This is a genomic window from Rathayibacter sp. VKM Ac-2835 (assembly GCF_013266705.1).
Lineage (GTDB): Bacteria > Actinomycetota > Actinomycetes > Actinomycetales > Microbacteriaceae > Rathayibacter.
Window position 1 is genome coordinate 113,183 of the sequence record NZ_JABSNQ010000002.1, and the last position, 455,443, is coordinate 568,625.

Here is a 455,443-nt window from a genome sequence, read left to right on the forward strand (position 1 = left end):
CATTGCGCTCGATGCGACCGGCGTTGGCCGCACAAAAGATCCTATAGGAAATATAGTCCTGGAGCGGCGGAGCGCAAGGGGCGGGTGGTCGGCGAAGGCCCGGCGCAACCAAGGCTGGGGAGGGTGATCGGCGACGTCATCGACGGAATCGGGCGGTGAGCCTTCGTTGTGCGGAGGTGCGCGGGCGGACAGCCGGACGGCGGGGACCCCCGAGGGGATCCCCGCCGTCAGCGGTGGTGCGGTGGTGCGGTGGGCGTCAGCTCAGCGTGGAGCGGACCGCCGCGCGCGCCTGGTCGAGCGCGTTGCGCAGGGCGTCCGTGCTCGCCGCGCTCACGGAGCCGTGGGCGGCGGCCGTGCGCAGCTCGGCGCGCAGCTCGTCGCGGAACTCGGTGAGCAGCACCTCGGCGTCGCGCAGGGCGAGCCGGGAGGCGGTGCGCGCGTCGACCGGCGCGGCGTGCTCCGCGGAGTCGGACGGAGCGTCCTGCGGGCGCTCGCCCGTGGTGGAGTCCGTCGACTCCGCCGGGGCGGGCGTCTCGGCCGAGTGCTCCGGCCCGCCGCGCGACGGGCGCGAGTCGCGGGCGGCGGACGCCAGGTCCGCGCGGAGGCTCTTCATCGCCTCCGCGACGCCGAGGCGCACCTCGTCGGCCAGGCGGCGGACGGAGTCGGTCAGCTCCTCCTCGATGTCGCCGAGGTCGGTCGCGCGGTTCGCGAGCTCGGCACGGCCCGCGTCGGTGATGGAGTAGACGGTCTTGCGGCCGTCGGCCTCCTTGGTGACCAGGCCCTCCTCCTCGAGCTTCGCCAGGCGCGGGTAGACCGTGCCGGCGCTCGGGGCGTAGGTGCCGCCGAAGCGCTCGCTGAGCGCCTGGATCAGCTCGTAGCCGTGCTTGGGCGACTCCGCGAGAAGGTTGAGCAGGTAGAGGCGCAGACGTCCGTGCGCGAAGACGGGGCTCACAGCGCGCTCGCGTCGGTGAGGCGCTGCGCGGCGGGAGCGGCGGGGGAGCGGCGGACGACGGTGACGGCGCCGGTCACCGAGTTGGCGGTGACGTCGACCCACTTCGAGTCGAGCGAGCCGGTGGTCGCGGTGTAGCCGCGGCCGAACGTGCCCTTCACGACCTCGCCGTCGAGCTGCAGCGTGCCGGTGGCGGTGTTGATCCGGTAGCGGGCGCCGAGGCCCTCGTCGATCCGGATGGTGAGGTCGCCGCTGACGGTGTTGCACTGGATCTCGTCCGGGGCGTCCTCGGCGTCGACGAAGACGCTGCCCGAGACTCCGTCGACGGAGAAGCGGGTGAGCGCGCCGGCGGTGGTGACGTCGCCCGAGACGGTGTGCGCGGTGACGCGGCCGGTGTGGTTGCGGACCGAGAGCTCGCCGTGGACGGTGTTCGCCTCGATGTCGCCGCGCAGGCCGTCGATGACGATGTCGCCGCCGACCGTGGAGACGCGGGCGTCCGAGTGCAGTCCGGAGACGAGGCCGTCGGCCGAGACGGTGTCGAACTTCAGCGCGACGCCGCGGGGGACGAGGAGGCTGATGTCGGCGCGGTCGCCGTTGCGGCCGAGGCCCTTCGCGACGTCGACGACGGTGTCCCAGCGGAGCTGGATGTGGTCGACCTCGAGGCGGTCGCCGTCCATCGAGACCTTGAGCGGCCGGCCGGAGACGCTGTGCACCTCGACGCGGGCGGTGGGCTCGTCGTGCCCGATGACGTCGATCTGACCGCCGACCAGGGCGATCTTGATCGCGCGGACGACGTCGAGGTCGATGACCTTCGTCTCGCCCGCCTGCACGAGCCATTTCTCGAGCGACATGGTGCTCCTCCTCCTGCGCCCTCATGGGGCGATCCTGCTGCTGGTGATGCCGGGACGACTCGCGATATAGCGCGAGTCGATGGAAGTCACGATATATCGCGTCTCGAGGCGCGGGCAAGGGCGCTCGGCGATCACTCAGGAGACGCGGTCCGTCTGCTAGACCGGGGGCATGGATCCGCTCGCGGCACTGCAGGAGATCGCCGCCCTGCTCGAGCAGGAGCGGGCGTCGAAGTACCGCGCGAAGGCGTTCCGCAAGGCGCTCGCCGTGCTCGAGGGCATGGCCGAGGGCGAGCGGGCCGACCTGGCGCTCGTCCGCGCGGCGCCGGGAATCGGCGACACGACCTTCACCGTGATCCGCCAGGCGCTCGAGGGGCGGGTGCCGGACTACCTCGCCGGGCTGCGCGGGACGGCGTCCCTGCCGGAGAGCGCGCTCCGGAGCCTGCTCCGCGGCGATCTGCACAGCCACAGCGAGTGGTCCGACGGTGCGACGCCGATCGCCGCGATGGCCGATGCGGCCCGGTCGCTCGGGCACGAGTACCTCGCGCTGACCGACCACTCGCCGCGGCTGCGGGTCGCGCACGGGCTGAGCGCCGAGCGGCTCGCCGACCAGCTGGAGCACCTGGCCGGCCTCGACACCGGGTCGCTGCGCCTCCTGAGCGGGATCGAGGTCGATGTGCTGGAGGACGGCGCGCTGGACCAGTCGGAGGAGATGCTCGCGCGGCTCGACGTGGTGGTCGCGAGCGCGCACTCGAAGCTGCGGATGCCGAGCCGGGAGATGACGCGGCGCCTGGTCGCGGCGGCGGCGCATCCGCGGACCCGCGTGCTCGGGCACGTCACCGGGCGGCTCGTCACGGGGGAGCGCGGCACCCGCCCGCCGTCCACCTTCGACGCGGAGGCCGTCTTCCAGGCGTGCGCCGAGCACGGGACCGCCGTCGAGATCAACTCCCGCCCCGAGCGGGAGGACCCGCCGGACGAGCTGATCGCGCTCGCGCTGGAGGCCGGCTGCCTCTTCTCGATCGACAGCGACGCGCACGCCCCCGGCCAGCTCGGCCTCCTCGACTACGGCGCCGAGCGCGCTGAGCGCCTCGGCGTCCCGCCCGACCGCATCGTCACGACGTGGCCGCTCCCGCGACTCGTGGAGTGGCTGGCGGGCTGATCCCCGCCGCGAGATGCCACTTGCACACTCGTTCTGCGGCGTGTCGAGCTCATGAGCGGCATCTCGCGGAAAGCGAAGTCACGGGTGGTACCCCCTTGACAGAAGGAGCTAGCGCGGGGGGAGTTCGGGCGCAAGTAGTGATTTCCCAGCGCGGGGAGCGGCATGCTCGTGGGGGCGGTCCTGTGACGCGCCCCCTTCCGCTCCGACCAGACCAGGTGATCCCGTGGCCACGCAGACCGTTCTCGACGCCGTGCGCGCAGCGCCCACCCTCCTGGAGGCGATCCGGGCGGCCGACGCGCTGACGATCGCCGCTGTCAGCGACGGGGGCGGTCGCGCCGTGCGCCTGCTCACCCGCGCGGCCCTCGACCCCGCCGACCAGCTCACCGCCATCGCCGCGGTGCACTCGCTCGCGCAGGTCTTCGACGAGGAGGCCGACCTCGCGCTGCTCCGGCTGCTCGCCGACGAGCGGGCCTTCCTCCGCGAGCACGCCGCCTGGGCGTTCGGCGGGCGACTGCCGCGGCCGGCCGCCGTCGGACCGCTGCTCCGGATGATCCGCGACGGCGGCTTCGCCGGCATGCTCGCGCAGCGCACCCTGCTGCTCTGGGCGTCCTCCGCGCCCGACCTCGTCGCCCTCGCGCTCGAGGGCGCGCTGATCGGCGAGCGCGACCGCGACGTCCGTGCCCGCTACGTCGAGACGATGGGGCTGGTCCCCGGCGCGATCGCCGAGCGCACCCTCCTGCACATCGCCGCCGACGAGGGCGAGGTGTTCGAGGCGCGCGCCGCGGCCGCCGACGCGCTCGGCGAGCGGCCCTCCGACGACGCCGCGCTGATGCTCGCCCGCCTCGGCGAGATGCCGGAGCCGCTCGGACCCGTCGCGCGCGTCGCGCTCGCCGACCGCGCCATCGCCCCGGTGACCGGCGCGGGCCCGACCGTCGCCCAGCTCTTCGTGCACGCCGACATCGACGGCACCCTCACCCGCGTCGGGGCCGGCGACAACGGCGGCATCGCGACCCTCCTCGTCCGCCTCGGCGACGCGCTGACCGAGGAGGAGGGCATCGACCGGGTCCTCACGCTCTCGCGCGGCACCCCCGCCGAGGCCGAGCGCGCCCTGGCCGATCTGCCCGCCGCGGGCCACGGCTTCGCCCCGGTGCCCTTCGTCGGCGACGCCGTGCCGATGCCGCAGGCCTGGCCGCGCCGCATCGCCGCCGAGCGCGGCATCCGCCGCATCCTCCGCGCCGCCGGCCGCGTCGACGTCCTGCACCTGCGGATGGCCGACGTCGGCTCGCTCGCCGCGGCCGCGGTCGCCCGCGAGCTCGAGATCCCCGTCGTCTTCACCGTCGCGCCCGACCCGCACGCCCTGATCGCGGGACTCGACGCGAGCGGCGCCCTCTCGCGCGCCGACTTCGGCGACCGCGACGCCGTCGAGCACTTCTGGTTCCGCGTGCGCCTCGTGCAGCGGCTCGCCGCCGACGCGGCGCACACCGTGCTCTTCCCGCGCGCCGAGCTGGCGGAGACGATGCGCGACATGCTCGGCATCGACATCACCGCGCACCCCGAGCGGCACACGATCGTGCCGGAGGGGATCGACGTCCGCCTCGTCGAGCGCGGCGAGGACGCGGCCCGCGCCGCCGCCGCGGGCGAGGACGTCGCCCTCGACGCCGGCGACGACCTCTCGGCGCTCGACGCGCTGCTGGCGGAGCTGCCGGCCGAGCGCCGCGGGCTGCCGCTGCTGCTCAGCGTCGGGCGCCTGCACCGGGTGAAGGGGATGGCGACGCTCGCCGAGGCGTGGGCCGGCTCGCCGCTGCGCGATCGCGCGAACCTCCTCCTGGTCGGCGGCGACCTCGCCGAGCCGAGCCCGGACGAGACCGAGCAGCTCGACCGCCTCCGCGCCGTCGCCGCCCGGTCCGGCTCGGCCGGCGGTCTGCTGCTCGCCGGGCACCGCCCCAACGGCACGGTGGCCCGCTGGCTCGGCGCCGTCCGCCACGGCCGGCCCGGTCTCGCCGCGGCCGGCGGCGCGTACGTCTGCGCGAGCGTCAAGGAGGAGTTCGGCATCGCGCTGCTCGAGGCGCTCGCCGCGGGTCTGCCCGTCGTCGCCCCGGCCACGGGCGGCCCCGCGACCTACGTGGAGGAGGGCGTGACCGGCTTCCTGGTCGACACCACCGACCACGAGGCGCTCGCCGTCGCCGCCTGCCTCGCGCTCGACCTCGCCGCGGGCCCGCTCGCCGAGTTCTCCGCCGAGCGCGGCCGCGCCATGGTGCTCGAGCGCTACACGATCGAGGCGATGGCGCACGCGCTCTCCGGCGTCTACGTCCGGGCGACGGCCGACCAGGAGCGGCCGCTGCGCTGCGACCTCGTGCTGGGCGCCTCGTGACCCTGCTGATCGTCAGCCCCGACTACGCGTCGCACCTGCTGCCGCTGGCGACCCTCGGCACCGCCTGGCGCGCGGCCGGGGAGCGCGTCGTGGTCGCGACCGGAGACGCGACGCGCTCGATCGTCGACGGCTTCGGCTTCGAGCACGTCCCGCTCCGGCTCGGCCGCGGCTCGAACCCGGGGACCATCCGGGCGGAGGAGCAGGCGCCCGACGAGGGCGACTCGCTCCGCGGCTTCTTCGACGCGACCCGCCGCGGCATGGTGCCGACCCTGGAGTACCAGGCGCGCGAGCGGCTGACCGATCTGCTCTGGGACCCGGCGGGCGTCTCCGCGCGGCTGCGCGAGATCCTCGACGAGGTCCGGCCCGACGCGATCGTCGTCGACCACCTCGCCTTCACCGCGCGGGTCGCCCTGCGCGCGCTCGGCGTGCCGTACGGCGACGTGGTGCTCGGCCACCCGAGCGCACTGACGGTGCCGGGCGAGGTCTACGGCTTCCCGCCCGTCTGGCCCGACGCCTTCGCGCCGTCCGCCGAGGACCTGGCGCGGCTGCGCGCGCTCTGCGAGCGGGTGCGCGACTCCTTCACGGCGGAGTGGAACGCCGCGCTGACCGCCCTCGACCCGGCGGCACCGCTCAGCCTCGACGCCTTCGCCGAGAGCGGCGACGTGCTGCTGCTGAACTACCCCGGCGAGCTGCACGACGCGGCGCGGACGGCGCAGCTGCCGCCGCACGCCTTCCTCGGCTCGGCCGTCCGCGGGGAGCCGCGCGACGCCGAGGTGGAGGAGTGGCTGGCCGCGTCGGACGACCCGGTGGTCTACGTGAGCTTCGGCAGCTTCCTCTCGGTGCGCGACGACGTGCTCGCGCGGGTGGTCGCGGCGCTGGCCGGGGTCTCGGTCGACGGGCGGCCGGTGCGCGTCGCCCTCGCGTCGGGGGCGACCGATCCGGCGGCGCTCGGCGATGCGCCCGCCGGCTGGCTGGTGCGCGGGTTCCTGCCGCAGGTGACGCTGCTCGGGCGCTCCGCGCTGGCGGTCACGCACGGCGGCAACAACAGCGTGACGGAGGCGATGACGGCGGGAGTGCCGCTCGTCGTCCTGCCGTTCTCGACGGATCAGTTCGCCGGGGCTGCGGCGCTGGAGGACGCGGGAGTGGCCGAGGTGCTCGATCCGAACAGCGCGACGGCGCCCGAGCTGGCGGTCGCCGCCGGTCGGATGCTGGCGCTGGACGGGGCGGCGCGGGAGCGGCTCGACGAGCTGTCGGCGGCGCTCCTCGAGACGACCGGACCCGAGCGCGCCTACGCTGCGCTGGCGCACGCCGCGTCGTGAGCACGGAGGACGGGCCCGCCGGCGACGGACCGCTCGACGACGGACCCACCGACGACGGACGCTGGCTGGTCGTGAACGGCCGCCGCTGGCGCCGCACCGACCCGAGCCTCCCCGAGGACGTCGTCGCGGCGCTGAAGTCGCACCTCGGCCGCGGCCGCTCCGGCGTCCGCACGGCGAAGAAGGCCGGCGACGAGGCCGCGGTCGCCGCCGCCCGCCGGCGGACGGGCCTGGCCAAGCACGGCCTCGGCGAGCGCGGTCCGAAGTGGTGGGACGAGCCCGAGTCCGCCCGCCTCGCCCGCGCGCTGGCGGCCCTCCACGACCTCGACGCCCTTTAGTCCCCACTCCCTCCCGCGAGATGCCACTCGGGTACGCCTTCCACGGCGTGTCGCGTACCCGAGTGGCATCTCGCGGAGGGGGGTCAGAGCAGGGACTCCGCGAGGGAGAGGGCGCCTCGGACGCCGGCCTCGTCGCCGAGCGCCGGAGGGACCAGGCGCAGGCGGCCTCCGCCGGTGCCGTTGGCGCCGGGAGCGCCCATCAGGCGCTCCACCTCCGCCTCGGTGGCGGCGAGCAGGCCGGGCGTCTTGGCGACGCCGCCGCCGACGATCGCGAGGCGGACGCCCGCGACGTAGACGAGCGTCGTGACGAGCTGCGCGAGGTAGAACGAGCTGATGCGCAGATTCGCCGCCGCGTTCTCGGGGCCGAGGCTCGAGCCGTCCACACCCCAGCGCGCCGAGATCGCCGGGCCGGCGACGAGCCCCTCGAGGCAGTCGCCGTGGAACGGGCAGGTGCCCTCGAAGCGGTCCTCCGGGTGCCGGCGCGGCAGCACGTGCGCCACCTCGGGCCAGCCGCTGCCGGCGAGCAGGCGTCCGCCGGCGATGATGCCGCCGCCGACTCCCGTGCCGACCGTGAGGTAGACGAAGTCGGGCTCGCCCTGCCCGGCGCCCCAGCGCGCCTCGCCGAGGGCGGCGCCGTTGACGTCGGTCACGAGGGCGGTGCGCGCGCCGGGCGCCGCGGCCTCGAGCGGGGACAGCACGTCGGCGCCCTCCCAGCCGAGCTTGGGCGTGGAGGTGAGCTGGCCGTAGCCGGGGGAGGCGGGGTCGATGTCGAGCGGGCCGAACGAGGCGACGCCGATCGCGGCGATCGTGCCCTCGACGCCGTGGTCGCGGGTGAACGCGGCGAGGTCGCCGAGGGTCTCCGCGGGTCCGCGGGTGGGCAGGGTCGTCTTCGCGAGGATCCGCTCGGGGTCGTCGAGGCCGGCGACCGCGGCGACGACCTTGGTGCCGCCGGTCTCGATGCCGAGGAGGAGGGCGCGGCTCTGCGCTGCGGAGGTCACCGGGTCAGCAGGCCGCGACCTTGGCGACCGCGGACGAGAGCGTGAGCTCGCTGCCGAGGACGGTCGCGTAGTCGAGGTGCAGGCGCTTCAGCGAGTCGACCGTCTCGGCCGGGACGCAGGCGGGCCGGCTCAGCGAGATCGGCGAGCCGTTCGCGGCGGCGGCCGTCGCTCCGGACAGCGCGTCGGCGAAGCCCTCGCCCGAGGCGAGGAAGGTCGTGTCGGTGAGCTCGGCCGGGGCGTAGGCCTCGTTGACCAGGCGGCTGGTGGCGTAGCGGCTCTCGCCGCCGATCCGCTCCGTTCCGTCGACCACGCCCGACGAGACGAGCTGGGCCTGGATGCCCGCGGAGATCGAGGGCTCCTGGCCGATCACGACGGCGGTCGCCGGGTCGAGGCGGGAGATCGCCGTGCGGCTCGCCGCGTCGAGGTCGGGCTCCGCGCCGTCGACCAGGAGCACGGGCTCGCCGAGGCGGCCGGCGACCGGCGCGACCGAGAGCGCGTCGGGGAAGTTGCCGCCCGTGGCGAGGAAGACCTCGTCGGCCGAGCCGGCGGGGAACGCGTCCGCGACGAGCAGGCGCGAGGTGTCGTAGCGGTCGGTGCCGCCGATCCGCACGACCGAGCCGGCGACGGCGTCGATCGCCTGGAAGACGGCCGGTGAGACGGTCAGGTCGCTGCCGACGACGACGACCTTCTTCGGGGCGAGCCGCTGGATCTCGGCGCGCGTGACGGGGAAGAGCTGATCCGGGTCGGTCAGTAGCAGGGCGCCGCCCTGGACCGCAGCGGCCGGACCGGCGCTCAGCGCGTCCGCCCAGCCGCCGCCGCTCGCGACGTAGAGCACCGGCACGCCCGGCGCGACCGACTGCGTTGTCGCGACGGAGGTGCCGTAGCGGTCGCTGCCGGAGATGCGGATCGAGGAGAAGGACCAGGGCTCGGGCGCGAAGTCGACGGCCGTGACCGGGCCGCCGGTGACGGCGACCTCCGTCGAGTCGCCCACCCAGTCGGTGCGCTGCCAGAACTGGTCGCCGACGGTGGGGACGGCTGAGCCGGTCGGCTTCTCGACCACGCGGACGACGTACGAGCCGTTCTCCAGGCCGGTGAGGGTGTAGCCACCCGCGGCTCCTGCGCCGAGGGTCGTCTCGGTCGAGGCGACGAGGTCCGCGTCCCTCGGGTCGCCGTCGATGTCCCAGGCCTGCACCACGAAGCGGTGCGAGCCGGCGACGGCGGGCGCCGTGACGGTGCCGCTGATCGCGCCGTCGGCGGCCGTCGCGGCGGAGGCGGGCCCGGCGACGAGGCCCGTGACGGCGAGGGCGCCGACCGCGAGCGAGGAGAGGGAGAGCGGGAGCGCTGAGGAACGGCGGCGTCGAGGAGTCACAGTGTGGCTTTCCGTTGAGCGCGGCGGGCCGCGGCGGACACGATGGTTCGAATGCTAACGGCCCCGGTCGGAGGAGTGGTCCCCCGACCGGGGCGCGTTCGCACGGTGATTCCCGGGCCCGGCGTCAGCAGCCGCGGAGCGAGGCCACGTCGGCGGAGAGCGTGCGCACGCTGCCGAGCAGGAAGATCCGGTCGAGGTCCTGGCCCTGCATCGCCCGGCGGGTCAGGGCGGGGACGCAGTTCGGCTCGCTCAGGTAGAGCGGGGCGCCGATCGAGGCGGCGGCCGGGCCGGCCGCGAGGGCGTCGGCGAAGCCGGTCGCCGATGCGAGGAAGGCGGTGTCGACGAGCGGCGAGGGCGGGTAGGCCGCGTTGAGCAGGCGGCTGGTGTCGTGCCGGTCGGTGCCCGCGATGCGGTTCACAGTGCCGGTGAGGCCCGAGGCCCGGAGCTCGGACTCGATGCCGCTCGAGATCGTGTTCGTGCCGCCGATGAGCTGGCCGCGGCCGGCGTCGAGGCGGTCGATCGCGGCCCGGGTCCGCTCACCGAGAGCGGGCTGCGCTCCGTCGACGAGGAGCACCGGCTGGTCGGTGCGGCCGGCGATCGGCGCGACCGACAGGGCGTCGGGGAAGTTGCCGCCGGTGGCGAGGAACACGGTGCCGAAGCCGGGCGTGGGGAAGGCGTTCTCGACGATCTTCCGCGAGGTGTCGTAGCGGTCCGAGCCGGCGATGCGGGTGATGGCCGGGGCGAAGGTGGCGAGCCGGTCGTAGACGGCGTCGGAGACCGAGAACGCGTCGCCGACGACGACGATCCTCCTCGGCGAGAGGCGCGTGATCTCGGCGGCGAGGATGTCGGGGACGTCGTCGCGGTTGGTCAGGAGGAGGGCGCCGTCCTGCGTCGCGGCCGCGGGGCCGGCGCTGAGGGCGTCCGCCCACTTCTCGCCGCTCGCGACGTAGAGGACGGGGAGGTCGTCGGGGAAGTAGGCCCTGGTCACCGCGATGGCGGTCGCGATGCGATCGTCGCCCTGCAGGCGCCCGACCTCGGACACGTACGCGGTCGGGGTGAAGTCGACGCCGGTGCGGCCGGCGGCGGGGACGGGGACGATCGCCGCGCCGTTCAGGCGGGGAAGGTTCGAGAAGTACTGGTCGTCGTAGGACGGGTAGCCGGGCTCGGCGAGGCGGAAGACCCACTCGCCGGCGGGGAGCGCCTCCTGGGCGGTGGTCCACGCGTCGGCCGCGCCCGGGAGACCGGAGGTGCGGACCTCGGCGAACGGGTAGTAGGCCTTGGACGCGCGCTCGTACCAGTAGGGCTGCACGACGAACGAGGTGGTCGAGACGCCGGAGACCGCGGCGGCGGTGACGGTGCCGGAGGCGGCGGTCGCGCGGGGGAGGCTGATCGCGACGTCGGTCCGGGACTCGCCGATGCCGTCCGCCTCGACGTCGATCGGGGTGTCGCCGAACCAGGTCGGGTACCAGCTGGGGTCGCCGTCGACCGAGGCGAGGAGGTAGTAGGCCTCGCCGCCCGGGAGGGTGAGCGAGAAGGCGGCCTCGGTGGCGATCGTGCGGATCTCGGTGCCCGCGCCGTTCTCGACGCGGAGGCGGTAGGCGGCTCCGGTCGGGGCGGGGTGCGCCTCGTCGGTGTCCTTCAGCGAGATGGTGCCGGAGAGGACGATCTCGGCGGCCGGGTCGGCGGCGACGGCGTCGCGCTGCGTCTTCGCGTTCGACAGCGCGCGGTCGAACGCGTCGGTGCTCGCGGTCGGCGTCGCGGCGCCGACTGGGGCGTCCTCCTGCGCCTGCGCCGGACCGGCGGCGAGGCCGGTGAGCAGCACGGCGGAGACGCCGAGTGCGGTGAGAGGAGCGAGCGGCCGACGGCGGCGAGGAGTCACGGCAGATCTTTCGAGAGGATCCGCGGCGGACCGCGGGCGGACACGGTGCCTGAATGCTAGCTGCCAGGGTGCCTCGAGAACTCTCGCGGACCCGCCCCTGCAGACCCCCATCCGGGGGCCCGGCGCGGATCGGCGGCCCCATGGCGGCCGCGGCCGCGGCGGCGCGCCATGCTGATCGAGCAGCCCGCGCAGCGGGCGTATCGAGATCCACGCGCCCTCACGCCGGGGAGCGCACGCCCGTCAGCTGCTCCGAGACGTCCCAGAGGCGGCGGGCGTCGTCGGCGCTGCGCAGCGGTGCCCAGGGGGTGCGGCGCGCCGCCGGCCCGCCGATCAGCCGGGTCGGGCCGTAGAACCCGCCGCCGTCAGGAGCGGTGGCCGCCAGGAGGGCGGGCTGCGCGGCGCTCTCGACGGTGCCGGCGATGCCCAGCCGCGCGAGCAGCACGATCAGGCCGCGGCCCCGCACCTGCTCCGTGCGGCCGAGGCCGGGCTGCGCCGCCAGCAAGTTCGTCGGCGAGACGCCGGGGTGCGCGAGGGTGCTCGTCACTCCCCATCCGGCCGCGGCGCTCCGGGCCTCCAGCTCGCGGGCGAAGAGGCCGACCGCGATCTTCGACTGCACGTAGGAGCGCATCGCGTCGTACTCGCGGGCGCCGTCGAGGTCGTCCCAGGCGATCGCTCCGCTGCGCGCGGCGATGCTCGTCTGGTGCACGACGCGGGCGTTCGCGAGCAGCGGCAGCAGGCCGAGCGTCAGTGCGAAGTGGCCGAGGTGGTTCGTGCCGAACTGCAGCTCGACGCCGTCCTCCGTCACCTGCCGCTGCGGCGGCTGCATCACGCCGGCGTTGTTCACGAGCAGGTCGATCGGGCGGCCGCCGGCCAGCAGGCCCTCGGCGAGCGCGGACACCGAGCGGAGGGAGGAGAGGTCGAGCGGGCGCGTGCTCACGACGGCGCCGGGCGTCGAGCGCCGGATCCCCGCCGCGGCCGCCTCGCCCTTCGCCGCCGAGCGCACGGGCAGGACCAGCTCGGCGCCGGCCGCGGCGAGCCGGGTGGCGATCACGCGGCCGATGCCGTCGCTCGCGCCGGTGACGACGGCGAGCCGACCGGACAGGTCGGGGATCGGGATGCTGCGGGTCATGGGGACTCCTCGGTGCCGGTGGGCGGTCGCTGGTCGGTGTGCGTCCCATGCTCGGCCGATCCGGCGAGCGGAGGCAGGGCCCGCCGATCCACCGATGCGGGGTCCACCGCTGCGACGCACGGCTGCGGTCCCACACCCGCCGCCACCGGCCCGCCGCCCGCCGCTCAGACCGGAGCGCCCACCACCGCGAGCAGCTCCAGCTTCCCCGCGCTCTCGCTCCCCGGCACCGCCGTGTAGACGAGGAGCCGGTGCGACTGCTCCGGATCGAGCAGCGTCTGGCACTCCAGCTCGAGCAGCCCGACCGTCGCATGCCGGAAGCGCTTGATCGCCGGCGGCCGGAGACCGACCTGGTGCTCGGCCCAGAGCGCCCGGAACTCCTCGCTCCGGCCCGCCACGAGAGCGGCGAGCTCCGCCGCCCGCGAGCCGGGGCCGCGCAGGGTCGCGAGCTCGCGCAGCCCCGCCACGTAGACCCGCGAGAGCTGCGCCCGCTCCTCCTCCGGATACGCCTCCCGCGCCGCGGACTCGGTGAACCAGCGGTAGCCGAGGCTGCGCTCGGCGCCGGTGCGGAGCGAGGCGTCGCCCAGCAGTGCCGCGCCGAGCGGGGTCTGCCGGAGCGTCTCGCCCAGCTCGGTGACGATCTCGGCGGGGGTGTCGCGCAACCGGTCGAGGATCCGCAGCAGGCCGGGCTCGATGTGCTCGCCCGCGCTGCCCCGGGCGGGCGGGCGGTGACCGGCGAGGCGGAAGACGTGGTCGCGCTCGCCGAGCGAGAGGTGCAGCCCCTGCGCGATCGACGCGATCATCTGCTCCGACGGCTGCGGCCCGGTGCCGCGCTCGAGCCGGGCGTAGTAGTCGGTCGACATGTGGCAGAGCGCGGCCGCCTCCTCGCGCCGCAGCCCTGCGGTGCGGCGGCGCGGGCCGCGGGTGAGCCCGACGTCCTCGGGCTGCAGCGCCTCGCGGCGGAGTCGGAGGAACGTCGCCAGGCCGTTGCGATCGATCACGGAGCCGCCTCTCGTCGGGACTCCCGTTCTACCCCGGCCGCGGCGCCCGTGCCACGGATCGTCGATCCGCCCCTCCGCGACCCGGAGCGCCTCCCCGCTGCGATCCTGCGCGCAGGACGTCGAAAGTGAGCGATTCCGTGCGTCTCCTGGCGGAAATCGCAGGATCTGCGCGTGCGAGACTGGCTGCGAGCGTGCTCCACCCCGCCGTGCGGGGGACGGAGCCACTGGACCCGGTCCGCTCATCCGCATCCTTTCGCAGGAGGACTCGAATGACCGACACCGCCGTGCTCGCCACCGCCCCGACCCGGACCGCCGTCTCCAAGACGATCCTGATGTGCCGCCCCGAGCACTTCACCGTCGTGTACCGCATCAACCCGTGGATGGACCCGCAGGTCCCCACCGACACCGCGCTCGCCGTGCACCAGTGGCAGACGCTGTACGACACCTACGTCGAGCTCGGCTTCGACGTGCAGCTGATCGAGCCCGAGGCCGGCCTGCCCGACATGGTCTACGCCGCGAACGGCGGCTTCGTGATCGACGGCATCGCCTACGGCGCCTCCTTCACCTACCCCGAGCGCCAGCCCGAGGGCCCCGCCTACATGGACTGGTTCCGCGGCGCCGGCTTCGACGTGCGCGTGCCCGAGGAGGTCAACGAGGGCGAGGGCGACTTCCTCCTCGTCGGCGAGCGGATCCTCGCCGGCACCGGCTTCCGCTCCGCCTCCGACTCGCACGCCGAGGTCGCCCGGATCTTCGGCCGCGAGGTCGTCACCCTCGAGCTGGTGAACCCGTCGTTCTACCACCTCGACACCGCGATCGCCGTGCTCGACGACACGAACATCGCCTACCTGCCGAGCGCGTTCAGCGAGGAGGGCAACCGCGTCCTGCGCGAGCTCTACCCCGACGCGATCCTGGTCTCGGAGGAGGACGCGTCCGTCCTCGGCCTCAACTCCTTCTCCGACGGCCTGAACGTCGTCATCGCCTCGCGCGCGGCCGGCTTCGAGCGCCAGCTGCGCGAGCGCGGCTACAACCCGATCGGCGTCGACCTGTCCGAGCTGCTGCTCGGCGGCGGCGGCGTGAAGTGCTGCACCCTCGAGCTGCGGCGCTGAGCCGCCCCCCCCTTCTCCCTCACCCACTCTCCAGAAGTCGTCGTACTCGGCACTCGAGTACGACAACTCTTGAGGAGTCGATCGTCCTCAGGAGGCACGACATGAGCATCACCGAGACCGACCGTTCCGCCGAGCTGATCGCCGCGGAGGAGGCGCACGCCGCGCACAACTACCACCCGCTGCCCGTCGTCGCCGCGACCGGCGAGGGCGCGTGGATCACCGATGTCGAGGGGCGCCGCTACCTCGACTGCCTCGCCGCCTACTCCGCCGTCAACTTCGGCCACTCGCACCCGGTGCTGCTGGACGCCGCGCGCGCCCAGCTCTCGCGGGTGACCCTCACCAGCCGCGCGTTCCACAACGACAAGCTCGGCCCGTTCGTGACGGCGCTCGCCGCCCTCGCCGGCAAGGACATGGTCCTGCCGATGAATACGGGCGCCGAGGCGGTCGAGTCCGGCATCAAGGTCGCCCGCGCCTGGGGCTACCGGGTGAAGGGCGTCGCGCCGGGCCGCGCGAACATCATCGTCGCGGCCGGCAACTTCCACGGCCGCACCACCACGATCATCTCCTTCAGCGACGACGCGGAGGCGCGCGACGGCTTCGCGCCGTTCACGCCCGGCTTCCGCACGGTGCCGTTCGGCGACGCGGCGGCCCTCGAGGCCGCGATCGACGAGGACACCGTCGCCGTGCTGATCGAGCCGATCCAGGGCGAGGCGGGCATCGTCGTCCCGCCGGCCGACTACCTCCCCGCCGTCCGCGAGATCACCGCCCGGCACAACGTCCTCTTCATCGCCGACGAGATCCAGTCCGGCCTCGGCCGCACCGGTGCGACCTTCGCCTGCGACCTCGTCGACGTCGTCCCGGACGTCTACCTGCTGGGCAAGGCGCTCGGCGGCGGCATCGTGCCGGTGTCGGCGGTCGTCGCGAACGCCGACGTGCTCGGCGTGCTCCAGCCCGGCCAGCACGGCTCGACCTTCGGCGGCAACCCGCTCGCCGCCGCCGTCGGCCTCGCGGTCGTCGAGCTGCTCGCGACCGGCGAGTACCAGGCGCTGGCCCGCGAGCGCGGCGCGCAGCTGCACGCCCGCCTCACCGCGCTCATCGGGCGCGGCGTGGTCGCCGTCCGCGGCGCCGGACTCTGGGCCGGCATCGACATCGACCCCGCTCTCGCCTCGGGCCGCGCCGTCTGCGAGGCCCTGATGGCCCGCGGCGTCCTGGCCAAGGACACCCACGGCTCGACGATCCGCCTCGCCCCGCCGATCGTCGTCACCGCCGCCGAGATCGACTTCGCCGTCGACGAGCTGGAGGCCGTCCTCGACTCCCTGCGCTGACGCTCCCCCGAGATGCCACTTGTGCACGCTTTCCTCGGCGTGTCGCGCTCACAAGTGGCATCTCGCGGAAGGCGCTGAGCCCCCTCGACCGGCGACGGCGAGGGGGCTTCGTCGTGCCGAGGCGCGTCGAATCCGGCGCTGTGCGGGCAACTCGCGGCGGATGCTGTCATGCTGGACGCGGCCGCCGCGGTCTCTGCAGCGATCCGATCACTTCCGGATCCACCTCCTCACCGCGACCCGCGCCCCCACCCGCACCGCTCCCGGTGCCGCACGATGCGGCGCGGAGCACGACCCGGGTGGCCGCGGACGAGGCCGTGCAGAGCACCGGACCCACCCGGCGCCTGCGACCACACAGACCACCTGCGCCGAGGCGCTCCGCACGAAGCGGGGGCCGCGCGCACCAGCACGACGCCACGTCCCCCACCGGAAAGCACCCATGCGAAACGCCAGAACCGCCAAGCCCGTTCGCCACCACCTCGAGCTCCCCGCCCCGAAGCCGCTGGAGAAGGGCGGCATGCGCATCACGCCGCTCGGCGGCCTGGGCGAGATCGGTCGCAACATGACCGTCTTCGAGCACAAGGGCAAGCTGCTCATCGTCGACTGCGGCGTGCTCTTCCCCGAGGAGAACCAGCCCGGCATCGACGTGATCCTGCCCGATTTCGCCGCGATCCGCTCGCGCCTGAAGGACATCGAGGCGATCGTGCTCACCCACGGCCACGAGGACCACATCGGCGGCGTGCCGTACCTCCTCAAGGAGCGCGGCGACATCCCGATCATCGCGTCGACCTTCACCCTCGCGCTGATCACCGCGAAGCTCACCGAGCACCGCATCACCCCGCGCACCCGCCCGGTGAAGGAGGGCGACCGGATCGACGCCGGCGTCTTCGACCTCGAATTCCTCGCGGTCAACCACTCCATCCCCGACGGCCTCGCGGTCGCCATCCGCACCGAGGCCGGCCTCGTGCTGCACACCGGCGATTTCAAGATGGACCAGTTCCCGCTCGACGGCCGCACCACCGACCTCCCCGGCTTCGCGCGCCTCGGCGACGAGGGCGTCGACCTCTTCCTGGTCGACTCCACCAACGCCGACGTCCCCGGCTTCGCGATCTCGGAGGGCGACCTCGCCCCCGCGATCGACCAGGTCTTCCGCACCGCCCCGCGCCGCATCGTCGTCTCGAGCTTCGCCAGCCACGTGCACCGCATCCAGCAGGTGCTCGACGCGGCGCAGAAGCACGGCCGCAAGGTCGCGTTCGTCGGCCGCTCGATGGTCCGCAACATGGGCATCGCCGCCGAGCTCGGCTACCTCAAGATCCCGGCCGGCCTCGTCGTCGACATGAAGGTGCTCGAGAAGCTGCCCGCGACCGAGATCGTGATGATCTGCACCGGTTCGCAGGGCGAGCCGATGGCGGCGCTCTCGCGGATGGCCAACAAGGACCACATCATCGACATCGGCCCCGGCGACACCGTGCTGCTCGCCAGCTCGCTGATCCCCGGCAACGAGAACGCGATCTACCGGATCATCAACGCCTTCACCCGCTGGGGCGCCACCGTCGTGCACAAGGGCAACGCCAAGGTGCACGTCTCGGGTCACGCCAGCGCGGGCGAGCTCGCCTACTGCTACAACATCCTCCGTCCGACCGCGGTCCTGCCCGTGCACGGCGAGTGGCGCCACCTCACGGCGAACGCCGCGATCGCGACCCGGACCGGCATCGACGAGAAGAACGTCTTCGTCATCGAGGACGGCGTCTCGATCGACCTCGTCAAGGGGCGCGCGCGGATGAGCGGCCGCATCCCCGCCGACCTCGTCTTCGTCGACGGCACCACGATCGGCGTCGCGACCGAGGACGCGATGGTCGACCGCCGCGTCCTCGCCGAGGAGGGCGCCATCACGGTGCTCGCCATCGTCGACCTCGACCGCGGCACGCTCGGCGAGCCGGTCGAGTTCTTCACCCGCGGCTTCGTCGAGGAGCCGAGCTGGAAGGACAACGCCAGCAAGGCGATCGACGACGCGGTGCTGCAGGCCGCCGGCCAGCCGACCGACCGCGATGCGATCGAGAAGCTGATCACCCGCACCCTCGGCCGCTGGCTGACCCGCCGTCACCGCCGCAACCCGGTCATCACCACGATCGTCGTCGAGGAGTAAGCCTCCGCCCCATGCACGACAAAGGCTGGATGGCCGCGATCGCTCCTTTCCCGGGGTGATCCGGCCGTCCAGCCTTTCTCGTGCACCGTTCACCGTCGCGAACACCCTCCGCGCGGCGCCGCTCCCGGAACTGCCCGTTAGGGAACCGTATGGATCCGGGCGTTCTCGGCTCCGGGGCCGCCTGCGCCGAGTAGACACGTCCAGTGACCTCCTCTCTCGTCCGCGGTGACGCCGACGCCCTCGAACCCTCGCCCCTCCGCCGAGCGCCCCGCAGCGGGGTGAAGGCGTGGCTGCTCGAGGGACTGCGCAGCGACTCCGGCGCGCACCCCGGGCCGCACTCCACCACCGAGAAGACGCACTCCTGGTGGCGCGTGATGTGCCTGACCGGCGTCGACTACTTCTCCACGCTCGGCTACCAGCCGGCGATCGCGGCGCTCGCCGCCGGCCTGGTCTCGCCGCTGGCGACCATCGTGCTGGTGCTGCTGACGCTGTTCGGCGCGCTGCCCGTCTACCGCCGCGTGGCCCGCGAGAGCTTCCGCGGCGAGGGCTCGATCGCGATGCTGGAGCGGCTGCTGCCCTGGTGGGGCGGCAAGCTCTTCGTGCTGGTGCTGCTCGGCTTCGCGGCGACCGACTTCATGATCACGATCACCCTGTCGGCGGCCGACGCCACCGCGCACGCGGTCGAGAACCCGTTCGCGCCGGCCTGGTTCCACGGCGCGGAGGTGCCGCTGACGCTGGGACTGGTCGCGCTGCTCGGGATCGTCTTCCTGCGCGGCTTCAAGGAGGCGATCTCGATCGCGGTCGTGCTGGTCGCGGTGTTCCTCGTGCTCAACGCGGTCGTCATCGTCGTCGCGATCGCGCACGTCGCCGAGAACCCGGTCGTGATCGGGAACTGGTGGTCGGCGCTGACGACGCAGCACGGGAATCCGCTGGTCATGGTCGGCATCGCGCTGATCGTCTTCCCCAAGCTGGCGCTCGGGCTGTCGGGCTTCGAGACCGGCGTGGCCGTGATGCCGCAGATCCGCGGCGACGCGAGCGACACCGACGCGGCCCCGCTCGGGCGGATCCGCGGGGCGAAGCGGCTGCTGATCACCGCGGCCGTGACGATGTCGGCGTTCCTGATCACCTCGAGCTTCGTGACCACCCTGCTGATCCCGCAGGCCGAGTTCCAGCCGGGCGGGCAGGCCAACGGCCGCGCCCTCGCCTTCCTCGCGCACGAGTACCTCGGCGACGCCTTCGGGACCGCCTACGACATCAGCACGATCTGCATCCTCTGGTTCGCCGGCGCCTCGGCGATGGCCGGGCTGCTCAACATCGTGCCGCGCTACCTCCCGCGCTACGGGATGGCGCCGCAGTGGGCCGCGGCGGTGCGCCCGCTGGTGCTGGTCTTCACGGCCGTCGCGTTCCTGATCACGATCCTGTTCCGCGCCGATGTCGACGCCCAGGGCGGCGCCTACGCGACCGGGGTGCTGGTGCTGATCACCTCCGCCTCCGTCGCGGTGTTCCTCTCGGCGAAGCGCAAGAAGCAGCGCAAGCGCGCGGTCGGCTTCGCGGTGATCGCGCTCGTCTTCGTCTACACGACGGTCGTGAACGTGGTCGAGCGGCCGGACGGCGTGCGGATCGCGAGCCTGTTCATCCTCGGCATCCTCGTGGTGTCGCTGATCTCGCGGGTGCAGCGCTCGTTCCAGCTCCGGGCGACCTCGGTGACCTTCGACGCGCAGGCGCTCGACTTCCTCAGCACGGACGCCGACGACTACGGCGTGATCCGCGTGCTCGCGAACGAGCCCGACGACGGCTCCGAGCGCGAGTACCGCGACAAGCTGGCCGAGGAGCAGCGCGACAGCAACCTGCCGATGCGCGGCCCGGTCCTCTTCCTCGAGGTGCACACCACGGACTCGTCCGACTTCGAGGAGGATCTGATCGTGCAGGGGCGCGTCTGCCACGGCTTCCGCGTGCTCACGGTCACCAGCGGCAACATCCCGAACACCATCGCCACTGTGCTGCTCGAGATCCGCGCCCTGACCGGCGTCGTCCCGGACGTCTACTTCGAGTGGACCGAGGGCGGCCCGCTCTCCAACATGTTCCGCTTCCTGATCACCGGCACCGGCGAGGTCGCCCCCGTCACCCGCGAGGTCCTGCGCCGCGCCGAGCCCCGCCGCGAGCGCCGCCCGGGCGTCCACGTCGGCTGACCCCGCGCCCGCCCCCCGCCGCCGCGAGATGCCACTTGTGCACGCGACACGCCGTGAGAAGCATGCACAAGTGGCATCTCGCGGGAGGGACCGGGCCTGAGCGCACCCGACGTTCGGCGACTGCTAGTCGACGGGGAGCATGGAGGGGTCGGTAGCCTCCCGCGATGATCGTCCTCCGTTCACCCGGCGTCGCGACGGACGATGCGCGACCGACGGCCTCCGTCTACGTCGACGGGTTCAACCTCTACCGGAGGGTCCTCGAGTCGGAGCCGACGCTGAAGTGGCTCGATCTCGCACGCCTGTGCGATCTCCTTCTGCCGACCTTCGACGTGGTCCGGGTCCGGTACTTCACAGCAATGATCCGGGCGACGCTCGGGACCGACCCGCAGGCGCCGGCCCGACAGCAGGCGTATGTGCGCGCGCTGCGAACCTCTCCGCGGATCACCGTCCACGAGGGGATGTTCCGGATCGATCGTCGGATCATGCCGGTCCATCCTGCGCGGCTCGACGATGGCGGCCGGCTCGTGACGGGCGGGGTGCGCACGACGGAGGAGAAGGGGTCCGACGTCAACCTGGCCGCCCACATGCTCGTCGACGCCTTCCGGGGCGAGGTGGGGACGTTCTTCCTGCTCTCCAACGACTCGGACTTCACCGAGGCCTTCCGGATGGTGCGCGACGAGGCAGGCAGGGAGATCGGCCTGATCTCGCCCACGGACAGACCCTCGGCCTCGCTCCTCGCGGCGGCTCCCGCGCACATCCGCAAGATCCGCCGTGGTGCGCTCGAGCGGAGCCAGTTCCCGGATGTGCTCCACGACGACCGCGGCGTCCTCCGCCGCCCCGCTGCATGGGGCGGAAAGAGCTGAGGCCCCTTACGGAGAAGGGGCCTCGCGCCCGTTAGCCGAAGCGTCCGGGGTGTCCTCTCACCGTACGCGCCTCGCCCCCCCCCCCCCCCCCCCCCCCCCCCCCCCCCCCCCCCCCGCCGCGAGATGCCACTTGTGTACGCGACACGCCGTGAAAAGCGTGCACAAGTGGCATCTCGCGGCGGGAGGAGGGGGGTCAGTCGCGGACCGTGGAGAGGGGCTCGGTGATGCTCTCGAGGCTGCGGCGCTCGGCGTCGACGCCGAAGATCAGGGCGACGAGGCCGCCGACGATCATCACCGCCGCGCCGACGAAGTAGCCGACGGTGAGCGGGCCGCGGTCGCTGCCGTCGCCGATCAGCACGCCGTAGAGGGTGGGCGCGACGGCGCCGGCGATCTGGCCGAGGGTGAAGAAGTACGAGATCGCCTGGCTGCGCAGCTCCAGGGGGAAGATCTCGCTGACCGTCAGGTAGGCGCTCGAGGCGCCGGCGGAGGCGAAGAAGAACGAGACGCACCAGAGGATCGTCTGGGTCGTCGCGGTCAGCACGTCCATGCTGAACAGCAGCGCCGAGAGCGCCAGGACTGCCCCGGAGACGCCGTAGGTGAGGAAGATCATCTTCCGCCGGCCCCAGACGTCGAAGAGGTGGCCGAGCACCAGCGGACCGACGAGGTTGCCGATCGCGAACGGGAAGAAGAAGTACGAGACGGCGCTCTGCTCCACCCCGTAGAAGTTCTCCAGCACCAGCGCGTAGGTGAAGAAGATCGCGTTGTAGAGGAACGACTGGGTGATCATCATGGTCGCGCCGACCAGCGTCCGCTTCGGGTACTGCTTGATCAGAACCCGCGCGATGGTGCGGAACGGGATGCTCTCGGTCGCCTTCACGGTGATCGCCTGCGAGTCGTCGACCGGCTCGAGGGTGCCGCCCTCCGCCTCGACGCGGCGCTCGATCTCGTCGACCGTCCGCTCCGCCTCCTCCTCGCGGCCGTGGGTCATCAGCCAGCGCGGGCTCTCGGGGATGTGCCGCCGGAGGTAGATGATCGCGAGCCCGAGGATCGGCCCGAGGAAGAAGCCGAGGCGCCAGCCGACGTTCTCGGCGAAGAGCTCGTCGTTGAGGAAGAAGAGGTTCGCCGCGGAGCCGAGCGCCGCGCCGCCCCAGTAGGTCCCGTTGATCGCGATGTCGACGCGGCCGCGGTACTTCGAGGGGATCAGCTCGTCGATCGCGGAGTTGATCGCCGCGTACTCGCCGCCGATGCCCATCCCGGCGAAGAAGCGGAAGACGGCGAGGAAGAGGTAGTTCGGCGCGAGGCCGGCCAGGCCGCTCGCGACCAGGTAGATCACCAGCGTCAGGATGAAGAGCTTGCGCCTCCCGAGCCGGTCGCTCAGCCGCCCGAAGATCAGCGCGCCGACGATCTGGCCGACCAGGTACACCGTGCCGAGCACGCCGACCTGCGCGGCCGAGAGGTCGAACTCCTTGGCGAAGCCGGCGCTCGCGACGATCTGGATCTCGAGGCCGTCGAGCACCCAGGAGAAGCCGAGGCCGACGACGATCGACCAGTGGAACCGCGTCCACGGGAGCCGGTCGATGCGGGCGGGGACGAGGCTCCGGGTGGGGCCGCGCTCTTCGGTGTCGGTCGACATGGCTCGCGCCTTCCTGTCGCCCCGGCTGCGCTGCTGATGCGCGCGGTCCCGGACGCGGCGAGACGACGATAGACCCGAGCATCGCCGGGCTATGCACCCCTTGCCACGGTGCTGCTGCCGGGTGTATCCGGCGACGGGCGCGTCTGCTCCCCTCCGCGAGATGCCACTTGTGCACGCCTTCCTCGGCGTGTCGCGTGCACAAGTGGCATCTCGCGGACGGGGGAGGGCGGGGTGGGTAGCGTGGGGGGATGATCGATGCGACGCCCGCTGGAACGCCCGCCTACGTTTTGAGCGAGGGGCCCGTCTGGGACGGGGAGACCGGCCGGCTCACCTGGGTGGACATCGAGGCGGGGGCCGTGCTGTCCGCGCCGCTGACCGCCGACGGGATCGGCGCGATCACGCGCTCGGACGTCGGGGAGCAGGTCGGCTGCGCGCTGCCGCTCGGCGACGGCCGGGTGCTCGTCGCGCTCACCCGCCGCCTCGCGATCCTCGAGGTCGACGGCTCGCTGACCCGCGGCTCCGCGCTGCTGCCCGAGGGGCACCGCTTCAACGACGGCTCCATCGACCCGCAGGGCCGGCTGGTCGTCGGCTCGCTGACGCTGGGCGAGTCGGTCGGCGACGACGTGCTGCTGCGGCTCGAGCACGACGGAGCGGTCACCGTGCTCGACCACGACCTGCGGCTGTCGAACGGCCTCGCCTGGTCGCCCGACGGCGCGGTGATGTACTCGGTCGACACGGAGTCGGGCGTGATCTACCGGCGGCCGTACCTGGACGGGGTGAACGGTCCGCGCGAGACCTTCCTCGAGCCGGAGGAGGGCGTCTTCCTCGACGGCATGACCGTCGACTCCGAGGGCCGGCTGTGGTGCTCGGTCTGGGGCGGGAGCGGCGTGCGCGTCTACGACTCCGAGGGCCGGCGCCTCGAGGGCGAGGGGATCGCGATCGACGCGCCGCACGCCTCCAGCATCGCGTTCGCGGGCGAGGCTCTCGACATCGCCGTGGTGTCGTCCGCCTCGCGCGACCTGTCGGCGGACGAGCGGGCGCGGTACCCGCTCGCGGGTGGACTGTGGCTCGCGCGGCCCGGAGCGACCGGGCTGCCGGCGCCGCGCTGGGTCGAGACACGGCTTCCGTGACGCGGGTGCGCTGACGCTCCTGCTCTGACGCGGCCGCCCCGACGCACTCGGGCCGCCGCGCCGACCGTCAGTCGGCGTCGACCGCCGCGGACGGCTCCGACGCGGGCTGCGGCGTCAGCGTGACGCGCGAGATCCGGTAGCGGTCGGTCTCGGCGACGCGGAGCACGTGGTCGCCGACGACGAGGGTGTCGCCCACCACGGCGACGCGGCCGATGCGGTCGAGCACGTAGCCGCCGATCGTCTCGTACGGTCCCTCGGGCAGCTCGATGCCGAGCAGCTCCTCCAGATCCTCCAGGATCATGCCGCCGTCGAGGTCCTGCAGCTGCTCGGCCGCCTTCGCGTCGACGTCCTGGCGCGCGCCGTCGTACTCGTCGTAGATCTCGCCGACGAGCTCCTCGAGCAGGTCCTCGAGGGTGATGATGCCGTCGGTCCCGCCGTACTCGTCGATGACGACCGCGATCTGGTGGCCGTCCTGCCGCATCGTGCGCAGAGCCGCGAGCACCTTGGTCGTGCCGGGGACCGCCAGGATCGGGCGGGTGATGTCGGCGACGCGGCTCGCGGTGCCGTCGCGGCCCGCCTCCGGGAAGGCGGCCATCAGGTCGCGCACGTGCACGAAGCCCAGGACGTCGTCGCGGTTCTCGCCGACCACCGGGTAGCGCGAGTGCGGCCGGCCGAGCACCTCCGCGTAGCCCTCGGCGACGGGGAGATCGCCGCGGAGGAAGTCGACGTCCGGGCGCGGGCGCATCACCTCGGCGACGCGCCGGTCGTCGGCACGGAAGACGTCGGCGAGCAGCTGGCGGCTGTCCTCGGCGATCTCGGTGTTGCTCGAGATCATGTCGCGCACCTCGTCCGCCGAGACGCTCTCGCCCTTCTCGCGCGGATCCGCGCCCAGCAGTCGGACGACGGCGTCGGTGGAGACCGACAGCAGCCAGATGATCGGTCGCATCAGGCGGGCGAGCGTGTTCAGCGGCGGGGCGAGCACCTTGGTGAACGCGACCGACTTCTGCATCGCGAGGCGCTTGGGCACGAGCTCGCCGAGGACGAGCGAGAGGTAGGCGATGACGAGGGTCATCAGGATCAGCGCGACCGTCGACGCGGCGCCGTTCGACAGCCCGAGCGACTCGAGCGGCGGCACGAGGTCCGGCGCGATCGTCGAGGCGCCGTACGCGGAGGAGAAGAAGCCGGCGAGCGTCACGCCGATCTGCACGGCCGAGAGGAAGGTGTTCGGGTTCCGCACCAGCTCGGCGATGCGCCGGCCCCGCTCGCTGCCCGCCTCGATCGCGCGCACCTGGCTCTCGCGCAGGCTGACGATCGCCATCTCGGTGCCGGCGAACACCCCGCCGATGAGCACGAACAGCACGACGAGGCCGATGTTGAGGAGGGTGTCCAGATCCACGGTGCTCAGAGTACGGACGCCCGCTCGGAGAACGCCTCGCGCCCTCTCAGGCTGGCCGCTGTCCAGGAGTTGTCGTACTCGTGTGCCGGGTGCGACGACTTTTGGTGAGTGGAGGGGTGCTCGTCCGCTGTCCAGGAGTTGTCGTACTGGCGTGCCGACTACGACGACTTCTGGAGGGTGGAGAGGCCCGCTCGTGGGCGGGACGGATCCACTCCTCAGAAGTTGCGGTAGTCGGCGGCGACTACCGCAACTCTTGGAGAGTGGGTGGGGGTGCGGGGAGCAGCCGGCGGTCAGGCGTCGCCGGGGCGGACGCCGATCGTCAGGATGAGGTTCGCGTAGATGCGGCGGTCGCCGCTGGCGATGGTGAGGGCGACGTCGTCGGTGCGGGCCTCGGCGTAGAAGGCGTGGCGCTCGACCGAGGTGAAGGGGACGCCGTCGAGGGTGGCGCGGAAGGCGTCCTGCGCGGGCACGTCGAGGCCGGGCGCGGGGGTCATCACGGTCGCCTCCTCGACGACGATCGCGGTGAGCAGGGCCTCGAGGATCTCGTCGACGGTGAGCGTGTCCGGCCGCAGGTTGAGGTGCACGAGCGCGGAGTTGCGACCCAGCGTGGTGCCGACGGGGTAGTTGCCGTCGGCGATCAGGATGCGGGAGCCGTGCCCGGCGCGGGCGAGCGCGTGCAGGATCTCGGGGTGCAGGAGGGTCGTGGTCAGCATGGTGCTCCTAGGTGCTCGGGTGGAGGTGGGCGACGGAGGCGCCGGCGACCAGCCGGCTGGGAAGGGTGCGCGTCTCGAAGGGCTCGGCGCCGCCGTCGAGCCGAGCGCGGACGAGTGCGGCGGCCTCGGCGGCGATCGCGTCGGTCGGCTGGACGACGATGGTCAGCGGCGGCCGCACCACCCGTGCGAGCTCGACCGTGTCGAAGCCGACGATCGAGAGATCGGCGGGGAGGCGGAGACCGGAGTCGCCGAGCGCGGTCAGCGCGCCGATCGTCAGCTCGCGGTTGCTGGCGAAGACCGCGGTCGGCCGGTCGCGGCGGGCGAGGATCCGCTCCATCGCCGCGACGCCGCTGTCCAGCGTGAGCGGGCCGAGCTCGACGTGCGGGGCCTCGAGTCCGCGCGAGGCGAGCTCCTCGAGGACGCCGGCGGTGCGCTCGCGGGTGGTCGAGACGTCCGGATCGCCGCCGAGCACCGCGATCGAGCGGTGGCCGTGGTCGGCGAGGTGCCGGGCGGCGGAGGCGCCGGCCGCGCGGTTGTCGAGCACCACGCGGTCGGTCGCGAGTGCGTCGTCGACCCAGTCCACCGTGACGACGGGGGTGCCCTGCTCGGAGGCGCTGCGCAGGGCCGCGACGTCGCCCGCGGTCGGGACGGCGACGATCCCGTCGACCATCTTCTCCAGCAGCAGCCCGACGGCGGCGCCCGGCTCGGGCAGGCTGACGCCGATCAGCACGCCGATGCCGTCGCTCCGCAGGGCCCGCTCGAGCCCGGCGATGATCGAGAGGTGGAACTCGTTGTCCAGCGCCGGCAGCAGCACGCCCACGGTGCGGGATCGCCGCGAGCGCAGCCCGCGGGCGAAGCCGTTGACGCGGAAGTCGAGCCGCGCGGCCGCCGCCTCGATCGCGACGGCGTTCTCGGGGCGCACCGGCAGGCCGTTGTAGTGCTTCGAGATCGTGGAGAGCGACAGGCCGGTGAGCCGCTGCAGGTCCTTGTAGGTCGCCATCTCAGAGGGCGGGGGAGCCGTAGCCGTCCCAGCCGGGGATCGTCCCGTCGGCGTCCCACAGGTCGAGCCAGTCGGTGCTGCCCGGCCAGAGGAAGACCTGCCCCTTGATCAGCCGGTTGTTGCGCTCGGCACCGCGCAGCGACTCCTGCTCGGCGGCGGTGAGGGCGAGGGAGGCGGCGGCCAGGTTGGCCTCGATCTGCCCGGGCTTCACCGCGAACGGGATCGGGATCTGGCCGCGGTTGACGGCCCAGGCGAGGCAGACGACGACCGGGTGCACGCCGCGCTCGCGGGCGATCGCTTGGACGGCGGGGTGCTCGATGTCGACCAGATCGCCGTCGACGCGGTCGCGCTCGGGGCGGGACGGCGAGCCGAGCGGCGAGTACCCGATCGGCTGGACCCCGTGGTCGAGGCAGTAGCGGAACAGCTCCGGCTGCTGGAAGCAGGGGTGCAGCTCCATCTCGTTGAGCGCGGGCGCGATGCGCACGTCGGCGAGGATCCGCTCGAGCTTGGCGATCGTGACGTTGGAGGTGCCGAGATGCCGGACCAGACCGCGGTCGACGAGCGACTCGAGCGCCGCCCAGGTGCGCAGGAACGCGGCGTGCTCGTAGGGGCGCGCCTCCGGGTCGCGGGCGTCGGTCTCCGCGTGCGGCGGGTGGTGGTTGGGGAAGGGCCAGTGCACGAAGACGGCGTCGAGCACGTCCAGGCCGAGGTCCTCGAGCGAGCGCTCGACCGAGGCGACGGCGGCCTCGGGCTCGTGCGCGTCGTTCCAGATCTTCGACATCACGAAGAGATCGTCGCTGGGCACTCCGGAGTCGGCGATCGCCCGGCCGACGCGCGGCTCGTTGCCGTACACGGTGGCGCAGTCGAGCAGGCGGAAGCCGGCGCGGAGCGAGTGCTCGACGGCGAGACCGACCGTCTCGGCGTCGTAGCGGTCGGAGCCGAAGGTGCCGGCGCCGATCGCGGGGATGCGGCGGCCGCTCGCGAGGATGCGGTGCGCCGGCGGGGCAGCGGTGATGCTGGCGGCGGTGTCGGCGGCGTCCATGCCACTCCTCGGGGTCGTGAGGCGAAACGATTCGCAGCCAGCCTAGGTGCATCCCCGGTCATTGCGACAGCGCCGGGAGGCCAAACGACGCGAATCGTTTCGCCTCCCGGCGCCGGCGGCCGCGCGCGCTACTTGCCGGTCACCGCGTCCTTGACGGCGCCGACCGCCTTCTCGACGATGTTCGGCTTCGGCGAGGTGCCGTAGAAGCGCTCGTCCGGCTGGGTGGGCGGCGGCATCGGCACGCCGTCGTCCGGGCTCGCCGTGCGGTAGCTGAACTCGCCCTTGCCGTCGGGCGTGGGTCCGGACGCCCAGCTGCCCTCGGCGGCGGCGGCGCCGTCCGAGAAGTTGATGTACTCGTAGGACACCGAGCGCTCCTCCTTCGAGAGCGGGAAGTTCGACGGCACCGGCAGGTCCTCCGCACCCTCCGCGCGCAGCTCGGCGGCGGCGGCGATCCACTGGTTCTGGTGCATCGTGTCGCGGGCCAGGAGGAACGAGAGCAGGTCCCGCACGCCGTGGTCGTCGGTCATGTGGTACAGCCGCGCCACCTGCAGGCGGCCCTGCATCTCGGCGTTCGCGTTGGCGGTGAAGTCGGCCAGCAGGTTGCCGCTCGCCGTGATGTACGAGCCCTGCCAGGGGTTGCCGTTGCTGTCGACGGGGCGCACGCCCGCGCCGGCGACGATCGCGGCCTGGATGTCGGTGCCGCCGATGACCGCGCCGAGGACCGGGTCCTTCTTGATCGCGTCCTCGGACTGCTCGACGGGGGCCTTCTCGAGCAGCTGGGCGATCATGATCGCGATCATCTCGACGTGGCCGAACTCCTCTGCGCCGATGCCGTAGAGCAGGTCGCGGTACTTGCCCGGCTCGTGGGCGTTCCAGGCCTGGAAGCCGTACTGCATGGCGACGGTGATCTCGCCGTACTGGCCGCCGAGCACCTCCTGGAACCGGCGGGCGAAGACGGCGTCGGGCTTGGAGGGGGAGGACTTGAACTGGAGCTCTTGACGGTGGAAGAACATGCGGTCGTACCTTTCCGGGAGCAGTCGGTGCGGACCTCGTCGCCCGCGCTTCGACGGTAGGCAGGGCCCTCCGACGCTCAGAAGGGGCTTGACCTCTCCCGCCGCTGCTCCCGGATAGGACCTGTCGGCGCTCCCGGATCGGACCAGCCGCGCTCCCGGATCAGACCAGGCGGCGCGACCCCTCCGTGACCACGCGGAACCATCGGGCGCCGTAGCCGTCGACGCCGACCGTGACCGTGCCGTCGTCGCCGATCGGCTGCGACTCGCCGCCGAGGGAGTCGACCAGGCGCGAGCCCGGCTCCGAGTCGGGGAGCGTGATCGTCACCGTGCGCGGGCTCGAGGCGAAGCTGTGCACCGCGACGGTCGTGCCGGTCGACGCGGACATCCGGTGCGCGAAGACGCAGGACTGGTCGGCCGGGAGGTGGGTGTACTCGCCCCAGCCGATCTCGGGCGAGCGGCGGTAGAGCCAGGCGAGACCCTTGATGTGCGCGAGCAGCGAGCCGGGGTCGCGGAGCTGGGCGGCGGCGTTGACGTGCTCCGGGCCGAAGCCGCCGCCGGGCGGGGCCGCGATGAGGTCGCCGGGCTCGGCGCGCGAGAAGCCGCCGTTCTCGGCGGAGGTCCACTGCATCGGCGTGCGGACGCCGCTGCGGCCTGGGATGTCGGCGTTCTCGCCCATCCCGATCTCCTCGCCGTAGTAGAGGACGGGCGCGCCCGGCAGCGAGAACAGCAGGCTGTAGACCATCCTGATGCGGCGCGGGTCGCCGTCGAGCATCGGCGGGAGGCGGCGGACGATGCCGCGGCCGTGGATCCGCTGCGACTCCTCCGGCGCGAACGCGGCGAAGACCTCGTCGCGCTCGTCGTCGGTGAGCTGGGACAGGGTCAGCTCGTCGTGATTGCGGACGAAGTTCGCCCACTGGCTGCCGACGGAGATCGGCGGGCGGCTCGCGATCGCCTCGACGAGCGGCGTCGCGTCCTCCCTGGCGAGTGCGAGGTAGAGGCGCTGGTTGCCGATGAAGTCGAACTGCATCGACAGCTCGTCGGCGTCCTCGCCGCCGAAGAAGGCGAGCTGCTCGTCGCGGGTGGTGTTCACCTCGCCGAGGAGCATCGCCTCGCCCGAGCGGCGGCTGATGAAGCGGCGCAGCAGGCGCAGCCACTCGTGCTCGTCGCGGGCGCCCGGCTCGATCGGGTAGGGCACCGCGTCGACGCGGAAGCCGTCGACCCCGAGCTGCAGCCAGAAGCCGACGAGCTTCGCGATCTCGTCGCGCACCGCGGGGTTGTCGGTGTTGAGGTCGGGCTGGTGCCGGTAGAAGTTGTGCAGGTAGTACTGCCCGGCCTCCTCGTCGAAGAACCAGACGCCGTCCTCGACGTCCGGGAAGACGTTCGCCGGCTGGTCGGCCGGCGGCTCGTCGCGCCAGACGTAGTAGTCGCGGTAGGGGCTGTCGGGCGAGGAGCGCGCCGCCTGGAACCACGGGTGCTGGTCGCTGGTGTGGTTGACGACCAGGTCGACGATCACGCGCATCCCGCGGTCGTGCGCGGTGCGGATCACCTCGACGACGTCGCCGTGGTGGCCGTAGCGCTCGTCGACGCCGTAGAAGTCGCTGATGTCGTAGCCGTTGTCCTTGCCGGGCGAGGAGTAGAACGGCGCGAGCCAGAGGCAGCCGACGCCGAGCTCGGCGAGGTAGTCGATCCGGTGCGCGAGGCCCTCGAGGTCGCCGACGCCGTCGTCGTCCCAGTCCATGAAGGTCTTGACGTCGAGGTTGTAATAGACGGCGGCGCGCCACCACAGGTCGCTGGTGTCGGTGACCCTCATGCGGCCGCTCCCGCGGTGGGGGCTTCGCTCGGGCGGGCGGGTGCGGGGGCGGTGCCGCCGGCGGGGGCAGTGGGGGCGAGGGGGGTCATGGCGCTCCGGGGTCGGGTCGGGGAGGGTCGCCCTCGACGCTAGGTGAGCGGCGGTTCTGCGTCTCCTCGTTGATTTCTCAGGCTCTCGCCGATGCCCAGCGCGTCGGAGTCGTCGTCGATCCCGCGAGTCCTCAGAAGTCGTCGTACTCGAGCGCCGAGTGCGACGACTTCTGGAGAGTGGCGGGATGTCGGCCCCTGCGGCGCGCGGGTCAGTCGCGGGCGCGGCGGGTCTGCTTCGCGTTCGCGCGCTGGAGGGCGTCGACGAGCTCGGCCTTCGTCATGCGCGAGCGGCCGGAGACGTCGAGGCGCTTCGCGAGGTCGAGCAGGTGCGCCTTGCTGGCGTTCGCGTCGACTCCGCCGGCCGTGTCGCCGTCGCCGTCGGGGCCGCGCTGGGCGGCGCGGTCGTCGGAGGGGCCGCTCTCGGCCTTGCGCTCCCAGTGGTCGCCGACCTTCTCGTACTCGTGCTTCAGCGCGGCGAAGGCCGTGCGGTGCGCGCGCTCACCCTCGCCGTAGCTGTCGACGGCCGAGTCGTGCGCGGCCGACCACAGCTTCTGCGCGTGCTCGTCCGACCGCTCGATCGTCGACGGGATCTCCTCCTTGGCGGGCATGCTGCCTCCCTCTCGTCGCTCCGACGCTACCCCCGCCGTCCCCCTCCGCGAGATGCCACTTGTGCACGCTTTCGTCGGCGTGTCGCGTACACAAGTGGCATCTCGCGGAGGGGAGGAGGGGACTCCGCAGGTCAGCCGAGGAGGCGGTCCTGAACGAAGGCGCTGGCGAAGCGGCCCGTGGGGTCCCAGGCGGAGCGGAGGGTGCGCCACTCGTCGAGGTGCGGGTAGAGCGGGGCGATGTCGGCGGCGGTCGCCAGGAAGTGCTTGCCCCAGTGGGGGCGGGCGCCGAGCGGGAGCAGCGCGCCCTCGACGGCGGGCAGCACGGCGTCGACGCCGGCGCGGTCCTTCTTGAAGGTGAAGTGGATGCCGACGCTGTCGCGCCCGGACGCGGGGGAGAGCCACTGGTCGTCGCCGGCCATGGTGCGCAGCTCGGTGATCAGCAGGACCTCGTCGATCCGCTCGCCGATCGCGCGCAGGGCGACGAGCGCCTCGCGGATGTTCTCGCGCGGCACCATGTACTCGCTCTGGATCTCGTCGCCGGCGCTCGGCTCGCGGTCGAGGCGGAAGTGCGGCAGGCGCTCCGACCAGGGGCCGACCGAGCCGCCGAACGGGTTGAGGTTCGAGTCGACGCCCTCGGAGACGGCGAACAGCGAGGCGGAGGCGGCGACCGCGCCGAGATGCGTCGCGTCGACGTCGGCGACCGAGCCCTGCTCGACCTTGGTCTTCAGCCAGAGCTGCTCGACGGTGGGGCTCGACCAGTGCGTCATCAGGCTCACGCTGTAGGCGGAGGAGGTGATCGCGTCGAAGTCGTCGAGCACGCGGTCCCAGGGCAGGTCGACGAAGGCGTCCTGGCGGACGTCGAAGGTCGGCTGGATGTCGAGGGTCACCCGGGTGACGACGCCGAACGCGCCGAGGCCGACGACGACGCCCTCGAAGCCTGGCTCGCCGCGGCGGATCGTGCGCAGCGAGCCGTCGGCCGTGACCAGCTCGAGCGCCGAGACGGCGGAGGAGAGGTTGGCGTTGCGGTCGCCCGAGCCGTGGGTGCCGGTCGAGATCGCGCCGGCCACCGAGATGTGCGGGAGCGAGCCCATGTTGTGCAGGGCGTAGCCGTTGCTGTGCAGGTGCGAGGCGACGATGCCGTAGCGGGTGGCTCCGCCGACCGTGATCGTGCTCGCCTCGGCATCGATCACCGGGTCGGAGGCGATGCGGCCGAGGTGCAGCAGCGCCCCCGGAGTGTCGGGGAGGGCGTTGAAGGAGTGGCGGGTGCCGAGCGCGCGGACCCGCTCGTTCTCGCGGACGAGGTTCTGCACCTCGTCGATCGACTCCGGCTCGAGGATGTCGGCGGCGCGGTACTCGTAGGTGCCCGCCCAGTTGCTCCGTTGCGTCATGGCTCCATTCTGCCGGGCTCGCCGCCGGTTTGTTGCCAGGTGCAACGAATCCACGGCGAGCCCTCGGTGACGAGCCTGCGGCGGAGCTCAGTACTCGATGCGTCCGTGCCGGTCGTGGAACTCGCCGGTCGGGCCGTCGGGGCCGAGCAGGGCGAGCGCGACGGTCGCGTCGGTGCCCTCGGTGACGGTCTGGTGCCCGCCGTGGCCGTTGAAGTCGGTCGCGGTGTAGCCGGGGTCGCTCGCGTTGATCCGGAACTCGGGGAGGTTCTTCGCGTACTGCACGGTCAGGGTGATCACCGCGGCCTTCGAGGCGGCGTAGGGGATCGCGGGCACGCCGAACTCGTCACGGCCGGGGGTGACGAGGGCGCGGGGCCAGCCGACTCCGGAGGAGACGTTGACGACGACGGGCGCGGCCGAGCGGCGCAGCAGCGGCAGCGCGGCCTGGGTCACGCGGACGATGCCGACGACGTTCGTCTCGAGGACGCTCGCCATCGCCTCCGCCGACAGGTCGTCGACGCCGAAGGAGGTGCCGAGGATCCCGGCGTTGTTGACGAGGACGTCGAGGGCGGGGAGCGAGGCGAGGGCGGCGTCGACGCTCGCCTGGTCGGTCACGTCGAGCTGCACGACCTGCGCACCGAGCGCTCGGGCGGCGTCGCCCTTCGCGGGGTCGCGCATGCCGGCGTACACGGTGTGGCCGGCCTCGATCAGGCGGCGGGCGGTCTCGAGGCCGAGGCTCTTGTTGGCCCCGGTGATCAGTGTCGTTGTCATGGCTCCATGCTCCGCCCCGCTGCCCCGCCCGCCCAGGCCCCGGTCGACGGGAGGACCAGCAGTACCAGGACCGGACGGCAGCCCCGGGGGATCATGGGGGCATGAGCGAATTCGCGGACGTCCTCCGCTCCTGGCGCGAGCGCGTGACGCCCGCCGAGGTGGGCCTGCCCGCCGGACCGAGCCGCCGGACCGCGGGCCTGCGCCGCGAGGAGCTCGCCGCGCTGGCGGGCGTGAGCGTCGACTACATCGTGCGGCTGGAGCAGGGCCGTGCCGTGCACCCCTCGGCGCAGCTGCTCGGCGCGCTGGCCTGCGCGCTGCGGGTGACGGAGGCGGAGCGCGACCACCTCTACCGGGTCGCGGGGGTCGCGCCGCCGACCGCGACGCAGGTGCCGCAGCACATCACCCCGGGCGTGCAGCGGATCGTCGACCGCTGCGGCGACGTGCCGCTGGCCGTCTTCAGTGCGGCGCACGACATCCTGCTTTGGAACCCGCTCTGGGCGGCGCTGAACGGCGACCCCTCGCGGCACACGGGCCTCGACCGCAATCTGGTCTGGCGCTACTTCACGCAGGGGCACGAGGGCACCGAGTTCGACGACCAGCACGCCGAGGATTTCGCCAACGATCTGGCGGCGGATCTGCGCGCAGCGGTGGGCCGCTACCCGGACGACGCGGCGCTCGCGCACCTGGTGGCGCGGCTGCGCGCGACGTCGCCGGACTTCGAGCGGCGCTGGGCGCTCGCCCGGGTGGCCGAGCACCGCTCCAGCCGGAAGACGGTGACCTCGACGCCGGTCGGAGCGATCACGATCGACTGCGACGTGCTGGCCGTGCCGGGCGGTGACCTGCGGATCGTCGTCTACACGGCGACGCCCGGCTCCACCGACCAGACGCGGCTCGACCTGCTCCGCGTCACGGGGCTGCAGGAGCTCGTGGCGCACTGACCGGGTCGGCCGACCGGTCGTCGGCGGGCGCGCTCGCGCCGAGCCGGTGCCGGCGCTCGATCGCCTGGCCCGCGTAGCCCGCGGCGACGATCAGCGCGGCGCCGACCGCCCCGAGCGGCCCGATCGCCTCGCCTGCGACGACGACGCCGACGAGCAGCGCCCAGACCGGCTCCGTCCCCATCAGGATGCTGGCGCGCGCCGCCGAGGTGCGCCGGACCGCCCAGAGCTGGACCACGAAGGCGAAGACCGAGCAGAGCAGCCCGAGGAAGAGGACGCCGGCCCAGCCGCCGGCGTCGAGGGCCAGGGCGGCCGCGGGCAGGTCCGGCCCGGCGAGCAATGAGAAGACGGCGGCGCAGACGACCAGCTGCACGAGGACCACGCCGAGCGAGCCCTCCGTGCGCCCGCGGACGAGCCGGGCGCTGGCCGTGATGTGCACGGCGCGCACCACGGCCGCCGCGAGCACGAGGGCGTCGCCCCAGGTCGGGGTGCGCAGACCGCCGTCCGAGACGAGCAGGGCGACTCCGACCACGGCGGCCACGGCGGTGACGAAGAAGGAGCGCGGCAGCCAGGAGCGGGAGGCGAGGCCCTCGAGCGCGGGAGTCAGCACCAGGGCGAGGCTGATCAGCAGGCCCGCGTTGGTCGCCGAGGTGAGGTGGACGCCCCAGGTCTCGAGCCCGATGATCGCAGCCTGCGAGGCGCCGAGGAGGGCGGCGACGGCGAGCCCGCGACCGCGGGGGAGGCGCTCGCGACGGGCGAGGCAGAGCAGGGCGAGCGCGGCGGCGGCGGTGAGGAAGCGCAGCGCGACGGTCGAGGGGACGCCGATGTCGGCGGCGACGTCCTTCGCGGCGACGAAGCTCGCGCCCCAGACGGCGGCGACGGCGAGCAGCAGCAGGTCGACGGCGAGGTCGGGGCGGGAGCGGAGGGGCATGGAGTCAGTGTCGCGGGTGCGAAGCGGAAGAGCGATCGGCCGGTTCTTCATCGACGATGAAGCGGAAGCGTGCGGTTAGGCTCGCGGCCATGGACCCCGCCCGCCTCCGCCTGCTCCGCGAGCTCGGTGACCGCGGGAGCGTGGCGGCCGTCGCGGCGGCGCTCGGGGTCAGCCCCTCCGCGGTGTCGCAGCAGCTCGCCGCCCTGCAGGCGGGCGTCCCGGTGCCGCTCACGATGAAGGAGGGGCGGCGGCTCGTGCTCACCGAGGCGGGAGAGGCGCTCGCGATCGCGGGGACGCGGGTGCAGGAGGCGCTCGCCGCGGCGGAGGACACGCTCGGCTCGTTCCTCCGGCACGACGACCGTCCCGTCCGGCTGTCGGCGTTCCACAGCGCGGGGCTCGCGCTCTTCGGTCCGCTGCTCGCGGCGCTCGCCGACGGCCCGCGGGTGGCGCTCGCCGACGCGGACGTCGCGCAGAGCCGCTTTCCGGGGCTGACGGCCGACCACGACCTCGTCGTCGCGCACCGCCTGCCGCAGGATCCGGAGTGGCCGCGGGCCCGGCTGGTCGTCACCCCGCTCCTCGTCGAGCCGCTCGACATCGCGCTGCCGGCCGCGCATCCGCTCGCCGCGCAGCCGAGCATCCGGCCCGAGCAGCTCGCCGACGAGCTGTGGGTCTCGACGCACGAGGGCTTCCCGCTCACGGGCGTGCTCGAGCATCTCGGCGCGCTGATCGGCCGTGCCCCGCGGGTCGCGCACCGGATCAACGAGTTCTCGGTCGCCGCTCGAGTCGTCCGCTCCGGCGCCGCGATCGCGATCCTGCCTCGGATCACCGCGGCGCCGCTCGCGGTCGACGGCATGGTCCTCCGCCCCCTCGAGGGCGCCGGCCTCGTCCGCCACGTCGACGTGCTGGCCCGCCCGGACGCGCTCGCCCGCACGGCCGTCCGCACCGTGCTGGCGGCGCTGCGCCGCGTCGCGGCGGACGCGGCCGGCTGAGGGCTCCACCACTGGCGCCGGCGGATCTACTTGGAAGAGACGCCCGCAGACATGCTGGTCGAGTAGCCCCGCAGGGGCGTATCGAGACCTGCCGTTGTCAGCACGGTGGTCTGCAGGCTGCTCGTCCGGAGCCGGCGGATCTCGATACGCCCGCTTCGCGGGCTACTCGATCAGCATGATCGGCCGGCCCGCTGCGCGCGCTACTCGGTCAGCAGGGACGGGCTGCCGTCTCTCGCCCCGCGGGTGCCTGTCGCCCAGCTGATCGACCGTTCATTCGGGGTGTCTTTCCGAGTGCGATTCCACGAGTCCTTCTTGCTCGATCCGCGTACACTCGAGGGATGAGCACCCTCGCAGGAACGCAGAAGCCCGGTCTCCGGGCGCATCAGGAGGCGACCCGCGCCTCCGTCCCCGAGCTCGTCTCGGGACTCCGCGAGATCATCGGCGTGCGGCTGGTCGCCTACCTCGGGAACGTCAAGTCGACGCGTGCGGTCGCGGAGTGGGCGGACGGCGCCCGGAAGCCCGGCGAGACGGACGTCGATCGACTGCGACTCGCGTACCAGGTCGCGATCCTCCTCCGCGAGCAGAACGAGGCGGTGACCGTGCAGTCCTGGTTCAAGGGCATGAATCCGGCGCTCGGCGACGTCTCGCCGGCCCGTGTGCTGCGCGAGGGTGCGCCGGACGTCGTCGGCCCGGACATCATGGGCGCCGCGAAGGCGTTCGCTTTCATCGGATGACACCGCAGCTGGTCGTCGCGCGAGACCCCGGGGAGATCTGGCGCGTCGGGTATCGCCCGCGGCCCTGGGACTGGCCCGACTGGCGGTACGCCACCGATCACGGTCGCTTCAACGGGCGCTGGGACGATCAGCTCGCGGAGTTCCGGACGCTCTACACCGGCGAGTCCCTCGAGGCGTGCCTCTTCGAGGTGCTGGCGCACTTCCGCCCCGAGCCCGGGATCGACTCCGAACTGGACGAGATCGTGGACGCGGACGGCTGGGTCGAGCTGTTCCCGGACGCGGCGGCGGGAACGGTCGGCCGAGGCTGGGCAGTGGACCGGATGGTCGGGACGGCTCGCCAGACCGGCAGCTACTGCCTCATCACCCACTCCGAGAGCCTCGGCGCCGTCCAGGCGTCTTTCCCGTTCGGGCGGTTCGGGCTGACACCCTGTCTACTCGACGCCTCGGTCGTCAAGAATCCGGACCACCGCGATCTGACCCGGTCCATCGCCCGCTGGCTGTTCGATGAGCCGGGCCCCGACGGCCGTGACGCCGCTCTCGACGGGGTCGCCTTCCGGTCTCGATTCGGCGACGAGCTCCGACTGTGGGCGGTCTTCGAGCGACCGGAGGACGCGGAAGAGGGCGTGAGCCACTGTCTGCTCGACCGGAGTGAGGCGCCCCTCGATGCGGAGGGGCCGGAGCTGTCCCGCGTCTTCGCGGTGCACGGCATCCGCTGGGCCGACGGCCCCTGACGTCGTCCGCCCTTCCGGACGGGCCCGTTCTGAGACTCGCTGTCTGCTGGCTCCACTTCTGGCGCCGAGTGGATCTCGATACGCCCGCTCCGCGGGCTACTCGATCAGCATGAAGGGGCCGACCGCCGCCATTGCTCGATCAGCGTCAAGGGCCACCCGCCGCCGCTGCTCGATCGGCAGGAGGAGACGGCCCGCTGCGCGGGCTGCTCGATCAGCAGGGGAGGGTCGGTTGTCCTCCCAAGGTCCTCCATGGAAAGTGGAGCAACTGCCGCTGAAGAGCGTCGAAGACTCCCTTCTGCGTGGAGGGGGCGGCCGGGATGCGAGGCTGGAAACCTCACCGCAACACGGTTTGTCCCTGCATCGGGGAGCGGGGGCCGTCGCGGCGCGGAAATCCTCCGTGCGACGACGCGCCGGAGTGCCCGGCTGCGGTCGACTGGGTCAGCGCCGCCCCCTCGGCGCGTGCCTTCCCCCGGGTCCGCCCCATCGGGTCCGCCCCACCCCCCCCCCAGCCCTCGACGCCCCTTGGAGCCCGCATGCCCCGCACCGCCCCGTCCCGGTCCCGCCTCCGCTCCGTGCTCGGCGTCCTCGCCGTCGCCGTCGTCGCCGGAACCACGCTCGCCGCCTGCTCCAACGGCTCCGACGCCGCCGAGTCCGGCGACGCCGGCTCGTTCGGCGAGGCCACGATGCAGCTCTCCTGGGTCCCCCACGTCGAGTTCGCGGGCGAGTACCTCGCCGACGCGAACGGCTACTTCGCCGACGCGGGCTTCGACTCCGTCACCCTCACCCCCGGCGGCACCGGCGCGACCGGCGCCGAGACCGCCATCGCGAGCGGCTCCGCCTTCGCCGGCGTCTCCTCGCCGCTGATCACCGGCCCCGCGATCTCGGAGGGCGCCGAGATGAAGATCGTCGGCGCGACCTACCAGAAGAACCCCTTCGCGATCGTCTCGCTGACCGACGCCCCGATCGAGACCCCCGAGGACATGGTCGGCAAGACCATCGGCGTCAGCGACAGCAACGACCTGGTCTGGCGCGCCTTCCTCGCCGCGAACGACATCGACGAGGGGGACGTCACCCGCGTGCCGCTCACCGACTCCACCCTGCTCACCACCGGCCAGGTCGACGGCTACATCGGCTACGCGACCGCCGGCGCCAACACGCTCAACCAGCGCGGCTTCTCGGCGCAGCAGTTCCTGCTCGCCGACACCGGCCTGCCGATGGTCGGCGAGACCATCGTCGTGGCGCAGGAGAGCATCGACGACGATCGCGAGAAGGTCAAGGCGCTGCTCTACGCGGTCGCCCGCGGCTGGCAGGACGCCGTCGCCGACCCGGACGCGACCGCCGCGACCGTCGTCGCCGACTACGCCGCCGACCAGAACTACAAGGTCGAGGAGCAGGCGCAGGTCATGGTCACCCAGACCGAGCTGATCAGCACCCCCGACACCGACGCGAACGGCCTGCTCACCATCACGCCGCAGCTGCAGGACGAGTCGGTCGCCTCGCTCGCCCTCACCGGCATCGAGCTCGACGCCGACGAGCTCTTCGACACCACGCTGATCGACGAGGTCTACGAGGAGCACCCGGAGCTGCTCGAGGGCTGACCCTCGCCGGCCGGGCCCTGCGAAGGACCCGGCCGCAGCACCACGACGGACCGCGCGGAGAGGACGAGCAGTTGACCACCATCGAGAACGAGGGCATCCGCCTGTCGGGCCTGAGCAAGCGCTTCGACCTGGGGAACCGGTCCGTGCAGGCCCTCGCCGAGGTCGACCTCGTCACTCCGCGCGGCTCCTTCCTCTCGCTGCTCGGCCCCTCCGGCTGCGGCAAGTCGACGATCCTGCGGATGCTGGCGGGCCTGGAGAAGCCGACCACCGGCTCCGTCTCGATCCACGGCACGCCCGTGCTCGGCACCAAGCGCTCGGCCGAGCTCGGCATCGCGTTCCAGGACTCGGCGCTGCTGCCGTGGCGCTCGGTGCGCTCGAACGTCCGGCTGCCGCTGGAGCTCACCAAGCAGGCGGCGAAGCGCGACAGCATCCCGGACCTGCTCGACCTCGTCGGGCTGACCGGATTCGAGGACGCCTACCCCTCGCAGCTCTCCGGCGGCATGCGCCAGCGCGCCTCGATCGCCCGTGCGCTGGTCGTGCAGCCCGATCTGCTGCTGCTCGACGAGCCGTTCGGCGCCCTCGACGACATGACCCGGCAGCGGCTCAACCTGGAGCTGCAGCGGATCTGGACCGCGCGGCCCGCGACCACGCTGATGGTCACCCACGGCATCGCCGAGGCGATCCTGCTCTCGGACACGGTCGCGGTGATGTCGCCGCGTCCCGGCCGCATCGTCGAGGTGATCGACATCGACCTGCCGCGCCCGCGCACCGTCGAGATGCTGCGCAGCCCCGAGTTCCACGCGATCGAGGACCGCATCACCGACATCCTCTTCTCCCAGCACGGTGTCGCGATGGAGGACGAGGCGTGACGCCCTGGATCCGCACCAACTGGCGCGTCTTCGCCGGGCTCGCCGTCTTCGTGGCGGTCTGGTGGATCCTCGCCGACACCGTCTACCGCGAGAGCCGCGCCGTGCCGAGCCCCGGCGCGATCATCGCCGCGTTCGTCCGCGACGGTCCGCTCTTCTACCTCCGCAACGTCGGCGACACCGTGCTCGCCGCCGGCCAGGGCTACCTCTGGGGCAACCTCGCGGCGCTGGCGCTGGCCGCCGTCGCGCTGCTGCTCCCGTGGACCCACCGCGTGATCGAGCAGATCGGCGTGATCAGCCACTGCCTGCCGCTGACCGCGGTCGGCCCGGTCATCCTGGTGATCTTCGGCGGCCGCACCACCTCGATCTTCCTCGCGGCGCTGCTCGTCTTCTTCACCACCCTGATCGGCGCGCTGCTCGGCGTCCGCTCGGCCCCGCGCACCGCGCTCGACCTCGTCTCCGCCTACCGCGGCGGACGCTGGGCGAAGATCGTCAAGGTGCAGGCCATCGCGGCCGTGCCCGCGACGATCACCGCGCTGCAGGTCGGCGTGCCGGCGGCCATCCTCGGTGCCGTGCTCGGCGAGTACCTCGGCGGAGTGACCACCGGCCTCGGCGTCGCCCTCGCGGTCGCGCAGCGCCAGATGGACGTCGAGCGGGCCTGGGCCTTCGCCGTCACCAGCGGACTCGTCACGATCATCGGCTACGCGCTGATCGCGGCGCTCGGCCGCTGGCTGATGCCGCTGGTCGTCGGCCGCCCGCGCGCCGCTCGCCGCCGCACTCGCGTCGAGGTCGCCCGCAGCACGGGAGGCGTCGTATGAGCACCGCCACCCGCACCCCCTCCTCGTCGCGAGCCGCCCGCCGGCCGAGCGACCTCACCGGCCGGATGGTGCTCCGCATCGTCCGCGGCGAGCTCGTGCCGCTCGCCGTCGCCGCGGTCCTCGCGCTCGCGTTCTGGTACGCCTTCCTCGCGATCACCGACATCTCGCCGCTGCTGGGCAAGACGCCGACCGACGTCGCCGAGTACCTCTTCGTCGAGGCGGACGCCGCGGAGAACCGCGCGATCGTCTTCGGCAACCTCGGCGTGACGGCCGTCGACGCGCTCGTCGGCTACGTCGCGGGCCTGCTGGTCGCTCTCGCGATCGCGGTTCTCTTCGTGCTGATCCGCTCGCTCGAGGCGACGGTGATGCCGATCGCGATGCTGCTGAAGTCGATGCCGCTGATCGTGGTGACGCCGCTGGTGACCCTGGCGATCGGCAACGGGATCGGCGCCGTCGCCACCGTCGGCGCGATCGCGGTGTTCTTCCCCGCGCTGGTCACGGTCGGCTTCGGCCTCCGCTCGCTCTCGCGCGAGTCCTTCGAGCTGGTCTCGGTCTACGGCGGCTCGCCGCTGGACGTGCTGCTCAAGGTGGCGCTGCCGACCGCGGTGCCGGCGATCTTCGCGGCCGCCAAGGTCGCGGTGCCCTCCGCGCTCAGCGGCGCGATGCTGGCCGAGTGGCTGGCGACGGGGCAGGGCCTCGGCGGTGCGGTGCAGCGCGCCTCCGCCGGGTTCCGCTACGACGAGCTGTGGGCGTCGCTCGCGGTGATCACGGCGCTGGGAGTCGTCGCCTACGCGGTCGTCGCGATCGGCGAGCGACTGGCAGCCGTCCGCTTCGGCGGACAGAACTGAGGACGGACATGAGCACCACCACGAGCATCACCGGCGCCGTCTGGGACGGCACCCGCGCCCTCGGCACGGCGACCCTGGCCTGGAGCGGCGACGCGATCGCCTCCGTCGAGGGGGCGGCGGGCGACGGCGGCGGGCTCTCGATCATCCCCGGCCTCGTCGACACCCATGTGCACCTCGGCGCCTACTCCGGCGAGGGCACGGCCGACTTCGCCTCCTGGCCGCTGGTCACCCCGCGCGAGGAGCGCGTCTTCCACATCGCGAACAATGCGCGGAAGGCGGCTCGCGCGGGCGTCACCACGCTGCGCGACCTCGGTGCCGACGAGCTGCAGATGACCGTGGCGCGGATGTTCGAGCAGGGCATCGCGGAGGGTCCGCGGATCGTCACCCACGGCGCCGTCGGCATGACCGCCGGCCACGGCGACCTCTTCGTGCCGCCGCACTACCCGCACCGCGACCGCGTCGCCGACAGCCCCGACGAGTGCCGCCGCCTGGTGCGCACCTGGGCGCGGGCCGGCGCGGACGGCATCAAGATCTACACCAGCGGCGGCGTGCTCTCGATGGGCGACAAGGTCGGCTGGCGGAACCAGACCGACGAGGAGATCGCCGCCACCATCGACGAGGCGCACGCGCTCGGGATGCCGGTCGCGGCGCACACCCACTCCGTCGTCGGCCTCGACCGCGCGCTCGCGCTCGGCGTCGACTCGATCGAGCACGGCACCGCGATCGGCCCGCAGCACTGGGCCACGCTCGTCGAGCGGAACCTGCCCGTCGCGCCGACCCTCTTCATCAACGACGTGATCGCGGCCGGCCGGGCGCCGTCGTCGCCGGAGGCGTCGCTCAAGGCGCAGGACGTGGTCGCCGTGCGCGACGCGGGCTTCCTCGCCGCGGGCGAGGCCGGGGTGCGCTTCGTGCTCGGCACCGACGCGAACGGCGTCTACGTCGACTGGGGCGAGCAGCTCGACGAGGTGCGGCGGATGCGCGAGTCGTTCGGCTGGACGTCCGAGCGGGCGCTCGTCGCGGCCACCTCGGACGCCGCGGCCGTCGTCGGACTCGGTGCGAAGGTCGGCCGCCTCGCTCCGGGCTTCGGCGCCGACTTCGTCGTGCTCCGCGGCCGCCCGTGGGAGAGCATCGACGACCTGCGCGCCGAGAACATCGTCGCCGTCGTCTCGCGCGGCCGCGTCGTCTCCGGGGAGCTGCCGCGATGACCGCCACCGCGACCCGCCGCTTCGTGACCGCGGAGGCGCTCGGCGCTCCCCGCGGCGCGTACAGCCACGCCGTCGAGGCGCACGGCGTCGTCTACGGCTCGGCGATCGGGCCGTTCGCACCGGGCGACGGCTCGGTGCCGGAGGGCACGGTCCCGGAGGGGATCACCGCGCAGACCGCCGCGGCCCTCGACAACATCGAGCGGCTGCTCGCCACGGAGTTCGGCCTCGGGCTCGGCGACGTGGTGCGGATCACGATGATCCTCAGCGACTTCGAGCGCGACTTCGCCGCCGCCTCCGCGGTCTACGGGGCGCGGTTCGCCGTCGATCCGCCGGCCCGCACCGTCATCGGCGCGGTGCTGCCGGGGCCGCTCGTGGCGCTGGACTTCATCGCGGCGCGTCCCTGAACCTGCTCTCCGCTCCCCACCGCCCGCACCACCGCCGGCACCGACGAAAGGCTCCCGTGACCTCCGACTCCTTCCTCCTCGGTCTGCCCAAGGTCGAGCTGCACGTGCACCTGGAGGGGACGCTCGAGCCCGAGCTGCGCGTGCGGCTCGCCGAGCGCAACGGCCTGCCCGTGCCCGAGGCACTCGCCTACGACTTCGACTCGCTCGCCTCGTTCCTCGCCGTCTACTACCCGGCGATGGACGTGCTGCGCGAGGAGCAGGACTTCTACGACCTCGCGACGGCCTACTTCCGCCGGGCCGCGGCGGACGGGGTGGTCCGCGTGGAGGCGTTCTTCGATCCGCAGGCGCACACCTCGCGCGGAGTGCCGTTCGAGGCGGTGATCGGCGGCTACCACCGCGCCGCGCAGGACGCCGCGCAGCTGGGCGTGGACGCCGCGCTGATCCTCTGCTTCCTCCGCGACCTGTCGGCCGAGAGCGCGGCGGAGACGCTCGAGCGCGCGCTGCCGTTCGCCGACCGGCTGATCGGCGTGGGCCTGGACTCGGACGAGCGCGGCAACCCGCCGGCCAAGTTCCGCGAGGTCTTCGCGCGGGCCCGTGAGGCCGGCCTGCGCCTGACGATGCACTGCGACGTCGACCAGCCCAACGGCGTCGAGCACCTGCGCCAGGTGCTCGAGGAGATCGGCGTGGACCGGATCGACCACGGCACGAACATCGTCGAGGCGCCCGAGCTGATCGACGTGCTCGTCGAGCGCGGCCTCGCGCTGACCTGCTGCCCGCTGTCGAACTCCTTCGTCTCGAGCGACTCGAAGGCGCCCGAGATGCGCGCGCTGCTCGAGCGCGGCGTGCGGGTGACGGTCAACTCCGACGACCCGGCCTACTTCGGCGGCTACATCGCCGACAACTACGCGGCGCTCGCCGATGCGGGCTTCACCCGCGACGAGCTGGTGCAGCTCGCCCGCAACTCGGTGCTCGGCTCGTGGGCGTCCGACGCGGCGAAGGCGGAGCTGCTCGGGCGGATCGACGCGTACGCGGGCTGACCTTCGGGCGGAGCTGCACGAGTGGACGAGGACCGGGGCCTGACTCAGCTGTGACGCTCCGTCGGGGTCCGGTCGCGCGCTCGCAGCTCTTCGAGTGGACGCGTGCCGGGGTCTGCTGCGAAGGCGGAGCCCGTTCCGCGTCCAGTCGCGCTGGCGCGCTCCGGCCGCTCAGTGCTGGTGCTCGTCCTCCCAGCGGGGGAACGGGTCGGCGAGGGTGCGCCAGAGGTCCGGGCCGGCGAGGAGCTCGCGGGGCGTGAGCAGGCAGCCGTGCAGGACGCGGGTCAGCTCGTCGACGTCGAGATCGCGGCCGAGGAAGACGATCTCCTGGCCGACGGGGGCGTCGACGCTCCAGCTCCGGATCGACGTCGGGTCGAGGCTGACGACGTCGCCGGCGATCGACCAGGACGCGACGCGGTCGGCGCGGCTGGCGAGCCGGACCAGGCCGCGCGAGCGGAGGATCCGGCCGACCCGGTGCGGGACGAAGTCCGTGGCGACCGCCGCGTTCAGGCGGCCGGGGTGGAACGGCAGCGGATCGCGGAAGACGAACGCGGTCACCGATCCCGCGTCGCCGGGGACGCCGCGGAGGGCCCGCTGCCAGCCCAGGTCCGAGGCGAGGCGGTGCGCGCGCTGCGGGGTGAGGACGGCGCGGCGCTGCCGGTAGCGGTCGAGGTCGCGCTCGGTGAGGATCTCCGCTCCCGGTGAGAGCGCCCGCAGCAGGTCGACGGCGGGCGAGGCTCCGGCGCCGTCGCCGTCGGTCAGGACGATGAGGCCCGCGAACTCGAGGCGCGTCGCGAGTCGCTCGGCGCGGTCCCACTGCTGGGGCCCGAGGTCCTCGGCACCCTCGCCGAGCAGCACCCGGGTCACCTCGTCGACCGAGGTGACGGCGACGACGTCGAGGACGCCGATCCGGGTGTCGCCGGGGTGCCGCCGGCTGCAGAGGTGCTCGAGGACGAGGGCGACCTCCATCGGGTCGGCGACCGGGTCGATCGACAGGACGGTGATCCCGCTCTCGCCGTCGTCGGCCTGCCGGGCGAGCTCGGCGGCCAGCTCCGCCGCGAACTCGGCGCTGTCCGAGTCCGGCAGGTCGACGGCGAAGCACTCGACGGCGGTGACGCCGCCGGTCAGCAGCCGGGCGACCCGGGCGCTCTCGCAGGCGTCGGTCGCGCTCACCAGCGTGACGGCGAGGACGGGCGGGCGGTGGATCGGGCTCGGAGTCTCCATGACGAGCTACTCTAAACGATAATCGTTATCAACTAGAAGGAGCACTCGTGAAGGTCCGCAACTCGCTGAAGTCCATGAAGTCGATGCCGGGGTCGCAGGTGGTGCGCCGCCGCGGCCGGGTCTTCGTCATCAACAAGCTCACCCCGCGGTTCAAGGCCCGCCAGGGCTGAGGCAGGGGCCGTCCTCGAGGGCGGTGGCCGCGGTCACCCCTCGAGGGCGTGCCGGACCGCGTCGTCGACGATGTGACTGACGTGCGTGTCGGCGACGGAGTAGTGCGCCTCGCGCCCGATCCGCTCGACGGCGACCAGGCCGGCGGAGCGCAGGGTGCGCAGGTGCTGCGAGACGAGGGGCTGCGAGAGCCCGGTGGTCTCGGCGAGGTGCCCGACGGTCGACCGCTCCGTCGCCAGCGTGCGCAGCAGGCGCAGCCGCGAGGAGGAGGAGAGCACCTTGAACAGCTCGGCGGCGGGCTCGAGATCCTCGGTCATCTGCGCCTCCCCGTCATCTGCTCATCCAAGCAGACGTGCATGGATCGCGCGTCATGCCGGTCGAGCAGCCCCGCAGGGGCGTATCGAGACCCGCCGCCCCCGAAGCCGCCTCAGTGGGCGAGGGCGCCCTCGCTCTGCAGGCGGCCGTCGGCCAGCGGCACGACGCGGTCGGCGAGAGCGATCACGGCCGGGTCGTGCGAGACGCAGACCACCGTGACGCCGCGCTCCGCCTCGGCGCGCAGGATCTCGCGGATGCGCTCGGCGCTCGCCGCATCGAGTCCGGTCGTCGGCTCGTCCAGGAGGAGCAGATCGGCGCCGCGCGCCAGCCCCTGCGCGAGCAGCGTCCGCTGCCGCTGCCCGCCGGACAGCACGGCGAACGCCTCGCCCGCGAGCGCGGAGATCTCGAGGCGCTCCATCGCCGCGGCGACCACCGCGCGCAGCTCCGCGCCGACGCGGCGCCAGCGGCCGGTGCGCCCCCAGACGCCGACCGTCACGACGTCGCGGACGGTCACGGGCAGGCGGTCGGAGACGGCGGTGCGCTGGGGGACGAAGGCGATCGCGGGGGAGACCGAGCGCTCGCCCCGAGTGGGCTGCCGCGTCCCGGCGATCACCTCCAGCAGCGTCGACTTGCCCGCCCCGTTCGGGCCGGCGACGACGGCCAGCGAGCCCGGCGGCAGGTCGAGATCGACGCCGTCCAGTGCGGTCCGACCGCCGAAGTCGACGCCGATCCCGCGGAGGGCGACGCGGGGGGAGGGCTGCTGGCTGATGGACACGATCCCGAGCGTACCAGTTTGATAATCGTTCTCATTATCCGTTACGGTCGGGCACCATGCCTGCCCTCCTCTCCGGGATCCTCGAGCCGTTCGCGCTCGACTTCCTCCAGCGCGCCCTCGTCGGCGGCGCTCTCGTCGCCGTCCTGTGCGGCGTCGTCGGGACCTGGGTCGTGATCCGGGGCATGGCCTTCCTCGGCGAGGCGCTCGCCCACGGCATGCTCCCCGGCGTCGCGCTGGCGACCGTGCTCGGCGCGCCCGTGCTGGTCGGCGGGGCGGTGAGCGCCGTCGCGATGAGCCTCGGCATCGCCGCGCTGCAGCGCCGGGGCCGGCTGTCCTACGACACCAGCATCGGCATGCTCTTCGTCTCGATGCTCGCGCTCGGCGTGATCATCATCAGCCACTCGGGCAGCTTCGCCACCGACGCGACCTCGATCCTGTTCGGCGACATCCTCGCCATCGCGCCCCTCGACCTGGTGCTGCTGGCGATCGCCGCCGGCGTCGGGCTCGCGGTCGCGGCGGTCTTCCACCGCTCGCTGGTGGCGCTCGCACTCGACCACCGGATCGCCGCCGTCCTCGGGCTCGGGCCGCGCTCGGCCCAGGCCGCGCTGGTCGGGCTGGTGACGCTCGCGGTCGTCGCCTCGTACCAGGCCGTCGGCTCGCTCCTGGTCGTCGGGCTGCTCCTCGCGCCGGCGGTGGCCGCCGGGCACTGGACGACGCGGATCCCGACCCGGATGGCGCTCGCCGCCGTGCTCGGCGTGCTCTCCGTGCTCGTCGGGCTGCTCGTGTCCTGGTACGCGGCGACCGCCGCGGGCGCCTCGGTCGCCGCCACCGCCCTCGCCGTCTCGGGACTGTCCTGGGCGCTGCGGGCGGCGACGGCCGCGCGTCATCCGCGCCGAGCCGGTGCCGCCGTCCCCGCCTGACCGCCACCTCCTCCGCCCCGCTCGTCCCCCTCCGAAAGGACCCCGTGCTCTCCCGCTCCACTCGCTCCTCGCGCATCGCCCTGGCGCTCCTCCTGGGCGCCCTCGCCCTCGCGGCCTGCTCCGCCGATCCCGCCGCCCCGACCGCGGACGACGCGATCGGCGAGGGCCACGGCGCGATCTCCGGAGCCGCGGAGCTCGCCGAGCCCGCCCTCGGACTCACCTGGATCGATCCGGCGGGGGCCGTCTCGCACCTGGACCTGCTCGACGAGAGCGTCGCCGAGCTCGGCACGATCGGCGCGCCCTCGGCGCTGACGACCGACGGCCGCTACCTCTTCGCGCAGACCGCCGCCGGCGTCGAGATCGTCGACAGCGGCGTCTGGACCTGGGATCACGTCGACCACTTCCACTACTACCGCGCCGAGCCGACTCTGCTCGGCACCGTCGCGGGCGCGGGCGAGGCCGTCGTCGCCACCACCAACCTCTCGACCACCGGCGGCACCGGGGTGCACTTCCCCGAGTCGGGCGAGGCGGTGCTGCTCGACACCGAGGCGCTGTCGAAGGGCGGGATCGTCGAGTCGTTCCGCCTCGACGGCGAGCCGGGGCCCGGGATGGTCGTCCCGGTCGGCTCCTTCGCGCTCGTCGCCGAGGGCGCGGGGGAGTCGGCGTCCGTGGCCGGCTACACGGCCGACGGCGAGCCCACCGGCCTCCGTGAGGAGTGCCCGCAGCCGGCGGGGACGATCACCACCCGGGTCGGCGCGGTGATCGGCTGCGCGGACGGCGCGCTGCTCGCCTCCGTCGACGGCGAGGAGCTCGTCGTCGAGCGGATCCCCTACCCGGCCGGCGCGATCGCGCCAGCCACCACGAGCTTCGCGAACCGCGAGGGCCGCCCGACCGTCGCCGGGCTCGCCGGCAGCGACGGGATCTGGCTGCTCGACACCCGCGCCCGCTCGTGGTCGCTGCTCCCCGCTCCCGCGCCGCTGGCGCAGGTGACCGCCGTCGACGACGAGGACCACCACGTGCTGGCGCTGGGGCAGGACGGCCGGGTGCTCGTGCTCGACGGCGAGGACGGCTCGGTGCTCGCGCAGACCGAGCCCCTCGCGGCCGAGTCGCTCGCCGCGGGTCTCGCCCCGACGCTCATCGCCGACCAGCAGCGCGCCTACCTCAGCGCGCCCGCCGAGCGGCGCCTGCACGAGATCGACTACGCCGACGGAGCCCGCCTCGCGCGCAGCTTCGAGACGGCGAGCGAGCCGGCGTTCACCGCCGAGACGGGCCGGTGAGCATGCGACGCCCCCGGCGCCGCCCGCTCCGCCGCCGCGCGACGCTCGCCGCGGCCGCCGTCGCGCTGCTCGCGCTCACCGGCTGCTCGGCCGGCGCGGACGACCGCCCGCTGGTGATCGTCTCGACCAACATCCTCGGCGACGTCGTCGAGCGGCTGGTCGGCGAGGAGGCCGAGGTCGTGACGCTGATGAAGCCGAACGCCGATCCGCACTCCTTCGAGATCTCCGCACAGGAGGCGGCGCGGCTGCGCTCGGCCGACCTCGTCGTCTCCAGCGGCCTGGGCCTCGAGGAGGGGCTGCAGCAGCACCTCGACGCCGCGGCCGCCGAGGACGTGCCGGCCTTCGTGGCCGGCGACGCGATCGAGGTGCTCGACTACCGCGAGGGCGACGCCGAGGGCAGCCCGGACTCGCACTTCTGGACCGACCCGGCGCGCATGATCGACGTCGTCGACGCGCTCGCTCCCGCGCTGGCCGGCCTCGACGGCGCCGATCCCGCGGCCCTCGAGCGCAGCGCCGCCGAGTACCGCGCCGAGCTGGAGGCGCTCGACGCCGAGATGACGGCGGCCTTCGCCGCGATCCCGGAGGAGCGCCGCGCCCTCGTCACCAACCACCACGTCTTCGGCTACCTCGCCGACCGCTTCGACTTCGACGTCGTCGGCGCGGTCATCCCCGGCGGCACCACCCTCGCCGCGCCGTCCGCCTCCGACCTCGCCGACCTCGTCGACGCGGTCGAGACCACCGGCGTCCCCACGATCTTCGCGGAGTCCTCGTCTCCCGACCGCCTGGTCCAGGCGCTCGCGAGCGAGGCCGACATCCGCGTCGAGGTGGTCGAGCTGTTCACCGAGTCCCTCACGGGGCCCGAGGGCGGCGCTCCCGACTACCTCAGCATGATGCGCGTGAACACGCAGCGCATCGCCACCGGGCTCTCACCGTGAGAGCCCACGACCAGCATCAGGAGAACCACACCGCCATGCCAAGCACCCCCTTCCGCCGAGCCGGCCTCGGCCTGCTCGCCCTCGGCACGATCGCGACCCTCGCGGCCTGCTCGTCGAGCAGCGCCCCCGCGGCCGACTCGACCGCCGATGCCACCCCGACCGCCGCCGCGTCCTCGGCCGGCCGCGTCGCCGTCGCCTACGAGGGCGGCGTCCTCGTCCTCGACGGCGAGACCCTCGAGACCGTGGCCGACCTGGACTCCGAGGAGTTCACCCGGCTGAACCCGGCCGGCGACGGCCGCCACGTCATGGTCACCATGAGCGAGGGCTTCCAGCTCCTCGACACCGCGGCCGGCACCGACGGCGAGCCCGAGCTCACCGACGTCGTCTTCGCCGCCGACACCCCCGGCCACGTCGTCCGTCACGGCAGCAAGACGATCCTCTACGCCGACGGCACCAGCGACACGACCGTCATCGAGACCGCCGACCTCGCCGCCGCCGAGGGGGCGCCCGAGGTCGAGACCATCCCGGGCGTCGAGGCGCACCACGGCGTCTCGATCGTCCTCGAGGACGGCACCTTCCTGACGACCGTCGGGAACGCCGACGGCCGCACCGGCATCGAGGTGCGCGACGCCTCCGGTGCCGTGGTCGCCACGAACGACCAGTGCCCCGGCGTGCACGGCGAGGGCACGGCCGAGAACGAGGTCGTGGTCTTCGGCTGCGAGAACGGCGCCCTCGTCTACGACGGCGGCGAGATCACCAAGCTCGAGGCGCCCGACCAGCCCTACGGCCGGATGGGCAACGCCTGGGTCAGCGAGACCAGCCCGATCGTCGTCGGCGACTACAAGGACGACCAGGACGCCGAGGGCTACCTCCTGCACCGCCTCGCGCTGATCGACACCGAGGCGAAGACCCTCGACGTCGTCGACCTGCCCGAGGGCGTCGAGTACACCTTCCGCGGCGTCGCCCGCGGCCCGGAGGACCTCGCCTACCTGATCGGCTCCGACGGAGCGGTCCACGTGATCGACCCGGAGACCGGCGCGATCAGCGACTCGTACCCCGTCGTCGACGCCTGGGAGAGCCCGGTCGAGTGGCAGGACCCGCACCCCGCCATCACGGTCGCCGGTGGGATCGCCTACGTCACCGACCCCGCGGCGAACAGCGTCCACGCGCTGGACCTGACCACCGGCGAGGTCGTCTCGACGGCCGAGCTGGAGGTCACGCCGAACGAGATCGCGGTCGCCGCGAGCTGACGGCCGGACGACGAAGAGGGCGCGGGGCGTGAAGCCCCGCGCCCTCCGTCGCTGCCGCGGTCCGTCGACGGGTCAGTCGGCGGTGCGGTTCCGGCGGCGACGGGCGCCGACGAGCACGCCGAGCGCGCCGAGCAGACCGAGGATCCCGGCGGCCGGCAGCGCGGACGCCGTGTCGACGCCGGTCTGGGCGAGACGGGCCGCGGAGGCCGTCTTCGTGCCCGAGCTCTTCGCGCTCGTGCCGCCGGACGCCGCGTCGGCAGCGGCCGGGGTCGAGTTCGAGCCGACGCCTGCGCGGGCGTGCGCCGAGGCGTCGACGGCGTTCTGCAGGGAGCCCGTTCCGTCCGCGACGCTCTCGCCGGCGGCGGTCGAACCGGGTGCGGCGGTCGCAGGGGCTCCCGCGGTCGTCGCCGTGCCGGCGGTCGTGCTCGTCGTCGCGGTCGTCTCGGTGCCGGCCGTCGTGCCCGACGTCGCGGTCGTCTCCGTGCCGCCCGTCGTGACGACCGGGAGCTCGCCCGGGGTGAGGGCGACGGCGGGGCCGTCGGCGTCGCGGAGGCGCATCTCGCCGATCGCAGCGATCGTGTACGACCCTCCCTCCCCGTCGATGCCGAACTCGCTCGAGTAGCGGACGATGCCGGCGTCCAGATCGGCCTGGGTGACGGTCGTCTGCTGGGTGGTGTCCTCGACGTAGCCGCTGCGGCCGGGAGTCAGCACGAGGGTGGTTCCGCCGATCCTGACGGTGTCGGGCGCGGAGTGGTGGAAGGTGACGATCCACCTCACGACGGTGCCGACCGTCACCTGCTCACCGGGCTCCAGGTCGGGAACCGCCCGTACCGACGCGGTCACGCGGTCGGCGGCGGGAGCCGGTGCGGCCTTCGGGAGGGTCAGTTCTCCGTGCGCGCGGACGATCTGCTGGGCGCCGTCCGCGCCGACGTCGAATCTGCTCCGGTACGTGACGACGCCGGCGTCGAGGTCGGCCTGGGTGAGCCTCGTCGGCGGGAGGTCGTCCTCGACCTCGGCGCTCTCTCCGGGTCCGATGCGGACGAGGGCCTTGAGGACCTTGACGATGTCGGGGGTGTCGTTGTGGAGGGTGATCGTCCACGTCACCGGCGTGCCGACCGTCGGCTTCTCGCCGGGCTTGAGGTCGAGCGCTCCCCGCACGGTGGCGGTCACGCCGTCCGTCGTGACGGCGGGGGTGGCGGGGGCAGCGGGGGCGGTGGGCGTCGTGGTCGGGGTCGCGGGCTGCGACGGCGGAGGGGTCGGTGTGCTCGCGGGGAGGCGGAGGTCGCCGTCGACGCGGAGGATCGAGTGTCCGACGGGCGCGACGATGTCGTAGCGGCTCCGGTAGCTGACGTGACCGGCGTCGAGGTCGGCCTGGGTGAGCGTGGTCGGCGGGAGGTCGTCCTCGACCTCGGCGCTCTCGCCGGGTTCGAGGTGGAGGAGGGCGCCGAGGACGTCGACGGCGTCCGGGGTGCTGTTGTGGAGGGTGACGATCCACGTCACCGGCGTGCCGACCCGGGGCTTCTCGCCGGGCTTGAGGTCGAGCGCTCCCCGCACGGTCGCGGTCACGCCGTCCGTCGTGGCGGCGGACGCGGGCGGAGTGGGCTGCTGCTGGGGAGTCGAGACCGGCGTCTCCGTCGCGGCGGCGGTCTCGGCGGCCGGCGCGTCCTCGATCGTGGGCGCCTCGGTCGCGGGCGCCTCGGTCGCGGGCGCGGTCGGCGCCTGAGCGGCGGAGGCCGGTGTCTCCGCGGTGGTGGTCGCGGTCGGAGCGGGCGCCTGCGGGGTGTCCGCGGTGGTGGAGGCGCGGGGGGCGGGCGCCGGGTCGGTGTCGCGCGCGACCGACGCGGGGGCGTCGTCCCCGGTGGTGGTCGCGGGCGCTGCAGCGGACTGCACGTCGGCGGCGTCCTGCACGGCCGAGCCGGCGGAGACGGGAGCGGTGATCTCGTCGGCCTGCGCCACGAGGGCGGTGGAGCCGAGCAGGCAGGCGCTCAGCGTGAGAGAGGCGGCGAGGGTGAGCGGTGTGCCGAGGGACCGGCGGGGTCCCTGAGGGTCGAGGCGGCGGGGGGTCATGAGAACTCCTAGGCGGTGTCGATCGGAATGACGAGTGAAGCTCGGAGACGATCGCACCGCCGGACCCGGTCTCGCGCATCGGTGGCGCAGTTGAGGCACTCAGGCGTGAGAAGAAGGAAATGGCGCAGATCGGGCAGCCTCGTCGTGAGGGCGCGTCGGAGCTAGAGGAAGCGCAGCGCCAGGTGCAGATCGACGCGGTCGGCCATGGCGGAGAGGTCGCGGCCGGTCAGCGCCTCGATCCGCTGCATCCGGTAGCGGAGGGTGCTCGCATGCAGGTGCAGGCGGTCGGCGGCCTGGCGCCAGGAGCCGCCGCTCTCGAGGAAGACGCGGAGGGTCTCGACCATGTCGCTGCGGTGCTCGTCGTCGTAGCGGACGAGCGGCCCGAGGACGGCGAGCGCGAACGCCGCGCGGGTGCGCGGGGCGACCAGCTCGAGCAGGGCGTCGCTGGAGACGGGGACCGTGTGCTCGACGATCGAGACGGCCTCGTCCGAGGCGGCACCGCGTGCGCGCTCGCGCGCGGCGAGCAGCGAGACGCCGAGCTGGGACACGGTGCGCGACGCGTCGCCCACGCCGATCGCGATCCGGCGCTCGTGCAGCAGCCACGGAGCCGCCTCCACGGCCGAGCGCAGCGCGGGCCCGGGGGAGGCCGTGCCCTCCGCGGGGTCGCCGAGCAGCAGCACGGCGGCGCCGTCGAGCACCGCGCCCAGAGCCAGCGCGTGCTCGCGCTCGGCGGCCGCGCGCAGCGGCAGCAGCAGCGCCTCCGGAGGCAGGGACGTGTCGTCGGAGCGCGCGACCACCACCCGGAGCGGCGCCCCGAGGCGCCCCCCGAGCATCCGCAGCCGGACGGCGGTCTCGGACTCGGGCAGCTCGTCGTGCAGGAGCGCCCGGAGCAGGTCGAGCAGCGGCACGGCCGACGCGCGCTCGCGCTGGCGGGCGAGGTCGAGCCGGCCGGCGACCGCGCCGGCGAGCAGCTCGACGCCGTCCGCGGTCTCGTCCGACCAGCCCCGCTGATCGCCGGTGACGACGAGCACCCCGAGCCGCTCGCCGGCGGCGGAGAAGAGGGCGCGGCGGGAGAGCGAGCGGCCGTGCTCGGTGACCTCCCAGCGGCTGTCGGGGGAGGCGAGCGACGCCTCCCAGGCGGCGCCGTAGTCGGCGGCCGTGGGCAGCCCGCCGGCCGAGGCGACCAGCGTGCCGGCCCGGTCGACGGCCCAGCTGCCGTGCGCGAACTCCTCGAAGAAGGCTCGCAGCGCGACCTGCACGCCCTCGCCCGAGGCGGGGTCGGCGAGCAGGCGCCGCGCGAACCGGGCCTCGCGGCCGAGCGTCGGCAGGTCGGCCTGCGCGATCACTCCGGCGACCGTCTGCGCGATGGTCTTGAACGACACGTCCGGGGCGACCGTCAGCAGGGCGACGCCGTGCCGGCGGCAGACCTCGAGCATGCCCGCCGGCAGCGAGCCGACGGCGATCAGGCCGACGACGATGGCGACGACCCCGCGGTCGGCGACGCCGCCGACGAACCGCTCGACGCTCTCCCGGCCCGAGGTCCAGAGCGCGCTGGTCAGGACGACGTCGCCGGGGGAGAGGAAGCGGCCGGGATCCGGAAGGTCGATCGTGTACGTGCCCGAGATCGCGCGGGCGAGCTGGACGTCGTCGCCGCCGACGAGGGTGAGCTGCAGCTCGGGGTGGCCGAGCAGCTCGCGGACGTTCACGCTCTCAGACTAGGCCGGGGCGCGCGCCTCAGCGGATGCCGCTGCGGGCGAAGCCCTGGACGAAGTAGCGCTGGAAGGCGAGGAACAGCAGCACCATCGGCAGCACCGACACCAGCGCGAGCGCCATGCTCGCGGAGTAGTCGGGCGTCGACTGGCCCTTGAGGTAGAGCAGGCCGATCGGCAGGGTGAACAGCTCGTTGTCCTTCAGCGCGATCAGCGGCCAGGCGAAGTCGTTCCAGCTGCCCAGCAGCGTGAGCAGGATCAGCACCGCGACGAGCGGCTTGCTCAGCGGCAGGACGATCTGCAGGAACACCCGCAGGTGGCCCGCCCCGTCGATCCGCGCGGCCTCGATCAGCTCCTCCGGGATGGAGAGGAAGAACTGCCGGGCGAGGAAGATGCCGAACGCGGCCGCCGCTCCGGGCAGGATCACCGACCAGTAGGTGCCGTAGATCTGCAGCCCGGTGACGAGCTTGAACTGGGCGACCATGATCGCCTGCACCGGGATCATCATCGTCGCGAGCGCCAGCAGGAAGAGCAGGTTGCGGCCCGGGAAGCGCAGTCGCGCGAAGCCCCAGCCCGCCAGCAGGTTGAGCACGACCGTGAAGGCGGTGACGAAGGCGCCGATGACGACGGAGTTGACGAACCACTCGCCGACCGGGAAGCGGGCGAAGACGGTCGCGAAGTTCTCCAGCGAGATCTCGCTCGGCCAGAACCGCGGCGGGCCGGGCGAGAAGACCTCGCCGCGCGGCGAGAACGCGATGACGAGCATCCAGTAGAGCGGGAAGAAGACGATCGCCGAGGCGAGCACGGCGACGACGATGCGCAGGACGAGCCCGGCGCGGGAGCCGTCGCGGGTGGAGCGGCGGCGCTTCGGCGCCTCGCGGACGGTCGCGGCCGCGACGGCGGCGGGCGTGGTGAGGGTGGAGGACGTCACGGGAGGCTCCTATTCGACGAGGTCGCGGGTGCGACTCGTGCGCCACTGCAGGTAGGTGAAGGCGAGGGAGACGAGCAGGATGACGACTCCGAGCGCGGCGCCGTAGCCCTGCTCGCGCACCTGGAAGCCGTTGCGGTAGGCGTAGGTGCCGAGCACGGAGGTGGAGAAGCCGGGCCCGCCGCCGGTCATCACGAAGACGATGTCGAAGACCTGGAACGAGGCGATCACGTTCATGATCAGCAGGAAGAACGTCGACGGGCCGACCAGCGGCACCGTCAGCGAGCGGAACTGCTGCCAGCGGGTGGCGCCGTCGATCCGCGCCGCCTCGTAGAGCTCGGGCGAGACGCCCTGGAGGCCGGCGATGTAGATGACCATGTTGAAGCCGATCCGCAGCCAGACCGCGGTGAGCATCACCGAGATCATCGCGGCGGTGCCGTCGGACTGCCAGGAGACGGGGGAGCCGCCGATCGAGGAGAGGACCTTGTTGACGATGCCGGAGGACTCGCTGAAGATCGTGACCGCGATCATGCCGGAGGCGACTCCGGAGATGACCAGCGGCAGCACGATGATCGTGCGGAAGATCCCGCGGGCCGGCAGCACCGAGTTGAGCAGCACCGCCAGCCCGAGCCCGCCGAGCAGCTCCAGCGGGACCGTCACCGCGGTGAAGACCAGCGTGTTGCCGAGGCTCTGCCAGAACACCGGGTCCGCGCCCATCCGCGCGTAGTTGGCGAGGCCGACCCACTCCGGGGTGCCGAATCCGCGCGACTCCTGGAACGACAGCTGGATCGCCCAGAGGATCGGCACGAACAGGAACAGCGCCATCAGCAGCAGGTTCGGGCCGACGAAGCCGAGGCCCGCGAGCGCCTCGCGGGTGCGGGCGGTGCGGCGCCGGCGCGGCGGCGACCCGCGGAGGGGGACGGCGGTCATCAGCTCGTGGCCTGCGCGATCGCGTCGCCCAGGCCGGTCAGCGTCTCCTCGGTGCTGCGGCCGCCGACGAACGCCTCCTCGAGCTGGTCCTGCATCGCGACGGCGATCTGCGCGAGGAACGGGGAGGTGAGCTGCTGCACGTCGCGCGGGGTGATCGTGGCGGCCTGCTCGACGAAGACGGGCATCACGTCGGCGCGGACCGCGAAGTCGATCGAGGCGGGGTCGATGTCGCTGCGGGTCGGCAGCTCGTTGGTGGCGGCGCAGAACTCGGCCATGTTCTCGGCCTCGGTCATGAAGGAGAGGAACTCGGCCGCCAGGTCGGGGTTGTCGGTCTCGGCGGTGGCCACGAGGGCGTTGCCGCCGAGGTCGGTCGCGCCGCGGGCGTCGACGGGCATCGGGGTGGCGGTCCACTCGAAGTCGGCGAGATTGTCGACGTCCGGCACGAGGAACGAGCCGACGAAGGACATCGCGACGCTCTGCTCGGTGAAGAAGGAGTCGGCGTAGGTGGCGGACTTGACCGAGCTGGTCGGCGGGACCCAGTCGTTCTCGAAGAAGCTCTTGGTGAAGTCGAGAGCCTTGGCGCCGGCCTCGGAGTCGATGGCGGGCGTGGTGCCGTCCTCCTCGAGCAGGGCGCCGTCGGCCTCGAACAGCCAGCTCAGCCAGCGCGGGGTGCCGCCGAGCTGCCAGTTGGCGGCGAACGGGTACTGCTCGGCGGGGAGCGAGGCGCGCAGCTTCGCGGAGACGTCGGCGAACTCCTCCCAGGTCCAGGCGTCGGCGGCCGTGGTGGGGATGTCGGTGACACCGGCGGCGGCGAGCAGCTGGGTGTTGACCAGCAGGGCCGAGACGTCGGTCTGGTGCGGGACACCGTAGGGGGTGCCCTCGAACGAGACGGCCTCCTGGAAGGCGGGTGTGAAGGAGTCGAACTCGTCGATGCGGTCGGTCAGGTCGAGCAGCTGGCCCTGGCTGGAGTAGACGCCGAGGTTGCCGTAGTCGACGCGGAACACGTCGGGCGCCTCGCCCGAGCTGAGCTGCGCGTCGATGTTGCTGAACATCTGGTCGTAGGGGACGACGTTGAGCTCGACGCTCGCGCCGTCGTTCGCGGCCTCGAAGTCGGTGATCAGCGACTCGAAGGCCGCCTGCTCCGATTCGCTGGCCCAGGTGGTGAAGGTGATGGAGTCGCCGTCGGCCGAGGAGCCGCCGCCGCCGCCGAAGCCGCTGCAGGCGGTGAGGGCGAGGGTGGAGGCTGCGAGGGCGGCGAGGGGGAGGAGTCGTCTGCGCATGAGGGGCGGTTCCTTCTTCTACGGGTGCTGTGTGCTGTGGATGCTGGTGCTGGGGTGGTTCCGGTGCTGCGGGGTGGGTCTAGGCGGCCGGCCGGCCGAGCCGGTCGAGGGCGGTCTCGACGAGCGAGACCAGGCCGTGCGGGCCGAGCTGGCCCTCGAGGAGCAGTCGCCGCTCCTCCTCCTCGGCCGGCGTCCGAGCCGGGTCGAGCGAGCGGAGGACGGTGGTCGCGACGTCCTCGACCGCGCGGACGCAGCCGAAGCGGGCGATCCGCTCGTCGTCGATCAGGGTCTCGCCGTAGCCGGCCCGGAAGGCGCGGCGCTGGGCGTCGGTGATCGGACGGGCGAAGATCACGCCCAGCTCGACCAGCAGGAGGTCGACCTCGCGGGGAGCGACCGTGGCCTCGTCGAAGTCGATCAGCCAGGGGGTGCCGTGCTCGTCGATCACCACGTTGCCGGGGTGCGGGTCGCCGTGCACGGGGACGCGCGCGGTCGGCGTGCGCGAGCGCTTCAGGCGCCGCTCGGCGCCGACGAGGGCCTGCAGGCGGTCGCGGAGCTCGGGGGTCAGGTGCTCGTCGACCTCGGCGAGCAGTGCGGCGGGCGGGCGCGGCGCGCGGCGGATGCCCCGGCGCGGCGGGACGGTGGCGGTGGGCGGAGCGGAGTCGTGGACTCCGCGCAGGACAGCGCCGAACTCCTCCCAGGGCAGTGCGTCCTCGCCGGAGTCGACCGCGTCGTCGCCGACGATCCACGGGGCGAGCGAGACGAGGAGGCCGGAGTCCTCGGTCCAGGGGCGGCCGTCGCGGGCGCGGGTGGGCGCGGCGATGCCGGGCGCCCGCGCGTCGCCGAGGGCGGCTGCGAGGGCGAGGCCGAAGCGGCCGTCGCGGCGGGAGGCCTTCACGCTCCACGGGGCACCGGTGTCGTCGGTCGCGAACCAGACCTGAGCGCCGTGATCGAGGCCGCCGATGATCGGCACGAAGTCGACCAGGCACACGCCGAAGTCGCGCTCGACGACGGTCCGCGCCCAGGCGCTGCGCTCGTCGATCGTGTCCATCCCGCCCATCGTCGCGCGAGAGTCGTCCCCTGAACACGTACTTGCGCATTCGCCGGATGTGCTGTGCAGGTTCTCACGCGCGGCTCCCCGTCGTGCTGGTCGAGTAGCCCCGCAGGGGCGTATCGAGACCCGCCGTCGGCAGCGGAGCCGGTCTGCCGGCTCTTGTTCTGGCGGTGGGGGATCTCGATACGCCCGCTTCGCGGGCTACTCGATCAGCATGAGCACGGCAGCCGTTCAGCTGATGTCGTGCGCTGAGCTGCTGGCCGCCGCGGCCGGCAGGATCACGCGGAAGCGCGCTCCGGCGGCGCCGGGCAGGCAGACGAGGTCGCCGCCGAGGGCGCGCGCGAGGCCGCGGGCGATGGGGAGGCCGAGGCCCGAGCCGCCGTCCGCGCGGTTGCGGGCGTCGTCGAGGCGGACGAGCCGGTCGAAGACGCGGTCGCGGTCGGCCTCGGGGACGCCGGGGCCGTCGTCGTCGACCGTCACGGTGACCCGGCCGTCGACGTGCGCGAGCGTGACGTCGATCCGGGAGCGGGCGAAGCGGGCGGCGTTCTCGAGCAGGTTGCCGACGATCTGGCCGAGCCGGTCGGCATCGGCGTGCACGGGCGGCGCAGCGGTGTCGCGGTGCAGGACGATCTCGGGGCCGGGGCCGGGGCCGGGGCCGGAGCCGGGGCCGTCGCCGCGCAGCAGCTGCCGCTCGATCGCGGCGGCCGCCACCGCGCCGGCGTCCAGCGGCCGGGCGTCGAGCGCGAGTCCCTCGTCGAGCCGCGCCATCAGCAGCATGTCCTGGATGAGCCGACCGGCGCGCAGCGATTCGCGGACCACGTGCACCGACAGCCGTTCGCGCTCCTCCTCGGTGCCGTCGGCGCGGACCAGGGCGTCGGCCGCCGCCTGGATGCCGGCGACCGGGGTGCGCAGCTCGTGCGCCGCGTCCGAGACGAAGGCGCGCATCCGGCGCTCGGCGGCCAGGGCCGACTGCTCGGCCTGCTCGAGGTCGTCGAGCATCTCGTCGAACGCCGTGGCCGTGCGGCCGAGCTCGGTGCCCGGCCGCGAGGGGCGCAGGCGCCGGCCGCGGTCGCCGTGCGCGATCGAGCGGGCGACGGTGGTCATCCGCTCGAGCGGGCGCAGGGTCGCGCGGACCACCAGGACGAGGGCGCCGGCGGCGAGCAGCAGGAACACGGCCGAGGCGCCGAGCAGGATCCCGTTCAGCGACGCGAGGGTCGAGCCCACCGAGCCCGCCTCGCTGCTGAGCGTCAGGACGGTGCCGTCGCTGAGGACGGACTGCAGGGTGATCAGCCCGTCGTCGCCGGAGACGCTGCTCGAGGCGACGGTGACGGTGGCGTCGCGGGGCGTGGGCACGGCGGCACCGGTGCTCCCGGGCGGGCTCGGCGGCTCGCCCAGCTGGTCCGCCACTCCCGGCCCCTGGCGCAGCTGCTCGGGGCTCGGGCCGGCGACGACCTCCTCGCCGTCGGGGCTCTGGATCCGCACCGCGACGCCCTGCGCGGAGAGCCGCGAGGCGAGCTCGTCGTCGGCGATCGTGCCGACGAGGGCCGCGGCCGCGGAGGCGCGATCGGCCAGGCGCTCCTCGATCTGGTCGCGGAGGCGCTCGCCGAGCACGACCTGCACCGTCGCGGACAGCGCCAGCAGCAGCACCGCCAGCAGGGCGAGCACGGCGAGGACGGTGCGCAGGCGCAGGGATCCGGTGCGCAGCGGGGCGGAGGCGGGGCGCGCGGCGGGGGTGCCTGCGGGGGCGGTGCCTCCGGCGGCGGTGCCTGCGGCGGTGCCTGCGGCGTCCGCGCCTGCGGCGGTGCCTGCGGCGTCCGCGCCTGCGGCGGTGCCTGCGGCGGTGCCTGCGGCGTCCGCGCCTGCCGGGACGCTCATGCCTCCACCCGGTAGCCGAGCCCGCGGACGGTGTGGATGAGGCGGTCGCCGTGCGCCTCCATCTTCTTGCGGAGCGAGCTGAGGTGCACCTCGACGAGGTTCGGGTCGACGTGGTCGTAGCCCCAGACCTGGGTGAGGATCTGCGTCTTGGTCAGCGTGCGGCCGCGGCTGCCCGCGAGGAACGCCAGGAGGCGGAACTCGGTGGCGGTGAGGTCGAGGGGCTCGCCGCCGCGGCGGGCGCGGCCGGCGTCGGGGTCGACGACCAGGTCGCCGATCTCGATGATCGAGGGGACGCGGCCGCGCCGGCGGAGCACCGCGGTGACCCGGGCGACCAGCTCGGCGAGGACGAACGGCTTGACCACGTAGTCGTCGACGCCCTCGTCGAAGCCGCGGAGCCGGTCGTCGACGGCGTCGCGCGCGGTCAGCATGATCACGGCCGCATCGCTGGTGCGCCGGATCCGCTCGGCGAGCACGATCCCGCTCGGGCCGGGCAGCATCCAGTCGAGCACGACCAGGTCGGGCGCGAAGTCGGCGAGCTCGCGGGCGAGGTCCTCGCCGGTCGGCAGGGCGCGCACCGAGTAGCGCTCGCCGCGGAGGGCGGCCTCGACGGAGGAGCGGATGGCGTCGTCGTCCTCGACGAGGAGCACGCGGGCGGAGGGGAGCATGCTCCGACCGTAGGGGGCGCGGATCGGCGTCGACCGCCACTCCGCTGGGGAGCCTCTGTTCTTAAGGACCGCTTCAGATTCGGCTCGGAATCTGAAATGGAACCGGCCGCAACCGCTCCCGAACGGGAACGGCACCGGGCCGGACCGAGGAGACTCCCATGAGCAAGACCCCCGACAGCCGCACCCCCGGGACCCAGGGCTCGGGCTTCGGCCCGCGCCGCCCCCGGACCCGCGCGATCGCGCTCTGCATCGCCGCCGGCGCCCTCGGCTTCGCCGCGATCGGCTCGACCGCCGCCTTCGCCGACTCGGCTCCCACCTCCGGCCCGACGAGCACGATCGAGACCACGCCGGTCGCGACGGCCAGTGCGACGCCGACCCCTGACTCCAGCGACGCGCCGACCCTCACCGGCCCGGCCTCGACCGGCCCGGCCGCCTGCGGACCCGCGGGCGCCGGACTGCCGAAGCCTCCGGCGCCCGGTGCGGACGGCGCGATGCCGACCCCGCCGGCTGCGCCCGCCGACGGCGAGGCTCCGACGCCTCCCGCGGCTCCTGCTGACGGCGAGGCGCCCACGCCTCCGGCTGCTCCTGCTGACGGCGAGGCGCCCACGCCTCCCGCGGACGGCTCGATGCCGACCCCGCCGGCGGCACCCGCTGATGGCGAGGCGCCGACCCCTCCCGCGGCCCCCGCTGACGGCGAGACCCCGACCCCGCAGGCTGCCCCCGCTGACGGCGAGGCGCCCACGCCTCCGGCTGCTCCCGCCGACGGCGAGATGCCGACCCCGCCCGCCGCCCCTGCCGACGGCGAGGCGCCCACGCCTCCGGCCGCGCCCGCGGACGGCGCAACCGCGACCCCGCCCGCCGACGGAGTGCTCCCGACCCCGCCCGCGGCGCCCGCGGACGGCGACGCCGTGACGCCGCCGACCCCGCCGGCCGCGCCCGCGGGCGACTGCGAGCTCCCGACGCCGCCGGCCGACGGCTCCGCGCCGACCCCGCCCGCGCCGCCGGCCGCCGGTGAGGCCCCCGCCGGTCCCGCGCGCCCCGGCACCGGCCCCGCCGCCGGGGACGCTCCCGACGCCCCGAGCGACACCGCCACCCCCGAGGAGTCGGACGCCCCCTCCGGCAGCTGACCCCCCGGTCCGCACCTCCGGCTCGCGGAACGACCTCCGGCTCGCGGAACGACCTCCGGCTCGCGGAACGACCTCCGGCTCGTCGGAATCCACGGATTCGACGAGCCGGAGGTGTTTCCGCGTGCCGGAGGTTCCGGCCGTCTCGCGGGCCTCCCACTTCGCTGATCGAGTTGCCCGCGGGGCGGGCGTATCGAGATCCACCGGCGACAGCAGGGGGAGTCTGCCGGCCCGCCCTGCTGAGAACGGTGGGTCTCGATACGCCGCGTCCCGCGGCTACTCGACCGGCAAGAAGGCGGTCCACTCGCGCGAGTCGGCGCCCTCGAGTGGACGTGTGGGGGGCCTGCTCGATCTTCTGGGCCCGTTGCGGGTTGGTCGGCGAACTCGTGCTGATCGAGTAGGCCGCGCAGCTGGTGCATCGAGATCCTCGTGCCCGGACGGGCGAGTCTCGATACGCCGCGTCCCGCGGCTGCTCGACCAGCAGGCAGGGGCGGGCGAGTGGACCTGGAACGGGGCCCGGTGGGAGCGCATCGCCCGATGCGCGTCCGTTCGCGCGGGCGAGCATCGGCGAGTGGACGCGTACAGGGCCCCGCTCGATGCACAGGGCCCGTCGCGGGTCCGTTGGAGTACTCCTGCTGATCGAGTAGGCCGCGCAGCCGCCGTATCGAGATCCACCCGCGTCGACAGAGGAGTCTGCAGAACCATCCTGCTGAGGACGGCGGGTCTTGATACGCCGCGTACCGCGGCTACTCGACCAGCATGTGGGGCCGCGTGCCGCGGCCTGCTCGACCAGCAGAAGAGTCCTGCTGATCGAGGAGGCCGCGGAGCGGACGTCTCGAGATCCTGCGGGGTCAGCGCGCGGTGCGGCGCCTCCGGGCGAGGCCGAGCACGAGGGCTCCACCGGCGAGGAGGGACAGCGCGGCGGCCGAGAGCCAGCCGGTCTCGACGCCGGTGGAGGCGAGCGAGCCGGAGCCCGCGCCCGTCCGCGGCGGCACGGCACCCGCGGGGTGCGTCGGCGCGACCGTGGGCTGCGCGGTCGGCGCGGCGGTCGGCTCCGTCGTGGGTCCGGACGTGGGCTGCGCGGTCGGCGCGGCGGTGGGCTCCGCCGTCGGAGCGGCGGTCGGCACCGCGGTCGGCTCGGTCGTCGGCACCGGGGTCGGCGTCACCGCCGCTCCGAACACGTCCACTGCAGAGCCGAGCGACGCCAGCACCGTCTCGCCGTTCGCGTCGTCGACGCCGTCGTTGTCCGTCACCGCGAAGACCTCGCCGGCGCCGGTGATCCCCAGGCCCTCGAGCTTCTCCTGCGTCCAGCCGTTGCCGGCCTCGAGCGCGGGCAGCACGTCGACGGCGAGCGTCTTCTCCAGCACGGGGAGCTCCTCGCCGAGCGCGGCGCCCGGCCCCGTCGGCAGCGGCACCGTGTACACGGCCTTCAGCGCCGCGTCCGGACCGTTGCGCTTGTCGCGCTCGATGACCGCGAGGGTCCCGGCGGGCGTCAGCGCGATCTCGGAGAGGCCGTTCCAGTCGCCCTCGGCACCGGACGGCGCCTCCAGCGGGTAGCCGAAGAAGCTCCAGCTGCCGGCCGCGACGTCGTAGCGGCCGAGCCGCACGATCCCGTCGGCGTCGATCGACGCCTCGCGCTGCAGCGCGGTCCAGACGATCTCGCCGTCGGCGCCCGCCTCGACGGTGACGCCCTCGAAGCCCTGCGAGCCGAGCGCGTCGCCCAGCTCGGCCGGGAGCGCGATGCGCTCGAGCACGGCGGCGGAGGCGTCCAGGCGCAGGAGCGCGTTCTCGGGCCCGGTCGCGCCCTCGGTCACGGCCCAGAAGCCGCCGTCCTCGCGCGCGGCGATGCCCTCCAGATCGAGCGCGGCAGGCTCGCCCGCCTCGGTCACGGTGAGCGTGGAGTCGATCAGCGCCGGGACGACCGAGGTGTCGACGGAGTACACGGTGCTCGGCGCGTACGCGCTGTCGCTCACCGCGTAGAGGCGGTCGGCGGAGGCGGGGTCGCCCGAGAGCCCGGAGAGCGCACCCCACGGCAGCGGCGAGCCGTCGACGTCGGCCGACACGATCGTCGGGAAGGCCGGGGCGGAGGCGCCGAGTGCGTAGAGCTGCACGCTCGCGCGGACCGCGGCCTCGGCGTCGTCGGTCTCGCTGGAGACGACGAGCAGGTCGCGCTCGGGCAGGGCGAGCAGCCCCTCCGGACCGGGCGTGGACGGCAGCGCCTGCACGAGGCGCGGCGCGGTCGGGTCGGAGACGTCGTAGACCGCGACGAAGTTCGCGCGCTCGGCGCCGACGAAGACGTACGGCACGCCGTCGAAGGTCGCCGAGAGCAGGCCCTCGGGCTCGGAGCCCTTCGCATCGGAGCGCTTGTCGGGGTAGAGGCCGAGGCTGACGGCGAGGTGGTCGAAGGTGCTGCCGGCGTCCCAGACCACGGAGCCGGAGGCCGCGTCGAGGATCGACCAGCCGCGGGTGCCGCCCTTCCAGTCGCCCTCGTTCGCGATGGCGACGTGGTCGTCGCCGACCCAGCCGATCGCGTCGGGCTCGCGCGGGACGTCGGTGATCGAGTCGGTCAGCGCGATGCGGTCGTCGTCGAGGGTGTCGATCCCGGAGACGGAGGCGGTGCCGGCCGAGTAGGACGCGGTGACGGTGCGGGTCGCCAGGTCGAGGATCGCGACGGCGTTGTTCTCCTGCAGGGTCACCGCGACGGCGGTGTCGGCCGGGTTGATCGAGACGTACTCGGGCTCCGGGTCGCTCGGGGTGTCGAGGCCCGCGAGGCCGGTGAGCGCGATGTGCTCGGCGACCCAGGCGGACGGGTCGGCGGTGAGGTCCATCACGACGAGCTCGCCGGCGGGGGCCTGCGGGAGGTCGCCCTCCTCGGCGCCCTCGGGGGTGAACTCCTCGTCGCGCTGGTTCTCGATCGCGATGACGGCGAGGTCGCCGGCGGTGGTGACGTCGATGGAGTCGGGCTGGCCGCCGAGCTCGATCGTCGCGACCGGGGCGAGGTCGCTCGCGTGCAGCACGCTGACGTGGCCGGAGGGATTCGCGAAGTCGCCGTCGGAGGTGTCGACGACCGCGAGGACGTACTCGCCGGTCGCGTAGACCGAGGTTGGCTCGCCGCCGACGCCGACGCCGCCGAGGGGCTTCGGCGCGTCGGGGTCGCTGATGTCGAGGACGTTGATCCGCTGGCCCGCGGAGTCGGTGGAGTAGACCAGGCGGCCGTCGGGGGAGGCGCTCGAGATCTCGGCGACAGCGGAGTCGACGGCCGGGTCGGCGGCGTTGAGGTACGCCGGCACCGTCGCGATGCGGGTGAAGAAGGAGTCGCCGGCGGCGGCGGCGGGCAGTGCGGCGCCGAGCGTGCAGCTCGCGAGGACGAGGGTGAATGCGGCGCCGGCGGTGCGGCGGGGGGCGAAGTGACGGGGCACGGGTCTCCTGAGCGGGTTCGAAGGAACCCGCCCACGCTGGCCGCCGCAGGTGAACGCGGCGGCGCGCGCAGGTGTCCGGCGGGCGAACGCCCGGGGGACGCCCGCCTCGACAATGAGGACTCTGCGACCCGCACTGTCGGTGACGGTGGGTCTCGATACGCCCCTGCCGCGGCTGCTCGACCAGCATGGCCGAGTGGACGCGGGACGGGGTCCGACCGAAGCGCTGCGCCCGATGCGCGTCCACTCGCACGGGTCGGCGCTCGCGACTGGACGCGCGTCGGGGACTGCTCGGGGCTCGAGCCCCGTTGCGGGTCCGTCGGCGAGTACCTGCTGATCGAGGAGGCCGCGCACCGGTCGTCTCGAGATCCGCGGGGTCAGCGGGCCGCGAGGCCCGCCGCCGCCGAGCCCCAGCCGGCGAGGGCCGCGCGCACGCGGTCGTCGCGCGCGAGGCCCAGCGCCTCGGCGTAGCCCTCCTCGAGGACGTCGTCGATGCGGACGCGCGCGCCCGTCTCGGAGGAGCGCACCGCCGCCTCGACCATCGCGAGGCTCCGCACGTTCGCGTGCACCTCGCCGGAGGGCACGGTGCCGGAGCCGAGCACGCGCACGAACTCGGCGAGCGAGCCCGCGATCTCCTGCGGGCCGGGCTCGAGCGTCGCGGTCCGCACCTCCTCCGACTCGCGCGCCTGCCACGAGGGGGCGCCGTCGCCGTCCCAGTGCGCGGTGCCGCCCGCGCCGTTCACGCGCCAGTCGCCGTTCCAGGACGTCTCGAGCCCGTCGGCGCACCAGCTGCCGGTGTAGCTGAAGCGGACGCCGTCGGCGAACTCGAAGACGGCGCTCGCCGCGGCGCCGTCGGCGTACCAGCTCCAGCCCGGGTTGTACTCCTCGCAGTAGACGGCGATCGGGTCGCGGTCGAGCACGTAGCGCGCCGCGTCGAACGCGTGGATCGCCATGTCGACGAGCAGCACGTGCGGCATCTCCTCGCGGAAGCCGCCGAAGTGCGGGGCCTTGGCGAAGAGGACCGACGCGGTGCCCAGCTGCCCGAGCCCGGCGACCTGCTCGCGGAAGGCGGCGATCGCGGGGTAGTAGCGCCGAGACTGGCTCGTCATCAGCAGCCGCCCGGCGACCTCGCTCGTCGCGGCGAGGATCAGCGACTCGGCGATGGTCGGCGCGATCGGCTTCTCCGAGAGCACCGGCAGCCCGGCGAAGAGCGCCTCGCTGCTCACCGGCAGGTGCGCGCGCGGCACGGTCACGTTGACGACCGCGTCGGCGCCGGAGCGCGCGGCGACCTCGGCGACGGAGCTGCCGACCGCGATCGGGGCGACCCCCTCCTCCTCGGCGGCCCGCTCGGCGAGCTCGACGTCGAGGTCGACGAGGCCGACCAGCTCGGCGTCGGGGTGGTCGCGGATGGTGCGGATCCACGCGCGCCCCATGGCGCCCGCTCCGACCTGGACGAGACGGACGGTCATCGGACGAGCGCTCCCCGGTAGTCCTCGCCGGCGAAGAACTCGCCGGACTCGTAGCGCTGCAGCACCGGGAGCGAGCGCTCGGGCCGGTCGGAGCGCGCCCACTCGACGCCGTTCGCGATCACGCGGCGCACGTCCGGGTGGTGGTAGACGGGGAAGTCCTGGTCGCCGGGCGAGAAGAAGAAGATCCGGCCGTGGCCGCGCTTCCAGGTCATCCCGGAGCGGAACACCTCGCCGCCGGAGAAGGTGGAGAGGAAGACCAGCTCGTCGGGCGCGGGGACGTCGAAGAACTCGCCGTACATCTCCTGCTGCGGGATCGTGAACGGATGCGGCACGCCCTGGGCGATGGGGTGGGTCGGGTCGACGGTCCAGACGATCTCGCGGTCCTCGGCCGAGCGCCAGCGCAGCGTGCAGGTGGTGCCCATCAGCTTGCCGAAGATCTTCGACCAGTGGCCGGAGTGCAGGACGACGAGCCCCATGCCGGAGAGGACGTGGCGCTGCACCCGCTCGACGATCTCGTCGGCGACGGCGTCGTGCGCCATGTGGCCCCACCAGACCAGCACGTCGGTGCCGGCGAGGACCTCCTCGGTGAGGCCGTGCTCGGACTCGTCGAGCGTGGTGGTCGAGACGGTCGCGCGCTCGCCGAGGTTCTCGGTGATGCCGGCGGCGATCGTGGTGTGCATGCCGTCGGGGTAGATCGCGCGGACCTTCTCCTCGATCTGCTCGTGGCGGTTCTCGCCCCAGACGAGGACGCGGAGGGGGGCTGCGGGTGTGGTCACGGGTGATCCTTCTTCGTCGGAGGTGTCGAGGCGCCGGAGCGGCGGTTAAGCGCTTTACCGGCGCGTGCTCCTAGACTGCGGGACATCGCGCCCCCGCGTCAACCGCATCGGGCGCGGCACCCGGGAGGAGACGGCATGGCGACCATGCAGGACGTCGCGCGCCGCGCGGGCGTGTCGATCGCGACCGTCTCCTTCGTCGTCAACGCCACCAAGCCGGTCTCGCCCGAGACCGCCGCCCGGGTCCGCGAGGCGATGCGCGAGCTCGGCTACCGCCCGCACGCCCTCGCCCGCGCGCTGGCCCGACGGCGCTCGATGATGATCGCGATCGTCTACCCGCTGGTGCCCTCGCGCCCGCTGAACACCGCGACGACCTTCCTCGCCGGCGCCGCCGAGGCCGCCGCCGAGAACGGCTACTCGATCGTGCTCTGGCCCACCGTCGGCGGCTCGGAGAAGCTCGCCGATCTGCGCGCCGACGGGCTGCTCGACGGCGTCGTGCTGATGCAGGTGACCTCGGAGGACCAGCGGGTCGCGATCCTGCGCGACTCCGGCACCCCGTTCGCCCTGCTCGGCCGCACCCGCGACCCCTCCGCGCTCGACTGGGTCGACATCGACTTCGAGGGCATGGTCGAGGAGGCGCTCGAGCGCCTGGCCGCGCAGGGGCACCGCCGTATCGCGCTCGTGCTCGGACCGGAGGGCGGCGCCGACTTCGGCCCCTATGCGCGCACGCGGGAGGCCTTCGAGGGCGCCGCCGCTGCGCAGGGCCTGTCCACGGTCCTGCTCCACTGCGAGGAGACGCCGGCCGGCGGGCGCGCGCTGGCCCGCTCGCTCGACCCGGAGGCGGCCACGGCGGTCCTGGTGATCAACGGCGGAGCGGCGGTCGGCTTCGCGCACGAGCTGCGCCACCGCGGCGTGCGGGTGCCGGAGGACCTCTCGATCGTGCTGCTCGCCTCCGATCCCGACGTGGCCGACCTCGCGGATCCGGCGCTCGACGTGCTGGTCGCCCCGGGCCACGCCCTCGGGCGCCGCGGGGTGGAGGCGCTGCTCGCCCGCCTCGCCGACCCCGCCGCGCCGCTGCTGCAGGAGCGCATCGGCGGCCCCTGGCGCCCGGGCGGCTCGGTCGCGGGGCCGCGGGGGTGACCCGCGCCGCTGCTCCCGCCCGGCCGACCAGCGGTCAGTTCCGCGTCCGGTACGCGTGCGGCGTCAGTCCGTGGATCCGCTTGAACTGCCGCGCGAAGTAGAAGGAGTCGTCGTAGCCGGCGGCCGCGGCGACCTCGGCGATCGGCCGCTCCGTCATGTCGAGCAGCTCCCGCGCCCGCGCCATCCGCAGCTCCGTCCGGTAGCGCAGCACCGGCATCCCGAACCGGCGGCGGAAGAGCGCCGCGAAGTGCGACGGGCTCAGACGCGCCATCGACGCGAGCTCCGCGACCTCGATGCTCTCGGTGAGGTGATCGCGGAGGAACTGGGCGGCGCGCTCCAGTGCGGTGCTGCGCGCGTCGCCCGGCGGGCGGTCCGAGGCGAGGACCGCCATCAGATGCCAGGCGGCCCCCGATGCGGCGAGCAGGCTGTTCGTCGTCGCATCGCGCTCCAGGTGCGTGATCACCGCCGAGATCAGCGCGACCGCGGCGTACACGTCGGACAGGGTCCGGACCGGAGCGTCGGCCGTCGCGCGCGCCGCCCGCAGGAACTCGGGCAGATCGCTGCCGGTGAGGTGCAGCCACCAGAGCGTCCACGGGTCCTCGTCGTCGGCTCCGTAGGCGTGCGGCTCGCCGGGCGGCAGGAGGACGACCTGCCCGGCGGTCACGGCGAAGGCGCCGGCCGCCGTCGTGCACCAGCCCGAGCCCCGGGTGCAGACCAGGACGACGGCGTCGGCGATGGGCCGGCTCCGCACCCGCCCGTGCGAGCGCGCCTCGGGGAAGTGGCCGCAGTCGGTGACGAGGAGGTGCGCCGTCCCCGGCTGCGTCAGCGCCTCCCGCACTCGGGGGCGGGGGAGCACGTGCATGGTCTCTCCCGGGAACCCTGCGCCGATGGTCATCCGGAGAGCTTGCCCTCGGATCAGCGTTCTGTCCAGATCTTCCACCGGATGCGACCTGCGCCGCGCCGTCGGTCCGGCCTTGACTGGGCGTCATGCGCAATGACAACGCTGCCATTCTCGAGCCCGGAACCGGTCGAACGTCCAGGACCGACCCGCCTCCGCCGGAGGACGTGGACTCGAACGACGAGCTGTTCCTCCTCGGCCGCGACCTCGAGGAGCGCCCCCGTGCCGCCTGCGTGCCGGAGCACTACTGGGAGGAGGCCGTCTGGCGGGATCCGGGCGACGTCCGCTGTCTCGTCGCGCTCGCGCGGACGCTGACCGACGCCGCTCGCTTCGACGAGGCGGAGCGCCGTCTCCGCTCCGCGATCGCGCGGCTGACCTCCCGCGGCGCGCGACCGGCCGACTCCGAGGCGCACTACCGGCTGGGAGTGCTCCTCGGGCGGCAGGGGCGGGCGGACGAGGCGGTCGAGCCCCTCGGCACAGCGTGGAGGACGGCGGCCTGGCGGATCCCGGCCGGCGTCGCGCTCGCGCAGCTGCACGCCGCGGGGGATCGCCCGGCGGAGGCCGAGCGGGTGCTGCGCGAGGTGCTCGCGACCGACGCGCAGCACGCGCGGGCGACGGCCCTGCTCGTCACCGTGCTCCGCCGGACCGGGCGGGAGGAGGAGTCGACGGCGCTGCTGCGGGGACTGCTCGACCGGGACCCGCTCGACCCGTGGGCCCGCGACCTCGCCGGCCGGCCGCTCCCCGACGACGCCGCCGTCCTGATCGACACGGCGCTGGAGTACCGGGCGGCGGGGCTGCCGGACGACGCCCTGCGACTGCTCGCCCTCGCGGCCGCCGCGCAGGAGCGGACCCCGTCCGGGCGGATCGGGGCGCCGGCGCAGTACCACGCCGCGCTCCTGCACGAGCGCGAGGGCCGGACGGCTGAGGCGCAGGCCGCGCGTCTCGCGGCGCACGATGCTCCGATCGAGCGCGGCCGGGCTCTCCGTCTCGAGGACGTCGAGGCGCTCGAGGCGGCGGACCCCGACGACACCACCGCCCGCTTCCTCCTCGGCGACTGGTACGACGGGAAGGGCCGGATCGAGGACGCCTTCGCCGCCCGGTGGTTCGTCGCGGCCCACGATGCGAGGGCCCGCGTGCGGGTGCTCGCCCTGCGCGACCTCGGGGTCGCGTCCTGCGCCGCGTACGGCGATCCGGAGGCGGCGCTCGCCTACTTCGAGCACGCGCGGTCGATCGCGCCCGGCGACGCGCAGCTCCTCGCCGAGTACGACCGGCTCCGCGCGCACCTCGGGCACGAGGGGAGGCTCGCCCTGCTCGAGGAGAACGAGGCCGTCGTCCTCGAGCGCGACGACCTGACCCTCGAGTACGCGGCGCTGCTCGTCGAGGCGGGCCGGGCCGGGTGCGCCCAGCGGCTGCTGCTGGGGCAAAGGTTCGAGCCGGGGGAGGCTCGCGACGGTCGCGGGCTCGACGGTCGCGGGCTCGACGGTCGCGTTCTCGAAGGCCGCGTACTCGAGGTCTGGGACGCGACGATGATCGCGCTCGCCGACGCCTCCTCGCCGACCGACGCCCTCACCTTCCTCTGCGCCGCGCTCGCCCCGCCCGCGTGCCTGGGCGAGGTGCGCCCTCCGCTCGACGGCACCGCGGACCTCCTGCTCCGCCGAGGCGACGCGCGCTCGCGGCTCGGCGACGACGCCGGCGCCCGCGACGACTGGGACGCGGCGGCGGGCCTCACCGACGACGCGGTGACGGCTCCGCGCTTCGACGCGCAGACGGTCTCCGCGATCCGAGCGCTGCAGCACCTCGGCCGCGCGGCGGAGGCGGCCCGGCTGACGGCCGCCTTCGCGCAGTGGATCGAGGAGGAGCACCGTATCCCCGCGTCCGACGACTGGTCCCGCGCCGACCCGCTCTTCCCGCGCGACCCGCAGACCGACAAGGACGCGCAGCTGGCGCACTACCGCGCGCAACTCGCGGCGCTCGCCGAGGACGAGCTCCGAGTTGACCGCTGAGGCGGCGCCCGTCATCCGGCTCCGTCGGACGAGAAGCGCTGCCCGAGCGCGTCGTGACGACATCCCTTGGGAAGCGCACCCGGCTCGCGTCCCTGACGTCGAGTGGACCCCGAACGGGGCCTGCTTCCGTCGCAGAGCCCCGTCCGCGTCCATTCGTCGCGTCGCTCGCCGGCGACTGGACGGCTGACGGGGTCCGCTGGCCGGCTGAGGCCCGGTTCGCGTCCAGTCATGCTGATCGAGTAGCGCGTGCAGCGCGCGTGTCGAGATCCGCCCACCGTCGAGACAGCGGCCTGCAGAACCGCCCGCGTCAGTCGACAGCGGAGCTCACCCGGATCGCCCGCGCGCTCGGTCTGTCGAAGCCGTCGGAGGTGGGGACGACGGCGCAGCGTCTCGACACCGTCCGCGGGATCATCGACCGCGGAAAGCTCTACGGGTTCCGCCACCGGGCGATCGAGGCGTCGCTGACGAGCGAGTGGCCGCGAGTGGAGTGAGGCGCGCGGCGGTCCCGCTCAGCCCGCGTGCGGGAGCAGCACCTCCACCAGGCCGTCGGTGACGCGCGTCTCGAAGCGCGGCTGCGGCGAGGTGGCCGGGCCGCGGACGACCTCGCCGGTCTCGAGCGAGAAGGCGCTCGCGTGCCAGGGGCAGCTGATGCAGGCGTCGGCACCGGTGCCGCCGAGCTCGCCCTCGTCGAGGGGGCCGGAGAGGTGGCTGCAGACGTTCGAGAGCACGTCGACGCGGTCGCCGCGGCGGACGGCGAGCAGCGGGGTCTCGGCGACGGTCTTCTTCACGGGGGTGCTCTCGGGCAGCTCGGCGAGCGGTCCGAGGGTCTGCCAGCCGGTGGGGAAGCGGTGCGGGACGTCCTCCGTGTGATTCGCGCCCGCCGCCTGCCGGTAGCTGAGGTGGCCGCCGAGGTAGCCGCCGCCGGAGACGACGGCGAGGCCGAGCATGCCGAGCGCCTTCCCGCTCGCCTGCCGTCCGCGCACGCGCTGGACGAAGGACGCGGTGTAGAGGACGGTTCCGGCCACGTTGGCCGCCGCGTGGACGAGCCCGACCCGCTTCTGCTGCTCGTGCAGCTCGGACCAGTCGGTGTAGCCCGCGGCGGCGGTGGGCAGCACGCTGACCACGCCCAGGGCGATCAGGGTGCGAGCGGCGCGCTCGTTGCCGGGCAGCAGGTCCAGGACCGCCGCCGACACCCACGCGCCGGTGGGCACGAGCACGAGCAGCGGATGCACCGGGTGCCCGATCGGGACGCCGTGCAGCACGTCGCGCACGGGCTGCGGGCGGATGACCGCGTCGACCACCTTCTTGACCCGGTCGACGAGCGGATCGAGGGCGGCCACGTTCTCGAGACGGCTGACGAGACGGACGAGTTTCACTTCGCGCATGTCCCAGAGCACCGCGTACCCGGGGACCCCGACAAGGGGGTTGCGATCCTGGGGCGCCCGTCGATCGCCCGCCCGCGACGATCCTCCCTGGGAGGTGACGCGTCCCTTCGACGAGAAATGCTGTTCTGCACGGGCCTTGCCGACACTTCTCGTCGAACGGGCCGGGTCCGACCCTTGCTGATCGAGGAGCGCGCGCAGCGCCCGTATCGAGATCCGCCACCGTCGAGACGGCGGCCTGCAGGCCCGCCCGCGTCAGTCGACAGCGGAGAAGAACGCCTCGATCGCGCGGGTGAGGGCGACGAGGTCGTCGACGTGCGCCAGCTCCCGCGCGGAGTGCATCGACAGCAGCGGGACGCCGACGTCGACGGTCGAGATCCCGAGCCGGGTCGCGGTGAGCGGCCCGATCGTGGAGCCGCAGGGCACCGTGTTGTTCGACACGAACTCCTGGAACTCCACGCCCGCCCGCGCGCACACTCCGGCCCAGAGCGCCGCGCCGCGGGCGTCGGTCGCGTAGCGCTGCGAGGCGTTGATCTTGAGCAGCGGCCCCTTGCCGGCGACGGGCTGGTTCACCGGGTCGTGCTTCTCCGGGTAGTTCGGGTGCACGGAGTGGCCGGCGTCGGCGGAGAGGCACCAGGACCGCGCCATCGCGCGGGCGCGCTCGTCGACACCCGCGCCGAGCGCCGCGCCGATGCGGGTGAGCACGTCCTCGAGGAACGGGCCGCTCGCTCCGGAGCGGCTGGCGGAGCCCAGCTCCTCGTGGTCGAAGGCGGCGAGCATGCTGATGTGCGGCGCCGCGCTGTCGTCGGCGCTCGCCGCGAGCAGCGCGACGAGTCCCGCGTGCACCGAGCTGAGGTCGTCCATCCGCCCGGCCGCGAAGAGCGCGTCGTCGAGGCCGAAGCGCGCGGGCGGCTGGGTGTCCGCGGTGATGAGGTCGTAGCCGGCGATCTCGGCGGCACCGTCGAGCCCGGCCTTCGCGGCGAGGATCCCGAGCAGGTCCTTGCCCTCCGCGTCGCCGACGCCGTAGACGGGGACGGTGTGCTTCTGCCGGTCGAGCTTCAGGCCGTCGTTCGCCTCGCGGTCGAGGTGGATCGCGAGCTGCGGGATGCGCAGGAACGGGCCGGTCCGCACGAGCACCTCGGCGCCGTCGCGGGTGACGATCCGCCCCGCCAGCTCGAGCTCGCGGTCGAGCCAGGAGTTGAGCAGCGGTCCGCCGTAGACCTCGACGCCGGCCTGCAGCCAGCCCTTCGACTCCACCGTCGGACGCGGCTTCAGCGTGAAGCCGGGGGAGTCGGTGTGCGCGCCGAGGATCCGGAACGGCGTCACCGCGGAGGCGCCGGCCGGCACGTGCCAGGCGATGACCGCCCCGTCGCGCAGCACGTAGTAGCGCCCGGGGGCGGTCGGCCACGCGGCGCTCTCGTCGACCGGGATGAATCCCGATGCTGCGAGCCGCCGGGCGGTCTCGGCCGCGGCGTGGAAGGAGGACGGCGAGGCGGTGAGGAACTCGGCGAAGTCGGCGAGGTGGTCGGCGCGGGAGGTCATCAGGTCATTGAAGCAGGACCGGGACGTCTAGGTCGGGCTGCAGGTGCGCACCGTGATGCCGCCGATGCCCAGCGCGGTGGTGACCGTGTAGGACGGCGAGGTGCCCCGCCACGTCGTGCCGGTGAGCACCGTGGAGACCGTCACGGGCCAGGAGGAGCCGACGGCCAGCAGGGTGTTGACGGGGGCGAAGCTGATGGTGCGGACTGTCGGCTCGACCGGCGTCGTCGACGTCGTGGAGGCGCCCGTGCCGTAGGTGGCCACGATCCCGGTCTGAGTGATCGAAGCCGTCGGGACCGTGAAGTCGAGGGTCACCAGGCCCGCCAGGGAGACGGTGCATCTGTCGATCGTCGGCACCGCCAGGGCGCCGGTCGCGGCGGTCGTCGTCGCGAGCGCGGTGTCCGTGAAGGCGGCCGTGGTCCCCACCGGCGGGGGAGCGACGACGCCCGCGCCCGCGAGCAGCACGGCGGTGAGACCGAGGGCGCCCCCTGCCGCGTGCCGGTGCCGGCGGCGAGGGCCGGTCGCCGCCTGCGGGGCCGCCGTCGGGCGCGCAGTCCGCGTCGGAGCGAACGCCACCATCAGCAGCAGCCCGGCCAGCAGCCCGCCCAGGAACAGCGCCGGCGGGCTCGCGAGCGCGCTCACCACGTAGCCCACGCGGTTCACGCTCGTGAGCAGCAGGTCCACCCGGTCGACCACGTACGGCTCCGCGTCGTCCACCCCGTTCGCGTCGCCGCGCAGCACGAGGGACACCCGGTCGCCGCCGACCGGCGTGCTCGAGACCACTCGGTGGGTGATCCGCACCCCCGTGGGCAGCTCCACGCTCACCACGTCGCCCGGCCGCGCGTCGGCGGCGGGGATGTCGCGGGCGATCCCCAGCGCCCCTGTCTCGATCGCGGGCCCCATCGATCCGCTCTGGAAGACGAGCGGAGTGATGCCGAAGAGCAGCGCCGCGAGCGCGGACAGCAGACAGAGGGTGCCGAGCGCCGCTCCGACCGTGAGCAGGAGCTCGCGGAGCGCGGCCCGCATCCGCCCGGGGCGCGCGGGCACGTCGGCGCGCGCCGACGCCTCGGCGGGCTCGATCGCGTCGTGCAGCGGATCGTCCCGGTGGGAGGCGTCCGGCGACTCGGCGAGGTGGTGGGCGGTCGGCACAGGCTCAGGTGGTGGTCGCGGTGAAGGTGAGGGTGATGTTCGTCGACTGCGACTGCAGGGTGGTCGCCGCGGTGGTGGGCAGCGTGAAGAGCACGCAGAGCGTCTCCGACGCGATGACCTGCGGGGTGCCGGTGGCGCCGGCCAGGGGGCGGCCCGTGCCGACGAGGGTGCCCACCACCGAGGGTGCTGACGCGCCCGTGGTGGTGATCGCGGTGCCGCTGCAGGAGGAGGTGGTGCCGCCGGCGGGGTTCGTGGGCGTGCCGCCGGTGTAGACGGCGGCGGTGAGCGCGGGACCGAGCGTCCCGGTGCCGGCGCCGACGACGGTGTACGTGACGGGGAGCGTGCCGGTGTTGCTCACCGCGATCGCCACCGCCTGCGTGCTGCCGGGGCGCAGATTCGTGAGATTCGGGATGGTGATGGTGTCGGCGCTGTTGAGCTTGAGGTCGATGTTCCCGGTGCTGAACGTGGTGGTGGCCGTCGCGTTGTCCGACCAGGCCGCGAGGGTGGCGACGCCGCCGCCGCCGAGCAGGATGCCGACGGAGAGCAGGGCGCGCACGCGGACGCTGCGCGAACGGAAGCCGAGGGGGCGGCGCGCCGCGGCGTGGCGGGAGCGCGGCGAGGCCGAGGTGCTCGGCGGGAGTTCAGGACGGGACATCCGGGGACTGCCTTCGGGGTCGGTCGTGCGGGTCGGGAACGGCGGTGGCGGCGGACGGCGTGCGCCGGGAGCGCATCGCGAGGAGGAGGGCGAGGCCGGCGGCCATCGCGCCTGCGGCGGCGAGGAGCAGCGGCGGCGAGAGGGCGAGGCCGGTGGACGGCAGATGGAGCGGCCATGGACCGCGATCGTCGGCGGACCCGGCACCGGTTCCGGCCCCGTCGAGGCGCTCGCTGAGGGTCACGTTCAGCCGCACCGACGCGCTGATGCTCTGGTACTCGTCGCCCGCCGCCGGATCCATCAGGAACGTCAGGCTCACCGGAAGGACGCCGCCGGGCGGCACCGGGAGGCTGCCCAGGCTCAGCGATCGCCGGTCGCTCCTCGAGCCCGCGGGGGTCACCTCGAGCGACTCGGCGACCGGCACGCTGCGTCCCTCCGCCGTCGCCGTCACGTCCAGCACCTCCCAGAGCGGAGTGCTCGGCGGGGTGTCGAGCACCACCGTCACCTGGGCGTCCTCGGCGCGGCTGTTGCGCACGTACAGCACGGCGGTCGACGTGCCGCCGGGCACGATGCGCTCCGTCCCGCGGAGCAGCGGCTCGTCGATCCGCGGCGCGAACTCGTCGCCGTCGGTGCTCAGATCGAGCCCCTGCTCCGACACCGGCAGCGATCCGGGGGAGGCGACGAGGGCGAGCGCCGGCGCGAGGACAGGCGGAGCGATCGCGCCCAGCGCCACCGCGGCGACGGCGGCGGCCAGCCGCGCAGTCCACGCGCGCCGGGAGGGGCCGGTCACGACACCCTCCTGGACTTCCGGCGGCGGTCGAGCAGGGCTCCGCCGAACATCACGAGCGCGTAGCCGCCGAGGAGGCTCACGGCGACGATCGTCGCGATGCCGCGCTGCGGACCGGTGAGCGCGCTGTTCAGGTAGCCGAGCCACGGCAGGTGGTACCAGAGCACGCCGCGGACCTGCACCTCGCGCACCGGCTCCTGGTCGGCCACATTGTTCGCGTCACCCTGCGTGACGAAGGTGCGCTCGCCCCGCGCGTTCTCGGCCGTGGCGATCACCCGGTGCGTCACCACGGCGCCCTCGCCCGACGCGAGCTGGTAGGTGATCACCGTGCCGACCCCGATCGAGTCGCCGGGGACGGGCCGCATCACCACGAGCTCACCGGGCGGCAGCCCCGGCCGCATCGAACCGGTGAGCACGGTGTAGGCGGTCGCCCCGGTCACGCGGGGCACCACCACCGTCGCCAGCAGCACGCCCACGGTCACGAACAGCGCCAGCCAGGAGAGGACCCGGCCCGCCCAGGCCAGGGCGCCGTCCTCCTTGAGGCGCGGCGCCCTGGAGCGCACGGCGGCGTGCCGCCCCGCTCCGGCCTCCGCCTCGACGCTCACGGGGGCGCTCACAGCTGCTCCGCCCGGAAACGGAAGACGATGCCGGTGCTGGTGCTCTGCAGGGAGGCTTGCGGCGCGGAGGGCGACAAGGTCACGCGGATGCACCACACCTCGCTGCTCCCCTTCTGCAGGTTCCGGTACGCCGAGGTCGCCGAGCCGAGCGGCGCGGCGGTCACGAGCGCGAGACCGGTGGGCGTGCCGGTCGCCGGGCACGAGGCCGCCGACGACACGAGAGTCGCGGCGGTGGTGAACGCCGAGGCCGCGGCCGTCGGCGTCACGACGGTGCTGTCCAGCCGGTAGCGCAGGTCCTCGGTGCCGGCGTTGCGGAGCGTGAGCGGCGCCTGGGCGACGCTGCCCGGCCCCGCGTTCCTCGCATCGAGGGCGGTGAAGACGTGGTCCTGCACCTGCGCGGCCGCCGACCCCGCCAGCAGGTCCAGGCTGCCGGAGCGGAGCGTGGTGCCCGGCACGGTCTCCGCGTCGCTCCAGTAGGCGGCCGTGCCGATCCCCGCGAGAGCGAGGGTGAGCACGGCCGCTGCACCGAGGGCGACGGCGGAGAGCCGAGAGGGCATGGGGCTGCTGGGCGAAGCGGGCGCTGACTACGGCGTGACGGCTCCGTTGGGGGTCTGCGCGAGCAGCAGCTGGAACGAGGCGAGGTCGAGGGTCGAGTCCTGCCCATCGAGACCTGCGGTGGCGGGGTCGAAGGTGAAGGTCACGACGACCGGGAAGGTCTGGGTGTCGCCGTCCTCGAAGTCGAAGACGAGCGAGTCGCCGCCGTCGGTCTCGCCGTCGACGGTGAGCACGGTCGCGACGTACGGGGCGAGGGTTCCCGACTCGGGGGGCAGGACCGCCGAGAACGTCGCCTCGAGGTTCTTGCCGATACCGCTGACGGTCGCTGCGGTCGTGTACGTGATGACGTCGCCCGGCACGATGAGGTCGGTGGCGGGGTCGAAGAGCGCGCCCGTGGTGGTTCCCGGCGTCTCGTCGGCCCACGTTCCCGGGGCGACCTCGAGAGTCAGGTTGCCCGACTCGATCGCACCGGCGTCGATCGGCTCCGAGTCGCTCCAGAACGCGAGCGTGCCCGCGCCGCCGAGCAGCAGTACAGCAGCCGCGCCGGCCGCGATCGCGCCCTTGGTCGTCTTCTTCATCGTGATGGTCCCGTTCCCCGAGGAGTACCCGGGCGGCTTCGTAGCGGCCCCTCGCTCCAGGCGGAACGTAACCGGCGGCTGAGAAAACGGTCAAGATCGCCCGCGGGGGCGTGAAAGCGCTCGTCAGCGCCTTCTGCGAGGGGGTTCGTCCAGCCGGCTTACAGGCGGTCCGGGGCGCTCCGCCGGACCGGCAGGCCGTTCAGCGGGGCGGCAGTCCTCGGGACGACCCGTGCTGCGGCCCACGGCCGGGGGGCAGCGGAGGCGGGCGGACACCGGAGACGGGCGGTCCGGGGGCGGGAAGAGACTGCGTGAAGTGGCTGCTTCCCGTCGTGAATAGAGGGACAGTGGCAGGCGTGCGCCGCTAGGTCCGCCTCCGTCGGTCCTCGGAGCTCGTCACGGTCGTTCGTCCGGCAGTCCTCGTTCCTCACCGCTGATGAAGGGAAGAGGGGGGTCCTCCTCCCATCTCCCGCTCCTCGACTTCGACGAAGCTCAGGAGATGGCGGCGTGCTTGAAGAACACGCAGGTCGCGGACTGGGTGAACCCCCGCGGCACCGCGGACTTTAGGCCGCAGTTCGACGCGGCAGAGTTCGTCCGCGGCTCCGGCACGCTCTACTCCCTCTCCAAAGAGGGCGCCGGCACCGCCGGCCCCCTCGTCACCGCGCTCACCGCCGCCACTCTCGAGGCGGCGACCGACCTCGCCGACACCTCGCCCGGGGGCCGGCTGCGCACGCCCCTCGTCGGGATCCTCGATGAGGCCGCGAACGTGTGCCGGTGGCGAGACCTCCCCGACCTGTACTCGCACTTCGGCTCCCGCGGAATCCCGATCATGTCGGTGTTCCAGTCCTGGTCGCAGGGCGTCGCCGTCTTCGGCAAGGAGGGCATGTTGAAGCTGTGGAGCGCGTCGAACGCGTTCCTCTATCTCGGCAGCGTGAAGGAGAACGACTTCCTCCAGAACGTCTCCGAGCTCGTCGGGGACTACGACCGCGAAACGACCTCCGCCAGCTACAACAAGGGCGTTCGCTCGACCTCGACCGCGTTGAAGCGCGAGCGGATCCTGACCGTGGACGAGCTGGGAGCGATGCCCCGTGGCCGCGCCGTGATGCTCTCCACCGGCTCCCGCGCCGCGCTGCTGCGCACCATGCCCTGGTACGAGGGCACGAAGGAGAAGGTCGCAGCGATCAAGGCCTCCATTGCCGCCCACGACCCCGCGACCGCGCCAGAACGCGGCGCCGAGTCGACTCCTGTTGTAGCGACGGCCGCGCAGCCGGTCGTGACCAGCGCCGAGCCGGTCGTGGCGAGCGTCGAACCGGCTCCAGCGATCGACCTCGCCGCCTCCATGCGGGCTCTGATGGAGAACGAGGACGCCAGGCGGACGCAGGCGCAGCGTGACTGACGACGATCCGCTCGCGGGCGGAGACGTGCAAGAGGCTGCGGGCATCTCAGCCGCCTGCGACGGGGACCGCGACACTGCGGCTGCGTCGCTGCTCGGCGCTTTCGACGTCGACGCGATCGCCGCGAGAGAGGTCGCGGACGTCATCACCGGGATCATCGCCGGGATGACGAAGGAGGCCCTGGAACGAGCGCTCACTCCCGAGCGGGTCGAGTTGATGCAGGCCCGCGCCGAAGCGGCCGTGCAGCGCTCGTTCGAAGAGGACTCCGCCCCGACCCTCGTCTACGGATCCGCGGACGAGTGGCTGCGGAAGTACTGGCGGTACACGTACCGCCGCCGAGTCTCCGCCAAGGGCCAGGGCACCGGACGCTGGCGCGCCGACTGGTGGACCATCGACGAGGCCGTGCAACGCATCGAAGCGCTCTGGCGCAGCTGGGAAGCATCCCGCCTCGACGCAGGGCTCGGGATCAGCGCCTGGTGGATCAACCACGCCGAGCCGCATATGGGCGCCCTGCTGGCCACAGACGGGCCGTTCATAGGGGCGAAGGACGAGAACCTCCCCGGCGAACCACTTCCGTATTCAGCACCTCCGAAAGGAATGTTCGCGCCAGATAATTCTTCGTTCTGACGCCACCGCATCGGTTGAAGCACGCACCTGAATTGGTTCGAGCGCGGCAGTTGAATGCGAAGTTCTTGCAACGGGCTCGACAAGGCGCCAAGACCGTGCGCGCTGATTTCAGTAGCACGCCGGACACCAGTCCACGCCGCCGGGATCATAAACTCATGACCCCGCTCCACGAATTGAACGACGCACTCTGGTGGAGCACGTCTGCCGTCAACGTGAGCGGCACCTTCGCGCTTGGCGTTGCCGTGCTGATCCCGAGTTCCGGCTCGGGCGGCTCGGTCCGTTCCTGGTGACGATTGCGCCGGTCGCGCCGGCCGACACCAGTGCAGCGATCACTACGTGGCTGCTCCGGGATGACTCCGCCAATGTGAACGACGTTATCCTCGCCACCGGCGGCGCGTGGTTGGTGCAGTAGCGGCAAGCGAGCGCTCTGTCCACGACCAATCCTTCGGAGCGCTCAACCAGAGGTCTGCTTATCTGGATCTTGCCCGCGCACAGCAGGCGCGTGCTGCAATCGGACAGATGGAACGGCGGTCCCCGCGCCCGTGAGCAGTTGCTGCAGACCCGCGCCGTAGAGCTCGACGACCTCGTCGACCGGGGCGCCGCGGAGGTACTCGTCGTCGTAGACGACGAGCGCCGACATGAGGCCGACGAGCTGCGCGGCGAACAGGTGCGCGCGCAGCTCCGCGTTCTCCCGTTCGATCAGCGGGACGATCGGAGTGACGAAGCGCTCGATCATCGACTCCTGCAGCGACGAGCGGATGTCGGACCTGCCCGAGGCGCGGACGACGGTGCCGAAGACGCTCAGGCCGCCGCGGCGCCGCCCCATCAGGATCTGGCGCACGACACGGCGGCCGAGCTCGTCGACCGGGCCCTCGATCATCGCCCTCAGAGCCCCCGAGCCGTCGACGGTCTCGATGAACAGCGCCTCCTTCGAACTGAAGTGGCGGATCACGATCGCCGGATTCACGGCGGCGGCCGCAGCGATGTCGCGGATCCCGGTCGCCTCGAAGCCCCGCTCGGTGAAGAGCCGCGCGGCGGCGGCGCGGATCTCGTCCTTGACGGCTGCCGATCGGTCTCGGCGGGTCGCGTGCTCGGCCATGCGGTCCTTCCTGAAAGTCCTCGCACACAGCGTCGAGGGATCTCGGCGGCGAAGACGTCTTGACCCCAAGTGTAAACGTCGATTACTTTGCAAACACCGTTTACTCGAGGAGCCCCTGTGTCCACTGCCACCGATCCGCCGGCTCGGGCCGAACCGAGGCCGGCGAACTCCGTCCGCCAGGTCCTCGTCGCCCTCCTGCTGCCCCTCTTCTTCGTCGTCGTGTTCCCGCTCGCCTTCGTCAGCGCGCTGCACGACCCCACCCCGAACGACCTGCCCGTGCTGGTCGTCGGCCCCGACCAAATCGTCGCTCCGATCGCCGAGGGGCTGGACGACACCGCTGAGTTCTCGGCCGAGCGCACCGACGTCGTCTCGGAGGCCCGCGCGAGCGTCGAGGAGCGCCGCGTCGACGGCTCGATCGAGATCACCGCGGTGCCCGCCGCCGACCCGGCCGCTGCGCCGACGTTCACCGTCACCACCTACGTCGCCGGGGCCGAGGGGCGCTCCGTCTCCGGAGCCGTGCAGGGCGCGGGCGACCAGGTCGCCGCCCAGCTCGGCACCACCGCGACCGTCGTCGACGTCGCTCCGCTCGCCGCCGCCGACTCCCTCGGCACCGGGCTCTTCTACCTCCTCACCTACACGTCGCTGGGCGCCTACCTGGTGATCATCGTGCTGATGCAGGTGATGCCCGGAGCGCCGCTGCGCATCCGCTACGCCGCGATCTCGATCGCCGCGGTCGTCGCGCCGCTGATCGTGTTCGGTCTCTCGTCGATCTTCCTCGGCGACTACGGAGCGAGCTTCGGCTCGATCGCGGGCCTACTCGGAGTGAACGCGCTCTACGTGTTCACCGTCGGCTGCGCCGCCATCCTCATCGAGCAATTCCTGGGCAAGGTCGCGACATTCGGGATCATGGGCTTCGTCGTGTTCTTGAACTTCCCGAGCGCAGGCGGGGCCGGGTCGGCCGCGATGCTCCCCGACTTCTGGCAGGGAGTGCACAGCGTCTACTTCGGCGCCGGGGCCTTGGAGTCGTTCCGCTCGATCGTCTACTTCGACGGCAACGGGGCGGCCCGCTGGGTTCTCCAGCTGCTGGCCTGGACCTTCGGGCTGATGCTCGTCACCTTCATCGTGCACTTGAGCAAGACCGTTCGGCGCCAGCGCTCCGAGCTCGCCGAGCTGCACGCCGGGGCTCGGTCCACGGAGCAGGAGCCCGAGTCGCCCGCCGAACCGGAGTCCGAGCCCGAGCGCGCCCGCCACGCCCGTGTCGAGACCTACGTCCTCGACGACCCCCAGCCGCCGTCCGCCGTCGAGGACACCTCGCGGCCGTCGATCACCTCTGGAGAAGGAGTCCTGCGATGAGCGAGAACCGCCCCTCGGCCCCCCGCACCGCCGGCATCGACCTCACGATGCCCGAGAACCACCTCGACGTCGTCGCGACCCCCGGGTCGGTCGACCCGTCGCGGACGGCGTCGCTGCGCACGCGCCTGATCGCAGTGATCTCGATGCCGCTGTTCTTCCTCGTCGCGTTCAGCCTCGCCTACGTCAGTGCGGGCCACGCGCCGGTGCCGCACGACCTGGCGATCACCGTCGCGGGGCCGGCCACGCTGACCGACTCGGTCGCCGACGCGCTGGCCGATCGCGCCGAGGGAGGCTTCGACGTCACGCAGACGACGTCGGCCGCCGACGCGCGCGCGGCCGTCGCCGACCGCGAGGTCGTCGGCGCGGTGATCGTCGACGGCACCTCGGTGACCACGGTCATCGCCTCCGGAGGAGGACGCCTCGCCTCAGCCGTCGTTCAGCAGGTCGGCGATCAGATCGCGGTGGAGCAGGGGACCACGGCTGTGATCGAGGACACCGCTCCGGTGCCCGCGGACGACCCGGGCGGATCCGTTCTGTTCTTCTTCCTCGTGATCTGCACGGTGGGCGCCTTCCTCAGCATCACCGCGATCAGCCAGGCGCTCCCGCGCGCGGGTGTGAAGGGCATGCTCGCGACGGCCGCCGGTGCAGCGCTGCTCGTCCCCGTCCTCGGTTTCTCGATGATCAGCCTCTTCGTCGACTTCGGCGTGAATTTCGGCCAGGTCGCCGCGGTCATCGGAGTGGGGATGCTCTACTGCTTCACCGTCGGGGTCATCGCGACGCTGCTCACGGCGCTGCTGGGGCAGGGCGCGGTGCTGGCCGAGATCCTGGTCCTCGTCGCCCTCAACTTCCCGAGCGCAGGAGGGAGCTCACCGGAGTCGATGCTCCCGCCGTTCTGGCAGGTCGTGCACAACGGCTGGCTCGGCTCCGGAGGCTTCGAGGCCATGCGCGGGATCCTCTTCTTCGACGGCGCCGGGATCGGCCGCTGGCTGCTCCAGCTCGGCATCTGGACGATCTCGGCGCTCGTACTCACACTGCTCGTGGCGCGCAGGAAGAGAAGCGAACCCGTCGACGGGACCGCCGGCGCGATATCGGCGGCAATTTGAGCCTCCGCCTAGGACCGCCCGTCCGTGCTCAGGCGTGAGCGGGCGGTCCCGCCTCGATTGGGAAGGCAGGGACGGAGCGACCAGCGCGACAACGTCCGCGGTGCGCTCCGCCACCGCCGCCAGGTCGGTCGCGACTAGGACGTGCAGTCTGGCGCCGATCACAACGTCCGCGATGACCTCGACATTACCGGCGCGTCAGGCTGCGGCGATGACCTCCGCACGGCCGCGGTGAGCAGCGCCCTGAACAGCGCGGCGGCCTGATCGTTGAGGATTCGCGCCGTCGAGGCGCGTATCCAAGCGGCGAGATAGGCGCGCAGATCGCGGGACGCGGTAGCGAGGAAGGAACCGAAGGCACCTCCTCGGCGAGGACCGCCGCGGGCACGAGCAACTCCTTCGTGCGCGTCCAGCAGTAGACCGTGGGGCCGCCGACTCCAGCGGTTTCGGTGATCGTCACCAGCATCGATCCCCTGATCACCGGCGGAGTGGTCGCCGCCGTCCGCACCGGCTAGGCACCCTACCCGGCCGCCGACGGGGCGGATCTTCTATGCCGACCAGGGCTCGTGTGCTGGTGTCGCGGCGATGTCGGCGGCGAGCAGGCGTCGCCTTCCGGACCGGCACCCATAGGCCAACGGGCGAGAGTACCCGCGTGCCGAGTATTGACAGGCTTCCCGTCTTCTTCCATACTTTCGTTGCGTTGTAGGATACTGGTGTTCCTTTAAAGAAAACAACCGAACGATTTCTTTGTTTGCCTGACTCACCGCGCCGATGGGCACCGTCGCCTGTCAGGGAGGATATTGATGACTGTGATCGATGTGGGAGTCGGTGTCGCCTCGGCGCCGATACAGCCCGTCGCTGCTGCACGGATCTCTCTTCCGTCGACTCTCCCCGTCCTGTTCGGCAGCGAGATGGGCAACGCCGAGATCGTCGCGGACAACCTCGGCGAGGCGCTGACGGCGCGCGGGATCAACGCGGAGTGCCTCGCGCTGAACGATCAGCCCGTTGACGCACTCGCGGGTCTGAACGTCGCGCTCATCGTCATCTCGACGTGCGGAGAGGGCGACATGCCCTATCTCGCCGACCAGTTCTGGAGCACTCTGGAGGAGGAGTCGCCCGATCTCTCAGGGCTGCACTACGCGGTCCTCGCGCTCGGAGACAGCGGATACACCTACTTCTGCGGAGCGGGAGTCCGGATGGACGACCGACTCGCGCAGCTCGGGGCAACCCGTCTGGCCAGCCGGGTCGACTGCGATGTCGACTACGAGATCCCGGCCGACCGGTGGATCGCCGAGCGGGTCGAGCAACTGACCGCGCTCACCGGGGGCGGGGTCGCCTCCGGTGAGTCGACCGCGGAGACGACGTCGCTCGCGTCGACGGCCTCGCAATGGACCCGGGATCGACCCTTCGAGGCTGCTCTGCTCTCGACGGAGCTGCTCTCGGGACCCGGCAGCGCGAAGGAGATCCGGCACTACGAGCTCGACCTGACGGGCAGCGGCATCGCCTACCAGCCCGGTGACTCGATCGCGATCGTGCCGACGAACGACCCGGACGCCGTCCAGCGGTTCCTCGAGTCGACCGGGTTCTCGGGCGACGAGGACTGCAGCGGGGTGCCGCTCCGTGTCCTCGCCGAGCGGCGCTGGGAGCTGCGCTACCCGTCCGCCGGCCTCATCGATCTCGTCGCGACCCGCTCGCCCGACAGCGATCTCGCCCGGGCCCTCGCCACGGGGCTCGAGGCGGGCGATCACCTCGCCGTCGAGGAGTGGATCCGGATGCACGGGGTCTGCGAGACCCTCGCACAGCTGCGGGAGCCGCTCGCACTGGACGAGCTCGCTCCGGTGATGAGCCCGATGAGGTACCGGGCGTACTCCATCGCGTCGAGCCCGATCCGGCACCCCGAGGCCGTCCACCTCACCGTGGCGACCCAGCGCAACGCGGACGGGGCCGTGCTCCTCTCGGGCGTGGGCAGCGGACATCTGGCCGACCGGCTGCCGACCGGGGCGACCGTTGGCGTCTACCCTCTCCCGAACCGCTCCTTCCGGCTCCCGGCGGACCCGTCCACCCCGATTGTCATGATCGGACCGGGTGTGGGTGTGGCTCCGTTCCGCGGATTCCTGCAGCACCGCGCGGAATCGGCCGACCGCGGACCCGCCTGGCTGTTCTACGGCGACCAGCACGAGGCGTCGGACTTCAGCTACCGCGAGTTCTTCGAGGGTCTCCTCGCCGACGGTGTGCTCACGCGTCTGGACACCGCGTTCTCGCGCGATCACGCCCAGAAGGTCTACGTGCAGGATCGGATGCGGGAGAACGCTGCCGAACTCGTGTCGTGGATCCAGGACGGCGCGTACCTGTACATCTGCGGCGACGGCAAGCGGATGGCGGCCGACGTCGACGCCGCACTGAACGACATCGCCGCCGAGCGTCTCGGTCCGGAGGCGGGCCGGCGGCTGATCGAGCAGCTGCACCACGAGAAGCGCTACCTCCGCGACGTCTACTGATGCGGGCGACGGGACCGCTCGGGTCCGGTGGGGGATCGGGGAACCGCAAGCTCCCCCTCCCCCCGACCATCCGATGCGGACCGCGGCGCGGAGGTGCGCGGTGACCAGGGGCCCGACGCCGGTCGGCAGGACCGTCGCGGTCCTCGCGTTCGCCGGCTTGAGCGCCTCGTTCATGCAGACCCTCGTGGTCCCGCTCCAGGCGCGACTGCCCGCGCTCCTCGGCGCGTCCAGCGACGACACTCCCTGGGTGATCACCGTCACGCTCGTCGCCGCCACGGTCGTGACTCCGATCGCCGGACGCCTCGGGGACATGTTCGGCAAGCGGCGCGTCGCGGTCGCACTTCTCATCGTGCAGGCCGTGGGTGCGGTCCTCGCCGGTCTGGCCGAGGATCTCCCGCTCATGCTGGTTGCCCGTGCTCTGCAGGGGGTCGCCGCCGGTGTCGTCCCGCTCGGCATCTCGATCCTGCGCGACGTGGTCGCGCCCGGACGCATGGGCTCGGCGACCGCGCTCGTGAGCGCGACTCTCGGCGTCGGCGGAGCGCTCGGTCTGCCCCTCAGCGCGTATGCAGCGGAGGCCCTCGACTGGCATGCGATCTTCTGGTTCGCGGCGGTGCTCAGCGTCGCCGCGATCGCCCTCTACCTGAGGGTCGTGCCGGCCAGCGCGCTTCGGACGCCCGCCCGGATCGACGTCGTCGGCATGGCGGGGCTGGCCGTGGGACTCGTCGGCGTGCTGATCGCGGTCTCGCGCGGCGGGACGTGGGGCTGGGCGGATCAGCGGACGCTCGGCTTCCTCATCGGCGGTCTGGTCGTGCTCGTGCTGTGGACGCTCTGGGAGCTCCGCGTGCGCGATCCGCTGATCGATCTGCGCGCCGCTCTCAACGGCGCGGTCCTGATCACCAACATCGCCTCGGTCGCGGTCGGCTTCGGTCTGTTCGCCTCGAGCATCACCTTCCCGCAACTGCTCGTGCTCCCCGAGGCGACCGGCATCGGGCTCGGTCTGCCGCTGGTGGTCGCGGCGCTGATCCTCGCTCCGTCCGGTCTGATGATGTTGGCGGTCTCTCCCGTCGCGGGCTGGATCCAGCGCCGTCACGGGCCGCGGCCGCTCCTCGTGGTCGGCTCCCTCGTCGTGGCCGTGGGCTACGCCCTCGCGCTGGTGCTGCGCAGCGAGGCGTGGCAGATCCTGGTCGTCAACATCCTGCTCGGGATCGGCGTCGGACTGGCCTACGCGGCGATGCCCGCCCTGATCATGCGCGCCGTCCCCGTCAGCCAGACGGGCGCGGCGAACGGCCTCAATGCGCTCGCTCGCTCGCTGGGCACCACAGCGGCGGCCGCTGTCATCGGCGCCCTCCTCGCCCAGTCGACGGTCACGGTCGGCGGCGCCACCGGACCGAGCGGCGCGGGATTCACGGCCGCCCTCGCCCTGGGGCTCGGAGCGGCGCTCATCGGAGCGATCGTCGCCGCGGCCATCCCTCGTCCGTCGGCCGCGGAGCCGGCGACCCCCGATCGGCCCTGAGCCCGGGCACACGAGAACGGGCCGTCTCCGAAGAGGCGGCCCGTTCTCGTGTGCCCGGTCAGGAGGCGCTGTGCGGAGCTCCCAGGGGGCGCAGCGGAGCGAGGATGGTCACGGTCGTGTCCATCGCCGTGGTCGCCGTGAGCGTCGCGCCGAAGACCGCGTTGCGCGCCTCCACGGCCGACCCCTCGATCGTGTAGGCGGTCACGAAGCGCCCGGGGCCCGAGGCCGGGTCGGCGGTGAGCACCTCGTAGCGCTGGGCGCTGACGAAGCCGGGCAGCTGCAGCAGCTCGGGGATGTGGACGGTCGAGTACCACTCCTCGAACTCCGCTTCGCGGCCCTCGACGGGCTCCGCGAAGCCCAGGATGATCTCGTGCTGGGGGGAATCGCTCATGATGGTCTCCTCGATCGATCGGTCAGGTTCGGGTCAGCGAGCCAGGGCCGTCGCGACGGCCCGCTCGTCGGAAGTGGTGGAGAACGCGCCGTTGTAGTCCTCGGTGGAGGCGACGTTCCCGAGCATCTCGTGCAGCGTCGCGCGGCCGCCGGGGTTCAGGAGGAACTTCTTCGCCTTCCCCTCGACATTGGCCCCGTAGTAGTGGCTGTGCTCGGCCGAGAAGATCGACAGCGGCGCGAGGGTCTCGATCATCGTCATCCACGCGGTCTGCTGCTCGAGCGTCGGCTCGAAGGTGTCGAAGCCGTGCTCCCGCGCATGGATGATCGTCTCGAGGATCCAGTCGACCTGGTCCTGCGAGTAGCGCGGGTAGTTCCCGCCGCCGGCGCCGTGGGGGCCGCCGGGGAAGAAGAAGTTCGGGAGGTCGTGCGCACTGAAGCCGCCGAAGTCCGACGGGCCGTCCTGCCAGTCCGTGCTGAGGTCGAGGCCGTTGCGCCCCGTGACGCCCATGCGTGTCAGGGCACCGGTTCCGAAGTCGAAGCCCGTCGCGTAGGCGATGATGTCGTACTCGCGGTGGCCGGCGGTCGTCTCGATGCCCGTCGCGTCGATCCGGACGATCGGCGTCTCTCGCAGCGAGATCAGCGACGCCTGCGGCTTGTTGAACGACTCGAAGTACCCGGTCACGAAGGGGGGCCGCTTGGCACCGAACAGGTGGTCCTTCGGGATGAGCCGCTCGGCGGTCTCGGGATCCTCCACGATCCGCCGGATCTGACGCGCGAGGAACTCGCAGAACTCGCGGTTGGCCTCGCGGTTGGTCGTCATGTCGTGGTAGTTCGAGGTGAGCTTCGCGAAGCCGGGGCTCGTCCAGATCCTCTGGTAGAACTCCTCCCGCTCCTCGGGGCTGTCGTCGGTCGAGACCTTGCCCGCGAAGCGGTGCAGGAAGCCCGACGGCGACGTCGAGAGGGTGTGCACGATCTCGTCGAAGTTCTCCTGCAGCCACGCGTGGCGCTCATCGGTGATCGGCGCGTTGTTCAGCGGTGTCGTCCACGTAGGCGTCCTCTGGTAGAGGTCGACGGCGGCCACGGTGTCGACGACGGCCGGGAGCAGCTGGGCACCGCTCGGTCCGTTGCCGATGATCGCGACCCTCTTCCCGGTGAAGTCGAGGGGAGTGTGCGGCCAGGCTCCCGTGTGGTGCGCTTCGCCCTGGAACGAGTCGATGCCCTTGATCTCGGGGTAGTGGGGGACGGAGAGGCCTCCCGTCGCCGAGATGATCCAGCGGGCTCTGACCACCGTGCCGGTGCTCGTCGTCACGACCCACGCACGGCTCGGCTCGTCCCGGATGACCGAGACGACCCGCTCGCCGGTGCGGATGCGACCGCGCAGGTCGAAGCGGTCGACGACGTGGTTGAGGTAGCTCTCGATCTCGGGCTGCGTCGCGAACTCCTCCTGCCAGCGCCACTCGCCGAACAGCTCCTTCGAGAAGATGTACCCGTAGGTGTAGCTCTCCGAGTCGAATCGCGCGGCGGGATACCGGTTCCAGTACCAGACGCCGCCGATGCCGTCGCCGGCCTCGAGGGTCATCGCGCGGAAGCCCGCGTCGACGGCGCGGTAGAGGGCGTAGATGCCGACGACCCCTGCTCCGATCACGAGGACCTCGGTGTCGAGCTCGTCGTCGTACGCGTCAGCCATGGGTGTTCTCCTGCTCCATCGAAGGGGGCCGAGGTCGGCCGTGGTTAGAGAATAAGCACTCATGCTCAAAAAGGTCAACGTTCTTTCCTGCGCGCTGTGCGGGTAACCTGCTCACTACTGAGCACTGATTGCGAATTATCGGCGAGCCCACCTGCTGGGGCTTCCGCAATCAGCCGGCATCGATTCGAAGGAGAATGATGAACGCACCGACCGATCTGCGATTCGACGGACGGGTGGCCGTGATCACCGGCGCCGGACGAGGGCTCGGACGGGCCCACGCACTGCTCCTCGCCCAGAGGGGCGCTCACGTCGTCGTCAACGACCTCGGGGGCTCCAAGGAGGGTGTCGGCAGTGACAGCGGTCCGGCGCACGAGGTGGTCGAGGAGATCCGCGCAGCCGGCGGCTCGGCCGCGGCCGACACCCACGACGTGGGCTCGGAGGAGGGATGCCGCGCGATCGTCGACACCGCCGTGAAGGAGTTCGGGCGCATCGACATCGTGGTGAACAACGCGGGCATCTCGCGCTGGGCGTCCTTCCCGGAGGCGGACGCCGACAACCTCGAGCGCACGCTCGACGTCCACCTGCGCGGCACCTGGCACACCACTCGGGCCGCCTGGCCGTACTTCGAGGAGCAGGGCTACGGCCGGGTGATCACGACGGCCTCGACGGGCATGTTCGGTCTGCCCGACAACCTCGCCTACGCGACCGCGAAGGGTGCCCTGATCGGCTTCACTCGGAGTCTGGCCGTCGCGGCGGCGCCCAAGGGCATCCTGGTCAACTGCATCGCACCCAACGCGGTCACGCGGCCGAGCGAGACGACGGGCAAGCCGAACATCGTCACCGCTTCCCCGGCGGGCGAGGCGCAGCGGCAGGCGATGGACACCGCGCTGGTGTCGCCGATGGTCGCACTCCTCGCCCACGAGAGCTGCCCCGTCAACGGCGAGATCCTCGTCGCAGGAGGCCGCCGTTTCGCGCGCTGGTTCCTCGGAGTCACTCCGGGGTGGCTCGCCGACGGTGACGGCGCGCCCACCGTCGAGGACGTCGCGCAGCACTGGGCCGAGATCAACGACCCCGACGGCTACTACGCCCCCACCGACCTGATGGACTGGGCCGGCCGGTTCATGTCGCACCTGAGCGCCTGAGGCGTCTTCCGCTCGCGCGCGGGCGGGCGTCGCCGCGAGGTGCGACCCGTCAGCGCCGGGCGGGCGCGACGATACCGGCGGACAGGAAGGCGACGAGGTCCTCGAGGAGCTCGTCGATGCCGGCGCGCATCCGACCGCGCCGCTGCAGTGCCGACTGGTAGCGGGCGAGAGCGTGCACCGAGCTCGTCATCGCGAGTTCCCAGCGTTCGGCGAGCAGCTCGGCGGGCAGCTCGGGGAGGAGCTGCTCGAGGAGCGCTCCCAGAGTGAGCACCGAGGCTCCGGCGTGGATGTCGGCGCCGCCGAGCCCCTCGTAGCCTCCCGCCTCCGTGATGAGGAGGGAGAGGAACGCGAGGTAGTGGTTCTCGGGACGGATGTGGAGGGCCAGCGGCCGGACGAACGCCGACACGACATCGGTGATCTCCGGTGTCCGGCCGCCCGCGGCGAGCGAGGCGACGACCCGGGTGCGCTGCGTCTCGCTCTCGGCGCCGCGGGACTCCATGATCGCCTTGACGAGCTCGTCGCGATCGCCGAAGTGGTACTGGACGGCGGCGTGGTTGCGCTGTCCGGCAGCGACTCCGATGTCGCGCAGCGGGACCGCGGTGATGCCCCGCTCCGCGAACAGCCGTTCGGCCGCGTCGAGGATCAGCTGACGGGTCGCGGCGCCGCGGACGTTCCCGCGTTCGGGGGCGGGTCGGCGCTCGGGGCGCCCCGCCCCGCCGCGAGGCGCTGTGGAGGGCATGGCTACGAGGGTAGCCTCACGCTGATCTCGATCGGCGCGAAGGGTGTGCCGGCCTCGTAGGTCTCGCCGAAGAGACCGACGGCCGATCCCGTGAGCTGGGAGGGCAGTCCCGACCAGTGCAGCACACCCTCGTCGTAGACCGGCGGGACGCCGGGGGTGACGACCAGTGGCACCAGATCCCGCGAGTCGGCCGCGGTCCGAGCGAGGAGGACGCCGCCCGAGGGGCCGACGACGAGGTGCGGATCGTGGAGCTGCACATCGAGGAACCCGTGGTGGGCCTGGAACCGCACGGCACCGCGGAAGGCGATCCGCCAGTCGTCACCGTCCTGGTCGAGTCGGTCCACCGGGAACACGAACCGACCGGCCCCGTCGCGCTGAGCGCCTCCGCTGGTCTCGGCGGTTCCGTGCGACAGCATGGTGACGTAGTGCACGAAGGAGTCGCGCACCGCCCACGAGAGGGCCTCGACCGCGGGGGCCGTCTCGGTCACGGAGTCTGCTCGCCGGAGGGGAAGCCGTCCAGTCCCGGGTCGAGGCGCAGATCGAGCACGCGGAACGCGAGGCTGTGCATGTCGTAGGTGGACACGGTGAAGGTGAAGTCGATCAGCTGCCGGCGGTCCAGCACGTCGGCCAGCGCAGCCCAGGTGTCGTCGCTCACGGCGCGGTCGACGATCATCTCGTCGACGGCGCGGACGAGGGCGGCGTCACCGGTGACCCAGCGCGGATCGTCCGGACCCACGGTGAGGGCGTCGAGCTCGGCGTCGCTGAGATGACCGGCTGCCCGAGCGGAGCGGACGTGCTGAGCCCATTCGTACTCGCCGCGGGCCAGCCAGACCGTCCGGATGATCGCGATCTCGCGGACGCGATCGCTCAGCGTCGAGGAGCGCAGGTGGTTCGAGAACGGCAGCCAACCCCGGATGAAGTCGGGGTGCCAGGCGTAGATCCCGAGGATGTTCGCCTGCGGTCGGCTGCCGGGGCTGGACGGCCGGCCGCCGAACAGGGGCGCGAACGCCTGGTCGACCTCATCGGTCCAGTCGTCGACAGGGCGCGGCGGGAAGCGGGGAGTGCCGCCTCCGCTCCCACTCGAGGTGACCGCTTCGTGCGTCCGGGTCTCGGGGGACTGCTCCTCGTCGCCTCTATACTGCGCGTCAGGCATGGCGGGCGCTCCTTCCACTGCGAGGTGAGCGCAGGATCCGGCGGAACCGGCCACCGAAGGGCGGTCTCCTCGGGTCGTGCACTAACGTTGTGCTCAACGGAACAGTTGTTCCATTGCGTGACCCAGGATGGCCGTCGCCATCGGGAGAGTCAAGTCACCGAGCGGAGTCAGTCTCATGAGCGAGTCCACGGAACCGGCACAGCCGTCGCCCGAGGGGCGTCGTCGACACCCTCTCGCGCGGGGAATCGGACTGCTCGCCCTCATGGTGGACACCGATCAGGAGACGCACGGCGTCCGCGAGCTCGCGGGACGACTCGGTGTCAGCCCGAGCACCGTCCATCGCCTCGTCACCGACCTCGAATCGCTCGGCCTCGCGAGTCGGACCGCGAACGGCTCCTACCGGCTCGGACTCGAGTTCCTCCGGCTGGCGTGGACCGCGGCCGACCGGTTCCCGATGCACGAGGTTGCCATCGACACCCTGCGGGAGCTGACCGAGCAGTCCGGCGAGTCCTCCTTCTTCGGCGTCTACGGCGAACCTCGACAGGAGATGATGTTCACCTTCACGGTGGAGTCCCCTCATCCGCTGCGCTACGCGCTGCCGCAGCACGAGTGGCTGCCGCTGCACGCCGGAGCGAGCGGCCTCGCCATCCTCGCCTTCCTTCCCGAGGAGGTCCGGGAGGAGGTCCTCTCCCGGCCGCTGGCAGCGACGACCGGCCGGACGATCACCGATCCCGTCCGGCTGCGCGAGAGGCTCGAGCGGATCCGCGCGGACGGGTACTCGATCACGCACGGCGAGCGGATCGAGGGAGCCATCGCCATCGCTGCTCCTGTCTTCGGGCCGCTCGGCTCCGTCGCCGGATCGACGGGGCTCACTCTTCCGGATGCTCGCTTCAAGGATGCGCACGAGGCCTCGCTGACCTCGCTCGTCCGGGAGATCGCCGATCGCCTCAGCGGCTACATGTCGGGGTCGCGGGACCCGAGGACCGGGATCCTCCGCCGCTCAGCGGAGTTCGGGGACCGCGTCTCCGATTGACACTCCGCCGCACCGCAGCGAGAATGAAGTCGTTGCGTTGTAAGGACTACTTGTTCTCTTCAAGAGAACAGCCGGTTCTCCTCCGCTGCACGCCCGGCGAGCACAGGTGCTCGCGTGCTGATCGATCGAGGAGATCATCCATGGCTGTTCCCGATTCCTCCCGTCATGTCGTGATCGTCGGGGCGTCCCTCGCCGGGACGCGAACAGCGCAGGGTCTGCGCGCACTCGGATTCCCGGGGAGGATCACCCTCCTCGGCGCCGAGGACGAGCTGCCCTACGACCGGCCGCCGCTCTCGAAGGATCTGCTCCGCTCGGACTGGTCGGACGAGGCCGTCGCCGCGAACCGGCTGCTGACGGAGGACGAGCTCGCCGAGCTCGACCTGGACCTGCGCCTCGGGGTCGCCGCGACCGGACTCGATCCGTCGACGCGCACCGTCACGCTGTCCGACTCCACCGAGATCGGCTACGACGTCCTCGTGATCGCGACGGGCGCTTCTGCGCGACCGTCTCCGTGGCGGCCCGCATCAGGCGTCCTCCAGCTGCGCACGCTCGCCGACGCGCGGGCGATCGGGGCGGCGCTCGCCCGGAAGGAGCCGATCGTCGTGGTCGGCGGCGGCTTCATCGGGACCGAGATCGCGGCGGCCGCGATCCGAGCGGGCTGCCCCGTGACCGTGGTCGACCCGGTACCCGAGCCGATGGCCCGCCTGGTCGGTCCCGAGATCGCTCGAGAGCTGGTCGACCTGCACGAGCGGCACGGAGCCGCGACGCGCTTCGGGGTCGGGGTGTCCGCGATCGAGGGCGAGCAGGGCGACCTGAGGGTGGTGCTGGCGGACGGCAGCGAACTGCGGGCGTCGACCGCCGTCGTGGGTATCGGATCCGTGCCGTCGACCGGATGGCTGGCCGGATCCGGTCTCTCGCTGGAGAACGGCGTCCGGACCGACGACGGACTGCGCGCTTTCGGCGCGGAGGACGTCTACGCGATCGGCGACGTCGCCCAGTGGCCGCACAGCGGCCGCGGCAGCGACCACCGGGCCGAGCACTGGACGAATGCCAGCGATCAGGCCCGCTACGTCGCCTCCGCCATCACCGGCGTCGCGACCGGGCCGTACACGTCCAACGACTACGTCTGGTCCGACCAGTACGACTGGAAGGTGCACTCGATCGGCTGGCGCGACCCGGACGGTTCGTCCTCCGTCGTCGGCGACCTCGCCACGGACGGCCGCGTCGCGGTGATCCACGCGGACGCCGCAGGAGTCGCCCTCGGCGCCGTGACGGTGAACTGGGTCCGCGTCCTCAACCAGGTCCGGCGGGGGATCGCCTCCGGGACCGCCGCGGAGGACATCGTGGCCGGCCTCCGGCAGAGCGTGTAGCCCGGCAGGAGGCGCCGACGAGGAAGGCCCCGGAGGAATCCTCCGGGGCCTTCCTCGTGCGCGTGACGCAGTGCCGAGCGAGGCCTCAGGCGGTGGTCGGCATCGCGGCCGCGACCGCGCCGACCACGCCATCGGCGACCAGTGCAGCGATCTCGTCCTCCGACAGTCCGAGTTCGACCGCCAGCAGCTGCGTCGTGTGCTCGCCGAGCTCGGGCGGATACTCCGCCGTCCTCTCGACCGTGTCGACGAAGCGGATCGGCGTCGCCACGTTCTCGAACTCGATCCCGTCCCGGCGGATCGAGAGCAGGGAGCCGTCGCCGGCGGCGCGCGCGTCCTCGAGCGCCTCGAGCACGTTCTTCACCGGCGCGACCGGGACGGAGGCCTGCGTCAGCAGCTGCACCCACTCCGCGGCGCTGCGCTCGGCGACCCGGCCCTCGAGGATCCTCCACAGGGCCTCGCGATTGCGCAGGCGGCCGGCCGCGTCGACGAACCGCTCGTCGGTCACGAGCGCGTCCAGATCGAGGACACGGCAGAAGTCCTCCCACATCCGCGGCGTGTTCGCGGTGACCACGAACTCCCTCCCGTCGCCGGCTCTGAACGACCGGTAGGTGGCGATGGAGTCGTGGGCGGCCCCCTGCGGCTCCGGAGCGACCCCGTTGATCGAGGTGTACAGCGCCTGGTAGGAGAGCATTGCGAGCTGGCCGCGCAGCATCGAGACGTCGACCACTCTGCCTCGGCCGGACTCGGCGCGAGCGCTCAGAGCGGCGAGCACTCCTATGACGGCGTAGAGCCCGGCGACCACATCACCGGCCGGGATGCCCAGCCGTGCCGCCGGGGAGCCGCGGTGACCCGTGAGGCTCATCACGCCGCTCAGCGCCTGCACGACCATGTCGTAGGCCGGCCGGTCGCGCATCGCGCTCTCCTGACCGAAGCCGCTGATCGAGGCCCAGATCAGCGAGGGGTGCCGATCGGCGACCACCAGGGGATCGAGGCCCAGCCGCTTCGTGACTCCCGGCCGGAAGTTCTCGATCACCACGTCCGCGTCCGCGATCAGGCGCTCGACGATCGCCAGACCGCGAGGGTCCTTGAGGTCGAGGGCGATGCTGCGCTTGTTGCGGTTGTTGGCGAGGTAGTAGGCGCTCTCGCCGTCGAGTTTGGGCCCGGCGATCGCGCGGCTGGAGTCGCCGGAGAGCGACTCGACCTTGACGACATCGGCACCGAGATCGCCGAGCAGCTGCGTGGCGGACGGGCCGGAGAGGAACGTGGTGAGATCGATGACCCGCAGCCCCTCGAGGGGGAGCGGGAGCCCGGTGCTCATGCCGCCTCGAAGACGTGGATGGTGCACGCCCCGTGATCGAGGCCCGCGGTGCCGCCGCCCGTCACGTGGGTCATCGCCCAGCGCGCGTCCTCGACCTGCCGGGCCCCGGCCTGCCCTGACAGCTGCCAGAACACCTCGGCGACCTGCGCCACTCCACTCGCTCCGACCGGGTGGCCCTTCGAGAGCAGCCCGCCGGAGGGGTTCACCACGACGTCGCCGCCGAAGGTGGTCCGTCCGTCGCGGATCAGATCGACGCCGTGTCCGTGCTCGGCGAGGCCGAACGCCTCGTAGTAGACGAGCTCGGCGATCGAGAACGCGTCGTGCAGCTCGATCACGTCGAGGTCCTTCGGCTCGATCCCCGCCATCGCATAGGCGTCACGGGCGGACGTGTAGGAGATATCCGGCTTCGTCATGTCGCGGAACCCCTCCGCCACGTGACCGGAGTGCAGGACGGAGGCGGCGATGCGGGCGCCGCCGCTGACGCCGGCCCTCGAGCGGGCCCGCTCGGACGCGAGGACGACGACCGCCGCGCCGTCTCCGGTGGGGCAGCACATCAGCAGTGTCAGCGGATCGGCGACGGGTCGCGCCGCCAGCACCTCCTCGACCGTGACCTCCTTGCGGAACTGCGCGAACGGGTTCAGCGCGCCGTGCCGACGGGCCTTCACGCTGACGAGCGCCAGATCCTCGGCCGTCGCATCGGTCTCGTACAGGTACCGCGTCGCCCGCATCGCGTAGACGGCGGGCATGATGATGCCCTGCTTGACCTCGCGGTCCTCGGGGGAGAGAGGCAGTGCCCCGCCGCCGAACTGCGTCAGCTTCTCGACGCCGATGACCACGGCGACGTCGATCTGGCCCTGCGCGATGGCCGTGTACGCCTGGTGCAGAGCCGTCGCACCACTCGAGCACGCGTTGTCGACGTTCACCGTCGGCACGGTGCCGAGACCGATCTCCTTGCAGATGCGCTGACCGGTCATCATCCCCCCGTAGGAGTGGCCGACGAAGACGGCGTCGACGTCGGCTTTCTCGACTCCGGCGGTGCGCAGGGCGTCGATGAGCGGCGACACAGCGAGGCCGACGTAGGAGGAGCTGCGGTGCTTGCCGAACGGGATCATCGCGGCGGAGATGACGAAGACGTCGTCGGTCATGGAGTGTCCTGTCGTGTCGGGAGCGCGGGCGTGAAGAACCAGGAGTCGCCGTCGACGCCGAGCTCGACGGTCATCCCGGGTTCGAGCGGGATGTCCGCCTCGTGGAGGTCGGCGAGGGTGCGGACGGTGCCGAGGTCCACGTAGCCCATCGGCCGGATGCCCTCGGCGCCGACGTGGAGCCGGGTGTAGGTGTACAGCTCGCCCGTGGTCGGCAGCGCGACCCGGGAGAGGTCGCGGCCGACGCACGTGCTGCAGACGACCCGGGAGCCGATCATGACGAGCCCGCACTGCGTGCAGGCGGTCCCGACGAGGCGCGGCCCGTCCGGGAAGTCGCCCAGCAGCGAGTCCGTCTCGAGGTCGGCGACCGCCTCGGAGACGGCGGCCTCGATGCCGGCGGTGGCCGCGTTAGCGGTGGTCGTGGGAGTGGCGGTGGTCACTTCTCGTCCTCTCGACGTTCCGCCCACGCGATCGCGCGGGTCGGGCACACGGTGATGGCCATGGCGATCTCGTCCTGCGGATCACCGTGCTCGTCGGTGACGATCGCGATGCTGTCGTCGTCGAGATCGAAGGTCTGCGGGGCGTAGAACGTGCACTGCCCGGAGCCCATGCAGCGGTCGCGGTCGATCATGAGGTGCTCGCTCATCACTCCGCCTCCGTGACCTCGAGGTGGAGCTCGGTGTGGCCGCGGAACTTGTAGCTGCGGATGAGGTTCCAGTGGCGGTCCTCCGGCGTGCCGTGGTGCTCCTCGCTCACCCGGATGCTGCTGGTGCGCTGGAGCAGGCGCTGGATCGAGAAGACCGCCTCCGCTCGCGCGAGGGGAGCGCCAGGGCAGGTGTGGATCCCGCGACCGAAGGCCAGATGCTGACGGGCGTTTGGCCGCTCCGCGATGAAGGTGCCCGGGTCCTCGAAGACGCGGGGATCACGGCCGGCGGCACCGTGCAGCAGCATCACGTTGGTGCCGGGGGAGAGCTCGAGTCCGCCGAGCGTGGTCGGCTTCTTCACCAGCCGGAAGGAGCCCTTGATCGGCGGCTCGATGCGCAGCGTCTCCTCGATGAACTTGGGGATCAGAGTGAAGTCCTGTCGCAGGCGCTCCTGGAGCTCCGCGTCCTCGGCGATGCGCTGCAGCGTGATGCCCAGCAGCTGCACGGTCGTCTCCTGCCCTGCCGAGAACAGGTTCGCCGCGATGCGGGCGACCTCGATCGGCTCGGGGAGGCTGCCGTCGGGGAACGTCGCGAGCGCCAGCCCGGTCAGCACGTCGGTGCGCGGATGGGCACGGCGCTCCTCGATCTTCGCGATGAAGTAGTCGTACAGCTTCTCGATCGTGTTGTGGGTCGCGGCCTGCAGCTCGAGGTTCCCGAGGACCGGAGCGGGGCTGGAGGCGAGCACGTCGATCAGCATCGGGTGGTCCTCGACCGGGACTCCGAGCAGGTCCGCCACCGCGAGGATCGTGTACCCCTTCGCGTAGTCCCAGATGAAGTCGAACCGTCCGGCAGGCAAGAGGCGGTCGAGGATGGTGTCCGCGGTCCTCTTCAGGAAGGCCTCGTTCTCCTTCAGGCGCTTCGGCGTGATGAGGCCCATCAAGACGGTGCGGTGCGCGGTGTGCACCGGCGGGTCGAAGGTCACGATCTGGTCGTTGGCGCCGAAGAAGCCGCGGTTCTTCTCGAGCAGCTCGGAGATGTCGTCCGACCTCACGGAGAAGGGCAGGTCGACGACCGGGCCTCCCGTCCGATTGATCGAGGAGTAGACGTCTGGCTGCAGGTAGACCTGCAGTGCGTCCTCGTAGCCGGTGACGATGACCACGCCGTAGCGCGGGTCCCGGTAGACCGGGTGTTCCGCGAGCATGTGGTCGAAGTACGGCTCGGCGCGCGCGGCGACCGCTTCGTCGGTGAAGAAGTCCACGTCGGCGAGGTCCGTGTCGGAGGAGGTCATCCGCTTCCCTTTCTGCAGCGTCCACGGCGGTGAGCGAGCGGCTGTGCTCGCGGTGACACCGGTGGAAGGTTCGTTGGACGGAACGGGTGTCCCGTTGAGCGGTACGACTTAGGATCGTCCGCGCGGAGAGGTCTGTCAAGGCCAGTCCGGTTTGTCAAGGCCGCTCCGGTCCGGCTCGCTCGCCGGACCGGAGCGGCCCTGTCAGCGGAAGGACTCGGGGACGTCGTCGAGGATGATCGACTTGGACTCGAGGTAGGGGAGGATCCCCTGGATCCCGCCCTCGCGGCCGATCCCCGACTGCTTGAAGCCGCCGAGGCCCATCTGGGCGTCGGCCTTGAACCCGTTGTGGCCCACGGTCCCGGTGCGCAGGCGTCGGGCGATCCGGTAGGCGGCGTCGACATCGTGGGTGAAGACGGCCGAGTTCAGCCCGTAGACGGTGTCGTTGGCCATGTCGATCGCCTGATCGACGTCGTCGGCCGGGATCACCGAGATCACCGGGCCGAAGATCTCCTCCTGAGCGATCGTCGACCGGTTGTCGACGTTCGAGAACACGGTCGGCTCGACGTACCAGCCGCGATCGAGGTGCTCCGGACGCCGGCCACCCGTCACCAGCGTCGCTCCCTCGTCGATGCCCTTCTGCACGTAGCCGAGCACCCGCTCCTGCTGGCGCTGCATCGCGAGCGGACCGATGCTCGACGCGGGGTCGAACGGATCGCCGACGAGCTTCGCGCCGAACGCCGCCCCGAGGGCCTCGGCGAACTCGTCGTGCCGTGCTCGGCTGACGATGACGCGCGTGAGAGAGGAGCACACCTGCCCCGTGATGGAGCACTCGGCCGCCGCGAGCGTCTGGGCGGCTGCCTCCATGTCCCAGTCGTCGAGCACCAGAGCGGCCGACTTCCCGCCGAGCTCGAGCGTGTACCGCCCGACGCGCTCGCCGAGGATCGAGGCGATCCTCTTGCCGACGACGCTCGAGCCGGTGAAGGAGACCTTGTCGATGCGCGGATCGCGCACCAGCTGCTCGGACACCTCCCGATCGGCCGTGACCAGGTTCAGCACCCCCGGCGGCAGACCGATCTCCTCGGCGATCTCAGCGAGCACGTAGAGCTCGCCGGGCGCCTCCGGAGGGGCTTTCAGGACGATGGTGCAGCCGGCCAGGAGCGCCGGTGCCACCTTGTGGGCGGCGAGCGAGAGAGCCGTGTTCCACGGCACGATGGCGGCGACGACACCCACCGGCTCCTTGGCGACCACGCCGAAGGGGGAGAACTCCGGCTTGGCGGGCGTCACGAACGGGTAGCTCTCGGCCAGGTCGGCGAAGTAGTCGAAGCCGGCCGGCACGCGCTGCACGGCGAAGCGGGTCATCGAATAGGTCGCGCCGGCCTCGCGCGTCCAGAACGTCCCGAGCTCGTCCGAGCGCGCCCGGAGGCCCTCGGCCAGCCGGCGCAGGTAGACGGCCCGCTCCGCAGGCTCCAGCGTGGGCCAGGGGGAGTGGTCGAAGGCGTGTCGAGCTGCCGCGATCGCGGCGTCCATCTCGGCGGGCCCGGCCTCGGCGACGTGGAGGAAGGTCTCCTCGGTGCTCGCGTCGACGACGTCGAATCCGCGGGTGCCGCGAGGGGCGACCCACTCGCCGTTGATGTAGAGACGGTCGGTGTGGCGCAGCGTGCTCGGCACGCCCCGCTCGATGAGCAGATCGGTCATGGTCGTCCTCCGTGGTCGTTCGTCGTGGGGGCGGTCACGCGGCGCGGCCGGCGAGCACGCCGTGCAGGGTCCACGTGGTGCGGTCGGGGGATGCTCCGGTGAGCATCTGCGCGTTCATGCCGAAGTCGACCGAGAGGTGCGCCCCGGAGACGTAGCTCGCGAGATCGCTGCCGAGGAAGGCGAGGGCGCGACCCATGTCGACCGATTCGGCGAGGCGGCCGCCGGGTCCGAGGTCCGCCTCGACGGCCGCCTGGCCGCCCTTCATCGCCGCGAACTCCGGGAGCATCCCCGAGACGGTCATCGCGGGCAGCAGTGCGTTGATCCGGATCTTGCGCAGGTCGGCCCAGCGCTGGACCTCCTCGGCGACCCACAAGTTCAGCATCCGCTTGGAGAGGATGTAGCCGAGAGACCCGGGGACCTCGCCCAGCTCCGCCTCGAGAGCGTTCACGCGGCCCACCAGGTCGTCCCACGTCGCGCCGTGGATGAGGGGGGCGGTCTCCTCGCGGACGGCGGGAGTGTCCCAGCGCAGTCCGCCGTTCGAGGTGACGTACGTGAGCGATCCGCCCGCGGAGACCCGGTCGACGAGGTAGGAGTCGGCGATGTACTTGTTCGCGATGAAGTTGATGGTGATCGTCTCGAGGGCCGTGGTGCTCACTCCGGAGACGCCGGCCACGCCGAAGAACGAGTGGATGCTCCCCGGCAGCTGCGTGAAGGCCGCATCGATGGACGACTTGTCGCCCAGGTCGGCGATCAGGGAGGACGCGAGCCCGGCCACCGGCGAGGACACGCGGTCGAGCCCGTGGACCTCCGCTCCGAGGTCGACGAGGATCTCCGAGAGGGCGCGGCCCATGCCGGATGCCGCGCCGGTGACGACGCAGACCTTGCCGCGGTATCCGAAGTAGTCGGTCACTGATTGCTCCTTTTTTCGAGGTGGGGAGAAGTCCGCGCGCTCGGCTCGTGCCGGGTCGCGCCGAAGGGGAGACGGCCGGGTGCCGGGACGCCGTCAGCGGGAGGGCGCCGGAGTGCCGGCGAGGAGGGGAGGCGACGCGCTCGGCACGCTCCGGACGATGCGGTGGTCATCGGCGGTCACTCTCCGGACTCGTCATCGTGTCGGGTGTGCATCAGCGTTCTGTTGTGAGGAACAACTGATCTGTACAACAGGATCAGTGTGGGCCTGACCGCGACCGCTGTCAATCGCAGGATCGTCTGCCCGGCCATCGGCCCGCCGCGTTGCGACTCCGGCTCGCGGAGGATGCGTTGACAAACATGGGAGGCTCTGTGCACAATCCTCCCGTAGCAATGTACGCAACAGACGTTCTCTTAGACAGAACGGCCTTTCGCCGGAATCACGCCTACCACTCTGCTGGGCGACCGCGATGATGCGGATCCCGTCCCTCGCCTCCCGCCCCGCTCGTTGCGGCGGGGAACCAGCAGCTCGCACGACGAAGGAGTCGACATGAGCGATACCCGTACCCCGCGCCGCGCGGGTCTCCCGATCCGCTCGTTCCAGGGCGGGTCCCCTCGTGCGTAACGGGGTCGTCGCCGGCCTCCGCCGCGCGGGGTACGCGGTCCTCGTGATCGTCCTGGTCACCTTCGGGGTGAGCCTGCTGCTCAGCCTGACGCCCGGATCCGTCGCGCAGGTCGTCCTCGGCGAGGAGGCGACGCCGGAGGCGGTCGCCGAGCTGAACCGCAGCCTCGGCCTCGATCGGCCGCTCCTCGTGCAATACGGCGACTGGGTGTGGCATGCGCTGCAGGGGGATCTGGGCACGTCCCCGATCACTCAGCGTCCGGTGACGCAGTCGATCCTCGAACGGGTTCCGGTCACCCTCGAGATCGCGGTGCTGGGCCTGGTCATCGCGCTCGTGGTCGCCGTGATCCTCGCCGTACTGTCGGCGTCCACGCCGAACGGCCCGGTCGACCGCACCATCAACGCCCTCACCTCGATCCTGCTCTCCGTGCCCACGTTCGTCGCGGCGCCGATCCTGATCTTCGTCTTCGCGATCGTCCTGAAGGCACTGCCCGCCCTGGGCTGGACCCCGCTGTCCGAGGGCCTCCTGCCGAACCTGCGCAGTGCCCTGCTCCCCGCCCTCGCCGCAGGCCTCGTCGAGATCGCCGCCTTCCACCGCGTCCTGCGCGGCGATCTGGTCGGCACGCTGCGCGAGGACTTCGTGGCGGCCGCGCGAGCGAAGGGGATGGGACGCGCCTACGTGATGTTCCGGCACGCGTTCCGGCCCTCCTCGTTCTCGCTGCTCACGGTCTCGGGCCTCAGTCTCGCGCGCCTGATCGGCGGGACCGTCATCGTCGAGACGCTCTTCGTCCTCCCGGGAATCGGGCAGTACATCGCGCAGTCGATCGCCCAGCGCGATGTCATCGCCGTCCAGGGCGCCGTCGCGTTCATCGCGATCGTCTTCGTCGTCGTGAACGCGCTCGTCGACATCAGTTACGGGCTGGTCGATCCGCGGGTGCGTCGAGCGCCACGGGTCCGCCGGACGGCCGCCGTCACTCCCTCGAAGCAGAAGGTCGCCGCATGATCCCCACCAGCAGCCTCCGGACCATCCCCGCCCGTCGCGGGCGGTCCGTCCCGAGCGGGATCCCGAGGGTGGCGCCCGCCCGGAAGACCTTCTCCGTCCTGGTCGTCGCCTCCTACGTGTGGCTGGCCGTCATCGTCCTCCTCGCCGTGACCGCCCCCGTGCTGCCGCTCCCCGCCTACGACGTCGTCGTCGGGCCTCCGCGTCAGCCGCCCGGGCTCGGCTCCGTCCCCGAGCTGCTCGGCACGGACGGCTCCGGCCGGTCCCTCCTGGTCCGTGTCATCTACGGCGCCCAGGTCTCGCTCGTCGTCGGAACCGTCGCGGGAGTCACCGGGGCCGTCGTCGGCGCCGCGCTCGGCATGATCGCCGGCTACTTCCGCGGCGTCGCCGACTGGATCATCACCCTCGTCGCCGATGTCCTGCTCTCCTTCCCGGTGCTCGTCCTCCTCCTGGCCATCACCGCGATCCTCTCCCCGAGCGTCCCGGTCCTCGTGGCGGGTCTCGCTCTCTCCAGCGCCCCCACCTTCATCCGGCTCGCCCGGGCATCCACGATGTCCTGGGCCAACCGGGAGTTCGTCCGGGCCGCGCGCAACATGGGCGCCTCGAGCGGCCGGATCCTCGTGCGCGAGATCCTGCCGAACGTCGCACCGGCGCTGGCGGCCTACCTGCCGCTCATCATCGCCGCCCTGATCGTCGCCGAGGGCTCGCTGAGCTTCCTCGGCCTCGGGATCCCGCCGCCCACTCCGAGCTGGGGCGGGCTGGTCAACGAGGGTGCGGCGCAACTGAGGACCACCCCTTACATGGTCTTCGTCCCCGCCACCGTCCTCTTCCTGACCGTCTTCGCCCTGAACCAGGCGGGCGAGCACCTCCGCGGTCGTTTCGACCGCACCCAGCAGGACTGAGCACGCACCGATCCCGAAGGCCCGGCGGCCGCTCCGCCGGCGCCTTGCGGAACCCTTCGCACCACCCACACCGAGAGAGTCAAGGAACAGACATCGTGATTTCAAAGAAGAGATCCCTCATCGTCGCCCTCGCGACAGCAGTCGTCCTCGCCATCGGCGGCTGCGCCGCGGACGGCGAAGGCTCCGGCAGCCCCACGGCGGGCGGCTCCGCCGGCGAGCCCGTCTCGGGGGGCACGCTGCGGGTCCTCGAAGTGGCCCAGCCCACGGGCTTCGACCCGGTCCAGGTGTTCAGCTCGGCGTCGATGCCGATCACCTACACCGCGCTCTACGGCCGCTTCATCATCGCCGACCCCGAGACGGGCGGCTACACCTGCGGGCTGTGCCAGTCCTTCGACACCGAGGACGGCGGGGCGACCTGGACCGTGACGACGCGACCCGGGATGACCTTCACCGACGGGACGGCGTTCGACGCCGCGGCGCTGAAGTACAACTGGGACCGGATGAAGGACCCGCAGTTCGGCTCCGCCAGCGCCGGCATCGCGAGCCAGATCGACCACATCGACGTCGTCGACGAGACGACCGCGAAGCTCACGATGGTGGTCCCCACCCCCGGGCTGGAGGGTCTTTTCCCGATCTACGCTCTGCAGTGGATCGCCTCGCCGACCGCCCTGGAGAAGGGCCAGAACGAGTTCAACAAGAACCCGGTCGGCGCGGGACCGTTCGTCCTGGACAGCTGGACGCCGAACGGGCTGCTCACCCTGAAGAAGAACCCGGACTACTACGACGCTCCGAAGCCGTACCTCGACTCGCTCGAGATCCAGGGGGTGACGGACGAGACCCAGAGGATGAACTCGCTGCTCTCCGGCGAGAGCGACCTCATCATGACCAGCGACCGCAGCACGATCAGCCAGGCGGAATCGGCCGGCTTCATCGACCACACGTACATCCTCAACGGCGGTGTCGGGATCATGTTCAACGAGGCGAAGCCGCCGTTCGACGACGTCCGTGCCCGTCAGGCCGTGTCCTACGCGCTCGACCTCGACAAGATCGCGGACTCCGTCTCGAACGGTGCCGACACCGCACCCGAGACGCTCTTCAACGAGGACTCCCCGTTCTTCGAGGACCTCCCGCTGCACACCTACGACCCCGAGAAGGCGCAGGAGCTCTTCGACGAGCTGGCCGCCGAGGGCAAGCCGCTCGACTTCCAGTACACCGTGTTCCCCGGCAACGCGACTCGCGTGTTCGACGCGCTGCAGTCGCAGCTCAAGGCGTACGACAACGTCACGGTCACGGCGGACCAGCGGGACACGTCGCAGCAGGGCGTCGTCGGCACGACTGGTGATTACCAGTCGTTGACATCGTCGGTGGCGTTCGTCGATCCCGGGTCGCGGCTCTGGGGACAGTTCTCGAGCAAGGCCGACCGCACGAACTACTCCCGCTTCAGCGACCCGGAGATGGACGCCGCGCTCGATGCGCAGTTCGAGACGGCCGATGTGGAGGAGCAGAAGGCGCAGTGGAAGATCGTCCAGGAGCGCTACATCGCCCTCCAGCCGTACCTCCTCTACTCGCACTCGGCGTTCTCGGCGGTCACGACGGATGCGGTCGGGGGAGTGGACGTCTACGGCTACACCACGCCGCCCGCCGCGGACCTCTGGCTGCAGCAGTGACGACCGGGGCGCCGCGATCCGTTCCGCGGCGCCCCTCCCCCTCCCGACCACTACGAGGAGCACGCGAGTATGAGTGAAAGAACACTGCTGGAGGTGCACGACCTCCACGCTTACATCGGTTCGCCCCGCGGCGTCGTCCGCGCGGTGGACGGCGTCTCGTTCGACGTCGAGCGCGGCGAGGCGCTGGGCGTGGTCGGCGAGTCCGGATCGGGGAAGTCGGTGATGGCGCGCGCCGTGATGGGCCTGATGCCCGCTCGTTCGGCCCGGACGGGCCAGGTCCTGTTCCAGGGCCGTGAACTCCTGACCCTGTCGAAGAAGGAGCTGCAGACGGTCTGGGGGAAGCAGATCTCGATGGTCTTCCAGGATCCGGGCCGCTCCCTCAACCCAGTGGTCCGGGTCGAACGTCAGCTGACGGAGGGGATGCGGCACCACCTCGGCGTCTCCCGCTCCGAGGCCCGCACCCGGGCGCTCGCCCTCCTCAACGAGGTGGGCGTGCCCGACCCGGAGCGCCGGCTGCGGGCCTACCCGCACGAGCTCTCGGGCGGGATGCGGCAGCGCGTGATGATCGCGATCGCCCTCGCCTGCGAACCGGATCTGCTGATCGCGGACGAGCCGACGACGGCGCTCGACGTAACGATCCAGCGCCAGGTCCTCGACCTGCTGCGCCGGGTGCAGCGCGAGCGCGGAATGTCGCTCATCCTCATCTCCCACGATCTCCACGTCGTCGCCGGACGCACCGACCGGACGGCCGTCATGTACGCCGGACGCCTGGCGGAGGAGGGGCGCAGTCGCGATCTCTTCGCCGATCCGCGGCACCGTTACACGGCGGCTCTGCTCGGAGCGACCCCGAGCGTCGAGCACCCGCGGCACGCCCCGCTCCTCGTCATCCCCGGATCCCTGCCCTCGCCGACGGATCCGCCGAGCGGGTGCCGGTTCGCGCCGCGCTGCGCGGCGGCCTCGGAGGAGTGCACGACGGGTCAACCGCCGATGCGGCGCGTCGCCGATGCCCACTCGGTCGCGTGCCTCCACCCCGTCGCCGTGGAGGAGGGTGAGCTCGTTGGCCGGTAGCGGGAACGCCCATCTGCGCGGAGACGCCGCGATCCTCTCCGTGGACGGCCTCGAGGTCGAGTACCACACGGCCGGAGGCACCTTCGCGGCGGTCGCCGGCGTGAGCTTCGACCTGCTGCCCGGAGAGACTCTCGGCATCGTCGGCGAATCCGGATGCGGCAAGTCCACCACCGGCCGCGCGGTGCTGCGCCTGGATCCGATCGCGGCGGGGCACGTGCGCTTCGGCGACGACGTCATCGAGGACGCGTCGCACGTCCGGATGCGCGAGCTCCGGCGCGAGATGCAGATGATCTTCCAGGATCCGATCGGATCGCTGAACCCGCGCCGGAAGGTCAAGGACATCGTCACCGAGGGGATGAGCGTCGCCGGGACATCGGCGAAGGAGCGGGCGGCGCTCGCTCCCCAGCTGCTCGACCAGGTGGGCCTGCCGAGCGAGCGCTTCGCGGAGATGCTCCCGCGGCAGCTCTCCGGCGGACAGGCCCAGCGAGTGGCCATCGGCCGGGCCCTGGCCATCCGCCCGGGCCTCCTCATCTGCGACGAGCCGGTCTCCGCGCTCGACGTCTCGGTGCAGGCGCAGATCCTCAATCTGCTGGAGGAGCTCAAGCGCACCTACGATCTGACGATCGTGTTCATCGCCCACGACCTCGGGGTGGTGCGGACCTTCAGCGACAACGTGCTGGTGATGTACCTGGGCAAGACGTGCGAGTTCGGCGACGCGGGCCAGGTCTACGACCGCCCCGCGCACCCCTACACGCGCGGTCTGCTCGACTCGGTGCCCTCTCCCGAGAGCGAGGGCGGGTTCGCCGGCCCCGCTCTCACCGGGGATCTGCCCTCGCCACTCGCCCCTCCCTCGGGCTGCCGGTTCCGCGCCCGGTGCCCGATCGCGCAGGATCGCTGTGCAGTGGAGGAGCCGGTGATGCGGGAGATCCGTCCCGGGCAGTACGCCGCCTGCCACTACGCCCTCGACTGACCCTCCCGCCGTCCGGCGGTGCCACTCCCGATCCGCTCTCAGAGAGAAGACGACATGACAGTGCAGACGCCCGAGCGATCCGTGACCGGTCCCGACCCGATGGCGCCGTGGCTCCGCGAGATCGAGGCCGCGCACGCCGCGTCCCGGCACCGCGACGGAGTGAGGTGCCGGGGCTCGGTCGACCTCATCGACGAGGCCGCCCGCCTGCGCGGCGCGCGCGAGGTCCGTCTCGGACGTGCCGTCTCGCTCGAGCGGGAGATCGAGACGCGACCGGATCGTCTGGCACTGCTGGCGGAGGTGCTGCGGGAGGAGAAGGAGCAGTGGCAGGCGCTCGCTGTCGCGGAGCTTCCTGACGGCCACGGCAGCGTCGACCTCACGGTCAGCGTCGGGATCCACGGTCGGGGGACGCACGGCGGAGACGTCATCAGCTACGACGCCCACGGGATCCACAACACGCACATGGACGGCTTCGCCCACATCGGAGCGGACGGCGAGTGGCACGGCGGCATCCCGGCGAGCGCCTCGCAGACCGAGGAGGACACCATGGTCGCGTGGTCGCAGCACGGCATCGCGACCCGCGGCGTCCTGCTCGACATCCCCGCCGTTCGCGGCTCCGAGTGGGTCACGGCCGAGGATCCGGTCACGTCCGACGATCTCGACGCGGCACTCGAGCGAACCGGCGTGACCCTCGAGCCGGGCGACGCGCTCCTGATCTACCAGGGCCGCGATCGCTTCGAAGAGGCGGGCAACCGGTACACGCCGGGCGCGGTCCTGCGGCCCCGGCCCGGCATCGAGGAGTCGGGAGCGCGCTGGATCGCCGCGCACGATCCGGGAGTCGTGTCGTGGGACTTCCACGACGCCAGGCGCAACCAGCGCAACGCGCTCGAGGTGCACGGCCTGATCTGGGCCATCGGCCTCTGCCTGATCGACAACAGCCTGCTGGGCCCCGCGGCGCGCGCCCTCGCCGCGGCCGGCCGGCACACCGGACAGCTGATCGCGGCCCCGACCGCGATCCACCGGTCGACGGGCGTGATCATCAACCCGCTGCTGCTGTTCTGACCCCGTCAGTCCTCTCGGCTCGACCCCGTCGAGCTCTCCCCTCACCGGCCCGCATCGCGGGATGGACGTCGATCGGCAGGATGCTTAGACTGAAGTTCTAAGCATCAGTCCTCAAAACTGAGTGCCGACGGTTGCGTGACCAGAGACGTTCGCCACACCACAGGAGTCACAGATGATCTCAACGTTCGAAGCCCTCTCGATGCGCCGCGTCGATCCGCTCCACCCGCCCGTCGAGCATCTGCGGCTGCAGCGGGACTCGCCGATCAGCTGCATCGAGGTCGGCGACGGCCAGAGGATCTGGGCCGTCACGAAGCACGCCGATGTGCGCGCCATGCTCGGCGACGTCCGCTTCAGCTCCGATCGCTCCCACCCGCAGCACCCCAGCCACGGCGGCTACCGGCCGGGAGCGCACAAGGGCGCCCTCATCGCCATCGATCCGCCGGAGCACACCGTGACCCGCGGGCGGGTCATGAACGAGTTCACCGTCAAGAAGATCAACGCCAAGCGGCCGCGGGTCGAGGAGATCGTCTCGGCCGCGATCGACGCGCTTCTCGCAGGCGAGCGGCCGGCCGATCTGGTCGAGGCCCTCTCCCTCCCCGTGCCCTCGTTGGTCATCGGCGAGCTGCTGGGAGTGCCGTACGACGACCACGAGTTCTTCCAGACGAGCAGTGCCACCGTCACCGACCGCTTCGCGTCCGACGAGGACAGGCTCACCGCGATGGTGAGCCTGCGTACCTACATCAGCTCGCTGGTCGACGCCCGGGTGCACGAGCGGGGCGACGACATCCTCAGCCGTCAGCTCGACGCGGGAGCCGATCCGGAGGAGGCCGTCGGACTGGGCTTCCTGCTCCTCGTTGCTGGTCACGAGACGACCGCGAACATGATCTCCCTCTCTATCGCGACCCTCCTCGACCGGCCGGACCTGCTGCAGCAGCTGCGCGAGGATCCCCACCGGATCCCCGGTGCCGTCGAGGAGCTGCTGCGGTACTTCACGATCGCCGAGGTCGGCGGGCAGCGCCTCGCGATCGAGGACGTCGAGCTCGCCGGCCATCTCATCCACCAGGGCGACGTGGTGGTCGCTCTCACGCATACGGCGAATCGCGATCCCGATGTCTTCTCGGATCCGGATCGCATCGACTTCTCGCGCGGATCGCGCAATCACATGGCGTTCGGCTTCGGACCGCACCAGTGCCTCGGTCAGAACCTCGCGCGGCTCGAGCTGGTGGTCGTGATCGAGCAGGTCCTCGCGCGGATCCCGTCACTCGCCCTGGCGGTCCCGTTCAGCGAGCTCCGCTTCAAGGAGTTCGGACCCAACTACGGCGTCTACGAACTGCCGGTGACGTGGTGACCGGGGTCCGCATCGCGGTCAACCGCGCGACGTGCATCGGGGCGGGGCAGTGCGTCTTCGCCGATCCGGAGGCCTTCGACCAGGACGACGACGGCTGGGTCGTCGCGTTGCGAGAGGAAGCGGTCTCGGACGCCGAGATCGCCTCCGCTCGCGAAGCTGCGATGGTTTGCCCGAGTCGATCGATCGTGCTCGAGGACCGGCCGCCCGCTGAGTAGAACTGTGCGGCGGAGGTCGATCCCGCACCTCCGGGTCTGCATGTTCAGGGGATCGCAAGGACGACGCCCTGCTCCGAACTGGAGCAGGGCGTCGTCCGCGCCCCAGTCCTTCGGGCGCGGCCACGAGTGTCTCGCGGCTCAGCGGATCAGCCGATGAACGAACCACCATTGACGCTGAGCGCCTGGCCGGTGACGAACGAGGCGCCATCGCCCGCGAGATAGGAGACCGCGGCGGCAATGTCCTCGCCCCGACCCATCCGTCCGACGGGGATGAACTTTCCCATCTCCTCCGAGGACGGGATCGTCCCCTCGGCCTGCTTCCGCGCGGTACTGCGCGACTCGATCGAGGACGGCACGACGGTGTTGACCGTGATACCGGATCGGGCGAACTCGACAGCGAGCGCCTTGGTCAGTGCCATCTGACCGCCCTTGGATGCCGCATAGTGCGCCATCCGAGGCGAGCCGCGCTGCGCGCTCGAGGAGGAGATCAGAACGACCCTGCCCCAGCCCTGCTCGACGAGGTCACCCAGGGCGGCCTGCACTGTGTTGAAGGTGCCGGTGAGGTTGATCGCGATCGTGCTCTCCCACTCCTCCTGGGTCATCTCGAGGAAGGCCTTCTGGGGAGCGACGGCAGCATTCGCGACGATCACTGAGATGGGACCGAGTTCCTCTCGGGCGGAGGCGATGGCGCGGTCGACCTGCGCCCGATCCTTCACATCGGCTCGGTACCCGCGCGCTCGGGTCCCTGCGGCGTCGAGAGTCGACGCCGCCTCCGCGGCGCTCCCCTCGCTGCTGCTGATCATGGCGACCCGGAAGCCGTCCGCCAGCAGCCGCTCCGCGATCGAGAAGCCGATCCCGGCCGACGCGCCGGTGACCACCGCGACTCGATCGTCCCCGCTCATCGCCGCACCTCGTGGTTCTCGGGAATCAGTTTCTTCATCATCGAAGTGGATCCTCACCATCTCTGTCATGCGATCCTTCTCAAGGATGTTCTGTTGGAGGGAACGCGTGTTTGCTAATACAACTCAGCGTGGTCTGGCCGAGGACGGATGTCAACCGGCGCGAACGTCTACCGCATCTCAGCCCTACAGCAGGACTGTCGAGCGCGAGATCGCTTGTCGCTGCCTCCGCCGCGCTCATCGACCGACCGCCCCGCGCCTGTCTCGCTCTCCGCTTTTCGCGCCGTGATCAAGAAGCACGGTTTATGACAGCGGCTCTTCGATCATTGGACGACCGGGGCTCCTAGCCTGAACGGATGAACGGTAACCGGGAGGCCGCTGCTCCCCTCGCTAGTGCGCAGCTCCACGTCAGCGCGGTCGAGGCGACCTCCGTGAAGGACCAGCGGTCCTCCCGCGGTGGGGAGCTTCTCCCGTGAGCGGCTGGCGCGTCCGCGACTACCATCCGGAGGACGTCGACCGCATCCTGCGTCTCTGGGAGCAGGTGAACGGCCCCGAGGTCGAGCCCGTGTACAACCTCGCCGAGGTGCTCGCCTCTTGCGCTCAAGACCACGCTGTGGTCGCAGTCGTGGGCGATCAGGTCGTCGGCGCCGCTGTCGGACGTACCGCGCACGCGCAGGGCTGGGTCGTCTTCCTGGGCACGACTCCGGAGCTCCGCGGCCAAGGGATCGGATCCTCGCTCCTAGCCGCGCTCGAGGCGCGGATGGCCCCTGAAGGCATCTCCGTGCTGTCGGCGCTGATGCCCGCCGCCGAGACCAGGACCGGCGCCTTCGTCCACCAGGGCTTCGTGCTCAAACAGAACCTGCACTACTTCGAGCGCCGTATTCCGGTCCAGCGTGAGGAGTTGAAGCTGCTCGCAGAGCTCGGGGGTCGTCTCCTCCCGCGAGGGCTCTGGGACGAGGTGAGCGGAATGACCAGCGAGAAAGAGATGCTCGAACGACGACTGGTGATGCCGCTCGCGCAGCCGGAACTCGCCGAGCAGTTCGGTGTCGCGCCTCCGCGCGCGGTGGTGCTCTTCGGCCCTCCCGGGACCGGCAAGACGACCTTCGCCAAGGCCATCGCATCCCGGCTCGAATGGTCGTTCGTGGAGGTCTTCCCCTCCCGTCTCGCTGCCGCTCCCGGAGGTCTGGCAGGCGCCCTCCGCGACACGTTCACGACGATCGCCGAACTGGAGCGCGCGGTCGTGTTCATCGACGAGGTCGAGGAGATCGCCTCGCACCGTCAGGGCGAACCACCGTCCCCGACTCAAGGGGTCACCAATGAGCTTTTGAAAATCATCCCGGCGTTTCGCGAGCAGCCCGACCGGCTGCTCATCTGCGCCACCAACTTCATCCGCTCGCTCGACTCGGCCTTCCTCCGACACGGCCGATTCGACTACGTCGTTCCGATCGGCCTGCCCGACGTCGGCGCGCGGACCGCGATCTGGGAGCGATACATCCCGCAGACCGCGGCCGGGACGGTTGACATCGACCTGCTCGCGGCCCGGACGGAGGGCTTCTCGCCGGCTGACATCGAGTACGCCGCCCGGAGAGCCTCGCAGTCCGCACTGGAAAGCGCCGTCTACGTCGAGGTCGAGCGTCGCGTGGGACCGACGACGCAGGAGTACCTCGACGCGATCGCGACCACACGGACAACCGTCTCTGCGCAGGTCGCGAGCGAGTTCCTCGACGACATTGCGACCCTCGGCCGCCTCTGACTCACGCCTGCGTCTCACCGATAGACCGACCGGCCGCCTACTGCGCATCGGCTCACGAGATCAGTGCATGAGCTGTCTCGGCGGCAGCGTGCACCTCGTCGTAGCGCTGATCGATGATCGGGCGGAGCCGTCGGGCCCTCCTTGCCCGCGCGACACGATGGAGCGGGAGTCCGAGCGCCCATCCGAGAAGACCGAGGACGCCTAGCACGATCGACAGCACGGTCGACGGCCCGTCGAGCAGGAAGACAGATGCGGCGAGAAGCGCACTGCCCGCAATGCCGACGCCGACGGCCACCGCCAGTGGAACCGCGTCGACCGAGTGCTCCGCTTTCGCGATCCCGAGCAAGCCCGCTTCCGCCGTTCGCTGCAGCTCGAGAACCATCGGTCGGTTCCTCACCCGGCGATCGCGGGTGAGCGAGAGATCTACGGACCTCGGCTGGCCGATCGGGGTCGTCACCGACACGACCTGCCACCCGAACCCGCGGTAGGTGTCGCGATAGAGCTGCTCGCGATCGCGGGGCGCCCGGACCGTCGAGTACTCCTGCGTGACGAAGTCCGACGTCGGGGTCGGGACGGTGCTGGTCATGATTCCTCCTGGTACGACGGGATCCGCGATCGCGGGCTCTGATGCACTCCACCCTCGCGTGGCCGGACCTGGCACTGATCCTCCCGGCGGAGCTATTCCAACTACTGCCCGCGTAGTACCTCCCCTGCCCCGGCGGCTGCCATGCTCAACAGGTGCCTCGAGTCGTCACCGCGCCCGCCCCCCGGGCGTCGCTCCGCGGTCGAGCCCGCAGGTCCGTCGAGGTCGGTGTCCTCGTCGTGGCGGTGTCAGCGGTACTGGTCTCCGGCGCCACCCTCGCGACATTGGGCGCGCCGGTTCCTGGCTACCTCGGAGTCGCCTCATCCGGCGCGGGGCTCGCCGCCCTCGTGACGGCGCACCCCCGGACGGCACTCGCGTTGGTCGCCATCGGTCCGATCATCGATGCCGCCTTCGGCAACAATCCCACGGGCCTCTGGTCGACGGGCTGCTTCGTGGCACTCCTCCTCACACTGCGCGGCTTTTCCTGGATCGCGACAAGTGCCGTCCTCGCCCCTGCCAATGGCGTCGCGGCCTGGCTGTCGGCGGGGACGCTCGACCTGTCCGTCGACCCCAGCGTCTCGATCGCGCCCTTCGCAGTGCTGGTGACCGCTGCGATCGGCAGCGCGAGCCACAGCAATGCGCGCTACGCCGCGGCGCTCGAGCAACGCGCAGTAGATGCGGAGTTGGGCCGTCAGAGCGCGGTCGACCGGAGCGTCGCCCAGGAACGGGTCCGTATCGCGCGCGATCTGCACGACAGTGTCGGCCACCGGATCGCTGTCGTCAGCATGCACCTGGGCTCCGCCGAAGTGAACTTGCGCGGCAATCCCGAGAGAACCCGTAGCGACCTCGTGCGAGCGCGGGCCGCACTGCGCCAGGTCCTCGACGAGACCCAGCAGATCCTGACCGTGCTGCGAGTGGAGCAGACATCCCGCGAATCGCTGCAGCCGACAGCAGATCACCGCGCCGTGCCACGAATGATCGCCGAGTTCCGTGAGGCGGGCGTCGCGGTCGAGGCGCGCATCGATGGACTCGACCGCGACCTGCCGGCGGTGACCAGCTCGGCCGTGTACCGCATCGTTCAGGAGTCACTCACCAACGCGCGCCGACACGGGCGGGAAGGAGTGTTTCTGTCGATCACCGAGGTCTCAGGCCCGCGGCTGCGGATCGAGGTCGCGAACCTTCCTGGTCCGGGTCCGGACGGCTCCCTCCCGAGCGGGGGCAACGGCCTGGTCGGGATGAGGGAGCGAGCCGAATCGATCGGCGGCACGCTGGAGTCGGGGGAGGAGGGCCCGCTGTTCTGGATCCGAGCCGAACTGCCCGTTACAGGAGGAGAGAGCACATGATCCGAGTAATGATCGTCGATGATCAGGAGATGATCCGTACGGGGCTCCGGACGATCGTCGATGCCCAGGACGGGATCGAGGTGGCGGCGGAGGCGGCCGACGGCTTCGCCGCCCTCGCCCTGCTCCGTACTATTGACGACGTTGACGTCGTGTTGATGGATCTGCGGATGCCAGGAATCGACGGCGTGGAGACGACTCGCCGTATTCGTGCGGAATTCGGGGTGACGCCGCGAATCCTCATTCTTACGACCTTCGATCAGGACGAGAACGTCCTGCACGCCGTTCGGGCCGGTGCCGACGGATTCTTCGGCAAAGCGGTCGGGCCGGACGAGTTGACAGCCGGAATCCGTGCCGCACGCGACGGGAGGCGCGCACTATCGCAGGACGCCGTGGATGCGGTCGTGAGCCAGGTCGCGAGAGCCGAGCGGGCGCCGGAGGAAGATCCGGAGGCGGTGGGCCTCCTGTCGCAGCTCACTCCCAGGGAGAAGGAGGTGGTCGAGCTCGTGGTCAGCGGCCTCGACAACTCTGCGATCGCGCAGCGCCTCTTACTCTCCCCCTTCACCGTCAAGACGCACGCGAACAGGGCGATGACGAAGGTCGGCGCGAGGGATAGGGCTCAGCTCGTCACGCTCGCGGTACAGGGGGGCATCCGACCCTGAAGCGGCAAGGCCGGCGGATCAGGAGAGGAGGACGGCGGCAGCGTTGATCAGCAGCCGGAAGCCCGCGAAGCTGAGCACCGCGGTCACGCTGCAGATCACCGCCACCAGGGGCAGCACCAGCCGGGAGTCGCCGTCAATCCGCTCCTGAAAGGAAGCTCTGGCCTCACGCTCTTCGCGCTGAGCGAGAGTCTCTTCGGTGAGTCTCACGGGAGGCGCGGTCCTCGAGTCGGTCACGGTGGGTTCCTCTCACAGTGGGCGCCCGGTCGAGCGCTGAAGACAGCATCGCGGACCAGGCGGAGTCGACAATCGTCTTTCGGGACCGTCCCGACCACTCCAGGCGCAGTAGCACGTCGGACACAGCAGCCCCGTGTACTGCGCAGGGACGACACGGAGCGATGACCGTGCTGTCACGCTGTCCTAGGACCGAGAGGACAGGTGGCGATGACCCCGACGAGCAAGACAACGCAGGGCACCTCCGCTGTGACGCGACGCGCAGCCCTCGCGACGGCAGTGCGACGCGTGGCGGCCGACCCCATCGACCGCAAAATGCACGTCGCCGCCCTCTCGATCCCGGCGACCCTCGTGGTCGCCGGTTGGAAGGTGACGGTCCTGTTCGCGGCGCCGTCTGCCTTCCTCATCGTCAGCATCCTCTTCGCTCTGGGAACGGCGGGTGCGAAAGCCATGTCGTTCCGATCGCACCGGTCGACCAGTCGTGCCGTCCACCCGACGCTGGAAAGCAGGGTATTGGCGCTCACGTCCTATCGGAGGGTCGGCTGGATGATCGTCGTCCTCTCGGCGTTGTTCGTGGTCAGCTGCCTCCCGCTGCTGCTGGGCGGCGAGCGTTCCAAGCCCTTCGACACAGCGACCGCGCTGATCGTCGCCACCATCACCTTCGTCGAACTCGTCATGGCAGTGTGCGGCGTCGTCGCTGCCCGCAGAGATCGGGCACTGCACGTCGAAGCCGTGCGGCTGACCAGCCTGGCTGGTGCGCTCATCCTTCTCGTGCTGACGCAGACCGCGCTGCTGTCGATCGCCTACGACGGCGATCCGAGTTTCTACAACGGCCTCAGCGGGGCAGTGCTCGGTTCGGCGGCGTTCTTCGTCGGCTTCGGCATGCTCGTACGTGCCCGACGGCTCGGCCGAGCCACCGTTCTCCATCCATTCGCCGCTGTGGAGGCCCGCCCGTGATCCAGCTCTTGCTCATCTCTGCCGGCATCGTCGTCGGAGCATCTCTCCTCATCCGTCGACTGCTCGATTTCCACAGTGGTCGTTGGGCGATCACCGCGACAGCCATCGTCCTGGGTGAGGCCGCGGCGATCGGGATACTCCAGGGCGTCACAGGCGATGCGTTCACCGTCGGGCCCGAATGGTACCCGCTGGGGATCGGACTGGTCGTGACCCTCTCGATGCTGGTGCTCACGGTCCTCGAGCTCTCCGTCCGTCCGCCGGCTCGACCGCGTGGACTGCGAATCCCGCGGCCGGTCCGCGCCCTGCGACGCCGACTCGGCAGGACGACGCGCTATGTGCAGGTCAGCACCTACGCCATCCGCGCGGGCCTGCTCGGCGGAATCGGCACTGGTCCGGGTCAGAGCGCCCGACTCGGGCGGGCCCTCGCATCGACGCTCGAGCAATCTGGTGGCCTCTTCGTCAAGCTCGGGCAGGCGATGGCCTCCCAACCGCAGCTCGTGACCCCGTCGATCGCAGCCGAGCTCACTCGTCTTCAGGACCAGGCGGCCGTGGCAGACCCGGAGGCGGCTATCGCCGTGCTGACCGAGGAGCTCGGGCCGCTCGACGCCACCTTCGCCGCATTCGAGAGGACGCCGATCGCTTCTGCCTCGATCGGTCAGACCTACTTCGCCACGCTTCCGGACGGACGTCCTGTCGTGGTGAAGGTCCAGCGACCGGGCATCGCCGAGTCGATGGAGCGCGATCTGGACATTCTCGCCCGCCTCGCGAACCGTCTCGAGTCGGGGACGGAGTGGGCGAAGCCGCTGGGCATCGGCGAGCTGGCAGCAGGGTTCGCCGAGTCCACCCGGGAGGAGCTCGACTTCCGGATCGAGGCGGAGAACGGCAAGGAGACCCGACGGGCACTCGACGCCGACGCTCCGATCACTGTGCCCGAGATCATCGAGGCATTCACGACGTCGCGTGTGCTCGTCCAGGAGCGCGTTCCCGGGAGCAGCATCAGCACTCCCGGGGTGTTCGACGGGATGCCGGTCGAGCGTCGGCGCGAGCTCGCCGACGCCCTTCTCAGCCTCGTGATCACGCAGATGCTGAACGGAGGCAGATTCCACGCCGACCCGCACGCCGGAAACGTCTTCCTTCAGCCCGACGGACGACTGGCGCTGATCGACTTCGGAGCCGTCGGTCGCCTGAACCGTTTCGAGCGGATCGGACTCGTCGACCTCTTCCGCGGCCTGCAGCGAGAGGATCCCGTCCTCGTCCGTCAGGCTGCCCTCCGGATCGGGACCCCCACCGGCCGAGTCGACGTCGAAGCCCTCGAACGTGAACTGGCTCGGCTGCTCTCCAAGGCGGTTCGACCCGACGGCGGCCTCGAGACCGCTGTGATCGGCGAGCTCATCGTCGTCTTCCGCGACTTCGGCCTCTCACTCCCGCGCTCGGTGACCGTTCTGTTCCGCACTCTGTTCACCCTGGTCGGCACCCTTGAGGTCATAGCGCCCTGCTATGACCTTCTCGGCGCAGTGGCCCGATTCGGGTCAGGCGCCGTCAATCCGCTCGCCGAGCACGGCAGCATCAAGGCGTTCCTTCAACACGAAGCGCTCAGTCTCGCCCCGGTCCTTTCTCGGCTTCCGGGAGAGATGGACGACCTCGCGCGCACCCTTCTCAGGGGTGAGCTGCGGACGCGCATCAGCCTCTTCTCGGAGCCGGAGGACGTCACGACGATGTGGCGGATGCTCGACCACGCTGTCATGGCCGCGATCGGAGCGGCGGGTCTCGTGGCGAGCGCGCTTCTGCTGACGGTTCAAGCTCGTTCTGAGATGGAGACAGTTCTCGCCTTCGCCGGCGGGATCGGGTTCGCCTTCTCCGCCGCGCTCCTGCTGCGGACCGTGATCCGCGTAGGCGGGCGGAAGGGGTGAGCGAGCCGTTCTGGGCGACTGCGGCTCTTTCGGTGGCTTTCACCACGCTTCTGCGAATCAGAAGCGGGCCCTCCACCGAGTGGCCGGGCTGCCGACTGCCCGAGGGGACACGACAGCGTGAGCACCTGACGGACCCACGGTTCTGCCTGGTACACCCTGACCTGGCTGGTGCTCCTCGTCGTGGCCGCCAGAACGTACTCGACACCGGCGAGCCGGAAATGTCTGCTTCAAGGGTCCATGGCAGGGTCGGCGAGTCTGTTCATCATCGGACCTCATTCCAGCTCCGAGGCTGAAGCAGTTCAAGCCTGGCGAAACCCTCGACATCGCAACGATTCTCATCGACTTGGATTCGGCCGTCCCTGCCCCCTCGCGGGTTAGCATCCCCGCGCTCAGGAGTCGGCGAGTGTCACCGGGTCGACCTGGTCGAAGACGTAGAAGGCATTGCTCGAGGCGTCCTCGAGACCGACGACGACACCTCCGGGGATTCTTTCGGGCGCGGAGACGACGACGATCCCCTCGTGGCTGTCGAGGAACTGCTTCACGGAGGGGACTCTGTACATGACGCCCTGAGCACCCGGCGCCGTCGACAGCATCAGCTGCAGTCCGTCTTCCGGTAGAGCGAAAGCGACCGTGTCATCGCCCTCTCGCCACACCTCCTCAAGGCCAAGGGTCTCGCGGTAGAACCGGCTGGATCTCGTGAGGTCATCGGTTGGTAGGTAGACATAGGTCGGCTTCACGGACGCTCCTTGAGTTGAGACGATGCTCCTCAGTCAAGAGGAATGGCTACCGGTCTTCAAGGTCTCCCTCATTTCTGCGCTCACGACGCTTCGAATACGCTCACGACGCTTCGAATACCCGAGCTGCTCCACCTTCTCCCGCACCGTAGCGCCAGTGCACTACATCGCCGTCCGGCCTGCATCTTGCCGCTGACGGTGCGGGCGACCGCGATCCCCGGCCCTCCGCGGCTGCCCGCACACCCTCGGAGCCGGCTGAGCTGATGTCGGGTTCCTTTGCCGGACGCCGAGACCCGCTCTTCGAGAAGCGGCCTCGATGCTCGAGATGAACGGGCGTCGGGAGCGAACCGGGGGGCCTTCAAGCCGGGCTCCCGGCGTCCGCGGGAGAGACCGCTCGCTCGGCCACGTCGCCGAAGCGTCGCCCGACCTCGTCCTCGGAGCCGCAGGAGAGGCAGGACGTTGGTGCCGAGCCCCCGAGAGCCTGCGTGCCGGCGAGGTACTAGGGGTCGCGCAACGCGATCGCCTGCACATGCTCGTCAAGCTCACGACTCCGCTGCCGACGTAAGCTCAGCCACTCCGCGAGGCTGCCACAGGGCTAGACCCGCGCTGAGCGCGCCGCGGCTTCAGTCGAATGGTCATCTATCCGGCGTCGAGAGTTCCCCCTCCGCGAGTGACGGCTCGGTCACCGAGGGGCTGCGTCGGGCGGGTGTTGTGCGGATGCGCCGAGTCGAGATCTGCGAGTTGCTCAGGCGAGAGACTGACCGGCTCGGTGAAGACGATCCACTGCACTCCCTCCGTGCACGGGGGAGTCGTCAAGCTGCCCTCATAGGCGGCGTGCTCGAGGGAGCTCGGAAGGAGTTCGGCCACGTCGAGATCGATTGCGACATCCGCGTCTGAATCCGACTCCGCAGTCTCGGCGGCATGCGCTGCGAAGGAGTCGTAGGCGGCGGACTCGGCACCCTCCACAACGAGGACGCCGAGGACGAGCCGTTCGCCGGCAGTGTTCTGGTGCACGAAGTGGAACTCGGCGTCGGCGGCGACTCCATCGATGGTGTGCTCCGACGGCGTGTGGACGTGCATCTGCACGAGTTCGTACTCCGAGCCCTTGTAGGAGACAACAGATCCGGCACCGTCGTCGACGACCTGGACCGTGTGCCCGGTGTCCTCCAGCTCGCCCTCGGAGTCGCTCGTTGTGATCGAGATGTCCGCGCCGGCCGAGGTGGAGGAGGCCGTCAGGTCGACCGGGGACTGCTGGGATCCGGTGGCGCAGGATGCGAACTCCGGGTCGAGGGCCCCCCATCCCACGGGTCCGGACGCGCCGGCGTACGACCAGTGCGTCTCGGCAGCGGCGGTCGCGGCCGGCTCGGAGGAGCTCGATGACGAGGCACAGCCCGCGAGGAGGAGGATGCAGGCAGCAGTCGTAGCGAGAGCGGGAAGTGCTGCAGATTTGCGCATGAGGGGGTCTCCAGTTGTGACGTTCGTGACGGTCTCTCGGACGAGGGCCGGAGCGGTCTCGCTCCGGTCATCAGAGCCTCGCGGAGGCGGCGTCTCGACCGGTCGTCCCGGCGGACCGATCGGGCTGCTCCGTTCGCAGTAGCACCCGAAGGCGGAGCGCTCCCGTCCGCTGTCCTGGCAATTCCGCCGCAACGGTCATAGCGGATTCACAGAACTCGGAGCGAGGACGGCAAGGACCGTACGCCATCGTCTCCCTCACGACACGAGCCCATTCATCTCTAGGAGCACCGATGGCATTCGCAATCCGCAAGATCCACAGGAACACGGCAGGACTCCTCGTCCTGACCGCCGCCCTCGTCACCGCGGGCTGCACCGCGACCAGCACGTCGGAATCCAGCACCTCGACCTCCCGCCCGAGCGGCGGGATGGCGGGGGGTGGGATGACCGCAGAGGTGACCGAGCAGGAGTTCGACACCGCCGGCGTCAGCGCGGGCGGCGCCAATACGGCCGAGGTCGTCGCCGCGACCGACGCGTTCCTCGCGACGCTCACCGCGGAGCAGCTGGAGACAGTGACCTACGACTACTCCGACAACCTTGCGAGGCAGACCTGGTCGAACTTCCCCGCGACCACGGTCCCGCGGGAGGGGATCGCGCTGGCAGACCTCAGCGAGGAGCAGCTCACTGCCGCCATGGCGGTGCTGGAGGCCTCCCTGAGCGACGAGGGCTACGAGCAGGTTCTTCAGATCCAGCAGTCCGACGACTACCTGAACAGTCTGGGAGGCCAGGGAGCGGACGGCTTCGGCAGTCTGGTCGACTATTTCATCGCGGTCTACGGAGAGCCGTCCGAGACGGATGCGTTCATGATCCAGTTCGGCGGTCACCACCTCGCGCAGAACCTCACCTACAACGGGGACTCCGTGAGCACCACTCCGGAATTCGTGGGAACCGAACCGACCTCGTTCGAGGTCGACGGCACCACGGTCGAGCCCCTCGCCGCCGAATCCACTGCTCTGTTCTCGCTCTTCGACGGCTTGGATGACACGCAGCTCGCGGCCGCCGAGATCACCTCCGGCACCTTCGACGACCTCGTGATGGGTCCGGGCGCGGACGACGGCCAGTTCCCTGCCTCCGAAGGAACTCTCATCTCCGACCTCTCCGCGGAACAGCAGCAGCAGGTGACCGACGTCCTCTCCGCCTACGTCGGCGACATCGACGAAGAAGCGGCCGCCGCACTTCTCGCGAAGTACCAGTCCGAGTACGACCAGACCTACATCGGTTGGTCGGGCAACACGAGTCCGAGCGGGGAGAACACCTACTTCCGCATCGATGGCCCCAGCGTCTGGATCGAGTTCATCAACACCCGCAGTCAGAGCACCGACAGCATCCATTACCACTCGGTGTACCGCGACAAAGTCAACGACTACGGCAGCTCCGCCGCGAGCTGATCGTGACCGCCTCCTCTGGAACGACCCGATCCCGAGAGTTCATCGGGACGGCGACGACTCCTCCCGCCTGGACGAACCGGCGGGGGAGTCGCCTCCTCCTCGCGCTCCTCGCTCTCGTCCTCGCCCTGGCCGCTCCTCTGGGAGTCACCGGTGCCCTCAGCGCTAGCGCCCACCCGCTGAGCACGTCCGCCGTTCTGCTGGACATCGGGGCGCACACCGTTCAGGGCGAGATCCAGCTGCCCATCGACCGTCTCGCCATCGCCCTCGATCAGCCGCTCACCGCCGAGAGCTTCAGCGACCAGGCCGTTCTCGGTGAGGTGCGGCAGTACGTCCAAGACCACGTCGGCGCCACAAGCGCCTCCGACACGTGGACCGCGGTCGTCGACGGCGGCATCGTCGAGCGGCTCGACGAGGTCGACCATCTGATCTTCAGCCTCGAACTCACCCCGACATCGGGGAACGTCGACGACTTCGTGCTCCGTTACGACGCGATCGTCGAGGCGCTGCTCTCCCACCAGATCTTCGTCTCCGCGCGTACAGGGGACTCGGGGTCCTACTCGAGCGTGGGGCTGCTCGACTGGAACGATCCCACCATCGAGGTGCAGGCGTCCGACTACGCGAACGACTTGGCTGCGGGCTTCCTCTCCTCGGTGCGGCTCGGCTTCACCCACATCACCGAGGGAGCCGATCATCTCCTGTTCCTGCTCATGCTGCTTCTGCCCGCGCCCCTCCTCGCCCGGCGCGGTCGATGGGTGCGCAGCGGCAGCCTCCGAAGAGACGTGACCAAGATCATCCACGTCGTCACCGCTTTCGCGGTCGGTCACTCGATCACCCTCGCCCTCGGAGCTCTCGGTCTCCTCGACCTCCCGACGCGCGTCGTCGAGAGTCTCATCGCTCTGTCCGTCGTGGTGTCCGGCATCCACGCCGTCCGACCGCTCGTGAAGGGAGGGGAGGCGTGGATCGCCGGAGGCTTCGGGCTCATGCACGGGCTCGCGTTCGCAGCACTGATCGACGAGCTCGACCTCGGACGTGATTCCCTCGTGGCGGACCTCGTCGGGTTCAACCTCGGCATCGAACTCACACAGCTGGTGGTGGTCGCCCTCGTCATGCCGTCGCTGCTGGTGCTCGCCAGGACGAAGTCCTACACGGTGATCCGACTGACGCTCGCCGTCGGGGGGACCGTGCTAGCCCTCGGCTGGCTGGCGGAGCGCACGGGTCTCCTCGCGGTCGATCCGATGGAGCCCGTTGCAACCGCTCTCATCGACAACCCGCTGGCTCTCCCGTCCGTTCTCGCTGCCGCAGCCCTCTTCTCGTGGTGGGGAGCCAGGAGGCGATCTCGTCGAACCGTCGACGCTACCAGCTGACCAGGACGACGATCGGCCGGCCGGCGGCCCCCGGCTCCTGAAGGACGAACTCCTCCCGGCGGGTGCATCGTCGTGGCGCGCCGCCTGGACGATGTGGACATCGATCTGCGCGATTCCCGAAAGCGCAGCGTCGGTCTCTCGGGGGTGAGAGACGTCGCCGGATCGGAGTCCGAGACCCTGGAGGAGCGCCAGGTCCTCACCTGCGACAGTGATCGTCTCGAGTCCTACGGCTGGGCGCCCGCGGCTGTGCGCCCGCCCTCATGCTCATCACCGAGCGCTCCGTTCGATGAGAGGCGACCACGCCGCCGCCCTTCGTAAGCACTACGTTTTCATCGACCGATGCCGCCGCTCCGCCCGTCACGCGGACCCGCCGCTTCTCAGCGCGTACAAGCAGTTGAAGCCCGCAGAGACGTGACCACTGCCCGGCGGCTGCTTTCAACGGACGTGCGGGATCGGCTGCTGATCCTTCTCAGGTCGGGAGACGTTCCGGCGCAGCGAGCTCATCGACCTGCCCGTTGAGAATCTTGTGAACTCTTTGCGTGCTGATTCGTCGACGAGGTCTTCCGCCTGAGGGCGACAACCCGCGCAGGTTCATCCCCCGCGCGCCACCCGCGCAGCGGCAACGCTTCATCACCATCGACCATCGACCGACGACCGACGACCGACGACCGACGATGTTGAACAACTCAACACCGACAGGTGAGCACCGTCGATGCGCCGACCATCCCGGTCAGACTGTCGTGTCCTCCTCCTTGACTGTGTCCGGTGGTCAGAATGCGAAGTCCTCCTGGTGCAGATTTCTGCGAGGTAGTCCGGCTTGCCTCAGCGCCGACTTCGCAGCTCGGCTGAGGGTGGGGCCTGCGCAGAGGTAGACGTCGCGGTGGCGGAGGTCCGGCGCGAGTCGGGTCAGGTTCTCCGCGGTCATCGCATTCGCCGGGTCCCGGGACGAACCGAGGAGGTAGATGAGTTGTGCGCGCCGGGTCGCGGCGATGAATTCGAGCTCGTCCCGGAAGAGGATGTCGTCGAGGGTCGGTGCGCGGTAGAGGAGCGTGATCGGCCCGCCGGTGAAGGGCAGCGTTTCGAAGAGTGTCCGCATCGGAGTGATGCCCACACCTCCGGCGATGAGCAGCAGCCCGTGACGGGTGCGGCGGCGCTGCGTCATGGCGCCGTACGGGCCCTCGGCGAGGATCCGAGTACCCGGCGCGAGGGACTGGATGATCCGGGTACCGTCGCCGACGGCTTTGACTGTCAGGCGGAGGGAGTCGTGGGTCGGGGGCGCGGAGAGCGAGAAGGGGTGCGCGGTGCGCCAGGTTCTCGCAGTGAGGAACCGCCAGCGGAAGAACTGGCCGGGTTCGGCGTCGAGATCCAGCAGGTCGTTCCCCCTGACGATCAGGTTGACGGTTCCCGGCCCCGCCTGCTCGACGCGAACCACGCGCAGGTGATGGCGGGAGGCCTGCAGGAGCGGCGCGATGACTCGGTAGCGGATCAGCAGCGCGAAGCTCATCGTGTAGAGAACGCTCCACAGGATCTGTACGACGGGCTTGCCCGCGAGGTCGGGGCCGGCGAGTTCGTGGGAGAAGGAGAGCGCGATCGCGAGGTAGGTCAGCAGGTGGAGGGTGTGCCAGGTCTCATACCGGAGCTTCCTCCGCGCCGAACGAGCGGAGAGCACGCCGACGAGGAGGAAGAGACCGATGGCGACGGTCGCGGCAGCGAGCCCCGGCATGGCGAGCACCTGTGTCGTCGCGGCGAAGACGCCGATGCCGTGGGCGCCGGCCCAACCGAGTGTCGCCGCGACAGCATGGACGAGCATGAGAACGAGGGTCGTCCGGCCGAGCGTGGCGTGCCACCGGGCCATCCGGTCGGCGCCGACGCCGCGTTCCAGTGCCGGAACCCGTGCCATGAGCACGAGCATCAGCGTGATCGCGTATCCCGCGAGCAGCCCGCTGAGGTGCGCGATGAGCGGCAGGTTCAGCATCAGCGGCGGCGGGGTGTTCACGACAGCCAGCAGGGACACGGAGGCGGCGCCGACCGCGAACAGAGCGAGGAGAACTGACGCCGAGAGAGCCTGTCCGCGCGGTGTCCGCACCCGACGCAGGTCAGCGACCCCGGGTGCCTGGTCGAGTGCCACGGTCACCTCCTCGCTCATCACCGTCGGCCCGGCCCCGCCCGTCGAAGCCGTCATCGTCCGCGGCCGCTCCCGAATCCGCTCCTCCCGGGTCTGGGACCACTCCCGCATCCGCGCCCCCGGGAGGAGCGGCCGCGGCTCCGGCGGGAGGTGTGACCGGACTCACCGTTGGAGCATCGAGACCGATACTCACTCCGACCACCAGCGCACCGCCGAACACAGCCGCGGAGATCAGGGCGGACAGACGGCGCCACTGGCGGGACCTCCTCGCGCTGGGCGGTGGAGGGAGGGTGTCCTGCGGGAGGCGCGTGTCGGCGCGCCGCTCAAGTAGTGGTAGCGACATGGCCGGCAACCGTTCTCGTGCTGATCGGGGAGTCTCCAGGCTCCCTGCTGTCGATGTGGCGGCCCTCTCCGAGGGCTATCGGAATGCCATGACTCTGGCTGTACGTGAGCTCATCGCAGCGAACAGGTCTCTTGGCTGATCGACAACTGCCATTCCGCCCCCAGGAAACCGGAGAAATACTCCCGGCGAGATCATCTCCCCCCCCCCGCCGCAACGACGAGGACCTCATGCCCGACACTCCTGGACCCACCCCGTACGAGGACCGCGCACCCCTCATGCCGCCTCCTGCAGAACGGGTGACGCCCCTCGAACCCGGCGACGTTGCTCCGGCGGCCGCAGCACCTCCGATCGTGTCGGAGCACCTCCGCTCGGGTCGGAGCACTCTCCTGGTACCGCTCCTCTCTCGGCGGAGCAGGCGCCGAAGGTGGGATGGCGATCCCGAGCAGGTTCCGCGTGGACTGCGGCGAGGCGCCGCCGATGGACTCTTCCGGTCGCGGCAGCTCTCGTTCTGCTGGCAGTGGGCGTTCTGGGCGGTGCGATCGGCTACGCCATCGGCGCTGACCACGGCGGGGACTCTCGCGGACACGATCACTATTCGACCTTCGTGGACCGCAGTGACCGAAACGGCAACAATTTTGGGGATGCCGGTGGCTCCACTGCCTCGTGACGCACACCCGGAGGCGAGCCATGGCCCTCTCATCGAGAGCGCATAGCGTCGTCGCGGATCCTGATTCCCCGGCGGGGGACCCCCGCGGTGGGTGACGCTCTGGGAAGGTCGATGCGATGAGCACGGTGCTGCGAACAGTCCGGCCGGTTCCCGCCACGGCGGAGGGCTCGGGGGCGGACGTCTCCTCGGGTGAGCGCCGCCGCCGGGCCCTCCGGCGGCGGATGCGCTCGGCCGATGCGCTGGTGACCGCGAGCATCGTCTCGGTCGCCGTCGCGATCGCGCTGTTCCTCGCCTCCGGTGGTCTCGAGGCCGTGACCGACCTCGCGACCGCGGTATCGGCGGCGGGGATCGTCGCCGGGCTGGTCGGGACCGATCTGCTCCTGCTGATGCTGGTGCTCGCCGCGCGCATCCCGTGGATCGATCGCACCTTCGGTCAGGACGTCGCGATGGCACTGCACCGGCGGCTCGGCAAGCCCGCGCTGCTGCTGATCCTCGGTCACGGCGTGCTGCTCACGGTCGGCTACGCGATGACGGACGGCCTCGACCTCGTGCAGGAGAGCCTCGCCCTCTACTCCGGCAGCGACATGCTGCTCGCACTGCTCGCGACCGCGCTGCTGCTGCTCGTCGTGGTCACCTCGCTCGTCGCGGTGCGCCGCCGGTTCGCCTACGAGGCGTGGCACGCGATCCACCTCCTCAGCTACGCGGCCGTGCTCGTCGCGGTGCCGCATCAGCTCTCCGCCGGTCAGGTCCTCGCCGAGGGGTCCGCGCAGCGCACCTACTGGATCGCCCTCTACGTCGCGGCGTTCGGCTCCGTCGCCTGGTTCCGGTTCGCGGTGCCCGTCGTGCGCACCCTCCGCCACCGCATCCGGGTCGAGGCGGTCGAGACGATCGCACCCGGGGTGTTCTCGCTGCACCTGACCGGGCGACGGATGCGCGCCCTCGGCGCGGTCGGCGGCCAGTACGCGATCTGGCGGTTCTGGAGCGCCGGCACCTGGTGGCACGCCCACCCCGTCTCCTTCTCCGCGGTCCCCACCGATCGCACCGCCCGGATCACCGTCCGCGTGCTGGGCCAGGGCACCGCACGCCTCGCTCGCCTGCACCCGGGCACGGCCGTGTCGATCGAGGGCCCGTACGGGATCTTCACCGAGACGGCGCGCACCGCTCCACTCCTCGCCGTCGTCGCCGCGGGCATCGGCATCACCCCCGCGCGCGCACTCCTCGAGCACAGTGCCCTGCAGCCGGGCGAGGCGACCGTCCTCCTGCGCGGGACCGACGACACCCAGGACCACCTCTGGGACGAGACGGGCGAGCTCGTGCGCCGCGGGGGCGGAACGCTCTACTGGATGCGGGGGCATCGCCCGTCCGGCATCGACACCTGGCTGTCCGCCGAGGCGCTTTCGCGAGGCGTCACGCTGACCTCGGTGTTCCCGCGGCTGCTCGACTCCGACCTCTACGTCTGCGGACCGGACGCCTGGAGCGAGCTCGTCCTCCGCGACGCCCGCAGCGCGGGCCTCCCCGAGCACCGGATCCACGTCGAGAGCTTCAGCTGGTGAGGACACGCGCCGCTCTCGCGAGCATCGTCGCGTCCACGGCCGTCCTCCTCGTGGGCTGGGACCTCGGCGCCGCGGAGAGCACTCCCGCCGGGCCGGCGCCGGATGCCGCAGCGCCCGCTGTCGCGACTCCGACTCCGATTCCGACCTCCTCGTCCGGCTCGAGCGCCTCGGGCACGTTCGAGGTGCCGACGCCGAGCTCCACCCCGTCGACGCCCTCGGCGCCCGCCGGCACCGGCGGAACCGACAGCAGCGGCGGCACCGACAGCGCCGGCGGAACGGACGGCACCTACACGGGGACCGCTGTCTCGACCCGCTACGGCGACGTGCAGGTCGCGATCACCGTCGCCGGCGGCGCGATCGCCGACGTCACCGCGCTGCAGCTGACGGACAAGGAGAACCGCTCGGTCTCGATCTCGAACCGGGCCGCGCCGATCCTGCGCAGTGAGGTCCTCGCCGCTCAGAGCGCCGACGTCGCCTCGGTCAGCGGCGCGACCTACACCAGCGACGCCTACCTCGACTCGCTGCAGTCCGCGATCGATCAGGCCGGCCTGTGATCTCGACCTTCCCCACGATGGGAACGGTCGCGAGCCTCCGGGCCGAGGCCGACGCACCTCTGCCGGCGATGCAAGCGGTCTTCCGGTCCGCGGACGAGCGGTTCAGCCTGTACCGGCCGGAGTCGGAGGCGAGCAGGATCGCCGACGGCCGGCTCCGCCTCGCCGATGCGAGCGCGGAGATGCGCGACGCCTACGCCGAGGCCCTCGAGTGGCGCACCGCCACCGACGGCGCCTTCACCCCGCACCGCCCGGACGGCGTGCTCGACCTGGCCGGCACGGTCAAGGCCCGCGCGATCGCTGCGGCCGGGAGGCTGCTGGAGCGCGGCGACGGCTCGCCGTGGCTCCTGACCGTCGGGGGCGACGTCCTCGGATCCCGCGCCGCCGCCGTTGACGCCGACCACGCCGACCCGGTCCGGATCGGGATCGTCGATCCCGACGACCGCCGGTCACTGCTGTGCGCCGTCCCACTGACCGGCGATCGGCGTGCCGTCGCGACGTCGGGGACCGCCGAACGCGGGGAGCACGTCTGGCGGCGCCCGCACGACCCGGACGGAGCCCGCTTCCGCCAGGTCACCGTCCTCGCGGACGACATCCTCACCGCGGACGTCCTCGCCACCGCGATCCTCGCCGGCGGCGAGCCGACCCTCGACCGCGTCCTCTCCCGCTGGGACGTCGACGTCCTCGCCTGCGGCACCGGGGGAGACCTCCTGGTCTCCGACCGGCTCCGCGCGGCGATCAGCACTCGCTCGACGATGCAGGCGAGCGTCATAGATGCGTCATAGGAATTGCAAAGGACGCGGCGGCTGAATGGGAACACCTCGCTCGCCGACCTCGTGTCGGCCCGTCTTCAGGAGTTCTCGTGCTCGCATTCGCCACCGTCGCCATCGACCTCGCCGCCATCGCTCTGCTGACGTTCGGCATCTATTTCCCCCGCCACCGCAGGCGGGACCTCGTCGCCGCGTTTCTCGGCGTGAACGTCGGCGTCCTCGCGGTCTCGCTGGTCCTGGCCTCCAGCACGGTCGGGGCCGGTCTCGGACTGGGCCTGTTCGGGGTCCTGTCGATCATCCGTCTGAGGTCGGACGAGATCGAGCAGCACGAGGTCGCCTACTACTTCTCCGCTCTGGCCATCGGCCTCATCAGCGGTCTGGGCACCGCACCGTCCGCACTGACGGTCGGTCTGATCGCGCTGATCATCGCGGTCCTGTTCATCGCCGACCACCCGCGGCTGTTCTCGCGCACCCGTCAGCAGACGATCACTCTGGACAGCGCCTTCACCGACGAGGGCGCCCTGACCGAGCACCTGGCCGCGCTGCTCGGCGGCCGCATCCGGTCGGTGCAGGTCCGCCAGCTCGACCTCGTCAACGACACCACGCAGGTCGACGTCCGCTTCGACGTCGCGGAGCGACGCTCCCGCGGCGGGCAGCACGACGAGCTCGCCCCGGCCACCTCCGCCATCGGCGTCACGGTCTCGCGATGACCGCCGTGACGACGTCGCGTCTGCAGTCGTTCGCCCCGATCAGCCTCCCCGAGCTCGTCGACCAGGCGTCCCTGCAGACCCGGATCGACCGCAAGTACCTGATTCCCGCGGGCAGCCTGGACGCCGTGCTCGCCCGGCTGGACGACAGCACCCGCGTGCTCGAGATCGACGGGCGCCGCGACTGCGACTACGAGTCGATCTACTTCGACACCCCGCAGCTGGACAGCTACCACCTCGCCGTGCGCGGCCGCAGGCGGCGCTTCAAGATCCGCACCCGCACCTATCTCGACTCCGCGACGAGCTACCTCGAGGTGAAGACGCGCGGATCCCGCAGCAGCACCGTCAAGGAGCGGATCGACTACCCGGCCGGCAGGCGCGACGAGCTCACCGCGGAGGGTGTCGCCTACATCGACGAGACCCTCGCGGCGACGGGAATCGCCCTGGACTCCCGAGAACTCGCCCCGGTGCTGTCCACCGAGTACGCCCGGACGACGCTCTTCCTCCCCGGATCCGCCACCCGCGCCACGATCGACACCCGCCTCGTCTGGCGGCTGCGCAGCGCACCCGCCCGAGTGCTGGATCGACCGGCCGTGGTCGTCGTCGAGACCAAGTCGGCCTCCCGCCCGTCCGAGGTCGACCGGGCGCTCTGGGCAGAAGGCCACCGCCCCGTCTCGCTCTCGAAATACGGGACCGGGATGGCCGCATTCCGCTCCGAGCTCCCCGCCAACAAGTGGACCCGCACCCTCGACCGTCATTTCGACCGGGCCCCCGCCCGAGTCGTCTCTCCCCGATAGGACCACCATGCACAACCGCACCCGCCCGCTGTCCGTCCTCGCCGTCCTGGGTCTCACCGGCGCTCTCCTCACCAGCTGCACCGCCGCCGCGGTCGCCGGCTCCGCCTTCGGCACCACGACCGACTCGAGCTCCACCGCCCCCGCCGACACGAGCACCGACGACACGGAGGCGGGCACCACCGTCGAGGCCGTCGGCACCACCCTCGACTCCACCGCCACGCAGATCCTCGCAGCGAACGCCGCCGTGCACGCAACCGACCAGGCCGCCGACGCCACCTCGACGAGCATCACCCTCTCCAGCGACAGCGCCGCGGCCGACGGGGACGCCGTCCGCGTCGACGGCTCCACCGTCACCATCACCGACGCCGGCACCTACGTCCTCAGCGGCACCCTCACCGACGGCCAGGTCATCGTGGACACCACCGCCGAAGGAACCGTGCGGCTCGTGCTCGACGGCGTCGACATCGCAAGCTCCACCGGTTCCGCAATCACGGTCACCGCCGCCTCCGACGTCGTCGTGGAACTCGCCGCCGGGTCGACGAACACCCTCAGCGACACCGCCTCCTACGCCGAAGACGCGGAGTCGAACGCCGCGCTCTACAGCGCTGCCGACCTCACCATCACGGGCGACGGCTCCCTCGATGTGCAGGGCAACGGCAACGACGGCATCACCGGCAAGGACGGCCTCGTCATCCTCTCCGGCACCATCACCGTCGACGCCGTCGACGACGGCATCCGCGGCAAGGACTACCTCGTCGTCCAGGGCGGCACGCTCGCCGTCACCGCCGGCGGCGACGGACTCACCTCCGACAACGAGGAAGACGCCACCGCGGGCTTCGTCTCGATCACCGGCGGCGACATCACCGTCGACGCGCAGGGCGACGCGGTCGTCGCCGTCACGGACGTCGTCGTCACGGGAGGAACCCTCGACCTGACCGCGGGGGGTGGCAGCGGCGCGCAGCTCGCGACCGACGCCTCTGCCAAGGGGCTGAAGGCCGGGATCATCGTCGACCTCGAAGGCGGGGACGTGACCATCGACTCCGCCGACGACGCCGTGCACTCCGACACCTGGGTGCACACCACCGCTGGAACCTTGACGCTCGCCACGGGCGACGACGGCGTCCACGCCGATTCGGCCCTGCTCCTCGATGGAGCGGATATCGCCGTGACCGACTCGGTCGAGGGGATCGAGAGCGCCGACATCCGGATCACCGACGGCGACATCTCCGTCGTCTCCAGCGACGACGGCCTGAACGCCTCCGGCGGAACCGGCACCGACTCCGACGGGGCCGCGACCGGAACGACGGGTGGTCCCGGCGGAGGCATGGGCGGCGAGGGCGATGACGGCTCCGTGATCACCCTCAGCGGCGGCACCGTCACCATCGATGCCGAGGGCGACGGCTTCGACTCCAACGGCAGCGCCACCATCAGCGGCGGCAGCCTCACCGTCAACGGACCCGAGCAGAGCGGCAACGGTGCACTCGACGTCAACGGTGCCCTCGTCGTCACCGGCGGAGAGGTGCTCGCCACGGGCAGCGCCGGGATGATGGTCTCGCCCGACGCGTCCTCGACCCAGGGCTGGATCTCCTCCGCCCTCAGCAGCACGCTCCCGGCGGGCACCGAGGTGACGATCACCGACGCGGGCGGCACCACCGTCACGACGTTCACGACGTCGAAGACGATCGCGGGCGTCGTCTACGCCGGCTCGGAGATCACCTCGGGCGAGAGCTACACCCTCACCACCGACGGCACGACCCTCGCCACCGTCACCGCGGGCACGGCCGCCGCCGGAGGTGGAGGCATGGGGGGCGGCCGCTGACAGTCTAGAACCGACATCGCTGAGAGGCCGACGGCCGTGATCCCCCGATCACGGTCGTCGGCCCTTTCGCGATGCGCCCGGAACTCCGACACGGGCTCCACCGCAGGGCTCTCCGGCGATGCCGGGCAGGACTGAGGCGAAGACGCCGTCGGGGCCGCAGCGGCCGCACAGGGGTCCGGGACCGCAGAGAGCATCGGCCGGTACTCGTTCCTCGTGGACGACGATCCCGCCGCCGCCGCCGCCGTCGGCTGCTCTGCTCCCGGAGGCGACCGGGAGTACTCGTCCGCCGTTCGAGCATCGAACGGGGAGGGCATCGCCGATGACGTCCGTCAGCGCCGGCACCTCCTCGCTCACGCGGGAAGAAGACGCCTAGACCTCGCTCGTAGCACGAGGAGTCGCCACCTCACGCGGCACACCGGCTTCCTCCTCGGTGGATGAGGAGGACGGGTGCGACGTCCGAGTGAACACGACCGCGCGCTGAACGCCGAAGCTGACGACTGCGAGCATCACGTCCGTGAGCGGTTTCGCGATGACCAGGGGGACACCCGCCACCGTCGATGCGGAGAGCAGGAGCGATCCGCCGATAAGAAGCACCAGGGCCAGCGCGGCGTAGGCGAACAGCTGCCGTCCGAGCGGTTTTTGCCTCCCCGCTGCGAACACGACCCTGCGGTTCAGCGCGAAGTTGATCGAGGCGCTCAGCAGGCGCGCCGCGATGAGGGAGGCGATCAGCGGGAGACCCAGCGCGACCAGGGTGAGCAGCGCCACCGTGTCGAGCGCGAAAGCGAGCAGCGACGACGAGGCGAAGGCCACAAGCGGACGGGCGACCCGCCACGAGTCGACCAGCGGCCGGAAGTGCGAGCGTGCGTTGTGCTCGAGGTAGACGGTCTCGATCGGCACCTCGAGCACGTGCAGACGGTCGCGCGAGGCGCGCAGGAGCAGTTCCATCTCGTAGTCGAACCCGTCTGCCGGGGTGCCCAGCAGCCAGGGCAGCATCCGAGCAGGGTAGGCCCGCAGACCGGTCTGCGTGTCGTGGACAGCGAGACCGGTGAGCCCGCCGACGATCCCGGTCGCGGCGGCGTTCCCGATGCGGCTGCGAAGAGGTGTGCCGGCCGTGAACGATCTGCCTCCGAGGACGATGTCCGCCGAACTCGCGCAGCAGGCGGCCGCGACGGCCAGCACATCGTGCGGCCGGTGCTGCCCATCGCTGTCCGCGCACACCACGTCGTCTCTCGAGCCGGTCGCGATCAGGTGCGCGAAGGCTGTGCGCAGGGCTGCACCCTTGCCCAGGTTGCGGGGGTGCGCGAGCACCGTCGCGCCGGCGGCAGCCGACTCCGCGAAGACGTGCGCGAAGCGCGGCCCGCTGCCGTCGTCGACGACGACGACGCGCACTTCCTCTTCCCGGAGTGACTGGATCAGCTCGAGCAGCCGGTGGTCGGGTTCGAGAGAGGGGATGACGACGGTGGTCATCGGGCGATGTAGAGGATGTCGGAGGTGCCGCGCTCGGTGCCCTTGCCGAGTGGGTCGTTGACCAGCGCATCGTTGAAGACCATGGTCGAGGAGCCGCCGCCGTCGAGGTTGTAGGCCGTGCGGGCTCCGAGGTCGGCCATCAGCGCCGCGAGCTCGGGGAGTGTCGCGCCGCGGCTGTAGCCGGTGCTGCGTCCGTCGACGACGACGAAGACGAGGTGATTGTCGCCGATGACGCCGATGCAGGTGCGTGGCTGCTCACCTTGGATGGAGTGGTTGCCGATGTTGGTGTCGATCTCGATGTCCTCGATCCCGGCGATGACCTTCCCGTCCTCGAGGATCGCGGGACCGAAGGACAGGGTGTTCCAGCAGCCCTGCGCGAGCAGTTCGTTCGCCGTGGTCGCTGTCTCGTCGTAGACCCGGACGGAGCCGTCGGTGAAGAACGCGAGCCCGTCGCGGGCCGGGGAGTCGCGGAACACTGCGCCGTTGCGCAGCACGATGCCCGTGTCGCGGAAGCCGTAGTAGTCGCCGTTGATGGCGAACACGGCGCCGTTGTCGGCCGCGATGGCGGAGGTCGTCTCGATGATGTTCTCGCCGAAGCTGTCCTTCGCGAACGCCGACCGGAGGACGGTCGCGTCGGTCAGGACGATCTCCGCCGCATACCAGGTGAGGGTGTCGGCGCCGCTGCCGCTGGAGTGGGTGCTGATCGTGATCTCCGCGCTGTCGGACCGATAGCTCGTCGCCGTCAGAGTCGCGTCTGCAGCCGAGGTGCCGGCGGACGTGTCCACGGAGGAGTTCTCCGCCTCGAACTCGGACGCGTCCGCGATCTCGACGTGCTCGAGGACGAAACGGTCCAGCGCCCACGCCACGCCGCCGCCCACCACAGCCAGTGCGCCGGCCGCGCCTCCCAGCAGGAACGAGCGGCGACTCGGACGGCGACGGTCGGAGGGCGGTGCGGCGGCAGGGGTCGTGTTCTCGTCCATGGATACCGTCGTACGCGCCGGGTCAGGCACGACCATTCGAGGGGTCTAGGCACTTCCCAAGAGTGCTGCCCACCGCCGTGCCGGCGGTCGCGCAGCGGGAGCGCGAACTCCGCAGAGGAGGTGAGTACTTGCTCAAAGGGCTCACATAGAAAGCTTTCCTACGCTCTTCCTCACGTCGTGTGAACGGCTACTCCGGTAGGGCAGGTGCGGGTCCGGTTCATGGCCGTGGCGGGAGCCGGGGCGGCGTGGAAGCCCCCTGCGCTCCCTGACTTGCATCCTCGACTGCCCGGGGACACCGAGCCCCTTCATCGGCCACCGTGAAACGCGTCTCGACCGAACGACTCTTCTCCTGGAAGGAGATCCAGTGGACGACCTGGCCCTGTCCCTCAGAGCTGCACAGCACTTGGGGGACCTCACCGCCCAGATGCACATCGACGCCCTCTGGAGGGCCAAGGGCGATGCCGATGAGGCGCGCTGGATGCTCAACCGCCTCGCTGCGGAGTTGCGCACCACGAGGAGGATGCTCGAGGCGACTCAGGACCCGGAGTGGTGGGACACCGCGACGTCCGACGACATCGCGAACACGTACCAGGCTGCCGTGACGTGGAGTCGAGATCACCCCGACATTGCGATGCTGATGAGGCGGATGACAACGGAGCTCGAGATGAGGTACAACCTCCGTCTCAACTGAGGCCACGCCTCAGCACACGTGCATCGCGCCAGCGGCACGCAATACGGGAACACGTGCGCCTGTGCACCGGGGTGAGACGGAATCGAGATCGACCGCGCCAGTCGGGGTTCGTTTCTCGCCGACGAGATCCGCACACCGCAGATCCAGGCGAGCTCGCCGCCTGATGAAGGCGACGGCGAGGCGCGACGGCAGACAGCCACAAGGCGACCTTGATCGCAGCAATCAGCCGGTACGGCCGAACCGCTGCACAGAGCAGTCCGCGCCCATGGCAGGCAGCTCTGCCCGACCCCCTACTCGGCCGGACGATCCTTTCCCACGGTGGCTGCCTCGCAAGAGCCCGGGATCCTCTTTCGTGCAGACGAGTCGGACCCGTTCGCACCGGTGATGGCGCGCCTCGCCGTCGTCGTGCCGTCAGGCTGCGCCGCTTCGATGCGTGCCGTTCTCGGCTTCGGCTTGCAGCATGCGTTCGAACCTCGGAGATATTCGTGAAGCATCGGCCATGAAGTGCCAGCCGCTGATTCGCCACGACGAAGTCGAGGATCGGTCTTAGGTAGCGCAGAGGCAATCCATCGATTCCTGGTGCTCACTGGCTTCATGACGAGCACATCTTCTCGCCCGGTCGGCGCGCCGCGGCCTCCCACGGCCCGCGCTTCCACCGCCCGCGAGCATCTCTTAGCGGCTCAGGGCCGGCGACGACGAGCAGCGCGCAACATCCTCGTGGGTGCGGTCTGGGCCTCCGCCGTTCTCGCGGTGGTCCTCTGGGCCACCTCCGGCGCTGCCACCGTGACCGGAGACGGCCGGATCGTGATCGTCCTCGGGATCATCGCCGGTCTCGTCGGAACCGACCTCATCCTGGTCATGCTCGTCCTCGCCGCTCGCGTCCCTGTGATCGACCGTGTCGTCGGGCACGACGCTGCGATGGCGCTGCACGGGCGCCTGGGAAAACCGGCCCTCTACCTGCTCCTCGCTCACGCGGCACTGCTCATCGTCGGCTACTCCCTCGACTCCGGTGAAGGCATCGTGACGCTGGTCGGGGCACTGTGGGCCGCTGTCGACGTGCGACTGGCGATCATCGGGCTGGCAGCACTGATCGTCGTCGTCGTCACGTCAGTGGTCGCCGTGCGGAGAGTTCTGCCGTACGAGACATGGCACGCGGTGCATCTGCTGTCCTACCTCGCGGTCGTCCTCGCCGTGCCCCACCAGCTGCAGCAAGGCCAGGTCCTCGCCGAGACGAGCTGGCAGCGGAGCTACTGGATCGCGCTCTACGTCACAGCCCTCGGCTGCATCGTCTGGTACCGGTTCGTGAGGCCCGTGATCCGCTCCCTGCGCCACCGAGTCACAGTCGAGGACGTTCAGCCCCTCGGCGACGGCGTCGTCTCGATCCACTTGGCCGGCCGCGACCTCAGCACGCTCGCCGCACGGGGAGGCCAGTTCTTCATGTGGCGTTTCTGGGCCGGAGGGACGTGGTGGCACGCCCACCCGTTGTCACTCTCCGCGGCACCCACCGACCGGTCTCTCCGCCTCACCGTCCGTGCTCTCGGCCGGGGAAGCGCAGCTCTCGCTCGCCTCGAGCCCGGCACTCCCGTCTCTTTCGAGGGGCCGTACGGGGTGTTCACCGACAGCAGCCGCAGCCATGTGCAGGTCGCGGTCGTGGCATCCGGCATCGGGATCACTCCGGTCAGGGCCTTCCTCGAGGACCTGGAGGCGCCCCCCGGGGCCGTGACCGTCCTCCTGCGAGCTCACAGCGACCGAGAGACCCACCTGTGGGGAGAAGTGCTCGAGTGGGCACGAGCGCGAGAGCATCAGGTCTTCACGAGCATCGGCCCCCGTGGCCGGGGTCCCGCCGGATGGCTCTCGGCAGAAGACGCCTCCCGCGGCGTGCGCGCGTCGACGGTGTTCCCGAACCTTCGGCAGTCCGACCTCTTCATCTGCGGGTCACCGCGGTGGGCCGACCTCGTCGAATCCGACGCACGAGCCGCAGGGCTCCTCCCTGCACAGATCCACCGCGAACGGTTCGGCTGGTGACAGGTCACCCCGACCGTCCCGATGACGTCACCACAACGAAGGAGCACCATGCCCTCTCCCAACTCACGCTGGTCCACACGGATGACCGCCTCCCTGACCGCCGTCCTGGCTCTCGTCGGGACCGGCGCGATCGGATCGGGTCTCTACCTCGGCCACGCTCTCCTCGCTGAGGACACATCCACGTCGTCCACCACCACCGAGACGGAAGCCGAATCCTCTTCCAACACCGAGTCCGCGGGACCGACCGACACGTCGACCACGAACGACACGCCGGACGAGAACGCCACTGAGGACACCGGCGCGACCACGCAGACCGAAGAATCGACAGGCTCAGGCGTCTCACCGGGAACAGGCGCCGGACAGCAGTCCCAGACCTCCGGATCATGACGCCCGACCACCGCGAAGAACCCTTCGCACAACACGCCTGGGAACTGTGGACCACGACAGCTCAGGTCGTTGTTCACAGCTCTGACCTTGACGTCCTCGCCGAAGCGGAACGCCACGTCCGCGCAGTCACCACCGCTGTCGAAAACGCCTGCAGCCGTTTCCGATCCGACTCCGAACTGATGGCTCGCTCAGCTGCCCTCATCGACGGGACCCACGTCTCCCCGATGCTCGCTGCGCTCGTCCGCATCGCTCTTGCCGCCGCTCGCGCCACCGACGGCGACGTCGACCCCTCCCTGGGCGTCCACATGACGCATCTCGGGTACGACCGTGCCCAGCCCCTCACCACCATCGACGTCCCGACGACGACAGGCGGCACTCTCGACAACCTCCGCGCTCTCCCCGTGACGTCAGCGGCGTGGCGCGATATCCAACTCCGCGGAGACTGGATACGAGTCCCGGAAGGCGTCGTCCTCGATCTGGGGGCGACGGCCAAGGCTGCTGCGGCAGACATGGCGGCCGCCGCCGCCGCTCAGGCCACTGGAGTGGGAGTCCTCGTATCGCTCGGCGGAGACATCGCCACGGCGGGCCCTGGCCCGACGAGCGGCTGGCAGGTCCTCGTGGAGGATCTCCCCGAAGACCCCTCCCAAACGATCTCGCTGCAGAGCGGTTGGGCCATCGCCACCTCGAGCACCAGACGTCGACGGTGGGGACACGACGGGGCCTCCGTGCACCACATCCTCGACCCGCGGTGGGGCATCCCCGCGGAGCCCGTTTGGCGCTCGGTCACCGTGGCTGCGCCCACCTGCGTCACGGCCAACACGTGGTCGACCGCAGCCGTCGTTCGAGGACGTCGAGCCGCCTCCGAACTCGCTGCAGCACGACGCGCCTCGCGACTGGTAGACGCATCCCGTCACGTGATCACAACCCCCGCTTGGCCCGCCCCCTAACTGCTGCCAGCCCGACGCCAGGCAAATGAGAGCACCTGGACGCGACCAAGCCGTCTCGCGAGGAGCCCGAGACTGAGTACGGCGGACTTCTATCCTGCGTGGGATGGGCGTGCTGCTCACCAATGGAGCATCTCGTCGTCCGACGTCCCCACGCTCGCCCATCCCCTTTCACTGAGCGCCGACGTGAACACAGAGAGCACATCGGAGCCGCAGGGCTAGCTCATAGGAGCGTCTCGATACTGAAAGCATGACAACCCACGCCTCTGGTATCGCCTCCCCCTCGTCCCACTTCACGGCCGAGCGGCGCCCGCGACTCACCAGGGCCGACGGGCTACCGGTACGCGTTCTCGTCGTTGACGACGAAGACGCGCTGACCGATCTGCTTCGGATGGCGCTGGGATACGAGGGCTGGGAAGTGCGCACTGCCGCGGCGGGCCACCCGGCGATGACGCTCGCGCGAGAGTTCCGCCCCGACGTCATCGTGCTCGACGTGATGCTGCCGGATATCGACGGTCTTCAGGTCCTTCAGCGCGTTCGCGCCGCCGGAAACGCCGCCCCTGTTCTTTTCCTCACGGCCAAGGACGCTCTCGATGACCGGATCGCTGGGCTGACAGCAGGGGGCGATGACTACGTCACCAAGCCGTTCTCGCTCGAGGAGCTCGTCGCCCGGTTGCGCGGGCTCATCCGTCGCTCGACCCTGCTCGCCGTTGAGCTCGACAACCCCGAGGTCGTCGTCGGTGATCTCGTGCTGAACGAGGACAGCCACGAGGTGCGCCGCGGAGCCGACGAGATCGAGCTGACCGCGACCGAGTTCGAGCTGCTGCGCTTCCTGATGCGCAACCCGCGCCGGGTGCTGAGCAAGGCGCAGATCCTCGACCGGGTCTGGTCGTACGACTTCGGCGGCAGGTCGAGCGTGGTCGAGATCTACATCTCGTATCTGCGCAAGAAGATCGACGCCGGGAGGGCGCCGATGATCCACACGGTGCGCGGCGCCGGCTACCTGCTGAAGCCTGCGCAGTAGTGAGCACGGGTCACGGTCGGCGGCACACAGTGCCGGCGGCTCTTACCTCCCGCTCCATCAGAGGCTCTTCCGCACGGCAGACCACCCATGCCGGCGGCTCTCGCTGCCGTCGTGGTCCGTGGACATTGCGGCGTCGGATGGTCGTCACGGTGGTGGCGTTGGTTGCCGTGACCGCTGGCATCGTCGCTGCGGTGAGTCTTCTCTCGCTGCGGAGCATCCTCTACAGCAGCACCGACGTTCAGCTGAGTGAATCGCTGCAGCGCCTGCAGGACTTCGATGGGCCCGGCCGGTTCGAGGGGCCAGACGCGATCGAGCGGGCGACGACCTGCTCCGGTGGCTCCTTCGGTGACGGACCGAGTCAGGACCTCAGCACCATCACAGCCGTCCAGCAATCGGACGGCTCGTTCGTAGGCGCATACACCGACGCGGCCGACACCTGTCAGCAGCTCTCTGATTCCGCTGACTCTGTATTGGGGTCCGCCGTTGCCGCTGATGGCGACGAGGTGTCCATCGACCTGCCGGGCGAGCTCGGTCAGTACCGAGTCCGTGCGGCCGTCGTGGAAGGTGCAGTGGTCGTCGTCGGCGTACCGTTGCGCGGCGTGGCCGCGACCTTGGGATCGTTGACCGTCGTCGTTGTGATCGTCGTTCTTGCGGCGATGCTGCTCGCGGCACTGCTCGCGACCGCCATCATCAAGGTCGCCCTGCGACCGTTCGAGCGGGTGGAGGCGATCGCCACCCGCGTGGCGGAGCTGCCCCTCGAACGTGGCGAGGTCGAGCTCGCCGAGAGGGTGCCTGAGGAGGACGCCGACACTCGCACCGAGGTCGGCCGCGTCGGCGTCGCCTTCAACCGGATGCTCGACCACGTCACCGGCGCCCTGGAGGCTAGGCAGGAGAGCGAGAACAAAGTGCGGCAGTTCGTTGCCGATGCCTCGCACGAGCTGCGCACGCCGTTGGCTGCGATCCGCGGCTACGCCGAACTGCCGCGCCGGAGCGAAGCGAAGTTGTCGGAGGAGGCGGCCTACTCGCTCGACCGCATCGAGTCGGCAGCGATGCGGATGACCTCGCTCGTCGAGGATCTCCTCTTGCTCGCACGCCTCGACGAGGGGCGTGCTCTCCAGAAGGAGCCCGTCGACCTGACCATGCTGCTGATAGAAGCAGTGTCGGACGCGCACGTCGCCGGTCCTGACCACGAGTGGGATCTCGAACTGCCCGAGGAGCCGCTCGAGATCCCCGGAGACCGCTTCCGGCTGCACCAGGTGGTCGCAAATCTGCTGCGCAATGCCACCGTGCACACACCCCCGGGTACACGCGTCGTCACGACGCTCGCCCAAGACCGGGACGAACGAGGGCAAAGGATCGCCGTGGTGAGCGTGACAGACTCCGGGCCGGGTATCGACCCTGCGCTCGTACCGGTGCTGTTCGAGCGCTTCTCCCGCGGCGACTCATCGCGAGCCCGCACGACCGGCTCGACAGGACTGGGCCTGGCGATCGTCGCAGCCGTCGTGGAAGCACACGGCGGACGCATCACTGTCGCCTCCGAGCAGCACCGCACCACGTTCCGCGTCGAGCTCCCGGCGGAGTGTAGGGCGTAAGACGGACCACGCTGCGATATTCGTCCCAGGCGCTGCGCCAGGACTGGAAAAGCGCCTGTCGTTTGTGATCACGATCGACCCTGGAGTGAGGAGTTCGCGAAGCGTTCCTTCCACAACCCGAATGACGAGAACCCCCTAAGGGCGAAATACATGCTGTTCCGGAGAGTGATCGATGAATCGCTGGCCGCGCTGATGACCACCGACACCACAGAGATGCTGGACTTGATGGACCGCTTCAAGGACGTGCTGGTCCTTCTTCCCGGTGTGCTGTCATGAGCGCGCTGGTCGACTGGCTTCGACATCCCCTCTACCTCGCCGTGACTGCCGCCGGCACCGCGCTCGGATTGCTGCTTCGGTCCGCCGCCCCCCATCCAGGATCCCGATCAAGCCGATTTCAGGGGGCACGCGGATGGCGGTGTGGTGGAGGACTCCTCCTCGACCACACCGCCATCCGCGCGACTGACGCGCCGTCTTACTGCGCTGCCGGCTGCTCTCTCGACGCCCGTCGGCCGCGCAGGAGCGCCCGGGTCGTGAAGAACACGGTCAGCAACACCAGGAGCCCGAGGACCGCGTCGAGAGCGTAGAGACCCCACTGCCAGAGGGGCGTGACCCGGACGATTTCGCTGTCTGCCGCGAGTCCGTTCATGGCGTTGCTGTGAGCAACAGCGAACACGATGTTGCGAGCGGCACGCTGCATGTCGGCGACGACTGTGGGCGTCATCTCTTCCTCCGGAAGAGCCCAGAGGTCCGCATCTGTGTTCAGCCAGAGGTCCGTACCGGCCTGAAGACCCTCGCGCAGATCTTCGTAGACGAAGACATCGAACGAAGCCTGGTCCGTGACGACGACACCGTTGAACCCCCACTCTCCTCTCAGCGTCTCGGTGAGAAGACCGGCATGCCCACCGGCCCATCGCATCCCGATCCGGTTGAGACCGGCCATCACTCCACGCGCGTCAGCGTCACGGACGCTCGTCTCGAACGGCGCCAGATAGAGCTCTCGCATCGCCTGCTCGTTGGTGAAGATGCTGCCTCCGATCCGGTTCGTCTCCTGGTCGTTGAGCGCCATGTGCTTGATGAAGACGAGAACACCCTTCGACTGGGCTCCGGAGACGACACCCGCACCGATCTCCCCGGACAGCGTCGCGTCCTCGGAGTAGTACTCGAAGTTGCGGCCACTGTAGGGCGAGCGGTGAATGTTCATCGCGGGGGCGTACCAGCCCGTGACGCCGAGATCGAGACTCTCTTCACCGACGGCCGCACCCATGGCCTCGGCGAGATCGGTGTTCCAGGTCGAAGCGAGAACGATGGGCGGCGGGTATCCCATGCCGCTGTCCCCGCCGACGAGGGTGTCCGAGATACCTGCGGGCCCGTCCTTGTCGACCGTGCCGGGAAGTGCCATCGACTCGACGGTCTGAGTCGCGTAACCGCCGACGCGTACGAGGAGGTCGAGCTCCTCGACGCTTGCCTGCTCGACAAGGGTGTCCCACAGCGGGCTGGCCGGATCCTCTCCAACGAGAGTGGCCGTGCTGAGCTCGCCGTACTCATCGTCCACGGCCCCGACAGTGGGCTGTGCCGCATCGGCGTTCTCTGTGAACGAGATCTCGAGGGCTGCGAGCGCATCCTCCGGCGCGGTCCACGCTCCATCCGCGTACGTCGAAGGCCAGGTGCCCGACCAGTCGTTCCGACTCAGGTATCGGAAGTCCGGGTCGTAGGCGCGGATGTCCACGTCGTCGAACTGATTCGAGATCGCGGCCCCCGTGGCCTGCGAGACGGAGTAGGTCGTGGTGTCCGTCTCCGCGCGGGTGAAGCGCTGTGCGAGTTCTGCATCACCGTTGGCACTCATGCCGTCCGCAGTCGACTTCCCCTTGGCCGCCAGCACGTTGTTGAGCGCATCGTGAGAATCCTGACCCGCCGCCAGGTAGTAGTCGCCGGCGTCGACGATGTAGGTTCCGGCGCCGCTCGCGTCGTAGACCTTCAGCGACTCCTTCGGGACGGGGACGGTCACGGTCTCCGTCGCCCCGGCCTCCAGCTCCGAGGTCTTAGCGAAGCCTGCGAGTTCGACCGCTGGTTTCTCGATGCCGTTGACGCGGTCGTAGTCCGTGTAGGGGGACTGCAGATAGATCTGCACGATCTCCTTGCCTGCCTGCTCGCCGGTGTTGGTCACGGTGACAGTTGCTGTGTAGCCGTCGTCACCCTCCGACACGGAGAAGTCGGACCAGGCGAACGAGGTGTACGAGCCGCCGAAACCGAAGGGGTACTGAACCTGGGTCGAGTAGTCGAAATTCGCCGCATCCTCTGCGCCTAAGACGACGTCTTCATACCGCGTCTCGTAGTACTGGTACCCCACGTATACGCCCTCGCTATAAACGATGTACGTGTCTCCGCGGTCGACTTCGCTGTTGGTGATGCTGTATGAGCCGAGGTTTGCCATGCTCGGAGCGCCTAGGGAGTCGTAAGCGTAGGTGTCGACGAGCGCCCCCGAAGGATTGACGACTCCGGTCAGTACTTCGCCGACGGCAGTCGCACCGGTCTGACCGAACGCACCGACCCAGAGCGCCGCGTTCACCTGATACTCCTCGAGGAATCCGAGCTCGAGCGGGTTCTGGGTATTGAGCAGGACGATGACGCGATCGAAGGCGTCATCAGCGAGGGTGAGCATGTCCTTCTCGTCACTGGTGAGCTGCAGGTAGGTGCTTCCCGAAGCGTCCGGAGTCGACGCCAGGTCGGAGCTCTCACCTCCGGAACGGCCGATGACGACGATTGCCGCATCCCCATAGTCGGCGAAGCTGGCCTTGACCTCCTCGGTGTAGACAGCGGCAGGCACTTCGTTCACAGCGAAGGCGCCTTCTCCGTAGACATCCGGTGTGGTCTTGCGGTAGTCCTTCCCGGGTCCGCTGACGTAGAAGTCCCGCAGAGTGGGGTTGATCTCGATCCCGGCGTCGGTGATGCCGGTCTGCAGGTCGACGACTCTGGACGTGTCGACTGAACCGGCACCGCCGCCGCCGTAGACCGGGTCGACGGAATCCTGGCCGAACACGCTGACTCTCGCACCGGACGCGAGGGGAAGGGCCCCGTCGTTCTCGAGGAGGGTGATGCCCTCACGAGCGATATCGGTGGCGACCTCGGTCACGTGCTGGCCGAGCTGCTCAGTGGACGCGAACTCACTGCTGAAGTACTCAGCGCTCTCCCCGTCGGCCGACACGACCTTCTGCGTGGTCTGGCCGAAGTACACCGACACGAGGTCGGCGTAGCGGTTAGCCATGACCGTGCCTACGACGATCGTCACTGCGAGTGCTGCACTCACCGCGTAGATGATCACGGCGACGGGCAGGCGCATCCTGCGTCTTGTCTTCTTCGACAATTCGAGCTTCTCTCTGTGGTCTGGGGCGGAGATGTCGGAGGGAGCGGGAGGGCGGAAGCCCTTGACCCGCCTTGCCGGCCGTCGCGGGTGACTCTGGTTTGACGGATGGCGGCCCCGCTCACCGCCGACGAAAGCACGCGTGCTCGGCGACGTGACAACACCGTGCACGATCTGTCCATTTGCGCACTCAACCTGCAACCCGCACAGCGAAGTCGCGGACGCCGTCGTCCGTCATCGACAGACCGCGCTTCGGAATCGACAGGTTGTGCGCGCTGAGTCCTGCCGCCTACTGCGCTGGTTTGTGATGGACCGAGAAACCCCGACTTCGAAGGAGAGGTATCGCCGACCGGACCTGGCACCGATGCCACGGGTCACCACCGACCTCCGTCCTGTCAGCGTGGAACACCCCATGATCACGAACCTCACACTTCTCGAGAAGGCAGCCCTGCTCAGCGGGAGGAACGTGTGGGAGACCCGCTCGCTTCCCCGCCACGGAGTTCGCTCTCTCTTCCTCTCGGACGGACCGCACGGCGTGCGCAAGCAGCTCGGCTCCTCAGATCATCTCGGCCTTCACGAATCCGAGAAGGCGACCTGCTTCCCGACTGCGGCCACCATCGCGAACAGCTGGGATGTGGACCTGGCGGACCGGATCGGCCGAGCCCTCGGCGCCGAGGCCCGCTCACTCGGCGTCGACGTGTTGCTCGGCCCTGGGCTGAACATCAAGCGCAGCCCTCTCTGCGGTCGCAACTTCGAGTACTTCTCGGAGGATCCGTACCTCTCGGGCAAACTCGCAGCAGCCTATGTCCGCGGGATTCAGAAGCAGGGAGTGGCTGCGACTCCGAAGCACTTCGCCGTCAACAATCAGGAACTGCGTCGGATGACCACCGATTCCGTTCTCGACGAGCGCACCCTGCGCGAGATCTACCTGGCCGCGTTCGAGATCGTCGTGCGGGAGTCTGCTCCGCGGGCTCTGATGTCAAGCTACAACCTTGTGAACGGCGTCTACGCGAACGAGGATCCGTTCCTACTCTCGACGGTGCTCCGTGGCGAATGGGGCTTCACGGGGGCTGTGATAACGGACTGGGGAGGAGGCAACGACGCTGTCGCGGGCGCGCGCAACGGAAGCACGCTCGAGATGCCCTCCCCCGGGTTCGACTCGGCCCACCGGTTGGTCGAAGCGGTGCGCAGCGGTGCTCTGGCGGAGAGCGTCCTCGACGAGCGCGTCCGGGAGATGCTCGCTCTGTCAGTGGAGACGCTCGGAGCAGCACCTGCAGAGGTAGACGTCTCATCGCACCACGACCTCGCCCGCAGCGCAGCCGCTTCGAGCATCGTCCTCCTCAAAAACGAGGACCGCGTTCTGCCGCTGAGGAAAGGGACGCGAGTCGCCGTGATCGGCGACTTCGCGGAGAACCCGCGCTACCAAGGCTCGGGCTCCTCCGTCGTGAACCCCACGAGGATGACGACCACTCTCGAATCGCTCCCCTACTCTGGGCTCGAACTGGTCGCCTTCGAGCGGGGGTATGAGCGCGACGGCCGGGCTTCGGCGTCGCTTCTCGAGGCGGCGGTGCGGGCGGCAGCACCGGCCGACGTCGTTCTCGTCTACCTCGGGCTGGACGAGATCAGCGAGTCTGAGGGACTGGATCGCGTCCACATGAGAATGCCGGCCAACCAGATCGAGCTTCTCACCCGCCTGCACGAGGTGAACCCGAGGATCGTCGTCGTGCTCAGTGCCGGTTCCGCAGTGGAGATCCCTTGGCTCGAGAAGTGCTCGGCACTGGTGCACGGGTACCTCGGCGGTCAGGCAGGCGCTGCAGCGATGCTCGATGTGCTCACTGGAGTCGTCACGCCATCCGGAAAGCTGGCGGAGACGTATCCTCTCCGAAGCGAGGACACCGCTGTCCACGCGTACTACCCGGGTACCGAACGGACCGCCGAGTACCGCGAGGGCCTCTTCGTCGGATACCGGTACTTCGTGACCGCCGGCGTCCCGGTCAGATTCCCCTTCGGGTTCGGGCTCAGCTACACCGAATTCGAGTACAGCGGTCTCACTGCCGACGAGTCAGGGGTGCGTTTCACTCTCACGAACACAGGACTCGTCGCTGGGGCGGAGATCGCGCAGCTGTATGTCGGTCGCACCACCAACGGCATCCCTCGTCCGACACGGGAGCTCAAGGGCTTCGTGAAGATCGCTCTGGCCCCCGGAGAATCGCGCGCTGTCACGATACCCATGGACGAGACGACCTTCCGCCACTACGACGTGGGTCGTCGGTCCTGGGAGGTCGAGACGGGCGAGTACCTCGTCTCGGTGGGAGCGAGCGTTGCGGATATCCGGTTGAGCGCCTCCCTCGCGGTCGGGGGATCGATCGATCCGGTGGAGCCGGCGGCGGCCCTCGCACCCTACGCTTCGGGTCGGGTCGCTGCCGTAACGGACGAAGAGTTCGCCGCGTTACTCGGCAGGCCGGTCCCTGATGCCCGCTGGTCGACGAGGGACCTTGCGCCCAACGACCCCCTGTGCCGGATGAGTGCCGCCCGGAGTCCGCTCGCCCGACTCGCGGTCCGTCTGCTGGAGCGCCGGATGAAGCAGGCGGAAGCGCTGCACCGACCCGATCTGAACCTCTTGTTCCTCTACAACATGCCCTTCCGGTCGATTGCGAAGATGACGAACGGCACCGTCTCGACGGACATGGTCGACGCGCTCCTCCAGATCGTCAACGGCGAGCACATCCGAGGGATCGGAGCGCTGGTGAAGCGCTTTGTGCTGAACCGACGTCTCACAGTGCAGCTGCGCCGCGAGCTGGGACGCGGAGCATGAGCGGCGGGAAGCGTCCGGCCCCGACGAATGCTCCCCTGGGGCGAATCCGGAAGACGTGGACGACGTTCGCTGAGAGACGCCCCGGATCCGCGCAGTTCGTCGTGTTTCTCGTCCTGAGCAACGGCATCACCGTGCTGCAACTCGTCCTCATGCCGATCTTCAAGGCGGTGTTCGGAGCTACGGACCTGGTCGACTCCGGTTTCCAGTGGCTGCCGATCGGGAGCAACATCGACGGCAGCCCGTACTACGTCTTCGACTACAGCTCGGGAGAGCTGCCCGACGGTGGCGGCGGTCTTGCGTACTTCCTCGCGGTGCAATGCACTCTCGCAATCGCTCAGGTCATCAACTTCTACGCACAGAGGAACATCACCTTCCGTTCGAACACCAGCCCCTGGCGTGCGGCCTTCTGGTACGTCCTCGCATACGTCGTGATCACCTTCGGCGCCGCCGCGCTGCAGGGCCTCTACAAGGGGCCCATCTACGAGCTCCTCATCGACACCTGGGGGCTCGGCGCAACCGGCGGAGTCATTGCGGACGTCGTCACTGTGATCATCAACACGGCCATCTCCTTCTGGGTGTTCTTCCCGATCTTCAAGGTGATCTTCCGACGAGAGCCGGAGGAGGGACCTCAGGCTCTCGCGCGTCACGGTCGGGAGGATTGAACACATGAGGATCCTGTCCATCGTCGTACCGTGCTTCGACTCCGCCGACTACATGCGCCGCGCGATCGACTCCGCTCTGAGCAGCGGCACAGACGTCGAGGTCATCGTCGTCGACGACGGATCGACAGATTCGACGGGCGCGATCGCCGACGAGTACCAGCGGCTCTTCCCCGACTCGGTCCGCGTGATCCACAGGCCCAATGGCGGCCATGGTCCTGCGGTGCACTCCGGGATCGCCTCCGCCTCGGGACGCTACATCCGTGTTCTGGACAGTGATGACCGGCTCGACCCCGTCGCGCTGCGCCGGCTTCTGGACACTCTCGCCCGCCTCGACTCGAAGGGGCGAGGTCCGGGCCTTGTGGTCTCGAACTTCGTTTACGAGAAAACCGGCAGGCGATGCCACCGGGCGGTCCGTTACCGCAATGTCCTTCCGCGCGGTCGCGTCTTCCGATGGGGGGAGATCGGGCGCTTCCGTCCGAGCCAATACCTTCTCATGCACGCGCTGACCTACCGGACGGATGTGCTCCGTGCCGCCGCTCTGAGACTCCCGGCTCACACGTCCTACGTCGACAATCTCTACGCCTTCGTGCCGCTCCCCTCAGTCGTCTCGCTCTACTACCTCGACGTCGACCTCTACCGTTATGTCACGGGCCGACCGGACCAGTCCGTGAACGAGAACGTGATGATCCGGCGGATCGACGATCAACTCCGCGTGACCGAGATGATGCGGGCTGCACTTCCAGCGCTCGAGGACGTGCCTCCGGCTCTGCACACGTACCTCGTTCACTATTTCGGCGTGATCAGCGCGGTGACCGCGCTTCTCCTGATCCGTTCAGGCACTCAGGACGATCTCGACCGCCACACCCGCTGGTGGGAGTCTTTGGAGCGGCGGGATCCCGAGCTGTTCCGGCGAGTGAGCCGCAGCCCGATGGGACGGGTCGTTACTCTGCCGGGGCGGCTCGGTCGCGCCGTCACGCTGATCGTCTACCGCGTGCTCCGCTGGTTCGTCGGGTTCAATTGAGTGTCGCGAGAAGGAGCAGACCGACCGGTCGGGGCGGCGGGGAGGTGGGACCATGGATCTTCTCGTCGTGGGTGCAGGCCTGTTCGGGCTGACCATCGCAGAGCGAGCAGCTCAGAAGCTCGGGCTGCGTGTCGTCGTCGTCGATAAGAGGGATCACATCGGAGGCAACGCGCACAGCTTCGTCGAGCCGACCACCGGAATCGAGGTCCACCGGTACGGCGCGCACCTGTTCCACACCTCTCACGAGCGGGTATGGGAGTACGTGAACCGATTCACTGATTTCACGACCTACCGTCATGCCGTGGTCGCGAGCCACCGCGGCGAGACCTACCCGATGCCCATCAACCTCCAGACGATCAACAAGTTCTTGGGCACCGCTCTGACGAGCACGGAGGCGCGCGACTGGGTCGAGCGCCACTCGAGGGGAGTCGATCCCGGCACCGCCTCGAATCTGGAGGACCGGGCGATCTCGCTCATCGGGGCGCCCCTTTACGAGGCGTTCGTCAAGGGCTACACGGCGAAGCAATGGCAGACCGACCCGCGCAGTCTCCCTCCGTCCATCATTGATCGTCTCCCCGTCCGGTACACGAACGATTCCGGCTACTTCGACGACGCTCATCAAGGCCTTCCCCGGGAGGGCTACGCCGCGTGGATCGCCCGCATGGCGGAGCATGAGAACATCGAGATCGTCCTCGGGACGGACTACCTCGACGGTACCCACAGCCTCAGCAGGTCGCGGGTCGAGGGCCGCACTCCTGTCGTCTACACGGGTGCCATCGATCGGTACTTCGACTATGAGCACGGGCCTCTGGGCTGGCGCACACTCGACTTCGAGCTCGAGGTGCTCCCCATCGCTGATTACCAGGGCACGGCAGTCGTCAACTTCTCGGACACCGACGTCCCCTACACCCGTATCCACGAGTTCCGGCACTTCCATCCGGAACGGTCCTATACGGAGGCGTCGACAGTGATCATGCGCGAGTACTCGCGCTTTGCAGAGGTGCCCGACGAGCCGTACTACCCCATCAGCACGAAGCAGGACAAAGAGCTACTCGGCCGCTACCGTCGTCTCGCCGCAAGTCGGGACCGAGTACTGTTCGGAGGTCGTCTCGGGTCCTATCAGTACCTTGACATGCACATGGCGATCGCGAGCGCACTCACGCGCTTCGACACCGTGGTCCGTGGATGGTTCGAAGGAGAGGCGGCATGATCAGCATCGCTGTCGTCGAGGACGAGGATCGCAGCCGCGAGCTCCTCGTCAGCCACCTCGAGAGATACCAGGCTGAGAGCGGACTACGGTTCGACGTATCGACCTTCTCCGACGGACGCGAGATCCTCTCGCGCTACAAGCCGGTCTACGACGTCGTGTTCCTGGATGTCGAGATGGAGCACGTGGACGGGATGACGACGGCTAAGCGAATTCGCGAGGTCGACAAGGAGGTCGTGCTGGTGTTCATCACGAACTCGCCCCAGTACGCGATCGGCGGGTACCAGGTCGCGGCGCTCAGCTATCTGCTGAAGCCGGTGCCGTACGGGGGCTTCGCGGAGGAGCTGGGCCGGTGCATCGAGCAGGCCGCCCGTCGCGAGCGGTCCTACCTCCTCCTGGGTACAGGGGTGGAGCAACACCGGGTCGACGTCGAGGAGGTGCTCTTCATCGAGAGCGTGAAGCACCGCATCACCGTGCACACGATCGCGCGCACCTACTCCCTCGTCGGCTCTCTCAAGTCCTTCGAGGAGCGCCTCGCCGCCGACGACTTCTTCCGGAGCAACAACTGCTACCTCGTCAACCTGCGTCACGTGACCGGGGTGAAGCAGAACATCTGCTCCCTCCGCGGCGGTCATGAGCTTCAGATCAGCAGACCTCGCAAGAAGGGGCTCTTGGAGGCGATCAGCGACTACCTGGGGAGCTCGCGAGCGTGATAGCCGACCCGCTCCCCGACATTCCACGCCTCCTCACGGCCTTCGCGGAGTGGGGTGCCTGCGTCGTCTACGTCATCGTGTTGTCGCGCTCGCGGTCCTGGAGCCGCATAGCGCTCGGCCTGCCGCTCTGGCTGGCGTTCCTGGTCGCAATCCAGCTCCTCGCAGGGCTTCTTCCGATCTACCTCTGGACCCTCGGGATGGCCGTGGCGACTCTCGTCATGTTCGGGATGCTGCGAACCATGCTGACGCTGCGCACCGTGAGCGCCCTTTTCCTGACCGCCCGCGCGCTCGTCCTCGCGGAGTTCGCCGCGTCCTTCCAGTGGCAGCTGCTCAGCTTCTTCTTCCGCGATCCGAGCGACTCGGCGCACACCTCAGTGGTCGTCGTCATCTACGCCTGCATCCTCGGCCTCGCCGGCCTCGCCGAGGCCAGGCATCTCTCGCGCGGCTCCTTCTCCGAGGTGAGCGCACGCGAGCTCGGAGCGACAGCGCTCATCGCCGCCGCGACATTCGCGGTGAGCAATATCAGCTTCGTCATCCCCGACACCCCGTTCAGCGGCAGGCTGGGCCTCGAGGTCTTTTACATCCGCACTCTCGTCGACCTGTGCGGCTTCGTGGCGTTGTATGCACAGCAGGAGCAACGCGTCCAGTTGCGCACCCGTATCGAGAACGCTGCGATGGACAGCCTGCTGAGGAAGCAGCACGATCTGTACCTGCAGTCGAAACGCACAATGGAGGAGGTCGATCGGAAGTACCACGACATGAAGAATCAGATCGAGGTGATCCGGGCCGAGAACGACCCACGCCGGAAGGATTCGTACCTCGACGAGCTCGAGGGCAGCATCCAGGCGTTCGCGAATCAACGACGCACAGGCAACGCCGTGCTCGACATCCTCCTGTCCGCAAAGAGCACGTACTGCACCGAGCAGCGGATCCAGCTCACCTGCGTTGCCGATGGCGCCCTGCTCGACTTCATGAACGTCATCGACATCACCTCCGTCTTCGGCAACGCTCTCGACAACGCCATCGAGAGCTCGGTGCGCGTGCCTGATCTCGAGAGGCGCCTCATTCGAGTCGCGGTGTTCTCGCAGAACGAACTTCTGATGATCCGGGTCGAGAACACTTTCGATGGGCGGCTGCGGATCGTCGAGGGTCATCCGGTCTCCCTCAAGCCGGATCCCTCGCAGCACGGCTTCGGCCTTCGCAACATTCGCGGCGTCGCGGAGAAGTACGACGGTACCGTCACCTTCGAATCGCGCGAGAACTGGTTCTCGCTCCGGATCCTGATCCCGCTCCCGTCCGGCGCGAAGGCGACGTGATCGAGACCTGTTCCATAGCTGATCGTGCTCCGAGAATGACAGTTCGTGAGTTCACGCCACCGCCGGACTGTCTCCTGAGTTGAATCGAAGTGCGTCTTTCGACGCATCGTCGACGAAGAGGTGGCACTGGTGTCCGGAATCAACACAGCGCAGGAGAGCAGCGCGGTTCAGAAGCCGTCCGGATCCGGGAATCGTTCCGCTGACTCACCTCGCGCCTGGGGGTCGTTCGCTCGCAGGCACCCCGGTGTCGCGCAGTTCCTCGTCTTCTCTCTGCTCAACAGCGGATTGACGGTGCTTCAACTCGTGGTGATGCCGTTGTCCAAGTGGCTCTTCGGCATGACTCCGCTGGTCGCGACCGATTTCCGCTGGCTCCGGATCGGCGAGTCGGGCCATGAGGCGTTCTTCGTGTTCGACTACGCGGCCGGCGCACTGCCCGAGGGCGGGGGAGGGCTCGCGTACTTCCTCGCAGTGCAGTTGACACTCGCCCTGGCGCAGTTCATCAACTTCTTCCTCCAGCGCTCGGTCACCTTCAAGTCGAACACGAATCCGTGGCGCGCCGCGCAGTGGTACGTCCTCGCCTACGTCGTCATCACGGTGGGCGCCGCTGCTCTGCAGGGCTTCTACAAAGCGCCGATCTATGAGTTCTTCATCGTCGCTCTCGATCTCGGCAGCGCCGGGGAGACGATCGCCGATGGCGTCACGATGCTGATCAATGCTCTGATCTCCGTGATCGTCTTCTTCCCGATCTTCAAGATCATCTTCCGGCGGAAGCCGGAGGAGGAGTGTCTCTGACGGACGAGCAGTCAGTCGAGGTGACAGGGTCCTCCGCGGCGATCGGTCCGGCGGCGGAACCGGGAATTGGCGACTTGGACTCCTCAGGTGGCCTCGTCGCTCGAGTCGCGGCGCACGTAGTGCGGCTCAGCTCTCCAGGAGCTCCAGCGCTGGGGCCTCAGGGATCCATGCGGCTCGATGGGTCTCCTCGCAGACTCGTGCAGCTGACCCCTGTCACGTCGCGCTCGACCCCGCGGCCCGCGCTCCTTCGCGCAGTCCTTCATCCTTGGCGCTCGGATGAAGCGGACATCTGCAGGAACGAGCCGCGGCGGCGGCGGGTACTCCGAGTCCAAGGGGAGTTGCTTCAAAGCCCGCGGACACGGACACAGAGGCGGGCGCGGCCCGCAACTGGTCGATTCGACTATGTCCGTGCGATCAGGCTTCCTGACGACGACACCGCTGCCGCCTGCGCCGCGACTTGCATCGACTCCGCCAGGACAGCCGTCCCAACTTCAATCGCGGGCGATATCCGTGAGGGCATCGAAGCCCTTCGCGGCCCGTGACGCGCCCAGCAGTCCCATGTAAAGCGAGTATCGCCGTCGTTGTGTGAAGCGTTCAGAGCGCGAACATCGCGTCACGCGATGCGCTCGTCCTGCAAACAGCGGCGGTCGCGAATACGTGGCGATCAGTCAGGAGGCGGGCCAAGCGAAGGTGGTGACCACGTGGCGGGATGCTTGTACTAGCGGTGAGGCGCGTCGTGCACCGAAGGGCGGAGCGCCGGCCGTCGACGCTCCGCCCGTGAGCCCCACTCCCGCATGAAGGCCCCACCGTTGATCGACCAGGTCTAGCCGTTGAGCCATTCGGCGTCGTCCGAGAGAGGAAGGCCGCGACTCCCGCGAGATTCTCCTACCGTCACAGTCGAGTGGTCGGCATAGTGGTCGGCGGCGATCTGGGCTCCACCCCGGGATCTGCCCGTCCGCGCTCATCCGTGGGTCAGCCTCACGTCCGGTCGAGGCCACGACTCGGGAAAGCGCAACTGCCCGCTAGCTGGAGAGAGAAGGCGGACACCCTGCAACCCAAATGCGCGCAACGGCGGGCGGAGGCGGAGCGGCGCGATCGTCCGCGACGGCCTCGCCACAACTACCGGACGCGCCTCAGCAGACGCGATATGGCGCGAGCACAGTGCGTGCAGATTCCAGTAGCACCCTGGCTAGCACGTCGCGCTCGGTCGAGCGCAGTGAAGGATCCATCCCAGCGATCATGAGGCCGCCGCCCGCGACCGCGAGCGCGATGCGCGCTTCCGCCGATGGGTCGGAACCGATGAGGTGGCGGTTGATGCCGGTGGTCGCCTCGACGAAGGCGGGGTCGCGCCAGAGCAGCTGCACGACGGCGGGGTCGCGCTGGATCGCGGCGGCGAACTCGCGGTGGTCGACGGCGAGCCCGACGAGCCCCTCGAGCGTGACGTCGAACGCGCGCGCGGGAGGCGCCGCGTCGCCCTCGCGCACGAGTTCGGCCATCCGCGCGAAGGCGGGCTGGACGACCGCGAGGACGATCTCGTCCTTCGACGCGAACTGGTGGTAAACGGCCGCCTTGGTCACTCCGAGCTCGTCGGCGATGTTCTGCAGCGACGTGCCGTTGACCCCGCGTTCGCCGAAGAGCCGCAGCGCCGTCTGCAGGAGGCGCGCCCGCGATTCGCCGCGCTTACCGACCGGTCGGGCCATCGCTCCTCCTCGTTCGCTGACGATCCTAGGCGTCTATTGTCGAAAGATAGCCGTTCGGCTAGCTTTACACCAGATCATGCAGATCACCACCAGCTCAGGCACGAAGCTCAGGCACGAAGAAGGAGAACCACGGATGAAGCTCTCGATGGTCACGGCCCCCGGAACGACGACGACAGTCGAGGTCGACACCCCGACTCCGGGACCGGCCGACGTGCTGGTGCGGGTGCGCGCGTGCGGGATCTGCGGCTCCGACGCGCTGTACATCGCCCTCGGCGGGCTGCCCGGGATCGAGGGGCGCACGCCGCTCGGCCACGAGCCGGCCGGCGAAGTCGTCGCGGTCGGAGCCGACGTCGAGGGCGTCCCGATCGGCTCCCGGGTGGTGATCAACCCGATGGCCGCGCCCACCGGCATCATCGGCTCGGGCGGCACGAGCGGAGGCATGGCCGAGTTCCTCCTGATCGAGAACGCGGTGCTCGGGCGGAGCCTGCAGATCGTGCCCGACCACATCCCTTTCGAGGTCGCGGCGCTCAACGAGCCGATGGCCGTCGCGCGCCACGCCGTCAACCGCACGCAGCCGAAGCCGGGCGACGCCGTCGTGGTCTTCGGAGCCGGCCCCATCGGCCTCGGCGCGGTGCTCGCCTACCGCGCGCTCGGCGCCGGTCACGTCACCGTCGTCGATGTGATCCCCTCCCGTCTCGAGAAGGCGCTCGCGGTCGGCGCCGACGCGGTCGTCGACTCCTCGCGCGAGGACGTCGTCGAGCGCCTGATCGAGCTGCAGGGCGAGGCCCCCGCGCGTCGCGGGCAGCGCAAGCCCGCGACCGACGTGTTCCTCGACGCGGCCGGTGCGCCGATCGTGGTGCAGACGATCCTCGGCGCGGCGAAGCACGGCGCGACCCTCGGCATCGTGGCCGTGCACAAGAAGCCGGTCGAGGTCGACTTCGGCGCGATCCTCGGCTCCGAGCTCACCATCGTGCTCTCGATGGGCTACCCGACCGAGATCTTCGAGGTGACGGAGGATCTGGTCGCGAACTGGGAGAAGTACGCGGTGATCGTCAGCGACGTCGTCGATTTCTCCGAGGTCGACCGGGCCTTCGTCACCGCCTCGACGCCGGGCGCCGCCGACAAGGTCGTCGTCACCTTCGGGAGCGACGCGCGATGACGATCAGCGCCCTCGACGCCGCTACCGCGCTGATCGTCGTCGACCTGCAGCCCGCGACGATCGCGAATCCGCTGGTCCACCCCATCGACGACGTCATCGCTCGGGCCGCGGCGCTCGCCGACACGTTCCGCCGGCACGGCCTGCCCGTCGCCCTGGTCACGGCCGACCTCGGCCACCCGAACCCGGGGCGCACGGAGGTCGGACGCGGCCGGACGGCGCCGGTCCTGCCCCCCGAGGCGATCGCTCCGCTGCCCGCTCTCGGCCACGGCGACATCGTGCTGGTCAAGAGCGCCTGGAGCGCCTTCGGCGGGACGGGGCTGCACGAGGCTCTGACGCGGCGCGGCGTCACCCAGGTCGTGCTCGCCGGACTCACCACCAGCTTCGGCATCGAGTCGACGGCGCGCGCCGCCTACGACCTCGGCTACTCGGTGGTCGTCGCGACCGACGCCGTCACCGACCTCCAGCTCGCCTCGCACGAGAACAGCGTCGCCCGTGTGCTGCCCGTGCTCGGCGAGACGGGTACGACGAGCGACGTCCTAGCCCTGCTCCCGACCCTCTGATCCCGCTACTCACAAGGAGAAACCGCATGCTCACGTCCAAGAACACCGTTCAGGAGTGGCTCGACGACTCCGTCGGCGGCCCGATCCTCCGCGGGATCCTCGCCCAGGGCGGCCAATCCGCCGACGACCTCGCGCCCGCCGCCGGCCTCAGTCTGCAGACCCTCGTCGAGCTCGGCGGCGGCCGGTTCCCGCAGGAGCTCGTCGACACGCTCGTCAAGCAGGCGAACGGCGGCGTGATCCCGGAGGAGGAGGCCGAGCCGGATGCTCAGGCGCGCTTTGCGGATCGCACCATCATCGTCACCGGCGCAGGCTCGGGCATCGGCCGGGCCACCGCGCGCCGGCTCGTGCGCGAGGGCGCCCGGGTGATCGCGGTCGACGTGGTGCCGAAGGGCATCGACGAGCTGGCCGCCGCCTCCGCCGAGGGTTCGGTCGTGACCGTGACCGCCGATATCACCTCGGCCGACGGAGTCGCAGCCATCATCGCCGCGGCGGGGGAGCGGATCGACGGCCTCGCCAACATCGCCGGGATCATGGACGGCATGACGCCGCTCCACGAGGTCGACGACTCCCTCTGGCGCCGCGTCTTCTCGGTCAACGTCGACGGCACGTTCGCGCTCAGCCGCGCGGTGCTGCCCGCCATGCTCGCGCAGGGCCGCGGCTCCGTCGTCAACATCGCATCGGAGGCGTCGCTGCGCGGCAACGCGGCCGGCACCGCCTACACGGCCTCGAAGCACGCGGTCGTGGGCATCACGAAGTCGGCCGCGTTCCTCTACGGCCCCTCCGGCATCCGCACCAACGCCGTCGCCCCCGGCCCGACGGCCACGGCGATCGAGGGCACGATGGCGTCCGAGTTCGGGCGCGAGCGGCTCTCGCCGTTCATGGCGCTCATCCCGGCGGTCGTCTCGGCCGACACGATGGCCGCCTCGATCACCTGGCTGCTGAGCGACGACTCCGCCAACGTGAACGGGATAGTGCTCGCCTCCGACGGCGGCTGGTCCGTCCAGTGAGGATGCGGGCGATCAATCGTGAGCGCCCCGCAGCTCGCGACTGATCGCGCGCCCCTCCTCTCTCGAGCGCCATGAGCTCATCAAGAGGCAGACGCGAGAGTACGTTCTCGCCAAGTTCGGAGTGCACAACCGCCCCGCCCTCCTCGCCTACGACGAGGAGGGCGCTCTGCTGACCACGATCGTTGTGCCGCCGGAGGACGCGGTCGGCCTCGGCTCCGCGACCGATGTCGAGATCAAGCTCCGTGCGAACGGGTCGCCGCCTCTCAGAGCGGTCGGATGCTGTCGAAGGTGATGTCCAGACGGCTGGGGCCGCGCAGGAGCGGGTTACGGCGATACGGCGGGGGATCGTCGACGAGGCGCACGTTCTCGAGACGGGAGAACAGCTCTGCCAAGGCGATCTGAGTCTCGAGGCGGGCGAGCGGTGCGCCGAAGCAGGCGTGGATCCCGGCTCCGAATCCGAGGTGGTTCCGATTCTCCCGTGTCGGGTCGAAGCGGTCAGGATCGGCGAAATGGCGGGGGTCCCGATTCGCTGCCGCCCAGGCGATCCAGACGGGGGACCCAGCGGTGATCGTCACGTCACCGACCGGCACGTCCTCGAGGGCTCTGTACTTCGGCGTGACCTGAGCGGGCGGCTCGAGGCGGAGCAGCTCCTCGAAGACGAGCGGCATGGTGCTCGGATCCGCGCGCAGCCGATTGAGTGCTTCCGGGTGTCGAAGAAGCGTCAGCGCGCCGTTGGCGATCATGTTCACGGTCGTCTCGTGGCCGCCGATCAGCAGCATGATCGAGGTGCTGATCATCTCGCTGGTCGACATCGAGTCGTCGGAGCCGTCGTCGTTGACCAGCCCGGACAGGAGGTCGCCCTGAGGTGTTCCTCGACGGACCTCGGCGAGCTGAGCGAGGTAGGCGCTGAGTTCGCGGGTCGCCGCCGTCGCCTCCTCCTGAAGCGTCTGCGCCTCTTCGGGGGTCGTGGCCTCAGGTGCCGCGATGATCGCCATGCTCCAGGCGTGGAAGCGCGGCTCGTCCTCGTGCGGGACGCCGAGCACGTCGCAGATCATCACGACCGGCAGCGGGTAGGCGAACGCCTCGACGAGATCCAGAGTGCCGGATGCGGGAAAGGCATCGATGAGGGCGGTCGCGGTCCGTGTGATGTCGTCACGGAGGGAGTCGATGTACCCGCCGTGGTGAGGTGGCCCGAAGTGCCGTATGGTCTGGCGGCGGAGACGGTCGTGGTCGGGCGGATCCTGCATCACGAAGGCGGAGGTCAGCCCGGGGTCGGCGTCACCCGCGTCGTCAGGACCGGCGAGCGGATTCGAGCTGATACGCGGGTCGTGGACGATCTGGAGGATCTCGTCGTAGCCGGTGATGAGAAATGCGCCGTCGTCGAGACGCTGGACAGGCGCGTTGTCGCGAAGGCGGGCGTACAGCGGATAAGGGTCGGGTCTGCTGTCGTGGTCGAGGAAGCGGTTCCACACCTCGGTCGCAGCGGAAGACCCGCCGGCTACAGGGCAGGAGCGGGATTCGGGAGACGTGTTCACGGTGTCGTCCTCTCGTTGGAGCTACGGGCGATTACGGCGGGGCGAGGCGCACGCGAATGAGGGTGCACGCCATGGTCTGTATCGGAGGGGCTGTCGATCGTCCGGCCTGTCGGAGGGAAGTGGGCTCCACGACGGATCTGACGCCGGTAGTGCTCGAGCCACTTCACCTGGTCGATCGCGGTGGCACCTACCATCCGGTCGCCGTGTCCGTAGACGGCCACGAAGGCGCGCTTGTCGAGGGACCCTTGCGCGATCATCATGCTGGTCGCCGCATCGGGCATCCCCACGGATTTGATCACGTGGCCGAACTGATTCGACCAGAACACCGGGATCTCCTCGTGGCGTGCCTGTCCGCCTGTCCGCATGTTGCCGGCGGCGATCGTGGCCTGGCCCACGGCATTCCCCCAGTGCTCGACAGAGATCCGGCGGCCACCGGCCGAGGGGTGGGGGAAGGCGGCGACATCGCCGGCGACGAAGACCCCGTCGACCACGCTTCCGTCGCCGGCCAGCGCACGGCAGGAAGCGTCGCAGTCCACACCGAGCGGTCCGACAGACAGACCCGACTCACTGAGCCATTCGGTGTTCCGCAGCGCGCCGATGGCGATGACCACCACGTCGACGCTCACCGTCGTCCCGTCCGAAAGCACGGCCGCGGTGACCGCTCCGCTCGCGTCGGACTGCAGACTCGAGACGGTGACCTGCGACCGCAGATCGACGCCGTGTTCGCGCTGCACGCCGGCGAGGACGTGAGCGACCGTCGCACCGAGCGCTCGAGCGAGCGGAGCGGGTCCTCGATCGACCAGAGTGACGGGGATTTCGAGACGTCGGCAGGCCGAGGCGATCTCCGAGCCGGTGAAGCCACCGCCGACGACGAGGACACGCTGCGGGCCCGCAGCAAGGCGCGCACGGAGACGTGCCGCGTCGTCAGCGGTGCGAAGGGTGTGGACGCCGTCCAGGGCCGATTCGTGGGCCACGGGCCACGGCCGGGCCCGGGTGCCGGTGGCGATGAGCACCCGGCCGTAGGGCACTCGTTCACCGTCCGCGAGGACGACTTCCCGCCTGCTCACATCGAGGCCGGACGCGCGGATGCCGAGGCGCCACTCGATGTCCAGGTCGGCGGCCTGAGGTAGGCGGGTGCCATCAGCGGACACCGTCCCGAGCAGGACCTGCTTCGACAGAGGCGGTCGGTCGTACGGCTCGCCGCTCTCCTCGCCGATGATCGTGATCGAGCCCGTGAATCCCTCCGCTCTCAAGGTCTCGGCCGCGGTCAGTCCGGCCAGGGACGCCCCCACGACGACCACTCGATCGGCGTCGGTCAGCACCGACGGGCCCGACGACCGATGCAGCGGCCTTCGCTGCTCCCCGTCGAGACGAATGGCCTGCACCGGGCAGGCCGCCGCGGACTGCTGGACACGAGCCCGGAACTCCTCCGCCGGATCGGGGTCGTAGACGAGCGCCTCGTCACCCTCGAATCGGAACACGTCGGGCGCCAGGAAGGCGCACTGCGCGTAGCTCTGGCACTTGGTCATGTCGACGGCGATGCGCATGTCTTCTCCTTCGAGGTGGATCGAGATGGAGGGTTCGAGCGTTCCGCTCGACGACGGTCCGCCGGTCGGCGGCAGCCGTGGTCGCGCCCCCGGCCGGCCTCGTCTCGAGTCTTCGCTGCGAGTGCGGAAACGACGTCGTCCTCCTGGAGTGACGCAGCTACTGCGATCGCAGCGGACGAGGTCAGCGACGAGAGCCCGTCGAGCGATAGCGGGGGAGGAAGACCGCGACCAGCAGGTCTGCGAGTGCTGCCGCTGTCGGACGGGACGAAGCGCTCATCAGGACTGGCCGGCTGTCGCCGCGTCGGACGGCCTCCAGAACCAGTGGCTCGCCGTCCCCTCCTTCGACGTGGTTGCGGCTCTTCATCCGCTCGCGCAGAGCTGAACAGCTCCTGCGGGCCTGAATGGCGTCTCCGCACCTTCGCCCCTGCGAGCAGGGGAAGGGAAAGCGAGAATATGCACGCGCTGCAGTGACGAGAGAAGCCCCTGCGCCGCGGACTACTCGAGTCGAGTCTCGAACTGCGGTGGAGAACCATCACAGCCGACAGGGACGGAGAGACCCTGCATCAGCCGCACAGGGAGTCCTTGCCCCCTGTACCAGCTCTCGAGCAGCCGGACGATAGGCGCGAACTGCTCCTCAGAACTCACCGCCCACAAAGGACGCCTGCTACCGCGGGGTGGCCGGACACCGGCGTGCTCGGGAGCCGGGCGACGAGGGAGTCGATGAAGCTCCGCTCACACGGTCGCGCGGGTCTCGAGCAGGAACTGCGCGATCCGCTCTCCGATCACGACTGCCGGCATCGCCTTGGTGGCTCGCGGGACCATCGGCATGATGGAGCAGTCGGCGACCCAGAGCCCCTCCACGCCGTGCACCTTCCCAGGACCGTCGACGACAGCGGTCGGGTCCGAGGTCGGCCCCATCTTGCACGTACCGACCGTATGCCAGTAGCTGTCGGGATGGGCGAGAACGAACTTGAGGAGTGCGACCTCGTCGAGCTATCGGCGCAGGCGCTGCCTCGCGAGGCTCGCGATCAGAGCCTTCTGCTCTCCTTCGCTGAGTTGTGGGATCACATCCATAACGATATGGTCGGCTTCATATCCCCCCGGCACCGGCCGCGGTCGGGTTTCGGAAACCGCCGTAGATCGCCTCGATCACGGCGGTTTCATCTTTAACGGTGGCGCGTGGTGTCGGTCCTGCGAGTCGTGATCCGGCGCAGTGCACCTACTGAGCTGGCGCGCGCGGTCCTCCTGCCGTCCCAGCCGGCGCCTCGGGTCCCGCCCCTACGGCACGATCGCGTCGATGTACCCGCCGTCGACCCGCACGGCGGCGCCCGTCGTCGCCGAGGCGAGCGGCGACGCGAGGTAGACGACCATGTTCGCGATCTCCTCCGGCTCGATCAGGCGCTGGAGCAGCGACTGCGGGCGGTGCAGCCGCATGAACTCGCGCTGCGCCTCCTCCCAGGGGAGGGAGTGGTCCACGAGCTCGTAGACGAAGTCCTCGACGCCGCCGGTGTGCGTCGGCCCGGCGAGGACGCTGTTGACGGTGACGCCGGTGCCGGCGGCGGCCTTCGCGAAGCCGCGGGAGACGCCGAGCAGCGCGGTCTTCGAGACGCCGTAGTGGATCATCTCGGCCGGCGTGACGACGGCGGAGTCGCTGCCGATGTAGAGGACGCGGCCCCAGCCCTCCTCCGTCATCGCGGGCAGGTAGGCGCGGGTGAGGCGGACGCCGGTGAGGACGTTGACCTCGAAGTAGCGCCGCCACTCGTCGTCGGTGATGTCGAGCGGCTCGGTGCTGCCGAAGATGCCGAGGTTGTTCACCAGCACGTCGACCCGCGGGACCGACTCGAGCAGCTTCGCCGTTCCGGCCTCGCTCGAGACGTCGGCGGCCACACCGCGGACGGAGGCGTCGGGCACCGCCGCGCGCACGTCCTTGATCGCTCGGCGCACCGACCGCTCCGATCGCGCGTTGACGACCACCTCGGCGCCGGCGTGTGCCAGCCCGATGGCGATCGCGAGTCCGATGCCCTGGCCTGACCCCGTCACCAGGGCCGTCCGTCCGCTCAGGTCCAGCTCGATCATGCCGCTCCGCTCCGTCCGCCGCCTGCGGACTCCTCGGAGGAGGGTGCCACACGCCTCCGACACCGGCCCCAGGAAACCGCTCCCACCGCCCCATGCTGTCCAGTAGCTCCGGAGGGGCGTATCGAGCGGGGAAGACGCTTCGCGTCTCGGTGGCGGGAAGAAGGACGCGGCGGCGCCGCATCATGTTGGTCGAGTAGCCCCGTAGGGGCGTATCGAGACCCGCCGTCATCAGCAGGGCGGGTCTGCAGACTCGCGTTCTGACGGTGGTGGATCTCGATACGCCCGGTGTGCGGGCTACTCGATCATCATGGAGTGCACCCCGCCGAGGCGTCCCGCAATGGTCGAGACGTCCAGCAGCACCGGGACGCCTCGACCGTCCGAGGACGCCTCGGCGCAACATGCTGGGCCCCTCACCCCGAGTGGTGCCGCCCGATCGGCAGCACCAGCGGCGTCCCGGACACCGGGTCCGCGATCACGCGCGACTCCATGCCGAAGACCGCGCGCACCGTGTCCGCGGTCACGACCTCGGCCGGCGTCCCCGACGCGTACAGCGCCCCGGCCCGCACCGCGACGAGGTGGTCGGCGTAGCGCGCCGCCAGGTTGAGGTCGTGCAGCACGATCACGATCGTCGTGCCGCGCTCCCGGTTGAGGTCGGTCAGCAGGTCGAGCACCTCGATCTGGTGCGACACGTCGAGGTAGGTCGTCGGCTCGTCGAGCAGCAGCACGTCGGTCCGCTGCGCGAGCGCCAGCGCGATCCACACCCGCTGCCGCTGCCCTCCGGACAGCTCGTCGACGGGCCGGTCCGCGATCTCGAGCGTCCCGGTGGCGCGCAGGGCGTCCTCCACGATCGCGTCGTCGTCCGCGGACGCGCCCCGCCCGAACCAGCCGCGGTGCGGGTACCGCCCGCGCGCCACCAGATCCGCCACGGCGATCCCCTCGGGCGCGATCGGCGTCTGCGGCAGCAGCCCCACCCGCTGCGCGACCTGCCGCGTCGGGAGCCGGTGGATCGCCTCGCCGTCCAGCAGCACGGCCCCCTCGCGCGGCGTGATCAGCCGCGCCATCGCCCGCAGCAGCGTCGACTTGCCGCAGGCGTTCGCCCCGACGATGACGCTGATCGCGCCGGTCGGCACCGTCAGCGACAGCCCGTCGACGACCACGCGCTCGTCGTAGGCGAGCGTCACACCGTCGACGGACAGCGTGGAGTGACCGGCGGTCACGGGGGAGGTCGGGGCGGTCACAGCGACCCTCCGGTGCGGTTGCGGCGGGCGAGGAGCCAGAGCAGGAACGGCGCGCCGAGCGCACCGGTCACCACCCCGACGGGGAAGCGGGCGCCCGAGAAGGCGAGCCCGGCGACGTGCTGCGCGACCAGGTCGGCCGCGAGCACGACGACGATCCCGACCAGCGCGGACGGGATCAGCGGCACGCGCGCGTCCGGTACGAGCCGCCGCGCGATCGGCCCGGAGACGAAGGCGACGAACGCGATCGGCCCGGTGGCCGCGGTCGCGACGGCGACCAGGCACACCGCCACCGCGAGCAGTCCCAGCCGGCTGCGCCGCACGTCCACTCCCAGCGCGGTCGCGGACTCGTCGCCGAGCTGCAGCATCGAGAGCCGCCCGGCCAGCAGCAGCGCGAGCGGCGCGAGCACCAGCATCGACAGCGCGAGCGCGGGCACCCCGGCCCACGAGGCCGAGTTGAGGCTGCCGGTCAGCCAGCGCAGCGACTCCTGCACGTCCTCGAACTGCGCGCGCGTCTGCACGTAGGCGATGACGCTCTGCAGCATCGCCGCGATCCCGATGCCGATCAGGATCAGCCGGGCGCCGATCACGCCGCTGCCGTCGGCGAGCCAGGCGATCAGCAGCGCCGTGACGAGCGCTGCGGCGACCGCGATCACCGAGACCGCGCCACCGGAGAGTCCGAAGAACGCGATCGCGACGACGGCCGCCGCGCTCGCGCCGGAGGTGATGCCGATGATGTCGGGGCTGGCGAGCGCGTTCCGCAGCATCGTCTGGAAGATCACGCCGCCCATCCCGAACCCCAGGCCGACCAGCACCGCGGTCAGCGTGCGCGGCAGCCGCAGGGTTCCGACGGTGAAGGAGGCGCCGGGCACGGTCTCGCCCAGCACCACCCGCAGCACCTCGAGCGGCGAGTACACGGTGCTGCCGACGGTGAGCGACACGACGACGAGCGCGAGGGCGATCAGCGCGAGCAGGCTGCAGCCCAGCGCGGTGCGGCGGGCGCGGCGGCGACGGCCGGCGGCGATGCCGAGCGGGGGAGAACCCGTGGAGGAACGGAGTGACGGGGCGGCGCTCACAGGGCCCGCACCTTCGAGCGCCGCACGATCGCGATCAGCACCGGCGCCCCGATCAGTGCGGTGACGATGCCCACCTCGACGTCGCTCGGCCGCGCGACGACCCGGCCGAGCACGTCGGCGACGACGAGCAGCAGCGCGCCGAGCAGTGCGGAGGAGGGGAGCAGCCAGGAGTGCGACGGTCCGGTGAACCGCCGCGCGAGGTGCGGGACCGTCAGCCCGATGAAGCCGATCGGCCCCGCGATCGCGGTCGCCGCTCCGCAGAGCAGCACCGCGGCGAGCCCGGCGACGAGGCGGGTGCGGCCGACGCGGCGGCCGAGTCCCTTCGCGAGGTCGTCGCCGAGGGCGAGGGCGTCGAGTCCGCGGGCGCTGCCGACCGCGAGCACGCCGCCGACCGCGAGGAACGGCAGGACCTGCAGGATGCTCGTGAACTCGGCGCCGCCCACTCCGCCGACCTGCCAGAACCGGAACCGGTTGAGCGTCGCGTCCTGGGTGAGCAGCACGGCGCTGATCAGCGAGGCGAGGGCCGCGGCGGTCGCGGCGCCGGCGAGCGCGAGCTTGAGGGGAGTGGCGCCCTCGCGTCCCAGCGAGGCGACCGCGTAGACGAAGGCGCCCGCCGCCGCCGCGCCGAGGAAGGCGAGCCAGATGAACTGGGGGAGCGTCGCCGCCCCGAGCGTCGAGATGCCGAGCACGACCGCGAGGGACGCGCCCGCGTTCAGCCCGAGGATCCCCGGATCGGCGAGCGGGTTGCGGGTCATCCCCTGCATGACCGCGCCGGCGAGCCCGAGCGCGGCGCCGACGAGCAGCGCCAGGACCGTCCGCGGGACGCGCCCCTGCACCGCCGCGTCGACGATCGAGTCCGGGTCGGGCGCGGTGAGCGCGGGCCAGATCTCGCCGAAGGGGATCTCGCGGGAGCCGTAGACGAGCGAGAGCACCGAGGCGACGACGAGCGCGGCGAGGACCGCGATCAGCGCCGGGATGCGCCAGCGCGCACCGGCGCCCCGGAGGCGGATGTCGCCGCGTCCGGGGCGCCGGTGGGGTGCCGTGGCCTCGGCGGTCACGACACCTTGTCGGCGGCGGTCGCGAGGCCGGTGGTGTACTCGTCGAGCACCCACGGGATGCTCAGCAGGTTCGGCGACGAGGTCGCCATCGCCTCGGAGGAGTCGTCGGTGAGGACGTAGACCGAGCCGCGGGCGACCGCGGGGATCTTGGAGAGCAGCGGGTCGGCCTGCAGTGCAGCGAGGGTGGTGTCGTCGCCGTAGACGATGAGGACGTCGGCGTCGAGCTGGTCGGCGTTCTCGGAGCTGACGGTGCCGCTGAACAGCTCGGAGTCGCCGGTGAGCGAGACGACGCTCGGCGCGAGCTCGAGACCGAGGTCCTCGACGAACTTCACGCGCGCGTCGTTGCCGGTGTAGTAGGTGAAGGTGCTGGCGTCGGTCGGGTCGTACCAGCCGTAGGTGAAGGTCTTGCCGGCGAGCGAGGGCTTCGCGGCGACGGCGGCGTCGATCTCGTCCTCGACCTCGGCGACCTTCGCCTCGGCCTCGTCGCCCAGCCCGAGCGCCTCGCCGTCGAGCTTCGCGGAGTCCTGCCAGGTGGTCGCCCAGGGCAGGCCGGGGTACGCGACGGTCGGGGCGATCTGCGTGAGGGTGTCGTAGTCCTGCTGCGTGATGCCGGAGTAGGCGGAGAGGATCACGTCGGGGGTGAGGTCCGAGATCGCCTCGAACGGCACGCCGTCGGTCTCGTCGAAGAGCGTGGGCGTCTCGGCACCGCTCGCGTCGAGCGCCTCCTTCGTCCAGGCGAGGAGGCCGTCGCCGTCCTCGTCGCCGTAGGAGGCCTTCGCGAAGCCGACCGGAGTCACGCCGAGGGCGAGCGCCACGTCCTGGTTGGTCCAGCTGGTCGCGACGACGCGGTCGGCCGACTCCACGGTCGTCTCGCCGAACGCGTGCTCGACAGTGACGGGGAAGCCCGCGCCGGTCGCGGCGGCGTCGGTGCTGCCGTCGGTGCCGGCGGCGTCGGCCCCGGCGGAGCAGCCGGCGAGCAGCAGCGCGGAGAGGCCGAGCGCGGCGACGGCGGTGACGCGCAGGGGAGTGCGGCGGAGGGGGGTGCGGGAGACGGGCACGGCGATCCTTCGGAGGGGTGACGGGGTTGCGAAGGTTAACCTAACCTAACTTCCTGGCCGTGGGCCAGTCTCGGGCGAGCACTCACGAGCCTGAGGTGCGGTCGAGCGGCTCCGAAGAGGGGGTGGCCGCCTCGAGAGGCTCCTCCGGTCCTCGCGCATCCACCTCCGCCGCGTTCTCGCTCGCTCGCCGTGGCCGCAGCTCGCTCACGAGCGTCCCCGCGACGATCAGCGCCGCCCCCAGCAGCGCGAGCGCCGGCAGCCGGTCGCCGGCGAGCCGCCCGATGATCCCGCCCCAGACCGGCTCGGCGGAGTAGATGATCGTCGCCCGGGTCGGCGAGACCGAGCGCTGCGCCCAGTTCATCGTCAACTGGATCAGGCAGCTGCTCGCGCCGAGGGCGAGGGCGGCGACGAGCCAGACCCAGGAGAACGCGGGGATCGCCTCCCCGGCGAAGGGCATGCAGGCGAACGAGAGTCCGCCCGCGACCAGGAGCTGCACGACCGTCACGCGCCCGAGGTCGACCCGCCCGGCGAACGCGCTGATCAGGATGATCTCCGCGGCGATCGGGAGGGTGCTGATCAGCGTCGCGACCTCGCCCGCCCCGAGTCCCACTCCGGTCTGCGGGCCCGCGATCAGCAGCAGCCCGACGAACGCCAGCCCGACGCCGACGAGCGTGAGCACCCCGGGCCGCCGCCGCAGCACGACCCACTGCAGCAGCGGCACCAGCGGCACGTACAGCGCCGTGAGGAAGGCGGAGGTGCTGCTCGGGATGCTCTGCAGTCCGAAGGTCTGCAGCCCGTAGCCGAGGAAGATCATCGCGCCGATCGCGGCCCCGGCTCCCAGGTCGATCCGCCGCATCCCGCGCAGCGACCGGTGGAAGACCACGGCGCTGATCACTCCCGCCGCGAGGAACCGCACCCCGACGAAGAAGAGCGGCCCGCTGTGCTGCATCGCGACGTGCACCGCCAGGAAGGTGCCGCCCCAGAGCGCGGTGATCCCGATCAGCGCCCACTCCGGTCGCGAGAACCGGACGGCCGAGAGGAGGCGGGTGCGCAGCATTCTGCACACTATAGAGTGCAGAACGATGCGCACGCCAGAGCCCGCCGCCGTCCTCGCCCACGTCGGCAGCAACCTCCGCCGGTCGCGGCTGGAGGCCGGGCTGAGTCAGGCGGCGCTCGCCGAGCTCTCCGGCATCAGCCGGCGCACCATCGTCAACGTCGAGGCGGGCGAGGCGAACATCAGTCTCACCGGCGTCGACCGGCTCGCCGTCGCGCTCGGCTCCAGCTTCACCGCCCTCGTCTCCGCGCCCGGCTCCGTCCCCGCCGCGATCGACGAGGTGGCCTGGCGCGGCGACGACGCGGCCAGCGTCGCGGTCCTGCTCGCGTCCGTCCCGGCCCGCGCCGAGGCGCAGCTCTGGACCTGGACGCTCGGTCCCGGCGACCGCTACCGGGCGCAGCCCGACCCAGAGGGCTGGCACGAGATCCTCCTCGTGACCGCAGGCGCCCTCGTGCTCGAGCGCGAGGGCGAGGCGGACGTCCGGCTCGCGGTCGGCCAGCACGTCGCCTTCTCCACCGCCCGCCCCTACGCCTACGCGAACGCTTCCGACGGCGAGGCGACCGCGTTCACCCGCATCGTCGTGAGCTGACGCGGCGCTCGGAACGGTCGCCTGCCGCCCCCGATCGGCGCCGTTCCGCACGTCCCGTGCCACCTCGACTGCCGGGCCGCGGCTCGCCGGATCACCGGGAGGAGCGGCCCTCCGGCGGTGTCCACGAGTCGTCCGGGCGGATGGCCCGTGCGATGGTCGAGGCGATCGCCTGCAGCTCCCGGCGCTGCCGTGCACTCAGCGGATCGAGGACCACGGCGCGGACCAGGGCCTCGTGGCCGGGTGCCGCCTGCTCCTGCTGGGAGGCGCCGGCCGCGGTCAGTGTCGCGAGGGTCGTGCGCCCGTCGCCCGGATCCGGTCGCCGCTCGACCCAGCCGCGTGCCTCCAGCCGCGAGACCGCGCGCGACAGCCGCGACAGCGAGCTGTTCGCGTAGCCCGCCAGCGCGCTCATCCGCAGGGTCCGCTCCGGAGCGGCGGCCAGGGCGTAGAGGACGCCGTACTCGAAGTGACTCAGGCCGGAGTCGCGCAGCAGCTGTGCGTCGAGCGTCGCAGGGAGCCACTCGAGCACGGTCGCGAGCGCGCTCCACGCGGCGAGGTCGTCGCCGCTCGACGGGGCGGGATCAGGGCCGGTCACCTCATGAGCGTAGCGCCGATTCACTTGACCGGGAAAGTGAATCGGCTACAGTTTCCCAGGCAAGCAATGAGCTGCCATGGGAGAGGACGGACCGGATGGACCTGGAACTGGCGGGCAGGCGCGCCTTCGTGAGCGGGTCGACGCAGGGCATCGGCCGGGCGATCGCGCTCGCGCTGCTGCGGGAGGGCGTCGAGGTGGTGGTGAACGGGCGCGGCCGAGCGGGCGTCGACTCGGCGATCGAGGAGCTCCGCGCGCAGGTGCCGGGCGCCGTCGTCTCGGGCATCGCCGCGGACTTCGCCGACGCGGCGTCGGTGGAGCGGCTCCTGAGCCGTCTGGGCCGCGTCGACATCCTGATCAACAACGTCGGGCTGTTCGAGGTCGCCCCCTTCGCCGGCATCACCGACGAGCAGTGGCTGCGCTACTTCACGGTGAACGTGATGAGCGGCGTCCGCCTGTCCCGGCACGTCCTCGACTCGATGCTCGAGGCCGGCTGGGGCCGCATCGTCTTCGTCAGCAGCGAGTCCGGCGTGAACGTCCCGGCCGACATGACCCACTACGGAGTGACCAAGGCGGGGATGCTCGCGCTCGGCAACGGCCTGGCCAAGCTGACCCGCGGCACCGGGGTCACGGTCAACACGGTCCTCGGCGGCCCGACCTGGTCGGACGGCGTCGCGAGCAGCGTCGAGGGCATCGCGGCCGCGCAGGGCGTTCCGGTGGACGCCCTCCGCGCCGCGATCATCGGCGGCAGCGCAACCTCCCTCGTCGAGCGCTTCCTCGAGCCGGACGAGATCGCCTCGCTCGTCACCTACCTCGCCAGCCCGCGCGCCTCCGCCACGAACGGGGCGGCCCTGCGCGCCGACGGCGGCGTGCTGACCGGTCTGCTCTAGGACTCGCGAGGTCCGGTCAGCGGGGAGCCGTTCGCGGGCTTCGACCGTCGCCGTCGCGCCGACCTCGGCGGCGCCGCCCGCAGGTGCTCGCCGACCCGCCCGAGGATGCGCGCGAGCTCACCCGCATCCGCCTCGGTGAGCGGGGCGAACAGCAGCCCGTGCACGGTCGCGATGTGCCCGGGGAAGACGGCTCGGAGGACCTCCCGCCCCGCGGCGGTCAGCGCGACGACGGTGCTGCGCTCGTCGTCCGGTGACGGCGAGCGGGTGACGAGCCCCCGCTGCTCGAGCAGCTGCGCCTGGTAGGTGAGGCCGCTGCGGCTGTGCGCGACGCCGTCCGCGAGGTCGGTCATCCGCTGTCGTCCGTCCGGGGCGTCGCCCAGGCGCGCCAGCAGCTGGAACTGGAGGTAGCTCAGGTCGCCGGCCTCGCGCAGCTGCTGCTCGACCGCCGGGCGCAGCAGGCTGCCGACCTCGGTGAAGGCCAGGTAGGCCGAGAGCTGGGTCGGAGTGAGGGCTGCATCCGTCATGACGGCGATTCTACCGTTGCTTCGAACTGGAAGCAGTGTTAGCGTCGCAGTAGTGCTTCGAATTGGAAGCGATGATGCGAGGGAGACGATCATGCAGGCAGTGCGATTCCATGAGGTGGGCGGACCCGAGGTCCTCGTCCAGGAGGAGATCCCGGTCCCGGTTCCCGGCGCCGGGCAGGTGCGGCTCCGGGTCGCAGCCTCGGCCTTCAACGCAGCCGACGCCGGCATGCGCGGCGGCTTCCTGCCGATCCCGGTCGAGCTTCCGCACGTACCCGGCTACGACGTGTCCGGCACGATCGATGCGGTCGGTGACGGTGTCGAGGGAGTGGCGGTGGGCGAGGCGGTCGTCGCGTTCCTGCCGATGGAGCGCGACGGGGGAGCGGCCGAGTACGTGCTGGCGCCGGCCGAGGCGGTGGTCGCCGCTCCGTCGAGTCTTCCGCTCGCCGACGCTGCCGCGCTGCCGTCGGTGGCGCTCACCGCCTGGCAGGCGCTGTTCGACGACGGCCGGCTCGTCGTCGGCCAGCGGGTCCTCGTCGTCGGCGCGGGCGGAGTGGTCGGGAAGTACGCCGTGCAGCTCGCGAAGCGCGCCGGCGTGCACGTGATCGCGACCGCGAGTCCGCGCAGCATCGACGCCGTCCGGGCGGCGGGCGCCGACGAGATCATCGATCACACGGCGACCGACGTCCTCGCGGCCCTCGGTGAGCAGGTGGACGTGCTGCTCAACCTGGCTCCGCTCGAGCCGGAGCGGTTCGCCGCCTCGGTCGCCGCGGTGCGCGACGGCGGGGTCGTCGTCAGCACGACGGCCTTCCTGACGACTCCGGGCGATGACAGCCGCGGCGTGCGCGCGGCGACGGTCTTCGTGCTGCCGAACCGTGACCGGCTCGCGGAGCTCGTCGCCCTGGTCGACGCGGGGGAGCTGACCGTGGAGGTCACCCGCCGAGTGCCGCTGGCCGAGCTTCCGGCGATCCACGCCGAGGCGGCCGAGGGCCGCATCATCGGGAAGGTGATCGTCCTGCCGTGAGCGCGGACCTGTCGCTGCCCGGGGGTGGCGCGCGCGAGTGCGACGGCGGGAGGAGGCGGGGAACGGACGGCCCGCCTCCTCCCGCCGGCGAGCTGGAGTCGGCGGTCCGCTAGCGCGAGCCGAAGAAGGCGATGAAGATCGCGACGAGCGCGTCGGGGATCATGGCGTGTCCTTTCGTGGTGTCGGAGTGGGGTCGGTCGCTGAGACCGCCGCCACTGTCGCCGACGGCGGAAGCGCGTTCGACTCCGTGGCGCTCGCGGTGCGAGGCGGCGCGATCGGTCGGTTCCGGCGCGGTTCGAGGCTCGGCTCCGTGCCATTCGTGCTCATCCGTGACAGCGATGACGCTCTGCTCGGCCCCCTCCTGCAGGATGGGCGACCACCCCTCTCGGCGACGCCGACGCGCGCTGGTCTCGACCTCTGCGCTCGATCCGAGGGGTCCGACGGAAAGGCTCCCCGATGATGCTCCTGCGCACCGTGACGATCGGCGTGATCGCCTCAGCGCTCCTCGGCCTCGCGTCCGCGACACCGGCGACCGCTGCTGCGGCCGGCGCCGGAGCGACGCCCCAGGATCCGTACCTCGCGCCCGTGGGCGGGTCCGTGTCGCACGTCGACGACTCGATCCACGCTCACCTGGAGGGCGGCGACGTGGTGATCGACCTGTCCGCCGGACTCCTCCGGTCGAGGACGCGGATCGTCGTGCTGGTGAACGACCGGTACGTCGGCGAGACCTACTCGGGCTCGGCCTACTACGCGAGCCGGTGGTCGATCGGCGACCGGGTCTTCCTCCGGATGGGACCGGCGAAGGCGGGCGACCGCCTCGAGGTCTCGGTGATCGGCGGTCGTCCTGGCGAACCGATCGGGTCGAGGTCCGCGAGGTACCCGCTGCTCGAGGAGGAGCTGCGGGGCAACTGACCCCGGCTCGTCCCTGGACCCGCCGTCGCAGGGCGTGCGGGGTTGCGCGCTGCGGCACTGCAGCGAGGACGCCGGGCCGGTCGCGGTCACCCTGGGCGGGTGGCCGCGATCGCTCGGGCGGGTCACTCGAAGATCGAGATCAGATAGGCGATCAATGCGAAGATCATCACGACTCCCTTCCTCGGACCTGGTCGGGCGTTCGTCGGTGAACGACCGTGATCCCACCGTGGACCTCGTCCGAGCGGGCCTCCACAAATCGGCGCAGTCCGACCATGTGGCGGGAACCGGTCCGTCGCGGGCGTGCCTCAGAGCAGGCGCGAGCGCGAGAACAGCGCGTGCAGCAGCGGCAGCGCGGAGACCGCCATCAGCACCGTGCCGAACACGGTGTCGTCGGCCCGGACGACCGCACCCGCGATGAGCAGCCCGGCGAAGAGCACCGCCGAGACGATCCTCCGGACCGTCCCCTCGAGCCGGTTCAGCCGGCGCTCGACCGTCGGCACGGTGACCGCGAGCGTCCCGTCCTCGAGTGTCGTCGCCAGCTCGTCCAGGCGCCGCGGCAGGCGCACGAGGAGCCCGAGCGTGTCGAGCGCCTGCCGGCCCACGTCCTGCGCGACGTTGCCGCGCTCCTCCCGGATCAGCTGCTGCGCGTAGGGCTCGACCGAGTCCCAGAGGTTGAACGCCGGATCGAGCGCGCTGCACACCCCCGACGTCAGCGACATCGCCCGGATGATGAGCAGGAAGTTCTCGGGCAGCTGGAAGGGCAGCGAGCGCACCACGTCGCCGAACTGGATCGCGAAGTCGCGGAACTCGCGCGGGTCGACCTCGCGCAGCTCGGCGAAGCCCATGCCGCCGAAGCGCGCGAAGAGCTGCGTCATCGCGCGCTCGAGCTCGCGGGAGTCGGCCGAGGGGAGCAGCACCCCCACGTTGCGCGCCGCGTCGACGAGGCCCTTGCCGTCGCGCGAGGCGGCGGCGATCAGCATCGCGCGCAGTCCCGCCCTCGTCGACGGCGGCACCTCGCCCATCATCCCGAAGTCGATGAAGGTCAGCCGCCAGGGCAGCTCGCCGCCGGGGGTCGGCGTCACGAAGACGTTGCCCGGGTGCGGGTCGGCGTGGAACCAGCCGTTGGTGAAGAGCTGGTCGAACATGACCGCGGCGAACACAGGAGCCACGTCGCGCGGATCGATCCCGGCGGCGGCGAGACCCTCCGCGTCGGTGATCTTGATCGCGGTGACGTCCTGCAGGGTGAGCACCTTGCGGGTCGAGCGCTCCCAGATCACGTCCGGGACGGCGACGCGAGGATCGCCGGCGAAGTCCGCGGCGAAGCGCACCGAGTTCGCCGCCTCGCGCAGGTAATCGATCTCCTCGAGGCTCGTGACCGCGAACTCCTCGACCAGCGCGGGCGCGTCGACGCGGTCGGAGACGAGGCGCACGTGGGTCAGCCAGCCGCCGATGCGCCGCAGCGCCGCGAGGTCGACCTCGACGATCTCGTCGATGCCGGGGCGCTGGACCTTGACGATGGCGTTCTCGTGTCCGGAGTCGGCCGCGTCCACCGGGGAGAGCCGGGCGCGGTGCGCCTGGCCGAGCGAGGCGGCGGCGACGGGCGTCTCGTCGACGTCCGCGTAGGCGCGTGCGAGCGTCGTCCCCAGCTCGGACTCGGCGAGGGCCCGGATCCGGGGGAACGGCACCGGAGGCACCTCGTCCTGGAGGCCCTCCAGCTCGCGGGTGATCTCGGGCGGCAGGACGTCCAGGCGCGACGACATGAACTGGCCCACCTTGATCATCAGACCGCCGAGGTCGACGGCCAGGACGTGGAAGCTGCGCGCGAAGCGCCGCATCCGCTGCGGGCGGGTGCGCAGCGCGACCGCCGTCAGCCCGATGCGGGGCAGCAGCAGATCGAAGAACCAGGTCACCGCGAGGTGCCAGGAGGCGAACCGCAGGATGCGGCGGTAGCGACGCTGGTCGCTGCGGGCTCGGCGGCCCGGGTCTGTGGGACCCGGGCGGACCGGCGCCACCCGGGTCAGTCCTGCGCGAGGATCGCGTACAGGCGGCGGCGCACGTCCTCGAGTTCGGAGACGGCCTGCCGGATCTGAGCCGGGGTGCCCGAGCGGCCGACCTGCGCGGCGGCCTGGGCGAGTGCGACGCCGGCCTTCGGCAGCGCGCCGAAGTCGACCTGGTCGGACTCGGACCACGGGGCGTCGGTGCCGGAGGCGGCGACCTGCGCGCGACCGGAGTCGGTGAGGCTGTAGGTCTTGCGGCCGTTGGACTCGTCGGCGGCGATCAGGCCCTCGTCGGCGAGCAGCTGCAGGGTCGGGTAGACGGAGCCGGGGCTCGGCTTCCAGCTGCCGCCGCTGCGCTCCTCGATCTCGTGGATGATCTGGTAGCCGTGCATCGGCTGCTCGGCGAGGAGTGCGAGGACGGCGGCGCGGACGTCGCCGCGGCCGACGCGGCTGCCGGTGCGCTTCTCGAAGCCGGCGCGGGCCTGCTCCATCGCCTGCCAGATGCCGTCGATGGGGTTGCCGGCGCCGAACGCGCCGGTCGAGGACTGGTTCTTCATGGTGACCTCCGTATGTCTTCCGAGTGTGCCGTTCCGAACGACCGTGTCGCTCCGAACGATACTCAGCGATATGTGCGGCGACTGTGAGCGACTGCCTGATGAGGCGCGCAGCCGGGTCGCTCCTGGAGCCCGCAGCAGGCGCGGGCGACCGCACAGGTGTCTCGCGCCACGGCCGAGCGACCGCGACTCCCACCGGATGAGAATGTCTCGTCGCGACCAGCCGCGGGCGTCCCGAAGCGCCCGGCTCCTTCGTCTCTGGTCGCCAACAACGAAGGGATACCCATGAGGAACACGCGCACTGCAGCGGCCTGTCTCGCCGCGACCACCCTGTTCGGCCTGATGTCAGCCACGCCGGCGCTGGCCGAGCCCGCCCCGACTCCGACGGCCGTCGCGCCCACGCCGACGGCCGCTGCGCCCGAGCCCGCTCCGGGAGCGGCGTCGTCCGCGCAGCCGACGCCGGTGATCGCGACGCTCTCGGACGACGGGGCGCTGGTGTCGTTGTCCGACGAGCTCTACCGCTCGGAGAAGCGGATCGTCGTGATCGTCGAGGGGAAGCCCGTCGCTCAGATCCAGAACAAGCAGACCCGCGGTGTGACGAGGGTGGTCCCTGATGTCGTGGACGGTCGGTCGGTCCTGCACATCCCGGGCGTGAAGCCCGGTGATCGCATGGCGGTGACCGAGTACGCGGGATCGCTGGACGACGGCTTCGACGACTCCCTCCGCCGGACGAGGCTGTACGCGGCGCAGCTCGGCGATGCCGCTCCGACGACCGCGCCGTCCGCTCCCGCGGCGTAGCCCGCGCGGACGGAAGGCGCCCTGGCGGGGCGAGAGCGGCCCTGGTGCGACCGAGGACGCAGGAGTCGCGGTAGTCGCGTTCGACTACCGCGACTTCTGCGTCGTGGGCGGGGTCAGCGCGGTCTCGAGCGCGTCGGGACGGGCATGCCGCACTGCGCGACAGGGGGAGAAGGGGTGCGGTGCGCCCGGAACACAATGGCTCCTCGTGACCGGCCGGGGCTGCTCCAGGAGATGCCGCTTCGTCGTCGCCGGTCGCACTGAAGGAGAGGAATTCGATGAGAAGCACGCGCACTCTCGCGGCCTGCGTCGCCGCGACCGCCCTGGTCGGCCTGCTGTCGGCGACGCCGGCGACGGCCGCACCGGCCGACCGAGGCGGGGCCGGGGCCTCCCGGTCCGCGGCTGCGCCGGCCGTGCCCGCTCCTGCGCCGAGCTCGGCTGTGACGGCGTCCCTCGTGAACGGCCACGTGATCGTGAGCCTCCCCGGTGAGATCTCCTCGTCGGACACGTGGCTCATTGTCCGCGCCGGGGAGAGGGTCCTCGGTCAGATCCAGAACGGCGTCGTCGTCGGCGGCAGGCCGTACTACGCGCTGGACGGCCGGATGAAGGTCGAGTTCGGAGACGCCCAGCCTGGTGAGCGGCTGGGGGTCTTCCAACTCGAGGGATCGCTGGGCGATGACGTGGATGAGGCCCCCTGGATCAAGAAGCTGGCCGACGTCCGGGCGTCGGACGCTCCGGTCGAGTCGGGACTGACGGCGTCGTTCGAGGACGGCTTCGCGGTGGTGAGCGTGCCCACCGGCGTCTTCGCGGCGCAGAGGAGGCTCGTGTTCCGGGCCGACGGGGTGGAGGTCGGTCAGAGCTACGGCGGGAAGACCTTCATCGGCGGCGGCCAGGACGGGAGGACCACGTTCCTCGGCAGCAAGCGGATCGACGGCGACCGGACACGGATCCAGCTCCTCGGTGTGAAGCCCGGCAGTCGGGTGGAGGTCTCCGAGTACGAGGGAGCAGGGTTCGACTTCGGCGTGGAGGACGTCAAGCGGATCGCGAAGCTGTTCGACCAGCAGGTCGGCGAGAAGCCGGGCATGGCGGTGTCCCTGGTGAACGGGAACGCCGTGCTGTCCGTGCCCGATGAGGTCCTCCGGACGAACAAGCGGCTGGTGGTCTCCACCGGCGGAAGGGACCTCGGAGAGATCCAGGGGGACGCGGCGTACGGGCCGGTGAACGAGTGGCGCGAGGGCGACGCGAAGCTGTTCGAGTTCAGCACGGTGACCCCCGGTGAGCACCTGGAGGTCTGGGAGTACGAGGGCACGTGGTACGACTCGCGCGATCCGGCCCTCCGCAAGGAGAAGCTGCTCGACCAGGTTCTGACGGCAACGCCGCCTGAGACTCCTGCGCCCGCCCCGGCGGAGCCGACGTTCGTGAAGGCGTCGATCTCGGGCGGTCGTGCTCTGGTGACCCTGCCTGATGCCATCGTCGAGTCGGATCGGCGCTTCGTGGTCGTGGTCGGCGGGAAGCCCGTCGCCGAGATGCGGGAGAACGATGCCCGCGGCGTCGCTGGCGTCTCGAAGTCGACCGAGGACGCGGAGACGACCTTCCTCATCGATGGGGTGGATCCCGGCGATCGACTGGAGGTCTGGGAGTACGAGGGCGTGCTGGGCTTCGGGTTCGCGGACGCACTCCGGAAGGCCAAGGTGTTCGACCAGCAGCTCTAGGCCGCTCGGCTCAGGACGCAGAAGTCGCGGTCGTCGCGTTCGACTACCGCGACTTCTGCGTTGTGGGTGGGGTCAGCGCGGGAGGCGCTGAAGCGCGGTGCGGCGCTCGCGGTCCTGCAGGGCGGCGCGCTCGTGGCGGAGGGCGGTGACCTCCGCGTGGGTGGGCGGGAGGCGGCGCTCGCGCGTGCTCCACGCCACCAGGGCGATGCCGGCGCGGAGGGCCAGGCGGTCGAGCAGGCGGGCGAGGCGGGGTCGAGGGAGGCGGGCGACGAGAGTCGCTGCGGTGTTCACGATGGTGTCCTTCGTGCGGGGCCCGATCGATGCCGGGCGGCTGGCGCGCGGGCGCGCCGGAGAGCGCCTGGTGGGCGCGGCGAGGAGCGCGCTCGGAGCGCGCGGAGCGGCCGCCGGAGGGGCGGCACGCGAGACCCTGGGATCGGGTCGGGAACGGGACGACGGTCCGTGCGGCGGTGCCGCGGGACCGGGAGCTTCTTCTGCGCCGTCACCGTCTGAGCGATGACGAGCGGGAGGCTCGACCGGTCAGTCGGAGAGGGCGCCGAAGAAGCCGGCGGTGGTGAAGTGCGGTGCGTGCGTCATGGTCGGCTCCTTTCGTGGTGGCGTTCGTCGACCGTAGTGGGTCGACGGCGTTCCTGGCAAGAGGCTGTGTGCGGGCGGGTCTCGATACGCCGCCTGCGGCGGCTGCTCGACCAGCATGAGGGCGGCTGCGTGGACGGGGGACGGTGGAGCGGCTGCCCCTTGCATGCTGATCGAGTAGGCCGCATTGCGGCCGTATCGAGATCCACCACCGTCAGAAGACAGGTCTGCAGACCCGCCCTGCTGCCGACGGCGGGTCTCGATACGCCGCGTTCCGCGGCTACTCGACCAGCATGGTCGGCCTGCGGCGGTTCTGCGTGCCGGAGGTGGAGCCGAGTCAGGCGCGGGGGCGGGGCTGCAGGCGCTCGAGCTGGGTGACGTGGGCCGCGGTCAGCTCCTCGAGGGAGTGGGCGCCGAGGAGCTTCATGGTGCGCACGATCTGGTCGGAGAGGATCGCGATGGTGCGGTCCACGCCCTGGCGGCCGCCGGCCATCAGGCCGTAGAGGTAGGCGCGGCCGATGAGGGTGAACTTCGCTCCCAGGGCGATGGAGGAGACGATGTCGGCGCCGTTCATGATGCCGGTATCGACCATCACCTCGGTGTCGGTGCCGACCTCGCGGACGACCTCGGGGAGGAGGTGGAACGGGATGGGCGCGCGGTCGAGCTGGCGTCCGCCGTGGTTGGAGAGGACGATGCCGTCGACGCCGAAGTCGGCGAACTTGTGGGCGTCCTCGACGCTCTGCACGCCCTTGATGACGAGCTTGCCGGGCCACATCTCGCGGATGACCTTCAGGTCCTCGAAGCTGATGGTGGGGTCCATGGCGAGGTCGAGGAGGTCGCCGACGGTGCCGCCGGTCGCGCTGAGCGAGGCGAACTCGAGCTTCTGGGTGGTGAGGAAGTCGAACCACCACCACGGGCGGGGCAGCGCGTCCAGGACGGTGCCGACCGTGAGCTGCGGCGGGATGGAGAAGCCGTTGCGCTTGTCGCGCAGGCGGGCGCCGGCGACGGGGGTGTCGACGGTGAAGAAGAGCGTCTCGTAGCCGGCCTGCGCGGCGCGCTCGACGAGGCCGTAGGAGATCTCGCGGTCGCGCATGACGTAGAGCTGGAACCAGTTGCGGCCGTGGGGGTTGGCCTTCTTCACGTTCTCGATGGAGGTGGTGCCGAGCGTGGAGAGGGTGAACGGGATGCCGGCGGCGGCGGCCGCTCCGGCTCCGGCGGACTCGCCCTCGGTCTGCATCAGGCGGGTGAAGCCGGTGGGCGCGATCCCGAACGGCATCGCTGAGGGGGCGCCGAGGACGGTGGCGGTGGTGTCGACGGCGGCGACGTCGCGGAGCACCTGGGGGTGGAACTCCACGTCCTCGAAGGCCTGGCGGGCGCGGGCGATGGAGATCTCGCCCTCGGCGGAGCCGTCGGTGTAGTCGAACGCGGCCTTCGGGGTGCGGCGCTTCGCGATGGAGCGGAGGTCCTCGATGGTGAGCGCGGCGTCGAGGCGGCGCTTGCGGCCGTCGAGCTCGGGCTTCTTGAAGCTGAGGTACTCGAGCAGCTCGACGGGCTTCGGGAACTGACGCTGGACCATGCTGGTCAGCCTTTCTCGGGGGAGGAGGGACGGGGTTCGTAGCGCACCGGCGGGAACGCCCGGCGCACGAGCGCGCGCAGCGATTCGAGCGAGCCGGAGACGAGGCCCTGGGCGCGGGCCTGGACGATGATGTTGCCGATCGCCGTGGCCTCGCTGGGGCCGGCCTCGACCGGGAGGCCGGTGCGGTCGGCGGTGAGCTGGCAGAGCAGCTCGTTCTGCGAGCCGCCGCCGACGACGTGGATCGTGCGGACCCGCTTGCCGCTGAGTCGGACGGCGTCGGCGAGGGTGCTCGCGTAGGCCTCGGCGAGCGACTCCAGGATCGAGCGGACGAACTCGGGCCGGGTGCGCGGCTGCGCGAGGCCGCGCTCGACGCACCACTCGACGATCCGGCCGGGCATGTTGCCGGGGGCGAGGAAGCGCTCGTCGGCGGGGTCGAAGGTCGTGATCGGGCCGCGGATCGCCGCGGCCTGCCGCAGCAGCTCGGGGAGGTCGATCTGCTCGCCGGTGCTGCGCTCCCAGGTGCGGATCGACTCGGAGAGCAGCCACAGCCCGGACACGTTCTTCAGGAATCGGACACGCCCGTCGACGCCGCCCTCGTTGGTGAAGTTGGCGGCCCGACCCTCCAGCGAGACCACCGGCTCCTCGAGTTCGACGCCGACGAGCGACCAGGTGCCGCTGGAGATGTACGCGAAGTCCTCGTCCGCGGCCGGCACGGCGACGACGGCCGAGGCCGTGTCGTGCGAGCCGACGGCGACGACGCCGAGCCCGGCCGGGGCGCCGAGCTCGGCGGCGACGGCGGGCAGGAGCGCGCCGAGCCGGGAGCCCGGCTCGATCAGAGGGGCGAGGATCCCGAGCGGCAGATCGAGGCGCGCGAGGAGCTCGTGGTCCCACGCGCGGGTGTGCGGGTCGAGCAGACCCGTGGTGGAGGCGTTGGTGATCTCGGTCGCGGCGATGCCGGTCAGCCAGTAGCCGATCAGGTCCGGGACGAGCAGTGCCTGGTCGGCGAGGGCGAGCACGTCGCGCTCGGCGGCGAGCTGGAACAGCGTGTTGAAGGGGAGGTGCTGGAGTCCGTTGCGCGCGTAGAGCTCCTCCGCGCCGATCCGCGCGTGCACATCGGCGACGCCGCGCGCGGTCCGCTCGTCGCGGTAGTGGTACGGCGCGCCGAGCATGCGCCCCTGCCGCAGCAGGGCGTAGTCGACGGCCCAGGAGTCGATGCCGATCGAGACGACCTCGGGCTCGTCGCGGAGGGCGTTGGTCAGCCCGGTCGTCAGCGAGCGGTGCAGCTCGAGGATGTTCCAGTGCAGCGCGGACTCGCCGCCCTCCTGGACGCGCACCGGCTGGTTCGGGAAGCGCGCGACGTGCCGCATCCGCAGCTCGTCGTGGCCGACGTAGCCGAGGATGACGCGCCCGCTGGTCGCGCCGAGGTCGACCGCCGCGACCGCCTTCATCGGAGGGCTCCTCTGTCGGACGCCTTCGGCGGGATGCGACCCATTGAGGGTCGCCGTCGCGTCCCACGGTCTTCCGGGCCGAGGGCTGCCGCCTTTCGGGCGATGCTGCGGCGTTCCCGCGATGACGATGTCATCGCAGGAAGGCCGCAGCCACGCCCGCGTCGACAGGGACGTGGAGTCCGGTCGTGTGCGAGAAGTCGGAAGTGCAGAGGGCGAAGACGGCGTTGGCGACGTTCTCGGGGACGACCTCGCGCTTGAGGATGGTGCGCTTGGCGTAGAACGCGCCCAGGTCCTCCTCGTCGATGCCGTAGGTCTTGGCGCGGTTCGCGCCCCAGCCGGAGGCGAAGATGCCGGAGCCGCGGACGACACCGTCGGGGTTGATGCCGTTGACCTTGATGCCGTGCTCGCCGAGCTCGGCGGCCAGCAGGCGGACCTGGTGGGCCTGGTCGGCCTTGGTCGCGGAGTAGGCGATGTTGTTCGGGCCGGCGAAGACCGAGTTCTTCGAGGAGATGTAGACGATGTCGCCGCCGAGCTTCTGGTCGACGAGCACGCGAGCCGCGGCCTGCGAGACGAGGAACGAGCCCTTCGCCATCACGTCGTGCTGGAGGTCCCAGTCGGCCTCGGTGGTGTCGAAGAGCGACTTCGACAGCGAGAGGCCGGCGTTGTTGACCACCAGGTCGAGACCGCCGAAGGCGAGCACGGTGGCGTCGATCGCGGCCTTGACGGCGGCGGCGTCGGAGACGTTCGCCGCCACTCCCACCGCGACGTCGGTCGAGCCGAGCTCCGCGGCCGCGGCCTGCGCCTTGGCGAGATCGAGGTCGGCGACGACGACGCAGGCGCCCTCGGCGGCGAGGCGGGTGGCGATGGCCTTGCCGATGCCGGAGGCGGCGCCGGTGACGAGTGCGATGCGGGAGGCGAGGGGCTTGGGCTTCGGCATCCGCTGCAGCTTCGCCTCCTCGAGCGCCCAGTACTCGATGCGGAACTTCTCGGCCTCGTCGATCGGGGCGTAGGTCGAGATCGCCTCGGCGCCGCGCATCACGTTGATCGCGTTGACGTAGAACTCCCCGGCGACCCGGGCGGTCTGCTTGTTCGCGCCGTAGGAGAACATGCCCACGCCCGGCACGAGCACGATCAGCGGGTCGGCGCCGCGGATCGCGGGGCTCTCGGGCGTCGCGTGCGCGTCGTAGTAGGCCTGGTAGTCGGCGCGGTACGCCTCGTGCAGCGCGGGGAGGCGCTCGACGATCTCCTCGACCGTGGCTGTGGCCGGCAGGTCGACGAGCAGCGGCTTCACCTTGGTGCGGAGGAAGTGGTCCGGGCAGGAGGTGCCGAGCGCGGCCAAGCGCGGGTGCTCGGTGCTCGCGAGGAAATCGAGGACCTCGGCGGAGTCGGTGAAGTGGCCGACCTGGGGGCGGTCGTGCGAGGCGATCGAGCGCAGGTGCGCGGCGAGGGCGGCGGCCTTGGCACGGCGCTCCTCCTCGGGCAGAGCGGAGTAGCCGTCGAGGGCGGGGCCGAAGGGATCGGGGCGGCCGTGCTCGGCGATGTACGCGCTCGCGGTCTCGATGATGCGGAGCGAGTTCGCCTCAGCCTCCTCGCTGGTGTCGCCCCAGGCGGTGATGCCGTGGCCGCCGAGGATCGCGCCGATGACCTCGGGGTTCGCCTCCTTGATCGCGGCGATGTCGAGGCCGAGCTGGAAGCCGGGGCGGCGCCACGGGACCCAGGCGACGGTGCCGCCGAAGGCCTCGGCGGTGAGGCGCTCGCCGTCGGCGGCGGTCGCGAAGGCGATGCCGGAGTCGGGGTGCAGGTGATCGACGTGCGCGGCGTCGACGAGGCCGTGCATCGCGGTGTCGATCGAGGGGGCGGCGCCGCCCTTGCCGTGCAGCGTGTAGTCGAAGGCGGCGACCATCTCGTCCTCGCGGTCGACGCCGGGGTAGACGTTCACGAGCGCGCGGAGGCGGTCCATGCGGAGGACCGCGAGGCCCGACTCCTTCAGCGTGCCGAGGTCGCCGCCGGAGCCCTTGACCCAGAGCAGCTCGACGGGCTCACCGGTGACGGGGTCGGTCTCGACGCCCTTCGCGGAGGTGTTGCCGCCGGCGTAGTTCGTGTTGCGCGGGTCGGCCCCGAGGCGGTTCGAGCGGGCGATGAGCTCCGCGGCGGTCGAGGCTGCCATGACTTCTCCGTCTGGTTGAACGAGTGTGTTAACTATCACAGAAGCTAACAGGCCGACTCGTTCCGGTCAATGCTCGTCAGCGCACGTCGGCGAGACCGCGGAAGGGGTCGAGCCGGTCGTCGGCGGGGTCGAGCTCGGTGACGAGCACAGCGATCGCGTCCCAGTCGAGCGCGCGGGCGAGGGCCGTGCGCTCGAGCTTGGAGGAGTCGACCAGCAGCACCGTCTCGGCCGAGGCGGCGACGAGCACGCGCTTCACCTGCGCCTCCTCGAGCGTCACCTCGCTGGTGCCCGAGCGGGTCACGGCCGAGGCGGAGGTGAAGAAGCGGTCGTAGTGCAGCTCGGCAGCGCCGGCGCAGGCGAGCGGGCCGACGAAGCTGTCGGTCTCGGCCTGGAGCTCGCCGCCGATCAGGACGACGCGGGCGCGGGTGGCGCGCGCCGAGGCGTGGTTCTCCAGCGAGTTGGTCGCGATGAGCAGCCGCGGCGACTCCGGGGCGGCGGCGAGGAGGGTGCCCGCGGTCGAGGAGGCGTCCACCGCGATCGCGCCGGAGTCGGGCAGCAGGGCGACGGCCTTCCGGGCGATCTCGCGCTTGGCGGCGGCGCCCGCGGCCAGGCGCTCGGCGAAGGGGCGGGGGCGGAGCGCGGCGACCGCGCCGCCGCGGACCCGGCTGAGCCGGCCCTCCACCTCGAGATCGGCGAGGTCGCGCCGGACGGTCATCGTCGAGACGTCGAGCTCGGCCGCCGCGTCGTCGAGGCGGATCGCGCCGTCGCGCTCGAGCAGCTCGATCAGGCGCGCCCGCCGCTCCGCGGAGTCCACCGTGGCCATGCCGCTCCCGTTCCGCCGACGCGTGGGCGCCCGCGCGATCGAGAGTAACGGTGGGCGGGTGCGGCCTGCGTCGGTGCCGGCCGGCGTCAGTCCTGGTCGTCGCGATCGCGGCGCACCTGGGCCGCAGGGTCGCGACCGGTCACCGGGAACGGCCCCGTCACTCCGTCGCGCAGCTCCGCGATCCGGAGGATGCGCCCGCGCTGGAGGAACCAGCCGGCCACCAGCAGCGGGACGATGATCACCAGCGAGGCGATGGTGAGGGTGCCGACCGGGAAGTCGATCGCCATCAGCACGAGCACCACGGCCAGGAAGACGAGGGTCAGCCAGGACGTGACCGGGGCGCCGGGGAGCTTGAAGGAGGGCTCCTTCGCGAGGCCCTTCTTCGCCCACTGCCGCAGCCGCATCTGGCAGAGGATGATGGTGCCCCACGCCGTGATGATGCCGAGGCTCGCGATGTTGAGCGCGATCTCGAACGCCTGGCTCGGCACGAAGTAGTTCAGCACGACGCCCGCCACCGTGAAGGTCGCGGTGAGCAGGATGCCCGCGTAGGGCACGCCGCCGCGCGACATCCGCGTGGTCCACTTCGGGGCGGAGCCGTTCATGCCCATCGAGTGCAGCGCGCGGCCGGTGGAGTAGAGGCCCGCGTTGAGCGAGGAGAGGGCCGCTGTGAGGACCACGAAGTTCATGATCGAGCCGGCGATCGTGCCGACCTCGGGGCCGCCGATCGAGGAGAAGAAGGTGACGAAGGGGCTCTCGCCCTCCTTGTAGGCCGTGAACGGCAGCAGCAGCGAGAGCAGGACGATCGAGCCGACGTAGAAGATCGCGATCCGGAAGATCACCGAGTTGATCGCACGCGGGATCACCTTCTCGGTGTCCTGCGTCTCGCCGGAGGCGGTGCCGACCAGCTCGATCGCGGCGTAGGCGAAGACCACGCCCTGCATGACCAGGACCGCGGGGAGCAGGCCGTTGGGCAGGATGCCGCCGTTGTCCGCGAGGATCGAGACGCCGGTCCGCACGGTCTCGCCGCCGGCCTGCACCGGGAAGGCGAAGACGAGCCAGATCAGCGCGACGACGAGGAAGGCGACGAGCGCCGTCACCTTGATCAGGGCGAACCAGAACTCGAGCTCGCCGAAGACCTTGACCGCGACCATGTTCGCAGCGAGGACGACGAGCAGCGCGATCAGAGCGAGGAGCCACTGCGGCGCCGCGGTGAAGGCCGACCAGTACTTGAGGTAGACGGCGACGGCGGTGGTGTCGACGATCGAGGTCATCGCCCAGTTGAGGAAGTACATCCAGCCGGCCGCGTAGGCGAACTTCTCGCCGTAGAACTCGCGGGCGTAGGAGATGAACGACCCCGACGACGGGCGGTGCAGGACCAGCTCGCCGAGGGCGCGGAGGATGAAGAACGCGAAGATCCCGGCGACGAGGTAGGCGATCGCGAGGGCCGGGCCGGCGGAGTTGAGGTGGCCGCCGGCGCCGAGGAAGAGCCCGGTTCCGATCGCACCGCCGATCGCGATCATCTGGAGCTGGCGGGGCTTCAGACCGTGCTGGTAGCCCTCCTGCTCGTGCGAGAAGTCCTTGGGGGGCGCCTGCTCCGCACCGATGTCGTCCTGCGCTGTCATGGCGTCACGGTACTCCCGCGCAGCGCCGGCTCTGGCCGGTGGCCGCGCGGAGGGGATGGGTAGGCGTGTGCCCGGGCGGTCGGGAGGGTGCGGCGGGGTGTCGAGACTCCTCCACAGGTACTGAAACGCGCCGAGTCGTCGAGATACCTCGCTGAGGTGGTCAGATGAGTATGGTGTCGGGCATACGGTTCCCTCGCTGCCGCAGCGCAGCCCGCCTCACCGGTCTCGGCGACGGCGGTCCGAAACAGAGAGGTCCCACCATGTCCTTCCGAGCACCCGGCTCCCGCCGGTCCTTCATCACCGGACTCGCCCTGACGGGGGCGATGCTGATCGCGCCCGTCGCGGCGGCGTACACCGTGTCCCACCCGGAGGAGGGAGGGACGTGGATCCACGGGACGAGCCGCGGGACCGTGCTGTCCTCCTACGAGCACGACTCTCGCAGGCACAAGGCGACCGTCTACAACGGCGAGTACCACTACGCGGGATGCCAGAACCCGGGTGTCCCCGCCGCGGTGAGTGCACCCGCTCGACCCTACGAGGTCGACTCCGCGTACTACGACATCTGCTCCTGACCGATCGGCGGGCGGAGCCTCGGCTCCGCCCGCCCCTGCAGCGGGGAGAGCTGTGAGAAGCAAGAGCGTGATTCTCGGCTATGCGCTGGCTGTCGTCCTGGCGGCCGTGCTCGCCGTCGTCTTCGTGCGGGCGTTCGACGCGCGCGGTCTGGTCTGGGACGGGGGCTGGCAGCTCAGGATCTCGAAGGACGCGACACCACTGGTCGCGGCGAGCGACGTCTACCGGGAGCTCACGGTGCTGGCCGAGGATCGCGGGATCGACGTCGTCCGCTACGTCGAGGACGCGGTCGAGCCGGCCACCGTGCGCCACCTCTACGTCGCGGGTGACGGGGCAGCGGCGGAGCTGCTCCGCGACGGCTACGGCGCGGTCGACACGTCGATCACCACGACAGTCGCGCCGCTGCAGGACCTGGATCTGCTCGATCCGCGCGGCGCCTGGCTGATCGGCGGGGATCGAGCGGATGCGGAGGCGGTGCTCGCGGTCCTCGAGGACGGCGGCTGGTCCGGCAGAGTCGCCCCCTATGTCTCCACCGTCGACATCGACACCTATCGGGAGTACGGCGATCTGATGCGCTCGCTCGCGGTCGCGCTGCTCGCCGTCGTCGTCCTCGTCGGGGCGGGGACCCTGCTGCGGAGCCGCGCACACGGTGTGCAGCGGCTGCACGGCGCGGGGCTCCTCCGGATCCTGCTGTCGGAGTGGCGCTTCCTCGCGCTCCCGGTGGTCGTGCTCTCGCTCGGGGGAGTGGCGGCGGTCGCTCTCGCGACCGCCGCTCTGAACGGCCTCGCCCAGCTGCCGACGGTCCTCGCGCTCTCCGGTCGGCTTCTCGCGCTCCTCCTGCTCGCGGCGGTCGTCGCGCAGATCCTCGCGATCGCCCTCACCGACGGCCGACGGCTCGTCGATCAGGTCAAGGGCGAGATCGACGGCTGGTGGGTGCTGCTCGGCGTCTATGCGGTGCGGGTCCCCGCGGTGCTGGTGCTCCTCGCGATCGTCGCTGCACTCGGGCAGAGCGCGAAGGTCGCGGAGATCGAGGGTCGCAGCCGTGAGCTCTGGAGCGCCGCCGAGGACGCGGTCACGATCAGCATCAGCGGGTACCTCGGCGAGTCCGAGTACCGCGCCGCGAACGGGCCACTGGCCGATCTGGTCGTCTCGCGGGAAGCCGCCGGTGAGGTGATCTTCGTCACGCCGCGACTCGGTCTCGAACGGAACCTGCTGATCGTCGGTGAGGGCTACCTCCGAAGGGTCGAGGTCCTCGGAGAGGGCGGTCGGCGGATCGCTGACGTCCCCGACGGCGTTCTCACCGTCCTCGAGCCGGAGGACTCCTCCGCGCAGCGGCGGCAGTCCGCGCTCGCAGAGCTGCACTCCTGGCAGGACATCCAGTCGAGCGTCTCCGACCCGGCACCGGGGACCGTCGACCTTCCGGTCGTGGAGCACGTCGTGCCGTCGGGGCAGACCCTCGTCACCTTCGGCTCCGGAGACATGGTCTTCCAACCCGAGCCCGAGCTCGTCGATCCGATCGTCGTCGTCCTGCCGTCGGTCGACGTGCTCGCCCACTCCGAGCTGATCGCGGTGATCACTCAGGGCGGAGTGATCTTCACCGACCCTCCGGCGCTCTCGGGCGCGATCGAGGAGCGCGGGCTCTCCGGTGTCGTGGGCTCGATCACTCCCGTGGCGTACCAGGCGAACGAGCAGTACCGGCGGGCGCTCGGCGCGCACGCGATCAACGTGACCGGGTTCGTGAGCGGCGGGATCGTCGTGCTGCTCACCGGTCTCGTCGCGGCGGTGGTGCTGGTGGAGAAGGACCGCAAGCGGGCGTTCGTGCACCGGCTGTCCGGGCTCGGACCGCTCACGGCGCACCGGAGCGGGCTCCTGCTGGAGGGCGTTCTGCTGACGGCGACGCTGGCGCTCGCCGTCGTCCCGCAGTGGTTCCGCGATCCGAAGGACGTCCGCACGGTGATCGACCTCGGCACGGTCGACACCGAGAACTTCCTGCTCGAGCAGACGGCGCTGGACATCGGCGTGGTCGCGGCCAGCGCTGCGCTCCTCGTCGCGTGCCTCGCCCTCGCCCACCGGAGGGCGAGCCGCTCGCCCACCGTCGACACCTGATGCGCTCCCTGCTCCACTCCTCCCTCCCGACCGAACGGAAAGGCCTCCAGTGATCCTCGCCACCCATCTCGCCAAGGGCTACGGCTCGCGCACGCTGTGGAGCGGACTCGACGTCACCGTCGCCTCCGGCAGCACCCTCGCCCTCACCGGCGCGAGCGGCAGCGGCAAGTCGACGCTCCTCAACTGCCTCGGGCTCCTCGACGCCCCCGACTCGGGCTCGATCGAGGTCGACGGGGAGGAGCTGACCCGCCTGCGGGCGCACGGCCGACGCCGCTTCCGGCGGGACCGGCTCGGCTACCTCTTCCAGAGCTACGCGCTCGTCGACACCGCGACCGTCGAGCAGAACCTCGCGATCGCGCTCGGCGAGCGGCGCGGCCGCAGCGACCGGTTCGAGCGCGCGCTCGACCGCGTCGGCCTCGCCGGGCGTGGCCGCGAGCGCGTCGCCCGGCTGAGCGGCGGCGAGCAGCAGCGGGTCGCGCTCGCCCGGCTGCTGGTGAAGAGCCCGACCCTCGTGCTGGCCGACGAGCCGACCGGCGCCCTCGACGCCGAGAACAGCGAGACCGTGCTCGACGTGCTGACCGAGCTCGCCGGTCACGGCGCGAGCGTGGTCGTCGCGACCCACGACCCCGGCATCGCGAGCTGGTGCGACGAACGGCTCCACCTCGTAGCGTCCTGAGCCGCGGGGAGCCCCCGGCCGAACCGTGCTGGTCGGGGTCACGATACGCCCGCTGCGCGCGCTGCTCGACCAGCAGAAGGACCCGCTGCGCGGGCTACCCGCCAGTACAGGGGGTGGGGCAGGGTCTCACGAGGGAGTGCTCAGCCGGATCTTGCTGGTCGAGTAGCCCCGCAGGGGAGTATCGAGACCCGACCACTTCAGAAGGCCCGCTCTGCAGACCCTGCTCCTGACGAGAGTGGGTCTCGATACGCCCGCTGCGCGGGCTGCTCGACCAGCAAGGGCTCCCGCTGCGCGGGCTACTCGTCCGGCGAAGGAAGGGTGGCGAAGGCGAGGTCGATGAGGGGGAGGCGGTCGCGGTCGACGACGGCCGTCAGGACGCGGTCGCCGAGGTCGGCGCCGACGCCGAGGACGTGCGCGTCGGTGTCGATCCGGAGGCCGGGGATCGACCGGCCGTCGAGGAGGAGCGGGACGTCGCGCTCGACGCACTTCTCGGTGGCTCGGCCGAGCAGCTCACCCGGGAAGCCGCCGCGGACGCGCTCGTCGCGGAACCGGTTCATCAGGACGTGGTTCACGTGCTCGACGAGGACGCTCTCGACGGAGTGCCACGGCGGCGCCGGCTCGTGCACGACGGTCGTCCGCACCGCCTCCCACAGCCAGGGGTAGCGCATCCGTGCGGTGATCGCGGTCATCCAGTCGGGCAGGGGGCGCACCGGCGGGGCGTCGAGCGAGGCGCGCAGCTCGTCGTCCAGCTCCGCGAGGTTCGCGGGGTCGTCGTGGTCGTCCGGGTTGAGCCAGACCGTGTAGCCGATCGCCACGGACTCGATCTCGACGCGTCCGCCGGAGGAGCTCGACGTCGTGCCGGACGTCCACGGCTCGAGCGACGGCTGAGGCGTGAAGCCGTACAGCGGGCCCGGGAAGGCGCGCGCCACCTCGTCGAGGGTCGGCGGGACCGGGACGTCCTCGAGGCGGGCGCTCTCGTCGAAGAACATCTCCTGAGCCTGGCGCGTCGCCAGGGCGGGCGCAACGGCGGCCCGGGGCTGGGCGCAGGGCGGGTCTCGACACGCCCGCTGCGCGGGCTGCTCGACCAGCAAAAGGGACCCGCTGCGCGGGCTGCCCGCCAGCGGGGGGCCCGCCGAGCGGGCTGCTCGACCAGCGGAGGTCGGCGGGTCTCTTCGCGCGGCGCCCGGCCGAAGCATGTCGGTCGAGTAGCCCCGCAGGGGCGTATCGAGACCCGACCCCGTCGGCTGGTGCGGTCTGCGGACTCGGCTCCTGGCGATGGGGGTCTCGATACGCCCGCTGCGCGGGCTGCTCGACCAGCAAAGGGGCTCAGGTGGGGGCGCGGCGGGTGACGAAGGTGAAGTCGAGGAGGGGGAGGCGGTCGCGGTCGACGACGGCTGTCAGGAAGCGGTCGCCGAGCTGGGCGCCGACGCCGAGGACGTGCGCGTCGGTGTCGATCCGGATGCCGGGGACCGGACGGCCGTCGAGGAGGAGCGGGACGTCGTGCTCGACGCCGAGGTCCATCGCGGGGCCGAGGAGCTCGACGGGGTCGATCCCCCGGGCGCGCTCGGCGCGGGCGCGGCTCCTCAGGATGCGGTTCACATGGTCGATGAGCGTGAACTCGATGTTCTGCCACGGCGAGTGCTCCTCCGCGACGCTCGTCCGGACCGCGTCCCAGAGCCGGGGGTACGGCTGGCGGGCGGCGATCTCCGCCATCCACTCGGGCACGGGACGCGTCGACGGCGCGTCGAGTGAGGGCCTCGGCTCGCCGTCGAGCTCCTCGAGATTCGCGGGATCGTCGTGGTCGGCCGGGTTGCGCCAGAACGTGTAGCCGATCGAGGCCTCGTCGAAGAGGATCCTCCCGTCCCGGTCGCGCGCCGAGGCCGAGGACAGCCACTCCTCCAGGGACGGCTGGGGTGTGAGGGTGAAGAGCGGACCGACGAAGAACTGCGTCACGACGTCCAGCGTCGGCGGCTCGGGGAGATCCTCGGGGGACAGGTACTCGTCGGCGTGCATCCGTCCAGCCTCATGCGACGGGGCGCGGTGGACGACGCCGTTCGGCGAACCGGCGCGAGGCGACGCCTCGAGGCGCCGCGGCTCTCAGGCCGGCGCTGCGTCCGCGGGTGCCGCGTCGACTCCCGCAGCTCGCGCCCGCGCCTTGATCGCCTCGATCACCGCGGTCTTGGCGTCCGAGTAGGCGTTCATGTCGGCCCAGCGCCGCCCCATCAGGGAGCGCTTCGTCGACTCGTAGAGGGCGCGGTCGTCGGCGTCGCGACGGAGGTGGTCGCGGAGCAGGAGGTACTCCTCGATCGCGCCGTCGCCCCGGGTGTAGAGGTGCACGTGCACGTCGCGGTCCGGGGTGCGGACGAGGCGGTGCCCGGGCTCGCGGACCCGGAGCGCGTAGCCGGCCGCGAGCAGCGGGTCGAGGTAGTCCTCCTCGGCGGTGATGTCGGGGACGGCGACGACGATGTCGATGATCGGCTTCGCGGCCAGACCGGGCACGGACGTCGAGCCGATGTGCTCGATCGCGACGTCCACCTCGGTGAGCGCCTGCGCGATCCGCCGCTCGTGCTCGCGGAACGACTCCGGCCAGCCCTCGTCGTACGCGTGCAGTCCGACCGCGAGCGGCTCGGCGCCGCCGACGATGTCGACGCTCGTGACGTCGGGGCGGCGGGGGCGCTCGCTGCTGTCCATACCGGAATCCTCGCAGTGGTCGCGGCCGGTGATCGCGATCGGCGAACGCCCGGGGCAAGGGCTTGCAGCCCGCGGGTCGGAGGGATTGTCTGGAGACAGGAAAGAGAGGTGTCACCATGACGCAGACCTTCCCCGCGTGGTTGCGGGACCAGGAGAAGAGGGACGACGAGGTCGGCGAGCTCGCCCAGACCTACGCCGGCCGCGGCGACCTGCCGGAGCACGGCGGACGGGCCATCTACGACGGCTACTTCGCGAGCGAGCCCGCCTCGGCCCAGGCCGGACTCGAGCGGGCGTGGATGGAGTTCGAGGCGCACCCCGAGCCGTCCGCGACCTCGGACGAGCCGGAGGGACTGCGATGAGCGACCAGACCCCGAGCCCCGTCGAGGACCCGGACGACCAGGCCGACAAGCCCTCGCAGGCCGAGGGCGAGGATCCGCGCGACACCCCGGTCGAGGTGCTGCCCGCCGAGGGCAAGCCGTCGAAGGCCGAGGGCTGAGCCGGTCGATCGGACGTGGAGGGGCGTTCCCGGTGACGGGGGCGCCCCTTTCCGCTGCCTGCGGTGGGGGGACCTCGGTACGCCCGCTGCGCGGGCTCCTCGATCAGCAGGGGGTGCCCGCTGCGCGGGCTCCTCGTCGGCATGGTCCGGCGAGGGCAGTCCGTTCAGCAGACGTTGCGGTACTCAAGGGCGACTACCGCGATTTCTGAGGAGCGGGCGAGGGCATGGTGGTCGAGTAGTCGCGGAGCGTCGTATCGAGACCCGCTCTTCGGGGATGGTGGATCTCGATACGCCCTCTGCGAGGGCTACTCGATCAGCATGGGCGGGGCGACGACGGGCGGGTCAGCGGCTGACGGCCGACATCAGCTCGTGGGCCTCGGCGCTCTCGGGGTACTGGGCGAGCACGCGCTCCAGGTCGCGGCGGGCGGGCGCGCGCCGGCCGTCGGCGAGGTGGGTGCTGGCCCGCTCGTAGAGGGCCTCGATCCGGAGCTCGACGGGCCGGGCGGTGGTGACGTTCGGCCGCACCACGCGGTCGAACGCCTCGAGGGCGCTCTCGATCAGGCCGAGTTCGCGCAGGGCGACACCGCGGCGGATGAGGACCGCGGCGGACGGGGCGTCGACGTTGACCACCGGCGCGGAGAACTGCGCCATGTCGCTCCAGCGCCGCCGGGCGGAGTAGAGCGCGGCGAGCGAGGAGGCGGCCAGCGTCGAGGGCGGCAAGGTCTCGACGGCCGCGGTGGCACCGGCGGGGTCGTCCGCGGCGGCGAGCTCGGCGAAGAGCAGGCGGAGCGCGGTCGCGTCGAGCGGCACGTCGATGTCGAGGCCGGCGCTGAGCGGCAGGTGGGCGGTCAGGACGATCCCGTAGCGGCGGAGGAACGGATCGGCGGACGGGTCGTAGCGCATCCGCACCAGCCAGCCCGCCAGACGGAGGGCGCGGTCGTCCTCGCGGCGCGAGAGCGCGTCGCGGACGAGCTCGATCACGGCCGCGAGCTTCGAGCCCTCCGGGGAGGCGGCGGTCGCCTCGTGCAGCTCGGCGGCGGGGGCACCGGCGCGGATCAGCCGGATCAGCGGTGCCTCCCACGGCTGCGCCAGCGGCGAGGGCCGCACGAGACCGGGGCCGCTCGGCATCGACAGGCCGGCCGAGAGGCGGGAGCGGTCGCGGGAGCGGCTGAGGGCCGGTCCGACGACGGGGTGGAGGCGCGCACCGGCGAGCACTCGCAGTTCTCCCGCGGTCCGGAAACCGATCCCCACTGCAGTCCCCTTCGCGCCCCGGGACGAGCGTCGACGTCCCCCTGGACCCCAGTTTACGGGGTTTTCCGGCAGTGCTCCCCCCGAAAGGGGCCCGTGGCCGTGTCGGGGATCGGGGGAGTGCCGACGCATCGGGGCGGACGGCTCCGCGGCGTCACGGCCGCCCCTCGCGCGACGGACGGCCGCCCCGCGAGCAGGGCGGCCGTCCGAGGAGGTCCGGTCAGCGGGTCGCGGTGAGGCGGGAGCCGTCCGCGGCACTGCGCTCGACGGCGTCGAGCACCTGCTGCACCTGCAGCGCGTCGGCGAACGACGGCGTGGGCTGGACGCCCTCCGCGATCGCCGTGACGAGGTCGACGACCTGGTGGCTGAAGACGTGCTCGTAGCCGAGCCCGTGCCCGGTCGGCCACCAGGCGGCGGCGTAGGGGTGCACGGGCTCCGTCACCTGGATGGTGCGGAAGCCCTGCGCGTCCTCGGGGTCGCGGCCGTCGTAGTACTCCAGCTCGTTCAGCCGCTCGAAGTCGAACGCGATCGAGCCGGTCTCGCCGTTGATCTCGATCCGGTTCGCGTTGCGGCGGCCGAGCGCGAGCCGGGTCGACTCGAAGACGCCGAGGGCGCCTCCGCTGAGCGTCGCCGTGAAGAGGGCGGCGTCGTCGACGGTGACCGGGCCGCGCTCGGCGCCCTCCTCGGCGCGACCGCCGAGTCCCGCCTGCGCGGAGAGGACGGGGCGCTCGGTGACGAAGGTGCGCAGCATCGCCGAGACGCCGTCGATCGTCTGCCCGGTGAGCCACTGCGCGGTGTCGATGCTGTGCGCGCCGATGTCGCCGAGGGCGCCGGAGCCGGCCTTCTCCTTGTCGAGCCGCCAGGTCAGCGGCCCCTCGGAGTCGCTCAGCCAGTCCTGCAGGTACTGCGCGCGGACGTGCCGGATCTCGCCGAGCCGGCCCTCCTCGATGAAGCGCTTGGCGAGGGCGAGCGCCGGGGTGCGGCGGTAGCTGAAGCCGCACATCGCGAAGCCGGTCGCGGCGGCGGCCGCCTCCGTCATCGTCCGCGCCTCGGGCACGGAGCGCGCCAGCGGCTTCTCGCAGAGCACGTGCTTGCCGGCCTCGAGCGCGGCGATCGCGATCTCGGCGTGCTGGTCGCCCGGGGTGCAGATGTCGATCAGATCGATGTCGTCGCGGGCGATCACGGCGCGCCAGTCGATCGACGACTCGGTCGCGCCGAAGTTGGCGGCGGCGGCCCGCGCGCGGCCCTCGTCGCGGCCGACGACGACGGCGAGCTCGGGCTGCAGCGGCAGGTCGAAGAAGCGCGGCGCGGTCCGCCAGGCCTGGGCGTGGGCGCGGCCCATGAAGGCGTGGCCGATCATCGCCACGCGGAGAGGTGCTGTCATCGGGGTCTCCTCGGAAGGGGCGCGCCGGCCGCGACCGGGAGAGGTCGCGACCGGCGCGGGGTCGGTCGGGTCGGGCGGCGGGGTCAGGCGCGGACGGGCTCGCCGACCGGCTCGCCGGCGGCCGTCCGCAGCGGGAGCAGCTCGGGCCGCTCCGCCGTGGTCTCGATCGCGACGACCGCCTTCTCGGCGCTCGAGCGCAGGATCGCGTCCATGATCTCGAGGACGTGCAGGGCGAGGCGGCCGGAGGCGCGGTGCGGCCGGTCCTCCTCGATCGCCTCGGCGATGTCGGCGAGGCCGACGCCGCGCCCGGTGTCGACGACGCCGGCGGAGTCGGGGACGACCCGCCAGTCCTCGTCGCGCACGGCGACCTCGACCGGGTCGGAGAACATGTTCGGGTCGGGGACCGAGATCGTGCCCTCCGTGCCGAAGATCTCGAACTTCGGCGCGCGGCTGCGCCAGACCTCGAAGCTGACGGTCACGGTCGAGGTGACGCCGTTCTCGTGCTCGAGCAGCGCGCTGATGTGCGTGTCGATCGAGACGGGGATGGGCGTGCCGGCGCGCGGGCCGGACTCGATGGTGCGCGGGCGGTCCGAGCGGGTCGCGAGGCCGGTGACCCGGACGACGGGACCGAAGAAGTGCACCAGCGCGGTCAGGTAGTACGGGCCCATGTCCAGCAGCGGTCCGCCGCCGGGCTGGTAGTAGAACTCGGGCGCCGGGTGCCAGCGCTCGTGGCCGGGCGCCGCCCAGTGCACCTGCGCGGCGATCGGCGTGCCGATCACTCCCGAGTCGAGCGTCTGCCGCGCGGTCTGCACGCCGGTGCCGAGCACGGTGTCGGGAGCGCTTCCGAAGCGCAGCCCCAGCTCCTCGGCCAGGTCGAGCATCGGCGCGGCCTCGGCCGGGTTCAGGCCCAGCGGCTTCTCCGCGAAGACGTGCTTGCCGGCCTTCAGTGCGCGGGTGCCGATCTCGACGTGCGCGGCCGGGATGGTCAGGTTGAGCACGGCGTCGACCTCGGGGTCGGCGATCAGGTCGTCGACCGAGAGCGCGCGGACGCCGTGCTCGTCGGCGACCTCCTGCGCGCGGGCCGTGTTGAGATCCGCGACCGCGACGAGGCGCAGGCCGGGGAAGGTCGGGAGGTTGGCGAGGTACTGCTCGCTGATCTTCCCGACTCCGATGATGCCGACTCTCAGCGGGAGGCCCACAGCAGTCCCCTTTCGATGATGGTGCGGACGTTGGCGTCCTGGAGGATCTCGACGCGGTGGCCCGGGGTCGAGACGAAGATGCGGCCGGCGCCCCACTGGCGGGTCCACACGGCGGGGGAGGTGATCGGGCGGTGCCACGGGTCCCACTCGCGGACGGCCTGCGTCGTGGTCGCGAGCACGTCGTTGTAGTCGTCGTGCAGCACCCAGTACTGCTCGGTGGTGAGCTCGAAGTCGGTGATGCCCTGCGTGATCGGGTGGTCGGCGGCGAGGGCCGTCATCTCGATCGTGTGCGGGACGTAGTTGTCCGACTGCTCGCCGGTGCGCTCGTCCGGGTGCTTGCCGGGGTGCGAGACGAACTGGCCGCCGATCAGCTGCAGGTAGTCGGAGTTGTTCCGGTACGAGTCGGCGATGCCGCCGTGCCAGCCGGCCAGGCCGGTCCCGCGCTCGACGGCCGCGCGCAGGCCGAGGAACTCGGGCCACTCGATCGAGGTCATGGTGTTGGACTGCACGATCAGGTCGACGGTGCGCAGGTAGTCCTCGTCGGCGTAGACGGCGGTCGACTCCTCGACGCGCACCTCGAAGCCGTTCTCGGCGAGGAAGGGCAGGAACAGCTCGGTCGCCTCGACGGGCTGGTGGCCGTCCCAGCCGCCGCGGACGACGAGCGCCCTCTTGGCGGGAGTGGTCGGGGGGAGGTCGGTCATCGGTGTCCTCGGGGTGCTCGGCGGATCGCTCCGCGGTTCGTCATCGAACGGTAGTTGCGCAACTCGCGTTGCCGCCCCCGCCCGCGTCCCCTCAGTCTGCACCCCGGGAGAGTCCCGGGCAAGGCGCGGAATGCGTCGTGGTGCCGTGCTAGCGGAGAGGTGTTTCGCAACTCGTTCTGCTCTACAGTGGGGGCATGGACGACACCGGTGCCGCTCCCCGCCCCACCATGGCCCGCATCGCGGAGCGCGCGGCGACGAGCGTGCCGACGGTCTCGAAGGTGCTCAGCGGCGGCACCGACGTCTCCGAGGCGACGCGGCTGCGGGTGATGGAGGCCGCGCACGAGCTCGGCTACCGGCGCCGGCCCCGTCTGCGCCCGCCGGCGGAGGACCCGCACGTCGCGCACATCGTCGACGTCGTCGTCGGCCACCTCGACGGCACCTGGATCGGACCCGTCCTCGGCGGGATCGAGGAGGAGGCCGCGGCGGCCGGCGTCGACCTGGTGCTCACCCGCGCGCGCCCCGACGGGGAGTGGGTCAACCGGCTCCTGCGCCGCTCGTCGCTCGGGGCGATCGTCGTCCTCGTGGACGTGACGGCCGCGCAGCTGCACCTGCTCACCACCGCCGAGCTGCCCGTGGTGATCGTGGATCCGATCACCCGCCCGCCCGCCGACGTGGCGAGCATCGGCGCGACCAACTGGGACGGCGGCCGGATGGCGGCGGAGCACCTGCTCGGCCGGGGCCACACCCGCATCGGCGTGATCGCGGGCGCCCGGGGGCAGCTCTACAGCAGTGCCCGGCTCGACGGCTTCAGCACGGCGCTGCGCGACGCGGGGGTGCCGCTGCCGCGGGAGCGCGTGGTCTACGGCGGCTGGAACCGGGACCGTGCGCGGGACGTCGCCTCCGCGATGCTGTCGGACGCGATGATCCGGCCCACGGCCGTCTTCGCGCTCTCGGACACGATGGCGCTCGGGGTCTACGACGCGGCCGACCAGGCGGGACTGCGCATCCCCGACGACCTCAGCGTGATCGGCTTCGACGACGTGCAGGAGTCGGCCTGGGCGACGCCGCCGCTGACCACGATCCAGCAGCCGATCGCCGACATGGGCGCCGCCGCCTTCCGGATGCTTCACCAGGCGCACCGCGCGGCCCGGCCGCTGTCCTCGAGCGCGACGCGGCTGGAGCTGGAGACCCGGCTGATCGAGCGCGCGTCGGTGGCCGCGCCGCGCTGAGGGCGGGTCTCGATACGCCCCTGCGGGGCTACTCGACCAGCATGCGGCTGCGGTGAGTCGCCCGAGAAGGTGCGTTCTCGGGATGGAGAACGAGCCTTCTCGGGCGACTCGGTGCGGGTCCGGGCTAGAGGGCGCCCTGGGTGGGGGTGCCGGCGGGGATCGGGGAGAGGCGGGTGACGACGGGGGGCGCGGCGACGAGGCCCTTGATGGCGGCGTTCAGGCGGACGACGGGTTCGCCGGCGCCGTGGGCGTCGAGGGCCTCGGCGCTGGTCCACTTCTCGAGCATGACGATGGTGCCGTCGGGGGAGTCGTGGATCGCGTAGAGCTCGCAGCCCTCCTCGCCGTGGACCTCGGCGATGGCGGGCGTGAGGGCGGCGACGAGGGCGTCATGCTTGCCCTCGGCGGGGGTGAAGATCGCGGTGACGACGACGGGGTCGGACATGGCAGTGCCTTTCGTGGAGGGGTTATGGGGCGGAGTCAGCGCTGCGCCGGGGCGGCGCAGCTGGAGCGGATGACGAGGTCGGCCTGGACCTCGATGTGCTGGGGGGTGTCGGGGATCCGGCCCTGCATCCGGGCCAGCACCAGGTCGACGCTGTGCCGGGCGAGCATGTCGATCGGCTGGCGGACGACGCTGAGCGGCGGGGTGACGAGCTCGCTCCACGGGTTGTCGTCGAAGACGACCACGGAGAGCGCCTCGGGGATCGCGACGCCGAGCTGGAACAGGCGGTGCACGGCGCTGCGCACCTGCGCCGTGTTGGCGACGATCAGGGCGGTCGGCGGCTCCGGCAGGGCGAGCAGTCCGGCGACGGCCTCGCCGCCGATGTCGCCGCGGAACGGGACCTCGCGGATCAGCGTGCCGTCGATCGGCAGCCCGGCGGCGGTGAGGGCGGCGCGGTAGCCGGCGACGCGCGCCTGGCCGGTCGAGGTGCGCAGCGGCCCCGAGACGATCGCGATCCGGCGGTGGCCGAGCGCGAGCAGGTGGTCGGTCGCCCGGGCGGCGGAGGCGGAGTTGCCGATGCTGACCACGTCGACGTCGTCGAGACCGGGGGTGGTGCGGTCGACGAAGACGACGTCGATCCCGGCCCGGCGCAGCCGCGACCACTTCTCGAGGTTCTCGCCGGACGGGGTCGCGATCACTCCGCCGACCGAGCGGTCGAGCAGGCTGGTGAGCGACTCGCCCTCGACGTGCGAGTCCTCCTGCGTCGTCATCAGGAGCACCTGGGCGCCGCGGGCGCGCGCCTCCCAGACGACGCTGTCGGCCAGGCGGGCGAAGAACGGGTTCGTCAGGTCGGGCAGCACCAGGCCGATGGACAGGGTCTGGCCGTGGCTCAATTCGCGGGCCGCGGCGCGCGGGCGGAAGCCGAGCTGCTCGATCGCCTCGACCACGCGGCGTCGGGTGTCGACGGCGACCGGGCCGGTCCCGTCGTTGAGCACGCGCGACACCACGGACACGGAGACGCCCGCACTGCGCGCGACGTCGCGGATCGTGGGTGCTTTCTGCACGGTTCCTCCCCGGGTGTCGGGCAATCGTATCGGCGCGTGGTCAGCCCGCCGTGCCCGCTGTTGACACACTCTAATCGTTGCTGGTACAAAACTGGTACCGGTTCCACTGGGAGCCGGCGAGCAGCACTTCCCCACGAAGACTGCGCACGACGACGACGTCCTCCGCCCCCGAGGCGGCCCTCTGCGTCCGTGCGCCCCCGGACCAGAGAGGCCACCGTGAACCTGTACAAACTCCTCGGCGATCGCGAACGAGAGGGCCGCCCCATCCGCATCGGGCTGATCGGTGCCGGGCGCTACGGCACCATGTACCTCTCGCAGGCGCGCAACATCCCCGGCGTCCACGTGGTCGCCATCGCCGACGTCAACGTCGCCCGGGCCCGCGGCGCCTTCGAGCTGGTCGACTGGCCGGCCGAGGCGATGGCCGCGGACATCCCCGAGGCACTCGCGAACCGGACGACCACCATCGTCGACAACGCCGCCGTCCTCTTCGAGCACGACATCGACGTCATCGTCGAGGCGACCGGCAACCCGATCGTCGGCGTGCACCACGCGCTCCGGGCGATCGAGACCGGCAAGCACATCATCATGGTCACCGTCGAGGCCGACGCGCTGGCCGGCCCCGCGCTCGCCAAGCGCGCCGAGGCCGCGGGCATCGTCTACTCGATGGCGTACGGCGACCAGCCCGCCCTGATCATGGAGCTCGTCGACTGGGCCCGCACCAGCGGCTTCGACGTCGTCTGCGCCGGCAAGGGCGCCAAGTACCTCGAGCACTACCACCAGATGAACCCCGACAACGTCTGGGAGAACTGGGAGTTCAGCAAGGAGCTGACCGACTCCGGACAGCTCAACCCGTACATGCACACCTCGTTCCGCGACGGCACGAAGGCCGCGATCGAGATGGCGGCGGTCGCGAACGCGGCGGGCCTGGTGCCCTCCGACTCCGGCCTCACCTTCACGCCGGGCGACGTCGAGGAGATCGCGACGATCAGCCGGCCGAGCTCGATCGGCGGCGCCCTCGACCACGAGGGGACGGTCGACGTGATGTCGAGCGTCCGGCGCGACGGCTCCCTCATCCCGCACAACACGCAGGAGGGCGTCTACGTCGTCGTCAAGGCGACGAACCCCTACGTGTCCACCTGCTTCGACGAGTACCCGTGGCACCCGGACCCGACCAAGCAGTACGCGGCGCTCTACCGGCCGTACCACTACGTCGGTCTCGAGCTGAACGTGTCGATCGCCAACGCGGCGCTGCGCGGCATCTCGACCGGGCACCCCGAGGGCTTCTACGGCGACGTCGTCGCGACCGCGAAGAAGGACCTGAAGGCCGGCGAGTTCCTCGACGGCGAGGGCGGCTTCACCGTCTACGGCAAGCTCGTCTCCGCGAAGCACTCCGTCGCCATCGGAGCGCTCCCCGTCGCCCTGGCCCATCACGTCGAGCTGCGCCACGACATCGCGCAGGGCGCGACCGTCGGATGGGACGACGTGATCATCGACGAGTCGCTCGCCGAGGCGCTCGAGCTGCGCCGCGAGACCGAGGCGCTGCTCGCCTCCTGACCCCCTCGGGCCGGGCGAGTCCTCCGCCCGGCCCGCTTCCGCACCACCCTCGCGATCCGCGACCCCGCACGACCCCGCCCCACCTTCCGATGACGAAAGGCCCCCTCCCATGTCCTTCCCCACCCGCGCCACCGGCGCCGCCCTCGCCGGGCTCGCCTCCCTGACGCTCCTCGTCGGCTGCTCGGCCTCGCCCGACGGCGACGGTGGAGGTGCCGCTGCCGGCGGCTCCGGCGCCGACATCGTGTCGCTCGTCGACTCCTCCGCGCAGACCCCGGTCGACGAGGTCACCTCCTCGCTCGGCGACCCGGCCGTGCCCGACGGCGCCAAGCTCTGCTACATCACCCGCACCCTCTCGAACGAGTTCTGGGGCTACGAGCGCGACGGCTTCGAGAACCGCGCGAAGGAGCTCGGCGTCGACTACCAGACCTTCGACGTCACGGACGAGTCCTCGATCACCGAGCAGCTCGACAAGGCCAAGAGCGCGATGAACCAGGGCTGCACCGCGATCCTCGCCTCGCCCATCTCGGCGACCGGCCTCGACTCGGTCTTCGAGTCCGCCCTCGCCGACGGCATCCCGGCCGTCGTGCTGAACGACGCGAAGAGCGACGTCCCCGGCGTCGTCTACGTCGGCCCCGACGCGACCACCATCGGCGCCACGGCCGCCGACTACATCGCGGACCTGCTGCCGGACGGCGGCCAGGTCGCGATGATCGAGGGCGACCCCGGCTCCTCCAACGCGATCAACCGCGGCGACGGCTTCACGGCCGCGCTCGCGAAGCACGAGAACCTCGAGCTCGTCGCCTCGCAGACCGCCTCGTGGGACCAGACCAAGGCGCAGGAGATCGCGACCACGATGCTCACGGCGAACCCCGACATCAAGGCCTTCTACTCGCAGAACGACGGCATGGCGCTCGGCGTGCAGGCCGCCATCGACGCGAAGGGCCTCACCGGGAAGGTGATCCTCGTCGGCACCGACGGCATCCCGCAGGCCAAGAAGCAGATCCTGGCCGGCGACTACACCGCCACCGTCAGCGAGCTGCCGACGACCGAGGGCGCGACCGGCGTGGACGCCGCGCTCTGGCTCCTCGCCGGTGAGGAGGTCCCGGGCTGGATCGACGTGCCGGCCTTCATCATCGACAGTGAGAACGTCGCCGACTACGAGACCGGGATGCCGTGACCCGCGGCTGACCCCCGCGCTCCGCCGGAGACCCCTCCGGCGGAGCACACTCTCGGCAAGGCCCCTCTCGATCAGGAAAGAAGACGGAACATGGCCGAGCATCTGCTCGAGGTCCGCGGCATCGCGAAGTCGTTCCCGGGCGTCCGCGCCCTGGACGGCGTGAGCTTCACCCTCGAACGCGGGGAGATCCGCACCCTCGCGGGCGAGAACGGCGCGGGGAAGAGCACCCTGCTCAACATCCTCGGCGGCGCCCTCCGCCCCGACCGCGGCTCGATCACCATCGACGGCGTGCGGCGGATGGAGTACACCTCGCGCCAGGCGCTCGCGGAGGGGGTGCGGATCGCGCACCAGGAGCCGGCCATCGTGCCCCAGCTCACGGTGACGCAGAACCTGCTGCTGGGGCGCACGCGCGCGCAGCGCGCCTCCGCCCAGGACGACATCGACCAGGCCCTCCAGGACGTCCACCGGATGGGCTTCCCGATGGACGGGCGGACGCCCGTCGGCCGGCTGAGCCCGGCGCAGCGGCACGCGCTCACCATCGCGCGGGCCTTCGCCTTCGGCGCCAAGATCGTCGCCCTGGACGAGCCGACGACGAGCATGCTCGAGCACAACGTCGAGGGCGTGCTGACCCGGGTGCGCGAGATCGCGCACGGGCGGGGCGTCGGCGTGATCTACGTCTCGCACAAGATGCCGGAGGTGATGAGCGTCTCGGACACGGTCGTCGTCCTCCGCGACGGGCGGCCCGCCTACGACGCGCCGATCGCCGAGACGTCCTCCGAGGACATCGTCCGGCGGATGGTCGGGCGCGAGCTGCTCTCGTTCGAGCGGCGGCACCCGGTCGCCGCGGACGCCGAGGTGCACTTCGAGGCCTCCGGCGTCACGCACCCGAGCGGCGTCGGGCCGGAGTCGATCCAGGTGCGGCACGGCGAGGTCGTCGGCATCGCAGGCCTGGTCGGCTCGGGGCGCACCGAGTTCCTCCGCGCGCTGATCCGCGCCGACGAGGGCAGCGAGGGCACGGTCCGGCTCGCCGGCCGCACGCTCAAGGTGCGCTCGCCGCGCGACAGCCGCGACGCGGGGATCGCCTTCATCCCGGAGGACCGCAAGCACCAGGGACTCGTGCTGCAGACCCCGGCCTACGCGAACGTCGCCCTCACCTCCGATCGGCAGCTCAACGGCTTCGGTCCGTTCATCAGCACGAAGCGGCAGATCGCGACGGCGGAGGAGATGGGCCGGCGGATGTCGCTGCGCCCGGCCGACGTCCGGCTGAACGCGCGCCAGTTCTCCGGCGGGAACCAGCAGAAGATCGTGATCGCGAAGTGGATCTGGCTCGGCGCGAGCGTCTTCCTCTTCGACGAGCCGACCAAGGGCGTCGACGTCGGCGGCAAGGTCGAGATCTACGAGCTCATCGACCAGCTCGCCTCCGAGGGGCACGCCGTGATCGTCGTCTCGAGCGACCTGCCCGAGATCATCTCCCTCAGCGACCGGGTCCTCGTCATGAGGGCGGGCCGCTTCGTCTCCGAGCACGTCGGCGACGACATCACCGAGCACAGCATCGTCACCAACGCCATGGGCGTCGCGAAAGGAATCTCATGACCTCCCCCGAGACCGGGGGCGTCGCCACGCCGCCCCGCCGCTCCTTCAACCTGCAGGCCTTCGGCATCTACCTCGCCGCGATCGTCCTCTTCGTCGTCCTCGGCGTCCTGAACCCGAACTTCCTCACCCTCGGCAACCTCCGCGACGTCGCGGTGTCGGCGAGCGTGAACGCGATCATCGGCATCGGCCTGACCTTCGTCATCATCACCGGCGGCATCGACCTCGCGGTCGGCGCGATGGCCAGCTTCGTCGGCATCGTCAGCGCGTCGCTGCTGGTCAACGGCGGGGTGCCGCCGCTGCTCGGGCTGGCCGCGGGCATCGTCCTCGGCCTGGTCTGCGGCGGGATCAACGGGCTGCTCGTCACCAAGCTCAACCTGCCGCCGTTCATCGCGACGCTCGGCACGATGAGCGTCTTCCAGGGCGGCGCGTACGTCGCCACCAACGGCAAGCCGGTCTACGACGTGCCGAAGGAGTTCATCCTGCTGCTCAACAGCTACGTCGGCGGCGTGCCCGTCGTCGTGCTGATCGTGGCAGTCGTCGGCATCGCGGCCTGGCTGCTGCTGCGCAAGACCGTCTTCGGCCAGAACGTGATCGCGGTGGGCGGCAGCGAGGAGACCGCCTGGCTCTCGGGTGTGCGGGTGCACCGGGTGAAGATCGCGGTGTACTGCATCTCCGGCGGTCTCTCGGCGCTGGCCGGCCTGGTGATCGTCGCCCGGATCAACGCGGCGCAGCCGGACGCGGGCAGCCCGTACCAGCTGACCGCGATCGCGGCCGCGGTGATCGGCGGCGCGAACCTGATGGGCGGCGAGGGCCGCATCGCGGGCACCCTGGTCGGCGCGCTGATCCTCGGAGCTCTCACCAACGGCCTGGTGCTGCTGAACGTGCCGAGCTTCTACGAGCAGATCGTGACCGGACTCGTCGTCCTCATCGCGGTCACCCTCGACCAGGGCAGCAAGGGCTGGCCGATGCTCTCGCGGGGAAAGAAGAAGCAGCGCGAGGACGTCGCGGCGCCGCCCACCGAGTCGACGCCGTCGGTGCGCGCGTGACGGCGCGGCGGAGCGCGACGGCGCGGCTGACCACGCTCGACGGGGCCCGCGTCCTGGTGACGGGCGGCTGCGGCCTGATCGGCCGGCCCACGGTCGCGGCGCTGCAGGCGGAGGGGGCGGTGGTCACCGTCCTGGACCGGGTCGCGTCGGACGCGGACGTCCGCTCGATCGTCGGCGACGTGACCGACCCGGCCGTGCTGGCGGAGGCGGTGGCCGGGCAGGACGCGGTGGTGCACCTGGGCGGCTACGCCGGGCTGGGCATGGCGGACGCGGTCAAGACCTACCGGGTGAACGCGGTGGGCAGCTTCGCGGTGTTCGCCGCCGCCGCCGCGGCCGGGGTCGCGAAGGTCGTCTACGCCTCGAGCATCAACGCCAACGGCTACCCGCTCGGCGCCGAGCAGGTGCTGCCGCCGGTCTTCCCCTACTCCGAGGACGCGCAGCCGCGGATCTCGGACGAGTACTCGCTGTCGAAGCTCGCGACCGAGGACGCGGCGCGGATGGCGCACGCGACCTGGGGGCTGAGCCTCACCGGGCTGCGCTACCCGCTGGTCCGCGACATCACCGTGGACGGCGGCCGCGTGTTCGGCGCGCACCTGCGGGCGGTGCTGGCGGCCGACCCGCGACGGCAGGCGGCGGAGGGCTGGAGCTATCTCGACGCCGCCGACTCGGCGCGGGCCGTGCTCGCGGCGCTGCTGCACGAGACGCCGCCGGCGCCGGGGATCCTCGTCGCGGCTCCGCTCACCTATCTGCGCGGGAGCACCGCGGACGCGCTCGACGCGGTCGCCCCGGACGTCCCGCGCGGGCGGCTCGAGGGGCGCGCGGTCGGGCTCGACCTGACCCGCTCCCGCGAGCTGCTCGGCTTCGAGGCGCGGGTGCTCCTCGACGACGTCGCGCCGCAGGAGCTCGCCGACGTGGCGCCCGCGGGGTCCGGCGCATGAACTTCTCGCTGCTCGGCCTCGGACCGATGGGCGCGCCGATGGCGCGGAACCTGCTCGCGGGCGGGGCGCTCACGGTGTGGAACCGGACGGCGTCGCGGGCCGCGCCCTTCGCGGAGCTCGGCGCCGTGGTCGCGCCGACCCCCGCGGCGGCGGCCGGCGACGTCGTGCTGACGGTGCTGCCCGATCTGGTGCAGGTGGAATCGCTGCTCGAGGGCGAGGACGGCCTGCTCGCGGGCTGGCGCGCGGCGGGGATCGCCGCTCCGGTGCTCGTCGTGCACGGCACCGTCTCGCCGATCGCCGTCGCGGGGCTCGCCCGCCGGCTCGCCGCCGAGCACGGTGTGCAGGTGGTCGACGCCCCGCTCAGCGGCGGAACGGTCGGCGCCCGCGACGCGACGCTCAGCATCATGGTCGGCGGCGCCGACGAGCCGGTGGCCCGCGTGCTCCCCGTCTTCGAGCGGCTCGGCCGCACGGTCCGCCACCTCGGGCCGAGCGGAGCGGGTGCCACCGCCAAGCTCTGCAACCAGATCGTCGTCGCCGGCACTGTCGCCGTGGTGTCGGAGGCGCTGCTGCTCGCCCGGAGCGCCGGTCTCGACCCGGCCACTGTCGTCGAGCTCCTGCAGGGCGGGTTGGCGCGCACCGAGGTCCTGGAGCAGAAGAGCCGCAAGTGGCTCGACGAGGACTTCGCCGAGGGCGGCAGCGCCCGCAACCAGCTCAAGGACCTGCGCTTCGTCGCCGAGTCCGCCGCCGCGGAGGGCGTCGTGCTGCCGACCACCGCCGCGGTGACCGAGCTGTTCGAGAGGATGATCGCCGAGGGTGACGGCGACCTCGACCACACCGGCGTGCACCGCACGCTCGCCGGGCTCGCCCGCCGACCGGAGGAGCCGCATGCCTGACCTCGTCGTCATCGACGCGCACCACCACCTCACCGACCTGCGCCGCTCGTACCCGTGGCTGGAGGGACCCGCCGAGCCGTTCCGCTACCACGGCGACGACCGCCCGCTCCGCCGCTCCTACAGCGTCGACGACTACCGCGCGGACGCCTGCGACGTGACGCTGCTCGCCTCGGTGCACGTCGAGAACGGGGCCGCCGACGCGCTCGCCGAGACCGCGTGGATCGACGCGCTCGCCCGGGAGAGCACGGTGCCGACCGTCCACGTCGCGCACGTGTCGCTGCTCGATCAGGAGGCGCCGCGGCTGCTCGAGGAGCACGCCGCGTTCGCGGTCACGCGCGGCGTCCGCGACATCCTGAACTGGCATCCGGACCCGGTCTTCAGCCACCGGGACCGGGGCGACGTCCTCGGCGATCCGGTCTGGCGGGCGAACTTCGGCCGGCTGCAGGGGCTGGGGCTCTCGTTCGATCTGCAGGTGTTCCCCTCGCAGCTCGCGGAGGTGGCGGCGCTCGCCGCGGACTTCCCGGGGACGGCGATCGTGCTCGATCACCTGGGCATGCCGATCGGGCGGGATCCGGAGTCGGTCGCCGAGTGGCGCGCGGGCCTGGCCGCGGTCGCCGCGCAGGAGAACACCGTCGTCAAGATCTCGGCGCTCGGCACCAACGACCACTCCTGGACCCGGGAGTCGATCGCGCCGTTCGTCCTCGAGACTCTGGAGGTCTTCGGGCCGGACCGGTCGATGTTCGGCAGCAACTTCCCCGTGGACGGGCTCTACAGCTCCTTCACCGAGCTGTACTCGGCGTTCGACGCGCTGACGGCGCAGCTCTCGCCGGCCGAGCGGCTCGCGGTGTTCGCGGGGACGGCGGACCGGTTCTACCGGATGGGGGTGGCGCTGCCGCGAGCGGAGTGACGCGACGGCGTCCGCGGAGAGGTCGCGTTGCTCTCCCGGTCGCCTCTCGACCGGTCGGCGGCGCGGGCCTACAGTGGCTGCGACGGCGGTCCGGGACGACTCCGGGCAGGCCGTCGCCGAGCGGAGGGAAGCCATGTCCTCGACCGTCCCCGAGGCCGCCGGCGCACCCGCCGCGGAGCCGAGCGCGGCGAGCCTGCGCACCTTCGGCTGGATCCTCGCGAACACCGCCGTCGCGAACGTCACGACGAGCTTCCTCTGGTTCGCGCTGACCTTCTGGGTCTACCTCGAGACGCGGTCGGTGCTCGCCACCGGGATCATCGGCGGCGCGTACATGCTGCTCGTCGCGGTCTTCGCGATGGCCTTCGGCACGATCGTGGACCGGCACCGGAAGCACCGGGTGATGGTGTTCGCCGGGGCGGTGACGCTGGTGTCGTTCGGCGTCGCCGGCGGCCTCTACCTCGCGCTGCCGGAGGCGACGCTGCTGGACTTCGGCGGGCCCTGGTTCTGGGTCTTCTCCGGCACGGTCCTGTTCGGCGCGGTGATCGAGAACATGCGGAACATCGCCCTGTCGACGACGGTGACGCTGATGGTGCCGGTGGAGCGCCACGCGAACGCGAACGGCCTGGTCGGCACGGTGCAGGGGCTCGCGTTCGTGGTCACGAGCGTGTTCAGCGGGCTCTCGATCGGCCTGCTCGGCATGGGCTGGACGCTGCTGATCGCGATCGGGGTCTCCGCCGCGGCGCTCGTGCACCTGCTGTTCCTGCGGATCGCCGAGGCGATCCCCGCGGCGGCCGGCTCGCGGGCCCCGCTGATCGATCTGCGGGGGAGCATCACGGCGGTGCGTGCGGCGACCGGGCTCTTCGCGCTGATCGTCTTCTCGACCTTCAACAACCTGATCGGCGGCGTGTACCTGGCGCTCATGGATCCGTACGGTCTCGAGTTGTTCCCGGTGGAGCTGTGGGGCGTCGTGCTCGGCGTGACCGCGACCGGCTTCATCATCGGCGGGCTGCTGGTGGCGAAGCTCGGGCTCGGCCGGAATCCGATCCGGACGATGCTGCTGCTGGTGATGGCGATGGGCGTGATCGGCGCGGTCTTCACCCTCCGCGACTGGTGGTGGCTCTACGCCGGCGGCATCTGGGTCTACATGACGCTGATCCCCGCGGTCGAGGCGGCGGAGCAGACGGTCGTGCAGAAGGTGGTGCCGTTCGAGACGCAGGGGCGGGTCTTCGGCTTCGCGGCGGCGCTGGAGTCGGCGGCGGCGCCGATCACCGCGTTCCTGATCGCGCCGATCGCGGAGTTCGCGCTGATCCCGTACATGGAGTCGGCCGACGGGCGGGCGGCGTACGGCTGGCTGCTCGGCGACGGGGTCGGGCGGGGGATCGCGCTCGTCTTCCTGATCGGCGGGGTGATCATGGTGGTCGCGGCCGGCGCCTCGATGCTCACCCGCTCGTACCGCACGATCTCGGCGCAGTACCTGCGCGCGGAGCCGCCGGCGGCCGGCGCCCTTCCGGAACCGTCGTCGGACGACCTCGAGCCCGCGCCGGGAGAGAGTTCGGTCGAACAGCAGCGTTGACGGCCGGCGTCGATGCCGCTCCGCCGGAGAAGCGCGCTGTTTCGAGTGTTAGAGCGTTTTATCCAGATCTCCTAAAACGCTCTAACTTCCCTAATGGGCGCCGCCGGGCGCGCGATGGGTCGCCGCTCTGGGATCGGGTATCGCGTCGGCGAATCCGGACGCTCCCCGACCGGTACGGGCGGTGGACTGCAGGTGCTCCGAGCGGTTCGGAGCGACTCGCATCTCTGGAGGAGACCCGTCGTGAGCATCACCAGCACCCTGCACCTCAACTTCCGCGGCAGCGCGAGGGAGGCGCTCGAGTTCTACCACTCGGTCTTCGGGGGCGACCTCGTCCTCGCTCCCTACGGGAACGTCGAGGCGGGGCAGAGCGCCGCCCAGTCCGAGCAGATCGCCTGGGGGCAGGTGGCGGCGCCGAACGGGTTCCACGTCATGGCGTACGACGTGCAGGACTCGCTCCCGTACGCGGCCGGCGAGAACGCCTTCTACGTCTCGCTGCGGGGCACCGAGAGCGCGGAGATCGAGCGCCTCGGCACCGCCCTCGCGGAGTCGGAGGGCGCGGTCGTCCACGTCCCGTTCGGGCCGTCCGTGTTCTCGCCGCTCTACGGCAAGCTGACCGACCGCTTCGGGGTCACCTGGATCATCGACGTGGTCGTGCCCTGGGCGGGATGAGCCGCAGCAGCCGGTGCCCAGGGCGGGGCAGGTGTGCATGCTGGTCGAGTAGCCGCGGAGCGGCGTATCGAGACCCGGGGTCTGCAGGGGGTGGATCTCGATACGCCCGCGGAGCGGGCTACTCGATCCGCATGGTTCGCCCGCGGGCGGGCTACTCGATCAGCATGGAGGACCCGCGGAGCGGGCTGCTCGATCAGCAGGAGAAGGGGGCGCGCCCAGTGGGCGCTCCTCAGTCGGCAGTAGTGCGGGTGCGGCGCGTTCATGCTGGTCGAGTAGGCGCGGAGCGGCGTATCGAGACCCGGGGTCTGCAGGGGGTGGATCTCGATACGCCCGCGAGCGGGCTACTCGATCAGCATGAAAAAGGGGCGCGCCCGGTGGGCGCTCCTCGACAGAAGAGGGGGCGCGCCCAGTGGGCGCTCCGCGGTAGGCGCGGGGCGGGCGTCAGGCGGCCGGGGCGGCCGTGGACTCGCGGACGATGAGGGTGGAGGCGAGGCGGACAGTGGGGGTGTCGACGGGGTCGCCGGCCGCGAGCTTGAGCAGGAGGCGGGTCGCCTCGGACGCCATGCTGGCGAGGGGCTGGCGGACGGTGGTCAGCTGCGGGCTGACCCAGCGGCAGAGGTCGACGTCGTCGAAGCCGACGACGGAGAGGTCCTCGGGGACGCGGAGGCCGCGGTCGCGGGCCGCGAGGTAGACGCCGTAGGCCTGCTCGTCGGAGCCGCTGATGATCGCCGTGGGGCGCTCGGGCAGGTCGAGCAGCTCGCCGCCGAAGCGCACGCCGCCGCTGATCAGCGAGTCGCCGTTCCTGACGAGCTCCTTCAGCGGCTCGACGCCGGCGCGGCCGAGGGCGCTGGTGTAGCCGTCGAGGCGGTCCTGGTGGCACTCGAGCTCCATCGGGCCGGTGACGAAGCCGATCCGCCGGTGGCCGAGCGCGAGCAGGTGCTCGGTCGCCTCCCGCCCGCCGACCCAGTCGGTCGCGGACACGGTCGCGAACGACTCCGTGTCGCTGCCCTGCGGGTCGATGGCGACGACCGGGACCTTGAGCGTCGCGAGCCGCGCACGCGCCTCGGCCGTGAGGTCGGACACCACGAGGACGATGCCGTCCGAGCCGCGGGAGGCGATGCGGTCGATCCAGTCGGGCACGCCGGTCCCGCCGTCGTGGGTGACGTTGAGCACCAGGTCGACGCCCGCGCGCGAGGCCTCCGCCTGGGCGCCGCGCAACAGCTCCGTCGCCCACTGCGTCTCGAGGCTCGAGACGACGAAGTCGATCAGCGTCGCGGATCGCTTGGCCTTGCGTCGCGCATAGCCGTGGTCCTCGATCAGGCGCTCGATCTCGTGCCGCTTGGGGGCCGAGATGCCGGGCTTGCCGTTGAGGACGCGGGACACCGTGGGGATGGAGACTCCGGCCGCTTCGGCGATTTGCGCGAGAGTTGCGCCCGATTCCGTCATGCGGCACCCCTTTCCTGCTGAGCTCTTCCGGTCTTGACCTTCCCGACTCCGTCACTTTACACTGCAACTCGTGCGCAACTTGCGCAGTAAGTTGCAAGCAAGTTTTGCGAGTCGCCCGAGGAGGCGGCGTCGCACCCTCGATCCACAGACACTCCGCGACGACGCGGAGCGAAGGAGTAGCGCGATGTCGAAGAAGACGTTCGGTTGGCCGAGGAGGGCCGCGCTCGTCGCGGCCGGGGTCCTGGCGGTCTCGCTCACCGCCTGCAGCGGCGGCGGGGGAGGAGCGTCGAGCGATCCCGGCTCCGCCACCGAGGGCTCGATCACCTGGTGGGGCTGGACCCCGGACAAGCCGCTGGCCGACAAGCTGATCGCCTCGTTCAACGAGGAGTACCCGGACATCGAGGTCGAGTTCGTCTCGAAGCCGATCGACAGCTACGACTCGGTCCTCGGGCCGGCCATCACCTCGGCCGACGGCCCGGACGTGTTCAACGTCGCGCCGGGCTCGGCCAACGGCGGCGTCGAGACCTTCCAGGCCGGCGCCATCGACCTCGGCCCCGCCGTCGAGGAGGAGCTGGGCGCGGACTGGCAGGACAAGCTGGCCGCCTCGGGTGTCGAGGGCCTCGCCGTCGACGACAAGGTCGTCGGCCTCTCCGCCGGCGCCGTCTACTCCGGCAGCATCTGGGTCAACCAGGACATGCTCGACGAGGTCGGCGTGACCGCGCCCACCACCTACGACGAGTGGGTCCAGGTCTGCCGGACTCTCGAGGCCGCCGGCAAGGGCTGCTTCGTGCAGGGCGCCGGCCAGTGGGCGTTCGACATGGACACCTTCGAGGCGATCATGCAGAACATCGAGCCCGGCGCCTACGCGAAGGCCGCCGCCGGCGAGATGGACTACACGGATCCCGCCTTCGAGCAGGGCATGCAGATCTGGAAGGACCTCTTCGACGACGGGATCATGCAGGAGGGCGCGATCGGCCTGCAGCAGTACCCGGACGCGAACAACGCCTTCATGTCCGAGAAGTACGCGATGGTGATGATGGGCAGCTGGTACACCCAGTACACCGTCCGCGACGCGATGGTCACCGCGATGGAGGCGGCCGGAGTCTCGAACCCGGAGCCCTTCACCATGGTGCCGATCCAGTTCCCGGACGTCGCGGGCACCGGGAACGTCGGCGAGATGTTCGGAGACGCGGACTACGGGCTCGCGGTGAGCACCAAGTCCGACGCGCAGGCCGCGGCCACGACGTTCGCCGTCTGGCTGACCACCTCCGAGGCCGGGCAGACCGCTGTCGCGAACACGCTCAACGACATCCCGTCGCTGGCGGGGGTGCAGCCCGACTGGGACAGCATCGACCTCGTCGCGCCGGACGCGCAGCTGGACGCCCTCAAGGACTACACGGCGACGGCGAGCAAGGCGACCGACCCGCGCTTCGCGACGGTCAGCGCCGACCTCAACACCGCCTTCCGCGACGCGCTGATCGGCGTCGCCTCCGGGGACACGGACATCGACCAGGCCCTCCAGGGTCTGCAGTCCGTCGTCGACGACCAGAAGTAGGACCGACCCCTGTCGCGGGCGGTCCGACCGACCGCCCGCGACGGGCATCAGGCAAGGGAGCCGACATGACCACGGCCATCGCGAGATCCGGAGCGGGAGCACCCGACCGCGCCGCTCGAGGCGTCGAGCCCTCCGGGGGGCGTCCGCGGAAGCGGATGCTGCTCGGCCCCGGGATGATCTGGATCCTCCCGGCGATCGTCCTCGTGCTGGGGATGATCTACTTCGCCATCGGCTACACGGGCTACGTCTCGACGCTCGACTGGAACGGGTTCATCCTGAGCCCCTCGGAGTCGGTGGGCGCGGACAACTACGTGCAGATGGTGCAGGACCGCGTCTTCTGGGGCGCGATCGGGCACACGGCGATCTTCTTCGTCGTCACCTTCGCCGTGCAGACGGCGATCGGCTTCACCTTCGCGGCGATCATGCACTCGCGGATCCGGCTCGCGCCGCTCTACAAGGTGCTGATCTTCGTGCCGACCGTCCTCGCCCCGGCGTCGATGGCGCCCGTCTTCCGCTCGATCTTCGACGTCGACGGCCAGTTCAACCAGGTGCTGCGCGGCGTCGGTCTGGGCGGTCTCGCCCACCCGTGGCTGGCCGACCCGGCCACGGCGATGCCGGTCGTGATGGCCGTCACCGTCTGGCAGTGGACCGGGCTCACCTTCATCCTCTTCTACGCCGCGATGGCGCAGATCGAGCCGGAGATCCTCGAGGCCGCCCGGATCGACGGGGCGAGCAACCTCCGCTCGCTCGTCTCGATCGTCTGGCCGATCTGCCGGGGCACGACGATCGCCCTCGCCACGCTGGGCATCATCGGGGCGCTGAAGACCTTCGACGTGCCGTACCTGGTGACCAAGGGCGGACCGAACCACGCGACCGAGTTCCTCGGCACGTACATCTACCAGACCATGGTCGCGGAGAAGCACTTCGGCTACGCGGCCGCGATCTCGATCGCCCTCCTCGTCCTCGCGGTCGGCGGCGGCGTCCTGACCAACCTGCGGCGCCGCGCCGACGAGAGCTGAGGCCGCCGTGTTCGAACTCCGATCGCTCCGCTCGCGCCTCGGCGTGCAGCTGCTCGCGACCGTCATCGTCATCCCCTACCTGTTCGCGCTCGTCGCGATGGTGCAGGGCTCGCTGGCCGGCGCCGGCTGGGGCAACTACGGCAAGGTCTTCGCGACCGGCGTCGTGCCCACCTACTTCCGGAACACGATCATCGTCGCGGTCTCGACCGTCGCGATCGTCTACGTCTGCACGATGCTGGCGGCGTTCGGCTTCGCCAAGCTGCGGATCCGCGGCAAGGAGGTGTGGTTCTGGCTGCTGATCGCGGCGCTCACCATGCCGGAGGCGGTGCTGCTCACGCCGCTGTTCGTCACCGCCTCGACCCTCGACGTCTACAACCAGCTGATCGCGGTGATCCTGCCGCTGGCCGCGCTGCAGGTGCCGTTCACGGTCCTGCTGGCCCGGAGCTTCTTCGCCGGCATCCCGACCGAGCTGATGGACGCCGGCCGCGTCGACGGCGCGAGCATCGTCAAGGTCTTCTGGTACATCGTCCTGCCGCTGACCCGGCCGATCGCCGGCGCGATCGTGGTGCTCACGCTGATCAACAGCTGGAACGCGTTCCTGCTGCCGCTGCTGATGCTGAACGACCCGGACAAGCAGGTGGTGACCCTGCTGCCCTCGTTCTTCACCAGCCAGTACACCAACGACCAGACGGGAGTCCTGGCCGCCTCGGTGATCACGGCGGTCCCGGTGATCGTCGCGTACCTCCTGCTGCAGCGCTCCTTCGAGCGCGGCCTGGCCGCCGGAGCGCTCAAGTGAGCGCCCGGCTGGACGGAGCGCTCGCCGTCGTCACCGCCGGGACCGCCGGGATCGGGCGGGCGATCGTGCTCCGCCTGGTCGCGGAGGGTGCCGACGTGATCGCGACCGGCACGAGCGAGGAGCGCGCGGCGGCCCTGCGCGCGGAGGGCGGCGGCGCCGTGCGCACCGTGGTCGGCGACGGCTCGACGCTCGAGCACCTCGCGGAGCTGACGCGGGCCGTCGGCGAGGACGGCCGCGCCGTCGACGTCCTGGTCCTCAACGCCGGGCGCGACGTCGAGGCGACGCCGATCGTCGACACCACGCCCGAGATGTTCGACCACGTGAGCGACCTCAACTTCCGCGGCACTTTCCTGACCGCCCGGAGCATCGTCCCGGCGATGGCGGACGGCGGGCGCATCGTCCTCGTCTCCTCGATCGCCGGGCACAACGGCGGGCCGGGGCACTCCGTCTACAACGCGACCAAGGCGGCCGTGCGCTCGCTGGCGCGGACCCTGACGGCCGAGCTCGCCGATCGGCGGATCCGCGCCAACGCGGTGAGCCCCGGCCCGATCGCCACCGCCGGCTTCGACAAGTTCACCGGAGGCTCGGCCGCGATCGAGCAGGCGGTCGCCGCGCAGATCCCGGTCGGCCGCATCGGCCGGCCCGAGGAGGTCGCCTCGGCGGTCCTCTTCCTCGCGACCGCGGAGTCGAGCTTCATCGCCGGCGCCGAGCTGGTCGTCGACGGCGGGATGACGCAGGCGTGAGCGACGACGACGCGGCCCCCCAGCAGCACGACGGCACGACCGAGGCACGACCCGTACACACAGAGAGAAGGTCCGACATGACTGAGCCGACGACGTTCGCGGTGGTGGGGACCGGCTGGCGCTCCGAGTTCTACCTCCGCCTGGCCCGCACGGCCCCTGAGCGGCTGCGCGCGGTGGCGATCGTGGCGAACTCCGCCGCCGCCGAGGACCGGATGACCGCGCGCTGGGACGCGCCCGTCGTCCGGACGCTGGAGGAGGCCCTCGCCCACCGGCCCGACTTCGTGATCGCCGCCGTCTCCTGGCCGTCGATGCCGGGCGTGACGATCCGGCTCGCCGAGCTCGGCGTCCCCGTGCTCGCCGAGACCCCGCCCGCGCCGACGGCCGACGGGCTGCGCGAGCTGTGGAGCGCCCTCGGCGCCTCGGCCCGGGTGCAGGTGGCGGAGCAGTACATGCTGATGCCCGGGCACGCGGCACGCCAGGCGGTCGTCCGGAGCGGCGCGATCGGCGAGGCCACTGCCGTGCACATCGCCTCCACGCACCTGTACCACGCGACCAGCCTGATCCGCGGCTTCCTCGGCGCGGGCATGGCCGAGGCCGTCGTGAGCGCCCGCGCCTTCACCGCGCCCCAGGCCGACCCGCTGACCTTCGACGGCTGGCGCGAGGATCCGTCGCCCGAGCCGCGGACGACGACGATCGGCACGCTCGACTTCGGCGACGGCAGGATGGGCCTCTACGACTTCGTCGACAACCAGTGGTGGAACCCGCTGCTCAGCCGGCGGATCGTGATCCGCGGCTCGCTCGGCGAGATCGCCGACGACACGGTCACCCACCTCACGGACGAGGGCGTGATCGTGTCGCCGATCTCCTACCGGCGCACCGGCATCGACATGAACCTCGAGGGCAACGAGGTGGTCACCGCCTCCTTCGAGGGCCGGATCGTCTGGCGCAACGAGTGGGTCGGGACCCGGCTGTCCGAGGACGACCTCGCGGTCGCCGACCTCCTCGAGGCGACCGGGCGGTGGGCCCGCGACGCCGGCCCCGAGCCCTACCCGCTGGCGGAAGCCTGCCAGGACCATCTCCTCGGTCTCGCGATCGAGGAGTCCGTACGAACCAGCGCCGATGTGCGCGTGAGCAAGGAAGCGTGGGCCTGATGCCTCTCGTCACCATAGAGATCGCCGACACCGTCCCCGAGGAGACCCGGTTCGCCTACGCGGAGGCCGTCAACGCGGGCCTCGTCGAGGGCCTGGGCATGGATGCGGAGGACCGCTTCCAGGTCATCCACCCCCTGCCCGCGAGCCACCTCGTCGCCGACCCGCACTATCTCGGCGGCGACCGGAGGGACGTGGTCTACGTGCGCGTCCTCATGGTCCGCATGTACGACAAGGAGACCAAGGCCGCGATGTTCGAGGCGGTCGCCCGCCGGCTGGAGGCCGAGGGCGTCCGCCCGGACGACGTGTTCATCGCGATCACCGAGAACACGCTGGACGACTGGTACCCCGGTGCGCGGGGCGAGCGTGGCTGACCTCGGCGCGCGCACCCTCACGACCGACGTCCGGGTCGTCGACGAGCAGGGCCGGCCGGTCGCCGGCGTGGACGTGACCACCGAGCAGCTGCGGCACGCCTTCGGCTTCGGCAGCATCGGCTTCGACTTCCTCGACTGGCTGGGCGGTCCGCCGCTCTCGACGGGCGGCGACGCCTCGGAGTTCTTCGGCGGCAAGGTCGACTCGGATCCGCAGCAGCTCGCGGACGCCTGGCTCGGCGTCTTCGACACGGTGACCCTGCCCTTCTACTGGCGGGCCTTCGAGCCCGAGCGAGGCCGTCCCGAGACGCAGCGGCTGCGCCGGACGGCCGAGTGGTTCGCCGAGCGCGGCGTCCGGGTGAAGGGTCACCCCCTCGTCTGGCACACGCTCGCGCCCGAGTGGCTGATGCCGCTCGAGGACGCCGAGGTGGAGGAGGTGCTGCGCGCGCGGGTCCGCCGCGAGGTCGCCGACTTCGCCGGTGTCGTCGACGTGTGGGACGCGATCAACGAGACGGTCATCCTGCCGCGCTTCACGGCGGAGCCGAACGCGATCACCCGGCTGGCGCAGCGCCTCGGCCGGGTCGGCATGATCCGGCTGGCGTTCGAGGAGGCCCGCTCGGTCGGCTCGGGCGGGCGGTTCGTCCTCAACGACTTCGATCTGTCGAGCGAGTACGAGCACGTGATCGAGGAGTGCCTCGAGGCGGGGATCGCGATCGACGCCATCGGCCTGCAGACCCACATGCACCAGGGCTATCGCGGTGAGGACCGGATCGCGGAGGTGCTCGAGCGCTTCTCCCGCTTCGGCCTGCCGCTGCAGATGACGGAGACGACCCTCCTCTCCGGCGACCTGATGCCGCCGGAGATCGACGACCTGAACGACTACGTGGTCGACTCCTGGCCGAGCACCGAGGAGGGCGAGGCGCGGCAGGCGGACGAGCTCGTCCGGCACTACCGGAGCGTCCTCGCGCATCCGGCGGTCGAGTCGCTGACCTACTGGGGGCTGACCGACGACGGCGCCTGGCTCGGGGCGCCCTCCGGGCTGCTCCGCCGGGACGGCAGCCGGAAGCCCGGCTACGACGCGCTGCAGGACCTGATCCGCCGCGAGTGGTGGCACGCGGAGACGACCGCGACGACGGGAGCCGAGGGGTGCGTGCCGCTCCGGGGCTTCGCCGGGCGCTACCGGGTCACCGCCGGCGGCACGTCGGTCGAGGTCGAGGTGTCGGCCGGGAGCGGCCCGATCACGGTCGTGGTGCCGCGATGAGCATCGAGGCGGACGAGGAGCGCGTGCAGGCCGTGGCCGGCACCCGGCTCGCCGAGCTGCGCGTCGCGGCGGCCGCGGCCGCGGCTCCGGCGGTGCTCGCCTCCTCGCGGCAGGAGCGCGCGGGCTGGCTCACCCGGATCGCGGCGCGGCTCGACGAGGCGCGCGACGAGCTGGTCGAGGTGGCCGAGGGCGAGACGCACCTCGGCGTCGAGCGGCTGCGGGGCGAGGTGGCGCGCACGACGGGCCAGCTGCGGCTGTTCGCGGACGTGCTCGAGGAGGGCTCCTACCTCGAGGCCTCGATCGACGTCGCCGGCACGATCGGCGGCGACGGCTCGCAGGAGATCCGCCGCTTCCTCCGCCCGCTCGGGCCGGTCGCGGTCTTCTCCGCCTCGAACTTCCCGTTCGCGTTCTCGGTGGCCGGCGGCGACACCGCGTCGGCGCTGGCGGCGGGCTGTCCGGTGCTCGTGAAGGCCCACCCCGGGCATCCGGAGCTGTCGCGGCGGACCGCCGCCGTGGTCGACCGGGCGCTCGAGGAGGCCGGCGCCCCGCGCGGCGTCTTCGACCTCGTGGAGGGGCGCGCGGCGGGGCTCGTGCTCGTCAGGGCGCCCGAGGTGCGCGCCGTGGCGTTCACCGGCTCGCTGCCGGGGGCCACCGCGCTGATGGACGCGATGTCCGAGCGCGCGGAGCCGATCCCGTTCTTCGGCGAGCTCGGCAGCGTGAACCCCGTGGTGATCACGCCCGGGGCGGCCGAGGAGCGCGCGGCGGAGCTCGCGGCCGAGCTGGTCGCCTCCTTCACCCTCGGCGGCGGGCAGTTCTGCACCAAGCCCGGCGTGGTCTTCGTGCCGGCGGCGGCGGATCTCGATACGCCCGCGGAGCGGGCTGCTCGATCAGCAGGGGCGGGCGGCGGCACGCCTCCATGCTGGTCGAGTAGCGCGCAGCGCGTCTCGAGACCCGCGTTCCGCCAGGCGGTGGCGGAGCGGGTCGAGAGCCTGCCGGGGACGGTCCTGCTCACGGAGAGGATCGCGGAGTCCTTCTCCGCGTCCGCCGGCCGGCTGGCGTCGGCGGACGGGGTCCGTGTCCTCGCCCGCGGCGCGCAGGTCGACGGCACCGCACCGGTCGTCCTCGTGACGACCATCGACGACGTCGTCCGGCACAGCGACGTCCTGCTCGAGGAGTGCTTCGGCCCGCTGACGCTGCTGATCGAGTACCGCTCGCCGGAGGAGGTGCTCGCCGCGCTCACCCACCTGGACGGATCGCTGACAGCCACCGTGCACAGCGCGCCGGGCGAGGACATCGGCGCGCTCGTCGCCGTCCTCGCCGAGCGCTCCGGCCGCGTCGTCTTCGACGGCTGGCCGACCGGCGTCAGCGTCACCTGGGGGCAGCACCACGGCGGACCGTGGCCCGCCACGACCTCGCAGCACACCTCGGTCGGAGCGACCGCGATCCGGCGCTTCCTCCGGCCGATCGCCTACCAGGGGGCTCCGGCCGCCGCGCTCCCGGCCGACCTCACCGATGCGGGCCTCGCCCGCCTCCCTCACCGCCGCGACGGCAGATCGGTCCCCCGATGAACGACGAGAACCCGGGGCGGCCCACCGGCATGGGCCCGGTGATCCGGACCGGCCGCGCCGTCCGCAGCGCCCAGTGGTACGGCGGCGACGACCGCAACACCTACCTGCACCGGGCGTGGATGCGCCGCGGCACGCCCGACCACGCCTTCGACGGCCGGCCGCAGATCGCGATCGCGAACACCGCCTCCGACCTCTCGCCGTGCAACTCGCACCTCGACGAGGTCGCCCAGAGCGTCAAGAACGGCGTGTACGAGGCGGGCGGGATCCCCTACAACCTGCCTGTCATCTCGCTCGGCGAGACGACCGTCCGGACCACCGCGATGCTCTGGCGCAACATGGTCGCGATGGCCGCGGAGGAGCTGTTCCGCGCCAATCCGATCGACGGCCTGGTGCTGCTCGGCGGCTGCGACAAGACCATCCCGGCGCTGCTGATGGCCGCCGCCAGCGTGGGGATCCCGGCGATCGTCGTCCCCGGCGGGCCGATGCTCAACGGGACCTTCCGCGGCAGCACGCTCGGCTGCGGCACCGACGTCTGGCGCCTGAGCGAGGAGGTGCGGGCGGGCGCGCTCGACAGCGACTACTTCGTCCAGTCCGAGTCCTCGATGATCCGCAGCCGCGGGCACTGCAACACCATGGGCACGGCGTCCTCGATGGCCTGCGTCGCGGAGGCGCTCGGCATGACGCTGCCCGGCGTCGCGGGCGTCCCCGCCTCGGACAGCCGGCTGCTGCAGTTCGCGCACGCGACGGGCAACCGCGTCGTCGCGATGGTGGAGGAGGAGCTCGCACCGGCGGACGTGATGACGAAGGCCGCGTTCCACAACGCGATCGTGGCGCTCGCCGCGATCGGCGGATCGACCAACGCCGTGGTGCACCTGCTCGCGATCGCGGGCCGGCTCGGCGTCGAGCTCGACCTCGACGACTTCGACCGCATCGGCGCCGACGTCCCGCTGCTGGTGAATCTGCAGCCGGCCGGCGCCCACCTGATGGAGGACCTGTTCCGCGCGGGCGGGTTCCTCGCCGTGATGAACGAGGTCCGGCCGCTGCTGGATCCGACGGCGGTGACGGTGCTCGGCACGCCCTTCGTCGACGAGCTGCCGGGGCACGAGGTCTGGGACCGCGACGTGATCCGCACGGTCGAGGCGCCGCTGCTGCCGGCGGCCGGCATCGCCGTGCTCCGCGGCAACCTCGCGCCGACCGGCGCGATCATCAAGCCGGCCGCGGCGACGGCGGCGCTGCTGCACCACCGCGGGCCGGCGGTCGTCTTCGACTCGGTCGAGGACATGCACGCCCGGATCGACTCGCCCGAGCTCGACGTCACCGCGGACTCGGTCCTGGTGCTGCGCGGCTGCGGTCCGCGCGGCTACCCCGGGATGCCCGAGGTCGCCAACATGCCGCTGCCGAAGCGCCTGCTCGACGCGGGCGTGCGCGACATGGTCCGGATCTGCGACGGGCGGATGAGCGGCACGGCCTACGGCACGATCGTGCTGCACGTGACCCCGGAGTCGGCGGTCGGCGGTGCTCTCGGGCTGGTGCAGGACGGCGACCCGATCGAGCTCGACGTCGCGTCGCGGACGCTGACGCTACTGGTGTCCGACGAGGACCTGGCGGCCCGCCGGCCGTCCGCCGCGACCACGGCCGCCTACGCGGCGCCGGTCCGCGGCTGGGAGCGGCTCTACATCGACCACGTCGAGCAGGCCGAGCGCGGCGCGGACCTGGACTTCCTGACCGGCGCGACCGGGCCCGGTGTGCTGCGGGAGTCGCATTGAGCGGGGCGGGGCGGAGCTCCCGGGAGCACGACGAAGGGACCACGATGACCGGCACGACAGGAGGACCGCGATGAGCACGCGGATGCGCGCTGCGGTGCTGCGGGAGTTCGGCGCGCCGCTGGCCGTCGAGGACGTCGACCTCGCCGACCCCGGCCGGGGCGAGCTGCTCGTCGAGATCGACGCGGCGGGCGTCTGCCACTCCGATCTGCACTACCTGCACGGTGATCTGCGCTGCCCGCTGCCGGTGGTGCCCGGGCACGAGGGCGCCGGCCGCGTCGTCGCCCTCGGGCCGGACCTGCGCGAGGGCTTCGCCGTCGGCGACCGGGTCGCGCTGCTCTGGCGGCCGAACTGCGGCCGGTGCGCGCAGTGCGTCGCCGGCCGGCCGATCATGTGCGAGTACGGACCGGTGCAGGCGGCGTCCGGCGGCCTGCTCGACGGCACGAGCCGGCTCAGCGCCGGAGGCGAGACCGTGCACCACCTGCTCGGGGTGTCCTGCTTCGCGGAGCGGGTGGTCGTGCCCGAGCGCAGCGTGGTCCGCGTCCCCGACGACGTGCCGGCCGAGATCGCGGCGATCGCCGGGTGCGCGGTCATCACCGGGGTCGGCGCAGTGCTGAACGTGATCGGCGCGTGCCTCGGCGACGCGGTCGTGGTGATCGGCGCCGGCGGCGTCGGCCTCTCCGCGGTGATGGGCGCGCGGGCGGCCGGCGCGACGACCGTCGTCGCGGTCGACGTGGACGCGGACCGGCTCGCGCTGGCGAGGCGGCTCGGCGCGACGCACGTGATCGACGGGTCCTCCTCCTCCTCCTCCGGCGGCGGCGACGCGGTCGAGCAGCTGCTCGCCCTCGTCCCCGGCGGAGTGCCCTGGGTGGTGGAGGCGGTGGGTCGGCCGGAGACGCTGGCGTCGGCGGTGGCGATGCTGCAGCCGGGTGGGACGGCCGTCGCCGTGGGCCTCGGCCGGGTCGGTCAGCGCTTCGACATCCCCGTGAACGACCTGGTGCAGAAGCAGAAGCGCGTGGTCGGCTCGCTCTACGGGTCGTCGATCCCGCAGCTGGATCTGCCGCGGATCTTCGAGCTGTACCGCAGCGGCGCGCTGCCGCTCGACGAGCTGGTGGGGGAGCGGTTCGCCCTCGACGAGATCGGCGCGGCGTTCGCGGCGCTGGAGCACGGCAGTGTCGGGCGCTCGATCGTCGTGCCTGCGCGGGAGGGCGCGCGGTGAGCGCGTTCGCCCGGTACCCGAGCCTCGACGGGCGGACCGTGATCGTGACGGGCGGGGCCTCCGGGCTCGGCGCGGAGTTCGTGCGGCAGTTCGCGGCGCAGGGCTCGCGGGTCGGCTTCCTCGACATCGACGCCGAGCAGGGTGCGGCGCTCGCCCGCGAGCTGGGCGGAGCCGTCCGCTTCGCCGCCTGCGACGTGCGCGACGTGGCGGCGCTCGCGGCCGCGATCGAGGGGCTCACCGCCGAGCTCGGCCCGGCCCACGTGCTCGTCAACAACGCGGCGAACGACGCGCGACACACGGTCGAGGACCTCGATCCGGCCTACTGGGACGACCGCATGGCGGTGAACCTCCGGCACCAGTTCTTCGCGGCACGGCTCGTCTCGCGCGGGATGCTGCGCGCGGGCGCCGGCTCGATCATCAACCTCGGCTCGATCAGCGCGCACATCGACCTCGTCGAGCTGGTCGGCTACATCACCGCGAAGGCCGCGATCGAGGGCATGACCCGCGCCCTGGCCCGCGAGCTCGGCGCCGGCGGCATCCGTGTGAACTGCGTCATCCCCGGCTGGATCATGACCGAGCGCCAGCTGCAGCAGGTCGTCACGCCCGAGGCGGAGCAGCAGATCGACCGCAGCCAGTGCCTCCCCGGCCGCCTCGTCCCGGAGGACGTCGCCCGCCTGGTCCTCTGGCTCGCGGCCGACGACTCCGCGATGTGCACCGCACAGAACTGGGTCGTCGACGGCGGCTGGCTCTGACGGCCGCGGCCGCGCTGCGGCGCGCCCCCTCACCGCCGGTCGAGGAGCGGCGGAGCCGCCCCCTCATGCTGGTCGAGGAGCGGCGGAGGCGCGTATCGAGACCCGGTGGCCGCGGCCGGGCGGTTCCGCGGACGACAGCGCCGGAGCCGCTCAGACGTCCCGCGGCGTCTTGTCGCGCAGCGACCAGACGGCCGCGCTCGCGCCCAGGAGCAGGAGCGCCCCGCCGCCGAGGGCGAGTGCGCTCACCGGCACGCCGAGGTCGCCGACGGCCCGCGGCTGGAACCCGCCGTGGAAGGCGAGCCACGGCGCCGCGACACTCGGCACGAGGTTCCGCGGGTCGCCCGGCCCCAGGATCGGCAGCAGGTAGTAGGTCAGGGCGAAGACGGTGAGCGAGAAAGCGCGCTCCCGCGTCAGCGTCGCGACGAGGAAGCCCAGCGCCGCGAAGGCGACGCCGATCAGCACGAGGACGGCCGCCAGCGCGCCGATCGCCGCGGGATCGGCGGACGGAGGCGCGGACCCGCCGTCGACGGGGAACGGCCTCAGCCGCGCGGTGACGAGACCGGCGACGGCCGCCGTGACGACGAGCGCCGCGCCGAAGGTCATGACGGCCGCGGCGAGGAGCACTGCTTTCGCCGCGACGAAAATGCGCACCCGACGGACCTGCGGCCACCGCACGACGATCGACCCGCCGCGGAGGTCCGTGGTCGCCGCGAAGAGCCCCGTCGCGTACCCGAGGAGCGGGGTCACCAGGAACACCGCGAGGCTCAGCCCGGTCTCGACCGCACCGAGCGGTGTCAGCGCCGCCGAGGCCGCCGTCGCCGCCTCGAAGTCGTAGCGCAGCGGGTTGTCGATCTCCGTCCGCCCGTCCCCGTGAGTGGTCACGCTCACGGGCTCGGCCAGCGCCTCCTCGACGGAGTGCCCGGCCGAGCGGTACTCCGCGGCGGTCCGCTCGAAGAGCGCTGCCGTCGACCGGGCGTTGCCGACGTCCGTCACCGCGCTCCAGACCGCGAAGGCGGCGCCGGCGAGCAGGAGGACGAGAAGCAGCCGTGAGGCGACCGCCCCGCGCAGCTCCCTCCGCACCTCGCCGCACAGGGAGCTCACCGCTCCTCGACTCGACGCAGGCCCTGGTGCGCAGCAGTGACATCGACGAGAACGCCGTCGACGAGTTCGGCGACATGCGAGGGGAGGCCCTCGAACGCGGAGACGTCGTGGCCGGTGGCGAGCACGATGCGCCCGTCTCCGCAGGCCTGCTGCAGACCGGTCCGCAGCTCCTGCCGGCCGGCGACATCGAGGCCGTTCGCAAACTCGTCGAGCAGCAGGACGGGGGAATCGCCGGCGAGAGCGATGGCGAGCATGACCGTCTTGCGCTGGCCGGTGGACAGCCGTCCTGCTGCCGAGCGGAGGACCGCGGACGGGACCAGCTCCTGAACGAGAGAGCGTCGATGCCCCTTCGAGTCGTTCAGCTGGTAGTCCACGTTCGCCCGCACGGTCCAGCCGGGATGCAGGCTCGTCCGGTCGAGGACGGGTGCGAAGTGGGCGTGGCTCGCCGCCGCTCCACCGACGTCGACCCGGACGGACCCGGAGTGCCGCGTGAGCCCCAGGAGGCAGCGGAGCAGCGTGGTCTTGCCCGCGCCGTTCGCCCCGAGCAGCAGAAGGAAGTCGCCCGGCTCCAGATGCAGATCGATACCCCTCAGGACCGCGCGACCGCCGCCCCTCGTCGCGAGCCCCTCGACGTGCAGTCCCTCGCGCTCCGTCATCACCAGGAGGCTGACCAGCTGTTACCGGCGCGCACGTCGGTGGTCGCAGTCGCGCTGGCGTTGTAGACGTTCGCGTTGCCCCACGGCGTCGGGACACCGGCGCCAACTGTGTAGCCGCCGCGCCAGGTGTGCTTCGCGCGGCTGCTCAGGATGCGAGACGTGCCGTTCTGCGTCACGTTGTTCGGGAAGACGGCGCCGGACTCCTGGAAGCCGGAGCTCCAGAGGACGGAGGAGGAGGTCGACTCGAAATCGACTCTCTCGTTCGTCCACATCAGGATGCTGCCGCGATAGAGGTTCGTTCGGGACTTCCAGATCTGCCCGTCGCTCATCGCGCCCGGCACCGGTGACGAGGCGGCTGTTCGTTTCGGGGATGACCCCGCCGTCTTCTGCGGTGCCTCCCAGATCGCGATCGCCTCCTTCTGCTGTGCGGTCAGGTCCTCCGGCGTGGACCGGTTCTCGGCGTGAGCCGCCCCCGGCGCCAGCAGCAGCGCGCCGATCAGTGCGGCCGTCCCGGTGATGGCGACGATCGTCCTCTTCATCTCGTTCCTCGTTCCTGCTCTCAGAAGGACCGACCGCCGATGAGGTATCACCGGCATGACCTTCTGTGTATGGTCGCCAGCGTCCTTCCCATCGCTCGGGTCGGCAAGGGTGTGACGCGAACCGGAGGGAGAGGAGGCGCGCCGCGTCGCGTCGACGGGAAGTGCGAGCGAGCGGCCGCGTATCGAGCGGAGGGGGCGCCTTCGGCCCCGGCGCAGTGCAGTGAAGAGGCCGACGTCCTTGGGGTGGGTGGGTCTCGATACGCCCCTGCGGGGCTACTCGACCAGCATGTCTGCGGATATCTCTTCCACGTAGATCCGGCGCACCGACGCCGCTACAGTGACCGGCATGACCCCCTCGCGCGTCCTCGCACCGGAGCCTCCCGCCGACGGCTCGAAGCCGAAGGGACCCGCGTCGTACTTCCCGAGCATCGAGACCACGTACGGCCGCCCGGTCCAGGAGTGGCTCGACCTGGTGGACGAGCGGCTCGACTCCGAGACGCACATGCAGGCCGTCTCCTGGCTGAAGACCGAGCACGGTCTCGGCCACGGGCACGCGAACGCCCTCGTCGCCTACGTCAAGGCCGCCCGCGCCTGACCGTGACCCCGTCTGCGCCCGATCCGGCTGATGCTCTGCCGCCGAGGTCGCGCGCAACGTCAGCTGAGACGGGGGTCCCTCCTCTGACAGGGGAGGCCGGGTGCTCTCAGCTGATGTTGTGCGCCGGAGTCGGCCCAGGGCGGGCCGTCAGCGGGCGGCGCGGCCGAACTCGAGGAGCTTCGCGAAGAGGTCCTCGAGGAGCCAGCGGGTGTCGAAGGCCTCGCAGACGCGGACGGTGTGCGGGCCGATGCCGGGCTGCAGGTCGCCGGCGGTGGTGAAGCGCGGGGCGGGGACGGCGCGCCAGCGGCCGCCGGCGGGGTTCATCACGGCGCCGATCGCGGGGCTGTCACCGAGGGAGCGGAAGTCGAGCGGGCCGTAGGGGATCGTCGCGTTGAAGGCGATCAGCTGGTCGACGAGGTAGTCGCCGAGGGGGCTCGTGCCGCCCAGCCGCGTGCGCAGCTCGGCGTGACCGACGCCGACCATCGTGTAGACGGGCATCGGGATCTGCCAGACGGCGACTCCGGAGGCGAGCACGGCGTTCGCGGCCGCGACGTCGTTGATCAGGTTGAACTCCGGGTGGTACGCGGCGATGCCCTCGTAGGGCGGGCCGCCCACCCAGACCACGACGACGTCGCGCTCGGCGATCGACGGCTCCGTCAGCAGCGCCGCGGCGACGTCGGTGAGCGGGCCGAGCACGGCGATCCAGAGCCGGCCCTCGCCGTGCAGCGCCTCCTCGACGATCACGCGCGAGCCCTCGGACGCCACGGACTCCGCGGAACCGCCGGCGACCAGCGCCGCTGACGCCCCGTCCACGACCCGCACGTCGGCCCCGGCGAGGGCGACCACGCGATCGATCTCCGCGCGCGACTCCCGCAGGCTCCCGGGCCGGCCGAAGTGCGCGGCGACGAGCGCCCGCACGTCGAGCGTCGCGCTCAGCAGCGCCTGCACGATCGCGAACTGGTCGTCGGCCTCGTTCGCGGCGTCGGTGCTGACGATCAGCCGGTGCGGTACCGGCACGACACTCACGCCGACTCCCGCTGCACGAGCGTCGTCGCGAGGATCGGCTGCCGGTCGACCTCGCGGCCCGCCACCACGGCCACCACGGTCTCGGCGGCGACGCGCCCCATGTCCTCGAGCGGCTGGCGGATCGTAGTCAGCGTCGGATCCGAGGTGGTCGCGATGACCACGTCGTCGAAGCCCACGACCGAGATGTCGGCGGGCACCCGCCGACCGGAGGCCTGCAGCACCCGGATCGCGCCGTTGGCCATCAGGTCGGAGGAGGCGAAGACGCCGTCGAGGTCCGGGTGGCGCTGCAGCAGTCGCGCCATCGCGGCGGAGCCGCTTTCGAGGGTGAACTCGCCGTGCACGATCGGGCTGTGGTCCAGGCCCAGTTCCGTCAGCTCGTCGCGCCAGCCGCGGATGCGGTCGCGGGCGGGCTCCATGTCGTGCGGGCCGGCGATGATCCCGAGCCGCCGCCGCCCGGAGTCGGCGAGCGCGCGGGCGGCCAGCCGGCCACCGCCGTAGTTGTCGGAGTCGATCACGATCGCGTCCTCGGCCAGGGCGACCCGCGGCCGGCCGACCCAGGCGATCGGCACGGGGGAGTCGGCGAGCGCCTGCGCGAGGTGCGTGATCTCGTGCTGCAGGATCACGATCGCTCCGTCGACCGCGCGCGAGCGGAGGAACTTGGGGATGCGGTCGCCGTCGTCGTGGTCCGCGGGCAGCAGCACCGGCTGCACCTCGGCGGCGTAGAGCCCCTTCGCCGCGCCCTTGAGCACCGAGGTGAAGAACGTGCCGGTGAGGCTGTCGAGCTCGTTGAAGGCGACGATCAGCGCGATCGCCCCTGAGCGGCCGCCGCGGAGCATCCGCGCGGCGCTGTTCGCCTCGTAGCCGAGCTGCTTCGCGGCGTGCTCGACGGCCGCCGACATGCGGACGTCGACGTTCGTGCCGCCCGCGAGAACCCGGGCGGCGGTGGCGCGGGACACGCCCGCGGCCAGGGCGACGTCCACGAGCGTGGGTCGGGTCATGGCTGCATCCTTCTGAACGAGGAGGGGAGCGGACCGGGGCGCCGGATGCTCGATCTCCAGAGTCCCACGGGGACGCCTCCCCCTGGGCCGAAGCGGTCCGATTTGCGAAAGTTCTTCTGAATACTAGGGGAGATCGATATCTCACGCTGCGGTAACGACTCGAAGATCGCGCTTGCACCCGGGTCGAACGCGGGCTACCTTGGCGTCCAAGAGATCGTTCTCTGCCCCCTGGGTCTCCACCTGCGAGATCACCCACCGCGAATCCCCGACGAAGAGGAACAATCGTGAACAGAAGACTGACGGCCGTCGCCGCAGCAGCCGCCGCCGTGGCCCTCGCCCTCACCGGATGCTCATCCGGAAGCGGCGGCGGCGCGTCCGACGACCCGAACGCCGAAGCGACCTTCTGGTCCTTCACCGGCATCAACGCCAAGGACAGCGTCGACGAGTACCTGGCGAAGATGCCGGACGCGAAGATCAAGCTCTCGGAGGTCGGCAGCACCACTGAGACGGCCACCGCCCTCACCGCGGCGCTCGCCGGCGGCAAGGTGCCCGACCTGGTCATGATCCAGAACGACGACCTGCCCCAGTTCGTCGCCAACAGCTCGAACTTCCTCGACCTCCGCACCCTCGGCGGCGACGACGTGGCCTCCGCGTACCTCCCGTGGGCCGCCTCCGCGGCGACGGCCGACGACGGCTCCGTCGTGGGCGTCCCCACCGACGTCGGCGGACTGGGCTTCGCCTACCGCGCCGACCTCTTCGAGGCCGCCGGTCTGCCGACCGACCCGGCCGAGGTCGCCGAGATGTGGAAGGACTGGCCGTCCTTCATCGCCATGGGCGAGAAGTACACCGAGGCGACCGGCAAGCCGTTCGTCGACAACATCGAGACCAGCGTCTTCTTCTCGACCGTCAACCAGGTCTCGGAGAAGTACTACTCGCCCGACGGCGAGCTCGTCTACGACACCAACCCGCAGGTGAAGGACGCGTTCCAGGTCGCCGTGGACACCAAGGACGCCGGCATCAGCGCCGGCATCGCCGCCTGGTCCTCGGGCTGGGCTCCCGGCCGCGCCAACGGCGCCTTCGCCGTGACCATCGCGCCGTCGTGGATTCTCGCGGGCATCAAGACCGACGCCCCCGACACCGCGGGCAACTGGCGCGTCACGAGCGTCCCCGGCGTCGGCGGAAACTGGGGCGGCAGCGTCATCGCCATCCCGGCCCGCGCCGAGCACCCCGAGGCCGCCTGGCAGTACATCGAGACGATGATGTCCGCCGAGGGCCAGACCGACCACTTCGCGGCCTCGGGCACCCTGCCCGCCGCCACCGAGGCGGTCGCGAGCGACGAGGTCCGCAACTACACCGACCCGTTCTTCGGCGACTCGAAGATCGGCGAGGTCATGGCCACCTCGGTCGAGCAGTTCCCCTCCTTCTACAACGGTCCCGACACGACGCCGATCAACGGCGCCCTGCTGAACACCCTCGTCGAGCTGGAGGCGGGCAACGTCACCTCCGACAAGGCGTGGACGACGGCCCTCGACACGGCCAAGCAGGCCATCGGCGGCTGATCGCCCCACCCACCCGAGCGGCCCGGCGCCTCGCGCGCCGGGCCGCCCCTTCGACGGAGGTAACCCACGTGTCAACGGCGACAGCCATACGTCCCCCCAAGCAGCGCAAGCAGCACAGCGCCCCGGTCCAGAAGGCCGCGAGGATCCGCAACTCCCTCTCGGAGCGGATCGCCCCCTACGCGTACGTCGCGCCCTTCTTCCTCATCTTCATCGTCTTCGGGCTCTTCCCGCTGCTCTTCACGTTCTACGTCTCGCTCTTCGACTGGAACCCGATCGGCGAGCAGACCTTCGTCGGCCTCGCGAACTTCCAGCAGCTCTTCGCGGACAGCCGGTTCTGGAACGCCCTGGTCAACACCTTCGGCATCTTCATCATCTCGACGGTGCCGCAGCTGCTCTTCGCGCTCTTCCTGGCGCACCTGCTCAACCACGCGCGGCTGCGCTGGGCGAACTTCTGGCGCATGGCGCTGCTGGTGCCCTACATCACCTCCGTCGCGGCGACCGCGATCGTCTTCGCGCAGATCTTCGACAAGAACTTCGGCCTGATCAACTGGTTCCTCGGCATCTTCGGTCTGCCGTCGATCAACTTCCTCGCCACCAACTACGGCTCCTGGATCGTCATCTCGACGATGGTCTTCTGGCGCTGGTTCGGCTACAACACGCTGCTCTACCTGGCGGGGCTCCAGTCGCTCCCGCGCGAGATGTTCGAGGCCGCCTCGGTCGACGGCGCCTCCAGCTGGCAGCAGTTCCGCCACCTCACCATCCCGGCGCTGCGCCCGATCATCGTCTTCACCGTGATCATGTCGACCATCGGCGGTCTGCAGATCTTCACGGAGGCGCTCCTGGTGGCTCCCGAATCGGGCCTCACCTGCGGCGCCGGCCGGCAGTGCCAGACGCTCGCTCTGTTCCTCTACGAGCAGGGCTTCGGCCAGTTCAAGTTCGGCTACGGCTCCGCCATCGGCGTCGTGCTGTTCGTGATCGTCGTGGTCGTCTCGCTGATCAACTTCTACCTGTCCACCCGCACCCGGAAGGCGGCCGTCTGATGTCCGATGTGATCGATCAGGCCCTCCCGCAGGCCCGCGCCGTGGCCACGGGCGACACCCCGAAGGTGCTCCCGCGGCGCCGCGGCAAGGGCGGCGGAGTCGGCTGGCCGACGTACGTCTTCCTCGTCGTCGCCGTGCTCGTCTCGGTGTTCCCCCTCTACTACATGTTCGTCATCGCGTCGGTCGGAGCGACCGCCGTCACGTCGATCCCGCCGCGCCTGTACCCGGGCACGAACTTCTTCGCCATCGCGGAGAAGGTGTTCGACACCGTCCCGTTCATCGCGTCGCTGTTCAACTCGCTGATCGTGTCGCTGAGCATCGCGGTCCTCTCCGCGATCCTCTGCGCGATGGCCGGCTTCGCCTTCGCGAAGCTGCAGTTCCCGGGCCGCAACGTGCTGTTCCTGATCGTGCTGCTCACCATGACGGTGCCGGCGCAGCTGAGCATCATCCCGCAGTACCTGATCGTCTCGGCCCTCGACTGGGTCGACACCCTCCAGGCGATCATCGTCCCGGGTCTGGCCAGCGCCTTCGGCATCTTCTGGATGCGCCAGCACATGTCGACCACGGTCAGCGACGAGCTGATCCAGGCGGCCCGCATCGACGGCGCCAACTCCTGGCAGCTGTTCTGGCGCATCGCCTTCCCGGTGGTCCGCCCGGCGGCGTTCGTGCTCGGCCTGATCACGTTCACCGCGGTCTGGAACGACTTCATGTGGCCGTTCATCGTGCTGAAGTCGCCGGAGCTGTTCACAGTGCAGATCGCGCTGAAGCAGCTGCAGGCCAACCGCTCGATCGACGTCGCACTGGCGATGGGCGGCTCGTTCATGGCCACGCTGCCGCTGCTGATCGCGTTCTTCTTCGTCGGCCGCCGCATGGTGTCCGGGATCATGGACGGAGCGTTCAAGGGCTGATGCACGACGCCTCCACCACTCTCGTCCCCTCCGACCGCACCGACGAGACCGGGGATCGGAGCGGTGGTCGCGGCGGTTGGCGGGACCGCTCCCTCTCCGCGAGCGAGCGGGCCCGCCTCCTCACCGCCGAGCTCACGCTCGAGGAGAAGGCGGCCCAGCTCGGCTCCGTCTGGCTCACCGACTCCGCCGACGACTTCGCCCCGAAGCTCGAGGGCGGCCCCGAGACCGCGGCCGACCCGTTCGACGGCGGCCTCGGCCAGCTCACCCGCGTCTTCGGCACCGAGCCCGTCTCGGTGCCGGAGGGCGTGCGCCGGCTCCGCGGGCTGCAGGAGCGGGTCGTCGGCTCGCAGCGCCTGGGCATCCCGGCGATCGCGCACGAGGAGTGCCTGACCGGCCTCGCCGCGTACGGCGCGACCGCGTTCCCGACGCCGCTCGCCTGGGCGGCCACCTTCGACGAGGACCTCGTCGGCGAGATGGCGGAGGCGATCGGCTCCGACATGCGCGCGCTCGGGATCCACCAGGGACTCGCGCCCGTCGTCGACGTGGTGAAGGACTACCGCTGGGGCCGCGTCGAGGAGACCCTCGGCGAGGACCCGTACCTCGTCTCGCAGCTCGGCACCGCGTACGTCGCCGGGCTCGAGTCGGCGGGGATCATCGCGACGCTCAAGCACTTCGCCGGCTACGCGGCCTCCCGCGGGGCCCGCAACCACGCTCCGGTGAGCATGGGGCCGCGCGAGATCGCGGACACCGTGCTGCCGCCGTTCGAGGCCGCGCTGCGGCACGGCGGCGCGCGCAGCGTGATGACCTCGTACACCGACATCGACGGCGTGCCCAGCAGCGCGAGCCGGCATCTGCTCACCACGATCCTGCGGGAGAAGTGGGGCTTCGAGGGGACGGTCGTGGCCGACTACTGGGCCGTGCCGTTCCTCCAGGCGATGCACCACGTCGCTGTCGACACGGCCGACGCGGGGCGCCTGGCGATCCGCGCCGGCGTCGACGTCGAGCTGCCGCAGACCGCGGCGTACGGCGAGCTGCCGCGCCTCATCCGCGAGGGCGTCGTCGACGAGCGCGACCTCGACCGCTCCGTCGAGCGGCACCTGCGGCACAAGTTCGAGGCCGGGCTGCTCGACGGCGGGCCCCTCGTGCCCGAGGGCGCCGAGTCGGTCGACCTCGACAGCGCGCGCAACCGGGCGATCTCGCTCCGGATCGCGGAGGAGTCGGTCGTGCTGCTGCGCGACGAGGACGTGACCGGGCTGCTCGCCTCCGACACCGTCGCGGTGCTGGGTCCGGCGGCGGACCAGTTCCGCAGCCTGGTCGGCTGCTACGCCTTCCCGAACCACGTGCTCTCGAAGCACCCGGGGCACGAGCTCGGGATCGAGATCCCGACCGTGCTGAGCGCGCTGCGCGCCGAGCTCGGCGAGGAGCGCGTGCGCTTCGCGGCCGGCGGGTCGATCACCTCCGCCGACACCTCGGCGATCGCCGAGGCCGTCGCGACGGCGCGCTCGAGCGACGCGGCCGTGGTCGTCGTCGGCGACGTGGCCGGGCTGTTCGGCGACGGCACCTCGGGCGAGGGCTGCGACGCGGCCGACCTGCGCCTGCCGGGCGCCCAGGACGAGCTCGTCGCGGCGGTCCTCGCGACCGGCGTGCCGACCGTGCTGGTCGTGCTCTCGGGCCGGCCCTACGCGCTCGGCGCCTACGGAGCGGCGCGCGGTGTCGTGCAGGCGTTCTTCCCCGGAGCGGACGGGGCGGCCGCGGTCGCCGGCGTGCTCTCCGGGCGGGTCTCGCCGACCGGGCGCCTGCCCGTGCAGATCCCGCGGCTGCCGTCGGCGTCGACCACGTACCTGCAGCCGTCGCTGGGCCTGTCGAACCCGGGGATCACCGCACTCGACAACACGCCGCTGCACCCGTTCGGCTTCGGGCTCACGCGGGGGGACATCTCCTACGAGGCGCTGTCCGCACCGGCTGTGCTGGCGGTGGACGGGGCGCTCGACGCCGCGGTCACCATCCGCAACAGCGGCGAGGACACCGTCGAGGTCGTGCAGCTGTACGCCGCGTATCCGACCGCGCCCGTGGTGCGGCCGGCCGCGCAGCTGCTCGGCTACGCGCGGGTCCGCATCGCCGCCGGGCAGTCGCTGACCGTGCACTTCCACGTCGACGCGGCGCGGCTCGCGGCGACCGGCGAGGACGGCGCGCTCAGCGTGGATCCGGGCCCGCTGCGCCTGATCGCGGGTCCGTCCGCGGCCGACGCCGCGCAGACCGCCGACGTCGCCCTGACGGGCGCGCGCCGCGTGCTCGCCGAGCGCGCGCTCCGCACCCCGTGGTCGGTGACCCGGGCCTGACCCGCCCCTCCATGCTGGTCGAGCAGCCCCGCAGGGGCGTATCGAGACCCGCCCTCCTGGAGACGTCGGATCTCGATACGCGCCCTGCGGGCGCTCCTCGATCAGCATGAGGCGGCTCCGCAAGGGGCCTGCGCGCCGCGTCCCGCGCGCCTACCGTGAACAGCAGCACCCCCGGCGCGAGGACGCGCGCGGGGCCGGACTTCTCGAGGAGAGACATGCCTGCACTGACCGACACCTTCACCCTGTCCAACGGGGTCGAGATCCCGAAGATCGGCTTCGGCACCTGGCAGATCGAGGACGGCGCCGACGCCTACGACGCGGTGACCACGGCCCTCGAGGCCGGCTACCGCCACATCGACACCGCCCGCGGCTACGGCAACGAGGCGAGCGTCGGCCGCGCGCTGCGCGACAGCGGGATCCCTCGCGACGAGGTGTTCATCACCACGAAGCTGCCCGCCGAGGTCAAGGACCACGCCGGCGCGAAGGACAGCTTCGAGACCACGATGGCGGCGCTCGAGCTGGAGCACGTCGACCTGTACCTGATCCACGCGCCGTGGCCGTGGTCGGAGATGGGCTCGGACCACCGCGACGGCAACATCGCCGCGTGGAAGGCGATGGAGGAGATCTACGACTCCGGCCGCGCCCGCGCCATCGGCGTCTCCAACTTCTCGGTCGACGACCTGGAGTCGCTGATCGCCGCGACCGACGTGAAGCCGCACGCCAACCAGATCCGCTGGTTCGTCGGCAACACCCAGGACGAGACGACCGACTACTGCCGCAGCAACGGCATCCTCGTCGAGGGCTACTCGCCGCTGGCGACCGGCGGCCTGCTCGAGAACTCGGACCTCGCCGACATCGCGAAGGCGAACGGCGTCTCGGTCGCGCAGCTCTGCATCCGCTACCTCCTCGAGAAGGACGTCCTGCCCCTGCCCAAGTCGACCACCCCCGAGCGCATCCGCGAGAACGCCCAGGTCGACTTCCCCCTCTCGGCCGACGACGTCGCCCGCCTCGACGCCCTCACCGACACGGAGTCCTGACCCGCTCCCAGAACGCAGAAGTTGCGGTAGTCGCGCCTGACTACCGCAACTTCTGCGCACTGACGGAAGCGCGCCGGCCGAGCGGCCGCGGGGCGGCCCGTCATGCAGGCTGAGGAGCCGCGGAGCGGCCCCGCATGCCGGCCGAGCAGCCGCGCAGCGGCTTCCTCTTTGCTGGTCGAGTAGCCGCGGAGCGGCGTATCGAGACCCGGCGTGCTTGCGGTGGTGGATCTCGATACGGGCCCTGCGGGCGCTACTCGATCAGCATGGGCAGCGCTGCGCCCCTCCCTGCCTCTCCCGAGAATTCGGAAGTTGCGGTAGTCGAGGGCGACTACCGCAACTTTTGAGGACTCGGGGCGCGGCGGGCGCGGCGGCTCAGGCGAAGCGGAGCAGGTGGGCGCCGTGGGGCTCCAGGGTCAGCGCGACGGCGCCGTCGGCGACGGGAAGGGGCTCGCCCGTCCAGACGTCGACGGGGGTGCCGGTGCAGCCGAGGTCGGCGAGGTGCGCGGAGTACTCGCGCGGGGTGTCGCCGAGCCAGAAGACGCCGCGCCACTGCACGTCGCCCTGCCAGGCGCTCCAGACGACGAGGTCGCCGTCGCGGACGATCTCGCGGCTGCCCTCGCTGGACAGCAGCGCCAGCACGTCGTCGTTCGTCAGCAGCGCGAGCGTCTCGGGCGGGGTGTCGGGGAGGTGCCCGCCCATCATCAGCGGCGACCGCAGCAGGCACCACAGCGTCACGAGCGTCCGCTGCTCGGCGGGGGTGAAGCGCGAGAGCCGGTCCTCGCCCACGTGCGCCCGCACGCCGATCCGGCCGAGCGGCAGCATGTCGGCGTCGGCCCAGGCGCCCGGCCGCTGGTGCGGCGCCCAGCGCGCGGCGCGCTGGAACTGCTCCTGCAGGTGCCCCCAGTCGTCCCAGAAGTCGTCGGAGATCCGCCACATCTGCGCCGTGTCCCGGAGCAGCTCGAGGTTCTCCAGCGAGAGCTGCTTGCCCGGCGAGAGGCTCAGCACCATCGGCCGGCCGGTCGCGTCGATCGCGCGGGAGAGCGCGGCGATCTCGTCGGCCTGGATCGGCGGGTAGAGCACGTCGTCGAGCTTGACGAAGTCGACACCCCACGAGGCCAGCTGCGCCATCACCGAGTCGTAGTACTGCTGCGCGCCCGGCACCGTCATGTCGACGCCGAAGTTGTCCGGATTCCACGGGCAGACGTTGCCGCGGTCGGCGATGTCGGCGCAGGTCGCGTCGGAGCCGAGCACCGGCAGCCCGAGCCCGGCGGCCCGGCGGGGCACGCCGCGCATCAGGTGCACGCCGAAGCGCAGCCCGAGGGCGTGCACGCGCGCGGCGAGCGCGGTGAACCCCGCGACGGAGGCGGAGGGGAAGCGCCCCACCGCGGGCTGCGGCCGGCCCCAGTCGTCCAGGACCGGCTCCGACACCTCCTGGTAGTCGCTCGTGCCGGGGTCCGGCTCGTACCACTGGATGTCGACGACGACCGTGTCCCAGCCGTGCGGGAGCAGGTGCTCGGCGAGGTACTCGGCGTTCGCCAGCACCTCGTCCTCGGTGACGGAGGAGCCGAAGCAGTCCCAGCTGTTCCAGCCCATCGGCGGGCGGCGGGCGGCCTCGGTGCGTGCGGCGGCAGTGCTCATGGCGGTCACGCCTTCGACCCTGCCACGTCGGCGCCCGTCGGCTCGAGGGCCCCGACCAACTCCAGCGACACCGTCGCGAAGGAGTGCGGCGGCAGCGTCACCCGCAGGCCGGTCGCCGTGGTCTCCAGCCCCTCGAGCGCGACCGGGCTGACCGCGTCGGCGTCGCCCGGCCGGTTGTGCGCCTGGGGCGAGTCGGCGGTGAGGAGCCGCCCCGTCGCTCCGGTCACGGAACCGCCGCGGAAGGACAGCTCGATCTCCAGCGGCTCGTCGAGGTCGACGTTGGTCATCGAGACCAGCACGCGCCCGTCCTTCACCGAGGCGGAGGCGGAGGCGAGCGCGATCTCGCGCCCGTCGACCGCGCGAGTGGGCCCGGCGACCGTGGTCGGCAGCACCGTCGCGTCCTGGTGCCCCTTGTTCATCTCGAACACGTGGTACGTCGGCGTCCGCACCATCTCGCCGCCGTCGGGGTCGGTCAGCAGCATCGCCTGCAGCACGTTGACGGTCTGCGCGATGTTCGCCATGGAGAGCCGGTCGGCGAAGGCGTGGAAGACGTCGAAGTGGATCCCCGCGACCATCGCGTCGCGGATGGTGTTCTGCTGGAAGAGGAAGCCCGGGTGCGTGCCCGGCTCCACGTCCCACCAGGTGCCCCACTCGTCGAGCACCATCCCGTACTTCTTCTCGGGGTCGTGCACGTCCATCACGGCGGCGTGCGAGCGCAGCAGCTCCTCGATGCCCTGCGCGGCGACGATCGTGCTCCAGTAGGTGTCCGCGTCGAAGTCGGTCGCGCTGCCCTTCGCGTGCCAGCTGCCGCCGATCGTGTAGTAGTGCACCGAGACCGACTCCCACGGCACGGAGGAGAAGGGGTGCCCCTCGATCTCGGGGATCACCTCCATCAGCGTCTGCGTCCAGTGCGTGTCCGCGCCGTCGGCGCCGGCCGCGATCCGGTGCAGCGGCACGTCGTTGCCGCTCTGCACGAAGGTGCCGAACTGGCGGGCGAGGTCGGCGTAGGCGCCGGCGCGCATGTTGCCGCCGCAGCCCCAGGTCTCGTTGCCGAGCCCCCAGTAGCGGACGGTCCACGGCTCCTCGCGGCCGTGCGAGCGGCGGAGGTCGGCCATCGGCGACTTCCCGGAGCCGGTGAGGTACTCGACCCAGTCGGCCATCTCCTGCACGGTGCCGGAGCCGATGTTGCCGGAGATGTAGGCGTCGGCGCCGAGCAGCTCGCAGAGCGCCATGAACTCGTGGGTGCCGAAGGAGTTGTCCTCGGCGACGCCGCCCCACTGGGTGTTGATCAGGCCGGGGCGCTCCTCGCGCGGGCCGATGCCGTTGGTCCAGTGGTAGCGGTCGGCGAAGCAGCCGCCGGGCCAGCGGAGGTTGGGGATGTCGAGGGCGCGCAGGGCCTCGACGACGTCGAGGCGGATCCCGCCGGCGTTCGGGACGGGCGAGTCCTCGCCGACCCAGAAGCCGTCGTAGATGCAGCGGCCGAGGTGCTCGGCGAAGTGGCCGTAGACGTGCTTGCTGATGGTGGCGCCGGGCCGGTCGAGGTCGACGGTGACGGTGGTGTTCACGGGGTGCTCCAGGGTGGTGGCGGGCGATTCGGCAGTGGTCGGGACGGCGGCGCTCATGCGGCGGCGCTCACGCGGCGGCGCTCACGCGGCGGCGCTCATGCGTCGACGCGGACGAGCCGCAGGACGATCGCGCGGTCGGCGTGGAAGGTCGGCAGGTCCAGGCCCGCCTCGCCCAGCAGGCTCCCCGAGTAGGCGGGGGCCGGGGCGTCGGAGTCGAGCGGCACGGTCGCCTCCAGCCAGCGCGGGCTCTGCCAGGGCGGTCCGAGCGAGCCGGGGCGCGCGGCCTCGACGCGGTACCGGGCCCGCGGGTCCAGGCCCGGGAGGCGGACGCGGCGGCGCGAGTCGGCCGTCAGCGCGGGTGTGACCAGCGTGTAGAGCGCCTCCGAGCCGTCGGTCGCGACGACGCCGCGCAGCGACGGCGCGTCGGGGTCGGAGTCGCCACTGCCGACGACCCGGCCCGTCGCGATCAGCGCGCGGTGCTCGCGGTACGCCGCGATCCAGCCGGCCAGCACCGGCTCCTCCTCGGCGTCCAGCTCGCGGAGGTCCCACTCGAGGCCGAAGTGGCCGAGGAAGGCGATCGCGCAGCGGGTGTGCAGGTCGCTGGTGCGGCTGGTGACGGAGTTGACCGGCGAGGCGACGTGCGAGCCGAGCATCTCCGGCGGCACGAGCAGCCCGGTCCAGCGCAGCATCCGCGAGCGGTCCAGCGGGTCCTGGTTGTCGGAGGTGTGCACGCGGTCGGTGCGCTCGAGGATCCCGAGGTCGACGCGGCCGCCGCCGGAGGCGCAGCTCTCGATCTCGAGCTCGGGGTGCCGCTCGCGCAGCTCATCGATCAGCCGGTACAGCGCGAGCGTCTGCTCGTGCACGGCGGCGGCGCCGGTGGCGGGGTGGCCGGCGTCGATCAGATCGCGGTTGTGGTCCCACTTGAGGTACGCGACGCCGAGGTCGGCGACCAGCCCGTCGAGCACCCCCAGGATGTGCGCGAACGCGTCCGGGTTGGTCAGGTCGAGCACCTGCTGGAAGCGGAACCGCGGCGGCAGCTCCTCGCGGGCGCGCAGGATCCAGTCGGGGTGCGCGCGGGCGAGGTCGGAGTCCTCGTTGATCATCTCGGGCTCGACCCAGAGGCCGAACTCCATACCCCGGCTGCGGACGTGCTCGGCGAGGGGGAGGAGGCCGTCCGGCCAGGAGGCGGGGTCGGGCGTCCAGTCACCGAGGCCCGCGCGGTCGTCGCTGCGGCCGAGGAACCAGCCGTCGTCGAGCACGTAGCGCTCGACCCCGAGGGCGGCGGCCCGGTCGGCCAGCTCGGCGAGGGTCGCGAAGTCCTGCTCGAAGTAGACCGCCTCCCAGACGTTCAGGGTGACGGGGCGCGGGCGGCGCGAGGAGCGGGAGCGCTCGCGGAGGAAGGCGTGGAAGCGGGCCGACGCGGCGTCGAGGCCGTGGCCGAAGCTCCCGGAGATCCAAGGGGAGGAGTAGCTCTCGCCGCTCGCGAGGCGGACCTCGCCGGGGAGGAGCAGCTCGCCGCCGCGGAAGGCGAGCCAGCCGTCGCCGCGCTCCACGGCGTGCTCGTGGTTGCCGCCGATGCCGACGTGGCAGAGCCAGACCCGTCCGTCGGCCGCGTCGAAGCCGGGGGTGCCGATCGCGACGACCGTCGTCGCGTCCAGGCCCGTGCGGCCGCGCCGCGAGGAGCGCGAATGGGTGCCGGTGACGACGGGGTGGCGCTGCGGGATCTTCTCGGTGCCCCAGCGGCCGGAGAAGTCCAGGATCTCGCGCGCCTCGGTCGGGATCCGCAGGGCGGGGTCGACGCCGATCACGTCGAGGTGCCCGGCGCCGTCGTTGCGGACGGAGACGCGGGTCCGGAGGAGGCCGGCTGGCGAGAGAACGATCTCCAGCACGACCCCGATTCCGGCCTGCGCGTCGTGCGCCTCGACCGCGACGGAGGCGCTCCCGCGTTGCACGACGGCGCCCTCCGCGAGGGCCTCGCCGGCCACCGAGACGGCGTCCACGGTGAGCCGCGGCGACCAGCCGGCGCCCGCTCGGTGCACCCGGAGTCCGGGCAGACCGGCCCAGCCGAAGGTGTGCTCGGGGAGGATCCCGGGCTCGTAGGGCACGTCGGAACCGCCGTCCATCCCCGTCCTCTCGGGGGTTCTTGCGAAACCGGCGAGGTCGTCGTCGCTCGCGTCGATCCGCGGACCCCAGTGCAGCAGCACGGGCAGGTCGCCTCCCGACTGAGTGAGGAGGGCGGACACGTCATCGGCGACGAGATGGATCACTCTCGGGGATTGCATGATGACATTCCTACCGTCGATCCTGGGCTGAGTACAGTGAGAGATCGATCTCGACCTTCGCCTCCCTCCGCAGGGCGCCGGTCCGCACACCCCACCCACTCGACGACGAGGAGCACCCATGCCGCTGACCCACCCGGCCCCGCACGAGTCCCGCCTGGAGCGCGGAGTGCTCGACGCGCGGCGGCGGCTCAACCGCGACTACCTGCTCTCGCTGAGCGACGAGGGGCTGCTGCAGAACTTCCGCATCGAGGCCGGGATCGGCGACCAGGGCTGGCATCTGCACCCGTCCCAGGAGTCGCGCGAGGCCCGCGGTCTCGACCGGCACTGGGGCTGGGAGACACCCGGCTCGCAGCTGCGCGGCCACTTCCTCGGCCACTGGCTCTCGGCCGCGGCGCGCGAGGTCGCCGTCACCGGCGATCCGCTGCTCCGCGCCCGGATCGACTCCGTGCTCGACGGCCTCGAGCGCTGCCAGGAGGAGAACGGCGGCGGCTGGATCTGGGCGATCCCGCGCGGCTACCTCGACCGCCTGGCGACCGGCCGCCCGATCTGGGCGCCGCAGTACGCGATGCACAAGCTGCTGATGGGCCTCGTCGATCTGCACCTCGACCTCGGCGACGAGCGGGCGCTGCGGATGGCGCGGGCGGCGACGGCCCCGCTGCTGGAGTGGGTCCGCGGCTTCGACGACGACGCGTTCCAGGAGATCCTCGAGGTCGAGACCGGCGGCATGCTCGAGGTCTGGGCCGACCTGCTCGCGATCACCGGCGACCCGGTCTACGCCGAGCTGCTCGAGCGCTACGACCGCCGCTCGCTCTTCGAGGGTCTCCTCGAGGGCCGCGACGTGCTCACGAACATGCACGCCAACACCACGATCCCCGAGGTGCTCGGCGCCGCCCGCGCCTACGAGGTCACCGGCGACGAGCGCTGGCGGCGGATCGTCGAGGCCTACTGGGAGCAGGCGGTCGTCCTCCGCGGCACCTTCTGCACCGGCGGCCAGACCTCCGGCGAGATCTGGACGCCGCCGTTCGAGTTCGCCGCCCGCCGCGGCGAGAAGACGCAGGAGCACTGCACGGTCTACAACATGATCCGGCTGGCCGACGTGCTGCTGCGCTGGACGGGCGACCTCGCCTACGCCGACTACATCGAGCGGAACCTCTGGAACGGCCTGCTCGCCCAGCAGCACCCCCGGACCGGGATGGTCGCCTACTTCCTCCCGCTGGAGGGCGGCGCCCGCAAGGACTGGGGCAGCCCGACCGAGGACTTCTGGTGCTGCCACGGCACGCTGGTGCAGGCGCACACCCGCCACTCCGTTCTGGTCTTCTACCGCGGCGGCGACGCCGAGCTGACGATCGCGCAGCACGTCGACGCGAGCGTCCGCGTGGCGACCGTCGCGGGCGAGGCGTCCGTGCGGGTCGAGGTGCTCGACAACGCGGGCTACGTGGGGCCGGATGCGAACGCGGGGGCCGCGGGCGATGCGCATCGGCCCTCCGCCTCGCGGATCCGCATCGAGGTGGAGTCGGCGGAGGGGGTCGCGCTGCAGGTGCGGGTCCGGGTGCCGGAGTGGACCGTCGGCGCGCCGGGGATCGCGGGCGACGCCGCGCGGGTCCGGACCGTCGAGGGCGCGCTCCTGCTCGAGCACCCGGGCGGCCGCACCAGCGTCGACCTCGCCTTCGGCACGGAGATCCGCGCCGTGTCGATCCCGGACGAGCCCGGCACCGTCGCGTTCGTCGAGGGTCCGGTCGTGCTGGCCGGCCTCGTCGACCGCGAGGTGAGCCTCCGCGGCCGCCTCGAGGACGCCCCCGCGCTGCTCGCCCCGGACAACGAGCGGCAGTGGACCCAGTGGCTGCGCGGCTACCGCACCCTCGGCCAGCCCGCCGCCATCCGCTTCCGGCCTCTGCACGAGGTCGTCGACGAACCCTTCTCGCTCTACTTCCCGGTCTCGGCCGGGAGCTGATGGACAGGACCCCCTCCGTGACCTGCGCTCCGCGCTCATGACCGCCTCCACCACCGCCGCTTCCGCCACCCGGGCGATGCCCCGCGGCCGGCTGCTGCTGCCGATCTTCGCGATGCTCGTCGGCTTCGGGCCGCTCACCATCGACCTGGTGCTGCCCTTCCTGCCGACGCTGCAGGACGACCTCGGCGTCTCGGTCGCGACCGCCCAGCTGGTCGTCACCGGCGCGACCTTCGGCTTCGCGGCCGGCCAGCTGATCTCGGGTCCGCTCAGCGACGCGGTCGGCCGCAAGTGGCCGCTCGGCGTCTCGGCGGCGCTGCACATCGCGGCGAGCCTCGTCGCGGCGATGACCTCGGACACGGCGGTGCTGCTCTCGGCCCGCTTCGTCCAGGGCGCCGCCTGCACCGCGGCCGGCGTCGTCGTCACCGCGATCGTCCGCGACCTCTACAGCGGCAAGCGGCTCGTGACGATGCTCGCGAACCTCGCCGTGATCGTGTCGGTCTTCCCGATCCTGGTGCCCTCCGTCGGCGCGCAGCTGACCAAGGTGATCGACTGGCGCGGCTCTTTCCTCGCGGTCGCCGCCTGGGGAGCGCTCGCGACCGTGATCGCGCTGCTGGTGCTGCCCGAGACGCTGCCTCGCGAGCGGCGGCACCAGGGCGGGCTCGGCCCGTCGCTGCGGAACTCGTTCGGGATGCTGAGGCGGCCACGGGTGCTGGCGCTCGCCGCCGCGTCGGCCGCCGGCTGGTCGGTCGGCTTCGCCTACCTGGCGACCGCGCCCTTCCTCTACACGAACGTCTACGCGGTGGGGCCGGACCTCTACGGGCTGCTGTTCCTGGTCACCTCGCTCGTGACGATCGCGGTCGGGCAGACGACGGGCCGAGTGATCGTGCCGCGGTTCGGACCGCGGTTCGCGATGTTCGCGTCCGCGATCGTCACGGGTGTCGGCGCCGTCGTGGTCGCGGTGCTCGCCCTCACCGGGACGCAGCCGCTGCTCGTCGTCGTCGGCGCGCTCACCTTCGCGCTCGCCGGGCGCTCGCTCGGCTTCGCGCCGGTGCAGTACCTGTCGCTCCAGGGCCCGTCGAGCGAGGCGGGGAGCGTCACGGCGATCCTCGGCACGGTCAGCTTCACGGCGGCCGGCCTGGTGATGCCGGTGATGGGCGCGTGGGCCGAGATCTCGCTGATCCCGTTCGCGATCCTCCTGCTCGTCGCGGCGCTCGTCGAGGGCGGAGTGGCGCTGCTGTTCCGGCCGGGGTCGCGGCGCTTCGATCCGGGCGCGCGGCGGCTCGAGGACGAGCCGCGGCCGGCGGAGTCGACCAGCCCCGCGGACGAGAAGCACTGACATGACCCTCCAGGAAGGATCCACCGTGGAACTCCGCTCCGGCGACTACACCCTGCGCGCCCGCGCGGGCGGCCTCGAGGTGCTCGCGGGCGAGCACGTCCTCTACGCGAACGACCGCCCGCTGCGCGTCACGGTGAAGACCGTCACCGCGATCAGCGAGTACTCCGGCGCGCCCTACGACGACGTCTCGGTGGCGGACGGCGCGCTCACCGCCACCGGCACGATCATCGCGCGCTCGGGCTCGTCCTTCGCCGTCACCGACGTCTGGCGCGTCACGGGCGCGGGCTTCTCCGTGCACCGCGAGGTCGAGGTGCTCGCGGCCGGCGGCGACCTCGGCTTCGCCACGGCGATCTCCCTCGGGCTGACCGGGTCCGCCGACCTCCGCGACTACGAGTGCTTCGCGCCCGGTGCCTGGTACCGCGACAACGCCTTCGGCCCGGCCGACGCGATGGGCCGCGACCCCGGCGGCGAGTACTTCTGGCGCACCGAGACGCACTACGCGCTGCCGCTCTTCGCCGCGCAGAGCCTCGCGGACGGCGAGACCGTGGCGCTCTCGCGCTGGGCGGCCGACGTCACGCTGCCGCGCCTGGACGTGGTCCGCTCGGAGAACTTCACCGACCCGGAGTGCACCGTCGGCTCGATCGGCCTGAGCCGCCCGCAGGGCACCACGCTGAACTACCTCTACTACGGCTTCGGCGTGCGGACCCCGCTCGACGAGGAGCCGGCCGGCCTCTCGATCGACTACGTCTACCCCGGCGCCGACGGCGAGCGCCCGGTCGACAACCCCTACTCCGGGCTCGACTACGACGCGGCGCCGAAGTCGCTGCAGCGGGTGAACCACCCGGTCGAGGTCGGCTTCCGCCAGCGCTACGCCGTGGCCGTCGATCTCGGCCGCCACGACGACTTCGCGACGATGATGCGCGCCACCTGGCGCAGCGCCTATGCGCGCCTCCGCGACGACCTGTTCGAGGTCGACAACGAGCGGCACTTCCACCACGGCATGGCGATCCTGCAGCGGCTCACCCGCCGCTACGGCGACGCCTGGGGGCTGCCGTTCGCCTGCCAGCTGCCGGACCTGGACGTCTCGAGCGTCTCGTTCCAGTTCGGCTTCGTCGGCCAGCAGCCCGGCATCGGCTACCAGCTGCTGCGCTACGGCGACCGCGAGGGCGTGCCCGAGGCGTTCGAGCAGGGCGTCGGCATCGTCGACTTCTGGGCGCGGACCGCGCTGCCGGAGTCGGGCCCGCCGCGGATGTGCTTCAACCCCTCCCTCGGCGGTTTCGAGCCGTACCCGCACTACCTGCGGATGCTCGCCGACGGCGTCGAGGCGATCCTCGACGCCTACCTGCACCTGCGCGGCCTCGGCGACGACCGCGCGCTCTGGCTCGAATTCTGCCGGCGGACGGCCGACTGGCTGCTCGAGGTGCAGGACGCCGACGGCAGCTTCCACCGCGCCTACAACGCCGACGGCTCGGTGCGGATGGACTCGCGCTCGAACACCCCGAGCGTCATCCGCTTCCTCGTGCAGCTGCACCTGGTGACGGGGGAGGCGCGCTACCGCGAGTCCGCGGTGCGCGCCGGCGAGTGGTCGTTCGCGAACATCCACCGCACCCTGGAGTACCGCGGCGGCACCTGCGACAACGCCGACATCCAGGACAAGGAGGCCGGCATCTACGGACTGTTCGGCTTCCTCGCCCTCTACGACCTGACCGAGGAGCACCGCTGGCTGGAGGGCGCCGTCCGCGCCGCCGACTACACCGAGACCTGGACCTACGCGTGGTCCTTCCCGGTGGTCGCGCCCTGGGCGCATCCCTTCAACCGGTACTCGATCAGCGGACAGAGCATCATCACCCTCGGCGGCGGCGCCGACGTGTACATGGCGGCCTGCTCGTACAGCTACTACCGGCTGTCCCTGATCACCGGCGACGACCACTACCGGGACGTCGCCGAGTTCCTGCACCGCAACACCCGCCAGTCGACCGACGTCGACGGCAGCATCGGCTACGCGATGCCCGGCCTCGGCCACGAGAGCGGCGACTTCGCGACCCAGACGCTGCGCAGCCACCACCACTGGCTGCCCTGGTGCACCTTCGTCGAGGTCGACCCGTCCTCGCGCCTGCGCGACACCTTCGGCGTCTACGAGATCGCCGACGCCCAGCGCCTGCCGCCGGCCGAGCTGGCGGTGCGCAACCGCGTCTACGACCACTACGGGCGGCCGCGGAGCTGACCCGACCCCGCCCGGTCACCTCCGGCTCGCGAAACCACCTCCGGCTCGCTGAATTCGGCCGTTTCCGCGTGCCGATGCGTGTTCCACGCGCCGGAGGTCACCCCGGCCGACCTCCGGCTCGCGAATTCACGTCCAGCTCGCTGGTTTCGGCGGTTTCAGCGTGCTGAAGCGTGGTCCACGTGCCGGAGTCACGCCAGCGGACCTCCGGTTCGTGATTCCCGTCAGCGCCGGCCCCCTCGTCCTCGCCCTGACCGCCGCGACCGTCGAAGCGGCAGAGGAGCTGGCGGCGTTTCGCCCGGCGGCCGGATGCAGACCCCGATGCTCGGCGTGCTCGATGAGGCGGCGAACGTCTGCCGCTGACGGGACCTCCCCGACCTCTGCAGCCACTTCGGATCCCGAGGCGTCCCAATCATGTCGGTGTTCCAGTCCTGGTCCCAAGGCGTGAGCGTGTTCGGGCGAGAGGGCATGGACAAGCTGTGGTCGGCCGCGAACGCGAAGATCTACGCCGGCGGAATCTCCGAGACGGGCTTCTTGCGGATGGTGTCGGAACTGATCGGCACTTACGGAGCACTCGTGCCCTACCTCAACGACATCATCGGTGATCTCGCAACGCGGCCGTTCGAGCAGATCCCACTCGAAGCAGTCAGCACCGCGAAGCACGCCCTCATCGACTACGTCGGCGTCGCCATCGCAGGGAGCCAGCACCCCGACGTCCGCAACGCGGCGAACTTCATCCCGAGCCTTCGGCCGGCCGACCCTGCTGCCGTGCTGGGCACGATTCTTCGCTCTCAGACCGACCAGGCAGCGCTGCTCGACGGATTTGCGGCACACGTCTACGACTACGACGACTTCTCGATCATCAACCACCCGACCGCACCTGTCGCGCCGGCCTCCTTCGCGGTCGCGGAGGCGAGCGGAACAACCGGCGCGGACGTGATCCGTTCGTACGTTCTAGCGGGAGATCATGTACCGCATTGGACGCGAGTGCCTCCCCTTCACCACCGAGCAGGGATGGCACACCAAGGGGGTGTTCGGGGTTCTCGGCGCCAGTGTCGCGGCATCGATCGCCGCACACCGACCCCGCAGACGAAATCGCCGCGGCGCTCGGCATCGCCGCATCCGAAGCCAGCGGGCTCCGAGGCAACTTCAGGTCGCCCGTGAAGCCGCACCACTGCGGCATGGCCGCCCGCACCTGCATCTGGTGCGCAGACCTCGCCCACGCTGGACTGAGACCTACGCCGACGATCCTTGAAGGCGTCGACGGCTTCTTCCAGCTGTTCGGCGGAGTCGCAACCAACACGGTGGAATACGACGACACGGAGAGCTGGAGCATCCTCGATCCCGGGATCCACTTCAAGCGCTACGCCTGCTGCTCGAGCATGGGGCCAGCCTTGGATGCCCTTTTGGAGTCGCCGGAAGTCGCTGGATTGGATCCTGCAAGCATCATCAGCGTAGAGGTGGGTGAGACGCCGTGGGCCTACAACGAACTGATCTACAGCTCGCCGGCCTCAGCGACCGGGGCGAAGCTCTCTATGGAATACGCGGTTGCCGCGGCTCTCGTTTGCCTCAAAATCTTCAACGACGACGCCGCGGTGCTCAACCCGGAGATCCAGTCGTTGATGTCCCGAGTGCGCACCCGAGTTGACGAGGAGTTCGCCGCCCGAGACTTCAACGCCGACGCATCGGTGAAGATCGTCGTCACCCTCGAAGACGGAACCTCGATACGCCTTCTCCGCGAATACGCGAAGGGCAACGTGCGCAGCCCGCTGACCGAGGACGAACTGAGAGAGAAGTACGACGCACTGGTCGCTCCCGTCATCGGTGCGAGCTGTACAGAGAAATTGCTCATCGCCTATGGCACCTTGAAGACGTGGACGACGCCACAAGCTTGTTCTAGAGCCACCAGTGCGCCCGGACGGAGACTGTGGGTGATGCATGACCTCCGGCGAAGACCACGGAGATGACGTGTCGATGATGTTCAACTGCGCAGCTGTCCGGCAGGCTGGTGATCGAGGACCATCCAACAAAGAGCCCTCGAGGTTAGAACTGCTGCCCTTCAACCCGCGCCTTCCACTCCGCACCTGCCTCGCCGAGACCACAGCCGCGATTCGGCTTCACACGAGAAGAGCTTGCACCATGATTGAGATCGAGTTTCTGCCGATCGGTGAGGAAACCAACACCGGTGACGCGATCCTGCTCCACTTCACCGAGCCGTCCACAGGCGGGGACCGCGTCGTCCTCATCGACGGAGGCTTCACCGACACGAGCGACGACATCGCCTCGCACGTCCGTCAGTTCTATGGGACAGGTCACATCGACCTGATGGTCTGCACGCACCCGGACAGCGACCACATCGACGGCCTGTTCGGGGTCTTCGACGAACTCACCGTCGGCGAGCTGCTGATCCATCGCCCAAGCGAACACGGCTACCGGTCGGACGACGTGAAATCAGCTCGCGTCGACGAGCTCATCACGCTCGCCCGCACATTCGGCACGACGGTGACCACCAACGCCTGGGCCGGGCACACCTTCTTCACCGGCGCCCTCATGATCGCTGGCCCGACCCGCGAGTACTACCGCGCCCTCCTGGCCGAGCAGTCCGGCTCGGCCACCAAATCATCCGGCAGCTTCTCGTCCTTCTTGAGAGCATCAGCCGCAGCGATCAAGAACGCCCTGACTCCCCGATCGACCGATCCCGGTGAGGGTGAGTTGACCGACAACGGCGGCACTACCGCACGCAACAACAGCAGCATCATCCTCGACTTCCAGCTCGACGGCTATCGTGCGCTCTTCACCGGCGACGCCGGCGTACCCGCACTGAACCCAGCCGTCGACGCGGTGGCCGCCGCCTACCGCTCGACGGCCAGCCCAGACTTCTTCGACGTCCCCCATCACGGATCTCGTCACAATCTCGACTCCGCGACACTCGACCGTCTCGTTGGACCCATCGTCGGCGACACCGCCAACCACACGGCCCTGGTCAGCGTCGGGAAGAAGGCAGACGAGTTTCCCCGTGCGGAGGTGGCCAACGCGCTCAAGCGCCGGGGATACATCGTCGGCGCGACACGAGGACAGAAGATTTGCTTCTCCCGCGACGCGACGCCTCGGACCGGATGGGTCCCGATGACCCCTCTACCCTGGGTGGAACCGGAGGACTGACGGCGTGGACCGCTACCAGCGAACAACCCAACTGGTCCCTGCGGCCGCAGCGGTCGCGCCCCTGAGCTTCGCCACTGTTGTCACTTTTCGGTGGGAGCACCTCCCGCCGTCGATCGTCACATGTCTCGCTACCGCGGGATTTCATCTCGTCATCATGAGACTGATCCGCGACAAAGGGAACAAGGTCCAAGACCGGCTTTGGAAAAAGTGGGGTGGACACCCGACGGCACTTCGGCTCCGCTGGAGCTCAGCAACCGATCATCAAGCCCACACCGAGCTTCACCGCCGAGTCCAAACGATGACAGGCACGAAGCTACCCAAGGCCGCAGCCGAGCGCGCCAACCCGGCTCAGGCAGACGCTACCTACGAACGCGCAGTAGCACGCCTTCGAGAAATGACCCGAGACCGCACTCGCTACCATCGAGTCTTCTCCGAGCTGCTCGAGTACAGCACCGCGAGGAATCTGCTCGGCGTGAAGCCGTGGGGCCTCACCATCTCCATAGGAGTTCTCGCACTCGCGGCTGGCGCTGCCGTGACGAACACGCTCGGTCTCACCGATTTCTCCTGGCTCCCGATGATCCTCAGCGGCGCTGGAGCTCTCGCATCGAGTGCACTCTGGACCGCCATCATCACGCCGGCCTACGTCAAGCGCCCTGCCGCAAGGTATGCGGAGGCCCTTCTTAACGCGGCAGCCGGGCCACAAAACTGACATAATATACGTATCGGATATTGCAGAAAAGGCTGGAAGAAAGCTCATCCTGCTTTAGTGAGGTGGTGACGCTGGCGCCGCGACGGTCATCCCGCTAGCTCCGCTTGACTGTCAGCGATGAGGGCTCGACGCCGACAGCCTGGTCAGCGGTAAGTGCATCGCCGCTCTCTCTGGTTTGCCTTACCGCACCAACCCCGCGGGTGATCTGACGACTGCGGCGCAGAGTGAGGCATCCTGAACCTCGCCAACTTCGCGGGCCGCAGCAATGGCCCAGGATCTCGTGGACCTAGCAGCTTCATCGAAAAGAATCGCGGTCGGTCGCGTGGATTGCGCGCGGTCGTACTCCGGCACGATCTTCCCGCTCCGACAGTTCACGCGCAGACCCCCGCGTTGCTGGATAGCAGGATGGGCCGCGTTGGTGTGTTCGAATGCGTTTCCTCTAGACGGGGCGAAGGGGGCAGCTCTCAGCAATCACGACCAATGACACGCAGCCGTTAGCCAGAATGAGCGCTCAGATCACCCGCGGAAGGCCATCTATCCCATAGGGGGCGAAGAAATTCCGGGATGGGCAATTCGTTTTCCAGTAGGGGACCAAAGATATAGCCGCCGATTGCCCGACCGAAAGGTTGCGCGAGTACGCGATGTCGCCCGTCCGACGTGAGACCAACCACTATCAGGGCCTCGTCGCGCCCTCCCTGCAAGTCCTCATCGAATACCTCTTGATTGCTCGGAAGGAGTAAGCCTGGCGGTGCTCCGACCAGCATGCCTTTTGATCCTGGATACCCCAGCCACATTTCGGAGGAATAAATTGCTCCGTCGAATTGCCAAGCGCCGACGCTTTCTACAATCGCCGCTATATGCACCTCGCGAGGATCGTCGCGGTTGAATGGTACAGGAAATAGGCGACCGCGCCCCTCGCCAAAAAGCATCAAAATGGGGCCAGCATAGCCATCCGCGCGAAGAAATTGTTTTGACAACTTCATTCTGTCGTCTGCATGGGAGATGGGATCACCCGAGAATTTAGGCGGCTGCCCGTACCGTTCAATACCTGCCGGCGCGCTTTCCTTGTCGTATTCGTACGAGAGAAACCCGATTTGGGCCACCTTGCCTGTCTCGAGATTGAGTATCGTAGTTGACGCAGGATTGCCAGGGCCTAAGCAATGCAAGTCGCGATCAATGCGACTTGTCACACAATCACGATTGAAGTCCCCGACAGCGCAATCCGCAACACCGCTCGCCGCATGCGCCCGCTCGATTATTTCTGCAACGCCGTAATACATCTCTCGCAATGCTGCAACCAGCTCGTAGTCGGGAAGCTGATCATCAACCCAGCGACGTTCTACGCGAATCCAACCTTTTCTGCTTTTGTGGTCTTCGGATTGAGCCTGCTGAAACGCTGCGATAAGCATCTCGGGGGACGCTGACGGCGGTACCGCAAAGGCATCCTCGTAACCCAGTCGATGAGTGTCATAGACGCCCACTCTTGCCTGACTTAGCGTCGCAAGGTCTTCTTCCTTTACAATGCGATTCCGCGCAGTTACCCCCCAGCCGAGAACAGGATTCTTCCTTGCTCGATCTTGCCAAGCACCATACCACTCGTCAAAATCTGACCACTTATCCTTCTTTTTCTGAAGAAGGAATGTGACACCACGGGAGTTTTGAATAGCAGAATTTAGGTAGCGCCGAAATTCGTTCTCGTCGAAATAATTTTCAACGACCCGATGTATATCCTCGTGGAAGTCCATCAGGCGACGGTGTGCGCTCAAGCAAGGGCACGCCTCCGGTGGAAAATTTGTCATAGGAAGACAGTAGTGCTCGTAGTCCCGAACAGGACGGCCTTCTCGACCGCGCTGCTGGCCTGGAGACCGCGTAGGACTCCGCGTGTGGCGCTCTGGCTGTTGACGTGTCACTAGCAATAAGTTCCCAGGAGCGCCACGGGTGCGGCGCACGCCTCCTTATCGATTGGCGCTCCGCGGAGCGCCGGCGTCGAGGGAAGGGTGCCAGAGGCTGCCGACGGCACCTGTGCGCACACGGGTCCTTCGAGATTCCTTCCCGCCGCGCTGTTCTTGAAACCGCCGACCGCGGTCCCGGGGGAATCGCGCACCCCCCAGCGCGAGGTTCGGCCGCCAGGAGCGAGATCACGCGAAACGACCGCCGCTGGCCGGCGCCGCCGAGAATCGTTTGGCACCGCCCAGGGTGCGCGGAAGAAAGCCGACCGGCTTAGGTATTTGAGAATTACGCTCTTCTCAAATAGGCCGCAGCGCGCTTTGTGCCCGACGTCGCATGCAGTCTTAAGGTTGAGGCCGTAGCGCAAGAACCCGTCGAACACGATCAAGATCCTTGAGAGCGAGCGCGGCCCCAGGGTTGATGCTGCGCAACAACAGGGTTGTGTCTTTGAGGCGCCGAGCATGTTGAACGCGAAAAGTCTGTTCGTGATGACCGACTCTGTTACGGAGGCGTCGCAAACGCTCTAGCGCAAGGCCGACCGCGTAACCGTCTTCTACACCTTTAGGCAAACCTGACGGCAGGTGAGGTTGCCAACTCTTGGTCAAGTCAGGAGTGAGCCCGGGGAACGCCGAACTGAGACCATGGATCCATAAATTCTCGCGTCCCGTTAGCCCGGATCCTCGCAACGCCCTGTTAGCCGGTGGGTCCACCGGGAAGAGGTAAACGAGGCTTCCAAATTCTAGTTGAGCAACGCGATCGTCGAACATGACCGGGGCTCCGCGGCGCGGATGCGTACTCGCGCGACGTAGGCTCGCCTGATTTGCTCGGTACAACGTGTCGCCTGCCGCCTTCTTGACCAGACCAGATAGCGGATTCGGGGCGTCATCGAGCCAATTCTCTGATCGCCCCTGACGCACATTCCAGTCTCGTAGGGCGTGATCCACAGCGTTTCGGACGATTGCTTCCGTATAGGCCAGGGTCTCGTACCATGCAGAGCTCAGTGAGACCTGCCATGCGTAGAGCGCAGCAATCGCGGGTCGGCTGACGTCTGCTGGCGCGAGGCCGGCCGCCCGTGCCCACTCGTCGGCATAGGTCGCCAGACGTGCGTCGTTCATTGCGGCAATCAGCCTCTGCGGCATCGCATCCCCCGAAAACTGCAAAAGCCCCACATGATGTGGGGCTTTCACACTAGTAACGAACAGATCCTGTCTGCCGTTGTTCATGGTAAAGCTAGCACACGACGCCGCCCCTGGTCGAGCCTGTCGTCAGCGGCTGAGGTCTCCGCGATCGGCGCCCGGCCCCTGGCCCCGGCCGCGGCGCGTCTGCGGCATAGTGCTCGTCGGCGCCTTCGACGTGACGGCACCGCTGGGCGGGGTGGCGTGTGCGGTGTCGGCGCTCAGGCGCGCCTCAATGACGTGCGGGGGAACTCCTTTGGCTTCCATCGCTCCGATGGTCGACTGACGCCGCTCGGCACTGTCGTAGGCGACTTCGCCGGCTTCCCGTGTTGCGGCCGCGCGCGCATCGGTCGCGGGAAGCGTGGAGCCGACCGACGCTCCATTGGTGCTTTGCGCGGAGTCCTGGCGTTCGGCGGGGCCGTCGTCGCGGAAAAGCTCCACCTGAGCGCGTGCGTCGTCGGCGAGGTCACGCAGCTCGGCGGGAGTCGCGTCAGCGGTGCCGCCGGCGGCGGCGTCGCGGTCGTAGTCGTGGGCGCGCGCTTCGAGCTGGGCTGCCATGTGCGCCGGACCGTTGTCGACGTCGGCCGCGCCTGGGGTGTCTCGAGCTGCGGTGTCGCCGCGGGCGTCGTTGGCGCGGTCGAGCCGTTCGGCTTCCGCAATGAGCTGCCGCGCCTCCGTCAGTTCGGCGCCGGCGCGGGTGCGCTCGGGGGCGACTGTGTCTTTCCATTCCTCGACCAGCGCCGCTCGCGTGGCGGCGACGGCGGCGGGGTCGGGGGTGCTGACCTGGCCGGCGTCGTTCCAGTCGATCGATGTCTGCACCCGGTAATCCTGGAACCCGGAGGGGTCGGCGTCGCGCTTCCACTCCTCGGCCGCGGACAGCTCGACGGTGGCGACGTCGCCGGCCAGCGCGGCGCGGTAGTCGGCGAGCAGGGCGCGCTGCGCGTTCACGTCTGGCTCGGCACGACCGCCTACCTGCAGGGTGATGCGGTCGCGCGCCTGTGCCAGACCGGATGAACGGCGTGCCGGAGACCTCGGCCGTTTCGTGAAGATCTCCGGCGATCCTCCGACCCGAGGTTCCACGTCCGGCTCGCCGGATCCGTCGGTTCCCGCGTGCCGAGGCGCATCCCGCATGCCAGGAGTCACCCCGGCGGAACCTCCGGCTCGCGGAGTCAGATCCGGCTCGCCGGATCCACCCGTTTCCGCGTGCCCAGACGCGTTCCGCGAGCCGGAGGTCACCCTCGCACCCTCAGCCGCGCCACTCCACGTCCACGCGCACCGCCTCCGCGCCGAGCGGCAGCCCGGCCGACACCTCGCGCCCGTCGACCCGCAGCACCGCGTCGCGGAGCGTCCGCAGCCGCGTCCCGCCCGCCGGCGCCAGCCACTCCGCGCCCGGCACCCGCCGCACCGTCAGCGACGCGCGTCCCGGCGACCACTCCAGCCGGTCCACGACCAGCCCGCCGCGCGCCCGCAGCCCCGTCACCGCACCGCGCGCCCACACCGACGGCAGCGCGGGCAGCACCGTCAGCGACTCGTCGTCCGACCCGAGCAGCATCGCCGCGACCAGTCCCGGCAGCCCGCCGCTCGCGTCGAGGTTGAAGATCCGCCCCGCGTCGTGCCGGGTCGTGAGCGTCGGCGACCAGTGCTCGACCGCCAGCCACTCCGCACAGGTCAGCGCCGACTCCGCATCGCCCAGCGCCGCGGCCGCCGTGCCGACCTGCACCAGCCCGAACGCCATCTCCATCCGTCCGGGAGGAGCCGTCGGCGCCTCCGCCCGCCACGCGATCTTCGCCGCCACGGTCGCCGCCGCGGCGGCCCGCAGCTCCACCGCAGCCGCACCGTCCCCCTCGAACGCCGCATCGCCCCCGTACCAGAGCGGGTACAGCTGCGAGGCGTGCCGGTGCGCGATCTCCTCTGCGAACCGCGGGTCGATCCACTCCGCCAGCGTGCCGTCCTCCGCCACGCGGTACTCCGGCAGCTCGGCGACCACCCGCGCCCAGCGCTCGTCGAGCGAGTCGTCGCCGCGCGCCCGCCCGAGCAGCGCCGTCGCCCGCGCGGCGTCGCGCAGCACCGCGACGTCGATCGTCGCGTCGACCGCCAGCGGCGAGCGCGCCCCACCGGGCGTGTTCTCGGGGGAGTAGGACGGCACGATCCGCCGCACCCCGTCGACCACGGTCGTCCCGGTCTCGGCGAAGCGGAGCACGCCCTCGGCCAGCTCCCACAGCCGGTCGTCCACGATGCCGCGGTCGCCCGTCGCGGCGACGGCGTCGGCGGCGAGGCGCAGCACCCAGCCGCCGCAGCCGGTCCAGAACAGGTGCGGGTAGCTCGCCGCGAAGTGGTCCGCGCGGCCGTGCGTCGACATCCGCGACGGCAGGAGCATCCCCTCCGCTCCGTAGACCAGGCGCGCGTTCTCGCGGTAGTCGTCGAGGTGCGGCAGCACCAGCTCCAGGATCGACAGCGCCAGCTCCGGCGTGCCGGTCGGGATCATCCCGGCCATCGCCCCGTTCTGCACGTTGCCGTTGAGCGTGTAGTCGGCCGACCAGGCCGGCCGCCAGGTCCCCTGCCAGACGCCCTGCAGCGTCGGCGGCAGCTCGCCGGTCGAGGCGACGATGTTCGCCCGGCCGCTGAGGTAGGCCAGCTCGACGACGCGGCGGCGCGCGCCCTCGTCGCCGGCGCGGGCCTCGTCCCAGAGGTCCTCGGTGAGGACGGCGGAGGAGGCGCCGGCCAGGTCGAGCGCGGAGGCGCCGACGAGGCGGCCGTGGCCGTCGCGCTGCGCCGCGCGCAGGTCGGTCCACGACAGGTCGTCCGCCACCGGCTCCTCGTCCGAGAGCGACAGGTCGAGGCGGAGGAGCCGGGGCGCGCCGGCCGCGACCGGCGCGACCGAGCGGGTGACCGCTCCGTCGACCTCCCACGGCGTCCCGGTGGCGGCGGTGACGACCGCGCGGACGCGCTCGCCCCCGGTCTCCGCGCTGCCGGTGCCGGCGAGGGCGACGAGCCGCCCGACCACCCCGCCCTCGACGCTCGCCTCGACGACCGCCGACGCGTCCGGGACTCCGGTGTCGAACGAGGTCGCGTCGCCCGCGCCCAGCCCGAGCGCGACGACGCTCTCGCTGTCGCGGTCGGACTCCACGCACAGCCGGACGCTCTCGCCGCCGTGCGGGGCGAGCAGCCGCACCGCGTGCCGCCCGCCGTCGAGGTCGACCCACTCGACGGCGACCTCACCCAGCAGTGGGGCGATCAGGCGGCGGCTCGAGGCGACGCCGCCGGCCGTGCGGATCGAGACCGTCGCGCAGATCCCGAGCGGGTCGGTCCAGATCAGCCCGCCGTCGTAACCGCTGGAGCGCGCCCCGCGGGTCAGGGCCTCGCTCGCCGCGTCGGCGTCGCCGGCCAGCAGGGCGCTGCGCAGCTCCTCGCGCACCCCGGCGAGCTCGGGTGCGGCGGGCCGCGCGTTGACGGGCAGGAAGTACCGCTCGTGCGCCAGGGACACGGTGAGTGCATCGGCCGGGCCGTGCACGACGGCGCCGACGCGGCCGCTGCCGACGATCAGCCCCTCCTCCCAGGTGGGAGCGGCGGTGGCGGTGACGAGGAGGTCGGTGCGCGACGATGCGCTGTCGATCGAGGAGATGATCGGTTCCTTTCGGGCTCGAGGGAGCGCCTGATATGTTGCCTGGAACTTCAAATTACCTCTCCCGGTGCGACGGCGCGCGGGAGTCGAGAGTAAGGACTCCGCGATGACGCGACCGATCACCCTCTTCACCGGCCAGTGGGCAGACCTCCCGTTCGAGGAGGTGGCCCGTCTCGCCGGCGAGTGGGGCTACGACGGCCTCGAGATCGCCTGCTGGGGCGACCACATCGACGTCGCCCGCTGGGACGACGCGGAGTACGTGCAGAGCCGGAAGGACATCCTAGAGAAGAACGGCCTCCAGGTCTTCGCGATCTCGAACCACCTCACCGGCCAGGCCGTCTGCGACGATCCGATCGACGCACGCCACCGCGACATCCTCAGCGACCGCGTCTGGGGCGACGGCGACCCCGAGGGCGTCCGCCAGCGGGCCGCTCAGGACCTCAAGGACACCGCCCGCTTCGCCGCCGCGCTCGGCGTGAAGCAGGTCAACGGCTTCTCCGGCTCGTCGATCTGGAAGGGCGTGGCGATGTTCCCGCCGGCGTCCGACGAGTGGATCGCCGCCGGCTACCAGGACTTCGCCGACCGCTTCAACCCGATCCTCGACGTCTTCGAGGAGGTCGGCGTGCGCTACGGCCTCGAGGTGCACCCGAGCGAGATCGCCTACGACTACTGGACCGCCAAGCGCACCCTCGAGGCGATCGGCCACCGGACGTCCTTCGGCTTCAACTTCGACCCGTCGCACTTCGTCTGGCAGCAGCTGGACAGCGTCGCGTTCATCCTCGACTTCGCCGAGCACATCCTGCACGTGCATGTGAAGGAGTCGATCGCCAACCTCGACGGCCGCAACGGTGTCCTCGGCTCGCACCTGCCCTGGGCCAACCCGCGCCGCGGCTGGACCTTCGTCTCGACCGGCCACGGCGCCGTCCCGTGGGAGCCCGTCTTCCGCGCCCTCAACGCGATCGGCTACACCGGCCCGACGAGCGTCGAGTGGGAGGACGCCGGCATGGACCGCCTCGACGGCGCCCCCGAGTCCCTCGCCTTCGTCCGCAAGCTCAACGCGATCACGCCCCCGGCCGACGCCTTCGACGCGGCCTTCTCCACCTCCCGCTGAGCGGGCGATCGAGCGGCTGACGCCGCGCCCGCCTCCATACTGATCGAGTAGCCCGCGAAGCGGGCGTATCGAGATCCGCCGTCACCGAGAGCTGGGTCTGCAGTTCCACCGTGCTGACGGTGGGCGGGTCTCGATACGCCCCTTCGGGGCTACTCGACCAGCATGTCTGCGGGGGTCTCGTCCAAGTGGATCCACCGTCGCCGAGAGCTGGGTCCGCAGTCCCGCCCTGCTGGCGACGCAGGGTCGATACGCCGCTCCGCGGCTACTCGACCAGCAAGGGGTCCGCACAACGTCAGCTGAGAGCAGGGGGCATCGCCTGACAGCGGACGCCACCCCTTCTCAGCTGATGTTGTGCAGAGCCCGAGCGCTCCCTGCGGACGGAGCAGTCAGCGCACCGGGTCCTTCATGCTGATCGAGTAGCCCGCGGAGCGGGCGTATCGAGCGAAGGGGGCGCCTTCGGCGCCAGCGCAGGGCGTGGAAGAGGCCGACGTCTTCGGGGTGGGCGGGTCTCGATACGCCCCTTCGGGGCTACTCGCCCAGCATGATTGCGGGCGTCTCTTCCAAGTAGATCCACCGTCGCCAGGACACGGGGCCGGCAGACCCGCCCTCTCGACGACGTCGGGTCTCGATACGCCCCTGCAGGGCTACTCGACCATCATGCGAGGGTGACCTCCGCTGATGAGGCGACCCCGCAGACGCACGAACGGCCGGCCCCCCGCGGGGAGCCGGCCGCCGGTCGTGCAGTCGTCCCTACAGCCCCTGCGCCAGGCGGTAGTACGCCGCGTTCGAGCGGATGTCGGCCTCGAAGCCGCGGAGGGTGGTCGACTCGTCGATGACGAGGAGCTCGACGCCGGCGATGCGGGCGAAGTCCTCCCACGCCTCCAGGCCGATCTGCGTCGTCATGACGGTGTGGTGCGCGGCGCCGGCCGTGATCCAGGCCGCGGCGCTGGTGCCGAAGTCGGGGGCGGGCTGCCAGACGGCGCGGCCGACCGGCAGGTGCGGCAGCGTCTGCGGCGGCTCGACGGTGGTCACCTTGTTCGCGACCAGGCGGAAGCGCTCGCGCACGTCGCTCAGCGCGACGACGACCGCGTCGCCGGCGTCGGCGGTGAAGACCAGGCGCACCGGGTCCTCGCGTCCGCCGATGCCCAGCGGGTGGATCTCGAGCGACGCGCGCTTCGACGACAGCGACGGCGACACCTCGAGCATGTGCGCGCCGAGGATGAGCTCCTCGCCGGGCGTCATGTCGTAGGTGTAGTCCTCCATCAGGCTGGTGCCGCCGGGCAGGCCGGCGCCCATCACCGCGGCGATGCGGATGAGGACGGCGGTCTTCCAGTCGCCCTCGCCGCCGAAGCCGTAGCCGTCGGCCATCAGGCGCTGCACGGCGAGACCCGGGAGCTGACGCAGCCCGCCGAGGTCCTCGAAGCTGTCGGTGAACGCCTCGAAGCCGCCCTCCTCCAGGAAGGAGCGCAGGCCGATCTCGACCGCCGCGCCGTAGCGCAGCGACTCGTGGCGCTCGCCGCCGGGGAGCAGCTCGGGCACCACGTCGTAGCTCTCGACGTACTCCGCGACCAGCGCGTCGATGTCGGCGTCGGTCGCGGCGTCCACGCGCTCGACGAGCTCGTTGACGCCCCAGGTGTTGACGCTGACGCCGAGGCGGATCTCGGCCTCGGTCTTGTCGCCCTCGGTGACGGCGACGTTGCGCATGTTGTCGCCGAAGCGGGCGACCTTCATGCTCTGCGAGGCCGACCAGCCGGCCGCGGCGCGCGACCAGATGCCGATCGACTCGGTGACGCGGGCGTCGCTGGCGTGGCCGACGACCGTCTTCCGCGGCACGCTCATCCGGCTGAGGATGTAGCCGTGCTCGCGGTCGCCGTGCGCGGCCTGGTTGAGGTTCATGAAGTCGAAGTCGATGTCCTGCCACGGCAGGGCCACGTTCGCCTGGGTGTGGAAGTGCAGCAGCGGCTTGGCCAGCGCGTCGAAGCCGTGGATCCACATCTTCGAGGGGCTGAAGGTGTGCATCCAGGTGATGACGCCCACGACGGAGTCGTCGGAGTTCGCCTCGATCATCGTGCGGCGGATCGCGTCGGAGCTCTTCAGCACCGGCTTCCACTCGATGGTGACGGGGATGTCGCTGGACTCGTTGAGCTGCGCGACGACGGCCTGCGACTGCTCGGCGACCTGGCGGAGGGTGTCCTCGCCGTAGAGGTCCTGGCTGCCGGTGAGGAACCAGACGGTGCGGGTCGCGAGGTCGGGGACGATGCTCTTGTAGCGCGGGCTGCGGGTCATGCGAGTGCTCCGGTGGGGTTCTGTCCGTAGACGTTCTGGTAGCGGTCGAACAGGGCGTCGATCGACTCCTGCGGGATGGGGACGAGCTCGCCGCCCTGGCGCGCGATGTGCACGGTGCGGGCGACGTCCTCCGTCATCACCGCGGCCTTGACGGCGTCCTTCGCGTCCTTGCCGATGGTGAAGACGCCGTGGTTCTGCATCAGGACGGCGCGCGAGCGGTGCCCGGTGAGCGTCGAGACGACGCCGCGGCCGATCGAGTCGTCGCCGATGATCGCGAACGGGCCGAGCGGGATCTCGCCGCCGAACTCGTCCGCCATCGCGGTGATGACGCAGGGGATCGCCTCGGCGCGGGCGGCCCAGGCGGTGGCGTAGGTGGAGTGCGTGTGCACCTGGCCGCCGACCTCGGGCATCTCGCGGTAGACGTAGGCGTGCGCGGCGGTGTCGCTGGACGGGCTGCGCTCGGAGCCGAGGCTGCCCGGGACGACGGTGCCGTCGAGGTCGCAGAGGATCATGTTCTCGGGCGCGAGGTCGTCGTAGGAGACACCGCTCGGCTTGATCACGAACAGGTCGGCGCCGGGCACGCGGCCGGAGATGTTGCCGCCGGTCCAGATGACGAGGCCGTAGCGGACGAGCTCGGCGTGCAGGCGGGCGACGTCCTCGCGGACGCGGGCGATCGCCGCCTCGACCTCGGGGCCGAACCCGGCGGGCGCAGCGGTCGTGCTGTCGGTCATGCGGTGTCTCCTTGCGTGGTGAGGGTGTCGACGGCCGTCTGCTCGACGGCGAGGCCGGCGCGGTAGCGCTCGAGGTAGGCGGTGAAGCCGGCGACGTCGGCGCTGTCGGGCGCCACCGTCTCGAAGCCGGCGTCGCCGAAGACCTGCTCGGTCAGGTAGGAGTCGAGGGTCGTCCCCTCCTGCAGGCGGAAGGCGGCGAGCACCGCCATGCCCCAGGGGCCGCCCTCGGAGGCGGTCGCGGCGACCGAGACGGGGGCGTCGAGCGCTCCGGCGAGGAAGCGCTGGGCGACTCCGGCCGTGCGGAACATGCCGCCGTGCGCGAACATCTCGTCGATCACGACGCCCTCGCCGGCCAGCACGCGCATGCCGAGCGCGAGCGTGCCGAACACGCCGTAGAGCTGCGCGCGCATGAAGTTGGCCAGCGTGAGGCGGGAGTCGGGCGTGCGCACGACGAGCGGGCGGCCCTCGACGAGCCCGGCGATCGGCTCGCCCGCGAGGTGGTTGTAAGCGAGGAGCCCGCCCGCGTCGGCCTCGCCGGCCAGCGCCTCCGCGAAGAGGGTGCCGTAGACGGCGTCGCTGTCGGAGGGGCCGCCCGAGGCCGCGGCGAACCGCGAGAACAGGCCGACCCAGGTCGCGAGCTCGCTCGCGCCGTTGTTGCAGTGCACCATCGCGACGAGGTCGCCGGCCGGAGTGGCGACCAGGTCGAGCTCGTGGTGCACGCTCTCGAGCGGGCGCTCCAGGACGACCATCGCGAAGATGCTCGTGCCGGCGCTGACGTTGCCGGTGCGCGGGGCGACGGAGTTGGTGGCGACCATGCCGGTGCCGGCGTCGCCCTCGGGCGGGCAGAACGGGACGCCGGGCTGGAGCGCGCCGGTCGGGTCGAGCAGCAGCGCGCCCTCGGCGGTCAGCTCGCCGGCCGCGGCACCCGCGGGGAGGACGGCGGGCAGCAGCTCGCGCAGCGGCGGCAGGGTGCCGGCGACGCGGGCGTCGTAGCGCTCGAGGACGGTCTCGTCGTAGTCGCGGGTCGCCGGGTCGGTGGGGACCATGCCGGAGGCGTCGCCGACTCCGAGGACCTTCTCGCCGGTGAGACGCCAGTGCACGTAGCCCGCGAGGGTGGTGAGGAAGTCGATCCTCTCGACGTGCGGCTCGGAGTCGAGGACCGCCTGGTGCAGGTGCGCGAGCGACCAGCGCAGCGGGATGTTCGCGCCGAACAGCTCGGTCAGCTCGGCCGACGCGGGGCCGGTGCTGGTGTTGCGCCAGGTGCGGAACGGGACGAGGAGCTCGCCCGCCTCGTCGAAGGCGAGGTAGCCGTGCATCATCGCCGAGACGCCCAGCGCCCCGACGATGGTGAGGCGCGCGCCGTGGCGCTTCTCGGCGTCGGCGACGAGATCGGCGTAGGCGGCCTGGAGCCCCTCGTGCACGGCGTCGAGCGAGTACGTCCAGCGGCGGTCGACGAGCTGGTTCTCCCACTCGTGGCTGCCGACGGCGAGGACCACGGACGGGTCGGCCGCGTCGACGAGGCACGCCTTGATGCGGGTGGAGCCGAGCTCGATCCCGAGGGCGGTCGCGCCGCTCGTGATCGCCTCGGCGGGGGGCCGTCGCTGGTCCATTGCACTCCTCGCTGAGGGCCATGTGACCGTTCACAAAGCCACGGGCCAGCGTAGGCGAACGGGCGCGCGGTCGGCAAGCTGTGCCTCCTTCCGAGCCGCTCCCCGCGCGGCTCGGCGCGGTCGGGCGAGCGCGTGGTGCGTCACGCGGAGCGGGTCGCGTCGCGCTGTCTCGAATCGCTGGCACGCGATTCTCGATCGCGCGCTGCGGTGCTCGATTCTGAGCCGCCCCTTGTGCGGCTCGGCGCGGTCGGCTCGGGTGCGTGGTGCGTTCCGCGGAGCGGGTCGCGTCGCGCTGTCTCGAATCGCTGGCACGCGATTCTCGATCGCGCGCTGCGCGGTGCTCACTTCCGAGCCGCCCCTTGTGCGGCTCGGCGCGGTCGGCTCGGGTGCGTGGTGCGTCACGCGGAGCGGGTCGCGTCGCGCTGTCTCGAATCGCTGGCACGCGATTCTCGATCGCGCGCTGCGGTGCTCGATTCCGAGCCGCCCCTTGTGCGGCTCGGCGCGGTCGGCTCGGGTGCGTGGTGCGTTCCGCGGAGCGGGTCGCGTCGCGCTGTCTCGAATCGCTGGCACGCGATTCTCGATCGCGCGCTCTGCCCTGCGTCGTGCTCATGCTGATCGAGTAGCGCCCGCGGGGCGCGTATCGAGATCCGCCGTCCTCATGCTGGTCGAGTAGCCCCGGAGGGGCGTATCGAGACCCGCTGTGCTCATGCTGGTCGAGTAGCCCCGCAGGGGCGTATCGAGACCCGCCGTCGCCGGACCTCCGCGTCAGACCGCCCGCGTCGAGTCCCGCTCCACCAGCACCGGCGGCACCGGCCGGTCGACGGCGGCCGGCTCGCCACGCAGCTCCGCCAGCACCACGCCGATCGTGCGGCGGCCGACCTCGGCGAAGTCCTGCCGGATCGTCGTCAGCGGCGGCCGGTAGTGCGCGGCCTCGGGCACGTCGTCGAAGCCGACGACACTCAGGTCCTCGGGCACGCGGACGCCGCGGTCCGCGCAGGCGTGCAGCAGCCCGAGCGCCATCTGGTCGTTGCCGGCGACCACCGCGGTGAGGTCGGCGACGTCGAGCAGCCGCAGCCCCGCGCGGTAGCCCGACTCCGCGGTCCAGTCCCCGCTGATCACCGCGGCCGGCTCCAGCCCCGCCTCGGCCATCCGGGCGGTGAATCCGTCGAGGCGGGCGTGCGCCTCCACCCAGTGCTGCGGGCCGGCGAGGTGCGCGATGCGGGTGTGGCCGAGCGCGAGGAGGTGCTCGGCGGCGAGTCGCGCACCCGCGGCCTGGTCGACGAGGAGCCGAGGGTCGGCCCCGCGCCCCGCCGCGCCGAGGGTGACGAACGGCACCCCGATCGCGAGGCTCTCGATCGCCTCGAGCGCGCGCTCCTGCGGTGCGAGCACGACGATCGCCTCCACCGCCTCGCGCTGCAAGTGCTCGAGCGCGGCGGCCAGCGACTCCGCGTCGGGCGCCGCGTTGACCACCGGCACCCGGTAGCCGGCGTCGCGCGCGGCCTGCTCGATCGCGGCCATCGCCGTGGCGGTGCCGTAGAAGCTGTGGCTCTCGGCAGCGAGGATGCCGATCAGCCCGGAGCGGCCCGCCGCGAGCGCACGGGCCGCGGCGCTGCGACGGAAGCCGAGGTCGTCGATGGCCGCGAGCACCTTGTCGCGGGTGCGCGGCCGGACCTGCGGGCTGTCGTTGAGCACGCGCGACACCGTCTGGTACGAGACGCCCGCGCTGACCGCGACGTCGCGGATCGTCGGCTGTCTCGGCATGGGGTCACCGTAGCGGTCGGCGCAGTGGTGAGCGAAAGGATGGGGCGGCGTCCCGTCATGCTGGCCGAGCAGCCCCGCAGGGGCCTCTGCATGCTGGTCGAGTAGCCCCGCAGGGGCGTATCGAGACCCGCCGCTCGGCAGGAGATCAGCCGAGAGCGTCCGTCATCGCCCATCGGCGACGAGAACCACTCCTGGCTGATCTTCTGCGCGGCCTCCGTCCCGTCGCCCTCGTCCAGCCCGCTCGCTACGGTGAAGCTGAGGATGCACTCACGCAGTCAGGAGCCGGACGTGGAGAACCAGCAGATCGCGGTGCTCGTCGCCCTCGTCGTCGCGATCGCGGTCGTCGGGTCGGTGATCGCGACCGTCCTGCGGATGCGCGCCGGCGCACCGGGTGCGCGCCCGGCCCCGCGGGACGGCGGCTCGACCGCCGCGACGGGCGACAGCACCTCGAGCGGGTCGGACACCCGCGACGGCCGCGCCGATGACGGCGGCTCCCCGGACGGCGGCTCCTCGGACGGTGGCGGTGCGGACGGCGGCGGGGGCGGCGGGGGCGGCGACTGAAGCAGGGCATCGTCCGTCGACTCCGGAATCCTTGCCGCCTTCGGATCGCGAAGGCACCTCCGGCTCGTGGTGTCGGCCGGTTCGCGCGTGCCCAGCGTCGCTTCACGTGCCAGGCCCAGTGCGCCCACCCCGACGGGACCGCGCCCGCATCCGCCTCGCGCCGGAGCGCCCAGGCTCCGCTGATTCCCGCGGGAGAAGCTGGGGCATGCCCCTCGCCGTTCCCGACGCCCTCGTCCCGCTCGCCCTGCGCCTGGCCCGCGCCAACCGAACGTTCGTCACGGCGGACGGCGCACGCCGGCGGATCCGCGAGAACGCCCTCCGCCCGGCTCGCTACGGCCCGCCCCCGCGGCTGCGACCCGGAGTCCGCGTCGACGTCGAGCAGGTCGGCGGCTGGCCGGTCTACACGATCCGCCCGCAACGGATCCGCGGCGGAGTCGTCTACGCGCACGGCGGCGGCTGGGTCAACGAGATCGCGCCGCAGCACTGGTGGCTCGCGGCGCGGATCGCGGAGGAGGCCTCGGTCGCGGTGACCCTCCCGATCTATCCGCTCGTCCCGTTCGGCACCGCCCTCGAGGCGCGCGACGGCGTCCGCGCGCTGGTGCACCGGAGCCTCGACCACTACGGCGCGACGGCGCTCGCCGGAGACTCGGCCGGCGGCCAGATCGCGCTGTCGACGGCCCTGGCCCTCCGCGACGAGGGCGTCGTCCTGCCGCTGACCACGCTGATCTCGCCCGCACTCGATCTCTCCTGGAGCAACCCGCGCATCCCCGAGGTGCAGCCGAGCGACCCCTGGCTGGGCACGCCCGGCGGCCGCGTCCTGGCCGAGAAGTGGCGCGGCGAGCTCGATCTGCTCGACCCGATCGTGAGTCCGCTCTTCGGAGACCTCTCCGGCCTCGGCCCGCTGAGCGTCTACACCGGCACTCGCGACGTGCTGAACCCCGACGCGCACGTCCTCGCCGAGAAGGCGGCGGCGGCCGGTGTGCCGTTCGAGCTGCACGAGGCCGTCGGGCAGCTGCACGTGTATCCGCTGGTGCCGACCCGCGCAGGCCGGGACGCACAGCACGACCTGGTCGACGGCCTCCGGGCGGCGCTCTGACCCCGGTCGCGACCTCCGGCTCGCGGAGTCGCGCTCGGCTCGCGAGAATCCCGTGACTCCGCGAGCCGGAGCTGCTTCTGCGTGCCGGAAGGCGTCGGAGCAAGGTCGGGCTCGCGGAAACACCTCCGGCTCGTTGAAACGCCGCGAAGAAGCGTGCCGGAGCTCGTTCCGCGTGCCGGAGTTCATCTCTGTCAGCCGGACGGCCCGATCGGCCCCCGGATTCAGCACCCGACGGCGCTCAGGACTCCGCTCGCCGGCCGGTCACGCCTCACTGCCGTGCACAACTCAGGCTGGAAGCCCCGAATCCGTCGAGAAACGGTCGGATCGGCCCTTCCAGCCTGAGTCGTGCGGGCGCTCCCGCCGAGGCCTACGCGCCCCAGCTCGACTGCGTGCCGCCGACGCGCTCCTCCGCGATGGCCTGCGCGTGCCCGGACGCCGCGTACGCCGCCATCGGGTCGGCCGGCAGCCCGCGCTCCGAGCGCCAGGCCGCGAGGGCCGGGCGGACGTCGGAGTAGAAGGCGTCCATGAAGATCCCGTTCGCGCCGAGCACGTCGCCGGCGAGCTGCGCCTCCTCGAGGGCCGCGCGGTCCACGAGCAGCGCGCGCGCCGTCATCTCCTGCACGTTGAGCACCGAGCGGATCTGGCCGGGGATCTTGTCCTCGACGTTGTGGCACTGGTCGAGCATGAAGGCGACGGGCGAGTCCGGGCCGTAGCCGCCTCCGCGCACCACCTCGAAGAGGATGCGGAAGAGCTGGAACGGGTCGGCCGCGCCGACGATCAGGTCGTCGTCCGCGTAGAAGCGCGAGTTGAAGTCGAACGAGCCGAGCTTCCCGAGGCGCAGCAGCTGGGCGACGATGAACTCGATGTTGGTGCCCGGCGCGTGGTGGCCGGTGTCGAGGCAGACCAGGGCGCGGTCGCCGAGCGCGGCCACGTGGGCGTAGGAGGTGCCCCAGTCCGGCACATCGGTGTGGTAGAACGCGGGCTCGAAGAACTTGTACTCGAGCACCAGGCGCTGCTCGGTGCCGAGGCGCTCGTAGATCGCGGCGAGCGAGTCGGCGAGGCGGTCCTGACGGCCGCGGATGTCCTGCTGGCCCGGGTAGTTGGAGCCGTCGGCGAGCCAGATCTTGAGGTCGCGCGAGCCGGTCGCGTCCATGATGTCGATGCAGGCGAGGTGGTGGTCGATCGCCTTCTGGCGGATCACCGGGTCGGAGTGCGTGAGCGAGCCGAACTTGTAGTCGTCGTCCTGGAACGTGTTCGAGTTGATCGTGCCCAGCGCGACGCCCTTCGACGCGGCGAACTCGCCCAGCGCCGCGTAGTCGTCCACCTTGTCCCAGGGGATGTGCAGCGCGACGCTCGGGGCCAGGCCGGTCAGCTCGTTGACCTTCGCCGCGTCCGAGATCTTCTCCTGGATCGTCCGCGGGGTGCCCGGGGTGCTGAACACCTTGAAGCGGGTGCCGGAGTTGCCGAACGCCCAGGAGGGCAGTTCGATCGCCTGCTGCTCGAGCTGGCGGAGGACGTCGGGGCTGAGGTCGGTCACGGTGGGGTCCTTCTCTGCGGGGCGATCCGGTCGTCCGCGGTGGGCGCCGACCGGGCGGCACCGTATGAATCGTTTCACAGCGCCGTGGAGCGAGCGTATCGCTCGGCTTCCCGGGCTGTCAAAGGCCTGCTGAGGGGGACACCCGCCGCGGTGCCGCCGGATGAGATGATTCCCGGATCGCGCGCAGTCCTGCGATCCGCGACGACCAGAGGAGACGATGTGGCGTCCATCAGTGTCCGCGAGGTCGCCGCGCGCGCCGGAGTGTCGGTCGGCACCGTCTCGAACGTGCTCAACCGGCCCGAGAAGGTCGGCGCCGAGTCCGTCCGCCGGGTGCAGTCCGCGATCGCCGAGCTCGGCTTCGTCCGCAACGACGCGGCCCGCCAGCTCCGCGCCGGGCGCAGCCGCAGCATCGGCCTCGTCGTGCTCGACGCCGGCAACCCGTTCTTCGCCGAGCTCGCCCGCGGAGCCCAGGCGCGCGCCGCCGAGGCGGGACTCTCCGTGCTCCTCGCGAGCACCGACGCCGAGGCCGACCGCGAAGACTCCTACCTCGACCTCTTCGAGGAGCAGCGGGTGAGCGGGGTGCTGATCTCGCCGCAGGGGGAGGGGTCGGCGCGGCTCGACCGGCTCCGCGCGCACGGCATCCCCTGCGTCCTGGTCGACCGGGAGTCGGGGGACAGTGCGTTCTCGTCGGTCGCGGTCGACGACGTCGCGGGCGGCCGGCTCGCGGTCGAGCACCTGCTCGGGCTCGGGCGGCGCCGGATCGCGGTGGTCGGCGGGCCGGAGTCGATCCGGCAGGTCGCGGACCGGTTCGCCGGCGCGCGCGAGGCCGTGGCGGCGGTGCCGGGCGCGACGCTCGAGGTGCTGCCGACGACGGGGCTCACCGTGCTGGACGGCCGGGCCGCGGGGCAGGCGCTCGCCGAGCGCGACGCGGCCGAGCGCCCCGACGCCGTCTTCTGCGCGAACGACCTGGTCGCGGTCGGCGTGCTGCAGGGGCTGATGCTGCTCGGCGAGCTGCGGGTGCCGGAGGACGTGGCGCTGATCGGCTACGACGACATCGCCTTCGCGACCGCGACGATCGTGCCGCTGTCGAGCATCCGCCAGCCGAGCGCCCTGATCGGCGCGACGGCCGTCGAGCTCCTCCTCGAGTCCGAGCCCCGCCAGGTCGTCTTCCAGCCCGAGCTCGTCGTCCGCGCCTCGACCGCCGGCTGACCCACCCGTCTGCCCCTCCCCGCGAGATGCCTCTTGGGTACGCCTTCCTCGGCGTGTCGCGTACCCAACTGGCATCTCGCGGGGAGGGGGCAGAACGGGGGACCTCCGCCCGGAGGCTGAGCGCGCTGGTAGCGTTTAGTGGGCCGGGTCCAAGAAACGCGGCTTCCCCCTCCTGACGAAAGCCGCCATGACTCTGCGCCGTTCCGCCCTCGCCGCCCTCGCGGCCTCCGCCCTCCTGCTGACCGGCTGCACCGCCGCGTCCGACGGCGACGCCGGGGGAGGCTCCAGCACCCCGGTCGCCGACGGGGTCCTCACCTACGCGACCGGCGACGCCGAGCCCACCTGCCTCGACCCGCACGTCGGCGGCAACTACCCGCAGGCGCTGCTCGCCACCCAGGTCCTGGAGTCGCTCGTCTCCCGCAGCGACGACGGCACCATCACCCCGTGGCTCGCGGAGTCGTGGACCGTCTCGGACGACGCGCTCAGCTACGACTTCACCCTCCGCGAGGGCCTGACCTTCACCGACGGCACCCCGCTCGACGCGGAGGCGGTCGCCGCCACCATCGCGCACCTCCAGGACCCGGCGACCAAGTCCTCCACCGGCTACCTCGCCGTCGCGAAGGTCGAGTCGGTCACCGCGGTCTCGCCGACCGTCGCCCGCTTCACCCTCAGCGCCCCCGACAGCGCGCTGCTCGAGTCGCTCTCGCAGCCGTGGACCGCGATCGAGTCGCCCACCGGCATCGCCCGCGGCGAGGAGGCGAACTGCGAGGCGCCCGTCGGCACCGGTCCGTTCACGGTGACGGAGTGGGTCAAGCAGGACCACGTGACCCTCACCCGCAACGACGACTACGACGCCGCGACCGGCCCGACCGGCGAGGGACACGACGGCCCCGCCTACCTCTCGAGCATCACCTGGCGCTTCATCCCCGACTCCGCCACCCGCTACGCGGCGCTGCAGGCCGGCGAGGTCGACGTGATCGACAACGCCCAGCCCGACACCCTGGCGGCCGCGACGGACGCCTCCGACCTGGTCGAGATCGACGCGCCCCGCCCCGGCTCGGTGAACCGCCTCGAGCTCAACTCCGGCCAGGCGCCGTTCGACGACGAGAGCGTGCGCGAGGCGTTCGTCCGCGCCGTCGGTGTGAACGACGCCATCGACTCCCTCTTCTTCGGCACCGCCGAGCGCTCGTACTCGCCGCTGTCGAGCAGCGAGGCGACCGCGTACTCCGACCCGTCGCTCTTCGAGGACGCCGGCTCGGACGACGAGATCGCCGCCGCGGAGGACCTCCTCGAGGCCGCGGGCTGGGTCGACTCCGACGGCGACGGCATCCGCGAGAAGGACGGCGCGCCGCTCGTCCTGCGCCTCCCGGTGAGCACCAACCAGTCGATCCCGGCCGAGCAGTCGCTGTTCGAGCAAATCCAGGCGTCCGCGAAGGTCGCCGGCTTCGACGTGCAGATCAGCCTGCTCGACCTCTCCAGCTGGTACACCGCGCTCGCCGCGAACGAGTACGAGCTGGTCAGCGCGCCGTACACGAAGGTCGGACCGGACGTGCTGCGCACCCTCTACGCGTCCTCCGGCATCACCCCGGCGCCGAGCGGCTACTTCGCCAACCACGCCCAGGTGAACGACCCCGCCCTCGACGCCCTGCTCGAGCAGGCGAGCGCGACCGTCGACGAGACCGAGCGCGCCGACCTCTACTCGCAGGCGCAGCGGATCGTGCTCGAGGGCTACTGGATCCTGCCGCTCTACGACCAGCAGAACCACTACCTGCACCGCTCGGCCGTCCAGGGCGTCGCCGCCCTGGCGACCGTCTCGACCCCCTGGTTCGCGGACGCCTGGCTCTGACCCTGCGGGCCCGCGCTGCTTCCGAGCATGCTGGTCGAGCAGCCGCGAAGCGGCGTATCGAGACCCGGCGTCCTGATCACGGTGGATCTCGATACGCCCGCTCCGCGGGCTGCTCGATCAGCATGCGTCGCCCGCCGGTCGAGCAGCGCCATGCTGGTCGAGTAGCCGCGGCACGCGGCGTATCGAGGCCCGGCGTCGCCAGCAGGGTGGATCTCGATACGCCCTCTGCGAGGGCTGCTCGATCAGCATGCGTCGCCCGCCGGTCGAGCGGTGCCGCAGCCTCCACCATGCTGGTCGAGTAGCCGCGAAGCGGCGTATCGAGACCCGCCCGCACGACTCCGCATCCCGAGAGGAGCCCCCGTGATCCGCCGCCTCCTCCTCCGCCTCGGCGGCGCGCTCGTGGTGCTCTGGGCGGTCGCGACCGCCGTGTTCTTCCTCATCCGCCTGATCCCCGGCGACCCGGCCCAGGCGATCCTCGGCGGCCCCGGCTCGCAGGCGTCCGAGGAGGCGCTCGCCGCGGTCCGCGAGCAGTACGGACTCGACCAGCCGCTGCTCGTGCAGTACCTCACCCAGCTCGGCCGCCTCGCCCGCGGCGACCTCGGCACCTCCTACTCCCTGCGCACCCCCGTCGCCGACCTCCTCGCCCAGCAGCTGCCCGGCACCCTTCTCCTGGCCGCGCTCGCGCTGACCCTCGCCTGGGTCCTCGCCCTCGCCACCGCGCTCTGGTCCACCCGCGGCGGCCGGGTCGCCGCCGCGATCGGCTCCGGTCTCGAGCTCACCGCTGCCGCCCTTCCGCACTTCTGGCTCGCCACCGTGCTGATCGCCGTCTTCGCGACCGCGCTGCGCTGGTTCCCGCCGGTCAGCACCGGCTCCGCGAACGGACTCGTCCTGCCCGCGCTGACCCTCGCGATCCCGCTCGCCGGCTTCCTCGGCCAGGTGATGCGGCGCTCCCTCCTCGACGCGCTGGAGTCGCCGTTCGTGCTCGCGGCCCGGGCTCGCGGCGAGGGCGAGCTCGGCATCCGGCTCCGGCACGCCCTGCGGCACGCGGTGCTGCCGGGCGTCTCGCTCTCGGGCTGGGCGTTCGGCTACCTGATCGGCGGTGCCGTGGTGGTCGAGACGATCTTCGCCCGGCCCGGTCTCGGCCGCACCCTGCTCGCCGCGGTGACCGTCCGCGACGTGCCCGTCGTCACCGGCGTCGTGCTCGTCACCGCCCTCGCCTACATCGTGGTCACCTTCGCCACGGACCTCGTCGCCCGCCTCGTCGACCCGCGCCTCGCCGCCGCCCGCCCGCAGGAGGCCCGCGCATGAGCGAGCTCGAGCTGCGCGCCGCCCGCCCCGCGCGCCGGGCCGCCGGCCGCCTCCGCGTCGGCGAGCTGCTCGCCCTCGCCTTCGTCGTCCTCCTGCTGCTCGCGGCCGTCGCCCCCGACCTCCTCGCCCCCTTCGATCCGCTCGCCATCGCCCCGCGCGACGCCTTCGACCCGCCCTCCGCCGCGCACTCCCTCGGCACCGACGAGTCGGGCCGCGACGTGCTCAGCCGCCTGATCGCCGGGGCGGGCGCCTCCCTCCTGATCGGCGTCAGCGCGACCGCCATCGGCCTCGTGCTCGGCGCCGTGCTGGGCGTGGCCGCGGCGTTCGGCGGCCGCTTCGTCGACGGAGTGATCGGCCGCGTCCTCGAGGTGCTCTTCGCCTTCCCCGCGCTGCTGCTCGCGCTGCTGGTGATCGTGGTCACCGGCCCCGGAGTCGTCCCCGCGACGGTCGCGGTCGGCCTCTCGACCGCGCCCGGCTACGCGCGCATCCTCCGGACCCAGCTGCTCGGCATCCGCGACTCCGGCTACGTCGAGGCGGCGCGCGTGCTCGGCCACTCCTCCCCGCGGATCCTGCTCGCGCACGTGCTGCCGAACACCTTCGGCCCGCTCGCGGTGCTGGCGACCCTCGGCGTCGGCCAGGCGATCGTCTGGGCGTCGGCGCTGAGCTACCTGGGCCTCGGGGCCGAGCCGCCGGCGCCGGAGTGGGGTGCGATGCTCTCCGCGGGCCGCACCTACCTCTCGAGCGCCTGGTGGCTGACGGTGTTCCCGGGCCTCGCGATCGTGCTGACCACGCTCGCGACCACGGTCCTCGGCGGGCGACTGCGGGGCGCGCGATGAGCGCCGCGCGCGCGGGCAGCGCCGCCGTGGTGGAGGACCTCCGCGTCGCCTTCGACGGCGTCGAGGTCGTGCACGGGGTGTCCTTCCGCATCGAGCCGGGGGAGTGCGTCGCGATCGTCGGCGAGTCGGGCTCGGGCAAGAGCGTGACCGCGCGCGCACTGCTGGGTCTCAGCGGCGGCACGGCGACCGGGAGCGTCCGGGTCGGCGACCAGGAGGTGATCGGCGCGGGCGCGCGGTCGCTGCGCCGCCTCCGGGGAGCGGGCGTCGGCTTCGTGCCGCAGGACGCGCTGCTCTCGCTCGATCCGCTGCGCCCGATCGGCCGTGAGATCGGCGACGTGCTGCGCCTGCACTCCCGGCTCTCGGCCGCGGAGGCGTCGGCACGCGTCGCCGAGGTGCTCGCGAGCGTCGGCATGCCCGACCCCGAGGAGCGGATGCGCGACCGCTCCGGCGAGCTCTCCGGCGGACTCCGTCAGCGCGCTCTGCTGGCCGCCGCGATCGCCCTCGACCCGCCGCTCCTGGTGGCCGACGAGCCGACCACCGCCCTCGACGTCACCGTGCAGGCCCGGGTGCTCGAGCTGTTCGCCGAGCAGAAGGCGCGCGGCCGGGCGCTGCTGCTGGTCTCGCACGACCTCGCCGTCGTCGCCGGGCTCGCCGACCGGATCCTCGTGCTCGCGGACGGCCGCGTCGTCGAGGACGGCCCGGCGGCCCGGGTGCTGCGCTCACCGGAGTCGATCCAGGCGCGGACGCTCGTCGCCGCGGTCCCGGCCGGGCGGCCGCGCGGCTCGCGGCTGACGGAACCGAACGCCCCCGTCGTCCCGCCCGCGCCGCCCGGCGAGCTGCTGCTGCGCGCGACGGACCTCGTCACCCGCTTCCCCCGCCCCGGCGGCGGCACCCGCACGGCCGTCGACGGCGTCGGCCTCGAGCTGCGCCGCGGCGAGACGCTCGGGCTGGTCGGCGAGTCCGGCTCCGGCAAGAGCACGGTCGCCCGGCTGCTGCTCGCGCTGCGCCGGCCGGATGCGGGCTCGGTCGAGTTCGACGGCGGCCCGTGGTCGGCCGCCACCGAGCGAGCGCGGCGACCACTCCGCCCGCGGATCGGCGCGATCTACCAGGACAGCCTGTCGTCCTTCGACCCGCGCTGGAGCGTCGGCCGGCTGCTGCGCGATGCGGGCGCGGAGTCGGTGCCGGCGCTGCTCGAGAGCGTCGGCCTCGCGCCGTCGCTGGAGCGCCGCTCGCCGCGCACCCTCTCCGGCGGCCAGCGCCAGCGCGTCTCGATCGCGCGCGCCCTGGCGACCCGCCCCGACGTCCTGATCTGCGACGAGCCCGTCTCGGCCCTCGACGTCTCGGTGCAGGCGCAGATCCTCGACCTGCTCGACGAGCTCCAGCGCCGCCACGGCCTCGCGCTGCTGCTGATCTCGCACGACCTCGGCGTCATCGCGCACATGAGCGACCGCATCGCCGTCATGCGAGACGGCCGCCTCGTCGAGTCCGGCCCGGCCGCCGCCGTCCTCGGCGCCCCGCGCGAGGACTACACCCGCCGCCTCCTGGCCGCCGCCCCCCGCCTCGACCGCCTCTGACGCGTTCGCGGGCGCACGACGTCGGCCCCTTTCCTGCTGGTCGAGTAGCCCCGCAGGGGCGTATCGAGACCCGCCCGTCTCAGCAGGGTGTGTCTGCAGACTCGTCTTCTGACGGTGGTGGATCTCGAGACGCCCGCTCCGCGGGCTACTCGATCAGCATGGATGTCCTGCGGGTCGAACTGAGGTCGCGTGCGCGCGCCCCGCTCACCGCAGCGGCCGCAGGAACTCCCGCACGTCCGCGACGAGCGTCTCCGGCTCCTCGAGCGCCGCGAGGTGCCCGCCGCGCTCGGGCACGTCCGTCCAGCGCACGATCGTGTGCGCGTCCTCGACGAAGCGCCGGATGCCGATGTCGTGCGCGAAGCAGAGCACCGCGGTCGGCACTCCCGAGTCCTCCGGGGGCGCACCCCAGTCGCCGCCCTGCGCGTAGCCGACCGACGCGGCCGAGCCCGCCGTCGCCGTGAACCAGTACAGCGAGGCGTTCCCGAGCAGCAGGTCCAGGCCCACGATCTCCTCGGCCGGCCTCGCCGCCGGATGCGTCCAGGCCTGGAGCTTGTCCAGCATCCAGGCCAGCTGCGCGACGGGGGAGTCGCTGAGCAGCTCGCCGACGAGTCCCGGCCGGGTCGACTGGAGGGCGATGTAGCCGTACTCCTCCGCCATGAAGGTGCGGGTCCGCCGCAGCCGGTCCTGCTCCAGCTCCGTCAGGGACGCGGCCGTCTCGTCGTCGACGTCGGTCGCGAAGCCGAGCGTGCCGTTCACGTGCACGCCGATCACCCGCTCCGGCGCCACCCGCGCCACCTCGGGCGAGATCCCCGCGCCGAGGTCCCCGCCCTGCACGGCGAAGCGGTCGTAGCCGAGCCGGTCCATCAGCGTCAGCCACGCCTCGGCGATCCGCCGCGTCGTCCAGCCGTCCGAGGCCAGCGGAGACGAGAAGCCGAAGCCGGGGATCGAGGGGATCACGACGTCGAAGGCGTCGGCCGCCTCGCCGCCGTGCGCGACCGGATCGGTCAGCGGGCCGATCAGTCCGAGGAACTCGAGGAACGACCCCGGCCAGCCGTGCGTCAGCAGCAGCGGCACGGCACCCGCCACGGCGGACCGCACGTGCGCGAAGTGGATCGTCTGCCCGTCGATCACCGTGCTGAACTGCGGCACCTCGTTCAGCCGCTCCTGGTACCGCGCCCAGTCGAACTCCGCCCAGGCCGACGCGAGCCGGCGGAGGGTGTCGGTCGGCACGCCGGTGTCCCAGTCGTCGCCGGGCAGCGGCTCGGGGAGCCGCGCGGCGCGGAGCCGGCGGCGGAGGTCCTCGACGTCGCTCCCGGCGATGTCGATGCGGAAGGGGAAGACGCTCTCTGCTTCGCTCATGCCCTCCACCCTGCCGACGAAGGCGGACAGAACGCGTCCTGGAACGTGGAGAACAGGGAGCCGGCCGGCGCGCCCTCTCATGCTGGTCGAGCAGCGCAGGGAGGGCCGCACGCCCCCTTTCCTGCTGGTCGAGTAGCCCCGCAGGGGCGTATCGAGACCCACCCGTCTCAGCAGGGCGTGTCTGCAGATTCGTCTTCTGACGGTGGTGGATCTCGATACGCCCGTTCCGCGGGCTACTCGATCAGCATGCGAGCTCGCCCTCGCTCCCCAGGACGCACCCGCCCGCCGCACCGGTGCCCCCGCAGGGCATCCCTCCCCAGGCCCCGGCGCCGTAGCGTGACAGGCATGACGAACGACCCCGAGGCGCGCGACTTCCTGACCTCCCGCCGGGCCCGGCTGACCCCCGAGCAGGTCGAGCTGCCCGCCGGCGGCCACCGGCGGGTCCCGGGCCTGCGCCGCAGCGAGGTGGCCCAGCTGGCCGGCGTGAGCATCGAGTACTACTCGCGGCTCGAGCGCGGCGACCTCCGCGGTGCGTCCGAGTCGGTGCTGACGGCGCTCGCCGACGCCCTGCGCCTCGACCGGGCCGAGCGCGAGCACCTCTTCGACCTCGCCCGCGCGGCCGAGCGCTCGCCGCTGCGCTCCCGCCGGCGCGCGCCTGCCGCCGTCCGGCCGAGCATGCGGCTCGCGGTCGAGTCGATCACCTCGGCCCCCGCCTTCGTCCGCAACGGCCGGCTCGACGTCCTCGTCGAGAACGACCTCTTCCGCGCGCTCTACGCCGACCTCTACGCGCTCCCGGAGCGCCCGGTCAACCTCGCCCGCTTCGCCTTCCTGCAGCGCGAGCTCGCGGAGGCGTTCTACCCGGTCTGGAGCACCGCCGCCGACATCACCGTCGGCATCCTCCGCACCGAGGCCGGCCGCGCCCCGCACGACGCCGAGCTCCAGGCGCTCGTCGGCGAGCTCTCCACCCGGAGCGACGAGTTCCGCACCCGCTGGGGTGCCCACGAGGTCCGCCACCACGCCAGCGGCAGCAAGCACTTCCACCACCCGATCGTCGGCGACCTGCACCTCAGCTACGAGGCGTTCGAGCCGCTGGGCGACCCCGGTCTCGACTTCCTCATCTACAGCGCGGAGCCCGGCTCGCCGAGCGACGACGCCCTGAAGCTGCTCGCGAGCTGGTCGGCGACGCAGAGCGCGCAGACGACCCCGGCCGCGCACCCCGCCCCCGCTGACAGGACCGCCGAGTGAACCGCCGCACCACCCTCCTCTTCGCGATCGCGGGCGGCGTCGCCGTCGGCAACCTCTACTGGGCCCAGCCGCTGCTCGACTTCCTCGCCGCCGACCTCGGCACGAGCACCGGATCCGCCGGCTGGCTCGTCACCGCGACGCAGCTCGGCTACGCCCTCGGCGTCCTCCTCTTCGTCCCGCTCGGCGACGTGCTCGACCGCCGCGTCCTCGTGCCCGCCGCGATGCTCTGCGCCTCCCTCGCGCTGCTCGCCTGCGCGCTCGCGCCCACCTTCGCCGTGCTCGTCGCCACTCTCGCGCTGGTCGGCCTGACCACCGTCGCCGGCCAGATCCTCGCCCCGCTCGCGGGCGACCTCGCCGACGACGCCACGCGGGGGAGGGTCGTCGGCACCGTCGTCTCCGGCATCCTGACCGGCATCCTCGTCTCGCGCACCGTCAGCGGCCTCATCGCGCAGGCCGCCGGCTGGCGCACCGTCTACGTCGTCGCAGCGGTCGCGGGAGTCGTGCTCGCCGTGCTGCTCGCCCGCGCCATCCCGTCGCTGCCGCCGCGGACCACGCTGCGCTACCCGGCGCTGATCGCCTGGGTCTTCGCGATCGTCCGGCGCGAGCGCTCGGTGCGCTGGAGCCTCGCCCTCGGCGGCACGTCCTTCGCCGTCTTCACGATGTTCTGGACGTCGCTGACCTTCCTGCTCAGCGCCCCGCCGTTCTCCTTCGACGTCGGCACGATCGGGCTCTTCGGCCTGATCGGCCTCGCCGGTGCGATCGCCGCCCAGCGCGCCGGCCACCTGCACGACCGCGGTCTGGCGCTCCCGGTGATCGGCATCGCCTGGGCGGCGGTGCTGGCGTCCTGGGTGATCGGCGGACTCGGCGGCCGCTCGATCGTCGCCGTGATCGTCGCGATCCTGGTGCTCGACATCGCGATCCAGGGGCACAACATCCTGGTCCAGTCCCGGATGTTCCAGGTCGACCCGTCCGCGCGCAGCCGCCTCAACACCGCGTTCATCACGACCAACTTCGTCTGCGGCGCGATCGGCTCGGCCCTCGCGTCCTTCCTCTGGACCCACGGCGGCTGGGGCGCGGTCTGCATCGCCGGCGCCGTGCTGAGCGGCTTCGCCCTCACGGTCTGGCTGCTGGGCCGCCGCTCCGGCCTGGTGCTCCCCGCGGCGCGGCCGGCGGTCTGAGCGGGGCCACCCCGACCGCGACCTCTGCTCAGCCCAGCCGGACCCCTCAGGCCAGCCGATAGGGCTCCCCGGGCGCCAGCACGTGCACCCGCTCCGGATGCGACACCGCGCGCAGCACGTCCGCCGGGTCGCCGTTGAACGGCGCGAAGTCCGGCGAGTCCACCGAGCCCCAGTGGTGCAGCAGCAGCTGCGACGTCGGATGCGCGTCCGCCATCTCGATCGCGCCCTCGAAGGTGAAGTGCCACTCGCTGTCCGAGAAGTCGAAGAGCATCACGTCCGGGCTCGGTCCGGTCAGGTGGTGCTCGCGGATCAGCCGCGAATCGCCGGGCGCCCAGACCGTGCCGTCGGCCGTCTCGAGCCAGAAGCCGCAGGCGTCCTCCTCCTCGAAGAAGCGCTGCCCCGGCTCGGGGAACGCGTTCTGCCAGGCGTGGTCGGCCGGGGTCAGCCGGACGCCGACGCCGCCGACCTCGAACGCGTCGCCGATCCCGTGCCCGTGGGCCGGCAGCCCCTCGGCGGTCATCTCCGAGGCGACGTAGCGCGTCGAGTGGAAGGCGTTCGTCACCGGCGCGAGCTCCCGGCAGGTCGGCCGGCTGAAGTGGTCGTTGTCGCTGTGAGTCACCAGCACCGCATCCAGCCGCGGCACGGCGGAGGCGGCGATCGGGAAGTCGATCAGCACCGGCATGTCGAAGCCGCCGAGCAGCGGGTCGATCATCAGCGACGTGCCGCGCGAGGTGAGCAGGAACCCGGCCATGCCGAGCCAGCGGAGCGTCGTGCCCCCGTCGTCCTCGAACACCTCGTCGCCGAAGGGGCAGGTCGGCCCCGCCACCGCCTGGCGGCGCTCGTCGTCCTGCGCGTGGGTCATCGTCGTCTCCGCTCGTCGAGGTCGTTCCGGGACCACCCTACGAGCGCTCCCCGCGCGAGCGAGGCCCTGCCGGAACGTGTACCGCCAGGGCCTGTCCCGCACGCCGACCCCGGCCTAGCGTGGCGGCGGAGGCGCCAGCCCGCCCCGCCCGTCCATCCGTCCAGGAAGAAGGACCCCGTGAACATCGAACCGTCGACGCCCTCCGTCAAGAACCCGCCCGAGCAGTTCGCCGGCGACGTCTGGCTCGACACGATCGTCGTGCCGCACGACGCCGACCAGCGCACCACGATGGCCCGGGTGCGCTTCGCCCCCGGCGCCCGCACCGCCTGGCACTCGCACGCCCGCGGCCAGTACCTGCACGTGACCTCGGGCGTCGCCCGCTTCGGCGGCCGCGACGGCACGGTCCTCGAGGTGCACGCCGGCCAGACCCTCTACACCCCGCCCGGCGAGGAGCACTGGCACGCCTCCGCGCCCGGCGTCTTCATGGAGCACCTCGCCGTCCTCGAGGCCGCCGACGACCCGTCGACCACCACGGCCTGGGCCGAGCACATCACCGACGCGGAGTACGAGGGGCGCTGACGGAGGCAGAACATCGGCTGAGACGCCTTCTCATCGCCCCTGAGCGATGAGCCGCACGCTCAGCCGATGCTCTGCAGCGACAACTTCCGGGGTGCTACTCGTACCGCAGCGACTGCACCGGATCCGCCCGTGCCGCCCGCGCGGCCGGCAGCGTCCCCGCCACGAACGCGATCAGCATCACCACGAGCACCACCGTCAGGATCGAGACCGGGTCGAACGCGATCAGGGTCAGCCCGGGCAGGTCCGAGAGCAGCGAGCCCGAGAGCACCCCGCTCAGCCCGGTCCCCGCCGCCACCGCCAGCAGCGCGCCGATCGCGCTGCCGAGGAAGCCGATGAACGCCGCCTCGATGCTGAAGAGCGCGAACACCCGTCCGCTGCCCATCCCCATCGCCTTCATCAGGCCGATCTCGCGGGTCCGCTCCTGCACGCTCATCAGCAGTGTGTTGACGATGCCGAAGCTCGCCGCCAGCAGCGCGATCACCGCGAAGGCGTTGAGCACCAGCACGATCCCGTCGACGACGGCCTTGATCGTGCCCAGCTGGTCCGCGACCGTGGTGCCGGTGTAGCCGGCGTCCGCGAGGCGGTCCTTCAGCGCGGTGACCTGCTCGTCGTCCGCCGCCGCGTCGAAGCGCACGCTCGCCTGGGCGAAGCGGTCGACCTGGTCCGCCGGCACGCCGATGCTCTGGGTCGTGAACAGCGCGTCGGTGAGCGCGTCGTTCGTGACGAGGCCCCCGCCCGCTCCCGCGATGCTCTCCTCCGCGACGCCGACGATCGTCGCCTCGACCACGTGCGGCGTCCGCTGCGCGTCGGTGATGCCGATCGACACGGTCGTCCCGACGGCCGCCGCGTCGTCCGCGAAGCCGAGCGGCTCGACGTAGGACACCGGCAGCACGGCCTGGAGCTGCGTCGACGCGTCGTCGAGGCCGGCCCCGGCGGCGAGCTGGACGGTCTGCCCCTCCACGAGGCTCCCGATCCCGATCACGTACTTCGCGCCGTCGCCGCCCGCCGCCACGTAGTCGGCCGAGATCGACTTCACCGCCTGCACGTCGAGCACGCCCTCGACTCCGGCGAGCGTGTCGAGGTCGGCCGGGGTCAGCGCGACGACGGTCTGCCCGGGAGGCCCGGCGGCCCCGCTCGCGATCGCGTCGGGGTCGTACTCGACCGGCCCGGAGCCGAGGCCCGTCGCCGACTCGGAGGTCTTCGACACCGTCATCACGTCCGAGGCGCCCACCCCGTCGACCGTGTCGTCGATGTAGGCGTTGATGCCGGTGCCGAGCCCGTTGGTGAGGGTCAGGGTGAACGCGCCGACGAAGATCGCGAGGATCGTCAGGAGCGTGCGCGTCCGGGAGCGGAAGGTGTTGGCGATCGCGGTCCCGATCAGGTCGACGGCCTTCATGCGGCCACCGCCGCGGAGTCCTCGACCAGCAGGCCGTCGCGGATCATCAGGCGCCGGTCGCAGCGCGCCGCCAGCTCCTCGTCGTGGGTGACCACAATCAGGGTGATGCCGTTCTCGCGGTTGAGCGCGAAGAGGATGTCCTCGACCACCCCGCCGGTCGTCGTGTCCAGGTTGCCGGTCGGCTCGTCCGCGAACAGGATGCGCGGGTTGTTGACGAGCGCGCGGGCGATGACCGTCCGCTGCTTCTGCCCGCCCGAGAGGTCGACGGCCCTGCTGCCGGCCTTGTCGTCGAGCTCGAGCTGCGCCAGCGCGGCGAGGCCGCGGCGCTTGCGCTCCGCCCGGCCGATCCCGGCGATCTTCATCGGCAGCACGACGTTGTCGAGCACCGACGCGTTCGGCGTGAGGAAGAACTGCTGGAAGACGAAGCCGAAGGTGCGGTTGCGGGTGACGTCGAGCCGGCGCCCCTTGAGCGTGCTCGTGTCCACTCCCTCGAGCTCGACCACGCCGGTGCTGGGCGCGTCGAGCAGCGCGAGCAGGTGCATCAGAGTCGACTTGCCCGAGCCGCTCTTGCCGACGATCGCGACGCTCTCGCCCTCCTGGATGTCGAAGCTCACGCCCTTCAGTGCCTCGAAGCGGTTCTGGCCTCGGCCGTACGACCTGCGGACGTCTCTCACCGAGATGATGGGCGTGCTCATGGGACTCCCTCCGCCGCCCGGCGGGTTCCGGGGCGGCCCCTCCAGCCTGGGCGGCGGCGCTCCCTCGCGCGTCCCTCGCAGGGTGTCCCCGCCGTACCGCGGTCGCGGTAGGCGGAGCACTGCGGCGGGGTGACGCCGCGGCGCGCGCACTCCGCCAGGATGTGGGGATGACGCCGCGGATGCAGGCCCACCCGCGGCTGCGGTCCCGGCTCGGCGACGCCCTCGCGGCCGCGATCATCGTCGCCGCGGCGTTCGCGCCGTTCCAGGGGTCCGCTCAGCGGCCCTCGGGCCTGCTCGAGTTCGCGATCGTGCTCGCGCCGGCGGTCCTGCTGCCGCTGCGGCGGCGCCGGCCGACCCCGGTGCTCGCGGCGATCGTCGTGCTGTCCGCCGCCGCGGCGGTCCTCGGACTGCTCGCGCCGGGCGTCGTCCTCGCGACGGCGATCGCGATGTTCGCGGTGACGAACCGCAGCTCCCGCCGGGTCGGTCTCGTCGTGACCGGGGTCACGGTGGTCGCGGTGGTGCTCCTGAGCGTCGTCGGCGCGGCGGTGAGCCCCCTCGACGCCCGGGCGGTGCAGTACGCCGTCACGGTGCTCTTCGCGGCGGCCGCCGGCGACGCCACGCGCTCCCGCCGCGAGTACATCGTCGCGGTGACCGAGCGGGCGGAGCGGGCCGAGCAGACCCGGGAGTCGGAGGCGCGGCGCCGCGTCAGCGAGGAGCGGCTGCGCATCGCCCGCGATCTGCACGACGCCGTCGCGCACCAGATCTCGGTGATCAGCCTCAACGCCGGGGTCGCGAGCTCCGCCCTCGACTCCCGGCCCGAGAAGGCGCGGGAGGCGCTGAGCACGATCCGCAGTGCGGCCCGGTCGGTCCTCGGCGAGATCGGCGACCTCCTCGAGGTCCTCCGCACCGACGAGGCGGCCGGCACGGCGCCCCAGCCCGGCCTCGACCGCCTCGACGAGCTCGTCCGCCGCTTCGGAGAGGACGGCCTGCAGGTGACCGTCCGCACCGAGGGCGCGCTCGACCGCGTCCAGGGGGCGGCCGATCTCGTCGCGTACCGCGTGGTCCAGGAGGCGCTCACCAACGCGCACAAGCACGGCGCCGAGCACCGCGCGCACGTCCTCGTCGCGGTGGCGGACGACCGCGTCGAGATCGTCGTGGCGAACCCGGTCGCGGCCGTCGCGGGTCCGGACCGCGAGCGCGGCAGCGGGCACGGGCTGCTCGGACTCCGCGAGCGGGTGGCCTCCGTCCGCGGCACGGTCGTGACGGGGGAAGTGGCGGGCGGCTACCGCGTGGCGGCGTCGCTGCCGCTGCCGCAGTCGCCCCCGCCGTCCGCGGCCGTCCCGCCCGCAGCGCCGCTCCCGGCCCCGTCGATCACAGAGGAGGACCCGCGATGACCACCGTCCTCGTCGTGGACGACCAGCCCCTGATCCGCCAGGCCGTCACCGACATCCTCGGCAGCGCGAGCGGCATCGAGGTCGTCGGCGAGGCGCGCACCGGCCGCGAGGCGGTCGAGCTGGCGACCCGCCTGCGCCCCGACGTCGTCCTGATGGACATCCGCATGCCCGAGCTCGACGGCATCGGCGCCACCGCGCTGATCTGCGCCGACCCGGAGCTCGCCGCGACGAAGGTCCTCATCCTCACGACCTTCGAGGAGGACGAGTACCTGATCGCCGCCCTGCGCGCGGGCGCCGGCGGCTTCCTCGGCAAGGGCGCCGAGCCGGAGGAGATCGCCGCCGCCGTCCGTGCCGTGCACGCCGGCGACAGCCTCCTCTCGCCCGCCGCGACCCGCAGCCTGATCACCCGCTACGTCCTCGCCCCGCCGGCGTCCCCGCCGCTCGTCGAGCCGCCGGAGTTCGCCCAGCTGACCGACCGCGAGCGCGAGGTCCTGCTGCTCGTCGCGCGCGGCCGCTCCAACCAGGAGATCGCGGACGACCTCGTCATCTCCCCGCACACCGCCAAGACCCACGTCAACCGCATCATGACCAAGCTCTCGGCCCACGACCGCGCCCAGCTCGTCATCGCCGCCTACGAGAGCGGCCTGCTGACCCCCGGCGCCTGAGGCGCCCGCCGAGGCGTCCTCGAACCGTCGAGGCGTCCCGCAGCACCCGGACGCCTCGACGGGAGCGGGACGTCGCGCGCGCGCGTCACGCCGGCGGCGGCACGCTCACGATCCGGTCGTCCTCCTCGCCCGGCGACCCGCGTCCGTCCGTGTTGCTCGTCACGAACCACAGGTCGCCGTCCGGCGCCGCCACCGCGTCCCGCAGCCGCCCGTACTCGCCGACGGCGTAGTCGGTCGAGGCCGACGGATCCGCGACCGGCACCGCGCGCAGCACCTCGCCGCGCAGGTTCGCCAGGTAGAGCACGCCGTCCAGCTCGGTCATCCCGCTCGGGCTGGCCGCGCCCGGCTCCCACTGCTGCACCGGATCGACGAAGCCGTCCTCGCCGGCGATCCCCTCCACCTCGGGCCAGCCGTAGTTCGCGCCGGGCTCGATCACGTTCAGCTCGTCCCAGGTGTCCTGCCCGAACTCGCTCGCGAACAGGGTGCCGTCCTCCGCCCAGGCGAGACCCTGCGGATTGCGGTGCCCGCTGCTCCAGACCAGCGACCCCGGGTACGGGTTGTCGTCGGGCACGGCGCCGTCGAGCGTCATCCGGAGGATCTTGCCGGAGAGCTCGTCGAGGTCCTGCGCCGCCTCGCGCCGCCCGGCGTCGCCGACGGTCGCGTAGAGCATGCCGTCGGGGCCGATCGCGATCCGCCCGCCGTCGTGCGTGCGAGCGGACGGGATGCCGTCGAGGATCGTCTCCGGCGCGCCGAGTGCGTACGCCCCGGCCTCGCGCTCGAGCGCGAACCGCTGGATCCGGTTGCCGTCGGCCGCGGTCGAGTAGGCGAACAGGGTCCGGCCGTCGACGGCCAGCCCGAGCAGCCCGCTCTCGCCCTCGGCGACCACGCCCTCGACGACACCGACCTCTCGGGTGCTGCCGTCCGCCGCGAGCTCGAGCACCCGTCCGCTGTCGCGCTCGCTGACGAGCGCCGTGCCGTCGTCGACGAAGACGACCGACCACGGCGCCTCGAGCCCCTCCGCGACGCTGCTCGCGCCGACGAGCTCGCGCGCCTCGGGGCCGGGAGCGGCGGGAGTCGTGCTGCAGGAGGCGAGCCCCACGCCGAGCGCGAGCGTCGCGCCGACGAGGGCCGAGCGGAGGACGGGACCGGTCATCCCCCCAGGCTGCCCGCCGAACCTTCGAGCCCTCTCAGCCGCTGCCGCGCCCGCCGCTAGCACCCCGACGGATCCCGCGCACCCCCACCGCATGTCGGACCTGCGGCGTAGCGTTGACGAGGTGATGCGCCCCCAGATCAGCACCCTCGGCCAGCTGCGCGCCTCCGGGCACGCGCAGAAGACCCTCCGCACCGAGATCCGCGACAACCTCCTCGACGCCCTCCGCGAGGGCCGCGACCCCTGGCCCGGCCTGCACGGCTTCCAGGACACCGTCATCCCCCAGGTCGAGCGGGCGGTGATCGCCGGGCACGACATCGTGCTGCTCGGCGAGCGCGGCCAGGGCAAGACCCGCCTCCTCCGCACGCTCAACGGCCTGCTCGACGAGTGGACCCCCGTCATCGAGGGCTCCGAGCTCGGCGAGCACCCCTACGAGCCGATCACCTCGATCAGCAAGCGCCGGGCGGACGAGCTCGGCGACGAGCTGCCCGTCGCCTGGCGCAGCCGCGAGGAGCGCTACGTCGAGAAGCTGGCCACGCCGGACACGAGCGTCGCGGACCTCATCGGCGACGTCGACCCGATGAAGGTGGCCGAGGGCCGCAGCCTCGGCGATCCGGAGACCATCCACTTCGGCCTCATCCCGCGCAGCCACCGCGGCATCGTCGCGATCAACGAGCTGCCCGACCTCGCCGAGCGCATCCAGGTCGCGATGCTCAACGTGATGGAGGAGCGCGACATCCAGATCCGCGGCTACGTCCTGCGCCTGCCGCTCGACGTGCTCGTGGTCGCCAGCGCCAACCCCGAGGACTACACGAACCGCGGCCGGATCATCACCCCGCTCAAGGACCGCTTCGGCGCCGAGATCCGCACCCACTACCCGACCGCGCTGGTCGACGAGATCGCGGTGATCCGCCAGGAGGCCGACCTCGTGGCCACCGTCCCGGACACGCTGATCGAGATCCTCGCCCGCTTCACCCGGGCCCTGCGCGAGTCGTCCTCGGTCGACCAGCGCAGCGGCGTCAGCGCCCGCTTCGCCATCGCCGGCGCCGAGACCATCGCCGCCGCCGCGCTGCACCGGGCCACGCGCCGCGGCGAGGAGGAGGCGGTCGCCCGCCCGATCGACCTCGAGACCGCGGTCGACGTGCTCGGCGGCAAGATCGAGTTCGAGTCGGGGGAGGAGGGCCGCGAGGACGAGATCCTCGACCACCTCCTCCGCCAGGCCACCGCCGAGACGGTCCGCGCGCACCTGCGCGGGCTGGACCTCACCCCCCTCGTGACCGCCGTCGAGAACGGCGCGATGATCACGACCGGCGAGCAGGTGACGGCCGAGGAGTTCCTCGCCGCCCTGCCCGTGCTCGGCGAGTCGGCCCTCTACGACGACATCGCCGACCGCCTCGAGGCCACCGGCTCCGGCCGTCGCGCGGGCGCCGTCGAGCTCGCCCTCGAGGGCCTCTACCTCTCGCGCAAGCTCAGCAAGGAGACGGGCGGGGGCGAGGCCGTCTATGGCTGAGCCGCTGCGCATCGGAGCGGCGCAGCCCGCCGGAGGGCCCGCGCGTGCCTAGGGGCAACCGCCGGCTCGGGCGCGACGCCCGCTACTCCCGCTATGACGGCGGTCCCGACCCGCTCGCCCCGCCCGTCGACCTGGCCGAGGCGCTCGACGCCATCGGCGAGGACGTCATGGCCGGCACCTCGCCCGAGCGCGCCATGCGCGAGTTCCTCCGCCGCGGCGGCCGAGACGCCCAGGGTCTCGACGACCTCGCCGCCCGTGTCGCCGAGCGCCGGCGCGAGCTGACGCAGAAGCACGGCCTCGACGGCACCCTCCGCGAGGTCCGCGAGCTGCTCGACCGCGCCGTCCTCGCCGAGCGCAAGCAGCTCGCCCGCGACACGCAGATGGACGACGGCGACCGCGCCCTCGCCGAGATCCAGCTCGACAGCCTCCCGCCCTCGCCGGCGGCCGCGGTCTCCGAGCTCTCCGACTACCGCTGGCAGAGCCCCGAGGCGCGCGCCGACTTCGAGAGGATCAAGGAGCTGCTCGGCGCCGAGATGCTCGAGCAGCGCTTCGAGGGCATGAAGCAGGCCCTCGAGAACGCGAGCGACGAGGACCGCGCGGCGATCGACGCGATGCTGCGCGACCTCAACCAGCTCCTCGAGGCGCACGCCCGCGGCGAGGACACCCCCGAGCAGTTCGACGCCTTCATGGCCCAGCACGGCGAGTACTTCCCCGAGCGGCCCGAGACCGTCGACGAGCTGATCGACACCCTGGCCGCCCGCGCCGCCGCGGCCCAGCGGATGCGCAACTCGATGACCCAGCAGCAGCGCGACGAGCTCGACGCCCTCGCCCAGCAGGCGTTCGGCACGCCCGAGCTGATGCAGTCGCTCGGGCAGCTCGACGAGACGCTGAGGGGCCTGCGCCCCGGCGAGGACTGGGGCGGCTCCGAGCGGATGGACGGCGAGCAGGGCCTCGGCCTCGGCGACGGCACCGGCGTCTTCCAGGAGCTCGCCGACCTCGACGCCCTCGCCGACCAGCTCGCGCAGCCGCACGAGCGCTCGAACCTCGACGACCTCGACCTCGACCTGCTGGCCCGCCGCCTCGGCGACGACGCGGCGGTCGACGCGCAGACCCTCAAGCGCCTCGAGAAGGCGCTGCGCGACTCCGGCACCCTGCGCCGCGGTTCGGACGGCGCGCTCACCCTCACTCCGAAGGCCATGCGCCAGCTCGGCAAGGCGCTGCTGCGCGACATCGCCGACACGATGTCCGGCCGCCAGGGCGCGCGCGACGTGCGCCGGGCCGGCGCCGCGGGCGAGCGCTCCGGCGCGACCCGGCAGTGGGAGTTCGGCGACACCGAGGCGTGGGACGTCACCCGCACCCTCACCAACGCGCTGACCCGGACCGCCGGCGACGGCCGCGAGACCGGCTCCGGCGTCCGGATCGAGATCGGCGACGTCGAGGTGCAGGAGACGGAGGCGCGGACCCAGGCCTGCGTCGCCCTCCTCGTCGACACCTCGTTCTCGATGGCGATGGACGGCCGCTGGGTGCCGATGAAGCGCACCGCGCTCGCCCTCCACACGCTGATCTCGAGCCGGTTCCGCGGCGACGAGCTGCAGCTGATCGCGTTCGGCCGCCAGGCCGAGGTGATGGACGTCGAGCAGCTCGTCGGCCTCGACGCCGAGTGGGAGAAGGGCACCAACCTGCACCACGCCCTGCTGCTGGCCAACCGGCACTTCCGGAAGCACCCCAGCGCGCAGCCGGTGCTGCTGATCGTCACCGACGGCGAGCCGACCGCGCACCTGGAGCCCGACGGGCAGATCTACTTCGACTACCCGCCTGACCCGGTGACCGTCGCCGTGTCCGTCCGCGAGCTCGACGCCTCCACCCGGCTCGGCGCGCACACCACGTTCTTCCGGCTCGGGGACGACCCGGGGCTCGCCCGCTTCATCGACTCGCTCGCCCGCCGGGTCGGCGGCTCGGTCGTGAACCCGGAGGCGGACGACCTCGGCGCGGCCGTCGTCTCGTCCTACCTCGGCGCGCGCGGGGCGGCTCCCGGCGGGCGACCGCCCGGCGACGAGCTGTTCGGCCGCGGCTGGGGCTTCTAGCGGCGGGGCTTCCAGCGGCTGCGGCTTCCAGCGCCTCTGGCTTCCAGCGCCTCGGGCTTCCAGCGCCTCGGGCGTCCGGTCGCCCGGTGCTCCCGGGCGCCCGGCCCGCCGGACGCGGTCAGAACAGCGGCCACGGCACGGCGGGCATGCTGCCGCGCGGCGCCGGGAAGCGGCCGGAGGAGCGCAGCCGGTCGCAGCGCTTCGCGAACGTGGCGATCTCCTCGTCCAGCAGCAGCTCGGACAGCGCCGCGCCGAGCGGGCCGTCGATCGCCGAGCGCAGGCGCTGCAGCGCCGCGAGCTCGTCGTCGGTCAGCGGCTCGCCGACCCAGCCCCAGAGCACCGTGCGCAGCTTGTGCTCGACGTGGAAGGTCAGGCCGTGGTCGACCCCGTAGCGGTGACCGCCCGGCATCTCGAGCACGTGCCCGCCCTTGCGGTCCGCGTTGTTGACCACGACGTCGAAGACGGCCATCCGCCGCAGCGCCGCCGAGTCCTCGTGCACGAGCGAGATGTCGCGGTCCTCGGCGTCGCTGCCGTCGAGGACGTGCCGCCAGCCCGCGGGCACCGCGTCGGCGGGCACCAGGTCGACGGCGTCCTGCTCCGGATCGATGTCCTGCCAGAGCTGCACCATGCCGATGCCCAGCGGACCCTCGCGGAGCCAGGTGCGCGGCACGACGCTCCAGCCCAGCGCCTCCGAGGCGAGGTAGGCCGACACCTCGCGGCCCGCGAGCTGCCCGTCCGGGAAGTCCCAGAGCGGCTTCTCGCCGGCGACCGGCTTGTAGACGACGGAGGTGCCGCCGATGCTGCCGAGGAACGTCGCGTTCGAGGCGACCGTGATCCGGCCGGTGAGCTCGAGCTCGCCGCTCTGCAGCTCCGCATCGTCGGGCAGCTCGGAGCCGCCGGGCGGCCCGGAGCCGCTCGGCGGCTCGTGCTCGGCGGACGGCTCGGACGCGTCGGTCATGTCAGAGGGCAGTCGTGCCCGTCGGGGTCCATCGGCTCGCCGCAGCGCGGGCAGAGCGGACGGCCGGCGCCGACGATCTCGAGCGTCCGCTTGGCGAAGGCGCGGGCGGTGCCGACCGGGATCCGCACCTGCAGCATCTCGTCGGGCAGCGTCGGGGAGTCGTCGATGCTGAGGTCGTCCTCGTCGTCGCCCTCGACCACCGGGTAGGCCTCGATGACCACCTGCGCCGTCGACGGGTCCCAGCCGAGGCTGAGGCTGCCGACGCGGAACTCGGCCGCGACCGGCTGGTCGAGCGGCTCGTTGTCGACGAGCTCGGGCGGAGTGCCGGGCGGCACACTCGCCGGGTTGCCCTCGGCGGACATCAGCTGGTCGAGGATCTCGTCGATCTTCTCGGCGAGCAGGGCGGACTGCTGCTTCTCCAGCCCGACGCTGACGACGCGCGGACCGGTGCGGGCCTGCAGGTAGAAGGAGCGGGAGCCGGGGGAGCCGATCGTCCCCACGACCACGCGGTCGGGCCAGTCGAATCCGTGCACGATGGGCATGCCCCCAGTCTACGAGCGCCCGCCTGGCCCGCCCCTGCACGCGAAGGAGACGCCCTTGCGGGCGCCGCCCCTTCTTGCTGATCGAGCAGCGAAGCCGTTTCGCGTCTCGGTGGTGAGGGAAAGGACGCGCGGCGCCACTTTCCTGCTGGTCGAGCAGCCCCGCAGGGGCGTATCGAGACCCACCACCGTCAGCAGGGCGGTTCTGCAGACTCGCGTTCTGACAGTGGTGGATCTCGATACGCCCGCTCCGCGGGCTACTCGATCAGCATGGATCTCCCCTACGTATCAGGTGATCTCTCCTAGGAGATCCACCCCGCACACCATCAGCTGATGCTGTGCGCCGCTACTCGTGCCCCGCCCCGCCCCCGACCGGCGCCTCGGCCTCGGCCGGCGCCGGCGCGCGCAGCCAGCCCAGGTCGCCGGCCTCCGTGTTCATCGCGATCACATCGGGTCGCCCCGCGCCGTAGCGGATCATCGACACCGACGCCGGCCCGACCGACAGCCGCTGGAAGAGGTCGAGGTGCATGCCGAGCGCGTCGGCCAGCACCGCCTTGATGATGTCGCCGTGGCTGACCGCCGCCCACACCGCGTTCGCCCCGTGCTCCGCCGCCACCGCCGCGTCGTGCCGACGGATCGCCGCGACAGAGCGCGCCTGCATCCCGGCGAGCCCCTCGCCGCCGGGGAAGACCGCCGCCGACGGCTGGTTCTGCACCACCGACCACATCGGCTCCTTCGCGAGGTCCCGCAGCGAGCGCCCCTGCCACTCCCCGTAGTCGCACTCGGTGATCCCCTTCTCGATCGGCGTCGCCGGCGAGCCGTCCTGCCGCTCCAGCAGGTACCGCGCCGTCTGCCGGCAGCGCTCGAGCGGACTCGACACGACCGCGGCGAGCGGGACCGCGGCCAGCCGCTCCCCGGTGCGCGCGGCCTGGGTGCGGCCGACGTCGTCGAGGCGGACCCCGGCGGTGCGTCCGGCGAGGATCCCGGCGGTGTTGGCCGTGGTGCGCCCGTGACGGACGAGGAGGAGCGTGGGCATGCGGCTCAGCCTAGACACGCCCCCTCCGCCCCTCCTCCGGAGCCCGCCCCACCTCCGGCTCGCTGTCCCACCTCCGGCTCGCCGAATCCGCCGGTTCGAGCGAGCCGAGCGCGCTTCCACGAGCCCGAGGTCATCCGCCCGGCTGCCCGGCCCCTCCTCCCCGCGACTGATGCCGCCGACGCCGCCCCTCGCTACCGTGGACGAGCGGCCGCCCACCGCGGCCCCGAGGACACCTGCACCGAAGGGACTCCCATGGACGGGACGAACGGCACGACGCCGACCGGCACCCCGCAGCACGATCCGGCCGTCGCGCAGGACGCGGCGATCGACACCACCGCGACCGACAGCACCACCGGCACCGCGACTCCCGCCCCCGCCTGGGCCGCCCCCGACGCCACCGGCCGCCAGGACGAGATCGCCCTCCGCATCCGCGGCCTCCGCAAGCGCTTCGGCGACAAGGAGGCCGTCGCCGGCATCGACCTCGACGTGCCGGCCGGCTCCTTCTTCGGCCTCGTCGGCCCCAACGGCGCCGGCAAGACGACCACGCTCTCGATGGCGACAGCCCTGCTCCGCCCCGACGCGGGGACCGTCACCATCCACGACGTCGACGTCTGGCGCGACACCCTCGCCGCCAAGCGGCTGATCGGCGTGCTCGCCGACGGCGTCAAGCTCTTCGACCGCCTCACCGGCCTGCAGCTGATCACCTACTACGGGCTGCTCTGCGGCATCGACCGCCCGACCGTCCTCGAGCGCGCGAACGACCTGCTCGCCCTGCTCGGCCTCGACCCGGCCGACCGCACCCTCGTCGTCGACTACTCCGCCGGCATGACGAAGAAGATCGCGCTCGCCTGCGCCCTGGTCCGCGCCCCGCGCCTGCTGGTGCTCGACGAGCCGTTCGAGTCCGTCGACCCGGTCTCCGCCGCGAACATCCGCGACATCCTCACCGGCTACGTCGCCTCCGGCGGCACCGTCATCGTCTCGAGCCACTCGATGGACCTCGTCGAGCGGATGTGCGACCGCGTCGCCGTCATCGCCGACGGCCGCGTCCTCGCCGCCGGGACGCTCGAGGAGGTCCGCGCCGGCTCCAGCCTCGAGGAGCGCTTCGTCGACCTCGTCGGCGGCCGCACCCACCAGGAGGGCCCGGCATGGTTGCGCATCTCCTGAGGCTGCGCCTGCTGCTGCTGCGCAACACGCTCACCCGCAACGTCTGGCAGCTGATCGGCGTGATCGTCGGCGGGCTCTACGCGGTCGGCGTGCTCGGCCTGGTGGTCGTCGGGCTGATCGCGCTCGGCGCCTCCGACCCGGCGTTCGCGAACGTCGCCCTGATCCTCGGCGGGTCCGCGCTGCTGCTGGGCTGGGTGCTCGGTCCGATCTTCGTCTCCGGCTCGGACCAGAGCCTCGACCTGCCGACCCTGGCGACCTTCCCGATCCCGCTCCGGACGCTGATGCTCGGCCTCGCGGCCGCCGGTCTCGCCGGCGTCCCGGGGATCGTCACCGCGCTGGGCGCGCTCGCCTCGGCCGCGGCGTGGTGGAGCCACCCCGTCGGCATCCTCCCCGGACTCGTCTCGGCGGTGATCGGCGTCGCGACCTGCGTGGTCGCCTCGCGCCTCATCGGCGCGCTGACCACGGGCCTCGGCTCGAGCCGCCGCTACCGCGAGGTGATCGGCGGAGTCGTCCTCGTGGTCGTGATCCTGCTGGGGCCGCTGCTGATCGGGGTGACCACCGTCATCAGCGACGGCCTCGACGTCCTCCCCGTCGTCGCCTCGGCCCTCGGCTGGTCGCCGCTCGGTGCGATCTGGGGCGTCCCCGGCGCGATGGTCGCGGGGGAGTGGGCGGTCGCCCTCGCCCGCTTCGCGATCGGAGTCGCCACGCTCGCCGTCGTGGTGCTGCTCTGGGCCCGGGCGCTCCGGCACGCGCTGGCCGAGCCCGCCGCGTCCTCCTCGCAGGCCGCCTCGGGCGCGCAGGGCATCGGACTGCTCGGCCGCTTCCCCGGCACCCCGACCGGCGCGATCGCCGCGCGGGCCCTCGGCTACTGGTGGCGCGATCCGCGCTACAGCCGCGGCCTGCTGGTGATCCCCGCGGTGGTCGTGCTGGCCGTCTTCTACAGCGCGCTGCAGGGCGGCGGCTCGATGCTGGTCGTCCTCTCCTCCCTCTTCATCGCGCTGATCTTCGGGGTGACCCTCTGCGCCGACGTCTCCTACGACGGCACCGCCTGGGCCGCGCACGTCAGCTCCGGAGTCGCGGGCTCGGCCGACCGCGCCGGCCGCGTCATCGCCGCCGGGCTGATCGGCGTGCCGGCCGTGCTGATCGTCGCCGTCGGCACCTGCCTCTACGCGGGTCGGCCGGAGTCGATCCCCGCCGTCCTCGGGATGTCGCTCGCGCTCGTGCTCAGCGGCTTCGGCGTCTCGAGCGTCGCCTCGGCGCTGGTCGTCTACCCGGTGCCCGCCCCCGGCGACAGCCCGCTGAAGACCCCGCCCGGCTCCGGGATGATCTCGAGCGTCGTGATGCTCGGCAGCATGGGCGCGACCGCGCTGCTGTCGCTGCCGTCGCTCGTCCTCGGCACGGTCTCGCTGGTCGGCGGGAGCGTCGGCCTCGGTCTCGCCGCGCTCGCCGCCGCCCTGGTGCTCGGCACGGTCTTCGCCCTCGTCGGCATCCGCGTCGGCGGCCGCGTCCTCGACCGCCGCGCCCCGGAGCTGCTCTCCGCCCTGGTGACCATCGGCTGACCCGCACGCTCCGTCGCCGCCCACCCCACCCCCTCTCCACTCCCCAGAAGTCGCGGTAGTCGCGCCCGACTACCGCGACTTCTGGAAGGTCGCGCGGCCCTCCACGCTCCGAGCCAGGCGGAGACGCGTCGAGTACGCAGTAGTTGCGGTAGTCGCCGTCGACTACCGCGACTTCTGGAGGGTCGCGCGGCCGCGCGGGCGCGGACCGGGCGAGCAGCCGCGAGCGGCCGGTCGGCGCGGCAGGATGGGGGCATGCGCAGCCTCGAAGTCCTCCTCGACCCGGAGTCGGAGGCCCGGATCCGCGGCCAGTGGGAGGCGCTCGAGGCGGCCGGCATCCCGAGCCTCGCGCTGCACACCTCAGCCAGCAACCGCCCGCACCTCACCCTCCTCGCCGGCCCCGAGCTGACCCCGCCGCTGCCGGGCGCGCTCGGCGAGCTCCCGGCGACCGTCGAGCTCGGCGCCGTGCTGCTGTTCCCGCACGCCGGCCGCTTCGTGCTGGCGTGGGGAGCCGTGCGCTCGCCCGCCCTCGACGCCCTGCACGCCCGCGCGACCGAGCTGATGCCGGGCGCCGTGCCCACCTCGCTCCCCGAGTCCTGGACCCCGCACATCAGCGTGTCCCGCCGACTCCGCGCCGAGCAGCTCGCCCAGGCCGTCCCCCTTCTCGGCGAGCCCTTTCCCGTCGGTCTCGCGAGCATCCGCTTCTGGGACGGTGACACCAAGACGATCACCGACCTCTGACACCGCCGGCCTCTCACCCCGCCCGCCGGCCTCTCGCCCCGCCCGCAGGCTCCTCGCTCGCCCGCTTCCCGCCGACCTTCGGCTCGTGAGTCCACCTCCGGCTCGTGCAATCGACCGGTTCCTGCGTGCCGAAGGTGTTTCCGCGTGCCGAAGCCGCTTCCCGCTCACGTTCGGCTCGCGATTCCACCTCCGGCTCGCGGAATCGACCGGTTCCCGCGTGCCCGAGGCCGTATCGCGAGCCGGAGGCACTCCAGCCGCCGCCACCCCGCCGCGCCCGCCCCTCCTCCCCAACCCCGCATCCGCCGCGACCGTCCCCAGAACGCCGCTCGCCCGGGGCCGCGTCGGAGGCGGCGGGTAGAGTTCCACGGGTGACAGAGCCCACCGCGACCGCCCTCTCGACCGCCGAGCTCCCGACCGCGGACGCCGGGGCCGGGTCCTCCGCCGCGGCCCAGGAGATCCTCGAGCGGGTCTTCGGCTACGGCTCGTTCCGCGGCGAGCAGCAGGCCATCGTCGAGCAGGTCATCGGCGGCGGCGACGCGGTCGTGCTGATGCCCACCGGCGGCGGCAAGTCGCTCTGCTACCAGATCCCCTCGATCGTCCGGCCGGGCACCGGCGTCGTCGTCTCACCGCTGATCGCCCTGATGCAGGACCAGGTCGACGCCCTGCGCGCGAACGGCGTGCGCGCCGAGTTCCTCAACTCCACCCAGGACATGGGCGAGCGCCAGCGCGTCGAGCGCGCCTACCTCGACGGCGAGCTCGACCTTCTCTACGTCGCCCCCGAGCGCCTCGGCAACGAGGGCACCAAGCAGTTCCTCGCCCGCGGCCGCATCGCCCTGTTCGCGATCGACGAGGCGCACTGCGTGAGCCAGTGGGGCCACGACTTCCGCCCCGACTACCTCGCCCTCGGCGAGCTCGCCGAGCGCTGGCCCGACGTCCCGCGCATCGCCCTCACCGCGACCGCCACCGAGGCGACCCACCGCGAGATCACCACCCGCCTGCACCTCGGCGCGGCCCGCCACTTCATCTCCAGCTTCGACCGCCCCAACATCCAGTACCGGATCGTCAACAAGGTCGAGCCGCGCAAGCAGCTGATCGACTTCCTCAAGCGGGAGCACGCGGACGACGCGGGCATCGTCTACGCGCTCTCGCGCAAGAGCGTGGAGGCGACGGCCGAGGCCCTGCGCGCGGCCGGCTTCGACGCCGTCGCGTACCACGCGGGTCTCGACGCCCGAGTCCGGGCCGCCGCGCAGTCGCGCTTCCTCCGCGAGGAGGGAGTCATCGTCTGCGCCACGATCGCGTTCGGCATGGGCATCGACAAGCCCGACGTCCGCTTCGTGGCGCACATCGACCTGCCGAAGTCGGTCGAGGGCTACTACCAGGAGACGGGTCGCGCCGGTCGCGACGGCCTGCCCTCCACCGCCTGGCTCGCCTACGGCCTGCAGGACGTCGTCCAGCAGCGCCGGATGATCGACGAGTCGCCGGGCGACCTCGCGCACCGACGGCGGATGTCCGCGCACCTCGACGCGATGCTCGCCCTCTCCGAGACGGTGCAGTGCCGCCGGATGAACCTCCTCGCCTACTTCGGCCAGGAGAGCACCCCCTGCGGCAACTGCGACACCTGCCTCGAGCCGCCCGCCTCGTGGGACGGCACGGTCGCCGCGCAGAAGTTCCTCTCGACGGTCGTCCGGCTGAAGCGCGAGCGCAACCAGCAGTTCGGCGCCGGCCACATCATCGACATCCTCCGCGGCAAGACCACGCCCCGGACGACCCAGCACAAGCACGACACGATCGCCACCTGGGGCATCGGCGCCGACCTCAGCGACACCCAGTGGCGCGGGGTCGCCCGCCAGCTGCTCGCGCAGAGCCTGCTCGGCGTGAACGACGACGGCTTCGGCACGCTCGTGCTGACCCCCGAGTCGTCGTCCGTGCTGAGCGGCGAGCGCAAGGTCGAGCTGCGGCAGGAGCCCGAGCGCCCCGCGCGCTCGAGCGGCTCGTCGCGCTCCGGCCGCTCCACCGTCTCCGACCTCTCAGCCGAGGCGCAGCCCCTGTTCGAGCGGCTCCGGGAGTGGCGCGTCGCCCAGGCCCGCGCGCAGTCGGTCCCGGCCTACGTCGTCTTCAACGACGCGACCCTCCGCGAGATCGCCACGGTCGAGCCGACCACGATCGACGCCCTCAGCGTCATCGGCGGCGTCGGGCAGAAGAAGCTGATCACCTACGGCGCGGCGGTGCTCGCCGTCGTCGCCGGGGAGACGCCCGAGATCGCCGAGCCCGACGCGAACCAGGAGCCGGCTCCGGCGCGCCGCCAGCCCGCCGCCCGGTCGACGGCTGCCCGCTCGTCCGGCGCGCGCCCGTCCTTCGGAGGCGAGCGCTCCGGTCCGCCGGTGTCCTCCGCCCCGCCCGAGGACGACTGGGTCCCGCCGGAGGAGCCCGACGAGGACCCCGGCTGGGACACCTACTGAGGCGCGGCGGCGCTGGAACGCCGGCAGCGCCGACCCCGCGGTCGGCCTGAGCGTCGCCGTCAGCCGTCGCCGTCAGCCGTCCGCGCCGGTCGAGGCCATCCAGCCGCCGAGCAGGGTGCAGCCGAAGGACAGGGCGAGCCCCGCGATCGGCACCCAGAAGGCGATCCGCCGCACCACCAGCAGCACGATCGAGACGGCGATCGCCGCGAGGAACGGGACCCATACCCCGCCGGCCGCGACGAGCACGCCCCAGCCGATCAGGTCGCCGTTGCAGTCGTTCGCGCCCATGCACGCGTCGCTCGCCATCGCGAAGAACAGCCCGAAGTAGGACAGCAGCAGGGTGACGGCGCCCGCTCCCAGGATCAGCGCCACGGTCAGCACCAGGTCCCACACCCGCACCGGGCGCCGCTGCCGAGCCGGGCTCCACGGTGTGCCGGGCCCCGACGGCCGGGCCGACTCCAGCGCCTGCACCGCCTCCATCGAGGTGGGCGGCCGCCAGTCCGGCCGGTCCTCCCGTCGGGGCGGCGGAGGCGGAGGCAGCTGCGGCTCGCTCATGCCCCGAGCCTAGCCACGCCCCTCCCGCCACCCCGGGTCCCCTCATGCTGGTCGATCAGTCCCGCGGGGGAGTATCGAGACCCACCCGCTTAGGCACGAAGGCTCTGCAGACCCGAGGTCCACCACCGGCGGATCCGCGTCCCGCCACGCTGGCAGGTTCCGACAACCCGCGCCCGCTCGCTCCCGCCGCCCTTTGTGGCCGCGCGACGGAACGTTTCCGGGATGCACCGGCCCGACCTACCGTGCAGGAGCACCGCCTCCCGACGCACTGCAGCGCCGGGATCGACCGCTCGATCCACCCCACCGGCCGATCGCGAGCGGTCCGAACCGAAGACGGTCGAAGGGATCCTCCTCATGAGCACCACTGCGCCCCGCCCCCACTCCGCCGCGGACGCCGCCGACCGCGCCGGAACCCGCACCCGGGTCCGCCGCTCGCGCTCCGGCCCGATCACCCCGACCCCGCCTGTCGACGTGCTCGGCAGCGAGGTCGACGCCCGGCTCGACGAGGACGGCGCCCCCGGAGTCGACGTCGCCGCCCTCGGTGAGCTGCTGCTCGGCGACTGGCGCGAGCAGCGCCTCGCGACCCGTGCCCTCACCTCCCGCCCCGAGCTGCACCGGACCGACGGCCTCCCGATGGCCGAGCACCGCGCGCGGGTCACGCAGCAGATGAGCATCCTCGCGGCGGAGGGCGGTGTGCACCGCGCCTTCCCGGTCGCCCTCGGCGGCGACGCCGACCACGGCGGCAACATCGCCGGCTTCGAGGAGCTGGTCACCGCCGACCCGTCCCTGCAGATCAAGTCCGGCGTGCAGTGGGGCCTCTTCGGCGCCGCCGTCCTGCACCTCGGCACGCAGGCGCACCACGAGAAGTGGCTGCCCGGCATCATGAGCCTCGAGATCCCCGGCGCCTTCGCGATGACCGAGACCGGGCACGGCTCCGACGTCGCCTCGATCGCGACCTCCGCGACCTTCGACGAGGAGGCCGGCGACTTCGTCCTGACCACCCCGTTCCGCGCCGCGTGGAAGGACTACCTCGGCAACGCCGCCGTCGACGGCCGCGCCGCCGTCGTCTTCGCCCAGCTCGTCACCCGCGGCGTGAACCACGGCGTGCACGCGTTCTACGTGCCGATCCGCGACGACGAGGGTGCCTTCCTCCCCGGCGTCGGCGGCGAGGACGACGGTCTCAAGGGCGGCCTGAACGGCATCGACAACGGCCGGCTGCACTTCGACCACGTCCGCGTGCCGCGCGAGAACCTGCTCAACCGCTACGGCGACGTCGCGGCCGACGGCAGCTACTCCTCGCCGATCGCGAGCCCGGGCCGCCGCTTCTTCACCATGCTCGGCACGCTCGTGCAGGGCCGCGTCTCGCTCGACGGCGCCTCGGTCGCCGCCTCGAAGATCGCGCTGACCATCGCGGTCACCTACGGCGACCAGCGCCGGCAGTTCACCGGCGGAGGCGACCGCGAGGAGGTGCTGCTCGACTACCAGCGGCACCAGCGCCGGCTGCTGCCGCGCCTGGCGACCACCTTCGCGGCCGGCTTCGCGCACGACCGGCTGCTGCGCGCCTTCGACGACGTGTTCTCGGGCAGGAACGACACGGACGAGTCGCGGCAGGATCTCGAGACGCTGGCCGCGGGCCTCAAGGCGCTCTCGACCTGGCACGCCCTCGACACCCTGCAGGAGGCGCGCGAGGCCTGCGGCGGCGCCGGCTTCCTCGCCGAGAACCGGCTCACCCAGCTCCGCGCCGACCTCGACGTCTACGCGACCTTCGAGGGCGACAACACCGTGCTGCTGCAGCTCGTCGCCAAGCGCCTGCTGACCGATGTCGGCCGCCGCTTCAAGAACGCGCAGCCGGGGGAGCTGGCCCGCTACGCCGTCGGCCAGGTCGCCGGAGCGACGGTCAACAACTCCGGGCTGCGGCGGCTCGCGCAGGTCGTCGCCGACCGCGGCTCGACGGCCCGCTCGGTCGGCCAGCTCCGCGACGAGCAGCGCGAGCTGCTGACGGACCGCGTCGAGAGCATGGTCTCGGGAGTCGCGTCGCGCCTGCGCTCGGCGTCGAAGCTGCCCGCCGACGAGGCCGCCCGCCTCTTCAACGCGCACCAGAGCGAGCTGATCGAGGCCGCCCGCGCCCATGCGGAGCTGCTGCAGTGGGAGGCGTTCACCGAGGCGCTCGCCTCGATCGAGGACGACGGGACGCGCACGGTGCTGACCTGGCTCCGCGACCTGTTCGGCCTCGAGCTGATCGAGAAGCACCTCGCCTGGTATCTCCTGCACGGCCGGCTCTCCTCGCAGCGGGCGCTCGCCGTCACCTCCTACATCGACCGCCTGCTCGCGCGGCTGCGCCCGCACGCCGGCGACCTGGTCGCCTCGTTCGGCTACCGCCCCGAGCACATCCGCGCGTCGATCGCGAGCGGCGCCGAGGCCGCCCGCCAGGAGGAGGCGCACGCCTGGTACGAGGCCGCCCGCGCCGCCGGCACCCTCCCCACCCCCGAGAAGTCGCCGAAGCGCTGACCCCCTCCGCGAGATGCCACTTGTGCACGCGACACGCCGTGAGAAGCGTGCACAAGTGGCATCTCGCGACCGGCGTCAGCGCTCCAGGAAGGCCAGGGCGGCGTCGCGCTCGGCGCGCAGCTCGAGCACGGACTCGTCGATCTTGGCGCGCGAGTGGGCGTCGATCTCGAGGCCCGGGATGATCCGCCACTCGCCGTCGACGGAGCGGACGGGGAACGAGGAGATCAGCCCCTCCTCCACGCCGTAGGAGCCGTCGGACTCGACGGCGGCGGAGGTCCACTCGGTGCCGGTGACCCAGTCGTGCACGTGGTCGATCGCGGCGGACGCGGCCGAGGCGGCCGACGAGGCTCCGCGGACCTCGATGATCTCGGCGCCGCGCTTGGCGACCCGCGGCTCGAACTCCTCGTGCAGCCAGCCGGCGTCGACCAGCTCGGTGACGGGCCGGCCGTCGACGACCGCGTGGGTGACGTCCGGGTACTGCGAGGCGGAGTGGTTGCCCCAGATCGTGACGCCCGAGATCGCGTCGACCGGAGCGTCGAGCTTCGCGGCGAGCTGCGCGACGGCGCGGTTGTGGTCGAGGCGGGTCATCGCGGTGAAGCGCCCGGCCGGGATGTCCGGGGCGCTCGCACGCGCGATCCAGGCGTTGGTGTTGGCCGGGTTGCCGACCACGAGCACGCGGATGTCGTCGGCGGCGTGCTCGTTGAGCGCCGCGCCCTGCGGACCGAAGATGCCGGCGTTCGCCGCGAGGAGGTCGGCGCGCTCCATGCCGGCGGAGCGCGGGCGGGCGCCGACGAGGAGGGCGACGCTCGCGCCGTCGAACGCGGCGGCGGGGTCGTCGGTGACCTCGATCCCGCGCAGCAGCGGGAACGCGCCGTCCTGCAGCTCGAGCGCGGTGCCGGCCGCGGAGCGCAGGCCGGCGGGGATCTCGAGGAGGCTCAGCCGGACCGGGACGTCGGGCCCGAGGAGCTGCCCGGAGGCGATGCGGAACAGGAGCGCGTAGCCGATCGCGCCTCCCGCTCCGGTGACGGCGACGGTGACGGGGACGCGCTGCATGCTCATGCGGCCGACGCTAGTCCGGGTGCCTGCGCGCCGCATCGGAAGCGCTCTGCGGACGGTGGACGCCCCCTGCTGATCGAGCAGCCCGCGCAGCTCGACCAGCAGGAAGCGGTGCGGTTCAGTCCCCGCCCGGCGCCCCCGTCGACCCGCGCAGCACCAGCCGGGTGCGCAGCTGCAGCTGTCGCTCCGGCACCGGACGCCCGTCGATCAGCGCGAGCAGCATCCGCACGGCCGCGCGGCCGACCTTGTGCATCGGCTGGCGCACCGTGCTGAGCGCCGGGACGAGCCGCGACGCCTCCGGCACGTCGTCGAAGCCGACCACCGACAGCGCCTCCGGCACCGCGATGCCGAGCCCGCGCGCGACCTCGATGACGGCGATCGCCGAGACGTCGTTCGCCGCGAAGACCGCGGTGGGCGGATCGGCGCGCCCGAGCAGCTCCGTCGCCGCCGCCACCGACGGCTCGTAGTGGTAGCAGCCCACCCGCACCAGCCCGGGGTCGTAGGCGAGCCCGGCCTCGGCGAGCGCGCGCCGGTAGCCGGCCTCGCGCCGGTGCGACGACTCGAGGTCCGGGCGGCCGGCGACGAATCCGATCCGCCGATGCCCGCTCTCGATCAGGTGGCGGACGGCGAGCACCGCCCCGCCGAAGTCGTCCGAGCCGACCGAGTGCAGCTCGGTCTGCGCGGTGAGCGGATCGACGACGACGAGGGGCAGCCCCGGGTCGCCGATCACGGAGGCGGGAGCGACGAGGATCGCCCCCTCGACGCGCGCGTCGCGCAGTCGCAGCAGCGAGTCGCGCTCCCAGCCCGGCGCGTCCTGGTGGCTGGACCCCGTGCTCGCGAGCAGGTCGAAGCGCGTCCCGTGCAGCGCCGACGCCACGCCCTTCAGCACCTCGGCGCTGAACGGCTCGACGTCGGTCAGCACGACGCCGATCAGCCCGGGCCGCGCCTCCGCGTCCGCCCCCACGACTCCGCCGCCGGCGTCCTCGAGCACCGTCGCCGAGCCCGAGCTCGGCAGTCTCCCCCTGGGCACGTGGGTCACCCTTCCCGCTGGTCCGGATCGTCCCGGCCGCGTGCTGCTCGTCGCGCGGTGGACGCCGTCGAAGGCCCTGTCCACCCCGTCCCGGGATCCGGATCGCACCCTTGCGCTCCCGAATGTTCCCGGTAACATTGCCGACAGACTAGCTGAACATCCGCTCAGCGGTCGAGGACGGCAAGCGACGGAACAGCCCCCTTCCCCTCAGTGCTGACGGGGATCGGCGGCTGCTGCTCGCGCAGGCACGCTGTGGAAGCTGCTGCGCAGGAGCCGATCGCACGGTGCCGCCCTCATCGTCGGAACAGCCGCGGCGCCCGCCTCTCGGGCGCCCTCCCGCGCTGTCCTCCCGCACCGCTCCCGGTGCTCCGCACTCGCGCCCTCCCGGCGCTCGAACTGATCGGCGACGGTGCCGATCGAGGAGGAAGACCCCATGGACAAGCGACGTCCTTCCACTCCCTGGCTCGCCCGCTCCGGAGCCGCCCTGGCCGGCTGCCTGCTGCTCGCCGGAGTCGGCTCCGCGGCCGCCTTCGCCGACACCGAGTACGGCGACGGCGAGGTCGACGTGAACGTCTCGATCGCCGAGGTCGAGCAGCCCGGCGTGCTCGCGATGAGCGTCGACGGCACCGCCGCGGTGCTGACCGAGAGCGGCTCCACGCCGACCGTGCGGCAGTTCACGGGCGAGCTGCCCGAGGTCACCGTCACCGACACCCGCGCCGCGGACGAGATCCCCGCCGGCGCCGGCTGGTACGTGCTCGGCTCCTCGAGCGACTTCGTCGGCGGCGCCGGCCAGCAGCCGATCGGCGCCGACCACCTCGGCTGGACCCCGCAGCTCGTCGACGGCGGCGACTCCGGTCTGGTCGCCGAGGGCGATCAGGTCGACACCGTGCTCGACGAGGGCCCCGACGCGGTCGGCCTCGTCGACCAGGAGCTGCTCGCGATCGCGCTCGACTCCCAGGGCGTCGCCGCCGAGGGCTCGTGGACCGTGAAGGCCGGCCTCACGCTCAAGACCGAGGCCGACGTCGCTCCCGGCGACTACTCCTCCGTGCTGACCCTCTCGCTCTTCGAATGAGCGGATCGGGAACGAGGGCGCTCGCGATGACCGCGGTCGGCGCCCTGCTCACGGCGGGCCTGCTCGCCTCGGCCGCCCCGGCGAGCGCCGCCGGCGGCTGGATGCCGGAGCCCTCGTACACCTCGACCGACACGGGCGACGGCCGCTACCGTGTGCCGCTGCTCAACGCGGACGTGCCCGACGTCAGCGTCGAGCGGGTGCCCGCGGCCGAGAACGACGAGGGCCGCGACGTCTACTACATGATCTCGACGACGATGCATCTGAGCCCCGGGGCTCCGATCATGAAGTCCTACGACCTCGTGAACTGGGAGATCGTGAACTACGTCTTCGACCGGCTCGAGATCGGCGACCGGTTCTCGCTGCGCAACGGCCAGAGCTCCTATGGCAACGGCCAGTGGGCGTCGTCGCTGCGGTACCACGACGGCCGGTACTACGTCGTCTTCAACACCAACAACCTCGGCGGCTCCTACCTCTACTCGACCGACGACATCGAGGACGGGGCGTGGACCCGCACGGCGCTCGGCCGCGCCTTCCACGACCCGTCGCTGTTCTTCGACGAGGCCGACGGCGGCACGCCCTACATCTTCTACGGCTCCGGCTCGACCAGCGCGGTGAAGCTCAGCGACGACCTCACGACGGTGGTCGGGGAGTATCCGGACATCCTCCGCACGTCCGACTACCCGGGCGCCGGCTACCTCGGCGGCCTGTTCGAGGGCGCGCAGGTGCAGTACATCGACGGCCAGTACTACATCGTGATCATCACCTGGCCCTCGGGTCAGGGCCGCCAGGTCGCGCTGTTCCGCTCGTCCGAGCTGCTCGGCCGCTACGCCACCGCCGACGGCGGCAACCCCTACGAGGGCCGCGGAGTGCTGAACTCGAGCGGCTTCGCGCAGGGGAGTCTCGTGCCGATCGCCCGCGAGGACGGCACGACCGACTGGCACGGCATGTTCTTCCGCGACAGCTTCCCGACCGGCCGCATCCCGGGTCTGATCCCGGCGACCTGGAAGGACGGCTGGCCGACCTTCGGCACGAACGGCTCGGTCCCGGTGGGCGGCAGCTTCCCGAAGCCGATCCGCCTGAGCCCGGAGGAGGAGCTGTTCGAGAGCCAGAAGAGCCTCGTCGTCTCGGACGACTTCGACAACGACGCGCCGGCGAAGGCCTACCAGGACGAGGAGTGGACGATCCCGGCCGCCCCGAGCATCGACCCGGCGCTGATCGGCGTCGAGCTGCTGCAGAACCCGGGGGCGGAGTCGGGCACGGCGCCGTGGGCCGGCCAGTTCGGCGCGACCCTCACCGCCGACAGCTCGGATCCCGCCTCGGGCACCGCCGCGCTGAAGGTGGGCACCAGGACCCTGAACGGCTCCGGACCGAGCCAGATCCTGGCCGCGAAGCTCCAGCCCGGCGTCACCTACACGGTCTCCGCGAAGGTGAAGCACACCAGCGGCCCCGCCTCGGTCCGCTTCAACCTCTGCGCCGACTTCGGCGCCGGACCGCAGACCATGGTCACCGCCGCCGTCCCGCAGGGACAGTGGACCACGATCACGGGGCGCTACACCGTGCCGCAGAACGCGAGCGTCTCGAGTGTGAAGTTCGCGGTCGAGACGCCGTGGGGGAACCCGCAGCCCGCGTCCTCGAGCGTCGAGTACCTCCTCGACGACGTGTCGATCATCGGCGCCGCTCCGACGACCGAGCAGCCGTCCGCCGCCGAGATCGCGCCGAACGGCTCGCGCCTGGACCCGGCCTGGCAGTGGAACCACGCCCCCGACAACCGCTACTGGTCGCTGACCGAGCGCGAGGGCTGGCTCCGCCTCACCAACGGCAAGGTCGTCACCGGGGAGTACCGGCACACCAAGCTGTCGGACTCGCCCGAGCTGACCTGGCTCGAGGAGGCGCGCAACACGCTCTCGCAGCGCATCGTCGCGCCGAAGCAGTCGGCCGAGGCGACGCTGGACGTGTCGGGGATGAAGGACGGCGACGTCGCCGGTCTCGCCGCCTACAACCGCGGCTTCTCGTACGTCGCGGTGAAGCGGGTGGCCGGCGTGAACACGGTCGGAGTGGTGAACCGCGGCCAGCCGTTCGCGCAGACCTTCGACCAGGCGGCCGTGGAGGCGTTCCTCCCCGGGACCACCGCCGTGCTGCCCGCCGGTGCCGAGGTGCACCTGAAGGCCGACCTGGAGCTGAACGACCCGGCGGGGCAGCTCTGGACGACCTTCTCCTACAGCCTCGACGGCACGGCGTGGACGAGGCTCGGTGACCGCGTGGGCCCGCAGACGCTCGACGGGACGCTGACCCACTTCATGGGCCACCGTCTCGGGCTGTTCAGCTACGCCACGCAGACGACCGGCGGTCACGTCGACGTCGACGAGTTCCTGCTCAGCGACACGCTCTCCTCGGAGGGGAAGGCGCTCGACCGCGCGCCGCTCGACGCCGCGATCGCGCACGCCGCGACCCTCCGCGAGGCCGACTACCCGGCGGACGCGTGGGCCGCGATGCGGTCGGTGCTCGTGAAGGCGCAGGCCGTCACGACCGCCGGCACGCAGAACCGGCTCGACGCCCCCGAGCGCGCGCTCAGCTACCAGCTGGCCCGCCTCGGGACGCTGAGAGCGGCGTCGCTCGACGTCACCGCGGAGGCGAGCACGCGCTGCATCGCCGGGAAGGTCGTCGTCACCGTGAAGGCGACCAACCGCGAGCAGGTGCCCGTCGCGATCGAGATGACGACCGCCTCCGGCGCGAAGTCGTTCGCCGCCGTCGCTCCCGGGAGGAACGCGAGCCACGCGTTCACGACCCGAGCGACGAGCGTCCCGGCCGGCGAGGCGACGGTCACCGCGACCGCCGTCGTCGACGGCGCCCCCGTCAGCACCACGGTCCGCGCGCCGCACCCGGCGGCGACCTGCGGCTGACCCTCGCGGGCGGCCGGTCCTCGAGGCCGCCCGCCCGCGACTCCCGACCCGTCGCCGGCGCTCGCCGCCGACGACGACACCCAGAACGACGCGATCAAGGAGGATTCGTGAGAACACGACAAGAAGCCGCCCCGAAGGGCAGGCTGCGACTGAGGCTGCTGGCGACAGCGGCCCTCACCGCACTGCTGGTGGCGCCCTTCGCCGGCCAGACCTCGTCCGCCGCCGAGCAGGAGCTCATCGTCAACGGCGGGTTCGAGAACGGCGTGGCGAACTGGTTCGTCAACAACGGCAACGCCGCCGACGCCGGCAGCATCGCCGTGACGGCGGATGCGAAGACGGGGTCGGGCGCCGCGCTCGTCACCGGGCGCACCACGACCGGCGCGGGAGCCATGCAGGACCTGACCGGCAAGGTCACCGCCGGTCAGACCTACCAGGTGAAGGCGCAGATCAAGTACGAGAACGCGGCGGGCCCCGCGACCAAGCAGTTCTTCGCCACGATGCACTACGGCGGAGGCACCTACACGAACCTCGCGAGCGTCACCGCGACCAAGGGGCAGTGGGCGTCGATCACCGGCTCCTTCACCATCCCTGCGGGCCAGAGCGTCGCCACCGCGCGGCTGTTCTTCGAGACCCCGTGGACGGCCACCCCGTCGGCCGCGCCCGACACCCACCTGATGGACTACACGCTCGACGACGTCTCGCTCGTCGGCGCCGCGCCGCCGGCCCCCGCGTCGAAGACCATCGAGGTCGTCGGCAAGCTGCCCGGCGACCACAACCCGCTCATCGGCTGGAAGTTCGGGGCCGACGGCTTCGGCTTCGTGGAGAACGGGCGCGTGTACATGTACATGACGAACGACACCCAGGGCTACGCCCCGAACCCGGCGACGGGCGTCTCTCCCGGGATCGACTACGGGAAGATCAACCAGATCACCGTGATCTCCTCCGACGACCTCGTCAACTGGACCGACCACGGCGAGATCCAGGTCGCCGGCTCCGCGGGAGTCGCGCCCTTCACCGGCAACTCGTGGGCGCCCGGCATGGCCAAGAAGACCGTGAACGGCGTCGACAAGTACTTCCTCTACTACGCCAACGGCGGCGGCTCCAGCAACGTGATCACCGGCGACTCGCCGGTCGGCCCGTGGACGAGCCAGCGCACCTCGACGCTGATCAACGACAGCACCCCCGGTGCGGACGTCGCGTGGAAGTTCGACCCGGCGCCGCTCATCGACGACGACGGCCAGGGCTACCTGTTCTTCGGCGGCGGACCCGCCTCGACCGCCCTCCCCGCGGCCGAGCGCTTCAACAACCCGAAGAACATCCGCGTGATCGAGCTCGGCGACGACATGATCTCCACCGAGGGCACGGCCGCCGTGGTCGACGCTCCGGTCGCGTTCGAGGCGGCGCAGGTCTTCGAGCGCGAGGGCAAGTACTACCTCTCCTACTCGTCGCACTTCGGCGGCACCGACTTCGGCGGCAACCAGACCCGCGTGCCCGGCTACCCGGGCGGCGGCGAGATCGGCTACATGATCTCGGACGACCCGATGTCGTGGCCCAAGGAGGCGTACGCCGGCGTGATGTTCCCGAACCAGAGCCGCTTCTTCGGAGCGGGGACGGGCGGCAACAACCACCAGTCGGTCTTCGAGCTCGGCGGCAAGTACTACTTCACCTACCACGCGCCCACGTTGAACAAGCGGATCAACGGCGACACCACCCAGGGCTACCGCAGCCCGCACATCCAGGAGCTGCAGTTCAACGCGGACGGCACGGTCCAGCAGGTCGTCGGCGACTACGCCGGCGTCGACCAGGTCAAGGACTTCGACCCGTTCCGCACCTTCCCGGCCGAGACGATCGGCTGGAGCAAGGGCATCGCGACCGGACCGCTGGGCACCCCCGGCGCCGGAGCGACGCAGAACCTGACCCTGCGCGACCTCGACAGCGGGGACTGGACCGCGCTGTCGGCGGTCGACTTCGGCGACACGGGAGCGGCGACGTTCTCGGCCCGCGCGAAGGCCCTGCAGGCCGGCGGCAGCATCACCGTGCGTCTCGACTCCGAGACCGGGCCCGTCGCGGGCACGCTCGCGGTGACCGGGGCCACGGGGGAGTGGGCCGACCTGAGCACGACGCTGACCGGAGCGACCGGAGTGCACGACGTGTACTTCAGCTACTCCGGCCCGGCCGGCGACCTGTTCGAGCTCGACACCTTCGCCTTCACCGAGGGCGAGGCGGCCCCGGCCCTCGAGCTCGCGGCGAGCGCCTCCACCCGCTGCATCGCGGGCAAGGCGATCATCACGGCGCAGGCGACGAACGCGTCCGACGCGACCGCCGCGGTGACGATGACGACCGCCTACGGCACCAAGACGTTCGCGTCGGTCGCCGCCGGCGCGACGGTCTCGCACGCCTTCACCACCCGGCAGGTGAGCCTGCCCGCCGGCGCGGTGACGGTCGGCGCCTCGGCGACGATCGACGGCACCCCCGTCTCCGCGGAGGTGACCGCCGCCTACCCGGCCCGCCCCTGCGCCTGACGCACCACTGATGAAGGGAGCGCCCTCGACCCTCCGGGGCCGAGGGCGCTCCCTCGTGCCTGCTGGCGGAGCGGCCCGCCCCATGCTGGTCGAGCAGCAGCGCAGCGTCGCATAGAGAACCGCCCACCACGCCCCCTCCCCACCGCGCAACCCCCGCCCCCATCCGGAGCCGGGCCGAACCCAATCGCGGCCCCCGTCCCTGATCGTCAGTAGTGTGCGGCCCATGCGCACTCTGTACCCCGAGATCGAGCCCTTCCACACCGGGATGCTCGACGTCGGCGACGGCCACGAGATCTACTGGGAGGCCTCCGGCAACCCCGAGGGCAAGCCCGTCGTCTTCCTGCACGGCGGACCTGGTGCCGGCGCCTCGGCCGCCCACCGCCGCCTGTTCGATCCGGAGAAGTACCGGATCGTGCTCCTCGACCAGCGGATGTGCGGCCGCTCCACCCCGCACGCCAGCGAGCCGGACGCCGACCTCTCCACCAACACCACGTGGTACCTCGTCTCCGACCTCGAGAAGCTCCGCGAGCACCTCGACATCGAGCGCTGGCAGGTCTTCGGCGGCTCCTGGGGCTCCACGCTGGCCCTCGCCTACGCCGAGTCGCACCCCGAGCGGGTCACCGAGCTCGTCCTCCGCGGCATCTTCACCCTGCGCCGGGCCGAGCTCGAGTGGTTCTACGAGGGCGGCGCCGCCGCGGTCTACCCGGACCTCTGGGAGGGCTACACCTCGGTGATCCCCGCGGGCGAGCGCGGCAGCCTGATCGAGGCCTACTACCGACTGCTCCACGACGCCGACCCCGCCGTGCACGGACCGGCCGGCGTCGCCTGGACCACCTGGGAGTCCTCGACCGTCACGCTCCTGCAGAAGCCGGAGATGATCGAGGCGTGGTCCGATCCCGCCTTCGCCCTCGCCTTCGCGCGGATCGAGAACCACTACTTCGTGCACAAGGGCTGGCTGGAGGAGGGGCAGCTGATCCGCGACGTCGGCGTGCTGCGCGGCATCCCGGCCGTCATCGTCCAGGGCCGCTACGACATGTGCACGCCCGCGTTCACCGCGTGGGACCTGCACAAGGCCTGGCCCGAGGCGGACTTCCACCTGATCCCCGACGCCGGCCACGCGTTCGACGAGCCGGGCATCCTCGACGCGCTGATCGAGGCCACCGACCGCTTCGCCTCCTGAGCCGATCGACCGCCCGCCTCGCATGACCGGCGGGGCGGACTAGCCTGGGCGGATGCGCGCGGACGAGGACTCGGGGATGGACGGCTGGCCCACCGGCCGCCTTCTCGCCACGGCGTCCCGGATGGTCGAGCACGCCTGGCACGGCGCGCTCGCCGAGATCGGCCTCACCCACGCGGGCCTGGTCGTGCTGCACCTGCTGCAGGCCGGCCCGGCCGCGCAGAAGGAGCTCGCCGCCTCCGCCCACGTCGAGGTGCAGACCATGTCGCGCACGATCGAGCGCCTCGAGCGCGAGGGGCACGTCTCCCGCGTGAGCGACCCCGCCGACCGCCGCCGGCAGCTGGTGTCCCTGACGGACAAGGGCGTCGAGGCCTGGCAGCGCGCCCACCGGCTCGAGGTCGACATGCTGCCCGGCACCCTCGACCACGGCCCGCTGCGCGAGGCGCTGCTCGACATCATCCGCGACGCCAGCGAGTCGCGCTGGGGCTGATCCCGTCCCGCCGCGCCGTCCGCAACCCCGGGCAGCGCGTCCGCGGTCGGCGCTAGTTTGACCGCATGACCTTCAACGACGACTCCCAGCTCAGCGGCGGCAAGGTCCGCCGGCGCGGCCGCACCACCGGCATCGCGGTCGGCGGAGGAGCGGTGGGCGTCGTCGTGCTCGCCCTGCTCTCGCAGCTGCTCGGCGTCGACCTCTCCGGGCTCGGCGGTCTCGTCGGCGGCGGCGGAACCTCGCCGGACCAGGTGACCAGCGAGGCCGTCGACTGCGACACCGGCGCGGACGCCAACGCCGAGGTCGACTGCCGGCTCGAGGGCGCGGCGGAGTCGCTCGACCGCTACTGGGCCGGCGCGGCGGGCGCGATCGGCGCGAGCTACACGACGACCGGCGGCGTCATCGTCTTCGAGGACCAGACCAGCACCGGCTGCGGCAACGCGACCGCCGCGGTGGGCCCGTTCTACTGCCCGCCGGACCAGACGATCTACCTCGACACCGACTTCTTCGACGAGCTGCGCACCCGCTTCGACACCTCGGGCGGCTCGCTCGCGCAGATGTACATCCTGGCCCACGAGTGGGGCCACCACATCCAGAGCCTGACCGGCGCGATGGAGTCGGCCGACCGCAGCGGCACCGGCCCGGACTCCGACTCCGTGCGCCTCGAGCTCCAGGCCGACTGCTACGCCGGCGCCTGGGTCGGCGACGCCTCCACCGTGCCCGACGAGACCGGCACGCCCTTCCTCAAGCCGGTGACGACGGAGCAGTACCGGGACGCCCTGAGCGCCGCCGCGGCCGTCGGCGACGACCGCATCCAGGAGCAGGCGACCGGCACCGTCGACCCCGAGGGCTGGACCCACGGCTCCGCCGAGCAGCGCCAGCGCTGGTTCCAGGCCGGCTTCGACGCCGACGCCACCGCCTGCGACACCTTCGCCGTCGCGGGCTCCGCCCTCTGACCCCTGCCCGCCGCCGCATGCTGGTCGAGCAGCCGCTCAGCGCCCCGCATGCCGGTCGAGCAGCCGCGCAGCGGCGCATCGAGACCCGCCCCCTCAGCTCACCGAGTCGCTCGGCTCCTCCATGTACCACTCCGTGAACGAGCACGCCCGCCCGTCCTCCGCGAACCGGATCACCCACAGGTTCAGGTACGTCCGGTCCGACGGGTAGATGGTCCGCGCCTCCACGACCGCCGTCGTCTCCGTCAGTGCGACCAGCCCCCAGGCGAACGTCGGGTCGTCCGGCTCGCTCTCTGCCACCCACCACTCCACGATGGCGTCGCGCGGGGTGATCGCCTCCGCGTACGGCGCCGTGAAGTACTCCGCGTCCTCGGTGAAGAGCGCCGCGACATCGGCGGGGTCGTCCGTCGCCCAGGCCTTCTCGTAGCCGGCGATCCAGCTCTCGATCTCGATCATGCGCCCATCCTCGTCCCGCCCGCGGCCGCCCGGTAGAGCGATCGGGAAGGTTTCCGAGCATCGGTCGGTTCGGCTCAGAGGCCCGGCGATGCAAAGCTGAGCAATACGACCCGCCCCGCAGGACGCCGGACCCCCGGCGCCCCGCTCCCGCACGCCGCCGACACGAAGGACCGCAGTGCCCGACTCCGACAGACGCTCGCTGACCCGCTCTCCCAGCCCCCGCCTGATCACCGCCGTCCTCGCCTTCGCGGGGATGAGCGCCTCGTTCATGCAGACGCTGGTCGTCCCGATCCAGTCGGAGCTGCCCACACTCCTCGGCGCCGACCGCAGTGAGACCGCGTGGGTGATCACCGCGACCCTGCTCAGCGCCTGCATCCTCACCCCGGTCTCCGGGCGGCTCGGCGACCTCTACGGCAAGCGCCGGATGGCCCTCGCGGCCCTCGTCGTCCTGGTGATCGGCTCGATCGTCTGCGCCTTCGCGGACGACGTCTGGACGCTCGTCGTCGGCCGGGCGCTGCAGGGCGCGGTGATGGGCGTCATCCCGCTCGGCATCTCGATCCTCCGCGACACCCTGCACCGCGACCGCCTGCCCGGCGCGATCGCCTTGGTCAGCGCGACGCTCGGCATCGGCGGCGCGCTCGGTCTGCCGCTCAGCGCGCTGGTCGCCGAGAACCTCGACTGGCACGTGCTGTTCTGGATGTCCGCCGGACTCGGCGTCCTCGACATCGTCCTCGTGTTCCTCGTCATCCCCGTCTCGACCCTGCGCTCGCCCGGGCGCTTCGACGTCGTCGGCACGATCGGCCTCGCGATCGGCCTGAGCGGCATCCTGATCGCCGTCTCCCGCGGCAACGACGCCGGCTGGACGAGCCCCGGCATCCTCGGCTCCGGCTTGGGCGGCGTCGCGGTCCTGCTGATCTGGGGCTGGTACGAGCTGCGCCAGGAGAGCCCGCTCGTCGACCTCCGGGTCGCCGCCCGGCCGGCCGTGCTGTTCACGAACCTCGCCTCGGTGGCCGTCGGCTTCGCCTTCTTCGGCGCGCAGATCACCCTGCCGCAGCGCCTCGAGCTGCCCGCGGCGTCGGGCGTCGGCTTCGGCCTCAGCCTGATCGTGGCGAGCCTGGTCCTGGCGCCCTCGGGTCTGGCGATGATGGCGACCTCGCCGCTCGCCGCCCGGCTCTCGGCGCAGTCCGGGCCGCGCCTGGTGCTGGTCTCGGGAGCGGCGCTGATCGCCGTCTCCTATCTGCTGATCCTCCCGTTCGGCGCGGAGGTCTGGCAGATCCTCGTGATCAACGCGCTGATCGGCGTCGGCCTCGGCCTCGCCTACGCCGCGATGCCGACCCTGATCATGCACGCGGTCCCGGCCTCGGAGACCGCGGCGGCGAACGGCCTGAACTCGCTGATGCGCACCCTCGGCACGACGCTGTCCTCCGCCGTCACCGCGGCCGTGCTGGCGCAGCTCACCGTCTCGGTCGGAGCCGTCGATCTGCCGAGCTCGGAGGCGTTCGAGACGACGTTCGTCATCGGCGCGATCGGCGCGGTGGTCGCCGTGGTGCTCGGGCTGCTGATCCCGAAGGTGTCCCGCCCGGAGGTGCGTCCGGCGCTGCCCTGACCGGCGCGTCGGCTCCGGGTGGCGGTCACTCCTCGTCGAGGAGCAGCCGCTCGATCTGGAGCTCGCGCAGCCGAGCGGTCGCCAGCTGGTTCTCCCGCGCGGCGATCACCAGCCGGCAGAGCAGCACGCCGAGCACGAGGACGAGCACCACGACGGCGATCGCGGCGACGAGGTAGAGGATGCCGAAGACGTTGAAGGCGGAGATCATCCTCCGACGCTAGCCAAAGGGGGTCTCGCGGATCGTCCCCCGCGGGACGGAGCAGCGACTCCTCGGAACCCCGATGGCGCTTCACATCCCGGCCCGAGGTGCCCGCGCGTAGGGTGACTCCCCGTGGAACCCCGATCTCCCGACCGCGCGGCGCCCGCCGTCCCCCCGCTGAGCGACGAGGTCGCCCAGGCGCTCGACGCCGGCACCGTCGCCGAGATCCGCGCCCTCCGCGACGACTTCGCGCGGTTCATGCTGCAGTACAAGTTCGGCATGGACGAGATCGTCACGAAGGTGACGATCCTGCAGGAGGAGTTCCGCGAGATGCGGGAGTACAACCCCATCGAGCACGTCTCGAGCCGGCTGAAGTCGGCCGACAGCCTGATCGAGAAGATCGAGCGCAAGGGCTGCGACACCTCCTTCGAGGGCATCGCGGCCGCAGTCACCGACATCGCGGGCGTCCGGATCACCTGCAGCTTCGTCTCCGACGTCTACCGCGTCTTCGACATGCTCACCTCGCAGGCCGACGTCCGCGTCCTCGAGGTGAAGGACTACATCGCCACCCCGAAGGACAACGGCTACAAGAGCCTGCATGCGATCGTCGAGGTGCCGGTGTTCCTCTCGGGAGGCTCGGTCGACGTCTGCGTCGAGGTCCAGTTCCGCACCATCGCGATGGACTTCTGGGCGAGCCTCGAGCACAAGATCTACTACAAGTACGACCGCCAGGTCCCGCAGCAGCTGCTCGACGGCCTGTCCGACGCCGCGCGCACCGCCGCCGCCCTCGACGCCGACATGGAGCGCCTGCACCGCCAGGTCCGCGGCGAGCTCCCCCTCGACCCGGTCCTCCGCATCCTCGACGTCTGACCCCGCTGCATGCCGATCGGGCAGCCCGCTCCGATCCCCTGCTGATCGAGCAGCCCGCGCAGCGGGCGTCTCGAGATCCACCGTCGCCGGGACTACCCCAGCGCCGTCACCAGCACCAGCAGCAGGACCGCGGACCCGTTCAGCGTCGCGTGCGACACGATCGCCGCGCCGAGCCGCCCGGTCACCGTCGAGATCCAGCCGTGCGCCAGCCCGGCGATCACCGTCGTCGTCCCCAGCGTGACCACCGTCGCGGGGTTCACCATCTGGTGCCCGTGCAGCAGAGCGAAGACCAGCGTCGACGCGACCACGCTGAACACCGCCGCCCAGACGCGGCGCCCACGGGTCGGTGCCGGAGCGTCCCCCTTGGTCCGCAGCATCCGGTTGCGCACTGCCCGCATCACCACCCCGCGGCAGAGGATCTCCTCGACGATCGGCGCGACCAGCACCGGGATCATCACGGAGCTCAGCACGAACCACAGCGGGTCGGGGTCGAGCTCGAGGTTGCTCTCCGCCTCGCCCAGCAGCGGCGAGAACACGATCAGCACGGCGACGATCGCGATCCGCACGCCGATCCCGATCCCGATGCCGATCGGCACGTCGATCCAGCGGAACCGCAGCCCGTAGTCCGCGGCGAGCGACCCCAGCCCGCGCAGCTTCGACGCGGCGAACGGGACGACGAGCGCGACCAGGTAGCTGGCGAACGAGCCCGCGAACACGAGCCCGGGGGAGTAGGGCAGCACCCCGAAGCCGAACAGCAGGATCAGCAGCGCGAGCGGCAGCACGATGCCGGCGATCGTCAGCGCCGCCGTCGGCAGCCCCCACCGCACCCGAGGATCCGGCAGATAGAGGAGAGAGGAGTACGGAGCGTCGATCGACGGCTGCGGCTCGCGCGGCGGCGCCCACGCGAAGGCGGACCCACCCGGCGCCGGCACGACGGCAGGCGGCTGCTCAGGGGCGACGGTCGACGGATCGGGCGGCGGGAAGGCGGCGGGATTCATGGCCCGCCCAGGCTACGCAGCCCAGCTGAGCGCCCGGAGCGCACCTCGGGCTCGCAGAACCACGTCCGGCTCGCAGGATCGAGCTGTTCTCGCGAGCCGAGGCCGATGCGACGAGCCGAGCAGCCGCTTTCGAGCACCGCTGCCCGAAATCCGTCGTACTCCTGCATCGAGGACGACGACTTCTGCGGAGTGAGGCGCAGCCCGACCGGTCGGGCTCGGGAACGACCCGTCAACGGAAGAAACCCCCGCCATGTAGAAGCTAGGCGAGGGTTTCCGTGGCTCCGACGGGCGTCGATCCCGTGACCTCACGATTTTCAGTCGTGCGCTCTACCAACTGAGCTACAGAGCCGTGCAGGCGGTGATGCTCGAGAGCATCGATGCCGCGAGGAGACGAACTCGTCGTCTCCTGGAAAAGGCCCTTCCTCTCGGAAGGGCCTCTCTGCGACCCTGACGGGACTTGAACCCGCGACCTCCGCCGTGACAGGGCGGCACGCTAACCAGCTGCGCTACAGGGCCTCGTTGCGAAGACAAGCATACTGCCTTCGAGGCTGTTCGATTTTCACAGTCCGTCCGTCTCCGGCCGTTCTGCGGTGGTGATCTTCTCTTGCTGTGGTAGACCTCATCCGTGACCCCAACGGGATTCGAACCCGTGCTGCCGCCGTGAAAGGGCGGTGTCCTAGGCCACTAAACGATGGGGCCGGAAGCTCGCCGGGGCGACCCTGCGGCCGACCCACCATGACTACCGACACGCAAGCATAGGGACAGCCGGCCCGATATGCAAAATCGGCCTGCTCGAGGCGCGCGGCACCGGTCTGACAGGGGACGTCGAAGCGCGCCTGTGCCCCGGACGGGCGACGCCGATCCCTAGGCGTACGGGAGGGGCTTGACTAGGGTGGGTCGGAATCGTCATTTCCTCGCGACGGAGCCGCACCGCCGCCGGGGGAGTACTCCGTCTCCAGCACCGAGGTCCCATGATCCACTCCCCGCGCCGCAACCGCCCCGCACGCCGCTCCGGCGCGCCGCGGATCGGCCGACTCCGCGGCACGGCACTCGTCTCGGCCGCGGTGGCCCTGGTCGCGGGTCTGCTGGTCGCCACTCCCGCCCAGGCGGTCGAGTACCCCAGCTGGGCCGACGTCGAGGCGGCGAAGGGCAACACCCAGGCGGCGGCCGCCCAGGTGGACAGCATCCTCTCGCTGATCGACGACCTGCAGAGCGAGGTCGCGGCGGCGCAGCAGGTCGCCCAGCAGCGCGGCGACGAGTACTTCGCGGCGCAGGACGCCTTCGACAAGGCGTCCGACGAGGCGACCGAGCTCGAGGCGAAGGCCACCGCGAGCGCCGACCAGGCCGACGCCGCGACGCAGCAGGCGGGTCTGCTCGCCGCGCAGCTCTACCGCACCACCGGCACCGACCTCTCGGTCAACATCTTCCTCGACGGCGAGGGCGGCAAGGCCGACGACCTCCTCGGCCGCATCGGCAACATGACCAAGCTCGTCGAGCGCTCCAACGCCATCTACGAGCAGGCGAGCACCACGAAGAACGCCGCAGAGGCGCTCGGCGCTCAGGCCCAGGTCGCCCAGACCGAGCGGGAGAAGCTCCGTGTCGCCGCCGAGGCGAAGCTCGCCGAGGCGACCGCCGCCCAGGCCGCATCCGAGGCCGCTCTCACCGAGCAGCAGAACCAGAGCATCGTGCTCGAGCAGCAGCTCGCCGCTCTCCGCGACACCGAGTCGACGACGGTCGCCGAGTACGAGGCCGGCGTCGCCGCGCGCGAGGCGGAGCGCCAGCGCGTCCTCGCCGAGCAGGAGGCCGCCCGTCAGGCGCAGGCCGAGCTCGCGCGTCAGCAGGCCGCGGCCGCTCGCGAGGCAGCGGCGGCCGCAGCCGCGGCGGCTCCGTCGCGCGGCTCCAGCGGTGGCGGCGGCGGCTACAGCGCCCCCGTCGTCCCCTCGCCCGGCGGCGGCTCGACGGCCGTCAGCGACTCCGGCTGGGTGCGCCCCGCGTCGGGCCGGATCACCGGCACCTTCGGGCCGCGCGGCAGCCTCTCCACCGGCGGCGGCTCGACCAGCTCCTACCACCGCGGCACCGACATCGCCGGCGGCTGCGGCATTCCGATCTTCGCCGCCCACAGCGGGACGGTGACCTACGCCGGCTGGTTCGGCACCTACGGCAACTGGATCGAGATCAGCAACGGCGACGGCATCAGCACCGGCTACGCGCACATCATGCCCGGCGGCATCTACGTCAGCGTCGGCCAGCGGGTCGAGGCGGGCCAGCAGATCGCCGCCGTCGGCACCACCGGCGCCTCCACCGGCTGCCACCTGCACTACGAGACCCGCGTCAACGGCACCGCCGTCGACGCTCAGCCCTTCATGGCCGCACGAGGAGTCACACTTGGTTGACGCGCAGAAGACCGCCCGCAGCTTCACCCCCGCCCCGCGCGAGCGGGCCTGGAAGGGCCGGCTTCCGCTGGCGGTCTCCGCCGCCTTCGCGGTGACCGCCGTCACGGCCTCCCTCGGCATCGTGCCCGCTCAGGCGGACGACCCGGCGTACCCGTCGTGGGACGACGTGCAGAACGCGAAGACGGACGAGGCGAGCAAGCAGGCCGAGATCGACTCGATCACCGCCCTGATCGGCGGGCTGCAGACCTCGGTCGACGACGCGTCGCTCGTCGCGATGAAGAAGGCGGAGGCCTGGCGCCAGGCCCAGGAGGCGCTCGACGCCGCGGCCGCCGCGGTCGCCGAGCTCGAGGACCGCGCGAACGAGGCGGCGTCGACGGCCCATACCTCGCAGATGCGTGCCGGCCTCCTCGCCGCACACCTCTCCCGCTCCGCCGGTGGCGACCTCTCGATGAGCCTCGTCGCGAAGGGCCAGGACGCGGGCGATCTGCTGTACCAGCTCGGCGCCATGTCGCAGCTCTCCGAGCAGTCGCAGCGCGTCTACGCCGACGCCCTCGCCGACAAGCAGACCGCGGAGTCGCTCGCCGAGCAGGCCGACGTCGCCGTCGTCGAGCACCAGAAGCTGTCCGACGCCGCGGACGAGGCGCGCACCGGCGCCGACAGCGCCGCCGCGTCCGCCCGGAGCGCCCTCGCGGCTCAGGAGGCGAAGTCGGAGGAGCTCATCGCGCAGCTCGCCCTGCTCAAGGACTCCACCGTCGAGATCGAGACCGCGTTCCTCGCCGGCGAGCAGGAGCGCAAGGCAGTGGCGGCCGCAGCCGCTGCCGCCGCGAAGGCCGAGGCCGACGCTGCGTCCGCTCAGCCCGCCGCGAGCGCTCCCGTCGCGGCTCAGCCGTCGTCCGGCTCCTCGTCGTCGGGTTCCTCGTCGTCGGGTTCCTCGTCGTCCGGCTCCCGCCCGGCCGCGCCGGCCGCGAACCAGCCCTCGGCCCCGATCGCGCAGCAGCCTGTCGCCCCGCAGCCCGAGGCGCCGCAGCAGCAGCCGGCCCCGGAGCAGCCCGCCGCGCCGGCGGCCCCCGCACCGCCGCCCGTCGTCCAGCTCCCGCAGCCGGCTGCACCGCCGCCCGCTCCGGTCCCGGTGGCGAACCCGGAGCCGCAGGTCGACCAGGTCGAGACCGCGATCTCGTACGCGATGGCGCAGCTCGGCGAGCGCTACGTCCTCGGCGGCATGGGCCCGGACGTCTGGGACTGCTCGGGTCTCACTAAGCAGTCGTACGCGAGCGCCGGCGAGTACATCGGCACGCACTCCGCGACGAACCAGTACAACACCATGGCGAACGAGGGCAAGCTCGTCCCCTACAGCCAGCGCCAGCGCGGCGACCTGCTCTTCTGGTCGGACTCGCCCGGTGACTACTACCACGTGGCGATCTACCTCGGCGACGGCCAGATGATCGAGGCGCCCAACCCCAACTCGCCGGTGCGCGTGCACTCGATCTGGGGCACCCCGACCGGCATGGTCGGCCGCCCGACGGCGTAGCGCCGCAGCGACAGAAGAACCCGCCCCCTCGAGGCGCCGGCAGCAGCCGGTCGACTCGACGGGGCGGGTTCCGTCGTTCAGTGGCCCGTGAGGGTCAGTGGCCCTCTTCGGCCAGCTTCTTGATGCCGTCCTGGACGATCTGCTCCGCCTCGGCGGCGTCGCCCCAGGCCTCGACCTTGACCCACTTGTTGGGCTCGAGGTCCTTGTAGCGCTCGAAGAAGTGCTTGATCTCGTTCTTGGTCTGCTCCGGGACGTCGGCGATGTCCTGGATGTGCTGCCAGCGCGGGTCCTTCGCGGGGACCACGATCACCTTGGCGTCGGAGCCGGCCTCGTCGCTCATGTTGAGCACGCCGACGGGGCGGACGGAGACGCCCACGCCCGGGAAGACGGGGTACTCGAGCAGCACCAGCGCGTCGACGGGGTCGCCGTCGAGGCCGAGGGTGTTCTCGAAGTAGCCGTAGTCCGTCGGGTAGACGAAGGAGGTGAAGAGCACGCGGTCGAGGTAGACGCGACCGGTCTCGTGGTCGACCTCGTACTTGTTGCGGCTGCCCTTGGGGATCTCTACGACGACGTCGTATGCGGCCATGTTCGCTCCTTGAGTCGGTGGCGCCGCGGGCGGCGCATCGGCGGGTCGGACCGGCCGGGAGAACGCGTGCGGATGCGCGCGCTCGCAGGCCGGATCGCTGGCCTAACGTTACTTGATGTGCCCGATCGCCCTCGCCTGACTCCCGCCGTCGCCGACATCCGGCGCGCGGTGCGCGCGAGCCTCGACGAGCTCGAGCCGGGCGCCCTGGTTCTCGTCGCGCTGAGCGGGGGAGCCGACTCGCTGGCCCTCGCGGCGGCGGTCGCCTTCGAGGCCGAGCGCGGCGGTCGGCGGGCCGGAGCGGTGATCGTCGACCACGGGCTGCAGGACGGCTCGGCGGAGGTCGCCCGACGCGCGGCGCAGCAGGCGCACGCCCTCGGTCTCGCCCCCGTGCTGCGCGAGGTCGTGTCCGTGCTGCTGGACGGCGAGGGTCCGGAGGCGGCTGCGCGCACGGCGCGGTACCGCGCCTTCGATGACGCGGTCGAGGCGACGGGTGCCGCGGCGGTCCTCCTCGCGCACACCCTCGACGACCAGGCCGAGACGGTGCTGCTCGGACTCGCGCGCGGTGCGGGGGCCGCGAGCCTGCACGGCATGGCGGCGGTGAGCGGGGTGCTGCGGCGCCCCCTGCTCGGCATCCGGCGTGCGAGCACCCGGGCGGCCTGCGACGACGCCGGGCTGGAGCCGTGGGAGGACCCGCACAACGCCGACCCGCGCTACACCCGCGTCCGCGTCCGCGGCACGGTCCTCCCGGTGCTCGAGGACGAGCTCGGCCCCGGAGTCGCCGAGGCCCTCGCCCGCACGGCCGACCAGCTCCGCGAGGACGGCGACGCGCTCGACGCGATGGCGCTCGACTGGGCGCTCGAGCTCGTCGGCCAGAACGACGACGGGCACGTCACGGTCGACGCGCGCGGCCTGGCCGCCGACCCGCCGGCGCTGCGCCAGCGCATCATCCGCCTCGTCGTGCAGAACGAGTTCGGCGTCGCCCTCTCCCGCGCGCAGACCCTCGCCGTCGCCGCCCTCGTCACCGACTGGCACGGCCAGAAGGGCGTCGACCTCCCGGGCGTCCGCGCCACCCGGGTGTCCGCGACTCTCGTCTTCGCCCCCGTGTGATCCCCCCGCCGCGAGATGCCGCTTGTGCGCGCGACACGCCGTGGAAGGCGTGCACAAGTGGCATCTCGCGGGAGGGAGCACGGGGCCCTCGCCCGTAGAGTGGCCGGGTGGAAGCAGCCGACATCGCCGACGACATCACCGAGGTCCTCTTCACCGAGGCCGAGATCCACGAGCGGATCCGCGACCTGGCCCGCGCCATCGAGCGCGACTACGCCGGCGAGAACCTGCTCATCGTGGGGGTGCTCCGCGGTGCCGTGATGGTGATGGCGGACCTCGCCCGCGAGCTCAAGCTCGACATCGTGATGGACTGGATGGCCGTCTCCTCCTACGGCAGCAGCACGAAGTCCTCGGGCGTGGTCCGGATCCTCAAGGACCTCGACACCGACATCACCGACCGCAAGGTGCTGATCGTCGAGGACATCATCGACTCCGGTCTCACCCTCTCCTGGCTGCAGGGCAACCTGCGCAGCCGCGGCGCCGAGTCGGTCGAGATCTGCGCGCTGTTCCGCAAGCCCCGCGCCGCCAAGGTCGAGGTCGACGTCGCCTACGTGGGCTTCGACATCCCGAACGACTTCGTCATCGGCTACGGCCTCGACTACGCCGAGCGCTACCGCAACCTCCGCGATGTCGCGATCCTCGCACCCCACGTCTACGCCTAGCCGCTCCGAGGCCGGCGCCCGCGCGGACGCGGCGCAGTCGAGTCTCGAGCGGCTCTTCGGGGTGCCGGTCCTCGGCTACCACATGAGCTACCCGACCTCGCTGCGGGCGGACCTCGTCTTCAACTACTGGTGGCTCGCGCACGCGATCGACGCCGCCGTCGACGCGTTCGAGCGCACCGGAGAGGCCGAGCACCTCGAGCGCGCCGTCCGGATCCACCGCGCGGTCCGGCTGCGCAACGGCGGCCGGCTCGTCAACGGCTACTTCGACGACATGATGTGGCTCGGCGGAGCTCTCGCCCGGCTCGGCGAGGCGACGGGGGAGGGGCGCTGGCTCGACCGCGCCGACCGGCTCTGGCGCTTCGCGGTCGCCCGCGGCTGGAACCTCCGGCACGGTGCGAGCCTCGCCTGGCGCCGCCGCCAGCTCGACTACAAGAACGCGCCGGCGAACGGGCCGTTCGCGATCCTCGGCGCACGGCTGGAGCGCCTCCGCCCGGACGGCCGCGAGGAGCTGTCCCGGGCCGCCTTCGACTGGCTGCACGTGCGCCTGCGCGACGACGACACCGGCTTCGTCGCCGACGGCATCGGCCGCGAGGGCGGCTCGGCCCGCGACGACTGGGCGTTCAGCTACAACCACGGCGTCTACATCGGTGCGGCGCTGGCGCTGCACCGTCTGCGTCCGGATGCGCGGCTGCTCGGGCACGCCTCCCGCACCGCCGACGACCTGCTCACGCGCCTCGCCCCCGACGGCGTCCTCGTCGACCAGGGCGCGGGCGACGGCGCGCTCTTCGGCGGCATCGCCTACCGGCACCTCGTCGACCTCGCGACGGCGGAGGGGGTCGACCCGGCGTCGGCCGAGCGCCTCCGCGGCTTCGTCTCCGGCAGCGTCGACGCCCTGTGGCGCTCGAGCGAGCGCGGCGGCGTGCTGCTCGCCGGCCCGCGCTGGGACGCGCCGCCGACCCTTCCGGCGACGCTCTCGGCCGAGCTCGGCGCGGTCCTCGCGACGGAGGCGGCGGCGACGCTCGAGCGGCGCTCGGTGCGGGACCCGGCGCGCGGCACAGCAGACTGAGTCCGTGAGAGCCTCTTCCGACCGATCCGCGAGCGCGCGCCCGGTGGTCGCCGTCGTCATCAACCCGAGCAAGTTCGACGACGTCGGCGCGGCGGAGGACGTGGTCGCCACGGTCGCGCGCCGGGCGGGCTGGAGCGAGCCGCTCTGGTTCGAGACCAGCGTCGACGACTCGGGAGCCGGGGCCGCGCGCGCGGCACTGGAGTCGGGCGCCGATCTCGTCTGCGCGATGGGCGGCGACGGCACCGTGCGCGCGGTGGCCTCGGTGCTGCGGGGGACGAGAGTCCCGTACGGCCTGCTGCCCAGCGGCACCGGCAACCTGCTCGCCCGCAACCTCGGCATCCCGCTCGGGTCGCTCGCCGATGCTGTCGAGATCGCGCTGCTGGGCCAGGACCGGGCGGTCGACGTCGGCACGGCCACGTTCGACGACGGTCAGGAGCGCGTCTTCATGGTGATGGGCGGCGTGGGCCTGGACGCCGAGATCATGGACAAGACCGACGACGAGCTGAAGAAGCGCGTCGGCTGGGGCGCGTACGTCGCGGCCGGTGCCGAGGTGATGTTCAAGGCCGGCTTCGAGGTGACGCTGACCATCGACGGGAAGCCCGAGCCGCCGACCCGCACGCTGATGGTGCTGGCGTGCAACTGCAGCTCGGTCGTGGCGAACATCGAGCTCGCCGCCGGCGCGGTGCTCGACGACGGCGATCTGGAGCTGGTGCTGCTGCGCCGCCGCTTCGGCCTCGCCCTCGACGTCGCGACGGGCAACCGCAACGGCCTCGCCTCGCTGCACCAGTGGCCCGGGCGCGAGTTCTCCTTCGAGCTCGACCAGCCCGTGCTCGCCGAGCTCGACGGCGATCCGATCGGCCGCACCACCAGCGGCCGCTTCAGCGTCGACCCCGGCGCGCTGCTGGTGCGCCTGCCCGTGCCGACCCCGAAGAGCCCCGGCCTCACTCCGCACGACACCCTCGTGATCGACACCACCGAGATCGCGACGATCCTCGCCGCCGACCCCGACGGCGCGTGAGACCCGACCGCTGGCCCGGTGGATCCCGATGCGCCCGCTGAGCGGGCTGCTCGATGAGCATGACGGGATGCCTTCCCCTGACTGCTTTACGGATGTAATGTAAATTACGAACGTAAAGGAGGCGTCATGGCCGACCCCCGCCTCGCCCGCTCGCGCGATCAGCTGATCGCCGCGATCACCACCGCCCTCGATCGCCCCGGCGACGACCAGCCGTCGATCACCGACCTCTGCGCCGCCGCCCGGGTCAGCCGGCCGACCTTCTACCAGCACTTCGGCGACGTCCCCTCGCTGCTCGAGGCCGCCGCGCTCGAGCGGATGCACGCGCTCTTCGCCGAGGTCGTGCCGCCGTCGCCGCTCGACGTCTGGGAGACCGCGGTGCCCCGCGTCGTCCACGGCCTGCTCTCGGGACTCCTCGAGCACGCCGACTTCTACCGCCGCGCGCTGAGCGGCGGCACGGCCCGCTCCGTCCAGGAGTCGGTCGTCGCCTTCCTCGCGCAGCGGCTGCTCACCTTCTCGCCGCTGGCCGCCGAGGAGGCGGGGGACCGCGCCCGGGTCGAGCGCTTCGCCGTCTTCCTCAGCGCGGGGACCGTCTGGCTCGTCGTCGGCTGGCTGCTCGACGGCGACGACCGCCGCTCCGCCGCCGCCGCCTCGGCCGAGATCGCCGAGCTCCTCGTCACCGGAGTCGCGACGACGCGCCTCACCGCCCTCGTCACCGACTCCTCGAAGTAGAAGGACCATGCCCGCCTCCGCCGCCCGCCGCTCACCCCGCCTCCTCCACCGACTGCGCTCCGTCTCCCCGCGCCTCGTCGTCGTCTTCTCCGCGATCGCGCTCATCCCGCTGATCTACGCGGGACTGCTGACCTCGGCGAACCTCGACCCGACCCACCACCTCGACACCGTTCCCGCGGCGATCGTGAACGAGGACACCGGCGCGACCGCGTCCGACGGCTCGGCCCTCGCCCTCGGCGACGCGCTGACCGACGAGCTGACGTCGAGCACGTCCTCCTCGAACTTCGCCTGGACGCGGACCGACGCCGACGAGGCCGCGAGCGAGCTCGCCTCCGGAGCCGTGTACGCGGTGCTGACGGTGCCGGCCGGCTTCTCGGCCGACGTCGCCTCGGTCGGCGGGGACGACCCGTCGGCGGCGACCGCGGCCCGGCTCTCCATCGCGACGAACGACGGCGCCAACCTGATCGTCGGCAACATCGCCGCGACGATCGGCAGCACCGTCACGCAGACGCTGGAGAAGCAGGTCGGCGAGAGCTACCTGAAGAACGTCTACGTCGGCTTCACGGACGTGCACGACAGCCTCGAGCAGGCCGCCGACGGTGCGACGCAGCTCGCTGACGGCGCGGCCACCGCGTCGAGCGGCTCGGACGAGCTCGTCGTCGGCCTCGAGCAGCTCCAGGACGGCACGGCACAGCTCGCGACCGGAGCGGACTCGCTCCGCGCCGGCGCCGACTCCGCCGCGGACGGTGCGGCGACCCTCTCCTCCGGGCTGCAGCAGCTGGCGGACGGGACGGCCGCGCTGCCGTCGTCCGCCGCCGCGCTGGACACCGGCGCTCGGTCGGTCGCCTCGGGCGCGCAGACCCTCGACGGGGGCGCCGCGGACCTCGCGACCGGAGCGGCGAGCCTCGCCACCGGCACCGCCGCGCTGTCCTCCGGAGCGACGACAGCGGCGGCGGGTGCTCAGACCCTCGCGGACGGCGCCTCCTCCGTCTCCGACGGGGCGACGGCAGCGCTCGACGGAGCCGGGACGCTGCGGGACGGCTCGGCGGCGCTCGCCGCGAGCACTCCCGCGCTGGCCACGGGAGCGGCGTCGGTCGACACCGGTCTCCAGTCGCTGATCGCGGGCTACGGCACTCTCACCGACGCCGAGCGCCTCGCGCTCCTCACGCAGCTCGAGACGGGGGCCGCCGGGGTCTCGGCCGGTGCGACCGCCGCGGACCAGGGCGCGCAGAGCCTCGCCGAGGGCTCCTCGGCGCTCGTCGGCGACTCCTCCGGCGGTCTGACCGCGCTCGCGGCCGGTGCCGCCTCCGTCTCCTCCGGCGCTGCGGACCTCACGACGGGCGTGCAGTCCCTCGCCTCCGGAGCGGCGTCCGCCGACTCCGGCGCGCAGTCGCTCAGCACCGGGGCGCAGTCCCTCGCGACCGGCGCCGCCTCCCTCGACTCCGGAGCGGCGCAGGTCGCCGTCGGCACCGGCACCCTCGCCGGCAGCGTCGACCCGCTGACGAGCGGCCTCGACTCCGCCGCGAGCGGGGCCGGCGCGCTCGCCTCGGGCACCGCGACCCTCGCCTCCGGCTCCGACACCCTCGCCACCGGTGCCGCCGGAGCGGCGGAGGGCACCGCGGACGCCGCGACCGGCGCCGGCAGCCTCGCCTCGGGCATCGACTCGCTCGCGACCGGCTCCGAGACGCTGTCCGGGAAGCTGGCCGACGGCGCCGCCGACGTCCCGTCCTACACGGCGGACCAGGCGGACTCGCTGAGCGCCGTCGCCGCGGCTCCCGTCGCACTCGACACCGAGCGGCTGAACCGCGTGCCCGAGTACGGCTCCGGACTCGCGCCCTACTTCATGGCTCTCGCGCTCTGGGTCGGCGCCCTCGCCTTCTACCTGATGAGCGCGCCGCTGAGCGAGCGCCTGCTGACCGCCCGCCGGCCCGCCTGGGTGATCGCGCTGCGCAGCTACCTCCCGGGTGCGCTGATGGCGGTGGCGCAGGGCGTGCTCGCCGCGCTGGTGATCCGCTTCGGCGTCGGCGTCGACATGGCGCAGCTCCCCGCGCTGATGGGGATCGCGGTCCTCACCAGCCTGACCTTCGTCGCGATCAACCAGGCGCTGATCGCCCTGCTCGACGCCCCGGGTCGCTTCCTCGCGCTGCTGCTGATCGTGCTCCAGCTCTCCTCGGCCGGCGGCACCTATCCGATCGAGACGGCGCCCGCCTTCTTCCAGGCGCTGCACGGGGTGCTGCCGCTGACCTACACGGTCGAGGCGTTCCGCTCCCTGATCGCCGGCGGGAGCATCGGCGTCGCGAACGCCGTGCTGGTGCTCTCGCTCTGGCTGCTCGGCGCCCTCGCCGTCACCGTGCTGGCCGCCGCCCGCCGCCGCCGCGGACTGACCCCGGCGCTGCGCGACCCGGAGCCCCTGCTCGAGACGGCCTGACCGGAGCGGCTCAGCACGCTGGTCGAGCAGCCGCGAAGCCGCTCCGCGTCCCGGTGGTGAGCGTCGTGCTGGTCGAGTAGCCCCGCAGGGGCGTATCGAGACCCGCCGTCCCCAGCAGGGCGGGTCTGCAGACTCGTCTTCTGACGCCGGTGGATCTCGATACGCCCGCTGCGCGGGCTGCTCGATCAGCATGAAGAGGGGGCCGAGCGCCCAGCCGACGCTTCCTCCGCCCAGGGCGAACGCGTGGCGCGCGCTCAGAGAGCGGGAGGTAGCCTGACACTCACATTTCCTCGTCAGAAAGGTGCCGGGCCTGCGCCCGCAACATTCATGAACGTCAAGCGCATCTTCCGGGGTCCCATTCTCTACGTCGTCCTCGCGATCGTGGCGGTCTGGATCGGGTCCTCGCTGATCACGATGTCGGGCTTCCGGCAGATCAGCACGCAGGAGGGGCTCCAGCTCCTGTCCGACGGCAAGGTCGACTCCGCGAAGATCGTCGACGGCGAGCAGCGCGTCGACCTGACCCTCGCGCAGGACGACGGCGACAACGGCAAGCAGGTGCAGTTCTACTACGTGGCACCGCGCGGCGCCGAGGTCGTGGACGCGGTCACCACCGCCGCTCCGTCGGACGGCTACGACGACGAGGTCCCGCAGACCAACTGGTTCCTCTCCGCGCTCGGCTTCCTCCTCCCGATCCTGCTGATCGGCGCGTTCTTCTGGCTGATGCTCTCGGGCATGCAGGGCGGCGGCAACCGCGTCATGCAGTTCGGCAAGTCGAAGGCGAAGCTCGTCTCGAAGGAGTCGCCCAAGGTCACGTTCGGCGACGTCGCCGGCGCCGACGAGGCGATCGAGGAGCTGCACGAGATCAAGGAGTTCCTCAAGGAGCCGGCCAAGTTCCAGGCCGTCGGCGCGCGGATCCCGAAGGGCGTCCTGCTCTACGGCCCTCCCGGCACCGGAAAGACCCTGCTGGCCCGCGCCGTCGCGGGCGAGGCGGGTGTCCCCTTCTACTCCATCTCCGGGTCCGACTTCGTCGAGATGTTCGTCGGTGTCGGCGCGAGCCGCGTCCGCGACCTGTTCCAGCAGGCCAAGGAGAACTCGCCGGCCATCATCTTCGTCGACGAGATCGACGCCGTCGGCCGCCACCGCGGCGCGGGCATGGGCGGCGGGCACGACGAGCGCGAGCAGACCCTCAACCAGCTCCTGGTCGAGATGGACGGCTTCGACGTCAAGACCAACGTCATCCTGATCGCGGCGACGAACCGCCCCGACATCCTCGACCCCGCGCTGCTGCGCCCGGGCCGCTTCGACCGCCAGATCGGCGTCGACGCCCCCGACATGCTCGGCCGCAAGAAGATCCTCGAGGTGCACGGCCGCGGCAAGCCGCTCGCCGGCGGCGTCGACCTCGAGGTCGTCGCCCGCAAGACGCCGGGCTTCACCGGCGCGGACCTCGCGAACGTCCTCAACGAGGCCGCGCTGCTCACCGCCCGCTCGAACGCGCAGCTGATCGACAACCGCGCTCTCGACGAGGCGATCGACCGCGTCATCGCCGGCCCGCAGCGCCGCACGCGCGTCATGCGCGACAAGGAGAAGCTGATCACCGCGTACCACGAGGGCGGCCACGCCCTCGCCGCAGCGGCGATGCGCCACACCGACCCGGTCACGAAGGTCACGATCCTCCCGCGCGGCCGCGCCCTCGGCTACACGATGGTGCTGCCGCTCGAGGACAAGTACTCGACCACCCGCAACGAGCTGCTCGACCAGCTGGCCTACGCCATGGGCGGCCGCGTCGCGGAGGAGATCGTCTTCCACGATCCGACCACCGGCGCCTCGAACGACATCGAGAAGGCGACCTCGATCGCCCGCAAGATGGTCACCGAGTTCGGCATGTCGTCGACCGTCGGCGCCGTGAAGCTCGGCTCGTCCTCGGGCGAGATGTTCCTCGGCCGCGACATGGGCCACCAGCGCGACTACTCCGAGCAGATCGCCGAGCGCGTCGACCTCGAGACCCGGCAGCTGATCGAGCAGGCGCACGACGAGGCCTGGCAGGTCATCAACGCCAACCGCGACATCCTCGACCGCCTCGCGGCCGACCTCCTCGAGAAGGAGACGCTCGACCACGACCAGCTGGCCGAGATCTTTAAGGACGTCCGCAAGATCGACGAGCGACCGCAGTGGCTCTCGAGCGACAAGCGCCCGCTGTCCGACCTCCCGCCGATCCCGATGCCGCCGGCCAAGGCGCCGATCGACGCCGGGGCCACCGACGGCGCGGTCGTCTCGGAGAGCTCCGAGCCCGCCGCCCCGCAGCGGCCGCCGCTGATCAACCCGCGCCCGACGACGGCGTAGCAGGACCGTGCCGGTCGACAGGGCGCGCATCGAGGCCGCCGTCGCCGAGCTCCTCGCGGCCATCGGGGAGGACCCGGGCCGCGAGGGGCTCGCGACGACGCCGCAGCGCTTCGCCGACTCCTACGAGGAGTTCTTCGGCGAGTTCGACCTCGACCCGGCCGTCCACCTCGCCGAGACGTTCGCCGTCGTCGAGGAGGGGGAGCAGCCGCCCGCGACGCAGACGGTCGTCGTGCGCGACCTCGCGTTCCGCTCGGTCTGCGAGCACCACCTGCTGCCCTTCGCCGGCGTCGCGCACATCGCCTACCGCGCCGGCGAGCGCGTCGTCGGGCTCGGCAAGCTGCCACGGGTCGTCGAGACCGTCGCCTCGCGCCCGCAGCTCCAGGAGCGCCTCACCGAGCAGATCGCGGACGTCCTGGACGCCGGCCTCTCGCCCGAGGGCGTGCTGGTCGTCGTGGACGCCGAGCACGGCTGCGTGCGGATGCGCGGAGCCCGGCAGACCGCGAGCTCGACCGTCACCGTCGCCGCGCGCGGCACCCTCGCCGACCCCGCCGCCCGCGCCGAGATCATCGCGCTGATCGGCGCCGCGCGGGAGGTCTGACGTGGGTCCCGTCGTCACCGATCTCGCCCCCGGCCACCGCGCCGCCCTCCTCGGGATCCTCAACGTCACCCCCGACTCCTTCAGCGACGGCGGCCGCTGGCTCTCCGTCGACGACGCGGTCCGGCACGGGATCGGCATGACCCGGCCCTCGGGGGAGGGGCCGGCCTCCTTCGGTGCGGACGTCGTCGACGTCGGCGGCGAGTCGACCCGGCCCGGTGCCGCGCGCGTCGACGCCGCAGCCGAGCAGGCCCGCGTGCTCCCCGTGGTCCGCGCCCTCGCGGCCGAGGGCGTCCGCGTGAGCATCGACACGATGAGCGCGGCGACCGCCGGGGCCGCGCTCGACGCGGGCGCGGTCGTCGTCAACGACGTCTCCGGCGGGCTCGCCGACCCGGCGATGCTCCCGCTCGTCGCCGAGCGCGGAGCGGTCTACATCGCGATGCACTGGCGCGGCCACAGTGCGGGGATGACGGCGCTCGCCTCCTACGCCGACGTGGTGGCCGAGGTGCGCTCCGAGCTCGAGCGCCGCGTCGACGCCGCCCGAGCGGCCGGGATCCGCGACGAGCACCTGATCCTCGACCCCGGTCTCGGCTTCGCGAAGGACGGCGGCCACGACTGGGCGCTGCTCGTCCACCTGGACGCGATCGTCTCGCTCGGGCTGCCGGTGCTGGTGGGCCACTCGCGCAAGCGCTTCCTCGCGCCCTTCGCGCCGGCCGGCTCGACCGCCGCGGAGCGCGACGACGTGACGGCGCTGCTGAGCCTCGCCGCCGTCGACCGCGGCGCCTGGGGCGTCCGGGTGCACGACGTCCGCTCGAGCGCCCGCGCCCTCGCGCTCGGCGCCCGCCTCCAGGAGGAGCTCCCGTGACCGACCCCGCCCGCGCCGCCGCCACTCCGCCGCGTCTCGACGCCGCCGCGCTCGCCCTGCGCGACTCGATCACCCTGACGGGGCTGCGGGTGCGCGCGCACCACGGCGTCTTCGACTTCGAGCGCGAGAACGGCCAGGACTTCGTCATCGACGCGACGGTCTGGCTCGACCTCGCCCCTGCCGCGAGCGGTGACGCTCTGGCCGAGACGGTGCACTACGGCGAGCTGGCGATCGCCCTGGCGGACGCCGTCACCCGCGACCCGGTCGACCTGATCGAGACCGTCGCCGAGCGCCTCGCCGCGGTCGCCCTGAGCTTCGCCGCCGCCGAGGTGGTGCGGATCACCGTGCACAAGCCCGACGCGCCCATCCCGCTGCCGTTCGACGACGTCGCCGTGCAGATCACCCGGGTCCGCCCGTGAGGCCCCGGCCGCAGCGGCTGCTCCCCGAGCGCCGCGTCGTCCTCGCCCTGGGCAGCAACCTGGGCGACCGGCTCGCGCACCTCGAGACCGCCGTCCGATCCCTCGCGACGACACCCGGGCTCCGGATCGACGCCGTGTCGAAGGTGGTCGAGTCGCCGGCCTGGAAGCTCGACGGCGTCGACGAGGACGCGCCCGCCTACTTCAACGCCGTGGTCATCGGATCGACGACCCTCGAGCCGGACGACCTGCTCGCCGCCACCGCCGCGATCGAGAGCGCGGGCGGGCGGGTCCGCGGCGAGGGCGAGGAGCGCTGGGGCGACCGCACACTCGACATCGACGTCGTCGCCGTCGGCGGGGTCGTCCGCGACGACGCGCACCTCACGCTCCCGCACCCCCGCGCCGGCGAGCGCGCCTTCGTGCTGGAGCCGTGGCTCGACGTCGACCCGCACGCCGTCCTGCCGGGGCGCGGGCCGGTCGCGGAGCTCCGCGCGAGAGCGACGGACCGGGTGACCGACCGGCCCGAGGCGATAGCGTGGCGGCGCACGCGGTCCTCGGGAGACGCCTCCCGCGGAACGACCACCACCGCACCGAGCACCGCCCCCGGCCGCACCGACCCCGAGAGCAGCACTCCGTGAAGCGCACCCGCATCAGCTCCCTGCTCGGCCTCGGCCTCGCCGGGGCCGTCGTCGGCTTCCTGATCGACCTGGCGATCGCCGCCGCGGGGCGCCCGGTGCTGATCCCGCCGCTCACGGTCCCGCTCACGCTCGTGGTGGTCGCGGCGCTCGTGATCGGGTTCGCGATCCCGATCCATCGTGCGACGAAGGGGACGCTCCGCCGCCCCATCGATCCCTTCCGCGCGATGCGCGTGGTCGTGCTGGCCAAGGCCTCCAGCCTCGTCGGCGCGCTGCTGCTCGGGGCGTCCGGCGGGGTGCTCGTCTACCTGCTGAGCCGGCCGGTGGTGCCTTCGCTAGGCTCCGTGTGGCAGGACGTGGCCGCCATCGTCGGCGCGATCGTCCTGCTGGTGGCCGGTCTGGTCGCCGAGCACCTGTGCACCATCCCGCCGACCGATGACGACGACCCCGCTGTCGGCGAGGTGAACCACGCCTGACGCCGACGCACGCTCGGACGCAGGCAGGGAGGACGTCATCATGGCCGACGACCAGGAGGCGACCCCCTCGGCCGCCCCGGTGCCGCTGAGCCCGGAGCCGCTGACCTCGGAGCCGCTGAGCCGTCGCGAGGCGCGGATCCGCGAGGCGGCGATCGAGCAGGAGCGCGAGGCGGTCCAGCCGGAGCACGACGCCGTCCAGCAGGAGGGCGTCCGGCTCGACCCCGCCGCTCCCGGGTCCTCCGGGGGCGACCGCCTCGACCTGGCCGGCCCGTGGCGCCGGGTCTCGCCCAAGTACGTGGCCGTCGAGGTCGTCTCGGCCGTGGTCTCGAGCGCGGTGCTCCTCGCCGTGCCGATCGGGATGCTCCTGATCGGCGTCGACTGGGCCTGGATCCTCGTCCTCGCGGCCGCTGTCCTCGCCGTCACGCTGCTGATCGTCGCGCCCCGCCGTGCTCGCGCCTACGGCTACCAGCTGCGCGAGGACGACCTGCTCTTCCGTCGCGGCATCATGTTCCAGCGCTTCGTCTCGGTGCCCTACGGGCGCATGCAGCTGATCGACGTCAACCGCGGCCCGCTCGCCCGCGCGCTCGGCCTGGCCGACCTGCGCTTCGTGACCGCCGCCGCGGCGACCGGCGTCAGCATCCCCGGGCTCGTCGACGGCGACGCCGAGGAGCTGCGCGATCGGCTCGTCGAGCTGGCGGAGTCGCGCCGGGCCGGCCTGTGAGCGAGGCTCCTGCGGCCGTCCGCGGCATCGAGACCGACCTCGCCGACGGGGAGTGGCACCGCCTGCACCCGGCGACGCCCGTGCTCAAGGGCGGGATCGGCCTGCTGGTCGTCCTCGGCCTCCTCATCACGAACCTCCGCGAGCGCCTGCTCGAGCTCTTCCTCCCCGGCCCCGGCGGCGATTACGAGAGCGGCGATCCGGTCGACGCGCTGATCGACCGCGGGCTGATCGGCTGGGCGCTGCTCGCCGTAGCGGCCGGTCTCGCCGTCGCCGTGCTCGCCTTCTGGCTGTCCTGGCGGATGCACACCTTCCGCATCACCGACGAGATCGTCGAGGTGCGCTCGGGCGTGCTGTTCCGCACCAACCGCCGCGCGCGGCTCGACCGCATCCAGGGCATCGCGGTGCAGCGCCCGCTGTTCGCCCGGCTGTTCGGCGCGGCCAAGCTCGAGGTCAGCGTCGCCGGCCAGGACGCGAACGTGCAGCTCTCCTACCTCGGCTCGCGGCTGGTCGACGCCCTCCGCCGCGACATCCTGCGGCTGGCCTCCGGCGTGCGCGAGCGGGAGGCGGTCGCGGGGGAGGCCCCGGCCGGCGGCTTCCTCGCGCGCCGGATCGAGGAGTTCGGCGAGCCGGCCGAGGACGCGCCGCCCGAGTCGGTCGTCTTGATCCCGCCGGGCCGGCTGCTCGGCTCGCTGGTGTTCAGCGGCTTCACGCTCTTCCTGCTGGTGTCGGTGGTCGCCGTCGTCTTCACCTCGGTCTACGGCTCGCCCTACGTGCTGTTCGCGATCCTGCCCGGTCTGATCGGCTCGGGCAGCTACTACGTCCGCCAGTTCGTCCGCTCGCTGCGCTACTCGATCGCGTCGACGCCCGACGGCGTCCGCGTCGGCTACGGCGTGCTCTCGACCAGCAGCGACACCCTGCCGCCCGGCCGGATCCACGCGGTCGAGATCACCCAGCCGCTGCTCTGGCGCCCGTTCGGCTGGTGGCAGGTGAAGATCGACCGGGCCGGCCACGCGGCCTCGCGCGGTGCGAACGGCGAGCCGAACACGACGATCCTGCCGGTCGGCGATCTCGCCGCGGTCGAGCGGGTCCTGTCGCTGCTGCTGCCGGGCGCGGACGAGGGCGCCGAGGCGACCCCGGTCGGCGACGCGCTGCGCCGCCGCGACGCCCCCGGCTTCACCAGCGCGCCCCGCTCGGCGATGCTGCTGCGCCCGTTCTCCTGGCGGCGCACGGGGTTCCGCCTCGCGGAGGACGTCGCGGTGCTGCGCAGCGGTGCCGTCTGGCGCCGCGTCACGGTCGTCCCGCTCGCCCGCATGCAGAGCGTCGGCGTGCAGCAGGGGCCGCTCCAGCGGATGCTCGGGTTGGCCTCCGCGCGCGTGCACACGGTCGCCGGGCCGGTGACGCCGCTGGTGCCGGTGATGAGCGTCGCCGACGGCCTCGCCTTCTTCGAGCGCGTGGGCCGGGCAGGGACTGTCGCGGCCGAGCGCGACGCCAGCCACCACTGGGGGCGGCGCGCCGTCGACGCCCCGACGCCCCGCGACGCGTGGGCCGCACCCGAGGGGGACCCGTATGCCTGACGCCCGCCGCGACGGACGCCTCGGCGTCGGGATCATCGGCGCCGGACCCGTCGGTCCGGTGCTCGGCGCCGCGCTCGCCAACGCCGGGCATGCCGTGATCGGCGTCGCCACGACGAGCGACGCCGGCCGCGAGCGCGTCGACGCACTGCTGCCGGGCGCCCCGGTGCTCGCGATCCCGGATCTCGTCGAGCGGAGCGAGCTGGTGATCATCGCCGTCCCGGGCGGCGAGATCGCCGCACTCGTCGCCGGACTCGCCGCCACCGGGGCCTGGCAGCCCGGGCAGCTCGTGCTGCACACCGCGGCCGAGCACGGCTTCGGTGTGCTCTCGCCGGCTCTCGCCTCGGGAGTCATCCCGCTCGCCGTGCACCCGGCGATGGCGTTCAGCGGCACGAGCCTCGACCTCGCCCGCCTCGCCGAGACCTACTTCGCGGTGACCGCGCCCGGCCCGGTGCTGCCCATCGCGCAGGCCCTCGTCGTCGAGATGGGCGGCGAGCCGGTCACCGTCGCGGAGGCGGACCGCGCCGCCTACGCCGAGGCCGTCTCGACCGCGACCACCTTCTCGACCGCCATCGTCGAGCAGGCCGCCGGCCTCCTCGCCGGCATCGGCGTCGACAAGCCCGGCTTCTTCCTCTCCAGCCTCGTCCGCTCCTCCGTCGACGACGCCCTCCGCCGCGCGGCCGGCTGACGCCCTCCTGCATGAACGGCGGCCCCCGCATGCTGGTCGAGTAGCGCCGCAGGCGCGTATCGAGACCCGCCGTCATCAGCAGGGCGGCTCTGCAGGCTCGTGTTCTGACGCTGGTGGATCTCGATACGCCCGCTGCGCGGGCTACTCGATCAGCATGGCGGCGCCCGCTGCGCGGGGTGCTCGATCAGCATGGTGGCGCCCGCTGCGCGGGGTGCTCGATCAGCGGTCTCCGCGTCGCCGGTAGGGTTCTCGGGTGATCAGCACCATCGAACGCATCGGCGAGCTCCGCGGGACGCTGCAGGAGGCGCGGCGCTCGGGGGCGCGCATCGCCCTCGTGCCGACCATGGGCGCGCTGCACGCCGGGCACCTCGCCCTCGTCGACCGGGCGCGCGAGATCGCGGACGTGGTCGTCGTGTCGATCTTCGTGAATCCGCTGCAGTTCGGCCCGAACGAGGACCTCGACCGCTACCCGCGCGACCTGGCGGCCGACGTCGCCCTGCTCGAGGAGCGCGGCGTCGAGCACGTCTTCGCGCCGAGCGTCGCCGAGATGTACCCGGACGGCCCCTCCTCCACCCGCGTCGTCGCCGGGGAGGTCGGCTCGCTCTACGAGGGCCGCTCGCGCCCCGGCCACTTCGACGGCATGCTGACCGTCGTCTCGAAGCTCCTCCACATCGTCCAGCCCGATGTCGCGATGTTCGGGCAGAAGGACGCGCAGCAGCTCTTCCTCGTCCGCAGGATGGTGCGCGACCTCGATCTGCCCGTCGCGATCGAGGGCGTGGCCACCGTCCGCGAGGAGGACGGCCTCGCGCTCTCCAGCCGCAACCGCTACCTCGACGCCCGCGAGCGCCGGGCCGCCCGCACGATCCCGCTCCTGCTCGAGGCCGCCGCCTCCGCCGCCGACCGCGGGCTCGACGCCGTCGTCGCCGCCGCGCAGTCCGCCTCGAGGGGCGAGCCGCTGGTTAAGCTGGACTACCTCGTCGTCGCGAATCCGGCGACGCTCCTGCCGGTCGACGACGACCACCGCGGCCCGGCCCTCGTGCTCGTCGCCGCGGTCGTCGGCTCCACCCGGCTCCTCGACAACGGCCCGATCCTGCTCGCCTGATCGCGCCCGCCGCCTCCAACCGAAAGCACCTGCGTTCTGACATGGTCGACACCCCCGGCGCCCCCGTGCCCCCGTCCGAGCCCACGCCCGAGGAGGCCTCCGAGCAGAAGGCCGTGCGCCTGGCCAAGCGCGAGCGCCTGATCGAGCTCGCCGCCGACGACCTCGGCGGCGGCGCCTATCCCGTCTCCGTCCCGGTCACGGACACCATCGCGGCGGTGCGCGCGCGCCACGAGGGCATCGCGCCCGACGTGAGGACGGGTGAGCAGGTCGGCCTCGCCGGCCGCGTCGTCTTCCAGCGCAACACCGGCAAGCTCTGCTTCGCGACGCTGCAGGCGGGCGACGGCTCGCGGATCCAGGCGATGGTGTCGCTCGGCGACGTCGGCGAGGAGTCGCTGGCGAGCTGGAAGGAGCTCGTCGACCTCGGCGACCACCTCTTCGTCGCCGGCGAGGTCCTCTCCAGCAAGCGCGGCGAGCTGAGCGTCTGGGTCTCCGACTGGAGCATCGCGGCGAAGGCGATCCTCCCGCTGCCGAACCTGCACAACGAGCTCGGCGACGAGACCCGGATGCGCCAGCGCTACCTCGACCTGATCGTGCGCCCCCAGGCCCGAGAGACCGTGATCGCCCGCTCCACCGTCAACGCCTCACTCCGGAGGACCTTCGTCGACCACGGCTTCCTCGAGGTCGAGACCCCGATGCTCCAGGTGATGCACGGCGGTGCCTCCGCCCGCCCCTTCGCCACGCACTCGAACGCCTTCGACACCGAGCTCTACCTCCGCATCGCGCCGGAGCTCTACCTCAAGCGCGCCGTCGTCGGCGGCATCGACCGCGTCTTCGAGATCAACCGCAACTTCCGCAACGAGGGCGCCGACTCGACGCACTCGCCCGAGTTCGCGATGCTCGAGGCGTACCAGGCCTACGGCGACTACTCGAGCATCGCCGACCTCACCCAGGAGTTGATCCAGAACGCGGCGCTCGCCGTCGCGGGCTCGCACGTGGTCACCTGGGCCGACGGCACCGAGTACGACCTCGGCGGCGAGTGGGACCGGATCTCGATGTACGAGAGCCTCTCACTGGCCGCCGGCATCGCGATCACGCCGGAGACCCCGCTGGTCGAGCTCGAGACCCTCGCCGCGCGCGAGGGCGTCGAGGTGCATGTGCCCACCCACGGCAAGTACGTCGAGGAGCTCTGGGAGCACTTCGTCAAGGGCGGCCTCGTCCGGCCGACCTTCGTCATGGACTTCCCCGTCGACACCTCGCCGCTCGTGCGCGCGCACCGGAGCATCCCGGGCGTCGTGGAGAAGTGGGACCTCTACGTCCGCGGCTTCGAGCTGGCCACCGGCTACTCCGAGCTGATCGACCCGGTCGTGCAGCGCGAGCGCTTCGTCGAGCAGGCGCAGCAGGCCGCGGCCGGCGACGACGAGGCGATGCGCCTCGACGAGGACTTCCTCCGCGCGCTCGAGCACGGCATGCCGCCGACCGGCGGCATGGGCATGGGCATCGACCGCCTGCTGATGGCCGTCACCGGTCTGGGGATCCGCGAGACCATCCTCTTCCCGCTGGTCAAGTAGGTTCGAGGGCGTGGTCAGGGCATCCAGCATCGTCGCGACGGTCGTCGCGGGAGTTCTCACGCTCGCGCAGTTCGGCGTGGGCGCGGCGGTCGCCACCTCGGTGCTCGTCGACTCGGCGGACCTCGGCCGGGGGCTCGCCGATCAGCGGGCCGCGCAGTCGTTCACTCCCGACGGCACGATCACCGGCTTCGCGGACCGCACCGCGATGTCGACCCGCGGCCGCGCGCTCTACTACGCCTCGAACCCCTCGGTGGAGCCGACGGCCGGCTTCAACGCGCTCTGCGGCTACGGCGCCTCCGACGAGATCGTGCTCGGCTGCTACACCGGCAGCGACATCTACATCTCCGACGTCGAGAACCCCGACCTCGACGGGATCCGCGACGTCACCGCCGCCCACGAGATGCTGCACGCCGCGTGGGTGCGGATGGACGCGGCCGAGCAGGCCGAGGTCGGCGCCCAGCTGGAGGCGGCCTACGCCGCGCTCCCGCAGGACGGCCCGATCGCGGAGCGCCTGGAGCTCTACCGCACCGGCGGGCTGGGCGAGCGCGTCAACGAGCTGCACTCGATCCTCGGCACCGAAGTCGCCGATCTGCCGCCCGCGCTGGAGGCGCACTACGCCGAGTACTTCGCCGACCGCTCGATCGTGGTCGGCCTGAACGCCCAGTACGAGGCCGTCTTCACCGATCTCGAGAACCGGATCACCGAGCTGGTCGCCCGCATCGACGCGATGTACGCGGACCTCACGGCGCGCATCGACGCCAACAACGCCGAGTACGACGCGCTGAACGCCGAGATCGACTCGTTCAACGCCCGGGCGGACAGCGGCGACTTCGCCTCGGACGCCGCCTTCGACGCCGAGCGGGCCGACCTGCTCGCGCGGGGCGCCGCGATCGACGCCACCCGGGCCGCGATCGACACCGACGTGGCGGTCTACGACGGCCTGCGCTCCGAGCTCGAGGGGCTGAACGCCGACGCGTCGGCCCTCAACCGCTCGATCGAGAGCAGCTGAGCGCCCTCAGCTGTCGGCCCGCGCGTCCGCCGGCGCCGCTGTTCGCTGAGCGGCCGCTCCGGGCCCGCTCCCGGCCCGGCCGGGTAGGATCGCCCCCATGGACTGGGAGCTGTGGAATCAAGGACTGTGGGCACTCGTGCCGACCGTCACCATCGGCCTCCTCTTCTGGTTCATCATGCGCGCGCTGATCCGCTCGGACCGCAACGAGCGCCGCGCCTACGACCGCATCGAGGCGCAGGAGCGGGCCCGCCGCGGTCTGCCCCCGCGCGACGCCGCGTAGAGCCCGAGGTGAACGGACCGGACTGGTCGCTCGTCCTGGCGGTGGGCGCCATCGTCGTCGAGCTCGTCGTCCGCGTGATCGCGGTCATCGTGGTCCCGCGCAACCGCCGCCCGACCACCGGCCTCGCCTGGCTGATGGCGATCTTCCTGATCCCCTACGTCGGCATCCTGCTCTTCCTCTTCATCGGCAGCTACCGCCTCCCGCGCAAGCGCCGGCGCAAGCAGGAGGAGATCAACCGCTTCATCCTCGAGTCGACGGAGGGCATCGACCGGGTCGCGCGCAACCACCCGTGGCCGCTCTGGCTCGAGTCGGTCGTCACGCTCAACCGCAACCTCGGCGCGATGCCCCTCGTCGGCGGCAACGACGCCCGGCTGCAGGGCGGCTACGAGCAGACGATCCGGGCGATGGCCGACGAGATCGACCGGGCCCGCAGCTACGTGCACTGCGAGTTCTACATCCTCGCCGCCGACACGACGACGGCTCCCTTCTTCGACGCACTCGACCGCGCGGTCGCGCGCGGCGTGACGGTGCGGATCCTGCTCGATCACATCGCGTCGATCCGCGTCCCCGGCTACTACACCGGCACGCACCGCCGCCTCAGGGCGCTGGAGCGGGCCGGCGCGCACTGGTCCTACATGCTCCCCGTGCGCCCCTGGCTCGGCCAGTACCAGCGGCCCGATCTGCGCAATCACCGCAAGCTGCTGATCGTGGACGGCAACGCCGCCTTCATGGGCTCGCAGAACGTCGTCGACTCCAGCTACAACAAGCGCGGCAACATCCGGCGCGGCCTGCACTGGCACGACCTGATGGTGCGCCTCGAGGGCCCGGTGGTGCAGGGCATCAACGCCATCTTCATCACCGACTGGTACAGCGAGACGGACGAGCTGCTCCTGCGCGAGTCGGCGCCGATGGAGGCGCTGCAGCAGCGCGACACGATCGACTGCCAGGTGGTGCCGAGCGGGCCGGGCTTCGACGGCGAGAACAATCTCCGCCTCTTCCTCGCACTGCTCTACTCGGCGCAGAAGTCGATCATCATCACGAGCCCGTACTTCGTCCCCGACGAGGCGATGCTCTACGCGATCACCACCGCCACCCGCCGCGGCGTGCACGTCGAGCTCTTCGTCTCCGAGATCGGCGACCAGGCCGTGGTCTACCACGCGCAGCGCTCCTACTACGAGACGCTGCTCACCGCGGGCGTGCGGATCTGGATGTACCGCAAGCCCACGATCCTGCACGCGAAGCACTTCACCATCGACGACGACGTCGCCGTGATCGGCTCGAGCAACATGGACATGCGCTCCTTCACGCTCAACCTCGAGGTGTCGCTGATGGTGCGCGGCGCCGACTTCGTCGAGGACCTCCGGGAGGTGCAGCAGGACTACCGGGAGCACTCCCGGGAGCTGACGCTGCGGGAGTGGCGGCAGCAGCCGCTGCGCTCGACGATCCTCGACAATCTCGCCCGGCTCACCTCGGCCCTCCAATAGGGGATCCTCGAGCTTCGCTCAGGGATGGCGAGACTCCCTCAGTTCTTGTTACGCTCCGAAGGCGAGCGTTCGTCGACGTTCGCTCACCTTCGAACGGAGTCGCCACCGTGATCCCTCGCCCCGCTCATCGCAATCCGCTCTGCATCCCGCTCAGCGCCGGCGCCCGAGCCGTCCGGCTCCGCGGCTCGGAGGGCGTCGCCGCGCTCCGCCGCACGGTCGACGTGTCGGTCCCGACGACGGCGGGGTTCCGGATGGACCTCGCTATCGCCGCGACCGAGCGCGTCCGCGTGCTGCACGTCGTCTCGACGCCGTTCGCGATCCGCTGGCCAGGGTCGAGCGCGGTCGACGGCTCCTCCGTCTTCGTGCTGCCGATGGAGGGCTCGCTCGCCGTCGACGCGTCGGCCGACCTGCTCGAGGTCGACGAGGGCGGGCTCGCACTCTCCACGGAGGACCCGGTCGTCGTCCGCTCGTCCCGCCCGGTCCGCCTCCTCGTGCTCTGCGCCGACAACGGCGTCTCGGAGCGCCGTCGCGCCGACCCCGTCCGGGTCGTCCCCGCCACCTCGACCACCGCGACCGCGCGGACGATGCTGCGGGCGTTCCTCGCCGAGCTCGACCCCGAGAACGCGGTGCAGGCCGAGTACCTCGAGGGCACCGTCCTGCGCCTCGCCCGGCTGCTCGGCTCGGAGCGGGAGGAGGGCACGCGCGAGCGCCTCGGCCTGCACGACATGGTCGAGGCCGCCCTGCAGGTCATCCAGGCCGACTTCAGCGACCCCACGCTCGACCCGAGCACGGTGGCGCGGCGCTGCCGGGTCAGCCTGCGCACGCTGCAGCGCGCGGTGGCGGACGAGCGCGGCTCGACCCTCCGGAAGCTCATCTCGGACGTCCGCACCGAGAACGCACTGCGACTCGTCGGGACGCCGGACTCGGCCGCGCTGCCGCTGAGCGACATCGCCCGGCGCTCCGGCTTCTCCTCGCCCGAGCGGCTGCGGCGGGCCATCGCGACGGAGACCGGGCTGTCGCCGAGCGAGTACCGGCGCCGGCTGAACGGCGAGGACCTCGCCGCGGGCTGAGCGGACCCGCGCCCCCGGCTCGCGCTTGCGGGTCGCCGCGCCGTGCGCAAGGCCCTGGCCCGCCCGAGAAGCCCGGCGTAGCGTCGGAGCGTCCTCAGCACGGTGCGGGCGACCGGTCCTCGCGGGCCGGCTCTTCAGAAGGGAAACGTCATGGCGGCGAGCAGAACGACGCGCATCCTCATCCTCGGCGGCGGCTACGTCGGCCTCTACACGGCCTGGGGCCTCGAGAAGCTCCGCGGGGCGACGCCGATCGACGTCACCGTCGTCGAGCCGAACCCCTACATGACCTACCAGCCGCTCCTCCCCGAGGTGGCGGGCGGGCACGTCCAGCCCCGGCACGTCACCGTGCCGCTGGTGCAGGCGCTCAAGCGCACCCGGATCGTGCGCGGCGCGATCACCGGCGTCAGCATCGCCGACCGGTCGGCGACGGTCGCGGCGATCGACGGCACCAGCCGCACGCTGCCCTTCGATCACGTCGTCTTCGCGCTCGGAGCGGTGACCCGCACCTTCCCGACACCCGGTCTCGCCGAGCACGCGATCGGCTTCAAGACCGTCGAGGAGGCCGCGCACCTGCGCGACCGCGTCATCGAGAACATCGCGAAGGCCGCTCTGACCACCGACCCGGTCGAGCGGCGGCGCCTGCTCACCTTCGTCTTCGTCGGCGGCGGCTACACGGGGGTCGAGGCGCTCAGCGAGCTGCTCGACCTCAGCCGCCGCACCCTCGCCGCGCAGCCGTCGCTGTCGATGGGCGACGTCACCTGGCACCTCGTCGAGGCGCTCGACCGCGTCGCGCCGGAGGTCGGCCAGGAGCTCTCGGTCTGGACGCTCGACCACCTCCGCGAGCGCGGCGTGCACGTGCACCTGAAGACGACGATGCCCTCCTGCGAGGACGGCGTGGTCGAGCTCTCCAGCGGCGAGCGGATCCCCGCGGCGACGATCGTCTGGACCGCCGGCGTCAAGCCGAACCCGATCCTCGACGCGACGGACGCGCCGCGCGGACCGAAGGGCCACGTCATGGCCGACGCGCGCCTGCGCGTGATCACGGAGGACGGCGAGCCCGTCGGGGCGGCCTGGGCCGCCGGCGACGGCGCGCAGGTGCCCGACCTGACCGCCGCGAAGCAGCCCGCCTACTACCCGCCGAACGCGCAGAACGCGGTCCGGCAGGCCAAGCTGCTGGCGCGCAACATCATCGGCGACATCACCGGTGGCGCGGTCGAGGAGTACCGCCACGCCTCCGTGGGCACGGTCGCCGAGTACGGGATCGGCAAGGGCGCCGGGCTGATCAAGGGCGTGAAGCTGCGCGGGGTGCCCGCCTGGCTCGCCCACCGCGCGTACCACGGGGCGGCGATGCCGACCTTCGATCGCAAGTGGCGGATCATCGCCGGCTGGATCATCGACGCGGTCTCCCGACGCGACCTCTCGCCGATGAGCGCGCTGCAGGACCCGCGGCGCGCGTTCCGCGAGACCGCTGAGGCGACGGACCGCGAGGCGGCCGAGAAGCGCGCCGCGAAGGAGAAGGAGAAGGCGGCCGAGGCCTCCTGACCCGGCCGCTGCCGGCGCGCCGGATCAGGCGCGCCGGCGCGGCTTCAGCCGGACCGTCGGCAGCGTCGGCGCGGGCAGCGCTCTGCCCGGGTAGCCCGCGACCGTGCCGAACGGGCCGCCTGCGTCGCCGCCCGCGATGACGTCGTCCTGCCAGCGCTCGCGCGCCGCGGCGACGTCGTCGTGGCTGCGGCCGACGAAGTTCCACCACATCACCAGCTGCTCGGGGAACGGCTCGCCGCCGATCAGCACGACACGGGCGCCCTCGTCGCCGGCGGTCAGCACCAGCGTGCCGCGACCCGGCGCGAGGTAGGCGAGGTCGGAGCGCCGCACGTCCACGCCGTCGACGCCGACCGGGCCGGCGTCCACGAGCACGCCGTGCTCCCAGGCGATGTCGAGCGGGATCTCGACCCGCGCGCCCGGCTCCAGGTCGAGCTGCGCCGCGACGAGCGGGGTGAAGACGCTCGCGGGCACGGAGGCGCCGAGCAGCTCGCCGACGAAGACCTGCGCCACCGCGCCGGGCAGCGCGACCCGCACTCCGCGGTGGTGCTCGAAGAACGGATCGCCGAGGCGGGCCTCCTCGGGCAGCGCCACCCAGAGCTGCACGCCGTGCAGGACGGGCTCGGCGCCGGTGGAGACCTCGGAGTGCGAGATGCCGCGCCCGGCGGTCATCAGGTTCAGCTCGCCGGGCCGCACCAGCTGGTGGCTCCCGACGCTGTCGCGGTGATCGATCTCGCCCTCGAAGAGCCAGCTGACGGTCTGCAGCCCGGTGTGCGGGTGCGGCGGGACGTCCATGCCCGCCTCCTCGCCGAGGCGCACGGGGCCGTAGTGGTCGGCGAAGCACCAGGCTCCGATCGTGGAGCGCGAGCGCTGGGGGAGCGTGCGCCGCACCTCGATCGCGCGGGGTCCGCCGAGCGGCACGAGGCGCGCCTCGAGGATCTCCACGGGCGACGTCGCGGCGGGCTCGGAGGCGACCGCGTGCTCGTCCGGATGCTCCTCCAGATTGCTCATGCCTGAACTCTATGCCTGTGCATGGAAATAGCCCCTCACGCCCAGGGCGAACAGGGGGTCCGACCGGGGGGAGCGCTGGCTACAGTCGAGCTATCGGAGCCCACCCCTGCGGGTTCTGTAGGGAGTGACAGCATGTTCGAGAGATTCACCGATCGCGCACGGCGCGTCGTCGTCCTGGCCCAAGAAGAGGCCAAGATGCTTAATCACAACTACATCGGGACCGAGCACATCCTGCTCGGCCTGATCCACGAGGGCGAGGGAGTGGCCGCCAAGGCGCTCGAGTCCCTCGGCATCTCGCTCGACGCGGTGCGCGAGCAGGTCCAGGACATCATCGGCCAGGGGCAGCAGCAGCCCACCGGCCACATCCCCTTCACGCCGCGTGCGAAGAAGGTCCTCGAGCTGTCCCTGCGCGAAGCGCTGCAGCTCGGCCACAACTACATCGGGACCGAGCACATCCTGCTCGGCCTCATCCGCGAGGGCGAGGGCGTCGCCGCACAGGTGCTCGTCAAGCTGGGCGCCGACCTCAACCGGGTGCGCCAGCAGGTCATCCAGCTCCTCTCGGGCTACCAGGGCAAGGAGCAGGTCGCCGTGGGCGGTGAGCAGCAGCAGCCTCAGGGCGGCTCGCAGATCCTCGACCAGTTCGGACGCAACCTCACGCAGGCGGCGCGCGACAACAAGCTCGACCCGGTCATCGGGCGCGAGAAGGAGATCGAGCGGGTCATGCAGATCCTCTCCCGCCGCTCCAAGAACAACCCCGTCCTGATCGGCGAGCCCGGCGTCGGCAAGACCGCCGTCGTCGAGGGCCTCGCCCAGGCGATCGTGCGCGGCGACGTGCCCGAGACGCTGAAGGACAAGCAGCTCTACACGCTCGACCTCGGCTCGCTCATCGCCGGCTCCCGCTACCGCGGAGACTTCGAGGAGCGCCTCAAGAAGGTGACGAAGGAGATCCGCACCCGCGGCGACATCATCACCTTCATCGACGAGATCCACACCCTCGTCGGCGCAGGGGCCGCGGAGGGCGCGATCGACGCCGCCTCGATCCTCAAGCCGCTGCTCGCCCGCGGCGAGCTGCAGACCATCGGCGCGACCACGCTCGACGAGTACCGCAAGCACTTCGAGAAGGACGCCGCGCTCGAGCGCCGCTTCCAGCCGATCCAGGTCGCGGAGCCGTCGCTGCCCCACACGATCAACATCCTCAAGGGCCTGCGCGACCGCTACGAGGCGCACCACAAGGTGTCCATCACCGACGGCGCGATCGTCTCCGCCGCCAACCTCGCGGACCGCTACATCAGCGACCGCTTCCTCCCCGACAAGGCCATCGACCTGATCGACGAGGCCGGCGCGCGCCTGCGCCTCTCGATCCTCTCGGCCCCGCCTGAGCTGCGCGAGTTCGACGACAAGATCGCCGTCGTCCGCACCGCGAAGGAGGCCGCGATCGAGGACCAGGACTTCGAGAAGGCCGCGTCGCTCCGCGACGAGGAGAAGCAGCTGCTCGGTGAGCGCCTGCGCCTCGAGAAGAAGTGGAAGTCGGGCGACGTCAAGGCGACCGGTGTCGTCGACGAGGGCCTGATCGCCGAGGTCCTCGCCCAGGCGACGGGCATCCCGGTCTTCAAGCTGACCGAGGAGGAGTCCTCGCGGCTCGTCTTCATGGAGAAGGCGCTGCACCAGCGCGTCATCGGGCAGGAGGAGGCCATCGCGGCCCTCTCGCGCACGATCCGCCGCACGCGCGCCGGCCTCAAGGACCCCAAGCGCCCCTCGGGATCGTTCATCTTCGCCGGCCCCACGGGCGTCGGCAAGACCGAGCTCGCCAAGGCGCTCGCGGAGTTCCTCTTCGACGACGAGAACGCGATGATCTCGCTCGACATGTCGGAGTACGGCGAGAAGCACACCGTCTCGCGTCTGTTCGGCGCCCCTCCCGGGTTCGTCGGCTTCGAGGAGGGCGGCCAGCTCACCGAGAAGGTCCGCCGCAAGCCGTTCAGCGTGGTCCTCTTCGACGAGATCGAGAAGGCCCACCCCGACATCTTCAACTCGCTCCTCCAGATCCTCGAGGAGGGTCGTCTGACCGACGGCCAGGGGCGCGTCGTCGACTTCAAGAACACCGTCATCATCATGACCACCAACCTCGGTGCGCGTGACATCGCCGGTGGTCCCGTCGGGTTCCAGATCGAGGGCGACAACGCCACCGGCTACGACCGCATGCGCGGCAAGGTCAACGAGGAGCTGAAGAAGCACTTCAAGCCCGAGTTCCTCAACCGCGTGGACGACGTCATCGTCTTCCCGCAGCTGTCGAAGCCGGAGCTGCTCCAGATCGTCGACCTGTTCATCGGCCGCCTCGGCGACCGCCTGCTCGACCGCGACATGACGGTGGAGCTGACGCAGTCGGCCAAGGAGCGGCTGATCGAGGTCGGCTTCGACCCGGCCCTCGGCGCCCGCCCCCTGCGCCGCGCGATCCAGCGCGAGATCGAGGACCAGCTGTCCGAGCAGATCCTGCACGGCCAGCTCGGCTCCGGAGACCACGTGCACGTGGACTTCCTCGAGAACAAGTTCGTCTTCACGACGACGCCGCGCCTCATCTCGATCAGCGCCGGCGCGACGGCGGGAGCGGCGACCGCCGGCCCGGCGACGCCCGACCTGATGGCGTAGCACAGGAGCGCCGCAGCACGACAGCGAGCCCGTCCCTCCCTCCGGAGGGGCGGGCTCGTCGTCGTTCGGCCGTACGCTTGTCGGATGGCCGATTGGAAGTACCCGGTGCGCCGTGCGCGCACGAGCGACGTCCCCTTCATCCAGGAGCTCAGCGAGCCGCTCGTGAACGAGCGCATCCTCCTGGGCAAGGACCGCGTGGTGCTCTACGGCGCGGTGCAGGAGTTCCGCATCGCGGAGGACGGCGAGGGCACGGCCATCGGCTGCGGCGCGCTGCACGTGATGTGGGACGACATCGCGGAGGTGCGCACTCTCGCCGTCTCGCAGGACTGGCTCGGCCGCGGGGTCGGCCACCACATCCTGGAGCGCCTCGAGAACGACGCGCGGGAGCTCGGTCTGAAGCGCCTGTTCTGCCTGACCTTCGAGGTCGGCTTCTTCGAGCGCCACGGCTACGCGCCGATCGGTGAGAAGGTCGTCGACCCCGAGGTGTACGCCGAACTGCTGCGCTCGCCCGACGAGGGCGTGGCCGAGTTCCTCGACCTCGCCCGGGTGAAGCCGAACACGCTCGGCAACACCCGCATGCTCAAGACGCTCTGAGCGCGCGCACGTCGTAGCCTGTGTCGGTGACTCCGCCTCCCCGCCGCCTGCCCTCCCGGGTCTACCGGCGGCGGAGGGCCGGCCTGATCCTCGCGCTGCTGGTGATCGTCGCCGGGATCGCCGCGCTGGTCTCGCTCCAGCCCTGGGCGGGCGGACGCGGAGCCGCCGAGAGCGCGAGTCCGACGGCGTCCGCGCTGCCGACGCTCTACCCGTCGACGGCGCCGGAGGGCTCACCGCCCGCGGACGCTGCCGCCTGCACCGCGGACACCGTCGCGGTCACGGCCGTGACCGACGCGACGAGCTACGGGCCGGACGAGGCGCCGCAGCTCTCGCTGTCGCTCGCCAACATCTCCAGCGCCGACTGCGTGATCAACGCCGGGACGAGCGGGCAGGTCTTCACGATCACCAGCGGCTCGGACCCGGTCTGGACCTCGACCGACTGCCAGACGGGCGCGGCGGACCTCGAGATCCTGCTGCAGGCGGGCACCTCGGTCACGGGCAGCTCGATCACCTGGGACCGCACCCGCTCCTCGGCCGACACCTGCTCCGGCGGGCGCGAGGCGGTCGAGGCGGGCGGCGCGGCGTACAACCTGTCGGTGTCGGTCGCGGGGATCCCCTCGGGCTCGACGACGCAGTTCCTGCTGCAGTAGGCCGGTCATCGCGCCCCGGCTGTCGCCCTTGAGGGGGAGGTGGCGCGGGACACGCGCGCGTACGCTCGCGGACATGATGTGGATGCTCGGCCGGCTCCTGTCCGCGACGACGTCGAGGGGCCGGGGCTCCGGAGAGCGCGGAGCGGGGCTCCCGGGGGGAGCGGCCGTGGTGCTGCTCCTGGCCGCACTGGCGGGGGCACCCGCGGCGACGGCGGGACCGCTGGCGGCGGTTCACGAGGCCGAGCCGGTCGCCGCGGCTTTCGTCGGCGCCGCTCCCGTCGGCGGGCCGGCACGCGGCGTGGACGACTTCCGCTTCTCCCGCTACGCCGTCGACTACGACCTCGGCCGCGACGCCGAGGGGCGTTCGACGCTGACGACGGTCGAGACCTTCGTCGCAGAGTTCCCCGAGGACCAGAACCGCGGGATGCAACGGGCGATCCCGCTCGAATACCAGGGCTACCCGACCGGCGTCGACCTGGTGTCGGTGACGGACGGAGAGGGGCGGACGCGGCCCGTCGACACCGAGACCGAGGACGGGATCCTCCTCGTGACGAGTGCCGCGGACGGCTTCGTCAGCGGCAGTCAGACCTATGTCTTCACCTACACCCAGCACGACGTGACGCTGCCCGGCTCCGGCACGAGGAGCGGCGAGGACGAGTTCTACTGGGACGCGAACGGCACGCAGTGGCGGCAGCCCTTCGACCGCTACGACGTCCGGATCCGGCTCGCCGACGGCCTGGCCGAGGCGGCGACCGGCACCTCCGCCTGCTACCGCGGCGCGGCCGGGTCCACCGACGGCTGCTCGATTGGCCGCGACGGCGCCGTGGTGACCGCGAGCGGGACCGATCTGGCGGCGTACGAGAACGTGACGGTCGCGGTCGGCTTCGCTCCCGGGACCTTCACGCCGCGCGACGACGGCTACTTCGCCTCCGCCTGGGCGTGGGTGCAGCTGGGGTCGCTGCTGGTGCTGCTAGGGGTGCTCGTCGCGGCGGTCCACCGGCGGGCAACGGTGCTGCGCGACGCCCCCGGGCGTCCGACGGTGATCGCCGAGTACGAGCCGCCCGCCCAGGGGCTCTTCCTCTCGGCGGCCCTGCGCGGCAGGTCGTGGAACGCGCCGGCCGCGGCGCTCCTGGACGCGGCGGTCCGCGGCCTGGTCCGGGTCGAGGAGAAGGAGTCGGCGAAGGGCGGGTCGGCGAAGAAGCCGGCCTTCCTGCTCCGGGTGCTCGACCCCGCGACGGCCTCGCCGCGACGCGCCGGCCGGCCGCGGGCGATCCCTCCCGTGGACCGCGAGTTCTTCGACATCGCCTTCGGTGCGGCGCCCCGGCCGGGCGAGGTCCGCGATCTGAGCGAGAAGGACAAGGAGCTCGGGAAGGCCGTGTCGGCGTTCCAGACGGGGATGTCCAAGCGGGTGACGCAGGAGGGGCTGCGGCGACCGGGAACGGTGCGCGGCTCGGTGCTCCTGGCCCTGCTGGCGGTGGTCGCGTCGATCGGCGCCGTCCTGGGCGGTGCGCTGCTGCTGGTGGGGAAGCTCGGCGGGCCGCTCCCGTTCGTCCTGGTGCTCGTGGCGGTCGCGCTGGGCGCCGCGATCTGCGTCCTCCTCGCGAAGGTGCCGCTGACGGCGGCGGGCGCGGAGCTGCGCGATCACCTGAAGGGGCTGACGCTGTATCTGCGGCTGGCCGAGGCCGACCGCTTCGCCATGCTGCAGTCGCCCCGGGGCGCCGACCGTCGCAGCGTCGGGCCGATCGAGGTGGTCGAGGTCACCGAGCGGCTGCTGCCGTGGGCCGTCCTCCTCGGTCTCGAGAAGGAGTGGTCGGCGGCGCTGGCGAGCGCGTACGAGCAGACGGGGGAGAGCCCGGGCTGGTACGCGGGGCGGAACGGATTTCAGACGGCGGCGTTCGCGGGGAGCGTCGCGTCGTTCTCCTCGTCCGCGTCGAGCTACGTCGGGTCGTCGTCGAGCTCGTCGAGCGGAGGCGCGGGCGGCGGCGGCAGCTCCGGCGGTGGCGGCGGAGGCGGCGGCGGAGGCGGGGTCTAGCCCGCTCGGTGCCGCCGCTCGCGGGGCCTGCGCGGCGTGCGGCTCGGCGTGCCGCCCTCAGCCGACCGGGATGCGGGCGGGCACGGGCACGAGGGCGTGGGTGATCGCGCTCGAGAGCGTGAAGGCGCTGGAGTCGAGGTGGGAGGGGTGGCCGAGCCGGGTGGCCTCGTTGGCCCGCTGCTTGGCGCCGGAGGCCGGGCGGATGTCTCCGGAGAGGCTGATCTCGCCGAAGGCCGCGATCCCGGGGCGCAGCGGCGTGTACGCGTGCGCCGAGGCGATGGCGACGGCGATGGCGAGGTCGGCGGCCGGCTCCATCAGCTTCACTCCGCCGACGGTCGAGACGTAGACGTCGCAGCGGCGCAGCGGGATGCCCGCCTGGCGCTCGAGCACCGCCAGGATCATCGCGACCCGCGACGCGTCGACACCGTTGGTGACGCGGCGCGGGTGGTCGCCGTCGTTCGCGATGACGAGGGCCTGGATCTCGACGGGCAGGGCGCGGCGCCCCTCCATCGCGACGGTGACGCAGATGCCCGGGGTGGGGAAGCGGGTGCGGCTGAGGAAGAGGCCGCTCGGATCGGGGATCTCGGCGATGCCCTCGGCGGTCATCTCGAAGCAGCCGACCTCGTCGGTCGGGCCGAACCGGTTCTTGAGGGAGCGGACGAAGCGCAGCGCTGTCTGGCGGTCGCCCTCGAAGTGGCAGACGACGTCGACGAGGTGCTCGAGCAGGCGCGGACCGGCGATCGAGCCGTCCTTGGTGACGTGGCCGACGAGGACGAGGGGGAGAGCGCGCTCCTTGCAGACCCGGATGAGCGTCGCCGCGACCTCGCGGACCTGGCTCGGACCGCCGGGCAGGCCGTCCACCGTGTCGCTCGCCACGGTCTGCACGGAGTCGACGATGAGGAGGTCCGGCCGGACCTCGTCGATCTGGCCGAGGACCGTGGCGAGGTCGGTCTCGGCAGCGAGGAAGAGGCTGTCGTGCATGGCGCCGGTGCGCTCGGCGCGCATCCGCACCTGGGCGGCGGACTCCTCCGCGCTGACGTAGAGCACGCGCTGACCCTCGGCTGCGGCGCGGGAGGCGACCTCGAGCAGCAGGGTCGACTTGCCGACGCCCGGCTCGCCGGAGAGGAGGACGACGGCGCCGTTGACGATGCCGCCGCCGAGCACGCGGTCGAGCTCGCCGACGCCCGTGGGCCGGTGCGCGGCGGAGGTGGTCTCGATCTGCGTGATCGGCTTGGCGAGCCGCGCCGCCGTGGGGGCGACGGCGGCGACCGCGCGGACGAGGCCGGTGCGCTCGGTGCTCTCGATCACGGAGCCCCACTGCTGGCACTCGCCGCAGCGGCCGACCCACTTCGCGGTCGTCCAGCCGCACTCGGAGCAGCGGTAGGCGGCGGTGCGCGTCTTCGAGGAGGCCATGGGGTCCTTCCGGGCCGGGGGGAGTGCGGGGGGAGTGGAGCACCGGCGACGCTACGGCCGGCCTCCGACATCGGAGCGCTCCTTCGAACGTGTCTTCGACGATAGCGGGTGCCGCCGACACCGCGACGCGCCGCGCCCGGACGGTGGACAGTGCGTCCACCCGGCTCGCGGGGGAGGAGTCCTGCGGGTGCCCGAGCGGCGCGCAGGCGGTGTCGGTCGTCTGCGGAAGACTGAGCCCATGTCCTCGACGGTGCACACCCTCAAGTCCGGCCGCGCGCTCGGAGTCACCTGGTCCGGCCCGGAGGGCGCCGAGCACGTCGTCGTGCTCGCGCACCCGGCGCCCGGCGCCGCCGGCCTCGACCCGGACCCCGCGGCCACCGCCCGGCACGGCGTGCGACTCCTCTCGTTCGACCGCCCCGGCTACGGCGCCTCGGCGCTGCTCACCGATCTCGATCCCGCCGGTGCCGGCGCCGGCGCGAGTCCGGAGCAGGCCGCCGCTGACATCGCCGAGTACCTCGCCACCGTGGGCATCGCCTCCGTCAGCGCGGCCGGCTGGTCGGCGGGCGGCCGCGTCGCCCTCGCCCTCTCGGCCAACTACCCGGGCCTCGTCGAGCGCGTCGCCGTGCTCGGCACGCCCGCGCCCGACGACGCCGTGCCATGGGTCGGCGAGCAGAACCGGGCCATGCTCGAGCAGCTGCGCGAGCTGCCGCTGGACGAGGCCGTCCGCTCCCTCGCGGCCGCGCTCGACACGGCGTTCGGTCCGTCGCCCAGCCCCGAGTCGCTGCTCGGCGTGCTCGGCGGGGACGCCGCCGACGCGGACGTGCTCGAGGCGCCCGGCGTCCGCGAGCGGATCCTGGCGATGCTCGAGCGCGCTGTCGCCCAGGGCAACCTCGGCCAGGCCGCGGACATCGTCGGCTACACCCTGCAGGAGTGGGGCTTCGCGGTCGAGACGGTCGACGCCCCGGCGCTCCTCCTCTACGGCGCGGACGACGCCGCCGTCGGCCGCCTGCACGGCGAGTGGTACGCCGCCCGCCTGCCGGACTCGCGCCTCGAGGTCGTGCCCGGTCGCGGCCACCTGCTCGCCGTCTCCGAGTGGGAGCGCGTGCTCGCCTTCCTCCTGCCCGGGCCCGCCTGAGCCGCGGCTCTGCGGTCCGACCCGCGCCCGGTCGCGGTTCCCGCGCCGATTGGCGGGATTCCTGAGCCTCGCGTACACTCGTCCTCGGTACCGTGTCCGAGCGGCCGAAGGAGCATGTCTCGAAAACATGTGTGGGCTTGCGTCCACCGTGGGTTCAAATCCCACCGGTACCGCCAGTCAGAACCCCCGAGTCAGCGAGAGCCGACCGGGGGTTCTGTCGTTCCCGTGCCTTTCGCTGATGAGTCGCACAAAGACGAAGGGCGATTCCTCCCTGGGGCGCAGCCGGCCGTGTCGGCGGTCGAGCGGATGACATCCTTGCCTGGGCTCTCGGTCGTCGACATGGCGAGAGCTGCCTCTGGCATGGTGAAGGACGCAGGTCTGGCAGATGACACCGACAGCGCGAGCAGCGATCAGGGGCCTGACGCACGGCGCGTTCGTGGGAGCGACGGGCGACAGACGTCGTCTGAGTGAGAGGAAGAAGGCGCTTGGTCACCCGACGCCGACCGTGGTCTCGTCGATCGAACGCTCGACGCAGAAATCGAAGAAGAGTCCGAGCGCTCCGGCACGGTAGAGGCGATCGCACGAAGCCGATCGTTTCGAGGTCCTCTCCCTCCGGTCGCGAGGATCGAGGGATACGAGCGCGTCGTTTCGGGCAGTGCCGAGAAGATCGTCGATGCGCATGTCGCGAACGAACACGCTCGCGCGGGAGCGCTGACTCGGCTCACCAGGGCGGAATCCTTCGGTGTGATCGTCGGAACCCTCGGGGCGCAGCTTCTCGCCATCGGGGGCCTCGCAGCCGGCGTCGTGCTCATCGTTCAGGGCTTTCCGGCGGAGTCGTTGCTCGGCTTCGTGCCGGCGGTGATCAGTTCCGGTGCGCTCGTCGTCTCAGCAGTCAGGGGCAACAGGGTCGACTAGTTCTGTGAGCTGATCCCACCTGCGCCGCGGGGAGCCTGGTGCGCTGCTTCTCGCGACGACCGCCCTCGCTGCACACCGTGCATCGAACGACCATCACTGTGTGCGGGTCGTGGTTGCGTTGTCATGTTACGTTCCTCGAAACGATGTTGACGTGGACATCCGGGCGGCACCGGAGTCGCACGACGGTACGAGGAGGTACCCATGGAGACGGACAGGAGAGGGCTCTTCGCCCTCGCGGGCACGGCGGCGCTGTCGAGCGCGGTGGCAGCGGTCGCCGGATCGGGCGCCGCGCCCGCACACGCCGCGACCGGCACCGCGGTCGTCGACCCGGCGCAGCGCGGACCCGTGTGGGAGGGCTTCGGCACGGCGCTCTGCTGGTTCGCGCACCGGATCGGCGGCACCGCGACCGTGCGCGACACGTACGCCGATCTGCTCTTCGACCGCGACAAGGGTCTCGGGTTGAACATCGTCCGCTACAACATCGGCGGCGGCGAGAACCCGGCCTACCCCGGGCACATGGATCTGCGCGCCCGCATCCCCGGCTACCTCGCGTCCGCCACGGCGGCGTACGACTGGTCGGCCGACCCGAATCAGCGCTGGTTCCTGCAGGCGGCGAAGTCGCGGATCCCGGCGAGCGAGTTCCTCGCGGAGTCGTTCGCGAACTCGCCGCCCTGGTGGATGACGGTCTCGGGCAGCGTCACCGGGGGCAGGGACGCGGCCGAGAACCTGCGCACCGACAGCTACGCGGCCTTCGCCCGGTACCTCGTCACCGTCAACGAGCGCTTCCGCACCTCGTGGGGCGTCCCGTTCCGCACGCTGTCGCCGGTGAATGAGCCGAGTGCGCCCTACTGGACCTTCGGCAACCGCCAGGAGGGCAACCGGATGTACCCGGCGAATCAGGCGATCATGCTCAAGGCCCTGGCGGACGAGCTCGCCCGGCAGGGGTCGCCGACGCGGATCGCGGCATCGGACGAGACGAGCATCGACGTCGGCCGCGACACGGTGAACAGCTGGTCCTCGCAGGCCCGGGGCCTCGTCGGCCAGTACAACGTGCACAGCTACGAGGGCTCCGACCGGACCGGCTTCAAGACCGCGGCGCGCGGCGTGCGGATCTGGGACTCCGAGCACGGCAACGGCGACGCGAGCGGCATGGCGCTCTCGCAGAACATCCTCTGGGACGTGAAGTGGCTGGGCGCGAGTGCGTTCGCCTACTGGCAGGCGGTCGACTCCGGCGGCTGGGGGATGCTCGACACCGACCTCAACAACGCGTCCGCCGACCTGTCGAAGTACACGCGCAACAAGAAGTTCTGGGCGATGGCGCAGTGGAGCCGGTACGTCCGCCGCGGCTACCGGGTCATCGGGGTGAGCGACAACGACACCGTCGCCTTCCACGACGAGGCCGGCCGGCGCGTCGTGCTCGTCACGGTCAACACCACCTCGACGCCGGCGACGGTCACCTACGACCTCACCCGCTTCGCTCCCGCCACCGCGACCGCCTCGGGGGTGCGCACGAGCGGCTCCCAGGACCTCGCGGCGCTGCCCTCGGCCGCGCTCGCCGGCAACCGGTTCACGGCGTCCGCTCCCGCGATGTCGACCACCACGTGGGTCGTCCCTTCGATGACCCTCAACTAGAAGGAGAGTTTCAATGACGAAACGACGAGGACGGATCAGGCTGGCGCTCATGGCGCTCGCCACCGCCGCGCTGGTCGCGGTCTCGGGCCTGGCGCCCGCGACCGCGGCCCCGCAGACCGTCACCAACGGCACGCAGTTCCTCACCACCCAGGGCCAGCCGATCCACGGCCACGGCGCCGGGCTGCTCAAGGTGGGGCAGTACTACTACTGGGTCGGTCAGAGCACCGACGCGGACAACCGGTTCATCTCGGTCCCGCTCTACCGCTCGACGGACTTCAAGAACTGGGAGTTCCGCGGCGACATCCTCACCAAGAACTCGGCGCCGGAGCTGAACGTCTCCACGATCGAGCGGCCGAAGCTCGTCTACAACGCCGCCACCCAGAAGTACGTGCTCTGGATGCACTGGGAGAACGGGCAGAACTACTGGGAGGGCCGGACCGCGGTCGCCACGTCGAGCACGATCGACGGCTCCTACGCCTACCAGGGCAGCTTCCGGCCGCTCGGCTACGAGTCGCGCGACATGACGGTCTACCAGGACGACGACGGGTCGGCGTACCTCTTCTCGTCGACGGCCATCCCCACGACGAACGCGTCGACGGCGATCTTCAAGCTCAACGCGTCCTACACGAACGTCGAGTCGTTCCAGGGCCTGCACTGGGAGAACCAGTCCCGCGAAGCGCCGACGATCTTCAAGCGCAACGGCGTCTACTTCGCGCTCTCGTCCGGGACCACCGGCTGGAGCCCGAACCAGAACAAGTACTCCACGGCCACGAAGATCACCGGTCCCTGGTCGACGCCGACCGACTTCGGCGGGCCGACCGGCAACCGCTCGCAGCCGACCTATGTGGCGACGATCAGCGGCACGGCCGGCACGTCCTACCTCTACATGGGCGACCGCTGGGCAGGCGCGAACAACGGCGCGGTGAACGACTCCAGCTACGTCTGGCAGCCGCTGCGGTTCCCGACGAACACCTCGGTCGCCATGCCCGAGGTGGACGGGGTCGTCATCGACACCGCGGCGGGAACGGTGAACGCCGCTCCGGCGCTGCCGCGGTCGACGATCAAGTCCGCGTCGAGCGGTCTCTGCGTGAACGTGGCCGACGACTCGACCACGACCGGCTCGAAGGTCGTCCAGTGGACCTGCGGCAACGGGTCGAACGCCGTGTTCGCCCGCGCCTCGGCCGGCGGCTACGTGCAGTTCCAGACGCAGCACAGCGGGCTCTGCCTCGCACAGTCCGGCACCTCGGGCTCCGGCGGCGCGCTGGTGCAGGCGCCCTGCACGTCCGGGCAGACGACGCAGTGGCAGGTGAGCGGTCAGACGATCGTCAACCGCGCGAGCGGCGCCTGCCTCGACGTGCCCGACGAGAGCACGACCGCGGGCCGGCAGCTCGGCACCTGGTCCTGCAACGGAGGCAACCACCAGAAGTGGAGCTTCGTCGCCTAGCTGAGGCGTGAGGGTCGCGCGGTGGGGGGAAACCGCCGCGCGACTCCACGCCTCGTGCGGGGGCGGGCGGGCCCATCGGGTCCGGTGCCCGCCGACCCCCGCCGGTGGAACCCCCGGTCAGCGCGAGCCGACCGGGGGTTCCGTCGTGCCCGGACGCGCGATCGCTCTGCTGGGGGAGCCGCACGACGGTCCGCTTGTGGTCCCCACCCGAGCGCCCCGTTGCTCCAGATCGTGTCTGAATCTGGAGCAGATCTGGAGTTGGGCGATGTGCTCCGCAGGCGCGCGGCGGTCAGCGGGTGGCGGCGGTTCCGCTGTGCGTGCGGGTGGCGATCGCGTGGGACAGGAGGGTGGCGGCCACGCCGACGGCGACGCCGATCGCGGTCTCGAGGGCGCGATCGCGCAGCAGGACGAACTCGTCGGTGTGGTGGGCGAGCTCGACCATCAGGATCGCGAGCGGGGTGATCAGGGCGAGGGTCAGGCCGTAGTTGCGGCCGACGACCAGCTCGGCGAGCATCTGCAGCAGCACGACGACGCCGATCGTGGCGAGCGGGGACAGCGGCAGCGCGAGCAGCGCCGCGGCGATCGCGACGCCGACGACGGTGCCGAGCATCCGGTGGCCCGCGCGGACGAGGCGGGCGGTCGCGTCGGCGCCCGAGACGGCGGCGACGGCCGAGACCATCGCCCAGTAGGGGTGGCCGAGGCCGGTCGCGGTGGGGATCGCGCCGGCGATCAGCACGACGGCGCCGAAGCGGACCATCCCGGCGCGGGTCGCGGGGCGGGCGGCGGCGGCGCGGAAGGAGGGGCGCCACGGCGTCGCGGGCAGCAGGCGGGCGCGCGGTGCGGCGATCCCGCTCACTCCGACGAGCAGCGAGAAGGCGGCGGAGGCGGCGGCGAGGGCGAACGCCTCCGGGATCCGCGTCGCCTCGACGGGCACCGAGGCGCAGGCGGTGACGGCGAACACCGGGAAGAGCGGACCAGGCGGGTGCCAGTGCAGGGCGTCGCTGAGGTAGGCGGCGCCGACGGCGGCGAGCGTCACCACCGGGATGATCAGCCAGTCGCGCTGCGGCGAGAGGGCGACGGCGGTGCCGATCGTCACCATCGCGACGAGGTAGGCGGCGGCCGAGGCCTGCATCAGCAGGCGCGGGCGGTGCGTGTGCCGGCGGCCGTAGAGCGCGGTGAAGGCGCCGAAGGTCGCGTAGAGCGCGAGGTCGGTCCGGCCGAACACCCAGAGCACCAGCAGTGGCACGGCCATCGAGACGCCGGCGCGCAGGGCGACGCGGTGGGCGCCGTCGTGCGGGCCGAAGGCGACGAGCTCGCGGGGATGCGGCAGTGCGCTGCGGAGGGAGGGGGTGGCGGGCATCGGAGTCCTCGGGTCGGCGGGTGGATCCGAGCGGCACCGGCCGGAGAGGTCGTTCACGGGTGAACCAGTTATACTTTACTCGTGAATCATCTTGTGTCGAGCAGGTCTCCCGATGACGCCGCGGATGGCGCCCCGGACGCCGTCGACGAGATCCGGGCGGGCTGGCACCGGCTGCGGCCCGAGCTGGACACGACGGCCGTCGACATCGCCGGGCGGCTGATCCGGGCCTCCGCCCTGCTAGTGCGGGCGACGGAGGAGCGGCTCGCGGCCTTCGAGCTGACCCGCGGTGAATTCGACGTGCTGACGACGCTGCGTCGGCTGGCCGCGCCGCAGTCGCCGACGACGCTGCGGACGATCGGCCTCGCCTCCGCTCCCGCCGTCACGAAGCGGCTGCACGCGCTCGAGCGCCGCAGGCTGGTGCTGCGGACCGCGAACCCGGCGGACGGGCGCGGCGCCCTGATCGCGCTGACCGACGAGGGGACCGCCCTGGTCGACGCGGCCTTCCCCGAGGTGCTCGACGTGGAGCGGGAGCTGCTGGCCGCGGTGCCCGAGTCGCTCCGGGAGGACGCCGCCCAGGGGCTGCGTGCGGTGCTCGCGAGCATCGAGGCGGCGCCGAAGCAGTGACCGCGCCTTCGCGCCGCGGCTACCGTGGAGCCATGCGCCTCACGTCCAGCTTCACCGTGGACACGCGGCCGCCGGTGCTGCAGCTGGTCAAGACGGCGGCGGCGACCGTCGTCACCTGGATCATCGCGGCCCTGATCTTCCCGGGGACGCTGCCGGTCTTCGGCGCCATCGCGGCGCTGCTCGTGGTCGCCCCCAGCGTCAACCAGTCGTTCTCGAAGGCGCTCGAGCGCAGCGTCGGCGTGATCATCGGCGTCGTCGTCGGCTCGCTGATCGGCACGCTCTTCGGCGACGAGAGCGTGATCGTCCTCGGCGCGATCGTCGCCGCGATCGCGGTGGGCTGGGCGGTGCGGCTGACGCCCGCCTCCGCCGTGCAGATCCCGATCAGCGCGATGCTCGTGCTCTCGGTCGGCTCGGTCACGCCGAACTACGCCGTCGACCGCATCCTGGAGACGCTGATCGGCGCGGCGGTCGGCATCGTCGTCAACGCGCTGATCGTCCCGCCGATCACGCTCGCGCCGGCGGAGCGGGCCGTCGGCGACCTCACCGCGCAGCTCGCCGCGGCTCTGGACGACCTGGGGGACGTGCTCGAGACGAAGGTCGGCCGGGAGCGGCTCAGCGAGCTGCTGATCAACGCGCGGCTGCTGCAGACCATGCAGACCAAGGCGGAGGAGGCCATCGCCACGGGGGAGGAGTCGCTGCGGCTGAACCCGCGCCGCTCCGCGCACCGCGACCGGCTGCTGGCGCTGGACTCCGTCACACCGCGGTTGGCCCGCATCGTCACGCGGGTGCGCGGGATGACCCGCACGGTGCACGACCTCTACGACCAGGACCTGGTGGGCGAGCCGACGATCAGCGACATCGCGGTGCAGCTGCACCGGGCGGCGCACGACCTGCGGCTGCTCGTGCAGTCCTCGGTCGCGGTGCCCGAGCCGGAGCCGATCACCGACGAGCTGCCGGCGCTCACCGCCCCGCTGGTGATCGTGACGCCGCACCCGGAGCACTGGATCCTGCTGGGGGCGCTCGCCGAGGACCTGCGGCGCATCCGCGAGGAGATCGTGGGCGAGGAGTCCTGAGCGGGCCGCGCTGTCAGCGCGCGGCGGCGGGGGCGTCGAAGAGGTCGGGGCCGGAATCGCCGTCGCCCGCGTCGGTGTCGGACTCCTGCAGGGCGGCCGGGTCGGTCGCCTCGGCGTGCTGGGTCTTGCCCTCGGCGATGAGGGAGTCGTCGTCGACGAGGATGCCGGCGAGCTCGGTCACCCTTCCCCGGATCGCGCCGAGCGGGTCCTCGATCGGGGCGTCCTCCTGCGAGCGGTCGACCTCGTCGTCCGGGAAGCGGCGCAGCTCGGCCTCGTCGCGGTCGGGCTGCGGGGCGCGGGCGTGCTCGACGCAGAGCCGGGCGACCTCCTCCGCGTGGGCGTGCATCACGGAGTGCGAGGCGTCCGGGATCTCCCACGCGCGGGCATGCGGGATCGACTCGGCGACCTCCTCGGCCCACTCCCTCGGGACGAGGCGGTCGAACTCGCCGCGGATGACCAGCGTGGAGGCGCGGATCCTCGGCAGCACGTCCTCGATCCGGTACTGCATCATCTCGGGCAGCACCCGCGAGAACCAGCGCGGGCCGCAGAGAAGGTAGGCCGCGGCGGCGAGGACGGCGACCTGCACCGGCTCGCGGACGCTCGACTGGGCGAAGCGCCAGGCGGCGACGGGGATGCGGCGCTCGTGCGGGTTCATCACCGGGCCGAGGAGCACGATCGTGGTGAGCTCGGGGCGGCGCGCGGCGAGCTCGGCGACGACCTGAGTGCCCATCGAGTGGCCGAGGACGACCGGGTCGTCGAGGCCGAGGTCGTCGATGACGGCGCCGACCAGCTCGGCGTAGTCGCCGATCGTCATGTGCCGGGCGTTCGGCGGGTGCGGGACGCCGCCGAAGCCGGGCAGGTCGAGGGCGTGCACGGGGCCGAACTCGTTGAGCGCCGGGGCGAGCCGCTCGAAGTAGGTGGCGGCGACGCCGATGCCCGGGACGAGGACGAACGTGCGCTCGCCAGTGTGGCCGACGGTGTTGACGCGGGCGTAGACGTCGCCGCGGCGCACGCGAAGGACGGAGACGTCGGTGTTCTTGTAGCGGCGGCGCGGGTCGCGCCGGCGGGAGCGCGTGGTGGAGAAGACGTCGCGCAGGCCGTGACGGACGCTCGAGGCGAGGGCGCGCAGGGGGCGGCCGGGGTAGGGCACGGGCGCCTCCTCGGGTGTGGCGGCGCAGCGGCCTGGCGGGAACGGGTCGGGGGAGAGCCTAGGCGCTGGCCGATCCGCTCAGATCAGCATGTCCTCGGAGCGGTGGAGGATCAGCCGGGCGGGCCCGATGTGGAGGAGGCCGTTGGTGAGCGGAGTGCAGCGGACGCCGCCGCGCCGCCGCATCGCCTTGAAGGCGCCGGGCGCGAGCGAGACGTCCATCCAGGCGCAGGGGTTGGCCGGGCGGCCGCCCTGGAACTCGATCCGCTCGCCGCCCTGCTCCACCGCGAAGGTGCGGCCGGCGAGGGCGTCGATGTCGGCGCCGCGCACGATGATGTTGCGGCGGGTGTCGGCGGGGTCGAACGCGGCACGGCCGAGCTCCGCCGCGACGTGCTCGAGCGACTCGATCGCGAAGAGGGTGACCGCGGCCGTCCGGTGCGCGCGCTGGGCGAAGTAGCGGTCACCGACGATGCCGAGTCCCGCCCGGATCTCGATCCGCTCGGGCTGCTCGTTGCCCTCGGAGGGGATCGGGCCGTCCGCCGGCCGCCCCTCGAACCGGTGCAGCGGCGAGACGACGAAGCGCACGAGCTCGATCGCGGCGGCCTCCATGACTGCCACGGTACGCGGGCCCGGGCGGGCGCCCGCTCGATTCGCGGAGGGGCTCCCCGATGTGTATAGTCGTACCTCGTTGCGTGCGCCCCCCAAGGCCACGCGATGGACTGCGCCCGTAGCTCAACGGATAGAGCATCTGACTACGGATCAGAAGGTTGGGGGTTCGAATCCCTCCGGGCGCACTCTGGTTGAGACAGAACAGGACGGCCCGCTTCGGCGGGCCGTTCTTGGTTGACGGCTGGTTCGGGGTGCGACCTCCGCATCTCCGGACTGAGGTCGTTCGTCCGCTCGCAGACGGCCGAGTTCCGCCTCCGCCTCTGACCAGGGGATGTCGTCGCCGTCCTCCGCCAGCGCCGCGTCGAAGGCCTTCACATCTTCTGCGTCCTCGAGAGCGTCTCTCATTCGCTCGTACTGCTCGGGGCTGATGAGCACGACTTCCGGACGTCCTCGGCGCACGAGGACGACAGTCTCGGTGCGTGAGCGGATGATCAGTTCGGAGAGGTTCGCGCACGCGTCGGTGACGCTGATGGTCGACATGCTTCGAGCGTACGTTCGTCCGTCGGGGCGTCCGCGGTTCGGCGCCGAGGGGCGTGCAGTCCGACGTCCGGGGTCTGCTCGCGGGACGTCGCGCGCCAGCTCGGGTGCGGGGCGGTGGGGGCGCGAGGGGGAGGACTAGCGTCGACGGGGCAGGATCTTGCGCAACTCGGAGACCGGTATCGGGTGGCCGACGGTTGCGGCGATGCGAGCGGCCCAGCATACTCAAAACCACACGACGCAAGGTTTTGGGCGCTGCTCGGCTCTGCACACTCGATGACGAGAGGGAACGATCATGACGACGTCCAGCGGATCCGCGGCGGGGATGCCCTCGGGCATGACCACCGCGACGGCGACAGTGCGGGGGCATCACGCGTTCTCCGAGCCGACCGAGCCGGCGACGAGGGGCTACGTCTTCTGGCTGCTCGCGGCGCAGCTGATCTTCTTCATCGCGCTGCTGGGTCCGGCCGTCGTCGGCATCGGCCTGAAGATCCAGGCGCTCGTGGAGTCGGGCGAGATCGCGCAGGACGGCGCGACCGGTGCCGCGGCGGTGCTCGGCGGCTTCGGTGCCCTCTTCGCCACGATCGCGAACGTCGTCGTGGGCCGGCTCTCCGACCGCACGACGAGCCGCTTCGGCCGCCGCCGGATCTGGATCGTCACCGGCACGGTGCTGATGACGGTCGCCTTCGCGATCATGGCGCTCGCCCCCACCCTGCTCGTCGCCACCGTCGGCTGGTCGCTCGCCCAGCTCGGCGCGAACATGACGCTCGCGCCCTTCACCGCGACGCTCGCCGACCAGGTGCCCAAGTTCCAGCGCGGCAAGATCACCGCGGCGCTCGGGATCGCGCAGAACGTCGGCATCCTCGGCGGCACGTACGTCGCCCAGGCGTTCGCCGGTCAGCTGGTCGTGATGTTCGTCGCCCCGTCGATCCTGGCGATCGTCGCGATGGTCGTCTTCGCGGTCGTCCTGCCCGACAAGCGCCTGCCCCAGGCGCCGCCGCGCGCGACGCTGCGCGACTGGGCCGAGACCTTCTGGGTCAGCCCGGTGAAGAACCCCGATTACGCGCTGGCCTGGTGGTCGCGCTTCCTGATCATCTTCGCGAGCTTCGGCTTCACCACCTTCCGCTTCTTCTACCTCCTCAACCACATCGGCGTCGAGGAGGGCAACATCCCGGCCGTCATCACCACCAGCGTGCTGATCTACACTGTGACGCTGGTCGGCGCGAGCTACTTCGCCGGTTGGCTGTCGGACCGGATCGGCCGCCGCAAGGTGTTCGTCTGGAGCTCCACCGCGCTCTTCGCGGTCGGCACCTTCGCGCTGATCTTCGTGCAGGACATCGGCGCCTTCTACGTCCTCGAGGCGGTCCTCGGCCTCGCCTACGGCATCTACGTCGGCGTCGACCTCGCGCTCGTCGTCGACGTGCTGCCGAACCCCGACGACTCGGGCAAGGACCTCGGCGTCTTCAACATCGCCAACGCGCTGCCGCAGACGCTCGCCCCGCTGGTCGGCGGCATCCTCGTCTACGTGAGCGACCCGACCGGCAACAACTACGGCCTGTGGTTCACGGTCTGCGCACTGGCCGCGGTGGTCGGCGCACTCGTCATCCTCCCCATCAAGAAAGTCCGATAGGCCTTTCTCGGACGTCCATAGGACAGGCTGGTCGGAGACGACAGTCCTGCCCGCACCACCATCACCAGTGAAAGCGACATCGATCATGACTCTGCCCCTGGCCTCCATCCAGCTCTACACGCTGGCCAAGGAGTTCTCCGAGGACCCGAACGGCTCGCTCGAGAAGCTCGCGGCGATCGGCCTGAAGAACGTCGAGGCGTTCGACTTCGTCCGCCGCCCTGCCGAGATCCGCGCCGCGCTCGACGCGAGCGGTCTCGCCTCGCCGACCGGCCACGCTCCGCTGCTCTCCGACGAGCTGTGGACGCCGGACGGCTCCATCCCCACGCCCGCCCCCGAGGTCGTCTTCGAGGCGGCCGCGCAGATCGGCATCCAGACCGTCATCGACCCGTTCGTCTCGGCCGAGCGCTGGCTGACCGAGGACGGCGTCGCGGACATCGCCGACCGCCTGAACAAGGCCGCGGAGGTCGCCGCGACCTTCGGCCTCAAGGTCGGCTACCACAACCACGCGCAGGAGTTCATCGCCTCCTTCGACGGGCAGACCGCGTACGAGCGCTTCGTCGCGACCACCGACGAGCGCGTCGAGATCGAGCTGGACCTGTTCTGGGCGCTGACCGGCGGTCAGGACGGCCCCGCGCTGGTGTCGAAGCTGGGCTCGCGCCTGGTCGCGGTGCACGTCAAGGACGGCATCGCGCCGGCGGAGAACCCGTTCGCTCCCGGCGCCGCGGCCTTCGGCTCGGACACCCTCGATCAGCGCCGCCCGGGCGAGGGCGACGTGCCGCTCGTCGAGGCGCTCGAGGCCGGCGAGGGTGCCATCAAGTACGCCGTCATCGAGTACGACAACGCCCCCGGCGACGTCTTCGCGGACATCCAGGCCAGCTACGACTTCCTCGTGAAGGGCGGGTACGCGGCATGAGCGGCCCCGTCGGGATCGGCGTCATCGGCGTCGGCGTCATCAGCGACACCTACCTCGAGAACCTCGCGTCCTTCCCGGACGTCGAGGTCCTGATCGTCGGCGACCTGCTGCTCGACCGGGCGAAGAGCCAGGCCGAGAAGCACGGCGTCCCCGCCTGGGGCTCGGCCGAGGACGTGCTCGCGCACGCCGGTGTGCAGGTCGTCGTCAACCTGACGATCCCCGCCGCGCACGTCGAGGTCTCGGCCGCGGCGATCGCCGCGGGCAAGCACGTCTGGAGCGAGAAGCCGCTGGGCCTCGATCGCGCCGGCACCGCGCAGCTGCTGCAGGACGCCGCCGCCAAGGGGCTGCGCGTCGGCTCGGCGCCGGACACGCTGCTCGGCCCGGGCTTCCAGACCGCGAAGCGCGCGATCGCGGACGGCGTGATCGGCGAGCCGATGTTCGCGTCCACGGTCTTCCAGACGGTCGGACCGGACCTCTGGCACCCGAGCCCGGCGTTCCTCTTCGCGGAGGGCGCGGGCCCGCTGCTGGACATGGGTCCGTACTACTTCACCGGGCTCGTCAGCCTGTTCGGACCCGTCGCGCGGGTCGCCGCGCTCGGGCGCAAGAAGCTCGAGGAGCGGGTCATCCGCTCCGGACCCGACGCGGGGACCACGTTCCCGGTCGAGGTGCCGACCTCGCTGCAGGTGCTGACCTCGTTCGCGGCCGGGCCGCAGGCGTCGAGCCTGCTCAGCTTCGACTCCGCGCTCGAGCGCCACGGTGTCTTCGAGATCCACGGCACGGAGGGGTCGATCGTGATCCCGGACCCGAACCAGTTCGAGGGGCGCACCGCGTACGTGAAGGCCCGCACCTCGATCGCCGACGGCCAGTGGGGCGAGCAGGAGTGGACCGAGATCGAGCAGAAGGGCACGGTCGTCGGCCGCGGCCTCGGACTGCTCGACATGGTCCGCGCGATCGCCGAGGACCGTCCGCACGTCGCCACCGGCGAGCTCGGCTTCCACGTGCTCGACGTCATGCTGTCGGCGCAGGAGTCGGCCGAGAGCGGCGAGTTCGTCGCGATCGACAGCTCGCTGTCCGCGCCGGTGCCCGCGGTGCCGGTGGACTTCGACCCGTTCGCGCAGACGCTCTGACGCGCTGACGGCGTCGCCGTGGCCCCCGCTCTCCGCGCGCGGAGGGCGGGGGCCACGGCGTGGGCGGAGGGGGGAGTCTGCAGACCCGGCCCTCTGACGGGGATTGGTCTCGATACGCCGCTGCGCGGCTGCTCGACCAGCATGCAGGGCGTGGCTGCTCGACCGGCGTGCAGGGCGCGTCAGGGGGACGGGGTCGTCAGCTCGCGGCGGAGGCGGGCGAGGGTGTCGCGGAGGCGGGTCTTGACGGTGCCGATGGGGAGGTCGAGCTCGGCGGCGATCTCGGAGTGGGACAGGCCGCGGACGTAGGCGAGGAAGAGCAGGTCGCGGTGCTTCGGGGCGAGGCGGCGGATCTCGACGGCGGCGCGGCCGAACTCGCCGACGATCTCGCCACGGGTCTCCGCCTCGTCGATCTCGCGGAGGTAGCTGTGGATCGCGTAGCGGTGGTCGCGCTCGCGGGACGACTGCGCGGCGCGGACGCGGTCGATGGCGCGTCGGCGGGCGATCACGGCGACGAGGTGCTGCTGCTCCTCGAGGACCGCGTGCCGGGCCGCCGAGCGCCAGAGCTCGAAGTAGGTCTCCTGCGCGACCTCCTCGGCCTGCGCGTGGTCCTGCAGGATGCCGACGGTGATCGAGCGGACGCGGCGCACAGTGCGCTCGTAGAGCCGGCGGAACGCGGCGTGGTCGCCGTCGGCGAGGGGCGGGACGACGTCGTCCTGCGCGGACGGGGCGTCGGCGGTCACCGCGCGCCCTGACGACGGTGCGTCAACCGAGCCGGGCCTCGGGGTGCGGACGGAGCTCCTCCGCCAGCCGCTCGAAGGCGGCGACGGCCTGGTCGTTGCTCACCCGGCCGGCGTCGACGCCGTCCGCGACCCGGAGGATCTCGAGCTTGCGGTCAGCGCGGGCGGCGGTGTCCAGGCCCGCCGTGCCGACGGCGGCGGTGGCCCGGACCCGCGCGACGATGGTGCGCACCTGCCAGCGGCGACTGTTGAACGACATCCTTGCGACCTCCTCGATCGACCCCGTGCATCATTCGGAGCCGCGGCTCTGTCCGATGGGTGTCGGGGAGGAGGAGAGGAGTCAGGAGAGCTGGTCCTCGAGGTGGAAGACCTCGGTCAGCTGCAGGAAGTCCGTGTCGGGGGCGCCGTCGAGCTCGACGAAGAACTCGGCCATCTCGGCCTGCCAGCGGGCGTTGACCTCGGTGGCGGCCATCCCGGCGCGGGCGGCCTCGAGGGACGGCGTCTCGAAGTAGCCGATCAGCAGGCCGTCGGGGCGGAGGAAGAGGGAGTAGTTGTTCCAGCCGGTGGCCTTCAGGGCGGCGGCCATGTCGGGCCAGATCGCGGCGTGGCGGCGGGTGTACTCGGGGATGAGCTCCGGTCGCACCTGGAGCTGGAAGCAGACGCGCTGCATGGGGTGGGGCCTTTCGCTCGGATTCGGTGGATCTCGATACGCGCCCTGCGGGCGCTACTCGATCAGCATGAACGGGGGTCGCCCTGCGGAAGCTGTTCGAGCGGCATGCAGCCATGCTGGTCGAGCAGCCGCGGAGCGGCGTATCGAGACCCACCGTGTCATGGACGGTGGATCTCGATACGCGCCCTGCGGGCGCTACTCGATCAGCATGCCGCGATCAGCAGGCCGACGGATCAGAAGTCGAAGTCGCCGATGTTGTCCGCGGTGAAGGTGAACGGGTCGCCCAGGAGGACGGTGCCGTCGGCGTCGACCGTGAAGGAGCCCAGGTCGCCGGCCTCGAAGGTGTCGCCCTCGGCGCCGGTGATGTCGCCGTCGATCAGGGCCTTCGAGGCGTAGGCGGCGAGGTAGCCGAGGTCTCCCGGGTTCCACAGCGCGAACGCGGTGACGGTGCCGTCCTCGACGAACTCGCGCATCTGGTTCGGCGTGCCGAGACCGGTCAGCGCGACCTCGCCCTTGAAGTCCGAGGTGGAGAGGTAGCGGGCGGCGGCGGCGATGCCGACCGTGGTGGGCGAGATGATGCCCTTGAGGTCGGGGTGGGTCTGCAGCAGGGCCGCGGTCTTGTCGAACGAGGTCTGGTCGTCGTCGTCGCCGTAGACGGTGTCGACGAGGGTCACGTCGGGGTGGTTCGCGGTGAGCTCCTGCTCCATCAGCTCGATCCAGGCGTTCTGGTTCGTGGCGTTCGCGGAGGCGGAGAGGATCGCGACCTCGCCGCTGTCGCCGATCTGCTCGGTGATCAGGTCGACCTGCGCCTTGGCGATGCCCTCGGCGGTGGCCTGGTTGATGTAGAGGTCGCGGCAGTCGGCGTTGGTGTCGGAATCGAAGGTGACGACCTTGGTGCCGTTGTCGCGCGCCTCGTTCAGCGCGTCGCAGATCGCCTTCGGGTCGTTCGCCGAGACGACGATCGCTCCGGCGCCCTGCTGGGTGAGGGTGTTGATGTAGGAGACCTGCGCGTCGGGGGAGGCCTCAGCGGGGCCGACCTCGGCGTAGGTGCCGCCGAACTCCTCGATCGCCTTCTCGCCGCCGGCGTCGGAGGTGTCGAAGTACGCGTTGCCGAGGTTCTTCGGCAGGAAGGTGATCGAGTAGTCGCCGGAGCCTTCGCCGGAGCCGGAGTCGCCGCCGGAGTCGCCGTCGGAGGCGGAGCAGCCGGTCGCGACGAGCGCGACCGAGACAGCCAGTGCGGTGAGGGTGCCGAAGCGGCGCCCACGGGAGGAGAACATCATCGTCTGCCTTTCGTCGAGGTGCTGTGGGGGTGGTGCGGGGTGGTGCGGGTGCTGTGCCGGTGATGCGGGATCAGGGGCGTCTCCTGCCCGAGCGCCGCAGTCGCGACAGCCAGGCCAGGAAGCTGGTGGACACCACCGAGAGCACGAGCAGCACTCCGGTGATGATGTTGATGACGTCGGAGGTGACGTTCGCGAGGCGCAGGGCCGAGGCGATCACGCCGATCAGGATCACGCCGGCGATCACGCCGTGCAGGGCGCCGCGGCCGCCGAAGATCGAGACGCCGCCCAGCAGGACCGCCGCGATCACCTGCAGCTCGAGCCCGGTCGCGTTGTCGCCGCGGGCGGAGCCGTAGCGCAGCGTGTAGTAGATGCCGGCCAGCGCGGAGACGGCGCCGGAGACCACGAACAGGATGAACTTGGTGCGGTTCACGTTCACGCCGGAGAAGATCGCCGCCTCGTCGTTCAGGCCGATGGCGAAGACGCCGCGGCCGAAGCGGGTGGAGTGCAGCACCACCGCGAAGACGATCGCCAGGATCGCGAACGGCAGCACCACCAGCGGCACCGGGCCGACGAGCTTGGCCTTCGCGAGGTCGGTCCAGAACTCGGGGAAGTCGGTGACGGCGGTGGTGCCGAGCAGTCCGACGGCGAGCCCGCGGTAGAGGGCGAGCGTGCCGATGGTGACGGCGAGCGAGGGCAGCCCGACGACGGTGACCAGGAAGCCGTTCAGCGCTCCGCCGGCGGCGCCGGCCACGATCGCGATCAGCGCGGCGACCTCGAACGGCACTCCGGCCTGGTGCAGCGTGCCGGTGAGCACGCTCGCCAGGCCCACCGTGGAGGCGACCGACAGGTCGATCTCGCCGGTGATGATGATCAGCGTCATCGGCAGCGCGATCAGCAGTGTCGGCGCGATGTCGAGGAACAGGTAGGTGATGGTGATCGGCTTGTCGAAGCTCTTCACCGAGGCGGAGGCGACGACGATCACGAGGATCAGCAGCACGACGATGGCCGTCTCGCGGCTGAAGAGGATCCGCTGCCAGGCCGGGCGGGCGTAGTCGCGGTACTCGCGCGCGGTGCGCACGGCGGTGGTGTCGGTGACGAGGCTCATCAGGAGTCGTCCCTCTCTTCGAGGAGCTTGCGGGACTGTCGGAGGGAGAGCACGCGGTCGAGCACGATCGCGCCGATGATCAGCACGCCGACCACCGCCCGCTGCCAGAAGTCGGGCACGCCCAGGATCGGCAGGGCCCGGTTGATGGTGAGCAGCAGCACGGCGCCGATCGCCGCGCCCCAGACCGTGCCGGAGCCGCCGAAGATCGCGACGCCGCCGATCACCGCGGCGCCGACCGCGTCGAGCTCGTAGCCGGAGCCGGCCTGCGAGTTGACGGTGCCGTAGCGCGCGGCGTAGAGCACGCCGGCCAGGCCGGTCAGCGCGCCGGAGACGACGAAGGCGACGAGGATGCGCCGGGTGACGGGCAGGCCGTAGAGCCGCGCCGCGTCCGGGTCGGAGCCGATCGCGTAGAACTCGCGGCCCGCGCGCTGGTTGCGCAGGTACCAGCCCGCGGCGACCAGCACGACGAGGGCGATGATCGTGAGGTACGGGATGGTGAGGAACTGGCCGGTGCCCAGGGCGAGGAAGTCCTTGGGCATATCGGACGCGTTGATCCGGTCGCTGCCCGTCCAGGCGACGTTGATGCCGCGGTAGGCGTAGAGCGTGCCGAGGGTGATCACCAGCGCCGGGACCTTCGCGAACGCGACGAGCGCGCCGTTGATCAGCCCGAGCAGTCCGCCGAAGACGACGCCGGCGGCGAAGACCGCGAGGATCGGGATCCCCGGCACGTCCAGGAACAGCCGGCCGGTGAGGTAGGCGGTCAGCCCCAGGATCGAGCCGACCGAGAGGTCGACCGAGCGGGTGATGATCACGATGGCCTGGCCGACCGCGATCAGGATCAGGATCGACGGGGTCAGCAGCAGGTCGCGCCAGCCGTCGGGGGAGAAGAGGAAGGTCGGGTTCTTCGCGGTCGTCGCGATGACGACGAGGACCAGCGCGAGCAGGATTCCCGTCTCGCGGGCCCGGATGAAGGAGCCGAAGCCGGAGGAGAAGGCGTTGGGCTTCGCGGCCGGCACGCGCTTCTGCGCCGGCGCCTGGGCGGTGCTCATGCGGCTGCCCCTCTGGTGGCGGCGAGCATCACGGTCTCGCTGGTGGCGTCGGAGCGGTCGAGCTCGGCGGTGATCCGCCCCTCGCGCATCACCAGGACGCGGTCGGCCATGCCGAGCACCTCGGGCAGCTCGGACGAGATCATCAGGATCCCCATTCCCTCCCCGGCGAGCTGCGAGAGCAGCCGGTGCACTTCGGACTTGGTGCCGACGTCGATGCCGCGGGTCGGCTCGTCGATGATCAGGACCTTCGGATCCGTGGCGAGCCACTTGCCCAGCACGACCTTCTGCTGGTTGCCGCCCGAGAGGGTGCCGGCGACGGTGTCGAGCGCGTCGGTCTTCACCTCGAGGCGCGCGGCCCAGTCGCGGGCGGCCGTGTTCTCGCGGCGGCCGGTGATCAGGCCGCCCTTGGACAGCGACTTCTGGATCGCCATCGTGATGTTGCGCGAGACGGAGGAGTCGAGCACGAGGCCCTGCTTGCGGCGGTCCTCGGGGACGAGCGCGAGCCCGGCGCGCATCGCGGCGGAGGGGCTGCCGGCCGGGATCCGGCCACCGGCGAGAGTGACCGAGCCGGAGTCGTACGGGTCGACGCCGAAGACGGCGCGGGCGACCTCGCTGCGGCCGGCGCCGACGAGGCCGGCCAGGCCGACGATCTCGCCGGCGCGGACGGTGAAGGAGATGTCGTGGAAGACGCCGGCCGAGGTGAGGCCGGCGACCTCGAGCAGGACGTCGGTGATCTCGGTCGTCTGCTTGGGGAAGAGCTCGGTGATGTCGCGGCCGACCATCTCGCGGACGATGCCGTCGACGGTGGCGTCGGTGGTGGCGGTCGTGGAGATGTAGGCGCCGTCGCGCATCACGGTGATGGTGTCGCAGAGCGAGAAGACCTCGTCGAAGCGGTGCGAGATGAAGATCAGCGCGCGGCCCTCGTCGCGGAGCGACCGGGCGACGGTGAAGAGGCGCTCGACCTCGACGCCGGAGAGCGCGGCGGTCGGCTCGTCCATCACGAGGACCTTCGCGTCGAGCGAGATGGCCTTGGCGATCTCGATGATCTGCTGGTCGGCGATGGAGAGGCCCTCGGCGGGGCGGTCGGGGTCGATCCGGACGCCGAGGCGCTCGAAGAGGCCGACGACCTCGGTGCGCATGGCCTTGCGGTCGATGCGGCCGAGGCGACCGCGCGGCTGGCGGCCCATGAAGATGTTCTCGGTGACGCTGAGATCGGGGAAGAGCGTCGGCTCCTGGTAGATCACGGCGATGCCCGCGGCCTTCGACTGCGCGGTCGAGGAGAAGTCGACCGGCTCGCCGTCGAGGAGGAACTCGCCCGCGTCGCGCTGGTGCACTCCGGCGATGATCTTCACGAGCGTCGACTTGCCGGCGCCGTTCTCGCCGACGAGGGCGTGGATCGACCCGCGGTGCACGGCGATGGTGCCCGAGCGCAGCGCGACGACGGCGCCGAACGCCTTGACCACGCGGGCGAGTTCGAGTGCGGGTGGCGGATCTGATGCCACGGGTGGTACCTCCTCATCGAGGGGAATCGCGATCAGGTCCCGGCTTCGGATGAAGAGGACCTGAATCGATTCATCCAGCTTCATCGCTACTATAGGGACGCTGAGCCGGAGCGGTCAACGCGGAAGGCGGCTCGGCGTCCCAGGGGAGGCGAAGTGGCGCGAGTGAGCATCCGCGACGTCGCCCTGCGCGCCGGCGTCTCGGTCGGCACGGTCTCCAACGTGCTCAACCGGCCGGACGAGGTCTCCGACGACTCGCTCGCCCGGGTGAACGCCGCCGTCGAGTCGCTCGGCTACGTGCGCAACGATGCCGCGCGCAAGCTCCGCAACGGCGTGAGCTCGACCGTCGGCTTCGTGGTACTCGACGGGCAGAACCCGTTCTTCAACGACGTGGTCCGCGGGGCCGAGGACGAGGCGTCCCGCCACCAGATCGCCGTGCTCTACGGCAACACCGATGAGGACCCGTCGCGCGAGCGGCAGTACCTCGACCTCTTCGAGGAGCAGCAGGTGCGCGGCGTGCTGATCGCTCCCTACGGCGACATCTCGCAGCGGCTGGAGAAGCTGCGCGGGCGCGGGGTGCCGGTCGTGCTGGTCGACCGCTTCAGCGGCGACGGCCGCTACAGCTCGGTCTCGGTCGACAGCGTGGCCGGCGGGCGGATGGCGGCCGAGCACCTGATCGCGACCGGGAGGCGGCGGCTCGCCTTCGTGGGCGGGCCGTTCGAGATCCGCCAGGTCACCGACCGGCTCGCGGGAGCGCGGGTCGCGGTCGAGAACAGCGACGCCGCGGTGGACCTCGAGGTGGTCGCGACGACGGCGCTGACCGTCGCGCAGGGGGTCGCCGCCGGGGCGCGCATCCTGGCCCGGCCGCGGCGCGACCGCCCCGACGCGCTCTTCGCGGCCAACGACCTGGTCGCGCTCGGGCTGCTGCAGGCGCTCGCCGTGGACGGGCGGATGCTCGTGCCGGAGGAGATCGCGCTGATCGGCTTCGACGACATCTCCTTCGCCGCGGCCGCCGCCGTGCCGCTGTCCTCGATGCGGCAGCCGAGCTCGGTGATCGGGCGGACGGCGCTGCGCGTGCTGCTGGAGGAGGCGGCGGACCCGGAGCTGATCCCGCGGCAGACGGTGTTCCTGCCGGAGCTGGTGGTGCGGGCGTCGACGCGGGCGCGGCGCTGAGGGGGAGGCCCCGGATCCGCCCCCGCTAGCGTGGACGGGATCGATCGGCCGGATCCGAAGGAGCATCTCCATGACCGAAGCACGCCAGGACACCGTCACCGCCGCGTCGGTGCGGCACCTCCCGTGGGCCGCCGAGCGCCGGGAGCCCGCGATGAGCAACACGGTCGACCGCCACGACCGCTGGCGGCTGACCAGCCGCTCCGTGCTGCGCGACGGCCGGCCGTTCGTCCCGGTGTCGGGCGAGCTGCACTGCAGCCGCGTGCCGCGGGCGCGGTGGGAGGAGCGGCTGCGGCTGATGCGCGCGAGCGGCGTCACCGTCGTGGCGTTCTACACGATCTGGATCCACCACGAGGAGGTCCGCGGCGCCCGTCGCTTCGACGGGGACCTCGACGTCGGCGCGTTCGTCGACCTGTGCGCCGAGGTCGGGCTGGACGTCGTGCTGCGCGTGGGGCCGTGGTGCCACGGCGAGGTCCGCAACGGCGGGTTCCCCGACTGGGTGCAGGACGCCGACGTGCGGCACCGGACCGACGATCCCCGCTACCTGGCGCTCGTCCGGGACTGGTTCGGCGCCCTCGGCGGCGAGCTGGCCTCGCGCTGCGGGCCCGGCAGCAACGTCGTCGCGATCCAGCTCGAGAACGAGATCTACGACCAGCCCGAGCACATCCGGACGCTGAAGGGCCTGGCCCGCGAGGCGGGACTGACCGCGCCGATCTGGACGTCGACGGGCTGGGGCGGCGCGGACCTCCCGCTGGACGAGGTCCTGCCGCTCTTCGGCGGCTACGCCGACGGCTTCTGGGTCGAGTCGGACTCGCCGTGGGACACCACCTTCCGCGACCACTTCTTCTTCAGCCACCAGTGGGACGACCCGGGGATCGGCGCGGACGTCCGCGGTGCGACCGACGCGGTGACGCCCCGCGCCCCCTCGCTCGACTACCCGCCGGCGACCTGCGAGCTCGGCGGCGGTATGGCCACCGCCTACCACCGGCGCCCGGCCGTGCAGCCGCTCGACATCGCGGCGGTCGCGCACACCAAGATCGGCAACGGCTCGGCCTGGCAGGGGTACTACATGTACGCCGGCGGGACGAACCCGCGTGGAGTGACGGTCGACGGGCTGCAGGAGTCGCAGGCCACCGGCTACCCGAACGACCTGCCGCGGTTCGACTACGACTTCCGCGCGCCGATCGGCGCGAGCGGGCGGCCGTCGCCGACGCTCGCGCTGCTGCGGCGCCAGCACGCCTTCCTCGAGGCGTTCGGCGAGCGGCTCGCGGAGATGCCGTCGACGCTGCCGGACGAGCTGCCCTCGAGCCAGCAGGACACGGACACCCTGCGCTGGGCGCTGCGCAGCGACGGGACGAGCGGCTTCGTGTTCGTCACCTGGCACCAGCCGCACGAGCCGCTGCCGGAGCACCCGGGTGTGCTGCTCGAGGTCGGCCTGGACGACGAGACCGTGCGGTTCCCCTCCGTGAGCACTGCGGTGCCGGCGGGGACGCTGGCGGTCTGGCCGGTCGGCCTGACGGTCGGCGGGGTGCGGCTGGACTGGGCGACCGCGACGCCGCTGACGCTCCTCGACGGGGCGGAGCCGACGCTGGTGCTGGTCGCGGCGCGCGGCGTCACCGCGGAGCTGGCCTTCGCCGAGGGCGCGGAGCTCGAGGTCGACGGCGTGCGGCAGGACGGGCGGATCCTCCGGCTCGACGTCGACGAGCCGGTGCTGGTGCGGGCGCGCGGCGCGGGCGGAGCGTGCTCGGTGCTGATCCTGTCCGCGGAGGCGGGCGACGAGGCGTCGGTGCTCGTCGAGGCCGGGCGCCGCCGCCTCGTCCTCTCCGAGGATCCGGTCTGGACGGACGGCTCGGGCCGGATCGCCGGCGACCTGCGGCACGGCAGCCGTCCGCCGCGCGCCTGGGACGTCGAGCGGCAGCGCTTCGTCCCCGTTCCCGGATCCGCCGCATCACCGCGGGGCGCGGTCGAGGTCGGCGTCGCGCTGGTCCGCGAGGGTGCCGGCGTGCCCGCCTCCTACGGCGAGTCCGCGGGGCGCGCCTCCGCGCCGCGGGACGCCGACTTCGCCGCCGCGGCGGTCCACCGGCTCGACGTCCCCGCACTCGATTCCCGTGCTCGGCGCCGGGAGCTCGAGATCCACTGGGCCGGCGACGTCGCGCGGATCCTCGTCGGGGGCGAGGTCGTGGCCGATCAGTTCTGGGACGGCGGGCCGTGGGTCCTCGACCTCGACGAGCTGGGCGCCGGGGCGGTCGGAGCGGGAGAGATCCTGCTGGAGATCCTGCCGATGTCGCCCGAGGCGCGGATCGGCCTGACCGGGAGCGCGGAGGAGCGCCGGCGCCGCGACGCGTCTCCTCTCCTCGAGCTCGGCCCGGTCACGGTGGCGCACTGGTACCGCTGGACCGAGGACTGACCGGCGTCCAGGTGGCGTGCACGCCCGGAATCTAGGGTGGGAGGATGACCTCCTGGAGCGCCGCAGACATCCCCGACCAGACCGGCAGGACGTTCGTCGTCACCGGTGCGAACAGCGGACTGGGGGAGGCGACCGCGCGGGCGCTCGCCGAGCACGGCGCCCACGTCGTCCTCGCCTGCCGGACCGTCGAGAAGGGCGAGCGGGCGGCCGAGCGGATGGGCGGCGATGTCGTCGTCCGGCGACTCGACCTCGCCGACCTCTCCTCGGTGCGCGAGTTCGCCGAGGCGACCGGGCCGATCGACGTGCTCGTCAACAACGCCGGCATCATGGCGGTGCCGGAGGGGCGCACGGCGGACGGCTTCGAGCTGCAGTTCGGCACCAACTTCCTCGGACCGTTCGCGCTGACCGGGCTGCTGCTGCCGCGGATCGCCGACCGGGTGGTGTCGCTCTCGAGCCTCGCGCACCGCTTCGGCACCCTCGACTTCGACGACCTGAACTGGGAGCGCCGCCGCTACAGCCCGTGGCCGGCCTACGGGCAGTCGAAGCTGGCCGACCTGGTCTTCGCGTTCGAGCTGCACCGGCGCCTGCGCCGGGCGGGCTCGAGCGTCGGCTCGATGGCCGCGCACCCCGGCATGTCGGTGACCGAGCTGCACACCCACGCGACGGCGGGACAGGGCGCGCTGATGGGCACCCTGATGCGCACGGTCGGGCAGAGCGGTGACGACGGCGCGCTGCCGACGCTGCTCGCGGCGACCTCGCCCGACGCCCGCTCCGGCGCCTACTACGGACCGGGCGGCCTCGGCGAGGTCCGCGGGGCGCCGCGCCAGGTGAATCCGAACCGCGCGGCCCGCGACCGCGACCGCGCGCGCCGGCTCTGGGACCGCGCCGCCGAGCTGACGGGGGTGTCGCCGCTCGACGCGAGCTGAGCGCGCCCACTCCTCCGTACACTGGCGAGCGCGCGGGAAGCCGCCGCCGGACCCCGAGGAGCACCGTGGCAGCACGACGAACGACCGCCGCCGCGACGCTGCACGACGTCGCCCGTGCGGCGGGGGTGTCCCTGGCCACCGCGTCGCGCGTGCTCAACGGCAGTGCCCGCAAGGTGCAGGGGGAGTACCGCGAGCGGGTCGAGGCGGCCGCGGCCGAGCTGGGCTACTCCGCGAACCCGGCGGCGCAGGCCGTCGCGCGGGGGACCACCTCGACGATCGCGCTGCTCGTCAGCGACATCACCGACCCCTACTTCTCGGGCATCGCGTCCGGCGTCATCGGCGCCGCCGACGCGGCGCGGCTGGACGTGCGCATCGCCGTCACCGACCGCGACCCGGACAAGGAGCTCGGCCTGGTGCGCTCGCTCCGCGGCGGGCGGCCGCGGGCCATCGTGCTCGCCGGCAGCCGCTTCGCCGCCGACCGCCACCGCGACGCGCTGATCGCCGAGCTGCAGGCCTACGAGGCGTCCGGCGGGCGGGTCGCGATGATCAGCCAGGGCGGGCTGCCGTTCCCCTCGGTGCAGGTGGACAACCGCGCGGGAGCCCGGGCGCTCGCCGCGGCGCTCGCCGAGGCCGGCTACCGGCGCTGCGCGATCGTGCGCGGTCCGGAGGCGGTGCTCACGTCGTCGGACCGGGTCGCGGGATTCCTCGAGGGGCTGGCTGCGGCCGGTGTGAGCGTCGATCCGAGTCTCATCGTCGAGGCGCCGCTCACCCGGGACGGCGCGTTCGACGCGGCCGCCGCGCTGCTGGCCGGGCTCTCCGCTGACATCGACCTCGTCTTCGCCGTCACCGACCTGATGGCCGTCGGCGTCGCCTCCGCGATGCGCGCGGCCGGGGTCGAGCCCGGCGCGGGCATGGGCGTCGCGGGTTTCGACGACGCGCCCATCGCGGAGGACGTGCACCCCGGGCTGACCACGGTCGCCGTGCCGCTGGCCGCGCTCGGCGAGCGGGCGGTCGCCGCGGCCCTCGGCGACGAGGCCGACGGCGCGTCCGTCGAGCTGCCGACCCGCGTCGTGCTGCGGGCGAGCACCCCGCGGCGGACCGCGCCGGCCGCGTAGCGCGCGCACCCCGCCTCTGCTGGTCGAGCAGCGCGTCCTCGCTGAGCAGCCCGCGCAGCGGGTCGTACCGAGCGGAGAAGCCGCTTCGCGTCTCGGTGGTGAGGGACAGGACGTGGCCGCGCCGCGTCATGCAGGTCGAGTAGCCCGGAGGGGCGCCTCGAGACCCGCCGTCCGCTGAAGGGCAGGTCTGCAGACACCTGTTCTGAGGGTGGTCGATCTCGATACGCCCGCTGCGCGGGCTACTCGATCAGCATGAGGCGCGTGCAGGGCGCGTCGGCGCGGGCCACCTCATGCAGGTCGAGTAGCCCGGAGGGCGTATCGAGACCGACGCTCGCCGAGGCACCCGGGAACGAGCCTCCTCCCCAGCCCCCGATCCCACAGCACTGTCCCCGGATGACTCAGCACCCCGCCCCGATGTCGGTGGTCCCTGCTTCAATACTCGTATGTCAGAAGATGAGAATGCGGCAGCACTCGCGGAGGTGCGTGACTGCTTCGACGACTCCGCGGCCGCCGAGCGTGCTGCATCGCCGACGCGCCTCCGGGCGGCGGAGCGGATGCACCGCGGTTACCGGGTCGCGCTCACCGTCCCGGAGGCGTTCGCGCGCGGCGCGTCCCGGAGTGAGACCCGTGACCTCGTCGAGCGGTCTGTCCGCGCCGAGCTCGCGGCCGCGATCGGCGTGTCCGAGCAGGAGGCCTCTCGCCGCCTCGAGACCGCGCAGCTGCTGATGGAGTACCTCCCGCTCACCCGCGCTCTCCTCCGCGACGGCCGGATCCTGTGGGATGCGGGCGAGGCGATCTGCAGGACGGCCAGCAGTCTCCCGGAGGCTTCCCGCGGGGCGCTCGATGAGCGTGCCACTGACGCCGTCCTCACGATGACGACGACGCAGCTGCGCCGCGCCCTCGGCCGCTGGCGGGAGGAGCTGCACGAGCAGCCCCTCGTCGAGCGCCACGCACGCGCGAAGGAGGACCGCGCCGTCTGGATCACGCCCGACGTCGACGGGATGGCGACGCTCTGCGTCTCCGCTCCCGCGCCCGCCGTCTCCGGCGCCTACGACCGACTGCGCCGCATCGCCCGCACCCTCCGCGACGAAGGCGACCCGCGCACACTCCAGCAGCTCAGCGCCGACGCCGCGGTCGATCTGCTCTGCGACGGCGACATCGCCGGAACCACGCCCAACGCCGAGCACCGGCCCGACCCGACCTTCGTCCCCGGCGTCCGCGCGGAGGTGCGCCTCACCCTCGCCGCCTCCACCGCGGTCGGTCTCGACGACGCACCCGCCGATCTCGACGGCTACGGCCCGGTCCCCGCCGAGATCGCCCGCGAGCTGATCCGCACGGCGGCGTCCTTCACCCGGGTCCTGACCGACCCGGACACCGGCGCCGTCGTGTCCGTGGGCCGCACCTGGCGCGTTCCGCCATCCCAGATGCGCCTGCACCTGCAGCTGCGGGATCAGACCTGCCGGTTCCCCGGCTGCATCCGCACGGCCTCAACAGCCGAGGCCGATCACACCCTCGAGTGGTGCAACGGCGGCGAGACGTCTCTCGAGAACCTCGTCATGCTGTGCACGTCGCACCACCACGTGCGGCACGGAGAGCAGTGGAGCTACGACCGGTTCGATGACCACGGGACCCTCGTCTGGACGAGCCCGACCGGCCGGCGGATCAGCGACCGACCACCCCCACTGCCCGGGCGGCCGCCGGAACGGCCGCCGGGGCCTCGCTTCGACGATGCTCCCGCACCGTTCTGACGGTGGGGGGATCTCGATACGCCCGCTCCGCGGGCTACTCGATCAGCATGCAGGGCGCGCGAGGCGCTTCGGCGTGGACGCGCGCACATGCTGGTCGAGTAGCGCGGAGCGCGTGTCGAGACCCGCCCGCCACCGTTCCTCCTACGAGCGGGAAAGCGCTTGCCCGCAACACGACTAGACGGCTAGCATCAGGAAAACGCTTCCCCTCCTCCGAAAGGCGCACCGTGTCAGAGCCGACCACCCCCACCCTCGGGATCATCCTGAACGGCGCCTCCGGCCGGATGGGCTACCGCCAGCACCTCGTCCGCTCGATCCTGGCGATCCGCGAGCAGGGCGGCGTGCTGCTCTCCGACGGCACCCGCGTGCAGGTCGAGCCGCTGCTGGTCGGCCGCTCCGAGGCGAAGCTCGCCGAGCTGGCCGGCAAGCACGGCCTGACGAACTGGACGACGGACCTCGACGCCGCGCTCGCCGACCCGAAGTGGCAGGTCTACGCCGACTTCCTCGTGACGAAGGCGCGCGTCCCCGCGATCAAGAAGGCGATCGCCGCCGGCAAGCACATCTACACCGAGAAGCCCACCGCGGAGTCCTACGCCGAGGCGCTCGAGATCGCCGAGCTGGCCAAGGAGGCCGGCATCAAGAACGGCGTCGTGCACGACAAGCTCTACCTGCCCGGCCTCCAGAAGCTCAAGCGCCTGATCGACTCCGGCTTCTTCGGCCGCATCCTCAGCGTGCGCGGCGAGTTCGGCTACTGGGTCTTCGAGGGCGACTGGCAGGCCGCCCAGCGCCCGAGCTGGAACTACCGCAGCGAGGACGGCGGCGGCATCATCGTCGACATGTTCCCGCACTGGAACTACGTGCTCGAGAACCTCTTCGGACCGATCGAGGGCGTCTACGCCAAGGCGACCACCCACATCGAGACCCGCGTCGACGAGAACGGCGCGCCCTACACGGCGACGGCCGACGATGCCGCCTACGCGATCTTCGACCTCGCCGGCGGCATCACCGCCCAGCTCAACTCCTCCTGGGCGGTGCGCGTCGACCGCAAGGAGCTCGTCGAGTTCCAGGTCGACGGCACCCTCGGCTCGGCCGTCGTCGGCCTGTTCGGCGCCAAGATCCAGCCGCGCGTCGCCACGCCCAAGCCCACCTGGAACCCGGACCTGCCCGAGACCCACGACTACGCCGAGGACTGGCAGGAGCTGCCCGTCAACGACGTGTTCGAGAACGGCTTCAAGACCCAGTGGGAGCAGTTCATCCGCCACGTGGTCGAGGACGCTCCCCACGAGTACGACTTCTTCGCCGGAGCCCGCGGCGTGCGCCTGGCCGAGCTCGGACTGGAGTCCTCGCGCGACGGGCGCCGGATCGACGTCGCCGCCCTCGACGCCGCTGCGGACGCCGAGGCGCTCGCGCAGGCGGGCGCCGTCCAGTGACCGGGCTGACCCTCCTCGGCGCCGACGGCGCGACCCGCTCGATCGAGCTGCTGCCCGCGCCCGCGCACACGAGGCCGACCGCGCCGCTGCGCTCGCGCACCGCCTACGCCGCCGCGCACGTCGTGCCGCTCGTGCACGGCGAGAACCGTCCCGGCCACCCGGCCCAGATCGACTGGGACGCCACGCTCGGCTTCCGCCACCACGTCTGGTCCTGGGGCCTCGGCGTCGCCGACGCGATGGACACCGCGCAGCGCAACATGGGCCTGGACTGGACGGCGACGCAGGAGCTGATCCGCCGCAGCGCGGCCGAGGCCGCCTCGGTCGGCGGGGCGCTCGTGGTCGGGATCAACACCGACCAGCTCACCGACGACGTGGTTCCGCTCGCCACCGTCATCGACGCCTACGTCGAGCAGCTCGCCTTCGCCGAGGACGCGGGGGCGGAGGTCGTGCTGATGGCCAGCCGCCACCTCGCCCGCGCCGCGGAGTCGGCTGCCGATTACGAGCGCGTCTACGCCGCCGTGCTCGCGCGCGCCACGAAGCCGGTCGTCCTGCACTGGCTCGGCACTGCGTTCGACAGCGTGCTCGAGGGCTACTTCGGCGCGGCCGACCCGGTGGACGCGTTCCCGGTCGTGCAGCGGATCATCGAGGACAACCTCGACTCGGTGCGCGGCATCAAGATGTCGCTCCTGGACGCGGATGCCGAGATCGCGCTGCGCTCGCGGCTGCCCGAGGGCGCGACCCTCTTCACGGGCGACGACTTCAACTACGTCGGCCTCATCGAGGGCGCTCCGGACGCCGACGGCACACCGCGCTGGTCGGACGCCCTGCTCGGCGCCTTCGCCGCGCTGGCGCCGAGCGCCTCCGCCGCGATCCAGGCGCTGGACGCCGGCGACACCGCCGAGTACCGCCGCGTGCTGGCCCCGACAGAGGCGCTCTCGCGCCAGGTCTTCGCCGCGCCGACGCAGTACTACAAGACCGGCGTCGCCTTCCTCTCCTGGCTGAACGGCCACCAGCCGGCCTTCTCGATGGTGGGCGGTCTGCACTCCGCGCGCTCGCTGCCGCACCTGTCCGAGATCGTCCGGCTCGCGAACGCGTCCGGCGCGCTGGAGCGGCCGGAGCTCGCGGCCGACCGCTGGACCGGGCTGCTCGCGCTGAACGGCGTCGAGGTGACCCGCGGCGTCGAGGCGCTGCACCTGGTCGAGGCGGTGCACGCGTGAGCGCCGACCCGCGCCTCTCGCTCAACCAGGCCACCATCAAGCGCGCCTCGCTCGCCGAGGCGCTCGACACCACGGCCGGCGCGGGCATGTCCGCGATCGGCCTCTGGCGCGAGCCGGTCGCCGAGGTCGGGCTGGCGGAGGCCGTGCGCCTCGTCGCCGACTCGGGGCTGCGCGTCTCCTCCCTCTGCCGCGGCGGCTTCTTCACGGCGCCCGAAGGGCCGGAGCGGCGGGCGGCGATCGACGAGAACCGCCGCGCGATCGAGGAGACCGCCGCGCTCGGCGCACCCGCGCTCGTGCTCGTCGCCGGCGGGCTGCCGACCGGCTCGCGCGATGTGATCGGCGCTCGCGCCCGCGTGCAGGAGGCGCTGGCCGAGCTCGCGGACGACGCCGCGGCGGCGGGCGTGCAGCTCGCCATCGAGCCGTTGCACCCGATGTACGCGTCCGACCGCGCCGTCGTCTCGACGCTCGGCCAGGCGCTCGATCTCGCCGCGCCGTTCGACGCGGCCGCGGTCGGCGTCGTCGTGGACACCTTCCACCTCTGGTGGGACCCGCAGGTCCTCGCGCAGATCGCCCGGGCCGGAGCCGAGGGCCGGATCGCGAGCTATCAGGTCTGCGACTGGGCGACCCCGCTGCCGGCCGACGTGCTGCTCGCCCGCCGCTACCCGGGAGAGGGTGTCATCGACTTCGCCTCACTGACCCGCGCGGTCGTCGAGGCGGGGTACACCGGCGACGTCGAGGTCGAGATCTTCCACCAGGAGGTCTGGGACACGGCGTACCCCGAGGTGGCCGAGCGCGTCGTCGCGGCCTTCGCCGAGACGGTGTCGCCGCACCTCTGAGAGGCGCACCTCTGAACTCCCGGTCCGCCGACGCTGGAGGGTGAGCGGCGGACCGGGCTCCTTCTTCTCAGAGGAGTGACAGTCTCAGCTCCAGGGAAGACCCAGCGCGTCGAACGTCGTCTCGCGGCGCAGCGCCTCCTGCAGCGCGTGCTCGACGCCGTCGACGACGCGGTGGCGCCCCTCGATGTCCTGCACCTCGCGCCAGGCGTCCGCGGGCAGAGCCCGCGGCGACGGCGCCGCCATCACCGCGTCGAGCAGGCGGAGGAAGCCGCCGGTGCGCTCGATCCCGGCGTGCAGGGGCGTGCCCAGCTCGCGGGCGGCGAGCAGTCCCTCGAACGGCGTGATCCGGTCGTACTGGACGGTGCGCGGCGGCAGGTCGTCCCGCTCCAGCTGCACGACGTCGAGCGTGTAGTAGAAGCGGATCGTCCCGCGGGTGCCGACGATCTCGACGGAGGGCTCCTCCGGCCGCTCGGCGCAGAGGGTGACCGCGGTCGTCACCCGGAGCCCGTCGGCCAGGGTGAGCACGGCGACGGAGGTGTCGTCCGCCTCGATGTCGTTCGCACGCCGCAGGTCGAGGCGCACGTCGACGACGTCCTCGAGCCGGTCGGCGCCGGCGATCGCGAGGGCGGTGGCGGTCGCGTGCGAGAAGGGGTTGGTCAGGACGCCGTCGGCGACGACTGCGCCGTCGAGCGTGCGCCGGCCGGCCCAGGGGGAGCGCGACCAGTAGCGGTCGTCGCGGACCCAGACTCCGGAGGCGCCGTAGCGCTGGACGTCGCCGATCTCGCCGTCGGCGACGGCCGCGCGGATCGCCGGGATCGCGGAGGAGCCGAGGCTCTGGAAGCCGACCTGCACGAGGGCGCCGGTGGCCGCGGCGCGCTCGCTGATCGCCGTGAACTCGGCGAGCGAGGCGGCGGGCGGCTTCTCCAGCAGGACGTCGTTGCCGTGGTCCATCGCCGCGAGCGCGATCGCCGCGTGGGTGTGGATCGGCGTGCTGATGATGACCATGTCGGTGCCGCCGGCGGCGAAGAGGCCGCTCGCGTCGGGGTGGTGCGCGACGCCGTCCGGGAGCAGTCCGTCGACCGGCGGCCGCGGGTCGGCGACTCCGACGAGGCGGACGCGGCCGTCGCGCTGCGCCGCGAGGACGGCACCGAGGTGCGAGGCGCCGTAGCCGCCGATGCCGACGAGCCCGATCCGCGGGATCACGGTCGGACTCCGGAGAGCGGGCGGCGGTCGTCTCGTGTGGGCTGCATGATCCGGCCAGCGTATCGGAAAGCGGTTACCGGCGACCAGTGGGGTCGATGATCGTCATCCCCGCCGGGCTCGCGCGGTCGAAGACGGGGAGGAGCACGGCCGCCTCCTCGAGCCCGATGGTCCGCTCGATCAGGCGCTGCGGGGCGAGGACGCCCTGCTCGATCAGCCGGAGCATGCCGGGGTAGTCGCGCGCCGCCATCCCGTGGCTGCCGAGGACGTCGAGCTCCCAGGCGATCACGCGCGCCATCGGCACGCGCGGGTGGCCCTCGACGGGCGGCAGCAGGCCGATCTGCACGTGCCGGCCGCGGCGGCGCAGGCTGAGCAGGGCGTCGGCGCAGGTCTGCTCGCTGCCGACGGCGTCGACCGCGACGTGACTCCCGCCGCCGGTGAGCGCGTGCACGGCGGCCGGCAGATCACTGCCGTCGGCGAGGAGGACGTGTTCCGCTCCGACGCTCGCCGCGACCTCGAGGGCGGCGGCGTTCCGGTCCACGGCGATGACGCGGGCGCCGAGCGCGTGCGCGACCATGACGGCGCTGAGGCCGACGCCGCCGGCTCCGACCACCGTCACCCACTCGCCGGCCTGAACCCGGGCCCGGCCGACCAGCGCGCGGTAGGCCGTGGCGAAGCGGCAGCCGAGGCTCGCGGCGGTGGCGACGTCGACGCCCTCCGGGATCGCGACGAGATTGGTGTCGGCCGCGTGCAGTGCGACGAGCTCGGCGAACGAGCCCCAGTGCGTGAAGCCGGGCTGCTCCTGGTCCGGGCAGACCTGGGCGTCGCCCTGCAGGCACCACTCGCAGCGGCCGCAGCCGCAGACGAAGGGCACGGTCACCCGGTCGCCGACCGCCCAGTTCCGGACCTCGGGCCCGACCTCGGCGATCACGCCGGCGAGCTCGTGCCCCGGGACGTGCGGGAAGGCGATGTCGTCGTGCCCGGCCCAGGCGTGCCAGTCGCTCCGGCAGAGACCGGTGGCCAGCACCCGCACGACGACGCCGTCGGTCGGTGCCACCGGTGCCGGGACCTCGCGGACCTCCGGCTCGCCGCGGACGGAGTCGAGGACGAGAGCGCGCATGCCCTCATCCTGACAGCGCTCGGGGAGACGACGAAGACCCACGCTCTCGCGTGGGCCTCGGAAGTGGAGCGTCGCAGGCGACGCGTCCGGAACCGCTTCAGCAGTCGTCGGCGCCGAAGCGGAGGTCGGTGAGGGAGACGAAGTGCCAGCCCTGGCGGCCGTCGTGCTGGGTGTAGGTGAGGGTGCTGCCCGAGGGGAAGACGCCGAAGCGGAAGGTGTCGGAGCGGGTGACGCCCGCCGTCGTGTACTCGTTCCCGGTCGCGCGGCGGAAGGGGTCGGCGAGGGTGCCGACGCCGGCGCCCGGGAGGGAGCCCGAGGTCGCGATCGAGGTCGGCTCGGTGCTGAAGCCGACGGCGTCCCAGTAGGTCGGGACCCACGAGCCGGCGTCGGTGTTCGAGGTGATGTCGAAGATCGTCAGCTGGAAGTCGACGGGGTCGAAGAGCGCGCCGTCGGCGTCCCGGAACTCGAAGGTCAGCGTCTGCGCGTCGGATCCGGGGCTCGGGAGGACGGTGAGATCGCCCGCGCGGCGCTGGTTGAGCACGAGGGCGCCCGCCGGGCCGAAGCCGGAGAAGGAGTACTCGGAGGGGACGCCGCCGGGGGCGTTTCCGGCCCAGCCCGAGCCGTTCTGGCTCATGTTGTAGCGCGTACCGCCGGAGAGGTCGGTGGTGCCGGCGGCGAGGGTCGAGGTGATGCGGATGGTCGAGGTGCGCCCGGAGGCGGAGGTCGCGCCGAGGACGGCGGGGTTGCCGCTCGCGTTCGTCGCGGCGAACTGCGTGACGCTCGTGCAGGGCGCGGTCGACGCGACGGCGAGGGGAGCGCCCGCCGCGACGGCGATCACGGGGACGGTCCAGAGGGCGGTCGAGGTGAGCGAGCGGCGCGAGAGGCCGGGCGTGGGGGTGCTGGTCATGGCGGGATCCGTTCGGGTGCGGAGGGGACGGGGCAGGCGTAGGGCAGGGCAGGGCGGGGCGGTGCAGGCGCGGTGCGGGCGGAGCAGGGACTCAGCGGCCGGCGTTGTAGTGGTTCTGGATCTGGGTCGCGGTGAGCACGGTCGAGTAGACGGAGGCGTAGCGCAGGCTGCCGGAGAAGGAGGCCGGGCCGACGTTCGTCCAGGAGCCGCCGAGGGTGTCGTAGCCGATCTTCCAGTAGCCGTTGCTGTTCTCCGGGCTGCGGAAAGCGGTGTTGCCGGCGACCTTCGCTCCGTCGAGCCAGAGGCTCATCCCGGCGGTCGGCGAGATCGTCGAGACGACGTGGTGCCAGGCTCCGTCGTTCACGGCGTTCGGGCTGGTGATCGACTGGACGCCGTTGTTGTAGATGCCGAAGACGAGGCGGCCGTCCGCGCCGATGTAGGTGTGCCGGTCGTACTGGCTGCCCGCGGTGTCGCGGCTGGTGTTGAAGCTGAAGAGCTTGCCGCCCGCGACGGTGGTCTTGAACCAGATCTCCGTGCTGAAGGTGGTCGGGTTGTTCAGCAGCAGGGGCGTGCTGAGGAAGCCGTTCGTGCCGTTCAGCAGCCAGGAGCCGCCGGCGTCGCGCGGGCAGGCCTTCGGGGTGGTCGCGGAGCTGGTCATCGCCGGACGGTAGGTGCCGGGGTAGGCGCCGGAGTCGGTGTCGACGGCGGTCGTCGCTCCGGTCGCCTGAGCGAGCGTGTAGGAGAACAGCGCGTCGCCCCTGTCGGCGGCGAGCGCCGAGTCGCAGGTGAAGAAGGCGGCCGCGCTGCCGACGGTGTTGTTCGAGTTGCGGATGGAGGCGACGTAGGCGCCCGAGGTGGCGGGGGCGAGGAAGAGCACGGCCGAGAGGGCGGCGACGAGCAGGGCCGCGAGGGTGGTGCGGGGCGAGGCGGCGCGCGTGCGGCGGTGGCGGCTCATCGCGCGGGGTCGCTCTCGACGGGCTCGGGCCGGGAGGATGCGGTCCCGGTGGGCTCGGTCCCGGTGGGCTCGGTCTCGGCGGGCTCGGTCCCGGTGGTGCGGGCGCGGCGGCCGTGCTCGCCCACCGGCTCGGCTCCGGCGGGGAGCCCGACCAGCACGGTCCAGAGCACGGGGGCGGCGCAGAGGGCGCCGAAGAGGATCCAGCCCCAGAGCGGCAGATGCAGCGCCGAGGACACGTTGTAGAAGTCCTCGCCGTTGGCCGGCACCTGGATGCCGCCGACCTGGCCGGAGACCAGATCGACGTGCGTGCCGCCGACCGCCGTGACGCGGATCGGCAGCATGCCGACCGAGACGAGCGAGGCGCCCGTCCGTCCGTCCTCGACGGTCGCCTCGAGGACGACGATGCCGACGAACGGGCGGAGCACGAAGACGGTGAAGGAGGCGACGAGCGAGATCCCGAGCACCCGCATCGCGGCGCGGTGGGTGGGGGAGGAGAGCAGGCGAGTGAGCAGCAGGACGAGGACGGTGCCGGCGAGGAGCATCGGGAGGCCCTTCGCGAGCCAGCCGGCGCCGGGGAGCGCGACGACGACCTTCCCGATCAGCTGCTCGGCGCCGGTCGCCCACGGGTCGGTCGCGCCGTTGATGTCGCCGCGGGTGACCAGGGTGCCGTCGTCGGCGAGCTCGACCACGCGGTGGGTGTAGGTCTCGTCGGGGGTGGTGGTGGGGTGGAAGCTGACGACGTCGCCGACCCGGATGTCCTCGAGGGGCGTCGGGGCGGTGAGGACGAGGGTGCCGACGGGGGCGGCGGTGCCCATCGAGGGCGTCTGGACGATGAACCAGCGTCCGCCCGAGGCGTGGAAGAGGAAGGCGGCGACGACCAGGGCGGCGACGAGGGCCGTGACGGTCCAGGTCGCGACGGTGCGCAGGCGGGTGCGGGGGGAGCGGGGCTCGGGGGTGGTGCCGGGGGTGGTGGGGGTGGTGGGGGTGGTGCTGCCGGTGGGAACGGCGGTGGATCCGGGGAGGGCGGGTGCGGGGCGGGTCTGCAGCGTGGTCATCGGTCCACCTCCTCGGCGGGGAGGGGGCCGCCTGGGCGGCGGCCCCCGGGGTGCGGGTGTCGGGTGTTGCGGGGGGGTGTTTCTCGGGGTGTTTCCGGGGTGGGGCGGGTGCTTCGGGGGAAGCGGTCTTCGGTGGTGGATCTCGATACGCCCGCTCTGCGGGCTACTCGATCAGCATGGACCGGGCGCGTATCCCGATCGGCATGGATCGGGCGCGTGCCTCGGTCGGCGTGAGCCGGGGAGGCTCGATCAGCTGGCGAAGGTCCAGGTGAGGGGGAGCGAGCCGGACAGGCCCTGGTAGGTGTTGCCGGCGGAGGAGTCGAGCGTGACGGCGATGGTGAAGGGGGTGCTGGTGCCGGCGGTGACGGGGGCGGTGGCGAGCGACTTGGCGGCCGAGCCGGCGAGCGCGGCGGCGGTGCCGCTGTAGACGGTGGTGCTGCCGGAGGTGATGACGACGTTCAGCTTGGAGCAGAAGTCGGTCGCGGTGCCCGAGAGGGTGCCGGCGGCGGTGTTGGCGGTCTGCTCGCACTTGGCACCGGGGGTGAGCGTGAAGGTGTTGGCCGAGACGGTGCCGGCGTTCTTGATCGTGATCGCGGTGGTGACGGTCTGGCCGGGGATCATGGTGGTCGATCCGCCGAACTTGTTGATGGTCGAGCAGGTCGCGGTGTTGGTGCTGACCGAGCCGCCGTCGGTGCTGAGGCAGGTGACGGGGTTGGCGCCGGTCGACTTCTCCTCCATCACGAGCGAGCCGGAGGCCGCGGTGTTGTTGGTGTTGGTGATGCTGGCGACGAAGCCGGAGAGGGTTCCGGACATCGAGACCGACAGCAGCGCGGCGGCGGCGACGCTGGTGGCGAGGACGAGGGGGGCGAAACGGACGCGCTTGCGCTTTGCGGTGTGGTTCGACATGACAGGACTCCTGATCGGGTAGAAGGTGAACTGCCGTGCAGTTCGCTGTGGGGATGTTTCTGGCTTGTCGAGTAAGTTACTTGATGGCAAAGATACTTTGCAATCGTTCCAATACCCCCTGTTGTAGGCACAGCCGCTCCGTCGGCGAGGAGCCTGCTCCGACCCGCGAGAAGGCCCGCATGGATCCCGAGAACACGCCCCCCGCCGACGGCGGCGCGCAGTCCGCCGGCGCCGCCCTCCGGCAGGCGCTGCGGGCGCTCGAGACCGCGCAGCGCGACCTGCGCACCGCGGTCGCCCTCGACCTCGGGATCGGCATCTCGGAGCTGGGCGCGCTGGAGGCGCTCGCCGACTCGCCCGGCCTGACGCCGAAGTGGCTGGGCCTCGAGCTGTCCCTGACGACCGGCGCGGTCACCGCGCTGCTGGACCGCCTGGCCAAGGCCGGCCACCTCGATCGGGTGTCGAACCCGCAGGACCGGCGCAGCGTCCTGCTCCGGCTGACCGACTCCGGCACCGCGCTGCTCGCGGCAGTGGACGAGCGCTACGACGCGGTCAGCGTCGAGGTGCTGCGGGCGTCGCCGCGTCTGGGCGAGGACGAGGTCGTCGAGGATCTCGCGCGGGCCGCGGCGGTCATCACGGCGCACACGATCCGCTGAGCCCGCGCGACCGTGCGCGTCAGGCCTGCGGCGAGCGGTCCTTGCTGATCGACCACAGATTGCGGCTCGAGGTGCGCTCGTAGTCGAAGACGGTCACGAGCGCGGTGATCAGCGCGAGACCGCGACCGGACTCGGCGAAGGCGTCGGGCATCTCCCGCGGGCCGGTGTCGACGCCGGGCGGATCGGCGGTGTCGATCAGCTCGGCCCGGAGCGCGTCGTCGTCGACGGTCACGACGAGGCGGCAGAGCACCGCGGTCGTCGAGACGGCGTGTTGGATGACGTTCGACACGAGCTCGACGAGCGCCGTCTCGAACTCCATCCGGTCGCGGGCGCCGACGTCGACGCGCTCGGTGAAGAGCGAGTCGAGCAGGTCGTGCACGAGCTCGATGTCGTCCGGCGGGGTCCGGAAGGCGAGGGTGCGCTCAGTCACGGTACGCGTCGCCGGCCGAGTCGTAGCCGACGAGCACGCGGTCGAGGTTGGAGAGCTCGAGCACCATGGTGACCTGGGCGCTCGGTGCGGCGATCCGGAGATCGCCGCCGGCCTGGCGGGCGCTCTTGAGGCAGGCGACGAGCGCGCCGAGCCCGGACGAGTCCATGAAGGAGACCTCGCTCAGCTCCACGACGATGCGGCTGCTGCCCTCGTCGAGAGCGCTCCGCACCTCGGTGCGCAGCTCCCGTGCCGCGGTGAGATTGAGCCGACCCGCCGCCGTGATCACGGCGACGCCCGGGGCGATCGTCTCGGTGCTGAAGGTCATGCCTGCTCCTGATCGGTCTCCGCGGCGGGGCGTGCGGAGTCGTGCGTCCGCGTCACGAGGAGCGCGGTGATGTCGTCGATCGCGCGGCCGGAGCCGGCGAGCGCGGTCAGGGCGGTGAGGAAGCCGATGGCGCCCTCGGAGGTGCGGACGAGGTCGGCCGCGAGGACGAGCGACTGCAGCGTCCCGTCGAAGAGGTCGAGCACCCCGTCGGTGAAGGAGACCAGGGAGTCGCCGACCGCCAGATCGACGGTCTGGGTGACCCAGCCGCCGTCCTCCGTGATGCCGAGGGGGAGCCCGAGGGCGGCGAGACGGTGGAACGTGCCGTCGGCGCGGAGCAGGACGGTGAGCCCGTGGCCCGCGTCGACGAAGTCGACCCGCCCGGTCCCCGTGTCGAGCCGGCCGTGGAAGAGCGTGGCGAAGGTCTCGGTGGCCGAGAAGTCCGGCTGCAGCTGCTCGCTGACCGCCGCGACCACCTCGTCCGGTGCACCGCCGGCCCGGGCGCGGAACGCGGCGCGGATGCCCGCGGCGAGGATCGCGGCCCCCGTGCCCTTGCCCATCACGTCGACGAGGGTCAGGTCGACGATCGCCTCGGTGGCGGTCCAGCTGTAGAAGTCGCCGCAGATCTGCCACTTGGGCAGCGACGCCCCCGCGAGGTCGTAGCCGGCGGGGTGGCGGAAGGCGGCGGGAGCGAGGCGGGCCTGCACGTCGGCGGCGCGGTCCCACTCCGCGGTGTCGCGCAGCTCGCGCTCCACCCACTGGCCGAACTCCTCGAAGAGCAGCTCCTCCTCCGCGGTGAGGGCGCGCGGGACGAAGTCGAGCAGGCAGAGCGTGCCGAGCTGCAGGCCGTCGTCCACCGTGAGCGGGCGGCCGGCGTAGAACTGGACGTGCGGCGGGCCGGACACGTGCACGTGCTGCGCCCACGCGCCGTCGGCGCCCAGATCCGGGACGACCAGCGTGCTCCGCTTGGCGAGCGTCGCGTCGCAGAAGGTCCCTGCGCGCGGGTAGGAGACCGGCCCCTCGGGCTGCGGCGACTTCGTGAAGAGCGTGGTCTCGTCGAGGATGTGGATCTCGGCCACCGGCACGCGGAAGAGCTCCTGCGCCATCCGCGTGATCCGGTCGAAGCGCTCCTCGGGGCCGGAGCCCATCAGGCCCATGGCCTCGATGACCGCGGTGCGCCGGTCGCGGTCGCTCGGCGCCTCCGCCTCGATCGCCGGGTCCCGGCTGGTCTGCTGCGACATCGTTCCCCCGTTGTCTGTGTGCCGTCGTCTGCGTGCCGCTGTCTGCGTGCCGAAGCGGCGTCCCGTCTCAGCGACGACGGTATCGCCCGGCACGCTCCCACTCGGCTCCAGGGCCCGATAGTCCCCCGGACGGGGGTCGGACCACCGCAGCAGCTCGTGTCTTGCACTACGGGGCGCAGAGTGCAAGGATGCACAGCATGCAAGAGAGTGCGACCGCGACCCGGCGCGACCAACGCGCCGCCGAGCGGCGCAGTGAGTTGGCGCGCACCGCCCGCGAGCTGACGATCCGGCACGGCTTCTCGGGCTTCACCGTCGAGGAGCTCTGCGAGGAGGTCGGCATCTCGCGCCGCACCTTCTTCAACTACTTCCCGAGCAAGGAGTACGCGATCGTCGGCCGGCCCGAGGAGGGCCTCGACGACGACAGCGTCACGGAGTTCCTGACCCGCCGCCCCGGCGTCTCGCTGCTCGAGGCCCTCGTCGCCCTCGGCGCGGTGCACTTCGCCGCGATCGGGCTGAACGCCGACAGCGTCCGCGAGTTCGTCGCCGTCGCCGATCGCGAGCCGAAGCTCCTGCAGGCCCTGCTCGACGTCGGCACCCAGCGCGACCTCCTCGTCGCGGACCTCGTCGCGCGGCGCGAAGGGCTCGACCCCGCCGACCCGTCCGTGCTGCTCGCCGTGCAGACCGCCGGCACCGTCGTGCGCAGCGCGGCCGGCGCCTACCTCGACTCCGACGGCTCCATTCCGCTCGAGCGCCTCGCGCAGGACCGCATCGCAGCCGTGACGCGCCTGCTCCTGGGCTGACCGGCCACTCCGGCGCCGACCGGCCTCCCGCTCCCTCACGCCCCACCCGACCCCGAGGACACCATGACCGCCCCCGCCCCCGCCTCTCCGCTCCTGCTCACGCAGCGCCGGATCTGGATCATCTTCTCCGCGCTGATCGCCGGCATGCTCCTCTCCAGCCTCGACCAGACCATCGTCTCGACCGCGATGCCGACCATCGTCGGCCAGCTCGGCGGCGTCGAGCACCAGGCCTGGATCACCACCGCCTACCTGCTCGCGACCACGATCGTGATGCCGATCTACGGCAAGTTCGGCGACGTCCTCGGCCGCCGCACGCTCTTCCTGATCGCCATCGCGCTGTTCACCCTGGCCTCGGTCGGCTGCGCGCTGGCGGGCGACTTCTGGTCCTTCGTGGTGTTCCGCGCCCTGCAGGGCCTGGGTGGCGGCGGGCTGATGATCCTGTCGCAGGCGATCATCGCCGACATCGTGCCCGCCAACGAGCGCGGCAAGTACATGGGTCCGCTCGGCGCGGTCTTCGGCCTCTCGGCCGTCGCCGGTCCGCTGCTCGGCGGCCTCTTCGTCGACCACCTCACCTGGCAGTGGGCGTTCTACATCAACATCCCGGTCGGCATCGCGGCCTTCGCGATCGCGTGGTTCGCGCTGACGCTCCCGAGCAAGCGCGCGACCAAGCGGATCGACGTCCCCGGCGTCCTGCTGCTCTCGATCGCCACCACCTGCCTGATCTTCTTCACCGACTTCGGCGGCGACGCCGCGCACGGCTGGGGCGCCCTCGAGACCTGGGCCTTCGGCGCCGGGCTGGTCGCCGCGGTCGCCGGCTTCATCTGGGTGGAGTCGCGGGCCGAGGACCCGATCATCCCGCTGAGCCTCTTCCGCAACCCGATCTTCGTGAACGCGACGGCGATCGGCCTCACGCTCGGCCTCGGCATGTTCTCGGCCATCGCGTTCGTGCCGACCTTCCTGCAGATGGCGTCCGGCACGTCCGCCGCCGCGTCGGGCCTGCTGATGCTGCCGATGATGGCGGGCCTGATGGGCACGTCGATCTACTCGGGCATCGCGATCTCGCGCACCGGCCGCTACAAGGCCTTCCCGATCGTGGGCGCGCTGCTGACGGGCCTCGCGATGGCGGCGATGACCACGCTGACCGCCGAGACCCCGATCCCGCTGATCTGCGTCTACCTCTTCTTCTTCGGCGCCGGGCTCGGCCTGATCATGCAGGTCATCGTCCTGGTCGTGCAGAACGCCGTCGCCCCCGAGATGATCGGCACGGCGACCAGCACGAACAACTACTTCCGCGAGGTGGGCGCCTCGCTCGGCGTCGCCGTGTTCGGCACGATCTTCACCAACTCGCTCGCCGAGAAGCTGACCGGCGTCTTCACCGACGCGGGCGTCGCCGACGTCGGTGCGGCCACCGCGACGCTCGACCCGCAGGCACTGAACGCCCTGCCGGACGAGGTCCGCGACGGCGTCGTCCGCGCCTACGCCGAGTCGCTGGCGCCGGTGTTCTGGTACCTCCTGCCCTTCATCGCGATCGCCTTCGTGCTCGCGCTGCTGCTCAAGCAGATCCCGCTGTCGGACCAGTCCGGCATGGTCGCGCGCGGCGAGGCCGTCGGCGGAGAGGAGGCGGAGCGCCTGCACCGCGAGAGCCTGGCGGCGCCGGCCGCCGGGGGGCGGTCGGAGGCTCCGGAGGACGCGCGCGCGGACCGCTGACGCGGGGGCCGGCCGCCGTCGCTCTTGTCGCGGCGGTGACCGGACGCGACACTGGGGGCGTCCCTCACCGCGCGGTCCTCTCCGGATCGGCGACCGGGGCGCGAGCTGCGGCCACCGCAGGTCCGGTCAGGAGGACGCGTGTCCCACTCCGCCGACGAGCAGGCCGTGGCCTTCGAGGCGGAGCGCGGCCGGCTCACCCGGCTCGCCTCGCGGCTGCTCGACGACCACCACGAGGCCGAGGACGCGGTGCAGTCGGCGTGGCTGCGCCTGCACGGCACGACGGCCGACATCGACAACCTGCCGGCCTGGCTGACGACGGTCACCACACGGCTCTGCCTCGATCGGCTGCGCGCGCGCATCCCGGAGCCCGCCGAGCTCGTCGAGACCGGCACGGGCACGGAGGGTGCGGGGCTGGAGCGCGCGGAGGCCGTCGGCCAGGCCCTGCACGTCGTCGTCGAGACCCTGACGCCCAACGAGCGCGTCGCGTTCGTGCTCGCGGACAGCTTCGGGGTCGACTTCGCGACGATCGGCGAGATCCTCGGGCGCAGCGCGGTCTCGGCCCGCAAGCTCGCCTCCCGGGCGCGCGCCAGGGCCGCGGCCGGACCCGCGGACGGGCCGGTCGCCGACTGGCAGGTGGTCGACGCCTTCATGGCAGCGGCACGCGGCGGCGACCTGGCGCGCCTCCTGCTGCTGCTCGCACCCGGGGCGAGCATCCGGGCGGATGCGGATGCGCTCGCCGCGGGCACCCCGGAGCGGATCGACGGTCGCGAGGCCGTGGCCGCCTTCTTCGACGGCAGCGCGCACGCGGCGCTCGCGGCGTTCGTCGACGGGCGGCCGGGTGCTGCCTGGTTCCACCGGGGTTCCCCGCAGGTCGCCTTCGACTTCACGGTCGAGGCCGGGCGGGTCGCCGCCGTCGTCTTCCGGGCGGACCCGGCCGTTCTCGCGTCGATCCGCCGGCGCGAGGGCGGCGCGGTCGACACCGGCTGACACGCTCCGGCGTGTCGTGTCACATCGGCGGCTCCCCGGCCGTCGAACAGGAGAGAGGCCCGTTCGGGCCCCCGACAGAAGGAGCACCGGATGAAGACCATGACCTGCCGCCAGCTCGGCGGACCCTGCGACCTCGAGCACCGTGGCGACTCGGCCGACGCGGTCGTCAAGCTCCAGGACCGGCACCTCCGTGACGCCGTGAAAGGCGGCGACGCGATGCACGAGGAGGCGCGGGACGAGATGAAGAACCGCTGGCGCCACCCCGTCCAGTCGATGGGCTGGTACAACGGCGCCAAGCGCACGTTCGCCGAGCTGCCCGAGAGCTGACCGGCACTGAGCCGGCCCGACGTCAGACGGGCAGCAGCCCGATGATCACCGCCATCACGAGGATCGTGACGAGCTCGTGCGTGATGTTCAGGATCGTCAGCTTCGCCGGCCGGCCCTCGAACGCGTCGTGGGTGATCATCCGCGCGGCGGTGAAGCCGGCGAAGAGGAACAGCCCGGTGATCACCGAGTTCGCGAACCAGCTGCCGCCGTAGAAGGCGTGCGCGATGTCGACGCAGCCGGCCAGGACGAGCGCGGTCACCAGGCTGACCACGACGGTGACCAGGATCGGGACGACCGCGCTGCGGCTGCTCATCTGCTCCCGGCTGATGCCGGTCAGGCGCATCCAGAGCGTGCCGAAGACCTTCGGGGTGTACCAGATCGAGCCGACGAGCATGGTCGACAGGGTGGCCAGGGCCACCGCCCACGGGTTGATGTCGGGGACCACGGCGCCGCCTCTCGCTGCCCCGTCCGGGCGCACCGGGATCGGAGCGGCGGCGGGTGCGCTCACCCTAGTGCCGCGCCGGCTCCCGGGGGCGGCTCCGCGACCGGACCCGGAACGGGCCCCGGCCCCCGCGCGGGCCCCGTTCCCCGTCCACTCGCAGTCGGAGCGGCGCGCGAGTGGACGGGGATCGGGCTCTGCTTCGCGCGCAGGGCCCGATTCGGGTCCGTTCGCGGGAGGGTTCCCTGCTCAGCTCCGGCTCGTGGGATCTGCTCGATTCTGCGAGCCGGACCGCGTTCCGCGAGCCGGAGGTCCGTCGACGATTCGCACCGCACCGCATCGTCACCGCACCGCAGCGCGGGCGCGCGAACCTGGGCGTCAGGAGCCCTGTCCCGACGCTCCCCTCGCGGTCCGCGGTCGCCGGCGGGCGAGCAGCCAGCCCGCGCAGAACGCGAGCACGAGCAGGCCGAGCACGATCAGAGCGCCTGCGGTCGCCTGACCCGGAGGGACGACCATCGTGCCGACGGGCGAGAACATCGTCTCCGAGAGCGGCGCGTACGCGAACCAGCCGAACGACACCTCGCTCGGAGTGGTCGCAGCGACGATGATCCCGATCACGACGAGCAGCACGCCCGCCGCCGGTAGGAGCCATCGCCTCGTCCTCATGCCTCCCCGGTAGAGGGCGGGCGCCGACCTGGCGCGACCAGCTACGGCGAGACCATCCCGCCGTTGACGTTCAGGGTCTCGCCGACCACGTAGCTCGACTCCGCCGACGCGAGGAAGACGTACGCGGGCGCCTGCTCGGCCGGCTGCGCGGCGCGGCCCATCGGGGACTCGCTGGAGCCGAACTCGGGCAGGCTCTCCGGGTCGACGCCCGCCGTCACCTGCAGCACCGACCAGGTCGGTCCCGGCGCGACGACGTTGACGCGGATGCCCTTCGCCGCGAGCTGCTGGGCGAGCCCCTTCGAGAGGTTGTTGATCGCGCCCTTGGTCATCGCGTAGTCGAGGCGGTCGGGCGCGGGCGTGTGCGCCTCGGCCGAGGCGGTGTTGATGATCGTCGAGCCCGCGGGGAGGTGCGGGAGCGCGGCCTTGATGATCCGGAACGGCGCGAAGACGTTGATCGCGAAGGTCGTCTCGAACTGCTCGTCGCTGAGCTCGAGCACGTCGTCCTGCCAGACCTGCTTGCCGGCGACGTTGACGACCGTGTCGAGCCCGCCGAGCCCCTCGACTGCCTTCTCGACCAGGTCGCGGCAGTACTGCGCATCGGTCAAGTCGCCGGGGATCGTCACGGCGGTGCGGCCGGCCGCGCGGATCACCTCGACGACGTGCTGCGCGTCCTCCTCCTCGTCGGGGAGGTAGGCGAGGGCGATGTCCGCACCCTCGCGGGCGAAGGCGATGGCGACCGCCGCGCCGATGCCGGAGTCGGCTCCCGTGATCAGCGCGCGGCGCCCGGTCAGGCGGCCGGTGCCGCGATAGCTGTCCTCGCCGAGGTCCGGGACCGGGGTCATCCGCGACTGGAGGCCGGGCTCGGGCTGCTGCTGCACCGGCGGCGTGACGTTCGGGTACTGCGTGGCGGGGTTCGTGAAGGTGTACTGGTCGGGCATGGGGTCCTCCGGAGGTCGTCGAGCGGGCGGGGCGCCGTCGTTCCGCGGCACCGGCCCTCCTCGAACGCTAGCCGCGGCCCGCGTGCCGACGGGGGAGCTTGACGGCCGCCCTGATCGTCCTGCGGCGCCTGCCGTCCACTCCCGGACGATACGGTCGTCCTCATGCCGTCCCGCCCCGTCTCCGCCGCGAAGCGCCGCCTGGCCATCTCGGCCTTCATGCTCGTCTTCGGCATCGGGATGGCCTCCTGGGTCGTGCGGACCCCGGCGGTCCGCGACCTGCTCGCCGCCTCGACCGCCGAGATGGGCCTCGTCCTGCTCGGCCTCTCGGTCGGCTCGATGAGCGGAGTGCTCTCCTCGGCTGCCGTCGTGCGCCGGCAGGGAGTGCGCTTCACCGTCGTCATCGGCGGCGCGTCCTTCGTCACCGGCATCGCCCTGACCGGCGTGTTCGCCGAGCTCTCGACGCCGTTCGGCGTCGCGGCCGGCCTCGCCCTCGTCGGCTTCGGGATCGGCATCTCCGAGATCGCGCTCAACGTGGAGGGAGCCGCGCTCGAGACGCTGACGGGCCGCTCGGTCCTGCCGGCGCTGCACGGCTTCTACAGTCTCGGCACCGTCACCGGCGCGGTGGCGGGCATCGGCCTGACGGCGATCGACTTCCCCGTCGTCTGGCAGCTCGTCGGAGTCGCGGTGGTCGCGCTCGCGCTCCTGGTCACCGTCATCCGCTCCATCCCCGTCGAGACCGGCCGGGTGGAGCGCGCCGTCGAGGGCGCTCCCCGGGAGAAGGTCCGCTCGACGCCCGTCTGGCAGCAGCCGCGCGTGCTGATGCTCGGGCTGATCGTGCTCGCCCTGGCGCTGGCCGAGGGCTCGGCGACCGACTGGCTGCCGCTGCTCATGGTCGACGGCCACGGCGTCTCCGCCACCGTCGGCACCGTGGTGTTCACGGCCTTCGCCGCGGCGATGACCGTCGGCCGCTTCCTCGGCACCCCGCTGCTGGCCCGGTTCGGCAAGGCGACCGTCCTGCTGGCCAGCACCCTCGTCTCGGCGGTCGGGATCGGCATCGTCGTCTTCGCCGACAACGCCGTCGTGGCGGGTGCGGCCGTGGTCCTCTGGGGTCTCGGCGCGGCCCTCGGCTTCCCGGTCACCCTCTCCGCCGCGGGCGAGAGCGAGGACCCGACCTCCGCCGTCGCCGCCGTCGCGACCGCCGGCTACATCGCCTTCCTCGTCGGCCCGCCGCTGCTCGGCTTCCTCGGCGAGCACTTCGGCCTCCGCGGCGCGATGGCCGTCGTCCTGGTGCTGGTCGCCCTCGCCTCGCTGCTCACTTCGGCCGCGAAGCCCCGCGCCGCCCGCGAGCGCGTTCCGGCCTGAGCGACCGCTCTACCGGTCGAGAGGCCGCCCAGCGGGCCGGCACATGCTGACCGAGGTACCCGCGGGGCGGGTCCACTCATGCTGATCGGGTAGCCCGCGCAGCGGGCGTATCGAGATCCACCCGCAGGAACTCCGCTCAGGCCGTCTCGTCCGCGACACCCACGGGAACGCCTCGGCCCTCGAGCGGGCGCCCTGGCGGGCCTTCGAGCGGTTCGGCGCGGAGGGGGTGCGGTGGTCACCACGGCCTTCCGATCCCCACGAGTGTGGCACGGACAGCGCGCCCCGTCCCGGTCCGGCGCGGGAGACGCCACTCCTCCCCACGACCCGATCCACCGAGTCGTCCACAGATCGCCGCATCGCCCCCGACCGCTTCGACCTGAGCATTACTCTCCTTCCCACGGGGCTGAACGACCGTCGCCGGCGCGGTGAGCGCGGGCGGCCGAGGAGAGGGACGAACGGATGAGTCGAACGGAACGGCAGGGGTGTGCCGGTCGCCGCAGAGAGAGGGTCGTCCGGCCGGTGCTGGGAGCGGGGGTGTGCGCCGCTCTCGTCGGCGGGCTGCTCGGCTCAGGAGCGACCACTCCGCCCGCCGGCGCGGCCCAGGCGTCGCCGCATCGGACGATCGAGAACACCCTGCTGCACGGCGGATCCACCAACGCGGGGGCGACCACGGTCTCGGCCTGGCTGCAGAAGGGCGAGCGGCTGAGCGCCGATCTGCACCCGCTGAAGGGCGGGTCGGGCACGGGGGAGGGCGAGAGCGGAGGCGGCACCGCCTCGATCCTCGCGCCGGACGGCGGCGTGCTCGACGCGCAGGTCTTCCCGCGGGGCGCTCCGCCGTCCGTCGCGGCCGGAGGCGAGTTCGTCGCCGAGGAGACCGGGGTCTTCCGCGTCATCGTGACCGACGACGACGTCACTGCGCCGGTGAACCTGGTCTGGAGCATCGCGGTCGCGGCGGCATCGGGCGCACCGCTGGCCGGCCGGGTCTGGTCCACCTCCTACGGGATCCAGTCCGGGGCGAGGACCAGCTACGCGACACCCGCGGACCGCCGCGCGACCTTCACGCTGCACGCCGTCACCGAGACCGGGGCGCGCTACGACCTGACGCTCCGCGACTACGACGGCGTCGCCTCGACGCTCCAGGCGACGAACAAGGGCAACGTCCGGGTCGGGTCCTCCGATCCGTCGTACCTGTCCGTGCCGATGCCGGAGTCGACCGAGGCGCAGGGCGTCGGCGCGCAGTACGTCCAGGCGTCCGGACGCTCCGGCATCGACGGCCTGCAGACGTACAAGCTCTTCCTGGACCCGCCCGCGGCCGATCTCCCGGCCGCGATCGCGCCCGCCTACGCCGCCCCGACGATCGAGGGGCTCGCCTATCGACGCTCCGGCTCCGGCTCGAACGCGGGCACCCTCGTCGGCACTCTCGGCACCCAGCCGGGCACGGTCGCGGCCGACATCGACGCCGACGGGGACGGGGCCTACGACGGCCCGCGCGATGTCCACCTCTCCCGCATCGTCGCGGAGCCGGGCCCGTTCGACATCGCCTGGAACGGCCTCGACGCGCGCGGCGACGCGGTCGACACCGCCGATCCCGGCGTCCGCTTCCGCGCCTCGGTCGGGCGGACGAACGAGTTCCACGTCACCCGGGTCGATGCGGAGACGTCGGCCGGCGGTCTGTCCGTCGTGCGCTCGACCGGTGGCGAGGCGTCCCCGGCCGCCCTGCACTGGGACGACCATCTGCTCGCAGGCTCGAACGGCGAGCGCTACTCGGCGACGTCCGCCGTCACCTCGCCGACGGACGGTGCGGACTCGAGCGCCGGGGTCCACCGCTGGGAGGCGGACGACTCGGGCCGGGGTCGCGTGCCGAACGTGAACGACGCCGTGCACGGCTCCTACGGCGATCTGCGCGCGATCGACGACTGGGCCGCCGGCTCCGACGGCGCGACGGCGGTCGCCGGGCTCGGCGCTCTCACCCCTCATGTCACCCTGACGAAGAGCTCGTCGGTGCCGTCCGACGTCCCGCTGCGGCCGGGCGCGCGGGTGCCGTACCGGCTGACGCTCACCTCCGACGGCTCGGGGGACGCCCGCGACGCGGCCGTCGTCGACCACCTCGACCAGGGAGTCCTCGACGACGCCGACCTCGACGCCGCCTCGATCCGGACCTCGCACGGCACGGCCACGGTCGATCCGGCGACGGGCCGGCTGGTCTGGGCGGCAGGGACCCTGCCGGTCGGGACCGTCGCCGAGCTCTCCTTCGAGGTCGTCGTGCGCACGGACCGGCCGGGGGACCGCACCCTCGCGAACACGGCCTGCCTCGCGGGGGCCGCCTTCGCACCCTCTGCCTCGGGAGTCGCGACCGAGCAGAACCCCTGCGCGACCGTCCCGCACACGATCGGCCGAGGGGCGCTGTGGATCGACAAGACGGCCGCTCAGTCGTCGGCGGAGCACGGCGGGCAGGCCGGCTTCGACGTGGTCGTGGGCAACTCGGGCTCTCTCGACGCCGCCGACGTGACCGTCACCGACGTCCCGGTGCTCGAGCATCTCCTCGACGCCGTGATCGAGAACGGCGCCGGAGGCGTCCAGCCCGCGACGGAGCCCGTGACCGGGCTCGCGATCCCTGCGGGCGGGCAGATCACCCTGCATGTCAGCGGCCGGGTGGCCGAGGGCCGGGACGCGCTCACCGTGCCGAACCGGGCGACGATCTCGCAGCAGCCGGGCGGCTTCGAGCCTCCCACGGTTCGGCACCCGTGCCCGGACGACGCCGCGTTCTCCTGCGCCGAGATCCCCGTGCCCGAGGTGCCCGTGCCCGAGGTCCCGGTGCCCGAGGTCCCGGTGCCCGAGATTCCCGTGCCCGAGGTCCCGGTGCCCGAGATTCCCGTTCCCGAGGTCCCGGTGCCCGAGGTTCCCGTGCCCGAGGTGCCGGTACCCGAGGTCCCTGCGCCAGGGACCGACGGCCGTCTCGCGATCGCGAAGACGGCGCTGGAGCCGACGGTCGCGCACGGCGGCCGCGCCGGCTTCCGGATCGTCGTCGCGAACATCGGCGCCCGTCCCGCGAAGGGGTTCACCCTCACCGATGTCCCGACCCTCGAGCACCTGTCCGACGTGACGATCTCGCGGGACGGCGGGCCCGCCTCCGCCGATCTCGAGGTCCAGGGCCTGGCCCTGGCGCCCGGCGCCTCGACGGTCTTCACCGTGACGGGGCGGGTCGCCGACGGCGTCGACGGCTGGACGATCGCGAACCGCGCGCGGATCGAGCGGCTGCCGCCGGGCTTCCCGCCGACCTCGGTCCAGCACCCCTGCGACGACGAGCCGACAGCCAGCTGCGCCGGGGTGACCGTGCCTCCGGTCGGTCCCGTGCCGACGGCGCTCGCCGTCTCCGGAGCGGCGGCGGGTCCGGTCGGGCTGGTGGCCGGACTGCTCCTGCTCTCGGGCGGCGGTCTCCTCGCGGCGCGGCGCTTGCGGAGACGACGGGCCACGACTCCCGCCGAGCGCGGACTCCCCTCTTCTCTCCCCACCGGAAGGTCAGAACGATGACGCACCCCCACGACGAGCTTCCGCTGCGGATCACCGAGCGCTTCGCCCTGCCCGACGGCCGCGTCGGCGTCAGCGCCTGGTCGGCGAGCGACCCGGAGCAGCTCGAGCAGCAGCTGCGCACCCGGGCAGGCCGGACCGACCCGGAACGCGAGCCCGGCCGACGCCTGCATCTCGTCCGCCCGCCGCTCGTGCGCATCGAGGAGCGGATCGACGGCGTCCTCCAGCCGATCGACCCGCTCCAGCGTGCGGTGGTCGACATCCGCTGGCGGACGGCGCTGACCCGCTCGCGCCGGCCGGCCCGGCTGCGCCGGCTCGTCGGCCCCCGTGACCTCCCCACGACCGAGCCCCCGTCGGACGTCGCCCGCTGGACCGAGCGGTGCCCGGCGGGGGAGCATCCGGCCGACGGAGAGGCGGCCCCGCTCAGCCCTTGACCGCTCCGGAGTTCGTACGCTTCGTCCTGCCCGCTTCGCCGACCGCGTGGAGCCGACAGGCGGAGTGGCCCGACGCGAAGAGCGGGCAGAGCGGCCGTCAAGATCGGCTCGCTCTGCCCGCTCTCGTGGGGCCTGGGTGGAATGTCTCACTCGAACGGTGGCTTACTCGAGCAAGGAGGGGACAGTGTCTTCAACGCCCCCGCCGCCTGAAGTGACCGAAAGCGCCGATGCCGGTCCCGAGGAGGACTATCGCGGTGAGGAAGATCCACCAGCTCGGCTTGCACTCCGCGGCGGCGGAGAACATGAACCCTCTCCCGGTTCTACTGCCTACGCCGACGGAATTCGACGAAAGCGCTGTACCCGGTCGTGAGCAGCATGATCCCGAAGAGAACGATCCACCACGCGGGTCGGTTCTCGGCGGCGGCGAGGAAGACGAACAGGCTGCCGATCGCGAACATGGTGAGTGCGAACGGCGCACTGTTCCTCTTCTCAGGAGTCAAAGCAGGCCTGCTTTATCGAGATCACCCCGGCCAGTTCCAGGACCAGATCGCCGGCGGCGTTGATGATCGCCTGCCGCCGCTTCTCCGCGTTGGAGGTGGTCTTCCATGCGCGATAAATCACCTCGAAGGCTTTCTGAATGTTTCCGAACCGGGACACCAGGGAGGCGACCTTGTTCGCGATGTTCGCGTTCACTGCCACGGCACCGGCCACTGCGGCCACACACGCGGCCCACCCCCAAGCGTCGCTCGGGTCGGCGATCACGGGGAAGGCAGTCGCCTCGTCGAACTCCACCGTCTGGACGAGGGTGTTCCCGTCCAGGGTGAAGCTCGTGCCGACGGGACTGCCCAGGGCGTCGTAGGCCCAGGGGATCTCGTAGCCACCGAGCAGATCACCCGCGGCCGATAGGACGGCGACCGACCCGTCGGGCTCTACGGTCGCGCTGGCGCCGGCGGGAAGCGAGAGGGGGAAGCGGTAATCGTGGGCCGCATCGGCGGAGTCCACCTGGATCAGCGTCTGCGTGCCCTTCTCCGTCGCATAGCTGCTGATCGCTGCGTCACCGAAGGTCGTCGTCAGCACCGGCTCGCCTGCTCCGTCGAAGAGACCGTCCGGGAGAGTGCCCGGGTCGACCACCGCGGAGGACGACACCGCGCCGGGGAGGGTGATGCCCACGGATACCGCTCCGGCGTCGGTCACCACAGTGGTGGTCGCGGGAACGACCTCGGTCGAGAAGTCGGCCGCCGGAGATGGTTCGGTGCTCTCGACTCTAGGGATCGCCTGCGCTGGACTCGCTGCGGCGAGGACGACCGCTGCCGCGACCATACTCGACATGACGGTGAAGACCGTTCTGTGATTCTTCTGCATGACCATTAGCTGCACTCCTTCGTGACTGAATGACCGAGGTCTTCGAGCGTGCGAAGACACTTCGATCCCGCCCTTCGCGGTTGATCAGGAAGAATACGAGGATGTTTCGGCTTGTGCAGCCGTGGTCATGCTTTGCGAGTTCTTCGTGCGTCTGCGAGGCGACCGAGGCCTCCCGTACAGTGGTCGATCTCTACGCCACGCAGCCGTCGCCGTTGACGCAGTGCCGGCGGAATCCGCAGGACCGCGGGCATCGGCGGGTCTGGAGCGTGGCGAGGCCCCCTCGCGTGAAGGCGTTGCTGCGGCGCGTCGAGACGGGCCCGATACTTCGCGCCACGGAAGGTGGCGGCGCAGGATGCGGCAGGGAGGTCGTTGGGAGGGAGGCCGACGGCGGTCGTCACTGTCCAGCGGACTCGGAGGCGGCGAGTGTCGCTGGAGCAGGGCGCTTCGTCGTCGCGGCGCGGAACGCGCGCAGAATCGCCGCCCGACGCCTCCTCGGGGTTTCGAAGGGCGTCCGGCGGCGGCGAGACGGAGGTGCGGTCCGACGGCCCCGCTCAGCCCTTGACCGCTCCGGACGTCATGCCGGCGACGATCTGGCGGTTGAAGAAGATGTACATCACCAGCGGCGGGATGGTGATGAGCAGCACGTCCATGAAGAGGAGGTTCCAGGACGACACCGACTGCGAGGAGAAGTTGTAGAGCGTGAGCTGCACGGTCGCGTTGTCGTCGCCGGGCAGGAAGTACAGCGCGTAGGTGAAGTCGTTGAAGACCGTCACGGCCTGGACGACGATGACGGTCACGATCACCGGCTTCAGCAGCGGCAGCACCACGGTGAAGAACAGGCGGAAGGGGCCGGCGCCGTCGATGGTCGCCGCCTCGTCCAGCTCGCGGGGGATCGTCGAGACGAAGGCGCGGAAGAGCAGGATGCAGAAGGAGAGGCCGAAGGCGACGTGCACCGCGATCAGGCCGGGCAGCGTCTTGAAGAGCTCGAGGCCCTGCAGCACCCAGATCGTCGGGACGACGGCGGGCGGGATGATCAGGCCGGCCAGGACGAAGCCGTTGACGAGCGGGTTCCACTTCGAGCGGCGGCGCTGGAGGACGTAGCCGACCATCGCGGCCAGGACCACCATCACCGTGACGGAGACGATCGTCAGGATCGCGCTGTTCGCGAAGGCCCGCAGCAGCACGAAGTTCCGCGCCGAGACCACCTCCTGCAGGTTCTCGAGGAACACCCACTGGGTCGGCAGGGTGAAGCCGAGCAGCGACGACTCCTGCTGCGTCTTCGCGGCGGTGAGCACGATGAAGAGGAACGGGACGATGAAGACGAGGACGGCGAGGACGATGGCGAGGATGCCGCCGCCGTAGCGCCAGGTCCGGGAGCCGCGGCCGACACCGCGCTGGCGCACCTTCGCGCGCAGCGGGTCGTCCTCGAGCGGGGTCGGCGAGAGCGGGGCGGGCGTGAGCGGCGTGGTGGTCACAGCTCCTTGTCCTTCCGGTTGAGCCAGGCCGACAGCGGGAAGATCAGCGCTGCGACGACGAGGAAGAGGATGACGTTGCCGGCGGTCGAGAGGCCGTAGAAGCCGGCCTGGTACTGCTTGTAGATGACCGAGGCGACCACGTCGCTGGTGAAGCCCGGCCCGCCCTTGGTCATCGCCCAGATCAGGTCGAACGAGCGCAGCCCGCCGATCAGCGAGAGCAGGATCACCGTCACGGTGGCGGGGCGCAGCAGCGGCAGCGTGATGTGCCGGAAGTTGTGCCAGGCGCCGGCGCCGTCGACGCGGGCGGCCTCGAAGTAGTCCTGCGGGATCGCGACGATGCCGGCGATGTAGATGAGCGTCGCGAGTCCGACGCCCTTCCAGACGTCGACGAGCGCGACCGAGAAGAGCGCCCACTGCGGGTCGGTCAGCCAGCCCGGGCCGGCGAGGCCGATGGTCGCGAGGCCCTGGTTGATCAGGCCGTCGAACGGGTCGAGCAGCACCTTGAAGGTGATGCCGATGCCGATCGTGGAGACCAGCACGGGGAAGAACACGACGCTGCGGAGGAAGCCGCGGCCGATGATCTGCGAGCTCAGGAGCACCCCGAGGGCCATGCCGAGCACGATCTTCAGGCCCGAGGTGATCGCCGCGTAGATGAAGGTGTTGACGAAGCCGGTCGTCAGCGCCGGGTCCTGGAAGAACTCGATGAAGTTCTCGAAGCCGATGAAGGTCGAGTCGAAGAGCGTCCAGCGCGTGAGGGAGAAGTAGAGGGAGGCGACCGTCGGAACGAGGAACAGGACCACGTAGAAGACGCCGGCCGGCAGGTAGAACCACGTCGGGTACGGGCTCTTCATGGCCTTCCGCCGCGTCGGCGGCTCGGGGGAGCGGGAGGGGTCGGAGCGCCGGGCCGGGCGCTTCTCCATCGTTGCGGTCATCAGATCTCCGTCGATCGGCCGGTGAGGGGTGGGGGAGGGCGCCCGAAGGAAGGGCGGGCGCCCGGGGGGAGGGGCCGGGAGGGAGGACGCGCCTGCGCTCCCGGCCCCCGGGGCTCACCAGCCGTCGAGGCCGAGCTGCTTGGCCTGCTTCGTGACGTCGTCGTCGTACTGCTGCGCACCCTCCGCGGCGGGCGTGATGCCCGAGCCGACGGCGACGGTGATCTGCTCGAGCGCCGGTCCCTTGATCGGCGAGAGGAACTCGAGCGCGAGGCCCGTGTCACCGCTGTCGAAGTAGGGCTGCATGTCCGAGACGAGCGCGGGCACGTCGTCGGGCAGCGTGCAGCCGTCGATCACGAACGGACCCTGGGGCGCCGCGATCTCGCTCTGGATGTCGCAGCTCTCGGGGGTGACCAGGAAGGCCATCAGCTTCTTCGCGCTCTCGAGCTTCGCGCCCTCGGTCGACTTGGGCACGTAGACCGCGTTGGGCTGCCAGACGGTCAGCGGATTCGAGTCGGCGGACTCGCCGGGCAGCGGGAACAGGCCCACCTTCTGCAGCGAGTCCGGGTAGTTCTGGATCAGCGGGCCGGCCGCGAAGGTCAGCATCGGGTACTGCGCACCCTCGCCGGTCGCGACCATGCGGACGCCGTCGTCGTAGGTGGCCGAGGCGTAGTCCTCGTTCACCAGGCCCGACTCGGCGACCTGCTGCAGGTGCTCGAAGCCGGCCAGCGCCGGCTCGTCGACGTACTTGGCCTCGTTCGCCGTGTACTGCGTCGCCCACTCCGGGTCCTGCTCCAGCACGTTGGCGAAGTCGCCGAGCACGAAGAGCTGCGAGGTCCAGGTGTCGCCGTAGGTCTGGATGATCGGCGCGACGTCGCCGGCGGCCTTGATCTTCTCGCTGTTCGCGATGAACTCGTCCCAGGTCTTCGGCACGGTCAGGCCGAGCGAGCTGTAGACGTCCTTGTTGTAGAGGACCGCGCCGCCCATCGCCTGGCCGAGCGGGATGCCGTAGAGGTCCGCGTCGGTCGAGACCACGGTGCGGAAGCCCTCGTCGAGCGAATCGACCCAGGGCTCGTCCGAGAGCGGTGCGAGGTTCTGGTCGGGGTTCAGCGCCTGGAAGAGCGAGCCCGAGTTGTAGGCGAAGACGTCGTTCATCTCGCCGGTGGCGAGGCGCGTCTTGATCAGGTTGTCGCCCTCGCTGCCCTGCGGCCGGGTCTCGATGTCGAGGGTGATGCCGTCGTTCTCCTCCTCGAACTTCGTCTTCAGCGCGTCCCAGAGCTCGACGGTCGCCGTCTGGTTGTCGATGAGCACGCTCAGCGTGGATCCGTCGGCGGAGTCGCCGCCGCCTCCGGTGCTGCAGCCGGTGAGCGCAAGAGCGAGAGCCGCTCCTCCTGCGCCGAGGGCGAGCACTGCTCGCCGGTTCTGTCGGGTCGACATCACTACCTCCATGTAGGGACAACTTCTTCGTTGCGGGGGGTGCCCGGGGGCGGCCGACCTGCCTGCCGGGCCGGTGAGAAGGCCGGGCGGCGGGGCGACGCAGGGAGAACCTACGTCCGCTTCGTGAAACGTGTCAACGAAATTGCGAAAATTCGTGGATCGATCTACACAATGGCAGGTGAACCGTTAGAGTGGCGTTCGCGGAGGCCCCGATCGGGGCGCCGTCCGATCACCACAGGCACGCACGACCGACGACGCGAGGGGGCGACGATGAGCTCGACCGACACCGGTCGCCGCGGCCCCGCGACCATCCAGGACGTCGCCCTGCACGCCGGTGTCTCGCGAGCCGCCGTCTCGAAGGTGATCCGCAACGCCTACGGCGTCAGTGCGTCGATGCGCGAGCGGGTCACCGCAGCGATCGACGAGCTCGACTACCGGCCGAGCGTCGCGGCCCGGGCCATGCGCGGCGCCAGCTTCACCATCGGCGTCGAGGTCCCCTCGCTCGGCAACTCCTTCTTCAACCGCATCGTCACCGGCGCGTCCGCCGCGCTCGAGGGCAGCCGCTACCAGCTGATCGTCGCCCCCGCGCAGAGCGACTCCGGCGAGGGCTTCCGCGCGATCGAGGCGCTCTTCGACCGCCAGGTCGACGGGCTGATCGCGGTCTCGCCGATGGTCGAGCCGGCCTGGCTCGAGCGCCTCGCTGCGCGGACGCCGATCGTGATGCTCGGCCGGCACGACGACTCCACCGGCTACGACACGGTCACCAACGACGACGTCGCGGGCACCGACCTGGTCCTCGACCACCTGCTCGAGCTCGGGCACCGCCGCATCGCGCACCTCACCATCAGCGACGAGATCACCAGCCGGGTCGCGGCGGCGCCGCACTCCGTGCGCCTCGTCCGCTACCGCGAGCGGATGGCGGCGGCCGGGCTCTCGGACGAGCTGCACGTCGTGCACCTCGGCACCGACCGCCTCGACGCGTACGAGCGCTCGCTCGAGCTCCTCCGCCCGCCGGACCGGCCGACCGCGGTCTACGCGGGCAACGACGCGCTCGCCCTCGACGCGCTCTGGGCCCGCGACGAGCTGGGGCTCACCGCCGCCGACGTCGCGATCGTCGGCTACGACGACATCGAGGTCGCCGGCCACCCCGGCATCTCGCTGACGACCGTCGACCAGTCCGGCGAGGAGCTCGGCGACCGTGCCGTGCGCCTCCTGCTGGAGCGGCTCGAGGGCCGGACCGAGGCGGTGCACTTCGAGCTCACGCCCGTGCTGCGCGTCCGCTCCTCCTCCGTGCCGGGGGCACCGCGCCACCACCAGACCAGCCCGACACCCGCGGACACCACCACCGCGGATTCCCCCGATCACTCCTGACACCCGCTCACTCCCGACCACTCCTGACAGAAGGACGATGATGACCGACTGGACCGCCCGCTTCACGGCGCCCGCCGCCGCCCTGGACGCCGCCCCGCTGCTCCGCCGCGAGACCGCCCTCGCGACCGGGCACGGCGAGGTCGTCTCCGCGACCCTCCGCCTCTCGGCGCTGGGGATCGTCGAGGCCTGGATCGACGGCGAGCCCGTCTCGGACGAGCTCTTCACCCCGGGTTGGACGAGCTACGAGTGGCGCCTGCGCTACTCCGAGCACGACGTGACGAGCCTGATCTCGGGCGACTCGATCGTCCTCGCCCTCGCGCTCGGCGACGGCTGGTACCGCGGCCGGCTGACCTGGGGCGAGGGCGCCGAGCCCTACGGCACCGAGATCGCCGGCTTCGCGGAGCTGCGGATCACCTTCGCCGACGGCGCCGAGCAGATCGTCGCGACCGACGACTCCTGGCGCGCCGCGACCGGATCGACGACCGCCGACAGCATCTACGACGGCCAGGACATCGACGCCCGTCTCGAGCCGCAGGGCTGGAAGAGCGCCGGCTTCGACGACTCCGCCTGGACCGCGACCCGAGAGCTCGACGTCGACCTGGCGAAGCTCGAGCCGTACATCGCGCCGCCGGTCCGCCGCCTCCGCGAGGTCGCGCCGCAGAAGATCTGGACGAGCCCGTCCGGCCGCACCCTCGTCGACTTCGGCGAGAACCTGGTCGGCTGGCTGCGCGTCGAGGTCACCGGCCCGGAGGGGAGCGTCGTCACGCTGCGCCACGCCGAGGTCCTCGAGGACGACGAGCTGGGCGTCCGCCCGCTGCGCGAGGCGAAGGCCACCGACCGCTTCACCCTCTCGGGCGGCGCGGACGTCTTCGAGCCGACCCTCACCTTCCACGGCTTCCGCTACGCCGAGGTCGTGGGCTGGCCCGGGGAGTCGATCGCCGACGGCGCCCTCACCGCCGTCGTCGTCTCCAGCGACCTGCGCCGGATCGGCACCTTCCGCAGCTCCGACGACCTCGTCAACCAACTGCACGACAACGTCTACCGCGGCATGGTCGGCAACTTCCTCGACGTGCCGACCGACTGCCCGCAGCGCGACGAGCGCCTCGGCTGGACCGGCGACATCGCCGCGTTCGCCTCGACCGCCGTCTACCTGGCCGACGCCGAGGACTTCCTCCGCGACTGGCTCCGCGACCTCGCCCTCGAGCAGGCGCACCACGACGGCGCCGTCCCGTTCGTCGTGCCGGACGTGCTGAAGCGCCGCGCGGCCGAGACCAGCTTCCCTCCCATGGACTCCACCGCGCTGTGGAGCGACGCCGCGGCCTGGGTGCCGTGGGCGGTCTGGGAGGCCTACGGCGACCCGGTCGTGCTCGAGGAGTCGTTCGCGTCGATGGCCTCGCACGCCCGCCGGGTGCGCTCGAAGCTCTCCGACTCGGGGGTCTGGGACACCGGCTTCCAGTTCGGCGACTGGCTCGACCCGGACGCGGCGCCCGACAAGCCCGCCGATGCGAAGGCCGACACCGGCGTCGTCGCCACAGCCTGCGCCTACCGCACGGCCCGCATCGTCGCCGAGAGCGCCGCCGTGCTCGGCCGCACCGAGGACGTCCAGGAGTTCACCGAGATGGCGGCGCAGCTGCGCGAGTGCTTCCGCGCCAAGTACGTCGCGGACCAGCGCGTCTTCAGCGACTGCACGACCGTCTACTCCCTCGCGATCGTCTTCGGCCTGCTCGACGACGACGAGCTCGGCTGGGCCGGCGACCGCCTCGCCGAGCTCGTGGCCGAGAGCGGCTACACGATCTCGACCGGCTTCGCGGGCACGCCCTTCATCACCGACGCGCTCTCCTCGACCGGCCACATCGACGCCGCGTACCGCCTGCTGCTGCAGCGCGGGTGCCCGTCCTGGCTGTACCCGGTGACGATGGGCGCGACCACGGTCTGGGAGCGCTGGGACTCGATGCTGCCCGACGGCACCATCAACCCGGGCGAGATGACGAGCTTCAACCACTACGCGCTCGGCGCCGTCGCCGACTGGCTGCACCGCGTCGTCGGCGGCCTCGCGCCGCTGGAGCCCGGCTACTCCCGCCTCCTGGTCGCCCCGCAGCCCGGCACCGACCTCGACTGGGCGGAGTCCACGCTCGAGACCCCGCACGGCCTGGCCTCGGTCCGCTGGGACCGCCGCGGCGACGCGATCGAGCTGGCCGTCACGGTCCCGGAGGGCGCGACCGCCGTGGTCCGCACGGCCGGCACCGAGGACCGCGAGCTCTCCTCGGGCGCGCACACGCTGACGCTCTGAGTGCGGAGGGGGCCGACCTGTCGAGGGTCGGCCCCGTGCGGGTCCGCCGGTGGGATCTCAGACAGCGGTGATGTATCTGCGGAGCAGTGCGCTGAACTCCGAAGGCGGGACGTCGGACCCTCTGAGGCTCAAGCGGAGACCCGGCGCGCCGGCGAGTCGGTGCAGCGCGGTCGCCGCGTCCCGTCGCGCTCCTGCGTCTGCGCGGTCTCCGATCCGCCAGCCTCCGATCTCGGCAGGTTCGTTCGAGTGCCTGATCTGCAGGAGGTTGAAGAGGTCGATCATGTCGTTCGTGCTTCTGCGGGATTCGTAGGACAGGGCCTTCACGATCAAGGCGCGTTCGACTCCCGGGACTCGGGTGCGGAAGGTGAGCGGAGTGCCGTCGAGAAGGACCGCCGTCACCTGGAGTTCGAGCAGCTCCGCCAAGGCCAGACCCAGGCCGGGTGCGCTGTCGAAGACCCGCCCGCCGTACTCCGCACTCTCGAAGAGATGCGTCCTCGCGGGAACGAGGATGTCGATCTCACGATCGCCGAAGGTGTAGTGGTTCCCTCGCTGCGGCGTGTACCCGCGATCGAGCAGGAGACGGTGAAGCGTTCCCGCCGCGGCGATGACGGGGGAGATGCCGGCGTCCGCGTCCGCTGTTCTCCGAGCGATCATCCCGGCACTGGGGAACGCGGCACAGAGGAGGGCCACCATCTGTCCGCCGACGATGCACGCCTCCTGCAGGTGGGCCATCGCTGCCGAGGCGTCGTGCAGGGCGCGCAGGGCGGCGTCGTCGGATCCCGAGGTCGAGGGCAGGGTGACGGACCTCATGGCGTCCAGGCCGTCGTCTCGCGCGTCAGCAGGCGATCCGCAGCCTCCTCGGCATCGGGACCTCCGCTCCGGCGGAGATCCCATGCGGCGATGAGCGGGTCGACTGCGCGGCCGTCCGGGTACCACGCGGTCGCCGTCGCCCGGATCGTCCGGTCCCTCGGAACGGTGACCAGGAGAGTGCCCTCTCGCGAATCCGACTCCGTGAAGTCAGCGGGTTCGAGTGGAAGTCCGCGGTCGGCGTAGACGACGGCCAGACGCGGGACTCTCCACGGTTGGAGACGATCGGCGGCGGAGTCGCCGGACAGCAGCGCTGGAACCCCCGTCGTCAGGGCTCGCTCGCCCTGCGCGATCACGGGCCGAAGGGAGTACCAGTACTGGGAGAGCCCGCCCGGGCCTGGGTACTCCGCGAGGAAGTGCCGGACGAGCGCCTGCGGGTCGCGGGCGGTCCAGCCGTGCTCGGTCCGCTCGGCGAGGAGCGGGTCGGCGCGCAGCAGCTTCGAGATCGACATCTGCGAGACGCCGCACTCCGCCGCGAGCTCCGTCTGCGAGCGGGGCTCGCGGGTCCTGATCAGCGCGCGCAGGAGGGCGAAGCGCGCGTACGGCACACGCCGGGGGACGGCGGGCCGTTCGTCCGTCGCGAACGACAGGTCCTGCCTGTCCAGGATCACCGTGCCGTCGTCCGTGCCGAACAGCGCGAGCCGCGGGTCGTCGAGAGCGAGTCGCCGCGCGATCGCATTCGCTCGCGGCACGACGAACCCGGTCACGGCATCGTCGGTCGATCGCGAGGCCTGGTCGCGCAACTCGGAGGCGGTCGGCGGTCGAGGGCTGATGATGAGGCGCACGTGCAGGTCCGCGCCGGAGGGCGTGGTGATCCGCAGCTCACGGAAGCCGGTGATGCGCATGCTGAGCCCGGCGTCGAGCAGCAGCTCGCTCAGCGCTGCGGAGAGGTCGTCGCGGCTCATGTCCTCAGTCTAAAACCACACGGACGAAATCGTTCGGAAGGTTTTACGAAACCGGCGCGGTTCGTCGCGCGGGTCACGCCGCGACGGCGTCCTCCAGCGGGTCGGTGGGCTCGTCCGGCTCGAAGGAGTCCGGCTCGGCGAGGACCGCGACCGGCGCGAGCGGATTCTGCGCCGCGGGGTCCGACTCGTTCTTCACCGGCGCCGCGACCTCCGCCAGGCGCGCCCGCTCGACCGCCGCGATCAGCACCGCGAAGGCGACCTCGAGGGTGTCGGTGTCGCGGAGCAGGACGCGCTCGCCGGTCGCGGCGTCCAGGCGCAGCGTGCGGAAGACGGGCTGCGGCAGGTCGTCGGCGAAGGTGATCAGGCCGTGGACGACGCCGGTGCGGCGGGCGCGGGCGATCCAGCGGTTGGAGTGGGTGCGGAGAAGGATCATGACCGGGACCGTCCTGGCTGCTGGTGGTGCGCGGTGAGGGGGGAAGTGGATCCTCTCCGAGCATCCTGCACAGGAGCCCCGCGTGCCTGTGCTTGACAGAAGAGTCCTCGAGCGTCAGCGGACTCTCGCCCGCGCTCCGGCCGCCGCCCGCAGGGCCTCGACGAACTCCGGCACCACCGGATTCCCGGTGTCCCGGACCAGCACCCCGATCTCGCGGACCGCCCGCGGATCGTCGATCGGGATCTCGCGCACGCCGTCCTCCGTCGCCGACGGGCTCGGCGGCAGGATCGTCAGGCCGAGCCCCGCCGCGGCCAGTCCGCGCGCGGCCCGGTAGTCGCCGACCTCGAAGGCCGGCTCCGGGTCGTGCCCCTCGAACGACAGCAGCCGTCGGGCCGACTCGTGCAGGCCGTAGCCGGGCGAGAGCATGATCAGGTCGAGGCCGCGCAGCTCCGCCACCGTCACGGAGCGGCGGGAGGCGAGCGGGTGCCGGTCGTCGACGACGGCGAGCAGCGGCTCCGTGTAGAGCGTGGTCGTGGTGGTGCCGGGCAGCTCGGGCGGGTCGGCGACGATCGCCAGCTCCGACTCGCCGTCGGCGACCGCCCCGAGGCAGAGCGCCCGCGAGCCGTGGCGGAGGCCGAAGCCGACGCGGGGCCCGGCGGCGGAAGCGCCGGATCACGTCGGGGACGAAGGTCTCGCCGAGGAGGGTCTGGAAGGCGATCGCGATGCGGCCGTCCTCGAGGTCGCGGGCCTGCTGGACCTCGGTCAGTCCCGCGCGGATCAGCGCCAGGCCGTCCTGCGCGACCTCCGCGAGCCGCCGCCCCGCCTCCGTCAGCACGACCCCGCGGCCCTCGCGACGCAGCAGCGGGGCGCCGACGAGCTCCGACAGGCGCGCGAGCGAGCGGCTGGCGGTGGGCTGCGGCACGCCGAGCTCGGCGGCGGCCGCGGTGACGCTCCCGGTCCGGGCCACGGCGACGAGCATCGGCAGCAGCCGGAGGATCGCGGGGTCGTCCATGCCTTGAGCGTATAGGTCATCGCACGACAGGTATTAGTCATGCGCTGGCAGCGGTTCTAGCCTCGGAGGATGAGCACCAGCGTCCGCCCCGCCGTCGACGCTCCCGCCGTCTCGCAGCGCCGCCTGACGATCGCACTGCTCGCCGCCGGCGTCGCCACCTTCGCCGAGCTCTATGCGGTGCAGGGGGTGCTCCCGCAGTTCTCCCGCGAGTGGGGGATCTCCGCGTCGGACGCGGCGCTGACGGTCTCGGCGGCGACCGTCGGACTCGCGCTGATGGTGCTGCCCTGGGCGTCGATCGCCGAGCGGATCGGGCGGCTGGAGTCGATGCGCATCGCGGTGCTCTCCTCCGTGGTGCTCGCCCTGCTGGCCTGTGTCGCGCCGTCCTTCGAGGTGCTGCTCGTGCTCCGGTTCCTCAGCGGGGCGGCGCTGGGCGCGGTGCCGGCGCTCGCCGTGGCGGCGATCCACGACCGGGTCGGCGGGGCGGGTGCCACCGCCGCCGCCGCGGCCTACGTCTCCGGGACGACGCTGGGTGGAGCCGCCGGGCGCCTGCTGGCCGGCCCGCTCGCGGCGGTGGTCGGCTGGCGCGGCGCCCTGCTCGCCGTCACGGTCGTCTGCGCTCTCGCGGCCGTCGCGTTCGTCCTGCTCGCGCCGCGCGGTGGCGCCGTGGCGGCGCCGCGGGAGGCGGGCGGCTGGCGCGGCAAGATCGCCCAGGTCCTCCGCGACCCCGTCCTGCTCGCGGTCGCCGCGCAGACGTTCTTCGTCGTCGGCGTGTTCGTCGCCGTGTACAACTACCTGGCCTTCCGGCTCGAGGCCGCGCCGTTCGCGCTGCCGCCGGCGCTGGTCTCGCTCCTCTTCATCACCTATCTCGCCGGCACCGCGACTTCCCGTCTCGCCGGGGTGTGGGCGCCGCGCCTCGGCCCGCGGGTGCTGATGCGGATCGGCGTCGCCGCGATGATCGTCGGCCTCCTCGTGATGCTCTCGGAGCTGATCGTGGTCGTCGTCTGCGGCCTCGTCCTCTTCTCCGCCGGCTTCTTCGCCGTGCACGCGACCGGCGCGGCCTGGACCGGCGCGCGAGCGGCTCCCGCCCTCCGCGGTCACGCCGGCGCCGTCTACACGATCGCCTTCTACGTGGGCTCGGGCATCGGCGGCTGGCTGCTCGGCTTCGTCGTCGAAGCGGGCGGCTGGGGCGCGCTGACCGCGGTGATGATCGCCCTGCTGCTCGTCGGGGCCGGCTGTGTGAGCCTGCCGAGCCGCGCGCGCGTCGCCTCCGTGCGCTGACGGCCTGGCCGGTCGCGGCGCTTCTGCGACAGGATGGGGACTCGCGCACGGAGTGGGGGACTTCATGGCCGACAGCACCCGGACGGATCCGCGGTTCCATCCCGCTTACCAGCGCGGGTACCGGGGGCAGGGGGCGCCGGGAGTGTCCGCGACGCCCGCGGAGGAGCGGTTCCGCCGTCCGCGGGGAGCGGAGGCGGGCGAGCTGCGCCGCTCGACGAGGTCGGAGGAGCCCGGGCCGATCCGTCCGCGGCGCCCGAGGCCAGCGTCGGCGCCCGAACCGTCGCCGATGCCGGCCGCTGCGGCGCTGCCGAGCGCCCCCGCCGTCGAGACGGACGGCGCGCAGGCTCCGGTGGGCGGGGTCGACACGGAGACAGGGGCGGCTGCGGCGCTCCGGCCCTCCGCGCTCGATCGGCGCGTCCCGCTCGCGCTCGCCGTGCTGGGTGTGCTGTTCCTGGTGTCCGGGGTGGGACTGCTCTGGTCCGCCACCTCGGCGATGTACGGGGGCTACAGCGCTCAGCAGAGCGAACTCGACCGGTTCGTCAGCGCGGTCACCAACTATCTGGCCGGCCCGGCCGTCACGATCGGCCTGCTCTCGATCGGCGCGGCGATCGCCGTGCGGGCGGCCCGCTCGTGACCGGGCGAGGGGGCTGGTGGGGCCTGCTGCTGGGCTACACCGCCCTGCTCTGGGCGCTGGCGCTGGGGGCCTGCTGGGTCTCGGCGGTGCAACCGGACAACTGGAGCTACACCGACGGCGACGAGGTTCCGCTGGCCGCGATCGTCGCGAGTCTGCTGTGGCCGGTCGCGACGGCACTCGGCACCGCGACCTTCGCGATGACCGCGGCGACCCTCGCGCTCGGACTCGTGCGCGCCGGTCGGGGCAGGCCCGTCGTGGAGGACGAGGGACCGGAGGACGAGGACCTCGAGCTCGGCGAGGGCGTCCTCGTCGAGTCGCTGCCCGCGGGAGGCGCCGGCCGCCGTTCCTGACGCCGCGCCTCGCTCCGCCGCGGGCCGTGCGACAGGATGAGACTCCGAGTGCACGAGGCGGGGGCGGTCATGGTCGACAGCAGCAGAACGGATCCGCGGTTCCACGCCGCCTACCAGCGCGGCTACCAGGGGCCGGCGCCGGAGGTGCGCCGCCGCGAGGAGGAGGCGTACCGGCGCCCGCGGAGGCCGGGCGGGCGAGTGGCGCGGATGGATCCGGGCCCGCGTGTGGAGGCGGCCGAGCCGGTGTCGCCGTTCGCCGGCCTCTCGTTCGTGCCGGATCCCGCTGACGTCGAGGCCGCCGAGGACCGGCCCGTCGCCCAGGAGCCGCCGCCCGCGACGCCGACGGTCGTCCGTCCGCTCGGGCGCCGGGTGCCGCTGACGCTCGCCGTCGCGGGCCTCGTGCTGATCCCGCTCGGCCTCGCGGCCGTGTGGTGGTCGACGCTCGCGTCGTACACGAACAACGTCGTCTATGAGCGGCTGGAACCGGAGCAGTACCTGCGGATGCTGCTCGGATTCGTGGCGTCGCCCGCTCTCACCGTCGGCCTCCTCGCGCTCGCCGCAGCGGTGGTGCTGCAGGCCGTGCGGCGGTCCCGCGCGTGAGCGGTGCTCGCGTCTGGTGGACGGGCGCCGTTCTCCTCGATCTCGTCCTGTGGGCAGCTCTGCTGGCGATCCCGGCGATCATCCTGGTGCTGCCGAATCAGTGGCAGGGCGACTCGCTGACCGCCCCGATCGAGATCGTCTGGCGGTCGGCGCTGGCGCAGGCGGCGGGCCCCCTGGCGACCGCGGCGCTCGGGCTGCTTGTGGTGCTCGCGGTCGCGGCGGCGCAGCACCGCCGGGTGCGGCCCGCGCCCGCGGACAGCGAGGACGCCCCCGACGCCTGGGTCGAGGGCGAGCTCGTCGAGCGCTGACGGCGCGGGGTCTCGATACGCCGCTGCGCGGCTACTCGACCAGCATGCAGGGGCCGCTCCGCTGCTACTTCGCGAGGGCTCCGAAGCGGAAGAGGTAGGTCGCGTCGAGGGTGTCCTCGATGCCGGTGACACCCGCGGCGGCGACGACGGTCTCGCGGCCCTGGAGCAGCGGGACGATCGGGGCGTCCGCGGCGGTCTGCGCCTGGATCTGCTCGATCGCGGTGGCGCGTGCGGCGGGGTCGGTGGCGGTCGCCTCGGTGTCGATCAGGGCGTCGACGGCGGGGTTCGAGTAGCCGTTCGCGACCGACGCTCCGGTGGTCGAGTAGGCCGAGCGGAGGAAGTTGTCCGGGTCCGGGTAGTCCGGGAAGAAGCCGAGCTGGTAGGCCGGGTAGCCGGCGTCCGGCGAGAGCTGCTTCACGTAGCTGGTCCACTCGGTCGACTGCAGGTCGACGGTGAACAGGCCCGACGACTCCAGCTGCGACTTGATCAGCGCGTACTCCTGGTCGGAGTCCGGGCCGTAGTGGTCCGAGGTGTACTGCAGCGGCAGGGTCACCGGGGTCGAGACGCCGGCGGCGCTGAGGATCGCGGCGGCGGCGTCCGCGTCAGGGGTCGTGCCGTACGCGTCGGCGAAGGCCTGCGTCGCGCCGGTCTGCCCGTCGAGCACGACGGAGTAGGCGGGCGTGTAGGTGCCGCGGTAGACCTGCTCCGACAGCTCGTCGCGGTCGACCAGCGAGGCGACGGCCTGGCGGATCGCGAGCTTCTGCTCGGGAGTGCCGCCGGGCTGGGTGTTGACGTTGAAGGTGAGGAAGCGCACCGAGCCGCCGGGACCGTCGACGACCTGCAGGTCCGCGTTGCCGCGCAGGTCCTCGACGTCGGTCGCGGTGAGCGAGCGGTAGGCCACGTCCACGGCGCCGTTCTCCACGTCGAGCCGCAGGTTGGTCGACGAGGTGTACGGCCGCAGCACGACGTCGGCGGTCTTCGGCGCGGGGCTCGAGGTCGACTCGTTCGCGGCGAGCTGCAGCAGTCCGCCGGCCTCGTAGTTCTGCACGGAGTAGGGCCCGGAGCCGATCACGTCGGCGTCGTCGAGCAGTGCGTCGGCGGGGAAGACCTCCTCGTCCACGATCGGCCCGGCCATGCTCGAGAGCACGTACGGCCAGGTCTGGTCGTTCGGCACGGCGAGGGTGAAGACGACGTCGTCGCCGTCCTGCGCGACAGACTCCATGTTCGCGAGCAGCGGCGACGGGCCGTTGTCCGCGGCGATGTCGACGACGCGCTGGAACGAGAAGACCACGTCCGACGCGGTCAGCTCGTCGCCGTTGGAGAAGGTCAGGCCGGGCGCGATCGAGCAGCGGTAGGTCGTCGCGTCGTCGAAGCCGCACTCCTCGGCGGCTTCGGGGACGGGCGTGGTCGAGCCGTCCGCGTAGCTCAGGAGGTGCTGGTAGATCTGGTTCTGCGGCGTGAAGCTGCCGCGGTCCCAGGCGCCGGCCGGGTCGAGCGAGACGATCGAGTCGGTCGTGCCGATGACGAGGCGCTCGCCCGAGGCGGAGTCGCCGGTAGTGGCGCCGGGGGCGGTGCAGCCGGCGAGGGCGACGGCGGTGCCGAGGGCGGCGAGTACGCCGAGGGCGCGGAGTGTCTGCATGCTGCTGCTTTCGTCCGTGGTGCGGGGGAGTGGTCGGGGCAGGTGAAGAAGAGGGCTCAGAGGGTCGCGAGCCGGAAGCGGTCGAGCGCGTCGGTGCCGTCGACGAGGTCGGCCAGCAGCTCGCCGAGCACGGGCCCGAATTTGAAGCCGTGGCCGGAGAAACCGGTCGCGAGGGTGACACGGCCGACGCGGTCGAGCACGAAGTCCTCGGTCGGCGTGATGTCGTAGAGGCAGGAGATCGGGTCGGCGCTCGCCGCGTCGACGCCCGGCAGCCAGTCGGCGACGTACTCGACGAGCCGCGCGAGCCGCTCGGGCTCGGCGCGGAAGTCGCGGTGGTCCGGATCGACGACGCGGCCGGTGCCGTGCTCGCCGACCTTCACGCCGATGCCCGGGGTCGCCAGGCCGTAGATCGTCGGCTCGTCGCCGCGGTGGTGCACGAAGCTCGGCCAGGCGTCGAGCGGCAGATCGGTCGTGAAGTGCGCGGGCTGCTCCTGCGTGATCCGCAGCGGCGGGAGGGAGCGGCCGGCCGCGGCGACCAGCCCGCCGACGAGTCCCGGCGTCCAGGATCCGCCGGCGACGACGACCGCGTCCGCGAGCAGCGGACCCTCGTCGGTGACGACGCGGACGCCGCCCTCGCGCTCCTCGATCGCCCGGACGCCGGTGCTCGCGCGGACGAACGCGCCGTGCGACTCCGCGGAGCCGAGCAGCGCCTCGATCGCCGCGGCGGCGTCGAGCCGTCCGCCCTCCGGGTGCAGCAGCACGTCGGTCTCGAAGCGCAGGCCGGGCCAGCGCGCGGCGGCCTCGGCCGCGTCGAGCCGCTCGACCGGGATGCCGTCGCGGGCGAAGGCCTCCTCGATCGCGAGCAGCGCGAAGGCGTCGCCGTGGTCGATCGCGCCGGTGGCGGTGAAGAGGCTCCGGCCCGACTCCCGCTCGAGCCGCGCCCACTCGGCGGCGGCCCGGCCGGTCAGCGCGCGGTAGTCGTCCTCCGCGTAGCCGCGGCGGAAGATGCGGGTCTCGCCGTGCGAGGAGCCGCGGTCGTGGCCGCGCTCGAACCGCTCGAGCAGCAGCACCCGGTCGCCGCGCTCGGCGAGGGCGCGCGCGGTGGCGGCGCCGACGAGGCCCGCGCCGACGACGACCACGTCGCGGCCGCTCACCGGGCGCCCACCGCGTCGACCAGCCGCCGGGCCGGCATCGCCGCGCGCACGGCGGCCTCGTCGGGGAACTGCCGAGCGGCGAAGCGGGCGGGGGCGTAGCGCTCGGCGTCGCCGAGGGTCGTGCGGCCGTGGAGGACCAGCTCGGCGACGAGACGGCCGAGTCCGGGTCCGTGCGTCACTCCGGACTCGTTGTCGCCCGCGGCGACGAACAGCCCGGGCAGCTCGGGGACGGGGCCGGCCAGGAAGCGGCGGTCGGCGGTGTAGGAGACGACGCCCTGCGTCCACTCGGTCTCGCGCAGCGCGTCGGCGGAGGCGGAGATCAGGCGGGCGATCAGCGGGGCGAGGTGCGCGTCCATCGCCTCGACGAGGTCGGTGCGCTGCGGGCGGCGGTCGGCGGCGGCCTCGTCGAGCGGCTCGTAGCCGACGCCGTTGCCGTAGGTGAGGCCGCCGAGGTGCTCGCGGACCCAGAGGCCGCCGAGCTCGGGCAGCATCAGCGTCGGCAGGTGCGGGAGGCCGAAGGGCGCCGTGGTGAGGCGGCTCGCGACGATGCGGGCCAGCGGGAGGCGGCGTCCGAGCGGGGCGAGCAGCTCGTTCGTCCAGGAGCCCGCGGCGAGCACGACGCTGTCGCCGGAGAAGGTGCGGCCGTCGGCGGTGCGCACGCCGCTCGCGCGGCCGTCGGTCGTGAGGACTTCGGTGATGGGCGCGTGCTCGACGATCTCGACGCCGGCCGCGCGGACCGCGGCGATCAGGGCGAGGCCGGCGTCGGGCGCGCTGATCTGGATGCCGTCGGGCTGGAGGAAGCCGCCGGTGACCGCCTTCGCGTCGAGGCCGGGGACGAGCTCGGCGGCCTCCTGCGGCGAGAGCTCGCGCGCGCCCAGCGGTCGCAGCGGGTGCTCGACGAGCGGGCCGAGGTGGTCGCGGACGCCCTCCTCGGTGACGGCGAGCCAGGCGCTGCCGGTCTCGCGGAGGAGGATGTCGACGCCGCCGCGGTCCGGATCGACGGCGAGGGCTCGGTAGAAGTCGAGGCCGTACTGCTCGAGGTCGCGCTCGGACTCGTTCCAGTACCAGGCGTAGCCCGCGGCCCAGAGACCGACGAAGCCCGCGCCGGCCGCCGTGGTGCCGCGCGCCGCGTCCCCCGACTCGACCAGTGTGACCCGGGCGCCCCCGCGCGCGAGGTGCAGCGCAGTGGCGGCTCCGAAGAGCCCGGCCCCGACGACGACGACATGCCTACTCATGCTCGGTATCCAACCAGCGGTGCCCCTGCCGGTCGAATCGATATGACGCCCCGAGTCCCTCCCTCCCCTCTGCGAGATGCCACTTGTGCACGCTTCTGTCGGCGTGTCGCGTGCACAAGTGGCATCTCGCGGGGCGCGACGGGGCGCGCGCCAGGCCAGGGGGGCGGGGAGGAAACAGTTTCGGTAGGGTCGGGGCACCGTTGAGAGGAGGGGCCTGTGGCCCGCACGCCGGACACGCGCGTCACGCTGGACGTCGTCGCGGCGCACGCCGGTGTGTCGAAGGCGACCGCGTCGAAGGTGCTGAACGGCCGGCCGGGCGCCTCCGCCGCCACGCGCGCGCGGGTCGAGCAGTCCCTCCGCGAGCTCGGCTACAGCCCGAGCACCAGGGCGCCCCGGGTCGGCGGCGGCGTCACCGTCGTCTTCGACACCCTGCTCAGCGTCTACTCCCTGCGCGTGCTCGAGGGCGTCGTCGGAGGCGCGCAGAGCGAGCGCGTCGACGTCACCACGGGCGTCCTCGCGCCGAGCGGTTCCGCCGACGAGACGCTGCGCTTCGACGCCGCGTTCGTCCGCTCGGTCGCGGCGAAGGGGCACCTCGGGATCCTCGCCGTGACCACCGCCATCGACGCCGAGATCGTGGCGGCCGCCGCCGAGGCAGGGCTGCCGCTCGTCGTGGTCGACGCGCCCAACCCGCTCGACCCGTCCGTGGTCAGCGTCGGCTCGAACCACTGGGTGGGTGGGCAGCAGTCCACCGAGCACCTCGTCTCGCTCGGACACCGGCGGATCGCCTTCGTGGGAGGCGACGCGCGCAATCCGGGGCTGCGCGCTCGCTACGGCGGCTATCGCGAGGCGCTCGCCGCGGCGGGCCTGCCGGAGGACCCGGCCCTCGTCTCCGAGCAGGGGATGGGATCCGCCGAGCACGTGGTGCCGGCGCTCCTGGGCCTGAACGATCCGCCGACCGCCGTCGTCGCGACCAACGACATCGACGGTCTGCAGACGATCCGCGCCGCGATAGCGGCCGGCCTCCGCGTCCCCGAGGACCTGAGCGTGATGGGCTACGACGACACCTTCGCCGCGCTGCCGACCGCCGTGCTGCTCTCGACCGTGCACACCCCCATGCACGACCTCGGCCGCCTCGGCCTGGAGACCCTGGTCCGGATGCACGACGGCATCCCCCCGCTCTCGCACCGCATCGAGCTGGCCACCAGCCTCGTCGTCCGCGAGTCGACGGCCCCGCCGCGCGCCTAGACCCTTGCTCGGTGCGGGCGGGGTTCAGGCCGTCGCGCCCCGCGAGGCGCGCCGCACGCCGAGCAGTACGACCAGGCGGAGGAAGCCGACGAGGCCCGTGCCCAGCAGCGCGGCGAGGAGCAGCAGCACGGCGACTCCCGCGACCCAGGTGGTGTCGCCGCTGACGTCCTCGACCAGGAACTCGAGGCAGAACAGCGCGAGGCCGGCGTAGGCGAGGACGAGCACGATGATCGTGCCTGGGCGGCGCAGGCGCTGCCGCGGGGTGCGCCAGAGGGCCGGCGGCTCGAGCCAGCGGCGGAGCAGACGGATGACGAGGGTGCCGACGAGGCCGGTCAGGCCGGCGCCGATCAGCACGACGCCGGAGGAGCCGAGGGGCGTCGAGTTCAGTCCGGCCAGCGAGAGTGCGATCCCGACGCCGATGAAGACGGCGCCGAGCCCTCCCGCCGCCATCGCCGACCACATGCCGAAGCCGCCGCGGAGCACGCTCTCGCGCTCGGGGCGCGGCTCGAGGGGGGCGTCGACGAGGCGCTGCGGAGCGGGCGGGGCGGAGGACGCGGGAGAGGGAGTGGCGGAGGCGGCCGCGGGCTCGCCCCACACGGGCGCCGCCCCCGTCGTCTCGACCACGTTCTCGCGGACCGGGATGTAGCGCAGCGGCGCGTCGATGCGGACCTCCGGGCGACCGCGGACGACGGCCGTCGCGCTCACGGGGACGCCGCGGGAGAGAAGGACGGGCGCGAGCAGAAGGGAGCCGGACGGGTCGATCGACCACTCCGGGGTCTGCGGCGGGGCGCCGTACCACTCGGCGGAGGACGAGCCGGCGAGGGTGAAGGAGATCGGGCGGTCCGCGACGAAGGTCGTCGGGGGGAGGTCGGTGCGGCCGAGGTTGCGGACCGTCGCGGTGACCCGCCACCAGTCGTCGCCCGCGTGCGACAGGCGCACGTCGATGTCGACAAGCGAGGCCGGCTTCGCGCGGCGCTGGCCGATGACGACGGCGACCACGGCGGCGGCCGCGACGATGAGGCCGCCGAGCAGGCCGACGACTCCGAGAACGATCTCCATGGGGCCAGTCAACCATCCGGGCGGGGGCGTGCGGCCGGGGGTGCGGGCGGGGTGGATCTCGATACGCGCGCGGGGCGCGCTACTCGATCAGCAGGGAGGAGCGCTTCCCGCGCTGCTCGATGAGCGGGCAAGCCATGGTGGTCGAGTAGCCGCGGAGCGGCGTATCGAGACCTGGCGTGCAGGGGGTGGTGGATCTCGATACGCGCGCTCCGCGCGCTACTCGATCAGCATGCTCGGCACCCGGGCGCCCCATCGCGGGGTTTGGCGGCTCGCAGCGGGGTCCGCATACTGGAGGACCGCCCCCAACAGGGAGCGTTCAGCTGCGACAGCGGAGGGTGGAGCGGTGTCGACCGTGCGTGACCGGGCCCCCGCGGCCCGACGAACCGCCAGCATCCTGCCTCTCGCAGTGGGTGCCGCGGGGCTCGTGGTGAGCCTCGCGCTGGCCGTCGTGGCCGCCTCCGTCGCCTCGGCGCCCGTCCGCGTGCTCGGTCTGCCGCTGCCGCTGGTGCGCGGCAGCGCCGTCTGGCTGAGCGTCGCCGGCTACGTGCTGACCCCGCTGCTCGTCTTCCTCGCGACCGGCTGGGACCTCTCCTCCCAGCGCGCGCAGTCCCTCCGCGACGCCCGCCGCTTCGTGCCCGACGCGCGCTACACCCGCGCGCTGTACTGGCTGTCGGCGGCCGCGCTCGTGCTCGGCGCCTGGCACGTGCTCAACATCAGCGTCCCGATCTCCGAGTGGCTGAGCCGGTGATCCGCCGCGCCCTCGCGATCGCCGTCACCGCGCTCCTGCTGACCCTCGGGCTCGGAGCGGCGGCGCAGCCCGCGCAGGCGGCGACCACCACCAGCACGCAGACCGCCTCGCTCACCGACATCGGCCGCGGCGCGATCGAGGACCTGCGCACCTGCCTCTCCTCCTCCGACGTCCTCAACGTCTACTACCTCGTCGACAGCTCCGGCTCCCTCAACACCGGCGGCGACGACGGCCGCGGCTCCGACCCCGACGTCGCGCGGGCCGGCATCCTCGCGGGCAGCCTGCAGGAGCTCGGCGGCCTCCGCGACTCGCTCACCGTCAACTGGGGCGCCGCCTTCTTCAGCCGCGCCTTCGAGCCGGCGGTCGACTGGCGGCCGTGGTCGCAGGAGAGCCCGGAGGCGCTCGCCGGCGTCATCCGCGACAAGACGCCCGGCGGCGGCACCAACTGGCTGGCCGGACTGCAGGGCGTGCAGACCGCGCTGCAGAGCCAGCCGAGCGCCGGCTCCGCCTGCCAGCTGGTCATCTGGCTGACCGACGGGGAGATCGATCTCGGCTCCGCGCAGGTCACGGCCGACGCGACCAACGCGCTCTGCGGCGTGCGGATCGACCCCGACGGCGACGAGCCCGAGGGCAACGGCCTGCTCGCGGCCCTCCGCCAGGCCGGCGTCGTCGTGCTCGGCACGCTCCTGGCCGACGGCGAGCAGCGCGAGGAGGCCCGCGTGATGTGGCCGCTGGTCGAGGGCAGCGGCGCGTACGGCGGCGGTACCGCGACCTGCGGGCCGGCCGTCGCACCCGAGGGCTCCGTCCGCGGCGCCGTCGTGGACGCCTCCGACCCCGACGCGCTCGCCTCCGTCTTCCTCCAGCTCGGCGCGCGCATCGCCGGCGGCGCCTCCGAGGCGCTCGATGCGAACGGCTCCTTCTGGATCGACCCGGGCGTCGCGCGGATCCAGGCCGTCGTGAAGGACGGCTGGACGCTGCAGGCGCCCGCCGCCTCCGGCCTGGGCACGATCTCCGCCTCCTCCGGCGTCCCCGAGGTCACCGTCTCGCAGTCGTCCGGCGTCTCCCGGCTCGAGATCACCGTCGACCGGCCCGAGCTGCAGGGGCAGTGGACGCTCACCTCGCCCGGCACCACCGAGGTCTTCGCCTTCAGCGACCTGCGGATCGTCTTCGACGACGCCAACCAGGTGCAGCGCGGCGAGGACGGCACGCTCTCCGCGGCCCTCACCGCCCGCGTCCAGGACCGCGCCGGTCAGCCGGTCGACCTCTCCGTCTTCGGGCAGGCGGACTTCACCGCGACCAGCACCGCCGACGGCGCGACCGCCGACCTGCCGGGCGCCGCGATCGACGCGGCCTCCGGAGTCATCACGATCCCGCTGCCCTCCGACGTCACCGCCTCCGAGCTGCTCGTCACCGCCTCGCTCGAGCCGCTGACCACGGCCGAGCACGCGGTCGAGCTCGCCCCCGTCACCACACAGCAGCGGATCACCACCGTGCTGCCCGCCGCGTTCCCGAGCGTCGCGTCGCCGCTCGTGCTCAGCGAGCTGACCGGCGCCGACGGCCGCGCGGAGGGCACTCTCGCGATCCAGGGTCCGACCGCGGGCACCGACGGCCAGGTCTGCCTCGCGAACGCGCCGACCGTCACCAGCGACAACGCCGACCGCGACGGCGGCTGGATCTGGACCTTCACCGGTCCGACCGGAGTGGCGCTCTCACCCGGCGACTGCATCGTCGTGGCGACCGGCGCCTCCGCGGTGCTGACCGTCGCCGCGGAGAACGACACCCCCGCCGATTCCACCGTCTCGGCGACCCTGCCCCTCGACATCCGCACCAGCGACGGCAGCAGCGCCCCGCAGACCGTCGCGATCTCCTTCCCCTCTACCTTCCCGGTGAACGCGGCGGCGATCGGCCTGGTCGCGCTCGTCCTCCTGCTGCTGGGCGTGCTCCTGCCGCTGCTCGGCCTGTACCTCTTCAACCGGGCGAAGGCGAAGATCGCGATGGAGGGCTCGTTCCAGCGCGGCACGCTGCCGGTCGAGATCACGCCCGAGGGCGTCCGCTCGGCGCTCACCAGCGGCCGCCTCGACGAGCGCTTCCGCTACCTCCGCAGCGAGACCGGCGTGCGCGAGCTGCCCGACCCCGAGCTCGGCCGCCTCCGCGCGCACGTGCCGTGGTGGCCGCTGAAGGCGCCCAGCTACCGCGTCGGCCCGCCCGCCGGCGGCGTGATCGTCGCCTCCCGCACCGGCACCCGCGGCACCTCCGCCGGGCGACCGCTCGGGAACGGCGGAGTGGAGTTCTCCGCCCTCCCGCTCGACGTCTTCTGGGCGATCGTGGTCTCGGAGCAGGAGCTCGAGCGTCCCCGCGGCGACGAGCCCGTCCACGCCACGGCCGTGCTCTACCACCGCGTCGACCGCGACGACGAGGCGCAGTACGACCGCCGCCTCGAGGACCTGCTCCGCGACTCCGGCGAGCCCGCCTGGAAGACCGTCGAGGTGCTGCGCCGCGAACGCGCGGCGAAGCGCCCGGAGCGCCGGGAGCCGCAGCAGCCCGTTCCCCCAGCCCAGCCCGCGGCCGCCGAGGCCCGCTCCTCCGTGCCGCCGCGGAGTGCCCAGAGCGGCACCCCCACCGCGACCCCGCCCCGCCCCTCCTCGCCCCCGCGCCCCGGCGGCCCGCCGCCCCGGACGCAGGGCGCGCCCGGCCGCCCCGGGGGACCGCCGCCCCCGCGGCCCGGCGGCTCCACCCCGCCGCCGCCGCCACCCGGCCGGGCCGGCCCCCGCACCCCTCCGCCGCGCAGTCGCTGACCGCGACGCGCCTCCCACAGACCCGCCTCACGACACACCGCGCTACCGCAGGAACACCGCGCGACCAGACGAAAGCAGGACCTCATGCTCAGACCCTTCCTCCTGATCGGAGTCGGCGGCTCCGGCGGCAAGACCCTCCGCGGCATCAAGTACCAGCTCGAGCTCAAGCTCCAGCAGCTCGGCTGGGAGGGCGGCATCCCCGCCGCCTGGCGCTTCCTGCACTTCGACACCCCCACCGTCCAGGACGGCATGGAGTACCAGGCGCCGTTCCTGCCCCGGCAGGACTACCGCGGCCTGGTCAGCACCGCGGCGACCTTCGACATCGTGCACGGCTCGATCACGAGCGCCCACGCGACCAACAACGCGATGCGCCACGACATCGAGCGCCAGCTGCCCGATCCGCGCCTGGTCAAGGTCGACGTGACCAAGGGCGCCGGCCAGTACCGCGCCGTCGGCCGCGCCGTCGCGCTCGCCGCCACCAAGGAGATCGCCCAGGCCGCGCGCCTCGCGATCGGCAAGATGAACGACGCGGAGTCGCTCGCCGAGCTGCAGACCCTCGGCCAGCGCCTGCGCGCCCGCGACGACGGCGGAGACGGCAGCCCGATCGTCATCGTCATCTCGTCGGTCGCCGGCGGCTCGGGAGCCGGCCAGTTCCTCGACATCATCGAGATCATCAAGTCGACCGCGAAGCAGTACCCGTGGTCGAACCAGTTCTTCAGCATGCTCTACGCGCCCGACGTCTTCGATCAGCTCTCGGTCACCGCCGGCATGCCCGGCAACGCGCTCGCCGCGATCTCCGAGACGATGAACGGCTTCTGGACCGACACCCCCTCCGCCGCGACCCTCGAGCTGCTGCGCACCAAGGGCGTCGCCCCCTCCTACGGCGCCGCGATGGACCGCGTCGGCGCCGCGTACCCCTTCATCGTCGGCCGCAGCAACAGCAAGGTCACCTTCGAGGACCAGAACGCCGTCTACGACGCCGTCGCCACCAGCCTCACCGCGTGGATGATCGACGAGCGCGTGCAGGACGACATGATCGCCTACTCGTCCGGCAACTGGCAGGCCCGCTCGGCCGCCAACGTGCTGCCCGACAACTCGGGGCTCATGAGCCCGGCGCACCACTCGCCGCCGTTCTCCTCGATCGGCTTCGGCCGGGTGACCCTCGGCCGCGAGCGCTTCCTGGAGTACTCCGCCGAGCGCTTCGCCCGCTCCGCGATCGACCGGATGCTCTTCGCGCACGCCGAGGAGGACCCGCAGTTCGAGCGGATGACCGAGCGCGAGTACATCGAGAAGTCGGCCGACAGCGAGTACCAGCGCTTCCTCCGCGAGCTGCGCCTGAACGAGGAGACCGCCGAGCACAACGACGTCACCGACGCGCTGCGCGGTCAGAGCACCCTCGACCTGATCAAGGCCGAGCTGCAGCGCGGCGCCGACGACGAGCTCTCCCGGCCCGAGTCGCTCGACCGCCAGGGCGGCACCGACATCACCACCTGGACCGACCGGCTCGTCAACGAGTTCACCCGGCACAGCCCGCGGCTGCTGCAGCGCGACCGCGAGGCGCGCCAGCGCCGCCTCGACGAGTGGACGCGCACGATGCCCGGTCACATCCTCGAGACGGTCTCGCGCTACGTCGCCCAGGACGGGCTGCCCGTCGTCACCGCGATGCTCCGCCGCCTCGAGCGCGGCCTCAAGGGTACCGTCGACGCCCTGCGCGTCGAGGCCCGCCAGCACGAGGAGTGGGTGGGCACCCTCAGCTCGCTCGTCTCGGACGAGCTGCGCACCTCGGCCAACCAGCAGTCGATCCGCCCCGACCAGGAGGCGGTGCAGTTCGCCATCCAGCGCCTCGGCCAGGCGCTCGAGTGGTCCTCCGAGGCCGCCCTGCGCGACTCCGCCTGGGCGCTGCTCGCCGAGCTGCGCGAGACCTTCCTCGGCCCGCTCGCCGACTACCTCGACGGCTCCCGCACCGCGCTGCTGCAGCGCGTGCACTCGCGGAAGACCAGCGACGACCGCGAGAACGCCTACGAGTTCTGGCCCCGCCGCGTCGACGAGACCGTGCCGCGCAAGTACTCGCCCGCGCCGAACGAGCGGATGCTCGTCGAGCCGGAGAAGTACCCGGCCGAGTTCCAGAAGCTGGTGCGCGCCTCCGTCGACGGCGACGCCAAGTACCAGGACGCCGTGCTGCGCGTGCTCGCCGACCAGCTCGTCGGCGTCAGCCCGGACAGCGAGTCGGACACGGGCGCCTGGTCGCTCGTCGGCAACCCGCGCACCTGGAAGCCGACCGTCACCGCGGACCCGGCCGTCGCCAACCCGGCCCAGCGCGCCTCCTTCGAGCTCGCGACCGACCCCGAGGTCTACGTCGGCCGCGCCCGCGCCTGGATGAAGCGCGACGGCACGCCGTTCGCCGCCTACATCGGCGAGGACCTGCTCGGCTTCTTCGACTCCGAGGTGCTGCCGCCCGACGTCTTCGCCGCCCGCCGCGACCGCTACCGCGAGCAGCTCCAGGCCGCCCTCGGCGCCAGCGAGCCGCTGGTCAAGCTCAACCCGGCGCTGCTGCGCGCCGTGCACGGCAAGGCGATCAACGAGGACACCTCGCTGGTCTTCAGCTCGATCCCGTTCCGCGCCGGCACCGAGATGTACGAGGTGACCAAGGGCGTGCTCGGCCAGATGGGCGTCTGGGACGACGCGACCAGCGAGTCGTGGTTCCAGGACCAGAAGGTCGACGGCATCGAGGTCTTCGCGATGTCCGGCTTCCCCTACGAGCCCATCGTGATGGACTCCGTGATGGAGCCGATCGCCCGCGGCTGGCTCGCGCAGTCGAACACCCAGGACAGCCGCGAGGCGTTCTGGAAGTTCAAGCGCGCCCGCCTGCTCGGCGAGAGCATCCCGGCGGACCCGCGTGCGATCGAGTCGATGATCCGCGGCTGGTACGTCGCCAAGGCCCTCGGCCGCCTCGCCGTCGACGCCTCGCAGGGCGAGAAGGGCCCCAAGCTCTCCGTCTGGGACCCGTCGACCCGCGCGCTCGCCGACTTCCCGCACCCGCTGCTCAGCGAGCGCAACGCCCGCCCCGCCGACTTCCCCGGCGTCGTGCTGCAGTCGCTCGCCATCGCGATGGCGCTCTGCAACGTCGACGGGACGCTGGCGCCGCTCGCCGCCTACCGCGTGCTGATCTCGCTCGGCGGCAGCCGCGGCGAGGAGACCGAGCTGGCCGAGTGGCTGCAGACCGGCGCGCTGCCGACCGGCGCTCCGGTGCCGGAGTCGTCCCGCGCCGGCAGTGCGGACGGCGACCTCGCGTCGCGCCGCTCCGCCGTGCAGGCCTATCTGACCGCCGAGCTGGCCCGCTTCGACAGCGACATCGTGCAGCAGGACGACATGGTCTCGGTCTACGACTACCCGGTCACCTGGGAGATGCGCGAGCAGTTCCGCGAGGCGCTGCTGGGGCTGGTGTCGTCGGTCGTCTCGACCGGTCCGCGCGACTCCGGAGTCTGAGCGTGCCCCCGGAGATGCGCCCGGACGGCTACGGTCACGCCGGCTTCTGGCCCGACGGCAAGGCGGCGATCGTCCTGCTGCCCAGCGGCGCGCAGGGCGAGACCCTGCTCGAGCTGGCGGCGCAGTGGACGAAGACCGGCCTGCTCGGCCAGGCCCTCTGGGTGCTGCCCGAGCACGTCAAGACCTCGCCCTACGCGCCGCCGCAGATCGAGGCCGTGGTGCTCGGCGTGGGCGCCGACCTCGAGTCGGTCGCGATCGCGGTCGACCTGTTCGAGGCGCTCGCGGAGGAGCCGCTCGCCCTCGTCCGCCTGGTCACCCTCCGCTCGGCCCTGCCCGAGCGCGAGACCGACGAGGCGCAGGACGCGGTCGCCGACCTCGTCAGCCGCTGGGTGCGCACCTCGATGCCGCTGCCGAACCCGTCGGCGACCCTCGCCGATCAGACCACGGAGCTCCGCCGGGTCACGCTGATCTGCGCGCCGACCGCGTTCCAGCTGCGCGAGCGGGTGGAGGCGCACGAGCACGGCTTCGTCGTCATCGCCTCGCCCGAGGACCGCTCGAGCCCGTGGTCCGGCGACGCCTTCGTCCGCGACGACGAGCGCTTCACCGGCTTCACGCTCACCCACCTGGCCAGCGTCGCCGGGCTGTGGAACGGCGTCACCGACGGCAGCGTCGAGCTGATGAGCCGCGAGTCCGACGGCGGCGACTCCGTCTGGATCTCGCGGGTGTTCCTCAACGCGGTGCTGACCGAGTCGCTCGGCCGCCGCGTCGCCGCGGGCGTGCTCGAGAACGCCGCCCGCCCCGACTCGCTGCTGATCGACCCCAGCGTCAGCCCGCCGCCGCCCGGCACCGCCTACATCGACGACGGCCAGATCGCCGGCTACGTCGACAGCATGGTCGCGGGCGCGCTGCGCCTGGACGGCGGCGCGCTCACCTACGACTCCGCCGGCTCGCTCGACGTGCCGGAGCCCGAGCGGATCGGCTTCTGGGCGCAGATCGGCCGCTTCTTCGCCTTCTCGGCGGGCAAGCTCGTGCAGATCCCGCGCTGGGCCGTGCTCTGGGTGACCTCGAGCGCGAACCGCTCGGTGACCCGCGCCCTGCACACCTCGCAGGGCTCCGCCGTCGTCGGGGCCGACTACGACGAGGTGCTGGACGTCCGCGACCGGCTCCTCGTCGCCGACCTCGAGCACCTCCGCGACGACGAGGGCCGCGCCCGCGCCGAGGCCGACGCGCCCGCCGCGATGGCGCACGTCCGCACGACGCCGCAGCTCTGGGCGGGCCTGCGCGAGCTGGTCTTCGGCGCGCTCGACGGCAGCGCCGACCTCCGCGACGCGGGCTTCGCGCCCGTCGAGGGGGCCGTGCCCGTGTTCGGCCGGGTGGGCGACGTGCTCGCACTGCCGGACGACCCGTGGGTGTCGTCGGGCTATGACGTGCCGCCGGGGTTCCCGGAGCGGGTGGACTGGTACGCGCTGGCGCTCGCGGATCCGCGGGAGAGGCTGCAGAACTGGGTGTCGGCGTCGGAGGCGGCCGTCGCGGCCGCGGCGGTGCCGACGGTCCAGGAGGCGGACGCTCCGGTCGCTTCGGAGCCCGAGTCGTCCGAGCCCGAGCCCGAGCCCGCGCCGTCCGAGTCCGCCGCGTTCGCGCCGCCCGCGCAGGAGACGCTCGTCGAGGGCGAGGCCGCCGAGCCGCGGACCGTCGTCCAGATCGAGGTCCCCGCGGAGGAGGCTCCCGAGCCCGCGGAGCCAGTCGTCTCCGCCCACGACGCCGAGGCGCGCCGCTCCGGCCGCCTGCAGGCGCTCGGCGAGTACGACCTGTGGGCCGGCCGGCAGAGCTCCTCGTTCGTCTGGCGCTTCCTCGACAGGATCGGCGCCGAGCGCCGCCGCGCCGAGGACGAGGTCGCGTACCTCAAGGGCGAGATCGACGCGATCCGCCCGCAGCGCCCCGGCGAGCTGCTGGGCCTGCGCCGCGAGTTCCACCGCACGCTGCTCGTCGGCTGGGTCACCGTGCTGGCGCTCGCGTTCGTGGTCGGCGTCGGCGTCTGGTTCGTCAACGACTACGCCTCGCGGCAGCCCGCGGGCACCTTCGATCCCGGGCTGATCACCTCTGTGCTCTTGTGGGTGCTGGTGGGCCTGGCCGGTGCCGGAGTGCTGATCACGCTGGTCTCGCTCGTCCGGTACCACGCCGGCTGGTCGCGCTTCGAGCGGCGGATCCAGCTCGAGCGCACCCGACTCGCGCACTACGGCCGCAGTGCCCGCCGTGCCCGCGAGGAGGCCGCGCGCCTGCGCTCGGTGCACCGCCAGGCCGTCGAGTGGCTGGTGCTGCTGTCCAAGGCCGTGCACCGGCCGTGGCACGTGCCGCCCGTCTGGCTGCAGCACGAGACCTTCGACGTGGAGCGCGGGGCCATGCCGTTCGCCGTGCGCCTCGCGACCGTCAGCGGCGAGGAGACGGCGGCGGTCGCCCGCATGCGCGCCGCGATGACGTCCAAGCTCGTCCGCCGCGGCTGGCGGCACGAGGCCTTCGAGGCGCTCGTGCAGGAGATGGCTGCGGACTACGGCGCCGGCCAGGGCTTCGGCCTGTCGGCGCTGGACGAGGACCTCCCGCACTCGTCGAACCACACCCGGCGGATGCTGCTGCGCGCCCTCGACGACGAGTCGCTGCTCACCCGGATCGCCGCCCCGCGCCTGGCCGACATCGTCGCCTCCGTGCAGCGCGACGAGGAGGCGATCGCCCGCCCGCGGGTCCGCCCGATGGGCACGAATCCGCTGAATGCGCTGCGCCGCCCGGAGGACTTCGAGGGCGTCGAGCTCGACGTGCCGTGGGACGACTTCCTGCTCGACTCGCTGACCCGCGCCGACCCGATGACCCCGGTGAGCGCCACGGTGCTGACCGAGCTGCAGGTGGGCGAGCGCTACCACGAGCGCGTGACGAGCTTCCTCGTCGCACCCTCGCGGCTGCAGGAGCGGCTGCGGTTCGACCCGTCGGCGCCGATCCACGTGGTGCCGTTCGAGGCGTCAACCGGGTCGCCGGTGGATCTGGTGTGGCGCGTGGATGTGGTCGGGCCGGTGCCGCGCGCGGCGATCCGGCTGTGGGACGGGGCGGTGCGGGCTTCGGCGCCCGTCGTCCCGGCTGACGGCGACTCGGGGGTGTAGTCGGTGGTCGGCAGGCCGCCGCCGCCGCGACCCGGTGGGGTGCGGCGCGTGGGGGCTCCGGGGCTCGGCCGGGGTGCCGGGCGGCCGGGGGCTCCGGCCCGGTATCGGCGGGCGCGGCGGGCGCCGTGGTGGGTCTGGATCGTCGCGGCCGTCGGGGTCGCTGCGGTCGCGTTCGCGGTGGTGGGAGTGGGGGAGACGGTCGGGACTCCCGGTGCGGGGTCTGCGTCCGACCCTTCTGGTCCTGAGTCGACCGCTCCTGCTTCGCCCCCTCCCGCGACGGCCACTCCGTCCGCCGCTACCGCGACGGCCGCGCCCGCGTCCGTCCCCGCGTCACCGGCGGCGGACCCCACCGACTCCGCCGCCCTCGCGCTGGCGACCCTCGCCGCGCTGCCCGTGGATGACGGCCGAGCCGACGTCCCCTACGACCGCGACCTGTTCGGCGAGTCCTGGAAGGACGTCGACCGCAACGGCTGCGACACCCGCAACGACATCCTGGGCCGCGACCTGCTCGACCCGGTCTTCAAGCCCGGCACCCGCGACTGCAAGGTCCTCTCCGGCACCCTGGTCGACCCGTACGACGGCACCGCGGTGTCGTTCGTCTCCGGGAGCGACACGTCCCGTCTCGTGCAGATCGATCACGTCGTCGCCCTCGGCTGGGCCTGGCACCACGGCGCATGGGCGTGGACGGACGAGCAGCGCCTGCTGTTCGCGAACGACCCGGCGAACCTCGTCGCCGCCTCGGACGACACCAACCAGTCCAAGAGCGACGCCGGCCCGGGGGAGTGGCTGCCGCCGGCCCCGGAGCTGCGCTGCGGGTACATGGAGCAGTTCGTGGGGGTGCTGGGGGCGTACGGGCTGGCGGTCGGGGCGGAGGACCGGGCGGCGGCGGAGGCAGTGCTGGTCGGGTGCTGATGCGCGCCGGGGCTGTGCCGCCCGCGGAGCCTGCGCGCCGTGCTCGGCTAGCCTGAGCGGCACTATGGCCTTCGGCGTGGACGCGGACTGGGACGACCCGATCCGTTCGACCGGCCACCGCGCCGGCGGCCCAGGCGCCGCCTCTCCGTCCGCCAGGACCGCGTCACGGCGATCCTGCTGCTCGTCCTCCTGCTCGTGCTCGGCGCGATCCTCTTCGTCCTCGTCCTCATCGAGAACTTGACCTTCGATGCGAACCGCGTGAACGACCGCCTGGACGGCGTCTCGGTTCTGGGCGAGACGATGTGGATCGTCCCCGGAGCTGTGAGCCTGTCCGCGCTCGCGACGCTGGTCGCACTCCTTCGCCCCGACAAGTCCCGCCGCATTTGGTGGATCCCGGTAGCCCGTGCGGCAGTCACTGTCGCGGCCTTCCTGGTTGCGTCTGGGATCGTGATTCTCGCCGGGCGGTGACCCGCAGCGGGACGAGCCGTTCTGCGCCTGGTCGTCGAATACGGGCGCGCACGGTCGGTGGCGGGCTGAGCAGATCCAAGTTGTCCTCCGCGGATGGGAGGAGGAACAAAGGAAGGCTGAATGTAGACGCGAGCGGATGGTGTCGCGGAATTAGGTAAGGCGGCAGTACGCGTATGTATTAGCTCGGGGGCGTTGGGCGTGCACGCCCTCGGGGTTGGCGCCCAGAACCTGAAGGCGTCGGAGGCAGTACCGTTGCGGTGCTGACGCCTGCTGGTGCTATGCGGGCTAGAGCGCATCTGCACACCGTGCAACTTTTCGTTTGCATGTGTGGTGCGAAGCGGCCGATCCGCCGACAATGAGTGCATGGATGAAGACGATTTTGAGGCTCACGAACCGAAGTATCCGCTGAGTGGGGACACGAGTTTCGTGACGTGGGTGGAAAGTTTACGGACGTTGTCGACGACCGACGCGTCAATTCGGAAGGCAAGCGCGACTGCTACAGACGCTCGTCGCATGAAGGACCTGCAAGTCATGTGCTCGCCAATCACAGTCCAATCGATACGAAATAACTATTCAACAGTCGTGGACAAGCTTGTGTTTCTCGCCGAAATCAGCGGGACTCATGTAGGTTTCTGCGTTGCAATGCCAGGAGCATGTGCCTCTGATCCGATATTTATTCAAGTTGTTGCGGTTGCGCCTGGCGCGCAGAGGCGAGGAATAGGACTGGCGCTACTTTATGCTGCAGCGGAAGGCGATGAACAGCGTGATTTGGTGGTTGCCACGCAAGACGACAACAGAGCAGCCCGTGCATTAAATGAAAAGTTTGCACGAGAGCTCGGTGCACCGATGCGGAGGGTCAACTTACGAACATATTCGGATCGTAATCTTGGTATCACTAGAGGGTTCGGCTACCGCGTATGGTTATTAGATCGCAGTACCCATTAATCCGCAATGGCAGGGCGTATAAGCGGCGAAGAGCTCATGCTAATAATTAGCGGATAAGAATCGAACTTACTGCCGACGGTGGCCAGGGGTAGATGGTGGGTTTAGGTGCCGAGATGTCGAGGGCGTTGTCTCGTCTTCGCGACTGATTCGGGGAATCGCGCGCTAAAGTGAACGACCAACTCGATTGGGGCCGGAGCTCAATTCTTAGTGCAGAATCGCGAATCAGCGACGCAAAAGGCTCTATGTTGAGGATGCCGCATTGACAGAAATGAGTCGTGCGGACACGAGCGAATCTCGCCATGATCCGCGCCGACCGTTCCTATGCTGCCAAGATGCCGTCGCATTTATATACCTCTGACCTTGCCTTCGAGCTAAACATCCCCTGGCGGGATGCGAGCAGTCTGTTACAAGACCACTTCGGTGTGTCCGAGGATCGCGCACAAGGGTGGAGCTTCACTCAGGCTGGCCTTCGGGCGTTTAGAAAAGATCACCCCGCTCCTCCGGTGTCCTCGCGGACATTTGATCTACAGGTAGGCCGTGAGATCCTTCGAAGGTCGCTGCTCATCGCGCTTGGCGGTACTTGGCAAAGTGGTATCGCTCCATCGCAAGAGCTACCCGAGATCTTCGTTTTCACCAATCCGAAGCAAGGCGCTCGGTTCGGATATGACATTTACGAAGGTCCTCAGGCGGATGGATCCTATTCCTATACGGGTCACGGGGCTTCTGGTCCCCAAGTATTTGAAGACTCGAATAAGGCATTATTGAACGCTAATGAAGATGGAAAAACGATCAGATTCTTCACCGTCAAAGGGGTGAGGGTTCGTTACATGGGTGCGTTCAAGAACGGTAGCCCTTCGTTCGAAATGAAGAGAATTCCAGGAGAAGATGAAAAGATGCGAGATGGCATTATTTTCAAGCTAGAGCCCCGGAAAGATCGAGATGAAGATATCCTGATTGACGTCCAGAATGGAAGTGCGAGAAGCGCGACCGGTCTCAAGCCATGGGTCACGCCCGATCATAGCGATGTTGTGATACCGCGTTCTGAGCTCGCGCAAGTAGAAGATCGAGTAATGACTCGTGTGGAATTTGAGCTTCAGGTAGCATTCGCCAAGTGGTTGCTTTTGAAGGCAATGCCACCTTCCTCCCTTCCTCTCCAGACTGGATCGACGCGTCTGCACCCCGATTTCTTCGTTCCAGCAACCGGTTGGATCGTGGAAGCGAAACGATCAAGTTCTCGAGAAAATGTGCGTATGGCTATCGGACAAGTCTTGGATTATGCGCATCTCGCGCGTTTAGAAGATCGTACCGTGGTCCCTGTGGTCCTACTGCCTGACGATCCCGCTGAAGACCTTCAGCGGTTGCTTGCGAGCTTAGGTATTTTGTTGATAGTGCGCCGAGCAGAAATATTTGAGATAGTGGAGATTAGTGGTTGAGTGTCAGTCTTGCAACTGCTGCAAGATCGGGCGCTGCCCAATTCAATGGGCCAAGCTCACTTCGCGTGAGCCATTTCAGCTGGTCGTGGTCAGTGCTCGACACGGGCGTAGCTCCGGCTAAGGACGCCCACCAGCAACTGAGGCGGATGATTCGGCTTCCGACCTGGCTATCGTCAGTGGTCAGCAGGTCACCGACCGTAACGGGAACGCCGAGCTCCTCCGATACCTCGCGCATCAGTGCCTGTTCGTGGGTCTCGCCGGCCTCGACCTTGCCGCCCGGGAACTCCCATTTGCCGCCGGCGTCCTTCTCCGGTCGGCGGCGGCAGGCCAGGATGCGGCCGTCGCTCTCGATGACGGCAGCAACAACGTCGAGGACATCCACGACTCCATCATGGGGCACCCTCACAACCAAGGCTGAGGGGCGCTCTTCGCCGGAGTGTGCAGCCCTCCAGGCGCTCAGCCTTGGTTTCGAGGCCGGGCCGCTGAGCAAGCCGCGCCTCCGCCCCGTCTTTGACGCCCCCGCCACCCCCGTGTTACGTTCACTCTCGGACATGTGACTGGTCGTGCAGGCAGGATCCGACGAAACGCGTAAGCAGCGTCGTCGGGTCCTTTTTTTGTGCCCGGACGCCTCCTGACGCGCCGATGACGGTGCGGGGACAGCGACGGAAGCAGCGAGAACGCGATGCAGCACAGCGCAGGGAAGCGCGCGTCCCCCACACACCCGAAGGAGTACCGATGAGTACCCAGGACAGCGCGAAGGCGATCCTCGAGCACGTCGGCGGCGCCGGCAACGTCTCGAAGCTGCAGCACTGCTCGACCCGCCTGCGCTTCGCGCTCGCGGACGACCAGAAGGCCGATGTGGACGCCCTGAAGGCGGTGCCCGGCGTGATCGGCGTCGTCATGGGGCCGCAGACGCAGGTCATCGTCGGCAACGGCGTCGCCGAGATGTACGCGGCGGTCGAGAAGCTGCGCGGCGGCACCGAGGCGACGGCCCCGAAGGCGAAGCAGCCGCGCTCGCTCAAGCGCCTCGGCGCGACGGTCATGGACTTCGTCGTCAGCGTCTTCACGCCCATCATCCCGGCCATCGCCGGCGCCGGCATCTTCAAGTCGTTCCTCGTCCTCGCCTCCGCGGTGGGCTGGCTCGACCCGGCGTCCGACAACTTCAAGCTGCTGTCCGCCATCCCGGACGCGGTGTTCGGCTTCCTGCCGCTCCTCGTCGCGTACACGAGCGCCAAGAAGCTCGACGTGAATCGACCGCTCGCCCTCGGACTCGTCGGAGTCCTGGTCTTCCCGGCCTTCACCACCCTGCTCAACCAGGAGGGCGGGGTCGCCCTCTTCGGCATCCCGGTCCCGGTGATCGCCTACAACGCGCAGGTGTTCCCGGCGATCCTCGCGGTCCTCCTCCTCTCGGTCGTCGAGCGCTTCTTCACGAAGCACTCGTGGGGGCCGATCCGCACCTTCTACGTGCCGCTGATGTGCCTCGTCATCGTCGCTCCGGCCACGATCTTCCTGCTCGGCCCGCTCGGCTACTGGCTCGGCTCGATGCTCACCGGCGCCCTGATCGGCCTCTACGGCGCGCTCGGCTGGGTGGCCGTCGCGCTCCTCGCCGGCGTGCTGCCGCTGATCATCTCGGTCGGCATGCACAAGGCCTTCATCCCGCCGACCATCGCGACGATGGCCAGCGCGGGCAAGGACACCTTCTACCTCGCCTCCTCGCTCGCGCACAACGCGGCCGAAGCCGGCTCCAGCCTCGCCATCGCCCTGCGCACCAAGAGCGCGGCGCTGCGCGCGACCGCCTTCTCCGGCGGACTCTCGGCCCTCTTCGGCATCACCGAGCCCGCCCTCTACGGCGTCACTCTGCAGAACAAGCGCGCGCTGATCTCGGTCATCTCGGGCAGCGTCGTCGGCGGCGCCTACATCGGCGCCACCCAGGTCGCCGCGTTCGCGCTGGTCAGCCCGGGCGTCGCGAGCATCTCGATGTTCATCGACGGGCTCAACCCCTGGAACCTGCTCAACGCGGTCATCGGCCTGCTGATCTCGGTCGCCGTCTCGTTCGTCGTCTCCTTCATCATCTGGCGCGACGACGCCTCCGCCAGCGTCCAGGCCCTCGGCGACGTGGTCGCGAAGGACGCCGACGACGCGACCGCGCTGACCGCCCCGCTCAGCGGCGACGTCATCCCGCTGAGCGAGGTGAACGACCCCGTCTTCTCGGCCGGCGTCCTCGGCGAGGGCATCGCCATCCGCCCCACCGACGGGGTCGTCCGCTCGCCGTTCGCCGGGACGGTCATCGCCGTCCTCAGCTCCAAGCACGCCATCGGCCTGCGCCGCGACGACGGGGTCGAGGCCCTCATCCACGTCGGCCTCGACACCGTCCAGCTCGACGGCGCGCCCTTCGACGTGCACGTCGCCGTCGACGAGCGCGTCGAGGCCGGGCAGCTGCTGCTCACCGCCGACCTCGCGGCCATCACCGCCGCCGGCTACGACACCACCACCCCGGTGCTGATCACCAACTCGGCCGAGTACACCGTGCTCATCGAGGCCGCCGACCGCGTGTCGGCGGGCGATGCGATCATCACCGTCACCCAGAAAGAGAAGGAGCTCGCCGATGGCGCTGCCTGAGGGATTCCGTTGGGGCGGCGCACTCGCCGCCAACCAGGTCGAGGGCGCGTGGCGCGAGGGCGGGCGCGGGCCGGCCGTCAGTGACGTCGCCTCCTACAAGCCGAAGGCCGACCCCAAGGAGTACGCGATCCACCATCAGAACACGGTGGCGAGCATCACCGCGGCGATGGCGGACGACGACACCGAGTACTACCCCAAGCGCCGCGGCATCGACTTCTACCACCGCTACCCCGGCGACCTGGCGCTCTTCGCGGAGATGGGCTTCACCACCCTCCGCGTCTCGATCGCCTGGACCCGGCTCTACCCGACGGGGGAGGAGGCGGAGCCGCTCGAGGAGGGCATCGCCTACTACCTCGCGCTCTTCACCGAGATGCGGCGGCTGGGCATCGAGCCGCTGGTCACCCTCTCGCACTACGACCCGCCGCTCGCCCTGGCGCTCAAGCACAACGCCTGGGTCGAGCGCCGGACGATCGAGCTGTTCGAGCGCTTCGCCCGCACCTGCTTCGAGCGCTTCGGCCACCTCGTCGACCTGTGGCTGTCGTTCAACGAGATCGACGGGATCATCCGCCATCCGTTCACCTCGGGCGGCATCATCGAGGAGACCGTCGAGGGCAGCGTCGAGCAGGCCTGCTACACGGCGCTGCACCACCAGTTCGTCGCGTCGGCGTCGGTCACGAAGACGTTGCACGAGCTCTGGCCCGAGGCGCGGATGGGCTGCATGCTCACGATGCTGACGACCTACCCGAACACCTGCCACCCCGACGACGTCGCGGCCACCCAGGCCAAGGAGCGGATGCTCTACCTCTGCACCGACGTCCAGGCCGGCGGCGCCTACCCGCGCCTCGCCCTGCGCGCGCTCGCTGCGCGCGGCGTCGAGATCCCGTTCGCGGAGGGGGACGCCGAGCTGCTGCGCGAGCACTCGGTCGACTTCATCTCGTTCAGCTACTACATGTCGATGACGGAGTCGGTGCGCCCGGACGCCGAGCGCACCCCCGGCAACACGGTGCTCGGGGTGAAGAACCCGTTCCTCGAGTCGAGCGAGTGGGGCTGGCAGATCGACCCGGTCGGCCTGCGGATCTCGCTGATCGATCTCTACGACCGCTACGGCAAGCCGCTGTTCATCGTGGAGAACGGGCTCGGGATGCGGGACGAGCTCGTTCCGGCGGACAATGAGGGGGAGGACCCCCGCATCCACGACCCCTACCGGATCGACTACTTCCGCGCGCACTTCGAGCAGATGATCGAGGCGGTCGACGAGGGTGTGGAGCTCCTCGGCTACGTGAGCTGGGCGCCGATCGACCTGATCAGCGCCTCCAGCTCGCAGATCTCGAAGCGCTACGGGTTCGTCTACGTCGACATGGACGACCTCGGCCACGGCAGCACGAACCGGTACCGGAAGGACTCCTTCTTCTGGTACCAGCGGGTCATCGCGTCCAACGGCGCCGACCTGGGATGACCCTCCTCGCTCCAGTTGCCCGCCGGGCCGCGCAGACGCCGTCGACGGAGACACGCATGCAGACCATCAAGAAGGTGCTCAACTCGAGCGTCGTGCTCGTCGTCGACGAGCGCGGCGCCGAGCGGGTGCTGCTCGGCAAGGGGATCGGCTTCGGCGCCAAGGCGGGCGAGGTGATCGAGGCGTCCGCGGTGGACCAGGTGTTCGTCGCGCTCGACGACGCCGACCAGCGGAACCTCGTCGAGCTGCTCGCGCAGATCCCGCCGGAGTTCGTCGAGCTGACCCGCGCGGTCGTCGCCGACGCGGAGGAGCAGGGGCTGAAGCTCGACCCGCACGTCTACCTCGCGCTGACCGACCATCTGCACTTCGCGGTGGAGCGGCAGCGGCGCGGCCTCGCGGTCGCGAACCGGCTGGCCTGGGAGATGCGCTCGGTGTACCCCGTGCAGTACGCGGTGGGGGAGCGGGCGGTCGCGGCGATGCGCGCGCGGCTCGGAGTGGACGTGCCGGACGACGAGGCGGCGAACGTGGCCTTCCACCTGGCCAACGCGGAGCTGGGCAAGGTCGGCATCGACTCGCTGCGGATCGTGCAGCTGATCCGCTCCGTGACGGCGATCATCCAGCACACGAGCGGGGCGGCGCTGGACCGCGAGGACCTGCGCTCGGCGCGCTTCGTGGCGCACCTGCAGTACTTCGCCGAGCGGTTCTTCTCGGGCGGGCTGCTGGTCAGCTCGGACGACTTCCTCTTCACGAGCCTCAGCACGCGGTATCCGCGGGCCGTCGCGTCGGCGGAGCGGGTGCGCGCGTTCGTGCGGGCGGAGTACGGTGCGGAGCTGCCGAACGAGGAGGTGGCGTTCCTGGCGCTGCACATCGCGCGGGCGGCGCCGGAGTAGGGCGCTTGTCAGTCCCGTCAATCACTACGGAGAGAGCACCATGACCCGCGGCACCGTCCACTTCGTCCGGCACGCCCAGACGCTGTTCAACGTCAACGGCCAGCTGCAGGGCTGGTGCGACTCGCCGCTGACCGCGCGGGGCGAGCGGCAGATCGCGGCGCTCGGCGAGCGGATGCGCGGGGTTCCGCTGGTCGCGGCCTTCCTGAGCGACCTGACGCGGACGCGGACCACGGCCGCGGCGGCGCTCGTGGGACATCCGTCGATCGAGCCGGTGCCGACGACGACGCTGCGGGAGTGGCACTTCGGCGGCTTCGAGGGTCAGCCGAACGCGTCGCTCTGGGAGCCGGTCTTCGCCGACCACGGCTACTCCTACGTGCCGGCCTCGGCGGACTGGCCGCGGATGACCGACGCGGGCCTGGACAGCGTCATCGACGCGATCCACCGGCACGACCCCTCCGGCCGCGCGGACACCGCCGCCTCGGTGCGGGAGCGCGTCGAGGCGGCGCTCGCGCTGATCCTGCCGGCCGCCGAGCACGGCGACGTGCTCGTCGTCACCCACGGCACGGTGCTCGGCAGCCTCCTGCGCGCCATCGACCCCGCGCACCGGCCGCGCGCGGGCTTCCCGAACTGCGGCATCGTCCCGGTGACCGACGGCGTGATCGGCCCGATCGACGCGAGCTGCGCGGTCGACTGAGCGGGATCTCGATACGCCGACTGCGGCGGCTACTCGACCAGCATGCTCGGCGGGCGCCTGCTCCATGCTGATCGAGTAGCGCGCGCAGCGTGCGTATCGAGATCCACCCACCGCAGGCACGTCGGCCGTCGAGGCGTCCCGCTCCCGCCGAGGCGTCCCGTTGCACCTGGACGCATCGACGGTTCGGGGACGCCTCGCCAGCGAGTGCGGCGGACGTCACCCCTTCAGCGGGTCGTTCCCCCAGTTCATCAGCGAGTACCGCCACTTCGTCTCGGTCACGTCACCGGAGGGCCGCTGCTTCGAGTGCCGGGCGACGTAGCCGGTGACCTTCTTCATGTGCGCATAGTCGTCCTCGCTCAGGTCGGCCTGCTTCGTGCCGAGGATGTCGATGATCCGGCGGCCGCTGTGGTGGCCGACCGACTCGCCGCCGCTCGCCGGCTTCTGGCCGACCTCCTTCGACTCGTCCTTCTCGAGCCACGCCTCGATCTCCTTCGCCGTCATGTTCACGGCGTCGTGGAAGTCGTCGCGGATGCCGCGCTTCTCGTTATCGGTCGTCTCGTCGCTCATGGCGCTCGCTCCTCGGGTCGGTACCGCTCCACTCGAGCGCTCCGGATCCACTCGAGCGCCCCGCGGGCGAGAGGTCAAGCCCCGTGCCATCCACGGGCACGCGCGTACCGTCGGGAGTCAGCCGTCCGAGACCACCCATGCACAGGAAGAGGCCTCCATGCCCTCACGCAACACGCTCGTCCGCAGCCTCCACGACCTCGGCGCCGCCGCCTGGTTCGGCGGGTCCCTGATGGGAGCCGTCGGCCTGAACGGCGCCGCGTCCACCTCCTCCGACCCCTCGGAGCGCCTCCGCCTCGCCTCGAACGGCTGGGCCCGCTGGACCCCCGTGCAGCTCGCGGCGATCGCGGCGCACGGCGTCGGCGGCATCGGCCTGATCCTCGCCAACAAGACCCGCCTCGCGAACCAGCAGGAGAGCCGCACCAACACCGTCGTGAAGACGATCGTCACCGGTCTCGCCGGTGCCGCCTCCGTCACCGCCGCGATCGCCGGCGCGACCCAGGCCAAGCACGCCGAGGAGGGCGCCAAGGGCGTCACCGAGGCGTCGTCGAGCAACTCCGACGAGCTGACCACCGCGCTCCGCGTCCAGAAGGTCACCCAGTGGGCGATCCCCGTGCTGACCGCCGTCATCATCATCCTCGGTGCCCAGCAGGGCGAGCAGCAGCGCCCGGTGAAGGGCCTGTTCGAGACGACCGCCCGGATGTTCCGCAAGTAGCCGTCCGCGTCGGCGCGGGGGTCAGCCCAGGCGGCTCTCCTCCGCGCCGACGTGCCAGCCCTCGTCCTTCACCCAGCTGAACCCGAGCGCGCACTGGTGCGGGACGACTCCCGGCTGCGGCACCGTGTGCAGGGAGACGCTGAAGGGCGTCGGCACGATCGCGTCGTAGATCGTCACGACCGGATCCGTCCCGACCAGCTCGGAGCAGTACCGCATGATCGTCGCCCGCTGCTCCGCCGTGTCGGCAGGGACGAGCTCGGCGATCGCCGCGTCGTCGTCGAGCACGGGCAGCAGCCGGGCGACCAGCACCCGGCCGTCCCCCTCCGGCGGCACCGTCCCGGCCGTCGGGTCGCCCCAGTCGCTGAGCGCGAGCGCCACGAGCCCGGCGGGGACCGCGACCAGCACGGCGAGCACACCGCCGATCACGAGGGCGCGGCGCCGTCGTGTGCTCCGCGTCCTGTTCGTGGTCGCCGCTTCGGGTCCTTCGTTCACGCTCGGAGGCTAGGCCCTCGTCCACTCGCGATCGTGCAGCCCACCGCGTCACACGGCGGAACACCCCGTCATCGGGGGTAGTGGACTTCGCTCGCGAGCGCCCGGGCAGCACCCTGGATGCACGCGGGACCGGTGCTCGAGCACCGTCTCCCGCCGTCATCGCGGCGTGCCCGAGAGGCCAGGGAGCGGTCTGCAACACCGCTGACGCGGGTTCGAATCCCGCCGTCGCGTCGATGGGGAACCCGTCGTCCTCGAAAGTGTCGAGGCAGCCGCCGACGTGATGACCGATGACAAATGCGCAGCGGGCCCCTACTGCGAGGTCGCGACGCAGACGGCGGAGGCGAAGGCGCCGGTGGCGGTCTCCTCGGCGAGGACCTCGCCGTCGAGGGTGATGCGGCAGGTGATGTCGCCCTCGTCGTCGGCGCCGTTCGTCGCGGTGAGGGAGAAGGCCTGGAAGGCGGCGCCGCTGTCGACCTGCTGCTCCTCGGTGAAGGGGAGGGGCTGGCCGGCGACCTGCTCCACGCCGGAGTTCGTGCCGTCGAGCGTGGTGTAGAAGATCGAGGTGCTGGTCCCGGCGCCGGTCACCTCGTAGACCAGTTCCTGCGGGGGCCCGGACGTCGCCGAGGCCTGCGCGGTCGCGATCGCGTTCGAGATGCCGGTCGCGAAGCCGGCGGTGTAGACGATCGCCAGGATGATCGAGAGCAGGATCGCCACGGCGTTGAGGATCACGCCGGCGATGGCCGTCCCCTTCCTCCGGCCCTTGAGGAACAGCGCGATCACGCCGAGCACCAGGCCGACGAAGGCGACGAAGCCGGAGACGTAGTTGACGATCGGGACGACGGCGCCGACGAGCGAGGCGATGCCGATGATCAGCGAGGCGAGGCCGAGGCCGTTGCCGGTCTTCGGGGCCTGCGGGCCGGTGCCGGGGGTGGGCTCGGGGAACACGGCGGGGTTGAACTGCGTCATGCCGCGAGTATCGCAGCCGCTCGGTTGACCGGCCTATCTCTACATAGGTAGCCTCGACGCATGACTCCGCTCAGCCGCATGACCGCCGCGACCGCGGACGTGCTCCGCGCGCTCCTCGACGCCTCCGGGCCGACCTGGGGGATGCTCGTCATCAAGGGCACGGGGCGGCCGGCGGGCAGCGTGTATCCGATCCTCGAGCGGCTCGAGGGCGCCGGCTGGGTGTCGTCGGCGTGGGAGGCGGACACCGAGCGCAGCGGTCCGCGGCGCCGGCTGTACGAGCTGACGAGCGACGGGGCGGAGGCGGCGACCACCGCCGTCGCGCGGTTCGAGGCGGCCGCGGCCCGGGCGGTCCGGCTCTCCGGAGCGGAGGCCCGCGCGTGATCGACCTGCTGCTGCGACTCCTGGCCCTCCTCCTCCCTCCGCTCGCGCGCGAGCGCTACCTCGAGGAGTGGCGGGCCGACGTCGCCGGCGCGGACGAGGCGGGCCTTCGGCGCGGCGACGTCGTGCTCGGCGCGCTCGTGCTCAGCGCGACGCTCGACCGCGGGCTGCCGGTGCACTCGGGGGAGCCGCGGTTCCTCCGGCCGCGACGGCTGGCGCGGCGCGGGCTCGGGCTGCTGACGGCGGCCGCGGTGATCCTGATCGGCGGGTACCTCACCGGCGGCGGCGTCGCCCCGGAGGGGGTGTCCGGGGGAGTGGTCGGCATCGTGCAGTCGACGGGGCGGGCGCTCGTGGTCCTGGCGCTGGTGGTCGGGCTGGTCGGGGTCGCGCACATGATCGGGGCCGCCCGCGCCGCGGAGACGCGGCTCGCGAAGGTCTCGCTGCTCGCGGCGATCGCGGGCCCGGCGATGGTGACGGTCGGCGCGCTGGTGCCGGGGGCGCCGTGGTGGCTGCTGTTCCTCGGCTTCCTGGTGGCGAGCGCGGGGCTCGCCACGGGCGTCGCGGTGATCGGCGGGACACGGCCGGTGGTGTGGGGGCACCGGACGGCCCCGCGGGCTCGGCGCGTCCCGGTCGCCCTCGGCGGGGCGGCGCTGGTGCTCGCGGTCGTCGTGGTCGGCGGGATCGACCTGCTGGTGTGGAATCCGCTCGCCAAGGTCCCGGGCACCGAGCTCGGCACGATCTACCGGCTCCTGGCTGAGCGCGACGGCTTCTCGTTGAACGGCACGCTCGTGCTGACGGCGGTCTGGGCCGCCTTCTGGACGGTGCCGGCCCTGCTGGTGGCGGCGCTCGCCGCGCACCGGGTCGGCGACGCCCTCACTCCGCGGCGCCTCGTGATCGTGATGCTCTCGCTGGCCGGCGCGGCGATCTTCTTCCGCTTCTTCACCGGCTTCGGCATCGGGATGTCGATCGCCGACTCGTTCGCGACCAGCGGCTACGACGCGTCGCTCGTGTCGGCGGTGCTGCCCTGGGTCGGGCAGCTCTCGCTCGCCGTCGCGGCGATCGCCTTCGGCTGGGCGCCTCGGGCGCGGATCCAGCCGGTCGCGGTGGCCGCCTGAGCGGTGCCGGCGGGATGCGGGGTCTGCTGACTCGCCTTCCAGCGGTGGTGGATCTCGATACCCCCGCTGCGCGGGCTGCTCGATCAGCATGAGGGCGCAGGTCGGGCGAGTGAGTTGCGCAGCCGAGACGCGGAAGCGGGGCCGGCGGAGACCCGCCGACCCCGCGTGCCGTGCGGTGGTTACTTCTGGGCGGTGCGCCTGCGCGTCGCCGTCAGCGCGAGCGCACCCGCGCCGCCGGCGATGAGGGCGAAGGCCAGCGCGGCGAGGCCGGTCGTGCCCTCGGCGCCGGTGTGCGCGAGAGCGGCGCCGGGCTTCGCCGTGGGCTTCGGCGTCGCGGTCGGCGCCGGAGCGACGGGCCCGGCGGTCGCGGTCGGCACGGCCGTCGGCGCCATGGTCGGCTCGGCGGTCGGTGCCACGGTCGGCTCGGCCGTGGGCTCAGCCGTCGGCTCGACCGGCGGGGCCGTCGGCGAGGCCGTCGGCTCCGGGGTCGGCGCGGCGGCCAGCTCCGGGGTCGACGCCGGGGCCACGCGGTTCAGCGTCGCCTGCTCGTAGTCGTAGGACATCGCCAGCAGCGCTGCGTCCTGGCTGCGCGGGGCGGCCAGCTCGAGGCCGGCGGCGGTTCCGGTCGAGGTGAAGCCGGCCGGCAGCGAGACCGTCGGGACGCCGGTGTTCGCGCCGACGTCGCAGAACGTCGTGCCCGCCCAGTCGGGAGTCGCCGCCGTCGCGCTGGTCGGCATCGCCAGGGCATCGAGGTCGTTGTCGAGGAAGAACTGGTCCATCGCCAGCTTGCCCGCGTCCTGCGCCGCGATCGCCGCGTCGTAGGCGGGGTTCGGGATGTCCGCGTTGCTGTTGAAGAACGCGACGTCGTCCGGCAGCAGCGAGGTCTTCCCGTCCGCCATGACGTCCGAGAAGGTCAGCGCGTCGGCCGGCTCCGTGAGACCGGCGAGGCCCTCGGGCCAGGTCGCCTCGGTGTCCGCGAAGAACGCGTCGATGCCGGGGCGCAGGTCGAGGTAGCCGCCGCTCACCAGCGTGTTCGCCACGAATTCGCGGGTGAAGGTCGGCACCGGCACGATCTCGGCGCCCTGCGCGGCGAGGTCGAGGACCGCCTGGTCGACGAGCCCGGTGGTCTCGGCGAGGCCCGGGCGGGCCGGGTCCTCCTCGTAGTCCCAGCGCACGTAGCCGATGCGCTTGCCCTCGAGCGCGGTGTCGCTGAGCCCCTCGACGTAGTCGGAGCTGTCCTGCTGATCCGCGATGACGGTCAGCGGGTCGGTCGGGTCGTAGCCCGCCAGCACCTCCATCAGCAGCGCGGCGTCGGTGACGGTCGTCGTCATCGGGCCCGAGACGTCCTGGCGCGGCGACAGCGGCACGATGCCCGTGACGCTGGTCAGCCCCATGGTCGGCCGGTAGCCGACGAGGCTCTGGTGCGCGCTCGGTCCGACGATCGAGCCGCAGGTGTCGGTGCCGAGGCCCGCGGGGGCGTAGCCGGCGGCGACGGCCGCGCCGGTGCCTCCGCTCGAGCCGCTGGCGCTGTTGGCCTGGTTGTACGGGTTGTTGGTCCGGCCGCGCTCGGAGCTGAGCGTGTAGGTGCCGTGCCAGGCAAACTCGGCCATGTTGGTCTTCGCGAGGATGATCGCGCCCGCGTCGCGCAGGCGCTGCACGGCCGTCGAGTCGAGCTTGGTCTGGTACGTGTGCAGGGAGGCGCTGCCCGCGGTGGTGGGCATGTCGAACGTGGCGTAGTTGTCCTTCACCAGGATCGGGATGCCGTGCAGCGGGCCGCGGAGCGAGCCGGCCGCGCGCTCGGCGTCGAGCTCGGCCGCCGTGGCGAGCGCGTCCGGGTTGGCGAGGATGACGGCTGCGAGACCGGGCTGGTCGCCGTAGGGGTCGTCGTAGGCCGCGATGCGGTCGAGGTAGCGCTGGGTCAGGGCGACGGACGTCGTCGCGCCGGACTGCAGGAGCGCCAGGGCGTCGGTGATGCTGAGGTCGACGACCGCGGGGGCGGCCGCGTCGACGGGGGGAGTGGTCGCGCCGAGAGCCGCGGGGGCGGCGAGAGCGGTGCCGAGTGCGAGTCCGGTGCACAGGGCGGTGGCGGCGGAGAGTCGGACGACCCTCCGGAACGAGGGGGAGGGGGACAAGCGACAACCTTCGGATCGAGTGGGAGGGGGCTTGGAACCTCCCCAGTCTCGGAGCCGGATGTTGCACGCCTGTTTCGGCGCGGAGACGATCGAGCGCGCCCGACGTCCCCCTTCGCGGGGTCTGGAGGGAGCGCTCTCAGCGGGAGGCGTCACCGACGAGCGCGGTGCTGCTCCCCTCCTCATCCGGCACGCGGCTCAGGATGTCGCCGGGCTGGCAGTCGAGGACCGCGCAGATCGCGTCGAGGGTGGAGAAGCGGACGGCCTTGGCGCGGCCGTTCTTGAGGATCGAGATGTTCGCGGTGGTGATGCCGACCGCGGCGGCCAGGTCGGTCACCGACATCTTGCGCTTGGCGAGCTCGACGTCGAGGTGCAGCACGATCGCCATCAGACGACCTCGGCGAGCTCGCTGCGCTGCTCCACCGCGAGGTGCAGCAGGCGCCGCATCACGACGACGATCAGCGCGGTCGTCGCGCTCGCCACGGCGACGAGGCCGAAGGCGAGGGCCGTGACGGGCGCGGGCACCGCGACGAGCGAGGCCACGGCGCCGACGACGGCGAGGACCGCGCCGGAGACGAAGGCGCCGATCGCGAGGTCGACCCAGAGGTCGGAGCGGTGGTCGCCGGCGAAGAGCGTGTCGTCGCGGACCAGGCTGAGCAGCCGCCAGACCGCGATCAGCACGGCCTCGACGCAGAGCAGTCCGGCGACGACGACGGCGACGAGCACCGCGTCGACCGGTCCGCCGTCGAGCGCCTCGCGGGCGACCGGGCCGACGGCGAGCTGCACGAGCACGCAGCCGAGCAGCAGCACCAGCAGGAGGGTGCGGAGCGCGAGGAGGACGGGTCGGGGCATGCGGGGCTCCTGGGTCGTGAGAGTGCGGGGTCGTGACAGTGCTGGGTCGTGAGGGGTGCGGCGGGAGAGGCTGGCGTATCGAAAGACGTGCGTTTCGTATCGAATCTCGATACTGTCACCTCGACCGCACCAGCGGCAAGAGCGGACGGGGGCATCGGCATGGGACGACGGGGACGGGCGCTGACGGGCGCGGCGGTGCTGCTGACGATCGCGGTCGTCGCGACCGGCACGGGGCCGGCGGAGGGACTCGAGCTGGCGCTGTCGGCCGACGACTGCGTCGAGAGCGCGAGGGCGCAGTGGCGTCCGGCGCCGCCGCTGTCGCG

At 71.9% G+C, this 455,443-nt stretch carries 395 protein-coding genes, 6 tRNA genes and 4 pseudogenes (1 of these 405 only partly in view); 231 read left to right on the forward strand and 174 right to left on the reverse strand.

Annotated features, from left to right (window positions below; genetic code table 11):
* Nucleotides 1-256: 256 nt before the first annotated feature.
* Together HRK28_RS08480 and HRK28_RS08485 are read right to left on the reverse strand one after the other, a co-directional pair.
* Nucleotides 257-952 carry a PadR family transcriptional regulator gene (locus HRK28_RS08480; protein ID WP_173251097.1) on the reverse strand — a complete coding sequence of 232 codons (696 nt, stop codon included), beginning with the start codon at nucleotides 950-952 and terminating at the stop codon, nucleotides 257-259.
* Nucleotides 949-1,800: a hypothetical protein gene (locus HRK28_RS08485; RefSeq protein ID WP_160091085.1), complete on the reverse strand. Its 852-nt coding sequence runs from the start codon at nucleotides 1,798-1,800 to the stop codon at nucleotides 949-951. The genes HRK28_RS08480 and HRK28_RS08485 overlap by 4 nt, the downstream gene beginning before the upstream one ends.
* 169 nt (nucleotides 1,801-1,969) lie before the next feature.
* Here HRK28_RS08485 and HRK28_RS08490 point away from each other — a divergent pair, with 169 nt between their 5' ends.
* From HRK28_RS08490 to HRK28_RS08505, 4 genes are all read left to right on the forward strand, one after another.
* On the forward strand, nucleotides 1,970-2,956 hold the full coding sequence (locus tag HRK28_RS08490) for a PHP domain-containing protein (RefSeq protein ID WP_173251098.1): 987 nt from the start codon (nucleotides 1,970-1,972) through the stop codon (nucleotides 2,954-2,956).
* A gap of 223 nt (nucleotides 2,957-3,179) precedes the next feature.
* A complete protein-coding gene (locus tag HRK28_RS08495) occupies nucleotides 3,180-5,327 on the forward strand; it encodes a glycosyltransferase (RefSeq protein WP_173251099.1) in 2,148 nt (715 codons plus the stop codon).
* On the forward strand, nucleotides 5,324-6,646 hold the full coding sequence (locus HRK28_RS08500; protein ID WP_173251100.1) for a glycosyltransferase: 1,323 nt from the start codon (nucleotides 5,324-5,326) through the stop codon (nucleotides 6,644-6,646). Before HRK28_RS08495 ends, HRK28_RS08500 begins: the two co-directional genes overlap by 4 nt.
* Nucleotides 6,647-6,711: 65 nt before the next feature.
* A complete protein-coding gene (locus tag HRK28_RS08505) occupies nucleotides 6,712-6,981 on the forward strand; it encodes a biopolymer transporter Tol (RefSeq protein ID WP_173251953.1) in 270 nt (89 codons plus the stop codon).
* An 83-nt stretch (nucleotides 6,982-7,064) separates the two neighbouring features.
* On the opposite strand, the gene HRK28_RS08510 is transcribed toward HRK28_RS08505, so the two are convergent.
* The 5 genes from HRK28_RS08510 to HRK28_RS08530 all read right to left on the reverse strand — a co-directional run bounded on the left by HRK28_RS08510 (nucleotide 7,065) and on the right by HRK28_RS08530 (nucleotide 13,354).
* Nucleotides 7,065-7,979, reverse strand: coding sequence for an ROK family protein (locus tag HRK28_RS08510; RefSeq protein WP_173251101.1), 915 nt, complete (start codon nucleotides 7,977-7,979; stop codon nucleotides 7,065-7,067).
* A 4-nt stretch (nucleotides 7,980-7,983) separates the two neighbouring features.
* Complete coding sequence (locus HRK28_RS08515; RefSeq protein ID WP_173251102.1) at nucleotides 7,984-9,348, reverse strand: cell wall-binding repeat-containing protein; 1,365 nt, start codon at nucleotides 9,346-9,348, stop codon at nucleotides 7,984-7,986.
* A gap of 124 nt (nucleotides 9,349-9,472) precedes the next feature.
* The gene (locus HRK28_RS08520; protein ID WP_173251103.1) at nucleotides 9,473-11,227 is read right to left on the reverse strand and encodes a cell wall-binding repeat-containing protein; all 1,755 of its coding nucleotides are present in this window, start codon (nucleotides 11,225-11,227) and stop codon (nucleotides 9,473-9,475) included.
* 217 nt (nucleotides 11,228-11,444) lie between these two features.
* Nucleotides 11,445-12,356: an SDR family oxidoreductase gene (locus tag HRK28_RS08525; RefSeq protein ID WP_173251104.1), complete on the reverse strand. Its 912-nt coding sequence runs from the start codon at nucleotides 12,354-12,356 to the stop codon at nucleotides 11,445-11,447.
* A gap of 164 nt (nucleotides 12,357-12,520) precedes the next feature.
* Nucleotides 12,521-13,354 carry a helix-turn-helix domain-containing protein gene (locus HRK28_RS08530; protein ID WP_173251105.1) on the reverse strand — a complete coding sequence of 278 codons (834 nt, stop codon included), beginning with the start codon at nucleotides 13,352-13,354 and terminating at the stop codon, nucleotides 12,521-12,523.
* Nucleotides 13,355-13,623: 269 nt separating this feature from the next.
* Here HRK28_RS08530 and ddaH point away from each other — a divergent pair, with 269 nt between their 5' ends.
* The 5 genes from ddaH to HRK28_RS08555 all read left to right on the forward strand — a co-directional run bounded on the left by ddaH (nucleotide 13,624) and on the right by HRK28_RS08555 (nucleotide 20,980).
* Nucleotides 13,624-14,460 (forward strand): dimethylargininase, encoded by an 837-nt coding sequence (ddaH, locus tag HRK28_RS08535; protein WP_173251106.1) that lies wholly within the window; start codon nucleotides 13,624-13,626, stop codon nucleotides 14,458-14,460.
* A 101-nt stretch (nucleotides 14,461-14,561) separates the two neighbouring features.
* Nucleotides 14,562-15,785, forward strand: coding sequence for an ornithine--oxo-acid transaminase (gene rocD, locus HRK28_RS08540; protein WP_160091074.1), 1,224 nt, complete (start codon nucleotides 14,562-14,564; stop codon nucleotides 15,783-15,785).
* A gap of 514 nt (nucleotides 15,786-16,299) precedes the next feature.
* Nucleotides 16,300-17,928: a ribonuclease J gene (locus HRK28_RS08545; protein WP_208543821.1), complete on the forward strand. Its 1,629-nt coding sequence runs from the start codon at nucleotides 16,300-16,302 to the stop codon at nucleotides 17,926-17,928.
* Nucleotides 17,929-18,206: 278 nt separating this feature from the next.
* Nucleotides 18,207-20,117 carry an amino acid permease gene (locus tag HRK28_RS08550; RefSeq protein ID WP_347877758.1) on the forward strand — a complete coding sequence of 637 codons (1,911 nt, stop codon included), beginning with the start codon at nucleotides 18,207-18,209 and terminating at the stop codon, nucleotides 20,115-20,117.
* Nucleotides 20,118-20,281: 164 nt separating this feature from the next.
* Complete coding sequence (locus tag HRK28_RS08555) at nucleotides 20,282-20,980, forward strand: NYN domain-containing protein (protein ID WP_173251108.1); 699 nt, start codon at nucleotides 20,282-20,284, stop codon at nucleotides 20,978-20,980.
* A gap of 193 nt (nucleotides 20,981-21,173) precedes the next feature.
* Here HRK28_RS08555 and HRK28_RS08560 read toward each other — a convergent pair whose 3' ends face one another.
* Nucleotides 21,174-22,613, reverse strand: coding sequence for an MFS transporter (locus HRK28_RS08560; RefSeq protein ID WP_160091071.1), 1,440 nt, complete (start codon nucleotides 22,611-22,613; stop codon nucleotides 21,174-21,176).
* A 248-nt stretch (nucleotides 22,614-22,861) separates the two neighbouring features.
* Here HRK28_RS08560 and HRK28_RS08565 point away from each other — a divergent pair, with 248 nt between their 5' ends.
* The gene (locus HRK28_RS08565) at nucleotides 22,862-23,743 is read left to right on the forward strand and encodes an SMP-30/gluconolactonase/LRE family protein (protein WP_173251109.1); all 882 of its coding nucleotides are present in this window, start codon (nucleotides 22,862-22,864) and stop codon (nucleotides 23,741-23,743) included.
* 67 nt (nucleotides 23,744-23,810) lie between these two features.
* Here the strand turns inward: HRK28_RS08565 and HRK28_RS08570 are convergent, their stop codons facing one another.
* The 9 genes from HRK28_RS08570 to HRK28_RS08610 all read right to left on the reverse strand — a co-directional run bounded on the left by HRK28_RS08570 (nucleotide 23,811) and on the right by HRK28_RS08610 (nucleotide 33,570).
* The gene (locus HRK28_RS08570) at nucleotides 23,811-25,139 is read right to left on the reverse strand and encodes a hemolysin family protein (protein WP_160091069.1); all 1,329 of its coding nucleotides are present in this window, start codon (nucleotides 25,137-25,139) and stop codon (nucleotides 23,811-23,813) included.
* Nucleotides 25,140-25,429: 290 nt separating this feature from the next.
* Complete coding sequence (locus HRK28_RS08575; protein ID WP_160091068.1) at nucleotides 25,430-25,852, reverse strand: RbsD/FucU family protein; 423 nt, start codon at nucleotides 25,850-25,852, stop codon at nucleotides 25,430-25,432.
* 7 nt (nucleotides 25,853-25,859) lie between these two features.
* Nucleotides 25,860-26,852: a LacI family DNA-binding transcriptional regulator gene (locus HRK28_RS08580; RefSeq protein ID WP_160091067.1), complete on the reverse strand. Its 993-nt coding sequence runs from the start codon at nucleotides 26,850-26,852 to the stop codon at nucleotides 25,860-25,862.
* 1 nt (nucleotide 26,853) lies between these two features.
* Nucleotides 26,854-27,894: an aldo/keto reductase gene (locus HRK28_RS08585; RefSeq protein WP_173251110.1), complete on the reverse strand. Its 1,041-nt coding sequence runs from the start codon at nucleotides 27,892-27,894 to the stop codon at nucleotides 26,854-26,856.
* 128 nt (nucleotides 27,895-28,022) lie between these two features.
* Complete coding sequence (locus HRK28_RS08590; protein ID WP_173251111.1) at nucleotides 28,023-28,907, reverse strand: manganese catalase family protein; 885 nt, start codon at nucleotides 28,905-28,907, stop codon at nucleotides 28,023-28,025.
* A 160-nt stretch (nucleotides 28,908-29,067) separates the two neighbouring features.
* Nucleotides 29,068-30,717, reverse strand: coding sequence for an alpha-amylase family protein (locus HRK28_RS08595; protein WP_173251112.1), 1,650 nt, complete (start codon nucleotides 30,715-30,717; stop codon nucleotides 29,068-29,070).
* A gap of 298 nt (nucleotides 30,718-31,015) precedes the next feature.
* On the reverse strand, nucleotides 31,016-31,414 hold the full coding sequence (locus HRK28_RS08600) for a ChaB family protein (protein WP_159421879.1): 399 nt from the start codon (nucleotides 31,412-31,414) through the stop codon (nucleotides 31,016-31,018).
* 131 nt (nucleotides 31,415-31,545) lie between these two features.
* Nucleotides 31,546-32,802 carry a D-arabinono-1,4-lactone oxidase gene (locus HRK28_RS08605; RefSeq protein WP_173251113.1) on the reverse strand — a complete coding sequence of 419 codons (1,257 nt, stop codon included), beginning with the start codon at nucleotides 32,800-32,802 and terminating at the stop codon, nucleotides 31,546-31,548.
* An 87-nt stretch (nucleotides 32,803-32,889) separates the two neighbouring features.
* On the reverse strand, nucleotides 32,890-33,570 hold the full coding sequence (locus HRK28_RS08610) for an SDR family NAD(P)-dependent oxidoreductase (RefSeq protein WP_173251114.1): 681 nt from the start codon (nucleotides 33,568-33,570) through the stop codon (nucleotides 32,890-32,892).
* A 101-nt stretch (nucleotides 33,571-33,671) separates the two neighbouring features.
* On the opposite strand from HRK28_RS08610, the gene HRK28_RS08615 reads away from it, so the two are divergent.
* On the forward strand, nucleotides 33,672-34,508 hold the full coding sequence (locus HRK28_RS08615) for a helix-turn-helix transcriptional regulator (RefSeq protein WP_173251115.1): 837 nt from the start codon (nucleotides 33,672-33,674) through the stop codon (nucleotides 34,506-34,508).
* On the opposite strand, the gene HRK28_RS08620 is transcribed toward HRK28_RS08615, so the two are convergent.
* Nucleotides 34,477-35,436: a DMT family transporter gene (locus HRK28_RS08620; protein WP_173251116.1), complete on the reverse strand. Its 960-nt coding sequence runs from the start codon at nucleotides 35,434-35,436 to the stop codon at nucleotides 34,477-34,479. The genes HRK28_RS08615 and HRK28_RS08620 overlap by 32 nt on opposite strands.
* 89 nt (nucleotides 35,437-35,525) lie before the next feature.
* Here HRK28_RS08620 and HRK28_RS08625 point away from each other — a divergent pair, with 89 nt between their 5' ends.
* The 10 genes from HRK28_RS08625 (at nucleotide 35,526) to add (ending at nucleotide 44,666) form a co-directional block, all read left to right on the forward strand.
* Nucleotides 35,526-36,425, forward strand: a complete 900-nt coding sequence (locus HRK28_RS08625) for a LysR family transcriptional regulator (protein ID WP_173251117.1) — start codon at nucleotides 35,526-35,528, stop codon at nucleotides 36,423-36,425.
* Between the two features lie 338 nt (nucleotides 36,426-36,763).
* Complete coding sequence (locus tag HRK28_RS08630) at nucleotides 36,764-37,159, forward strand: hypothetical protein (RefSeq protein WP_173251118.1); 396 nt, start codon at nucleotides 36,764-36,766, stop codon at nucleotides 37,157-37,159.
* On the forward strand, nucleotides 37,156-37,890 hold the full coding sequence (locus HRK28_RS08635) for an RES family NAD+ phosphorylase (RefSeq protein ID WP_173251119.1): 735 nt from the start codon (nucleotides 37,156-37,158) through the stop codon (nucleotides 37,888-37,890). Before HRK28_RS08630 ends, HRK28_RS08635 begins: the two co-directional genes overlap by 4 nt.
* A 533-nt stretch (nucleotides 37,891-38,423) precedes the next feature.
* Nucleotides 38,424-39,488 (forward strand): ABC transporter substrate-binding protein, encoded by a 1,065-nt coding sequence (locus HRK28_RS08640; protein WP_160091057.1) that lies wholly within the window; start codon nucleotides 38,424-38,426, stop codon nucleotides 39,486-39,488.
* 71 nt (nucleotides 39,489-39,559) lie between these two features.
* Nucleotides 39,560-40,357: an ABC transporter ATP-binding protein gene (locus HRK28_RS08645; RefSeq protein ID WP_160091056.1), complete on the forward strand. Its 798-nt coding sequence runs from the start codon at nucleotides 39,560-39,562 to the stop codon at nucleotides 40,355-40,357.
* A complete protein-coding gene (locus HRK28_RS08650) occupies nucleotides 40,354-41,172 on the forward strand; it encodes an ABC transporter permease (RefSeq protein WP_160091055.1) in 819 nt (272 codons plus the stop codon). The genes HRK28_RS08645 and HRK28_RS08650 overlap by 4 nt, the downstream gene beginning before the upstream one ends.
* Nucleotides 41,169-42,020 (forward strand): ABC transporter permease, encoded by an 852-nt coding sequence (locus HRK28_RS08655; RefSeq protein WP_160091054.1) that lies wholly within the window; start codon nucleotides 41,169-41,171, stop codon nucleotides 42,018-42,020. Before HRK28_RS08650 ends, HRK28_RS08655 begins: the two co-directional genes overlap by 4 nt.
* An 8-nt stretch (nucleotides 42,021-42,028) precedes the next feature.
* Nucleotides 42,029-43,225 (forward strand): amidohydrolase family protein, encoded by a 1,197-nt coding sequence (locus tag HRK28_RS08660; protein ID WP_160091053.1) that lies wholly within the window; start codon nucleotides 42,029-42,031, stop codon nucleotides 43,223-43,225.
* Nucleotides 43,222-43,629, forward strand: coding sequence for a RidA family protein (locus HRK28_RS08665; RefSeq protein WP_160091052.1), 408 nt, complete (start codon nucleotides 43,222-43,224; stop codon nucleotides 43,627-43,629). Before HRK28_RS08660 ends, HRK28_RS08665 begins: the two co-directional genes overlap by 4 nt.
* 56 nt (nucleotides 43,630-43,685) lie before the next feature.
* Nucleotides 43,686-44,666 carry an adenosine deaminase gene (gene add / locus HRK28_RS08670; RefSeq protein ID WP_160091051.1) on the forward strand — a complete coding sequence of 327 codons (981 nt, stop codon included), beginning with the start codon at nucleotides 43,686-43,688 and terminating at the stop codon, nucleotides 44,664-44,666.
* Between the two features lie 168 nt (nucleotides 44,667-44,834).
* On the opposite strand, the gene HRK28_RS08675 is transcribed toward add, so the two are convergent.
* Nucleotides 44,835-45,887: a GTP-binding protein gene (locus tag HRK28_RS08675; RefSeq protein WP_173251120.1), complete on the reverse strand. Its 1,053-nt coding sequence runs from the start codon at nucleotides 45,885-45,887 to the stop codon at nucleotides 44,835-44,837.
* A gap of 47 nt (nucleotides 45,888-45,934) precedes the next feature.
* On the opposite strand from HRK28_RS08675, the gene ykgO reads away from it, so the two are divergent.
* A complete protein-coding gene (gene ykgO, locus HRK28_RS08680) occupies nucleotides 45,935-46,057 on the forward strand; it encodes a type B 50S ribosomal protein L36 (RefSeq protein WP_160091049.1) in 123 nt (40 codons plus the stop codon).
* Nucleotides 46,058-46,090: 33 nt separating this feature from the next.
* On the opposite strand, the gene HRK28_RS08685 is transcribed toward ykgO, so the two are convergent.
* Both HRK28_RS08685 and aztA read right to left on the reverse strand, forming a co-directional pair.
* Nucleotides 46,091-46,372 (reverse strand): helix-turn-helix transcriptional regulator, encoded by a 282-nt coding sequence (locus tag HRK28_RS08685; RefSeq protein ID WP_173251121.1) that lies wholly within the window; start codon nucleotides 46,370-46,372, stop codon nucleotides 46,091-46,093.
* 110 nt (nucleotides 46,373-46,482) lie between these two features.
* Nucleotides 46,483-47,145: a zinc ABC transporter ATP-binding protein AztA gene (gene aztA, locus HRK28_RS08690; protein ID WP_173251122.1), complete on the reverse strand. Its 663-nt coding sequence runs from the start codon at nucleotides 47,143-47,145 to the stop codon at nucleotides 46,483-46,485.
* Nucleotides 47,146-47,201: 56 nt separating this feature from the next.
* Here aztA and aztB point away from each other — a divergent pair, with 56 nt between their 5' ends.
* The 4 genes from aztB to aztD are packed head-to-tail and all read left to right on the forward strand — an operon-like array spanning nucleotide 47,202 to nucleotide 51,527.
* On the forward strand, nucleotides 47,202-48,065 hold the full coding sequence (gene aztB / locus HRK28_RS08695) for a zinc ABC transporter permease AztB (RefSeq protein WP_160091046.1): 864 nt from the start codon (nucleotides 47,202-47,204) through the stop codon (nucleotides 48,063-48,065).
* Nucleotides 48,066-48,109: 44 nt separating this feature from the next.
* Entirely contained in the window at nucleotides 48,110-49,342 is a 1,233-nt protein-coding gene (locus HRK28_RS08700; protein ID WP_173251123.1) for an ABC transporter, read from the forward strand.
* 2 nt (nucleotides 49,343-49,344) lie between these two features.
* On the forward strand, nucleotides 49,345-50,277 hold the full coding sequence (gene aztC, locus HRK28_RS08705) for a zinc ABC transporter substrate-binding protein AztC (RefSeq protein WP_173251954.1): 933 nt from the start codon (nucleotides 49,345-49,347) through the stop codon (nucleotides 50,275-50,277).
* A 35-nt stretch (nucleotides 50,278-50,312) separates the two neighbouring features.
* On the forward strand, nucleotides 50,313-51,527 hold the full coding sequence (gene aztD / locus HRK28_RS08710; RefSeq protein WP_173251124.1) for a zinc metallochaperone AztD: 1,215 nt from the start codon (nucleotides 50,313-50,315) through the stop codon (nucleotides 51,525-51,527).
* Between the two features lie 72 nt (nucleotides 51,528-51,599).
* Here aztD and HRK28_RS08715 read toward each other — a convergent pair whose 3' ends face one another.
* From HRK28_RS08715 to HRK28_RS08750, 8 genes are all read right to left on the reverse strand, one after another.
* Nucleotides 51,600-53,594: an LPXTG cell wall anchor domain-containing protein gene (locus HRK28_RS08715; protein ID WP_173251125.1), complete on the reverse strand. Its 1,995-nt coding sequence runs from the start codon at nucleotides 53,592-53,594 to the stop codon at nucleotides 51,600-51,602.
* A 161-nt stretch (nucleotides 53,595-53,755) separates the two neighbouring features.
* Nucleotides 53,756-55,300: a PucR family transcriptional regulator gene (locus HRK28_RS08720; protein ID WP_173251126.1), complete on the reverse strand. Its 1,545-nt coding sequence runs from the start codon at nucleotides 55,298-55,300 to the stop codon at nucleotides 53,756-53,758.
* A gap of 28 nt (nucleotides 55,301-55,328) precedes the next feature.
* Entirely contained in the window at nucleotides 55,329-56,234 is a 906-nt protein-coding gene (locus HRK28_RS08725; RefSeq protein ID WP_367948376.1) for a carbohydrate ABC transporter permease, read from the reverse strand.
* Nucleotides 56,235-56,243: 9 nt separating this feature from the next.
* Entirely contained in the window at nucleotides 56,244-57,161 is a 918-nt protein-coding gene (locus HRK28_RS08730; RefSeq protein WP_173251127.1) for a carbohydrate ABC transporter permease, read from the reverse strand.
* Nucleotides 57,161-58,441 carry a sugar ABC transporter substrate-binding protein gene (locus HRK28_RS08735; RefSeq protein WP_173251128.1) on the reverse strand — a complete coding sequence of 427 codons (1,281 nt, stop codon included), beginning with the start codon at nucleotides 58,439-58,441 and terminating at the stop codon, nucleotides 57,161-57,163. Before HRK28_RS08735 ends, HRK28_RS08730 begins: the two co-directional genes overlap by 1 nt.
* A gap of 79 nt (nucleotides 58,442-58,520) precedes the next feature.
* A complete protein-coding gene (locus tag HRK28_RS08740) occupies nucleotides 58,521-59,489 on the reverse strand; it encodes a phosphotransferase family protein (RefSeq protein ID WP_173251129.1) in 969 nt (322 codons plus the stop codon).
* A gap of 234 nt (nucleotides 59,490-59,723) precedes the next feature.
* A complete protein-coding gene (locus HRK28_RS08745) occupies nucleotides 59,724-61,367 on the reverse strand; it encodes a HAMP domain-containing sensor histidine kinase (protein ID WP_173251130.1) in 1,644 nt (547 codons plus the stop codon).
* On the reverse strand, nucleotides 61,364-62,032 hold the full coding sequence (locus HRK28_RS08750; RefSeq protein ID WP_173251131.1) for a response regulator transcription factor: 669 nt from the start codon (nucleotides 62,030-62,032) through the stop codon (nucleotides 61,364-61,366). The genes HRK28_RS08745 and HRK28_RS08750 overlap by 4 nt, the downstream gene beginning before the upstream one ends.
* Before the next feature lie 158 nt (nucleotides 62,033-62,190).
* Here HRK28_RS08750 and HRK28_RS08755 point away from each other — a divergent pair, with 158 nt between their 5' ends.
* Nucleotides 62,191-63,159: a hypothetical protein gene (locus HRK28_RS08755; protein ID WP_173251023.1), complete on the forward strand. Its 969-nt coding sequence runs from the start codon at nucleotides 62,191-62,193 to the stop codon at nucleotides 63,157-63,159.
* Nucleotides 63,160-64,406: 1,247 nt separating this feature from the next.
* Here the strand turns inward: HRK28_RS08755 and HRK28_RS08765 are convergent.
* The 3 genes and pseudogenes from HRK28_RS08765 to HRK28_RS08775 form a co-directional block, all read right to left on the reverse strand.
* Nucleotides 64,407-65,984 (reverse strand): annotated as a pseudogene (locus HRK28_RS08765) (esterase-like activity of phytase family protein); the annotation flags it as partial.
* A 965-nt stretch (nucleotides 65,985-66,949) separates the two neighbouring features.
* On the reverse strand, nucleotides 66,950-68,041 hold the full coding sequence (locus HRK28_RS08770) for a Gfo/Idh/MocA family protein (protein ID WP_173251132.1): 1,092 nt from the start codon (nucleotides 68,039-68,041) through the stop codon (nucleotides 66,950-66,952).
* Nucleotides 68,038-68,817 carry a ThuA domain-containing protein gene (locus HRK28_RS08775; protein ID WP_173251133.1) on the reverse strand — a complete coding sequence of 260 codons (780 nt, stop codon included), beginning with the start codon at nucleotides 68,815-68,817 and terminating at the stop codon, nucleotides 68,038-68,040. Before HRK28_RS08775 ends, HRK28_RS08770 begins: the two co-directional genes overlap by 4 nt.
* 135 nt (nucleotides 68,818-68,952) lie before the next feature.
* Between HRK28_RS08775 and HRK28_RS08780 the strand changes: the two genes are divergently transcribed.
* Nucleotides 68,953-69,954, forward strand: a complete 1,002-nt coding sequence (locus HRK28_RS08780; protein ID WP_173251134.1) for a LacI family DNA-binding transcriptional regulator — start codon at nucleotides 68,953-68,955, stop codon at nucleotides 69,952-69,954.
* A 34-nt stretch (nucleotides 69,955-69,988) separates the two neighbouring features.
* Here HRK28_RS08780 and HRK28_RS08785 read toward each other — a convergent pair whose 3' ends face one another.
* Nucleotides 69,989-70,849 (reverse strand): helix-turn-helix domain-containing protein, encoded by an 861-nt coding sequence (locus HRK28_RS08785; RefSeq protein WP_217274621.1) that lies wholly within the window; start codon nucleotides 70,847-70,849, stop codon nucleotides 69,989-69,991.
* Nucleotides 70,850-71,019: 170 nt separating this feature from the next.
* Between HRK28_RS08785 and HRK28_RS08790 the strand changes: the two genes are divergently transcribed.
* Together HRK28_RS08790 and HRK28_RS08795 are read left to right on the forward strand one after the other, a co-directional pair.
* Nucleotides 71,020-72,855, forward strand: coding sequence for a tetratricopeptide repeat protein (locus HRK28_RS08790; protein ID WP_173251135.1), 1,836 nt, complete (start codon nucleotides 71,020-71,022; stop codon nucleotides 72,853-72,855).
* Nucleotides 72,856-73,112: 257 nt separating this feature from the next.
* Nucleotides 73,113-73,346, forward strand: coding sequence for a hypothetical protein (locus HRK28_RS08795; protein WP_254304721.1), 234 nt, complete (start codon nucleotides 73,113-73,115; stop codon nucleotides 73,344-73,346).
* Between the two features lie 18 nt (nucleotides 73,347-73,364).
* Here HRK28_RS08795 and HRK28_RS08800 read toward each other — a convergent pair whose 3' ends face one another.
* From HRK28_RS08800 to HRK28_RS08835, 8 genes are all read right to left on the reverse strand, one after another.
* Entirely contained in the window at nucleotides 73,365-74,240 is an 876-nt protein-coding gene (locus HRK28_RS08800; RefSeq protein ID WP_173251136.1) for a Rieske 2Fe-2S domain-containing protein, read from the reverse strand.
* Nucleotides 74,241-74,492: 252 nt separating this feature from the next.
* A complete protein-coding gene (locus HRK28_RS08805) occupies nucleotides 74,493-75,779 on the reverse strand; it encodes a M18 family aminopeptidase (protein ID WP_173251137.1) in 1,287 nt (428 codons plus the stop codon).
* 27 nt (nucleotides 75,780-75,806) lie between these two features.
* The gene (locus HRK28_RS08810) at nucleotides 75,807-76,925 is read right to left on the reverse strand and encodes a hypothetical protein (RefSeq protein ID WP_173251138.1); all 1,119 of its coding nucleotides are present in this window, start codon (nucleotides 76,923-76,925) and stop codon (nucleotides 75,807-75,809) included.
* 4 nt (nucleotides 76,926-76,929) lie between these two features.
* Nucleotides 76,930-77,580 carry a TasA family protein gene (locus HRK28_RS08815; RefSeq protein WP_173251139.1) on the reverse strand — a complete coding sequence of 217 codons (651 nt, stop codon included), beginning with the start codon at nucleotides 77,578-77,580 and terminating at the stop codon, nucleotides 76,930-76,932.
* Nucleotides 77,567-78,367, reverse strand: a complete 801-nt coding sequence (locus HRK28_RS08820; RefSeq protein WP_173251140.1) for a hypothetical protein — start codon at nucleotides 78,365-78,367, stop codon at nucleotides 77,567-77,569. Before HRK28_RS08820 ends, HRK28_RS08815 begins: the two co-directional genes overlap by 14 nt.
* On the reverse strand, nucleotides 78,364-78,981 hold the full coding sequence (locus tag HRK28_RS08825; RefSeq protein WP_173251141.1) for a signal peptidase I: 618 nt from the start codon (nucleotides 78,979-78,981) through the stop codon (nucleotides 78,364-78,366). Before HRK28_RS08825 ends, HRK28_RS08820 begins: the two co-directional genes overlap by 4 nt.
* Nucleotides 78,978-79,538 carry a SipW-dependent-type signal peptide-containing protein gene (locus HRK28_RS08830; protein WP_173251142.1) on the reverse strand — a complete coding sequence of 187 codons (561 nt, stop codon included), beginning with the start codon at nucleotides 79,536-79,538 and terminating at the stop codon, nucleotides 78,978-78,980. The genes HRK28_RS08825 and HRK28_RS08830 overlap by 4 nt, the downstream gene beginning before the upstream one ends.
* A 27-nt stretch (nucleotides 79,539-79,565) precedes the next feature.
* Entirely contained in the window at nucleotides 79,566-80,114 is a 549-nt protein-coding gene (locus HRK28_RS08835; RefSeq protein ID WP_173251143.1) for an alternate-type signal peptide domain-containing protein, read from the reverse strand.
* A 508-nt stretch (nucleotides 80,115-80,622) separates the two neighbouring features.
* On the opposite strand from HRK28_RS08835, the gene HRK28_RS08840 reads away from it, so the two are divergent.
* The 3 genes from HRK28_RS08840 (at nucleotide 80,623) to HRK28_RS20505 (ending at nucleotide 82,422) form a co-directional block, all read left to right on the forward strand.
* Nucleotides 80,623-81,507 (forward strand): type IV secretory system conjugative DNA transfer family protein, encoded by an 885-nt coding sequence (locus HRK28_RS08840; protein WP_254304722.1) that lies wholly within the window; start codon nucleotides 80,623-80,625, stop codon nucleotides 81,505-81,507.
* Complete coding sequence (locus HRK28_RS20770) at nucleotides 81,500-82,132, forward strand: DUF4913 domain-containing protein (protein ID WP_173251145.1); 633 nt, start codon at nucleotides 81,500-81,502, stop codon at nucleotides 82,130-82,132. Before HRK28_RS08840 ends, HRK28_RS20770 begins: the two co-directional genes overlap by 8 nt.
* A 155-nt stretch (nucleotides 82,133-82,287) precedes the next feature.
* Nucleotides 82,288-82,422 (forward strand): hypothetical protein, encoded by a 135-nt coding sequence (locus HRK28_RS20505; protein WP_302051492.1) that lies wholly within the window; start codon nucleotides 82,288-82,290, stop codon nucleotides 82,420-82,422.
* A 164-nt stretch (nucleotides 82,423-82,586) separates the two neighbouring features.
* Here the strand turns inward: HRK28_RS20505 and HRK28_RS08850 are convergent, their stop codons facing one another.
* Nucleotides 82,587-83,231 (reverse strand): TetR family transcriptional regulator, encoded by a 645-nt coding sequence (locus HRK28_RS08850; RefSeq protein WP_173251146.1) that lies wholly within the window; start codon nucleotides 83,229-83,231, stop codon nucleotides 82,587-82,589.
* Between the two features lie 117 nt (nucleotides 83,232-83,348).
* Here HRK28_RS08850 and HRK28_RS08855 point away from each other — a divergent pair, with 117 nt between their 5' ends.
* The 4 genes from HRK28_RS08855 to HRK28_RS08870 all read left to right on the forward strand — a co-directional run bounded on the left by HRK28_RS08855 (nucleotide 83,349) and on the right by HRK28_RS08870 (nucleotide 89,692).
* The gene (locus tag HRK28_RS08855; RefSeq protein ID WP_173251147.1) at nucleotides 83,349-84,584 is read left to right on the forward strand and encodes an ABC transporter permease; all 1,236 of its coding nucleotides are present in this window, start codon (nucleotides 83,349-83,351) and stop codon (nucleotides 84,582-84,584) included.
* Nucleotides 84,581-85,687, forward strand: a complete 1,107-nt coding sequence (locus tag HRK28_RS08860) for a hypothetical protein (protein ID WP_173251148.1) — start codon at nucleotides 84,581-84,583, stop codon at nucleotides 85,685-85,687. The genes HRK28_RS08855 and HRK28_RS08860 overlap by 4 nt, the downstream gene beginning before the upstream one ends.
* Nucleotides 85,688-86,484: 797 nt before the next feature.
* The gene (locus tag HRK28_RS08865; RefSeq protein ID WP_173251149.1) at nucleotides 86,485-88,179 is read left to right on the forward strand and encodes a sulfite reductase flavoprotein subunit alpha; all 1,695 of its coding nucleotides are present in this window, start codon (nucleotides 86,485-86,487) and stop codon (nucleotides 88,177-88,179) included.
* 100 nt (nucleotides 88,180-88,279) lie between these two features.
* Nucleotides 88,280-89,692, forward strand: coding sequence for an MFS transporter (locus tag HRK28_RS08870; RefSeq protein ID WP_367948377.1), 1,413 nt, complete (start codon nucleotides 88,280-88,282; stop codon nucleotides 89,690-89,692).
* 58 nt (nucleotides 89,693-89,750) lie between these two features.
* On the opposite strand, the gene HRK28_RS08875 is transcribed toward HRK28_RS08870, so the two are convergent.
* Together HRK28_RS08875 and HRK28_RS08880 are read right to left on the reverse strand one after the other, a co-directional pair.
* Nucleotides 89,751-90,083 (reverse strand): DUF4286 family protein, encoded by a 333-nt coding sequence (locus HRK28_RS08875; RefSeq protein WP_173251151.1) that lies wholly within the window; start codon nucleotides 90,081-90,083, stop codon nucleotides 89,751-89,753.
* Nucleotides 90,084-90,116: 33 nt separating this feature from the next.
* Complete coding sequence (locus HRK28_RS08880) at nucleotides 90,117-91,769, reverse strand: NAD(P)/FAD-dependent oxidoreductase (protein WP_173251152.1); 1,653 nt, start codon at nucleotides 91,767-91,769, stop codon at nucleotides 90,117-90,119.
* A 197-nt stretch (nucleotides 91,770-91,966) separates the two neighbouring features.
* Here HRK28_RS08880 and HRK28_RS08885 point away from each other — a divergent pair, with 197 nt between their 5' ends.
* Complete coding sequence (locus tag HRK28_RS08885) at nucleotides 91,967-92,911, forward strand: SDR family NAD(P)-dependent oxidoreductase (protein WP_173251153.1); 945 nt, start codon at nucleotides 91,967-91,969, stop codon at nucleotides 92,909-92,911.
* 49 nt (nucleotides 92,912-92,960) lie between these two features.
* Here the strand turns inward: HRK28_RS08885 and HRK28_RS08890 are convergent, their stop codons facing one another.
* From HRK28_RS08890 to HRK28_RS08900, 3 genes are read right to left on the reverse strand one after another with little or no spacing between them, the layout of a single operon-like run.
* Nucleotides 92,961-93,650 (reverse strand): TetR/AcrR family transcriptional regulator, encoded by a 690-nt coding sequence (locus HRK28_RS08890; RefSeq protein WP_173251154.1) that lies wholly within the window; start codon nucleotides 93,648-93,650, stop codon nucleotides 92,961-92,963.
* Between the two features lie 2 nt (nucleotides 93,651-93,652).
* Nucleotides 93,653-94,138, reverse strand: a complete 486-nt coding sequence (locus HRK28_RS08895) for an HtaA domain-containing protein (protein WP_173251155.1) — start codon at nucleotides 94,136-94,138, stop codon at nucleotides 93,653-93,655.
* Nucleotides 94,135-94,803 carry a carboxymuconolactone decarboxylase family protein gene (locus tag HRK28_RS08900; RefSeq protein ID WP_173251156.1) on the reverse strand — a complete coding sequence of 223 codons (669 nt, stop codon included), beginning with the start codon at nucleotides 94,801-94,803 and terminating at the stop codon, nucleotides 94,135-94,137. The genes HRK28_RS08895 and HRK28_RS08900 overlap by 4 nt, the downstream gene beginning before the upstream one ends.
* A gap of 175 nt (nucleotides 94,804-94,978) precedes the next feature.
* On the opposite strand from HRK28_RS08900, the gene HRK28_RS19750 reads away from it, so the two are divergent.
* Both HRK28_RS19750 and HRK28_RS08910 read left to right on the forward strand, forming a co-directional pair.
* Nucleotides 94,979-95,836, forward strand: coding sequence for an IclR family transcriptional regulator (locus HRK28_RS19750; protein WP_302051493.1), 858 nt, complete (start codon nucleotides 94,979-94,981; stop codon nucleotides 95,834-95,836).
* A 140-nt stretch (nucleotides 95,837-95,976) separates the two neighbouring features.
* The gene (locus tag HRK28_RS08910; protein ID WP_173251157.1) at nucleotides 95,977-97,206 is read left to right on the forward strand and encodes an NAD(P)/FAD-dependent oxidoreductase; all 1,230 of its coding nucleotides are present in this window, start codon (nucleotides 95,977-95,979) and stop codon (nucleotides 97,204-97,206) included.
* A gap of 85 nt (nucleotides 97,207-97,291) precedes the next feature.
* On the opposite strand, the gene HRK28_RS08915 is transcribed toward HRK28_RS08910, so the two are convergent.
* The 7 genes from HRK28_RS08915 to HRK28_RS20775 form a co-directional block, all read right to left on the reverse strand.
* A complete protein-coding gene (locus tag HRK28_RS08915; RefSeq protein ID WP_173251158.1) occupies nucleotides 97,292-98,524 on the reverse strand; it encodes a CaiB/BaiF CoA-transferase family protein in 1,233 nt (410 codons plus the stop codon).
* Nucleotides 98,521-99,669, reverse strand: coding sequence for a thiolase family protein (locus HRK28_RS08920; RefSeq protein WP_173251159.1), 1,149 nt, complete (start codon nucleotides 99,667-99,669; stop codon nucleotides 98,521-98,523). Before HRK28_RS08920 ends, HRK28_RS08915 begins: the two co-directional genes overlap by 4 nt.
* The gene (locus tag HRK28_RS08925) at nucleotides 99,666-100,106 is read right to left on the reverse strand and encodes a Zn-ribbon domain-containing OB-fold protein (RefSeq protein WP_173251160.1); all 441 of its coding nucleotides are present in this window, start codon (nucleotides 100,104-100,106) and stop codon (nucleotides 99,666-99,668) included. The genes HRK28_RS08920 and HRK28_RS08925 overlap by 4 nt, the downstream gene beginning before the upstream one ends.
* Nucleotides 100,103-100,312, reverse strand: a complete 210-nt coding sequence (locus HRK28_RS08930) for a ferredoxin (RefSeq protein WP_173251161.1) — start codon at nucleotides 100,310-100,312, stop codon at nucleotides 100,103-100,105. Before HRK28_RS08930 ends, HRK28_RS08925 begins: the two co-directional genes overlap by 4 nt.
* Nucleotides 100,312-101,598: a cytochrome P450 gene (locus HRK28_RS08935; RefSeq protein WP_173251162.1), complete on the reverse strand. Its 1,287-nt coding sequence runs from the start codon at nucleotides 101,596-101,598 to the stop codon at nucleotides 100,312-100,314. The genes HRK28_RS08930 and HRK28_RS08935 overlap by 1 nt, the downstream gene beginning before the upstream one ends.
* Before the next feature lie 201 nt (nucleotides 101,599-101,799).
* A complete protein-coding gene (locus tag HRK28_RS08940; RefSeq protein WP_173251163.1) occupies nucleotides 101,800-103,293 on the reverse strand; it encodes an aldehyde dehydrogenase in 1,494 nt (497 codons plus the stop codon).
* Between the two features lie 34 nt (nucleotides 103,294-103,327).
* Nucleotides 103,328-104,203, reverse strand: coding sequence for an SDR family oxidoreductase (locus HRK28_RS20775; RefSeq protein WP_173251164.1), 876 nt, complete (start codon nucleotides 104,201-104,203; stop codon nucleotides 103,328-103,330).
* 613 nt (nucleotides 104,204-104,816) lie between these two features.
* Between HRK28_RS20775 and HRK28_RS08950 the strand changes: the two genes are divergently transcribed.
* From HRK28_RS08950 to HRK28_RS08985, 8 genes are all read left to right on the forward strand, one after another.
* Nucleotides 104,817-105,824, forward strand: coding sequence for an ABC transporter permease (locus tag HRK28_RS08950; RefSeq protein WP_173251165.1), 1,008 nt, complete (start codon nucleotides 104,817-104,819; stop codon nucleotides 105,822-105,824).
* Complete coding sequence (locus tag HRK28_RS08955; RefSeq protein WP_173251166.1) at nucleotides 105,821-106,723, forward strand: ABC transporter permease; 903 nt, start codon at nucleotides 105,821-105,823, stop codon at nucleotides 106,721-106,723. The genes HRK28_RS08950 and HRK28_RS08955 overlap by 4 nt, the downstream gene beginning before the upstream one ends.
* Before the next feature lie 95 nt (nucleotides 106,724-106,818).
* Nucleotides 106,819-108,390 (forward strand): ABC transporter substrate-binding protein, encoded by a 1,572-nt coding sequence (locus tag HRK28_RS08960; RefSeq protein ID WP_173251167.1) that lies wholly within the window; start codon nucleotides 106,819-106,821, stop codon nucleotides 108,388-108,390.
* 69 nt (nucleotides 108,391-108,459) lie between these two features.
* Nucleotides 108,460-109,458: an ABC transporter ATP-binding protein gene (locus tag HRK28_RS08965; protein ID WP_173251168.1), complete on the forward strand. Its 999-nt coding sequence runs from the start codon at nucleotides 108,460-108,462 to the stop codon at nucleotides 109,456-109,458.
* Entirely contained in the window at nucleotides 109,448-110,428 is a 981-nt protein-coding gene (locus HRK28_RS08970) for an ABC transporter ATP-binding protein (protein WP_173251169.1), read from the forward strand. The genes HRK28_RS08965 and HRK28_RS08970 overlap by 11 nt, the downstream gene beginning before the upstream one ends.
* 54 nt (nucleotides 110,429-110,482) lie before the next feature.
* Nucleotides 110,483-111,487: a cyclase family protein gene (locus tag HRK28_RS08975; protein ID WP_173251170.1), complete on the forward strand. Its 1,005-nt coding sequence runs from the start codon at nucleotides 110,483-110,485 to the stop codon at nucleotides 111,485-111,487.
* A gap of 172 nt (nucleotides 111,488-111,659) precedes the next feature.
* The gene (locus tag HRK28_RS08980; RefSeq protein WP_173251171.1) at nucleotides 111,660-112,835 is read left to right on the forward strand and encodes a cytochrome P450; all 1,176 of its coding nucleotides are present in this window, start codon (nucleotides 111,660-111,662) and stop codon (nucleotides 112,833-112,835) included.
* The gene (locus tag HRK28_RS08985) at nucleotides 112,832-113,050 is read left to right on the forward strand and encodes a ferredoxin (RefSeq protein WP_217274622.1); all 219 of its coding nucleotides are present in this window, start codon (nucleotides 112,832-112,834) and stop codon (nucleotides 113,048-113,050) included. Before HRK28_RS08980 ends, HRK28_RS08985 begins: the two co-directional genes overlap by 4 nt.
* A 146-nt stretch (nucleotides 113,051-113,196) precedes the next feature.
* Here the strand turns inward: HRK28_RS08985 and HRK28_RS08990 are convergent, their stop codons facing one another.
* The gene (locus tag HRK28_RS08990; protein WP_367948378.1) at nucleotides 113,197-114,021 is read right to left on the reverse strand and encodes an SDR family oxidoreductase; all 825 of its coding nucleotides are present in this window, start codon (nucleotides 114,019-114,021) and stop codon (nucleotides 113,197-113,199) included.
* 400 nt (nucleotides 114,022-114,421) lie between these two features.
* On the opposite strand from HRK28_RS08990, the gene HRK28_RS08995 reads away from it, so the two are divergent.
* Complete coding sequence (locus HRK28_RS08995) at nucleotides 114,422-115,702, forward strand: GNAT family N-acetyltransferase (protein ID WP_173251173.1); 1,281 nt, start codon at nucleotides 114,422-114,424, stop codon at nucleotides 115,700-115,702.
* A gap of 52 nt (nucleotides 115,703-115,754) precedes the next feature.
* Here HRK28_RS08995 and HRK28_RS09000 read toward each other — a convergent pair whose 3' ends face one another.
* Nucleotides 115,755-116,288 (reverse strand): hypothetical protein, encoded by a 534-nt coding sequence (locus HRK28_RS09000; protein WP_173251174.1) that lies wholly within the window; start codon nucleotides 116,286-116,288, stop codon nucleotides 115,755-115,757.
* Between the two features lie 236 nt (nucleotides 116,289-116,524).
* Here HRK28_RS09000 and HRK28_RS20780 point away from each other — a divergent pair, with 236 nt between their 5' ends.
* Both HRK28_RS20780 and HRK28_RS09010 read left to right on the forward strand, forming a co-directional pair.
* The gene (locus HRK28_RS20780; RefSeq protein WP_173251175.1) at nucleotides 116,525-117,628 is read left to right on the forward strand and encodes a sensor histidine kinase; all 1,104 of its coding nucleotides are present in this window, start codon (nucleotides 116,525-116,527) and stop codon (nucleotides 117,626-117,628) included.
* Complete coding sequence (locus HRK28_RS09010; protein ID WP_173251176.1) at nucleotides 117,625-118,287, forward strand: response regulator transcription factor; 663 nt, start codon at nucleotides 117,625-117,627, stop codon at nucleotides 118,285-118,287. The genes HRK28_RS20780 and HRK28_RS09010 overlap by 4 nt, the downstream gene beginning before the upstream one ends.
* 18 nt (nucleotides 118,288-118,305) lie before the next feature.
* Here HRK28_RS09010 and HRK28_RS09015 read toward each other — a convergent pair whose 3' ends face one another.
* A complete protein-coding gene (locus HRK28_RS09015; RefSeq protein WP_173251177.1) occupies nucleotides 118,306-118,521 on the reverse strand; it encodes a hypothetical protein in 216 nt (71 codons plus the stop codon).
* A 207-nt stretch (nucleotides 118,522-118,728) separates the two neighbouring features.
* Here HRK28_RS09015 and HRK28_RS19755 point away from each other — a divergent pair, with 207 nt between their 5' ends.
* Together HRK28_RS19755 and HRK28_RS09020 are read left to right on the forward strand one after the other, a co-directional pair.
* A complete protein-coding gene (locus HRK28_RS19755; RefSeq protein ID WP_217274623.1) occupies nucleotides 118,729-119,475 on the forward strand; it encodes a hypothetical protein in 747 nt (248 codons plus the stop codon).
* On the forward strand, nucleotides 119,472-121,385 hold the full coding sequence (locus tag HRK28_RS09020; protein WP_217274624.1) for an AarF/UbiB family protein: 1,914 nt from the start codon (nucleotides 119,472-119,474) through the stop codon (nucleotides 121,383-121,385). The genes HRK28_RS19755 and HRK28_RS09020 overlap by 4 nt, the downstream gene beginning before the upstream one ends.
* Nucleotides 121,386-121,774: 389 nt before the next feature.
* Here the strand turns inward: HRK28_RS09020 and HRK28_RS09025 are convergent, their stop codons facing one another.
* Nucleotides 121,775-122,122, reverse strand: coding sequence for a VOC family protein (locus HRK28_RS09025; protein ID WP_173251179.1), 348 nt, complete (start codon nucleotides 122,120-122,122; stop codon nucleotides 121,775-121,777).
* A 636-nt stretch (nucleotides 122,123-122,758) separates the two neighbouring features.
* Nucleotides 122,759-123,574, reverse strand: coding sequence for a carbonic anhydrase (locus HRK28_RS09030; RefSeq protein WP_173251180.1), 816 nt, complete (start codon nucleotides 123,572-123,574; stop codon nucleotides 122,759-122,761).
* A gap of 290 nt (nucleotides 123,575-123,864) precedes the next feature.
* Between HRK28_RS09030 and HRK28_RS09035 the strand changes: the two genes are divergently transcribed.
* Nucleotides 123,865-125,019, forward strand: a complete 1,155-nt coding sequence (locus tag HRK28_RS09035) for a DUF3500 domain-containing protein (protein ID WP_217274625.1) — start codon at nucleotides 123,865-123,867, stop codon at nucleotides 125,017-125,019.
* A 2-nt stretch (nucleotides 125,020-125,021) separates the two neighbouring features.
* Complete coding sequence (locus HRK28_RS20785; RefSeq protein ID WP_217274626.1) at nucleotides 125,022-126,383, forward strand: HupE/UreJ family protein; 1,362 nt, start codon at nucleotides 125,022-125,024, stop codon at nucleotides 126,381-126,383.
* Nucleotides 126,384-127,152: 769 nt separating this feature from the next.
* On the opposite strand, the gene HRK28_RS09045 is transcribed toward HRK28_RS20785, so the two are convergent.
* Nucleotides 127,153-128,511 carry a ferredoxin reductase family protein gene (locus HRK28_RS09045; protein ID WP_217274627.1) on the reverse strand — a complete coding sequence of 453 codons (1,359 nt, stop codon included), beginning with the start codon at nucleotides 128,509-128,511 and terminating at the stop codon, nucleotides 127,153-127,155.
* A gap of 1,123 nt (nucleotides 128,512-129,634) precedes the next feature.
* Between HRK28_RS09045 and HRK28_RS09050 the strand changes: the two genes are divergently transcribed.
* The 6 genes from HRK28_RS09050 (at nucleotide 129,635) to HRK28_RS09075 (ending at nucleotide 135,715) form a co-directional block, all read left to right on the forward strand.
* Nucleotides 129,635-131,071, forward strand: coding sequence for a ferric reductase-like transmembrane domain-containing protein (locus HRK28_RS09050; RefSeq protein ID WP_173251181.1), 1,437 nt, complete (start codon nucleotides 129,635-129,637; stop codon nucleotides 131,069-131,071).
* Entirely contained in the window at nucleotides 131,068-131,625 is a 558-nt protein-coding gene (locus HRK28_RS09055; RefSeq protein ID WP_173251182.1) for an FMN-binding protein, read from the forward strand. Before HRK28_RS09050 ends, HRK28_RS09055 begins: the two co-directional genes overlap by 4 nt.
* On the forward strand, nucleotides 131,622-132,407 hold the full coding sequence (locus tag HRK28_RS09060) for an FAD:protein FMN transferase (protein ID WP_367948379.1): 786 nt from the start codon (nucleotides 131,622-131,624) through the stop codon (nucleotides 132,405-132,407). The genes HRK28_RS09055 and HRK28_RS09060 overlap by 4 nt, the downstream gene beginning before the upstream one ends.
* Before the next feature lie 77 nt (nucleotides 132,408-132,484).
* Nucleotides 132,485-133,102 carry a DUF4956 domain-containing protein gene (locus tag HRK28_RS09065; protein ID WP_173251183.1) on the forward strand — a complete coding sequence of 206 codons (618 nt, stop codon included), beginning with the start codon at nucleotides 132,485-132,487 and terminating at the stop codon, nucleotides 133,100-133,102.
* Nucleotides 133,099-133,896 (forward strand): polyphosphate polymerase domain-containing protein, encoded by a 798-nt coding sequence (locus tag HRK28_RS09070; protein ID WP_173251184.1) that lies wholly within the window; start codon nucleotides 133,099-133,101, stop codon nucleotides 133,894-133,896. Before HRK28_RS09065 ends, HRK28_RS09070 begins: the two co-directional genes overlap by 4 nt.
* A gap of 7 nt (nucleotides 133,897-133,903) precedes the next feature.
* Nucleotides 133,904-135,715: a carbohydrate-binding domain-containing protein gene (locus HRK28_RS09075; RefSeq protein WP_173251185.1), complete on the forward strand. Its 1,812-nt coding sequence runs from the start codon at nucleotides 133,904-133,906 to the stop codon at nucleotides 135,713-135,715.
* Between the two features lie 369 nt (nucleotides 135,716-136,084).
* Here the strand turns inward: HRK28_RS09075 and HRK28_RS09080 are convergent, their stop codons facing one another.
* Together HRK28_RS09080 and HRK28_RS09085 are read right to left on the reverse strand one after the other, a co-directional pair.
* Nucleotides 136,085-137,182 (reverse strand): glycosyltransferase, encoded by a 1,098-nt coding sequence (locus HRK28_RS09080; RefSeq protein ID WP_173251186.1) that lies wholly within the window; start codon nucleotides 137,180-137,182, stop codon nucleotides 136,085-136,087.
* Entirely contained in the window at nucleotides 137,179-138,162 is a 984-nt protein-coding gene (locus HRK28_RS09085) for a phosphodiester glycosidase family protein (protein WP_173251187.1), read from the reverse strand. Before HRK28_RS09085 ends, HRK28_RS09080 begins: the two co-directional genes overlap by 4 nt.
* Nucleotides 138,163-138,526: 364 nt before the next feature.
* Between HRK28_RS09085 and HRK28_RS09090 the strand changes: the two genes are divergently transcribed.
* From HRK28_RS09090 to HRK28_RS20525, 7 genes are all read left to right on the forward strand, one after another.
* Complete coding sequence (locus tag HRK28_RS09090) at nucleotides 138,527-138,853, forward strand: hypothetical protein (protein ID WP_173251188.1); 327 nt, start codon at nucleotides 138,527-138,529, stop codon at nucleotides 138,851-138,853.
* 504 nt (nucleotides 138,854-139,357) lie between these two features.
* Nucleotides 139,358-140,878 carry a ferric reductase-like transmembrane domain-containing protein gene (locus tag HRK28_RS09095; protein WP_217274628.1) on the forward strand — a complete coding sequence of 507 codons (1,521 nt, stop codon included), beginning with the start codon at nucleotides 139,358-139,360 and terminating at the stop codon, nucleotides 140,876-140,878.
* Between the two features lie 48 nt (nucleotides 140,879-140,926).
* Entirely contained in the window at nucleotides 140,927-141,265 is a 339-nt protein-coding gene (locus tag HRK28_RS09100; protein ID WP_173251190.1) for a hypothetical protein, read from the forward strand.
* Nucleotides 141,262-142,212: an FAD:protein FMN transferase gene (locus tag HRK28_RS09105; protein ID WP_173251191.1), complete on the forward strand. Its 951-nt coding sequence runs from the start codon at nucleotides 141,262-141,264 to the stop codon at nucleotides 142,210-142,212. The genes HRK28_RS09100 and HRK28_RS09105 overlap by 4 nt, the downstream gene beginning before the upstream one ends.
* 247 nt (nucleotides 142,213-142,459) lie before the next feature.
* A complete protein-coding gene (locus tag HRK28_RS09110) occupies nucleotides 142,460-143,233 on the forward strand; it encodes a response regulator transcription factor (RefSeq protein WP_173251192.1) in 774 nt (257 codons plus the stop codon).
* Between the two features lie 137 nt (nucleotides 143,234-143,370).
* Nucleotides 143,371-144,825 carry a cell wall metabolism sensor histidine kinase WalK gene (locus tag HRK28_RS09115; protein WP_173251193.1) on the forward strand — a complete coding sequence of 485 codons (1,455 nt, stop codon included), beginning with the start codon at nucleotides 143,371-143,373 and terminating at the stop codon, nucleotides 144,823-144,825.
* A gap of 150 nt (nucleotides 144,826-144,975) precedes the next feature.
* Nucleotides 144,976-145,101, forward strand: coding sequence for a hypothetical protein (locus tag HRK28_RS20525; protein WP_302051494.1), 126 nt, complete (start codon nucleotides 144,976-144,978; stop codon nucleotides 145,099-145,101).
* A 196-nt stretch (nucleotides 145,102-145,297) separates the two neighbouring features.
* Here the strand turns inward: HRK28_RS20525 and HRK28_RS09120 are convergent, their stop codons facing one another.
* Nucleotides 145,298-148,186, reverse strand: a complete 2,889-nt coding sequence (locus HRK28_RS09120) for a glycoside hydrolase family 3 N-terminal domain-containing protein (RefSeq protein WP_217274629.1) — start codon at nucleotides 148,184-148,186, stop codon at nucleotides 145,298-145,300.
* A 409-nt stretch (nucleotides 148,187-148,595) separates the two neighbouring features.
* On the opposite strand from HRK28_RS09120, the gene HRK28_RS09125 reads away from it, so the two are divergent.
* The 7 genes from HRK28_RS09125 to HRK28_RS09155 all read left to right on the forward strand — a co-directional run bounded on the left by HRK28_RS09125 (nucleotide 148,596) and on the right by HRK28_RS09155 (nucleotide 156,709).
* On the forward strand, nucleotides 148,596-150,998 hold the full coding sequence (locus HRK28_RS09125) for a glycoside hydrolase family 3 C-terminal domain-containing protein (protein ID WP_173251194.1): 2,403 nt from the start codon (nucleotides 148,596-148,598) through the stop codon (nucleotides 150,996-150,998).
* Nucleotides 150,999-151,099: 101 nt separating this feature from the next.
* A complete protein-coding gene (locus tag HRK28_RS09130) occupies nucleotides 151,100-151,660 on the forward strand; it encodes a GtrA family protein (RefSeq protein ID WP_367948380.1) in 561 nt (186 codons plus the stop codon).
* A 4-nt stretch (nucleotides 151,661-151,664) separates the two neighbouring features.
* Nucleotides 151,665-152,681, forward strand: a complete 1,017-nt coding sequence (locus tag HRK28_RS09135) for a glycosyltransferase family 2 protein (protein ID WP_173251196.1) — start codon at nucleotides 151,665-151,667, stop codon at nucleotides 152,679-152,681.
* A 52-nt stretch (nucleotides 152,682-152,733) separates the two neighbouring features.
* Nucleotides 152,734-153,891: a UDP-galactopyranose mutase gene (glf, locus tag HRK28_RS09140; RefSeq protein ID WP_173251197.1), complete on the forward strand. Its 1,158-nt coding sequence runs from the start codon at nucleotides 152,734-152,736 to the stop codon at nucleotides 153,889-153,891.
* Nucleotides 153,888-154,601, forward strand: coding sequence for a LytTR family DNA-binding domain-containing protein (locus HRK28_RS09145; protein WP_173251198.1), 714 nt, complete (start codon nucleotides 153,888-153,890; stop codon nucleotides 154,599-154,601). Before glf ends, HRK28_RS09145 begins: the two co-directional genes overlap by 4 nt.
* Nucleotides 154,598-155,917, forward strand: coding sequence for an ATP-binding protein (locus tag HRK28_RS20790; protein WP_173251199.1), 1,320 nt, complete (start codon nucleotides 154,598-154,600; stop codon nucleotides 155,915-155,917). Before HRK28_RS09145 ends, HRK28_RS20790 begins: the two co-directional genes overlap by 4 nt.
* A 309-nt stretch (nucleotides 155,918-156,226) precedes the next feature.
* Nucleotides 156,227-156,709, forward strand: coding sequence for a hypothetical protein (locus tag HRK28_RS09155; protein WP_217274630.1), 483 nt, complete (start codon nucleotides 156,227-156,229; stop codon nucleotides 156,707-156,709).
* Between the two features lie 1,133 nt (nucleotides 156,710-157,842).
* On the opposite strand, the gene HRK28_RS09160 is transcribed toward HRK28_RS09155, so the two are convergent.
* Complete coding sequence (locus HRK28_RS09160; RefSeq protein ID WP_173251200.1) at nucleotides 157,843-158,409, reverse strand: TetR/AcrR family transcriptional regulator; 567 nt, start codon at nucleotides 158,407-158,409, stop codon at nucleotides 157,843-157,845.
* Between the two features lie 133 nt (nucleotides 158,410-158,542).
* On the opposite strand from HRK28_RS09160, the gene HRK28_RS09165 reads away from it, so the two are divergent.
* From HRK28_RS09165 to HRK28_RS09175, 3 genes are read left to right on the forward strand one after another with little or no spacing between them, the layout of a single operon-like run.
* Nucleotides 158,543-159,568, forward strand: a complete 1,026-nt coding sequence (locus tag HRK28_RS09165; RefSeq protein WP_173251201.1) for a zinc-binding dehydrogenase — start codon at nucleotides 158,543-158,545, stop codon at nucleotides 159,566-159,568.
* Nucleotides 159,565-160,128, forward strand: a complete 564-nt coding sequence (locus tag HRK28_RS09170) for a cysteine hydrolase family protein (protein WP_173251202.1) — start codon at nucleotides 159,565-159,567, stop codon at nucleotides 160,126-160,128. The genes HRK28_RS09165 and HRK28_RS09170 overlap by 4 nt, the downstream gene beginning before the upstream one ends.
* 26 nt (nucleotides 160,129-160,154) lie before the next feature.
* On the forward strand, nucleotides 160,155-161,135 hold the full coding sequence (locus HRK28_RS09175; RefSeq protein WP_173251203.1) for an SDR family NAD(P)-dependent oxidoreductase: 981 nt from the start codon (nucleotides 160,155-160,157) through the stop codon (nucleotides 161,133-161,135).
* A gap of 263 nt (nucleotides 161,136-161,398) precedes the next feature.
* On the opposite strand, the gene HRK28_RS20795 is transcribed toward HRK28_RS09175, so the two are convergent.
* The 9 genes and pseudogenes from HRK28_RS20795 to HRK28_RS09225 form a co-directional block, all read right to left on the reverse strand.
* Entirely contained in the window at nucleotides 161,399-162,670 is a 1,272-nt protein-coding gene (locus HRK28_RS20795) for a cytochrome P450 (protein WP_173251204.1), read from the reverse strand.
* Nucleotides 162,667-164,217, reverse strand: a complete 1,551-nt coding sequence (locus tag HRK28_RS09185; protein ID WP_217274631.1) for an FAD-dependent oxidoreductase — start codon at nucleotides 164,215-164,217, stop codon at nucleotides 162,667-162,669. Before HRK28_RS09185 ends, HRK28_RS20795 begins: the two co-directional genes overlap by 4 nt.
* 732 nt (nucleotides 164,218-164,949) lie before the next feature.
* Nucleotides 164,950-165,186 (reverse strand): annotated as a pseudogene (locus tag HRK28_RS09195) (GMC oxidoreductase); the annotation flags it as partial.
* Nucleotides 165,187-165,495: 309 nt separating this feature from the next.
* Entirely contained in the window at nucleotides 165,496-166,290 is a 795-nt protein-coding gene (locus tag HRK28_RS09200) for an SDR family NAD(P)-dependent oxidoreductase (RefSeq protein ID WP_160091474.1), read from the reverse strand.
* 413 nt (nucleotides 166,291-166,703) lie between these two features.
* Nucleotides 166,704-167,531: an ABC transporter ATP-binding protein gene (locus HRK28_RS09205; protein ID WP_367948381.1), complete on the reverse strand. Its 828-nt coding sequence runs from the start codon at nucleotides 167,529-167,531 to the stop codon at nucleotides 166,704-166,706.
* Entirely contained in the window at nucleotides 167,528-168,604 is a 1,077-nt protein-coding gene (locus HRK28_RS09210; RefSeq protein WP_173251205.1) for an iron chelate uptake ABC transporter family permease subunit, read from the reverse strand. The genes HRK28_RS09205 and HRK28_RS09210 overlap by 4 nt, the downstream gene beginning before the upstream one ends.
* Nucleotides 168,601-169,581 (reverse strand): iron ABC transporter permease, encoded by a 981-nt coding sequence (locus HRK28_RS09215; protein WP_173251965.1) that lies wholly within the window; start codon nucleotides 169,579-169,581, stop codon nucleotides 168,601-168,603. Before HRK28_RS09215 ends, HRK28_RS09210 begins: the two co-directional genes overlap by 4 nt.
* 77 nt (nucleotides 169,582-169,658) lie before the next feature.
* Entirely contained in the window at nucleotides 169,659-170,720 is a 1,062-nt protein-coding gene (locus tag HRK28_RS09220; RefSeq protein ID WP_173251206.1) for an iron-siderophore ABC transporter substrate-binding protein, read from the reverse strand.
* Nucleotides 170,721-170,802: 82 nt separating this feature from the next.
* Nucleotides 170,803-171,777, reverse strand: coding sequence for a DMT family transporter (locus HRK28_RS09225; RefSeq protein ID WP_173251207.1), 975 nt, complete (start codon nucleotides 171,775-171,777; stop codon nucleotides 170,803-170,805).
* A 25-nt stretch (nucleotides 171,778-171,802) separates the two neighbouring features.
* Between HRK28_RS09225 and HRK28_RS09230 the strand changes: the two genes are divergently transcribed.
* Nucleotides 171,803-172,363 carry a helix-turn-helix transcriptional regulator gene (locus tag HRK28_RS09230; protein WP_173251208.1) on the forward strand — a complete coding sequence of 187 codons (561 nt, stop codon included), beginning with the start codon at nucleotides 171,803-171,805 and terminating at the stop codon, nucleotides 172,361-172,363.
* Between the two features lie 91 nt (nucleotides 172,364-172,454).
* Here the strand turns inward: HRK28_RS09230 and HRK28_RS09235 are convergent, their stop codons facing one another.
* Nucleotides 172,455-172,955, reverse strand: coding sequence for a MarR family transcriptional regulator (locus HRK28_RS09235; RefSeq protein ID WP_173251209.1), 501 nt, complete (start codon nucleotides 172,953-172,955; stop codon nucleotides 172,455-172,457).
* A gap of 95 nt (nucleotides 172,956-173,050) precedes the next feature.
* Between HRK28_RS09235 and HRK28_RS09240 the strand changes: the two genes are divergently transcribed.
* On the forward strand, nucleotides 173,051-173,842 hold the full coding sequence (locus HRK28_RS09240; RefSeq protein ID WP_173251210.1) for an SDR family NAD(P)-dependent oxidoreductase: 792 nt from the start codon (nucleotides 173,051-173,053) through the stop codon (nucleotides 173,840-173,842).
* Here HRK28_RS09240 and HRK28_RS09245 read toward each other — a convergent pair.
* A complete protein-coding gene (locus tag HRK28_RS09245; protein ID WP_173251211.1) occupies nucleotides 173,839-174,366 on the reverse strand; it encodes a MarR family winged helix-turn-helix transcriptional regulator in 528 nt (175 codons plus the stop codon). The two genes, HRK28_RS09240 and HRK28_RS09245, sit on opposite strands and share 4 nt — an antisense overlap.
* A gap of 91 nt (nucleotides 174,367-174,457) precedes the next feature.
* Here HRK28_RS09245 and HRK28_RS09250 point away from each other — a divergent pair, with 91 nt between their 5' ends.
* A complete protein-coding gene (locus tag HRK28_RS09250; RefSeq protein WP_173251212.1) occupies nucleotides 174,458-175,387 on the forward strand; it encodes an NADP-dependent oxidoreductase in 930 nt (309 codons plus the stop codon).
* 456 nt (nucleotides 175,388-175,843) lie between these two features.
* Nucleotides 175,844-176,299 (forward strand): hypothetical protein, encoded by a 456-nt coding sequence (locus tag HRK28_RS09255; RefSeq protein ID WP_160091009.1) that lies wholly within the window; start codon nucleotides 175,844-175,846, stop codon nucleotides 176,297-176,299.
* A 305-nt stretch (nucleotides 176,300-176,604) separates the two neighbouring features.
* Here HRK28_RS09255 and HRK28_RS09260 read toward each other — a convergent pair whose 3' ends face one another.
* Together HRK28_RS09260 and HRK28_RS09265 are read right to left on the reverse strand one after the other, a co-directional pair.
* Nucleotides 176,605-178,311, reverse strand: coding sequence for an AarF/UbiB family protein (locus HRK28_RS09260; RefSeq protein ID WP_173251213.1), 1,707 nt, complete (start codon nucleotides 178,309-178,311; stop codon nucleotides 176,605-176,607).
* Between the two features lie 5 nt (nucleotides 178,312-178,316).
* Nucleotides 178,317-178,853: a PadR family transcriptional regulator gene (locus HRK28_RS09265; RefSeq protein WP_160091007.1), complete on the reverse strand. Its 537-nt coding sequence runs from the start codon at nucleotides 178,851-178,853 to the stop codon at nucleotides 178,317-178,319.
* A gap of 282 nt (nucleotides 178,854-179,135) precedes the next feature.
* Here HRK28_RS09265 and HRK28_RS09270 point away from each other — a divergent pair, with 282 nt between their 5' ends.
* Entirely contained in the window at nucleotides 179,136-179,648 is a 513-nt protein-coding gene (locus HRK28_RS09270) for a hypothetical protein (RefSeq protein ID WP_173251214.1), read from the forward strand.
* A 452-nt stretch (nucleotides 179,649-180,100) separates the two neighbouring features.
* Entirely contained in the window at nucleotides 180,101-181,357 is a 1,257-nt protein-coding gene (locus tag HRK28_RS09275; protein ID WP_173251215.1) for a hypothetical protein, read from the forward strand.
* 72 nt (nucleotides 181,358-181,429) lie between these two features.
* Here HRK28_RS09275 and HRK28_RS09280 read toward each other — a convergent pair whose 3' ends face one another.
* The 6 genes from HRK28_RS09280 to HRK28_RS09305 all read right to left on the reverse strand — a co-directional run bounded on the left by HRK28_RS09280 (nucleotide 181,430) and on the right by HRK28_RS09305 (nucleotide 189,584).
* Nucleotides 181,430-181,648 carry a hypothetical protein gene (locus tag HRK28_RS09280; protein ID WP_123732610.1) on the reverse strand — a complete coding sequence of 73 codons (219 nt, stop codon included), beginning with the start codon at nucleotides 181,646-181,648 and terminating at the stop codon, nucleotides 181,430-181,432.
* Between the two features lie 637 nt (nucleotides 181,649-182,285).
* On the reverse strand, nucleotides 182,286-183,524 hold the full coding sequence (locus HRK28_RS09285) for an alpha-hydroxy acid oxidase (RefSeq protein WP_173251216.1): 1,239 nt from the start codon (nucleotides 183,522-183,524) through the stop codon (nucleotides 182,286-182,288).
* 5 nt (nucleotides 183,525-183,529) lie between these two features.
* Complete coding sequence (locus HRK28_RS09290) at nucleotides 183,530-184,972, reverse strand: rhamnulokinase family protein (RefSeq protein ID WP_173251217.1); 1,443 nt, start codon at nucleotides 184,970-184,972, stop codon at nucleotides 183,530-183,532.
* A 130-nt stretch (nucleotides 184,973-185,102) separates the two neighbouring features.
* Nucleotides 185,103-187,139: a bifunctional aldolase/short-chain dehydrogenase gene (locus HRK28_RS09295; protein WP_160091000.1), complete on the reverse strand. Its 2,037-nt coding sequence runs from the start codon at nucleotides 187,137-187,139 to the stop codon at nucleotides 185,103-185,105.
* Between the two features lie 76 nt (nucleotides 187,140-187,215).
* Nucleotides 187,216-187,962 (reverse strand): DeoR/GlpR family DNA-binding transcription regulator, encoded by a 747-nt coding sequence (locus HRK28_RS09300; RefSeq protein ID WP_173251218.1) that lies wholly within the window; start codon nucleotides 187,960-187,962, stop codon nucleotides 187,216-187,218.
* Between the two features lie 86 nt (nucleotides 187,963-188,048).
* A complete protein-coding gene (locus HRK28_RS09305; RefSeq protein WP_173251219.1) occupies nucleotides 188,049-189,584 on the reverse strand; it encodes an amino acid permease in 1,536 nt (511 codons plus the stop codon).
* Nucleotides 189,585-189,844: 260 nt separating this feature from the next.
* On the opposite strand from HRK28_RS09305, the gene HRK28_RS09310 reads away from it, so the two are divergent.
* The 3 genes from HRK28_RS09310 (at nucleotide 189,845) to HRK28_RS09320 (ending at nucleotide 192,936) form a co-directional block, all read left to right on the forward strand.
* Nucleotides 189,845-190,156, forward strand: coding sequence for a lactococcin 972 family bacteriocin (locus HRK28_RS09310; RefSeq protein ID WP_160090997.1), 312 nt, complete (start codon nucleotides 189,845-189,847; stop codon nucleotides 190,154-190,156).
* A 67-nt stretch (nucleotides 190,157-190,223) separates the two neighbouring features.
* Nucleotides 190,224-192,260 (forward strand): hypothetical protein, encoded by a 2,037-nt coding sequence (locus tag HRK28_RS09315; protein WP_173251220.1) that lies wholly within the window; start codon nucleotides 190,224-190,226, stop codon nucleotides 192,258-192,260.
* 49 nt (nucleotides 192,261-192,309) lie between these two features.
* Nucleotides 192,310-192,936: an ATP-binding cassette domain-containing protein gene (locus HRK28_RS09320; protein WP_173251221.1), complete on the forward strand. Its 627-nt coding sequence runs from the start codon at nucleotides 192,310-192,312 to the stop codon at nucleotides 192,934-192,936.
* Nucleotides 192,937-193,232: 296 nt separating this feature from the next.
* On the opposite strand, the gene HRK28_RS09325 is transcribed toward HRK28_RS09320, so the two are convergent.
* The 3 genes from HRK28_RS09325 to HRK28_RS09335 all read right to left on the reverse strand — a co-directional run bounded on the left by HRK28_RS09325 (nucleotide 193,233) and on the right by HRK28_RS09335 (nucleotide 195,627).
* On the reverse strand, nucleotides 193,233-193,925 hold the full coding sequence (locus HRK28_RS09325) for a hypothetical protein (protein ID WP_173251222.1): 693 nt from the start codon (nucleotides 193,923-193,925) through the stop codon (nucleotides 193,233-193,235).
* 337 nt (nucleotides 193,926-194,262) lie between these two features.
* Nucleotides 194,263-194,949, reverse strand: coding sequence for a hypothetical protein (locus HRK28_RS09330; protein ID WP_173251223.1), 687 nt, complete (start codon nucleotides 194,947-194,949; stop codon nucleotides 194,263-194,265).
* Between the two features lie 84 nt (nucleotides 194,950-195,033).
* A complete protein-coding gene (locus HRK28_RS09335) occupies nucleotides 195,034-195,627 on the reverse strand; it encodes a GrpB family protein (protein ID WP_173251224.1) in 594 nt (197 codons plus the stop codon).
* Between the two features lie 116 nt (nucleotides 195,628-195,743).
* Between HRK28_RS09335 and HRK28_RS09340 the strand changes: the two genes are divergently transcribed.
* Entirely contained in the window at nucleotides 195,744-195,986 is a 243-nt protein-coding gene (locus HRK28_RS09340) for a hypothetical protein (RefSeq protein WP_160090991.1), read from the forward strand.
* Complete coding sequence (locus HRK28_RS09345; RefSeq protein ID WP_159421935.1) at nucleotides 195,983-196,123, forward strand: hypothetical protein; 141 nt, start codon at nucleotides 195,983-195,985, stop codon at nucleotides 196,121-196,123. Before HRK28_RS09340 ends, HRK28_RS09345 begins: the two co-directional genes overlap by 4 nt.
* Before the next feature lie 342 nt (nucleotides 196,124-196,465).
* On the opposite strand, the gene HRK28_RS20800 is transcribed toward HRK28_RS09345, so the two are convergent.
* The 4 genes from HRK28_RS20800 to HRK28_RS09365 form a co-directional block, all read right to left on the reverse strand.
* Nucleotides 196,466-197,374 (reverse strand): tetratricopeptide repeat protein, encoded by a 909-nt coding sequence (locus HRK28_RS20800; protein ID WP_160090990.1) that lies wholly within the window; start codon nucleotides 197,372-197,374, stop codon nucleotides 196,466-196,468.
* A 217-nt stretch (nucleotides 197,375-197,591) separates the two neighbouring features.
* Nucleotides 197,592-198,755 carry a Gfo/Idh/MocA family protein gene (locus HRK28_RS09355; protein WP_173251225.1) on the reverse strand — a complete coding sequence of 388 codons (1,164 nt, stop codon included), beginning with the start codon at nucleotides 198,753-198,755 and terminating at the stop codon, nucleotides 197,592-197,594.
* An 83-nt stretch (nucleotides 198,756-198,838) separates the two neighbouring features.
* Nucleotides 198,839-199,954, reverse strand: coding sequence for a Gfo/Idh/MocA family protein (locus tag HRK28_RS09360; RefSeq protein ID WP_173251226.1), 1,116 nt, complete (start codon nucleotides 199,952-199,954; stop codon nucleotides 198,839-198,841).
* Complete coding sequence (locus HRK28_RS09365) at nucleotides 199,939-200,655, reverse strand: ThuA domain-containing protein (protein ID WP_160090987.1); 717 nt, start codon at nucleotides 200,653-200,655, stop codon at nucleotides 199,939-199,941. The genes HRK28_RS09360 and HRK28_RS09365 overlap by 16 nt, the downstream gene beginning before the upstream one ends.
* Nucleotides 200,656-200,849: 194 nt before the next feature.
* Between HRK28_RS09365 and HRK28_RS09370 the strand changes: the two genes are divergently transcribed.
* Nucleotides 200,850-201,884 carry a LacI family DNA-binding transcriptional regulator gene (locus tag HRK28_RS09370; RefSeq protein WP_217274633.1) on the forward strand — a complete coding sequence of 345 codons (1,035 nt, stop codon included), beginning with the start codon at nucleotides 200,850-200,852 and terminating at the stop codon, nucleotides 201,882-201,884.
* 124 nt (nucleotides 201,885-202,008) lie between these two features.
* On the opposite strand, the gene HRK28_RS09375 is transcribed toward HRK28_RS09370, so the two are convergent.
* Nucleotides 202,009-202,326: a putative quinol monooxygenase gene (locus tag HRK28_RS09375; RefSeq protein ID WP_173251227.1), complete on the reverse strand. Its 318-nt coding sequence runs from the start codon at nucleotides 202,324-202,326 to the stop codon at nucleotides 202,009-202,011.
* 35 nt (nucleotides 202,327-202,361) lie between these two features.
* Nucleotides 202,362-203,387 carry a LacI family DNA-binding transcriptional regulator gene (locus HRK28_RS09380; protein ID WP_173251228.1) on the reverse strand — a complete coding sequence of 342 codons (1,026 nt, stop codon included), beginning with the start codon at nucleotides 203,385-203,387 and terminating at the stop codon, nucleotides 202,362-202,364.
* Between the two features lie 216 nt (nucleotides 203,388-203,603).
* Here HRK28_RS09380 and HRK28_RS09385 point away from each other — a divergent pair, with 216 nt between their 5' ends.
* The 9 genes from HRK28_RS09385 (at nucleotide 203,604) to HRK28_RS09425 (ending at nucleotide 213,737) form a co-directional block, all read left to right on the forward strand.
* The gene (locus HRK28_RS09385) at nucleotides 203,604-204,941 is read left to right on the forward strand and encodes an NAD(P)H-dependent oxidoreductase (RefSeq protein WP_123446901.1); all 1,338 of its coding nucleotides are present in this window, start codon (nucleotides 203,604-203,606) and stop codon (nucleotides 204,939-204,941) included.
* Between the two features lie 109 nt (nucleotides 204,942-205,050).
* On the forward strand, nucleotides 205,051-206,118 hold the full coding sequence (locus HRK28_RS09390; protein ID WP_173251229.1) for a substrate-binding domain-containing protein: 1,068 nt from the start codon (nucleotides 205,051-205,053) through the stop codon (nucleotides 206,116-206,118).
* A 90-nt stretch (nucleotides 206,119-206,208) separates the two neighbouring features.
* Nucleotides 206,209-207,711: a sugar ABC transporter ATP-binding protein gene (locus HRK28_RS09395; RefSeq protein WP_173251230.1), complete on the forward strand. Its 1,503-nt coding sequence runs from the start codon at nucleotides 206,209-206,211 to the stop codon at nucleotides 207,709-207,711.
* Nucleotides 207,708-208,757: an ABC transporter permease gene (locus HRK28_RS09400; RefSeq protein WP_173251231.1), complete on the forward strand. Its 1,050-nt coding sequence runs from the start codon at nucleotides 207,708-207,710 to the stop codon at nucleotides 208,755-208,757. Before HRK28_RS09395 ends, HRK28_RS09400 begins: the two co-directional genes overlap by 4 nt.
* Nucleotides 208,754-209,695, forward strand: coding sequence for an NAD(P)-dependent oxidoreductase (locus tag HRK28_RS09405; protein WP_173251232.1), 942 nt, complete (start codon nucleotides 208,754-208,756; stop codon nucleotides 209,693-209,695). Before HRK28_RS09400 ends, HRK28_RS09405 begins: the two co-directional genes overlap by 4 nt.
* The gene (locus HRK28_RS09410) at nucleotides 209,692-210,588 is read left to right on the forward strand and encodes an NAD(P)-dependent oxidoreductase (protein WP_173251233.1); all 897 of its coding nucleotides are present in this window, start codon (nucleotides 209,692-209,694) and stop codon (nucleotides 210,586-210,588) included. The genes HRK28_RS09405 and HRK28_RS09410 overlap by 4 nt, the downstream gene beginning before the upstream one ends.
* The gene (locus HRK28_RS09415; RefSeq protein ID WP_173251234.1) at nucleotides 210,581-211,495 is read left to right on the forward strand and encodes an amidohydrolase; all 915 of its coding nucleotides are present in this window, start codon (nucleotides 210,581-210,583) and stop codon (nucleotides 211,493-211,495) included. The genes HRK28_RS09410 and HRK28_RS09415 overlap by 8 nt, the downstream gene beginning before the upstream one ends.
* A 133-nt stretch (nucleotides 211,496-211,628) precedes the next feature.
* Nucleotides 211,629-213,068 carry an MFS transporter gene (locus HRK28_RS09420; RefSeq protein WP_173251235.1) on the forward strand — a complete coding sequence of 480 codons (1,440 nt, stop codon included), beginning with the start codon at nucleotides 211,629-211,631 and terminating at the stop codon, nucleotides 213,066-213,068.
* A 240-nt stretch (nucleotides 213,069-213,308) separates the two neighbouring features.
* Nucleotides 213,309-213,737 carry a VOC family protein gene (locus tag HRK28_RS09425; RefSeq protein ID WP_173251236.1) on the forward strand — a complete coding sequence of 143 codons (429 nt, stop codon included), beginning with the start codon at nucleotides 213,309-213,311 and terminating at the stop codon, nucleotides 213,735-213,737.
* Nucleotides 213,738-214,178: 441 nt separating this feature from the next.
* On the opposite strand, the gene HRK28_RS09430 is transcribed toward HRK28_RS09425, so the two are convergent.
* The gene (locus HRK28_RS09430) at nucleotides 214,179-215,183 is read right to left on the reverse strand and encodes a LacI family DNA-binding transcriptional regulator (RefSeq protein ID WP_173251237.1); all 1,005 of its coding nucleotides are present in this window, start codon (nucleotides 215,181-215,183) and stop codon (nucleotides 214,179-214,181) included.
* Nucleotides 215,184-215,367: 184 nt separating this feature from the next.
* Here HRK28_RS09430 and HRK28_RS09435 point away from each other — a divergent pair, with 184 nt between their 5' ends.
* The 11 genes from HRK28_RS09435 (at nucleotide 215,368) to HRK28_RS09485 (ending at nucleotide 227,378) form a co-directional block, all read left to right on the forward strand.
* A complete protein-coding gene (locus HRK28_RS09435) occupies nucleotides 215,368-216,738 on the forward strand; it encodes an ABC transporter substrate-binding protein (protein WP_160090974.1) in 1,371 nt (456 codons plus the stop codon).
* Between the two features lie 65 nt (nucleotides 216,739-216,803).
* On the forward strand, nucleotides 216,804-217,757 hold the full coding sequence (locus tag HRK28_RS09440) for a carbohydrate ABC transporter permease (protein ID WP_208543698.1): 954 nt from the start codon (nucleotides 216,804-216,806) through the stop codon (nucleotides 217,755-217,757).
* Between the two features lie 7 nt (nucleotides 217,758-217,764).
* Complete coding sequence (locus HRK28_RS09445; RefSeq protein ID WP_160090973.1) at nucleotides 217,765-218,553, forward strand: carbohydrate ABC transporter permease; 789 nt, start codon at nucleotides 217,765-217,767, stop codon at nucleotides 218,551-218,553.
* Nucleotides 218,550-219,296, forward strand: a complete 747-nt coding sequence (locus tag HRK28_RS09450; RefSeq protein ID WP_173251238.1) for an SDR family oxidoreductase — start codon at nucleotides 218,550-218,552, stop codon at nucleotides 219,294-219,296. Before HRK28_RS09445 ends, HRK28_RS09450 begins: the two co-directional genes overlap by 4 nt.
* A 77-nt stretch (nucleotides 219,297-219,373) precedes the next feature.
* Complete coding sequence (locus HRK28_RS09455) at nucleotides 219,374-220,447, forward strand: Gfo/Idh/MocA family protein (protein ID WP_173251239.1); 1,074 nt, start codon at nucleotides 219,374-219,376, stop codon at nucleotides 220,445-220,447.
* Nucleotides 220,447-220,818, forward strand: coding sequence for a tautomerase family protein (locus HRK28_RS09460; protein ID WP_160090970.1), 372 nt, complete (start codon nucleotides 220,447-220,449; stop codon nucleotides 220,816-220,818). The genes HRK28_RS09455 and HRK28_RS09460 overlap by 1 nt, the downstream gene beginning before the upstream one ends.
* The gene (locus tag HRK28_RS09465) at nucleotides 220,811-222,076 is read left to right on the forward strand and encodes an endo-1,4-beta-xylanase (protein ID WP_173251240.1); all 1,266 of its coding nucleotides are present in this window, start codon (nucleotides 220,811-220,813) and stop codon (nucleotides 222,074-222,076) included. Before HRK28_RS09460 ends, HRK28_RS09465 begins: the two co-directional genes overlap by 8 nt.
* The gene (locus tag HRK28_RS09470; protein WP_173251241.1) at nucleotides 222,073-223,644 is read left to right on the forward strand and encodes an aldehyde dehydrogenase (NADP(+)); all 1,572 of its coding nucleotides are present in this window, start codon (nucleotides 222,073-222,075) and stop codon (nucleotides 223,642-223,644) included. The genes HRK28_RS09465 and HRK28_RS09470 overlap by 4 nt, the downstream gene beginning before the upstream one ends.
* On the forward strand, nucleotides 223,641-225,410 hold the full coding sequence (locus HRK28_RS09475) for an IlvD/Edd family dehydratase (RefSeq protein WP_173251242.1): 1,770 nt from the start codon (nucleotides 223,641-223,643) through the stop codon (nucleotides 225,408-225,410). The genes HRK28_RS09470 and HRK28_RS09475 overlap by 4 nt, the downstream gene beginning before the upstream one ends.
* A gap of 70 nt (nucleotides 225,411-225,480) precedes the next feature.
* A complete protein-coding gene (locus HRK28_RS09480) occupies nucleotides 225,481-226,626 on the forward strand; it encodes a zinc-binding dehydrogenase (RefSeq protein WP_217274636.1) in 1,146 nt (381 codons plus the stop codon).
* Nucleotides 226,623-227,378: an SDR family NAD(P)-dependent oxidoreductase gene (locus HRK28_RS09485; RefSeq protein ID WP_173251243.1), complete on the forward strand. Its 756-nt coding sequence runs from the start codon at nucleotides 226,623-226,625 to the stop codon at nucleotides 227,376-227,378. Before HRK28_RS09480 ends, HRK28_RS09485 begins: the two co-directional genes overlap by 4 nt.
* 150 nt (nucleotides 227,379-227,528) lie before the next feature.
* Here the strand turns inward: HRK28_RS09485 and HRK28_RS09490 are convergent, their stop codons facing one another.
* The 3 genes from HRK28_RS09490 to HRK28_RS09500 are packed head-to-tail and all read right to left on the reverse strand — an operon-like array spanning nucleotide 227,529 to nucleotide 229,674.
* Nucleotides 227,529-228,479: a hypothetical protein gene (locus tag HRK28_RS09490; RefSeq protein ID WP_173251244.1), complete on the reverse strand. Its 951-nt coding sequence runs from the start codon at nucleotides 228,477-228,479 to the stop codon at nucleotides 227,529-227,531.
* Complete coding sequence (locus HRK28_RS09495) at nucleotides 228,476-229,135, reverse strand: ATP-binding cassette domain-containing protein (protein WP_173251245.1); 660 nt, start codon at nucleotides 229,133-229,135, stop codon at nucleotides 228,476-228,478. The genes HRK28_RS09490 and HRK28_RS09495 overlap by 4 nt, the downstream gene beginning before the upstream one ends.
* The gene (locus HRK28_RS09500) at nucleotides 229,135-229,674 is read right to left on the reverse strand and encodes a hypothetical protein (protein ID WP_173251246.1); all 540 of its coding nucleotides are present in this window, start codon (nucleotides 229,672-229,674) and stop codon (nucleotides 229,135-229,137) included. The genes HRK28_RS09495 and HRK28_RS09500 overlap by 1 nt, the downstream gene beginning before the upstream one ends.
* Nucleotides 229,675-230,020: 346 nt before the next feature.
* Between HRK28_RS09500 and HRK28_RS09505 the strand changes: the two genes are divergently transcribed.
* Entirely contained in the window at nucleotides 230,021-230,269 is a 249-nt protein-coding gene (locus HRK28_RS09505) for a DUF4287 domain-containing protein (RefSeq protein ID WP_173251247.1), read from the forward strand.
* Between the two features lie 147 nt (nucleotides 230,270-230,416).
* Here the strand turns inward: HRK28_RS09505 and HRK28_RS09510 are convergent, their stop codons facing one another.
* Entirely contained in the window at nucleotides 230,417-231,295 is an 879-nt protein-coding gene (locus HRK28_RS09510) for a nucleoside hydrolase (RefSeq protein ID WP_217274637.1), read from the reverse strand.
* A complete protein-coding gene (locus HRK28_RS09515) occupies nucleotides 231,292-232,293 on the reverse strand; it encodes a LacI family DNA-binding transcriptional regulator (protein ID WP_160090940.1) in 1,002 nt (333 codons plus the stop codon). Before HRK28_RS09515 ends, HRK28_RS09510 begins: the two co-directional genes overlap by 4 nt.
* 284 nt (nucleotides 232,294-232,577) lie before the next feature.
* On the opposite strand from HRK28_RS09515, the gene HRK28_RS09520 reads away from it, so the two are divergent.
* The 5 genes from HRK28_RS09520 to HRK28_RS09540 all read left to right on the forward strand — a co-directional run bounded on the left by HRK28_RS09520 (nucleotide 232,578) and on the right by HRK28_RS09540 (nucleotide 239,176).
* Nucleotides 232,578-233,852, forward strand: coding sequence for an extracellular solute-binding protein (locus HRK28_RS09520; RefSeq protein WP_160090939.1), 1,275 nt, complete (start codon nucleotides 232,578-232,580; stop codon nucleotides 233,850-233,852).
* A gap of 68 nt (nucleotides 233,853-233,920) precedes the next feature.
* Nucleotides 233,921-234,892, forward strand: coding sequence for a carbohydrate ABC transporter permease (locus HRK28_RS20110; RefSeq protein WP_208543693.1), 972 nt, complete (start codon nucleotides 233,921-233,923; stop codon nucleotides 234,890-234,892).
* Nucleotides 234,892-235,800, forward strand: a complete 909-nt coding sequence (locus HRK28_RS09530; protein WP_160090938.1) for a carbohydrate ABC transporter permease — start codon at nucleotides 234,892-234,894, stop codon at nucleotides 235,798-235,800. Before HRK28_RS20110 ends, HRK28_RS09530 begins: the two co-directional genes overlap by 1 nt.
* The gene (locus HRK28_RS09535; RefSeq protein WP_173251248.1) at nucleotides 235,800-238,139 is read left to right on the forward strand and encodes a glycoside hydrolase family 3 N-terminal domain-containing protein; all 2,340 of its coding nucleotides are present in this window, start codon (nucleotides 235,800-235,802) and stop codon (nucleotides 238,137-238,139) included. Before HRK28_RS09530 ends, HRK28_RS09535 begins: the two co-directional genes overlap by 1 nt.
* A gap of 215 nt (nucleotides 238,140-238,354) precedes the next feature.
* On the forward strand, nucleotides 238,355-239,176 hold the full coding sequence (locus tag HRK28_RS09540; RefSeq protein WP_173251249.1) for an aldo/keto reductase: 822 nt from the start codon (nucleotides 238,355-238,357) through the stop codon (nucleotides 239,174-239,176).
* 372 nt (nucleotides 239,177-239,548) lie between these two features.
* Here the strand turns inward: HRK28_RS09540 and HRK28_RS09545 are convergent, their stop codons facing one another.
* Genes HRK28_RS09545 through HRK28_RS09555 form a run of 3 tightly spaced genes read right to left on the reverse strand, consistent with a single transcriptional unit; the run spans nucleotide 239,549 to nucleotide 244,661 of the window.
* The gene (locus HRK28_RS09545; protein ID WP_254304725.1) at nucleotides 239,549-240,814 is read right to left on the reverse strand and encodes an alpha-galactosidase; all 1,266 of its coding nucleotides are present in this window, start codon (nucleotides 240,812-240,814) and stop codon (nucleotides 239,549-239,551) included.
* Nucleotides 240,815-240,819: 5 nt separating this feature from the next.
* Nucleotides 240,820-242,436, reverse strand: a complete 1,617-nt coding sequence (locus tag HRK28_RS09550) for an alpha-N-arabinofuranosidase (RefSeq protein ID WP_173251250.1) — start codon at nucleotides 242,434-242,436, stop codon at nucleotides 240,820-240,822.
* 38 nt (nucleotides 242,437-242,474) lie between these two features.
* The gene (locus tag HRK28_RS09555) at nucleotides 242,475-244,661 is read right to left on the reverse strand and encodes an alpha-galactosidase (protein ID WP_173251252.1); all 2,187 of its coding nucleotides are present in this window, start codon (nucleotides 244,659-244,661) and stop codon (nucleotides 242,475-242,477) included.
* Between the two features lie 118 nt (nucleotides 244,662-244,779).
* Here HRK28_RS09555 and HRK28_RS09560 point away from each other — a divergent pair, with 118 nt between their 5' ends.
* The 7 genes from HRK28_RS09560 (at nucleotide 244,780) to HRK28_RS09590 (ending at nucleotide 254,040) form a co-directional block, all read left to right on the forward strand.
* Nucleotides 244,780-246,612, forward strand: coding sequence for a beta-L-arabinofuranosidase domain-containing protein (locus HRK28_RS09560; RefSeq protein ID WP_173251254.1), 1,833 nt, complete (start codon nucleotides 244,780-244,782; stop codon nucleotides 246,610-246,612).
* Nucleotides 246,613-246,649: 37 nt separating this feature from the next.
* On the forward strand, nucleotides 246,650-247,948 hold the full coding sequence (locus tag HRK28_RS09565; RefSeq protein WP_173251255.1) for an MFS transporter: 1,299 nt from the start codon (nucleotides 246,650-246,652) through the stop codon (nucleotides 247,946-247,948).
* Nucleotides 247,949-247,973: 25 nt separating this feature from the next.
* Nucleotides 247,974-250,172 carry a hypothetical protein gene (locus HRK28_RS09570; protein ID WP_173251257.1) on the forward strand — a complete coding sequence of 733 codons (2,199 nt, stop codon included), beginning with the start codon at nucleotides 247,974-247,976 and terminating at the stop codon, nucleotides 250,170-250,172.
* A gap of 411 nt (nucleotides 250,173-250,583) precedes the next feature.
* On the forward strand, nucleotides 250,584-251,333 hold the full coding sequence (locus HRK28_RS09575) for an MmgE/PrpD family protein (RefSeq protein ID WP_367948382.1): 750 nt from the start codon (nucleotides 250,584-250,586) through the stop codon (nucleotides 251,331-251,333).
* Nucleotides 251,222-252,136, forward strand: a complete 915-nt coding sequence (locus HRK28_RS20120; protein WP_173251259.1) for an MmgE/PrpD family protein — start codon at nucleotides 251,222-251,224, stop codon at nucleotides 252,134-252,136. The genes HRK28_RS09575 and HRK28_RS20120 overlap by 112 nt, the downstream gene beginning before the upstream one ends.
* A gap of 172 nt (nucleotides 252,137-252,308) precedes the next feature.
* Nucleotides 252,309-253,331: a ComEC/Rec2 family competence protein gene (locus HRK28_RS09585; protein WP_173251260.1), complete on the forward strand. Its 1,023-nt coding sequence runs from the start codon at nucleotides 252,309-252,311 to the stop codon at nucleotides 253,329-253,331.
* Between the two features lie 4 nt (nucleotides 253,332-253,335).
* The gene (locus HRK28_RS09590; RefSeq protein WP_173251261.1) at nucleotides 253,336-254,040 is read left to right on the forward strand and encodes a hypothetical protein; all 705 of its coding nucleotides are present in this window, start codon (nucleotides 253,336-253,338) and stop codon (nucleotides 254,038-254,040) included.
* Nucleotides 254,041-254,534: 494 nt separating this feature from the next.
* Here HRK28_RS09590 and HRK28_RS09595 read toward each other — a convergent pair whose 3' ends face one another.
* From HRK28_RS09595 to HRK28_RS09605, 3 genes are all read right to left on the reverse strand, one after another.
* Nucleotides 254,535-255,785 carry a hypothetical protein gene (locus HRK28_RS09595; RefSeq protein ID WP_173251263.1) on the reverse strand — a complete coding sequence of 417 codons (1,251 nt, stop codon included), beginning with the start codon at nucleotides 255,783-255,785 and terminating at the stop codon, nucleotides 254,535-254,537.
* A 1,467-nt stretch (nucleotides 255,786-257,252) separates the two neighbouring features.
* A complete protein-coding gene (locus tag HRK28_RS09600) occupies nucleotides 257,253-258,110 on the reverse strand; it encodes a hypothetical protein (protein WP_173251264.1) in 858 nt (285 codons plus the stop codon).
* A gap of 298 nt (nucleotides 258,111-258,408) precedes the next feature.
* A complete protein-coding gene (locus HRK28_RS09605; protein ID WP_173251265.1) occupies nucleotides 258,409-260,838 on the reverse strand; it encodes a glycoside hydrolase family 95-like protein in 2,430 nt (809 codons plus the stop codon).
* Nucleotides 260,839-260,890: 52 nt separating this feature from the next.
* On the opposite strand from HRK28_RS09605, the gene HRK28_RS09610 reads away from it, so the two are divergent.
* The gene (locus HRK28_RS09610; RefSeq protein WP_173251267.1) at nucleotides 260,891-261,895 is read left to right on the forward strand and encodes a sugar phosphate isomerase/epimerase; all 1,005 of its coding nucleotides are present in this window, start codon (nucleotides 260,891-260,893) and stop codon (nucleotides 261,893-261,895) included.
* Between the two features lie 750 nt (nucleotides 261,896-262,645).
* Here the strand turns inward: HRK28_RS09610 and araA are convergent.
* The 4 genes from araA to HRK28_RS09630 form a co-directional block, all read right to left on the reverse strand.
* Entirely contained in the window at nucleotides 262,646-264,181 is a 1,536-nt protein-coding gene (gene araA, locus HRK28_RS09615; RefSeq protein ID WP_173251268.1) for an L-arabinose isomerase, read from the reverse strand.
* The gene (locus tag HRK28_RS09620) at nucleotides 264,178-264,912 is read right to left on the reverse strand and encodes an L-ribulose-5-phosphate 4-epimerase (protein WP_123446858.1); all 735 of its coding nucleotides are present in this window, start codon (nucleotides 264,910-264,912) and stop codon (nucleotides 264,178-264,180) included. Before HRK28_RS09620 ends, araA begins: the two co-directional genes overlap by 4 nt.
* A complete protein-coding gene (locus HRK28_RS09625) occupies nucleotides 264,909-266,522 on the reverse strand; it encodes a xylulokinase (protein ID WP_173251269.1) in 1,614 nt (537 codons plus the stop codon). Before HRK28_RS09625 ends, HRK28_RS09620 begins: the two co-directional genes overlap by 4 nt.
* 765 nt (nucleotides 266,523-267,287) lie before the next feature.
* Nucleotides 267,288-268,283, reverse strand: coding sequence for a substrate-binding domain-containing protein (locus HRK28_RS09630; protein WP_173251270.1), 996 nt, complete (start codon nucleotides 268,281-268,283; stop codon nucleotides 267,288-267,290).
* Between the two features lie 288 nt (nucleotides 268,284-268,571).
* Between HRK28_RS09630 and HRK28_RS09635 the strand changes: the two genes are divergently transcribed.
* Together HRK28_RS09635 and HRK28_RS09640 are read left to right on the forward strand one after the other, a co-directional pair.
* A complete protein-coding gene (locus HRK28_RS09635) occupies nucleotides 268,572-268,844 on the forward strand; it encodes a hypothetical protein (RefSeq protein ID WP_217274638.1) in 273 nt (90 codons plus the stop codon).
* Nucleotides 268,845-269,049: 205 nt separating this feature from the next.
* Nucleotides 269,050-269,940 carry an alpha/beta hydrolase fold domain-containing protein gene (locus HRK28_RS09640; RefSeq protein ID WP_173251272.1) on the forward strand — a complete coding sequence of 297 codons (891 nt, stop codon included), beginning with the start codon at nucleotides 269,050-269,052 and terminating at the stop codon, nucleotides 269,938-269,940.
* A gap of 367 nt (nucleotides 269,941-270,307) precedes the next feature.
* Here HRK28_RS09640 and rhaI read toward each other — a convergent pair whose 3' ends face one another.
* The gene (gene rhaI / locus HRK28_RS09645; protein ID WP_173251273.1) at nucleotides 270,308-271,477 is read right to left on the reverse strand and encodes an L-rhamnose isomerase; all 1,170 of its coding nucleotides are present in this window, start codon (nucleotides 271,475-271,477) and stop codon (nucleotides 270,308-270,310) included.
* A gap of 219 nt (nucleotides 271,478-271,696) precedes the next feature.
* Between rhaI and HRK28_RS09650 the strand changes: the two genes are divergently transcribed.
* The 5 genes from HRK28_RS09650 to HRK28_RS09670 all read left to right on the forward strand — a co-directional run bounded on the left by HRK28_RS09650 (nucleotide 271,697) and on the right by HRK28_RS09670 (nucleotide 278,250).
* Nucleotides 271,697-272,686 carry a LacI family DNA-binding transcriptional regulator gene (locus tag HRK28_RS09650; protein WP_367948383.1) on the forward strand — a complete coding sequence of 330 codons (990 nt, stop codon included), beginning with the start codon at nucleotides 271,697-271,699 and terminating at the stop codon, nucleotides 272,684-272,686.
* Between the two features lie 187 nt (nucleotides 272,687-272,873).
* Nucleotides 272,874-274,532: an ABC transporter substrate-binding protein gene (locus HRK28_RS09655; protein ID WP_173251276.1), complete on the forward strand. Its 1,659-nt coding sequence runs from the start codon at nucleotides 272,874-272,876 to the stop codon at nucleotides 274,530-274,532.
* A gap of 360 nt (nucleotides 274,533-274,892) precedes the next feature.
* A complete protein-coding gene (locus tag HRK28_RS09660) occupies nucleotides 274,893-275,840 on the forward strand; it encodes an ABC transporter permease (protein WP_367948384.1) in 948 nt (315 codons plus the stop codon).
* Nucleotides 275,837-276,676, forward strand: a complete 840-nt coding sequence (locus tag HRK28_RS09665; RefSeq protein WP_160090899.1) for an ABC transporter permease — start codon at nucleotides 275,837-275,839, stop codon at nucleotides 276,674-276,676. The genes HRK28_RS09660 and HRK28_RS09665 overlap by 4 nt, the downstream gene beginning before the upstream one ends.
* Nucleotides 276,673-278,250, forward strand: a complete 1,578-nt coding sequence (locus tag HRK28_RS09670) for an ABC transporter ATP-binding protein (RefSeq protein ID WP_173251278.1) — start codon at nucleotides 276,673-276,675, stop codon at nucleotides 278,248-278,250. Before HRK28_RS09665 ends, HRK28_RS09670 begins: the two co-directional genes overlap by 4 nt.
* A gap of 204 nt (nucleotides 278,251-278,454) precedes the next feature.
* Here the strand turns inward: HRK28_RS09670 and HRK28_RS09675 are convergent, their stop codons facing one another.
* Nucleotides 278,455-279,609 (reverse strand): epoxide hydrolase family protein, encoded by a 1,155-nt coding sequence (locus tag HRK28_RS09675; protein WP_173251280.1) that lies wholly within the window; start codon nucleotides 279,607-279,609, stop codon nucleotides 278,455-278,457.
* A 345-nt stretch (nucleotides 279,610-279,954) separates the two neighbouring features.
* On the opposite strand from HRK28_RS09675, the gene HRK28_RS09680 reads away from it, so the two are divergent.
* Together HRK28_RS09680 and HRK28_RS09685 are read left to right on the forward strand one after the other, a co-directional pair.
* On the forward strand, nucleotides 279,955-280,854 hold the full coding sequence (locus HRK28_RS09680; RefSeq protein WP_173251282.1) for a helix-turn-helix transcriptional regulator: 900 nt from the start codon (nucleotides 279,955-279,957) through the stop codon (nucleotides 280,852-280,854).
* The gene (locus HRK28_RS09685; RefSeq protein WP_173251284.1) at nucleotides 280,851-282,032 is read left to right on the forward strand and encodes an MFS transporter; all 1,182 of its coding nucleotides are present in this window, start codon (nucleotides 280,851-280,853) and stop codon (nucleotides 282,030-282,032) included. Before HRK28_RS09680 ends, HRK28_RS09685 begins: the two co-directional genes overlap by 4 nt.
* Before the next feature lie 46 nt (nucleotides 282,033-282,078).
* Here the strand turns inward: HRK28_RS09685 and HRK28_RS09690 are convergent, their stop codons facing one another.
* The gene (locus HRK28_RS09690) at nucleotides 282,079-282,894 is read right to left on the reverse strand and encodes an MBL fold metallo-hydrolase (protein WP_173251286.1); all 816 of its coding nucleotides are present in this window, start codon (nucleotides 282,892-282,894) and stop codon (nucleotides 282,079-282,081) included.
* 177 nt (nucleotides 282,895-283,071) lie between these two features.
* Here HRK28_RS09690 and HRK28_RS09695 point away from each other — a divergent pair, with 177 nt between their 5' ends.
* Complete coding sequence (locus tag HRK28_RS09695) at nucleotides 283,072-283,473, forward strand: cupin domain-containing protein (RefSeq protein ID WP_173251288.1); 402 nt, start codon at nucleotides 283,072-283,074, stop codon at nucleotides 283,471-283,473.
* 94 nt (nucleotides 283,474-283,567) lie between these two features.
* Here HRK28_RS09695 and HRK28_RS09700 read toward each other — a convergent pair whose 3' ends face one another.
* Entirely contained in the window at nucleotides 283,568-284,869 is a 1,302-nt protein-coding gene (locus tag HRK28_RS09700) for an ABC transporter permease (protein ID WP_173251290.1), read from the reverse strand.
* Nucleotides 284,866-285,564, reverse strand: a complete 699-nt coding sequence (locus HRK28_RS09705) for an ABC transporter ATP-binding protein (protein ID WP_123446839.1) — start codon at nucleotides 285,562-285,564, stop codon at nucleotides 284,866-284,868. The genes HRK28_RS09700 and HRK28_RS09705 overlap by 4 nt, the downstream gene beginning before the upstream one ends.
* Before the next feature lie 167 nt (nucleotides 285,565-285,731).
* On the opposite strand from HRK28_RS09705, the gene HRK28_RS09710 reads away from it, so the two are divergent.
* Both HRK28_RS09710 and HRK28_RS09715 read left to right on the forward strand, forming a co-directional pair.
* Nucleotides 285,732-286,958 carry a sensor histidine kinase gene (locus HRK28_RS09710; protein WP_160090891.1) on the forward strand — a complete coding sequence of 409 codons (1,227 nt, stop codon included), beginning with the start codon at nucleotides 285,732-285,734 and terminating at the stop codon, nucleotides 286,956-286,958.
* Nucleotides 286,955-287,623, forward strand: a complete 669-nt coding sequence (locus HRK28_RS09715; RefSeq protein WP_160090890.1) for a response regulator transcription factor — start codon at nucleotides 286,955-286,957, stop codon at nucleotides 287,621-287,623. The genes HRK28_RS09710 and HRK28_RS09715 overlap by 4 nt, the downstream gene beginning before the upstream one ends.
* Before the next feature lie 85 nt (nucleotides 287,624-287,708).
* Here HRK28_RS09715 and HRK28_RS09720 read toward each other — a convergent pair whose 3' ends face one another.
* Entirely contained in the window at nucleotides 287,709-288,776 is a 1,068-nt protein-coding gene (locus HRK28_RS09720) for a sorbosone dehydrogenase family protein (protein WP_254304727.1), read from the reverse strand.
* Nucleotides 288,777-288,900: 124 nt separating this feature from the next.
* On the opposite strand from HRK28_RS09720, the gene HRK28_RS09725 reads away from it, so the two are divergent.
* Nucleotides 288,901-290,283 carry a magnesium chelatase gene (locus HRK28_RS09725; RefSeq protein WP_173251972.1) on the forward strand — a complete coding sequence of 461 codons (1,383 nt, stop codon included), beginning with the start codon at nucleotides 288,901-288,903 and terminating at the stop codon, nucleotides 290,281-290,283.
* Nucleotides 290,284-290,327: 44 nt separating this feature from the next.
* Nucleotides 290,328-292,367 carry a VWA domain-containing protein gene (locus HRK28_RS09730; RefSeq protein ID WP_160090888.1) on the forward strand — a complete coding sequence of 680 codons (2,040 nt, stop codon included), beginning with the start codon at nucleotides 290,328-290,330 and terminating at the stop codon, nucleotides 292,365-292,367.
* Between the two features lie 118 nt (nucleotides 292,368-292,485).
* On the opposite strand, the gene HRK28_RS09735 is transcribed toward HRK28_RS09730, so the two are convergent.
* From HRK28_RS09735 to HRK28_RS09745, 3 genes are all read right to left on the reverse strand, one after another.
* Nucleotides 292,486-293,253: an SCO1664 family protein gene (locus tag HRK28_RS09735; RefSeq protein WP_254304843.1), complete on the reverse strand. Its 768-nt coding sequence runs from the start codon at nucleotides 293,251-293,253 to the stop codon at nucleotides 292,486-292,488.
* A 68-nt stretch (nucleotides 293,254-293,321) separates the two neighbouring features.
* The gene (locus tag HRK28_RS09740) at nucleotides 293,322-293,867 is read right to left on the reverse strand and encodes a DUF3090 domain-containing protein (RefSeq protein WP_123732666.1); all 546 of its coding nucleotides are present in this window, start codon (nucleotides 293,865-293,867) and stop codon (nucleotides 293,322-293,324) included.
* A gap of 343 nt (nucleotides 293,868-294,210) precedes the next feature.
* Complete coding sequence (locus HRK28_RS09745) at nucleotides 294,211-294,900, reverse strand: histidine phosphatase family protein (RefSeq protein ID WP_173251296.1); 690 nt, start codon at nucleotides 294,898-294,900, stop codon at nucleotides 294,211-294,213.
* A 252-nt stretch (nucleotides 294,901-295,152) separates the two neighbouring features.
* Between HRK28_RS09745 and HRK28_RS09750 the strand changes: the two genes are divergently transcribed.
* The 4 genes from HRK28_RS09750 (at nucleotide 295,153) to recQ (ending at nucleotide 300,820) form a co-directional block, all read left to right on the forward strand.
* Nucleotides 295,153-296,064, forward strand: coding sequence for an ABC transporter ATP-binding protein (locus HRK28_RS09750; RefSeq protein WP_173251298.1), 912 nt, complete (start codon nucleotides 295,153-295,155; stop codon nucleotides 296,062-296,064).
* Nucleotides 296,046-297,623 (forward strand): transporter, encoded by a 1,578-nt coding sequence (locus tag HRK28_RS09755; protein ID WP_173251300.1) that lies wholly within the window; start codon nucleotides 296,046-296,048, stop codon nucleotides 297,621-297,623. The genes HRK28_RS09750 and HRK28_RS09755 overlap by 19 nt, the downstream gene beginning before the upstream one ends.
* 252 nt (nucleotides 297,624-297,875) lie before the next feature.
* On the forward strand, nucleotides 297,876-298,361 hold the full coding sequence (locus tag HRK28_RS09760) for a 2'-5' RNA ligase family protein (RefSeq protein WP_160090884.1): 486 nt from the start codon (nucleotides 297,876-297,878) through the stop codon (nucleotides 298,359-298,361).
* A gap of 455 nt (nucleotides 298,362-298,816) precedes the next feature.
* A complete protein-coding gene (gene recQ / locus HRK28_RS09765; protein WP_367948427.1) occupies nucleotides 298,817-300,820 on the forward strand; it encodes a DNA helicase RecQ in 2,004 nt (667 codons plus the stop codon).
* A gap of 72 nt (nucleotides 300,821-300,892) precedes the next feature.
* Here recQ and HRK28_RS09770 read toward each other — a convergent pair whose 3' ends face one another.
* Nucleotides 300,893-301,375 carry a DUF6264 family protein gene (locus HRK28_RS09770; protein WP_173251303.1) on the reverse strand — a complete coding sequence of 161 codons (483 nt, stop codon included), beginning with the start codon at nucleotides 301,373-301,375 and terminating at the stop codon, nucleotides 300,893-300,895.
* 354 nt (nucleotides 301,376-301,729) lie between these two features.
* Between HRK28_RS09770 and HRK28_RS09775 the strand changes: the two genes are divergently transcribed.
* A complete protein-coding gene (locus tag HRK28_RS09775) occupies nucleotides 301,730-303,883 on the forward strand; it encodes an acyl-CoA dehydrogenase (RefSeq protein ID WP_173251304.1) in 2,154 nt (717 codons plus the stop codon).
* A 75-nt stretch (nucleotides 303,884-303,958) separates the two neighbouring features.
* Here HRK28_RS09775 and HRK28_RS09780 read toward each other — a convergent pair whose 3' ends face one another.
* The gene (locus HRK28_RS09780; RefSeq protein WP_160091459.1) at nucleotides 303,959-304,936 is read right to left on the reverse strand and encodes a malate dehydrogenase; all 978 of its coding nucleotides are present in this window, start codon (nucleotides 304,934-304,936) and stop codon (nucleotides 303,959-303,961) included.
* A gap of 121 nt (nucleotides 304,937-305,057) precedes the next feature.
* The gene (locus HRK28_RS09785) at nucleotides 305,058-305,969 is read right to left on the reverse strand and encodes a substrate-binding domain-containing protein (RefSeq protein WP_173251305.1); all 912 of its coding nucleotides are present in this window, start codon (nucleotides 305,967-305,969) and stop codon (nucleotides 305,058-305,060) included.
* A 433-nt stretch (nucleotides 305,970-306,402) separates the two neighbouring features.
* Here HRK28_RS09785 and HRK28_RS09790 point away from each other — a divergent pair, with 433 nt between their 5' ends.
* The 6 genes from HRK28_RS09790 (at nucleotide 306,403) to HRK28_RS09815 (ending at nucleotide 315,086) form a co-directional block, all read left to right on the forward strand.
* Nucleotides 306,403-307,041: a hypothetical protein gene (locus tag HRK28_RS09790; protein WP_217274640.1), complete on the forward strand. Its 639-nt coding sequence runs from the start codon at nucleotides 306,403-306,405 to the stop codon at nucleotides 307,039-307,041.
* The gene (locus HRK28_RS09795) at nucleotides 307,038-309,941 is read left to right on the forward strand and encodes a family 43 glycosylhydrolase (RefSeq protein WP_173251306.1); all 2,904 of its coding nucleotides are present in this window, start codon (nucleotides 307,038-307,040) and stop codon (nucleotides 309,939-309,941) included. The genes HRK28_RS09790 and HRK28_RS09795 overlap by 4 nt, the downstream gene beginning before the upstream one ends.
* 107 nt (nucleotides 309,942-310,048) lie before the next feature.
* Entirely contained in the window at nucleotides 310,049-312,463 is a 2,415-nt protein-coding gene (locus HRK28_RS09800) for a family 43 glycosylhydrolase (RefSeq protein WP_217274641.1), read from the forward strand.
* 223 nt (nucleotides 312,464-312,686) lie between these two features.
* Nucleotides 312,687-313,643, forward strand: coding sequence for a prolyl aminopeptidase (gene pip / locus HRK28_RS09805; protein WP_173251307.1), 957 nt, complete (start codon nucleotides 312,687-312,689; stop codon nucleotides 313,641-313,643).
* Nucleotides 313,644-313,695: 52 nt separating this feature from the next.
* Nucleotides 313,696-314,130, forward strand: coding sequence for a MarR family winged helix-turn-helix transcriptional regulator (locus HRK28_RS09810; RefSeq protein WP_160090876.1), 435 nt, complete (start codon nucleotides 313,696-313,698; stop codon nucleotides 314,128-314,130).
* Between the two features lie 65 nt (nucleotides 314,131-314,195).
* The gene (locus HRK28_RS09815) at nucleotides 314,196-315,086 is read left to right on the forward strand and encodes a neutral zinc metallopeptidase (RefSeq protein WP_160090875.1); all 891 of its coding nucleotides are present in this window, start codon (nucleotides 314,196-314,198) and stop codon (nucleotides 315,084-315,086) included.
* 93 nt (nucleotides 315,087-315,179) lie between these two features.
* Here the strand turns inward: HRK28_RS09815 and HRK28_RS09820 are convergent, their stop codons facing one another.
* Nucleotides 315,180-315,539 (reverse strand): nuclear transport factor 2 family protein, encoded by a 360-nt coding sequence (locus tag HRK28_RS09820; protein ID WP_160090874.1) that lies wholly within the window; start codon nucleotides 315,537-315,539, stop codon nucleotides 315,180-315,182.
* 175 nt (nucleotides 315,540-315,714) lie between these two features.
* Between HRK28_RS09820 and HRK28_RS09825 the strand changes: the two genes are divergently transcribed.
* Nucleotides 315,715-317,145 (forward strand): MFS transporter, encoded by a 1,431-nt coding sequence (locus tag HRK28_RS09825; protein WP_367948385.1) that lies wholly within the window; start codon nucleotides 315,715-315,717, stop codon nucleotides 317,143-317,145.
* A 25-nt stretch (nucleotides 317,146-317,170) separates the two neighbouring features.
* On the opposite strand, the gene HRK28_RS09830 is transcribed toward HRK28_RS09825, so the two are convergent.
* Nucleotides 317,171-317,353, reverse strand: a complete 183-nt coding sequence (locus tag HRK28_RS09830) for a hypothetical protein (protein WP_160090873.1) — start codon at nucleotides 317,351-317,353, stop codon at nucleotides 317,171-317,173.
* A gap of 249 nt (nucleotides 317,354-317,602) precedes the next feature.
* On the opposite strand from HRK28_RS09830, the gene HRK28_RS09835 reads away from it, so the two are divergent.
* Complete coding sequence (locus HRK28_RS09835) at nucleotides 317,603-318,214, forward strand: GTP pyrophosphokinase family protein (protein WP_173251976.1); 612 nt, start codon at nucleotides 317,603-317,605, stop codon at nucleotides 318,212-318,214.
* Between the two features lie 92 nt (nucleotides 318,215-318,306).
* Here HRK28_RS09835 and HRK28_RS09840 read toward each other — a convergent pair whose 3' ends face one another.
* The 4 genes from HRK28_RS09840 to HRK28_RS09855 form a co-directional block, all read right to left on the reverse strand.
* The gene (locus tag HRK28_RS09840) at nucleotides 318,307-319,212 is read right to left on the reverse strand and encodes a CPBP family intramembrane glutamic endopeptidase (RefSeq protein ID WP_160090872.1); all 906 of its coding nucleotides are present in this window, start codon (nucleotides 319,210-319,212) and stop codon (nucleotides 318,307-318,309) included.
* A 276-nt stretch (nucleotides 319,213-319,488) separates the two neighbouring features.
* Nucleotides 319,489-319,561: transfer RNA gene (locus HRK28_RS09845), tRNA-Phe, on the reverse strand.
* Nucleotides 319,562-319,654: 93 nt separating this feature from the next.
* Nucleotides 319,655-319,728, reverse strand: a tRNA-Asp gene (locus tag HRK28_RS09850).
* 110 nt (nucleotides 319,729-319,838) lie between these two features.
* Nucleotides 319,839-319,911 (reverse strand) — tRNA-Glu (locus HRK28_RS09855).
* Nucleotides 319,912-320,183: 272 nt separating this feature from the next.
* On the opposite strand from HRK28_RS09855, the gene HRK28_RS09860 reads away from it, so the two are divergent.
* Complete coding sequence (locus HRK28_RS09860) at nucleotides 320,184-321,605, forward strand: peptidoglycan DD-metalloendopeptidase family protein (protein ID WP_217274642.1); 1,422 nt, start codon at nucleotides 320,184-320,186, stop codon at nucleotides 321,603-321,605.
* Nucleotides 321,598-323,133 (forward strand): C40 family peptidase, encoded by a 1,536-nt coding sequence (locus tag HRK28_RS09865; RefSeq protein WP_173251308.1) that lies wholly within the window; start codon nucleotides 321,598-321,600, stop codon nucleotides 323,131-323,133. Before HRK28_RS09860 ends, HRK28_RS09865 begins: the two co-directional genes overlap by 8 nt.
* Nucleotides 323,134-323,227: 94 nt before the next feature.
* Here HRK28_RS09865 and ppa read toward each other — a convergent pair whose 3' ends face one another.
* Complete coding sequence (ppa, locus tag HRK28_RS09870; RefSeq protein WP_160090870.1) at nucleotides 323,228-323,719, reverse strand: inorganic diphosphatase; 492 nt, start codon at nucleotides 323,717-323,719, stop codon at nucleotides 323,228-323,230.
* A gap of 72 nt (nucleotides 323,720-323,791) precedes the next feature.
* Between ppa and tilS the strand changes: the two genes are divergently transcribed.
* The 22 genes from tilS (at nucleotide 323,792) to HRK28_RS09980 (ending at nucleotide 347,088) form a co-directional block, all read left to right on the forward strand.
* On the forward strand, nucleotides 323,792-324,826 hold the full coding sequence (gene tilS, locus HRK28_RS09875) for a tRNA lysidine(34) synthetase TilS (protein ID WP_173251309.1): 1,035 nt from the start codon (nucleotides 323,792-323,794) through the stop codon (nucleotides 324,824-324,826).
* A gap of 107 nt (nucleotides 324,827-324,933) precedes the next feature.
* Nucleotides 324,934-325,485, forward strand: a complete 552-nt coding sequence (hpt, locus tag HRK28_RS09880; protein ID WP_123446809.1) for a hypoxanthine phosphoribosyltransferase — start codon at nucleotides 324,934-324,936, stop codon at nucleotides 325,483-325,485.
* Nucleotides 325,451-326,551, forward strand: coding sequence for a glycoside hydrolase family 76 protein (locus HRK28_RS09885; RefSeq protein WP_173251310.1), 1,101 nt, complete (start codon nucleotides 325,451-325,453; stop codon nucleotides 326,549-326,551). The genes hpt and HRK28_RS09885 overlap by 35 nt, the downstream gene beginning before the upstream one ends.
* 4 nt (nucleotides 326,552-326,555) lie before the next feature.
* On the forward strand, nucleotides 326,556-327,569 hold the full coding sequence (locus HRK28_RS20805) for a diacylglycerol kinase family protein (protein ID WP_160090867.1): 1,014 nt from the start codon (nucleotides 326,556-326,558) through the stop codon (nucleotides 327,567-327,569).
* A 126-nt stretch (nucleotides 327,570-327,695) separates the two neighbouring features.
* Complete coding sequence (locus tag HRK28_RS09895; RefSeq protein WP_160090866.1) at nucleotides 327,696-328,298, forward strand: TetR/AcrR family transcriptional regulator; 603 nt, start codon at nucleotides 327,696-327,698, stop codon at nucleotides 328,296-328,298.
* Between the two features lie 7 nt (nucleotides 328,299-328,305).
* Nucleotides 328,306-330,726 (forward strand): YhgE/Pip domain-containing protein, encoded by a 2,421-nt coding sequence (locus HRK28_RS09900; RefSeq protein WP_173251311.1) that lies wholly within the window; start codon nucleotides 328,306-328,308, stop codon nucleotides 330,724-330,726.
* 327 nt (nucleotides 330,727-331,053) lie between these two features.
* Entirely contained in the window at nucleotides 331,054-333,066 is a 2,013-nt protein-coding gene (ftsH, locus tag HRK28_RS09905; RefSeq protein ID WP_160090864.1) for an ATP-dependent zinc metalloprotease FtsH, read from the forward strand.
* A gap of 7 nt (nucleotides 333,067-333,073) precedes the next feature.
* Nucleotides 333,074-333,664 (forward strand): GTP cyclohydrolase I, encoded by a 591-nt coding sequence (gene folE / locus HRK28_RS09910; protein WP_160090863.1) that lies wholly within the window; start codon nucleotides 333,074-333,076, stop codon nucleotides 333,662-333,664.
* A 1-nt stretch (nucleotide 333,665) separates the two neighbouring features.
* Entirely contained in the window at nucleotides 333,666-334,526 is an 861-nt protein-coding gene (gene folP / locus HRK28_RS09915) for a dihydropteroate synthase (RefSeq protein WP_367948386.1), read from the forward strand.
* Entirely contained in the window at nucleotides 334,523-334,945 is a 423-nt protein-coding gene (gene folB / locus HRK28_RS09920; RefSeq protein WP_367948387.1) for a dihydroneopterin aldolase, read from the forward strand. The genes folP and folB overlap by 4 nt, the downstream gene beginning before the upstream one ends.
* Complete coding sequence (folK, locus tag HRK28_RS09925; RefSeq protein WP_173251312.1) at nucleotides 334,942-335,580, forward strand: 2-amino-4-hydroxy-6-hydroxymethyldihydropteridine diphosphokinase; 639 nt, start codon at nucleotides 334,942-334,944, stop codon at nucleotides 335,578-335,580. The genes folB and folK overlap by 4 nt, the downstream gene beginning before the upstream one ends.
* Nucleotides 335,577-336,053 (forward strand): DUF3180 domain-containing protein, encoded by a 477-nt coding sequence (locus HRK28_RS09930; RefSeq protein ID WP_173251313.1) that lies wholly within the window; start codon nucleotides 335,577-335,579, stop codon nucleotides 336,051-336,053. Before folK ends, HRK28_RS09930 begins: the two co-directional genes overlap by 4 nt.
* Before the next feature lie 40 nt (nucleotides 336,054-336,093).
* Nucleotides 336,094-336,774 carry a PH domain-containing protein gene (locus HRK28_RS09935; protein ID WP_173251314.1) on the forward strand — a complete coding sequence of 227 codons (681 nt, stop codon included), beginning with the start codon at nucleotides 336,094-336,096 and terminating at the stop codon, nucleotides 336,772-336,774.
* Entirely contained in the window at nucleotides 336,771-338,348 is a 1,578-nt protein-coding gene (locus HRK28_RS09940; protein WP_173251315.1) for a PH domain-containing protein, read from the forward strand. Before HRK28_RS09935 ends, HRK28_RS09940 begins: the two co-directional genes overlap by 4 nt.
* Nucleotides 338,341-339,033, forward strand: coding sequence for a Rossmann-like and DUF2520 domain-containing protein (locus HRK28_RS09945; protein ID WP_160090857.1), 693 nt, complete (start codon nucleotides 338,341-338,343; stop codon nucleotides 339,031-339,033). The genes HRK28_RS09940 and HRK28_RS09945 overlap by 8 nt, the downstream gene beginning before the upstream one ends.
* A gap of 265 nt (nucleotides 339,034-339,298) precedes the next feature.
* A complete protein-coding gene (gene panC, locus HRK28_RS09950) occupies nucleotides 339,299-340,135 on the forward strand; it encodes a pantoate--beta-alanine ligase (protein WP_244231876.1) in 837 nt (278 codons plus the stop codon).
* A 41-nt stretch (nucleotides 340,136-340,176) separates the two neighbouring features.
* Nucleotides 340,177-341,703 (forward strand): lysine--tRNA ligase, encoded by a 1,527-nt coding sequence (lysS, locus tag HRK28_RS09955; protein WP_173251316.1) that lies wholly within the window; start codon nucleotides 340,177-340,179, stop codon nucleotides 341,701-341,703.
* A gap of 10 nt (nucleotides 341,704-341,713) precedes the next feature.
* A complete protein-coding gene (locus HRK28_RS09960; RefSeq protein ID WP_173251317.1) occupies nucleotides 341,714-342,712 on the forward strand; it encodes a hypothetical protein in 999 nt (332 codons plus the stop codon).
* Between the two features lie 97 nt (nucleotides 342,713-342,809).
* Nucleotides 342,810-342,992, forward strand: a complete 183-nt coding sequence (locus HRK28_RS09965) for a hypothetical protein (protein ID WP_123446793.1) — start codon at nucleotides 342,810-342,812, stop codon at nucleotides 342,990-342,992.
* 8 nt (nucleotides 342,993-343,000) lie between these two features.
* Nucleotides 343,001-344,476: a cardiolipin synthase gene (gene cls / locus HRK28_RS09970; RefSeq protein ID WP_160090853.1), complete on the forward strand. Its 1,476-nt coding sequence runs from the start codon at nucleotides 343,001-343,003 to the stop codon at nucleotides 344,474-344,476.
* Between the two features lie 107 nt (nucleotides 344,477-344,583).
* Nucleotides 344,584-345,546 (forward strand): AraC family transcriptional regulator, encoded by a 963-nt coding sequence (locus HRK28_RS20810; RefSeq protein ID WP_160090852.1) that lies wholly within the window; start codon nucleotides 344,584-344,586, stop codon nucleotides 345,544-345,546.
* A gap of 150 nt (nucleotides 345,547-345,696) precedes the next feature.
* Entirely contained in the window at nucleotides 345,697-347,088 is a 1,392-nt protein-coding gene (locus HRK28_RS09980) for an NAD(P)/FAD-dependent oxidoreductase (protein ID WP_173251318.1), read from the forward strand.
* Nucleotides 347,089-347,112: 24 nt separating this feature from the next.
* Here the strand turns inward: HRK28_RS09980 and HRK28_RS09985 are convergent, their stop codons facing one another.
* On the reverse strand, nucleotides 347,113-348,096 hold the full coding sequence (locus HRK28_RS09985) for a pirin family protein (protein WP_173251319.1): 984 nt from the start codon (nucleotides 348,094-348,096) through the stop codon (nucleotides 347,113-347,115).
* Nucleotides 348,097-348,228: 132 nt separating this feature from the next.
* On the opposite strand from HRK28_RS09985, the gene HRK28_RS09990 reads away from it, so the two are divergent.
* The 4 genes from HRK28_RS09990 (at nucleotide 348,229) to HRK28_RS10005 (ending at nucleotide 354,015) form a co-directional block, all read left to right on the forward strand.
* Nucleotides 348,229-350,739, forward strand: coding sequence for an ATP-dependent Clp protease ATP-binding subunit (locus HRK28_RS09990; protein WP_160090849.1), 2,511 nt, complete (start codon nucleotides 348,229-348,231; stop codon nucleotides 350,737-350,739).
* Between the two features lie 84 nt (nucleotides 350,740-350,823).
* Nucleotides 350,824-351,333: an amino-acid N-acetyltransferase gene (locus HRK28_RS09995; RefSeq protein ID WP_160090848.1), complete on the forward strand. Its 510-nt coding sequence runs from the start codon at nucleotides 350,824-350,826 to the stop codon at nucleotides 351,331-351,333.
* 26 nt (nucleotides 351,334-351,359) lie between these two features.
* Nucleotides 351,360-351,983, forward strand: a complete 624-nt coding sequence (locus tag HRK28_RS10000; RefSeq protein WP_244231684.1) for a hypothetical protein — start codon at nucleotides 351,360-351,362, stop codon at nucleotides 351,981-351,983.
* A gap of 73 nt (nucleotides 351,984-352,056) precedes the next feature.
* Nucleotides 352,057-354,015, forward strand: a complete 1,959-nt coding sequence (locus HRK28_RS10005) for a DUF2207 domain-containing protein (RefSeq protein WP_173251320.1) — start codon at nucleotides 352,057-352,059, stop codon at nucleotides 354,013-354,015.
* A 57-nt stretch (nucleotides 354,016-354,072) separates the two neighbouring features.
* On the opposite strand, the gene radA is transcribed toward HRK28_RS10005, so the two are convergent.
* Nucleotides 354,073-355,428, reverse strand: coding sequence for a DNA repair protein RadA (gene radA, locus HRK28_RS10010; RefSeq protein WP_123705510.1), 1,356 nt, complete (start codon nucleotides 355,426-355,428; stop codon nucleotides 354,073-354,075).
* A 238-nt stretch (nucleotides 355,429-355,666) separates the two neighbouring features.
* Here radA and HRK28_RS10015 point away from each other — a divergent pair, with 238 nt between their 5' ends.
* Nucleotides 355,667-356,563, forward strand: a complete 897-nt coding sequence (locus HRK28_RS10015; RefSeq protein WP_173251321.1) for an alpha/beta fold hydrolase — start codon at nucleotides 355,667-355,669, stop codon at nucleotides 356,561-356,563.
* Nucleotides 356,564-356,649: 86 nt separating this feature from the next.
* Nucleotides 356,650-356,739 (forward strand) — tRNA-Ser (locus HRK28_RS10020).
* A 313-nt stretch (nucleotides 356,740-357,052) separates the two neighbouring features.
* Here HRK28_RS10020 and HRK28_RS10025 read toward each other — a convergent pair.
* Entirely contained in the window at nucleotides 357,053-357,244 is a 192-nt protein-coding gene (locus HRK28_RS10025; protein WP_160090845.1) for a hypothetical protein, read from the reverse strand.
* Between the two features lie 63 nt (nucleotides 357,245-357,307).
* Between HRK28_RS10025 and HRK28_RS10030 the strand changes: the two genes are divergently transcribed.
* The 3 genes from HRK28_RS10030 to HRK28_RS10040 all read left to right on the forward strand — a co-directional run bounded on the left by HRK28_RS10030 (nucleotide 357,308) and on the right by HRK28_RS10040 (nucleotide 360,554).
* Nucleotides 357,308-357,478 (forward strand): hypothetical protein, encoded by a 171-nt coding sequence (locus tag HRK28_RS10030; protein WP_173251322.1) that lies wholly within the window; start codon nucleotides 357,308-357,310, stop codon nucleotides 357,476-357,478.
* 201 nt (nucleotides 357,479-357,679) lie between these two features.
* Nucleotides 357,680-359,110, forward strand: coding sequence for a glycoside hydrolase (locus tag HRK28_RS10035; RefSeq protein WP_173251323.1), 1,431 nt, complete (start codon nucleotides 357,680-357,682; stop codon nucleotides 359,108-359,110).
* Between the two features lie 13 nt (nucleotides 359,111-359,123).
* Nucleotides 359,124-360,554 carry an RICIN domain-containing protein gene (locus tag HRK28_RS10040; RefSeq protein WP_217274643.1) on the forward strand — a complete coding sequence of 477 codons (1,431 nt, stop codon included), beginning with the start codon at nucleotides 359,124-359,126 and terminating at the stop codon, nucleotides 360,552-360,554.
* A gap of 289 nt (nucleotides 360,555-360,843) precedes the next feature.
* On the opposite strand, the gene HRK28_RS10045 is transcribed toward HRK28_RS10040, so the two are convergent.
* Nucleotides 360,844-361,914: an FUSC family protein gene (locus tag HRK28_RS10045; protein WP_173251324.1), complete on the reverse strand. Its 1,071-nt coding sequence runs from the start codon at nucleotides 361,912-361,914 to the stop codon at nucleotides 360,844-360,846.
* Nucleotides 361,915-361,995: 81 nt separating this feature from the next.
* Here HRK28_RS10045 and HRK28_RS20815 point away from each other — a divergent pair, with 81 nt between their 5' ends.
* Nucleotides 361,996-362,538 carry a MarR family transcriptional regulator gene (locus HRK28_RS20815; protein ID WP_173251325.1) on the forward strand — a complete coding sequence of 181 codons (543 nt, stop codon included), beginning with the start codon at nucleotides 361,996-361,998 and terminating at the stop codon, nucleotides 362,536-362,538.
* A 32-nt stretch (nucleotides 362,539-362,570) separates the two neighbouring features.
* Nucleotides 362,571-363,611 (forward strand): aromatic acid exporter family protein, encoded by a 1,041-nt coding sequence (locus HRK28_RS10055; RefSeq protein WP_173251326.1) that lies wholly within the window; start codon nucleotides 362,571-362,573, stop codon nucleotides 363,609-363,611.
* Nucleotides 363,612-363,624: 13 nt separating this feature from the next.
* Here the strand turns inward: HRK28_RS10055 and HRK28_RS10060 are convergent, their stop codons facing one another.
* Nucleotides 363,625-364,761: an alpha/beta hydrolase gene (locus tag HRK28_RS10060; RefSeq protein WP_173251327.1), complete on the reverse strand. Its 1,137-nt coding sequence runs from the start codon at nucleotides 364,759-364,761 to the stop codon at nucleotides 363,625-363,627.
* Between the two features lie 78 nt (nucleotides 364,762-364,839).
* On the reverse strand, nucleotides 364,840-365,367 hold the full coding sequence (locus tag HRK28_RS10065; protein WP_173251328.1) for an MOSC domain-containing protein: 528 nt from the start codon (nucleotides 365,365-365,367) through the stop codon (nucleotides 364,840-364,842).
* A 112-nt stretch (nucleotides 365,368-365,479) separates the two neighbouring features.
* On the opposite strand from HRK28_RS10065, the gene HRK28_RS10070 reads away from it, so the two are divergent.
* Nucleotides 365,480-365,552, forward strand: a tRNA-Arg gene (locus HRK28_RS10070).
* On the opposite strand, the gene HRK28_RS10075 is transcribed toward HRK28_RS10070, so the two are convergent.
* Nucleotides 365,518-365,907: a type II toxin-antitoxin system Phd/YefM family antitoxin gene (locus HRK28_RS10075; RefSeq protein ID WP_173251330.1), complete on the reverse strand. Its 390-nt coding sequence runs from the start codon at nucleotides 365,905-365,907 to the stop codon at nucleotides 365,518-365,520. The two genes, HRK28_RS10070 and HRK28_RS10075, sit on opposite strands and share 35 nt — an antisense overlap.
* A gap of 292 nt (nucleotides 365,908-366,199) precedes the next feature.
* Here HRK28_RS10075 and HRK28_RS10080 point away from each other — a divergent pair, with 292 nt between their 5' ends.
* The 3 genes from HRK28_RS10080 to HRK28_RS10090 all read left to right on the forward strand — a co-directional run bounded on the left by HRK28_RS10080 (nucleotide 366,200) and on the right by HRK28_RS10090 (nucleotide 369,574).
* Nucleotides 366,200-367,534 carry an MFS transporter gene (locus tag HRK28_RS10080; RefSeq protein WP_217274644.1) on the forward strand — a complete coding sequence of 445 codons (1,335 nt, stop codon included), beginning with the start codon at nucleotides 366,200-366,202 and terminating at the stop codon, nucleotides 367,532-367,534.
* An 85-nt stretch (nucleotides 367,535-367,619) separates the two neighbouring features.
* Entirely contained in the window at nucleotides 367,620-368,447 is an 828-nt protein-coding gene (locus HRK28_RS10085) for a sugar phosphate isomerase/epimerase (RefSeq protein WP_173251332.1), read from the forward strand.
* On the forward strand, nucleotides 368,444-369,574 hold the full coding sequence (locus HRK28_RS10090; protein WP_160090837.1) for a Gfo/Idh/MocA family protein: 1,131 nt from the start codon (nucleotides 368,444-368,446) through the stop codon (nucleotides 369,572-369,574). Before HRK28_RS10085 ends, HRK28_RS10090 begins: the two co-directional genes overlap by 4 nt.
* A 179-nt stretch (nucleotides 369,575-369,753) precedes the next feature.
* Here HRK28_RS10090 and HRK28_RS10095 read toward each other — a convergent pair whose 3' ends face one another.
* From HRK28_RS10095 to HRK28_RS10125, 7 genes are all read right to left on the reverse strand, one after another.
* On the reverse strand, nucleotides 369,754-370,314 hold the full coding sequence (locus HRK28_RS10095; protein WP_160090836.1) for a sigma-70 family RNA polymerase sigma factor: 561 nt from the start codon (nucleotides 370,312-370,314) through the stop codon (nucleotides 369,754-369,756).
* Nucleotides 370,315-370,336: 22 nt separating this feature from the next.
* Nucleotides 370,337-370,570: a hypothetical protein gene (locus tag HRK28_RS10100; protein ID WP_160090835.1), complete on the reverse strand. Its 234-nt coding sequence runs from the start codon at nucleotides 370,568-370,570 to the stop codon at nucleotides 370,337-370,339.
* Between the two features lie 81 nt (nucleotides 370,571-370,651).
* Nucleotides 370,652-370,981, reverse strand: coding sequence for an L-rhamnose mutarotase (locus HRK28_RS10105; RefSeq protein ID WP_160090834.1), 330 nt, complete (start codon nucleotides 370,979-370,981; stop codon nucleotides 370,652-370,654).
* Nucleotides 370,982-371,214: 233 nt separating this feature from the next.
* Nucleotides 371,215-372,261, reverse strand: coding sequence for a rhamnose ABC transporter substrate-binding protein (gene rhaS / locus HRK28_RS10110; protein ID WP_160090833.1), 1,047 nt, complete (start codon nucleotides 372,259-372,261; stop codon nucleotides 371,215-371,217).
* A gap of 70 nt (nucleotides 372,262-372,331) precedes the next feature.
* Nucleotides 372,332-373,366: an ABC transporter permease gene (locus HRK28_RS10115; RefSeq protein WP_160090832.1), complete on the reverse strand. Its 1,035-nt coding sequence runs from the start codon at nucleotides 373,364-373,366 to the stop codon at nucleotides 372,332-372,334.
* Nucleotides 373,366-374,415 (reverse strand): ABC transporter permease, encoded by a 1,050-nt coding sequence (locus tag HRK28_RS10120; RefSeq protein WP_173251333.1) that lies wholly within the window; start codon nucleotides 374,413-374,415, stop codon nucleotides 373,366-373,368. Before HRK28_RS10120 ends, HRK28_RS10115 begins: the two co-directional genes overlap by 1 nt.
* Complete coding sequence (locus tag HRK28_RS10125) at nucleotides 374,412-375,917, reverse strand: sugar ABC transporter ATP-binding protein (protein WP_367948388.1); 1,506 nt, start codon at nucleotides 375,915-375,917, stop codon at nucleotides 374,412-374,414. Before HRK28_RS10125 ends, HRK28_RS10120 begins: the two co-directional genes overlap by 4 nt.
* A gap of 153 nt (nucleotides 375,918-376,070) precedes the next feature.
* On the opposite strand from HRK28_RS10125, the gene HRK28_RS10130 reads away from it, so the two are divergent.
* From HRK28_RS10130 to HRK28_RS10165, 8 genes are all read left to right on the forward strand, one after another.
* Nucleotides 376,071-377,087 (forward strand): LacI family DNA-binding transcriptional regulator, encoded by a 1,017-nt coding sequence (locus HRK28_RS10130; RefSeq protein WP_160090829.1) that lies wholly within the window; start codon nucleotides 376,071-376,073, stop codon nucleotides 377,085-377,087.
* Nucleotides 377,088-377,157: 70 nt separating this feature from the next.
* Complete coding sequence (locus tag HRK28_RS10135) at nucleotides 377,158-379,491, forward strand: beta-galactosidase (RefSeq protein ID WP_160090828.1); 2,334 nt, start codon at nucleotides 377,158-377,160, stop codon at nucleotides 379,489-379,491.
* A 44-nt stretch (nucleotides 379,492-379,535) separates the two neighbouring features.
* Nucleotides 379,536-380,417 (forward strand): oxidoreductase, encoded by an 882-nt coding sequence (locus tag HRK28_RS10140; protein WP_173251337.1) that lies wholly within the window; start codon nucleotides 379,536-379,538, stop codon nucleotides 380,415-380,417.
* Between the two features lie 65 nt (nucleotides 380,418-380,482).
* Nucleotides 380,483-381,532: a LacI family DNA-binding transcriptional regulator gene (locus HRK28_RS10145; protein WP_173251339.1), complete on the forward strand. Its 1,050-nt coding sequence runs from the start codon at nucleotides 380,483-380,485 to the stop codon at nucleotides 381,530-381,532.
* Nucleotides 381,533-381,975: 443 nt separating this feature from the next.
* Nucleotides 381,976-383,280 carry an HNH endonuclease signature motif containing protein gene (locus HRK28_RS10150; RefSeq protein ID WP_173251341.1) on the forward strand — a complete coding sequence of 435 codons (1,305 nt, stop codon included), beginning with the start codon at nucleotides 381,976-381,978 and terminating at the stop codon, nucleotides 383,278-383,280.
* 281 nt (nucleotides 383,281-383,561) lie between these two features.
* Nucleotides 383,562-384,707 carry a Gfo/Idh/MocA family protein gene (locus HRK28_RS10155; protein ID WP_160091451.1) on the forward strand — a complete coding sequence of 382 codons (1,146 nt, stop codon included), beginning with the start codon at nucleotides 383,562-383,564 and terminating at the stop codon, nucleotides 384,705-384,707.
* Complete coding sequence (locus HRK28_RS10160) at nucleotides 384,704-385,924, forward strand: DUF993 family protein (protein ID WP_173251343.1); 1,221 nt, start codon at nucleotides 384,704-384,706, stop codon at nucleotides 385,922-385,924. The genes HRK28_RS10155 and HRK28_RS10160 overlap by 4 nt, the downstream gene beginning before the upstream one ends.
* On the forward strand, nucleotides 385,921-386,760 hold the full coding sequence (locus HRK28_RS10165; protein ID WP_367948389.1) for a sugar phosphate isomerase/epimerase family protein: 840 nt from the start codon (nucleotides 385,921-385,923) through the stop codon (nucleotides 386,758-386,760). The genes HRK28_RS10160 and HRK28_RS10165 overlap by 4 nt, the downstream gene beginning before the upstream one ends.
* An 84-nt stretch (nucleotides 386,761-386,844) precedes the next feature.
* Here HRK28_RS10165 and HRK28_RS10170 read toward each other — a convergent pair whose 3' ends face one another.
* The 6 genes from HRK28_RS10170 to HRK28_RS10195 form a co-directional block, all read right to left on the reverse strand.
* On the reverse strand, nucleotides 386,845-387,963 hold the full coding sequence (locus tag HRK28_RS10170; RefSeq protein ID WP_173251344.1) for a Gfo/Idh/MocA family protein: 1,119 nt from the start codon (nucleotides 387,961-387,963) through the stop codon (nucleotides 386,845-386,847).
* Nucleotides 387,964-388,036: 73 nt separating this feature from the next.
* On the reverse strand, nucleotides 388,037-389,080 hold the full coding sequence (locus tag HRK28_RS10175) for an alcohol dehydrogenase catalytic domain-containing protein (protein ID WP_173251346.1): 1,044 nt from the start codon (nucleotides 389,078-389,080) through the stop codon (nucleotides 388,037-388,039).
* A gap of 97 nt (nucleotides 389,081-389,177) precedes the next feature.
* The gene (locus tag HRK28_RS10180; protein ID WP_173251348.1) at nucleotides 389,178-389,987 is read right to left on the reverse strand and encodes a hypothetical protein; all 810 of its coding nucleotides are present in this window, start codon (nucleotides 389,985-389,987) and stop codon (nucleotides 389,178-389,180) included.
* Between the two features lie 91 nt (nucleotides 389,988-390,078).
* Nucleotides 390,079-390,942 carry a LamG domain-containing protein gene (locus tag HRK28_RS10185; protein ID WP_173251350.1) on the reverse strand — a complete coding sequence of 288 codons (864 nt, stop codon included), beginning with the start codon at nucleotides 390,940-390,942 and terminating at the stop codon, nucleotides 390,079-390,081.
* Nucleotides 390,939-391,997, reverse strand: coding sequence for a signal peptidase I (locus HRK28_RS20540; RefSeq protein ID WP_173251352.1), 1,059 nt, complete (start codon nucleotides 391,995-391,997; stop codon nucleotides 390,939-390,941). The genes HRK28_RS10185 and HRK28_RS20540 overlap by 4 nt, the downstream gene beginning before the upstream one ends.
* Nucleotides 391,998-392,246: 249 nt before the next feature.
* Nucleotides 392,247-392,903 (reverse strand): hypothetical protein, encoded by a 657-nt coding sequence (locus HRK28_RS10195; RefSeq protein WP_160090817.1) that lies wholly within the window; start codon nucleotides 392,901-392,903, stop codon nucleotides 392,247-392,249.
* Nucleotides 392,904-393,082: 179 nt separating this feature from the next.
* Here HRK28_RS10195 and HRK28_RS10200 point away from each other — a divergent pair, with 179 nt between their 5' ends.
* Complete coding sequence (locus HRK28_RS10200) at nucleotides 393,083-393,556, forward strand: MarR family winged helix-turn-helix transcriptional regulator (protein ID WP_160090816.1); 474 nt, start codon at nucleotides 393,083-393,085, stop codon at nucleotides 393,554-393,556.
* A 19-nt stretch (nucleotides 393,557-393,575) separates the two neighbouring features.
* On the opposite strand, the gene HRK28_RS10205 is transcribed toward HRK28_RS10200, so the two are convergent.
* Genes HRK28_RS10205 through HRK28_RS10215 form a run of 3 tightly spaced genes read right to left on the reverse strand, consistent with a single transcriptional unit; the run spans nucleotide 393,576 to nucleotide 395,549 of the window.
* On the reverse strand, nucleotides 393,576-393,986 hold the full coding sequence (locus HRK28_RS10205) for an ATP-binding protein (protein WP_160090815.1): 411 nt from the start codon (nucleotides 393,984-393,986) through the stop codon (nucleotides 393,576-393,578).
* Nucleotides 393,979-394,311, reverse strand: coding sequence for an STAS domain-containing protein (locus HRK28_RS10210; RefSeq protein ID WP_160090814.1), 333 nt, complete (start codon nucleotides 394,309-394,311; stop codon nucleotides 393,979-393,981). Before HRK28_RS10210 ends, HRK28_RS10205 begins: the two co-directional genes overlap by 8 nt.
* The gene (locus HRK28_RS10215; protein WP_173251354.1) at nucleotides 394,308-395,549 is read right to left on the reverse strand and encodes a PP2C family protein-serine/threonine phosphatase; all 1,242 of its coding nucleotides are present in this window, start codon (nucleotides 395,547-395,549) and stop codon (nucleotides 394,308-394,310) included. Before HRK28_RS10215 ends, HRK28_RS10210 begins: the two co-directional genes overlap by 4 nt.
* Before the next feature lie 197 nt (nucleotides 395,550-395,746).
* Here HRK28_RS10215 and HRK28_RS10220 point away from each other — a divergent pair, with 197 nt between their 5' ends.
* From HRK28_RS10220 to HRK28_RS10235, 4 genes are all read left to right on the forward strand, one after another.
* A complete protein-coding gene (locus HRK28_RS10220) occupies nucleotides 395,747-396,349 on the forward strand; it encodes a TetR/AcrR family transcriptional regulator (RefSeq protein ID WP_173251356.1) in 603 nt (200 codons plus the stop codon).
* A gap of 63 nt (nucleotides 396,350-396,412) precedes the next feature.
* Nucleotides 396,413-398,056 carry an MDR family MFS transporter gene (locus tag HRK28_RS10225; protein ID WP_173251357.1) on the forward strand — a complete coding sequence of 548 codons (1,644 nt, stop codon included), beginning with the start codon at nucleotides 396,413-396,415 and terminating at the stop codon, nucleotides 398,054-398,056.
* 138 nt (nucleotides 398,057-398,194) lie between these two features.
* Entirely contained in the window at nucleotides 398,195-399,043 is an 849-nt protein-coding gene (locus tag HRK28_RS10230; protein ID WP_173251359.1) for a sigma factor, read from the forward strand.
* A 90-nt stretch (nucleotides 399,044-399,133) separates the two neighbouring features.
* A complete protein-coding gene (locus HRK28_RS10235) occupies nucleotides 399,134-399,370 on the forward strand; it encodes a hypothetical protein (protein WP_173251361.1) in 237 nt (78 codons plus the stop codon).
* Nucleotides 399,371-399,392: 22 nt separating this feature from the next.
* On the opposite strand, the gene HRK28_RS10240 is transcribed toward HRK28_RS10235, so the two are convergent.
* From HRK28_RS10240 to HRK28_RS10250, 3 genes are all read right to left on the reverse strand, one after another.
* Nucleotides 399,393-399,815, reverse strand: coding sequence for a DUF1761 domain-containing protein (locus tag HRK28_RS10240; RefSeq protein ID WP_160090810.1), 423 nt, complete (start codon nucleotides 399,813-399,815; stop codon nucleotides 399,393-399,395).
* 372 nt (nucleotides 399,816-400,187) lie between these two features.
* Entirely contained in the window at nucleotides 400,188-400,475 is a 288-nt protein-coding gene (locus tag HRK28_RS10245; RefSeq protein ID WP_173251363.1) for a hypothetical protein, read from the reverse strand.
* 41 nt (nucleotides 400,476-400,516) lie between these two features.
* On the reverse strand, nucleotides 400,517-401,413 hold the full coding sequence (locus HRK28_RS10250) for an SDR family oxidoreductase (protein ID WP_173251365.1): 897 nt from the start codon (nucleotides 401,411-401,413) through the stop codon (nucleotides 400,517-400,519).
* Nucleotides 401,414-401,575: 162 nt separating this feature from the next.
* Between HRK28_RS10250 and HRK28_RS10255 the strand changes: the two genes are divergently transcribed.
* The 3 genes from HRK28_RS10255 (at nucleotide 401,576) to HRK28_RS10265 (ending at nucleotide 406,737) form a co-directional block, all read left to right on the forward strand.
* A complete protein-coding gene (locus HRK28_RS10255; protein ID WP_173251367.1) occupies nucleotides 401,576-402,775 on the forward strand; it encodes an MFS transporter in 1,200 nt (399 codons plus the stop codon).
* A 534-nt stretch (nucleotides 402,776-403,309) separates the two neighbouring features.
* Nucleotides 403,310-406,306 carry a DUF11 domain-containing protein gene (locus HRK28_RS10260; protein ID WP_173251369.1) on the forward strand — a complete coding sequence of 999 codons (2,997 nt, stop codon included), beginning with the start codon at nucleotides 403,310-403,312 and terminating at the stop codon, nucleotides 406,304-406,306.
* Nucleotides 406,303-406,737 (forward strand): hypothetical protein, encoded by a 435-nt coding sequence (locus tag HRK28_RS10265; protein ID WP_160090805.1) that lies wholly within the window; start codon nucleotides 406,303-406,305, stop codon nucleotides 406,735-406,737. Before HRK28_RS10260 ends, HRK28_RS10265 begins: the two co-directional genes overlap by 4 nt.
* Before the next feature lie 320 nt (nucleotides 406,738-407,057).
* Here HRK28_RS10265 and HRK28_RS10270 read toward each other — a convergent pair whose 3' ends face one another.
* The 5 genes from HRK28_RS10270 to HRK28_RS10290 all read right to left on the reverse strand — a co-directional run bounded on the left by HRK28_RS10270 (nucleotide 407,058) and on the right by HRK28_RS10290 (nucleotide 411,940).
* Nucleotides 407,058-407,195, reverse strand: coding sequence for a hypothetical protein (locus HRK28_RS10270; RefSeq protein WP_173251370.1), 138 nt, complete (start codon nucleotides 407,193-407,195; stop codon nucleotides 407,058-407,060).
* Nucleotides 407,196-407,226: 31 nt separating this feature from the next.
* Nucleotides 407,227-408,105, reverse strand: a complete 879-nt coding sequence (locus HRK28_RS10275) for a hypothetical protein (protein WP_160090803.1) — start codon at nucleotides 408,103-408,105, stop codon at nucleotides 407,227-407,229.
* A 545-nt stretch (nucleotides 408,106-408,650) separates the two neighbouring features.
* Nucleotides 408,651-409,502 carry a carbohydrate ABC transporter permease gene (locus tag HRK28_RS10280; protein ID WP_123447045.1) on the reverse strand — a complete coding sequence of 284 codons (852 nt, stop codon included), beginning with the start codon at nucleotides 409,500-409,502 and terminating at the stop codon, nucleotides 408,651-408,653.
* A gap of 68 nt (nucleotides 409,503-409,570) precedes the next feature.
* Complete coding sequence (locus HRK28_RS10285; RefSeq protein WP_173251372.1) at nucleotides 409,571-410,506, reverse strand: carbohydrate ABC transporter permease; 936 nt, start codon at nucleotides 410,504-410,506, stop codon at nucleotides 409,571-409,573.
* Nucleotides 410,507-410,620: 114 nt separating this feature from the next.
* Nucleotides 410,621-411,940: an ABC transporter substrate-binding protein gene (locus HRK28_RS10290; protein ID WP_254304731.1), complete on the reverse strand. Its 1,320-nt coding sequence runs from the start codon at nucleotides 411,938-411,940 to the stop codon at nucleotides 410,621-410,623.
* Between the two features lie 270 nt (nucleotides 411,941-412,210).
* On the opposite strand from HRK28_RS10290, the gene HRK28_RS10295 reads away from it, so the two are divergent.
* Both HRK28_RS10295 and HRK28_RS10300 read left to right on the forward strand, forming a co-directional pair.
* Nucleotides 412,211-413,311, forward strand: coding sequence for a LacI family DNA-binding transcriptional regulator (locus HRK28_RS10295; protein WP_173251375.1), 1,101 nt, complete (start codon nucleotides 412,211-412,213; stop codon nucleotides 413,309-413,311).
* A gap of 40 nt (nucleotides 413,312-413,351) precedes the next feature.
* Nucleotides 413,352-415,601: an alpha-L-rhamnosidase gene (locus HRK28_RS10300; RefSeq protein ID WP_217274645.1), complete on the forward strand. Its 2,250-nt coding sequence runs from the start codon at nucleotides 413,352-413,354 to the stop codon at nucleotides 415,599-415,601.
* 57 nt (nucleotides 415,602-415,658) lie between these two features.
* On the opposite strand, the gene HRK28_RS10305 is transcribed toward HRK28_RS10300, so the two are convergent.
* From HRK28_RS10305 to HRK28_RS20820, 5 genes and pseudogenes are all read right to left on the reverse strand, one after another.
* On the reverse strand, nucleotides 415,659-416,333 hold the full coding sequence (locus tag HRK28_RS10305; RefSeq protein WP_173251379.1) for a hypothetical protein: 675 nt from the start codon (nucleotides 416,331-416,333) through the stop codon (nucleotides 415,659-415,661).
* A 74-nt stretch (nucleotides 416,334-416,407) separates the two neighbouring features.
* Nucleotides 416,408-417,373, reverse strand: coding sequence for a hypothetical protein (locus HRK28_RS10310; RefSeq protein WP_173251381.1), 966 nt, complete (start codon nucleotides 417,371-417,373; stop codon nucleotides 416,408-416,410).
* A gap of 73 nt (nucleotides 417,374-417,446) precedes the next feature.
* Nucleotides 417,447-417,806 (reverse strand): hypothetical protein, encoded by a 360-nt coding sequence (locus HRK28_RS10315; protein WP_173251382.1) that lies wholly within the window; start codon nucleotides 417,804-417,806, stop codon nucleotides 417,447-417,449.
* Between the two features lie 114 nt (nucleotides 417,807-417,920).
* A pseudogene (locus HRK28_RS10320) lies at nucleotides 417,921-418,403 on the reverse strand (LysR substrate-binding domain-containing protein); the annotation flags it as partial.
* Between the two features lie 277 nt (nucleotides 418,404-418,680).
* Nucleotides 418,681-418,818: pseudogene (locus tag HRK28_RS20820) on the reverse strand (LysR family transcriptional regulator); the annotation flags it as partial.
* Between the two features lie 69 nt (nucleotides 418,819-418,887).
* On the opposite strand from HRK28_RS20820, the gene HRK28_RS10330 reads away from it, so the two are divergent.
* From HRK28_RS10330 to HRK28_RS10350, 5 genes are all read left to right on the forward strand, one after another.
* Complete coding sequence (locus tag HRK28_RS10330) at nucleotides 418,888-420,096, forward strand: MFS transporter (RefSeq protein WP_173251384.1); 1,209 nt, start codon at nucleotides 418,888-418,890, stop codon at nucleotides 420,094-420,096.
* Nucleotides 420,097-420,382: 286 nt separating this feature from the next.
* Entirely contained in the window at nucleotides 420,383-420,730 is a 348-nt protein-coding gene (locus HRK28_RS10335; RefSeq protein WP_173251386.1) for a hypothetical protein, read from the forward strand.
* Entirely contained in the window at nucleotides 420,727-421,080 is a 354-nt protein-coding gene (locus tag HRK28_RS10340; protein ID WP_173251388.1) for a hypothetical protein, read from the forward strand. Before HRK28_RS10335 ends, HRK28_RS10340 begins: the two co-directional genes overlap by 4 nt.
* A gap of 69 nt (nucleotides 421,081-421,149) precedes the next feature.
* Complete coding sequence (locus HRK28_RS10345) at nucleotides 421,150-421,680, forward strand: hypothetical protein (protein WP_173251390.1); 531 nt, start codon at nucleotides 421,150-421,152, stop codon at nucleotides 421,678-421,680.
* On the forward strand, nucleotides 421,677-421,988 hold the full coding sequence (locus HRK28_RS10350) for a hypothetical protein (RefSeq protein WP_173251392.1): 312 nt from the start codon (nucleotides 421,677-421,679) through the stop codon (nucleotides 421,986-421,988). Before HRK28_RS10345 ends, HRK28_RS10350 begins: the two co-directional genes overlap by 4 nt.
* 64 nt (nucleotides 421,989-422,052) lie before the next feature.
* Here the strand turns inward: HRK28_RS10350 and HRK28_RS10355 are convergent, their stop codons facing one another.
* Genes HRK28_RS10355 through HRK28_RS10365 form a run of 3 tightly spaced genes read right to left on the reverse strand, consistent with a single transcriptional unit; the run spans nucleotide 422,053 to nucleotide 426,016 of the window.
* Entirely contained in the window at nucleotides 422,053-423,627 is a 1,575-nt protein-coding gene (locus HRK28_RS10355) for an ABC transporter substrate-binding protein (RefSeq protein ID WP_173251394.1), read from the reverse strand.
* A gap of 56 nt (nucleotides 423,628-423,683) precedes the next feature.
* Entirely contained in the window at nucleotides 423,684-424,781 is a 1,098-nt protein-coding gene (locus tag HRK28_RS10360) for an FAD-dependent oxidoreductase (RefSeq protein ID WP_173251395.1), read from the reverse strand.
* A complete protein-coding gene (locus HRK28_RS10365; protein WP_173251397.1) occupies nucleotides 424,778-426,016 on the reverse strand; it encodes an FAD-binding oxidoreductase in 1,239 nt (412 codons plus the stop codon). The genes HRK28_RS10360 and HRK28_RS10365 overlap by 4 nt, the downstream gene beginning before the upstream one ends.
* A 216-nt stretch (nucleotides 426,017-426,232) precedes the next feature.
* Here HRK28_RS10365 and HRK28_RS10370 point away from each other — a divergent pair, with 216 nt between their 5' ends.
* Nucleotides 426,233-427,261 (forward strand): LacI family DNA-binding transcriptional regulator, encoded by a 1,029-nt coding sequence (locus tag HRK28_RS10370; protein WP_173251399.1) that lies wholly within the window; start codon nucleotides 426,233-426,235, stop codon nucleotides 427,259-427,261.
* A 24-nt stretch (nucleotides 427,262-427,285) separates the two neighbouring features.
* Here HRK28_RS10370 and HRK28_RS10375 read toward each other — a convergent pair whose 3' ends face one another.
* Nucleotides 427,286-428,320: a hypothetical protein gene (locus HRK28_RS10375; protein WP_173251401.1), complete on the reverse strand. Its 1,035-nt coding sequence runs from the start codon at nucleotides 428,318-428,320 to the stop codon at nucleotides 427,286-427,288.
* A 406-nt stretch (nucleotides 428,321-428,726) separates the two neighbouring features.
* On the opposite strand from HRK28_RS10375, the gene HRK28_RS10380 reads away from it, so the two are divergent.
* From HRK28_RS10380 to HRK28_RS10415, 8 genes are all read left to right on the forward strand, one after another.
* Nucleotides 428,727-429,068: a hypothetical protein gene (locus HRK28_RS10380; RefSeq protein ID WP_173251403.1), complete on the forward strand. Its 342-nt coding sequence runs from the start codon at nucleotides 428,727-428,729 to the stop codon at nucleotides 429,066-429,068.
* The gene (locus HRK28_RS10385) at nucleotides 429,053-431,863 is read left to right on the forward strand and encodes a hypothetical protein (RefSeq protein WP_173251405.1); all 2,811 of its coding nucleotides are present in this window, start codon (nucleotides 429,053-429,055) and stop codon (nucleotides 431,861-431,863) included. Before HRK28_RS10380 ends, HRK28_RS10385 begins: the two co-directional genes overlap by 16 nt.
* Before the next feature lie 84 nt (nucleotides 431,864-431,947).
* The gene (locus tag HRK28_RS10390) at nucleotides 431,948-435,349 is read left to right on the forward strand and encodes a tubulin-like doman-containing protein (RefSeq protein ID WP_173251407.1); all 3,402 of its coding nucleotides are present in this window, start codon (nucleotides 431,948-431,950) and stop codon (nucleotides 435,347-435,349) included.
* 2 nt (nucleotides 435,350-435,351) lie between these two features.
* Entirely contained in the window at nucleotides 435,352-438,495 is a 3,144-nt protein-coding gene (locus tag HRK28_RS10395) for a hypothetical protein (protein ID WP_173251408.1), read from the forward strand.
* A 393-nt stretch (nucleotides 438,496-438,888) separates the two neighbouring features.
* Nucleotides 438,889-439,407, forward strand: a complete 519-nt coding sequence (locus HRK28_RS10400; RefSeq protein WP_367948390.1) for an HNH endonuclease family protein — start codon at nucleotides 438,889-438,891, stop codon at nucleotides 439,405-439,407.
* A 195-nt stretch (nucleotides 439,408-439,602) separates the two neighbouring features.
* The gene (locus HRK28_RS10405) at nucleotides 439,603-439,875 is read left to right on the forward strand and encodes a hypothetical protein (protein ID WP_173251410.1); all 273 of its coding nucleotides are present in this window, start codon (nucleotides 439,603-439,605) and stop codon (nucleotides 439,873-439,875) included.
* A 363-nt stretch (nucleotides 439,876-440,238) separates the two neighbouring features.
* A complete protein-coding gene (locus HRK28_RS10410) occupies nucleotides 440,239-440,820 on the forward strand; it encodes a GNAT family N-acetyltransferase (RefSeq protein ID WP_173251412.1) in 582 nt (193 codons plus the stop codon).
* Between the two features lie 299 nt (nucleotides 440,821-441,119).
* Nucleotides 441,120-442,253, forward strand: a complete 1,134-nt coding sequence (locus tag HRK28_RS10415; protein ID WP_173251414.1) for a hypothetical protein — start codon at nucleotides 441,120-441,122, stop codon at nucleotides 442,251-442,253.
* Here the strand turns inward: HRK28_RS10415 and HRK28_RS10420 are convergent.
* Nucleotides 442,243-442,635 carry a (deoxy)nucleoside triphosphate pyrophosphohydrolase gene (locus tag HRK28_RS10420; protein ID WP_367948391.1) on the reverse strand — a complete coding sequence of 131 codons (393 nt, stop codon included), beginning with the start codon at nucleotides 442,633-442,635 and terminating at the stop codon, nucleotides 442,243-442,245. The genes HRK28_RS10415 and HRK28_RS10420 overlap by 11 nt on opposite strands.
* Before the next feature lie 353 nt (nucleotides 442,636-442,988).
* Between HRK28_RS10420 and HRK28_RS10425 the strand changes: the two genes are divergently transcribed.
* From HRK28_RS10425 to HRK28_RS10440, 4 genes are read left to right on the forward strand one after another with little or no spacing between them, the layout of a single operon-like run.
* Nucleotides 442,989-444,872, forward strand: a complete 1,884-nt coding sequence (locus HRK28_RS10425; RefSeq protein WP_173251418.1) for a beta-glucoside-specific PTS transporter subunit IIABC — start codon at nucleotides 442,989-442,991, stop codon at nucleotides 444,870-444,872.
* Nucleotides 444,859-446,328: a family 1 glycosylhydrolase gene (locus HRK28_RS10430; protein WP_173251420.1), complete on the forward strand. Its 1,470-nt coding sequence runs from the start codon at nucleotides 444,859-444,861 to the stop codon at nucleotides 446,326-446,328. The genes HRK28_RS10425 and HRK28_RS10430 overlap by 14 nt, the downstream gene beginning before the upstream one ends.
* 56 nt (nucleotides 446,329-446,384) lie before the next feature.
* The gene (locus tag HRK28_RS10435) at nucleotides 446,385-447,215 is read left to right on the forward strand and encodes a PRD domain-containing protein (RefSeq protein ID WP_123705439.1); all 831 of its coding nucleotides are present in this window, start codon (nucleotides 446,385-446,387) and stop codon (nucleotides 447,213-447,215) included.
* A 40-nt stretch (nucleotides 447,216-447,255) separates the two neighbouring features.
* Entirely contained in the window at nucleotides 447,256-447,909 is a 654-nt protein-coding gene (locus HRK28_RS10440) for a histidine phosphatase family protein (RefSeq protein ID WP_123732760.1), read from the forward strand.
* 216 nt (nucleotides 447,910-448,125) lie between these two features.
* Here HRK28_RS10440 and HRK28_RS10445 read toward each other — a convergent pair whose 3' ends face one another.
* Nucleotides 448,126-448,476: a DUF3140 domain-containing protein gene (locus HRK28_RS10445; protein WP_173251422.1), complete on the reverse strand. Its 351-nt coding sequence runs from the start codon at nucleotides 448,474-448,476 to the stop codon at nucleotides 448,126-448,128.
* A 157-nt stretch (nucleotides 448,477-448,633) separates the two neighbouring features.
* Between HRK28_RS10445 and HRK28_RS10450 the strand changes: the two genes are divergently transcribed.
* Entirely contained in the window at nucleotides 448,634-449,188 is a 555-nt protein-coding gene (locus HRK28_RS10450) for a hypothetical protein (RefSeq protein WP_160090764.1), read from the forward strand.
* Nucleotides 449,189-449,209: 21 nt separating this feature from the next.
* Here the strand turns inward: HRK28_RS10450 and HRK28_RS10455 are convergent, their stop codons facing one another.
* A complete protein-coding gene (locus tag HRK28_RS10455; protein WP_173251424.1) occupies nucleotides 449,210-449,680 on the reverse strand; it encodes a hypothetical protein in 471 nt (156 codons plus the stop codon).
* A 160-nt stretch (nucleotides 449,681-449,840) separates the two neighbouring features.
* Here HRK28_RS10455 and HRK28_RS10460 point away from each other — a divergent pair.
* Nucleotides 449,841-449,911: transfer RNA gene (locus HRK28_RS10460), tRNA-Cys, on the forward strand.
* A gap of 78 nt (nucleotides 449,912-449,989) precedes the next feature.
* On the opposite strand, the gene HRK28_RS10465 is transcribed toward HRK28_RS10460, so the two are convergent.
* On the reverse strand, nucleotides 449,990-450,646 hold the full coding sequence (locus tag HRK28_RS10465) for an MmpS family transport accessory protein (protein ID WP_173251426.1): 657 nt from the start codon (nucleotides 450,644-450,646) through the stop codon (nucleotides 449,990-449,992).
* Between the two features lie 60 nt (nucleotides 450,647-450,706).
* Here HRK28_RS10465 and HRK28_RS10470 point away from each other — a divergent pair, with 60 nt between their 5' ends.
* Together HRK28_RS10470 and HRK28_RS10475 are read left to right on the forward strand one after the other, a co-directional pair.
* Nucleotides 450,707-451,027: a PadR family transcriptional regulator gene (locus HRK28_RS10470; RefSeq protein ID WP_173251428.1), complete on the forward strand. Its 321-nt coding sequence runs from the start codon at nucleotides 450,707-450,709 to the stop codon at nucleotides 451,025-451,027.
* A complete protein-coding gene (locus HRK28_RS10475) occupies nucleotides 451,024-452,139 on the forward strand; it encodes a hypothetical protein (RefSeq protein ID WP_173251430.1) in 1,116 nt (371 codons plus the stop codon). Before HRK28_RS10470 ends, HRK28_RS10475 begins: the two co-directional genes overlap by 4 nt.
* Nucleotides 452,140-452,318: 179 nt before the next feature.
* Here the strand turns inward: HRK28_RS10475 and HRK28_RS10480 are convergent, their stop codons facing one another.
* The 3 genes from HRK28_RS10480 to HRK28_RS10490 all read right to left on the reverse strand — a co-directional run bounded on the left by HRK28_RS10480 (nucleotide 452,319) and on the right by HRK28_RS10490 (nucleotide 455,120).
* A complete protein-coding gene (locus HRK28_RS10480) occupies nucleotides 452,319-454,271 on the reverse strand; it encodes an amidase (RefSeq protein ID WP_254304734.1) in 1,953 nt (650 codons plus the stop codon).
* 136 nt (nucleotides 454,272-454,407) lie between these two features.
* The gene (locus HRK28_RS10485; RefSeq protein WP_173251434.1) at nucleotides 454,408-454,656 is read right to left on the reverse strand and encodes a helix-turn-helix transcriptional regulator; all 249 of its coding nucleotides are present in this window, start codon (nucleotides 454,654-454,656) and stop codon (nucleotides 454,408-454,410) included.
* A complete protein-coding gene (locus HRK28_RS10490) occupies nucleotides 454,656-455,120 on the reverse strand; it encodes a DUF2975 domain-containing protein (RefSeq protein WP_160090756.1) in 465 nt (154 codons plus the stop codon). Before HRK28_RS10490 ends, HRK28_RS10485 begins: the two co-directional genes overlap by 1 nt.
* 159 nt (nucleotides 455,121-455,279) lie before the next feature.
* Between HRK28_RS10490 and HRK28_RS10495 the strand changes: the two genes are divergently transcribed.
* On the forward strand, nucleotides 455,280-455,443 hold the start of the coding sequence (locus HRK28_RS10495; RefSeq protein WP_173251436.1) for a hypothetical protein. Its footprint extends 865 nt past the window's final position; the window shows 164 of its 1,029 coding nt (coding positions 1-164); it begins with the start codon at nucleotides 455,280-455,282; its stop codon lies off the right edge, out of view.

What these genes read in the sequence shown, in the direction of transcription:
- HRK28_RS08485 (WP_160091085.1), bottom strand. Translation starts at nt 1,800, where the DNA reads ATGTCGCTCGAGAAATGGCTCGTGCAGGCGGGCGAGACGAAGGTCATC.
- HRK28_RS08490 (WP_173251098.1), top strand. Translation starts at nt 1,970, where the DNA reads ATGGATCCGCTCGCGGCACTGCAGGAGATCGCCGCCCTGCTCGAGCAG.
- HRK28_RS08525 (WP_173251104.1), bottom strand. Translation starts at nt 12,356, where the DNA reads ATGACCCGCAGCATCCCGATCCCCGACCTGTCCGGTCGGCTCGCCGTC.
- ddaH (WP_173251106.1), top strand. Translation starts at nt 13,624, where the DNA reads ATGACCGACACCGCCGTGCTCGCCACCGCCCCGACCCGGACCGCCGTC.
- rocD (WP_160091074.1), top strand. Translation starts at nt 14,562, where the DNA reads ATGAGCATCACCGAGACCGACCGTTCCGCCGAGCTGATCGCCGCGGAG.
- HRK28_RS08545 (WP_208543821.1), top strand. Translation starts at nt 16,300, where the DNA reads ATGCGCATCACGCCGCTCGGCGGCCTGGGCGAGATCGGTCGCAACATG.
- HRK28_RS08555 (WP_173251108.1), top strand. Translation starts at nt 20,282, where the DNA reads ATGATCGTCCTCCGTTCACCCGGCGTCGCGACGGACGATGCGCGACCG.
- HRK28_RS08560 (WP_160091071.1), bottom strand. Translation starts at nt 22,613, where the DNA reads ATGTCGACCGACACCGAAGAGCGCGGCCCCACCCGGAGCCTCGTCCCC.
- HRK28_RS08565 (WP_173251109.1), top strand. Translation starts at nt 22,862, where the DNA reads ATGATCGATGCGACGCCCGCTGGAACGCCCGCCTACGTTTTGAGCGAG.
- HRK28_RS08575 (WP_160091068.1), bottom strand. Translation starts at nt 25,852, where the DNA reads ATGCTGACCACGACCCTCCTGCACCCCGAGATCCTGCACGCGCTCGCC.
- HRK28_RS08580 (WP_160091067.1), bottom strand. Translation starts at nt 26,852, where the DNA reads ATGGCGACCTACAAGGACCTGCAGCGGCTCACCGGCCTGTCGCTCTCC.
- HRK28_RS08585 (WP_173251110.1), bottom strand. Translation starts at nt 27,894, where the DNA reads ATGGACGCCGCCGACACCGCCGCCAGCATCACCGCTGCCCCGCCGGCG.
- HRK28_RS08590 (WP_173251111.1), bottom strand. Translation starts at nt 28,907, where the DNA reads ATGTTCTTCCACCGTCAAGAGCTCCAGTTCAAGTCCTCCCCCTCCAAG.
- HRK28_RS08595 (WP_173251112.1), bottom strand. Translation starts at nt 30,717, where the DNA reads ATGAGGGTCACCGACACCAGCGACCTGTGGTGGCGCGCCGCCGTCTAT.
- HRK28_RS08600 (WP_159421879.1), bottom strand. Translation starts at nt 31,414, where the DNA reads ATGCCCGCCAAGGAGGAGATCCCGTCGACGATCGAGCGGTCGGACGAG.
- HRK28_RS08605 (WP_173251113.1), bottom strand. Translation starts at nt 32,802, where the DNA reads ATGACGCAACGGAGCAACTGGGCGGGCACCTACGAGTACCGCGCCGCC.
- HRK28_RS08610 (WP_173251114.1), bottom strand. Translation starts at nt 33,570, where the DNA reads ATGACAACGACACTGATCACCGGGGCCAACAAGAGCCTCGGCCTCGAG.
- HRK28_RS08615 (WP_173251115.1), top strand. Translation starts at nt 33,672, where the DNA reads ATGAGCGAATTCGCGGACGTCCTCCGCTCCTGGCGCGAGCGCGTGACG.
- HRK28_RS08620 (WP_173251116.1), bottom strand. Translation starts at nt 35,436, where the DNA reads ATGCCCCTCCGCTCCCGCCCCGACCTCGCCGTCGACCTGCTGCTGCTC.
- HRK28_RS08625 (WP_173251117.1), top strand. Translation starts at nt 35,526, where the DNA reads ATGGACCCCGCCCGCCTCCGCCTGCTCCGCGAGCTCGGTGACCGCGGG.
- HRK28_RS08630 (WP_173251118.1), top strand. Translation starts at nt 36,764, where the DNA reads ATGAGCACCCTCGCAGGAACGCAGAAGCCCGGTCTCCGGGCGCATCAG.
- HRK28_RS08635 (WP_173251119.1), top strand. Translation starts at nt 37,156, where the DNA reads ATGACACCGCAGCTGGTCGTCGCGCGAGACCCCGGGGAGATCTGGCGC.
- HRK28_RS08640 (WP_160091057.1), top strand. Translation starts at nt 38,424, where the DNA reads ATGCCCCGCACCGCCCCGTCCCGGTCCCGCCTCCGCTCCGTGCTCGGC.
- HRK28_RS08655 (WP_160091054.1), top strand. Translation starts at nt 41,169, where the DNA reads ATGAGCACCGCCACCCGCACCCCCTCCTCGTCGCGAGCCGCCCGCCGG.
- HRK28_RS08660 (WP_160091053.1), top strand. Translation starts at nt 42,029, where the DNA reads ATGAGCACCACCACGAGCATCACCGGCGCCGTCTGGGACGGCACCCGC.
- HRK28_RS08665 (WP_160091052.1), top strand. Translation starts at nt 43,222, where the DNA reads ATGACCGCCACCGCGACCCGCCGCTTCGTGACCGCGGAGGCGCTCGGC.
- HRK28_RS08675 (WP_173251120.1), bottom strand. Translation starts at nt 45,887, where the DNA reads ATGGAGACTCCGAGCCCGATCCACCGCCCGCCCGTCCTCGCCGTCACG.
- HRK28_RS08685 (WP_173251121.1), bottom strand. Translation starts at nt 46,372, where the DNA reads ATGACCGAGGATCTCGAGCCCGCCGCCGAGCTGTTCAAGGTGCTCTCC.
- aztB (WP_160091046.1), top strand. Translation starts at nt 47,202, where the DNA reads ATGCCTGCCCTCCTCTCCGGGATCCTCGAGCCGTTCGCGCTCGACTTC.
- aztC (WP_173251954.1), top strand. Translation starts at nt 49,345, where the DNA reads ATGCGACGCCCCCGGCGCCGCCCGCTCCGCCGCCGCGCGACGCTCGCC.
- aztD (WP_173251124.1), top strand. Translation starts at nt 50,313, where the DNA reads ATGCCAAGCACCCCCTTCCGCCGAGCCGGCCTCGGCCTGCTCGCCCTC.
- HRK28_RS08715 (WP_173251125.1), bottom strand. Translation starts at nt 53,594, where the DNA reads ATGACCCCCCGCCGCCTCGACCCTCAGGGACCCCGCCGGTCCCTCGGC.
- HRK28_RS08730 (WP_173251127.1), bottom strand. Translation starts at nt 57,161, where the DNA reads ATGACCGCCGTCCCCCTCCGCGGGTCGCCGCCGCGCCGGCGCCGCACC.
- HRK28_RS08735 (WP_173251128.1), bottom strand. Translation starts at nt 58,441, where the DNA reads ATGCGCAGACGACTCCTCCCCCTCGCCGCCCTCGCAGCCTCCACCCTC.
- HRK28_RS08740 (WP_173251129.1), bottom strand. Translation starts at nt 59,489, where the DNA reads ATGGACACGATCGACGAGCGCAGCGCCTGGGCGCGGACCGTCGTCGAG.
- HRK28_RS08745 (WP_173251130.1), bottom strand. Translation starts at nt 61,367, where the DNA reads ATGAGCGTCCCGGCAGGCGCGGACGCCGCAGGCACCGCCGCAGGCACC.
- HRK28_RS08750 (WP_173251131.1), bottom strand. Translation starts at nt 62,032, where the DNA reads ATGCTCCCCTCCGCCCGCGTGCTCCTCGTCGAGGACGACGACGCCATC.
- HRK28_RS08755 (WP_173251023.1), top strand. Translation starts at nt 62,191, where the DNA reads ATGAGCAAGACCCCCGACAGCCGCACCCCCGGGACCCAGGGCTCGGGC.
- HRK28_RS08770 (WP_173251132.1), bottom strand. Translation starts at nt 68,041, where the DNA reads ATGACCGTCCGTCTCGTCCAGGTCGGAGCGGGCGCCATGGGGCGCGCG.
- HRK28_RS08780 (WP_173251134.1), top strand. Translation starts at nt 68,953, where the DNA reads ATGGCGACCATGCAGGACGTCGCGCGCCGCGCGGGCGTGTCGATCGCG.
- HRK28_RS08785 (WP_217274621.1), bottom strand. Translation starts at nt 70,849, where the DNA reads ATGACCATCGGCGCAGGGTTCCCGGGAGAGACCATGCACGTGCTCCCC.
- HRK28_RS08800 (WP_173251136.1), bottom strand. Translation starts at nt 74,240, where the DNA reads ATGCGCGAAGTGAAACTCGTCCGTCTCGTCAGCCGTCTCGAGAACGTG.
- HRK28_RS08805 (WP_173251137.1), bottom strand. Translation starts at nt 75,779, where the DNA reads ATGACCTCCCGCGCCGACCACCTCGCCGACTTCGCCGAGTTCCTCACC.
- HRK28_RS08815 (WP_173251139.1), bottom strand. Translation starts at nt 77,580, where the DNA reads ATGTCCCGTCCTGAACTCCCGCCGAGCACCTCGGCCTCGCCGCGCTCC.
- HRK28_RS08830 (WP_173251142.1), bottom strand. Translation starts at nt 79,538, where the DNA reads ATGCCCTCTCGGCTCTCCGCCGTCGCCCTCGGTGCAGCGGCCGTGCTC.
- HRK28_RS08835 (WP_173251143.1), bottom strand. Translation starts at nt 80,114, where the DNA reads ATGAAGAAGACGACCAAGGGCGCGATCGCGGCCGGCGCGGCTGCTGTA.
- HRK28_RS20505 (WP_302051492.1), top strand. Translation starts at nt 82,288, where the DNA reads ATGACCCCGCTCCACGAATTGAACGACGCACTCTGGTGGAGCACGTCT.
- HRK28_RS08850 (WP_173251146.1), bottom strand. Translation starts at nt 83,231, where the DNA reads ATGGCCGAGCACGCGACCCGCCGAGACCGATCGGCAGCCGTCAAGGAC.
- HRK28_RS08860 (WP_173251148.1), top strand. Translation starts at nt 84,581, where the DNA reads ATGAGCGAGAACCGCCCCTCGGCCCCCCGCACCGCCGGCATCGACCTC.
- HRK28_RS08865 (WP_173251149.1), top strand. Translation starts at nt 86,485, where the DNA reads ATGACTGTGATCGATGTGGGAGTCGGTGTCGCCTCGGCGCCGATACAG.
- HRK28_RS08875 (WP_173251151.1), bottom strand. Translation starts at nt 90,083, where the DNA reads ATGAGCGATTCCCCCCAGCACGAGATCATCCTGGGCTTCGCGGAGCCC.
- HRK28_RS08880 (WP_173251152.1), bottom strand. Translation starts at nt 91,769, where the DNA reads ATGGCTGACGCGTACGACGACGAGCTCGACACCGAGGTCCTCGTGATC.
- HRK28_RS08885 (WP_173251153.1), top strand. Translation starts at nt 91,967, where the DNA reads ATGAACGCACCGACCGATCTGCGATTCGACGGACGGGTGGCCGTGATC.
- HRK28_RS08890 (WP_173251154.1), bottom strand. Translation starts at nt 93,650, where the DNA reads ATGCCCTCCACAGCGCCTCGCGGCGGGGCGGGGCGCCCCGAGCGCCGA.
- HRK28_RS08900 (WP_173251156.1), bottom strand. Translation starts at nt 94,803, where the DNA reads ATGCCTGACGCGCAGTATAGAGGCGACGAGGAGCAGTCCCCCGAGACC.
- HRK28_RS19750 (WP_302051493.1), top strand. Translation starts at nt 94,979, where the DNA reads ATGAGCGAGTCCACGGAACCGGCACAGCCGTCGCCCGAGGGGCGTCGT.
- HRK28_RS08910 (WP_173251157.1), top strand. Translation starts at nt 95,977, where the DNA reads ATGGCTGTTCCCGATTCCTCCCGTCATGTCGTGATCGTCGGGGCGTCC.
- HRK28_RS08915 (WP_173251158.1), bottom strand. Translation starts at nt 98,524, where the DNA reads ATGAGCACCGGGCTCCCGCTCCCCCTCGAGGGGCTGCGGGTCATCGAT.
- HRK28_RS08920 (WP_173251159.1), bottom strand. Translation starts at nt 99,669, where the DNA reads ATGACCGACGACGTCTTCGTCATCTCCGCCGCGATGATCCCGTTCGGC.
- HRK28_RS08930 (WP_173251161.1), bottom strand. Translation starts at nt 100,312, where the DNA reads ATGAGCGAGCACCTCATGATCGACCGCGACCGCTGCATGGGCTCCGGG.
- HRK28_RS08935 (WP_173251162.1), bottom strand. Translation starts at nt 101,598, where the DNA reads ATGACCTCCTCCGACACGGACCTCGCCGACGTGGACTTCTTCACCGAC.
- HRK28_RS08940 (WP_173251163.1), bottom strand. Translation starts at nt 103,293, where the DNA reads ATGACCGATCTGCTCATCGAGCGGGGCGTGCCGAGCACGCTGCGCCAC.
- HRK28_RS08955 (WP_173251166.1), top strand. Translation starts at nt 105,821, where the DNA reads ATGATCCCCACCAGCAGCCTCCGGACCATCCCCGCCCGTCGCGGGCGG.
- HRK28_RS08965 (WP_173251168.1), top strand. Translation starts at nt 108,460, where the DNA reads ATGAGTGAAAGAACACTGCTGGAGGTGCACGACCTCCACGCTTACATC.
- HRK28_RS08975 (WP_173251170.1), top strand. Translation starts at nt 110,483, where the DNA reads ATGACAGTGCAGACGCCCGAGCGATCCGTGACCGGTCCCGACCCGATG.
- HRK28_RS08980 (WP_173251171.1), top strand. Translation starts at nt 111,660, where the DNA reads ATGATCTCAACGTTCGAAGCCCTCTCGATGCGCCGCGTCGATCCGCTC.
- HRK28_RS08990 (WP_367948378.1), bottom strand. Translation starts at nt 114,021, where the DNA reads ATGACAGAGATGGTGAGGATCCACTTCGATGATGAAGAAACTGATTCC.
- HRK28_RS09000 (WP_173251174.1), bottom strand. Translation starts at nt 116,288, where the DNA reads ATGACCAGCACCGTCCCGACCCCGACGTCGGACTTCGTCACGCAGGAG.
- HRK28_RS09010 (WP_173251176.1), top strand. Translation starts at nt 117,625, where the DNA reads ATGATCCGAGTAATGATCGTCGATGATCAGGAGATGATCCGTACGGGG.
- HRK28_RS19755 (WP_217274623.1), top strand. Translation starts at nt 118,729, where the DNA reads ATGACCCCGACGAGCAAGACAACGCAGGGCACCTCCGCTGTGACGCGA.
- HRK28_RS09030 (WP_173251180.1), bottom strand. Translation starts at nt 123,574, where the DNA reads ATGCGCAAATCTGCAGCACTTCCCGCTCTCGCTACGACTGCTGCCTGC.
- HRK28_RS09035 (WP_217274625.1), top strand. Translation starts at nt 123,865, where the DNA reads ATGGCATTCGCAATCCGCAAGATCCACAGGAACACGGCAGGACTCCTC.
- HRK28_RS09050 (WP_173251181.1), top strand. Translation starts at nt 129,635, where the DNA reads ATGAGCACGGTGCTGCGAACAGTCCGGCCGGTTCCCGCCACGGCGGAG.
- HRK28_RS09070 (WP_173251184.1), top strand. Translation starts at nt 133,099, where the DNA reads ATGACCGCCGTGACGACGTCGCGTCTGCAGTCGTTCGCCCCGATCAGC.
- HRK28_RS09075 (WP_173251185.1), top strand. Translation starts at nt 133,904, where the DNA reads ATGCACAACCGCACCCGCCCGCTGTCCGTCCTCGCCGTCCTGGGTCTC.
- HRK28_RS09080 (WP_173251186.1), bottom strand. Translation starts at nt 137,182, where the DNA reads ATGACCACCGTCGTCATCCCCTCTCTCGAACCCGACCACCGGCTGCTC.
- HRK28_RS09085 (WP_173251187.1), bottom strand. Translation starts at nt 138,162, where the DNA reads ATGGACGAGAACACGACCCCTGCCGCCGCACCGCCCTCCGACCGTCGC.
- HRK28_RS09100 (WP_173251190.1), top strand. Translation starts at nt 140,927, where the DNA reads ATGCCCTCTCCCAACTCACGCTGGTCCACACGGATGACCGCCTCCCTG.
- HRK28_RS09105 (WP_173251191.1), top strand. Translation starts at nt 141,262, where the DNA reads ATGACGCCCGACCACCGCGAAGAACCCTTCGCACAACACGCCTGGGAA.
- HRK28_RS09110 (WP_173251192.1), top strand. Translation starts at nt 142,460, where the DNA reads ATGACAACCCACGCCTCTGGTATCGCCTCCCCCTCGTCCCACTTCACG.
- HRK28_RS09115 (WP_173251193.1), top strand. Translation starts at nt 143,371, where the DNA reads ATGGTCGTCACGGTGGTGGCGTTGGTTGCCGTGACCGCTGGCATCGTC.
- HRK28_RS20525 (WP_302051494.1), top strand. Translation starts at nt 144,976, where the DNA reads ATGCTGTTCCGGAGAGTGATCGATGAATCGCTGGCCGCGCTGATGACC.
- HRK28_RS09125 (WP_173251194.1), top strand. Translation starts at nt 148,596, where the DNA reads ATGATCACGAACCTCACACTTCTCGAGAAGGCAGCCCTGCTCAGCGGG.
- HRK28_RS09135 (WP_173251196.1), top strand. Translation starts at nt 151,665, where the DNA reads ATGAGGATCCTGTCCATCGTCGTACCGTGCTTCGACTCCGCCGACTAC.
- glf (WP_173251197.1), top strand. Translation starts at nt 152,734, where the DNA reads ATGGATCTTCTCGTCGTGGGTGCAGGCCTGTTCGGGCTGACCATCGCA.
- HRK28_RS09145 (WP_173251198.1), top strand. Translation starts at nt 153,888, where the DNA reads ATGATCAGCATCGCTGTCGTCGAGGACGAGGATCGCAGCCGCGAGCTC.
- HRK28_RS09155 (WP_217274630.1), top strand. Translation starts at nt 156,227, where the DNA reads ATGCCGTTGTCCAAGTGGCTCTTCGGCATGACTCCGCTGGTCGCGACC.
- HRK28_RS09160 (WP_173251200.1), bottom strand. Translation starts at nt 158,409, where the DNA reads ATGGCCCGACCGGTCGGTAAGCGCGGCGAATCGCGGGCGCGCCTCCTG.
- HRK28_RS09165 (WP_173251201.1), top strand. Translation starts at nt 158,543, where the DNA reads ATGAAGCTCTCGATGGTCACGGCCCCCGGAACGACGACGACAGTCGAG.
- HRK28_RS09170 (WP_173251202.1), top strand. Translation starts at nt 159,565, where the DNA reads ATGACGATCAGCGCCCTCGACGCCGCTACCGCGCTGATCGTCGTCGAC.
- HRK28_RS09175 (WP_173251203.1), top strand. Translation starts at nt 160,155, where the DNA reads ATGCTCACGTCCAAGAACACCGTTCAGGAGTGGCTCGACGACTCCGTC.
- HRK28_RS09185 (WP_217274631.1), bottom strand. Translation starts at nt 164,217, where the DNA reads ATGCGCATCGCCGTCGACATGACCAAGTGCCAGAGCTACGCGCAGTGC.
- HRK28_RS09225 (WP_173251207.1), bottom strand. Translation starts at nt 171,777, where the DNA reads ATGCTGCGCACCCGCCTCCTCTCGGCCGTCCGGTTCTCGCGACCGGAG.
- HRK28_RS09230 (WP_173251208.1), top strand. Translation starts at nt 171,803, where the DNA reads ATGCGCACGCCAGAGCCCGCCGCCGTCCTCGCCCACGTCGGCAGCAAC.
- HRK28_RS09240 (WP_173251210.1), top strand. Translation starts at nt 173,051, where the DNA reads ATGGACCTGGAACTGGCGGGCAGGCGCGCCTTCGTGAGCGGGTCGACG.
- HRK28_RS09245 (WP_173251211.1), bottom strand. Translation starts at nt 174,366, where the DNA reads ATGACGGATGCAGCCCTCACTCCGACCCAGCTCTCGGCCTACCTGGCC.
- HRK28_RS09250 (WP_173251212.1), top strand. Translation starts at nt 174,458, where the DNA reads ATGCAGGCAGTGCGATTCCATGAGGTGGGCGGACCCGAGGTCCTCGTC.
- HRK28_RS09255 (WP_160091009.1), top strand. Translation starts at nt 175,844, where the DNA reads ATGATGCTCCTGCGCACCGTGACGATCGGCGTGATCGCCTCAGCGCTC.
- HRK28_RS09265 (WP_160091007.1), bottom strand. Translation starts at nt 178,853, where the DNA reads ATGAAGAACCAGTCCTCGACCGGCGCGTTCGGCGCCGGCAACCCCATC.
- HRK28_RS09270 (WP_173251214.1), top strand. Translation starts at nt 179,136, where the DNA reads ATGAGGAACACGCGCACTGCAGCGGCCTGTCTCGCCGCGACCACCCTG.
- HRK28_RS09285 (WP_173251216.1), bottom strand. Translation starts at nt 183,524, where the DNA reads ATGGTCCAGCGTCAGTTCCCGAAGCCCGTCGAGCTGCTCGAGTACCTC.
- HRK28_RS09290 (WP_173251217.1), bottom strand. Translation starts at nt 184,972, where the DNA reads ATGAAGGCGGTCGCGGCGGTCGACCTCGGCGCGACCAGCGGGCGCGTC.
- HRK28_RS09295 (WP_160091000.1), bottom strand. Translation starts at nt 187,139, where the DNA reads ATGGCAGCCTCGACCGCCGCGGAGCTCATCGCCCGCTCGAACCGCCTC.
- HRK28_RS09300 (WP_173251218.1), bottom strand. Translation starts at nt 187,962, where the DNA reads ATGGCCACGGTGGACTCCGCGGAGCGGCGGGCGCGCCTGATCGAGCTG.
- HRK28_RS09305 (WP_173251219.1), bottom strand. Translation starts at nt 189,584, where the DNA reads ATGACAGCGCAGGACGACATCGGTGCGGAGCAGGCGCCCCCCAAGGAC.
- HRK28_RS09310 (WP_160090997.1), top strand. Translation starts at nt 189,845, where the DNA reads ATGTCCTTCCGAGCACCCGGCTCCCGCCGGTCCTTCATCACCGGACTC.
- HRK28_RS09325 (WP_173251222.1), bottom strand. Translation starts at nt 193,925, where the DNA reads ATGTTCTTCGACGAGAGCGCCCGCCTCGAGGACGTCCCGGTCCCGCCG.
- HRK28_RS09330 (WP_173251223.1), bottom strand. Translation starts at nt 194,949, where the DNA reads ATGCACGCCGACGAGTACCTGTCCCCCGAGGATCTCCCCGAGCCGCCG.
- HRK28_RS09335 (WP_173251224.1), bottom strand. Translation starts at nt 195,627, where the DNA reads ATGGACAGCAGCGAGCGCCCCCGCCGCCCCGACGTCACGAGCGTCGAC.
- HRK28_RS09340 (WP_160090991.1), top strand. Translation starts at nt 195,744, where the DNA reads ATGACGCAGACCTTCCCCGCGTGGTTGCGGGACCAGGAGAAGAGGGAC.
- HRK28_RS09345 (WP_159421935.1), top strand. Translation starts at nt 195,983, where the DNA reads ATGAGCGACCAGACCCCGAGCCCCGTCGAGGACCCGGACGACCAGGCC.
- HRK28_RS09355 (WP_173251225.1), bottom strand. Translation starts at nt 198,755, where the DNA reads ATGACAGCACCTCTCCGCGTGGCGATGATCGGCCACGCCTTCATGGGC.
- HRK28_RS09365 (WP_160090987.1), bottom strand. Translation starts at nt 200,655, where the DNA reads ATGACCGACCTCCCCCCGACCACTCCCGCCAAGAGGGCGCTCGTCGTC.
- HRK28_RS09370 (WP_217274633.1), top strand. Translation starts at nt 200,850, where the DNA reads ATGGACGACACCGGTGCCGCTCCCCGCCCCACCATGGCCCGCATCGCG.
- HRK28_RS09375 (WP_173251227.1), bottom strand. Translation starts at nt 202,326, where the DNA reads ATGTCCGACCCCGTCGTCGTCACCGCGATCTTCACCCCCGCCGAGGGC.
- HRK28_RS09390 (WP_173251229.1), top strand. Translation starts at nt 205,051, where the DNA reads ATGTCCTTCCCCACCCGCGCCACCGGCGCCGCCCTCGCCGGGCTCGCC.
- HRK28_RS09395 (WP_173251230.1), top strand. Translation starts at nt 206,209, where the DNA reads ATGGCCGAGCATCTGCTCGAGGTCCGCGGCATCGCGAAGTCGTTCCCG.
- HRK28_RS09400 (WP_173251231.1), top strand. Translation starts at nt 207,708, where the DNA reads ATGACCTCCCCCGAGACCGGGGGCGTCGCCACGCCGCCCCGCCGCTCC.
- HRK28_RS09410 (WP_173251233.1), top strand. Translation starts at nt 209,692, where the DNA reads ATGAACTTCTCGCTGCTCGGCCTCGGACCGATGGGCGCGCCGATGGCG.
- HRK28_RS09415 (WP_173251234.1), top strand. Translation starts at nt 210,581, where the DNA reads ATGCCTGACCTCGTCGTCATCGACGCGCACCACCACCTCACCGACCTG.
- HRK28_RS09420 (WP_173251235.1), top strand. Translation starts at nt 211,629, where the DNA reads ATGTCCTCGACCGTCCCCGAGGCCGCCGGCGCACCCGCCGCGGAGCCG.
- HRK28_RS09430 (WP_173251237.1), bottom strand. Translation starts at nt 215,183, where the DNA reads ATGACGGAATCGGGCGCAACTCTCGCGCAAATCGCCGAAGCGGCCGGA.
- HRK28_RS09435 (WP_160090974.1), top strand. Translation starts at nt 215,368, where the DNA reads ATGTCGAAGAAGACGTTCGGTTGGCCGAGGAGGGCCGCGCTCGTCGCG.
- HRK28_RS09440 (WP_208543698.1), top strand. Translation starts at nt 216,804, where the DNA reads ATGACCACGGCCATCGCGAGATCCGGAGCGGGAGCACCCGACCGCGCC.
- HRK28_RS09455 (WP_173251239.1), top strand. Translation starts at nt 219,374, where the DNA reads ATGACTGAGCCGACGACGTTCGCGGTGGTGGGGACCGGCTGGCGCTCC.
- HRK28_RS09460 (WP_160090970.1), top strand. Translation starts at nt 220,447, where the DNA reads ATGCCTCTCGTCACCATAGAGATCGCCGACACCGTCCCCGAGGAGACC.
- HRK28_RS09470 (WP_173251241.1), top strand. Translation starts at nt 222,073, where the DNA reads ATGAGCATCGAGGCGGACGAGGAGCGCGTGCAGGCCGTGGCCGGCACC.
- HRK28_RS09475 (WP_173251242.1), top strand. Translation starts at nt 223,641, where the DNA reads ATGAACGACGAGAACCCGGGGCGGCCCACCGGCATGGGCCCGGTGATC.
- HRK28_RS09480 (WP_217274636.1), top strand. Translation starts at nt 225,481, where the DNA reads ATGAGCACGCGGATGCGCGCTGCGGTGCTGCGGGAGTTCGGCGCGCCG.
- HRK28_RS09495 (WP_173251245.1), bottom strand. Translation starts at nt 229,135, where the DNA reads ATGACGGAGCGCGAGGGACTGCACGTCGAGGGGCTCGCGACGAGGGGC.
- HRK28_RS09500 (WP_173251246.1), bottom strand. Translation starts at nt 229,674, where the DNA reads ATGAAGAGGACGATCGTCGCCATCACCGGGACGGCCGCACTGATCGGC.
- HRK28_RS09505 (WP_173251247.1), top strand. Translation starts at nt 230,021, where the DNA reads ATGACCCCCTCGCGCGTCCTCGCACCGGAGCCTCCCGCCGACGGCTCG.
- HRK28_RS09515 (WP_160090940.1), bottom strand. Translation starts at nt 232,293, where the DNA reads ATGACCCGACCCACGCTCGTGGACGTCGCCCTGGCCGCGGGCGTGTCC.
- HRK28_RS09530 (WP_160090938.1), top strand. Translation starts at nt 234,892, where the DNA reads ATGTCCGATGTGATCGATCAGGCCCTCCCGCAGGCCCGCGCCGTGGCC.
- HRK28_RS09535 (WP_173251248.1), top strand. Translation starts at nt 235,800, where the DNA reads ATGCACGACGCCTCCACCACTCTCGTCCCCTCCGACCGCACCGACGAG.
- HRK28_RS09540 (WP_173251249.1), top strand. Translation starts at nt 238,355, where the DNA reads ATGCCTGCACTGACCGACACCTTCACCCTGTCCAACGGGGTCGAGATC.
- HRK28_RS09545 (WP_254304725.1), bottom strand. Translation starts at nt 240,814, where the DNA reads ATGAGCACTGCCGCCGCACGCACCGAGGCCGCCCGCCGCCCGCCGATG.
- HRK28_RS09550 (WP_173251250.1), bottom strand. Translation starts at nt 242,436, where the DNA reads ATGAGCGCCGCCGTCCCGACCACTGCCGAATCGCCCGCCACCACCCTG.
- HRK28_RS09555 (WP_173251252.1), bottom strand. Translation starts at nt 244,661, where the DNA reads ATGCAATCCCCGAGAGTGATCCATCTCGTCGCCGATGACGTGTCCGCC.
- HRK28_RS09560 (WP_173251254.1), top strand. Translation starts at nt 244,780, where the DNA reads ATGCCGCTGACCCACCCGGCCCCGCACGAGTCCCGCCTGGAGCGCGGA.
- HRK28_RS09565 (WP_173251255.1), top strand. Translation starts at nt 246,650, where the DNA reads ATGACCGCCTCCACCACCGCCGCTTCCGCCACCCGGGCGATGCCCCGC.
- HRK28_RS09575 (WP_367948382.1), top strand. Translation starts at nt 250,584, where the DNA reads ATGTCGGTGTTCCAGTCCTGGTCCCAAGGCGTGAGCGTGTTCGGGCGA.
- HRK28_RS09585 (WP_173251260.1), top strand. Translation starts at nt 252,309, where the DNA reads ATGATTGAGATCGAGTTTCTGCCGATCGGTGAGGAAACCAACACCGGT.
- HRK28_RS09595 (WP_173251263.1), bottom strand. Translation starts at nt 255,785, where the DNA reads ATGGACTTCCACGAGGATATACATCGGGTCGTTGAAAATTATTTCGAC.
- HRK28_RS09610 (WP_173251267.1), top strand. Translation starts at nt 260,891, where the DNA reads ATGACGCGACCGATCACCCTCTTCACCGGCCAGTGGGCAGACCTCCCG.
- araA (WP_173251268.1), bottom strand. Translation starts at nt 264,181, where the DNA reads ATGACCCGCAGCCCGCGCTACAAGAGCATCGTCCCCGACCTCGCGACC.
- HRK28_RS09620 (WP_123446858.1), bottom strand. Translation starts at nt 264,912, where the DNA reads ATGACCGACAGCACGACCGCTGCGCCCGCCGGGTTCGGCCCCGAGGTC.
- HRK28_RS09625 (WP_173251269.1), bottom strand. Translation starts at nt 266,522, where the DNA reads ATGGACCAGCGACGGCCCCCCGCCGAGGCGATCACGAGCGGCGCGACC.
- HRK28_RS09630 (WP_173251270.1), bottom strand. Translation starts at nt 268,283, where the DNA reads ATGCCGAGACAGCCGACGATCCGCGACGTCGCGGTCAGCGCGGGCGTC.
- HRK28_RS09640 (WP_173251272.1), top strand. Translation starts at nt 269,050, where the DNA reads ATGCCCCTCGCCGTTCCCGACGCCCTCGTCCCGCTCGCCCTGCGCCTG.
- HRK28_RS09655 (WP_173251276.1), top strand. Translation starts at nt 272,874, where the DNA reads ATGACTCTGCGCCGTTCCGCCCTCGCCGCCCTCGCGGCCTCCGCCCTC.
- HRK28_RS09665 (WP_160090899.1), top strand. Translation starts at nt 275,837, where the DNA reads ATGAGCGAGCTCGAGCTGCGCGCCGCCCGCCCCGCGCGCCGGGCCGCC.
- HRK28_RS09670 (WP_173251278.1), top strand. Translation starts at nt 276,673, where the DNA reads ATGAGCGCCGCGCGCGCGGGCAGCGCCGCCGTGGTGGAGGACCTCCGC.
- HRK28_RS09675 (WP_173251280.1), bottom strand. Translation starts at nt 279,609, where the DNA reads ATGAGCGAAGCAGAGAGCGTCTTCCCCTTCCGCATCGACATCGCCGGG.
- HRK28_RS09680 (WP_173251282.1), top strand. Translation starts at nt 279,955, where the DNA reads ATGACGAACGACCCCGAGGCGCGCGACTTCCTGACCTCCCGCCGGGCC.
- HRK28_RS09690 (WP_173251286.1), bottom strand. Translation starts at nt 282,894, where the DNA reads ATGACCCACGCGCAGGACGACGAGCGCCGCCAGGCGGTGGCGGGGCCG.
- HRK28_RS09700 (WP_173251290.1), bottom strand. Translation starts at nt 284,869, where the DNA reads ATGAAGGCCGTCGACCTGATCGGGACCGCGATCGCCAACACCTTCCGC.
- HRK28_RS09705 (WP_123446839.1), bottom strand. Translation starts at nt 285,564, where the DNA reads ATGAGCACGCCCATCATCTCGGTGAGAGACGTCCGCAGGTCGTACGGC.
- HRK28_RS09710 (WP_160090891.1), top strand. Translation starts at nt 285,732, where the DNA reads ATGACGCCGCGGATGCAGGCCCACCCGCGGCTGCGGTCCCGGCTCGGC.
- HRK28_RS09715 (WP_160090890.1), top strand. Translation starts at nt 286,955, where the DNA reads ATGACCACCGTCCTCGTCGTGGACGACCAGCCCCTGATCCGCCAGGCC.
- HRK28_RS09720 (WP_254304727.1), bottom strand. Translation starts at nt 288,776, where the DNA reads ATGACCGGTCCCGTCCTCCGCTCGGCCCTCGTCGGCGCGACGCTCGCG.
- HRK28_RS09725 (WP_173251972.1), top strand. Translation starts at nt 288,901, where the DNA reads ATGCGCCCCCAGATCAGCACCCTCGGCCAGCTGCGCGCCTCCGGGCAC.
- HRK28_RS09740 (WP_123732666.1), bottom strand. Translation starts at nt 293,867, where the DNA reads ATGCCCATCGTGCACGGATTCGACTGGCCCGACCGCGTGGTCGTGGGG.
- HRK28_RS09745 (WP_173251296.1), bottom strand. Translation starts at nt 294,900, where the DNA reads ATGCCCACGCTCCTCCTCGTCCGTCACGGGCGCACCACGGCCAACACC.
- HRK28_RS09750 (WP_173251298.1), top strand. Translation starts at nt 295,153, where the DNA reads ATGGACGGGACGAACGGCACGACGCCGACCGGCACCCCGCAGCACGAT.
- HRK28_RS09755 (WP_173251300.1), top strand. Translation starts at nt 296,046, where the DNA reads ATGGTTGCGCATCTCCTGAGGCTGCGCCTGCTGCTGCTGCGCAACACG.
- HRK28_RS09760 (WP_160090884.1), top strand. Translation starts at nt 297,876, where the DNA reads ATGCGCAGCCTCGAAGTCCTCCTCGACCCGGAGTCGGAGGCCCGGATC.
- HRK28_RS09770 (WP_173251303.1), bottom strand. Translation starts at nt 301,375, where the DNA reads ATGAGCGAGCCGCAGCTGCCTCCGCCTCCGCCGCCCCGACGGGAGGAC.
- HRK28_RS09775 (WP_173251304.1), top strand. Translation starts at nt 301,730, where the DNA reads ATGAGCACCACTGCGCCCCGCCCCCACTCCGCCGCGGACGCCGCCGAC.
- HRK28_RS09780 (WP_160091459.1), bottom strand. Translation starts at nt 304,936, where the DNA reads ATGCAGCGCGTCCCCGTCACCGTCGCCGTCACCGGAGCGGGAGGCGCG.
- HRK28_RS09790 (WP_217274640.1), top strand. Translation starts at nt 306,403, where the DNA reads ATGGACAAGCGACGTCCTTCCACTCCCTGGCTCGCCCGCTCCGGAGCC.
- HRK28_RS09795 (WP_173251306.1), top strand. Translation starts at nt 307,038, where the DNA reads ATGAGCGGATCGGGAACGAGGGCGCTCGCGATGACCGCGGTCGGCGCC.
- pip (WP_173251307.1), top strand. Translation starts at nt 312,687, where the DNA reads ATGCGCACTCTGTACCCCGAGATCGAGCCCTTCCACACCGGGATGCTC.
- HRK28_RS09810 (WP_160090876.1), top strand. Translation starts at nt 313,696, where the DNA reads ATGCGCGCGGACGAGGACTCGGGGATGGACGGCTGGCCCACCGGCCGC.
- HRK28_RS09815 (WP_160090875.1), top strand. Translation starts at nt 314,196, where the DNA reads ATGACCTTCAACGACGACTCCCAGCTCAGCGGCGGCAAGGTCCGCCGG.
- HRK28_RS09820 (WP_160090874.1), bottom strand. Translation starts at nt 315,539, where the DNA reads ATGATCGAGATCGAGAGCTGGATCGCCGGCTACGAGAAGGCCTGGGCG.
- HRK28_RS09830 (WP_160090873.1), bottom strand. Translation starts at nt 317,353, where the DNA reads ATGATCTCCGCCTTCAACGTCTTCGGCATCCTCTACCTCGTCGCCGCG.
- HRK28_RS09835 (WP_173251976.1), top strand. Translation starts at nt 317,603, where the DNA reads ATGCTGCAGTACAAGTTCGGCATGGACGAGATCGTCACGAAGGTGACG.
- HRK28_RS09840 (WP_160090872.1), bottom strand. Translation starts at nt 319,212, where the DNA reads ATGAATCCCGCCGCCTTCCCGCCGCCCGATCCGTCGACCGTCGCCCCT.
- HRK28_RS09860 (WP_217274642.1), top strand. Translation starts at nt 320,184, where the DNA reads ATGATCCACTCCCCGCGCCGCAACCGCCCCGCACGCCGCTCCGGCGCG.
- ppa (WP_160090870.1), bottom strand. Translation starts at nt 323,719, where the DNA reads ATGGCCGCATACGACGTCGTCGTAGAGATCCCCAAGGGCAGCCGCAAC.
- tilS (WP_173251309.1), top strand. Translation starts at nt 323,792, where the DNA reads ATGCGCGCGCTCGCAGGCCGGATCGCTGGCCTAACGTTACTTGATGTG.
- HRK28_RS09885 (WP_173251310.1), top strand. Translation starts at nt 325,451, where the DNA reads ATGTCGCGATCCTCGCACCCCACGTCTACGCCTAGCCGCTCCGAGGCC.
- HRK28_RS09895 (WP_160090866.1), top strand. Translation starts at nt 327,696, where the DNA reads ATGGCCGACCCCCGCCTCGCCCGCTCGCGCGATCAGCTGATCGCCGCG.
- HRK28_RS09900 (WP_173251311.1), top strand. Translation starts at nt 328,306, where the DNA reads ATGCCCGCCTCCGCCGCCCGCCGCTCACCCCGCCTCCTCCACCGACTG.
- ftsH (WP_160090864.1), top strand. Translation starts at nt 331,054, where the DNA reads ATGAACGTCAAGCGCATCTTCCGGGGTCCCATTCTCTACGTCGTCCTC.
- HRK28_RS09935 (WP_173251314.1), top strand. Translation starts at nt 336,094, where the DNA reads ATGGCCGACGACCAGGAGGCGACCCCCTCGGCCGCCCCGGTGCCGCTG.
- HRK28_RS09945 (WP_160090857.1), top strand. Translation starts at nt 338,341, where the DNA reads ATGCCTGACGCCCGCCGCGACGGACGCCTCGGCGTCGGGATCATCGGC.
- lysS (WP_173251316.1), top strand. Translation starts at nt 340,177, where the DNA reads ATGGTCGACACCCCCGGCGCCCCCGTGCCCCCGTCCGAGCCCACGCCC.
- HRK28_RS09965 (WP_123446793.1), top strand. Translation starts at nt 342,810, where the DNA reads ATGGACTGGGAGCTGTGGAATCAAGGACTGTGGGCACTCGTGCCGACC.
- HRK28_RS09980 (WP_173251318.1), top strand. Translation starts at nt 345,697, where the DNA reads ATGGCGGCGAGCAGAACGACGCGCATCCTCATCCTCGGCGGCGGCTAC.
- HRK28_RS09985 (WP_173251319.1), bottom strand. Translation starts at nt 348,096, where the DNA reads ATGAGCAATCTGGAGGAGCATCCGGACGAGCACGCGGTCGCCTCCGAG.
- HRK28_RS09990 (WP_160090849.1), top strand. Translation starts at nt 348,229, where the DNA reads ATGTTCGAGAGATTCACCGATCGCGCACGGCGCGTCGTCGTCCTGGCC.
- HRK28_RS09995 (WP_160090848.1), top strand. Translation starts at nt 350,824, where the DNA reads ATGGCCGATTGGAAGTACCCGGTGCGCCGTGCGCGCACGAGCGACGTC.
- HRK28_RS10005 (WP_173251320.1), top strand. Translation starts at nt 352,057, where the DNA reads ATGATGTGGATGCTCGGCCGGCTCCTGTCCGCGACGACGTCGAGGGGC.
- radA (WP_123705510.1), bottom strand. Translation starts at nt 355,428, where the DNA reads ATGGCCTCCTCGAAGACGCGCACCGCCGCCTACCGCTGCTCCGAGTGC.
- HRK28_RS10015 (WP_173251321.1), top strand. Translation starts at nt 355,667, where the DNA reads ATGTCCTCGACGGTGCACACCCTCAAGTCCGGCCGCGCGCTCGGAGTC.
- HRK28_RS10025 (WP_160090845.1), bottom strand. Translation starts at nt 357,244, where the DNA reads ATGCGCATCGACGATCTTCTCGGCACTGCCCGAAACGACGCGCTCGTA.
- HRK28_RS10035 (WP_173251323.1), top strand. Translation starts at nt 357,680, where the DNA reads ATGGAGACGGACAGGAGAGGGCTCTTCGCCCTCGCGGGCACGGCGGCG.
- HRK28_RS10040 (WP_217274643.1), top strand. Translation starts at nt 359,124, where the DNA reads ATGACGAAACGACGAGGACGGATCAGGCTGGCGCTCATGGCGCTCGCC.
- HRK28_RS10045 (WP_173251324.1), bottom strand. Translation starts at nt 361,914, where the DNA reads ATGCCCGCCACCCCCTCCCTCCGCAGCGCACTGCCGCATCCCCGCGAG.
- HRK28_RS10055 (WP_173251326.1), top strand. Translation starts at nt 362,571, where the DNA reads ATGCGCCTCACGTCCAGCTTCACCGTGGACACGCGGCCGCCGGTGCTG.
- HRK28_RS10065 (WP_173251328.1), bottom strand. Translation starts at nt 365,367, where the DNA reads ATGGAGGCCGCCGCGATCGAGCTCGTGCGCTTCGTCGTCTCGCCGCTG.
- HRK28_RS10075 (WP_173251330.1), bottom strand. Translation starts at nt 365,907, where the DNA reads ATGTCGACCATCAGCGTCACCGACGCGTGCGCGAACCTCTCCGAACTG.
- HRK28_RS10080 (WP_217274644.1), top strand. Translation starts at nt 366,200, where the DNA reads ATGACGACGTCCAGCGGATCCGCGGCGGGGATGCCCTCGGGCATGACC.
- HRK28_RS10085 (WP_173251332.1), top strand. Translation starts at nt 367,620, where the DNA reads ATGACTCTGCCCCTGGCCTCCATCCAGCTCTACACGCTGGCCAAGGAG.
- HRK28_RS10090 (WP_160090837.1), top strand. Translation starts at nt 368,444, where the DNA reads ATGAGCGGCCCCGTCGGGATCGGCGTCATCGGCGTCGGCGTCATCAGC.
- HRK28_RS10100 (WP_160090835.1), bottom strand. Translation starts at nt 370,570, where the DNA reads ATGTCGTTCAACAGTCGCCGCTGGCAGGTGCGCACCATCGTCGCGCGG.
- HRK28_RS10105 (WP_160090834.1), bottom strand. Translation starts at nt 370,981, where the DNA reads ATGCAGCGCGTCTGCTTCCAGCTCCAGGTGCGACCGGAGCTCATCCCC.
- rhaS (WP_160090833.1), bottom strand. Translation starts at nt 372,261, where the DNA reads ATGATGTTCTCCTCCCGTGGGCGCCGCTTCGGCACCCTCACCGCACTG.
- HRK28_RS10115 (WP_160090832.1), bottom strand. Translation starts at nt 373,366, where the DNA reads ATGAGCCTCGTCACCGACACCACCGCCGTGCGCACCGCGCGCGAGTAC.
- HRK28_RS10120 (WP_173251333.1), bottom strand. Translation starts at nt 374,415, where the DNA reads ATGAGCACCGCCCAGGCGCCGGCGCAGAAGCGCGTGCCGGCCGCGAAG.
- HRK28_RS10135 (WP_160090828.1), top strand. Translation starts at nt 377,158, where the DNA reads ATGACCGAAGCACGCCAGGACACCGTCACCGCCGCGTCGGTGCGGCAC.
- HRK28_RS10140 (WP_173251337.1), top strand. Translation starts at nt 379,536, where the DNA reads ATGACCTCCTGGAGCGCCGCAGACATCCCCGACCAGACCGGCAGGACG.
- HRK28_RS10150 (WP_173251341.1), top strand. Translation starts at nt 381,976, where the DNA reads ATGTCAGAAGATGAGAATGCGGCAGCACTCGCGGAGGTGCGTGACTGC.
- HRK28_RS10155 (WP_160091451.1), top strand. Translation starts at nt 383,562, where the DNA reads ATGGGCTACCGCCAGCACCTCGTCCGCTCGATCCTGGCGATCCGCGAG.
- HRK28_RS10175 (WP_173251346.1), bottom strand. Translation starts at nt 389,080, where the DNA reads ATGCGCGCTCTCGTCCTCGACTCCGTCCGCGGCGAGCCGGAGGTCCGC.
- HRK28_RS10180 (WP_173251348.1), bottom strand. Translation starts at nt 389,987, where the DNA reads ATGACCAGCACCCCCACGCCCGGCCTCTCGCGCCGCTCGCTCACCTCG.
- HRK28_RS10185 (WP_173251350.1), bottom strand. Translation starts at nt 390,942, where the DNA reads ATGAGCCGCCACCGCCGCACGCGCGCCGCCTCGCCCCGCACCACCCTC.
- HRK28_RS20540 (WP_173251352.1), bottom strand. Translation starts at nt 391,997, where the DNA reads ATGACCACGCTGCAGACCCGCCCCGCACCCGCCCTCCCCGGATCCACC.
- HRK28_RS10195 (WP_160090817.1), bottom strand. Translation starts at nt 392,903, where the DNA reads ATGTCGAACCACACCGCAAAGCGCAAGCGCGTCCGTTTCGCCCCCCTC.
- HRK28_RS10200 (WP_160090816.1), top strand. Translation starts at nt 393,083, where the DNA reads ATGGATCCCGAGAACACGCCCCCCGCCGACGGCGGCGCGCAGTCCGCC.
- HRK28_RS10210 (WP_160090814.1), bottom strand. Translation starts at nt 394,311, where the DNA reads ATGACCTTCAGCACCGAGACGATCGCCCCGGGCGTCGCCGTGATCACG.
- HRK28_RS10215 (WP_173251354.1), bottom strand. Translation starts at nt 395,549, where the DNA reads ATGTCGCAGCAGACCAGCCGGGACCCGGCGATCGAGGCGGAGGCGCCG.
- HRK28_RS10220 (WP_173251356.1), top strand. Translation starts at nt 395,747, where the DNA reads ATGCAAGAGAGTGCGACCGCGACCCGGCGCGACCAACGCGCCGCCGAG.
- HRK28_RS10225 (WP_173251357.1), top strand. Translation starts at nt 396,413, where the DNA reads ATGACCGCCCCCGCCCCCGCCTCTCCGCTCCTGCTCACGCAGCGCCGG.
- HRK28_RS10235 (WP_173251361.1), top strand. Translation starts at nt 399,134, where the DNA reads ATGAAGACCATGACCTGCCGCCAGCTCGGCGGACCCTGCGACCTCGAG.
- HRK28_RS10245 (WP_173251363.1), bottom strand. Translation starts at nt 400,475, where the DNA reads ATGAGGACGAGGCGATGGCTCCTACCGGCGGCGGGCGTGCTGCTCGTC.
- HRK28_RS10250 (WP_173251365.1), bottom strand. Translation starts at nt 401,413, where the DNA reads ATGCCCGACCAGTACACCTTCACGAACCCCGCCACGCAGTACCCGAAC.
- HRK28_RS10255 (WP_173251367.1), top strand. Translation starts at nt 401,576, where the DNA reads ATGCCGTCCCGCCCCGTCTCCGCCGCGAAGCGCCGCCTGGCCATCTCG.
- HRK28_RS10265 (WP_160090805.1), top strand. Translation starts at nt 406,303, where the DNA reads ATGACGCACCCCCACGACGAGCTTCCGCTGCGGATCACCGAGCGCTTC.
- HRK28_RS10270 (WP_173251370.1), bottom strand. Translation starts at nt 407,195, where the DNA reads ATGTTCGCGATCGGCAGCCTGTTCGTCTTCCTCGCCGCCGCCGAGAAC.
- HRK28_RS10275 (WP_160090803.1), bottom strand. Translation starts at nt 408,105, where the DNA reads ATGGTCATGCAGAAGAATCACAGAACGGTCTTCACCGTCATGTCGAGT.
- HRK28_RS10285 (WP_173251372.1), bottom strand. Translation starts at nt 410,506, where the DNA reads ATGACCGCAACGATGGAGAAGCGCCCGGCCCGGCGCTCCGACCCCTCC.
- HRK28_RS10290 (WP_254304731.1), bottom strand. Translation starts at nt 411,940, where the DNA reads ATGTCGACCCGACAGAACCGGCGAGCAGTGCTCGCCCTCGGCGCAGGA.
- HRK28_RS10295 (WP_173251375.1), top strand. Translation starts at nt 412,211, where the DNA reads ATGAGCTCGACCGACACCGGTCGCCGCGGCCCCGCGACCATCCAGGAC.
- HRK28_RS10300 (WP_217274645.1), top strand. Translation starts at nt 413,352, where the DNA reads ATGACCGACTGGACCGCCCGCTTCACGGCGCCCGCCGCCGCCCTGGAC.
- HRK28_RS10305 (WP_173251379.1), bottom strand. Translation starts at nt 416,333, where the DNA reads ATGGCCCACCTGCAGGAGGCGTGCATCGTCGGCGGACAGATGGTGGCC.
- HRK28_RS10310 (WP_173251381.1), bottom strand. Translation starts at nt 417,373, where the DNA reads ATGAGCCGCGACGACCTCTCCGCAGCGCTGAGCGAGCTGCTGCTCGAC.
- HRK28_RS10315 (WP_173251382.1), bottom strand. Translation starts at nt 417,806, where the DNA reads ATGATCCTTCTCCGCACCCACTCCAACCGCTGGATCGCCCGCGCCCGC.
- HRK28_RS10330 (WP_173251384.1), top strand. Translation starts at nt 418,888, where the DNA reads ATGAGCACCAGCGTCCGCCCCGCCGTCGACGCTCCCGCCGTCTCGCAG.
- HRK28_RS10335 (WP_173251386.1), top strand. Translation starts at nt 420,383, where the DNA reads ATGCCGGCCGCTGCGGCGCTGCCGAGCGCCCCCGCCGTCGAGACGGAC.
- HRK28_RS10345 (WP_173251390.1), top strand. Translation starts at nt 421,150, where the DNA reads ATGGTCGACAGCAGCAGAACGGATCCGCGGTTCCACGCCGCCTACCAG.
- HRK28_RS10355 (WP_173251394.1), bottom strand. Translation starts at nt 423,627, where the DNA reads ATGCAGACACTCCGCGCCCTCGGCGTACTCGCCGCCCTCGGCACCGCC.
- HRK28_RS10365 (WP_173251397.1), bottom strand. Translation starts at nt 426,016, where the DNA reads ATGAGTAGGCATGTCGTCGTCGTCGGGGCCGGGCTCTTCGGAGCCGCC.
- HRK28_RS10375 (WP_173251401.1), bottom strand. Translation starts at nt 428,320, where the DNA reads ATGGAGATCGTTCTCGGAGTCGTCGGCCTGCTCGGCGGCCTCATCGTC.
- HRK28_RS10390 (WP_173251407.1), top strand. Translation starts at nt 431,948, where the DNA reads ATGCTCAGACCCTTCCTCCTGATCGGAGTCGGCGGCTCCGGCGGCAAG.
- HRK28_RS10410 (WP_173251412.1), top strand. Translation starts at nt 440,239, where the DNA reads ATGGATGAAGACGATTTTGAGGCTCACGAACCGAAGTATCCGCTGAGT.
- HRK28_RS10415 (WP_173251414.1), top strand. Translation starts at nt 441,120, where the DNA reads ATGATCCGCGCCGACCGTTCCTATGCTGCCAAGATGCCGTCGCATTTA.
- HRK28_RS10425 (WP_173251418.1), top strand. Translation starts at nt 442,989, where the DNA reads ATGAGTACCCAGGACAGCGCGAAGGCGATCCTCGAGCACGTCGGCGGC.
- HRK28_RS10430 (WP_173251420.1), top strand. Translation starts at nt 444,859, where the DNA reads ATGGCGCTGCCTGAGGGATTCCGTTGGGGCGGCGCACTCGCCGCCAAC.
- HRK28_RS10435 (WP_123705439.1), top strand. Translation starts at nt 446,385, where the DNA reads ATGCAGACCATCAAGAAGGTGCTCAACTCGAGCGTCGTGCTCGTCGTC.
- HRK28_RS10440 (WP_123732760.1), top strand. Translation starts at nt 447,256, where the DNA reads ATGACCCGCGGCACCGTCCACTTCGTCCGGCACGCCCAGACGCTGTTC.
- HRK28_RS10445 (WP_173251422.1), bottom strand. Translation starts at nt 448,476, where the DNA reads ATGAGCGACGAGACGACCGATAACGAGAAGCGCGGCATCCGCGACGAC.
- HRK28_RS10450 (WP_160090764.1), top strand. Translation starts at nt 448,634, where the DNA reads ATGCCCTCACGCAACACGCTCGTCCGCAGCCTCCACGACCTCGGCGCC.
- HRK28_RS10465 (WP_173251426.1), bottom strand. Translation starts at nt 450,646, where the DNA reads ATGACGCAGTTCAACCCCGCCGTGTTCCCCGAGCCCACCCCCGGCACC.
- HRK28_RS10470 (WP_173251428.1), top strand. Translation starts at nt 450,707, where the DNA reads ATGACTCCGCTCAGCCGCATGACCGCCGCGACCGCGGACGTGCTCCGC.
- HRK28_RS10485 (WP_173251434.1), bottom strand. Translation starts at nt 454,656, where the DNA reads ATGGCGATCGTGCTGCACCTCGACGTCGAGCTCGCCAAGCGCAAGATG.
- HRK28_RS10490 (WP_160090756.1), bottom strand. Translation starts at nt 455,120, where the DNA reads ATGCCCCGACCCGTCCTCCTCGCGCTCCGCACCCTCCTGCTGGTGCTG.